This window comes from Arthrobacter alpinus, from assembly GCF_001294625.1.
In the GTDB taxonomy this organism is placed as follows: domain Bacteria; phylum Actinomycetota; class Actinomycetes; order Actinomycetales; family Micrococcaceae; genus Specibacter; species Specibacter alpinus_A.
In genome coordinates, this window is sequence record NZ_CP012677.1 from 2,765,631 (window position 1) to 3,222,782 (window position 457,152).

The 457,152-nt window shown below is 62.7% G+C and carries 436 protein-coding genes, 6 tRNA genes, 3 pseudogenes and 2 riboswitches (2 of these 447 running past the window's edge); of the genes and pseudogenes, 161 read left to right on the forward strand and 284 right to left on the reverse strand.

The features are described from left to right. The 7 genes from guaA to AOC05_RS12500 all read right to left on the reverse strand — a co-directional run. Positions 1-1,170, reverse strand: partial view of a glutamine-hydrolyzing GMP synthase gene (gene guaA, locus AOC05_RS12470; protein WP_062007498.1) — the 5' portion only. 420 nt of this gene lie to the left of the window's left edge; only the first 1,170 of its 1,590 coding nucleotides appear in the window; the start codon lies at positions 1,168-1,170; the stop codon falls past the left edge of the window. Positions 1,171-1,261: 91 nt separating this feature from the next. Beyond that, entirely contained in the window at positions 1,262-1,810 is a 549-nt protein-coding gene (locus AOC05_RS12475; protein ID WP_062007499.1) for a DUF3817 domain-containing protein, read from the reverse strand. A 6-nt stretch (positions 1,811-1,816) separates the two neighbouring features. Beyond that, on the reverse strand, positions 1,817-2,608 hold the full coding sequence (locus AOC05_RS12480; RefSeq protein ID WP_231687110.1) for an SURF1 family protein: 792 nt from the start codon (positions 2,606-2,608) through the stop codon (positions 1,817-1,819). 231 nt (positions 2,609-2,839) lie between these two features. Next, the gene (locus AOC05_RS12485) at positions 2,840-3,331 is read right to left on the reverse strand and encodes a PTS sugar transporter subunit IIA (protein ID WP_062007501.1); all 492 of its coding nucleotides are present in this window, start codon (positions 3,329-3,331) and stop codon (positions 2,840-2,842) included. A 42-nt stretch (positions 3,332-3,373) separates the two neighbouring features. Then, positions 3,374-5,113, reverse strand: coding sequence for a glycerol-3-phosphate dehydrogenase/oxidase (locus AOC05_RS12490; protein ID WP_062007502.1), 1,740 nt, complete (start codon positions 5,111-5,113; stop codon positions 3,374-3,376). A gap of 122 nt (positions 5,114-5,235) precedes the next feature. Then, complete coding sequence (locus tag AOC05_RS12495) at positions 5,236-6,360, reverse strand: GuaB3 family IMP dehydrogenase-related protein (RefSeq protein ID WP_062007503.1); 1,125 nt, start codon at positions 6,358-6,360, stop codon at positions 5,236-5,238. 50 nt (positions 6,361-6,410) lie between these two features. Next, complete coding sequence (locus AOC05_RS12500; RefSeq protein ID WP_062007504.1) at positions 6,411-7,469, reverse strand: DUF4872 domain-containing protein; 1,059 nt, start codon at positions 7,467-7,469, stop codon at positions 6,411-6,413. A gap of 163 nt (positions 7,470-7,632) precedes the next feature. Between AOC05_RS12500 and AOC05_RS12505 the strand changes: the two genes are divergently transcribed. Continuing rightward, positions 7,633-8,250: a hypothetical protein gene (locus AOC05_RS12505; protein WP_062007505.1), complete on the forward strand. Its 618-nt coding sequence runs from the start codon at positions 7,633-7,635 to the stop codon at positions 8,248-8,250. 110 nt (positions 8,251-8,360) lie between these two features. Here the strand turns inward: AOC05_RS12505 and guaB are convergent, their stop codons facing one another. Further along, positions 8,361-9,875 (reverse strand): IMP dehydrogenase, encoded by a 1,515-nt coding sequence (gene guaB / locus AOC05_RS12510; protein WP_062007506.1) that lies wholly within the window; start codon positions 9,873-9,875, stop codon positions 8,361-8,363. Positions 9,876-10,073: 198 nt separating this feature from the next. On the opposite strand from guaB, the gene AOC05_RS12515 reads away from it, so the two are divergent. After that, positions 10,074-11,996 carry a heavy metal translocating P-type ATPase gene (locus AOC05_RS12515; protein ID WP_082358186.1) on the forward strand — a complete coding sequence of 641 codons (1,923 nt, stop codon included), beginning with the start codon at positions 10,074-10,076 and terminating at the stop codon, positions 11,994-11,996. Between the two features lie 409 nt (positions 11,997-12,405). Here the strand turns inward: AOC05_RS12515 and groL are convergent, their stop codons facing one another. After that, a complete protein-coding gene (groL, locus tag AOC05_RS12520) occupies positions 12,406-14,013 on the reverse strand; it encodes a chaperonin GroEL (protein ID WP_062007507.1) in 1,608 nt (535 codons plus the stop codon). Between the two features lie 118 nt (positions 14,014-14,131). Next, positions 14,132-14,428 carry a co-chaperone GroES gene (groES, locus tag AOC05_RS12525; protein WP_038464523.1) on the reverse strand — a complete coding sequence of 99 codons (297 nt, stop codon included), beginning with the start codon at positions 14,426-14,428 and terminating at the stop codon, positions 14,132-14,134. Positions 14,429-14,719: 291 nt separating this feature from the next. On the opposite strand from groES, the gene AOC05_RS12530 reads away from it, so the two are divergent. Continuing rightward, entirely contained in the window at positions 14,720-15,610 is an 891-nt protein-coding gene (locus AOC05_RS12530) for an ABC transporter ATP-binding protein (RefSeq protein WP_062007508.1), read from the forward strand. After that, a complete protein-coding gene (locus AOC05_RS12535) occupies positions 15,607-16,419 on the forward strand; it encodes an ABC transporter permease (protein ID WP_062007509.1) in 813 nt (270 codons plus the stop codon). Before AOC05_RS12530 ends, AOC05_RS12535 begins: the two co-directional genes overlap by 4 nt. Positions 16,420-16,461: 42 nt before the next feature. Here AOC05_RS12535 and AOC05_RS12540 read toward each other — a convergent pair whose 3' ends face one another. The 4 genes from AOC05_RS12540 to AOC05_RS12555 all read right to left on the reverse strand — a co-directional run bounded on the left by AOC05_RS12540 (position 16,462) and on the right by AOC05_RS12555 (position 20,261). Continuing rightward, positions 16,462-17,220, reverse strand: coding sequence for an ABC transporter ATP-binding protein (locus AOC05_RS12540; RefSeq protein ID WP_062007510.1), 759 nt, complete (start codon positions 17,218-17,220; stop codon positions 16,462-16,464). Then, complete coding sequence (locus tag AOC05_RS12545; RefSeq protein ID WP_062007511.1) at positions 17,217-18,233, reverse strand: iron chelate uptake ABC transporter family permease subunit; 1,017 nt, start codon at positions 18,231-18,233, stop codon at positions 17,217-17,219. Before AOC05_RS12545 ends, AOC05_RS12540 begins: the two co-directional genes overlap by 4 nt. Then, on the reverse strand, positions 18,223-19,245 hold the full coding sequence (locus AOC05_RS12550) for an ABC transporter permease (RefSeq protein ID WP_231687111.1): 1,023 nt from the start codon (positions 19,243-19,245) through the stop codon (positions 18,223-18,225). Before AOC05_RS12550 ends, AOC05_RS12545 begins: the two co-directional genes overlap by 11 nt. Positions 19,246-19,313: 68 nt before the next feature. Beyond that, positions 19,314-20,261, reverse strand: coding sequence for a siderophore ABC transporter substrate-binding protein (locus tag AOC05_RS12555; RefSeq protein ID WP_157374983.1), 948 nt, complete (start codon positions 20,259-20,261; stop codon positions 19,314-19,316). 145 nt (positions 20,262-20,406) lie between these two features. Here AOC05_RS12555 and AOC05_RS12560 point away from each other — a divergent pair, with 145 nt between their 5' ends. Beyond that, positions 20,407-21,621, forward strand: coding sequence for a class I SAM-dependent methyltransferase (locus tag AOC05_RS12560; RefSeq protein WP_062007512.1), 1,215 nt, complete (start codon positions 20,407-20,409; stop codon positions 21,619-21,621). Positions 21,622-21,723: 102 nt separating this feature from the next. Here AOC05_RS12560 and AOC05_RS12565 read toward each other — a convergent pair whose 3' ends face one another. Further along, a complete protein-coding gene (locus tag AOC05_RS12565) occupies positions 21,724-22,536 on the reverse strand; it encodes a shikimate 5-dehydrogenase (protein ID WP_082357971.1) in 813 nt (270 codons plus the stop codon). 99 nt (positions 22,537-22,635) lie between these two features. Here AOC05_RS12565 and AOC05_RS12570 point away from each other — a divergent pair, with 99 nt between their 5' ends. The 5 genes from AOC05_RS12570 (at position 22,636) to AOC05_RS12590 (ending at position 27,039) form a co-directional block, all read left to right on the forward strand. After that, a complete protein-coding gene (locus tag AOC05_RS12570; protein ID WP_062007513.1) occupies positions 22,636-23,778 on the forward strand; it encodes a glutamate--cysteine ligase in 1,143 nt (380 codons plus the stop codon). A gap of 116 nt (positions 23,779-23,894) precedes the next feature. Continuing rightward, the gene (locus AOC05_RS12575) at positions 23,895-24,683 is read left to right on the forward strand and encodes a phosphatase PAP2 family protein (RefSeq protein ID WP_231687112.1); all 789 of its coding nucleotides are present in this window, start codon (positions 23,895-23,897) and stop codon (positions 24,681-24,683) included. Positions 24,684-24,693: 10 nt separating this feature from the next. Further along, complete coding sequence (locus tag AOC05_RS12580; RefSeq protein ID WP_157374984.1) at positions 24,694-25,413, forward strand: VTT domain-containing protein; 720 nt, start codon at positions 24,694-24,696, stop codon at positions 25,411-25,413. After that, positions 25,400-26,071: a response regulator transcription factor gene (locus AOC05_RS12585; protein WP_062007515.1), complete on the forward strand. Its 672-nt coding sequence runs from the start codon at positions 25,400-25,402 to the stop codon at positions 26,069-26,071. The genes AOC05_RS12580 and AOC05_RS12585 overlap by 14 nt, the downstream gene beginning before the upstream one ends. Beyond that, a complete protein-coding gene (locus AOC05_RS12590) occupies positions 26,068-27,039 on the forward strand; it encodes a sensor histidine kinase (RefSeq protein WP_062007516.1) in 972 nt (323 codons plus the stop codon). The genes AOC05_RS12585 and AOC05_RS12590 overlap by 4 nt, the downstream gene beginning before the upstream one ends. A 26-nt stretch (positions 27,040-27,065) precedes the next feature. On the opposite strand, the gene tsaD is transcribed toward AOC05_RS12590, so the two are convergent. Genes tsaD through alr form a run of 5 tightly spaced genes read right to left on the reverse strand, consistent with a single transcriptional unit; the run spans position 27,066 to position 31,292 of the window. Beyond that, entirely contained in the window at positions 27,066-28,172 is a 1,107-nt protein-coding gene (gene tsaD, locus AOC05_RS12595) for a tRNA (adenosine(37)-N6)-threonylcarbamoyltransferase complex transferase subunit TsaD (RefSeq protein ID WP_062007517.1), read from the reverse strand. Next, entirely contained in the window at positions 28,169-28,654 is a 486-nt protein-coding gene (rimI, locus tag AOC05_RS12600; protein ID WP_062009755.1) for a ribosomal protein S18-alanine N-acetyltransferase, read from the reverse strand. Before rimI ends, tsaD begins: the two co-directional genes overlap by 4 nt. 41 nt (positions 28,655-28,695) lie before the next feature. Continuing rightward, entirely contained in the window at positions 28,696-29,430 is a 735-nt protein-coding gene (gene tsaB, locus AOC05_RS12605; protein ID WP_062007518.1) for a tRNA (adenosine(37)-N6)-threonylcarbamoyltransferase complex dimerization subunit type 1 TsaB, read from the reverse strand. A 9-nt stretch (positions 29,431-29,439) separates the two neighbouring features. Then, a complete protein-coding gene (gene tsaE, locus AOC05_RS12610; RefSeq protein ID WP_062007519.1) occupies positions 29,440-30,051 on the reverse strand; it encodes a tRNA (adenosine(37)-N6)-threonylcarbamoyltransferase complex ATPase subunit type 1 TsaE in 612 nt (203 codons plus the stop codon). Next, positions 30,048-31,292: an alanine racemase gene (gene alr / locus AOC05_RS12615; protein ID WP_062007520.1), complete on the reverse strand. Its 1,245-nt coding sequence runs from the start codon at positions 31,290-31,292 to the stop codon at positions 30,048-30,050. Before alr ends, tsaE begins: the two co-directional genes overlap by 4 nt. A 154-nt stretch (positions 31,293-31,446) precedes the next feature. Here alr and mshA point away from each other — a divergent pair, with 154 nt between their 5' ends. Continuing rightward, positions 31,447-32,697 carry a D-inositol-3-phosphate glycosyltransferase gene (gene mshA, locus AOC05_RS12620; protein WP_062007521.1) on the forward strand — a complete coding sequence of 417 codons (1,251 nt, stop codon included), beginning with the start codon at positions 31,447-31,449 and terminating at the stop codon, positions 32,695-32,697. Positions 32,698-32,703: 6 nt separating this feature from the next. Here the strand turns inward: mshA and AOC05_RS19490 are convergent, their stop codons facing one another. Next, the gene (locus AOC05_RS19490) at positions 32,704-32,931 is read right to left on the reverse strand and encodes a hypothetical protein (protein WP_062007522.1); all 228 of its coding nucleotides are present in this window, start codon (positions 32,929-32,931) and stop codon (positions 32,704-32,706) included. A gap of 113 nt (positions 32,932-33,044) precedes the next feature. On the opposite strand from AOC05_RS19490, the gene AOC05_RS12630 reads away from it, so the two are divergent. After that, the gene (locus tag AOC05_RS12630) at positions 33,045-34,736 is read left to right on the forward strand and encodes a glycoside hydrolase family 13 protein (protein WP_062007523.1); all 1,692 of its coding nucleotides are present in this window, start codon (positions 33,045-33,047) and stop codon (positions 34,734-34,736) included. Positions 34,737-34,877: 141 nt separating this feature from the next. Next, entirely contained in the window at positions 34,878-35,828 is a 951-nt protein-coding gene (locus tag AOC05_RS12635) for a DUF559 domain-containing protein (protein ID WP_062009757.1), read from the forward strand. An 84-nt stretch (positions 35,829-35,912) separates the two neighbouring features. On the opposite strand, the gene AOC05_RS12640 is transcribed toward AOC05_RS12635, so the two are convergent. The 6 genes from AOC05_RS12640 to glmS all read right to left on the reverse strand — a co-directional run bounded on the left by AOC05_RS12640 (position 35,913) and on the right by glmS (position 44,582). Further along, positions 35,913-36,992 (reverse strand): inositol-3-phosphate synthase, encoded by a 1,080-nt coding sequence (locus AOC05_RS12640; protein ID WP_062007524.1) that lies wholly within the window; start codon positions 36,990-36,992, stop codon positions 35,913-35,915. Positions 36,993-37,226: 234 nt separating this feature from the next. Then, the gene (mgrA, locus tag AOC05_RS12645) at positions 37,227-38,264 is read right to left on the reverse strand and encodes an L-glyceraldehyde 3-phosphate reductase (protein ID WP_062007525.1); all 1,038 of its coding nucleotides are present in this window, start codon (positions 38,262-38,264) and stop codon (positions 37,227-37,229) included. A gap of 96 nt (positions 38,265-38,360) precedes the next feature. After that, on the reverse strand, positions 38,361-40,481 hold the full coding sequence (gene glgX / locus AOC05_RS12650) for a glycogen debranching protein GlgX (RefSeq protein WP_062007526.1): 2,121 nt from the start codon (positions 40,479-40,481) through the stop codon (positions 38,361-38,363). A 15-nt stretch (positions 40,482-40,496) separates the two neighbouring features. After that, positions 40,497-42,122, reverse strand: coding sequence for a bifunctional ADP-dependent NAD(P)H-hydrate dehydratase/NAD(P)H-hydrate epimerase (locus AOC05_RS12655; RefSeq protein WP_062007527.1), 1,626 nt, complete (start codon positions 42,120-42,122; stop codon positions 40,497-40,499). A gap of 1 nt (position 42,123) precedes the next feature. Next, a complete protein-coding gene (locus AOC05_RS12660; protein ID WP_062007528.1) occupies positions 42,124-42,471 on the reverse strand; it encodes a holo-ACP synthase in 348 nt (115 codons plus the stop codon). 188 nt (positions 42,472-42,659) lie between these two features. Further along, positions 42,660-44,582, reverse strand: coding sequence for a glutamine--fructose-6-phosphate transaminase (isomerizing) (gene glmS, locus AOC05_RS12665; RefSeq protein ID WP_062009759.1), 1,923 nt, complete (start codon positions 44,580-44,582; stop codon positions 42,660-42,662). A 141-nt stretch (positions 44,583-44,723) separates the two neighbouring features. Here glmS and coaA point away from each other — a divergent pair, with 141 nt between their 5' ends. The 3 genes from coaA (at position 44,724) to mscL (ending at position 47,140) form a co-directional block, all read left to right on the forward strand. Beyond that, positions 44,724-45,692, forward strand: a complete 969-nt coding sequence (gene coaA, locus AOC05_RS12670) for a type I pantothenate kinase (protein WP_062007529.1) — start codon at positions 44,724-44,726, stop codon at positions 45,690-45,692. Further along, positions 45,693-46,658, forward strand: coding sequence for a M15 family metallopeptidase (locus AOC05_RS20180; protein WP_230085355.1), 966 nt, complete (start codon positions 45,693-45,695; stop codon positions 46,656-46,658). It begins immediately after the preceding gene. Between the two features lie 74 nt (positions 46,659-46,732). Next, positions 46,733-47,140 carry a large conductance mechanosensitive channel protein MscL gene (gene mscL / locus AOC05_RS12680; protein WP_062009764.1) on the forward strand — a complete coding sequence of 136 codons (408 nt, stop codon included), beginning with the start codon at positions 46,733-46,735 and terminating at the stop codon, positions 47,138-47,140. An 83-nt stretch (positions 47,141-47,223) separates the two neighbouring features. Here the strand turns inward: mscL and glmM are convergent, their stop codons facing one another. From glmM to rpsJ, 38 genes are all read right to left on the reverse strand, one after another. Then, entirely contained in the window at positions 47,224-48,570 is a 1,347-nt protein-coding gene (glmM, locus tag AOC05_RS12685) for a phosphoglucosamine mutase (protein WP_062007530.1), read from the reverse strand. 150 nt (positions 48,571-48,720) lie between these two features. Further along, the gene (gene rpsI / locus AOC05_RS12690; RefSeq protein ID WP_062007531.1) at positions 48,721-49,236 is read right to left on the reverse strand and encodes a 30S ribosomal protein S9; all 516 of its coding nucleotides are present in this window, start codon (positions 49,234-49,236) and stop codon (positions 48,721-48,723) included. Between the two features lie 36 nt (positions 49,237-49,272). Then, positions 49,273-49,716 carry a 50S ribosomal protein L13 gene (gene rplM, locus AOC05_RS12695; protein WP_062007532.1) on the reverse strand — a complete coding sequence of 148 codons (444 nt, stop codon included), beginning with the start codon at positions 49,714-49,716 and terminating at the stop codon, positions 49,273-49,275. A 259-nt stretch (positions 49,717-49,975) separates the two neighbouring features. Next, the gene (locus tag AOC05_RS12700) at positions 49,976-50,875 is read right to left on the reverse strand and encodes a tRNA pseudouridine synthase A (protein ID WP_062007533.1); all 900 of its coding nucleotides are present in this window, start codon (positions 50,873-50,875) and stop codon (positions 49,976-49,978) included. Positions 50,876-50,982: 107 nt separating this feature from the next. After that, complete coding sequence (gene rplQ / locus AOC05_RS12705; protein ID WP_062007534.1) at positions 50,983-51,492, reverse strand: 50S ribosomal protein L17; 510 nt, start codon at positions 51,490-51,492, stop codon at positions 50,983-50,985. A gap of 87 nt (positions 51,493-51,579) precedes the next feature. After that, positions 51,580-52,590 (reverse strand): DNA-directed RNA polymerase subunit alpha, encoded by a 1,011-nt coding sequence (locus AOC05_RS12710; RefSeq protein WP_062007535.1) that lies wholly within the window; start codon positions 52,588-52,590, stop codon positions 51,580-51,582. Positions 52,591-52,747: 157 nt separating this feature from the next. Continuing rightward, the gene (rpsK, locus tag AOC05_RS12715; RefSeq protein WP_062007536.1) at positions 52,748-53,149 is read right to left on the reverse strand and encodes a 30S ribosomal protein S11; all 402 of its coding nucleotides are present in this window, start codon (positions 53,147-53,149) and stop codon (positions 52,748-52,750) included. A gap of 105 nt (positions 53,150-53,254) precedes the next feature. Further along, positions 53,255-53,632 (reverse strand): 30S ribosomal protein S13, encoded by a 378-nt coding sequence (gene rpsM, locus AOC05_RS12720; RefSeq protein ID WP_062007537.1) that lies wholly within the window; start codon positions 53,630-53,632, stop codon positions 53,255-53,257. Between the two features lie 190 nt (positions 53,633-53,822). Next, positions 53,823-53,936, reverse strand: a complete 114-nt coding sequence (rpmJ, locus tag AOC05_RS12725; protein WP_011775570.1) for a 50S ribosomal protein L36 — start codon at positions 53,934-53,936, stop codon at positions 53,823-53,825. A 29-nt stretch (positions 53,937-53,965) separates the two neighbouring features. Continuing rightward, on the reverse strand, positions 53,966-54,187 hold the full coding sequence (gene infA / locus AOC05_RS12730; protein ID WP_009358723.1) for a translation initiation factor IF-1: 222 nt from the start codon (positions 54,185-54,187) through the stop codon (positions 53,966-53,968). A gap of 238 nt (positions 54,188-54,425) precedes the next feature. Then, the gene (locus AOC05_RS12735; RefSeq protein WP_062009766.1) at positions 54,426-55,385 is read right to left on the reverse strand and encodes a P1 family peptidase; all 960 of its coding nucleotides are present in this window, start codon (positions 55,383-55,385) and stop codon (positions 54,426-54,428) included. A 95-nt stretch (positions 55,386-55,480) separates the two neighbouring features. Next, positions 55,481-56,839: an ABC transporter substrate-binding protein gene (locus tag AOC05_RS12740; protein ID WP_062007538.1), complete on the reverse strand. Its 1,359-nt coding sequence runs from the start codon at positions 56,837-56,839 to the stop codon at positions 55,481-55,483. Positions 56,840-56,892: 53 nt separating this feature from the next. Then, entirely contained in the window at positions 56,893-57,759 is an 867-nt protein-coding gene (locus AOC05_RS12745) for a carbohydrate ABC transporter permease (protein WP_062009768.1), read from the reverse strand. Between the two features lie 71 nt (positions 57,760-57,830). Continuing rightward, positions 57,831-58,811 carry a carbohydrate ABC transporter permease gene (locus tag AOC05_RS12750; protein ID WP_186760759.1) on the reverse strand — a complete coding sequence of 327 codons (981 nt, stop codon included), beginning with the start codon at positions 58,809-58,811 and terminating at the stop codon, positions 57,831-57,833. Next, positions 58,812-59,552: a glycerophosphodiester phosphodiesterase gene (locus tag AOC05_RS12755; RefSeq protein WP_062007539.1), complete on the reverse strand. Its 741-nt coding sequence runs from the start codon at positions 59,550-59,552 to the stop codon at positions 58,812-58,814. A gap of 409 nt (positions 59,553-59,961) precedes the next feature. After that, positions 59,962-60,798, reverse strand: a complete 837-nt coding sequence (gene map, locus AOC05_RS12760) for a type I methionyl aminopeptidase (protein ID WP_062007540.1) — start codon at positions 60,796-60,798, stop codon at positions 59,962-59,964. Between the two features lie 112 nt (positions 60,799-60,910). Next, a complete protein-coding gene (locus AOC05_RS12765; protein WP_186760406.1) occupies positions 60,911-61,471 on the reverse strand; it encodes an adenylate kinase in 561 nt (186 codons plus the stop codon). A 5-nt stretch (positions 61,472-61,476) separates the two neighbouring features. Next, complete coding sequence (gene secY / locus AOC05_RS12770) at positions 61,477-62,802, reverse strand: preprotein translocase subunit SecY (protein WP_062007542.1); 1,326 nt, start codon at positions 62,800-62,802, stop codon at positions 61,477-61,479. Positions 62,803-63,021: 219 nt separating this feature from the next. Next, positions 63,022-63,504 carry a 50S ribosomal protein L15 gene (rplO, locus tag AOC05_RS12775; protein WP_062007543.1) on the reverse strand — a complete coding sequence of 161 codons (483 nt, stop codon included), beginning with the start codon at positions 63,502-63,504 and terminating at the stop codon, positions 63,022-63,024. A 2-nt stretch (positions 63,505-63,506) separates the two neighbouring features. Further along, the gene (rpmD, locus tag AOC05_RS12780) at positions 63,507-63,719 is read right to left on the reverse strand and encodes a 50S ribosomal protein L30 (protein WP_062007544.1); all 213 of its coding nucleotides are present in this window, start codon (positions 63,717-63,719) and stop codon (positions 63,507-63,509) included. Continuing rightward, positions 63,719-64,426, reverse strand: coding sequence for a 30S ribosomal protein S5 (rpsE, locus tag AOC05_RS12785; protein ID WP_062007545.1), 708 nt, complete (start codon positions 64,424-64,426; stop codon positions 63,719-63,721). The genes rpmD and rpsE overlap by 1 nt, the downstream gene beginning before the upstream one ends. Further along, positions 64,423-64,794, reverse strand: coding sequence for a 50S ribosomal protein L18 (rplR, locus tag AOC05_RS12790; RefSeq protein WP_062007546.1), 372 nt, complete (start codon positions 64,792-64,794; stop codon positions 64,423-64,425). Before rplR ends, rpsE begins: the two co-directional genes overlap by 4 nt. Positions 64,795-64,796: 2 nt before the next feature. Further along, positions 64,797-65,333: a 50S ribosomal protein L6 gene (gene rplF / locus AOC05_RS12795; RefSeq protein ID WP_062007547.1), complete on the reverse strand. Its 537-nt coding sequence runs from the start codon at positions 65,331-65,333 to the stop codon at positions 64,797-64,799. A gap of 22 nt (positions 65,334-65,355) precedes the next feature. After that, complete coding sequence (rpsH, locus tag AOC05_RS12800; protein WP_062007548.1) at positions 65,356-65,754, reverse strand: 30S ribosomal protein S8; 399 nt, start codon at positions 65,752-65,754, stop codon at positions 65,356-65,358. 103 nt (positions 65,755-65,857) lie between these two features. Next, on the reverse strand, positions 65,858-66,442 hold the full coding sequence (rplE, locus tag AOC05_RS12805) for a 50S ribosomal protein L5 (protein ID WP_062007549.1): 585 nt from the start codon (positions 66,440-66,442) through the stop codon (positions 65,858-65,860). Next, positions 66,439-66,801 carry a 50S ribosomal protein L24 gene (rplX, locus tag AOC05_RS12810; protein ID WP_062007550.1) on the reverse strand — a complete coding sequence of 121 codons (363 nt, stop codon included), beginning with the start codon at positions 66,799-66,801 and terminating at the stop codon, positions 66,439-66,441. The genes rplE and rplX overlap by 4 nt, the downstream gene beginning before the upstream one ends. Before the next feature lie 3 nt (positions 66,802-66,804). Then, complete coding sequence (gene rplN, locus AOC05_RS12815; RefSeq protein ID WP_062009772.1) at positions 66,805-67,173, reverse strand: 50S ribosomal protein L14; 369 nt, start codon at positions 67,171-67,173, stop codon at positions 66,805-66,807. 582 nt (positions 67,174-67,755) lie between these two features. Beyond that, complete coding sequence (gene rpsQ, locus AOC05_RS12820; RefSeq protein ID WP_062007551.1) at positions 67,756-68,052, reverse strand: 30S ribosomal protein S17; 297 nt, start codon at positions 68,050-68,052, stop codon at positions 67,756-67,758. Beyond that, a complete protein-coding gene (gene rpmC, locus AOC05_RS12825; protein ID WP_062007552.1) occupies positions 68,049-68,372 on the reverse strand; it encodes a 50S ribosomal protein L29 in 324 nt (107 codons plus the stop codon). The genes rpsQ and rpmC overlap by 4 nt, the downstream gene beginning before the upstream one ends. 2 nt (positions 68,373-68,374) lie before the next feature. After that, positions 68,375-68,791: a 50S ribosomal protein L16 gene (gene rplP, locus AOC05_RS12830; protein WP_062007553.1), complete on the reverse strand. Its 417-nt coding sequence runs from the start codon at positions 68,789-68,791 to the stop codon at positions 68,375-68,377. Next, positions 68,792-69,631, reverse strand: a complete 840-nt coding sequence (gene rpsC, locus AOC05_RS12835) for a 30S ribosomal protein S3 (protein ID WP_062007554.1) — start codon at positions 69,629-69,631, stop codon at positions 68,792-68,794. Further along, entirely contained in the window at positions 69,632-69,997 is a 366-nt protein-coding gene (gene rplV, locus AOC05_RS12840; RefSeq protein ID WP_062007555.1) for a 50S ribosomal protein L22, read from the reverse strand. Positions 69,998-70,036: 39 nt separating this feature from the next. Beyond that, positions 70,037-70,318 (reverse strand): 30S ribosomal protein S19, encoded by a 282-nt coding sequence (gene rpsS / locus AOC05_RS12845; RefSeq protein WP_062007556.1) that lies wholly within the window; start codon positions 70,316-70,318, stop codon positions 70,037-70,039. Between the two features lie 12 nt (positions 70,319-70,330). Next, positions 70,331-71,170 (reverse strand): 50S ribosomal protein L2, encoded by an 840-nt coding sequence (rplB, locus tag AOC05_RS12850; RefSeq protein WP_062007557.1) that lies wholly within the window; start codon positions 71,168-71,170, stop codon positions 70,331-70,333. 30 nt (positions 71,171-71,200) lie between these two features. Further along, positions 71,201-71,506, reverse strand: a complete 306-nt coding sequence (gene rplW, locus AOC05_RS12855; RefSeq protein WP_062007558.1) for a 50S ribosomal protein L23 — start codon at positions 71,504-71,506, stop codon at positions 71,201-71,203. Beyond that, the gene (gene rplD / locus AOC05_RS12860) at positions 71,503-72,342 is read right to left on the reverse strand and encodes a 50S ribosomal protein L4 (RefSeq protein WP_062007559.1); all 840 of its coding nucleotides are present in this window, start codon (positions 72,340-72,342) and stop codon (positions 71,503-71,505) included. The genes rplW and rplD overlap by 4 nt, the downstream gene beginning before the upstream one ends. A 4-nt stretch (positions 72,343-72,346) precedes the next feature. Then, positions 72,347-72,997, reverse strand: coding sequence for a 50S ribosomal protein L3 (rplC, locus tag AOC05_RS12865; RefSeq protein ID WP_062007560.1), 651 nt, complete (start codon positions 72,995-72,997; stop codon positions 72,347-72,349). Positions 72,998-73,015: 18 nt separating this feature from the next. Next, positions 73,016-73,324: a 30S ribosomal protein S10 gene (gene rpsJ, locus AOC05_RS12870; protein ID WP_038464699.1), complete on the reverse strand. Its 309-nt coding sequence runs from the start codon at positions 73,322-73,324 to the stop codon at positions 73,016-73,018. A gap of 407 nt (positions 73,325-73,731) precedes the next feature. Here rpsJ and AOC05_RS12880 point away from each other — a divergent pair, with 407 nt between their 5' ends. Next, positions 73,732-75,021, forward strand: coding sequence for an MFS transporter (locus AOC05_RS12880; protein WP_082357972.1), 1,290 nt, complete (start codon positions 73,732-73,734; stop codon positions 75,019-75,021). Positions 75,022-75,079: 58 nt separating this feature from the next. On the opposite strand, the gene AOC05_RS12885 is transcribed toward AOC05_RS12880, so the two are convergent. The 6 genes from AOC05_RS12885 to rpsL all read right to left on the reverse strand — a co-directional run bounded on the left by AOC05_RS12885 (position 75,080) and on the right by rpsL (position 84,294). After that, a complete protein-coding gene (locus tag AOC05_RS12885) occupies positions 75,080-78,862 on the reverse strand; it encodes a hypothetical protein (RefSeq protein ID WP_062007562.1) in 3,783 nt (1,260 codons plus the stop codon). A 434-nt stretch (positions 78,863-79,296) separates the two neighbouring features. Beyond that, positions 79,297-79,773 (reverse strand): SRPBCC family protein, encoded by a 477-nt coding sequence (locus AOC05_RS12890; RefSeq protein ID WP_062007563.1) that lies wholly within the window; start codon positions 79,771-79,773, stop codon positions 79,297-79,299. Between the two features lie 138 nt (positions 79,774-79,911). Further along, positions 79,912-81,102: an elongation factor Tu gene (gene tuf / locus AOC05_RS12895; RefSeq protein ID WP_062007564.1), complete on the reverse strand. Its 1,191-nt coding sequence runs from the start codon at positions 81,100-81,102 to the stop codon at positions 79,912-79,914. Between the two features lie 159 nt (positions 81,103-81,261). Continuing rightward, positions 81,262-83,376, reverse strand: coding sequence for an elongation factor G (gene fusA / locus AOC05_RS12900; RefSeq protein WP_062007565.1), 2,115 nt, complete (start codon positions 83,374-83,376; stop codon positions 81,262-81,264). 71 nt (positions 83,377-83,447) lie between these two features. Further along, positions 83,448-83,918, reverse strand: a complete 471-nt coding sequence (rpsG, locus tag AOC05_RS12905; RefSeq protein ID WP_062007566.1) for a 30S ribosomal protein S7 — start codon at positions 83,916-83,918, stop codon at positions 83,448-83,450. A gap of 1 nt (position 83,919) precedes the next feature. Further along, a complete protein-coding gene (rpsL, locus tag AOC05_RS12910) occupies positions 83,920-84,294 on the reverse strand; it encodes a 30S ribosomal protein S12 (RefSeq protein WP_038464715.1) in 375 nt (124 codons plus the stop codon). A 433-nt stretch (positions 84,295-84,727) separates the two neighbouring features. Between rpsL and AOC05_RS12915 the strand changes: the two genes are divergently transcribed. Next, entirely contained in the window at positions 84,728-85,720 is a 993-nt protein-coding gene (locus AOC05_RS12915; RefSeq protein WP_062007567.1) for a patatin-like phospholipase family protein, read from the forward strand. A gap of 132 nt (positions 85,721-85,852) precedes the next feature. On the opposite strand, the gene AOC05_RS12920 is transcribed toward AOC05_RS12915, so the two are convergent. Both AOC05_RS12920 and rpoB read right to left on the reverse strand, forming a co-directional pair. Then, positions 85,853-89,755, reverse strand: coding sequence for a DNA-directed RNA polymerase subunit beta' (locus AOC05_RS12920; protein ID WP_062007568.1), 3,903 nt, complete (start codon positions 89,753-89,755; stop codon positions 85,853-85,855). A 104-nt stretch (positions 89,756-89,859) separates the two neighbouring features. Then, positions 89,860-93,378 carry a DNA-directed RNA polymerase subunit beta gene (gene rpoB, locus AOC05_RS12925; protein WP_062007569.1) on the reverse strand — a complete coding sequence of 1,173 codons (3,519 nt, stop codon included), beginning with the start codon at positions 93,376-93,378 and terminating at the stop codon, positions 89,860-89,862. 430 nt (positions 93,379-93,808) lie between these two features. Between rpoB and AOC05_RS12930 the strand changes: the two genes are divergently transcribed. After that, positions 93,809-95,008, forward strand: coding sequence for an acetyl-CoA C-acetyltransferase (locus AOC05_RS12930; protein ID WP_062007570.1), 1,200 nt, complete (start codon positions 93,809-93,811; stop codon positions 95,006-95,008). Positions 95,009-95,316: 308 nt separating this feature from the next. Here the strand turns inward: AOC05_RS12930 and rplL are convergent, their stop codons facing one another. From rplL to AOC05_RS12975, 9 genes are all read right to left on the reverse strand, one after another. Beyond that, positions 95,317-95,691, reverse strand: a complete 375-nt coding sequence (gene rplL / locus AOC05_RS12935; protein WP_062007571.1) for a 50S ribosomal protein L7/L12 — start codon at positions 95,689-95,691, stop codon at positions 95,317-95,319. Between the two features lie 100 nt (positions 95,692-95,791). After that, positions 95,792-96,355: a 50S ribosomal protein L10 gene (rplJ, locus tag AOC05_RS12940; RefSeq protein WP_062007572.1), complete on the reverse strand. Its 564-nt coding sequence runs from the start codon at positions 96,353-96,355 to the stop codon at positions 95,792-95,794. 310 nt (positions 96,356-96,665) lie between these two features. Continuing rightward, the gene (locus AOC05_RS12945) at positions 96,666-97,772 is read right to left on the reverse strand and encodes a GNAT family N-acetyltransferase (RefSeq protein WP_230085356.1); all 1,107 of its coding nucleotides are present in this window, start codon (positions 97,770-97,772) and stop codon (positions 96,666-96,668) included. A gap of 24 nt (positions 97,773-97,796) precedes the next feature. Next, complete coding sequence (locus tag AOC05_RS12950) at positions 97,797-98,339, reverse strand: GNAT family N-acetyltransferase (RefSeq protein ID WP_062007574.1); 543 nt, start codon at positions 98,337-98,339, stop codon at positions 97,797-97,799. A 108-nt stretch (positions 98,340-98,447) separates the two neighbouring features. Continuing rightward, positions 98,448-99,155, reverse strand: a complete 708-nt coding sequence (gene rplA / locus AOC05_RS12955) for a 50S ribosomal protein L1 (RefSeq protein WP_062007575.1) — start codon at positions 99,153-99,155, stop codon at positions 98,448-98,450. Positions 99,156-99,304: 149 nt separating this feature from the next. Beyond that, on the reverse strand, positions 99,305-99,736 hold the full coding sequence (gene rplK, locus AOC05_RS12960) for a 50S ribosomal protein L11 (protein WP_026555792.1): 432 nt from the start codon (positions 99,734-99,736) through the stop codon (positions 99,305-99,307). A gap of 132 nt (positions 99,737-99,868) precedes the next feature. Then, positions 99,869-100,684, reverse strand: coding sequence for a transcription termination/antitermination protein NusG (nusG, locus tag AOC05_RS12965; RefSeq protein ID WP_062007576.1), 816 nt, complete (start codon positions 100,682-100,684; stop codon positions 99,869-99,871). An 86-nt stretch (positions 100,685-100,770) separates the two neighbouring features. After that, positions 100,771-101,064, reverse strand: a complete 294-nt coding sequence (gene secE, locus AOC05_RS12970; RefSeq protein WP_062007577.1) for a preprotein translocase subunit SecE — start codon at positions 101,062-101,064, stop codon at positions 100,771-100,773. Between the two features lie 126 nt (positions 101,065-101,190). Beyond that, positions 101,191-101,263 (reverse strand) — tRNA-Trp (locus AOC05_RS12975). Between the two features lie 250 nt (positions 101,264-101,513). Between AOC05_RS12975 and AOC05_RS12980 the strand changes: the two genes are divergently transcribed. Then, on the forward strand, positions 101,514-102,746 hold the full coding sequence (locus AOC05_RS12980) for a pyridoxal phosphate-dependent aminotransferase (protein ID WP_062007578.1): 1,233 nt from the start codon (positions 101,514-101,516) through the stop codon (positions 102,744-102,746). 39 nt (positions 102,747-102,785) lie between these two features. On the opposite strand, the gene AOC05_RS12985 is transcribed toward AOC05_RS12980, so the two are convergent. Together AOC05_RS12985 and AOC05_RS12990 are read right to left on the reverse strand one after the other, a co-directional pair. Further along, positions 102,786-103,442, reverse strand: a complete 657-nt coding sequence (locus tag AOC05_RS12985; RefSeq protein WP_062007579.1) for a LuxR C-terminal-related transcriptional regulator — start codon at positions 103,440-103,442, stop codon at positions 102,786-102,788. Further along, on the reverse strand, positions 103,439-104,713 hold the full coding sequence (locus tag AOC05_RS12990) for an ATP-binding protein (RefSeq protein WP_062007580.1): 1,275 nt from the start codon (positions 104,711-104,713) through the stop codon (positions 103,439-103,441). The genes AOC05_RS12985 and AOC05_RS12990 overlap by 4 nt, the downstream gene beginning before the upstream one ends. 115 nt (positions 104,714-104,828) lie before the next feature. Here AOC05_RS12990 and AOC05_RS12995 point away from each other — a divergent pair, with 115 nt between their 5' ends. The 4 genes from AOC05_RS12995 (at position 104,829) to AOC05_RS13010 (ending at position 108,402) form a co-directional block, all read left to right on the forward strand. After that, positions 104,829-106,130: a PspC domain-containing protein gene (locus AOC05_RS12995; RefSeq protein ID WP_062007581.1), complete on the forward strand. Its 1,302-nt coding sequence runs from the start codon at positions 104,829-104,831 to the stop codon at positions 106,128-106,130. 45 nt (positions 106,131-106,175) lie between these two features. After that, positions 106,176-106,421, forward strand: a complete 246-nt coding sequence (locus AOC05_RS13000) for a hypothetical protein (protein ID WP_157374985.1) — start codon at positions 106,176-106,178, stop codon at positions 106,419-106,421. A 148-nt stretch (positions 106,422-106,569) separates the two neighbouring features. Beyond that, positions 106,570-107,595: a 6-phosphofructokinase gene (locus AOC05_RS13005; protein ID WP_062007582.1), complete on the forward strand. Its 1,026-nt coding sequence runs from the start codon at positions 106,570-106,572 to the stop codon at positions 107,593-107,595. Between the two features lie 81 nt (positions 107,596-107,676). Beyond that, positions 107,677-108,402: a GNAT family N-acetyltransferase gene (locus AOC05_RS13010; RefSeq protein ID WP_062007583.1), complete on the forward strand. Its 726-nt coding sequence runs from the start codon at positions 107,677-107,679 to the stop codon at positions 108,400-108,402. Here AOC05_RS13010 and AOC05_RS13015 read toward each other — a convergent pair. From AOC05_RS13015 to AOC05_RS13035, 5 genes are all read right to left on the reverse strand, one after another. Continuing rightward, complete coding sequence (locus AOC05_RS13015; protein WP_062007584.1) at positions 108,365-109,861, reverse strand: DHA2 family efflux MFS transporter permease subunit; 1,497 nt, start codon at positions 109,859-109,861, stop codon at positions 108,365-108,367. The two genes, AOC05_RS13010 and AOC05_RS13015, sit on opposite strands and share 38 nt — an antisense overlap. Before the next feature lie 43 nt (positions 109,862-109,904). After that, a complete protein-coding gene (locus AOC05_RS13020) occupies positions 109,905-110,468 on the reverse strand; it encodes a PadR family transcriptional regulator (RefSeq protein ID WP_062007585.1) in 564 nt (187 codons plus the stop codon). A gap of 91 nt (positions 110,469-110,559) precedes the next feature. Beyond that, the gene (locus AOC05_RS13025; RefSeq protein WP_062007586.1) at positions 110,560-111,657 is read right to left on the reverse strand and encodes a YgfZ/GcvT domain-containing protein; all 1,098 of its coding nucleotides are present in this window, start codon (positions 111,655-111,657) and stop codon (positions 110,560-110,562) included. Between the two features lie 78 nt (positions 111,658-111,735). Next, positions 111,736-112,335, reverse strand: a complete 600-nt coding sequence (locus AOC05_RS13030; RefSeq protein ID WP_062007587.1) for an FABP family protein — start codon at positions 112,333-112,335, stop codon at positions 111,736-111,738. 150 nt (positions 112,336-112,485) lie between these two features. Then, complete coding sequence (locus tag AOC05_RS13035) at positions 112,486-113,220, reverse strand: hypothetical protein (protein WP_062007588.1); 735 nt, start codon at positions 113,218-113,220, stop codon at positions 112,486-112,488. Positions 113,221-113,377: 157 nt separating this feature from the next. Between AOC05_RS13035 and AOC05_RS13040 the strand changes: the two genes are divergently transcribed. The 12 genes from AOC05_RS13040 (at position 113,378) to asd (ending at position 125,778) form a co-directional block, all read left to right on the forward strand. Further along, on the forward strand, positions 113,378-114,076 hold the full coding sequence (locus AOC05_RS13040) for a winged helix-turn-helix transcriptional regulator (RefSeq protein ID WP_062007589.1): 699 nt from the start codon (positions 113,378-113,380) through the stop codon (positions 114,074-114,076). A gap of 279 nt (positions 114,077-114,355) precedes the next feature. Next, positions 114,356-115,330, forward strand: coding sequence for a mycothiol synthase (gene mshD, locus AOC05_RS13045; RefSeq protein WP_062007590.1), 975 nt, complete (start codon positions 114,356-114,358; stop codon positions 115,328-115,330). 88 nt (positions 115,331-115,418) lie between these two features. Beyond that, positions 115,419-117,662, forward strand: a complete 2,244-nt coding sequence (locus AOC05_RS13050; protein ID WP_062007591.1) for an RNA degradosome polyphosphate kinase — start codon at positions 115,419-115,421, stop codon at positions 117,660-117,662. Beyond that, the gene (locus tag AOC05_RS13055) at positions 117,662-118,630 is read left to right on the forward strand and encodes an NUDIX hydrolase (protein WP_062007592.1); all 969 of its coding nucleotides are present in this window, start codon (positions 117,662-117,664) and stop codon (positions 118,628-118,630) included. The genes AOC05_RS13050 and AOC05_RS13055 overlap by 1 nt, the downstream gene beginning before the upstream one ends. Before the next feature lie 111 nt (positions 118,631-118,741). Further along, positions 118,742-120,403 carry a hypothetical protein gene (locus AOC05_RS13060; protein WP_062007593.1) on the forward strand — a complete coding sequence of 554 codons (1,662 nt, stop codon included), beginning with the start codon at positions 118,742-118,744 and terminating at the stop codon, positions 120,401-120,403. A gap of 4 nt (positions 120,404-120,407) precedes the next feature. Further along, positions 120,408-120,809: a GntR family transcriptional regulator gene (locus AOC05_RS13065; RefSeq protein WP_062007594.1), complete on the forward strand. Its 402-nt coding sequence runs from the start codon at positions 120,408-120,410 to the stop codon at positions 120,807-120,809. Between the two features lie 9 nt (positions 120,810-120,818). Beyond that, positions 120,819-121,637: a thymidylate synthase gene (locus AOC05_RS13070; protein WP_062007595.1), complete on the forward strand. Its 819-nt coding sequence runs from the start codon at positions 120,819-120,821 to the stop codon at positions 121,635-121,637. Beyond that, a complete protein-coding gene (locus AOC05_RS13075) occupies positions 121,634-122,221 on the forward strand; it encodes a dihydrofolate reductase (RefSeq protein ID WP_062007596.1) in 588 nt (195 codons plus the stop codon). The genes AOC05_RS13070 and AOC05_RS13075 overlap by 4 nt, the downstream gene beginning before the upstream one ends. A gap of 138 nt (positions 122,222-122,359) precedes the next feature. Continuing rightward, positions 122,360-123,364, forward strand: coding sequence for a WXG100 family type VII secretion target (locus AOC05_RS13080; protein WP_062007597.1), 1,005 nt, complete (start codon positions 122,360-122,362; stop codon positions 123,362-123,364). 81 nt (positions 123,365-123,445) lie between these two features. Further along, a complete protein-coding gene (locus AOC05_RS13085; RefSeq protein WP_062007598.1) occupies positions 123,446-124,096 on the forward strand; it encodes a hypothetical protein in 651 nt (216 codons plus the stop codon). Beyond that, positions 124,093-124,521: a hypothetical protein gene (locus AOC05_RS13090; protein WP_062007599.1), complete on the forward strand. Its 429-nt coding sequence runs from the start codon at positions 124,093-124,095 to the stop codon at positions 124,519-124,521. The genes AOC05_RS13085 and AOC05_RS13090 overlap by 4 nt, the downstream gene beginning before the upstream one ends. A 123-nt stretch (positions 124,522-124,644) precedes the next feature. Further along, positions 124,645-125,778, forward strand: coding sequence for an aspartate-semialdehyde dehydrogenase (asd, locus tag AOC05_RS13095; RefSeq protein WP_062007600.1), 1,134 nt, complete (start codon positions 124,645-124,647; stop codon positions 125,776-125,778). Positions 125,779-125,858: 80 nt separating this feature from the next. On the opposite strand, the gene AOC05_RS13100 is transcribed toward asd, so the two are convergent. The 7 genes from AOC05_RS13100 to AOC05_RS13130 form a co-directional block, all read right to left on the reverse strand. After that, positions 125,859-127,025, reverse strand: coding sequence for a winged helix DNA-binding domain-containing protein (locus AOC05_RS13100; RefSeq protein ID WP_062007601.1), 1,167 nt, complete (start codon positions 127,023-127,025; stop codon positions 125,859-125,861). Between the two features lie 99 nt (positions 127,026-127,124). After that, the gene (locus tag AOC05_RS13105) at positions 127,125-128,252 is read right to left on the reverse strand and encodes a fatty acid desaturase family protein (protein ID WP_062007602.1); all 1,128 of its coding nucleotides are present in this window, start codon (positions 128,250-128,252) and stop codon (positions 127,125-127,127) included. 178 nt (positions 128,253-128,430) lie between these two features. Then, a complete protein-coding gene (locus tag AOC05_RS13110; protein ID WP_062007603.1) occupies positions 128,431-129,510 on the reverse strand; it encodes a UDP-N-acetylmuramate dehydrogenase in 1,080 nt (359 codons plus the stop codon). Beyond that, the gene (locus AOC05_RS13115) at positions 129,507-130,772 is read right to left on the reverse strand and encodes an MFS transporter (protein WP_062007604.1); all 1,266 of its coding nucleotides are present in this window, start codon (positions 130,770-130,772) and stop codon (positions 129,507-129,509) included. The genes AOC05_RS13110 and AOC05_RS13115 overlap by 4 nt, the downstream gene beginning before the upstream one ends. Next, the gene (locus AOC05_RS13120; RefSeq protein WP_062007605.1) at positions 130,769-131,194 is read right to left on the reverse strand and encodes a MaoC family dehydratase; all 426 of its coding nucleotides are present in this window, start codon (positions 131,192-131,194) and stop codon (positions 130,769-130,771) included. Before AOC05_RS13120 ends, AOC05_RS13115 begins: the two co-directional genes overlap by 4 nt. Next, entirely contained in the window at positions 131,194-131,643 is a 450-nt protein-coding gene (locus AOC05_RS13125) for an FAS1-like dehydratase domain-containing protein (RefSeq protein WP_062007606.1), read from the reverse strand. The genes AOC05_RS13120 and AOC05_RS13125 overlap by 1 nt, the downstream gene beginning before the upstream one ends. A gap of 38 nt (positions 131,644-131,681) precedes the next feature. Further along, positions 131,682-132,248: a TetR/AcrR family transcriptional regulator gene (locus AOC05_RS13130; RefSeq protein ID WP_062007607.1), complete on the reverse strand. Its 567-nt coding sequence runs from the start codon at positions 132,246-132,248 to the stop codon at positions 131,682-131,684. A gap of 78 nt (positions 132,249-132,326) precedes the next feature. Between AOC05_RS13130 and AOC05_RS13135 the strand changes: the two genes are divergently transcribed. Further along, positions 132,327-133,883, forward strand: a complete 1,557-nt coding sequence (locus AOC05_RS13135) for an MFS transporter (RefSeq protein WP_062007608.1) — start codon at positions 132,327-132,329, stop codon at positions 133,881-133,883. A gap of 449 nt (positions 133,884-134,332) precedes the next feature. On the opposite strand, the gene AOC05_RS13140 is transcribed toward AOC05_RS13135, so the two are convergent. The 20 genes from AOC05_RS13140 to AOC05_RS13230 form a co-directional block, all read right to left on the reverse strand. After that, positions 134,333-134,584 carry a hypothetical protein gene (locus AOC05_RS13140; protein ID WP_062007609.1) on the reverse strand — a complete coding sequence of 84 codons (252 nt, stop codon included), beginning with the start codon at positions 134,582-134,584 and terminating at the stop codon, positions 134,333-134,335. A gap of 127 nt (positions 134,585-134,711) precedes the next feature. Beyond that, positions 134,712-135,641 (reverse strand): DUF2797 domain-containing protein, encoded by a 930-nt coding sequence (locus AOC05_RS13145; protein WP_062009776.1) that lies wholly within the window; start codon positions 135,639-135,641, stop codon positions 134,712-134,714. 4 nt (positions 135,642-135,645) lie between these two features. After that, positions 135,646-136,518 (reverse strand): HpcH/HpaI aldolase/citrate lyase family protein, encoded by an 873-nt coding sequence (locus AOC05_RS13150; protein ID WP_062007610.1) that lies wholly within the window; start codon positions 136,516-136,518, stop codon positions 135,646-135,648. Positions 136,519-136,638: 120 nt separating this feature from the next. Then, positions 136,639-137,529, reverse strand: a complete 891-nt coding sequence (locus AOC05_RS13155; RefSeq protein ID WP_062007611.1) for a hypothetical protein — start codon at positions 137,527-137,529, stop codon at positions 136,639-136,641. Positions 137,530-137,557: 28 nt separating this feature from the next. Then, complete coding sequence (locus AOC05_RS13160) at positions 137,558-138,100, reverse strand: GNAT family N-acetyltransferase (RefSeq protein WP_062007612.1); 543 nt, start codon at positions 138,098-138,100, stop codon at positions 137,558-137,560. An 11-nt stretch (positions 138,101-138,111) separates the two neighbouring features. Beyond that, a complete protein-coding gene (locus AOC05_RS13165; RefSeq protein ID WP_062007613.1) occupies positions 138,112-139,686 on the reverse strand; it encodes a Na+/H+ antiporter in 1,575 nt (524 codons plus the stop codon). A 10-nt stretch (positions 139,687-139,696) separates the two neighbouring features. After that, a complete protein-coding gene (locus AOC05_RS13170; protein ID WP_062007614.1) occupies positions 139,697-140,344 on the reverse strand; it encodes an NAD(P)H-binding protein in 648 nt (215 codons plus the stop codon). A gap of 127 nt (positions 140,345-140,471) precedes the next feature. Next, positions 140,472-140,545: transfer RNA gene (locus AOC05_RS13175), tRNA-Met, on the reverse strand. 64 nt (positions 140,546-140,609) lie between these two features. Beyond that, positions 140,610-140,681: transfer RNA gene (locus AOC05_RS13180), tRNA-Thr, on the reverse strand. 260 nt (positions 140,682-140,941) lie between these two features. Beyond that, positions 140,942-142,912: a DEAD/DEAH box helicase gene (locus AOC05_RS13185; protein WP_231687113.1), complete on the reverse strand. Its 1,971-nt coding sequence runs from the start codon at positions 142,910-142,912 to the stop codon at positions 140,942-140,944. A gap of 363 nt (positions 142,913-143,275) precedes the next feature. Beyond that, positions 143,276-143,935 carry an MOSC domain-containing protein gene (locus AOC05_RS13190; protein WP_062009778.1) on the reverse strand — a complete coding sequence of 220 codons (660 nt, stop codon included), beginning with the start codon at positions 143,933-143,935 and terminating at the stop codon, positions 143,276-143,278. Next, the gene (locus AOC05_RS13195) at positions 143,928-145,424 is read right to left on the reverse strand and encodes an MFS transporter (RefSeq protein WP_062007616.1); all 1,497 of its coding nucleotides are present in this window, start codon (positions 145,422-145,424) and stop codon (positions 143,928-143,930) included. The genes AOC05_RS13190 and AOC05_RS13195 overlap by 8 nt, the downstream gene beginning before the upstream one ends. 82 nt (positions 145,425-145,506) lie before the next feature. Continuing rightward, positions 145,507-146,109, reverse strand: coding sequence for a PadR family transcriptional regulator (locus AOC05_RS13200; protein ID WP_062007617.1), 603 nt, complete (start codon positions 146,107-146,109; stop codon positions 145,507-145,509). A gap of 57 nt (positions 146,110-146,166) precedes the next feature. Then, the gene (locus AOC05_RS13205; protein WP_062007618.1) at positions 146,167-146,841 is read right to left on the reverse strand and encodes a response regulator; all 675 of its coding nucleotides are present in this window, start codon (positions 146,839-146,841) and stop codon (positions 146,167-146,169) included. Further along, positions 146,838-149,411 (reverse strand): DUF4118 domain-containing protein, encoded by a 2,574-nt coding sequence (locus tag AOC05_RS13210; RefSeq protein WP_062007619.1) that lies wholly within the window; start codon positions 149,409-149,411, stop codon positions 146,838-146,840. Before AOC05_RS13210 ends, AOC05_RS13205 begins: the two co-directional genes overlap by 4 nt. Before the next feature lie 36 nt (positions 149,412-149,447). Further along, the gene (gene kdpC, locus AOC05_RS13215) at positions 149,448-150,029 is read right to left on the reverse strand and encodes a potassium-transporting ATPase subunit KdpC (protein WP_062007620.1); all 582 of its coding nucleotides are present in this window, start codon (positions 150,027-150,029) and stop codon (positions 149,448-149,450) included. Between the two features lie 4 nt (positions 150,030-150,033). Then, positions 150,034-152,157 (reverse strand): potassium-transporting ATPase subunit KdpB, encoded by a 2,124-nt coding sequence (kdpB, locus tag AOC05_RS13220; protein ID WP_082357976.1) that lies wholly within the window; start codon positions 152,155-152,157, stop codon positions 150,034-150,036. Continuing rightward, positions 152,154-153,809 (reverse strand): potassium-transporting ATPase subunit KdpA, encoded by a 1,656-nt coding sequence (kdpA, locus tag AOC05_RS13225; protein ID WP_062009780.1) that lies wholly within the window; start codon positions 153,807-153,809, stop codon positions 152,154-152,156. Before kdpA ends, kdpB begins: the two co-directional genes overlap by 4 nt. 8 nt (positions 153,810-153,817) lie before the next feature. Continuing rightward, a complete protein-coding gene (gene kdpF / locus AOC05_RS18995; RefSeq protein ID WP_082357977.1) occupies positions 153,818-154,111 on the reverse strand; it encodes a K(+)-transporting ATPase subunit F in 294 nt (97 codons plus the stop codon). 17 nt (positions 154,112-154,128) lie between these two features. Further along, positions 154,129-154,878 (reverse strand): SDR family oxidoreductase, encoded by a 750-nt coding sequence (locus AOC05_RS13230; RefSeq protein WP_062007621.1) that lies wholly within the window; start codon positions 154,876-154,878, stop codon positions 154,129-154,131. Between the two features lie 116 nt (positions 154,879-154,994). Between AOC05_RS13230 and AOC05_RS13235 the strand changes: the two genes are divergently transcribed. Beyond that, positions 154,995-156,380 carry an amidohydrolase gene (locus AOC05_RS13235; protein ID WP_231687114.1) on the forward strand — a complete coding sequence of 462 codons (1,386 nt, stop codon included), beginning with the start codon at positions 154,995-154,997 and terminating at the stop codon, positions 156,378-156,380. A gap of 102 nt (positions 156,381-156,482) precedes the next feature. Here AOC05_RS13235 and AOC05_RS19495 read toward each other — a convergent pair whose 3' ends face one another. The 5 genes from AOC05_RS19495 to AOC05_RS13260 all read right to left on the reverse strand — a co-directional run bounded on the left by AOC05_RS19495 (position 156,483) and on the right by AOC05_RS13260 (position 161,554). Next, positions 156,483-157,322 (reverse strand): IS3 family transposase, encoded by an 840-nt coding sequence (locus tag AOC05_RS19495; protein WP_222440396.1) that lies wholly within the window; start codon positions 157,320-157,322, stop codon positions 156,483-156,485. 11 nt (positions 157,323-157,333) lie between these two features. Further along, positions 157,334-157,825 (reverse strand): helix-turn-helix domain-containing protein, encoded by a 492-nt coding sequence (locus tag AOC05_RS20190; RefSeq protein WP_062005577.1) that lies wholly within the window; start codon positions 157,823-157,825, stop codon positions 157,334-157,336. Between the two features lie 149 nt (positions 157,826-157,974). Beyond that, entirely contained in the window at positions 157,975-158,637 is a 663-nt protein-coding gene (locus tag AOC05_RS13250; RefSeq protein ID WP_062009784.1) for a transglycosylase family protein, read from the reverse strand. 321 nt (positions 158,638-158,958) lie between these two features. Continuing rightward, positions 158,959-160,119, reverse strand: coding sequence for a cystathionine gamma-synthase (locus tag AOC05_RS13255; protein ID WP_062007623.1), 1,161 nt, complete (start codon positions 160,117-160,119; stop codon positions 158,959-158,961). Between the two features lie 58 nt (positions 160,120-160,177). Continuing rightward, positions 160,178-161,554, reverse strand: coding sequence for a cystathionine beta-synthase (locus AOC05_RS13260; RefSeq protein ID WP_062007624.1), 1,377 nt, complete (start codon positions 161,552-161,554; stop codon positions 160,178-160,180). Between the two features lie 105 nt (positions 161,555-161,659). Between AOC05_RS13260 and AOC05_RS13265 the strand changes: the two genes are divergently transcribed. Beyond that, positions 161,660-162,079 carry a helix-turn-helix transcriptional regulator gene (locus tag AOC05_RS13265; protein WP_062007625.1) on the forward strand — a complete coding sequence of 140 codons (420 nt, stop codon included), beginning with the start codon at positions 161,660-161,662 and terminating at the stop codon, positions 162,077-162,079. A gap of 69 nt (positions 162,080-162,148) precedes the next feature. Then, positions 162,149-162,550, forward strand: coding sequence for a VOC family protein (locus AOC05_RS13270; protein ID WP_062007626.1), 402 nt, complete (start codon positions 162,149-162,151; stop codon positions 162,548-162,550). Between the two features lie 108 nt (positions 162,551-162,658). On the opposite strand, the gene AOC05_RS13275 is transcribed toward AOC05_RS13270, so the two are convergent. Then, positions 162,659-164,557: an LPXTG cell wall anchor domain-containing protein gene (locus AOC05_RS13275; protein WP_197277830.1), complete on the reverse strand. Its 1,899-nt coding sequence runs from the start codon at positions 164,555-164,557 to the stop codon at positions 162,659-162,661. Next, entirely contained in the window at positions 164,526-164,939 is a 414-nt protein-coding gene (locus AOC05_RS19825) for a hypothetical protein (protein WP_197277831.1), read from the reverse strand. The genes AOC05_RS13275 and AOC05_RS19825 overlap by 32 nt, the downstream gene beginning before the upstream one ends. A 65-nt stretch (positions 164,940-165,004) precedes the next feature. On the opposite strand from AOC05_RS19825, the gene AOC05_RS19500 reads away from it, so the two are divergent. After that, positions 165,005-165,238, forward strand: a complete 234-nt coding sequence (locus AOC05_RS19500; RefSeq protein WP_154606072.1) for a hypothetical protein — start codon at positions 165,005-165,007, stop codon at positions 165,236-165,238. Between the two features lie 245 nt (positions 165,239-165,483). Here AOC05_RS19500 and AOC05_RS13285 read toward each other — a convergent pair whose 3' ends face one another. The 3 genes from AOC05_RS13285 to AOC05_RS13295 form a co-directional block, all read right to left on the reverse strand. Further along, positions 165,484-166,302, reverse strand: a complete 819-nt coding sequence (locus AOC05_RS13285) for a hypothetical protein (RefSeq protein WP_062007629.1) — start codon at positions 166,300-166,302, stop codon at positions 165,484-165,486. Between the two features lie 9 nt (positions 166,303-166,311). Next, the gene (locus tag AOC05_RS13290) at positions 166,312-166,533 is read right to left on the reverse strand and encodes a hypothetical protein (RefSeq protein WP_062007630.1); all 222 of its coding nucleotides are present in this window, start codon (positions 166,531-166,533) and stop codon (positions 166,312-166,314) included. Between the two features lie 508 nt (positions 166,534-167,041). Beyond that, positions 167,042-170,494 carry a bifunctional proline dehydrogenase/L-glutamate gamma-semialdehyde dehydrogenase gene (locus tag AOC05_RS13295; protein ID WP_062007631.1) on the reverse strand — a complete coding sequence of 1,151 codons (3,453 nt, stop codon included), beginning with the start codon at positions 170,492-170,494 and terminating at the stop codon, positions 167,042-167,044. Positions 170,495-170,639: 145 nt separating this feature from the next. Between AOC05_RS13295 and AOC05_RS13300 the strand changes: the two genes are divergently transcribed. From AOC05_RS13300 to AOC05_RS13315, 4 genes are all read left to right on the forward strand, one after another. Next, positions 170,640-171,578: a LysR substrate-binding domain-containing protein gene (locus AOC05_RS13300; RefSeq protein WP_062007632.1), complete on the forward strand. Its 939-nt coding sequence runs from the start codon at positions 170,640-170,642 to the stop codon at positions 171,576-171,578. Beyond that, positions 171,575-172,774 (forward strand): SLC13 family permease, encoded by a 1,200-nt coding sequence (locus AOC05_RS13305; RefSeq protein WP_062007633.1) that lies wholly within the window; start codon positions 171,575-171,577, stop codon positions 172,772-172,774. Before AOC05_RS13300 ends, AOC05_RS13305 begins: the two co-directional genes overlap by 4 nt. A gap of 101 nt (positions 172,775-172,875) precedes the next feature. Continuing rightward, positions 172,876-173,829 (forward strand): DNA-3-methyladenine glycosylase family protein, encoded by a 954-nt coding sequence (locus tag AOC05_RS13310; protein ID WP_062007634.1) that lies wholly within the window; start codon positions 172,876-172,878, stop codon positions 173,827-173,829. A gap of 36 nt (positions 173,830-173,865) precedes the next feature. Further along, positions 173,866-174,144 (forward strand): putative quinol monooxygenase, encoded by a 279-nt coding sequence (locus AOC05_RS13315; RefSeq protein ID WP_062007635.1) that lies wholly within the window; start codon positions 173,866-173,868, stop codon positions 174,142-174,144. Positions 174,145-174,226: 82 nt separating this feature from the next. On the opposite strand, the gene AOC05_RS13320 is transcribed toward AOC05_RS13315, so the two are convergent. From AOC05_RS13320 to AOC05_RS13330, 3 genes are all read right to left on the reverse strand, one after another. Beyond that, a complete protein-coding gene (locus AOC05_RS13320) occupies positions 174,227-174,604 on the reverse strand; it encodes a thioredoxin family protein (RefSeq protein WP_062007636.1) in 378 nt (125 codons plus the stop codon). 72 nt (positions 174,605-174,676) lie between these two features. Next, entirely contained in the window at positions 174,677-175,837 is a 1,161-nt protein-coding gene (locus AOC05_RS13325) for an MFS transporter (RefSeq protein WP_082358190.1), read from the reverse strand. A gap of 154 nt (positions 175,838-175,991) precedes the next feature. Next, positions 175,992-176,438 (reverse strand): MarR family winged helix-turn-helix transcriptional regulator, encoded by a 447-nt coding sequence (locus tag AOC05_RS13330; protein WP_062007638.1) that lies wholly within the window; start codon positions 176,436-176,438, stop codon positions 175,992-175,994. Between the two features lie 58 nt (positions 176,439-176,496). Here AOC05_RS13330 and AOC05_RS13335 point away from each other — a divergent pair, with 58 nt between their 5' ends. Continuing rightward, the gene (locus AOC05_RS13335; protein WP_062007639.1) at positions 176,497-177,030 is read left to right on the forward strand and encodes a GNAT family N-acetyltransferase; all 534 of its coding nucleotides are present in this window, start codon (positions 176,497-176,499) and stop codon (positions 177,028-177,030) included. A gap of 117 nt (positions 177,031-177,147) precedes the next feature. Further along, the gene (locus AOC05_RS19000; protein WP_082358191.1) at positions 177,148-177,390 is read left to right on the forward strand and encodes a hypothetical protein; all 243 of its coding nucleotides are present in this window, start codon (positions 177,148-177,150) and stop codon (positions 177,388-177,390) included. 6 nt (positions 177,391-177,396) lie between these two features. Here AOC05_RS19000 and AOC05_RS13345 read toward each other — a convergent pair whose 3' ends face one another. From AOC05_RS13345 to AOC05_RS13355, 3 genes are all read right to left on the reverse strand, one after another. Next, a complete protein-coding gene (locus tag AOC05_RS13345; protein WP_154606087.1) occupies positions 177,397-178,035 on the reverse strand; it encodes a hypothetical protein in 639 nt (212 codons plus the stop codon). Between the two features lie 296 nt (positions 178,036-178,331). Beyond that, positions 178,332-178,416 (reverse strand) — tRNA-Tyr (locus AOC05_RS13350). 152 nt (positions 178,417-178,568) lie between these two features. Then, positions 178,569-178,874, reverse strand: a complete 306-nt coding sequence (locus AOC05_RS13355; RefSeq protein WP_062007642.1) for a hypothetical protein — start codon at positions 178,872-178,874, stop codon at positions 178,569-178,571. Positions 178,875-179,075: 201 nt separating this feature from the next. Here AOC05_RS13355 and AOC05_RS13360 point away from each other — a divergent pair, with 201 nt between their 5' ends. Together AOC05_RS13360 and AOC05_RS13365 are read left to right on the forward strand one after the other, a co-directional pair. Then, a complete protein-coding gene (locus tag AOC05_RS13360; protein WP_062007643.1) occupies positions 179,076-179,564 on the forward strand; it encodes a YajQ family cyclic di-GMP-binding protein in 489 nt (162 codons plus the stop codon). Positions 179,565-179,784: 220 nt separating this feature from the next. Continuing rightward, the gene (locus AOC05_RS13365) at positions 179,785-180,096 is read left to right on the forward strand and encodes a VOC family protein (RefSeq protein ID WP_062007644.1); all 312 of its coding nucleotides are present in this window, start codon (positions 179,785-179,787) and stop codon (positions 180,094-180,096) included. Positions 180,097-180,116: 20 nt separating this feature from the next. Here AOC05_RS13365 and AOC05_RS13370 read toward each other — a convergent pair whose 3' ends face one another. From AOC05_RS13370 to htpX, 4 genes are all read right to left on the reverse strand, one after another. Beyond that, on the reverse strand, positions 180,117-180,791 hold the full coding sequence (locus AOC05_RS13370) for a response regulator (RefSeq protein ID WP_062007645.1): 675 nt from the start codon (positions 180,789-180,791) through the stop codon (positions 180,117-180,119). Next, positions 180,788-182,107, reverse strand: coding sequence for a sensor histidine kinase (locus AOC05_RS13375; protein ID WP_186760362.1), 1,320 nt, complete (start codon positions 182,105-182,107; stop codon positions 180,788-180,790). The genes AOC05_RS13370 and AOC05_RS13375 overlap by 4 nt, the downstream gene beginning before the upstream one ends. Beyond that, complete coding sequence (locus tag AOC05_RS13380) at positions 182,094-182,795, reverse strand: histidine phosphatase family protein (RefSeq protein WP_062007647.1); 702 nt, start codon at positions 182,793-182,795, stop codon at positions 182,094-182,096. Before AOC05_RS13380 ends, AOC05_RS13375 begins: the two co-directional genes overlap by 14 nt. A gap of 189 nt (positions 182,796-182,984) precedes the next feature. After that, entirely contained in the window at positions 182,985-183,857 is an 873-nt protein-coding gene (gene htpX, locus AOC05_RS13385) for a zinc metalloprotease HtpX (RefSeq protein ID WP_062007648.1), read from the reverse strand. Positions 183,858-183,984: 127 nt separating this feature from the next. On the opposite strand from htpX, the gene AOC05_RS13390 reads away from it, so the two are divergent. Together AOC05_RS13390 and AOC05_RS13395 are read left to right on the forward strand one after the other, a co-directional pair. Next, positions 183,985-184,872, forward strand: a complete 888-nt coding sequence (locus tag AOC05_RS13390; protein WP_062007649.1) for a hypothetical protein — start codon at positions 183,985-183,987, stop codon at positions 184,870-184,872. After that, positions 184,869-185,255, forward strand: coding sequence for an ankyrin repeat domain-containing protein (locus tag AOC05_RS13395; protein WP_062007650.1), 387 nt, complete (start codon positions 184,869-184,871; stop codon positions 185,253-185,255). The genes AOC05_RS13390 and AOC05_RS13395 overlap by 4 nt, the downstream gene beginning before the upstream one ends. A 170-nt stretch (positions 185,256-185,425) precedes the next feature. Here the strand turns inward: AOC05_RS13395 and AOC05_RS13400 are convergent, their stop codons facing one another. Both AOC05_RS13400 and AOC05_RS13405 read right to left on the reverse strand, forming a co-directional pair. Continuing rightward, complete coding sequence (locus AOC05_RS13400; RefSeq protein ID WP_062007651.1) at positions 185,426-186,889, reverse strand: catalase; 1,464 nt, start codon at positions 186,887-186,889, stop codon at positions 185,426-185,428. Between the two features lie 5 nt (positions 186,890-186,894). After that, the gene (locus AOC05_RS13405; protein ID WP_062007652.1) at positions 186,895-187,359 is read right to left on the reverse strand and encodes a Fur family transcriptional regulator; all 465 of its coding nucleotides are present in this window, start codon (positions 187,357-187,359) and stop codon (positions 186,895-186,897) included. Between the two features lie 149 nt (positions 187,360-187,508). Between AOC05_RS13405 and AOC05_RS13410 the strand changes: the two genes are divergently transcribed. Further along, complete coding sequence (locus AOC05_RS13410; protein WP_062007653.1) at positions 187,509-188,144, forward strand: DUF2461 domain-containing protein; 636 nt, start codon at positions 187,509-187,511, stop codon at positions 188,142-188,144. 45 nt (positions 188,145-188,189) lie between these two features. Here AOC05_RS13410 and AOC05_RS13415 read toward each other — a convergent pair whose 3' ends face one another. Continuing rightward, positions 188,190-188,972: an oxygenase MpaB family protein gene (locus AOC05_RS13415; protein WP_197277832.1), complete on the reverse strand. Its 783-nt coding sequence runs from the start codon at positions 188,970-188,972 to the stop codon at positions 188,190-188,192. 110 nt (positions 188,973-189,082) lie between these two features. Between AOC05_RS13415 and AOC05_RS13420 the strand changes: the two genes are divergently transcribed. After that, positions 189,083-190,351 carry an N-formylglutamate amidohydrolase gene (locus tag AOC05_RS13420; protein ID WP_231687116.1) on the forward strand — a complete coding sequence of 423 codons (1,269 nt, stop codon included), beginning with the start codon at positions 189,083-189,085 and terminating at the stop codon, positions 190,349-190,351. Positions 190,352-191,197: 846 nt separating this feature from the next. Further along, a complete protein-coding gene (locus AOC05_RS13425; protein WP_154606094.1) occupies positions 191,198-191,449 on the forward strand; it encodes a hypothetical protein in 252 nt (83 codons plus the stop codon). 179 nt (positions 191,450-191,628) lie between these two features. Here the strand turns inward: AOC05_RS13425 and AOC05_RS13430 are convergent, their stop codons facing one another. The 3 genes from AOC05_RS13430 to AOC05_RS13440 form a co-directional block, all read right to left on the reverse strand. Next, positions 191,629-192,969: an anaerobic C4-dicarboxylate transporter family protein gene (locus tag AOC05_RS13430; RefSeq protein WP_062007657.1), complete on the reverse strand. Its 1,341-nt coding sequence runs from the start codon at positions 192,967-192,969 to the stop codon at positions 191,629-191,631. A gap of 111 nt (positions 192,970-193,080) precedes the next feature. Continuing rightward, entirely contained in the window at positions 193,081-194,589 is a 1,509-nt protein-coding gene (locus tag AOC05_RS13435; protein WP_062007658.1) for an amino acid permease, read from the reverse strand. Between the two features lie 703 nt (positions 194,590-195,292). Next, positions 195,293-196,708 carry an FAD-dependent oxidoreductase gene (locus tag AOC05_RS13440; protein WP_062007659.1) on the reverse strand — a complete coding sequence of 472 codons (1,416 nt, stop codon included), beginning with the start codon at positions 196,706-196,708 and terminating at the stop codon, positions 195,293-195,295. Positions 196,709-196,727: 19 nt separating this feature from the next. On the opposite strand from AOC05_RS13440, the gene rarD reads away from it, so the two are divergent. Then, positions 196,728-197,924: an EamA family transporter RarD gene (rarD, locus tag AOC05_RS13445; protein ID WP_326832352.1), complete on the forward strand. Its 1,197-nt coding sequence runs from the start codon at positions 196,728-196,730 to the stop codon at positions 197,922-197,924. 8 nt (positions 197,925-197,932) lie between these two features. Here rarD and AOC05_RS13450 read toward each other — a convergent pair whose 3' ends face one another. The 6 genes from AOC05_RS13450 to AOC05_RS13475 all read right to left on the reverse strand — a co-directional run bounded on the left by AOC05_RS13450 (position 197,933) and on the right by AOC05_RS13475 (position 205,392). Beyond that, positions 197,933-198,769, reverse strand: a complete 837-nt coding sequence (locus tag AOC05_RS13450; RefSeq protein ID WP_062007660.1) for a universal stress protein — start codon at positions 198,767-198,769, stop codon at positions 197,933-197,935. 153 nt (positions 198,770-198,922) lie between these two features. Beyond that, a complete protein-coding gene (locus AOC05_RS13455; RefSeq protein ID WP_062007661.1) occupies positions 198,923-199,441 on the reverse strand; it encodes a hypothetical protein in 519 nt (172 codons plus the stop codon). 585 nt (positions 199,442-200,026) lie between these two features. After that, entirely contained in the window at positions 200,027-201,202 is a 1,176-nt protein-coding gene (locus tag AOC05_RS13460) for a Gfo/Idh/MocA family protein (protein WP_062009787.1), read from the reverse strand. Between the two features lie 91 nt (positions 201,203-201,293). Continuing rightward, positions 201,294-202,151 (reverse strand): hypothetical protein, encoded by an 858-nt coding sequence (locus AOC05_RS13465; protein ID WP_157374990.1) that lies wholly within the window; start codon positions 202,149-202,151, stop codon positions 201,294-201,296. A gap of 376 nt (positions 202,152-202,527) precedes the next feature. Continuing rightward, on the reverse strand, positions 202,528-203,889 hold the full coding sequence (gene gabT, locus AOC05_RS13470; protein WP_062007663.1) for a 4-aminobutyrate--2-oxoglutarate transaminase: 1,362 nt from the start codon (positions 203,887-203,889) through the stop codon (positions 202,528-202,530). A gap of 72 nt (positions 203,890-203,961) precedes the next feature. Next, entirely contained in the window at positions 203,962-205,392 is a 1,431-nt protein-coding gene (locus AOC05_RS13475; protein ID WP_062007664.1) for a gamma-aminobutyraldehyde dehydrogenase, read from the reverse strand. Positions 205,393-205,533: 141 nt separating this feature from the next. On the opposite strand from AOC05_RS13475, the gene AOC05_RS13480 reads away from it, so the two are divergent. Both AOC05_RS13480 and AOC05_RS20835 read left to right on the forward strand, forming a co-directional pair. Then, on the forward strand, positions 205,534-206,982 hold the full coding sequence (locus AOC05_RS13480) for a PucR family transcriptional regulator (protein WP_062007665.1): 1,449 nt from the start codon (positions 205,534-205,536) through the stop codon (positions 206,980-206,982). An 898-nt stretch (positions 206,983-207,880) separates the two neighbouring features. Beyond that, positions 207,881-208,084: pseudogene (locus AOC05_RS20835) on the forward strand (FCD domain-containing protein); the annotation flags it as partial. Positions 208,085-208,200: 116 nt separating this feature from the next. On the opposite strand, the gene AOC05_RS13490 reads toward AOC05_RS20835, so the two are convergent. The 4 genes from AOC05_RS13490 to AOC05_RS13505 all read right to left on the reverse strand — a co-directional run bounded on the left by AOC05_RS13490 (position 208,201) and on the right by AOC05_RS13505 (position 212,953). After that, the gene (locus tag AOC05_RS13490; RefSeq protein WP_062007667.1) at positions 208,201-209,679 is read right to left on the reverse strand and encodes an FAD-dependent oxidoreductase; all 1,479 of its coding nucleotides are present in this window, start codon (positions 209,677-209,679) and stop codon (positions 208,201-208,203) included. A 33-nt stretch (positions 209,680-209,712) separates the two neighbouring features. Then, positions 209,713-210,963: a uroporphyrinogen-III C-methyltransferase gene (gene cobA / locus AOC05_RS13495; RefSeq protein WP_062007668.1), complete on the reverse strand. Its 1,251-nt coding sequence runs from the start codon at positions 210,961-210,963 to the stop codon at positions 209,713-209,715. A gap of 255 nt (positions 210,964-211,218) precedes the next feature. Continuing rightward, positions 211,219-212,115 carry an ABC transporter permease gene (locus AOC05_RS13500; RefSeq protein WP_062007669.1) on the reverse strand — a complete coding sequence of 299 codons (897 nt, stop codon included), beginning with the start codon at positions 212,113-212,115 and terminating at the stop codon, positions 211,219-211,221. Continuing rightward, positions 212,108-212,953, reverse strand: coding sequence for an ABC transporter ATP-binding protein (locus AOC05_RS13505; protein ID WP_157374991.1), 846 nt, complete (start codon positions 212,951-212,953; stop codon positions 212,108-212,110). Before AOC05_RS13505 ends, AOC05_RS13500 begins: the two co-directional genes overlap by 8 nt. Here AOC05_RS13505 and AOC05_RS13510 point away from each other — a divergent pair. Continuing rightward, complete coding sequence (locus tag AOC05_RS13510) at positions 212,930-213,136, forward strand: hypothetical protein (protein WP_062007670.1); 207 nt, start codon at positions 212,930-212,932, stop codon at positions 213,134-213,136. The two genes, AOC05_RS13505 and AOC05_RS13510, sit on opposite strands and share 24 nt — an antisense overlap. Before the next feature lie 98 nt (positions 213,137-213,234). Here the strand turns inward: AOC05_RS13510 and AOC05_RS13515 are convergent, their stop codons facing one another. From AOC05_RS13515 to AOC05_RS13585, 17 genes and pseudogenes are all read right to left on the reverse strand, one after another. After that, positions 213,235-214,422: an ABC transporter substrate-binding protein gene (locus tag AOC05_RS13515; RefSeq protein WP_062007671.1), complete on the reverse strand. Its 1,188-nt coding sequence runs from the start codon at positions 214,420-214,422 to the stop codon at positions 213,235-213,237. Between the two features lie 124 nt (positions 214,423-214,546). Further along, positions 214,547-215,560: a GTP pyrophosphokinase gene (locus tag AOC05_RS13520; protein ID WP_062007672.1), complete on the reverse strand. Its 1,014-nt coding sequence runs from the start codon at positions 215,558-215,560 to the stop codon at positions 214,547-214,549. A gap of 175 nt (positions 215,561-215,735) precedes the next feature. Then, the gene (locus AOC05_RS13525; RefSeq protein WP_062007673.1) at positions 215,736-216,317 is read right to left on the reverse strand and encodes a hypothetical protein; all 582 of its coding nucleotides are present in this window, start codon (positions 216,315-216,317) and stop codon (positions 215,736-215,738) included. A gap of 471 nt (positions 216,318-216,788) precedes the next feature. Further along, on the reverse strand, positions 216,789-217,103 hold the full coding sequence (locus AOC05_RS19830) for a hypothetical protein (protein ID WP_062007674.1): 315 nt from the start codon (positions 217,101-217,103) through the stop codon (positions 216,789-216,791). A 174-nt stretch (positions 217,104-217,277) separates the two neighbouring features. Next, positions 217,278-219,407, reverse strand: a complete 2,130-nt coding sequence (locus AOC05_RS13535; RefSeq protein WP_062007675.1) for a HelD family protein — start codon at positions 219,405-219,407, stop codon at positions 217,278-217,280. A 70-nt stretch (positions 219,408-219,477) separates the two neighbouring features. Continuing rightward, positions 219,478-219,675, reverse strand: a complete 198-nt coding sequence (locus tag AOC05_RS20195) for a hypothetical protein (RefSeq protein WP_231687117.1) — start codon at positions 219,673-219,675, stop codon at positions 219,478-219,480. 70 nt (positions 219,676-219,745) lie between these two features. Continuing rightward, positions 219,746-219,907 (reverse strand): annotated as a pseudogene (locus AOC05_RS20840) (urea transporter); the annotation flags it as partial. Next, the gene (locus tag AOC05_RS20845) at positions 219,889-220,308 is read right to left on the reverse strand and encodes an urea transporter (RefSeq protein ID WP_420480367.1); all 420 of its coding nucleotides are present in this window, start codon (positions 220,306-220,308) and stop codon (positions 219,889-219,891) included. The pseudogene AOC05_RS20840 and the gene AOC05_RS20845, both read right to left, overlap by 19 nt. A gap of 193 nt (positions 220,309-220,501) precedes the next feature. Beyond that, positions 220,502-220,948, reverse strand: a complete 447-nt coding sequence (locus tag AOC05_RS13545; RefSeq protein ID WP_062007677.1) for a VOC family protein — start codon at positions 220,946-220,948, stop codon at positions 220,502-220,504. Between the two features lie 113 nt (positions 220,949-221,061). After that, positions 221,062-222,459 carry a sulfate adenylyltransferase subunit 1 gene (locus AOC05_RS13550; RefSeq protein WP_062007678.1) on the reverse strand — a complete coding sequence of 466 codons (1,398 nt, stop codon included), beginning with the start codon at positions 222,457-222,459 and terminating at the stop codon, positions 221,062-221,064. After that, positions 222,459-223,424, reverse strand: a complete 966-nt coding sequence (gene cysD / locus AOC05_RS13555) for a sulfate adenylyltransferase subunit CysD (RefSeq protein ID WP_154606127.1) — start codon at positions 223,422-223,424, stop codon at positions 222,459-222,461. Before cysD ends, AOC05_RS13550 begins: the two co-directional genes overlap by 1 nt. Then, entirely contained in the window at positions 223,421-224,164 is a 744-nt protein-coding gene (locus tag AOC05_RS13560; protein ID WP_062007679.1) for a phosphoadenylyl-sulfate reductase, read from the reverse strand. Before AOC05_RS13560 ends, cysD begins: the two co-directional genes overlap by 4 nt. Continuing rightward, entirely contained in the window at positions 224,161-225,924 is a 1,764-nt protein-coding gene (locus AOC05_RS13565) for a nitrite/sulfite reductase (protein WP_062007680.1), read from the reverse strand. The genes AOC05_RS13560 and AOC05_RS13565 overlap by 4 nt, the downstream gene beginning before the upstream one ends. A gap of 147 nt (positions 225,925-226,071) precedes the next feature. Beyond that, positions 226,072-226,803 (reverse strand): sirohydrochlorin chelatase, encoded by a 732-nt coding sequence (locus AOC05_RS13570; protein ID WP_231687118.1) that lies wholly within the window; start codon positions 226,801-226,803, stop codon positions 226,072-226,074. Between the two features lie 64 nt (positions 226,804-226,867). After that, on the reverse strand, positions 226,868-228,292 hold the full coding sequence (locus AOC05_RS13575) for an MFS transporter (protein WP_062007681.1): 1,425 nt from the start codon (positions 228,290-228,292) through the stop codon (positions 226,868-226,870). A 4-nt stretch (positions 228,293-228,296) separates the two neighbouring features. Next, a complete protein-coding gene (locus AOC05_RS13580; RefSeq protein WP_062007682.1) occupies positions 228,297-229,517 on the reverse strand; it encodes an ABC transporter permease in 1,221 nt (406 codons plus the stop codon). A 1-nt stretch (position 229,518) separates the two neighbouring features. Beyond that, complete coding sequence (locus tag AOC05_RS13585) at positions 229,519-230,463, reverse strand: ABC transporter ATP-binding protein (protein ID WP_062007683.1); 945 nt, start codon at positions 230,461-230,463, stop codon at positions 229,519-229,521. A 119-nt stretch (positions 230,464-230,582) separates the two neighbouring features. On the opposite strand from AOC05_RS13585, the gene AOC05_RS13590 reads away from it, so the two are divergent. The 5 genes from AOC05_RS13590 (at position 230,583) to AOC05_RS13610 (ending at position 232,931) form a co-directional block, all read left to right on the forward strand. Continuing rightward, positions 230,583-231,227 (forward strand): trimeric intracellular cation channel family protein, encoded by a 645-nt coding sequence (locus AOC05_RS13590; protein WP_062009795.1) that lies wholly within the window; start codon positions 230,583-230,585, stop codon positions 231,225-231,227. Between the two features lie 38 nt (positions 231,228-231,265). After that, complete coding sequence (locus tag AOC05_RS13595) at positions 231,266-231,688, forward strand: hypothetical protein (protein WP_062007684.1); 423 nt, start codon at positions 231,266-231,268, stop codon at positions 231,686-231,688. 50 nt (positions 231,689-231,738) lie between these two features. Beyond that, entirely contained in the window at positions 231,739-232,335 is a 597-nt protein-coding gene (locus AOC05_RS13600; RefSeq protein WP_154606134.1) for a hypothetical protein, read from the forward strand. A 136-nt stretch (positions 232,336-232,471) separates the two neighbouring features. Further along, a complete protein-coding gene (locus tag AOC05_RS13605) occupies positions 232,472-232,663 on the forward strand; it encodes a Clp protease N-terminal domain-containing protein (RefSeq protein WP_195849337.1) in 192 nt (63 codons plus the stop codon). Beyond that, positions 232,647-232,931, forward strand: coding sequence for a hypothetical protein (locus AOC05_RS13610; RefSeq protein WP_062007687.1), 285 nt, complete (start codon positions 232,647-232,649; stop codon positions 232,929-232,931). The genes AOC05_RS13605 and AOC05_RS13610 overlap by 17 nt, the downstream gene beginning before the upstream one ends. Before the next feature lie 100 nt (positions 232,932-233,031). Here AOC05_RS13610 and AOC05_RS13615 read toward each other — a convergent pair whose 3' ends face one another. Genes AOC05_RS13615 through AOC05_RS13625 form a run of 3 tightly spaced genes read right to left on the reverse strand, consistent with a single transcriptional unit; the run spans position 233,032 to position 236,172 of the window. After that, complete coding sequence (locus AOC05_RS13615; protein WP_062007688.1) at positions 233,032-234,135, reverse strand: polyprenyl synthetase family protein; 1,104 nt, start codon at positions 234,133-234,135, stop codon at positions 233,032-233,034. Next, on the reverse strand, positions 234,135-235,454 hold the full coding sequence (locus AOC05_RS13620) for a geranylgeranyl reductase family protein (RefSeq protein ID WP_062007689.1): 1,320 nt from the start codon (positions 235,452-235,454) through the stop codon (positions 234,135-234,137). Before AOC05_RS13620 ends, AOC05_RS13615 begins: the two co-directional genes overlap by 1 nt. Before the next feature lie 16 nt (positions 235,455-235,470). Continuing rightward, positions 235,471-236,172 (reverse strand): demethylmenaquinone methyltransferase, encoded by a 702-nt coding sequence (locus AOC05_RS13625; protein ID WP_062007690.1) that lies wholly within the window; start codon positions 236,170-236,172, stop codon positions 235,471-235,473. A 114-nt stretch (positions 236,173-236,286) separates the two neighbouring features. Between AOC05_RS13625 and AOC05_RS13630 the strand changes: the two genes are divergently transcribed. The 4 genes from AOC05_RS13630 to AOC05_RS13645 all read left to right on the forward strand — a co-directional run bounded on the left by AOC05_RS13630 (position 236,287) and on the right by AOC05_RS13645 (position 240,486). Next, positions 236,287-237,600, forward strand: a complete 1,314-nt coding sequence (locus AOC05_RS13630) for an isochorismate synthase (protein ID WP_062007691.1) — start codon at positions 236,287-236,289, stop codon at positions 237,598-237,600. Positions 237,601-237,782: 182 nt separating this feature from the next. Next, complete coding sequence (locus tag AOC05_RS13635) at positions 237,783-238,721, forward strand: ABC transporter substrate-binding protein (RefSeq protein ID WP_062007692.1); 939 nt, start codon at positions 237,783-237,785, stop codon at positions 238,719-238,721. After that, a complete protein-coding gene (locus AOC05_RS13640) occupies positions 238,718-239,686 on the forward strand; it encodes an amino acid ABC transporter permease (RefSeq protein ID WP_062007693.1) in 969 nt (322 codons plus the stop codon). The genes AOC05_RS13635 and AOC05_RS13640 overlap by 4 nt, the downstream gene beginning before the upstream one ends. Further along, positions 239,683-240,486 carry an amino acid ABC transporter ATP-binding protein gene (locus AOC05_RS13645; protein ID WP_062007694.1) on the forward strand — a complete coding sequence of 268 codons (804 nt, stop codon included), beginning with the start codon at positions 239,683-239,685 and terminating at the stop codon, positions 240,484-240,486. Before AOC05_RS13640 ends, AOC05_RS13645 begins: the two co-directional genes overlap by 4 nt. A 69-nt stretch (positions 240,487-240,555) precedes the next feature. Here the strand turns inward: AOC05_RS13645 and menD are convergent, their stop codons facing one another. Then, a complete protein-coding gene (menD, locus tag AOC05_RS13650; RefSeq protein ID WP_062007695.1) occupies positions 240,556-242,304 on the reverse strand; it encodes a 2-succinyl-5-enolpyruvyl-6-hydroxy-3-cyclohexene-1-carboxylic-acid synthase in 1,749 nt (582 codons plus the stop codon). A gap of 51 nt (positions 242,305-242,355) precedes the next feature. After that, positions 242,356-243,330 carry an o-succinylbenzoate synthase gene (locus AOC05_RS13655; protein WP_062009797.1) on the reverse strand — a complete coding sequence of 325 codons (975 nt, stop codon included), beginning with the start codon at positions 243,328-243,330 and terminating at the stop codon, positions 242,356-242,358. A gap of 59 nt (positions 243,331-243,389) precedes the next feature. Here AOC05_RS13655 and AOC05_RS13660 point away from each other — a divergent pair, with 59 nt between their 5' ends. After that, complete coding sequence (locus AOC05_RS13660) at positions 243,390-244,292, forward strand: phosphatase PAP2 family protein (protein WP_062007696.1); 903 nt, start codon at positions 243,390-243,392, stop codon at positions 244,290-244,292. 24 nt (positions 244,293-244,316) lie between these two features. Here the strand turns inward: AOC05_RS13660 and AOC05_RS13665 are convergent, their stop codons facing one another. Genes AOC05_RS13665 through AOC05_RS13680 form a run of 4 tightly spaced genes read right to left on the reverse strand, consistent with a single transcriptional unit; the run spans position 244,317 to position 249,206 of the window. Next, a complete protein-coding gene (locus tag AOC05_RS13665) occupies positions 244,317-245,513 on the reverse strand; it encodes an MFS transporter (RefSeq protein WP_157374992.1) in 1,197 nt (398 codons plus the stop codon). Between the two features lie 59 nt (positions 245,514-245,572). Beyond that, positions 245,573-246,967, reverse strand: a complete 1,395-nt coding sequence (locus tag AOC05_RS13670; protein WP_062007698.1) for a dihydrolipoamide acetyltransferase family protein — start codon at positions 246,965-246,967, stop codon at positions 245,573-245,575. Further along, a complete protein-coding gene (locus tag AOC05_RS13675; RefSeq protein WP_062007699.1) occupies positions 246,964-248,052 on the reverse strand; it encodes an alpha-ketoacid dehydrogenase subunit beta in 1,089 nt (362 codons plus the stop codon). Before AOC05_RS13675 ends, AOC05_RS13670 begins: the two co-directional genes overlap by 4 nt. Further along, entirely contained in the window at positions 248,049-249,206 is a 1,158-nt protein-coding gene (locus AOC05_RS13680; RefSeq protein ID WP_062007700.1) for a thiamine pyrophosphate-dependent dehydrogenase E1 component subunit alpha, read from the reverse strand. The genes AOC05_RS13675 and AOC05_RS13680 overlap by 4 nt, the downstream gene beginning before the upstream one ends. 209 nt (positions 249,207-249,415) lie before the next feature. On the opposite strand from AOC05_RS13680, the gene AOC05_RS13685 reads away from it, so the two are divergent. The 3 genes from AOC05_RS13685 to AOC05_RS13695 all read left to right on the forward strand — a co-directional run bounded on the left by AOC05_RS13685 (position 249,416) and on the right by AOC05_RS13695 (position 251,360). Further along, complete coding sequence (locus AOC05_RS13685; protein ID WP_062007701.1) at positions 249,416-249,868, forward strand: Lrp/AsnC family transcriptional regulator; 453 nt, start codon at positions 249,416-249,418, stop codon at positions 249,866-249,868. Between the two features lie 128 nt (positions 249,869-249,996). Beyond that, complete coding sequence (locus tag AOC05_RS13690; protein ID WP_062007702.1) at positions 249,997-250,770, forward strand: isocitrate lyase/PEP mutase family protein; 774 nt, start codon at positions 249,997-249,999, stop codon at positions 250,768-250,770. A 41-nt stretch (positions 250,771-250,811) separates the two neighbouring features. Continuing rightward, positions 250,812-251,360, forward strand: a complete 549-nt coding sequence (locus AOC05_RS13695) for a hypothetical protein (protein WP_062007703.1) — start codon at positions 250,812-250,814, stop codon at positions 251,358-251,360. Here AOC05_RS13695 and AOC05_RS13700 read toward each other — a convergent pair. The 6 genes from AOC05_RS13700 to paaA form a co-directional block, all read right to left on the reverse strand. Beyond that, on the reverse strand, positions 251,357-252,139 hold the full coding sequence (locus AOC05_RS13700) for an enoyl-CoA hydratase/isomerase family protein (protein WP_062007704.1): 783 nt from the start codon (positions 252,137-252,139) through the stop codon (positions 251,357-251,359). The genes AOC05_RS13695 and AOC05_RS13700 overlap by 4 nt on opposite strands. A gap of 201 nt (positions 252,140-252,340) precedes the next feature. Beyond that, positions 252,341-253,531 (reverse strand): 1,2-phenylacetyl-CoA epoxidase subunit PaaE, encoded by a 1,191-nt coding sequence (paaE, locus tag AOC05_RS13705; protein ID WP_062007705.1) that lies wholly within the window; start codon positions 253,529-253,531, stop codon positions 252,341-252,343. Further along, positions 253,531-254,079 carry a 1,2-phenylacetyl-CoA epoxidase subunit PaaD gene (paaD, locus tag AOC05_RS13710; RefSeq protein WP_062009799.1) on the reverse strand — a complete coding sequence of 183 codons (549 nt, stop codon included), beginning with the start codon at positions 254,077-254,079 and terminating at the stop codon, positions 253,531-253,533. The genes paaE and paaD overlap by 1 nt, the downstream gene beginning before the upstream one ends. Before the next feature lie 5 nt (positions 254,080-254,084). Beyond that, positions 254,085-254,915, reverse strand: coding sequence for a 1,2-phenylacetyl-CoA epoxidase subunit PaaC (gene paaC / locus AOC05_RS13715; RefSeq protein ID WP_062007706.1), 831 nt, complete (start codon positions 254,913-254,915; stop codon positions 254,085-254,087). Next, entirely contained in the window at positions 254,912-255,244 is a 333-nt protein-coding gene (paaB, locus tag AOC05_RS13720; protein ID WP_062007707.1) for a 1,2-phenylacetyl-CoA epoxidase subunit PaaB, read from the reverse strand. Before paaB ends, paaC begins: the two co-directional genes overlap by 4 nt. Before the next feature lie 2 nt (positions 255,245-255,246). After that, entirely contained in the window at positions 255,247-256,245 is a 999-nt protein-coding gene (paaA, locus tag AOC05_RS13725) for a 1,2-phenylacetyl-CoA epoxidase subunit PaaA (protein WP_062007708.1), read from the reverse strand. A gap of 178 nt (positions 256,246-256,423) precedes the next feature. Between paaA and paaI the strand changes: the two genes are divergently transcribed. The 4 genes from paaI (at position 256,424) to AOC05_RS13745 (ending at position 259,703) form a co-directional block, all read left to right on the forward strand. Continuing rightward, positions 256,424-256,861, forward strand: a complete 438-nt coding sequence (gene paaI, locus AOC05_RS13730; protein WP_062007709.1) for a hydroxyphenylacetyl-CoA thioesterase PaaI — start codon at positions 256,424-256,426, stop codon at positions 256,859-256,861. A gap of 14 nt (positions 256,862-256,875) precedes the next feature. Then, on the forward strand, positions 256,876-258,192 hold the full coding sequence (gene paaK / locus AOC05_RS13735) for a phenylacetate--CoA ligase PaaK (protein WP_062007710.1): 1,317 nt from the start codon (positions 256,876-256,878) through the stop codon (positions 258,190-258,192). Between the two features lie 51 nt (positions 258,193-258,243). Continuing rightward, positions 258,244-258,873, forward strand: coding sequence for a TetR/AcrR family transcriptional regulator (locus AOC05_RS13740; protein ID WP_062007711.1), 630 nt, complete (start codon positions 258,244-258,246; stop codon positions 258,871-258,873). Positions 258,874-258,935: 62 nt separating this feature from the next. After that, the gene (locus AOC05_RS13745) at positions 258,936-259,703 is read left to right on the forward strand and encodes a DUF427 domain-containing protein (RefSeq protein WP_062007712.1); all 768 of its coding nucleotides are present in this window, start codon (positions 258,936-258,938) and stop codon (positions 259,701-259,703) included. Positions 259,704-260,022: 319 nt separating this feature from the next. Here the strand turns inward: AOC05_RS13745 and AOC05_RS19510 are convergent, their stop codons facing one another. Beyond that, positions 260,023-260,187 (reverse strand): hypothetical protein, encoded by a 165-nt coding sequence (locus AOC05_RS19510; protein WP_157374993.1) that lies wholly within the window; start codon positions 260,185-260,187, stop codon positions 260,023-260,025. A 55-nt stretch (positions 260,188-260,242) separates the two neighbouring features. On the opposite strand from AOC05_RS19510, the gene AOC05_RS20850 reads away from it, so the two are divergent. Together AOC05_RS20850 and AOC05_RS13755 are read left to right on the forward strand one after the other, a co-directional pair. Continuing rightward, the gene (locus tag AOC05_RS20850; RefSeq protein ID WP_082357984.1) at positions 260,243-260,365 is read left to right on the forward strand and encodes a ribbon-helix-helix protein, CopG family; all 123 of its coding nucleotides are present in this window, start codon (positions 260,243-260,245) and stop codon (positions 260,363-260,365) included. A gap of 227 nt (positions 260,366-260,592) precedes the next feature. Beyond that, complete coding sequence (locus tag AOC05_RS13755; RefSeq protein ID WP_062007714.1) at positions 260,593-260,787, forward strand: hypothetical protein; 195 nt, start codon at positions 260,593-260,595, stop codon at positions 260,785-260,787. Between the two features lie 46 nt (positions 260,788-260,833). Here AOC05_RS13755 and paaZ read toward each other — a convergent pair whose 3' ends face one another. From paaZ to AOC05_RS13775, 4 genes are all read right to left on the reverse strand, one after another. After that, complete coding sequence (paaZ, locus tag AOC05_RS13760) at positions 260,834-262,963, reverse strand: phenylacetic acid degradation bifunctional protein PaaZ (RefSeq protein WP_062007715.1); 2,130 nt, start codon at positions 262,961-262,963, stop codon at positions 260,834-260,836. A 67-nt stretch (positions 262,964-263,030) separates the two neighbouring features. Further along, positions 263,031-263,858: a 3-hydroxyacyl-CoA dehydrogenase family protein gene (locus AOC05_RS13765; RefSeq protein ID WP_420480399.1), complete on the reverse strand. Its 828-nt coding sequence runs from the start codon at positions 263,856-263,858 to the stop codon at positions 263,031-263,033. 50 nt (positions 263,859-263,908) lie between these two features. Continuing rightward, positions 263,909-264,700: an enoyl-CoA hydratase/isomerase family protein gene (locus tag AOC05_RS13770; RefSeq protein ID WP_062007717.1), complete on the reverse strand. Its 792-nt coding sequence runs from the start codon at positions 264,698-264,700 to the stop codon at positions 263,909-263,911. Beyond that, entirely contained in the window at positions 264,701-265,927 is a 1,227-nt protein-coding gene (locus AOC05_RS13775) for a thiolase family protein (RefSeq protein ID WP_062007718.1), read from the reverse strand. Between the two features lie 322 nt (positions 265,928-266,249). Here AOC05_RS13775 and AOC05_RS13780 point away from each other — a divergent pair, with 322 nt between their 5' ends. Next, positions 266,250-268,457, forward strand: coding sequence for a S9 family peptidase (locus AOC05_RS13780; protein WP_062009801.1), 2,208 nt, complete (start codon positions 266,250-266,252; stop codon positions 268,455-268,457). Positions 268,458-268,536: 79 nt separating this feature from the next. Here AOC05_RS13780 and AOC05_RS13785 read toward each other — a convergent pair whose 3' ends face one another. Continuing rightward, positions 268,537-269,127, reverse strand: coding sequence for a GNAT family N-acetyltransferase (locus tag AOC05_RS13785; protein ID WP_062007719.1), 591 nt, complete (start codon positions 269,125-269,127; stop codon positions 268,537-268,539). 159 nt (positions 269,128-269,286) lie between these two features. Here AOC05_RS13785 and AOC05_RS13790 point away from each other — a divergent pair, with 159 nt between their 5' ends. Together AOC05_RS13790 and AOC05_RS13795 are read left to right on the forward strand one after the other, a co-directional pair. Continuing rightward, on the forward strand, positions 269,287-270,669 hold the full coding sequence (locus AOC05_RS13790; RefSeq protein ID WP_062007720.1) for an MFS transporter: 1,383 nt from the start codon (positions 269,287-269,289) through the stop codon (positions 270,667-270,669). Then, positions 270,666-272,147, forward strand: a complete 1,482-nt coding sequence (locus AOC05_RS13795; RefSeq protein WP_062007721.1) for a pyridoxal phosphate-dependent decarboxylase family protein — start codon at positions 270,666-270,668, stop codon at positions 272,145-272,147. Before AOC05_RS13790 ends, AOC05_RS13795 begins: the two co-directional genes overlap by 4 nt. 53 nt (positions 272,148-272,200) lie before the next feature. Here the strand turns inward: AOC05_RS13795 and AOC05_RS13800 are convergent, their stop codons facing one another. Then, complete coding sequence (locus AOC05_RS13800) at positions 272,201-273,334, reverse strand: acetate/propionate family kinase (RefSeq protein WP_062007722.1); 1,134 nt, start codon at positions 273,332-273,334, stop codon at positions 272,201-272,203. Beyond that, on the reverse strand, positions 273,334-275,424 hold the full coding sequence (pta, locus tag AOC05_RS13805) for a phosphate acetyltransferase (RefSeq protein ID WP_062007723.1): 2,091 nt from the start codon (positions 275,422-275,424) through the stop codon (positions 273,334-273,336). Before pta ends, AOC05_RS13800 begins: the two co-directional genes overlap by 1 nt. A 168-nt stretch (positions 275,425-275,592) precedes the next feature. On the opposite strand from pta, the gene AOC05_RS13810 reads away from it, so the two are divergent. Beyond that, entirely contained in the window at positions 275,593-276,306 is a 714-nt protein-coding gene (locus AOC05_RS13810) for a hypothetical protein (RefSeq protein ID WP_062007724.1), read from the forward strand. 139 nt (positions 276,307-276,445) lie between these two features. Beyond that, entirely contained in the window at positions 276,446-277,381 is a 936-nt protein-coding gene (locus AOC05_RS13815; RefSeq protein ID WP_082357985.1) for a serine protein kinase RIO, read from the forward strand. A gap of 27 nt (positions 277,382-277,408) precedes the next feature. Here AOC05_RS13815 and AOC05_RS13820 read toward each other — a convergent pair whose 3' ends face one another. Then, a complete protein-coding gene (locus AOC05_RS13820) occupies positions 277,409-277,729 on the reverse strand; it encodes a hypothetical protein (RefSeq protein WP_062007725.1) in 321 nt (106 codons plus the stop codon). 114 nt (positions 277,730-277,843) lie between these two features. Between AOC05_RS13820 and AOC05_RS13825 the strand changes: the two genes are divergently transcribed. Further along, entirely contained in the window at positions 277,844-278,593 is a 750-nt protein-coding gene (locus tag AOC05_RS13825) for a M50 family metallopeptidase (protein WP_062007726.1), read from the forward strand. Here AOC05_RS13825 and AOC05_RS13830 read toward each other — a convergent pair. Continuing rightward, positions 278,590-279,324 carry an NUDIX hydrolase gene (locus tag AOC05_RS13830; protein WP_062007727.1) on the reverse strand — a complete coding sequence of 245 codons (735 nt, stop codon included), beginning with the start codon at positions 279,322-279,324 and terminating at the stop codon, positions 278,590-278,592. The two genes, AOC05_RS13825 and AOC05_RS13830, sit on opposite strands and share 4 nt — an antisense overlap. 107 nt (positions 279,325-279,431) lie before the next feature. Here AOC05_RS13830 and AOC05_RS13835 point away from each other — a divergent pair, with 107 nt between their 5' ends. Both AOC05_RS13835 and AOC05_RS13840 read left to right on the forward strand, forming a co-directional pair. Next, complete coding sequence (locus AOC05_RS13835; RefSeq protein ID WP_062007728.1) at positions 279,432-280,445, forward strand: SPFH domain-containing protein; 1,014 nt, start codon at positions 279,432-279,434, stop codon at positions 280,443-280,445. Positions 280,446-280,454: 9 nt separating this feature from the next. Continuing rightward, positions 280,455-281,345 carry a hypothetical protein gene (locus AOC05_RS13840; protein ID WP_062007729.1) on the forward strand — a complete coding sequence of 297 codons (891 nt, stop codon included), beginning with the start codon at positions 280,455-280,457 and terminating at the stop codon, positions 281,343-281,345. 27 nt (positions 281,346-281,372) lie between these two features. Here the strand turns inward: AOC05_RS13840 and AOC05_RS13845 are convergent, their stop codons facing one another. The 6 genes from AOC05_RS13845 to AOC05_RS13870 all read right to left on the reverse strand — a co-directional run bounded on the left by AOC05_RS13845 (position 281,373) and on the right by AOC05_RS13870 (position 287,474). Further along, entirely contained in the window at positions 281,373-281,930 is a 558-nt protein-coding gene (locus AOC05_RS13845) for a dihydrofolate reductase family protein (protein ID WP_062007730.1), read from the reverse strand. A 67-nt stretch (positions 281,931-281,997) separates the two neighbouring features. After that, positions 281,998-284,370 (reverse strand): accessory Sec system translocase SecA2, encoded by a 2,373-nt coding sequence (secA2, locus tag AOC05_RS13850; protein WP_062007731.1) that lies wholly within the window; start codon positions 284,368-284,370, stop codon positions 281,998-282,000. Positions 284,371-284,911: 541 nt separating this feature from the next. Next, positions 284,912-285,301, reverse strand: coding sequence for a hypothetical protein (locus tag AOC05_RS13855; RefSeq protein ID WP_062007732.1), 390 nt, complete (start codon positions 285,299-285,301; stop codon positions 284,912-284,914). An 11-nt stretch (positions 285,302-285,312) separates the two neighbouring features. Next, on the reverse strand, positions 285,313-285,996 hold the full coding sequence (locus tag AOC05_RS13860; RefSeq protein ID WP_062007733.1) for a hypothetical protein: 684 nt from the start codon (positions 285,994-285,996) through the stop codon (positions 285,313-285,315). 183 nt (positions 285,997-286,179) lie between these two features. Continuing rightward, the gene (locus AOC05_RS13865; RefSeq protein ID WP_062007734.1) at positions 286,180-286,863 is read right to left on the reverse strand and encodes a tyrosine-protein phosphatase; all 684 of its coding nucleotides are present in this window, start codon (positions 286,861-286,863) and stop codon (positions 286,180-286,182) included. Between the two features lie 2 nt (positions 286,864-286,865). Continuing rightward, positions 286,866-287,474 (reverse strand): GNAT family N-acetyltransferase, encoded by a 609-nt coding sequence (locus AOC05_RS13870; RefSeq protein ID WP_062007735.1) that lies wholly within the window; start codon positions 287,472-287,474, stop codon positions 286,866-286,868. Between the two features lie 185 nt (positions 287,475-287,659). On the opposite strand from AOC05_RS13870, the pseudogene AOC05_RS20590 reads away from it, so the two are divergent. The 4 genes and pseudogenes from AOC05_RS20590 to AOC05_RS13885 all read left to right on the forward strand — a co-directional run. Then, a pseudogene (locus AOC05_RS20590) lies at positions 287,660-287,761 on the forward strand (VOC family protein); the annotation flags it as partial. 210 nt (positions 287,762-287,971) lie between these two features. Further along, the gene (locus AOC05_RS13875) at positions 287,972-288,865 is read left to right on the forward strand and encodes a 1,4-dihydroxy-2-naphthoyl-CoA synthase (protein ID WP_062007736.1); all 894 of its coding nucleotides are present in this window, start codon (positions 287,972-287,974) and stop codon (positions 288,863-288,865) included. A 12-nt stretch (positions 288,866-288,877) separates the two neighbouring features. Further along, positions 288,878-290,026, forward strand: a complete 1,149-nt coding sequence (locus tag AOC05_RS13880) for an AMP-binding protein (protein ID WP_062007737.1) — start codon at positions 288,878-288,880, stop codon at positions 290,024-290,026. 89 nt (positions 290,027-290,115) lie between these two features. After that, positions 290,116-290,994: a 1,4-dihydroxy-2-naphthoate polyprenyltransferase gene (locus AOC05_RS13885; RefSeq protein WP_062007738.1), complete on the forward strand. Its 879-nt coding sequence runs from the start codon at positions 290,116-290,118 to the stop codon at positions 290,992-290,994. 21 nt (positions 290,995-291,015) lie between these two features. On the opposite strand, the gene AOC05_RS13890 is transcribed toward AOC05_RS13885, so the two are convergent. Together AOC05_RS13890 and AOC05_RS13895 are read right to left on the reverse strand one after the other, a co-directional pair. Further along, positions 291,016-291,657: a TIGR03085 family metal-binding protein gene (locus tag AOC05_RS13890; protein WP_062007739.1), complete on the reverse strand. Its 642-nt coding sequence runs from the start codon at positions 291,655-291,657 to the stop codon at positions 291,016-291,018. 71 nt (positions 291,658-291,728) lie between these two features. Next, complete coding sequence (locus tag AOC05_RS13895) at positions 291,729-292,049, reverse strand: DUF4229 domain-containing protein (RefSeq protein WP_062007740.1); 321 nt, start codon at positions 292,047-292,049, stop codon at positions 291,729-291,731. A gap of 73 nt (positions 292,050-292,122) precedes the next feature. On the opposite strand from AOC05_RS13895, the gene AOC05_RS13900 reads away from it, so the two are divergent. After that, entirely contained in the window at positions 292,123-292,575 is a 453-nt protein-coding gene (locus AOC05_RS13900; RefSeq protein ID WP_082357988.1) for a PLD nuclease N-terminal domain-containing protein, read from the forward strand. Between the two features lie 614 nt (positions 292,576-293,189). Beyond that, positions 293,190-293,660: a hypothetical protein gene (locus AOC05_RS13905; RefSeq protein ID WP_062007741.1), complete on the forward strand. Its 471-nt coding sequence runs from the start codon at positions 293,190-293,192 to the stop codon at positions 293,658-293,660. A gap of 103 nt (positions 293,661-293,763) precedes the next feature. Here the strand turns inward: AOC05_RS13905 and ccsB are convergent, their stop codons facing one another. The 5 genes from ccsB to AOC05_RS13930 form a co-directional block, all read right to left on the reverse strand. Continuing rightward, a complete protein-coding gene (gene ccsB / locus AOC05_RS13910) occupies positions 293,764-294,846 on the reverse strand; it encodes a c-type cytochrome biogenesis protein CcsB (protein ID WP_062007742.1) in 1,083 nt (360 codons plus the stop codon). Next, positions 294,846-296,483 (reverse strand): cytochrome c biogenesis protein ResB, encoded by a 1,638-nt coding sequence (gene resB / locus AOC05_RS13915; RefSeq protein ID WP_082358200.1) that lies wholly within the window; start codon positions 296,481-296,483, stop codon positions 294,846-294,848. The genes ccsB and resB overlap by 1 nt, the downstream gene beginning before the upstream one ends. 90 nt (positions 296,484-296,573) lie before the next feature. Continuing rightward, positions 296,574-297,329, reverse strand: a complete 756-nt coding sequence (locus AOC05_RS13920; RefSeq protein ID WP_062007744.1) for a cytochrome c biogenesis CcdA family protein — start codon at positions 297,327-297,329, stop codon at positions 296,574-296,576. 15 nt (positions 297,330-297,344) lie between these two features. Next, positions 297,345-297,932, reverse strand: coding sequence for a TlpA family protein disulfide reductase (locus AOC05_RS13925; protein WP_082357989.1), 588 nt, complete (start codon positions 297,930-297,932; stop codon positions 297,345-297,347). A gap of 137 nt (positions 297,933-298,069) precedes the next feature. Continuing rightward, positions 298,070-298,732, reverse strand: a complete 663-nt coding sequence (locus tag AOC05_RS13930; protein ID WP_062009805.1) for a histidine phosphatase family protein — start codon at positions 298,730-298,732, stop codon at positions 298,070-298,072. A 184-nt stretch (positions 298,733-298,916) separates the two neighbouring features. Here AOC05_RS13930 and AOC05_RS13935 point away from each other — a divergent pair, with 184 nt between their 5' ends. Further along, positions 298,917-299,474, forward strand: a complete 558-nt coding sequence (locus tag AOC05_RS13935; protein WP_062007746.1) for a YceI family protein — start codon at positions 298,917-298,919, stop codon at positions 299,472-299,474. Positions 299,475-299,737: 263 nt separating this feature from the next. Beyond that, positions 299,738-300,439: a hypothetical protein gene (locus tag AOC05_RS13940; RefSeq protein WP_062007747.1), complete on the forward strand. Its 702-nt coding sequence runs from the start codon at positions 299,738-299,740 to the stop codon at positions 300,437-300,439. Here the strand turns inward: AOC05_RS13940 and AOC05_RS13945 are convergent. Then, the gene (locus tag AOC05_RS13945) at positions 300,436-301,134 is read right to left on the reverse strand and encodes a redox-sensing transcriptional repressor Rex (RefSeq protein WP_062007748.1); all 699 of its coding nucleotides are present in this window, start codon (positions 301,132-301,134) and stop codon (positions 300,436-300,438) included. The two genes, AOC05_RS13940 and AOC05_RS13945, sit on opposite strands and share 4 nt — an antisense overlap. 155 nt (positions 301,135-301,289) lie before the next feature. After that, positions 301,290-301,577, reverse strand: coding sequence for a glutaredoxin family protein (locus AOC05_RS13950; RefSeq protein ID WP_062009807.1), 288 nt, complete (start codon positions 301,575-301,577; stop codon positions 301,290-301,292). Positions 301,578-301,736: 159 nt separating this feature from the next. On the opposite strand from AOC05_RS13950, the gene AOC05_RS13955 reads away from it, so the two are divergent. Then, on the forward strand, positions 301,737-302,549 hold the full coding sequence (locus AOC05_RS13955; RefSeq protein ID WP_062007749.1) for an HAD family hydrolase: 813 nt from the start codon (positions 301,737-301,739) through the stop codon (positions 302,547-302,549). 167 nt (positions 302,550-302,716) lie between these two features. Here AOC05_RS13955 and AOC05_RS19030 read toward each other — a convergent pair whose 3' ends face one another. The 14 genes from AOC05_RS19030 to AOC05_RS14015 form a co-directional block, all read right to left on the reverse strand. Next, positions 302,717-302,815, reverse strand: a complete 99-nt coding sequence (locus AOC05_RS19030) for a 30S ribosomal protein bS22 (RefSeq protein ID WP_074712200.1) — start codon at positions 302,813-302,815, stop codon at positions 302,717-302,719. Between the two features lie 112 nt (positions 302,816-302,927). After that, positions 302,928-303,164 carry a helix-turn-helix domain-containing protein gene (locus AOC05_RS13960; protein ID WP_062007750.1) on the reverse strand — a complete coding sequence of 79 codons (237 nt, stop codon included), beginning with the start codon at positions 303,162-303,164 and terminating at the stop codon, positions 302,928-302,930. Between the two features lie 271 nt (positions 303,165-303,435). Beyond that, complete coding sequence (locus AOC05_RS19515; RefSeq protein WP_154606201.1) at positions 303,436-303,576, reverse strand: hypothetical protein; 141 nt, start codon at positions 303,574-303,576, stop codon at positions 303,436-303,438. A gap of 147 nt (positions 303,577-303,723) precedes the next feature. Then, entirely contained in the window at positions 303,724-304,833 is a 1,110-nt protein-coding gene (locus tag AOC05_RS13965) for a 3-deoxy-7-phosphoheptulonate synthase (RefSeq protein WP_062007751.1), read from the reverse strand. Positions 304,834-305,157: 324 nt separating this feature from the next. Then, on the reverse strand, positions 305,158-306,417 hold the full coding sequence (locus tag AOC05_RS13970; RefSeq protein WP_082357990.1) for an NAD(P)/FAD-dependent oxidoreductase: 1,260 nt from the start codon (positions 306,415-306,417) through the stop codon (positions 305,158-305,160). Between the two features lie 45 nt (positions 306,418-306,462). Then, positions 306,463-308,055 (reverse strand): rhamnulokinase, encoded by a 1,593-nt coding sequence (locus AOC05_RS13975; protein ID WP_082357991.1) that lies wholly within the window; start codon positions 308,053-308,055, stop codon positions 306,463-306,465. Next, entirely contained in the window at positions 308,052-310,088 is a 2,037-nt protein-coding gene (locus AOC05_RS13980; protein WP_062007752.1) for a bifunctional rhamnulose-1-phosphate aldolase/short-chain dehydrogenase, read from the reverse strand. Before AOC05_RS13980 ends, AOC05_RS13975 begins: the two co-directional genes overlap by 4 nt. 4 nt (positions 310,089-310,092) lie before the next feature. After that, positions 310,093-311,259, reverse strand: a complete 1,167-nt coding sequence (rhaI, locus tag AOC05_RS13985) for an L-rhamnose isomerase (protein ID WP_062007753.1) — start codon at positions 311,257-311,259, stop codon at positions 310,093-310,095. A gap of 1 nt (position 311,260) precedes the next feature. Next, the gene (locus tag AOC05_RS13990; RefSeq protein WP_062007754.1) at positions 311,261-311,638 is read right to left on the reverse strand and encodes an L-rhamnose mutarotase; all 378 of its coding nucleotides are present in this window, start codon (positions 311,636-311,638) and stop codon (positions 311,261-311,263) included. After that, positions 311,635-313,083, reverse strand: a complete 1,449-nt coding sequence (locus AOC05_RS13995; protein WP_062007755.1) for an L-fucose/L-arabinose isomerase family protein — start codon at positions 313,081-313,083, stop codon at positions 311,635-311,637. Before AOC05_RS13995 ends, AOC05_RS13990 begins: the two co-directional genes overlap by 4 nt. A 106-nt stretch (positions 313,084-313,189) precedes the next feature. Further along, on the reverse strand, positions 313,190-314,248 hold the full coding sequence (rhaS, locus tag AOC05_RS14000) for a rhamnose ABC transporter substrate-binding protein (RefSeq protein ID WP_082357993.1): 1,059 nt from the start codon (positions 314,246-314,248) through the stop codon (positions 313,190-313,192). 50 nt (positions 314,249-314,298) lie between these two features. Beyond that, the gene (locus tag AOC05_RS14005) at positions 314,299-315,372 is read right to left on the reverse strand and encodes an ABC transporter permease (protein WP_062007756.1); all 1,074 of its coding nucleotides are present in this window, start codon (positions 315,370-315,372) and stop codon (positions 314,299-314,301) included. Next, positions 315,365-316,411 (reverse strand): ABC transporter permease, encoded by a 1,047-nt coding sequence (locus AOC05_RS14010; RefSeq protein WP_062007757.1) that lies wholly within the window; start codon positions 316,409-316,411, stop codon positions 315,365-315,367. The genes AOC05_RS14005 and AOC05_RS14010 overlap by 8 nt, the downstream gene beginning before the upstream one ends. After that, on the reverse strand, positions 316,408-317,940 hold the full coding sequence (locus AOC05_RS14015) for a sugar ABC transporter ATP-binding protein (protein WP_062007758.1): 1,533 nt from the start codon (positions 317,938-317,940) through the stop codon (positions 316,408-316,410). Before AOC05_RS14015 ends, AOC05_RS14010 begins: the two co-directional genes overlap by 4 nt. Positions 317,941-318,176: 236 nt before the next feature. Between AOC05_RS14015 and AOC05_RS14020 the strand changes: the two genes are divergently transcribed. Then, positions 318,177-319,187 carry a LacI family DNA-binding transcriptional regulator gene (locus AOC05_RS14020; protein ID WP_062007759.1) on the forward strand — a complete coding sequence of 337 codons (1,011 nt, stop codon included), beginning with the start codon at positions 318,177-318,179 and terminating at the stop codon, positions 319,185-319,187. Positions 319,188-319,304: 117 nt separating this feature from the next. Here the strand turns inward: AOC05_RS14020 and gdhA are convergent, their stop codons facing one another. The 3 genes from gdhA to AOC05_RS14035 all read right to left on the reverse strand — a co-directional run bounded on the left by gdhA (position 319,305) and on the right by AOC05_RS14035 (position 322,658). Next, a complete protein-coding gene (gene gdhA, locus AOC05_RS14025) occupies positions 319,305-320,645 on the reverse strand; it encodes an NADP-specific glutamate dehydrogenase (protein WP_062007760.1) in 1,341 nt (446 codons plus the stop codon). Positions 320,646-320,805: 160 nt separating this feature from the next. Continuing rightward, complete coding sequence (locus tag AOC05_RS14030) at positions 320,806-321,363, reverse strand: ArsR/SmtB family transcription factor (RefSeq protein ID WP_062007761.1); 558 nt, start codon at positions 321,361-321,363, stop codon at positions 320,806-320,808. A 146-nt stretch (positions 321,364-321,509) separates the two neighbouring features. Then, positions 321,510-322,658: an acetoin utilization protein AcuC gene (locus AOC05_RS14035; protein ID WP_154606214.1), complete on the reverse strand. Its 1,149-nt coding sequence runs from the start codon at positions 322,656-322,658 to the stop codon at positions 321,510-321,512. Between the two features lie 163 nt (positions 322,659-322,821). On the opposite strand from AOC05_RS14035, the gene AOC05_RS14040 reads away from it, so the two are divergent. The 5 genes from AOC05_RS14040 to AOC05_RS14060 are packed head-to-tail and all read left to right on the forward strand — an operon-like array spanning position 322,822 to position 326,648. Continuing rightward, positions 322,822-324,231, forward strand: a complete 1,410-nt coding sequence (locus AOC05_RS14040; RefSeq protein ID WP_082357994.1) for a TrkH family potassium uptake protein — start codon at positions 322,822-322,824, stop codon at positions 324,229-324,231. Positions 324,232-324,271: 40 nt separating this feature from the next. Then, on the forward strand, positions 324,272-324,910 hold the full coding sequence (locus tag AOC05_RS14045; RefSeq protein ID WP_062007763.1) for a potassium channel family protein: 639 nt from the start codon (positions 324,272-324,274) through the stop codon (positions 324,908-324,910). 51 nt (positions 324,911-324,961) lie between these two features. Further along, positions 324,962-325,471: a methylated-DNA--[protein]-cysteine S-methyltransferase gene (locus tag AOC05_RS14050; protein ID WP_062007764.1), complete on the forward strand. Its 510-nt coding sequence runs from the start codon at positions 324,962-324,964 to the stop codon at positions 325,469-325,471. After that, positions 325,468-325,998, forward strand: a complete 531-nt coding sequence (locus tag AOC05_RS14055) for an RNA polymerase sigma factor (RefSeq protein ID WP_062007765.1) — start codon at positions 325,468-325,470, stop codon at positions 325,996-325,998. Before AOC05_RS14050 ends, AOC05_RS14055 begins: the two co-directional genes overlap by 4 nt. Further along, entirely contained in the window at positions 325,998-326,648 is a 651-nt protein-coding gene (locus AOC05_RS14060; RefSeq protein WP_261388215.1) for a methylated-DNA--[protein]-cysteine S-methyltransferase, read from the forward strand. Before AOC05_RS14055 ends, AOC05_RS14060 begins: the two co-directional genes overlap by 1 nt. A gap of 28 nt (positions 326,649-326,676) precedes the next feature. On the opposite strand, the gene proC is transcribed toward AOC05_RS14060, so the two are convergent. From proC to AOC05_RS14095, 8 genes are all read right to left on the reverse strand, one after another. Continuing rightward, entirely contained in the window at positions 326,677-327,513 is an 837-nt protein-coding gene (gene proC / locus AOC05_RS14065; RefSeq protein WP_062007766.1) for a pyrroline-5-carboxylate reductase, read from the reverse strand. Positions 327,514-328,111: 598 nt separating this feature from the next. After that, complete coding sequence (locus AOC05_RS14070; protein WP_062009820.1) at positions 328,112-328,969, reverse strand: sugar phosphate isomerase/epimerase family protein; 858 nt, start codon at positions 328,967-328,969, stop codon at positions 328,112-328,114. 6 nt (positions 328,970-328,975) lie between these two features. Continuing rightward, positions 328,976-329,962: an exopolyphosphatase gene (locus AOC05_RS14075; RefSeq protein ID WP_062007767.1), complete on the reverse strand. Its 987-nt coding sequence runs from the start codon at positions 329,960-329,962 to the stop codon at positions 328,976-328,978. A 91-nt stretch (positions 329,963-330,053) separates the two neighbouring features. Next, positions 330,054-332,816, reverse strand: coding sequence for a type I DNA topoisomerase (topA, locus tag AOC05_RS14080; protein WP_062007768.1), 2,763 nt, complete (start codon positions 332,814-332,816; stop codon positions 330,054-330,056). Between the two features lie 174 nt (positions 332,817-332,990). Continuing rightward, complete coding sequence (locus AOC05_RS20200) at positions 332,991-333,329, reverse strand: hypothetical protein (RefSeq protein ID WP_230085709.1); 339 nt, start codon at positions 333,327-333,329, stop codon at positions 332,991-332,993. 5 nt (positions 333,330-333,334) lie between these two features. Continuing rightward, positions 333,335-333,739 (reverse strand): MgtC/SapB family protein, encoded by a 405-nt coding sequence (locus tag AOC05_RS20205; RefSeq protein ID WP_335337594.1) that lies wholly within the window; start codon positions 333,737-333,739, stop codon positions 333,335-333,337. Between the two features lie 65 nt (positions 333,740-333,804). After that, on the reverse strand, positions 333,805-335,484 hold the full coding sequence (locus tag AOC05_RS14090) for a DUF7059 domain-containing protein (protein ID WP_062007769.1): 1,680 nt from the start codon (positions 335,482-335,484) through the stop codon (positions 333,805-333,807). 52 nt (positions 335,485-335,536) lie between these two features. Further along, on the reverse strand, positions 335,537-336,430 hold the full coding sequence (locus AOC05_RS14095; RefSeq protein ID WP_062007770.1) for a rhodanese-related sulfurtransferase: 894 nt from the start codon (positions 336,428-336,430) through the stop codon (positions 335,537-335,539). A 76-nt stretch (positions 336,431-336,506) separates the two neighbouring features. Here AOC05_RS14095 and AOC05_RS14100 point away from each other — a divergent pair, with 76 nt between their 5' ends. Both AOC05_RS14100 and AOC05_RS14105 read left to right on the forward strand, forming a co-directional pair. Then, positions 336,507-337,223, forward strand: a complete 717-nt coding sequence (locus AOC05_RS14100) for a GNAT family N-acetyltransferase (protein WP_062007771.1) — start codon at positions 336,507-336,509, stop codon at positions 337,221-337,223. A 49-nt stretch (positions 337,224-337,272) separates the two neighbouring features. Continuing rightward, on the forward strand, positions 337,273-339,600 hold the full coding sequence (locus AOC05_RS14105) for a DEAD/DEAH box helicase (protein ID WP_062007772.1): 2,328 nt from the start codon (positions 337,273-337,275) through the stop codon (positions 339,598-339,600). Here AOC05_RS14105 and AOC05_RS14110 read toward each other — a convergent pair. The 7 genes from AOC05_RS14110 to ssd form a co-directional block, all read right to left on the reverse strand. Then, entirely contained in the window at positions 339,597-339,998 is a 402-nt protein-coding gene (locus AOC05_RS14110) for an Rv3654c family TadE-like protein (RefSeq protein ID WP_062007773.1), read from the reverse strand. The genes AOC05_RS14105 and AOC05_RS14110 overlap by 4 nt on opposite strands. Next, positions 339,991-340,407, reverse strand: coding sequence for a TadE family type IV pilus minor pilin (locus tag AOC05_RS14115; RefSeq protein ID WP_062007774.1), 417 nt, complete (start codon positions 340,405-340,407; stop codon positions 339,991-339,993). The genes AOC05_RS14110 and AOC05_RS14115 overlap by 8 nt, the downstream gene beginning before the upstream one ends. 107 nt (positions 340,408-340,514) lie before the next feature. Then, entirely contained in the window at positions 340,515-340,778 is a 264-nt protein-coding gene (locus AOC05_RS14120) for a DUF4244 domain-containing protein (protein ID WP_062009821.1), read from the reverse strand. Between the two features lie 242 nt (positions 340,779-341,020). After that, entirely contained in the window at positions 341,021-341,644 is a 624-nt protein-coding gene (locus AOC05_RS14125) for a type II secretion system F family protein (RefSeq protein ID WP_062007775.1), read from the reverse strand. Further along, positions 341,617-342,528 (reverse strand): type II secretion system F family protein, encoded by a 912-nt coding sequence (locus AOC05_RS14130; protein ID WP_157374995.1) that lies wholly within the window; start codon positions 342,526-342,528, stop codon positions 341,617-341,619. The genes AOC05_RS14125 and AOC05_RS14130 overlap by 28 nt, the downstream gene beginning before the upstream one ends. Continuing rightward, positions 342,525-343,796, reverse strand: coding sequence for a TadA family conjugal transfer-associated ATPase (locus AOC05_RS14135; RefSeq protein ID WP_082357996.1), 1,272 nt, complete (start codon positions 343,794-343,796; stop codon positions 342,525-342,527). The genes AOC05_RS14130 and AOC05_RS14135 overlap by 4 nt, the downstream gene beginning before the upstream one ends. Next, on the reverse strand, positions 343,793-344,869 hold the full coding sequence (gene ssd, locus AOC05_RS14140; protein WP_062007777.1) for a septum site-determining protein Ssd: 1,077 nt from the start codon (positions 344,867-344,869) through the stop codon (positions 343,793-343,795). Before ssd ends, AOC05_RS14135 begins: the two co-directional genes overlap by 4 nt. Positions 344,870-345,376: 507 nt before the next feature. Here ssd and AOC05_RS14145 point away from each other — a divergent pair. Beyond that, a complete protein-coding gene (locus tag AOC05_RS14145; protein WP_062007778.1) occupies positions 345,377-345,727 on the forward strand; it encodes a VOC family protein in 351 nt (116 codons plus the stop codon). 70 nt (positions 345,728-345,797) lie between these two features. Here the strand turns inward: AOC05_RS14145 and AOC05_RS19035 are convergent, their stop codons facing one another. Continuing rightward, the gene (locus tag AOC05_RS19035) at positions 345,798-346,550 is read right to left on the reverse strand and encodes a formylglycine-generating enzyme family protein (protein ID WP_082357998.1); all 753 of its coding nucleotides are present in this window, start codon (positions 346,548-346,550) and stop codon (positions 345,798-345,800) included. Between the two features lie 266 nt (positions 346,551-346,816). Between AOC05_RS19035 and AOC05_RS14150 the strand changes: the two genes are divergently transcribed. Next, on the forward strand, positions 346,817-348,505 hold the full coding sequence (locus AOC05_RS14150; RefSeq protein WP_062007779.1) for a bifunctional 3'-5' exonuclease/DNA polymerase: 1,689 nt from the start codon (positions 346,817-346,819) through the stop codon (positions 348,503-348,505). Between the two features lie 41 nt (positions 348,506-348,546). Here AOC05_RS14150 and AOC05_RS14155 read toward each other — a convergent pair whose 3' ends face one another. The 3 genes from AOC05_RS14155 to AOC05_RS19520 are packed head-to-tail and all read right to left on the reverse strand — an operon-like array spanning position 348,547 to position 351,368. Then, positions 348,547-349,227 carry an NUDIX hydrolase gene (locus AOC05_RS14155; protein WP_062007780.1) on the reverse strand — a complete coding sequence of 227 codons (681 nt, stop codon included), beginning with the start codon at positions 349,225-349,227 and terminating at the stop codon, positions 348,547-348,549. Then, positions 349,224-350,069 carry an endonuclease III gene (gene nth, locus AOC05_RS14160; protein WP_082357999.1) on the reverse strand — a complete coding sequence of 282 codons (846 nt, stop codon included), beginning with the start codon at positions 350,067-350,069 and terminating at the stop codon, positions 349,224-349,226. Before nth ends, AOC05_RS14155 begins: the two co-directional genes overlap by 4 nt. A 3-nt stretch (positions 350,070-350,072) precedes the next feature. Beyond that, the gene (locus AOC05_RS19520; protein WP_062007781.1) at positions 350,073-351,368 is read right to left on the reverse strand and encodes a hypothetical protein; all 1,296 of its coding nucleotides are present in this window, start codon (positions 351,366-351,368) and stop codon (positions 350,073-350,075) included. Between the two features lie 325 nt (positions 351,369-351,693). Between AOC05_RS19520 and acs the strand changes: the two genes are divergently transcribed. Then, positions 351,694-353,670, forward strand: a complete 1,977-nt coding sequence (gene acs / locus AOC05_RS14170; protein WP_062007782.1) for an acetate--CoA ligase — start codon at positions 351,694-351,696, stop codon at positions 353,668-353,670. A 114-nt stretch (positions 353,671-353,784) separates the two neighbouring features. Beyond that, the gene (gene aroQ / locus AOC05_RS14175) at positions 353,785-354,246 is read left to right on the forward strand and encodes a type II 3-dehydroquinate dehydratase (RefSeq protein WP_062007783.1); all 462 of its coding nucleotides are present in this window, start codon (positions 353,785-353,787) and stop codon (positions 354,244-354,246) included. A 13-nt stretch (positions 354,247-354,259) separates the two neighbouring features. On the opposite strand, the gene AOC05_RS14180 is transcribed toward aroQ, so the two are convergent. Continuing rightward, on the reverse strand, positions 354,260-355,444 hold the full coding sequence (locus AOC05_RS14180) for a MarP family serine protease (RefSeq protein ID WP_062009825.1): 1,185 nt from the start codon (positions 355,442-355,444) through the stop codon (positions 354,260-354,262). 222 nt (positions 355,445-355,666) lie between these two features. Here AOC05_RS14180 and AOC05_RS14185 point away from each other — a divergent pair, with 222 nt between their 5' ends. Continuing rightward, positions 355,667-356,344, forward strand: coding sequence for a Crp/Fnr family transcriptional regulator (locus tag AOC05_RS14185; RefSeq protein WP_062007784.1), 678 nt, complete (start codon positions 355,667-355,669; stop codon positions 356,342-356,344). A gap of 305 nt (positions 356,345-356,649) precedes the next feature. Here the strand turns inward: AOC05_RS14185 and AOC05_RS14190 are convergent, their stop codons facing one another. Genes AOC05_RS14190 through AOC05_RS19525 form a run of 3 tightly spaced genes read right to left on the reverse strand, consistent with a single transcriptional unit; the run spans position 356,650 to position 358,221 of the window. Further along, the gene (locus AOC05_RS14190; RefSeq protein ID WP_062007785.1) at positions 356,650-357,594 is read right to left on the reverse strand and encodes an NUDIX hydrolase; all 945 of its coding nucleotides are present in this window, start codon (positions 357,592-357,594) and stop codon (positions 356,650-356,652) included. After that, entirely contained in the window at positions 357,578-358,015 is a 438-nt protein-coding gene (locus AOC05_RS14195; RefSeq protein ID WP_154606236.1) for a RidA family protein, read from the reverse strand. Before AOC05_RS14195 ends, AOC05_RS14190 begins: the two co-directional genes overlap by 17 nt. Positions 358,016-358,065: 50 nt before the next feature. Continuing rightward, positions 358,066-358,221: a DUF4177 domain-containing protein gene (locus AOC05_RS19525; RefSeq protein WP_154606237.1), complete on the reverse strand. Its 156-nt coding sequence runs from the start codon at positions 358,219-358,221 to the stop codon at positions 358,066-358,068. Between the two features lie 36 nt (positions 358,222-358,257). On the opposite strand from AOC05_RS19525, the gene AOC05_RS14200 reads away from it, so the two are divergent. From AOC05_RS14200 to AOC05_RS14235, 8 genes are all read left to right on the forward strand, one after another. Further along, positions 358,258-360,477 carry a transglycosylase domain-containing protein gene (locus tag AOC05_RS14200; protein ID WP_062007787.1) on the forward strand — a complete coding sequence of 740 codons (2,220 nt, stop codon included), beginning with the start codon at positions 358,258-358,260 and terminating at the stop codon, positions 360,475-360,477. Positions 360,478-360,487: 10 nt separating this feature from the next. Continuing rightward, a complete protein-coding gene (locus AOC05_RS14205) occupies positions 360,488-361,435 on the forward strand; it encodes a metallophosphoesterase (RefSeq protein ID WP_062007788.1) in 948 nt (315 codons plus the stop codon). 134 nt (positions 361,436-361,569) lie between these two features. Next, positions 361,570-363,396: an ABC transporter ATP-binding protein gene (locus tag AOC05_RS14210; protein WP_062007789.1), complete on the forward strand. Its 1,827-nt coding sequence runs from the start codon at positions 361,570-361,572 to the stop codon at positions 363,394-363,396. Further along, complete coding sequence (locus AOC05_RS14215) at positions 363,393-365,246, forward strand: ABC transporter ATP-binding protein (RefSeq protein ID WP_062007790.1); 1,854 nt, start codon at positions 363,393-363,395, stop codon at positions 365,244-365,246. Before AOC05_RS14210 ends, AOC05_RS14215 begins: the two co-directional genes overlap by 4 nt. 100 nt (positions 365,247-365,346) lie before the next feature. Continuing rightward, positions 365,347-365,423 (forward strand) — tRNA-Pro (locus AOC05_RS14220). 106 nt (positions 365,424-365,529) lie between these two features. Continuing rightward, on the forward strand, positions 365,530-365,886 hold the full coding sequence (locus AOC05_RS14225; protein ID WP_062007791.1) for a zinc ribbon domain-containing protein YjdM: 357 nt from the start codon (positions 365,530-365,532) through the stop codon (positions 365,884-365,886). Positions 365,887-365,931: 45 nt separating this feature from the next. Continuing rightward, positions 365,932-367,929 carry a DUF6541 family protein gene (locus AOC05_RS14230; protein WP_062007792.1) on the forward strand — a complete coding sequence of 666 codons (1,998 nt, stop codon included), beginning with the start codon at positions 365,932-365,934 and terminating at the stop codon, positions 367,927-367,929. A 142-nt stretch (positions 367,930-368,071) separates the two neighbouring features. Beyond that, on the forward strand, positions 368,072-369,337 hold the full coding sequence (locus AOC05_RS14235) for a helix-turn-helix domain-containing protein (protein WP_062007793.1): 1,266 nt from the start codon (positions 368,072-368,074) through the stop codon (positions 369,335-369,337). On the opposite strand, the gene AOC05_RS14240 is transcribed toward AOC05_RS14235, so the two are convergent. Beyond that, the gene (locus AOC05_RS14240; protein ID WP_062007794.1) at positions 369,334-370,290 is read right to left on the reverse strand and encodes a phosphoribosylaminoimidazolesuccinocarboxamide synthase; all 957 of its coding nucleotides are present in this window, start codon (positions 370,288-370,290) and stop codon (positions 369,334-369,336) included. The genes AOC05_RS14235 and AOC05_RS14240 overlap by 4 nt on opposite strands. Positions 370,291-370,299: 9 nt before the next feature. Continuing rightward, positions 370,300-371,592: a phosphoribosylamine--glycine ligase gene (purD, locus tag AOC05_RS14245; protein WP_062007795.1), complete on the reverse strand. Its 1,293-nt coding sequence runs from the start codon at positions 371,590-371,592 to the stop codon at positions 370,300-370,302. Positions 371,593-371,834: 242 nt separating this feature from the next. Here purD and AOC05_RS14250 point away from each other — a divergent pair, with 242 nt between their 5' ends. The 6 genes from AOC05_RS14250 to purM all read left to right on the forward strand — a co-directional run bounded on the left by AOC05_RS14250 (position 371,835) and on the right by purM (position 379,012). Then, the gene (locus tag AOC05_RS14250; protein ID WP_062007796.1) at positions 371,835-374,288 is read left to right on the forward strand and encodes a S1 family peptidase; all 2,454 of its coding nucleotides are present in this window, start codon (positions 371,835-371,837) and stop codon (positions 374,286-374,288) included. A 156-nt stretch (positions 374,289-374,444) separates the two neighbouring features. Then, on the forward strand, positions 374,445-375,449 hold the full coding sequence (locus tag AOC05_RS14255) for an asparaginase (protein WP_062007797.1): 1,005 nt from the start codon (positions 374,445-374,447) through the stop codon (positions 375,447-375,449). Between the two features lie 10 nt (positions 375,450-375,459). Beyond that, a complete protein-coding gene (locus tag AOC05_RS14260) occupies positions 375,460-375,816 on the forward strand; it encodes a sterol carrier family protein (protein ID WP_062009827.1) in 357 nt (118 codons plus the stop codon). A 47-nt stretch (positions 375,817-375,863) separates the two neighbouring features. After that, positions 375,864-376,214: a hypothetical protein gene (locus AOC05_RS14265; protein WP_062007798.1), complete on the forward strand. Its 351-nt coding sequence runs from the start codon at positions 375,864-375,866 to the stop codon at positions 376,212-376,214. A 66-nt stretch (positions 376,215-376,280) separates the two neighbouring features. Next, on the forward strand, positions 376,281-377,846 hold the full coding sequence (purF, locus tag AOC05_RS14270) for an amidophosphoribosyltransferase (RefSeq protein ID WP_062007799.1): 1,566 nt from the start codon (positions 376,281-376,283) through the stop codon (positions 377,844-377,846). A gap of 23 nt (positions 377,847-377,869) precedes the next feature. Continuing rightward, the gene (gene purM, locus AOC05_RS14275) at positions 377,870-379,012 is read left to right on the forward strand and encodes a phosphoribosylformylglycinamidine cyclo-ligase (protein WP_062007800.1); all 1,143 of its coding nucleotides are present in this window, start codon (positions 377,870-377,872) and stop codon (positions 379,010-379,012) included. Between the two features lie 254 nt (positions 379,013-379,266). Here the strand turns inward: purM and AOC05_RS14280 are convergent, their stop codons facing one another. Next, positions 379,267-379,497: a DUF3073 domain-containing protein gene (locus tag AOC05_RS14280; RefSeq protein WP_062007801.1), complete on the reverse strand. Its 231-nt coding sequence runs from the start codon at positions 379,495-379,497 to the stop codon at positions 379,267-379,269. Between the two features lie 327 nt (positions 379,498-379,824). Between AOC05_RS14280 and AOC05_RS14285 the strand changes: the two genes are divergently transcribed. After that, on the forward strand, positions 379,825-381,186 hold the full coding sequence (locus AOC05_RS14285) for a septum formation family protein (protein WP_062007802.1): 1,362 nt from the start codon (positions 379,825-379,827) through the stop codon (positions 381,184-381,186). Between the two features lie 63 nt (positions 381,187-381,249). Here the strand turns inward: AOC05_RS14285 and clpB are convergent, their stop codons facing one another. After that, the gene (clpB, locus tag AOC05_RS14290; RefSeq protein ID WP_062007803.1) at positions 381,250-383,865 is read right to left on the reverse strand and encodes an ATP-dependent chaperone ClpB; all 2,616 of its coding nucleotides are present in this window, start codon (positions 383,863-383,865) and stop codon (positions 381,250-381,252) included. A gap of 212 nt (positions 383,866-384,077) precedes the next feature. Continuing rightward, positions 384,078-385,139 (reverse strand): 2,3-butanediol dehydrogenase, encoded by a 1,062-nt coding sequence (locus AOC05_RS14295; RefSeq protein WP_062007804.1) that lies wholly within the window; start codon positions 385,137-385,139, stop codon positions 384,078-384,080. 242 nt (positions 385,140-385,381) lie between these two features. Here AOC05_RS14295 and AOC05_RS14300 point away from each other — a divergent pair, with 242 nt between their 5' ends. Further along, positions 385,382-385,975, forward strand: a complete 594-nt coding sequence (locus tag AOC05_RS14300; RefSeq protein WP_231687120.1) for a MerR family transcriptional regulator — start codon at positions 385,382-385,384, stop codon at positions 385,973-385,975. 131 nt (positions 385,976-386,106) lie between these two features. On the opposite strand, the gene AOC05_RS14305 is transcribed toward AOC05_RS14300, so the two are convergent. After that, entirely contained in the window at positions 386,107-386,796 is a 690-nt protein-coding gene (locus AOC05_RS14305; RefSeq protein ID WP_062007806.1) for a ubiquinone/menaquinone biosynthesis methyltransferase, read from the reverse strand. Between the two features lie 115 nt (positions 386,797-386,911). Between AOC05_RS14305 and AOC05_RS14310 the strand changes: the two genes are divergently transcribed. Genes AOC05_RS14310 through AOC05_RS14325 form a run of 4 tightly spaced genes read left to right on the forward strand, consistent with a single transcriptional unit; the run spans position 386,912 to position 390,627 of the window. Continuing rightward, on the forward strand, positions 386,912-387,805 hold the full coding sequence (locus tag AOC05_RS14310) for a DUF4031 domain-containing protein (protein WP_062007807.1): 894 nt from the start codon (positions 386,912-386,914) through the stop codon (positions 387,803-387,805). Positions 387,806-387,809: 4 nt separating this feature from the next. Next, a complete protein-coding gene (locus AOC05_RS14315) occupies positions 387,810-388,244 on the forward strand; it encodes an ASCH domain-containing protein (RefSeq protein WP_062007808.1) in 435 nt (144 codons plus the stop codon). A gap of 48 nt (positions 388,245-388,292) precedes the next feature. After that, on the forward strand, positions 388,293-388,952 hold the full coding sequence (locus AOC05_RS14320) for a pentapeptide repeat-containing protein (protein WP_062007809.1): 660 nt from the start codon (positions 388,293-388,295) through the stop codon (positions 388,950-388,952). A gap of 58 nt (positions 388,953-389,010) precedes the next feature. Beyond that, entirely contained in the window at positions 389,011-390,627 is a 1,617-nt protein-coding gene (locus AOC05_RS14325) for a sialidase family protein (RefSeq protein ID WP_062007810.1), read from the forward strand. Here AOC05_RS14325 and AOC05_RS14330 read toward each other — a convergent pair. Beyond that, entirely contained in the window at positions 390,624-391,130 is a 507-nt protein-coding gene (locus AOC05_RS14330; RefSeq protein WP_062007811.1) for a PspA/IM30 family protein, read from the reverse strand. The genes AOC05_RS14325 and AOC05_RS14330 overlap by 4 nt on opposite strands. A gap of 6 nt (positions 391,131-391,136) precedes the next feature. Further along, complete coding sequence (locus AOC05_RS14335; RefSeq protein WP_197277834.1) at positions 391,137-391,814, reverse strand: hypothetical protein; 678 nt, start codon at positions 391,812-391,814, stop codon at positions 391,137-391,139. Positions 391,815-391,854: 40 nt separating this feature from the next. On the opposite strand from AOC05_RS14335, the gene AOC05_RS14340 reads away from it, so the two are divergent. From AOC05_RS14340 to AOC05_RS14355, 4 genes are all read left to right on the forward strand, one after another. Beyond that, positions 391,855-392,256 (forward strand): YccF domain-containing protein, encoded by a 402-nt coding sequence (locus tag AOC05_RS14340; protein WP_062007813.1) that lies wholly within the window; start codon positions 391,855-391,857, stop codon positions 392,254-392,256. A 90-nt stretch (positions 392,257-392,346) separates the two neighbouring features. Further along, on the forward strand, positions 392,347-392,580 hold the full coding sequence (locus tag AOC05_RS14345) for a hypothetical protein (protein ID WP_062007814.1): 234 nt from the start codon (positions 392,347-392,349) through the stop codon (positions 392,578-392,580). Then, complete coding sequence (locus tag AOC05_RS14350) at positions 392,580-393,179, forward strand: HutD family protein (RefSeq protein WP_062007815.1); 600 nt, start codon at positions 392,580-392,582, stop codon at positions 393,177-393,179. Before AOC05_RS14345 ends, AOC05_RS14350 begins: the two co-directional genes overlap by 1 nt. A gap of 74 nt (positions 393,180-393,253) precedes the next feature. Next, a complete protein-coding gene (locus AOC05_RS14355) occupies positions 393,254-393,991 on the forward strand; it encodes a hypothetical protein (RefSeq protein ID WP_062007816.1) in 738 nt (245 codons plus the stop codon). 5 nt (positions 393,992-393,996) lie between these two features. On the opposite strand, the gene AOC05_RS14360 is transcribed toward AOC05_RS14355, so the two are convergent. After that, positions 393,997-394,194 (reverse strand): hypothetical protein, encoded by a 198-nt coding sequence (locus AOC05_RS14360; protein ID WP_062007817.1) that lies wholly within the window; start codon positions 394,192-394,194, stop codon positions 393,997-393,999. 437 nt (positions 394,195-394,631) lie between these two features. Here AOC05_RS14360 and AOC05_RS14365 point away from each other — a divergent pair, with 437 nt between their 5' ends. Then, positions 394,632-395,354 carry a DUF222 domain-containing protein gene (locus tag AOC05_RS14365; RefSeq protein ID WP_062007818.1) on the forward strand — a complete coding sequence of 241 codons (723 nt, stop codon included), beginning with the start codon at positions 394,632-394,634 and terminating at the stop codon, positions 395,352-395,354. A gap of 672 nt (positions 395,355-396,026) precedes the next feature. Here AOC05_RS14365 and AOC05_RS14370 read toward each other — a convergent pair. From AOC05_RS14370 to AOC05_RS20215, 3 genes are read right to left on the reverse strand one after another with little or no spacing between them, the layout of a single operon-like run. Next, complete coding sequence (locus AOC05_RS14370; protein ID WP_335337597.1) at positions 396,027-396,947, reverse strand: response regulator transcription factor; 921 nt, start codon at positions 396,945-396,947, stop codon at positions 396,027-396,029. Then, complete coding sequence (locus tag AOC05_RS20210) at positions 396,940-397,404, reverse strand: sensor histidine kinase (RefSeq protein ID WP_062007819.1); 465 nt, start codon at positions 397,402-397,404, stop codon at positions 396,940-396,942. Before AOC05_RS20210 ends, AOC05_RS14370 begins: the two co-directional genes overlap by 8 nt. Next, a complete protein-coding gene (locus tag AOC05_RS20215; RefSeq protein ID WP_231687121.1) occupies positions 397,386-398,180 on the reverse strand; it encodes a sensor histidine kinase in 795 nt (264 codons plus the stop codon). Before AOC05_RS20215 ends, AOC05_RS20210 begins: the two co-directional genes overlap by 19 nt. A 307-nt stretch (positions 398,181-398,487) precedes the next feature. Here AOC05_RS20215 and AOC05_RS14385 point away from each other — a divergent pair, with 307 nt between their 5' ends. Further along, positions 398,488-399,648 (forward strand): cation:proton antiporter, encoded by a 1,161-nt coding sequence (locus AOC05_RS14385; RefSeq protein WP_062009829.1) that lies wholly within the window; start codon positions 398,488-398,490, stop codon positions 399,646-399,648. 279 nt (positions 399,649-399,927) lie between these two features. On the opposite strand, the gene AOC05_RS14390 is transcribed toward AOC05_RS14385, so the two are convergent. After that, positions 399,928-401,655 carry a DEAD/DEAH box helicase gene (locus tag AOC05_RS14390; RefSeq protein WP_062007821.1) on the reverse strand — a complete coding sequence of 576 codons (1,728 nt, stop codon included), beginning with the start codon at positions 401,653-401,655 and terminating at the stop codon, positions 399,928-399,930. 369 nt (positions 401,656-402,024) lie between these two features. Here AOC05_RS14390 and trmB point away from each other — a divergent pair, with 369 nt between their 5' ends. The 7 genes from trmB (at position 402,025) to AOC05_RS14425 (ending at position 414,845) form a co-directional block, all read left to right on the forward strand. Further along, positions 402,025-402,954: a tRNA (guanosine(46)-N7)-methyltransferase TrmB gene (gene trmB, locus AOC05_RS14395; RefSeq protein ID WP_062007822.1), complete on the forward strand. Its 930-nt coding sequence runs from the start codon at positions 402,025-402,027 to the stop codon at positions 402,952-402,954. A 235-nt stretch (positions 402,955-403,189) separates the two neighbouring features. Further along, complete coding sequence (locus tag AOC05_RS14400) at positions 403,190-406,903, forward strand: nitrate reductase subunit alpha (protein WP_062007823.1); 3,714 nt, start codon at positions 403,190-403,192, stop codon at positions 406,901-406,903. After that, on the forward strand, positions 406,903-408,609 hold the full coding sequence (gene narH / locus AOC05_RS14405; protein ID WP_062007824.1) for a nitrate reductase subunit beta: 1,707 nt from the start codon (positions 406,903-406,905) through the stop codon (positions 408,607-408,609). The genes AOC05_RS14400 and narH overlap by 1 nt, the downstream gene beginning before the upstream one ends. Further along, positions 408,606-409,226: a nitrate reductase molybdenum cofactor assembly chaperone gene (narJ, locus tag AOC05_RS14410; RefSeq protein ID WP_062007825.1), complete on the forward strand. Its 621-nt coding sequence runs from the start codon at positions 408,606-408,608 to the stop codon at positions 409,224-409,226. The genes narH and narJ overlap by 4 nt, the downstream gene beginning before the upstream one ends. Positions 409,227-409,228: 2 nt before the next feature. After that, positions 409,229-409,975: a respiratory nitrate reductase subunit gamma gene (narI, locus tag AOC05_RS14415; protein ID WP_062007826.1), complete on the forward strand. Its 747-nt coding sequence runs from the start codon at positions 409,229-409,231 to the stop codon at positions 409,973-409,975. A gap of 52 nt (positions 409,976-410,027) precedes the next feature. Then, complete coding sequence (locus tag AOC05_RS14420) at positions 410,028-411,272, forward strand: nitrate/nitrite transporter (RefSeq protein WP_062007827.1); 1,245 nt, start codon at positions 410,028-410,030, stop codon at positions 411,270-411,272. A 126-nt stretch (positions 411,273-411,398) separates the two neighbouring features. Further along, positions 411,399-414,845, forward strand: coding sequence for a DEAD/DEAH box helicase (locus tag AOC05_RS14425; RefSeq protein WP_062007828.1), 3,447 nt, complete (start codon positions 411,399-411,401; stop codon positions 414,843-414,845). A gap of 144 nt (positions 414,846-414,989) precedes the next feature. Here the strand turns inward: AOC05_RS14425 and AOC05_RS14430 are convergent, their stop codons facing one another. The 4 genes from AOC05_RS14430 to dnaK all read right to left on the reverse strand — a co-directional run bounded on the left by AOC05_RS14430 (position 414,990) and on the right by dnaK (position 419,015). After that, positions 414,990-415,430 (reverse strand): heat shock protein transcriptional repressor HspR, encoded by a 441-nt coding sequence (locus tag AOC05_RS14430; protein ID WP_062007829.1) that lies wholly within the window; start codon positions 415,428-415,430, stop codon positions 414,990-414,992. Between the two features lie 54 nt (positions 415,431-415,484). Continuing rightward, a complete protein-coding gene (locus AOC05_RS14435; RefSeq protein ID WP_062007830.1) occupies positions 415,485-416,471 on the reverse strand; it encodes a DnaJ C-terminal domain-containing protein in 987 nt (328 codons plus the stop codon). Positions 416,472-416,577: 106 nt separating this feature from the next. After that, the gene (locus AOC05_RS14440; RefSeq protein WP_062007831.1) at positions 416,578-417,150 is read right to left on the reverse strand and encodes a nucleotide exchange factor GrpE; all 573 of its coding nucleotides are present in this window, start codon (positions 417,148-417,150) and stop codon (positions 416,578-416,580) included. A gap of 2 nt (positions 417,151-417,152) precedes the next feature. Next, on the reverse strand, positions 417,153-419,015 hold the full coding sequence (gene dnaK / locus AOC05_RS14445; RefSeq protein ID WP_062007832.1) for a molecular chaperone DnaK: 1,863 nt from the start codon (positions 419,013-419,015) through the stop codon (positions 417,153-417,155). Positions 419,016-419,296: 281 nt separating this feature from the next. On the opposite strand from dnaK, the gene AOC05_RS14450 reads away from it, so the two are divergent. The 5 genes from AOC05_RS14450 (at position 419,297) to pabB (ending at position 424,024) form a co-directional block, all read left to right on the forward strand. Next, positions 419,297-420,121 carry a methyltransferase domain-containing protein gene (locus tag AOC05_RS14450; protein WP_062007833.1) on the forward strand — a complete coding sequence of 275 codons (825 nt, stop codon included), beginning with the start codon at positions 419,297-419,299 and terminating at the stop codon, positions 420,119-420,121. 155 nt (positions 420,122-420,276) lie between these two features. Further along, positions 420,277-420,411 (forward strand): DUF1211 domain-containing protein, encoded by a 135-nt coding sequence (locus AOC05_RS20220; protein ID WP_231687232.1) that lies wholly within the window; start codon positions 420,277-420,279, stop codon positions 420,409-420,411. Positions 420,412-420,577: 166 nt separating this feature from the next. After that, positions 420,578-421,198 (forward strand): LysE family transporter, encoded by a 621-nt coding sequence (locus AOC05_RS14460; RefSeq protein ID WP_062007835.1) that lies wholly within the window; start codon positions 420,578-420,580, stop codon positions 421,196-421,198. Between the two features lie 233 nt (positions 421,199-421,431). Beyond that, positions 421,432-421,935 (forward strand): low molecular weight protein-tyrosine-phosphatase, encoded by a 504-nt coding sequence (locus AOC05_RS14465; protein WP_062007836.1) that lies wholly within the window; start codon positions 421,432-421,434, stop codon positions 421,933-421,935. Further along, positions 421,928-424,024 carry an aminodeoxychorismate synthase component I gene (pabB, locus tag AOC05_RS14470; protein ID WP_231687122.1) on the forward strand — a complete coding sequence of 699 codons (2,097 nt, stop codon included), beginning with the start codon at positions 421,928-421,930 and terminating at the stop codon, positions 424,022-424,024. Before AOC05_RS14465 ends, pabB begins: the two co-directional genes overlap by 8 nt. Before the next feature lie 61 nt (positions 424,025-424,085). Here the strand turns inward: pabB and cls are convergent, their stop codons facing one another. After that, entirely contained in the window at positions 424,086-425,504 is a 1,419-nt protein-coding gene (cls, locus tag AOC05_RS14475) for a cardiolipin synthase (protein ID WP_062009830.1), read from the reverse strand. Between the two features lie 220 nt (positions 425,505-425,724). Here cls and AOC05_RS14480 point away from each other — a divergent pair, with 220 nt between their 5' ends. Both AOC05_RS14480 and AOC05_RS14485 read left to right on the forward strand, forming a co-directional pair. Further along, the gene (locus AOC05_RS14480) at positions 425,725-426,348 is read left to right on the forward strand and encodes an HdeD family acid-resistance protein (protein ID WP_062007838.1); all 624 of its coding nucleotides are present in this window, start codon (positions 425,725-425,727) and stop codon (positions 426,346-426,348) included. A gap of 18 nt (positions 426,349-426,366) precedes the next feature. Further along, positions 426,367-427,284 carry an aminodeoxychorismate lyase gene (locus tag AOC05_RS14485; RefSeq protein WP_062007839.1) on the forward strand — a complete coding sequence of 306 codons (918 nt, stop codon included), beginning with the start codon at positions 426,367-426,369 and terminating at the stop codon, positions 427,282-427,284. 48 nt (positions 427,285-427,332) lie between these two features. Here AOC05_RS14485 and AOC05_RS14490 read toward each other — a convergent pair whose 3' ends face one another. From AOC05_RS14490 to AOC05_RS14500, 3 genes are read right to left on the reverse strand one after another with little or no spacing between them, the layout of a single operon-like run. Next, the gene (locus tag AOC05_RS14490; RefSeq protein ID WP_062007840.1) at positions 427,333-428,622 is read right to left on the reverse strand and encodes an alpha/beta hydrolase; all 1,290 of its coding nucleotides are present in this window, start codon (positions 428,620-428,622) and stop codon (positions 427,333-427,335) included. After that, a complete protein-coding gene (locus AOC05_RS14495) occupies positions 428,615-431,140 on the reverse strand; it encodes a bifunctional lysylphosphatidylglycerol flippase/synthetase MprF (protein ID WP_062007841.1) in 2,526 nt (841 codons plus the stop codon). Before AOC05_RS14495 ends, AOC05_RS14490 begins: the two co-directional genes overlap by 8 nt. A 56-nt stretch (positions 431,141-431,196) precedes the next feature. Continuing rightward, on the reverse strand, positions 431,197-431,838 hold the full coding sequence (locus AOC05_RS14500) for a Pr6Pr family membrane protein (RefSeq protein ID WP_062007842.1): 642 nt from the start codon (positions 431,836-431,838) through the stop codon (positions 431,197-431,199). 114 nt (positions 431,839-431,952) lie between these two features. Beyond that, a riboswitch (SAM riboswitch) is annotated at positions 431,953-432,074 on the forward strand. 88 nt (positions 432,075-432,162) lie between these two features. On the opposite strand from AOC05_RS14500, the gene AOC05_RS14505 reads away from it, so the two are divergent. The 3 genes from AOC05_RS14505 to AOC05_RS14515 are packed head-to-tail and all read left to right on the forward strand — an operon-like array spanning position 432,163 to position 434,062. Further along, entirely contained in the window at positions 432,163-432,423 is a 261-nt protein-coding gene (locus AOC05_RS14505; RefSeq protein ID WP_062007843.1) for a DUF1737 domain-containing protein, read from the forward strand. Continuing rightward, the gene (locus AOC05_RS14510) at positions 432,420-432,812 is read left to right on the forward strand and encodes a rhodanese-like domain-containing protein (protein WP_062007844.1); all 393 of its coding nucleotides are present in this window, start codon (positions 432,420-432,422) and stop codon (positions 432,810-432,812) included. Before AOC05_RS14505 ends, AOC05_RS14510 begins: the two co-directional genes overlap by 4 nt. A 38-nt stretch (positions 432,813-432,850) precedes the next feature. Next, positions 432,851-434,062 carry an O-succinylhomoserine sulfhydrylase gene (locus AOC05_RS14515; protein ID WP_062007845.1) on the forward strand — a complete coding sequence of 404 codons (1,212 nt, stop codon included), beginning with the start codon at positions 432,851-432,853 and terminating at the stop codon, positions 434,060-434,062. A 162-nt stretch (positions 434,063-434,224) separates the two neighbouring features. Here the strand turns inward: AOC05_RS14515 and AOC05_RS14520 are convergent, their stop codons facing one another. From AOC05_RS14520 to AOC05_RS14540, 5 genes are all read right to left on the reverse strand, one after another. Continuing rightward, positions 434,225-435,232 carry a hypothetical protein gene (locus AOC05_RS14520; protein ID WP_062007846.1) on the reverse strand — a complete coding sequence of 336 codons (1,008 nt, stop codon included), beginning with the start codon at positions 435,230-435,232 and terminating at the stop codon, positions 434,225-434,227. 266 nt (positions 435,233-435,498) lie between these two features. Further along, the gene (locus tag AOC05_RS14525) at positions 435,499-437,031 is read right to left on the reverse strand and encodes a UDP-N-acetylglucosamine 1-carboxyvinyltransferase (RefSeq protein ID WP_062007847.1); all 1,533 of its coding nucleotides are present in this window, start codon (positions 437,029-437,031) and stop codon (positions 435,499-435,501) included. 176 nt (positions 437,032-437,207) lie between these two features. Beyond that, positions 437,208-438,005 carry an energy-coupling factor transporter transmembrane component T family protein gene (locus tag AOC05_RS14530; protein WP_062007848.1) on the reverse strand — a complete coding sequence of 266 codons (798 nt, stop codon included), beginning with the start codon at positions 438,003-438,005 and terminating at the stop codon, positions 437,208-437,210. After that, positions 438,002-439,603: an ABC transporter ATP-binding protein gene (locus AOC05_RS14535; protein WP_062007849.1), complete on the reverse strand. Its 1,602-nt coding sequence runs from the start codon at positions 439,601-439,603 to the stop codon at positions 438,002-438,004. The genes AOC05_RS14530 and AOC05_RS14535 overlap by 4 nt, the downstream gene beginning before the upstream one ends. Positions 439,604-439,606: 3 nt before the next feature. Further along, on the reverse strand, positions 439,607-440,233 hold the full coding sequence (locus tag AOC05_RS14540) for an ECF transporter S component (protein ID WP_062007850.1): 627 nt from the start codon (positions 440,231-440,233) through the stop codon (positions 439,607-439,609). Positions 440,234-440,282: 49 nt separating this feature from the next. Next, a riboswitch (TPP riboswitch) is annotated at positions 440,283-440,401 on the reverse strand. A 145-nt stretch (positions 440,402-440,546) separates the two neighbouring features. Here AOC05_RS14540 and AOC05_RS14545 point away from each other — a divergent pair. Continuing rightward, complete coding sequence (locus tag AOC05_RS14545) at positions 440,547-440,807, forward strand: DUF4235 domain-containing protein (protein ID WP_062007851.1); 261 nt, start codon at positions 440,547-440,549, stop codon at positions 440,805-440,807. Positions 440,808-440,816: 9 nt separating this feature from the next. Here AOC05_RS14545 and mnhG read toward each other — a convergent pair whose 3' ends face one another. Genes mnhG through AOC05_RS14575 form a run of 6 tightly spaced genes read right to left on the reverse strand, consistent with a single transcriptional unit; the run spans position 440,817 to position 447,213 of the window. Then, positions 440,817-441,188 (reverse strand): monovalent cation/H(+) antiporter subunit G, encoded by a 372-nt coding sequence (gene mnhG / locus AOC05_RS14550; RefSeq protein ID WP_062007852.1) that lies wholly within the window; start codon positions 441,186-441,188, stop codon positions 440,817-440,819. After that, positions 441,185-441,460: a monovalent cation/H+ antiporter complex subunit F gene (locus tag AOC05_RS14555; protein ID WP_062007853.1), complete on the reverse strand. Its 276-nt coding sequence runs from the start codon at positions 441,458-441,460 to the stop codon at positions 441,185-441,187. Before AOC05_RS14555 ends, mnhG begins: the two co-directional genes overlap by 4 nt. Next, positions 441,457-442,035, reverse strand: a complete 579-nt coding sequence (locus AOC05_RS14560) for a Na+/H+ antiporter subunit E (RefSeq protein ID WP_062007854.1) — start codon at positions 442,033-442,035, stop codon at positions 441,457-441,459. Before AOC05_RS14560 ends, AOC05_RS14555 begins: the two co-directional genes overlap by 4 nt. Continuing rightward, complete coding sequence (locus AOC05_RS14565) at positions 442,032-443,660, reverse strand: Na+/H+ antiporter subunit D (RefSeq protein ID WP_062007855.1); 1,629 nt, start codon at positions 443,658-443,660, stop codon at positions 442,032-442,034. The genes AOC05_RS14560 and AOC05_RS14565 overlap by 4 nt, the downstream gene beginning before the upstream one ends. After that, positions 443,657-444,235, reverse strand: a complete 579-nt coding sequence (locus tag AOC05_RS14570; protein WP_082358006.1) for a Na(+)/H(+) antiporter subunit C — start codon at positions 444,233-444,235, stop codon at positions 443,657-443,659. Before AOC05_RS14570 ends, AOC05_RS14565 begins: the two co-directional genes overlap by 4 nt. After that, on the reverse strand, positions 444,232-447,213 hold the full coding sequence (locus AOC05_RS14575) for a Na+/H+ antiporter subunit A (protein ID WP_062007856.1): 2,982 nt from the start codon (positions 447,211-447,213) through the stop codon (positions 444,232-444,234). The genes AOC05_RS14570 and AOC05_RS14575 overlap by 4 nt, the downstream gene beginning before the upstream one ends. Before the next feature lie 211 nt (positions 447,214-447,424). Between AOC05_RS14575 and AOC05_RS14580 the strand changes: the two genes are divergently transcribed. Further along, complete coding sequence (locus AOC05_RS14580) at positions 447,425-448,753, forward strand: MFS transporter (RefSeq protein WP_062007857.1); 1,329 nt, start codon at positions 447,425-447,427, stop codon at positions 448,751-448,753. A 41-nt stretch (positions 448,754-448,794) separates the two neighbouring features. On the opposite strand, the gene dcd is transcribed toward AOC05_RS14580, so the two are convergent. Next, positions 448,795-449,370: a dCTP deaminase gene (gene dcd / locus AOC05_RS14585; RefSeq protein ID WP_062007858.1), complete on the reverse strand. Its 576-nt coding sequence runs from the start codon at positions 449,368-449,370 to the stop codon at positions 448,795-448,797. Between the two features lie 123 nt (positions 449,371-449,493). Here dcd and AOC05_RS14590 point away from each other — a divergent pair, with 123 nt between their 5' ends. The 5 genes from AOC05_RS14590 (at position 449,494) to AOC05_RS14610 (ending at position 453,151) form a co-directional block, all read left to right on the forward strand. Further along, on the forward strand, positions 449,494-449,979 hold the full coding sequence (locus AOC05_RS14590; RefSeq protein ID WP_062007859.1) for a cation:proton antiporter regulatory subunit: 486 nt from the start codon (positions 449,494-449,496) through the stop codon (positions 449,977-449,979). Between the two features lie 7 nt (positions 449,980-449,986). After that, positions 449,987-451,180, forward strand: a complete 1,194-nt coding sequence (locus AOC05_RS14595) for a cation:proton antiporter (protein ID WP_062007860.1) — start codon at positions 449,987-449,989, stop codon at positions 451,178-451,180. Positions 451,181-451,262: 82 nt separating this feature from the next. Then, entirely contained in the window at positions 451,263-451,625 is a 363-nt protein-coding gene (locus AOC05_RS14600) for an SHOCT domain-containing protein (RefSeq protein WP_231687123.1), read from the forward strand. Positions 451,626-451,740: 115 nt separating this feature from the next. Then, positions 451,741-451,811 (forward strand) — tRNA-Gly (locus AOC05_RS14605). A gap of 149 nt (positions 451,812-451,960) precedes the next feature. Further along, on the forward strand, positions 451,961-453,151 hold the full coding sequence (locus AOC05_RS14610; protein ID WP_062007862.1) for a N(5)-(carboxyethyl)ornithine synthase: 1,191 nt from the start codon (positions 451,961-451,963) through the stop codon (positions 453,149-453,151). Here the strand turns inward: AOC05_RS14610 and AOC05_RS14615 are convergent. Continuing rightward, complete coding sequence (locus tag AOC05_RS14615) at positions 453,121-453,441, reverse strand: hypothetical protein (protein WP_157374997.1); 321 nt, start codon at positions 453,439-453,441, stop codon at positions 453,121-453,123. The two genes, AOC05_RS14610 and AOC05_RS14615, sit on opposite strands and share 31 nt — an antisense overlap. A gap of 25 nt (positions 453,442-453,466) precedes the next feature. Between AOC05_RS14615 and AOC05_RS19530 the strand changes: the two genes are divergently transcribed. Next, on the forward strand, positions 453,467-453,628 hold the full coding sequence (locus tag AOC05_RS19530; RefSeq protein WP_157374998.1) for a hypothetical protein: 162 nt from the start codon (positions 453,467-453,469) through the stop codon (positions 453,626-453,628). A 217-nt stretch (positions 453,629-453,845) separates the two neighbouring features. On the opposite strand, the gene AOC05_RS14620 is transcribed toward AOC05_RS19530, so the two are convergent. Continuing rightward, positions 453,846-455,207 carry an MFS transporter gene (locus tag AOC05_RS14620; RefSeq protein ID WP_062007864.1) on the reverse strand — a complete coding sequence of 454 codons (1,362 nt, stop codon included), beginning with the start codon at positions 455,205-455,207 and terminating at the stop codon, positions 453,846-453,848. A gap of 128 nt (positions 455,208-455,335) precedes the next feature. On the opposite strand from AOC05_RS14620, the gene AOC05_RS14625 reads away from it, so the two are divergent. The 3 genes in view from AOC05_RS14625 to AOC05_RS14635 are tightly spaced (at most 58 nt apart) and all read left to right on the forward strand, a layout consistent with a single transcriptional unit that may run on beyond the window. Beyond that, the gene (locus tag AOC05_RS14625) at positions 455,336-456,211 is read left to right on the forward strand and encodes a LysR substrate-binding domain-containing protein (protein WP_062007865.1); all 876 of its coding nucleotides are present in this window, start codon (positions 455,336-455,338) and stop codon (positions 456,209-456,211) included. A gap of 44 nt (positions 456,212-456,255) precedes the next feature. Then, positions 456,256-456,672, forward strand: coding sequence for an aspartate 1-decarboxylase (gene panD / locus AOC05_RS14630; protein WP_062007866.1), 417 nt, complete (start codon positions 456,256-456,258; stop codon positions 456,670-456,672). A 58-nt stretch (positions 456,673-456,730) separates the two neighbouring features. Beyond that, a protein-coding gene (locus tag AOC05_RS14635; protein ID WP_062007867.1) for an AEC family transporter crosses the window boundary here: on the forward strand, positions 456,731-457,152 show its start. Its footprint extends 505 nt past the window's final position; the window shows 422 of its 927 coding nt (coding positions 1-422); the start codon lies at positions 456,731-456,733; the stop codon falls past the right edge of the window.

Consider the following 457,152-nt stretch of genomic DNA (forward strand, 5'->3'; position numbering starts at 1 on the left):
CACCGCTCGAACCTCGTCCTTGAACAATGCACGCAGGGGCTCAACAAGCTCAAAGCGCAGGTCCTCGGGCAGTCCGCCAACGTTGTGGTGACTCTTGATGTTGGCGGCGCCTTCACCACCGCCGGATTCCACTACGTCGGGGTAGAGGGTGCCTTGGACCAGGAACTTGATCTCCTCGCCCTCGGAAGCAGCCTCGGCCATGATGGCGCGTTCGGCTTCTTCGAAGGCGCGGATGAATTCGCGGCCGATGATCTTGCGCTTGGTCTCCGGGTCGGAGACACCCCCAAGGGCGTTCAGGAAGCGGTCCTGTTCGTTGGCAACGTACAGCTTCGCGCCGGTGGATGCCACGAAGTCGAGTTCCACCTGCTCGGCCTCGCCGGCACGGAGCAAACCGTGGTTGACGAACACGCAGGTGAGCTGGTCGCCCACTGCCCGCTGCACCAGGGCAGCGGCAACAGCGGAGTCAACGCCGCCGGAGAGGCCGCAAATAACCTTGGCGTCGCCGATCTGAGCCTTGATGCGGTCAACCTGCTCGTCCAGGATGGATGTGGCGGTCCAGTTCTTTTCCAGCTTGGCGCCGTTGAACAAGAAGTTCTCCAACACCTTCTGGCCGAACTCCGAGTGCTTGACCTCGGGGTGCCACTGCACACCGAAGAGGCACTTTTCCTCGTTCGCGAACGCGGCAACGGGTGCGCCGGCAGAGGACGCGAGGACGTCAAAGCCCTCGGGGGCGCTCTGCACGCTGTCGCCGTGGCTCATCCACGTGGTTTGTGCTGCGGGGGTGGACGCCAGAATGGAACGGCTTTCGCCGACCAAGGTGACATCGGTTGCGCCATACTCGCGCGATCCCGTCTCGGCAACGGTGCCACCGAGGGCTGCAGCCATGGCTTGGAAGCCATAGCAAATGCCCAGAACCGGGATGCCGGCTTCAAAAAGGTCTGCACCGACGTTGGGCGCACCCTCCGCGTAGACACTTGAGGGTCCACCGGAGAGGATGATGGCAGCTGGGTTTTTAGCCAGCAGCTGCTCAGTTGTATAGGTATGCGGCACGATTTCCGAGTACACATTGGCCTCACGCACACGGCGCGCAATCAACTGGGCGTACTGGGCACCGTAGTCCACAACCAGGACGGGCTTCTGGGAAGTCTGGGCCGTAGCGGGATTAGTCACGCTTCAATCTTAACCCACTACGCCAGCGCGTGGCCCCGGCAGGGTCCTTTGCGTGAGCAGAGCCTCAAATCCCAGCGTCTGAGGCCAACAGTTAGTACCTTTTGCCGGCCTTGGGATTTGCCGCAACCTCCGCCAGGACTTCTTTGTGGACCCGGCCTTCCACGATGAATGACAGGAACGGGACCACCCCGCCCAAAGCGATCAGGACCAGCTTGCCAAACGGCCAGCGCATGAGGGTCCAGAGCCGGAAGTCGGCAATCAGGTACACCACGTACATCCAGCCGTGCACAATGAGCACCATGGTGGACAAGTTGAAGCCGCCGGTGATGGCCATGACGCCGCCGTCAATATTGACCATGCCCAACCCGTGTGCGGCGCCTGTTGTGGAGTCGGTGCCACCGGCCACCAGGACGCTGTGGAAGCCGTAACGCAGCACCAGTTCAGCAACGAGCAGCAACAGCATGGTGCCCGTCGCGTAGGCCAACACCTTGTAGAACTTCAACGCCCCCAGAATCTGTGCAGGGGTTCCACCGAAACGTCGTTTTGGCTCGGTCTTGGCGCTGGTGCTTTCGCTTGTTGCGCCCGAGGGCGCTGCTGTCTCCGAGGGGTTCTGCGGCCCGGCGGTGTTGTTATCGGTCACTTTGCTTCACTTTCCTAAGTCTGGGTTTAACGCATCGTCTTCGTCGTCGTGGCCCACGTCGAAGAGCTCGTCTTGGGCCCGGCGGTAGTCGTCGGCCACCAGGCGCCACCACAGGAAGACGGCGAATCCGGCAAACACTACCCACTCGATGGAGTAGAAAATGTTCAGCCAGTTGATTTTGTTATTCTGGTCAGTGGCTGTGACGGTGATGGGAATCAGGCTGCCGTGGCTGGCACTTGCTCCAACATCGGCACCGTCAACCTGTTCCTGGAACGAGACCACAAACGCGGCGTACGTGGTGGTGTCCCAGAGGTTGGTCAGTTCTGCCGAGGACAGTGCACCGATCTGGCCGGCAGGGAGGTTCTTGGCAAGGACGGGCCCTTCCGAATTGAGCAACCGACCTTCAAGGGTCAGCGTGCCCGACGGCGGCGTTTGAGCCTGACCCGGATCAGCGATCCAGCCGCGAGCCACGGGGATCACCACCTCCTCGGTGGCGGTCACCCCTGTCAGCTTCGGTGCGCCGTCAACCACGAACGCCGTGACAACCCAATAGCCAACCTCGCCCTCCTGCACACGGGACTGCACAATGACCTGCTTGCTCGCGTCAAAATGGCCTGTTGCGCTAATCAGCTGGCCTTCCGCGGACCCCAGCAGCGGTTCGCCAGGCTGCAAAGTTTCCAGCAACGGTTGCACCTTCTCCGTGACGGAAGGAGGGGCCACATCCTTCTCCAGGGAACGCGAAAACTGCCACTGACTCAGCAAGACAAAGACGGCAGCAACAGCCAGCGCAAATACCAAGGCTGCGATCCATTTTGGTTTTACGGCAGTTTTCAACACCCTCTAACGGTACTTCGTAACCATGTAGAACAACGAATGCGCCCACAGCAGACGGAACTCTCTGAAGGACCCGACGCGAGCGTTGGGAGGGCGTGTTGGGCCCACGCGCGCCAGGTTCCCATATCGAATCGTTGGGGCCACGCGCCCGAGGGACCCGACGCGAGCGAAGCGAGCGTTGGGAGGGCGTGGGGACTAATGGTCGAAGAACACCAGTGAAGAGTTGATGAGTTCGGAGATAACCTCCGTGTCATGCGCCCGGCGCAGCGATTCCCGGAAGTTTTCCTTGAACAGTGAGCGCGCAATGGTGGCGAGAACTTCCAGATGTTCGGAAAACGAGGTGGCCGGTGTGGCGATGAGCAAGATCACTGTGGCGGGACCGTCGACGGCACCGAAATCCAAGCTGTGCCCGAACCGGGTGATGCCTACCGCGATTGAGGTTTGGTTGACGTAGTCGCTTCGTGCGTGCGGCAGGCCAATGCCGCCTGGCAGTCCAGTGGCTAGCTGATGTTCACGGGCGTTGACGTGACGTAGGAACCCGGTAAGGTCGCTGATGCGGCCCTGTTCAAAGAGTTTCGTGGCCAATTGGGCCGTGGCGTCCTCCTTGGAGCTGGCCTCCATCTCCAAAATCACCAAACCGGGGTTGGTCAGTTCGGTTTCATACCGCTGGAGCGAACCGGATGTCATTTATGTACCTTTCAGGTCCCTGTTTGAGATGAGGTGGGCGTTCTACATGAGCGGAACAATGCCCGGAGCCCCGAGCCGGGCAGCATCCGCCGATTCGTCGTCGGGCTGCTGCTGACTGAGCCGCTCGGCCTCGACCCGGGCCAAGTAGTTGGCCACTTCATTTTCCCGTTGGGTTTCACTCCACCCCAAAATATCCCCCATTAGTCTAGCCACTACGGGGGCCGCCGCGACCCCGCGGTCCCACGCCTCGATAGAAATACGGGTGCGGCGGGTCAGTACGTCAGCCAGATGCAGCGCGCCCTCATGGGTGGCGGCATACACCACCTCAGCCCCTAGGTAATCGTCGGCACCCGGAAGTGGCTGCGCCAGCTCGGGCGAGGCCACCATCAGGTCCAGAACGTCCTGTGCCATGGCCCCGTAGCGGTTGAGCAGGTGCTCCACCCGCTCAACATGGATGCCGGACTCATCGGCCATCTTGGTCCGCCGGTTCCAGCTGGCCTTGAACCCGGAGGCGCCGAGCAACGGAATGGTATCCGTGCAACTGTCTGGCACCTTTTCATCCAAGCTGCGGGTGGCCTCATCCACGGCGTCCTTCGCCATGACCCTGTACGTGGTGAGCTTTCCTCCGGCGACCACCACCAGACCGGGGACGGGATGGGCCACGACGTGTTCTCTGGAAAGCTTGGCGGTTGAGTCATTCTCGCCCGCCAGCAGGGGACGGAGGCCGGCATAGACTCCTTCGACGTCTTCGCGGGTGAGGGGGCGCTTGAGTACTTTGTTGACATGTCCAAGCAGATAGTCGATGTCCTTGCTGGAGGCTGCGGGGTGGGCCTTGTCCAGTTTCCAGTCTGTGTCCGTCGTACCAATGATCCAGTGCCTACCCCACGGGATGACGAACAAGACCGACTTTTCGGTCTTCAAAATCAGGCCCACCGTTGACTGGAACCTGTCCCGCGGCACCACCAGGTGGATGCCTTTTGAGGCCCTGACCTTGAGCTGGCCGCGGTCGGTGACCATCGCCTGGGTTTCGTCCGTCCAGACACCCGTGGCGTTGATGACCTGCTTGGCCCTGATCTCAAATTCGGTGCCGTCCTCCAAATTGCGGACCTTGGCTCCGACCACGCGCTGGCCCTCCCGAAGGAAGTCGATCACCTCCGTTTGGTTGGCCACGTGGGCGCCAAAGCTGGCAGCCGTGCGGATCACGTTGGTGACCAACCGCGCGTCGTCCACTTGCGCGTCATAGTAGCGGATGGAGCCGATCATGGCGTCGTCCTTCAGGCTGGGGGCAGCCCGCAGTGTGCCCCGGCGTGTGAGGTGCTTATGCATGGGGACGCCGCGACTGTTGCCACTGGTCACGCCCAGCGTGTCGTACAGCAGGATCCCAGCCCCCACGTAGGGGCGCTCCACGAATCGTCTGGTCAGGGGGTACAAAAACGGTACCGGACGCACCAAGTGCGGCGCGATGCGCTGGATCAGCAGCCCGCGTTCTTGCAGAGCCTCCTGCACCAGTGCGAAGTCAAGCATCTCCAGGTAGCGCAGCCCGCCGTGAATCAGTTTTGACGAGCGCGACGACGTCCCCGCAGCCCAGTCGTTGGCCTCCACAAGCCCCACGTTCAGGCCGCGGGTGACGGCGTCCAGTGCCGCGCCGGCACCGACCACCCCGCCGCCAACGATCAAAATATCCAGTTCCTTGCCGGGCGCCACTGTGGATTTCAAGGCCTTGAGCGAGGCTTCACGGGCCGCTGGGTCCAAGTTGCCGTTGGGGTGGGTTGAATGATTCATTTCGATTCCTCCTGGAGGCGCCATCAACTGATAACAAAACCCTACGCGGTTGGTCGGCAGAAAGGCAGGGGGCATAAAAATGCCCCGGTCCGCCATGGACCGGGGCATCCTTTCACCATCAACTACGGGGAAACAAGCACTTCCACGCGCTGGAATTCCTTCAGGTCCGAATATCCGGTGGTGGCCATGGAACGGCGTAGCGCACCGATCAGGTTGGAGGTGCCATCGGCCTGGTGGGCCGGGCCGTGCAGCACCTCGGCCAGGGTTCCCACGGTGCCCATGTTCACTCGGTGGCCGCGCGGCAGTTCCTGGTGGTGCGCCTCGGCACCCCAGTGCCAGCCCTGGCCGGGCGCCTCGGCCGCTCGGGACAGCGCAGCACCGAGCATGACGGCGTCGGCACCCATGGCGATCGCCTTGACGATGTCGCCACTGGAACCCATGCCGCCGTCGGCAATCACGTGCACGTACCGGCCACCAGATTCATCCATGTAGTCGCGGCGAGCGGCGGCAACATCGGAAATGGCGCTGGCCATGGGCGAGCGGATGCCCAAGGCACGTCGTGTGGTGGTCGAGGCACCCCCACCGAAACCCACCAGGACACCGGCGGCACCGGTGCGCATCAGATGCAGCGCTGGGGTATAGCCGGCCGCGCCGCCAACGATCACGGGCACATCGAGTTCGTAAATGAACTGTTTCAAATTCAGCGACTCGGTGTTCTTGGACACGTGCTCTGCCGAAACAGTGGTTCCACGGATCACAAAGATGTCGACCCCTGCGGCCACAACGGTCTTGTAGAACTCCTGGGTGCGTCCTGGGGTCAACGAGCCAGCGACGCTCACGCCTGCGGCACGGATCTCGGCCAGGCGTTGGGTGATCAGTTCGGGCTGGATGGGGGGGCTGTACAGCTGCTGCAGGCGCAAGGTGGTCTCCGGGTTGACCACGGAGCCCTCAAGTGCGGCGATCTCATCGAGCACAGACTGCGGATCCTCATACCGGGTCCACAAACCTTCAAGGTCCAGCACGCCCAGGCCGCCCAGCTTGCCCAAGGCAATGGCGGTTTCCGGAGACATGACCGAGTCCATGGGTGCGCCGATAACGGGCATCTCAAACTGATAGGCGTCGATCTGCCATTTTACTGACACATCTTTGGGGTCACGGGTCCGTCGGGAGGGAACGATCGCGATGTCATCCAAAGAATAAGCACGACGTCCACGCTTGCCACGGCCAATCTCAATCTCATAAGTCACCCCCCTACCCTATCCCAGCCACGGGCTGCGGCCTTAAAGCCCCTGCATGCTCAGAACTTGTGCAACGTCCGCGCCGCCTCGGTCTCAAGATCGGCAATAACTTCCACGGCGTTGGCCATACCCGTGAAATCGGGTTCCCCCGGCGCGCCCACCAACGCTGTCAGATCATCCCAATGGGCGCCAAGTTGGCGGTACTGCATGGCTGCGTCGGTCAGAATTGAGTCTTCGATGCCGGACCCGCTAAACGTGCCAGCCTCCCGCAGAAACTCGGCATAGATCGGACGCAGGGCGCCCGGCCCGGAGTACCGCCGGCCGGCGAGCAGCCCGCATAACATGCTTAGTCCGGCTGCGGCACGGTTCGGGTCACCAAAGATCTTTGCCCAGCCGCGTTTGGAGGAGGTATCAGAGAGCCAGTGAGCCCACGATTTCATCCCCGCAATGCCAAAGTTCTTGGCGTAGTCCGCCGGAATTCCTGCCGGAGCCCCCTGCGCCAGAAGCGCACCGGCGGTCTGGGCGATGGCCTGCGCAAACACCTCACGGGTGAGCATGTTCCCTGAGCCGGGCCCCACATGGGCCTGCCAATGTTTGTCCGCCTTCCGGCTCCCACGCGCCGCAGCCAGCGCAACGGCACCGATCCGCTCAAGGCGGCCCCCGCCGTCGTCCACCAGGTACCCCGCACCATCCCGGGCCACCACGGCAATATCCAATGAGTCCATGTCTGCCAGCGCGTCATCCGCCGCCCACGGCAACTTCCCGTGCACAACACGCACGACGGCGGGCACCCCCGTTTCCAGGGCAGCGTCCAGCCGTGCCTGAGCCAACTCCGCGCTGCCTGTTTGCGCAATGGAAACCGCTGCACCACTGCGGGCGAGCAGGTTCTCCACATACGGGCCCGGGTGAAAACGCGTGACTACAGAGGCGGTGGTGATGTCCTTGTACTCGAAGGTGAAGATCATGAAACCGATCCCGCCACCCAAACCAGCCAGCATCGCCTCCGTGAAAGGCTCCCGGGTGAAAGGGTTCAAAGTTCCGGACGCGGCCAGGACACGAGCCCACAGGCCAGCGTCCCAATGGGAGATGGTGGTGGTTGGGTCATAGGCGGCAGGCATGGCTTGATTGTATCCGGCAGGTCACCTTCGCCCATGGCCGCTACCGCTTGCGACCTCCCCCACCTCGCTTCCTCGGCCGGGGCCCTCTCGGCCGCTACCGCTTGCGGCCTCCCCCACCTCGCTTCGCTCGGCCGGGGCCCTCTCGGCCGCTACGCTTAGTCCCATGACTGACACGGAACTTCGCATGACCGACCACGAACTGCTCGCCTTACTGTCGATGACGCCGACCGAATCGGCGGCAACGACGCTGGGACTGTTCCGGCTCGATCAGCACGCTCAGAACCAGCTATTGCAAAATGCCGGCCTGACAACGCTCATGGTGCGGGGTTTGGCCCAGGCACAAGGGGAACTGATTGTTCCGATTGAAAATTGTGCAGTGGTTGGCACCGTACTCTCGCAAGCCCAGGAGTGGTTGGAGATCTCCCTCACCACACCCTCCACCGAGCATGTGCTGTTCACGGCCGGTTCAAATGTGGGTGCCGTGTTGTTGAGCCTGAGCCCCTTCGGCGTCCACGAGATCCAGCCCATTGAATCGGGGCCCGCCATGCTGGCCCTGGGCGTGCATCTGTGCCGCGAATACTTGGTGGGCGCTGCGGAAGGTTTGCCTGCCACAGCCGTCATCAAGCGCCTGCGCACTGGTGCCGAACCCGTGGTAGCCCAGCTGACCGCCGTCGAATCCGGGAACTGGACGCTGCGCACCGGCTCGGAAACAGATTTCACGGAGCATTCGGTGTCCCCCGCCGACGCGCTGGACCGCCTCGAGGCCGCCCTGGAGGCCTAAACCGCGTCATCGGGGACTGCGCCCAACGATCCGGGGGCCGTTGTGGTGATTCGATGACGGCCGGCCTCCATCGAATCACCACAACGGCCCCCGGCCTTGGATGGGAAGCTTTACTTGTTCAGGTAGTTGGGCGCCTCAACCGTCATGGTGATGTCATGCGGGTGGGATTCCTTCAAGCCGGCCGGGGTGATGCGCACGAACTTGCCGCGGGCCTTCAGCTCGGCGATGTTGGGCGAGCCCACGTAGAACATGGTCTGGCGCAGGCCACCCACCAGCTGGTAAGCCACCGAGGACAGAGGGCCGCGGTAGGCCACCCGCCCTTCGATGCCCTCGGGGATCAGCTTCTCATCCCCGGTGACGTCGGCCTGGAAGTAGCGGTCCTTGGAATACGAGGTGTTCTTGCCGCGGGACTGCATGGCCCCCAGCGAGCCCATGCCGCGGTAGGCCTTGAACTGCTTGCCGTTGACAAATACCGTCTCGCCCGGGGATTCCTCGGTGCCTGCAAGTAGGGATCCGAGCATGACCGTGTCGGCTCCGGCAACCAGGGCCTTACCGATGTCACCGGAGTACTGCAGTCCGCCGTCGGCGATCAGTGGCACACCTGCCGGGATGGCGGCCTTCGCGGACTCGTAGATGGCCGTTACCTGAGGGACACCGACGCCGGCTACGACGCGCGTAGTGCAGATGGAGCCCGGACCGACGCCTACCTTGATGCCGTCGGCACCGGCGTCAATGAGGGCCTGTGCGCCTTCGCGGGTGGCCGCCTGGCCTCCGATGACGTCAACATGCGCCGCAGCTTTTTCGCTCTTCAGGCGCGCAATCATTTCCAGCACGCCCTGACTGTGGCCGTTGGCCGTGTCAACGAACAACGCGTCCACGCCCGCCTCAACAAGGGTCATGGCCCGCTCATAACCGTCGCCGAAGAAGCCAATTGCGGCACCGACGCGCAGCCGGCCGGCGTCGTCCTTGGTAGCCAGCGGGTACTGTTCGGCCTTCGAGAAGTCCTTGACGGTGATGAGGCCGCGGAGCACACCGGCGTCGTCGACGAGCGGCAGTTTTTCAATCTTGTTCTTGCCCAACAGCCGGGAGGCCTCTTCGCGGCTAATGCCCACCTTGCCGGTGATCAGCGGCATGTGGGTCATGACGTCCCGGACAATGCGCTGGGAATATTCGCTTTCCGGAATGAACACGGTGTCGCGGTTGGTCACAATGCCCATGAGGCGCCCGTCGCTGTCAACAACGGGCAGTCCTGAGACGCGGAAGCGTGAACACAGCACGTCCAGGTCCGCGAGCGTTGCATCCGGGCCAACCGTGACCGGGTCGGTGATCATGCCGGACTCGCTGCGCTTGACCAGATCGATTTCCTCGGCCTGGCGTTCGATCGACAAGTTGCGGTGGACAACACCCAAACCGCCCTGGCGGGCCATGGCGATCGCCATACGCGATTCCGTCACGGTGTCCATGGCGGCTGAGAGCAACGGCGTCTGCACGGTGATGCGCTTGGACACTCGCGAGCTGGTGTCAGCCTCGGAGGGGATCACGTTGGTGTGGCCGGGAAGGAGCAGCACGTCGTCATACGTCAGCCCAACGAAGGCGAATGGATCATGGATTTCTGGCTGGGACACGAAGGCTCCTTGGCGGGGGTAGAACCATTTTGGGGTGTGCATCCGATGGCCTGTTCCGTGATTACGAAGCGGACCTGTGCGTTGCTTACAGTCTAAAACGAAAGACGCCGTTGCCCTATTCCCGAGTGCTCGGTCACATCCGGGCACGCACCGGGCGCTTAGTTGGCAGAAATGTCAGGACCGGTAACACTAGTGAGCATGAACAAATCTGCGGACCAGTCCTTGCCGGCATTGCACCCCCAAGGTCCCGGAAATGCGGGTGCTGTGCATCCCACACCCGCTGCGAAGGCACTTGGGTTTGTCCGCCGCTACCCCATCGTGGCGTTGACCCTCCTCGCCATGGTTGTCACCGGCATACTGGCCCTGACAGGACTGGGCATAGCAGCCCAGTCGCTGGCCAGCCTCTACGCCCTCGGAATCGCTATCCACCAAGGCGTTGGCATGGTCAAGGACATCTTGCGCGGACGTTGGGGGATCGACATCCTTGCCGTGACCGCCATTGTCAGCACAGTGGCCGTCGGGGAGTACATCGCATCCTTGATCATTGTCCTGATGCTCTCCGGAGGGGAGGCGCTGGAGGATTTTGCCGCAGGCCGGGCACAACGTGAACTGCGTTCCCTGCTGGAAAGGGCGCCCCGTTCGGCACACCGGGAGGGGCCGGACGGCGTCAGCCAGGAAATCCCGGTCGCCGAGGTGGTGGTCGGCGAAGTCCTGGTCATCAAGCCGGCCGAGGTGGTCCCGGTGGACGGGACGCTACTCTCGGAGTCCGGCTCCTTCGACGAGTCGGCTCTGACTGGGGAAAGCCTGCCCGTGGACCGCTTTGCCGGTGATCCCGTCATCAGTGGAACCGTCAACGGCTCCGCAGCCCTACGGATCCAGGTCACGGCGAAAGAATCGGATTCGCAGTACAGCCGCATCATTGCTCTGGTCCAGGAGGCTGCCGAGAGCAAGGCCCCTATGGTCAGGCTGGCGGACAAGTACGCCGTACCGTTCACCGTGGTGGCGCTGGCGCTGGCCGGCCTCGCATGGTTCCTCAGCGGCGACCCGGCCCGCTTCGCCGAGGTGCTGGTGGTGGCCACGCCGTGCCCGCTGCTGATCGCGGCACCTGTGGCCTTCCTGGGCGGCATGAGCCGGGCTGCAAAGGCTGGCATCATCATCAAGAACGGTGGCACGCTGGAGATGCTGGCCGGGGTCAAAACGGCTGCCTTTGACAAGACCGGGACCCTGACCGGCGGCCACCCAACGCTGGAGGAAGTTCGCCCGGCCGGAGGTTTCACGGCCAGCCAGGTCTTGGCCTTGGCCGCCTCGGCCGAGCAGTACTCCTCCCATGTTCTGGCAGCGGCCGTCATCGAGTCAGCCCGCGGCCGGGGGCTTGACATCCATGCCTGCGACAACGCCGTCGAGCATGCCACCAACGGCGTAACAGCCACCTGTGGCGGGCGCGTGGTTGTTGTCGGTAAGCCTGCTTTTGTGGCCCAACACGTAAAGGGCATGACGGGCGCGGAGCTGACGGCCGGGCAGTTGGCCGTCTATGTGGCGATCGACGGCAGCTTTGCCGGAACGCTCATCATGAGGGACCCGATCCGGGCAAATTCGGCGGCCACCATCAAGAAACTGCACTCCCTGGGTGTCCGCCATGCCATCATGGTCACCGGTGACGCGCAATCCACGGCCGATCATGTGGCCCGCGAGGCAGAGATTGACGAGGTCCGGGCGGCCCTGTTGCCCGAGGACAAGGTGCGGATCATCAACGGCCTCCCCCACCGACCGGTGCTGATGGTGGGCGACGGGATCAATGATGCACCGGTCCTTGCCGTGGCCGACGTCGGCATCGCCATGGGCGCGAAGGGCTCCACCGCGGCGAGTGAGTCCGCGGATGTGGTGATCCTCCTCGACGACCTGGCCAAGGTTGCGCAATCGGTGGAGATCGGCCAGCGCACCATGAAGATCGCCATCGAGAGCATCTGGATCGGTATTGCCCTGAGCGTGGGGTTGATGGTGTTGGCGGCCCTGGGATACATTCCCGCGGTGGCCGGTGCGCTGGCCCAGGAACTGGTGGATTTGGCCACGATCCTGAACGCGCTGCGGGCATTGCTGCCGGGGCGCCGGAAGCGCGGCTGACCCGGGGCCGGCCGGGCTGAGTGGGCCTGGGACTTTTATTGTGCGCCGTGCTCGCCTGTGTGGTCTACGCACGTTGTTCACAGGCGCAACGCCACGCCGGGAACCCTACGCATAAGTTTTCGATCCGTCGCGTATGCGCAACCGCCACCCTACGCACTGCGCATATGGGCAAGTGGGGGCGCGTTTCCGTCGGCAGGGTCCCCCTCCGGAGCGCTGACCGGGCGAACCGGCACCGGCACAACGCAAAAATGACACCGATCCCGCTTTCTGACACCGGGATATCGGTGTCCGAAAGCGGGATCGGTGTCATTTCCAAAACTGGGCCAACGAGCCATTCGGGTTGCTGGGCCCACACTCGCCAGGTTCCCGATAAATCGCGTTAGCGATTTATCGGACCGGCGAGTGGGGATTAGTGCTGGTGTGCTGCGTCGTCGTCCTCTGCAGGCTTGTCCGTCACGAGCACCTCGGTGGTCAACACCAGGGCCGCGATGGAGGCTGCGTTGCGCAGGGCCGAACGGGTGACCTTGACGGGGTCGATGACGCCGTCGGAGATCAGGTTGCCGTAGATGCCGGTGGCGGCGTTGAAGCCGAAGCCGTCTTCAAGTTCGCCAACCTTGTGCACCACAACGTAGCCGTCGTGGCCGGCGTTCTGGGCGATCCAGCGCAGGGGCTGAGCAACGGCCTTGCGGACCAGTTCGATCGCAGTTGCGGCGTCGCCGGTTAGGGCGGCGACCGTTGCATCCTCGTCGAGAGCCTTCGCAGCCTGGACCAGCGCGGAACCGCCACCGGCCACAATGCCTTCTTCCAGGGCCGCACGCGTTGCGGACACGGCGTCCTCAATGCGGTGCTTCTTTTCCTTCAGCTCGACCTCGGTGGCTGCGCCAACCTTGATCACGCCGATGCCGCCTGCCAGCTTGGCCAGACGTTCCTGCAGCTTTTCCTTGTCCCAATCGGAGTCGGTGCGCTTGAGCTCAGCATGCAGCTGGGCCACACGGTCGGCTACGTCTTCCGAGGTACCGGCACCGTCAACGATGGTGGTGGTGTCCTTGGTGACTGTGATGCGGCGAGCCGTACCCAGTACTTCAAGGCCAACCTGGTCCAGGGACAGGCCGATCTCCGGGGAGACAACCTGGGCACCGGTCAGGATCGCAATATCCTGCAGCATGGCCTTGCGGCGGTCGCCGAAGCCAGGAGCCTTGACGGCCACAACGTTCAAGGTGCCGCGCAGGCGGTTGACGATCAGCGTGGACAGGGCCTCGCCGTCGACGTCCTCGGCGATGATGAACAGCGGCTTCGCTGCCGCCAGGGCCTTCTCCAGCAGCGGCAGGAAGTCCTGCAGTGAGGAGATCTTGCCCTGGTGGATGAGGATGAGTGCATCCTCCATGACAGCTTCCTGGCGTTCTGCGTCGGTGACGAAGTACGGGGACAGGTAGCCCTTGTCGAACTGCATGCCCTCGGTGAGGACCAGTTCGGTGGTCGTCGTGGAGGATTCCTCGATGGTGATCACACCATCTTTGCCGACCTTCTCGAATGCCTCGGCGAGCAGGTCGCCGATTTCCTGGCTCTGCGCGGAGATGGCGGCAACCTCTGCCACCTGTCCACCCTCGACCGGGCGGGCGTTCTCCAGCAGGCGCTTGGCAATGGCTTCAACGGAAACCTGGATGCCGCGCTTGAGCTCGCCGGGAGCCGCACCTGCAGCAACGTTGCGCAGGCCTTCCTTGACCAGTGCTTGTGCCAAAACGGTGGCCGTGGTGGTGCCGTCGCCGGCAACATCGTTGGTCTTCGTGGCAACTTCCTTGGCCAGCTGTGCACCAAGGTTCTCGTACGGGTCTTCCAGTTCCACCTCGCGGGCGATCGTGACGCCGTCGTTGGTGATCGTGGGGGCGCCCCACTTCTTATCCAGCACTACGTTACGACCGCGCGGGCCGAGCGTCACCTTAACGGTGTCGGCGAGCTTGTCGATACCGGCCTCGAGGGCCTTCCGTGCGCTGTCATTAAATACAAGCTGCTTTGCCATGCGTTTTTATCCTTTCACGCAAAGACCCCGCACCCTTATCCATGATCTCGACGCGATCTCGACAGGCTCGATCACCGACGATCAGCGAATTGCCGGGCGCGGGGCTTTACAAAAGTGGTTACTTTACGACGATGGCCAGCACGTCGCGGGCCGAGAGGACCAGCAGCTCTTCGCCACCGGTCTTCACTTCGGTGCCACCGTACTTGGAGTAGATGACGACGTCGCCCACGGCAACATCGATCGGGACGCGGTTGCCGTTATCGTCAACGCGGCCGGGGCCTACTGCCACAACTTCGCCCTCCTGGGGCTTTTCCTTGGCAGTATCCGGGATAACCAACCCGGATGCGGTGGTCAGCTCTGCTTCGAGCTGGCGAACAACAATACGATCCTCAAGAGGCTTAATAGAGACCGACACTCGGACCTCTCCTTCACATGAGTAAATTCTATGGATGACAGGCAAACTTTGCGGCCATGCTTAGTGGATCCCAACCGTCGTCGCGGTGCCGGTGAGGATCCCATGGCCAAAAGTTCAGCAAGTTAGCACCCTCATGGCGAGAGTGCTAACTCAGACTCTATTGAATCCATTAGCACTCGGTCAAGGCGAGTGCTAAGTTTTTTGCCAAAAGTGCGACGGCGGCGGGCTTGGTTTCGCTTACGGCGCACCCGAGCATTGTTCGGAGCCTTGTCGGGGTGCAACGATGATGCCATGACAAGTTCAAACGCGTTGGTGCAGGTCCGGGATCTGGAAAAATCCTACGGGGATGGCAATGCCGTGGACGGTATCAGTTTCGACATTCATGAAGGTGAAACGTTTGCCCTGCTGGGTCCCAACGGCGCCGGCAAAAGCACCACCATTGAGATCTTGGAAGGCTACCGGGACAGGACGGGCGGGGATGTCCAGGTCCTGGGCGTGGATCCACAACGCGGCGGGCTGGACTGGAAGTCCCAGCTGGGCATCGTGCTGCAGTCAACCGGCGAAAGCGGCAATGTCACAGTCCTGGAGCAGCTGACCCACTTTGCCAATTACTACCCCCACCCGCGCAAGGTGGGCGAGGTGATTGAGGCAGTTGGCCTCTCGAGCAAGGCCAAAACCCGGATCAGCAAACTCTCGGGCGGGCAGCGGCGCCGGGTGGACGTTGCTCTGGGGATTATCGGCCGCCCCCGATTGCTGTTCCTGGATGAACCCACCACCGGCTTTGACCCAGAGGCCCGCCGCCAGTTTTGGGGGCTGATCAACCAGCTCAAGGATGAGGGCACCACCATCTTGCTGACAACCCACTACCTGGACGAGGCGGCGACGCTGGCCGACAGGGCAGGGGTGATCGTCGGAGGCAAGCTGGTGGACATTGGTGCCATTGACGACATTGGCGGCCACGGCGCAAAGGTGCCTCTCGTTCGCTGGCAGCAGGAGGGCTTCGTCAAGGAAGTGCGCACGGCCGAGCCGTCGGCACTGGCCGCACGGCTTTATGCGGAGGCCGGCCGTGAGGTGGACTCCCTTGAGATCACCCGGCCCAGCTTGGAGGACATCTACCTGGAACTTGTTGGGCGGCATTCCCGGCCCGGATCGGCGCAGGCAACGGCAGAGGACACGGCATGAGAACGTTGCAGTTGGGCACCTCACGCATCGGCTACGAGCTCAGACTGTACTTTCGTCAGGGCGACTCCGTATTTTTCACGTTCCTGTTCCCTATCCTGATGCTCTCGATCTTCGCCGTGGCCTTCAGCACCAGCGGCACCATCGGGGCGGCCCCCGACGGTACCGGTGGCATCACCTTTGCCGCGTTTTACGTACCCGGCATGGTGGCCGCAGGCATGCTGCTCAGTGGGGTGCAAAACCTGGGCGTGGACATCGCCGGAGAAAAGGGCGACGGCACGCTCAAACGCCTGGGTGGCACTCCCCTGCCGGTGTTTTCCTATTTCATGGGCAAGATCGGCATGGTCCTGGTCAGCTCGGTGTTTCAGGTGATCTTGCTGTTGCTCGTGGCCAAGTTCGCCTTTGACGTTTCGCTGCCCACCGAACCCGGCAAATGGCTGACGTTTGCCTGGGTCTTCTTGTTCGGCGTCATCACCAGCTGCGTCCTGGGCATTGCCCTCTCGGCGCTGCCCCGCACAGGCAAAAGCGCCACCGCCGTCGTGATCCCGATCGTGCTGCTGCTGCAGTTCATCTCCGGCGTCTACCTGAACTTCGCCCAGCTTCCGTCGTGGCTGCAAAACGTTGCCAGCATCTTCCCACTGAAGTGGATGGCCCAAGGCATGCGCAGCGTGTTCCTGCCGGAGCGGTTCGAGTCCATGGAACCTGGCGGGTCGTGGGACCTGGGTCTGGTGGCGCTCGTCCTGGGGCTGTGGCTGGTGATTGGACTCGCGCTGTGCAAGATGACGTTCCGCTGGATCCGCAGGGACAGTTAAGCGGCGACGACGTCGTTGCAGCGAGGGTTCAGGTGCCGGAAGTCAGGCGAAGTAGACGCCGATCCGGTTGCCGTCGATTTCCTCGACGCGGATGTCAATGCCGTACACCTGCGCCAGCACGGAGCTGTGCATAAGCTCGGCCGGGGCGCCTTGGGAGATCAGTTCGCCATCCTTCATAGCCAGGATGGTATCCGAGTAGCAGGAGGCAAAGTTGATGTCGTGGATGACCAGCACAATGGTCTTGCCCAGCTCGTCCGCCATTTTCCGCAGGGTGCGCATCATGTGCACCGAATGCTTCATGTCCAGGTTGTTCAGCGGCTCATCCAGCAGCAGGTACTCGGTGTCCTGGGCCAGCACCATGGCAATGAAAGCGCGTTGGCGCTGCCCGCCGGATAATTCATCGACAAAGCGGTCGGCCAGCGGCCCCAGCTCAAGATAGTCCAGGGAGGTGTCAATATGTTCCTTATCGGTAGCGGTGGGGCGTCCGCCGTTGTGCGGGAACCGGCCAAATCCGACCAGGTCCCGCACCGAAAGCCGCACGCTGAGCTGGTTTTCCTGGCGCAGGATCGCCATGGTCTTGGACAGTTCCCTACTGGCGGTGGCGTGCACGTCCAGCCCGCCCACCTGCACCCTGCCGGCGTCCATGGGCAGCAACCGGCTGATCATGGACAGCAGGGTGGACTTCCCGGCTCCATTGGGGCCGATGATCGAGGTGATGCCGCCGGCCGGGATCGTTGCGGTGACGTCCCGGACCACCGGCCGGCCGTCGTAGGATTTGCTGACCCCGGAGATTTCAATCACTTTAACGACCCTTTCAATAGCAGCCCGATGAAGACCAAGCCGCCAATAAATTCGATGACAATGCTCAGGGCACTGTTGAAGTCAAAGATGCGTTCAAGCACCAGTTGCCCGCCCACGAGCGAGATGACGCCCAGCAAGATGGCAACCGGCAGCACAACGGCGTGCGTGAACTTCGGCACCAGCTGATACGCCAGGGACGCCACCAACAGCCCGAAGAACGTGATGGGACCCACGAGCGCCGTGGAGACGGCCACCAGCACCGAGCAGATGACAAGTGTCACCGTGGCGGCCCTGCGGTGATCCACGCCCAAGTTGATCGATGTTTCCCGGCCTAACGCCAACACGTCGTATTCGCGGCGCATCCGCCACGCCGGGATCGAGACCAGCACGACGGCGGCAATCGCCACCAGCAGCAACGTCCCGTCCACCTGGTTGAAGGAGGCGAAGAACAGGTCCTGCAGGAGCAGGTATTCGCTGGGGTCCATGAGCCGTTGCATGAGGGCCGAGACCCCGCGGAACAAGGTGCCAAAGACGATGCCGACCAACAACATCAGGTGCAGGCTCTTGCCGTTGCCGGTGAACAGCCACCGGTACAACAGCAGCGAGAAAGCCACCATCAGCAGCACCTCGAGGCCAAATTTCAATGGCGCCACCATTGAAAGCACCACCTGCCCTCCGAGCACAAACGTGAGCACGGTTTGCAGCAGGATGTACAAGGCGTCAAAGCCCATGATGGAGGGGGTCAGGATGCGGTTGGCCGTGACGGTCTGGAACAACACGGTGGAGAGCCCCACGGCGACGGCGACCAGGACCATGGAGCCGACCTTGATGGCCCGGCGCGGCAGGATGTAGCCCAAGTTCCCGCGCAGCTCGATCGTCATGAAAACCAGGATCACGGCCACGGCCACCACGCCCAAAACAGCCAGCAGGAAACCGGCGGACAGCACTGGTTTCTGTCGCCCGGGTTTGCGCGCACTAACGGAAAGTGCGGCCGGAATCGGATTAGTGGCCATTGGTTTTCCTCCTCCCCAGGAGCATGTACAAGAAGATCAGGCTGCCCACGGCGGAGACAATGATGCCGACGGGTATTTCAAACGGGTAGCGGATGGTGCGGCCGATGATGTCGCACACCAGGACAAAGCCGGCACCAAACACGGCCACCCACGGGATGGCCCGGCGGACGTTGTCGCCGAAGTACATGGAGACCAGATTGGGCACAATCAGGCCCAGGAACGGGATGGCACCCACCGAGACCACCACGACGGCGCTGATCAGGGACACGATCACCAGCCCCAGCATCATGATGCGGTTGTAGTTCAGCCCTAGGTTCGTGGTGAACTCCTGGCCCAGGCCGATGACGGTGAAACGGTCGGCGCAGACGAACCCCACCACTGTCAGTGCGCCCACAATGTACAACAGTTCGTAGCGGCCCTGCAGGACGCCGGAAAAATCGCCCACCATCCACGAGTTCAGGGTCTGCAGCAAGTCAAAACGGTAGGCGAAGAACGTGGTTACGGCGGCAATGACCCCGCCCAGCATGATGCCAACCAAGGGCACGATGAGCGTGTTGCGCAACGGCATTCGGCGCAGGATCAGCAAAAACAACGCAGTTCCGGCCATGGCGAAGACGCTGGCGACGCCCATCTTCAAAAAGAGTGAGGCTGCCGGGAAGAGCACGGTGACCACCAGGATGCCCAGCGACGCCGATTCCACGGTGCCCACCATGGAGGGGTCCGCGAACTTGCTCTTGGCCATGAGCTGCATGATGAGCCCGGCCACGCTGACGGCGGCTCCGGCCAGGATGACCGAGATGGTCCGTGGGATACGGCTGATCCAGAGCACATGCCAGGCCGCAGGGTCCCCTGCCAGCAATGCTGGCGCAGAGAGATCGCTGACGCCGACAAACATGCTCACGATGGCCAGCAGCAACACGACCGCCCCGCCAAGCGCCAGCTTGAGGCCGGAGCCGGCAGTGCGTGCTGCGGGATCCACCGTTTGCACGGGGGCAACCGTTGCAAGTGACACAAGAAATCCTTGGGTTTTTGTCCCCGCTCCGGCGCCTGAGGGCCGCAGCGGGCGGAAGAGACTAGGGGCTAGGCCTTCGCGACCGAAGTAGCTACGGCGTCGACCATGGCGTCGACATTGTTCAGGCCGTAGCCGATGAGGTACCAGCTGGCCGGGTCAAGGTAGCTGATGCGGGAGTTCTTGGCGGCATCCGTCCCCTTGACCAGGGCGTTGTTCAAGACAGCCTCGGCGGCACCCTTGGATTCGCCCATGGCCACGTCGCGGTCAATCACGTACAGGCTGCCGGGGTTGGACTTGGCAATGTACTCAAAAGAGATGGCCTCGCCATGGGAGCCCTCGGCCTTGACCTCGGCGGCGGTGGGCACACCGAGGACGTCGTGGATCAGCCCGAAGCGGGAGCCTGCGCCGTACGCTGTCAGCTCGCCGCCACTGGTCATGACAATCAGGCCCGTACCGGCTGCGGGGGCTGTGGCCTTGGTAGCGGCGACCTTCGTGTCGATCGCGGCAATCTTCGCGGCAACTTCAGCTTCCTTGCCGAAGATCTGGCCCAGGCTAGCGGTTGCGGCCTTGAATGAGTCCATGGGCGCCTTGGCGCTGATGCTCAGATCGATCGTGGGGGCAATCTTGCTCAGTTCGGCGTACGAGCCAGCCGTCCGGCCCGAGATGATGATCAAATCCGGGGCGCCGGCACTGATGGCCTCAAAATCCGGTTCCTTCATGGTGCCGATGTTCTGGATGTCGGGCGAACCGTACGCCGTGAAGGACGCTGGCAAGCTGACCTGAGGTATACCCGAGACCGGCACGTCCAAGGCATCCAGGGTGTCCAGAACGCCCAGGTCAAAGGTGTAGACCTTTGCCGGGTTCAGCGGCACGTCCTGCGTTCCCTGGGCGTGTGTGATAGAGACGGTGCCGGCGGCTTTGTCCTGGGATCCTGCGCCGGCACCTTGGCCGCAGGAGGCCAGAGCCAGCATGGCGGCGGTGGCGGCGGCGAGCGTCAGCAGGCTTTTCTTCAACATCAGTGATCTCCAGGATCGATTTAGCTTAGGCAACCCTTACGGGCAGTCTTGTAAAGCTATTGCATAGCGGAATAAATACGCAAATTATTGCTGCCCTATTTCAAGTGACGCTCGTCACCGGCCGTGGAGCGGCTACGATTTACCCATGTCCACTGACGCAATTTCCCCTCTCCTGACCGTCGCAGGCTGGGAACTTTTGGCCTCCCTGGGCCCCTACAAGGAATCAGAGTCACTCAAACTCAACGAGACCCTGCGCAAGGCCGGCCACACCCCCGAGCTGGTCGCCGCAGCGTTGACGCAGGCCCGGCTGCGCGCCAAGGCGGAGGCGAAGTTTGGCGAGTTCGCCCACCAGATGCTCTTCACTCAGGCCGGGCTGGAACAGGCCACGCGCCTGAGCATCGCGGCCCTGCACGCCCAAAGATTTACGACGGCGTCCATCACCTCCGTGGCCGATCTTGGCTGCGGCATCGGCGCGGACTCCCTGGCCATGGCCAGCCTCGACATCAACGTCACCGCCGTGGAGATGGATGAGATCACGGCAGCGTGCACCACCGTGAACCTTATGCCGTTCCCTCACGCCAATGTCATTTGCGGCCGCGCCGAGGACACCAACCTGGACGGCATCGAGGGCGTCTGGCTTGACCCCGCCCGACGCACCACCAACACCTCAGGCACCACCAGGCTCTTTGATCCCGAGGCGTTCTCCCCGCCCCTGTCGTTTGTGGAAAAGCTTGCCGATTCCGGCAGGGCTGTCGGCGTCAAAATGGGTCCGAGCATTCCGCACGACGCCGTCCCGGCCACCGCCGAGGCCCAATGGATCTCGGTCAACGGGGACGTGGTCGAGGCCGGCCTGTACTTCAACGCCCTGGCCCGGCCCGGCATCCGCAGGGCCGCGCTGGTGGTGGGGGCACACGGGATGAACGAGCTCACCAGTGCCATCGTCTACGATCCGGCGCACCAGGATGTTCAGCTTGGCCCCATCGCCGGGTACCTCTACGAACCCGACGGCGCCGTCATCCGCGCAGGACTCGTGGCCGATTTGGCCCGGACGATGGGCGCACACCTCATTGACGAACACATCGCCTACCTCTGCTCCGAACAGCCTGCCCAGACGCCCTTTGCCCGCGGCTACAAGGTGCTGGAGGTCAAGCCCTTCAACATCAAGGCGCTGAAAGCCTGGGTCAAGGCGAACCGGATAGGGGTGCTGGACATCAAGAAGCGCGGCATCTCAACGACCCCCGAGGAAGTACGCCGCCAACTACTCACCGGTTCCGGGAAGGGCCCAAACAAGGCCACCTTGATCCTGACCCGGATCGGGGACGACAGGATCGCCGTCGTGGTTGAACCGCACGGCTTCTAACTGCCCACTTTTATCCTCACGCCCGCCCCGCCACCACTTCCCCAAACGCCCCCGCAACAAGTGCGACAGCGCCGGGAAAAGCAACCATTGCTGCGAGTGCTTCTAGGAGCGGGAGAACTCCGACGCCGCACGTATCAGTTCGGGGCTGGGGCGCACCCCCGTGTACAGCACAAACTGCTCTTCCGCCTGGAGTGCGATAACCTCTGCGCCGGTAATGACGGGCTTGCCGGCGGCGCGGGCGGCCGTGATCAGCGGCGTCTGGGAAGGCAGTGCGACGACGTCGAAGACCAGCTGAGCGACGGCAACGGTGGCGTCGGAGAAGGACTGCACGGTTTCATCGGCCCCGGCCATCCCGAGCGGGGTGACATTGATGAGAAGGTCGGCCGTGGCGGCCCCCACCTCGGGGAGCCAGGCGAAGTTGTAGAGGCTGGCCAGCTCCCGGCCTGCCACCTCATTGCGGGCCACGATCCTCACGTTTGCCATACCGGCGTCGCGAAGGGCCGCAGCAACTGCCTTGGCCATGCCGCCAGAGCCGCGCAGCAGAACAGTGGAATCGGCACGGACCTTGTGCACGGCCAGCAGCCGGGCGATGGCAAGGTAGTCGGTGTTGTAGGCGGTCAGGACGCCGTCGTTGTTGACAATGGTGTTGACCGAATCAATGGCCGCGGCGGATGCGTCCATGACGTCGACCATGGCGATGACGGCCTCCTTGTACGGCATCGACACGGCGGCCCCACGGATTCCCAGTCCCCGGATCCCCGTCACCGCCTGGCCCAGGTCCACCGGCGCGAAGGCCTTGTAGACGTAGTTCAGCTCCAGGGCATCGTAGAGATAGTTGTGGAAGCGCGTGCCGATATTGCTGGGGCGCGCTGCCAGGGAGATACATAGCTTCATGTCTTTGTTCAGAATGGGCACCCTTCCATTCTGCCCCCCTTTCCTGCATTAGAATCAAGGGGCATACGGCGCCACGCCGTGAGGCAATAATTGGCAACAATAATAGAGGGGGACCCCACGGTGAGAATTGATTTCGCCAAATCTGAGCAGTCCACCCTCGGCCTGGAGTGGGAAATCGCCTTGGTGGACAGTGCGTCCGGTGATCTTGCACCCCAAGCAAATAGCGTTTTGGCAAATGTCTCCCGGGCCCATCCAGAGGCCATGAACGCCGACGAGCACCCGCACATCAAGGGTGAAATGCTGTTGAACACGGTGGAATTGGTCACTGGTATCTGCCACACGGTGGCCGAGGGCACCGATGACCTGCGCCGTAACCTGAACATTGTCCGTGAGGCGGCCAAGCCGTTGGGCCTGGATTTGCTCAGTGCCGGTACCCACCCCTTCAGTAACCCGCGCACACAGGAAGTCACCGACAAGGAACGCTACGCGAAACTCGTCGAGCGGACCCAGTGGTGGGGCACTCAGATGCTCATCTACGGCGTCCACGTCCATGTTGGCCTGGACCACGTCTCCAAGGCCATGCCGGTCCTGGATGGGCTGGTGAACTATTTCCCGCACTTCCAGGCCCTTTCGGCGTCCTCCCCTTACTGGAACGGCGAAGACACCGGCTACGCCTCGCAGCGCGCCCTGATGTTTCAGCAGCTTCCCACTGCCGGACTGCCGTTCCAATTTTCCAGCTGGGAAGCCTACGAAGCCTACGTGCAGGACATGTTCACCACCGGGGTCATCGACGCCACGAATGAAATCCGCTGGGACATCCGACCGGTGGCCGGGCTGGGCACCATTGAGATGCGCATCTGTGACGGCATGTCCACTCTGGAGGAGATCGGGGCGATCGCGGCACTCACCCAGTGCTTGGTTGAGGACTTTTCAAACACCCTGGACGACGGCGGCACCATCCCCACCATGCCGCCGTGGCACATCCAGGAAAACAAGTGGCGGGCCGCCCGCTATGGCATGGAAGCCATCGTCATTCTTGACGCGGCAGGCAAGGAGCAGCTCGTCACCGAGCACACCCTAGAATTGCTGAACAGGCTCGAACCCGTTGCCGCCCGGCTCGGCTGCGCCGACGAGCTCGCCAGTGTGGAAAAGATCATCGCCAACGGCGCCGGTTACCAGCGTCAACGCGCCGTGGCTGCCGCCGCCGACGGTGACCTTCGCGCAGTCGTTCGGAACCTTGTGGCGGAGATGGCCACGAACTAGTCTTCATGCCGCCGCTCGGGTGGGGCAGATCTTAGTAAGTTCTTAGTTTGTGTGCGGAACACTGGGGGAAAGGCCTTCGGGTCGCTTCCACTATCCGCCACGATTCGGAGCAACAAGTGTCGTATCCCGTCCCAGCCCGTCCATTGTACGAGTCGACAAATCCAGCGCATACCAGGACCACGCAGCTGACCCGGCGCACCCGTTTGGCCGTGCTGCCCCTACCCCGGCTCTGGTTGTTGTGGGCTTTGTTGCTTTCAGCCAGTGTCCTTTCACTGGGTCTGATAGCCAAGAAACTGCCAGGATTCACCATCGGAGAGTTTTCCGTGGATCAGGAGCTCAGCCGCGACCACAACTCTGCCCTGACAGCCGTGGCAATGACGTTGAACTATGTGTTTTCCCCGGTGGGCGGCGTCGTGATCATTGCCGCAGTGGCCCTTTACTTGTTGGTGATGCACAAATCGCCAATAAATGCGGTGGCGTTCGGCGGTGTCGCCGCGGCGGGGTGGCTGTCGAGCCAGCTCTTCAAGGTTCTCGTTGAACGCCAACGGCCCAACCCCGCCCTGCTCTTTGACCCATTGGCCCCTGAAACCGGGTCGAACAGCTTCCCCAGCGGCCACGTGGCCCTGGCCGTTGGCCTGGCCTGGGCATTCTTTTTCTTGGCTCGGAACAGCCGGTGGGCCAGGCTGGCCGGCGTCGCTGGCATCGCCGTTCCAATCATCGTTGCATGGTCGCGTTTATACATTGGTGTGCACTACCCCAGCGATGTGCTGGCCTCGCTCCTGGCCGCGAGCGCAATGGTTATTCTCTTTGCCGGTGTGTGGAACCGCTACCAGGGCCGGATTTTGCCGCGTATCCCCCTGCTAGGGCGTTTTGGCCCCGTGGCCTCCCCTAACAACCAGCGATAGGAGCTTGTCGATGCTGATGCTTGCCAGCGCGCTGCCGTCCACCGTCTCGGGAGCCCTCCCCGCCGGGCTGTCCTCCGTCCTTGACCCTGCGGCTCTCTTGCAGGGGTTGGGCCCGGCAACTCTGGGCGTGATGGCCCTAATGATCTTCATTGAATCCGGTGTCCTGTTCCCGTTCCTTCCTGGTGACTCTTTGCTCTTTACGGCAGGTTTGCTGCACCAGCAGTTGAACCTGTCCCTGCCACTACTGATAGGCGTGGTTGTCCTGGCCGCCGTGGCTGGGGACCAGGTTGGCTACATGTTGGGCCGCAAATTTGGCCGGCGTTGGTTCAAAGACGACGCCAAGATTTTGAAAACCGCCTACCTGGTGCGGACCGAGGAATTCTTTGCCAAGCAGGGCGGCAAGGCGATTGTGCTTGCCCGATTTGTGCCCGTGGTACGTACATTTGCCCCGTTAGTGGCTGGCATTGCCCAGTACAATCACAAGAAATTCACGCTGTGGAACATTGCCGGGGCGCTGGGCTGGGCGGCGTCAGTGGTCCTTTTGGGTACTTGGCTGGGCCATTTTGACTTCATTGCCAAGAACATCGACGTCATCGCCATCCTGTTGGTGCTGGTCTCGGTGCTTCCGGGTGTGATCGGGCTTCTTCGCTCGCGGCGCCGGGCCCGGATTGCAGCTCAGGGTCCAACACCGGGTTCAGCGCGAGACAATAAGGAACATGCACACCAATGAGCGCCCACAACTCCTGCTTGTGGAAGACGATCCCGTACTGGGACCGCTGATCGCCGAGCTGTTGGCGCAGGACTACCGCGTGACGCTGGCACCGGACGGGCAGGCGGGCCTACATCTTGGCCTGACCGGCGAATGGGACGTGATGGTCATTGACCGCGGCCTTCCGGTCATGGACGGGGTGGAACTGCTGAAGGCCTTGCGACGCCAAGGAATTGCTGCTCCTGCCCTGATCTTGACGGCTCTAGGCACCACAGTAGAAAAGATTGAAGGGCTCGACGCCGGGGCCAGCGACTATATGACCAAACCGTTTGATGCCGGCGAGTTGCGCGCCCGCCTCCGCGCAATTTCGCGTACAAATATTCCCGCCCCCGCAGTGCTCATTATTGGCGATTGGGACCTGGATCCGGCCAACAGGACCCTACGGTCACCTTATGGGGATCACGTCCCACTTACGGCCAAGGAGGCGGAACTGTTGGGCCTGCTCGCCGGAGACTCCGGGCGGGTTTTTACCCGCCCGGAGATGATGGAGGCGTTGTTCCATGCAGAAGACTCGCCGACTGTCATTGACACGTACGTGCACTATTTGCGCAAGAAGGTATCAAAGACTGTGATCAGAACCGTGCATGGCTTGGGCTACCAGATCGGGGATGCCTCATGAGCGGGGAATTTACCGCGGCAGACGCGAGCCAACTGCGGCGAGCCGCGGTGACTGTTGGCTTGCGCATAGCCGTGGCGTGCGCCCTCATGGTGGTTGCCACGATCATCGCGGCGGCTCTGTACATGCTGTACCTTTCCGGGCATCCGGAACTTTCGGGGACAGACTCGTCGGCCCGCGTCTACGTTGAGTCCAATGACATGCTCAAGGCAATGCTCGTAGCCGGACTTGGCGGTATTCTTGCAGCTGGCGCCATCGGCTGGCTGAGCGCCCGCAGCGCCATCAGACCGTTGGGAAAGGCGTTGGCGTTGCAGCGACGCTTCATCCAGGACGCCAGCCATGAGCTGCGCACCCCGCTGACCATTCTTGACGCGCGCGTCCAGCTGGCCGAACGCAAGGTGCCGCCCGGTAGTGACGCCGCACGGTTGCTGGCACAGATCCGTACCGACACTGCCGCCTTGAGCACCACGGTCCAGGAACTGTTGCTCGCGGCCACCGGAGACCACGATTCACCGGTCGATCCAGTCAACGTCAGCACTGTAGTTGACGCCGTTATCGCGGATTTGCAGGATCTGGCTGGTTCTCGCGGTGTGCACCTTGAGGTAAAGCACGGCGGCGACGCTCGGGTTCGCATCCAAGCCAACAGTTTGCGCCGGGCCGTCCTAGGACTGGTGGACAACGCGTTAAACCACACCCCGTCCGGGGGTGACGTGACGGTGCGCACGTCGCTTGTCGGCCGCGATGCACGCATCACTGTGAGCGATACGGGCACCGGAATCTCGGGAATAGACCAGGCTCGCGTGTTTGAGCGGTTTGCCCGAACGAGTGATGCTCCGGTAGGGGGGCGGCGCAGCTATGGCCTGGGTTTGGCCTTGGTCCGGGAGATCGCAACCGCCGCTGGCGGACGCATTGACATCAGTGCCACGGGCCCCCGGGGCACAGTCATGGAACTAACGCTGCCGGCGGCCTAGCGACGGGCTAGTGGCGGGCGGCGCCACTACAGACTGATGGTGCCCACTGGCATCGAGGAATCCGGGGCGAAGGCCAGATCGCTGGGCGCCACCCCGTTCATAACCAGCTGGGCTCCGAGCGCGGCCACCATGGCGCCGTTGTCGGTGCACAGTGAAAGCTTGGGCACCAGCAAGGTGATGCCGGCCGTGGAGGCACGCTGCGACGCCAGTTCGCGCAGCCGTGAATTTGCCGCCACTCCCCCGCCCAGCAACAAGGTGGTCATGCCTTGTTCCTTGCAGGCCAGCACCGCCTTTGCGGTGATGACATCCAGCACCGCTTCCTGGAACGACGCCGCGACGTCGGCCACCGGGATTTCCTCGCCGCGTGCCTCGTAGCTTTCAACGCTCCGGGCCACGGCGGTCTTCAGACCCGAGAAGGAGAAGTCATAGCGGTGCGGCCCGGGCGCTTCTGTGGTGCCCATGTACTTGGGCGCAGTCAGCCCCCGCGGGAAGCGGATGGCCTTCGCGTTGCCCTCCCTGGCCAGCGCGTCAATGGCTGGTCCGCCCGGATATCCCAGGCCCAAGATCCTGGCCACCTTGTCGAAGGCCTCCCCCGCGGCGTCGTCAATGGTGGCACCGAGCAGTTCCACGTCGGAGGCGATGCTGCGCACCCGCAAAATCTCGGTGTGCCCACCCGACACCAGCAGGGCGCCAAGATTCGGCGGCAGCGCACCGGCGGTGGCGTCCAGGGCCACGGTCTGGGCGGCGATCGATTCATCCAACAGCCCCACCCCCACATGGGCCACGAGGTGGTTGATGGCGTACAGCGGCTTGCCCGTGGCAAGGGCCAACGCCTTGGCGGCACTGACACCTACCATCAGTGCCCCTGCCAGTCCGGGCCCGCTGGTGACGGCGATGGCGTCCACGTCCCCCAACGTCACCCCCGCATCAGCCAGCGCCTGTGCCAGTGTCGGCACAAAAGCATCCAGGTGTGCCCGGGAGGCAATTTCGGGGATGACTCCCCCAAAGCGCACGTGTTCATCCATGGAGGAGGACACCGTGTTGGTCAGCAGTTGTGTCCCGCGCACCAGGCCCACGCCCGTTTCGTCGCAGGAGGATTCGATCCCCAAAATCAGCGGATTGCTCTGGTTCATGCGGGGTCCGTTTCCTGTGTTTGTGTGTTCACTGCGTGTGGTTCAGAAAGCTGCAGGCGCATGATCAGCCCGTCCGATCCGTCGCGGTAATATTTGCGCCGCGTATGGATGTGCTCGAACCCAAAACGGCGGTACAGCTCCTGCGCCCTGGGGTTAGTGGAACTGACCTCCAGCATCACCTCCTGTGCCCCGCGCCGGCGGGCCTCATCAATGAGTTCAACCAGCATGGCCCGGGCGTAGCCGCGCCCCTCGTACTGTGGCAGCACCCCAATGGTCTGGATGTCGCCAATGGGCGGTATGCACATCAGCCCGGCATAGCCGGCCATCACCAGATGGCCTGCCTGGCCGGAAACCTCCGCGATGATGTAACGGCGGGTTTCGGGCCGGGCCAGTTCGTCAACGAACATGTGCCGGGGCCAACTGTCCACACCGAAAAGCGTGGCGTCCATGGCGGTGATCGCGTCAATGTCCGCCACCGTCATCTCCCGCAACGTCAAAAACGGGGTTTCGGGCTGCTGCCCGCTCACAGGGCCCGCTTCCGGGGCCCGGGCACCTTCGCATCGGATTCACGCAGGTACAGCGGCGTGGTATCCAGCAGGCCGGCGCCTTCCAGAGACCCGGCCGCAGCAATCCTGCGCACCGCCGCCCGGCCCAGTTGGAGGGCGCTGGGTTGGACGTCGGCAAACCCGGGATCCACCTCACATCCGTTCGCGCCCAGCTCGGCAGCGTACAGGCCGGCCCCGGCGCCGAAGACCTGGACCCCCGTCACCGCACTGGCCGGACCCACATGGGGCCCATCCAGCAGCTGCGCACCGGCACTGTACCGGGCCCAGTAAACTTCCTTGCGGCGGGCGTCGGTGGCGACCACAAATTCGCGCACGGCCAACGGCGCCACCGCCCGTCCGGCGTCGTACCTGGGTGTGTCAAACACTTGCTGGGCCAGCGCATCCAGGCTCATCAGGCCATAGAGCGGCACGCCCCAGGTGAAGGCCAGGGTTCGCGCCATCGCGATACCCGAGCGCAGGCCGGTGAACGGCCCCGGACCCGTTCCGACGATGATCGCATCCAGGGCCGGGCCTTCGGTGACGGGATCTCCCAACAGGGATTTCACCCCGGGCGCGAGCACTTCGGCATGGCTTCGGGTGTCCTCCGTGGCAAAGTTCGCCTCAACTTTTTGGGTGCGCACGGCGTCCGCGGGGTCAAAGCTCAGCACCGCGGCACTGGCCACGGCTGAGGTGTCAATGGTCAAAATTCGCACTGTGTCAGTCTATTCTGTTGGTTCGCCAGGCCGGTCTAGGCCGGAGAAGTCGATACCGGCCCAGCGTGGGCCAATCGCCCGGAGCCGCAAAATGCGTGGTTCGTCTTCGTCATCGTCGGCCAGATCAAAGGTGCCGGTCCCGTCCTCCGGATTGTTCCCTGGGAGAGGCGACGCCGGAACCCGCCACGGGCCCTGCGCCAGAGTTGCGCTTCCGGTGGCTCGCAGCAGATCGATTTCCAGCCGACTGTCGGCCAAGTGCTCCACCCTGTCCGCACCCCATTCCACTACTGTGACGGCTGAGTCCATGGTATTTTCCAGGTCGATATCATCGATCTCAGCGGCAGATCCGAGCCTGTAAGCATCCACATGGACCAGATCCGGCCCGCCCGGGCGGGGCCCATCAGGGAGATTAGGGTGGATGCGGACCAACACGAACGTCGGTGAGATGATGCCGGCCCGCACGCCCAGGCTGCTCCCCAGTCCCTGGGTGAACGTGGTTTTCCCTGCCCCCAGTTCGCCACTGAGCACGATCAGGTCCCCTGCTTGTAGCAGTGTGGCGAGGTTCCCGGCAAGGTGCTGGGTCGCCTCGGCCGTGGTGGTGGAAAATTCCCAGGCCGTCACAACTGTCCTCCTGGCTCATTGGCAGGCCGGCCGCCGGGGCCGTTAGTGCCCGCGGGGCCGCCCACATACGTTCTGGGGACGCGCGGGCTGATCCGAGTCACCACCTCATAGTTCAGCGTCCCGGCCGCCGCAGCCCACTGCTCAACCACAGGACCGCCGTCGGCCCCGTCCCCAAACAGCACGGCGGTGGCCCCCAAGGCGGAGCCCGGAACCTCGGCACTGGCAAAGTGTGAGCGCCCATCGGGCCCCAGATCAATCACCATCTGGTCCATGGCAATCCGGCCCACCACCGGGTAGCTGCGGCCGTTGACGTGCACCGGACCTCCCGTGGCAATGCGCGGAATGCCATCGGCGTAGCCCAGCGGAATCAGGCCCAATGTGGTGGCGCCAGCGGTGACATACCCCAGCCCGTACGACACGCCCTGACCCGCCGGGACGTCCTTGCACAACGCCACCCGGGTCTGCAGCGTCATGGCCGGGATGAGGCCCAACTGCGCAGATGTCTGGTCTGCAAAGGGGGACAGCCCGTAAATTCCCAGGCCCACCCTGACCATGTCAAAGTGCGAGTCCGGGCGCGACAGTGTTGCGGGGGTGTTGGCGATGTGACGCACCTCCAGGTCCGCCCCGGCGTCCTCGGCGATAGCCACCGCCTCCCGGAAGAGCTGGAGCTGCTCATCGGTTTCGGGGCGGTGCGGCTCATCGGCGACCGCAAAGTGACTAAACACTCCCACCACGCGCAGCAGGCCCTCGTCCTGGTAGGCGATGGCCTCAGCTACCAGCGCATCCCAGTCCGCCATGGTGCTGCCGTTGCGGCCCAGCCCGGTGTCGATCTTCAGATGGATACGGGCAGGGCGTTCCTGGGCCCGGGCAGCGGCCGCAATGTGCTCCAGTTCCCAGCCGGAACAGCCAAGGTCGATCCCTTGGGCGACGGCGGCGAAGAAGTCGGTTGAGGGCGTGTGCAGCCACGCCAGGACCGGCACGTGAAGCCCCGCTTCACGAAGCGTCAGCGCCTCGCTGACATGGGCAGTACCCAGCCACTGCGCGCCTGCGGCAACCGCTGTGCGGGCCACCGGAACCACCCCATGCCCGTACGCGTCCGCCTTCACCACAGCCATCAGCTTGGCTGGGGCGGCGATGTCCCGCAGCGCCGTTATGTTTTTGGAAATCGCGGAAAGGTCAATGATGGCTTGCCGTTCGGGGGAGACGGCGCGGGCCTGAACGGATGCGGCGATGGATTTCACACCTTCATTTTAGGCCTTCCCGGCACGGACCCGGGACCTGCTGGCGTGCGGACACCCCGGTGTGGCGCCGCTCACTGCCAAGAATTGTCACAGAATGCCGGCGGCAGTGGAAAGATAAGGACAGTTACATCCGTCGCAGCCGAAAGGACAGCCAATGCATCAGGTCCGACGCGTTGCCATGTTGTCCCTGCACACCTCCCCCCTCGACCAGCCCGGTGGCGGCGACGCCGGAGGCATGAACGTCTACGTCCGCCAGCTAGCGTTGGAGCTGGCCGCCGCCGGGGTGATGGTGGAGATCTACACGCGCCGTACCTCCTCCGGGCAGCCCGACACCGTGTCCATGGCACCGGCCGTCAACGTCCACCACATCGCCGCCGGCCCCTTCGCGAAAATCTCCAAGGAGGCCCTGCCGGAGCTCGTGAATAAGATGGCCGACGCCGTCTCCACCCACATTGCCCACCTCACCTCCGTGCCCGTGGGCGTGGTCCACTCCCACTATTGGGTCTCGGGCATGGTGGGGGTGCTGGTGGCTCAGACGCTGGACCTGCCGTTGGTGCACACCATGCACACCATGGCCCGGGTCAAAAACGGCCACCTGCAACCGGGGCAGGCGGCCGAACCCGGCATCAGAGAGGACGGTGAGCAGCACATCGTGGCAGCTGCCACCCGCCTGATAGCCAACACCACGGCGGAGGCCGCCGAGCTTGAAGGCCACTACGACGGCTGCGAGCAGCGCATCGACATCGTTTCGCCCGGCGTTGACCTGAAGGTTTTCAAGCCGGCTTTTCGGGACAGGTCCCGGCAGGTCCTGGGCGTTGCGGCAGAGGATTTTCACCTGGTGTTTGCCGGACGCCTACAACGCCTGAAGGGCCCTCACATCCTGGTCAAGGCAGCCGTTATCTTGCGCTCCGAGCGCCCGGACATTCCGTTGCGCATGACGTTTTTGGGCGCCCGCAGTGGCAACGAAAAATATGATCTGCCGCAACTGCTCGCGGACGCCGGGCTCAGCGCTAGCGCCAGGGTGCTCCCACCCGTTGGGCCGGACGAGTTGGCCAACTGGTACCGCAGCGCTGACATTGTGGCGGTGCCCTCCGCCAGTGAATCGTTTGGGCTGGTGGCGCTTGAGGCGCAGGCCTGCGGCACGGCCGTGGTCGCCACTAATGTGGGGGGGCTGCCCAAGGCGGTCAGTGACGGGCGTACGGGGCTATTGGTGGAGGGCAGGTCCCCCCGTCTGTGGGCCGCAGCCATTGCTTCCTTGTACGACTTTCCGCAAACCCGGATCGACATGGGTCGGGCCGCCTCTGTGTTCGCCGAATCATTTGGTTGGGAAAAGACGGCAGCCCAGACAATGGCCAGCTACGACCTCGCCTTGACCTACCAGTACGTCATCCCGCCGGGGTGCTGACAGGTGTTAGGCCAGGAACGCCGGCGCCCCCAAGCCCCACCTGAAAAACATTTCCAACACCTGGACACGCAGCAACTGCCCCAACACGATGCTGACCTCGGGCACCGTCACTTCCGTGGGCTGTTTTTGTTCTACACCGCATTCATCACGTCGACCCCGGCCGAGCGGGACGAGGCGGCCATCATGGACGTCGCCAGCCCTGGCCCAGACCGTCTTCCAGAGCCAATTCAGCACCAACTACACAATGGCCTTTGCGTCCTACCTCATGACCATGGCACCGTTGCTCTTGATCTACCAATTCGCCCACGCTGGGTCATCTCCGGCGTCATGAGAGGATCCATCACATAATGTCCACCTTTGATTCCCACGATGCCAGCTGGTGGCGCCAGGCCGCCGTCTACCAGATCTACCCTCGCAGCTTCGCCGACTCCAACGGCGACGGCATGGGCGACCTCCCCGGCGTCACGGCCCGGATGGACTATCTCTCCGCTTTGGGCATGGACGCGATCTGGCTCAGTCCCTTCTATCCCTCAGCGCTGGCCGACGGCGGGTACGACGTCGACGATTACCGCAACGTCGATCCCCGGCTGGGGTCCCTGGACGACTTCGACGCCATGGTGTCCGCCGCCCACGCCGCGGGCATCCGCGTCATTGTCGATGTGGTGCCCAACCACTCCTCCAACCTGCACGCGTGGTTCACTGCCGCCCTCGCCGCTGCGCCCGGCTCCCCCGAACGCGCCCGGTACCACTTCCTTGAGGGCCTCGGCGAGAACGGCGAGCTGCCGCCGTCGGACTGGCCCTCCCACTTTGGCGGGCCCGCCTGGACCCGCGTGGTGGAGCAGGCAGGGCCGCATGCCGGCTCCCCCGGCCAGTGGTACCTGCACCTGTTCGCCTCCGAGCAGCCGGACTTCAACTGGGACAACCCGGAGGTGCGCGAGGACTTCCACACCACGCTGCGGTTCTGGGCAGATCGGGGTGTGGACGGCTTCCGTGTGGACGTTGCGCACGGTCTGGCCAAGGACATGACCTTGCCGCTGCGGTCCAAACCGGAACTACAAATCCTCGTCGACGACGGCTCCGACCCGCTCTTTGACCGCGACGCCGTGCACGAGATCTTTGCCGGCTGGCGGTCAGTGCTCAACGAGTACCACCCGCCAAAGGCAGCCGTGGCCGAGGCCTGGGTGCCGTTTACCAGCCGCCGTTTGAAGTACGCTCGCCCCACTGAGCTGGGCCAGGCCTTCAACTTTGACCTGCTGCAGGCCCCATTTTCTGCCGTTGAGTTCCGCACCGTCGCCCAGAAGTGCCTTACCGAGGCGGAGGCGTCGGGGGCATCCTCCACCTGGGTGTTCTCCAACCACGACGTGATCCGGCACCCCTCCCGCTACGCACTGCCAGATGGCAGTACGCTGGCGGACTTGGAGGCGTGGCTACTGGCTGATGGCGCCGCTCCCGTGCCGGACCTGGCCCGCGGGTTGCGGCGGGCTCGGGCAGCCACGTTGTTCATGTTGGGCCTGCCCGGCTCTGCCTACCTGTACCAGGGCGAGGAGTTGGGGCTCTTTGAGGTGGCAGATCTGCCCGCCTCGGCGCTGGCGGACCCCACCTGGTTCCGGACCAACCACCAGGTCAAGGGCCGCGACGGGTGCCGGGTGCCGCTGCCCTGGAGTGCCGCGGCGGAGAACTTCGGCTTCGGCGGCAGTCCGTGGCTGCCGCAGCCGGCCTGGTTCGGCGAGCATGCCGCGGATGTGCAGGACGGCGTGGCCGGGTCCACACTGGAAATGTACCGTGCGGCGCTGAAGCTCCGACGTGCCCTGCAAACCGTCGAGACCCTGGAATGGCTCAGCGCCCCCGCTTCCGACATGGTTCACTACCGGCGCCCGAACGGCTGGGAGGTCCTGACCAACTTCGCGCCCGTTGCCGCGGCGCTGCCGACCGGCGTCGCCCCCGCCAAGGTGGTGCTGCGCTCGGGCGACCCCGCAGCAGGGAAAGGGACGGCGGAGGGGACAATCCCGGCCGAAACGACTCTCTGGCTCGCCCCCTAACCCAACGCTGCATCATCAATAACGACTATTCCGCCAACGCTGCATCACCTTAGCAGCGTCGCCCATCCCAGTCGTCCAAGGTGATGCAGCGCCTGTGGATAACTTCGGACGTTGCTTCTAAATATGGGCCAGAATGTCTTCATGGAACCAAGCGACGATTTCGGCCACCCCACAGTACCGTTCGCTTCAACTGAGGCACAGGGCTTAGGTCTGTCGCGCAATCAGCTCCGGCACAAAGCCGTGGAAGGCATCAGTTACGGTTTGTACCGTCCTGCAGGGTGGGACTTTGAGCTCCGAACCGCTGCACGTGCGCTCTGTGCTGCCACGCCGGGCGCTTGGATCTCGCATGTCACAGCGGCGCAGCTACATGAGCTCATCCTTCCGCCGTGGCTGTCGGATTCGCATGAACTCCATCTGAGCAAGCCCCGCGAGCTGCCCCAAACACGCCGGAAGGGCATTACCGGCCACAACGTCATGGTGTTCACCGACGAGATTGACACAAAAGGGGATCTGCGAATCAGCACCCGGGCCCGCACCTGGCTTGAGATGGCGTCCTTATTGCCCCTGTCCGAGCTGGTGTGCATGGGCGATCAGCTTATCCGCATTCCCCGGCTCGAGTTTGACAACCGCCTCACCCCCTACACCACGCTCAACGAACTGCGGGCAATGGTGGGGCGACACCGGAACCTGCAGGGAATCGTCCGCGCCAGAAAGGCCATTGAACTCATGCGCGTTGGCGCCGATTCCGGACCTGAAACCCTCCTGCGCCTAGCCATGCTCGACGCCGGTTTGCCTGAGCCCGACTTGCAGCTCACCCTCTGGGACCGTCCGGACTCGCCGTCGGCAGACGCTGGCTTCCGTTCGCGGCGCATCGCCATCCAGTACGACGGCGCCCATCACCTTGATGAGCTGCAGCGCCACAGCGACAGACGCCGAGACAAGGCCTTCGAAGTAGCAGGGTGGACTGTCTTGATTTTCACGCAAGCAGACTATGCAGACGGGTTCCAGAACGCCGTCCGCCTCATCAAGAGCACACTGCGCAAAGCGTGGGAAGATCCCACCATCACCTCAGGATTTACCTCGTCCCGCTAAGGCACTCGGCCTTAAAGTGGAACGCTCCCCCACGAATGAAGTGGGGGAGCGTTCCACTTTAAAGCGTCATTGGTGATGCAGCGTTTAGACGTCGCCGCGGATGAAGGCCTCAACTTTTTCGTGCGCGATGTCGTCGGCGTACTGCACCGGCGGGGACTTCATGAAGTAGCTGGAGGCGGACAGGATGGGTCCGCCGATGCCACGGTCCAAGGCGATCTTCGCTGCACGGATGGCGTCGATGATGACACCGGCCGAGTTGGGCGAATCCCACACTTCAAGCTTGTATTCCAGGGACACCGGGGCGTCACCGAAGTTACGACCCTCGAGGCGGACAAACGCCCACTTCCTGTCATCAAGCCAGGCGACGTAATCGGACGGGCCGATGTGAACGTCGTCGGCGCTGAGTACGGCCGAGGTGTTGGAGGTGACAGCCTGGGTCTTGGAGATCTTCTTGGACTCCAGGCGTTCGCGCTCGAGCATGTTCTTGAAGTCCATGTTGCCACCAACGTTGAGTTGGTAGGTGCGGTCCAGGATCACACCGCGGTCTTCGAAAAGCTTGGCCATGACACGGTGTGTGATGGTGGCACCGATCTGGCTCTTGATGTCATCACCCACAATGGGGACACCGGCTGCCGTGAACTTGTCGGCCCATTCCTTGGTGCCGGCAATGAAAACAGGGAGGGCATTGACGAATGCCACGCCGGCGTCGATGCAGCACTGTGCATAGAACTTGGCGGCGGCGTCGGAGCCAACCGGCAGGTAGCACACCAGGACGTCAACCTTGGCGGCTTTGAGAGTTGCCACAATGTCCACGGGGTCTGCGTCGGACTCCACGATGGTCTCACGGTAGTACTTGCCCAGGCCATCAAGGGTGTGTCCGCGCAAAACGGGAACGTCAAGCTTGGGCACATCGGCCAGTTTGATGGTGTTGTTCTCGCTGGCGCCAATGGCGTCGGAGAGGTCGAGCCCCACCTTTTTGCTGTCCACATCAAAAGCGGCCACAAATGTCACGTCATTGACGTGGTACTTGCCGAACTCAACGTGCATCAGGCCCGGTACTTTCACGGACGGATCAGCATTTTGGTAGTACTGGACGCCCTGGACCAGAGACGAGGCACAATTGCCCACGCCGACAATGGCAACCCGAATAGGATAATTGGACACGGAACTCCTTCATAAAACTCACACGGACCCGGCTCTCACACAAAGCGGTGATAGGTTGGCGCACGCCTTCATTTCTTATACGAAGACAACACGCACGGCATATTCAACCGGGCCTGACGCCCCAACGGCGCCCTTAACCATTCTAGTCAACTCCCCCTGCCCCGGTTTTGTTCCCTCACGCAAGGATTATCTCGCTGTTTCGTCACACAGCCGCCGTTGCATGAGGTACCCAGCCTACTTTTGCGCCCACCTGTTGATCTCAGATTCGACAGCGAACTCGTCGATCGCCGTCAGCTCGGCATCCGTGAAGCCCACGTTCTTGATGGCGGCCACGTTGTTTTCCAGCTGGGCAACACTGGAGGCGCCCACCAAGGCCGAGGTCACGGGGCTACCCTTGAGCTGGTCGCGCAGGATCCAGGCGATGGCCATCTGTGCCAGCGACTGCCCGCGGGACGCGGCAATATCGTTAAGCGCCCGCACACGGCCCATCTTGTCCTCGGTGAGGTCGTGCTCGTGCAGGAAGTGTTCCTTGGCCGCACGTGAATCAGCGGGGACGCCGTTGAGGTACCTGTCCGTGAGCATCCCCTGCGCCAACGGCGAGAATGCAATTGATCCCGCCCCGACCGTGTCGAGCACTTCATAGAGGTTGGGTTCGCCGTTTTCGCTCCAGCGGTTGAGCATGGAGTAGGACGGCTGGTGGATGAGCAGCGGGGTGCCCATTTCCTTCAGGATGCGGGCGGCTTCCAACGTTTGGGCTGGCGTGTAGGAGGAGATGCCCGCGTACAACGCGCGGCCCGAACGCACGGCCGTGTCCAGGGCTCCCATGGTTTCCTCCATGGGGGTTTCCGGGTCGGGGCGGTGGCTGTAGAAGATGTCCACATAGTCCAAGCCCATGCGATTCAGCGACTGGTCCAAGCTGGCCAGCAGGTACTTGCGCGAGCCCCACTCGCCGTACGGGCCCGGCCACATGTCGTAGCCGGCCTTCGTGGAGATGATGAGCTCGTCGCGGTACGGGGCGAAGTCGTCCTTCAGGTGGCGGCCAAAGTTTGTTTCGGCGCTGCCGGCGGGCGGGCCGTAGTTGTTGGCTAGGTCAAAGTGGGTGACGCCCAGATCGAAGGCGCGGCGCAGGATCTCCCGCTGCACGTCAAAGGACTTATCGTCCCCAAAGTTGTGCCACAGGCCCAAAGACACGGCAGGCAATTTCAGCCCGCTGCGGCCAATCCGGCGGTACGGCATGGTCTCATAACGGTTTTCCGCTGCATGAAAAGTCATACCCTTATTCTGCCACCACCGGGACGCTGCGAGCCGCCCTCTGGGTGGCCCTGCCAGAGACACCCTTGGCTGCTGTCACCAGCGCCCTGCTGTGAATCAGTTTCGTTCCGGGGCCCGCAGCACCAGCACCGACCGCCCCGTCACGGACACCATCTCCCCGGAGGCAAACTCCGAGGCACTGACTCCGTCCGTGTGCACCTCCACCACCCACCGCTGCGCGTACTCCCCGTCAGGCAGTGTGAAATCGACGGCGTTGTCCCCGGCGTTGAACAGCAACAAGAAACAGTCATCGACCACTGCCCGGCCCTGCGCGTCACATTCCGGCAGCCCGGCACCGTTGAGAAACACGCCAATGCTTCGCCCAAATCCGCTGTCCCAATCAGCCCCGGTCATGGCCGCCGAGTCGGGGCGCAGCCAGACGATGTCCGGTAGCGCGCCGTCGTCCCCCCGGTCCACGGGGTGGCCGTTGAAGAAGCGACGACGACGGAACACCGGGTGCGCTGCCCGCAACCGTACCAGCCGGGAGACGAAATCGATCAGCTGCGAATCTGCGGTGTCCCAATTGATCCAGGTGAGCGCGGAGTCCTGGTTGTAGGCGTTGTTGTTGCCGTTTTGGGTGCGGCCCAGCTCGTCCCCGTGCAGGATCATGGGAACCCCTTGGGAGAGTAGCAAGGTGGTGAGGAAGTTGCGTTGCTGGCGGGCGCGCACAGCCAGGATTCCGGCGTCGTCGCTGGGCCCTTCCACCCCACAATTCCAGGAGCGGTTGTGGGCCTCCCCGTCCCGGCTGTCCTCTCCGTTGGCCTCGTTGTGTTTGTCGTTATAGCTGACAAGGTCGGCCAGAGTGAAGCCGTCGTGGGCGGTGACAAAGTTGATGGAAGCCACCGGGCGCCGACCGGAATGCCCGTACAGGTCCGAGGATCCGGTCAGCCGGGAGGCGAACTCGCCCAAGGTTGCCGGCTCGCCACGCCAAAAGTCGCGCACCGTGTCCCGGAATTTGCCGTTCCACTCCGTCCACTGCGGGGGAAAGTTCCCCATCTGGTATCCGCCGGGCCCTAGGTCCCATGGCTCGGCAATGAGTTTGACCCGGGACACCACCGGATCCTGCTGCACCATTTCAAAGAAGGTGGACAGCTTGTCGACGTCGTAGAACTCGCGGGCAAGGGTCGCAGCCAGGTCAAAACGGAACCCGTCAACGTGCATCTCGCTCACCCAGTAACGCAGCGAATCCATGATCAGTTGCAGCGCATGCGGTTCCCTGACATTGAAAGAGTTCCCCGTGCCCGTGTAGTCCAGATAATGTTCCTTGTCACCGTCCATGAGCCGGTAGTAGGCGCCGTTGTCGATACCCCGGAAGGACACTGTGGGTCCTAGGTGGTTTCCTTCAGCCGTGTGGTTGTACACCACGTCAAGGATGACCTCCAGGCCGTTGCGGTGCAGTTCCTTGACCATCTCCTTGAATTCGCGCACCTGATCGCAGGGGTCGGTGGCGGAGGCGTATTCATTGTGCGGGGCAAAAAATCCGATGGTGTTATAGCCCCAATAGTTGCGCAAACCCTTTGCGGCGAGCGAGTCGTCTTGAACAAATTGGTGCACCGGCATCAGTTCGACGGCGGTCACACCCAAGTTTTTCAGGTGGGCCACGACCGCGGGGTGCGCCACCCCGGCATACGTGCCGCGCTGGTGCTCCGGGACATCCGGGTGCAGGGCTGTCAGCCCTTTCACGTGGGCCTCATAAATGACACTTTGGAAGTAGGGAGTGTCGGGGCGGACGTCGTCGTGCCCGTCGGCGTCGGTCCAGTCAAATTGCTCGTCTGTGACCACAGACCGGTAGGTGTGCGGTGCGGAATCCTTGTCGTTGCGGGTCAGTGGCTGCCCAAATTCGTAGGCGTAAAGCGGCTGCCCCCACCTGATGTCGCCACCAACGGCACGTGCATAGGGGTCAAGCAGGAGCTTGCTGGGATTGAAACGCAGCCCGTTGGCCGGGTCCCACGGCCCGTCCACCCGGTACCCGTAGTGCTGTCCGGCCTCCACCCCGGGAACGTACCCGTGCCACACATAAGCGTCCACTTCGGTCAAGGGGAGACGCGTTTCGGTGCCCTCTGCGTCGAAGAGACACAAGTCCACTGCCTGCGCACCGCCGCTGAACACGGCAAAGTTGGTGCCGTTGCCGTCGGCGTGGGACCCCAGTGGATGCTGCCGTCCGGGCCAAAGTTCCACAGGTTCCCCCTCGGGTTAGTGCATGATCCGTGCCCAGACGGCAGGGATCCGTGCCGCCAGCGCTCCGGCGTTCAACGGCGCACCGCTGTCCACATGGGCCAGTCTGCCATGCAACGCCGCGGCAAGTGCCGCCGTGACGGCCAGCGTGTCTTGCACCCCCTCAGAGGGATCTTCCTGGTGCTGGTGTTCGGCCCGCATGGCGAGCAGTGCCACCAAGACGCCTGCCAGGGTGTCTCCGCTCCCCGCCGTAGCCAACGACGGCGCGCCGTCAGCTTGGGTGTACACCGTTCCCTCGGGTGAGGCCACCACCGTGGTGGGGCCCTTCAACAGCACCGTGGCACCCGTGACCCGGGCCGCCAGGCGGGCCGCGGCCAGGGGTGCGGCCTCGATCTCGGCACGGGATTTGGCGATTCCGTGCCGGGTAAGGAGCAAGGACAGTTCCCCCGCATGCGGGGTCAGCACCAGATGCGCATTGTGACGGCTTCCGGTGGCCTCTGCAGCGTCTTCCTCAGGTATCCCAGCCCCGAGGAGGGTCAAGGCGGCCGCATCCACCACTGTGGGGACTCGGGACTCCATGGCTTGACTGGCCCGCAGCAACGCGGCATTGTCCCCGTCGATGCCGGAGCCCACCAGCCAGGCCTGCACCCGGACGTCCAAGGGGGACCCCTGAGAGCAAACCACCTCCGGGTTACGGATATGGATCGCGGCGCAGACCTCAGCCGCCCCCAGATACCGCACCATGCCGGGTCCGCAAGCCGACGCCGCGGCCACGGCCAGCAGGCCGGCCCCGGGATACTGCTCCGAACCCGCCACAATCCCGGCAACGCCCCTGGTGTACTTGTGATCGGCAGTGGCCGGGACGGGCAATAAGTTTGCCAGGTCGGCGGTTTCAAGCCGGAGGACGTCGGGAGCCCCCAGGAATTCGTCGATGCCAAGGTCCACGACACTCACGCTGCCGCACAGCTGCTCGGCCGGGGCGCACACCACACCGGTTTTGGCCGCTCCAAAAGTGACGGTGAGATCCGCCGGCAGCACGGGGTGCGTGACTTCACCCGTTGTCGCATTGACACCGCTGGGAAGGTCACAGGCCACAACTGCTGGCCCGTCACCCGCCGCAACCATGTGACACAGTTGCGCTACAACCTCTGCCAGTGGTCCCTGGAGCCCACCACGCCCGCCAGTGCCCAGCAAACCGTCAATAATGATGTCGCAGAAAGCCGACTCGGCAAGGAACGCCGCGAGCGCGCCTTTCTCCCCAGAAGCGGACGACGGCGGCTCCTGGCCGGGAGTCAGAGCCGGCACCGCGGGAAGAACCGGCATGCGCATGATGCGTCCACCGGCTTTGATGAACGCGAGCAAAGCCTCCGTGTGGGTACGGTCACTGGTGAGCAACGCCGTCGCGCAGGACCCGCGAGAGGCTAGGTAGGCACCCGCATAGAGTGCGTCGCCACCGTTGTTGCCAGAGCCAATCAGCAGCGCCACACGGGAGCCGTAGACTCCCCTGCCCCGGGCCCGCAGCACCGACACCACACCGAGCCCCAAGCCATGGGCGGCCCGCTGCATCAAGGCGGGGCCGTGGCCGGCGTCGAGAAGGGGTTGTTCCGCGGCGCGGACGGCGGCGGCGGTATAGGCGCGCAGCATGTCAGCTCTCGGCTATGACCATTGCGGTGGAGATGCCGCCGTCATGGCTCATCGAAAGGTGCCAGTGCTTGATGCCTTTGGCCTTCGCCACGGCAGCAACAGTGCCCTTGACGTTGATCGTGGGTCCTTGCTCGTCCAAGCCGATCCAGCAGTCCTGCCAGTTCATGCCAGCCGGGGCACCCAACGCCTTGGCCACCGATTCCTTGGCAGCGAACCGAGCCGCCAGAGACTGCGTGTTCAAGCCACGTTCAGCTGGCACAAACAACCTGTCGCGCAGGCCCGGTGTGCGTTCCAGCTGCCGGCCAAAGCGTTCAATGTCAACAACGTCCACACCAATGCCAATAATCATGACCCCAGCCTATTCCCCTGTCGCTCCCACGGCTCGCAAGCTCACCGCAGGACCCTCGCAACAGTGGGCCCACCCGTCGCGTCCAGCACCCGCAAGCTCACCGCAGGACCCTCGCAACAGTGGGCCCACCCGTCGCGTCCAGCACCCGCAAGCTCACCGCAGGACCCTCGCAACAGTGGGCCCATTCCTCACTCGACGGTGACCGACTTGGCCAAGTTGCGTGGCTGGTCAACGTCGAAACCCTTGGCGGTGGCTAACGCGCAGGCGAACAGCTGCAGCGGCACGGTAGTCAGCAACGGGGCCAGCAGCGGCGTGGTCTCCGGGATGTAAAACACGTGTTCGGCGTACTCACGCACCGACTCGTCACCTTCTTCGGCAATGACAATGGTCATTGCACCGCGGGCACGCACTTCCTGGATATTCGAGACCACCTTGGAGTGCAGGGAATCCCGGCCGCGAGGCGAGGGAACCACCACGATGACCGGCTGGCCCTCTTCAATCAAGGCGATGGGCCCGTGCTTGAGCTCGCCGGCCGCGAAGCCCTCCGCGTGGATATAGGCGAGCTCCTTAAGTTTAAGTGCGCCCTCCATGGCCACCGGGTAGCCCACGTGGCGGCCCAGGAACAGCACGGAGCGGGTGTCCGCCATGCTGCGGGCCAATTCCTTAATCTGCTCGGAGTTATCCAGGATCGTGGCGATCTTTGCCGGCATCTTGCCCAGATCCGCCAGGATGTCCTTGATCTGGCCCTGAAACAAGTTACCGCGCAGTTGTGCCAAATACAGGCCTAGTAGGTAGGCGGCGGTAATTTGGGCCAGGAACGCCTTCGTGGAGGCCACGGCGATCTCGGGGCCGGCATGCGTGTACAGGACAGCGTCGGACTCTCGCGGGATGGTGGAGCCATTGGTGTTGCAGATGGCGATCGTCTTTGCGCCCTGTTCGCGTGCATAGCGGACGGCCATGAGCGTGTCCATGGTCTCGCCGGACTGCGACAGGGAAACAATCAGCGTCTTGTCGTCAACAATGGGGTCGCGGTAGCGGAACTCATGGGAGAGCTCCACCTCTGTGGGGATGCGGCACCAGTGCTCAATGGCGTACTTGGCCACCTGACCAGCGTAGGCCGATGTCCCGCACGCCAGGACGATGATCTTATTGATGGTCTTCAGGACGTCGGCGTCGATGCGCATCTCGTCCAAGATCAGTTTGCCGTCAATGTCAGAACGGCCCAGCAAGGTCGCAGCCACGGCCTCGGGCTGCTCGTTGATTTCCTTTTCCATGAAGGAGGGATAGCCGTCCTTCTCGGCGGCGGCAGCATCCCAGTCAACCAGGTATTCCTTTCCCTGCGCCGGTGCACCATAAAAGTCGGTGATGTCCACCGTGTTTGCGGCAATGGTGACAACCTGGTCCTGGCCCAGCTCCACGGCGCGGCGGGTGTAGTCGATAAACCCTGAAACATCCGATCCCAGGAAATTCTCACCATCACCCAAGCCAACCACCAGTGGCGAGTTGCGGCGGGCGGCGACCACCACCCCCGGCTGCTCGGCATGCGTGGCCAGAAGGGTGAAGGCACCCTCCAGACGCTGGGCAGCAAGCTGCATGGCCTCGGTTAGCCGCCCCCCTTCACCGCTTCCATTTGCTGCAGGGGTTGCCACATCTGCCAGAGAACGGTAAATGTCACCGAGCAAAACTGCCGCCACTTCTGTGTCGGTTTCCGAGACAAAGGTGTAACCCTGCTTGAGGAGGTCGGCCTTGAGCGGGGCGTAGTTTTCAATGATGCCATTGTGGATTACAGCCAGCTTCCCGCCGTCCACTACATGCGGGTGCGCGTTCTTGTCGGTCGGTCCCCCATGGGTCGCCCAGCGGGTGTGGCCGATTCCCGTCATCGAGTCAGGCAGCGGGTTCGCGGCAAGCTCCGTGATGAGGTTGACAAGCTTCCCTGACTTCTTCGCCATGGCAATGCCACCGTTGGCCACCACGGCGACACCCGCGGAGTCATAGCCGCGGTATTCAAGCCGCCGCAAGCCCTCCATCAACACGTCCAATGCCTGATGGGGCCCGGCTGAAACTATTCCATTGGCCGGGGCAGTGCCGGCGTATCCCACAATTCCACACATGAAAAACAATCATAAACCCTCACCCATTTGCAGGACGTTCTACCTCCTTCGTGCAAATGACCCTGAAATTCTGTCACAAAAAATTCGCTTGCCCCGTACGAATATTTCGTACTGCGCAACAAACAAGGCAGAATCGGAGGTGTGACATCGCAAAGATCCGAGTCCAGCAATGGCGAAGGCGCCTCTCCTTTTGTGGAATTAGACCGCCAAACATGGTCGCGCCTTGCCAATAAGATTGAGCAACCTCTCAACGAGGAGGACGTCCAACGGCTCCGCGGGCTCGGTGACCAACTGAACATGCGTGAGATTCGCGACGTCTACCTTCCGCTTTCCCGGCTGCTGAACCTCTATGTGGGTGCGGCCGGCCACCTTCACAGCGCCACCACCACCTTCCTGGGAGAACGGGGCAGCCGCACCCCGTTTGTGATTGGCGTGGCTGGTTCGGTCGCCGTGGGCAAGTCCACCACTGCCCGTGTGCTGAAAGAGATGCTGTGCCGCTGGCCGGACACCCCCAACGTGCAACTGGTGACCACTGACGGCTTCTTGTACCCCAATGCTGAGCTAAAGCGCCGCGGGTTGATGGAGCGAAAGGGCTTCCCGGAATCCTACGATCGCAGGGCCCTGCTGCGGTTCGTCAGCTCCGTCAAAAGTGGCGCCGACGAAGTGCGGGCGCCAATGTACTCCCACCTGACCTACGACATCCTGCCCGGCAAGGAAGTGGTGGTCCACCGCCCCGACGTGCTGATTGTGGAGGGCCTTAACGTCTTGGCCGCCGCACGCCCACGAACCGACGGCCGGTCCGGACTCGCCGTGAGCGACTTTTTCGACTTTTCCATCTACGTTGATGCGAAGACCAAATACATCGAACAATGGTATATCGATCGGTTCCGATCACTGCGCAGCGGTGCGTTTTCCAACCCGGAATCGTATTTTCGCCGCTATGCCGACCTCTCTGACGTCGAGGCAGTTGCCACCGCCGCGCGGATTTGGAAGGGCATCAACGAACCGAATCTGCTACAAAACGTGTTGCCCACACGCGGGCGCGCCCAACTGGTGCTCACTAAGGACTCCGATCATTCCATCCGCCGGATGTTGCTGAGGAAAGTTTAGATGCCAGGTACCGGCTTCCACCAGGCCCGGAGGCTGCGCCGCACACCGGCCGACCGCCTCCGGGAATTGCTTTCCTGGCCAAACCCTGTGGGAATTCTGGTGTCGGTCGTAGGGGCGGCAATGGTGCTCACCGGTGCTGTTGCGCTAGGTGAAGGCTTCCCTCGTACGACGACGCCCTCCAGCCAGGTCCTTGCGCCCCCTTCGCCCTCCCCCGTCAGCACAGCACGGCCCACGCCGTCGAACGCGCCCCCCGCACTGGCTCCGGAACCAACAGCGACTCCCTTGATTCTGGGGGCCGACGCCAACGCTCCCATCCAAAAACTTTTCGCGTCCGGAACCGCCGCACCTGCCGACCGCGGGCTCTGGGATATTGCCAGCCCCGCCAGCCCACTGGTCCTGGTGAACAAACACCATCCCCTCGTGCCCACGACGTTTGAGCCTGCCGACCTCACCACGCCCAACGTTATGACCGGAGGAGGGGAAGCTGTTCTGCTGCGCACGGAAGCCGCCACGGCCGTGGAACGCATGTTTGAGGCGGCTTCCTCCGATGGCGTGCAGATCACCATCATGAGCGGGTACCGTTCTTACGACACGCAGGCCACGGTGTACAACGGATACATCGCACAAAATGGGCAGGATATTTCAGACACCACCTCCGCCCGACCGGGGTTCTCCGAACATCAAACGGGTTTTGCACTGGATATTGGTGACACCTCTGTCCGTTCGTCATGCGAGTTCACCATATGCATGGCTGAGACCCCGGCAGGGCGCTGGGTGGCGGCCCACGGTGCAGAGTACGGCTTTGTCATCCGCTACCGGCTGGGGCAGGAGTCCGTCACGGGCTATTCTGCCGAGCCGTGGCACCTGCGCTTCCTGGGAATCGCCGTCGCCCAGGACATGAACCGTCGTGGAATTTTCAGCTACGAGACATATCTGGGTCTTCCCTCAGCCCCTGGTTACGAGTAGCAAAGGCCACCGCCGGCACAAGGAAATTTCACAATTTCCTGCAGTTGCAGCATTTTTTGCGGTACTTTTGGTGCATGTTAAAGGGATTTAGAGATTTCATCATGAAAGGCAACGTCGTAGACCTTGCCGTCGCCGTAGTCATTGGTGCCGCATTTGGTGCGGTCGTCAACTCATTCGTCACCAATATACTCATGCCCCTCATTGCTGCGCTGGTAGGTTCGCCCAACTTCGACAGCTTCGGCAAGATCACCATCAATAACAACGACATCCTTTTCGGGGTGTTCCTTACCGTGTTGGTGAACTTTATCCTGGTCGCAGCAGCAATCTACTTTGTGGTTGTCATGCCCATGAACCACATGATCGCCCGTCGCAACGCCAAGCTTGGTATCAAGGAGGAAGCTCCCCCCGTCGACCCACAGCTGGAACTGCTCACCGAAATCCGCGACGCACTCACGGCCCGCCCCACTGGCGGCCTACACTAATAATCCGACTCAACATGAAGAGGGCGGCAACTCCATAAGAGTTGCCGCCCTCTTCATGTTGAAATCAAAGTGTTGAATTCAAACTACAGCGCCAATTCGGTCCGAACAACGCTCACGAGTTCTTCACAGATCCGCTGGGCAGTTTCTAGATCGCCGGCCTCCACCATGACCCGCACCAGCGCCTCGGTGCCGGAGGGGCGCAGCAAGACTCGCCCGGTGTCGCCGAGTTCGTTCTCTGCCTTGACGACGGCGGCCTTGATAGCGGGCACAATACCGGCGCGGTTCTTGTCAACGTTCTTGACGTTGATCATGACCTGCGGCAACTTGGTCATCGCAGCTGCCAATTCCTTCAGCGACTTGCCCGTTCGTGCCAGTTGCGCGGAAAGTTGCAAGCCTGTCAGCAGTCCGTCCCCGGTCGTAGCAAATTGGGAGAAGATGACGTGCCCGGATTGCTCACCGCCGAGCGTGTAATCTCCACGACGCATTTCTTCAAGCACATAGCGATCGCCGACGGCGGTTTCCCGAATGGTGATCCCGGCTTTCCGCAACGCAATTTTCAATCCGAGGTTACTCATGACGGTGGCCACAAGAACGTCGTCCTTGAGCTGACCGGACTCCTTCTGGGCCAAAGCCAGAACTGCCATGATCTGGTCGCCGTCGATGATGTTGCCCTCGTGGTCCACCGCAAGGCATCGGTCGGCGTCGCCGTCGTGCGCAATGCCAAGGTCTGCCCCGGTGGCCAACACTTTCTCCTGGAGTTTCTCCAGATGGGTGGACCCCACACCGTCATTGATGTTCAGACCGTCGGGCTCCGCGCCAATGACATGGATGGTGGCACCGGCATCGGTGAAGACTTGGGGGGAGCAGCCGCTCGCTGCACCGTTGGCACAGTCAAGGACAATCCTCAGACCGTCCAGCCGGTTCGGCAGGGTGCCCAGCAAATGCAAAATGTAGCGGTCCTCGGCGTCGGAGAAGCGCTGGATGCGGCCAACTTCAACGCCCGTGGGGCGGAAAGCGTCCCGTTGGAGCTGCTCTTCGATGGCATCTTCTAGCGCATCATCGAGCTTGGTGCCCCCACGAGCGAAGAACTTGATGCCGTTATCCGGTGCGGGATTGTGCGACGCGGAAATCATGACACCAAAGTCGGCGCCCAGATCGGCAATCAAAAACGCTGCAGCGGGGGTGGGAAGAACGCCGGCGTCGTAAACGTCAATGCCGGCACTGGCCAGGCCCGCCTCCACGGCAGCAGAAATGAACTCACCGCTCGCCCGGGGGTCACGGGCCACCACCGCCCGGGGGCGTTTGCCGTCCGCGACTTGGTTATGCCCGAGCACTATGGCAGCCGCCTGGGCAAGCGACAATGCAAGTTCTGCCGTCAGCAAGCCATTGGCCAAACCGCGGACACCGTCAGTTCCAAATAATCTAGACATCTCGATAAGTCTAGATCACCCGGCCCCAAATGCTGTCCGCAGCCTTGTCACCAACGCACGCGTCCGAATATTCGTCGCCTTAATCCAAAAGTCCCCGGCTCGCAAAGCGAGCCGGGGACTTTCAAGGGAGCATCTAATCTAACGCTGAGATTAGCGCTTGGAGTACTGCGAAGCCTTACGTGCCTTCTTAAGACCAGCCTTCTTACGCTCGATGACGCGTGCGTCACGAGTAAGGAAGCCTGCCTTCTTCAGGATCGCACGGTTGTTCTCAACGTCGATTTCGTTCAAGGAACGAGCAACGCCCAGACGCAGTGCGCCGGCCTGGCCGGAGGGTCCGCCACCGTGGATGCGAGCCCAAACGTCGTAGGCACCCTCGAGATCGAGAATACGGAACGGGTCGTTTACTTCTTGCTGGTGCAGCTTGTTCGGGAAGTAGTTGGAGAGCTCACGGCCGTTCACAATCCACTTTCCGGTGCCGGGTACGACGCGAACGCGGGCAATTGCCTGCTTGCGACGGCCAACAGCAGCGCCGGAAACCGTCAGGGCCGGGCGCTCCTTTTTGGGAGCTGCATCAGATGCAGCCGAGGTTTCGCTGGTGTAGCTGGTCAAAACTTCTTCCTCAGCCACAACGGCTTCGGTGTTCAGCTCTTCAGTATTCTGAGCCACGATTCTCCTTGATAGAATTTAGGTTGGTGGCCAGGACTACTGGGCGACCTGGGTGATTTCAAACGTCTTGGGCTGCTGTGCGGCATGCGGGTGCTCAGCACCACGGTAAACCTTCAGCTTGCCAATCTGGGCTGCGCCCAGCTTCGTCTTCGGGAGCATGCCACTGATGGCCTTTTCCACTGCACGAACCGGGTTTTTCTCCAACAGTTCTGCATAGTTCACGCTGGACAGACCGCCCGGGTAACCGGAGTGACGGTAGGCGCGCTTCTGCTCGAGCTTGGCGCCGGTCAGAGCAACCTTCTCGGCGTTGATGATGATGACGAAATCGCCCATGTCCATATGGGGAGCGAAGGTCGGCTTGTGCTTTCCACGCAGCAGTGTTGCGGTCTGGCTGGCAAGACGGCCCAAGACAACGTCATTGGCATCAATAATGTGCCACTGACGGTTGATATCGCCGGGCTTCGGGGTATACGTACGCACGGTTTTTGCCTTCGTTTCTTGTTCTAGGTGGTGTCACAGATGGTTGACACCTGCTATCTATGCGTTTACCGGAACAGAGGTGAGGGCTCTAACACCAGTTATCCATACACTTCCCGATCACGCCTGCCGAGGTGGTGATCCTGCAACCGGATCTTCAGCGGGCGCGTGGTATCGAGATAGGACACGCACAACGACTACCAACGATACCTTTAATACAGCCACCCGGTCAAAGCGAGATTGGCGGGTGGCTCCCAAGAGGTCAAAAGCAGGCTTCAGGAACAGCTCTCCGGGCCCGGGTCAAGGCGGCCCGCTCATGCATATCCGTCTCGTGCGGATAGTGCACTTCTTCTAAAATAAGCGGGTGTGGGGCGGCTAAGACGGACTTTGCGTCCCGCAGACCGGCCAATAATCGCTCATGCATCCACTCGGGCCTCTCCTGCCCCTCCCCGACCCGCAGGGAGCCGCCAATCAACGCCCGGACCATGTTGTGGCAGAAGGCATCCGCCTGAACGTTGACATTAATCACACCGTCATCGGCAAGCCCAAAGTCAAAGCGTTGCAGGGTCCGCACCGTAGTTGCACCTTCGCGTGGTTTCGCGAAGGCCGCAAAGTCCTGCAACCCCAGCAAAGCCCGCGCCGCCTGGTTCATCAAATCGACGTCCAGATCCCTCTCATGCCACAACGTGATGGCCCTCTGCAGGGGATCCCGGCGGGTGGAGCCGTCGGCAATTCGGTAGCTGTAGCGCCGCCACAGGGCTGAGAAACGTGCGTCGAAGCCCACCGGGGCCCGTGTCGCGTCGATGATCTCCACGGTGCCTCGAAGCTCCCGCAGAACCATGCCCAACGCCCCGTTCAGGCGCCGCTTGAGCGAATCTTCAGGGACGACGTCGTGCCCTCGCCTCAGCCCGTCCCATTCCTCTGGCGTGAGGTCAAAATGCGCGACCTGTCCCCTTGCGTGGACCCCCGCATCTGTGCGTCCTGCAACTGTGAGCCGCACTTGTCGGCGCACAATCACAGCCAGCGCCTGCTCGATGACACCTTGAATGGTGCGTTCAATGGTTTGGATGCCCCAGCCGCTGAAGGGTCCGCCGTCGTAGGCGATGTCCAGGCGGGCACGAATCAAGCCAAGGTATTCGGGGGCCAATTTGGGGTTGTGCATGGGCTCAATTCTACGTCGGCAGCGGTTGCCACGGGGCACGCAAAAGGACCCGCCTCCCCTTCCGGGTGGCGGGTCCTTCAACAAAGACTAAAGCTGGCGCTTAGGCCTTATTTGGTCTCTTCGGCAGAAGCCTTAACCTCGGCAGCAGCTTCTTCAGCTACAACCTCGGTCTCAACAACTTCCTCAACCGAAGCTTCAACCGGGGCAGCCTTGACGGCGGCAGCGGTAGCTTCCTTCACGACGGCCTGCTTAGCGCTGACCGGCTCCAGAACGAGCTCGATGACAGCCATGGGAGCGTTGTCGCCCTTGCGGTTGCCGATCTTGGTGATGCGGGTGTAACCGCCGTCGCGGTTCTCCACTGCCTTGGCGATGTCGGTGAACAGCTCATGGACGATGCCCTTGTTGCTGATCAGGCCGAGAACGCGGCGGCGCGAAGAGAGGTCTCCACGCTTTGCGAAAGTTACCAGTCGCTCTGCGTAGGGGCTCAGTCGCTTGGCCTTGGTCAGGGTGGTGGTGATCCGCTTGTGCTCAAACAGAGCGGCGGACAGGTTCGCGAGCATCAAACGCTCGTGGGCCGCTCCGCCTCCGAGGCGGGGACCCTTGGCGGGTGTTGGCATGGTGTTTCTCCTCAAGTGTCAGCCGCGCCGACAGCAAACACATCAATTGTGTTTGCCACGGGCGGCTAAGAAAAATGTTGTTCGTCTTTAGAGTTCGTCGTCGCCGTAAGCGTCGTCGTTCTCATCAATGGCTGCGGCACGGGCGGCAAGGTCAAATCCTGGAGGGGAATCCTTCAGAGACAGACCGAGCTCAACCAGCTTTGCCTTTACCTCGTCGATGGACTTCGCACCAAAGTTGCGAATGTCCATCAGGTCAGCCTCTGAGCGAGCAACGAGTTCACCCACAGAGTGGATGCCCTCACGCTTGAGGCAGTTGTAGGAACGAACCGTCAGGTCCAGATCCTCGATCGGCAGGGCCATGTCTGCGGCAAGAGCGGCATCCGTCGGGGACGGGCCAATCTCAATACCTTCAGCTGCGGTGTTCAGCTCACGGGCCAGGCCGAAGAGTTCAACGAGCGTCGTGCCGGCAGAGGCGATGGCATCCCGCGGGGAGATGGCCTGCTTCGTCTCTACATCGACAATCAACTTGTCAAAGTCAGTGCGCTGCTCGACACGGGTGGCCTCCACGCGGAAGGTCACCTTCAAAACGGGAGAGTAGATCGAGTCAACCGGGATGCGGCCAATCTCTGCATCTACATTCTTGTTCTGGGCTGCCGAAACATAGCCGCGGCCGCGCTCGATGGTCAGCTCGAGTTCGAACTTGCCCTTCGAGTTCAGTGTGGCGATGTGCATGTCCGGGTTGTGGAATTCCACACCGGCCGGCGGTGCAATGTCGGCCGCCGTGACGACGCCGGGACCCTGCTTGCGCAGGTAGGCGACGACAGGCTCGTCATGCTCCGAAGACACTGACAGGCCCTTGATGTTCAGGATGATCTCAGTGACATCTTCCTTCACGCCGGGAACCGTGGTGAACTCGTGCAGTACGCCATCCAAGCGGATGCTGGTGACAGCAGCGCCGGGGATGGAGGACAACAGGGTCCGACGGAGGGAGTTTCCCAAGGTGTAACCGAAGCCGGGCTCCAGGGGTTCAATAACGAACCTGGAACGGTTCTCGGAAACTACTTCTTCAGATAAGGTGGGGCGCTGTGCAATGAGCACTGGGTTTTCCTTTCAGCGAGCATCCGCTATATGACGCAACACAGGTAGTGGAAATGGCGGCTGAGGACTTAACGGCGGCGAAGTTGGCCCTCCGGTGAATGTTTCTGGCAGTGCCGGAAACGTTCACCCGAAGGCCAACCAACGCAACATGTCCTCGTTAGACGCGACGGCGCTTGGGCGGACGGCAACCGTTGTGGGCGCTGGGGGTGACATCCGAAATGGAGCCAACCTCAAGACCAGCAGCCTGCAGCGAACGGATAGCCGTTTCGCGGCCCGAGCCCGGACCCTTTACAAAAACGTCAACCTTGCGCATGCCGTGCTCCTGTGCGCGCTTGGCAGCTGCCTCAGCAGCCATCTGTGCAGCGTACGGGGTCGACTTGCGTGAACCCTTGAAGCCAACTTCACCAGCTGATGCCCATGAAATGACTGCACCGTTCGGATCCGTGATGGAAACGATGGTGTTGTTAAAGGTGCTTTTGATGTGCGCCTGGCCCAGCGCAATATTCTTTTTATCCTTGCGACGCGGCTTACGCACCGCTCCACGAGTCTTTGGGGGCATTTTATTCTCCTACGAAAGTTTTTTTGGGGGCTGCGGGCGCATGGGGCCACGCTTGCCAGGTTCCAAGAAAATCGCACAGCGATTTTCTTGGCCGGCAAGTGGGGACTAGCGGCCGGCCTTCTTCTTGCCTGCGACGGTACGCTTCGGGCCCTTGCGGGTACGAGCGTTGGTCTTCGTGCGCTGGCCATGCACGGGCATGCCACGACGGTGGCGGATACCCTGGTAGCTGCCGATTTCGACCTTGCGGCGAATATCGGCTGCAACCTCGCGACGAAGGTCACCCTCAACCTTGTAGTTACCCTCGATGTTGTCACGCAACTGAACGAGCTCAGCGTCGGTCAAGTCCTTGACGCGGACGTCCGGGGAGATCCCCGTGTCAGCCAAGACCTTTGTAGCACGGGTCTTGCCCACGCCGTAGATGTATGTAAGCGCTACTTCCAACCGCTTTTCGCGGGGAAGGTCTACGCCAGCGAGACGTGCCATATTGGCTGCTCCTTGTGTAAACCGGAGGTCGTAGACAGTACACCCGCATTATTGACTAATGTGGCCCCGGCCTCCGACCGGGGGTCCGTTGACCGGTTGCGAATTGCTTCGCCTTCGTCCAACTTGTGCTGCCTTATTTAATTTGACTTACGTGAGCAGCTGCTCAGGGATCTCCTCAAAAAAGAGGAAATTAGCCCTGGCGCTGCTTGTGGCGCGGGTTCTCGCAGATCACCATGACTCGGCCGTTACGGCGAATCACCTTGCACTTGTCGCAGATCTGCTTGACGCTCGGCTTAACCTTCATGGCATTCCTTTGCGTGATTACAGTTGTGGTTATTTGTAGCGGTAGACGATACGACCACGGGTGAGGTCGTAAGGGCTGAGCTCCACCACAACTCGGTCCTCAGGAAGGATACGAATATAGTGCTGGCGCATTTTTCCTGAGATATGGGCAAGAACGATGTGCTTGTTCGTCAGCTCAACACGAAACATCGCGTTGGGCAGCGCTTCCGTCACAACGCCCTCGATCTCAATGACCCCGTCTTTCTTGGCCATATCCTCCGCTAACTTTGTTGCGCTAACCCCGCCCTGCCCGGAATGGACACAACAAGATCAGCATTGGGTTTACTACTAGTTTATTGCTCGTCTATATTCGCAGAGCAGGTCTTGGCACGAAACCGATTCCCACAATGCGCCCGACAAACTATCGGACACAGACAACCAACAACCTACTCTACGGCAAAGCGTGAAATATGTTAAATTGGTCCATCGCTCCCAAGCTGTGAGTTTAAGCTCAGGCGCCAGGGAACGGATGCCATTCACCCGCCGGCGTTTTCACGCTCACAGCGCTGGCGACACCATCTATGATGGCCAGCCTGACGGCTTCCGCGGCAGCGCTTTGCAACTCGATCATCGCCGCGACGGGAATCTGTGGATGCGCAATCAGCTGGACGGCACCTGTGGCCAGCGTAAAGATGGTGTCGCCGTCCGCCAGAGTGTGCGCGGGGTTCAGTGCCCTCGCGAGCCCGGCGTGCGCGGCTGTCGCCGTACGCTTTGCCTCAGCGACACTCATGCGAACATTCGTGGCGATCACCACCAGTGTGGTGTTCAGGCCCACCCCGGCCGACGGCGGCGTACCGCCCGGTTGCCAGGGGATTCCTGCTGCGTTGACCACCGCCAAGGCGCCGACCACCACTGCGCTGTTCTCGCCGCTGAGCCTCACGGACGCTGACCCCACACCGCCCTTGAATGTTCCGGCGCCAATCGCCGCGCCGGTCCCCGCACCCACATTGCCGCGGACGACGTCGGCCCCTTCAGGACTGTCCGCAGCGTCCAGTGCCGCCTCATAACCCATCTGCGCGGTGGGCCTTGCGGCAAAGTCGCCTCCCCTGCCAAGGTCAAAGATGGCTGCGGCAGGCACGATCGGCACCACACCCCCGGGAACGGGGAACCCCCTGCCGTTTTCTTCGCACCACTGTTGCACTCCTCCAGCAGTGGCCAGCCCGTAGGCGCTCCCGCCGGTCAGCACGACGGCGTCGACCGTCGGTACAAGCGTGGTTGGGTCCAACGCGTCGGTTTCGTGGGTGCCGGGCCCGCCTCCTCTGACGTCGACCGAGCCGATGGTTCCAACAGGCGGCAGGACTACGCTGACCCCGCTCAGCCAGCCGTCGCCGCGCCGCTGCGCGTGCCCGACCCTGATGCCGGGCACGTCCGTGATGAATCCTGGCCGAGCCGTTTGATTTAGATGTGTCATGCCGTGCATCCCATGGTCATCTCGTATCCGTTGTCTCATACGAGTATGAGTGTACGCAGGTTCATTTCACATCAGCGGCCCGGCCATTCACTGGATCAGCTCGTCAACTTGGGTTTCACCGTCTTGGTGTAAATTCCATCCAGCTTGTCTTGAAGTGCACCCAGAGTTGTGGCGACGTCTGCCTTTTCGTTCATAATTTTCGCCGCGGCGTTCGCCATCTCCAGATCGGCACCGGGCAGGAATACCCGGCCATAGTCCTGGCTTCGGGTCACCTTCAATTGGTCCAGTGCCACCTGGATTTGCGGCGTGGTTGCCAGTACTGCCGACATGTCTGCATCCTTTCGCACCGGCATGTAGCCTGTTGCGGCCGAGAACTTTGCGGTGTTCGCCGCGTTGGTCACAAAGGAGACAAACTTTGCGGCCGCCAGCTGGCGTTCCGGGGAGGTCTTTGCGGCAATGACCAATCCGGCACCACCTGTGGGACATACTGGCGAGGCGGAAACTGCCCCGCCTGGCAGGAACCCGACACCTATGTTCACATTGGCCGTCTTGGCTGCCTTGAGCGTCCCCACCAGGTCGCCCGTGGAACTCACTGTGGCGCTGACGGCTCCGGCCGTCATATCCGACACGGCATCTTTGGAAGAAACACCGGCCCAGCCATCTTTAACAATGGTCTGCTGCACCCACGTCATGGCCTTGACCGATGCGGTCGAGTTCGCTGTCAGCTCCCACTTATTGGACCAGCCGCCGCCTTGGCCCCACAACACATTCTGCAACGTCCACCCGGCGTAGCCGGCCAGGGCCGGGTACTGGTAGGCATGCTGGTAGCCCGCATTGCCTGCGTTGGCGGCCTGGATCTTCGGAGCCCAGGTAGCAAACTCGTCCCAAGTGGTGGGGGCCCGGTCGGGCAGGCCGGCAGCCTTGAAGTGGTCCTTGTTGTAGTAGAACAACGGGGTGGAACGTGCATAGGGTACGGCCCAGTGCTTGTCTGCGTAGTTGTAGTCACCGAAGAGGGTTTCATTGAATTCTGAACTCTTGTCTCCCACCGCTGCCAGCAGGTCATCGACCGGCATCACGGTCTCGGCAATGGCGTACCGGAACCACCAAACATCGGAGGCGACAACGACGTCCGGCACATTGTTGCCGGCCTGTGCTGTCTGGAACTTCTGAGCGACTTCCTCATAGTTGGCCCCGCCGGTTACCAGGTCAACCTTGATGCCGGGGTTGGCGGCTTCAAAGTCCTTGATCAGCGCTGCCTCGATGTCACCCGATTTTCCGGGATGGCTGGACATGAACGTGATCTTGGCTGCGGGCGTCACCTTGGACCAGTCAGTGCTCGTGGTCTTGACCGCGGTGCCAGCAGTGCTGGGCCCGCCACAGGCCGCCAAGGCCGCTGTACCCAATCCCAAACCGGTGACGGCGAAGAAGTTTCTGCGATTAATTGTTTGCGACATGGTGAGTTTCTCTTTCTTTAGGGAACGGCTTATGGAAGGGAAAATTTGCTTTGTCATCCGGTGACGGAACCTTGAGTGAGCCCGTCGACGATGAAGCGCTGGAGTGCGGCGAAGATGATCAGGATGGGCACGATGACGATCACAGCTCCAGCCATGAGCACCCCCCATGCCTGCGCTGTGGAATCGCTGTTGGCGAGTAGGGTGAGGCCAACAGGAAGTGTCATCATCTCCGGCTTGTCTGTGACGATGAGCGGCCAAATGTAGTCGTTCCATTCCCCCACCACAGTCACCAACGCCACTGTTGCAATGCTGGGACCGGAGATTGGCACCACCACCTGCCACAGCCTGCGGAGGTGCCCGGCACCGTCAATTTCTGCAGCTTCCAGGATGGATGGTGGCAGTGTCAGGAAGTGTTGGCGAAGCAAGAAGGTGCCAAAGGCGGTGCCAAGTCCGGGCAGGATTATGCCCCAGTACGTGTTCAAGCCGTCCATGCCGGCGATGAAGATGTAGTTGGGCAGCACCGAAACCTGGGGTGGGACCATCAACGCCACCAGGATGGCCAAAAAGATGCTGCGCTTAAACGGGAACCGCACAAAGACCAGGGCATACGCCGTCAGAACAGCCAGGAGGCATTTGATGGTTGAGCCAACCACGGTAACCACCACGCTGTTGACAAAGAACCGGACAAACGGCACCGTGGTGGCGGCCTGCGCATAGTTCTCAAGTGTCGGATTGCGCGGCAGCACCGTGAGATCTGTGGTGATGATTTCGCCGGGCCCCTTCAGGGAGGAAAGCACCATCCAGGCCAGCGGGGCAACAACAACCAACGTGGCCAGCAGAAGCGGCAGGTAACCGGTGGCGATGGTGCGGGCCAGGTTTCTCCCCGAGAGCGCGTGGACCCGGCGACGGGGCCCTTGCAGATCCTTGCCATCCTGTGCCGGGTTTCGCGTTCCGGGGACTTGGACGTCGGTGGCAGCAGTGGTGTGGGTACTCACGCGTAGTGCACCTTTCGTTCGACGAAGCGCAACTGCAGTCCGGTCATGGTGAGCAACACCAAGAACAGCACTATCGAGATGGCAGCCGAATATCCGGCCCTGTTGTAGGCGCCAAACGCCTGCAAGTACGCCTCGAAGATGAGCGTGCCCGTGCCATTACCTGTGGGCGTCATGATCTTGATGATGTCGAAGGCTTGGAGCGAACTCAGCAGGCTGGTGATCAGCAGGAAGAAGGTAGTCGGTGACAGTAGTGGAAAGGAGACCAGGCAAAACCGCCTCAACGGCCCCGCACCATCTAGTGCCGCTGCTTCCAAGACATCTTGGGGCATAGACTGCAGGCCAGCCAGGTACACGATGGCGCAGTAGCCCAAGTTTTTCCACACGTAGACAATGATGACCATGAGCAGGGCAAGATCGGGGTCGTTGATCCATTGCGGACTGGCCAATCCAACCCCTCGCAGCACCCACGAAAGCACGCCGTAGACGGGGTCGAAGATAAACAGCCACACCATGCCCACGCCGACCCCTGATAGTACGTAGGGGGCAAACACAGCGGACCGGGCCAGTGTGCTCCCTGGAATCTTTTGATTCAGGGCCACGGCTACAAGCAAGCCCACAACCATGGATCCTCCCACGGTGGCCAGTGTAAAGATTGCGGTGGCGCCCAGCACCGATCCTGCATCCCCCGAGGTGAAGAACTCCATATAGTTGCCGAATCCAACCACCGTGGCGTCAGTAGATCCCAGGGTCCAATCCAGGGTGGAGTAGTACATGTTCGCCAGCAGGGGCCGGTAGGTGAAGAACCCGATCAGCGCCAAGTTAGGTAGTGCCATGGCCAAGAACACCCATGTGTCCCGACGGTTCCTCAGCGGCCGGTATCGCTTGCCCCGTGGCTTGTTGGGGCCAGCGAAATCCCTGCCGCGGCCGAGCGCCCGCCCCGTTACTTGCCGGGGTTGTGTTATTTGTGTGACGGCCATTTATCGGCCCAGCGGCGAGGAAGGGAGCAGGACGGGGAGCCCGTTCCGGACGAGCAGCGGGTCGTCGGTGCAGATCGCATCCACGCCGAGCTGCTGCAATTCCCTGGCCCTAGTGACGTCGTTGACGGTCCACGCCCACACCTCAAGGCCCGCGGCATGGACAGCGTCCACATCGGCCTGCTCCAGACCCTGTTCACAGACCGACACCCCATTCCCCTTGTGGGCCAGGGCAAATTCGACGGCCGCCCCAAGGGCTCCCAGCCCGGCCGGGGCAAGCGCCTGGACCGCTTCGACGAATGTCAGGGGGTAGATCCGGATGCCCGGATGTGCCCCGGCTGCGGCGGCCAGGGCCGGCCAATGGGACCCGGAAATAAAGAAGTCCAGTTCCGGCATGCCTGCCACGAGCGCCACAAGCGCCGCAACGGCGTCTGGGTCCTTGATCTCAAGGTTGACCCGAACTTTTCCGGAGGCAAGTTCCAGCACCTGGGCGAGGGTGGGCACATGCTGGCCCGCCCCGGCGTCGAGCAGGCCCAGTTGTGTGGCGGTGAAGTCCGTCAGCGGACCGGTCCCGTTGGTGGTCCGATCAACTGTGGAATCGTGAATGACCACCGGAACACCGTCGCGGGATAGGCGTACATCCAATTCGATGCCCTCGAGACCAAGGTCAACTGCCGCAGCGAAAGCGGCCAAAGTGTTTTCCGGCCAGTGCGCCGAAACCCCCCTATGGGCATAGATCCGCATGGTTGCGTTCTCCTCATTGGTCTTCCCGATGTGGAATTTTCCTGCCTCTTGGCAGGGTTCCCGACGGGTTCAACGACCAAGTTACGCAGGGGGTTCGCACTTTTGGTGTCAGCAAGGTGGACGGCGGGGAAACGAAATTAAAACAGTTGTTCCCCCGGCCCTGCGAACAAGTCGCAAGACCGGAGGAACCCGATGGGTGGCCCGAATTGTTGGGGCTAAAGTATTGGGGCTAAAGTGTTGGGCCCACGCGCCCGAGGGCCCCGATGCGAGCTTGCGAGCGTTGGGAGGGTGTGTTGGGCCCACGCGCCCGAGGGCCCCGATGCGAGCTTGCGAGCGTTGGGAGGGTGTGTTGGGCCCACGCGCCCGAGGGCCCCGATGCGAGCTTGCGAGCGTTGGGAGGGTGTGGGGATTAGCCCAGCGGTACGGGAACGACGTCCCACGGCGCAAGGCGCTCAGCCCCGCCGTCGGCCGCTGTCAGCACCCAGATGCCTTTGGCGTGCACGGCAACTGAGTGCTCCCAATGCGCTGCGCGAGCCTTGTCAACGGTCACTACCGTCCAGTCGTCGGCAAGCGTCTCGGTTGCAAGTCCACCGCGCACCAGCATGGGCTCCAAGGCAAGGCACATGCCGGGCTTGAGCTTGGGGCCGCGGTGTTTGGAGCTGTAGTTCAGGACATCCGGGGCCATATGCATGGCCGAGCCAATCCCATGACCCACATAGTCTTCCAGGATGCCGAATTCCTTACCAGGCGCCGAGGTGACGTATTCGTCGATGGAGTCGCCAATGTCTCCGACATACTTGGCGCCCGCCATCGCGGCGATACCGCGCCACATGCTTTCCTCCGTGACGTCGCTCAAGCGGCGGTCCTCGGGGTCCTCAGTGGCTGGCCCTCCCACAATGGTGGTCCGGGCGGAATCGGAGTGCCAGCCTTCGACGATGGCGCCACCATCGATGGAGATGAGATCGCCGGCCTTCAGCACGCGGGTGCCGGGAATGCCGTGAACGACCTCTTCATTAACCGAGGTGCAGATCGATGCCGGGAACCCGTGGTAGCCAAGGAAATTTGACGTGGCGCCGGCCTTCTTCAGGAGGGAGGCAAAGATCGCGTCAAGTTCCCCCGTGGTGACCCCCGGGGCGACGGCGGCTATTGTCTGATTCAGCGCGTCATCGAGAATGAGCCCGCTGCGATGCATGATGCGCATCTGGTCGATGGTTTTGTATTCAATCCGTTGCTGGCCAAACGCCATGGCAGGATCCCTTCAGTGGAAAACTCTGAGGGCTCCTCCCCACAATGCGGGAAGGAGCCCTCCTATCAAATCCGTACAACGCTCATACCAAGAACACTTTGTTGCAAGCGAACTAGACGTCCCTGATGGCGTCCATGATCCGCTTAGTGACCTCATCCATCTCGCCGAGACCGTCGACCTTGGCAAGGATGCCTCGCTCCGCATAGCGGGCAACTACAACTTCGGTCTGTTCACGGTACAGGTCAAGACGGTGTCGAATGACTTTTTCATTATCGTCGGTGCGTCCGGTTTCCACAGCCCGGCCATGCAGGCGCTTGACCAGTTCCTCGTCGTCGGCCGTCAGTTGCACGACGACGTCGAGCTTGAGCTGGGCGGCAGCAAGAATGTCATCGAGCTCATCCACCTGGCCGCTGGTGCGGGGGTACCCGTCGAGCAGGAAGCCGTTAGCGACGTCGTCCTGAGCGAGCCGGTCACGAACCATCCGGTTGGTCACGGTGTCAGGAACAAAGTCACCGTTGTCGATGTACTTCTTTGCTTCCAGACCCAAGGGAGTCTCGCCCTTGACGTTGGCACGGAAGATATCTCCTGTGGAAATGGCGACAATGCCCAATTCCGAGCAGATGCGTTCGGCCTGCGTACCTTTACCCGACCCGGGAGGTCCAATGATCAACATTCTTGTCATCGCAATAACCCTTCATAGTGGCGCTGCTGGAGCTGTGCATCAATCTGCTTGACCGTCTCCAACCCGACGCCAACGATAATCAGGATCGAGGTGCCGCCGAACGGGAAGTTCTGGTTTGCCCCGATCATGACCAAGGCAATCAGAGGAATCAGGGCGACAATACCCAGGTAGAGCGATCCCGGCAGGGTGATTCTTGAAATAACGTACTGCAAGTAATCCTGCGTGGGTTTGCCGGCACGAATGCCGGGAATGAATCCACCATACTTCTTCATGTTGTCGGAGACTTCTTCAGGGTTGAAGGTGATCGCGACATAAAAGTACGTAAAGCCGATTGTCAGCAGGAAGTACATCAGCATGTAGATCGGGTGATCGCCACGCGTGAGGTAGTTGTTGATCCATTCCACCCAACCCGGCAAGTCTGCAGAATTCGCCGGCGTGGCAAACTGTGCAAGCAAGGCAGGAAGGTACAGCATCGAGGACGCGAAGATGACCGGTATAACACCGGCCATGTTGACCTTGATCGGAATATACGTACTGGTCCCCCCCATGGTGCGTCGCCCGATCATACGCTTGGCGTACTGCACCGGGACTCGGCGCTGGGACTGTTCAACAAACACCACTAGTGCCACCACAACGAGGCCAACGGCCATGACGATCAAGAAGGTGCCCCAACCCTGGGTCTTCAAGATGGCGCCCAAGGAAGTCGGAAACTGCGCAGAAATGGCGGTGAAGATCAACAGGGACATGCCGTTGCCGACACCCTTTTCGGTGACAAGCTCGCCCATCCACATGATCAAACCGGAACCGGCGGTCAAGGTGATGATCAACAGCAAAATGGTAATCAGGCTGTCGTTGGGGATCAAGGCGCCAGGGGTGCCTGCGGCACCACATCCAGCAAAAAGTTGTCCGGAACGGGCAAGTGTCACCAAGGTGGTGGCGTTGAGCAGACCCAATGCGATGGTCAGGTAGCGGGTGTACTGAGTCAGCTTGCCCTGGCCCTGGGCTCCTTCAAGGTGAAGTTCCTGGAAACGGGGAATCACCACACGCAACAACTGGACGATGATGCTCGCGGTGATGTAGGGCATAATACCCAACGCGAAAATGGAGACTTGGAGCAAGGCGCCACCGCTGAACAAGTTCACGAGCTGATAGATGCCCTGAGAAGTGTCAGCAGCGTTCACGCACTGTTGGACGTTGCGGTAATCAATTCCTGGCGAGGGGATGAAAGCACCCAAGCGGAAGATGGCAAGGATTCCGAGCGTGAACAACAACTTGCGTCGCAGATCAGGCGTGCGAAAGGCGCGGCCAAATGCGGTAAGCAAGCGTCCTCCTGATGTGTAGTGGTTGCAATGGGTTCATAGTTGAGGCCCAAGGAAAGATTCTAGCCGGTGATCTAGCTCGCACTGAAACCGAAAGGACTCAAATACTCCGGAGTCGGTGGCAGAATACAATCCGCCAGTGACGCAAAAGACCCTTGGCGGGCGGAACGTAAGCTCCGCCCACCAAGAGTCTATTCGCTAGATGTGCGCATTTAGGACGTTTTACAGTCCGGTGGTGGTGCCACCTGCAGCAGTGATCTTCTCTACTGCGCTGGTGGAGAATGCGTGGGCCGTGATATCAACCTTGACGGTGATATCGCCGGTGCCCAGCACCTTGACGGGCTGGTTCTTGCGAACTGCACCCTTTTCAACCAGAGCCTCGACGGTGACAACGCCACCTTCGGGGAAGAGCTCGTTCAGCTTGTCCAGGTTAACAACCTGGAACTCAACGCGGAACGGGTTCTTGAAGCCACGCAGCTTCGGCAGGCGCATGTGCAGCGGCAACTGGCCGCCGGCAAAGCCAGCCTTGATCTGGTAGCGAGCCTTGGTACCCTTGGTACCGCGGCCTGCAGTCTTACCCTTGGAACCTTCACCGCGGCCAACACGGGTTTTAGCCGTCTTGGCACCAGGTGCCGGGCGCAGGTGGTGAACCTTCAGTGTATTCTGCTTCTGCGCAGTTTCTACAGTCTTCTTTTCAGCAGCCACTTCTACTTCGCCTCCTCAACCTTTACCAGGTGCGGAACCGTGTTGATCATGCCAACGGTCACTGCATCAGCCGTACGAACGACGGAGTCGCCGATGTGCTTCAGGCCCAGTGAGCGAAGGCAATCCTTCTGGTTCTGCTTGACGCCAATGACGCCCTTGGTCTGTGTGATTTCAAGCTTCTTCTCAGAAACCTGAACATTCTTCGGTGTAGTCATTACAGGCCCGCCTTTTGCATATTGCGCAACAGTACGGCCGGAGCAACCTCATCCAAAGGCAAACCGCGGCGAGCCGCAACAGCCTTGGGGTCTTCCAGTGCCTTCAGTGCAGCAACAGTTGCGTGAACAATGTTGATTGCATTGGAGGAACCCAGTGACTTGGACAGCACGTCGTGGATTCCAACGCATTCCAGGATGGCGCGGACCGGGCCACCGGCGATAACGCCGGTACCGGCGGCAGCCGGACGCAACATGACGACGCCGGCAGCGGCCTCACCCTGCACGCGGTGCGGAACCGTCTTGCCGATGAGCGGGACGCGGAAGAAGGACTTCTTGGCTTCTTCAACACCCTTGGCAATGGCTGCGGGAACTTCCTTAGCCTTGCCGTAACCGACGCCAACCATACCGTTGCCGTCGCCGACGATCACGAGAGCGGTGAAGCTGAAGCGACGACCACCCTTGACGACCTTGGCAACGCGGTTGATGTTGACAACGCGCTCGATGAACTGGTTCTTCTCGGCCTCACGGCCACCATCGCGCCCACGGCCACGGCCGCCGTCGCGACCGCCTTCGCGGCCTCCACGAGCACCGTCGCGGCCACCGCGGCCACGGCCGGCGTCAGCTGCTGCTGCGTCGGTCTTGACTGCCGCTCCGTCAGTTGCAGTTGCTTCTGACACAGTGTTCTCCTTGTTAATGTTTTCGGTCACAGTGCCAGACCACCTTCACGTGCGCCGTCAGCAATAGCTGCAACACGGCCGTGGTAGCGGTTTCCGCCGCGGTCGAAAACGACAGCTTCAATGCCGGCGGCCTTGGCGCGCTCAGCAACGAGCTCACCAATACGCTTGGCCTTGGCTGTCTTGTCGCCTTCGAAGACACGCATGTCTGCTTCCAGGGTCGATGCCGACACCAGGGTCAAACCCTGGGTGTCATCGATGACCTGCACGAATACGTGGCGGGCAGAGCGGTTGACTACCAGGCGCGGACGCGCGGTAGTTCCACTGACGCGCTTACGAACGCGCAGGTGACGACGGCCGCGTGCTGCGGCCTTGGACTTTCCTCTTACGGATAGTGCCATGGTTACTTACCAGCCTTTCCGACCTTGCGGCGGATGATTTCGCCGGCGTAGCGTACGCCCTTACCCTTGTACGGGTCGGGCCTGCGCAGCTTGCGGATGTTGGCAGCAACTTCGCCCACCTGCTGCTTGTCAATACCTGACACGGAAAGCTTAGTGGGGCTCTCAACAGTCAGTGTGATGCCCTCGGGTGCCTCAACGACAACCGGGTGGCTGTAGCCCAGAGCGAACTCCAGGTTATTGCCCTTGGCGAGTACACGGTAACCGGTGCCAACAATTTCCAGCTTCTTCTCGTAGCCTTTGGTGACACCGATGATCAGGTTGTCAATGAGGGTGCGAGTCAGACCGTGGAGTGCGCGCGAGTTGCGCTCATCGTTGGGGCGGCTAACCGTGATGGTGTTCTCTTCGAGAGCAACCGTGATGGGGCTGGCAATTGTGTGCTCCAGCGATCCCTTCGGGCCTTTGACGGAAACCAGGTTTTCTTCAACCTTGATTTCTACGCCGGCAGGCACAGAGATGGGGAGACGTCCAATACGTGACATTTTTCTTTCCCTTCTCTCTCTACTACCAGACGTAGGCGAGGACTTCCCCACCCACGCCCTTCTTGGCAGCCTGACGGTCGGTCAAAAGACCTGAAGACGTCGACAGGATAGCGACACCCAAACCACCCAAAACGTTGGGGAGGTTCGTGGACTTCGCGTAAACACGCAGTCCCGGCTTGGAGATGCGTCGCAGGCCAGCGATTGAACGCTCACGTGTGGGGCCGTACTTCAAGTCGATGGTCAGCTTCTTGCCAACTTCGGCGTCTTCAACCTTCCAGGCAGCAATGTAGCCCTGTGCCTTGAGGATGTCGGCGATGTGGCCTTTGAGCTTGCTAAACGGCATGGACACGGTGTCGTGGTGTGCCGAGTTTGCGTTGCGCAGACGCGTAAGCATGTCTGCGACAGGATCTGTCATTGTCATTTGGGCGCTTGCCCTTCCTCGTAACGGTTTCCTCCACGTGACCTGAAGACGACGGCATCATGTGCCAATGCTCCAAGCCCGCAGAACGGACCTTTTACGTAGATTATTTATCTTCGGATTTAAACGGGAAGCCAAGCGCCTTGAGCAGCGCGCGGCCTTCGTTATCGGTCTTGGCGGTGGTCACGACAGTGATGTCCATGCCGCGAACGCGGTCAATGGAATCCTGATCGATCTCGTGGAACATAACCTGTTCGGTCAGACCGAAGGTGTAGTTACCATTGCCGTCGAACTGCTTGCCGCTCAAGCCGCGGAAATCGCGGATACGGGGCAGTGCCAACGTGACCAAGCGGTCAAGGAATTCCCACATGCGGTCTCCACGCAGCGTGGCGTGGCAACCGATCGGCATGCCTTCGCGCAGTTTGAACTGGGCGATCGACTTGCGGGCCTTGGAAACCTGAGGCTTCTGGCCGGTGATGGCTGTGAGGTCGCGAACGGCGCCGTCGATGATCTTGGAGTCCTTAGCGGCTTCTCCAACACCCATGTTGACAACGACCTTCACCAGGCGCGGAACCTGGTTGACGTTCGCGTACTTGAATTCCTCTACCAGCGTCGCCTTGATTTCCGCTGCATAGCGGGTCTTCAGACGAGGCGTGATCTTAGGTGTGTTCTCTGCAACTACGGCGCTCATGCCAGATCCTTCCCCGAGGTCTTGGCAACGCGGATGCGTACTTGACGCTCGCGGCCGTCGCGCTCTACGGTTTCGATGCGGTAGCCGACGCGAGTCGGCTTCTTGGTGGACGGGTCCACCACAGCAACGTTTGAGGCGTGAATGGGTGCCTCGACGATTTCAATGCCACCAGTGTTGGTGCCACGTTCCGTCTGACCGGCCTTGGTGTGCTTGGTGACGCGGTTTACGCCTTCAACCAACACGCGGTTGGTATCGGTGTAAACCTTCAGGACCTTGCCCTGCTTGCCACGGTCGCCGCCACGTTCGGCCTTGCCACCTGTGATGACCTGAACCAGGTCACCCTTTTTGATCTTAGCCATAAGTTACAGCACCTCCGGAGCCAACGAGATGATCTTCATGAACTTCTTGTCCCGAAGTTCACGGCCAACCGGGCCGAAGATACGGGTTCCACGGGGGTCCCCGTCGCTCTTGAGAAGCACAGCGGCGTTCTCATCGAACTTGATGTAGGAACCGTCTGAACGACGACGTTCCTTCTTTGTGCGAACGATGACAGCCTTGACGACGTCACCCTTCTTTACGTTTCCGCCGGGAATTGCGTCCTTGACGGTAGCGACGATTGTGTCGCCAATGCCTGCGTAGCGGCGCCCAGATCCACCGAGAACGCGGATTGTCAAGATTTCCTTGGCACCCGTGTTGTCGGCGACCTTAAGCCGCGACTCCTGCTGAATCACTAGTGTCTCCTGTTCGTCGCGCCGGTTCTTGGCCATAAAACATCTATGGATAAGCCTTGCGGAACGTATTGATCGGGATGTCTCTCGACGTGCCTGGATTTTGCCAAAACACGCCTAAATACCTCATGCCAACTGCACTTTCCGTACCGGCAGTGCGGATAAATCCACAGTCCAGACGGCAGTTTGTAGTGGCACGAACATTTACGAGGTAATTGTGCACCTACTGCCGCTACCGAAAAACGGCGGCACAGAAAAGGCGCAGCAATAAACAATCCTAGCACGACGGCGGAACCACACGTTACGCCGCCGGCTCCCCACTGGCGTTACCTCGCGCACAATCGTCGCTCCGCATAGGCCGAAGGAGCTGCGTTCTCGTAGGCGACGTAAAGGAGACGCTAAGGCCGCCCGCGGCCGTGTGTCGGATAGTCGCCGAGAGAATGTTGCTCCTTCGGCCCACACTCGGGACCGCTCGCCTACCGCGAGCTGGCCGGCGTCGGTGGCTAAACGGCGTTGGGCCCGCCGCCACAAGTGGCAACGGGCCCAACGTTTTAGTAAACAACCACGCAAAAGTGCGTGAGTGGCTTACTTAGCCTTCTCTACGATCTCAACCAGGCGGAAACGCTTGGTAGCGGAGAGCGGGCGGGTCTCGGAGATGATGACCAGGTCGCCGATGCCGGCGCTGTTCTCTTCATCGTGAGCCTTGATCTTCTTGTTGCGTCGCAACACCTTGCCGTAGAGGGCGTGCTTTACACGGTCCTCAACTTCGACAACGATCGTCTTCTCCATTTTGTCGGAGACGACGTAGCCGCGCAGCTTCTTACGCTCGCCGCGGACAACAGTCTCCGCGCCGGCTTCATTGTTGTTTACAGAATCGCTCACTTGGCGTCCTCCTCAGATGTAACAGCCTTCTTGGAGGCCTTTTTGGCTTCCTTGTCAGCCTTCTTGGAGGCCTTCTCCACGGGTGCTGCGGCAACGACGTCCGGGCGAATGCCCAGCTCGCGCTCACGCATCACTGTGTAGATACGGGCGATGTCGCGCTTGACAACGCGCAGGCGACCGTGGCTTTCCAACTGACCGGTGGCCGACTGGAAGCGCAGGTTGAATAGCTCTTCCTTAGCCTTGCGGAGTTCTTCAACAAGACGCTCGTTGTCGAACCCGTCAAGCTGTGCGGGCGCAAGATCCTTAGATCCAACTGACATCTCTACTCACCACCTTCGCGACGCACGATGCGTGCTTTCAACGGCAGCTTGTGAATTGCCAGGCGCAATGCCTCGCGAGCTACCTCTTCTGATACGCCGGAGAGTTCAAAGAGAACGCGACCGGGCTTGACATTCGCAATCCACCACTCGGGCGAACCCTTACCGGAACCCATGCGGGTTTCGGCAGGCTTCTTCGTCAACGGACGGTCAGGGTAGATGTTGATCCACACCTTTCCGCCACGCTTGATGTGACGAGTCATGGCGATACGAGCGGACTCGATCTGGCGGTTGGTGACGTAAGCAGGCGTCAGGGCCTGAATGCCCCACTCGCCAAACGAAACCGTGGTGCCGCCAGTAGCCTGACCGGTTCGACCCGGGTGGTGCTGCTTGCGGAACTTTACTCGACGTGGGATAAGCATTTAAGCCTGCCCTCCTTCTACTACCGGAGCTGCAGTCTCTGCAACTACAGGAGCCTCAACCGCGGCAGGAGCCTCGGCGCGGTCGTTACGACGACGGTCGCCACCGGCGCGCGGGGCGCGGGCTCCGCGGTCATCGCCATCACGACGCGGGCCACGGCCACGGGCAGGGGCAGCGGCTGCCTGAGCAGCCAATTCCTTGCTCGTGACATCGCCCTTGTAGATCCAGACCTTGACACCAATGCGGCCGAACACGGTCTTGGCTTCGAAGAAGCCGTAATCGATGTTGGCACGCAGGGTGTGCAGGGGCACACGACCTTCGCGGTAGAACTCGGTGCGAGACATTTCAGCGCCACCCAAGCGACCGGCACAAGCGACACGGATGCCCTTGACACTGCCGGTGCGCTGTGCGGACTGCATGGCCTTCTTCATTGCGCGGCGGAAAGCCACACGTGAAGTAAGCTGCTCTGCGATGCCCTGGGCAACGAGCTGAGCATCAGCTTCCGGGTTCTTGACTTCCAAGATGTTCAGCTGAACCTGCTTGCCGGTGAGCTTTTCAAGCTCGCCGCGAATGCGGTCTGCTTCTGCTCCACGACGGCCGATGACAATTCCGGGGCGTGCGGTGTGGATATCCACACGTACACGGTCACGGGTGCGCTCGATCTCAACCTTGGAAATGCCGGCGCGGTCCATGCCCGTTGACATGAGTGCACGGATCTGGATGTCTTCTTTTACGAAGTCCTTGTACCGCTGACCGGGCTTGTTGCTGTCCGCGAACCAATGCGAACGGTGGTCCGTGGTGATCCCGAGACGGAACCCGTGCGGGTTTACTTTCTGTCCCACTTAGCGAGCCTCCTCTTTCTCGGGTGTAGCGACAACCACGGTGACGTGACTGGTGCGCTTCTTGATCTGGAACGCGCGACCCTGAGCACGCGGCTGGAACCGCTTCATGGTCGGGCCGTCGTCAACGAAGATCTCGCTGATGTACAGATCATTTTCGTTGAACGCGATGCTGTCGCGGTCAGCCAGAACGCGGGCGTTAGCCACTGCGGACTGGACTACCTTGAATACCGGCTCCGAAGCTGCCTGGGGGGCAAACTTCAAAATCGCCAATGCCTCATTCGCCTGCTTGCCACGAATCAGGTTGACGACGCGCCGGGCCTTCATAGGCGTAACGCGCAGATGACGCGCACTTGCCTTGGCTTCCATTGCTATCCTTCTCTCGTCTTAGCCGTAAGAGCCAAGCGCCTAGCGGCGCTTGCCCTTACGGTCGTCCTTGACATGGCCGCGGAATGTCCGCGTGGCGGCGAATTCGCCGAGCTTGTGCCCGACCATCGACTCAGTAACAAACACGGGGATGTGCTTGCGACCATCGTGTACGGCGATCGTGTGACCCAGCATGTCCGGGATGATCATCGATCGACGTGACCAGGTCTTAATAACGTTCTTGGTGCCCTTTTCGTTTTCCCTAGCTACCTTTACAAAGAGGTGCTGGTCAACGAAGGGACCCTTTTTCAGGCTACGTGGCATGTCTCCAGGCTCCTATCGCTTGTTCTTGCCAGTACGACGGCGACGAACAATTAGCTTGTCGCTCTCTTTGTTGGGACGGCGGGTACGGCCTTCGGCCTTACCGTTCGGGTTGACCGGGTGACGTCCACCGGAGGTCTTGCCTTCACCACCACCGTGAGGGTGATCAACCGGGTTCATGGCGACACCACGAACGGAGGGGCGAACGCCCTTCCAGCGCATGCGGCCGGCCTTACCCCAGTTGATGTTGGACTGCTCAGCGTTGCCGACCTCGCCGATCGTCGCGCGGCAGCGGACGTCAACGTTGCGGATTTCGCCGGAGGGCAGACGCAACTGAGCGAAGCGGCCTTCCTTGGCGACGAGCTGAACGGATGCTCCAGCGGAACGGGCCATCTTGGCACCGCCACCGGGACGCAACTCCACAGCGTGGATAACAGTACCCACGGGGATGTTGCGCAACGGCAGGTTGTTGCCAGGCTTGATGTCCGACTCGGGGCCGGCTTCAACAAAGTCGCCCTGCTTGAGCTTGTTCGGAGCGATGATGTAACGCTTGGTGCCATCAACGTAGTGCAGCAGCGCAATGCGTGCGGTGCGGTTGGGATCGTATTCGATCTCAGCAACGCGAGCGTTTACGCCATCTTTGTCGTGACGACGGAAGTCAATCAGGCGGTACTGGCGCTTGTGGCCACCACCCTTGTGACGTGTCGTGATACGACCGGTATTGTTACGGCCACCCTTTTTGGGCAGGGGACGAACCAGAGACTTCTCCGGAGTCGACCGCGTGATTTCAGTGAAGTCGGCAACGCTCGAGCCACGACGGCCCGGGGTTGTCGGCTTGTATTTACGGATTCCCATAGTATATTTCCTCGTTAAAGTGGTCTCCGCTTAGGAAAGCGGACCGCCGAAGATGTCGATTGTGCCTTCTTTGAGGGAGACAATTGCGCGCTTGGTGTTCTTGCGCTGTCCCCATCCGAATTTGGTACGCTTTCGCTTACCGGCACGGTTGATGGTGTTGACTGAGTCGACCTTGACAGAGAAAATTTTCTCCACTGCCAATTTGATCTCAGTCTTATTCGAGCGGGGGTCAACCAAGAAGGTGTACTTACCTTCGTCGATCAAGCCGTAGCTCTTTTCCGAGACGACGGGTGCAAGCACTACGTCGCGCGGATCCTTGATGGTGACGGCGCTCACTTGGCGTCCTCCTCAATCGTCTGGGCAGCTTCGCCGCCGGCGGGAACAAAGCCTGCGGCCTTGGCATCCTCAACGGTTGCGAACCAAACCTCGGCCACGGTGGCGTCATACCAGCGTGAACCAGGCACGTGGTACTTCATGGAGTCCTTGTTGCCCTTGATGGTGCCTTCGGCATCATCAGCGGCATCGCTCTCGAACACCATTTCTTCGACCAGCAGCATGCTGGAAGCGAAAGCTTCAGCAGCGGCACGGCCGGAGACGAAGACTTCGTAGGCAGCCTGGGTGAAGACGATGTCATCAGAAACAAGCACGTCGTAGGTGTTGAGCTGGTCAACGTACAGCACGTGGATGTTGGTGATGTTGCGGACGCTCAATGCTGCAACGTCGTTGGCGCGCTCGATAACAACCAAGAGGTTCTTACGATCGGAAACGCCGGCAAGAGCAGCCTTGGCAGCCTTGGTGGACGGCGTGTTGCCGGAAACCAATTGTGCAAGAACGTGGATACGGCCGTTGCGTGCCCGGTCGGAGAGGGCGCCGCGCAAAGCTGCTGCCTTCATCTTCTTGGGGGTGCGCTGGCTGTAGTCGCGAGGGGTGGGACCGTGGACAACGCCACCGCCGGTCATGTGAGGGGCGCGGATGGAACCCTGACGGGCACGGCCGGTACCCTTCTGTGCGAACGGCTTGCGGCCAGCACCGGAAACTTCGGCGCGGGTCTTGGTCTTGTGGGTACCCTGGCGTGCAGCAGCGAGCTGAGCAACGACAACCTGGTGCAACAACGGCACGTTGGTCTGAACGTCGAAGATCTCTGCAGGCAGATCAACCTTTACAGTAGCCATTTACTTATGCTCCCTTCACGGCTGTGCGTACCAGGACGACAGAGCCGCGGGCGCCGGGAACGGCACCCTTGATCAGCAGCAGCGACTTCTGCGCGTCAACACCGTGAACCGTCAGGTTCATGGTGGTTACGCGCTCGGCACCCATACGGCCAGCCATACGGACACCCTTGAAAACGCGGCCTGGGGTGGACGCGCCACCGATGGAACCGGGCTTACGGTGGTTCTTGTGAGCACCGTGAGATGCCGGAGCACCGTGGAAGCCGTGGCGCTTCATGACACCGGCGAAACCCTTACCCTTTGAAGTGCCGACGACGTCGACCTTCTGGCCGGCTTCGAAGATCTCAACGGAGAGCTCCTGGCCGAGGGTGTAGGTGTCGGCGTCTGCAGTGCGCAGCTCAACGACGTGGCGGCGAGGCGTAACGCCAGCCTTTTCAAAGTGACCAGCCAGCGGCTTGGTGACCTTGCGGGGATCGATCGCACCATAGGCGATCTGAATGGCGACGTAGCCATCAACCTCTGCATTACGCAGCTGTGTGACAACGTTTGAATCGGCCTGGACAACGGTTACAGGAACAAGCTGGTTGTTCTCGTCCCAGACTTGGGTCATGCCGAGCTTCGTGCCCAGGATGCCCTTAGAATTTCGGGTCGCGGTCATAGTTTTCTCAGCACCTCCCTACAGTTTGATTTCGATGTTCACGTCGGCCGGCAGGTCGAGACGCATAAGCGAATCCACTGCCTTGGGCGTGGGGTCAATGATGTCGATAAGACGCTTGTGCGTGCGCATTTCAAAGTGCTCGCGGCTGTCTTTGTACTTGTGAGGCGAACGAATTACGCAGTAAATGTTCTTCTCGGTGGGCAGCGGCACGGGGCCGACTACTGTTGCGCCTGCGCGCGTGACCGTCTCAACGATCTTCCGAGCCGAAACGTCAATGACCTCGTGGTCATATGACTTCAGCCGGATGCGGATTTTTTGTCCCGCCATGGCGTCGTGACTCTCTTTCCTGTAACGAAGCATCCTGAAGGGAAGCGATGCTGTTGACGTAAACGCTGTTTACTTTTCCTGTTCAAATGTGGCACTTTCAGCCACGCTCCCAATCAACTGAATCCGGATAATTCCGGGTTCCTCAATCAACCGAAGCTCCGACCCCCGCGGTCGGGCGTGTCGCGTTTGAAAACGCGCACGTACCCGCATGTTTACGAGGGAAAGGTTATGTTTGGGCTTCAACTTGGACCCTGCATCGAGCATTATCTCGACCGGGACACGGAAAAGCACTTGAACAACTCAATAAGTATGCCGGAATATCGGCGTAAACACCAATTGCCATGCGGGCAGGCCAGACGTCGGCGGCGTTCCCGAAGCCGTATTGACGGGCATGAGAAACTACAAGCGTGAGCAATGTCACTAATTACGATGGGGTATCTGATCCCACGCAAACTCAGTCGCTGTCCGCCGTTCCCACCCGGAGGGTCAGTGGACGCTGGATCACGCTCTTCGCTCTGAGCTGGTTTGGGGTGTGGATTGCGCAGCTGACGCCGGTGCAGTTGCTGTTGCCCCTGCAGATCGAGAGTTTCCTCCATGCCACCGACTGGGTCCAAAACGTGCTGGGGTTCGGCTACATTTCCGGGATCGCCGGGGTATTCGCTCTCATCACCTACCCTTTGACCGGCGCCCTCTCCGATCGCACCACCTCACGCTTTGGCCGGCGTCGTCCCTGGATTGCCCTTGGCACCGCGGGCTTCGCCGCTTCGCTGGTAGTTTTGGGCCTCCAAACATCCCTGCTCGGAATCGGGATTTGCTGGGTATGTTCCAGCATATTCTTCTGCGTCCTGACGGCGGCACTCACAGCGGCCATCTCCGACCAGGTACCGGTCAACCAGCGCGGTTACGTCTCGGGCTGGATTTCCGCACCCCAGGCCATCGGCATCATCGCCGGGCTGGTCCTGGTCACGGCACTGGCTTTGAGCACCTTTGGCGGTTACGCCCTCATGGCGGCCCTGGTGGTCCTGCTCGGGTTGCCGTTCCTTATGCTTATTCCCGATGCGGTGCTCCCCCGCGGCATCATGCCTGCCCTGACCCTCCGCTCCTTGATCGACGGGCTGTGGATCAGTCCCCGCCGCTACCCGGACTTTGGCTGGACCCTGCTCAGCCGAATCCTGGTCAACCTAGGTAACGCCTTTGGCACAAGCCTGCTCCTGTACTTCTTGATGTACGGGCTCCGCATGGACGACGCCGAGGGTTCACTTATCATTCTCACCCTTGTTTACATGGTGTTCGTGATCGTTGCCTCGCTGTGGCTGGGCAGGCTCTCGGACCGGCTGGGCCGCCGACGGTCCTTCGTCTTCATCGCGTCGGTGCTGCAGGCCGTGGCCGCCTTGATTTTGGCGTTCGTGCCCAGTTTTGAGGCTGCCACTGTCGCGGCCGGGCTCTTGGGCCTGGGCTACGGCTGCTTCCTCTCCGTGGATCAGGCCCTGGCCACGGAGGTTCTGCCGGACCAGCTTTCCCGGGGCAAGGATCTGGGCATCATGAACATAGCGCTGACAGTACCGCAGGCTTTTGCCCCCATGCTCGGGGCCTTACTGGTCAGCGCCACCGGCGGGTTCACCTGGCTGTTTCTGCTTTCGGGCATCACAGCGCTGGCGGGTGCAATCGCCGTCGCGCAGGTCAGAGGCGTCAAATAGGGTCCCCGCCTAGGGCCTTCCCGTCGGCCCTGCCCGGCAGGCGCGCCGGGTGCGCCAGCTACTTAGGTGGCCCCGGAGCGACCGGCGTCGCCGCAGTGGTGGCTGGCGCCGGCTTTACCGACGGGGAACCGCCGTCGTCGCCGTTGTGCGGCGGCTTGCGGTTCAAGCGCCAAATGGCCAGGCCAATAAGCAGCAACGCCAAAACCGCCAGCAAAACGAACGTAAAACCGCGCCAGTACCAGAGGACGGATGCACTGACGCCGATGGCGCCCCAGATGGTGAACAACCGTTCATCGATGCTGAGCCCGGCCACGAGCAGTGCAACGAACAAGAGCAGCGAGACCGCCTGCTGGAGTGTATCCCCACCAAACATTGTCAATAGGGCGCCAAAGGAGGCCACCGAGCCTGCCGCTACCAGCAGGGCCTTGCATTCCTGCGGTAGCCGGTAAATGTGGCGGCGCACAGCCAAGGCACCCAAGGCCAGTGCGCACCATTCCACAAGCCAAAACATGCCACCATCAACGTACGCTGAACTGGCGATGAACCAGATCAAGGCCGTGGCGACAACGGCCAGGTCTACGGCGTTTGGGCGCCTGTGCCCCGGTGTCTCCACGCAGGCTAGGGCGGCTACGGCGGTGAACGCTAGTGCCCCGCCGAGGATGGCCTTGTGATCGGCCATGGCCAGTAGCGAAAAACCCGCCCCCGACACGAGCGCAACCCCCACCAGACTCCAGCGCTGGACAGGCACCACCGAGGCCAGCTCCCACAGGAGCATTCGGACCAGGTACAGGCTACCGACCGCCACACCAAAGGCGGAGAGAGCGGCGATACCTTCCAGGTGTCCCAATTCGAGAATCTGCACCCGCACCAGGACAGCAGCCACCAGCACCATCAGCGCCCCGGGAAGCGTCAGCCAGGGCAGCCTTTGCAAATGCGCCGCGGCGATGAAGGCCAAGCCTGCCGCCAACCACATGATAGCGAGGGTGCCGGCCGGGGCAGCCCCATCCACCAACAGGGCAGCAAACAAGAATGCCGCGGCTGCTGCCGGCCCATACCAGCGCATTTCGGCTCTCTGCACCCGGAATAGGCAGCCCCATAGATTTACAGCCACGGAGATGAGAATCAGGACCAAGGTGGTGATCCCCGGTGGCAATACTGGTGCCATGATGGCCGCACCACCTGCCACCGTAAGGATGGCCAGGTAAGACGCTCCCCGTTGGCCGAGGGTGGACTGTGCCAAGATGGCCGACGCCGCCAGCAGGAGAAGTTCCAGGGCCACCACCCAGCGGAGGCCGGATCCTTGACGATCGAGCCCTCCAGCCGCGATGACATACGCGATCGGCGCCATCACCTGGGCGAGCAACAGCAGCCACAGGCTGGCCTTCCACACCAGGGACTCCCCCACGATCCGGCGGGCGGCAGGCGAACCCGCCAACCACTGCACACCAAGCTGGGCGATCAACACGCCGCTGAGAACCAGCGTTTGGATGGTGGGGCTGCCGGTAATATCGGTCACCAACACGGCAATCAGTGCGGTGGACGCTATCCGTGCCAGCAGGAAATATGCACTCCGGCTCCGGTGCCTAAGCCCGCGAACGGCACAGACACCAGCGGTAACCGCTACAAGTGCAGCAGCGATTTCAAAGCTCTGCCGGTGTTGCAGCGCCATGCCAGCTATCGCCGTCATGGCCAGCGGAGCTGCCCACTGGGCTACCCCTGGGGCCGGTGAACGCAGGGCGTAAGCGCAGCCCACCAAACCCAAGGCGGCAACTACGAGCGCCACGACCAACGTTTGTGTCCAATGTCCATCGGGGTTGGCGATCATTTGGAAGGTGGCGAGCAGAAGTGTCGCCGCAACTGTAGCGCAAACATCGAAGGAGAAGCCGGCAACCGTGTTGCCACGCCACATTGACCCCGCCAGGATCAGCAGCTGCCCTCCAAGGACAAACAAAACCACCAGCCACAACGAAACCTCGGCACTTACGTCCACGGGCATGTGCTCGCGCCACAGTGCGAACACGGCCATCGCCAGCAGCAACGACGCACCCCTTGCACACCACCAATAGATCCAGCGATGGGTCGGCTCTGGCTGCGCCCGCAGCCGCCAACCCGTGACTGCCAGGAACAGGGTCAAGGATGCCGCACCCACGACCGTCCCCGAGGCGCCAAAGACCACTCCCGCACAGATGCCGGCCACGGCAAGGAACGCAGGCGCCATGATCTCGGCTCCGGCGTACCGCTGGCCCCGCGGCAGGAACACCCACGAATGTGCACAGGCCGCGGCGCCCAGCGCGAGAACAGCAATCAGGAACGCGGTTGCGGCAACCGGCACGGTTGGCTCCCATGCTCCCTGATCTGTAGCCCTGAAAGCCACCGCCTGGGCGACTATCAGCACGGTTCCCAGCACTGCCCAAGAAGTCCCGGAGGCAGCCGTCACCTTGTTGGGCCGGCCGAACATCCCGAGCAAGGTGTCTGCGAAGAGCTGGCCGGCCGCCATGACTACAACCACGGCAATGATGACCTCGGCCTTCCCGGACTGCGCGGGAAGGTAGGCCGCCAGCAACGACGTCGCCAGACCTGTCAGCACGATGCGGGCGGCCACAAGCATCACACCTCTGATCCTGCGTTCCTTGGAACTCAGGAACCGCGCCACCGAATAGATCAAAGCCGCCGCCAGCACCATTGCCCAGTCCTGGGCCGCCAACCAGCCACTGGACAGGACCGCCGCCCCCAGTGCCGGCAACGGCAGCCACTCCCCTCGCGGCAACATGGCAGGCACAGCAGCCATCGCAGCAAGCAAAACCACCAGCAAAGGCAGTGCGGGGCTCCAGACCCAAGCGCCGCCGTCGTGCCCGGAAAAGGCAATCCCCGCGCTCCAGAGCAGGGACAACCCGGCTGCCAGTGGAAGACTAAGGAAAACATCGCCCACTGGCCAGACCGCCCGACCCAGCCACTTGCCAATGCGGCTGTGGAAGCAAGCGACGATCAGGGTTTGCACGGCCAGTGTGAGCGTGATGGCCCCGGCTGCGAATGCCAGCGATTCCCCCATTAGCCAGCCAACGAACGGGGCCGCAATGGTCAGGGAGAGCCGCAGGCCCAAGTAGTTCGCGCGCCGGAGCCGTGGTGGATCCACCCAGCCCATGACGCCGTAGAAGAGTGTGCCGGCGAGCAAGACCATCGCATGGTCAGCCGCGTTCAGCCCCAGGGGAAACGCCAGGGAACTGACAAGGCCCACGGGGGCAAACCACGGGCCAAGGTCCGAGAGCGGTTTGGCGAACAGTCCCAGCACCGGTGACTGGCTGGCGATCCGATTGCCCAAGACCCGCCCGGCCAGGGACAGTACGGCGGCAATGACAATCAATGCCGTGAAGTACCAGGACAGGGCGGCACCCAGAACTGCCCCGGATGACCAGGCCGTGGAGATCAGGAAAGCCAGGGAGAGGTACACCACGAGCCGGCTTCCCAGCCTGACGGCGGCAACAACATAGGCTGCTGTTCCGACAAGTGAGGTGAGTAGCCAGACGGCCGGTGCGTTGGGGAAGCCCAGGTTGTAGGTGGCCAGCCCCGCAAACGGGACTATGGCCAGGGCCGTGCCGACGAATGCCAGCGCCGCCGGCCGTAACCGGGGGGTGGCGGCGTGGAGTACCAGTCCTGCCCCGTAGAACACCGCCGTCCCAAGCCAGACGCCCACCAGTCTGGCAGAGACCGGCAGAGAACTGACCACAAACAACGCAGCAGCCGCCACCATGAACAGGCTGGCGATATACAGCGTGATGTTGATGTTCTGGGTTTCTCGCTTGGCTTTCCTGGCGGCATGGACCTGTGGATCCAACGGCGGCATTGGCGCGCCAAAGGGCCGGTCCTGTCGCCCGTAAGCAGGTATCGCCTGGGTAGTCATTTGTCCGGGCCAGGGACTTTGGGGGTGCATGGGAGGTGAGGGGGGCGCCGGAATCGGCCCCGGCACTTGCTTCACTTTCGGGGCCGGTGCCACCCCACGGATTACTTGGGGTGCCGGGTTAGGCGGAGTATCCCGGGCCACCGCATCACGCCAACCGGCCAGGTGCCCATCCAGATAGCCCCGGCGGTAGGCCTCATTAAGCTGGGCCGAAGCCGGATTTGCGGGTGGAACCGGGGGCCCTTGCTGTGGCTTGCCCATGATGTTTCCCCTTGAGGTCGTCGATGCATCAGCCTGGGTACTTCCACGCCGTCAAACAGAGTAAGACTACCAAATGGAATAATAACGCAGCTGTTTGTGTCGTGCCATTCCAGCCACTCTTAGCTCAGTGTCTTGAACTCGGCAACAAGCGCCGGATTCTGGCACGCCCTGGCGAAAGCCGACATGCGTCTTTCGATTTCCCTGCCGAGAATCCATGCCGCCACGGGCTCGGCAATCCAGCGCAACCAGCCCGGCTTACAGGAGTAGGTGTATTTCCAAACAGCCTTGGTGCCACCCTTGGTGGCAGCGAACCGCCACCCCCCACCGAACTGTTCAAAGAACCAGGGTCCCTGGACCATTTTCATGCCGACATTCCGTGGTGGCAGGTAGGAGACATACTCGCTGACCATGAGCAGACCCAGCCGCGTGCGTGTCCGGGTGCGCACACCCTTGGCCGCAACGCCTGCGCCGCCAAGGAATTGTTGCGAGTGGATGAACGGGTCCCACCGCAGCCGGAAGGAACCGCTGCTTTGGGAGAGACCGAAAGCAGTCTCCGGGTCTATGTCTATGAATCGTTCGGCCACTATTTGGGGCATGGCGGGGTCCTGTCCTGTGGGAGTGCACTGGTCTACGATCCGCCAACGGTGCAGCCTAGGCCACACCGTTGGCGTTGAGAAACAAGTAGGGCCCTCAGCCGAAGCTGAGGGCCCTACTTTAGCGATCTAAGTAATTAATTACTTGATGATCTTGGTAACACGACCTGAACCAACGGTGCGTCCGCCTTCGCGGATAGCGAAGCCGAGGCCCTCTTCCATGGCGATCGGCTGGATCAGCGCGACAGTCATTTCGGTGTTGTCGCCAGGCATAACCATTTCCGTGCCCTCAGGCAAGGTGATGACACCGGTAACATCCGTGGTGCGGAAGTAGAACTGCGGGCGGTAGTTGGAGTAGAACGGGTTGTGACGCCCGCCCTCGTCCTTGGCCAAGATGTAGACGTTGGCTTCGAAATCGGTGTGCGGGGTAATGGAACCCGGCTTCACGATAACCTGGCCACGCTCTACGTCTTCGCGCTTGATGCCGCGAAGCAGCAAGCCACAGTTTTCGCCGGCCCAAGCCTCGTCGAGCTGCTTGTGGAACATTTCGATACCGGTAACCGTGGTCTTCTGGACCGGACGGATGCCGACAATCTCGATTTCCGAGTTGATCTTCAGGGTTCCACGCTCGGCGCGGCCCGTAACAACGGTTCCACGACCAGTGATCGTGAAGACGTCTTCAACCGGCATGAGGAACGGCTTGTCCTTGTCGCGGATCGGGTCCGGAACATGGTTGTCCACAGCGTCCATCAGATCTTCAACGGACTTGACCCACTTGGGATCGCCTTCAAGAGCCTTCAAGCCGGAAACGCGGACAACAGGTGCCTCGTCGCCGTCGAAGCCCTGTGAGGAAAGAAGCTCGCGAACTTCCATCTCCACCAGGTCCAGGAGCTCTTCGTCGTCAACCATGTCGGACTTGTTCAGTGCAACCAGCAGGTAGGGAACGCCAACCTGGCGGGCCAACAGAACGTGCTCACGAGTCTGGGCCATAGGACCGTCAGTCGCAGCAACCACCAGGATAGCGCCGTCCATCTGCGCAGCACCGGTGATCATGTTCTTGATGTAGTCAGCGTGGCCGGGGGCGTCTACGTGTGCGTAGTGGCGCTTCTCGGTCTGGTACTCAACGTGGGAGATGTTGATCGTGATGCCGCGCTGCTTCTCCTCGGGAGCCGAGTCGATGGAGCTGAAATCACGCTGCTCGTTGAGTGTTGGGTACTTGTCGTACAGTACCTTGGAAATGGCAGCCGTCAACGTGGTCTTACCATGGTCAACGTGACCGATGGTGCCGATGTTAACGTGCGGCTTGGTCCGCTCGAACTTTGCCTTTGCCACGGGTTCCTCCTAGAACATTTTAGAAAACTTACTCTCAGTAGCGCTGTTCGCCACTGAAATCAAAATAAGTCTACTGGGGGCTTTTGATATTTAAGAAATTGCTGGGTGTTTAGGTTGCATCCAGCCCAGGGCCGGATGCAACCTAAACATAAGGGGCGACTACTCGCCGCGGGCCTTCTGGATGATCTCGTCGGCAACAGCCTTCGGAACCTCAGAGTAGCTGTCGAACTTCATCGAGTACACGGCGCGACCCTGGGTCTTGGACCGCAGGTCACCGATGTAGCCGAACATGCCGGACAAGGGAACAAGAGCCTTGATGACCTTGACACCGCTTGCGTCCTCCATGGACTGCATCTGGCCGCGACGGGAGTTGATGTCACCAATAACTTCACCCATGTATTCCTCAGGGGTGCGGACTTCAACTTCCATCAACGGTTCAAGCAGAACCGGGTTGGCCAACCGAGCAGCTTCCTTGAACGCCATTCGACCGGCGATCTTGAAGGCCATTTCGGACGAGTCGACATCGTGAGAGGCACCGTCGAGCAGTGTCGCCTTGATGCCGACCATCGGGTAACCGGCCAACACACCGTCAGGCAGTGCGGATTGGATGCCCTGGTCAACGCTGGGGATGTACTCGCGCGGAACACGGCCACCAGTGACCTTGTTGCTGAACTCGTACATTTCGCCTTCAGCAGTATCCAACGGCTCAATGGCAATCTGGATCTTGGCGAACTGACCTGAACCACCGGTCTGCTTCTTGTGCGTGTAGTCGTGCTTGACGACGGCGCGCTTGATGGTTTCGCGGTACGCAACCTGCGGCTTGCCAACATTGGCTTCAACGTTGAATTCGCGACGCATGCGGTCCACAAGGATATCCAAGTGGAGCTCGCCCATGCCGCCAATTTCGGTCTGGCCTGTGTCTTCGTTGAGGTTGACGGTGAACGTCGGGTCCTCAGCGGAGAGCTTCTGGATAGCCGTGGACAGCTTCTCCTGGTCGCCCTTGGTCTTCGGCTCAATGGCAACGAAGATCACCGGCGCCGGGAAGGTCATCGACTCAAGAACGATCGGGTTGGCCGGATCGCACAAGGTGTCACCGGTGGTGGTGTCCTTGAGGCCGATCACCGCGTAGATGTGACCTGCGTGGATCTCATCTACGGGCATTTCCTTGTTGGCATGCATCTGGAAGAGCTTGCCAATACGTTCTTTTTTGCCCTTGGTGGAGTTCATCAGCTGTGTGCCAGAAGTCGCCTTGCCGGAGTACACGCGGATGAAGTTCAACTGGCCGAAGAACGGGTGCGATGAGATCTTGAAGGCCAGAGCCGAGAACGGCTCCTCTTCGGAAGGCATGCGCGACAGTTCAATCGTCTCGTCCTTCGGGTTGTGGCCAATCATGGCACCAACGTCGAGAGGTGAAGGCAGGTAGTCGATGACAGCATCGAGCATGGGCTGCACGCCGCGGTTCTTGAAAGCAGAGCCGCAGAAGACCGGGTAGATCTCGGAGTTGACAGTCAGCTTACGAATGCCGGCCTTGAGTTCCGCGATGGAAGGCTCTACGCCCTCAAGGTACTTCTCCATAAGTTCCTCGGAGGCCTCCGCAGCGGCCTCAACGAGGGCTGCGCGGTACTCTTCGGCACGTTCCTGCAGATCCGCGGGGATCTCCTTGATTTCGTAGGCGGCACCCATGGTGACATCACCCTTGGAATCGCCGGCCCAGACGAAGGCCTTCATGGTCATCAAGTCGACGACGCCAACGAATTCGCTTTCGGAACCGATGGGCAGCTGCATAACCAAGGGCTTGGCGCCCAGACGGTTGATGATGGTGTCTACCGTGAAGTAGAAATCAGCACCGAGCTTGTCCATCTTGTTGACGAAGCAAATACGCGGAACGTTGTACTTGTCAGCCTGGCGCCAAACAGTCTCGGACTGCGGCTCCACGCCTTCCTTGCCATCGAAGACGGCAACGGCGCCATCGAGAACACGCAAGGAACGCTCAACTTCCACCGTGAAGTCAACGTGGCCGGGCGTGTCAATGATGTTGATCTGGTTCTTGTCCCAGAAGCAGGTCACGGCGGCACTCGTGATAGTGATGCCGCGTTCCTTTTCCTGTTCCATCCAGTCAGTCGTCGAAGCGCCGTCGTGGGTTTCGCCGAGCTTGTGGTTCACACCCGTGTAGAACAGGATGCGCTCAGTCGTAGTGGTCTTGCCGGCATCAATGTGGGCCATGATGCCAATATTGCGGACCTTGTTAAGGTCTGTAAGCACTTCCTGTGCCACGTTGTCTCCCTTTTCTAGAGATGAGCTTGCGTGGGCCTACGGGGTCACCGCAGGCACACATCCGGCTCTAGTTACCAGCGGTAATGGGCGAAGGCCTTGTTGGACTCGGCCATTTTGTGGGTGTCTTCGCGGCGCTTTACAGCGGCACCAAGACCGTTGGAGGCATCCAGAACTTCGTTGCGCAAACGCTCGGTCATGGTCTTCTCGCGGCGAGCCTTCGAGTAACCAACCAACCAGCGCAACGCCAGGGCAGTCTGACGGCCAGGCTTGACCTCAACCGGAACCTGGTAGGTGGCGCCACCAACACGGCGGGACTTCACCTCAAGGCTCGGCTTGATGTTTTCCATGGCCTTCTTCAGAGCGGCAACGGGATCGCTGCCAGTCTTCTCGCGAACACCTTCAAGTGCGCCGTATACGATGCGCTCTGCGGTGGACTTCTTGCCGTCAACGAGAACCTTGTTGATCAACTGTGTGACCAACGGGGAGCCGTATACGGGATCTACAACTAGCGGCCGCTTGGGGGCCGGACCCTTGCGAGGCATATTACTTCTTCTCCATCTTTGCACCGTAGCGGCTGCGAGCCTGCTTGCGGTTCTTAACGCCCTGGGTATCCAATGCGCCACGGACGATCTTGTAACGTACACCGGGAAGATCCTTGACACGGCCTCCGCGGACGAGCACGATGGAGTGCTCCTGGAGGTTGTGACCTACACCGGGGATGTAAGCGGTAACTTCCACGCCACCGTTGAGGCGCACGCGGGCAACCTTACGAAGGGCAGAGTTCGGCTTCTTCGGGGTGGTTGTGTAGACGCGCGTGCAAACGCCGCGACGCATGGGGCTGCCCTTCAATGCGGGAGCCTTGGTCTTTGTGACCTTGGGTGTCCGGCCCTTTCGGACCAGCTGGTTAATCGTAGGCACTTTCGTGTTCTCCGTTGTTTTCTCGAGTTGATTCTCGTGTCGCTTTGCCCTGGGTCCGCGAACCGTTGCGCACTGGGCGCATAGTCACCGAAACGTCAAGGAAGAGCCATTTACTGGTAGTCGCAGACTTGGCGACTTCACAGCGCCTAGGCATGCAAAAATGTGGCATCTGCTGTACAAGAACCGTACAACCCGGACCCGTATCCACTTCTAGACACCTAAGCGCTAAAAATAAGTACTCTTATCCACTGCCACACTAACAATTACTCACTACGTTACCACGTCGTCGGACCCTGACGCGAATCGGTCCCGATATGCCCTTGACATAGCGAGTCGCTGAATGCACTCTCTAATTACTCCATGCCACCGGCAGGTCTAGTTTGCCGGCTGCACCCATATATGGAGCGGTACAACAGTAAAGCTCAGGTGCGTCATGGCTGATGCAGATTTGGTCCTTGAAGGGGGCGGAGTAAAAGGCTCCGCTTTGGTCGGGGCCGTGACCTCCCTTGCCGAACACAGCGATCCCTACAGCTTTCACCGCGTGGCTGGCACGTCCGCGGGAGCAATAGTGGCAGGGCTGCTGGCATCCGGCATGGGTGTCCCCCAAATAAAGTCCGTGATGGACAAGCTGGACTTTTCCCAGTTCCAGGATGAGGTTGGTTTCCTGGCTCACGTGCCCACGGTTGGCCCCGTTGCCAGCCTGCTCCTCCATGAGGGCCTATACTCTGGCGGGTTCTTGCACAACTGGATTTCGGAAACCCTCGCGGGGCAGGGGGTGCGCACGTGGGCTGATCTGAAGGAAACCGACCCGGCCAGTTCCCTGCCGCCGTCGCAGCAGTACAAACTAGTGGTCATTGTCTCCGATGTCTCACGCGGGCTCATGTTGCGCCTTCCCTGGGACTACGAACCGCTCTTGGGTATGGACCCCGACACTGCTTTCGTGGCCGACGCCATCAGGGCCTCTGCCTCCATCCCGTTTTTCTTCCGGCCATGGAACATACCCACGGACGTCAAGACGACAGGACATGATCACATTGTGTGCGTCGATGGCGGCATGCTCTCCAACTTTCCCATGTCCATTTTCGACAGGGACGACGACGTGGCATCGCGCTGGCCCACCATTGGGGTGAAGCTATCGGGGAGGGCAACCATCCGCACCGAAGATTGGCAGTCGAATACCAATAACATCCAATTGGCAAAGTCACTGTTGGGAACCATGATGGGAGCCCACGACCGCAGCTACGTGAACGACCCCAAGGCGATTTCGCGGACCATCTTCGTGGACACCTCCGCTTACCGTTCCACTGACTTCCAGCTCACCACTGGCGACAAAGAAGCCATGTTCAACCAGGGCATGAGCAGCGGTAAAACGTTCCTCTCCGGCTGGGATTGGGAAAAGTGGAAGGCCGGCGACTACGGAACCTGACCCTCCCCTCGTTGAGGGGACACATCACCCACCGCACCAAGGCGCGGAGAAGTGCCCCCTCAACGGGGAGTTAACGTACGACGGCGGTGAGCTGCCCTTATAAGGCAACTCACCGCCGTCATTCGCTATGTGCTAGCCGCTGAAGTTGGTTCCCAGATCATAGTCATCCAAGGGGATGGCACGGAACTCGGCACCCAGATCGCCGGCGCCGCCCACGTAGTCAAAGTCGCTGAACGCGCTCGGACCGGTGAACAGGTTGGCTTTGGCTTCTTCGGTCGGCTCCACCGTGACATTGGTGTAGCGCGGCAGACCCGTACCAGCCGGGATCAGCTTACCGATGATGACGTTCTCCTTCAGACCCAGCAGCGGGTCAGACTTGCCTTCCATGGCCGCCTGCGTCAGAACGCGGGTGGTTTCCTGGAAGGAAGCAGCGGAGAGCCAAGATTCGGTAGCCAAGGAAGCCTTGGTGATACCCATGAGCTCGTTACGGCCGGAGGCCGGCTTCTTGCCCTCGGACACGACGCGACGGTTTTCCGTCTCGAAGCGGCCGCGCTCGGCAAGCTCACCGGGCAGCAACTTAGAGTCACCGGACTCGATGACCGTCACGCGACGGAGCATCTGACGCACGATGACTTCAACGTGCTTGTCGTGGATCCCTACACCCTGGCTGCGGTAAACGCGCTGAACTTCCTCAACGAGGTGCTTCTGTGCTGCACGCGGGCCCAGGATACGCAGAACCTGCTTGGGGTCAACAGCACCCACCACCAGCTTCTGGCCAACCTCAACGTGCTCGCCGTCAACAACTTGCAGGCGTGCACGGCGCAGAACCGGGTAAGCGATCTCTTCGGTGCCGTCGTCCGGGGTCAGGATCAATCGCATGGTGCGTTCGGACTCATCAATGTTGATGCGTCCGGCGGCCTCAGCGATCGGTGCGACACCCTTCGGGGTACGTGCTTCGAAGAGCTCCTGGATACGGGGCAGACCCTGGGTGATGTCCTCGCCACGGCTGGCCGAAACAGCGCCACCGGTGTGGAAAGTACGCATGGTCAGCTGCGTGCCGGGCTCACCAATGGACTGTGCTGCGATGATACCGACAGCCTCACCGATGTCCACGGTCTTCCCTGTTGCCAAGGAACGGCCATAGCACAGTGCACAGGTTCCGACAGTCGATTCACAAGTCAACACGGAGCGGACCTTGATCTCAGCGACACCGGCTGCGAACAGCTCGGCGATGAGTACGTCACCAACATCGGCGCCGGCGGAAGCCAGCACCTTGCCAGCGGCGTCCACAACCTCAGAAGCCAAGGTGCGAGCGTAAACGCTGTTCTCAACCTCCTCGTGCAACTGCAGTTCACCCATGGAGTCAACCACGGCGATCGGCAGGGTCAAGCCGCGCTCGGTGCCACAGTCGTCTTCACGAACAATGACATCCTGCGAAACGTCGACCAGACGACGCGTCAGGTAGCCGGAGTTGGCCGTACGCAGAGCCGTATCAGCCAGACCCTTACGGGCACCGTGAGTGGCGATGAAGTACTCCAAAACCGACAGGCCCTCACGGTAGGAGGACTTGATCGGGCGAGGAATAATTTCACCCTTAGGGTTAGCCACCAAGCCACGGATACCGGCAATCTGGCGAACCTGCATCCAGTTACCACGGGCACCGGAGGAAACCATGCGGTTGATCGTGTTGGACTCGGCGAAGGACTCACGCATCGCATCTGCGATCTCGTTCGTAGCCTGGTTCCAAATGTCGATCAGGTCCTGACGGCGTTCCTCATCAGCGATGAGGCCCTTGTCGAACTGCGCCTGAACTTTGGCCGCCTTGACCTCGTAACCTTCAAGGATGGCCGGCTTGGAAGCCGGAACCTTGATGTCGGAGATGGCAACGGTGATACCTGAACGGGTTGCCCAGTAGAAACCGGCATCCTTCAGGTTATCCAACGTTGCAGCCACAACGACCTTGGGGTAACGCTCGGCGAGATCGTTAACGATCTCGGAGAGCTGGCCCTTGTCGGCCACCTTCTCAACCCACGGGTAGTCCGCGGGCAGGGTTTCGTTGAACAGAACCTGTCCAAGCGACGTTGCTACGATGGCCGGTGTGCCAGGCACCCAACCCTCGGGAGCAACCCAGTCGGCGTTCGGCACAAAGTCGCTCAGACGGATCTTGACCTGCGAGTTCAAGTGCAACTCGCCGGCGTCGTGCGCCATGATGGCTTCAGCCGGGGTGGAGAAGGTGCGGCCTTCGCCGACCGACCCCTCACGCTTGGTGGTCAAGTGGTACAGGCCGATGATCATATCCTGTGACGGCAAGGTCACCGGGCGGCCATCTGAAGGCTTCAAGATGTTGTTGCTCGAGAGCATCAGGATGCGTGCTTCAGCCTGAGCTTCGGGGCTCAGCGGCAGGTGAACTGCCATCTGGTCGCCGTCGAAGTCAGCGTTGAAAGCACCACAAACCAGCGGGTGCAGCTGGATTGCCTTGCCTTCAACTAGCTGCGGCTCGAACGCCTGGATACCCAAACGGTGCAGGGTTGGTGCACGGTTCAGCAGCACAGGATGCTCGGTGATGATCTCTTCGAGAACATCCCAGACCTGGGGACGGAAACGCTCCACCATCCGCTTGGCGCTCTTGATGTTCTGTGCATGGTTAAGGTCAACCAAGCGCTTCATCACGAACGGCTTGAAGAGCTCCAGGGCCATCTGCTTGGGCAGACCACACTGGTGCAGCTTCAACTGCGGGCCAACAACAATGACCGAACGGCCAGAGTAGTCAACGCGCTTGCCAAGGAGGTTCTGGCGGAATCGACCCTGCTTGCCCTTGAGCATGTCAGAGAGCGACTTCAACGGACGGTTGCCCGGTCCGGTGACCGGACGTCCGCGACGACCGTTGTCAAAGAGGGAGTCAACAGCTTCCTGCAGCATGCGCTTCTCATTGTTGACGATGATCTCCGGAGCACCCAGGTCAAGCAGACGCTTGAGACGGTTGTTGCGGTTGATCACGCGACGGTAGAGATCGTTCAAGTCCGAGGTGGCGAAACGGCCACCGTCAAGCTGAACCATGGGGCGCAGTTCCGGCGGGATGACCGGGACGGCGTCCAGGACCATGCCCAGCGGGCTGTTGTTGGTGGTCAGGAACGCGTTGACAACCTTCAACCGCTTCAGGGCACGCGTCTTGCGCTGGCCCTTGCCGTTCTGGATGATGTCGCGCAGGATCTCGGCTTCGCCGGCCATGTCGAAGGTCTCAAGACGCTTCTTGATGGCTTCGGCACCCATGGAACCTTCGAAGAACATGCCGTAACGGTCACGCAATTCGCGGTATAGGGCCTCGTCGCCTTCAAGGTCGGCAACCTTCAGGCCCTTGAAACGGTCCCAAACCTGCTCGAGGCGGTCGATGTCGGCGTCGGCGCGCTTGCGCACATTGGCCATCTGACGGTCCGCAGAGTCGCGGGCCTTTTTTTTCTCGGCCGCCTTGGCGCCTTCACCTTCAAGGCGCTGCAATTCGCCTTCAAGATCGCGGGCGATCGTGGCGATGTCGGAGTCACGCATGTCAACCATGCGCTTCTTCTCCAGGTCGTGCTCGGTCTGGAGGTTCGGCAACTCGGCGTGACGTGCATCGTCATCAACGCTGGTGATCATGTAGGCAGCAAAGTAGATGACCTTTTCAAGGTCCTTCGGTGCCAGATCCAGCAGGTAGCCCAACCGCGAGGGGACGCCCTTGAAGTACCAGATGTGGGTTACGGGAGCGGCGAGCTCAATGTGGCCCATCCGCTCACGACGCACCTTGGCGCGGGTGACTTCAACGCCACAACGCTCGCAGATGATGCCCTTGAAGCGCACGCGCTTGTACTTGCCGCAGTAGCATTCCCAGTCGCGGGACGGGCCGAAGATCTTCTCGCAGAAGAGGCCGTCCTTTTCAGGCTTGAGCGTGCGGTAATTGATGGTTTCCGGCTTCTTGACTTCGCCGTGGCTCCAGTCGCGGATATCTTGCGCGGTGGCCAGGCCAATCTGCATGAGGCCGAAGGAGGATTCGCTGGACATATGGGTCCTGTTCTCTCTAATTCTCTAAAGTCTGAATGTCTAAGCGGGTACGGGAGGAAGTACAGGGCCGACGGCGGCAGGCTAGCTACCGCCGTCGGGCCTCACTAAACTTCTTCGACAGAGTTAGGCTCGGCCCGTGACAGGTCAATGCCCAGCTCTTCCGCGGCCCGGAAGACTTCTTCATCCGAGTCACGCATCTCAATCGTGGTGCCATCGGTGGAAAGGACTTCCACGTTCAGGCACAGCGACTGCATTTCCTTGATAAGAACCTTGAAGGATTCCGGGATACCGGGCTCCGGGATGTTCTCTCCCTTGACGATCGCCTCGTAAACCTTCACGCGGCCGTGAATATCATCGGACTTGATCGTCAGCAGTTCCTGCAGGGTGTAAGCGGCACCGTAAGCTTCCAGGGCCCAAACTTCCATCTCACCGAAACGCTGTCCACCGAACTGGGCCTTACCGCCCAAGGGCTGCTGGGTGATCATGGAGTAGGGGCCGGTGGAGCGGGCGTGAATCTTGTCATCCACCAAGTGGTGAAGCTTCAAGATGTACATGTAGCCCACGGAAACCGGGTCCGGGAACGGCTCACCGGAGCGGCCGTCGAACAGAAGCGTCTTACCCGAGGAATCGATCAGGCGTTCGCCGTCACGAGTCACGTTCGTGGAATCGAGCAGGCCAGTGATCTCTTCATCACGGGCACCGTCGAACACGGGAGTGGCAACGTTGGTCTGACCGCTTTCACGCGGCAGGTTCGGCAAGTTCTTAACCCAGTCCGGATCGCCCTCGATCTTCCAACCGGTCTTGGCAACCCAACCCAGGTGAATTTCCAGCACCTGGCCCACGTTCATTCGACCCGGAACACCCAAGGGGTTCAAGACGATGTCAACGGGGGTGCCGTCGGCAAGGAAGGGCATGTCCTCGATCGGGAGGATCTTGGAGATGACGCCCTTGTTGCCGTGACGGCCGGCCAGCTTGTCACCATCGGTGATCTTGCGCTTGTTGGCAACGTACACACGAACCAGCTGGTTCACGCCGGGAGGCAGATCGTCGTCGGAGTCACGGTCAAAGACGCGAACGCCAATGACAGTTCCGGACTCGCCGTGGGGAACCTTCAAGGAAGTGTCGCGAACTTCACGGCTCTTCTCTCCGAAGATGGCACGGAGCAAGCGCTCTTCCGGGGTCAGCTCGGTTTCACCCTTGGGGGTGACCTTGCCTACCAGGATGTCGCCGGCTTCAACTTCTGCACCGATGTGGATGATGCCGCGCTCGTCCAGGCCAGCCAGGATTTCCTCGGAAACGTTCGGGATATCCCGGGTGATTTCCTCGGCACCAAGCTTGGTGTCGCGAGCGTCGATCTCATGCTCTTCAATGTGGATGGAGGAAAGCACATCTTCGGCAACAATGCGCTGCGAAAGGATAATGGCATCCTCGTAGTTGTGACCTTCCCAGGACATGAAAGCGACCAGAAGGTTCTTACCCAAGGCAAGCTCGCCCATGTCCGTTGCCGGACCGTCAGCGATGATGCCGCCAACTTCCAGGCGCTGGCCCTCAGAAGCCAAGACACGCTGGTTGTAGGCTGTGCCCTGGTTAGAGCGTTGGTACTTGGCGATCGGGTAGTTCGTCTCGGTGCCATCGTCGTTCAACATCACCACGATGTCTGCCGAGACCTCGGAGACTACACCTGCCTTCTTGGCGATGACAACGTCACCGGCGTCAACAGCAGTGGCGCGCTCCATGCCGGTTCCCACGAACGGGGCCTCGGACCGGACCAGCGGCACAGCCTGACGCTGCATGTTCGCACCCATCAAGGCGCGGTTGGCATCGTCATGCTCAAGGAACGGGATAAGGGCCGTAGCCACCGACACCATCTGGCGCGGGGACACGTCCATGTACTCGACCTCGTTGGCAGGGATCAGTACGGGCTCGCCGCCACCACCGCGCTGGCGGACCAGAACGGATTCCTCGGAGAAGTGGTTATCATCGTTCAACGGAGCGTTTGCCTGGGCAATAACTACGTCAACCTCATCATCGGCTGTCAGGTAATCAACCTCGTCGGAAACGAAGCCGTCCTTGACACGACGGTAAGGGGTTTCGATGAAACCGAACGGGTTGATACGTCCGTAGGAAGCCAATGAACCGATCAGACCAATGTTCGGGCCTTCCGGGGTCTCAATGGGGCACATACGGCCGTAGTGCGACGGGTGAACATCTCGGACTTCCATGCCTGCGCGGTCACGGGACAAACCGCCCGGGCCCAGCGCGGACAAGCGACGCTTGTGTGTCAGGCCGGCCAGCGGGTTATTCTGATCCATGAACTGTGACAGCTGGGACGTTCCGAAGAACTCCTTGATGGCAGCCACAACGGGACGGATGTTGATCAGTGTCTGCGGCGTGATGGCCTCGACGTCCTGCGTGGTCATGCGTTCGCGGACGACGCGCTCCATGCGGGAAAGGCCCGTGCGGACCTGGTTCTCGATGAGCTCGCCCACGGCGCGGATACGACGGTTTCCGAAGTGGTCGATGTCGTCGACGTCGACACGGAGGTCAACCTCGGCGCCGTCGCGCCTGCCCTTGGTGGTCTTGCCGCCAGCGTGCAAGGTGACCAAGTACTTGATCATGGCGACGATGTCGTCCACGCTCAGCACTGATGCCTTTTCATCGCTCAACGGCAGATCGATGCCCAGCTTGCGGTTGATCTTGTAACGGCCAACCTTCGCCAAGTCGTAGCGCTTGGAGTTGAAGTACAAGTTGTGCAGCAGCGCGTCGGCGGCGTCAACTGTCGGCGGCTCGCCCGGACGCAACTTGCGGTAGATATCCAAAAGCGCGTCTTCGCGACCGGTGGTCGCATCCTTTTCCAAGGTTGCACGGATGGAGTCGAACTCGCCGAACTCCTCCAGAATCTGGCCTTCGGTCCAGCCGAGGGCCTTCAACAGCACGGTGACCGACTGCTTGCGCTTGCGGTCAAGGCGAACGCCAACCTGGTCCCGCTTGTCAATCTCCAGTTCGAACCATGCACCACGCGAGGGGATGATCTTAGCGGTGAAGATTTCCTTGTCACTGGTCTTGTCCGCGGTGCGCTCAAAGTAAGCACCCGGGGAACGGACCAGCTGGGACACAACAACACGCTCGGTGCCGTTGATGACGAACGTGCCCTTGTTGGTCATGAGCGGGAAATCGCCCATAAACACGGTCTGTTGCTTGATTTCGCCCGTGAGGTTGTTCATGAACTCAGCCTTGACGTACAGCGGCGCGGCGTATGTGGCGTCGCGGTCCTTGCACTCATCAACTGTGAACTTGGGGTCGGCGAACTCCGGTTCCGTAAAGGACAGGGACATGGTGCCCTGAAAGTCCTCAATCGGGGAGATCTCTTCGAAGATGTCAGACAGTCCGGAGGTGACGGCCACACTGTCATCGCCAGCGTTCACGGCGGTTTCCATGCGGTTCTGCCAGCGCTCGTTGCCAACGAGCCAGTCAAAGCTCTCGGTCTGGAGTGCAAGCAGATTCGGCACGTCAAGCGGCTCGTGAATCTTTGCGAATGAGATGCGACGCGTAGCACCATCAGTGCTGTTTGAATCGATAGCGGTTGCAGCGTTATTTACATTAGAGGTGCTCGAGGCGACCAAGAGGGATCCTTCCACAGACCTGCAGGCTTGTTCTTGTGAACCCTCACCCGATTCGCCAATTGGTCATCAAACCAAGACGATCGCTGGTCAAGTAGCTCGTCCATTACCCACCGAAAAGCGGCTGCGCCAACCCTTGCGATGCGTGCTGTCCAAACTCTTGTCCTAAGCAAAGCCCACCGCTATATGAAGGCTGAAGGTTAAGAGGGATACGCAAAGAACTACATTACAGGCAAAAGGGGTCACTTGTCTACCCCACGTTCTGAAAATACGCAAGTATCAATGTTCCGGAGCCCCTCCGGGGCTGTTGGAGCGCGTCGCCACAGACTATGTTGTGGAAATTTTCTTCCCCCTCTTACTGTTAGATTCTATAGAAACGTATGCACACGTCAACGGTGATGTGTGCAGGTGATGCTTTAAGGAGTGAGCCTCAATGGCTGTAGAAGCAAACGATGTGGTAATCCTCGCCGGCGCCCGCACCCCGCAGGGACGCCTCAATGGACAACTGGCGAGTTTCACCGCCACTGAGCTAGGAGCCAAGGCAATTGCCGCCGCACTCACACGTTCAGGCATCAGCGGATCCGATGTGGACCAGGTCATCATGGGCCATGTCCTGCAGGCTGGTGCTGGTCAAAACCCTGCTCGCCAAAGCGCTGTCGGCGCCGGTATCAGCTGGGACGTCCCCGCAGTGACCATCAACAAGGTGTGTCTGTCGGGCCTCACGGCAGTGATCGACGCCGCTCGCCTGATTCGCAGCGGCGACGCCACCGTAGTGGTGGCTGGCGGCCAGGAGTCCATGACGCGTGCCCCCCACCTGCTCCCCGGCTCGCGGCAGGGCTGGACCTACGGCTCAATACAGGCGCTTGACGTGGCAGCGCACGACGGCCTCACCGACGCCTTCGACGGCGAGTCCATGGGCCTGTCCACCGAACGCGGCAATATCCGCCTGAACATCTCCCGCACGTCCCAGGACGAGGTTGCCGCCGCATCCCACCAGCGGGCAGCGGCAGCGCAGGCGGCACACGTATTTGACGAAGAGATCGTCCCTGTCGCGGTGCCGCAGCGCAAGGGCAATCCTGTCATGCTGAGCCAGGACGAGGGCATCAGAGCCAACACCACGGTGGAAACCCTTGCTGGTCTGCGCCCGGCGTTCACAGCCGACGGCGCCATCACGGCAGGCAATTCCTCTCCCCTCTCGGACGGCGCAGCGGCCCTGGTGTTGACCACCCGCGGTTACGCGGATGCGCACGGCCTGCCGTGGCTTGCCGCAGTAGGGGCTCCAGGCCAAGTCGCCGGACCCGACAACTCACTGCATTCACAGCCTTCCAACGCCATCCTCAGCGCCCTGACCAAAGCCGGCTGGACCGCCTCGGATCTGGACTTCATCGAGATCAACGAGGCCTTCGGGTCGGTTGCAGTCCAATCACTCAGGGACCTCCAATATCCCTTGGCGAAGTGCAATATCCACGGCGGCGCCATCGCACTGGGACACCCCATCGGCACCTCAGGCGCCAGGCTGGCCCTGCACGCCGCCTTCGAACTGAGCCGCCGAGGCTCTGGAAAAGCAGCCGTGTCGCTTTGCGGCGGCGGAGGTCAGGGGGAAGCGCTCCTGCTGTTCCGCGACGCGCAGTGAGCCTGTCACCGGGGAGGCCATACCAGGGTAGCTGCTGACGCCCCAGGGCCGAGGCCTGGCCGTTGAGATCTTTGGCCGCCCTGCCGCGAATTCCCTCGCTGAGGCCGCCGCCCTGATGAGCATTGAACCCGGCGGCCGGTCAATCTCGTGGCCCAAACTACGTCAAATGGTGGGCGTGAACAAGCTCCAGCTGCCCACGCCCGAGGTTGCCTTGGCTCTGTGCCGACACCGTCGCCTTGACAACGGCTTGAGGGCGCAAAGAAGCCCCGCACCAATCGGTGCGGGGCTTCTTTTGAAAGGCGAGGTGATTACTTGAGGGTAACCGTGGCGCCGGCAGCTTCGAGAGCTTCCTTGGCCTTCTCAGCAGCTTCCTTGGTGGCGCCTTCGAGGACAGCCTTGGGAGCGGAGTCAACGACGTCCTTAGCTTCCTTGAGGCCGAGGGACGTGATGGCGCGCACCTCCTTGATGACTGCAATCTTCTTGTCGCCAGCAGCTTCGAGGATAACGTCGAATTCGGTCTGCTCTTCAGCTTCTTCAGCTGCGCCGCCAGCAGGACCGGCAACTGCAACAGCAGCAGCGGTAACTTCGAAGGTCTCTTCGAAGAGCTTGACGAACTCAGAGAGCTCGATGATGGTCAGTTCCTTGAAAGCTGCAATGAGCTCGTCGTTGGTGAGCTTAGCCATGTGTGGCGCTCCTTCTGTGTACTTGCCCCGGGGGGCGAATCAAAGTACCTAAGTCCTCATGGATTTAGGGAAGAACTTGAGGGACGAATCCCATGAGGTTTTAGGCCTCGGTGGTCTCAGCGGCCGGAGCCTCTTCTGCGACGGGTGCTTCCTCAGCGGCCGGAGCCTCTTCAACGGGAGCATCTTCGGCAAGCTTGAGACGCAGGGCGTCGATGGAGCGCACAGCGGCGGCCATCGGTGCCTTGAGGATGCCTGCAACCTTGGCCAGCTGCAGCTCGCGGGACTCCAGGGCCGCCAGGGCGGCAACCTCAGAGGCATTCAGAGATCTACCTTCGAAGAAACCGGTCTTGATGACCAGCGCCTTGTTGGTTTTTGCAAAATCCGTCAGGCTCTTTGCTGCCGCAACAGCGTCACCCTTGATGAATGCAATGGCGGTGGGGCCGCTGAGCTGACCTTCGAAAGCGTCAACACCAGCTTCCTTAGCCGCAATGGCAGTCAGAGTGTTCTTTACAACCGAGAACTTGGTGTCCTGGCCGAGAGAAACGCGCAGCTCTTTGAGCTGTGCAACGGTGAGCCCACGGTATTCGGTTAGGACTGCTGCAGTGGAATCGTTGAAATCTTGCTTGATTTCTGCAACCGCAGCCACCTTTGTTGGCGTTGCCATAACCCTCCTTCCGGGAATTAGTGCCGGTCTTTGCAGTCCTGCCCAGAGCTTCCCGAAAGAGAGGCAATCTGGACAAACAAAACGCCCCGCACAGATGTACGGGGCGTTAGTGGCAGTGGATCCATGGGTTCACCCCACGTTCAACACTGCCTAAGCTTTGTGCACCTGCGCTGGCCGTCCATACATGGACTTTCGGATGAAAAATCGCCCGTTTCCAAGGCAAAATGGCACATGCTGCGCCACTCACAATGGGGTTGATTTCCACCGACCGACGGTCTTTGGTTCTCTAAGAATACAGGATCGGGTGGGCCTACTCCAAATCGAAGTCCTTGCGCCACTGGCCGGTAACGCCGGCAGCAACAAAGCCAAGCCGGGCATTCACTTTCAACATGTAAGAGTCGTCCGCAGCGTTCCAGGTATAGACAACCCGGGACTGCGGGAACTCTCGCGCCAGCATTTCAAGGTTGGCAACCTTGATCATCAGCCCCAGTTCCTTGCCCCGATGCCCAACCTCCACCACAGTGTCGTCCTGGAAAACGACGTCGCCCCGGTTTCCCAACACCGAAATTGACGTGAACCCGACAAGCCTCCCCGTGGACACGCATTCGGCAGCAGTGACCAGGGAACGCCGACCCGATTCCACCGATAGGATCTCCGCTTCACGCAGCCTGTCCACACCCCACGCAGCACCCTCGCCAGCCGTGTCGTCAGTGCTCACGGGAGTATTGCCCAGCTGTTCCTGGCCGTTCTCCAAAAAGACGATATCGGCCGCCCAGCGTTCCGGACACCTGTCCACCCATTGGTGCACCGCATACGCATCCCCGTGGGCTCCACGGGCCAGCACTGAGAGCTCGAGCGCCACCGCAGGGTCAAGGGGCAGCAGACAGGAGCCGAATTGTTCAACTCGTTCCAGCGCATACCCGGCACTGAAAGCAAACCGGGTCTCCCGGCTGTTCATCGGCAACTCTCCAAAACCGTTCGCAGCCTTGAGAACCTCGGCGTCGCCCGTCCACAGACTCGCTGCGGCGTGATTGGTTTCAACCACAACCACCCTGCGGTTCTCGCCGCGAACAAAGGTCTCGGCGGCAGCCAGGAGCTGGCGTCCTATGCCGTGCCCCTGTGTCTGGGGCAGGACATCAAGGGTCACATGGGCCAGTTCTGTTGTGTCGTCTAGGGGCATCGCAATGCCTGCACGGCCCACGATCTCACCATCGAGACGAGCCACGAGCATCACGTACCACTCGTAAGGATCCTGGCAAACGGCAAGAAGTTCGGCGCCCGTGTACGCCAGATCGTCATTTCCCCAAGCGTTGATCCGCACCTGCCGGGACACATCAACGGCACGGAGAAAGTCCTGGCCGCCTTCGCCATCAAGCGTCTGGGGCACGCGCAATTGTTCGATCCGGATATCAGTCATCTTTGTTGCTCCTGAAAACATGCTTTAGAGAGGCCTGAGCATGAGGTAGTCGTGCTCGACCCGGCTCCCCAATTGAAAACTCTTGTGTCCAGCCACAGTGAAACCGTGCTTCTCATAGAAGGTCTTGGCGCGGAGGTTCTCAGTATTGACCCCCAACCAGACCTGCGGGCTTCCCTGGTCAGCGGCCCATTGTAGGCTCGCTGCCATAACGGCTGCGCTGATCCCCATCCCGTGGCAATCCGGATGGGCATAACATTTACTCATTTCCACGGATGGGCCGTTGAATGCCGCCAGCACATCCGCGTCCGATGACGGGCCGTCAACCATCATGGTGTAGGCAAGCAAGTGTTGCTCCCCCTTCCCGAGGCCGCCTTCGGCGACGAACAGTATCCGCTGCGGGTCGCTGAGATACCGGGCAAAGGACACTGCGCTTAATTCCGAGGCAATAAAGGCGGCGATGTTTTCGGGCTCGCTGCTGGTCGGGCAAGCCAGCGGAAACGTCAAGGCAGCAAGTTCAGCCAGAGAGGCAGCATCTGCCACGGTGGCCTGTCGAATTGTGAAGTCCATTGAACGGCTTTCCAAATTGTGGGGCTGCTTGTGAATCCAACCATACAAAAAAGGGAGGGCTGGTGCAGCTATTCGCTACACCAGCCCTCCCCACAATAAAACCAAGCCTTAGACCTCAGTCAAGACCTTCGTGGCCGCAGGATCCACGGAAATGCCGGGGCCGAACGTCGTGGCGACGGTGGCCTTCTGCAGGTAGCGGCCCTTGGAAGCGGACGGCTTCAAACGAAGCACCTCTTCCAGTGCTGCCGCGTAGTTCTCAGCCAGCTTGATCTCGTCGAAGGAGACCTTGCCGATGATGAAGTGAAGGTTGGAGTGCTTGTCGACGCGGAAGTCGATCTTTCCACCCTTGATGTCATTGACAGCCTTGGCGACGTCGTTCGTTACCGTACCGGTCTTCGGGTTCGGCATGAGGTTACGCGGGCCAAGAACCTTACCCAAACGGCCAACCTTACCCATGAGGTCGGGGGTGGCAACGGCTGCATCGAAGTCGGTCCAGCCGCCCTGGATCTTTTCGATCAGTTCGTCGGTGCCAACAAAGTCAGCGCCAGCTGCAATAGCAGCCTCGGCGCGCTCACCGGTTGCGAAAACCAGAACACGTGCCGTCTTACCGGTACCGTGAGGCAGGTTCACTGTGCCGCGGATCATCTGGTCAGCCTTGCGAGGGTCTACACCCAAGCGGAAGGCAACCTCGACGGTCGCGTCGAACTTGGAGGGGTTGGTTGCCTTGGCGAGCTTGATGGCCTCGAACGGTGCGTAAAGTTTCTCCGCATCGATCTTGGCTACGGCTGCCTCATATGCTTTGCTGCGCTTTGCCATGCTGCTGTTTCTCCTTGTGCAGTTGTGGTCGTTAGGACCGCGCGGGCCCTGCCACTACGTCCGCCGGCGCACACCCTAAGGTGAGGGGTCCGGCGTCGTTCTGAATGTTTATGTGTGCCCAAACGGGCGTAAAGCAAAGTCTAAAAGACTTAGGCCTCGACGGTGATACCCATGGAGCGGGCGGTGCCGGCGATGATCTTCTCGGCGCCTTCGATGCTGGTGGCGTTGAGGTCGACCAGCTTCTGGGTGGCGATCTCGGTTACCTGTGCCTTGGTCAGCTGAGCAACCTTGACGGTGTGCGGGGTAGCTGAACCCTTGGCGACGCCTGCAGCCTTTTTGATGAGCTCTGCAGCCGGCGGGGTCTTGGTGATGAACGTAAATGAACGGTCTTCGTAAACCGTGATTTCCACGGGGATAACGTTTCCGCGCTGGGATTCCGTTGCAGCGTTGTACGCCTTGCAGAATTCCATGATGTTGACGCCGTGCTGACCAAGTGCCGGACCGATGGGCGGTGCCGGGTTAGCGGCGCCTGCCTGGATCTGCAGCTTGATAAGGCCGGTGACCTTCTTCTTGGGAGCCAATGTAGGGTCCTTCTCTCAATATCTTTCCTAGGACGACGGAGCGCGTCCAAGGTGGGTGGCCGAATGGCGTCCGGCCGAACGCTGCCCGGCAACAAAGCTTATAGTTGCCGTTCAGCGAAATTAGTGGTTCAACTAGATCTTGGTGACCTGGTTGAAGGCGAGCGTAACCGGGGTTTCGCGCTCGAAGATGGAAACCAGCACAACCAGCTGCTGCGTCTCGGGCTTGATCTCTGAGATCGTGGCGGACAAGGTCTCGAAGGGACCGTCCTTGACGATGACGGCTTCGCCGACTTCAAAGTCGATGTCCGCATCCAGGGGATCGTGACGCAACGGAATACCGGACTCCTCCGCCTGCTGCTCCTCGAAGATCGGGGCCAGCATGGAGAACACTTCATCCAGACGCAACGGCACGGGATTGTGTGCGTTGCCCACGAAGCCGGTAACGCCGGGCGTGTGGCGAACAACACCCCAGGAGGCGTCCGTCAGGTCCATGCGGACCAGAACGTAGCCGGGGATGCGAACACGGTTCACAACCTTGCGCTGGGCGTTTTTGATCTCCACGACTTCTTCCATGGGGACCTGGACTTCGAAGATGAAATCTTCCATGTTCAGCGAGAGGCTGCGTGATTCAAGGTTGACCTTGACACGATTTTCATAGCCGGCGTAGGAGTGGATGACATACCAGTCACCCTCCTGGCGGCGCAGCTTGGCCTTGAACTCCTCGGCCGGATCCACCTCGGGCTCGGCGTCAGCCTCAGTGACGTCAACCTCAGCCTCGGTGACCTCTTCGAGAGCGTCTTGGGGTTCGACGTCGTCCGTGCCAGTGGCGACGGAATCGTCGCCATCTACTGCCTCGGCTGCATCAAGGTCGGCACTGATGGCAGTATCAGCGACCACAGTGTCCAGGTCCTGCTCACTGTAAGTTGCCTCGGGCTCCTGCTCAGACACGAATTTCCTGCTTTCCTTGTGCGTTTCTTAAATGGCTCAAACCGACCCATGCCGTGTTCACAGCGGGGCCGGCCAAAGTTCAGCGTCTACTGCTCGCCACTGACGTTGCCGCCGAAGACCCAAAGCACGGCCTTGCCGAAACCCAGATCCAACACGGTGACAATCGCCATAACGATGACCACGAATACCAGCACGACGGCGGTCATGTTGATCAACTCTTTGCGAGTGGGGGTGACAACCTTTTTCATCTCACCAATGACTTGGCGGAGGAAGATCGCAATGCGAGCGAAGAAACCAGGTCCTGAGGACTTGTTAGTCTTCTTTGCAGAGCGGCCCTTGGAGTTGCTTGCCGAAGTATCGGTCACCAGTGCCTCACTCAATCATTAGTTGGGATGACCCAGCGCTCGTCGTGTGGACAAGCGCGTGTCGCGTGCATTTTATTCGCTAGACGGAGATGGGTTTGGTCCACCTAGAAACCAGTGAACCAAACCCGCTAAGCCTATGCGCAGGGCAGACAGGACTCGAACCTGCAACCTGCGGTTTTGGAGACCGCTGCGCTACCAATTGCGCCACTACCCTATGAAACAAATACCTTGCAGAACCAAAAATTTCCGGTCCCACTGATGCTCTTTGCCATGAATAACTTACCGTCTTGAACAGCTGTTTTCCAAACCAGCGCCAAGGCGTGCACCATCGTGGAGGTTTTGCACCAGTTATTCATTCTACGCATTCTTAGCGCGGTACGTCGAACCGGGTGCGCAATGCGCCTAAAGTGGGGGGTGATGAAGTTTGCAATTTTTAAGCTCACCCTTGAAAAGAAAGTACCTCGATGTCTGCCGAACTGACAGCTAAGAACTCCACCGGGCGCCGCGTGTCCGCCCGAATCGCCGCCATTGCCGAGTCAGCCACGCTGGCTGTTGACGCCAAGGCCAAGGCCCTTAAGGCAGCTGGGCGCCCCGTCATCGGGTTTGGTGCCGGTGAGCCCGATTTCCCGACCCCCAGCTACATTGTCGACGCGGCCATTAACGCCGCCCGGCAGCCCAAGTTCCACCGCTACTCCCCAGCCGCCGGCCTCCCCGAGCTGAAGGCAGCCATCGCCGCCAAGACCCTGCGCGACTCCGGATACCCGGCGGACCCCTCCCAGGTGCTAGTGACCAATGGTGGCAAGCAGGCCGTGTATGAGTCCTTCGCCACCTTGCTGGATCCAGGTGACGAGGTACTGTTGCCTACCCCGTACTGGACCACGTACCCGGAAGCCATCCGCCTGGCCGGCGGCGTCCCTGTGGACGTGTTTGCCGGGCCCGAACAGGGCTATCTCGTCACGGTCGAGCAGTTGGAAGCGGCCCTGACACCGCGCACCAAGATCTTGCTGTTCGTCTCCCCGTCCAACCCGACAGGCGCTGTTTATTCCCCCGAGCAAACCCGTGAGATCGGTTTGTGGGCAGCGTCCAAGGGTTTGTGGGTCATCACCGATGAAATCTATGAACACCTCACCTACGACGCCGTGCCGTTCACCTCGATCGCGACAGCCGTCCCGGAACTTGGTGACAAGGTTGTCATTCTCAACGGAGTTGCCAAGACCTATGCCATGACCGGCTGGCGGGTGGGATGGATGATCGCGGCCCCCGACGTTATCAAGGCCGCCACGAACATGCAGTCTCATGCCACCTCCAACGTTGCCAACGTCTCCCAGATGGCCGCTCTGGCCGCCGTGGCCGGGCCGCTGACGGCAGTGGATGAGATGAAAGTGGCCTTTGACCGCCGTCGCAAGGCCATGGTTGCGGGCCTGAACGCGATTGACGGCGTCGAATGCCCCACCCCGCACGGCGCCTTCTACGCCTACGCCGATGTCCGCGGACTGCTCGGCAAGGAAATCGCAGGTGAGCGCCCCGCGACGTCGGCCGAACTGGCGGCGCTAATCCTGGAAAAGGTGGAGGTTGCCGTGGTGCCAGGCGAGGCGTTTGGCCCCAGCGGCTACATCCGGCTCTCCTACGCCCTTGGCGACGAAGACCTGGCCACCGGCATTTCCCGCCTGCAGGAATTCCTGGGCACCGCCAAATAACGACGACGGCCGGTGGTCGGGCATCTCGACCACCGCTCGTTAGAGCAGACGGCGGTCGGCGGCCCAGCGGGTGAGTTCGTGGCGGGAGGAGAGCTGGAGCTTGCGCAGCACCGCGGAGACGTGTGATTCAACGGTTTTGATGGAGATGAACAGGGCCTTGGCTACCTCCTTGTACGAGTAGCCCCGGGCAATGAGGCGCATGACTTCCAGTTCACGGGCCGAGAGCCGGTCCAGCTCATCCTCAACAGCAACCTCTGCGGTGCCGAAGGCGTCAAGCACAAAACCGGCCAGGCGCGGCGAGAACACCGCGTCCCCGCCCGCCACGCGCCGGACTGCGTCGGAGATTTCAGCCCCGGAAATCGACTTTGTCACGTAGCCGCGGGCGCCGGCGCGAATCACAGCCACCACGTCTTCGGCGGCGTCGGACACGCTCAGGGCAAGGAATTTGGTGCCGGGCATCACCGCCGCACAGCCGGCGATGACTTCCCGCCCGCCCTGCCCTCTGCCGCCGGGAAGGTGAACGTCCAGCAACACCACATCTGGCTGGTGGCGCACAACCTCGGCAACAGCCTCTTCAACGGTGGCCGCTTCTGCCAGGACCAGGAGGTCAGGGTCCAGGTCCGCTTTTAGGCCGGATCGGAAGATGGCATGGTCATCGACCACCACTACACGGATCGGTTGGGCTGCTTCGGTCATCGTGCGTCCTCATGGTTGCTCGTCTCGCTGGGCAGGTGCAGGCGCACCTCGGTCCCGCTGGCTGAACTAATGATCTCAGCTGTTCCGCCGTTGCGGGACATCCGGCCCAACAAGGACTCCCTGACCCCGAGACGGTCGGCCGGGATAGCAGCTATGTCAAAGCCGGCCCCCCTGTCCTTGACGAACACGTCCACACCCTTCACCCCGGCCTCAACATAGACCGAGACAGCCGTCCCGCCGTGCCGGACACCGTTGAGCACCGCCTCGCGGGTGGCCTGAACAAGTGCCTGACTGCGGTCGTTCAGCTCGGCGTCGCCCACCGTCACCACTTCCACGCCCTGCCCGTAAAGGTCCTCGATTTCGGCGCAAACCCCCTTGACCCTGGCCACCAACTGGCCGCCGTTCTGGCTGGCATCTTGATAGATCCATTCCCGCAGTTCGCGTTCCTGCGCCCTTGCCAAACGAGTCACATCCGCGGCGGAATTGGCACTTTTTTGGATCAGGGCCAAAGTTTGCAGCACCGAGTCATGCAGGTGCGCGGCAATCTCCGCCCGTTCCGTTTCACGGATGCGCCCTGCCCTTTCACTTTGAAATTCCCGCCAAAACTTTAGCGCCCACGGCGCAAGGACCAGCGCCACACCGGCAAGCACTGCCAAGGAAGCCACTACCGACGCCCACACCAGCGACCACGACCCAGTTCCCGTCACAATGACAAGGACCCCGGCAATGACAAGCACAATGCCACCGCCCAGGCGCAGCAAGGCGATGGGCGTGTCCATCTTGGCGGCGCTGAGAAGCCCCACACGGCGGGTGTTGTCCAATTGCATCCACGCCAAAACAGCGCCCACAGCAATGACCAGCAGCGGAATTAGGGTCCCCAGCTGCAGGTTCAAGCCCCATTGTTGCCCCGCCAAGATGACGGCCGCCATCACCAGCGCGCCACCGATCAACACCTCCTTGAAGCCGATCGAAAGTTTCTGGCGTTGGACGACGGGGCCGGCCTCCTCAGGGGCGCCGTCGGCTGGGCGGAAGAGGCGCAGGCGCGGGTTGCCGTCGGCGTCGAGAAGTGTTGTGCCGTCGCCGGCCTGCTCCCCTTCCATGGGAACCAGCAGCCACAGCCAGGCGTAAAAGAGCAGACCGGCACCAAAAAACAGGCTCGCGCCAACCATCAGGGCCCGCACCAGCCCCACCTTCAGGCCAAGGTGTCCGGCCAGTCCGCCACAAACCCCGGCAACAATACGTTGCTGGGAACGGTACATCTTTGCGCTCATGAGCCAATCCAAGCATGCCCCGCACCCTCTGCACCGATTCCTCGGGGGCCGTTCAGGGTTCTTTCAGGGTCACCCCCGATGTTCAGCGGCCTGCCCGGACGGACATGATTGAACCATGAACACCTCCAATGAGAACCCAGAGCAGGCCACAGTGCCGGATCCTGACCAACAAGTCCCCGTCCCCTCCCCTGAATCGGCAAGGTTTTACCAGTGGCTTCGTGGTTTGGGTGTGCAGCGTGGCAGCCACCGCTGGGTCGGTGGCGTGTGCGGCGGGCTGGCGGACAAATGGGGCATCGACCCCGTTGTAGTGCGTGGCCTGGCCGTGGTGCTGAGCCTGTTTTTCGGTGTCGGCCTGCTGGCCTATGGCGTGGCATGGGCTTTGCTGCCTGAACCCGACGGGCGCATTCATGTGCAGGAAGTGGGCCGCGGGCACTGGTCAGCGGGCATGACAGGGGCGGCGGCGCTGACCGTTGTGGGCCTGGCCGGGCCCGGCCAGGGGTTCCTCTTTGACAGGAACGACGGCGGGTTCCTCTGGCCGCTGTTCTGGATTGCCGGCGTGGGTGCCGTGATCTACTGGGCCATCAACCGTGACAAGGACAAGGATTCCAGCCCGTCACCGGCGCAAGGACGCCAGGACGCCCCCCAGGAGCAGGCCCGGTCCTGGTCTGGCCCCACTTGGCCGGGCAGCGGCCCCGGCGGTGCCCAGCCCCTGAACTACGCTGGTGAGCAGCCGTACCGGCCAGACCCGCGGCTGTATATCAAGCACAAGCGCGCCACATCACGACTCGGTGCCGCGGCAAGTTTTCTGGTGCTGGGCATGGCCGCCGTGGTTGGCGCAACGGTACTGCTTCTGGAAGCCACCGGCGTCATTGATCTGAACGGATACCAAACCGGGATTGCCGCGGCCGCAGCTGCCGTCACTGCGGGTGTGGGCATCATTGTGGCCGGAGTCATGGGCCGGACTGCCGGCGGGCTGGGCACGTTCGCCGTTGTCATGCTGGTGTTGGCCGGGCTCATGAGCCTGCCGGCGCAGAACAGCGCGTTCATCGCCTTCAACAGCAGCACCTGGACCCCACAAAGCATCAGCGCGGCCGAGGACGGACGGACGGTGGTCCTGGGCAACGCAACCCTTGACCTCACCCTGGTCAGCGACGGCACCCCGCTCAAGGCCGATGTCCAGATACCAGTGGACCTGGTCGTTTCCAGCGTCACCATCAAGGTTCCGGACAACATCCCGGTGAGCATCAAGAGTGAACTGGCGGCAGCCTCACTGACCATCAATGGCGATAACAATGGCGGCGTGCTGGCCGAGCAGACCACCACAGCCATCAACCCGGCGTCGACAGGCCCGGGTCTTGTCATCATCTTGCAGGGGGCCGCAAGCAATATCAGCGTGATCACGGTCCCGGCCCCCTGACACCGAACGACTGCCCTGCAACTAATGAACTTTATGGAGCACATCATGGAAAATCCCGCAGAACCCGTAAATCTCCCCTACGAAACACCTCCGGAAGCCCACCACCGTGCTCCGGCGCGTGTAGGCACTGTGGTCTGGGGCGCCGTCGTTGTCCTCATTGCCGCCTTGATCATTGTCAGCAGCCAGCTGGAGCTGTCCCTGGACGCGGCCCAAACCGCCATGTGGCTCCTGTTGGGAGCAGGTGTTGCCATGGTGACGGCCGGCGCCGTCAACCTCTTTCGCAAGAAGTAGCGCCAACGCGGAACTGCTGACCCACGCCGTTCACAAAGCGGGTCAGCAGTTGCCTCCATCACATGACCGCATAGAATGTCCTAGAGAGGAGCTCAATGGTGCGCTCGTGTACACATTGACCCCATCCCTTGAAGGGCCTGAATTTCATATGAAGATCGGTATTCTCACCAGCGGCGGCGACTGCCCCGGACTAAATGCGGTTATCCGAGGAATTGTTCTCAAGGGCATCAAGGTCTACGGCCACGAATTTGTGGGGTTCCGTGACGGCTGGCGCGGCGTGGTGGAGGGCGACATCATGGACCTGCCCCGCCAAAGCGTGCGCGGCATTTCCAAACAAGGCGGCACCATCTTGGGCACCTCCCGCACCAACCCGTTCGAGGGCAATGGCGGGCCAGAGGTCATCAAGGCGCACATGGAGCGCCTTGGCATCGACGCCATGATCGCCATTGGCGGCGAAGGCACCCTCGCAGCCGCCCGCCGCCTCACCGACGCCGGACTGAAGATCGTGGGCGTGCCCAAGACCGTCGACAACGACCTCGACGCCACCGACTACACCTTCGGCTTCGACACGGCCGTGCAAATCGCCACCGAGGCCATCGACCGACTCCGCACCACGGGCGAATCCCACCACCGCTGCATGATCGCCGAGGTCATGGGCCGCCATGTGGGCTGGATCGCGCTGCACGCGGGCATGGCGACCGGCGCCCACGCGGTGCTTATCCCGGAGCAAAGGACCAGCATTGAGCAGATCGTTGAATGGGTGCAAGAAGCCCGGGACCGCGGCCGCGCACCCCTGATTGTGGTGGCAGAGGGCTTTGTCCCGGACCACCAGGACTCCGCCCATTCCGAACGCGGGCTGGACACCTTTGGGCGTCCCCGCCTTGGCGGTATTTCCGAGCAGCTGGCTCCCGAAATCGAGGCCCGCACCGGCATCGAGACGCGTGCCACCATCCTGGGCCACATCCAGCGTGGCGGGGTCCCCTCCAGCTTTGACCGTGTTCTGGCCACCCGCCTGGGCATGGCCGCCGTCGACTCCGTGGTGGAGGGACGCTGGGGCACCATGGTATCCCTGAAGGGCACCGAGATTGAGCACGTCCCCTTCGAGGCGGCGCTTGGCAACCTCAAGACTGTTCCGCAGCACCGCTACGACGAGGCCGCCATCCTCTTCGGCTAAACCCCAATTGCCCCCATAATCGGGCCCTCGGTCGCCGCGCCAGCGTCTGCCGGGGAGTCCGTGGGGAGTAGCGTTTAACTTATGACTTTTGATCTGAGTTCTGCCCCGATTGTTCGCCTAGCCTGGGAGCGGGGTCTAGGTCTGCCCACGGATTCGCTGGTGATGGGCGCTGACCGCACCCGCATCACCCACCCAGTCGATGGCGGCGGGCTCACCTTCATCCGGCTCTGGGATCAGGCCATCCTCACCGGCCCCGCCGCCGTCCTGCACGCCGTGGCCGCGTACAGTGACGACCAGCTCAGCGATCATGCGGTGATGCTGCGCTTGACGCGGGACTTCGGCGGGCGCGGGCACGGCACCCAAACCTTGTACTACGCCGATGACCTGGCCGTGCACCAGCCCGCGGGCACAGTGACCCTCTCCCACGGGAATCCGGAGGCTGTTGCGCTTCAGGCGCTGTGCCCGCCCGACGATGTGAACGACGCCGGGATTGGCATGCTGGAGCACAAGTTCACGCTCATGGGCGCACCTGGCTCCGAGGAGCAGGACGCGTACGACGCCGGCCCGGTCGCCTCCAGCGCGTACGCCCAGTACCAAGGGCTGCTGGCAACGATGGGCACCTTGGTTGCCCCGACCCACAGGCGGCAGGGGCTTGGCCTGCTGGCCACCAACATTGCCGCGCATGAGGCTTTGGCTGAAGGGCTTATTGTGCAGTGGCAGGCTGACGTGAACAACGCAGCCGCCCACGCACTGGCAATCTCGGCGGGCTTTAGTGTCGCTGGTCTGAAGACATCGGTTTCACTTTAAAGTCAGCATAGATGGCGTCCACGGCACGCGGCTTGCTGAAGAAGATCACTGCCGCGGCACCAATCAGAACCACAGCAGCCGGCAGGACGATTGATTGCGACATGGCGGTTGCGAATCCTGCCCGGAGAGCCTCCGGCAACTGCCCGGACGCCCCGGAGACCCCCTGCGAGGCACCTGCAGGCATCTCAGCCGCGAGCCGGGAGGTGATGAGCACGGCGATGGCGGCACTGCCCAGAACCGAGCCGATCTGGCGGGTCGTATTGTAAATCCCGGCACCGGCGCCCGCTTCACGCGGCCCCAGGTTGCGGGTGGCCGACGTCGACAAGGGAGCCCAGATGCCTGAGCTGGCGATGCCCAACAGACCACTCGGGAGCAGGAACAGCCAGATGGCCGTGTCCGGGCTCATCAGGGCCGAGGTCCACAGCAGGGAAATTGACATCAGGATGAATCCAACAAAGGCCACATAGCGGGGATTAACAATGTCCACCAACTTGCCAACGAAGGGTGCCAGAACGCCGGAGAACAGGGCCATGGGGACCATCATCAGTGCCGACTGGGTGGGCGTCATGCCCCTAACCAGCTGGTAGTAAAAGAAGAGTGGCAAGCTCATGGCGGTGATGCTGAAGCCCATGCCCGTGATCGCGATGTTGGCCAGAGAGAAGTTGCGGACCTTGAACAGGTTCAAGGGGACCAGCGGTTCACCCTTGTTGATGGCCTGCCAGCCAACAAACAGGCCAAGGAACACGATCCCGGCAATGATCAGGCCCCACACGGAAATGGGTCCGGCGATGGTGCCCCAGTCGTACTTGGCGCCTTCCTGAATGCCAAAGACAAGCATGAACAAACCGATGGAGCTCAGCGCAACACCTAGCAGATCAAACTTATGGTCGTGTGTTTTCAAGGAGGGCACCAGCCGCCAGGCCATAACGAACGCCACGATACCGACGGGCACGTTGACAAAGAAAATCCATTCCCAACCCAACCCGTCCACCAGGACTCCGCCAAGGATGGGGCCCACCAGCATGGCGACACCGGCCGTGGCGCCCCAAAGGCCCATGGCCGGTCCACGCTTGTCAGGGGCGAAGATGCGAGTGATGACGGCCATGGTTTGCGGCGTCATCATGGCCGCTCCCAAGCCCTGCACCACACGGGCAATGATCAGCATGCTGATGTCACCGGAGAAACCGCACCACAAGGAGGCCAAGGTGAACACACTCAGGCCGATGAGGTACAGATTTTTGGGGCCATATTTGTCACCGAGGCGGCCGGCGACAAGCAACGGCACCGCATAGGCCAGAAGGTAGGCGCTGGTGACCCAGATGACGGAGTTGATGTCGGTGTTCAGGCCCTCCATGATTTTCGGGTTGGCCACCGAGACGATGGTTGAATCGACAAGAATCATGAAGAAGCCAAGCACGAGTGCCCATAACGCGGGCCACGGTTTTGCCACGGTTTCCATGGGGAGTCCTTAGTTTAGAAAAATATGTATGGTGGCGGTTTGCTCACCAGGCCAGGGTGCCGGCGGTAAGCTCCGCGCACAGCCCGTGGACCCACTGAGTCTCGGCCGTCAGCATCGCCTGTTGGTACTCGATATCGATTAAATAGCGGCGTTCAACGCCTTGGGACCGGGCTTCTGCGGCACCTTGACCCAGATCGGCCAGATCGACCTCCAAGGCGTGGATCCTCTGGTCCAAGAGGTCAACCACGACGCCGGCTGGCAGGTTGTGCGCCTCGTCCAGGGCCTGGGGGAAGCTGGGGAATTCATTCACGGGGGTGGACAGCAAATCCTTGATGCGGGCGTCCAAGGCGACCTTGCCCGGGGGCAATATTGCATAGGTGGTCCGTTCCGGCCGGTTCCCGTCCCGCTCGGTACCTACTGGCTCCACCAGCCCGGCAGAGGCGAGTCTGCCTACCGTGTGGTAGAGCGTTCCCGGCCTGACTTTCACCAGGCGGTCCTCATGCCGTTGCATCAGCACCTGGTACATCTCGTAGGGATGCATGGGGCGTTCCACAAGGAGCCCGAGGGCGCAGATGCCCAGCGGCGTCAATTGCGAATTTCTTGTCACATCCCCTGCCCTCCCGAAAGGTATTCCACGAGAATTATTCCACGTGGACTAATCGCAGACAAGGGCGCCCCAGTGTGATGCGTGTCATCTTTTAGCGCGGGGTGCGCAGGAACCCTGTGGCCCGTCCCACCACCTGGCCGGCGTCGGTGGCCACGATCAGCTCCTGGGCGGCAACATACTTTTCCCCGGCGTCGTCCACCATCAAGTCCTGGGCGGGATCCACCGTGCGCTTGATCAGGGCCAAGGCGATGGGGCCCATCTCATAGTGCTGGGCAACGCTGGTCACCACACCCACCTTGCGGTCACCGGCAAACACCTCACTACCAGGGGCCGGAATGGTGTGCTGGGATCCATCCAGCTGCAAGAACACAAGCCGCCGAGGCGGGTGTCCCAGATTGTGAACGCGCGCTACGGTTTCCTGGCCCTTGTAACAGCCCTTGGACATGTGCACTGCGGTGCGCAAAAGGTCCAACTCGTGAGGAATCGACTTGTCGTCGGTCTCAGCTCCCCGACGCGGGCGCCACGCGGCAATTCGCAGCGCCTCGGCCGCCCAGACACCCGCCAGCGGACGGGTTCCTACGGTGTCCACCAGGGCGGCTGCTGGAATCAAATATTCGTGCCAGGGCCGCTCCAGCCCCGGGTGCTCCGACTCGTCGATGGCCGCATAGCTATATCCACCAGCGCCGATATGAGGCCAAGGATCCGTCCACATGAGCAGCGAATCCCACTCCGGGATCTCCACCACAGAGCCCACCACGGCCCAATCGGATGACACATCGGCAACGTCCACGCGCAGCATGAACTTCATGGAGTTCAACCAGGCTGCTAGTGGCGCGGCCTCGTCCGTTTCCACGATCAGCCATAGCGTTTCCCCGTCGTCCACTACCCGTGCGTCGTATTCAATGCGGCCTTGGACGCTCAGCAGCAGCAACTCGGTGCTGGTGTGGGGGGCAAGACCGGTCAGGCTTTGCGAGGAGAGCGTATTCATCCAGCTCAGCCTGTCCGGACCGCCCACTGTAACAACCCCACGGTGGGACAAATCCACCACTGCGGTGCCCGGTTTGCCGTTGTAACCGGCCAACAGGCGCTGCTCCTTGTTGGGATCACCGTAGTGAGCGGCAACACCGGCATCCAGTCCGCCGGACTGAACAGCCCCATGACGGTTTAGCAAAGGACTCAAATAGCTCATATGGTGTGCAACGCCTTCTCTTGATGGGCTATTCCGGCCCGGTGGTCGAGCTTGTCCAGACCCGGTGCATGAATGCAGTCAGGAGATTTTACGCAGAGCGGCGGACGCGTGGGCCTGTAAGGACTTGCCGCTGGCGGCCGCATCCCAGCGCCAGTAAAGTTCGCCGTTGACCAGACCGAAGATGCGGGTGGCGGCTTTATAGTCTTTGGCCCCGGCACCGCGCATGACAGCGTCAGTGGAGAGATGTATCTGTGGTCCCTTGATACTGCCGTAGTACAGCTCGGCAATGCCGCCGGGGTGCACGATGGTAGCCATGATGTCGAACCCGCCATCAGCATTCCGCAGGGCTTCGACGTCGTCGGCTGTCCTTAGGGCGGGGACAATGTCGGCAGGGATCAAGCCCGGGCCTACGTCGGCGTCGTTCATGGGCCGGTCAAGTTGCCAGAAGCCGGTTTCCACGGAGAGCGGTCTCAAAACGGTGCCCAGCTCATCGGTGAGCCAGGACTCGGCCGTATATTGCAGGTATGGCAAGCCGTTGGAGCTGAAGGTAGCGGTCTGGGTGAAATATTCGTCATCAGCTTCACCGGCACCCAGCCGGCCGTTTCCGCTCCACGTGCCAAGCAGCCATGACAGCGGCACCAGCTCGGGAGTTAGATCAGTGGGGATTTCAATGGCCATGGCAGGTTACTGCTGGCCCTTGAACAACCGCCACACCACCAGACCGGCGAACCAAGCCATGGTGACTCCGGCGAGGGCAAGCAGGCAAATGAAGAAGATTTCTAAGGCAAATACGCTCATAATTCCATCCTACAGTGCTTGCGGCCGCACTTAGCTTAGGAGCAGTTTTTCCACGAAATAGACCAACGCGCCCAGCGACAAAATGGGTGCCAACGCCGACGCGCAGCTTCCCATGAAACTGTGCGAGGGTCCGGCTAGTGTTCGTAGGCGGCGGAAACTGGCAATCACCGCGGCCACGAGTGCCCCTAAGATGACGGCGGGAACAATTCGAAGATCTGAGAAAAGCAATGCTGCAAGGGGGCCAGAAAGTGCACCCAGGACGATGGCCAGGGGCGCCGCCACCCTGTCCGGCCAGGGGAGTGTCCCCGCCAACAAGGCAACAGCTGCACTGATGGCGACGATCAATGTCATGCCCGGTTCGCCCAGGAACCTCTGTGAGGCCACCCAGCCGCTGGCGAATCCGGCCACTAACACGCCCGCACCGGAGCCGAGGGTCGATTCAAGGCGGTGGGCTTGCCCGGTGCCGCGGATGAGCTGGACTACCATGACAGCCCCAAAGCCCACGGCAATGAAGATGGGTGTCCAGACCATGAAGTTTGCGTCCTTGGTCAACCCGACCGTCAGCGCAGCACCGGCACCTGTCAACGCCATGACCGTGCCGAGCGTTTTCTTGGCGGGAATGCCCAGGTAGCGAGGCCATCCCAGACCAAAGACAACTGACAAGGCGATGCCAACGCCCACACTGTATCCAAGGCCAAAGAAGTGTCCGGCGACAATAGCTGCGAGCGCGATGATTCCGACAAGGGCCGTAATAGATGACTTCACACACCAATCCTGCCTTACTCTGCGCGGTACACTGTGGAACAACCCTTGGAGCGGTGCGTTTTCTCTTCAGCATATGAGGCCTGGCTGGTCAGCCCCTGATGGGGTTGCCCGGTGGTTCGTCGCTCAAAGATGCGCATCCCGCACTTTGGAGGAAAACTTGTCACAGATACTGATGCTGACCAACAACCACGGTAGCTCCGTGGACGTTTTGCCTGCCCTGGAACTCCTGAGCCACTCGGTCCACATTCTGCCGGCCGTGCCCACCGCACTGCTGGACGCCAAACCTTGCGATATCATCCTCGTCGACGCCCGCAAGGACCTCTCCAGTTCACGGTCACTGACCCAATTGCTGCGCGCCACCGGCATCAGTGTTCCGCTGCTGCTGGTGCTGACCGAAGGCGGGATGGCGGCTGTGTCCGCGTCCTGGGCGGCAGACGACGTGATCCTGGACTCTGCGGGCCCCGCCGAGGTCGAGGCCCGGATCCGTTTAGCCTTGACCCGCACGTCCACCGCAGAGGACCATGCCAGTGCGGAAATCCATGCCGCCGGCGTCGTCATCGACGAGGACAGTTACACGGTGCGTGTCCACGGCAAGCCACTGAACCTGACGTACAAGGAGTTTGAGCTCCTGAAGTACCTTGCCCAGCATCCTGGCCGCGTCTTTACCCGTGCCCAACTGCTCAATGAGGTGTGGGGCTATGACTACTACGGAGGAACCCGCACCGTCGATGTCCATGTTCGGCGCCTACGAGCGAAGCTGGGCTCGGACCATGAGAACTTGATCAGCACAGTGCGTAACGTGGGCTACCGCCTAACCATTGCCAGGATGCCCGACGACGAAATGGTTGACGCCTAGTCCTGCCCGGGCATCTTGCTCACTTGGCACGGGAACACAAAGGCCCGCATCCTTGACGGATGCGGGCCTTTGTTATTTGGTGGAGGACATACGGGTCGAACGTATCGAGGACACCCCACTGGTGCATCCCCCCAGAAAATAACTGCTCTCAAACTCTAGGGCAGCACGTGCTCTGAACGCAAACCGAGGGGCCCTGGCGGGCGGCAATTGGGGCGCTGGCACAGTTTTTTCTCACCGCGCGTCTCGCGTTCGGGACCGCACCCCTACTAGGCTGTGGTCATGAGCCCCGCAAAGACTGGCAGCTGGCCCGTTACGGTAATCACGGGTACCCCCGACCCCGATGCACTCCGCGACATTTTCTCCGTGGTTGACGCCGCCGAGGACACCGACGGAAATCCCCCTCTCTCCGAGCAAACCCTTGTTGAATTGAGGTCTAAAAGCGCCGGCGCCCACAACCTCCTGGTCCTGACGGCGCATGCCCCTGAGGAGAACTCCGTCACCGAAGGTGAAGACCTGGCAGGGGTGGCCGTCGTCGTGCTCGACGGCAGTGAAGGCGTGCTGGAGATCGTGGTGCACCCCACCTACCGGAATGGGGGCGTCGGCGCCATGCTGGTGGATAAATTGCTGGAAGCAAGGGGGCTGCACGGCCTGAAAGCGTGGTCGCACGGCGGTCACGAGGCCGCAGCCGACCTCGCCGCAAGCTACGGTTTCCGGGCCATCCGTGAACTCTGGCGGATGCGTCTTGTCCGGGCCAGTCTCTCGGATGCGCCGTCCACCAACCTTTCAACGCCCAGCGGCGTAAGGTTGCGCACTTTTGTACCGCATCAAGACGAAGCGGCGTGGCTGGCGGCCAATGCCGCGGCTTTTGCTCACCACCCCGAACAGGGTGCCATGACCCTTTCCGATTTGCAGGCGCGCATGGCCGAGCCATGGTTTGACCCCAACGGTTTCTTTCTGGCCGTCGACGGCAACGGCGAGATCTTAGGCTTCCACTGGACCAAGGTGCACCCCTCCCGCGCAGGCCAGGAAGCCATGGGCGAGGTCTATGTTGTGGGCGTCACCCCGGCAGCGCAAGGAATGGGGTTGGGCAAAACGCTGACCTTGCAGGGCATCGAGTACCTGCAACGCTCAGGGTTGCAGGCGATCATGCTGTACGTGGATGCCGACAACGAGGCTGCCGTGGCGCTTTACCGCAAACTCGGGTTCACAAAATGGGACTCCGATGTCATGTATGGACCCATGGCCGCGTCCTAGCGCCCCACCAGCTGGCGGCCTGTGCCGCACCATGGTGCCCCGGCTTGTAAGGTTGATCCAAAGCAGCACCGACTATGAGGATTTATCGATGAAACGCGAATACAAGGGACCTGTACAGACCGCGGCGTCGTTTGGGCGGGAACGCTTCGGATCAGGCGAAGTCCCAGCGGCCCGTGCCACGCAGGACCGTATCGACATCCCCGAGTTTGAGCCGAATCTTATCCCTGAGGGTGACATCAGCCCCGACAGGTTCCTTGACCGTGAGCTGAGCTGGCTGGCATTCAACGCCAGGGTCCTGGAACTGGCTGAGGACCCGAGCCTATTCCTGCTGGAGCGTGTGAACTTCCTGTCCATCTTCGCGTCCAACCTGGACGAGTTCTTCATGGTCCGGGTTGCTGGCCTGAAGCGGCGCATCGCCACCGGTTTAGCGGTGCCCTCCCCCGCCGGTCTGAGTCCCATCGAGGTGTTGGAGCAGATCAGCGACGCCGCCCACGAGTTGCAGTCCAGGCACGCCCAAGTTTTTGCCGGTCAAATCCGCCCGGCGCTGGCCTACGAACACATCCATTTGGTGCATTGGCAAGAGTTGGATGACACCGCCAAGATTGCGCTCAGCACCATGTTTGCCGAGAAGATCTTCCCCATCCTCACCCCCCTGGCCGTTGACCCCGCCCATCCCTTCCCCTACATTTCAGGGCTCTCCTTGAACTTGGCCGTTGTGGTGCGCAACCCGGTCAGCGACAAAGAGCTCTTTGCCCGCTTGAAGGTGCCAGACCTACTGCCCCGCCTTGTTTCAGTTGACGGTCCGCGCGCGGGCACCGTACCTGGCCGGGTGGCCCGCTTCATCCCGCTCGAAGAGGTCATCGCGGAGCATTTGGGCCAGCTCTTTCCCGGTATGGAGGTGCTGGAGCACCATACTTTCCGGGTCACCCGCAATGAGGATCTTGAGGTTGAAGAGGACGACGCCGAGAACCTCCTGCAGGCGTTGGAAAAGGAACTGCTGCGCCGCAAGTTCGGCCCGCCGGTGCGCCTTGAGGTGACCACGGACATCAACCCGAATATCCTGGCCCTGCTGGTCCGGGAGCTGGACATTGAGGACACGGAAGTGTATTCGCTTCCGGCCCCGCTTGACCTGCGCGGCCTGTCGATCATTGGCGGCATTGACCGCAGCGATCTGCGCTACCCCAAGCATGTTGCCCACACCTCCCGCGACCTGAACGAGTCGGAGACTTCCAAGGCCGCCAACGTATTTGCTGCCATGCGCCGCAGGGATATCCTCCTGCACCACCCCTACGACTCCTTCTCCACCTCGGTGCAGGCATTCTTAGAGCAAGCCGCTGCCGATCCTAAGGTGCGCGCCATCAAGCAGACCCTGTACCGCACCTCCGGCGACTCCCCCATTGTGGACGCACTGGTGGATGCTGCCGAGGCTGGCAAACAGGTGCTGGCCCTAGTGGAGATCAAGGCCCGCTTTGACGAGCAGGCCAACATCTCCTGGGCCCGCAAACTTGAACAGGCCGGGGTGCACGTGGTGTACGGCATTGTGGGGCTTAAGACGCACTGCAAGCTATCACTGGTGGTACGGCAGGAGCAGGACGGCTTGCGCCGCTACTGTCACATTGGCACCGGAAATTACCATCCTCGAACTGCCCGCTACTATGAGGACCTGGGCCTGTTAACGGCGGACAATCAGGTGGGCGAGGACCTGTCCAAGCTGTTCAATCAGCTCTCCGGATACGCCCCTAAATCAACCTTCGACAGGCTGCTGGTGGCGCCACGTTCGGTGCGCTCAGGACTGATCGAACGCATTGATGCGGAAATCGCCAACAAGAAGGCCGGGCGCCCAGCCCAAGTGCGTTTCAAGGTCAATTCGATGGTCGATGAAGCCATCATCGACTCCCTGTACCGGGCCTCCCAGGCCGGCGTTGAGGTGGGCATCATCGTCCGCGGCATCTGCTCCCTGCGGCCGGGCGTTCCCGGGCTTAGCGAAAACATCACGGTGCGTTCGGTGCTGGGCCGGTTCCTGGAGCACTCCCGCGTGTTCACCTTTGCCAACGCCGGCGACCCGGTGGTCTACATCGGATCGGCCGACATGATGCACCGCAATCTTGACCGCCGCGTGGAAGCCCTGGTCCGACTCTCCAACACGGAGGACATTGCCGAGGTCAACACCTTACTTGATCGCTACCTTGACCCGGGCACCGCCAGCTGGCATTTAGACGTTGACGGGTTGTGGACGCGCCGCCACCTAGACGCCGATGGAAACCCGCTGGAGGACGTCCAGTCCTGGCTGCTGGCGGGCCGTTCACGACAGCGCTCGACCCTTCGCCGGTAATGCGCAGCACTGAACATTTACAGGACATGGCACCCGACGGTGAGTCGGGAGTGTCCGTATACGCCGCCGGTGCACTGTGCTGGCGGGTGAAGAAAAAGAAGCTGGAACTTCTACTCATTCACCGCCAGCGTTACGACGATTGGTCCTGGCCCAAGGGCAAGCTGGACAAGGGTGAGACATTATCCGAGTGTGCCGTGCGGGAAGTGTATGAGGAGGTTGGCCTGCCCATCACCTTGGGCATTCCGCTACCCACCATCCGCTACGCGGTCAAGCCTGGCGTGAAGGAAGTCCACTACTGGGCTGCCGCTGTTGATGACATGCCGCCAATGCCCGACGGGAAAGAAGTGGACACGGCGCTCTGGTGCAGTCCCAACAAGGCGCGCGGCCTGCTGTCCAACCCATCCGACATCGAACCGTTGGAGGCGTTGATCGCCGCCCATGAGGCCGATGCTTTGGGAACGTGGCCGTTGCTGATAGTCAGGCATGCCAAGGCTAAACCACGCTCGGCATGGACACGGGCCGAGGGTGAACGCCCGCTGGCGGCCACGGGCAAGCGTCAGGCCCTGTACCTCCAGCGCCTGCTGATGTCCTGGCATCCGGCCAAGATCCTCACGAGCGGCTGGATGAGGTGCATTGCCACGATTTCCCCGTATGCCCAGGCAACCAAGGCCAAGGTCAAGGTGGTGCCTTGTCTGACCGAGGCCGATCACAAGCGAAACCCGGCAAAGGCTGGTGCCGTGGTTGAACGTTTGCTGGCCAAGTCCAGCGCCGTGGCAGTGTGCACGCACCGCCCAGTTTTGCCCACCATCTTGGGTGCACTGGCCGCCCGCATGGACCCGGCCCTGGCCGCGAAGCTGCCCATTGCCGACCCGTATCTTGCCCCGGGCGAGGTCCTGGTGGCCCATGTTTCGATCGCGGAGCCCGGCCGGATCGTGGCGCTGGAGCGGCACAAACCCTACGAGGACTGACCGGCCGCCAGACTGGCCGTCCACCAAGGGGTGGCTCTTCACTTCATCGTCCTTCCCCAAGAAATCTTTGTACCGTACGCTTAGTACAAAGATTGTCGATTTGTCGGGGGAATGATGCTTGAACCAAATCCGTTGGTACCGAACCTTTTTGAAATCCTCGTGGCGTTTGCGCCGGTGGTGGCAATTGCTTGCGTAGTGCTGTACTTGATCTTGCGTTTTGTGGTGTGGGCGCCGCAGCGAGACAAGATGTTGGAGGCTGTCCGGAAGCACGCCTTCTGGACCGGCGTCATTGCCTGGGCGCTCAGCAGCCTCGCCGGCGCAAACCAGGCCGGGACGTTTCCGGCCAGCCAGATGCAGCTTTCCCCCAATCCATGGGCGGTGGTGCCGTTCTTCTGGATCATCGGCCCCGTCGCGGCCGTCCTGGTGGTCCACCTGGTCGGCCAGTTGTCCTGGCCTGCACCAAAATCCCCCACGCGGATGGCAGTCCTGGAGTTCAGGCGAATTCGCGATTTTGTCCAGCCGACGCTGGGCTGGACCGTCTTGGGTGTCTTCTTGCTGAGCGCCGGCGTACTGGTCTGGTTGGCCTTCGCCCCCGGATTCCCGGCCAGGGAAGCCTGGTCCCCTAAAGAAGGGACCTGGCATGGCCCGCTGAACGGCCGCGTTCCCGGATGGGTCCTGGCCACCGCGCTGGGGACTGCGCTGGTAGTCCTGGCACTGGGAACCTTGTTCGTCATGGCGCTCATTGCCTCGCGCCGATCAATAGAGGGTCTGGACAGCACCCAGAACAAGACGCTGCGGACCATCGGCATGAATCGGCTGCTGCGAGTTGCCGCCACGGTGGCCTCCGGCCTCGCCGCCATTGCAGGAAACTTCCTGGGCCAGTCGGGGCCGGACGTGGAAGCCAGCTCTTGGGTGAATTGGCTGGGTCTGCTCAACATTGTGGTCTCGATCGCCATGCTCCTGTGGAAGCCTGCGCTCCTTGATTCCCCCACGGACGACGCCGGATACAACGTTCTGTTTGCAACGTGGGCTTCCCCGGACCTCACCTCGGGAGACGGCCCTGCTGCCGCCCGGTTCACCAATTCGGCCAGGGCAGCGGTTTTTCCTGCCGCCATCGTTGGCGCTGCGGTGGGGTATGCGACGCATGGCTGGTTTGGCCTGATGGGAATTGTGGCTTTATCAGCCGTGTTTGCCTTGCTCGCCATTCTGGGCCTGGAATTCGTCCTTCGACGCAAGTATGCGACTCCGGGAACACCTCGCAGCAAGGTGCGTGTACTGCTGCCTCGGCCGATGTACTTTGCCTTTGCGATCGCAGCAGTTGGATTGGTGTTGGCGCTTATCAATGCCCACAGCGTTGCCAAGTCCGGCAGTCCCAATTCATGGGATGGGTTGGCTGCTCCGGAAGCCATGTATTGGGTTCCCGGCATTGCGGCTCTGGCCATTCTGGCATCTGCCCTGTCCGCCGCATGGTTTGTCCTTGCCCGGCCCGGGTTGAGCAACGCACCGGCAACCCTGGACAGAACCCTGCGCCGGCGCTCGCTGTTCCGAGTTGCCCGCACGGTGACCGGCAGCTGGTACGCCATTCTCGGGATTCTCTTGATCATGATCCCCGTGGCACCAGATCCCAACCCCCTCATGTCTGGATTTGAATCAGGCATATTCGGCGCCCTGTGCCTGGTCATTGCCGCACTTGTGTCCTTTTACCCCATGCGCGGCTTCACCCCCGCAGACTTCATGCCGGCAGCAAAACACAACACCAGCCTGAGCAACTAGCGCCATGGAAGCCCAGATTGTCATCGACTTGGCAACAGCCACCCCGCCGTATGAGCAGATCCAGGGCCAGATCTCCGCGCTCATTGCGGTGGGCGAACTCCAGGCCGGTGCCCGGTTACCCACCGTCCGCAGCCTCGCAGCAGACCTCGGCGTGGCCGCCGGAACTGTTGCCCGGGCCTACAAGGAGCTGGAGGCGGCAAGAATTGTCATCACGAACCGACGGCAGGGCACGGTGGTGGCTGGGTCCCGACAGGCTCGACCGCCTGGGGCGGCTCGAGCAGTGGGAGCGGATGGGGCGGTGATGGCCGCCGTCGAACATCTCATTGAGGAAGGGGAACGGGCCGGTCTGGATGGCACGATGCTCATCACATTGCTGCAAGGTCGCCTGAACCAGCGCGGCAAGTAGACTGTTGGCGTGACTATTTTGACCCCCTATGAGGATATGCTGCGGGACGTACTGGCGAATGGCACCGCGAAATCGGACCGCACCGGCACCGGCACGCGCAGCGTTTTTGGCCGCCAGCTGCGCTTTGACCTCTCCGAAAGCTTCCCGCTGATCACCACCAAGCGGGTGCATTTCAAGTCCGTGGCGATGGAGCTGCTGTGGTTCCTGCGCGGGGATTCGAATGTGCGTTGGCTGCAGGAAAACGGTGTGAAGATCTGGAACGAATGGGCAGATGACGACGGCGAGCTGGGCCCGGTCTATGGCGTCCAGTGGCGCTCGTGGCCCACACCGGACGGCGAGCACATTGACCAGATTGCCGCCGTCATCGAGTCCCTGCGCGAGAACCCGGATTCGCGCCGGCACATTGTTTCGGCCTGGAATGTGGGCGAGCTGAAGAACATGGCGCTGCCGCCGTGTCACGCCTTCTTCCAGTTCTATGTTGCCCCCACCCAGGACGGCCGCGGCAAGCTCAGCTGCCAGCTGTACCAGCGCTCGGCCGACACCTTCTTGGGTGTCCCCTTCAACATCGCCTCCTACGCGCTGCTGACCATGATGGTGGCGCACCAGCTGGATATGGACCCCGGAGAGTTCATCTGGACCGGCGGCGACGTCCACATCTACGACGACCACCTCGCCCAGGTCACCGAGCAGCTCTCCCGTGAACCGTACCCGTGCCCACAACTTCGTTTCACGCGCAAGCCGGATTCTATTTTTGAGTACACCTTTGCAGACATGGAGCTGGTCAACTACCAGCACCACCCCACGATTAAGGCACCGATAGCCGTATGAGCGAGTCTCACACCCTGCCCACGTACTACCGTTTCGAGCAGCCCATCGTGGGTATGATCTGGGCCCAAACCAATCAGGGCATCATTGGCGCCGACGGTGGCATGCCCTGGCACCTGCCCGAGGACATGGCCCACTTCAAGCGCGTCACCCTCAGCCACCCCGTGGTCATGGGCCGCAAGACGTGGGACTCGTTCCCGGAAAAGTTCCGCCCGTTGCCAGACCGCACCAACATCGTGGTGACCCACCAAGAAGGCTGGGCAGCCACGCCCGAGGCGCGTGGCGCCGTCGTGCTTGAATCCTTGGATCAGGCGCTTGTAGAGGCGCAACTCTCCCCCGGCGGCAATGAGGTGTGGGTCATCGGTGGCAGGCAGGTGTTTGACCAGGTGATCGAGGATTGCAACGTTGCCATCATCACCGTTATTAACACGGACGTACCAGGGGATACGGAGGCACCCGGGCTGGGTCTTGAATGGTCCTTCCGCGGCGCCTCGCCAAAAGAGGGCTGGCACACCGCGAAGAATGGCACCGAATACCGTTTCACCCTGTGGGCCAAGGGCGATTCCGAGTTTGAGTCACCCGAGTAGGGCCCCGGAAGCCGGGCCCACCCGGGGCCATGGGGTGTGCTCCCCATGGCCCCGGGCTGTGCCCGCCATCTAGACTCAACCTAGAAATGCGGCCGCTTGCCAGCCCCACCTCGCACCCTGGAGACTACTTTGACACAAATGCTTGGCGCCGATGTCGAGGAGCTTCGCGCACTGGCCCGGGACTTCTCGGGCAAGTCGCAGTCTCTCCTCCAAGTGAAGGCGGCGCTCGACGGCGCCGTGAACCAACTCCCGCGCTATTGGCAGGGGCCTGACGCGCAGCGTTTCGCCGCCCAGTGGCGCGGTTCGCAAAGCGGCGTTATTGCCCGCACGGCGGCCATGCTGGACACCACTGCCACCGAGCTGAACAAGAATGCCCTGGAACAGGAACAGGCGAGCGCCGTTTCAGGGGCCGGCGGACCGGGTGGCGCTGGCGGGGGCGGTGCATCCAATCCGTGGGGCCCGGACTGGCTCGCGAAAGATTCGCACTTCCGAGACAACTGGAAGCACTACGGCAATGTCAAGAACGTAGCTTCCCTGCCGAAGAACCTGTGGGGGCTCGGGTGGATGGGCGCCAGCAAGAACTGGGACTTCTTCACCGACTCGGCCCAATGGGCAAAGCTGACTGGTCGCAGCGCGCCCTTCAACATCATGGATTCCACGACCGACTTGTTGGGCATGAAGAATCTCAACAAGTACTTCCCCCAGCTGAACTCCATGAAGGGCTTCTTTGCTGAATCCTCGGTGCTCTTCAAGGATTCCAAACTTGATTGGCTGGGCAAGGGGGGATTGGGCCGGGGGTTGGGCTGGCTCGGCGTTGGTCTGAGTGGTTACGACACGGTCAAAAATATCGCCGAAGGTGACGTTGGAGGTGCCAGCTACTCGTTTGCCAAGACGGCGCTGGGTGTGGCTTGCTTCCTGCCGCCACCGGCTGGAACCGTAGCGCAGGTGGTCAGTGCAGGCTGGGCCATCTATGAAATTCCCGCGGTGAAAGAGTTCGTCGACGGCGGTGTCAAGGCTGTGGGCGACGCGGTCGCCAACGCTGCGCAATCCGCAGTTGCGGAGACCGCCAAGTTTGCCAACAGTGTCAATGAAGGCATCAATGATCTTGGAAACAGTGCCGCGAAATTCCTTGGATTTGGCTAGGTCGCCATAATTGCGGACACTGGCACCCTCCATCCTGCCCACACCTCACCCCACACCTCAGAGAACGGAATCCACAAAAACATGACCCAGACATCCATGCAACAGCAACCTTCAACAGCGGATGCCTACGGTTTTGGCTTCGCCGAGATGGCCTACCTTCTCAAAAGCACATCGACGCCACAGGCAGAAAAGAGTGCAGCAGTCCTCCGGCTGAGCGAGGAGCTGGCGTCCGAGCAATTGTGCATGGCAGGCGCTTCCTCTTTATTGGCCCGGGGCCTGGCCACGGCAAATGGCGAAGACCTTGAGCTCGAAGGCCCTGCCGTGGCCTTGGCTTATGCCCTGGGGCGGGCGAATCGATGGACGGAGATCAGCCTGATGTCCGGTGAATCCATAGACACCGTGGTCCATGTGGAATCCGATTTGGTCAAGGTCCTCTTGCAGCCTCGTACTTTGGCAACATGGTTTGCGTTTGCCCAAGATCCGGCCATCGAGGGGGCTGTGGCCGAGCTTGACATCGTTGCTGAGCACGTCCGCCAGACACAAACCGGGACCGCCTACATCCTGAGTCGAACCGTCGATGCCGAGGATCACCTAATGATCCGCCCTGATGCCGGCGCCTGGTCTGTGGGCAAAGTTGTGGATCCGGCGTCGGACGTCGTCGAAGAGAGCGGACTGGACGACATTGGCCTGTTGGCGGCACTGACCACCTTGCGAACGGCACTGCTTTCTTGAGCAAGCGGCCATCTCCCACTGGCGGCGCCCACGCGGCACCCTCCAGGGATCCCAAACACAAGCCTGGATACAAACGCACCAAGGGCTACTACAAGTCCGAGGTGGAACGTGAAGCATTCCGCCAGGGCATGAGCGTGGAAGAATACGGCGTGTACAAGGGCTCCGTGGGCAGCGCCGTCAAGCCCGTCAACAGTGCCGGTGGGCTCCTGGCGATCTCCCTGATACTCTCCTGCCTCGTTGCAGGTGCCCTCGTGACTTTCACTATCCACTGGATCCAGTCCGGTCCCGCAGAGGCCGTGAAGAACACCGTCCCCCTGCTCCTTGCAGGGATGTTCGTCCCCTGGAGTTGGGTGTACTACGCCCGGGAACGCAAGGCAGAGCGCCTGCGCAAGGAACGTGGCATCACCTTGATCCGACCCGAATAAGGGCCATCCCCCAGCCACACGACCTTCGGGTGCCCGGCAAGCCCCTTGCGAGCGTACTGCCCGTGCGTTCACCCAATGAAACGAACTTCTTGGAATGGCAAGCTCCCCTCTAAACTGGAGTGCATGACCAATAACAGTGTTCCTTCCGTCGGCCTGGTTGGCTGGCGTGGCATGGTCGGTTCCGTTCTGCTGCAGCGTATGCAGGACGAAGGCGACTTCGGCAATATCAACCCCGTCTTCTTCTCCACCTCGAATGCTGGCGGCAACTCCCCGGCAATTACCGGCGGCGACTCCGGCAGGCTCGAAGACGCCTTTGACATTGACACGTTGGCCAAGCTGCCCATTATTGTCACCGCCCAGGGTGGCGACTACACCTCCCGGGTGCACACTGAGCTGCGCAACCGCGGCTGGGATGGGCTCTGGATGGATGCGGCCTCCACACTGCGAATGAACGACGACTCGATCATTGTGCTGGACCCCATCAACCGTGACGTCATCGACGCCGGCCTCGCCAACGGCACGAAGGATTTCATCGGCGGCAACTGCACAGTCTCCTGCATGCTCATGGGTCTGGGTGGATTGTTCAAGAACGGCTTGGTCGAGTGGGGAACCTCCATGACCTACCAGGCTGCATCTGGTGGCGGCGCGCGCCACATGCGTGAGCTCCTGAACCAGTTCGGTACGCTCAACTCTGAGGTTGCCAGCGAACTTGACGACCCGGCGTCGGCCATCCTGGAAATTGACCGGAAGGTCCTGGCCCACCAGCGCGATGGCGTGGATTCTTCCCAGTTTGGCGCTCCGCTGGCCGGTTCCTTGATCCCCTGGATCGACGCGGACCTGGGCAACGGGCAGTCCAAGGAGGAGTGGAAGGCAGGGGTGGAGACCAACAAGATCCTGGGCAACACCGACGCCAACAAGGTCATCATGGACGGTCTGTGCGTGCGCATCGGCGCCATGCGCTCCCACTCCCAGGCCCTGACCCTGAAGCTCCGCGAGGACCTTTCCGTTGCTGAAATCGAATCGATTCTGGCCAACGACAACGAGTGGGCCAAGGTCATCCCCAACACCAAGGAAGCCTCCATGGCCGATCTGACGCCCGTCGCGGCGTCCGGCACCCTGGACATCCCCGTGGGCCGTATCCGCAAGATGGAGATGGGCCCGGAGTACATCAGCGCGTTCACGGTGGGCGACCAGCTCCTCTGGGGTGCCGCCGAGCCGCTGCGCCGCATGGTCAAGATCGCCGTCGGCACGCTCTAGCCTCTCTCAACTGTGGCGCACTCGTTGCACCGGAAAGCGCTTACTTTCGCGATTTTCGTACAACGAGTGCGTCTCAGTTTTTAAGTTAAGTAGCGTTTGTAGGCTTGTGCAGAATTCTCCAGCGCCTTGCTTTGGGCCGGGCTGAGCACGCCAAACAGTTCTGGAAGCACGACGCCGGAGAGTTGGCTTTGTTTCTCCGCCGCACCTTGCGCCTTGCGCCAGGTCCCGGCCACCCTGCCGCCGACCACCACCGTTGCCTTGAACATGCCGTTGTTACCCGGCACCGTCAGGTGTGCGTGTTCCGGGGCCAGTGCTGCACTGCGGTCCGTGTAGCCGAGCAGATACTCGTCGAAGCCCGGGAGCAGGAGCACCGAACGGGCGCCAGGTGGCACCGCCCTGCGCTGCACCGATTTACCGGATGCACCGCCGAGGAGTTCTGCGGTTTCCGGCGCCATAAAGTAGCTGGAGCCGTTGCATTCAATGGTTTCCAGCCCTGCCCTTGCCTGCGCCAGCCCGGCGTTAATGTCCTTGATCGTCAGCTTTGACCACCACTGAAAGTCCTTGATGGTTGCCGGCCCGTGGCTGCGGAAGTAGCGCAGGGCCAGCTCCGCAAGGGCTTCATCCCGTTCCAGGGTGCGCGGATTCTTGATCCAGTCTTGTGAGCTGACGTAGAACTGGGTGTTGCCGTTGCCGTCCGGGTTCACGGGCCCCTGCACCAGCGTCTGCTTCAGGCACAGCAGGAACAGGAAGTGATAGCCGCGCTGGGCTTTTGTTCCTTGGCCTGCCTGCTCGAATGCGGCCAACAGCGTCTCACGCGTCGACTTTCCGCCCGACTGTTCCAGCAGCGTAAGGGCCAGGCCTCGCACGTGCTCGAGGTCCGACGTCGTAATTCCTAGCTGGCGGTGGCGCGTGGCCTGGCCCTGCAACATGCGCCCGGCGGTGAGTGAGAGGATCCAGCCGAGGTCCTCGGCTACGGTGACGTGCAGGGTGCCGCGCAGGGGGCAGGAGCGGACGAGTTCGCCGCGGTTGAAGGCGGCTGTGACGTCGGTGCGGGTGCGCCCCGGGGAACGTAACCCGATGGCCCACAGTGCGCCCGGGAAGTCCTGCCCCTGCAGCGCGGTCAGGGAACGAACAACGTCCACCGGTCCCGGTGTGGGAATGGTGGACGCTTTGAGCAATGCGGGCCTGATCCATTGTGCTGCCAGCCGGAGCCGGGCGATCGTGGAGGGGGTGACGCCAGGTGTCATGACTTCAACTTAACAGAACAGACCCGCAGAAAACGGCGAAATACCACGATTTCTCGGTGTTTTCGCCGTTTTCTGCGAGTCAGTTGAAGGATTGGAGCGTTAGCGGGCGGAGCGCATATTTGCGGTGATGGGGCATTCGAAGGGGTCGCGCTGGCCCAGGCCAACCCTGTTCAGGTAACGCATCACGATCATGTACGACTGGCCCAGCGTGGTTTCGGTGTACGTGATGTTCCGCTCCGCACAGTAGGCACGGACCATGGGCTGGACGGCCTTCAGGTTCCTGGAGGACATGGTGGGGAAAAGGTGGTGTTCGATCTGGTAGTTCAGCCCGCCCATGCCGGCATCAACCCACCAACCGCCGGTGATGTTGCGGCTCATGAGCGTCTGGCGGCGCATGAAGTCGATCTTGACGTCCTTGGGGACCAACGGCATGCCCTTGTGGTTCGGGGCGAAGGAGCCGCCCATGTAGACGCCCAGGGTCATGACGTGCACGGCGATAAACGCCAGCCCGATGCCCCAACCGAGGAAGAAGATGGTGAAGGCGGGAAGGATGACCAGGCGAACCACCAGCAAGGCGATCTCCGCCTTGCGTTGCGGGACAACCTGAGTGCGGTCAAACACGCGCTTGACAGAGGCAATGTGCAGATCCAGTGCAACAAGTGAGAGCAGCGGGAACAGGAAGTAGCCTTGGCGGGCAGCAAACCACTTGGCAAACCCCTTGCGCTTGGCAGCGTTGTCGGGGTCGAACACGATGACGCCGGGGTCTATGTCACCATCGACACCGACCTTGTTGGGGTTCAGGTGGTGCTTGCCGTGCTTGTTCATCCACCAGCCATAGCTCATGCCCACAAAAAGGTTGCCGGCGATGCGGGCAAGCCAGGCGTTCTTCTTGGCCGAGGCGAAGACCTGGCGGTGGGCGGCGTCGTGTGAGATGAACGCGGTGTGCGTGCACATGAAGCCAAGCAGCACCGCGGTGACCATCTGCCACCAGCTCTGCCCGAGCGTCAGGAACAAGGCCAGGACCGCCGAGTATCCAATGCCCTGGCGGATAAAGCGCGCCACATACCATTTGATGTCACGGTTCATCAGACCGGTGGCGCGCACCTCTTCGGCCAGCTGGATAAAGTCGGTGACGTGGCGGTCGCGGGCGGGGCGCTTTTTGGCTGGCTTGGTTAGAACAGTGCTCTCGTCCAATACATCCGGGCTGTCAAGTGTTGCCGACGACATGGGGCTCCTTACGCCTGGCCCGTCAAAGTGCGCCAGGTTAATAGAAAGTGCAGATCTTTCCATTAACACTACGAATAACGACGGCGGCGCACATCACACCGGGGAGCCGTCCTACCCCCCTACCCGGGTATGGGGTGCTGGAGTGTTTGTCAACAAGCCCAGCCCGCCCCACGGGCGGCTAGAGGGAGCAGCCCACCAGGACTGGTTCCGGGACCAGTGCTATACCAAACTGACGCACGACGCCGTCGCGCACCTTGCGAGCGATCCCCAGGATGTCCTGTGCCGAGGCAGAACCCCGGTTGGTGACGGCAAGCGTGTGCTTGGTGGACAGGGCCGCACGGCCGTTGGTGCCGCCCGCGTCCACGCCGTCCGGCAAAAGCAAGCCGTACCCCTTGCCGAAGCCTGCGTGCTCAATGAGCCAGGCGGCGCTGAGCTTTGTGAGCTCCCCAGCCGGCCAGCGCGGGGCGTCATCGGGCAAGGCGGCAGCAACCTCGGCAGTGACGATGGGGTTGGTGAAGAACGATCCAGTGGAATAGGTGTCCCTGTCGGCCGGGTCCAGGACCATGCCCTTGGACGCACGCAGGGCTAGGACGGTGCGGCGCAGTTCGAGTGAATTGGCGCGTTTACCGACCTCCACACCGAGGCGGCGGGCCAGTTCGGTATACGCCACGGGGGCGCTCATCCGGCCCAGCAGCAGTTGAAATTCAACGGTCAGCACCACGTAGCGGGGGGAACCGTTGACGGTGGTGGCCTTCAACAGCGAGTCGCGGTAGCCGAACCTCAGCTCGTGGTTGGTGAAGGTGCGGACAGCATTTTTCTCCCGGTCCCAGGTGCGCACGGCGGCAATGCTCGAGGCGACCTCGCAGCCGTAGGCCCCAACATTCTGCACGGGGGTGGCGCCGGCGCTGCCGGGAATTCCGGAGAGCGCCTCGACGCCGCTCCAGGCGTGGAGGACGGTTTGGTGGACGAAGTCGTCCCAGTCGTGGCCGGCCTGGACCACCACGGAGGCTCCTCCACAGGAGTCCTCGGAGTTCGCCACAAAGCCGTGGCTGGCGATCTGCAGGACGGTGCCCGCGAAGCCGTCATCGGAGACCACCAGATTGGAACCCCCGCCAAGAATCAAAAGGGGCTCTCCGGCGTCGTCCGCAGCACGGATGGCCGCGATGATCTCCGCCTCGGTGGTGGCCACAACGAAATTTCGTGCGGGGCCGCCAACACCAACGGTGGTCAGGGAGCTGAGCAGTTTTTGACTAGTCACTTCTCAACAGTAGCTGTTGCCGGGTACTCCACGGCGTCCAGGTACTGTGGCCGGCGGACCACAGGTGTGAGGAAGAACGCCACAACCAGCAACACCAGAACGGCAAGCAGGGAATGCAGCACACCAACGTGCTCAGCCAACAGGCCAAGCAATGGGGGACCACCCAGGAAAGCCCCGTAGCCCACGGTGGAAACCACCGAGACTCTGGCCGCCGCTTGTTCGGGATCGTCAGAGGCGGCAGACATGGCCACGGGGAAGCCCAGCGCTGAGCCCAGACCCCACAAGACCAACGCGGACAAGGCAATTTCCTGGCTGGGAGCGAACACGAACAAGCCTAGGCCCAGCACCGCCGTGGCGGCACTGACCCGCAACACGATGACCCGCCCGTACTTGTCAAGCACCACTGTCCCGGCAAAACGGCCAATGGTCATGGCGGAGACAAAGATGCCGTAACCGATGGCCCCGACAGCGTTTGAGGAGCCGTGACCGTCGGCCATCGCCAACGCCACCCAGTCCCCCGCGGACCCTTCGGCAAGCCCGAGCCCCAGTACCAGCACACCCAGCAACAAAGTCCGCGGATCCTTCCAGGCAGCGGCAATTTTCGCCTTCCCCGCCTTTTTGCGTGTCTTCGCGCTCACGCCGGCGTCCGTTGTGTCACCGGGACGCACATCCACCATCGACGCCGCGTGGGAAAGTTGGTCCGCCTGGTAGTGGCCGGCACCTATCCAAACAGCAATACAAACAATCACGGCTATCACCGAAAGGTGGATGGCCACTGGCAGGTGGGTCGAGGCCGCGAGCGCCCCCATCCCCGCTCCCGCCACCGTGCCGATGCTGAAGGAACCGTGCAGTCGGGGCATGATGTGCCGCCCCAGGGCACGCTCAACCGCGGCGCCCTCAATGTTCGAGGCGGCGTTCCAGCTACCCGTGCCCAAACCAACAATGACCAGCCCGGCACCGACGACCATGACCTCGGAGAACACGGTGGCACCGAACCCCACGACCATTACGCCCAGGGTTTGGATAATGCTGCCCCACCGGGATGTTAGTTTAGAACCAAGCCGGAGCACCACCAGCCCGGATGCTGCCACGGAAACAAAAGATCCCAGGGACATGCACAGCAGCATCAGGCCCACCGCGCCCGGAGTCAGGCCCAGATCATCACGGATGGCCGGCAGACGGGAGACCCAACTGGCAAAGACCAGCCCGGACCCTGCGTACGCGGTAACTACCCCGTTGCGCCAGGCATTAACATCGCTCACGCCACGCGAACAGTTGCTTGCGCCTTGACCAAAACCTTTTGACCATCCAAGGTCACGGCCAAGTCGACCCTTGCCGTGAACGCCTCTGCGTTCAGGGCCCCGATGACGCCGAGAATCTGCACGACGGCGCCGGGCGCACCGGCCAGGTCCGCGACCGGCACGGGCTTGGTAAAGCGGGTGCCGTAGGCGGTGACGGCGGACGGGTCACCCACCCAATCCGTGACGAGCTGAACGGCAGCGCCCATGGTGAACATGCCGTGGGCGATGACACCGGGCAGTTCGACCTCACGGGCAAAACGATCGTTCCAGTGGATGGGATTGAAGTCCCCCGAAGCTCCCGCATATTTAATCAAGTCGGCGCGGCTTATTTCCAGCGTGCGAGAACCAATTTCCTGGCCCAGCGTCAGCTCTGAAAAGTTCATTATTGTCCCTCTCCGCGGACCAAGATGGCGGACACGGTGGTGGCCACGGGCTCGCCTGCCACGGTGGAAATTTCTGCGCGAGTGGTGATCATGGCACCGCCACCCATGGCACGCACGGTGTCAACGTGGAGTTCGGCCACGAGCTCATCGCCGGCCACAATGGGACGGTGGTGTGTGAACTTTTGTTCCGCGTGCACGACGCGGGAGAAATCGATTCCTGAATCCTGATCGTTGATCAACTGGGCGTCAGCGCGTTGTGCCACGATGATGGCGTACGTTGGCGGGGCCAGCAGGTCCGTATACCCCAATGCATGGGCTGCGACAACCTCAAAATGGGCTGCGTGGGTGGCCTTGACTGCTGTGGCGAATTCACGGATCGATTCGCGACCGACACTGTACACGTCACCTTGGGAATAGCTGCGTCCCTGCAGCGCGGGATTGATACTCATGGGGTAAAGACTATCCTCTGCAGCTGCGCCAGCGCACTCTATGAACGAGGCCCGGACCTCATCTGGGCCACCACCTCGAGCAGCGCCTCAACGTCAACGGCTTCGCCGTCGACCGTGGTGTGCTCGGAGCCTGAAGCCATACCGAAAAGGGCGGCGTTGTAGTAAAGCCCGTCTCCCAAAAGCATGACAGCCCGGGCCACGGTGGGATCCCCAATATCGGAGAGAATCAGCTTGTACCAGGTAGCGTGAATCTCCGCGAAGGCCTGCCTAACCGTACTGTCCTCGCCCTGCGCCAAACGCATGGCGGCGACAATGACACGGTCAAAAGTGCTCTCGCCAAATACGCTGGTTCGCACGTAGTAGCTCGCGCAACCCCGTGGATCCTTTGACATTGCGGTGAAGTCCGCTTCCGCCAACTCACGCAACTGATTCACCAGCCCCTCTGTGAGGGCTTCTTTGCTCTTGAAGTGGTAAAGCAGCCCGCCCTTGGACACGCCCGCCGCCGCCGCTACTGCGTCCAAGGTTGCCGCGAGTGGGCCGTCATTGATGAGCAATTCCCCATAGGCATCGAGGACCCGATCCCGGGCTGGGGGTTGATTCGTCATTGCTCCACCTTACAAGAAGTGATGAAGTGCACCACCCAGACGGTTTACTGTACCGACTGGACGGTATAGTATTGGTTGATGGCTATCTCATCAACCACCCCCTTGTCCGGCCCCTCCGCGGGCCATGCACGTGCCGGCGCCCGCAGCTGGCTTGCCCTGGCCGTGCTCATGTTGCCGGTGCTTTTGGTGTCGGTGGACAATACGGTGCTCAGTTTCGCCATCCCCTCGATCTCCTTGGCGCTGATTCCTTCCGCCTCGGAACTGTTGTGGATCATTGATGTGTACCCGCTGGTCTTGGCAGCGCTGCTGGTGCCCATGGGGAGCATGGCCGACAGGTTTGGGCGGCGGAGGCTGCTGATGATCGGCAGCACCGGCTTCGCCATTGTCTCGGTGTTTGCCGCTTTCGCCCCCAGCGCCGGCGCCCTCATTGGTTATCGGGCGCTGCTGGGCCTGTTTGGCGCCATGCTGATGCCCTCCACCTTGTCGCTGATCCGCAATTTGTTCCTCCACCCCGACCAGCGCCGCAAGGCCATTGCCATCTGGGCGGCAGGTTTCTCCGGCGGCGCGGCTCTGGGGCCCATCGTGGGCGGATTCCTCCTTGAGCACTTCTGGTGGGGCTCCGTGTTCTTGATGTCCGTGCCGGTGCTGGTTCCACTGTTGATCCTGGCACCGATCTTTGTGCCGGAGTCCAAGGACCCCGCCCCAGGCAAAATTGACCCGATGAGCATCTTGTTGTCCTTTGGCGCCATGGTGCCGACGATTTTCGGAATCAAGGAAATCGCCCAGTCGGGACTCTCCGTCATCAACGTTGCCCTCATCGTGGCGGGCCTTGCCCTGGGTACGGTATTTGTGCGCCGTCAGCTGCGCCGCAAGAACCCCATGATGGATGTGACCTTGTTCAAGAACCCGGTCTTCAGCGGCAGCGTAGGCGCCAATCTGCTGAGCATCTTTGCCCTAGTGGGCTTCTTGTACTTCATCACCCAGCACCTGCAGCTGGTGGTGGGCCTCTCCCCTACCCACGCAGCTTTTGTCCTGGTCCCCGGCCTGGCGCTCACCATCGTCTCCGGACTGCTGGCGGCGTCCCTTGCCAACCGTTTCAAGCCATCATGGCTGGTGGCCGGAGGGCTGTTCCTCAACGCATCGGCATTCCTGATTGTTTGGCTGAACACCGACGGGTCAGTAACCGGCATCATTGCAGCGTTTGTGGTCCTGGGCGTGGGAGTGGGCATGGCCGAGACTATTTCCAACGACCTCATCCTCTCCGCCGCGCCGCCAGCTAAGGCAGGCGCTGCGTCGGCCATCTCGGAAACGGCCTACGAGGTGGGCTCGGTACTGGGAACCGCCGTCCTGGGCAGCATCTTGGCCGCAGCGTACAGGATGAATGTTGTGGTTCCGGCAGGCGTGTCGCTGGAAGGAACGAACACAGCGTCCCAGACGCTGGGCGGCGCCATCGATGTTGCCGCCACCCTGCCAGCCGATCAAGGCGCTGCGCTGCTGGACTCGGCCAAGCACGCCTTCGACTCCGGTTCGGGCATCGTCGCCATGGTGAGCGTAATTGTCATGCTCGGTGCTGCACTCATGTGCCTGTGGACGTTGAGGACTGCTGTCAGTAACCCGGAGCCGGTGGATCACTAGCGCCGCAGGTGTGCTGCAAGATCCTGACTGACCGGTTAGCTAGGGTTACGCCTGAGGCCCTCAAGCAGGAGTCCCAGATGGGCCGCTTTCGCGCGGAATTGACATCACACCGCGGTGCGGGCAAACCTCCACTTTGAACGGGCGCACGGTTTGCCGCCAATGTGGCGCCACTTTCAAAGCTGCGCCTGATCCTCACATAATGGTGCGCTGGAGCGGAGTCATGGACGCCGCATCAGCAACTTTTACTGGTGAGAGTGGAAACTTGGGTCCCTTTTGGCCCGTGACTGTATCCAGGGGAAGGCACCGCGGCAAATTGTTCAGGGTGGAAGTGACCGGTGTGGCCTGACTCAGCTCTGGTCCATCATTGGTCTTCTCTACCAGAGTCAACCGGATACGCACTAAATCGGTTTTGAGCGCGTGATCTGCCCAGTCATGTACGGCTTGGTGTGCTACTTGGGTTCTGCGGAGCGCTTTTCGGCCGCCTTGAGCGCCTTACGGACTGCACGGCCGCGCAGCATCATCGAGCTCATGTGGGCGATCAGCCCCACACCGATGAACGGCAGCCCCACAAATGTCAGCGTTGGCGTTGCCGTCAGCGCCCCCACAATGATGATGATGATACCTATGGCGGTCAGGCCCATGCCACCAAAAACGGTGTATTTATAGGCGGCCGGCGCGGTTTCCCAGAATTCGTTAAGCACGTGCTAAGTCTACCGGGCGAGGGACCCGAATGGGCCCACGGCCGCGAGGGGCCCACCGCGAGCTTGCGAGCGGTGGGAGCGGCTGGGGAACGGAGAGAGTTTTGGGAGGCAGGCAGACGCTACCGGCCTAGAACAGCGATTCTTGTAGGGCCGGGATAGCGGTGGTGTAGGCGCCGAAGCTGATCTTGTGGCCCTTGAGTGCAGAGAGGTCGGCCAGGAAAGCGGCCTCGGCGTTGTCCACCGTCACCAGCGCGTAACCGCCGATCATGGAATGCAGCCGCATGCCGTGTCCGCCCGAATCCAGTGGTTGCGGGTAGGCGATCCGCTGCCCGGTACTTGCCACAGCGTTGGCGTAGGCACTGCGTTCCCAGGTTTCGGTGCACGTTGAGAAACCGTCGAGGGTCAGTGTGTGAAGAAAATCCCGTACGACGGCGGCGCCCGCCTGGTTGCCGGACTGAAGTTGTGCTTCGGGGCGGGGTGAAAGGAGGGAGGCGAACTTGGCGGTGCCGCGGACCAACTGGGTCAGCCCCAGTTCCTTGGATACCGCGTCCTCGAGAACACGCACCACGGAACCGTTGTTGGCCCTGGCCACATACTGGGCCGTCATGGCACCTTGCTCCGCTAGCCGGCTCCATTTGCTGCGTTGGGAGGCGGTGCCCACTTTGGTGGTGCCGTCGGCAAAGGTGGCAACATACAGCCAGTGCGGTTGGGCCATGTACGCCTTCAGCCCGGCCGGGGCAATCCCGCTGCGATGAAAGTCATGCATGAACCGGAAGCCGTCCCGGGCAAAGCAGGAACCGCACTGGTACCCGCGCTCCGCGGCCACCCCCGTGGGGCAGGGGAAGTGCTCGGAGTCGACGGGCCCCTGAACGGTGGAGTACCCCAGACAGTACCGCGCCACAACGTCCGCCCCGGACTCCACCCGAAACCGCAACCAGAGGCCGGCCGAGAGCGGCAGGCGGCTCGGGCCGTCGTCGGTTGTCAGCGACAGCAACGGCCCATCGGGGCCCCAGGACACCCCCCGCACTAACGCGAGGGCATGCCCGGTTTCAGCCATGAGGTTAAACAGCCGGCTGGACACCGTAGGCGACGGCCAGCTTCATGATCTTCTCGGCCCGGCCTAGGCGGGGAAGGTCGGAGCCGTCGCGGATGACGCCACCGCGGGCGTTGAAGTCGTCCATGAAGTCGGTCGCCCAGGCGACGTCGGTGGGTGTGGGGCTGATGACCTCGTTGATGATGTTGGTCTGATCGATAGCCAGGCACAGCTTCCCGGTCATGCCCATGGAGACGGTGATGGCCGACTGTTCGCGCAGAATCGGGTGGTTAGTTCCCACCGTGGGCCCGTCGATGGGGCCGGGCAGGTTACCTACGCGGCTGGCGACCACCAGCTTGGCACGCGGGTACGCCATGGCTTCACGGTCCGCCGCCATGCCGGTGTCGCGGCGAAAGTCACCGGAGCCGAAGGCCAGGCGGAACGCGCCCTCGGCGCGGGCGATGTTGTTAGCTTCCTCGATGCCGACGGCGGATTCCACCAGGGCCAGCACACGGGTCTTGCCGTCGAGGCGGTGGTAGGTTTCCTTGACTTGCTCCGCATTTTCGGTCTTGGCGAGCATGACGCCGAGCAGGCCGGGGGTGTTGCGCAGGCTGGCGACGTCGTCGGCCCAGAAGTCGGAGTGGACATCGTTGATACGCACCCAGGCCTGGCCGCCGTTGCGGAGCCAATCGATGACGTCACCGCGCGCGGCTGCCTTGTTCTTCGGGTCGACCGCGTCTTCGATGTCAAGCACGACGGCGTCGGCCCGGGATCCTGCTGCCTCGTCAAAGATTTCCGGACGCGTTGCGGGCACCAACAGCCACGACCTGGCGATCTCTGCAGGGATGTTGCGCGTACGAGCGGGCTTTGAGGTGGCGTCAGTGCCAACGGAGCTAGACATATATCTACCGTATACGTCGCGGTTGAAAGTTTCGATGTGTCCTTCCACAAGGCCAACCCCGTGTGGCTGGTGGAATGCACCAGTAACGGCGGTTCAGGTGGCCTGTGGGCCGTGCGGTGCTTACTGTGCCGGACGGTTGTGAACGTCTGCGTCCCATGTCAGATCGGCACCCTCCTGAATGGCCAGCGCCTCAATGGCGGGGTCTTGCGCGAGTGCTGAAATGAGGTCCCAACTGCCGCCCACAATGGTGGAGTCAAAATCTATTTCCGACACCAGCACCCAGCTCTTGTCGGCCGGCCACAGCAGATTCGGCGATTGCGGTGAATCTGGTGAATGGTGCCACGGCGCTTCATGGAGCCAGCCCGGCTCAAGGTAGATCCGCGGCGCCGTATCGAAGAGGAAGTAACTGCGCCCCGGCAACTGAAGTCTCTCCCCGTTGACTACCTCCGCCGGCAGCAGGCCAGTGCCAGGTTCTGCATTGGGCGCTTCGGAGCCACCGCCATAGTCTGGCTGCACGCCGTCGTCCACGAAGGTCAACTCTACGTAGCCGGAGGAGCTTGTCAGCCCGCCGTAACCCTCCCAGATGCCGGTGACGCCTTGGTTTGGCGTAGAGGTGTGCGCACATAGATGCACGGCGGCTGCCGCTAACTTCTCGGGGTTGAGGTTTCCCAGTTCCGGGCTTCCATAGCGCCATCCGGCCGCATCGACGGGACCGAGCCGGGGAATTTCCGGCCCCGTCAGCCGACCGAATTGGGTCAGGGCATGCATGTGCTTTCCGAAGGCAAGTGCGACGTCGGACCAGCCAACCTCTTGCCCCTGGACTGCTCCCCGGGCCGGCAGCTCATGCCCGTGCCATGTTTTGGTGGCTTCAGGGTGATCACGCCACGCAGGGTGAAAGATCCGGGCGTATGCGGGAAATCCGCGCGGCACCACGGCATGCATGTCGTGCCACTGAATATCTATGCGCGGCTTGAGCCAGTCGCCTGCCGCCGCACTGCGCAAGGGGTCCATGACGACACCCTATCCCGTCCCCGAGCGGCTATTCCAGGATGACGGCCAGCTGTTCTGGGCTCAACGGCCTGTCCGCATAAACGAGGCGGATTGCTTTGGGATCGGGATTGCCTTTGTCGGGGCCGCGATGGACCAAGTCCAGGCCAGCCTTGCCGGCCACCCGTGCGGACGCCGCATTGTGTTCCAGCAGGTACGCCACGACCGGAAGTTCGGGACGGCGCTGCGTCGCCTGCGCAATGGCCTCGCGTGAAAGTTCAGTGGCGAAGCCGCGCCCTTGGACGTCCGGGGACAGCCTGTACCCCAGGTTCCAGAAGACGCCTCCCTTGACGGAGCAGCCGCCGTGCCCGATGACGGCAGGATCACCTAGAAGCCGGACAACCCAGGGCCCCAGCCCGTCAGCGTCCCATTTGTCCACGAACTGCTCCAGCATGGTCCGGGTCTGCCCGCTGGTGGTGTGCCGGAGGCTGGGGAAATGGGTCCAGACCCGCGGATCACTGCAGATGTTGTGCAGGCCGGCCAGGTCGCCGCCCTGCGGACGGGCCAGGAGAAGGTGTTTCGTCGTTGTCTGCATTTTTGCAGATCCTAGCTCTCCGGCATGATCATGGTGCGCAGGTCCAACTGGCGCAACACCCTGTCCACCACTTCGGGATCGGACTCTGGTTCGTTGCGGGCACTGAGGACCTCGGCCCGGGCCGCGTCTAAGGCTATGGTTTGCACGGCAATCGCCAGTTCCCGGCCACGACGGCGGCGCTCGTCGGTGCCCTCCTCCTTCAGGTCGCCGTCCAGTAGTTCGGCGTGCAGGCGTTTCATCCTGTCCTTGACGAGCAACAACTTTTCCGGCGGCAGGTTCTTGATGACCTCGTTGTCGCGCAAGGCGGCAATCGCCGCCTCCTGGGCACGAAGGGCCAGGAGTTTTGCTGCTTCCCGTTCCTCAACCCCGTTGTCGGTGGCTTTGAGCACCCGCATGAGCCACGGTAGCGTCAGGCCAGGAAGGACCAGTGTGGTCAGCAGCACGGCACAGGCGATGACGATGATCTCGTGCCGTGCAGGGAACGCCTCGCCGGAAGGAAGCACGGTGGGAAGCGCCAATGCCAACGCCAAGGTGGCAAGCCCGCGCATGCCGCACCAGGTCAAGATGATGACGTCCTTGAGGCTGGTAGGCGGAAGGTCGTCGTCGTGTTTCTTCGAGAGAAGGGCCAGCAGACCAAACCAGAGGAACCTGACCACTATCACCAGGACACTGATGCTGATCGCCGCCGGAAGCATGCCCCAAATGGCCGGACCCTCGGTGTTGATAACTTCGCGTACTTCAAGTCCCACCAGGCCGAACGCGAGACCGGTGACCAGCAGCTCCACCACATCCCAGAACGCCGCCCGGGTGATCCGTTCGGCGGCGTCCTCGGCACGGGCGTGTCGTTTGATCTCCAGAGCCGTGACGACGACTGCGATTACGCCGGAGGCATGGACTTCCTCGGCCAGGATGTAGGCGGCGAATGGCACCACCAGTGTCACTGCGCTGCGGGCAACGGAGGAGGTGATCAGCTTGGTGATCAACCCCGTCACCCAGCCCATCAGCATGCCCACCACCACCGCGAGCACCGCACCGAGCACAAACTTGCCCACCACGCCCAGGCCAAACTGTTCACCGTCCATGGCACTTGCGACGGCGGCCTGGAAGATGACGATGGCGGCAGCGTCGTTGAACAAGCCCTCGCTTTGCAGGACGGTGATGAGCCGGCGTGGCATGTGGACCCTGCCGGCGACCGACTCCACGGCCACCGGATCCGGTGGGGCGGCCATGGCACCCAAGGCTAGTGCGGCGGGGATGCCGATGCCCGGGATCAACATCCAGGCGGCGCCCGCCACCATGGCCGTGGAGACCACCACCAAGGCAATGGCGAGCATGATGATGGTGCGCCACCGGACCCGGAAGACCGCCCAGGAGCTTTTCTGCGCCGTGGCGAAGAGCAGCGGCGGCAAGAAGATGGGCAGGATCAGCTCGGGGTCGATCCGCAGATCCGGGAAGCCCGGAATGAACGTCAGGGCGCCAGCCATGATGAGCATGAGCACCGGGTAGGGAAGCCGGAGCTTGTCGCCCAAACCGACGGCAACCACAGTGGCGAAGAGGAGTCCAACAATCAGTGCAAGTTGTTCCACCCTTGTTACTTTACGGGTTCAGCGCCTGATCAATGGGCACGTCACCGTCGGTGAACTCGATGGTGCGCCCGATGGTTTCGGGCCGGGCCAGGACGGCGGCTGCCACGAGGGCCACATTGCCGCGGGAGGTGTTACTTTGCGACTTCTCCGGCGTTGTGGTGATGTTTCCCGACGCCGGGTCCAGGGTGAGCGCGCCCGGGCCCAAGATGGTCCAGGCTAGGGCGCTGCCGCGCAGGTGGGCGTCGGCGGCCGCCTTCGCCTCCGCGTAGGCAAAGAAGCTGTCCTCCGGCGGTACACCGTGGTTGAGCCCGGCACCCATATAGGAGACCATCACGTAGCGGGGTACCCCGGCCGCCACGGCCGCGTCCATGGAGTGAATGGCCGCGTCTCTGTCCACCGCGTAGGTCCGCTCTGGGCTCCCGCCGCCTGCACCCGCCGAGAAGACGATGGCGTCGTGCCCGGCAAAGAGTTCGGCGAGCTCGGGCACCGAGGAGGATGCGACGTCGTGCACCACAGGGGTGCCCCCGGCCGCGACAACGTCGTCGATGTGCGCGGCATTGCGGATCAGACTGGTCACTTCCACCCCTGCTTCGCGCAGCAAAGGTGCCAGTAGAAGCGCGATCTTTCCGTGCCCGCCAATGATGAGAATACTTGACATGATGTGCCTCTTCCTTCGAAGGATTGTGCTGCCCACGCTATCTCAGGGGCTGGCTCCGGAACACCGTCGGGGGCCGCGAAAACAGACAAAGCCCCCAGAATCTTTTGGATTCGGGGGGCTTTTTCTGTAGCGGCACCGAGACTCGATCTCGGGACCTCACGATTATGAGTCGTGCGCTCTAACCAACTGAGCTATGCCGCCATGAATGGGAGAAGGCTCGTGACTAGCCGGTCAAAACCGTCTTGACGCGAGCCTTCCCATTCAGAGCCCCCCACCGGAATCGATCCGGTGACCTCGTTCTTACCAAGAACGCGCTCTACCACTGAGCTAGGGGGGCAACGAGAGAATACTTTACCAGCGGATTTGCTGGATGTGAAATCGAGGCACACCTCTACGAGTTTCACCCTGTTTTTGGCGACAAAACTGTCCTATTTTGGACTAAAAAGAGGCCTAGATGAACCTCGAATAACTGTTTTATGACACGCGATTAGCAGAAGGGGGTGAAATGCGTCACATGTCAGTTTTTTGCATGAAAAGGCAGGGTACCGATTCTTGGCACCCTGCCTTTTAACGCTTTATCGCTTTAGCGCGTGGGGGTTACCACTTGCCCTTGCTATTGAAGCTCTGTCCGCCTTCGTGGCGAGGACGGCGGTCGCCGGCACCGTGGCCGGTGTGGCCCTGGCCGCGGTCGCTGTTGAAGCCGCCGCGCTCTGCACCGCGGTCCGCACCGCGGTCCGCACCGCGGTCTGCACCGCGATATCCGCCGCTGCGGTCGCCGTCGAACTTCTTCTTGAAACCGCCCTGGCCGCGGTCGTTACGCTCTCCGCCACCCTGGTACGGGGCCGCGCCACCGGTGGTGGGGCGGCGGCCCTTGTCCAGCTCGAGGTTGATGAGCTCGCCGCTGATGCGGGTCTTGCTCAGGGCACGCCACTGGTCCTTGCTCAGCTCTGCCGGCAATTCCACCAAGGTGTGGTCGGCGCGGATGTCAATGCCGCCGATCTGGGAGGAGGACAGGCCGCCTTCGTTGGCAATGGCGCCCACGATGGAGCCAGGCATGACACGCTGGCGACGGCCTACAGCAATTCGGTAGGTGGCGTTGCCTTCGGTCAGGGTGCGGGTCGGGCCGCGTGAGCCGAAGCCGTCCTTGGCGCGTTCCTTCTTCTGGTATTCCGGGGCTGCAGGCAGGTCGTTGACCAGCAGCGGCTGCCCGCCCTGGGCCATGACTGCTAAGGCAGCGGCGATTTCCGACGCCGGAACGTCGTGCTCCTGCTCGTAGCTGGCAATCAGGTCGCGGAACTTGGCAACGTCCTGGCTGGCCAAGGTCTCGGTGATCTTCTCAGCGAACTTGCCAAGGCGCAGCGAGTTGATGGTCTCTGCAGACGGCAGGTGCATCTGGTCAACCGGCTGGCGGGTGGCCTTCTCGATGGCGCGCAGCAGGTACTTCTCGCGCGGTGTCATGAACAGGATTGCGTCACCGGAGCGGCCGGCACGGCCCGTGCGGCCGATGCGGTGCACATAGGACTCGGTGTCGTGCGGGATGTCATAGTTGATCACGTGGGTGATCCGCTCAACATCCAGACCGCGGGCGGCGACGTCGGTGGCCACCAGTATGTCGATGTGGCCGCTGCGAAGTGCCTCAATGGTGCGCTCGCGCTGCTGCTGCGGGATGTCGCCGTTGATGGCGGCAGCCTGGAATCCACGCGACTTCAGCTTGTCAGCCAGGTCTTCCGTGGCCATCTTGGTCCGCACGAACGCGATGACGCCTTCGAACTCTTCAACTTCAAGCACGCGGGTCAGGGCGTCGAGCTTGTGCGGGCCCATGACCTGCAGGTATCGCTGGCGGGTGTTGGCGCCGGTGGTGGTCTTGGACTTGACCGTCACTTCTGCCGGGTTGTTCAGGTACTGCTTGGAGATGCGGCGAATCGCGCCGGGCATCGTGGCCGAGAACAGGGCAACCTGCTTTTCCTTCGGCGTCTTGGACAGGATCTGCTCAACGTCTTCGGCAAAGCCCATGCGCAGCATCTCATCGGCTTCATCCAACACCAGGTACTGCAGGTTGGAGAGGTCCAGCGACCCCTTAGACAGGTGGTCGATGACGCGGCCGGGGGTGCCGACAACAACCTGTGCGCCGCGGCGCAGGCCGGCCAGCTGAGGGCCGTAAGCGGAGCCACCGTAGACAGGCAGGACGCTGAAGTTGTCCATGTGCTTGGCGTAGGAGGTGAAAGCTTCGGCAACCTGCAGCGCAAGCTCGCGGGTCGGTGCCAGGACAAGGATCTGGGTGTCCTTGGTGGGGCCGTTGAGGTCCATCAACTCAGCCATGCGGGACAGGGCAGGAACGGCGAATGCTGCCGTCTTGCCGGTACCGGTCTGGGCGAGGCCAACGACGTCGCGGCCTTCGAGCAGCAGCGGGATGGTGGCGGCCTGGATGGGTGAGGGCTTCTCGTAGCCAACATCACTCAGGGCGGACAGCACGCGGCCGTCAATGCCGAGGTCGGCAAAAGTAAGTTCCGGTACTTCTTCCGTGGACACGGAAGCGTTCTCAGTGGATTCGGTAGTATTTTCGGGCATGGTCAAGATGTCCTCATTCATAGGGCCAGGCGGCAATGAACACCGCATTGGAAGAAATCCAGCCTCTACTAGGCATCCCGGGCAGGATCTCGCGCCATGTGCGCACCGTGGGTACGGCCGCCAATGCTGACACAAGGTCACCACTGTATGACGTTTCTTTGCCGGCAATCCCCTATGAACGCTACTTGCCCGCCTAAAAAACTATGCGGGCCCCATACACTTCAGGCTCCTGCCTCAAAAATTGGGCAGAAAATAAAAGGAGATACCGGAGTGGGGGATATTTAAATTGTAGGGCATACGTTAGACAATCAACATGGCAAACGTCGATGAGTCATCGTGAGTTTCGGCACACACCCTTGCCGCCTACTGTTCGCGGGCCAGGATCCGGTCGAAGTAAGGCCAATAGTTCGCGGACAGTTGCAATTCCCCGGCGGCATGCAGCTCCTGCAGCGTGTGCACGTCCGCCGGCGTGGGGTTTGAGAAGAACTTACCCACCGTGATGCCGTGGTCAGGGGTGTACTCAATCTCGATGGCGTCCCCCGCCTGCAGTTTCCCTTTGCGCAGCACGCGCATATAGCTGCCAATCCGTCCGACCTCGGTGAACCTTTTCACCCAGCGCGGCTCGCCCATACGGCGGGCAAACGTGGCGCACGGGACACGCGGCGAGGTCACCTCCAACAGCACGTTTTCACCGATCCTCCAGCGCTGCCCGATCACGGCGCCGGAAGTGTCGATCCCACGGGTACGCAGGTTCTCACCAAAGAGGCCCGGCTGGATGTCCCGGCCCAGCTCCGCCGCCCAGTAATCGGCATCCTCCTGGGCGTAGGCGTAGATTGCCTGGTCCAGGCCGCCGTGGTTTTTCCGGTCCGCCTGGAGGTCACCGTACAGGCCCAGCGGGCGCACCGGGACCGGCCCCTCGATGGGACGCTTGTCAATGGCGGTCACGCCCACGGCACCCTCATCGGGGTGCAGTTCGTGGACGCGGCAGACAGCCAGGACGGAGCCGGCGGGTAAATCAGTCATGGCACCAATCTCCGGCAACACCCGCACGCCGTTCCGCTGGAGCATCCTCGCCAGGGTCAGATTCGGAGGCCCACCGCGGCAGGAACGACGCCGCAATCGCCGCGAGCACCATGCCGCCGGCCATCATCCACATGGTGGAGGTGAATCCGTCAATGAACACCGTCGACTTGCTGGTGGCCGTGCTGGATTCCAGGCCGTTGAAGAAGATGGTTCCGATGATCGCCACGCCAAGTGCTCCCGAGAGCTGGCTGGTGGTGTTGAACAGCCCGGAGGCGCTGCCGGCGAATTTGGTGGGGACCTCGGAGAGCACAAAGATGCCCACGGGTGCCACCACCATGCCAAAACCGGCCCCGCTGAGGGCAAGACCGGCCAGTAGGTGCCAGGGGGTCACTGTTCCACCCACTGCTTGAACGGTAAAGATCAGCACCACAAAGCCGGCAGCGATCACCAGCGGCCCCAGCTGCAACACCACGCGGCCAATCTTCTTGGCCAAGATGGCCGCGGAGATCCCTGCCAGGACCGGCACCATGACAGAGAACGGAATCATGGTCAGCCCCGCCTTCAAGATCGGGTACTCCAGACCCAGCTGCAGGAACAGGGTCTGGATCAAGAAGAAGCCGTTCATGGGGATGAAGAACAAGAACATCATGGCAATACCTGCGGCAAAGGGGCGGCTCTTGAACAAGGAAATTGCCACCAACGGCTCGCCCCCGTTCCTCTCCTCACGCCACTGCAACAGCACGAAGCCCACAAGCACCAGCACACCAAACCCCATCATCAGGAACGTCCACAGCGGCCAATTTTCCTCCCGGCCCATGGTCAGCGGGTACAGTATGGCCAACATTCCCACGGCCAGGACCACAACGCCGGACAAGTCCAGTTTGTGCCGCACCGGCGCTTTCGATTCCGGCACGAACTTGACGGCGCAGATCACGGCAAAGATGCCCACGGGGATGTTGACAAAGAAGATGGTGCGCCAGCCCCATCCGAAGATGTTCGCGTCGGTCAAGATGGCACCCAGAATGGGCCCGGAAACGGCAGCAACACCTGCCAGGGCGGAGAACCCGGCCATGGCACCTGCTCGCTCGGACGGTTTGTACATGACCTGCAAGCTGGAGAGCACTTGGGGGATCATGGCGGCGGAGGCAAAGCCCTGCAGCGCACGGGAGGCAATGAGCATTTCCGGGTTCATGGCCATGCCGCACAGCACGGATGCCACCGTGAATACCACTAGGCCGATGATGAAGACCTTTTTGCGCCCGTAGATGTCACCTAAACGGGATCCTGTGATCAGTCCTATGGCCAAGGCCAGCGTGTAGGAGGCCACCATCCACTGCAGCTCGGCGTTCTGGGCGCCCAGTGCACGTTCAATGTCGGGCAGCGCCACGTTGACGATCGTGGCGTCAAGCAGTTCCATGAACGAGGCCATGAACAGGGAGATCAGGGCGACGGTGCGTGCCTTGCCAATGGGTGGAGCAGTGGATTTCATGCGTGATTCCTCGTCGAGTGATGGTGTGCAAAGTTGTGGCGGTCGGCTGGATCTGGACAAGCTCGATCACCCGGCGGCCAGATCACAGGGGCAGCTCGTTGGCGCGGGTCAGTTCGGCCAGAGATTCCCGGGTCCAGGTCATGGTGCCGGTCTCCAGCGCCGCGAGGACGTCGTCGATGAAATCGAGCTCGGTGGCGCGGGTGCGGCACAGGAGTTCGGCATCCAGCAGGAGAATGCTTGGCAGGCACGTGGAGCCGTGGGTGATTTCATCCAGCAGCCCGGCCACTTCTGCAGCCACCAGCTCGCGGCGGCTTGCCAGCAACTCCTGCAATTTTTCCGGTGTCAGGATAGGGGCGTGGGCCAGGGCGGCATAGAAGTCGGGAAAGCCGCGCGTGGGAACGGACAGCATGTCGGTGAGCCAGCCGTAGGCGGTGGCGCGTCCGGTGTCGGTAATTTCATACACCGAGCGTTCGGGACGCACCCCGTCCCGCTCAACCTCACAAATGCGGATCATCCCGTCACGGCTCAGCCGTTCGATGGTGCTGTAGAGGCTGGCACGCTGGCTGACATTGATGACCTTGTCCTTGCCGCGCAAGGCGATCAGCTGTTGCATGCGGTAAGGGTGCATGGGCGCTTCTTCAAGCAGCGCAAGCACGGCCAAAGCCAGGGAAGACCGTTTAGTCATAGTCATAATATTACTAATAAGTTCATGACTACATAAGTTGGATGAGTATGTCCTCGCTCACGGGGCGAAACGGTACCCCATGCCGGCCTCGGTGAGCAGGTGCACGGGATTGGCGGGGTCCTGCTCCAGCTTTCGCCGCAATTGAGCCATGTACACGCGCAAGTAGTGGGTTTCCTTGGCATAAGCCGGACCCCACACCTCGGAGAGGATCTGCTGCTGGCTGACCAGCCGGCCGGGATTGCGCACCAGCAGCTCCAACACGCTCCACTCGGTGGGGGTCATCCGCACCGGTTCCCCGGCGCGGGTGACCCGCTTGTTGGCCAGGTCCACGGTGAATTCCGCCGTCTCCACGAGCGGTTCGGCCGCGGTAGTTCCAGCCCTCCGTGACGCCGCACGCAGCCGGGCCAGCAGCTCGTCCAGCCCAAACGGCTTGGTCACGTAGTCGTCAGCGCCGGCGTCCAGCGCCTGAACTTTGTCGTGTGAGCCGTGCCGGGCGGAAAGCACGATGATGGGAACGTCGGTCCAGCCACGCAACCCGGCAATCACCTCAAGCCCGTCCATATCCGGCAGCCCCAGATCCAGCACGACGACGTCGATCGGGTGAGTTTGGGCCGCCAGTAACGCCGCGGTCCCGTTGTGCGCCGGCACCACGATGTAGCCGTGGGCGTGCAAGTTGATTTGCAGGGCCCGCAGGATCTGTGGTTCGTCGTCGACGATTAAAACGGTGGTCACGGTGATTCCCTCTTCGTGCGGCCGGGATAGCCGGCGTCAGTATTTTTGGTGCCGGTGGACAGGGGGAGCCGAATGATCATGGTGAGCCCGCCGCCGGGAGTTTCCTCGGCGTTAAGAACTCCTCCCATAATTTCGGTAAACCCCTTGGCTACAGCCAGCCCCAGCCCCACACCGGTGCCGCCCTGTGCCCCATAGGAGACGTCGTCGAGCCTTTGGAAAGGACGAAACATGGCCACCACATTGGCCGCGGGGACGCCTTTACCGTGGTCAACTATGCGCAGCTCGCTGGCAGGGCGGCCGTTCACCGTGGCACTGCCGCTGCCACCCACGGAGCCCACAACAGTGATATCGGAGCCCGGCGCATATTTCACAGCATTCTCCACCACGTTGGCGATCACCCGTTCCAGGAGCCCTGGATCTGCCTCGATGGGAGGCATGTTGGCCGGCAACTCAATGCGCACCCGCCCCGCCGGGACGCCGTGAAGGGCTGCGGGCAGTACCTCGGGCCAGGTGACTGGGCCCATGATCGGGGAGACCATGTCTGCGCTCAGCCGTGACATGTCCAACAGGTTACCAACGAGGGCGTCCATCCGGTCCGCATAGTGCTCAATGGTGGCCAGCAGCTCTGCCTCATCCTCCGGGTCAAAGTGCACGGCCGTCTGCCGCAGGCTGCTCACGGCCAGCTTGATACCTGCCAGCGGGGTGCGTAAATCATGGGAGACGGCCCGCAGCACGGAGGTGCGGATCGTGTTGTCCTGGCTCAGTTGCTGGTTCTCGCGTTGGCTGAGCGTCAGCGCCTCACGCTGTCCCAGGGCAATCAGGTGCGCTCCAAAGGCACCGAGCAGGCGGCGGTCGCTGGCGGGCAGGACCTTCCCACTGAGCCCCAACACCAGGCGTTCGGAAATTTCCGCTACATTGTCCGCCTCTGCGGGGCTTTCTGGCGGTTCCTCGCCCACAAAGGCGTCGGTGGTCCAGGTGCTCAGATCCGTTCCCTCTCCGCTGAAGAGCACCACCGAGCGCATACCAAAGTGTTCACGTACCTGTTCCAGGAACACTTGCACCGTGTCCTGCGAGGCGAGGATGCCGCGGGCCAGTTCACTGAGTGTGGCCGCCTCGGCGCTTGCCTTGCTGGCCTCTCGGGAACGCCGCGCTGACCGGTCGACGGCGAGCGCCACAGCCACTGCCACCACCAAGAAAACGAGTAGCGCCACCAAATTTTCCGGATCGTGGATGGTCAGCGTGCCCACCGGCGGGGCGGCGAAAAAGTTCAGGAGCAGGCTGCTCCAGACGGCGGCCACAACCGCCGGCCACAACCCGCCCACCAGAGCCACCGTGATGGTGGCGGCGAACTGGATGATCATGGTCAGTTGCAGGCTGAGCCCGTCCGTGAGGTACTGCACCAGCACGGGCAGCACCACCGCCATGGCGAATCCGGCGATGACTCGTTTCTTGTTCAAGTCCCCGCGGCTGAGTTGGGGACGGCTTTTACCGCCTAGGGGATGGGGCACCATGTGCACGTCCATGTCGCCGGCGTCGCGCACCACCCTAGCACCGACTCCGGGACTTGCGAAGACGCCCAGGAGCGGTTTCCTGCGTGAAGAACCAATCACGATTTGGGTGGCGCCCACGCTGCGGGCAAAGTCCAGCAACGCCCGGGCGGGGTCTTCCCCACCCACAGAATGATAGGTGCCGCCAAGATCTGTGACCAGCTGGCGCTGACTTTCCAACGCCAGCGGCACCTCTCCTGCCACCCCGTCGGAGCGGGGAATATGGACGGCCATGAGTTCGCCGCCGCTGACCCGGCTCAGAATCCTGGCGGCCCGCCGCAGCAGGACCTCGCCCTCCAGCCCTCCGGTCAGACCCACCACAATCCGCTCGCGGGTGGGCCAGCTGGCCTCGATCCCCTGGCTTTGCCGGTATGCGGCAACACCCTCTTCCACCCTGTCGGCCAGCCACAGCAGCGCCAGTTCACGCAGGGCTGTCAGGTTGCCCAGCCGGAAGTAGTTGGCTAGCGCCGCATCCACCTTGTCGCGAGCGTAGACGTTGCCGGCGCTCAGGCGTTGCCGCAGCAGCTCCGGTGGGATGTCCACCAGCTCAATCTGGTCTGCCCGGCGGACCATTTCATCGGGGATGGTTTCCTGCTGTCGGACGCCGGTGATGGTTTCCACCACGTCGCCCAGTGAGGCCAGGTGCTGGACGTTGACAGTGGAATACACGTCGATGCCTGCGGCGAGCAATTCCTCCACATCCTGCCAGCGTTTGGCGTTGCCGGCGCCTGGAATGTTGGAGTGGGCGTACTCATCGACGAGGGCCAGGGCCGGCCTGCGGGCCAGCAGTGCTGGCACGTCCAGCTCTTCAAAGTCTGCGCCGCGGTAGCTGATTTTCCTGACGGGGAGCTGTTCCAGCCCCTCCAGCTGGAGCCGGGTTTGCACGCGTCCGTGGTCCAGGACAATGCCTGCCACCACGTCAACCCCGGCCACCACCTGGGCGTGAGCTTCCTCCAACATGGAGTAGGTTTTGCCCACGCCGGGGGCCGCCCCCAGAAAAACCCTCAATATGCCGCGCGTCATACCCTTATTCTCGCAGTACTTCTGTGATTTCCACCGCTAGGGCGTGCCCAGGACCTGAAAAAGCGCCGCGTTCAGCGTGGTGGTGTTCACCGATGGCTGTCCCAGGAACGCGTTGATCCCTGAGCTGGTGTTCGCCGCTACCAGCTCCTTCACTTTGGCCTCACCGAGTCCGGTGGCCTCAGCGACCCGGGAGACTTGCAAGGCGGCGTAGGCCGGGGAGATGTCCGGGTCCAGGCCGGAGCCGCTGGCTGTCACGGCGTCGATGGGCACCGCGTCCGGGGACACTTTTTCGCGAGCTGCCACCTCGGCCCGGTTCGTGGCGATGGCCTCGATCAGGGCCGGCTGGTTGGGCCCCAAGTTGCTGGCCGAGGACACCGCAGCATCCCACTCCACTGCGGAGGGCCGGGGGTAAAAGAAGTTCTGGCCGGTGACGGGCTGGGCTAGCCGCGAGGAACCGGCGGCTTTCCCATCCACCGTGATGATGGAACCGTTGGCTTGGGCCGGGGCCACCACTTGGCCAATCCCAAAGATCAGCACCGGGTAGGCCAGGCCCAGCAGCAAGGTGGCACACAGCAGGAAACGAAGCGCGGTCAGGAGTTGGCGTGCGTAGGCGTTCATAGTGCTAACCAATCGTCGGGATGAGGGAGATGAGAAGGTCGATAAGCTTGATGCCAATGAACGGGGCGATCACGCCGCCCAACCCGTAGACCAGCAGGTTCCGGAACAGTGCCTGGGCTGCCGAAACGGCCCGGTACTTGACCCCGCGCAGCGCCAGCGGCACCAGCAACACAATGATGAGGGCATTGAAAATCACGGCGGAGAGGATGGCGCTCTGCGGCGAGGACAGGCCCATGATGTTCAGCAGGCCTAGGCCGGGGAACGTGGCGGCAAACAATGCAGGCACAATGGCGAAGTACTTCGCAACATCGTTGGCCACCGAGAACGTTGTCAAGGAACCGCGCGTGATCAGCAACTGCTTGCCGATCCCCACAATGTCGATCAGCTTAGTGGGGTCCGAGTCCAGGTCCACCATGTTGGCCGCTTCCTTGGCCGCACTGGTGCCTGAATTCATGGCCACACCCACATCCGCGGCGGCCAGCGCCGGGGCGTCGTTGGTGCCGTCACCGGTCATGGCTACCAGTCGCCCGGAGTCCTGCTCGGCCTTGATGACGGCGAGCTTGTCCTCCGGGGTGGCCTCGGCAACGAAGTCATCCACACCGGCCTCGGCCGCAATGGCCGCGGCCGTGATCTTGTTATCACCGGTGATCATGATGGTCTTAATGCCCATGGCGCGCAGTTCAGCGAACCGTTCCTTCATGCCAGGCTTGACCACGTCGGCCAGGTGGATGACGCCAAGAATCTTGGCCCGCTCCCCGTCATAGGTTGCCACGAGCAACGGCGTTCCACCGGTTCCGGAGATCTTGACAACCGCCTCCTCCAATTCCAGAGGAAGGTGTCCGCCACGCTCCTTGGCATAGCTTTCGACGGCGGACGCGGCCCCCTTGCGGACCTCCAGCACCGCCGGGCCCGGGTTCGCCCGGTGCCCTACCGGAAAGTTCAGCCCGCTCATTCGTGTTGAGGCGCTGAACTCGATGACCTCCACGTCGCCGGTCAGGCTGGCTGCCGCGGCAGCGAAGGCTGCCTCCGGTGTGCCGTCCGCCCCGGTCCCGGCCAGGGCCAGTTCCACGATGGAGCGCCCCTCCGGGGTTTCATCTGCCAGGGAGGACAGACGGGCAGAATCGATGAGCACTGACTTGTCTACGCCGTCGGCCGCCACGAAGGCGACTGCACGCCGGTTGCCGTAGGTGATGGTGCCGGTCTTATCCAGCAGCAAGGTGGTGACATCCCCTGCTGTTTCCACGGCCCGGCCGGATGTGGCCAGAACGTTGCGTTGGATGAGCCTGTCCATACCGGCGATGCCGATGGCCGGCACCAGCGCGCCGATCGTGGTGGGAATCAGGCAGACCACCAGGGCAACCAAGATCACCGGGCTGGGCAGCGCGTCGGCGAAAGCCGCCATGGGGGCCAGTGTCATGATGCACACCACAAAGACGATGGTCAGGGACGCCAACAGCACGTTCAGGGCGATCTCGTTGGGTGTTTTCTGGCGGGTGGCGCCCTCCACGAGGGCGATCATCCGGTCCAGGAAGGTCTTGCCGCTGGCCGCGGTGATACGCACCACGATCCGGTCCGAGAGCACGCGGGTGCCTCCGGTGACCGAGCTCCGGTCACCGCCAGATTCCCGGATGACCGGCGCTGATTCGCCTGTGATGGCTGATTCGTCAACGCTGGCTAGGCCCTCAATGACGTCACCGTCGCCGGGGATCAACTCCCCTGCCGTGACAATCACAATGTCGCCCACCACCAGGTCGGTGCCCGGGACCATTTCCTCGGTGTAGCGCTCCGCTGCACCGCCCGACTGGCCGGCGGGCACCAGAGCCGCACTCCGGCGTCGTGCCATGACCGAGGTCCGGGCCGAACGCAGGCTGTCCGCCTGCGCCTTGCCGCGGCCCTCGGCGATCGCCTCGGCCAAGTTGCCGAACAACACCGTCAGCCACAACCACAGTGTGACGATGAGGGAAAATACGGCTGTAGAGGAGCCCATAAGGAGCTGCTGGATGCTCACCGCCGTACAGACGATTGAGCCGATCAGCACCGTGAACATGACCGGCGAGTGGATCATGAGGCGAGGGTTTAGTTTGGACACTGCCAAGGGCAGCGCCGCGCGGAGAGTGGTCAGATTCATTTCAGCAGTCCTTCAGCGGCCGGGCCCAAGGCGAGCGCGGGGAAGTAGGTAAGTGCGGTCAGGACCAAGCACACGCCGCCCAGTAGCACGGCGAACAGCGGCCCGTGGGTGGCGAGGGTGCCGGCGGTGTTTGGGATCTTGCGTTGTTTCGCGAAGGAACCGGCGAGCGCCAGCACCAGGGCGATGGGCAGGAACCGGCCAAAGAACATGGCCAGTGCCAGCATGGTGGCCAGACCAGGTCCGGAGCTGGTAATGCCACCAAACGCGGAGCCATTGTTGTTGGCGGCGGAGGTGAAGGCGTATAGCACTTCACTGAACCCGTGCGGACCTTCGGCCGGAGCTGCCGCGGATAGTGCCGGGATCGAGACCGTGATGGCCGTGCCGAGCAGCACCAGTGTCGGGGTGACGAGGATGTACACGGCCACCAGCTTCATTTGTGCCGCACCCACCTTCTTCCCCAGCATTTCCGGGGTGCGCCCCACCATGAGTCCGCCGATGAAGACGGCCACCACGGAGAGGACCATAAGCCCGTAGAGCCCTGAGCCCACACCGCCGGGAGCGATTTCGCCCAGCATCATGTTCACCATGCCCAAGCCTCCCGCCAGGGGTGGCAGGGAGTCGTGGGCGGCGTTGACGGCGCCGGTGGAGGTCAGGGTGGTGGCGGTGGCGAACAGTGCCGTGCCGTTGGCGCCGAGGCGCTGTTCGATCCCTTCGCCCAGGCTGGTCCCCGTCCCGCTGAAAGCGGCCAGTGCCCAACCCATCAGGGCGGTGGAGATGAGCCAGAACGCTGCCATGACGGTGAGCAGCGTGTACCCCTGACGCTTGTCACCCACCAGGCGCCCGTACATGGCGGGCAGGGAGAACGGGATGAGCAGGATCAAGAAGACTTCGAAGAGGTTGCTCAGGGCGTTGGGGTTTTCAAAGGGGTGTGCGGAGTTGGCGTTGAAGTAGCCGCCGCCGTTGGTGCCGAGCAACTTAATGACTTCCTGAGAGGCCACAGGACCGCCGGGAACCGTTTGCTGTGCGCCGGTCACCAGAGTGTGGATGTCCGTGCCGCCCCAGTTCTGCACGACCCCGGTGATCATCAAGACCACGGCCCCCACCACGCTGATCGGCAACAGGACACGGATGGCGCCGCGGCTCAGGTCCACCCAAAAGTTGCCCAAGGTGGCCGTTTCGGCGCGCACCAGGCCTCTGATCAGGGCTACGACCACTGCCAGGCCGACGGCGGCACTGAGGAAGTTCTGCACGGCCAAGCCCAGCATCTGCACGCCGAAGCCCAGTGTGGATTCAGGGGCGTACGTCTGCCAGTTGGTGTTGGTCACAAAGGACACCGCCGTGTTCATGGCGACCCACGGGTCCACAGCGCCCAGGCCCTGGTTGAACGGGAGCAGCCCTTGCAGCAGTTGGAAGATGAACAGCACCACGATCGAGACGATGCTGAAGGCCAACAATGAGCGCAGATACACCTTCCAGTGCTGGTCTGCGGCGGGGTCCACGCCGGAGAGTTTATACAGGCCTCGCTCTACCGCCAGATGTTTATGGCTGGTGAAGGTTTTGGCAAGATAGGCGCCTAAGGGTTGGTGCAGCGCTCCGAGGGCAACGATCAGAACGGCCACCTGGGTGGCCAGCGCGAAGGCATTGAGCTCCATGGCCGCGTTCACCATTTCTCAGGACGAATAAGAGCAGCGAGCAAATACACCAAAAGTGCCAGCCCCACCAACCCCAAAATTAACCATGTAACCAATTCCACGACTGCCTGCTTTCCTGTGCGAGTAGATCTCTGGATCAATCGCACACCCGGGTTGCCGCCGTGGAGGGCACTTTTACGGGTTCTTAACGCCTCGTCATAGGTTCTTGACGCCTTCCTGACCTGCGCAGCTTTGTATCCACGCACCGTTCGACATGAATGGCGCGCAGCTTTGAAAGTGGCGCACCATTGCGGCCAAACCATGCGCACCAATGAGGGGTCTACGCCGAGAAGCCGCCGTCGGCCTTGATCAGCTGCCCGCTCACCCAACGTCCGCCCGGTGAGAGCAGGAACGCCACTGTTGGCGCCACATCCTCGGAGGTGCCTAGACGACCCCCGGGTTGCAGGGCTGTGAGCTCGGTGCCGGTGACCTCATCCATCCATCCTGTGTCAACGGGGCCGGGGTTTAGGACATTGGCGCTGATGCCCTGACCGCCCAGCTCGCGTGCCGCGGCAATCACAATCCGGTCCAGAGCCCCCTTCGACGCGCCGTACGGCAGGTTGAACGCTGTGTGGTCACTGGTCAGCGCAACGATCGCGCCGCCGTCGTCCGGGGCCTGGCGGGCAAACGCGGCAACCAGCTGCCAGCTGGCCCTGGTGTTGACCGCAAAGTGCCGATCGAAGCTCTCCAGGGACGTGTCTAGGATGCCGGAGTCCACCGACTCGCTGTGCGAGAGCACCACCCCGGTCAGCGGCCCCGCCTCCTCGGCGATCCTCGCCATCAAACGCTCGACGGCGGAAGGGTCGGCCAGGTCCGCCGGGAACGCCCACACCCGGGCACCGGCGGCTTCAAGTTCCGTGGTGAGCTCACCGACGCCGTCGGGCTGGAGGCCCCAGGGCATGCGGGCGTCGTAGGCCTGCCAGTAGTTCAGGACTAGGTCCCAACCGTCGGCGGCGAGCGCACGGGCAATGCCTGCGCCGATGCCCACGGTGCGGCTTACACCGGTAATCAAGGCTGTTTTGCGTTGCATCCGGCCAGCCTATGCTCACAACGACGCTAGTGGGGCAGGTCTGCGCGGTAAGTTGGGACTGGGCCCACCGGGCCGCCAATTTTTCCGCACAGCAGTGCACGCATCGAAAGGCCGTCATGACTCCCACTCTGCCCACCCCCAAGCCAGCATTTGTTCCGGGCCGCGTGAGCAAGGCCGCCAACACGGCGGCATCCGGGGGCCCGGTCAAGCCCTCAGGGAAACCTTCGGGGAAACCTTCGGCGAAGGGCAAAAGTGCCGTGGCCAAGCCGGTGGCCAATACGGCGTCGATCAGCGCCGCCATCCGTGAGGCTGCCGACGCCGCCAGGAAGCGGGTGCTGGCCATCACCAACGCCCACGTGGTGCCGATCGACGGCGAACCGTTTGACGGCACCGTACTGGTGGAGGGCGGAATGATCCTGGCACTGGGCACCTCCGTCCAGGTGCCCGCCGGCGCCGACGTGATCGACGCAAAGGGCCAGTGGCTGCTGCCCGGTTTCATCGATGCGCACGTACATCTGGGCATGCACCCCGAAGGTGAGGTGGGCTCCACCAGCGACGTCAACGAGATGACCGACCCCGTCATGGCCGCGGTGCGTGCCATCGACGCCGTGGACCCCTTTGACCCCGGCTTTGACGACGCCCTGGCCGGCGGCATCACCGCGGTAAACGTCAACCCCGGCTCGGGAAACCCGATTGGCGGGCTGGCGGTGGCGCTGCACACGCATGGGCGCTACATCGAGGAAATGGTGCTACGCTCCCCCAGCGGCCTAAAATCAGCTCTGGGCGAGAATCCGAAGAATATTTACGGCGAAAAGAAGCAGACCCCCTCCACCCGGCTGGGCACGGCGCTGGTGATTCGCAAGGCATTCATGGCGGCCCAGAATTGGATGGCGCTGCCCGAGCCGCGGCCGCGCGACCCCCACCTGGAGGCGCTGGCCATGGTGTTGCGCAGGGAAATCCCGTGGCGCCAGCACTGCCACCGCGCAGACGACATTGCCACGGCCATCCGCCTGGCCGACGAGTTTGGCTATCAGCTGGTCATCGACCACGGCACCGAGGCGCATGTCCTGGGCGATGTCCTGGCCAAGCGCGGCACCCCGGTGTTGATCGGCCCGCTGTTCACCACTAAGTCCAAGCCGGAGCTGCGTGCCCGCTCCATCGCCAATCCGGGCAAACTGGCGGCGGCCGGTGTGGAGATTTCGATCATCACCGACCACCCGGTGGTGCCCATCAACTTCCTGGTCCACCAGGCCACCTTCGCCGTCAAAGAGGGCCTGGACCCGAAGGTGGCGTTGCGCGCCATCACGATCAACCCGGCCAAGGTGCTGGGACTTGCTGACCGCATCGGTTCACTTGCGGTGGGCAAGGACGCGGATCTGGTGCTGTGGAGCGGGGATCCTCTTGATGTCATGCAGCGGGCCCTGCAGGTGTTCATCGGCGGCAAGGCTGTTTACACCTACGACGTCGATTCCCGGGTGGGTGCCGCAGCCTCCCGGGTGTAGTCCCTTCATGCAAACGCTATCGCAGCAATGACAGGTTTTGCGGGAACGCTCTCGCACCTGGTGTGAACTGGGCCCCGAAAGTTGGACTCGGTAAATAAAAGTCTACGCGGCCAGTGCCTGAGCCCGATATTCCATCGGACTCAGGCACTGCAGCGTTAACGAGATGCGGTCATTGTTGTACCAGTGGATATAGTCGTCCAGCTCCGTGCGGAACCCGTCGATGCCGGTGAATTTTTGGCGATGGAACATCTCTTCCTTCAGGTGTCCGAAGAAGTTTTCCATCACCGAGTTATCTAAACAGTTGCCCTTGCGCGACATGGATTGGGCCATCTTGGCGTCGCTGAGGAGCTTCTGCCAGCTGGAGTGTTGATACTGAAATCCTTGGTCTGAATGCACCATCGGGGCCTCGCCCGGCGCCAGGGTGCCGATCGCTTCGATGAGTGATTCGGTGGTGAAGGCAACGGTCGGCGACTCGGAAACCGAGTAGGAAACGATCGAGCGGTCGAACAGATCTAGCACCGGTGAGAGGTAGACCTTGCGCTCGGCGATCTTGAACTCGGTCACGTCGGTCACCCATGTGGTGTTTGGCGCATCGGTATCGAATTCTCGTTTCAAAAGGTTGTCGGCGATCTTGCCGACCTTGCCCTTGTAAGAGGAATATTTGCTTCGGGTACGGACCTTACAGACCAGGTTCTCCTCACGCATCAGCTTCAGCACGGTCTTGCGTGCGACCTGCCAGCCTTGGCGCTTCAGGACCGCGTGGATGCGCCGGTGGCCGTAGCGGCCCTTAGCTTGGATGAAAGCCTCGTGGATCTGGGCTCGAAGCTCAGCGTGCCGGTCAGGGGTCTGCAGGGCCACTTGGCGGTGGAAGAACGTGGAACGAGGCAACCCCGCTGCTTGGAGCAAAAGGGGCAGGGAATGGGATGCCTTGAGGGCAATCACGGCGCTGACTTTCAGCGCCGTGGTTGGTTCCTCAAGGCCCGTACTTTTTTTAGGTAGGCGTTCTCAGCCGCCAGACGCTCGTTCTCGCGGCGTAGCTTCTCCAACTCACTGACTTCGACCGAGGGGGTCCTAGTCACAGACTTGGGCCGGCCCTTGGCCTTGGAGCGCAGGCCCTCCTCACCAAAGTCCCGATAGGCGCGGATCCATGCTCGCAAGAGGTCTAGAGAACTGAGTTGATGCATCCGGGCGAGGTCCTGCCGCGTCCCCTCACCGTCAAGATATTGGCGAACAATCGCCAGCTTGAACTCAAAGGAATACACCTGCCTAGTTGGTTTGATTTCCAATGCTGCTCTACCCCAGATCTTGAACCGACTCTCCAACTTGCAAATAGCCGACGCGCTGACTCCCAGCTTTGAGGATACCGCGCGATACCCAAACCCTTCCTCAAACAGATCGACGGCAGCTAGCCGCTGCTCGGCTGTCAATGAACTATGTGGACGCATGAAAAACTCCCCGAAAGTAAGGTACTGAATTATTCAGTCCAACTTTCAGGGAGCAGTTCACACTCGAGTGCGATAGCGTTCCGGCAATTGTGGCCACAGCTGCGTGAGCGTTTTTCCGTGAAGTCAGATCTACTTGATGCCCGGGACTATTAAGCCGGGAGCTGGAGGGTGGCCCCGGTAAAGATCAGGTCCGGATGGATGACGGTGGCCGTGTTGGCGCTGTATAGCGCCTCCCAGCCGCCCTGAATGCCGAGCTTCTCGGCAATGATGCTCAGGGTGTCGCCCGAGGCAATCGTGTAGCTTTCCCCGCTCAACGCAACGGGTGCCGGCGCCTGCACAGCGGGCGCTTGGGCCTGGGTAGGCACCTGGGTCACCGGCGCCACATGGCTGCTCTGCGCCGCCACTGGTGCTTGAGCCGCCACGGGTGCTTGAGCCGGAACTTCGGCGGGTGAGTATGCCGCGCCGCCGCCGCCGGAAAGCCCCAGCTGGGCAGCGCAGGACGGCCAAGCACCCCAGCCCTGCCCGGCCTGGATCTTCTCGGCCACGGCGATCTGTTGCTCGCGGCTGGCGCTTGCCGCTGATCCGGTCCCGCCGAAGGCAGCCCAGGTGCTTGCACTGAACTGCAGCCCTCCGGAATAGCCGTTGCCGGTGTTGATGGCCCAGTTTCCGCCGCTTTCACACTGCGCCAAGGCGTCCCAGGTGCTGCCGTCGGCCGCATTGGCCCCGGCTCCTGCCACGGCCATTCCGCCTCCGGCGATGGCTGCGACGGCCAGGCATCGGGTGATGTTGCGGGTAATTTTTGTGTTCTTCATGGATGCGTACTCCCCAAGGCCACCTTCGCTCCGCCCGTCCCCGGACATCCTCGCGCCACCGTCCAACCTGTGTATGTGGAGGTTGTTTCCGCAGCCTGCCGCATGACGGCGTTCGGTGTGTGCAGGCTACGGGCATTCGTGGCCCACCTAAGTGTGCCGCCAGCCCCGCAGGGCATCCCCCACGGTAGAACGAAACCAAATTGATACGCAAATCAGCACACTGTTACCAAATCGTCACCGTTTTAACAACATGGTGGTGTAGGCGAAGAGCCGCCAAAAATGTCCGCCCCGAGAGCTTCAAGTTTCGACGGCACCAACCAGTCATAACGAATTGAGTGCCTGCTCCAGGTCCGCGATCAGGTCAGCGACGTCCTCGATGCCCACGGAGAGGCGGATCAGGTTGACCGGGACGGCCAGTTCGGTGCCCTTGACGGAGGCGTGCGTCATCTCCGAAGGGTAGTTCATCAGCGACTCGATGCCGCCGAGCGATTCGGCCAGTGTGAACAGGTGAGTGGATTCGGCCACCTTGCGCGCCGCAGCCTCGCCGCCGGTGAACTGGACGGAGATCATGCCGCCAAAGCCGCGCATCTGCCGGGCAGCAAGCTCGTGACCGGGGTGGCTGGGCAGCCCGGGGTACAGCACCCGTTCCACCTCGGGACGGGTCAGCAGCCATTCGGCGATCTCCTGCGCGTTGGAGGAGTGCCGGTCCATCCGCACTCCCAGCGTCTTGAGCCCGCGCGTGGTCAGCCACGCCTCCATCGGCGCGGAGACGGCACCCACGGCAAACTGCACAAAACCGACCTTTTCGGCCGCCTCGGCATCGGAGAGGACGATGGCGCCACCGGAGGCGTCCGAGTGCCCGCCAATGTATTTGGTGGTGGAATGCACCACCACGTCGGCGCCCAAGGCGAGCGGGTTCTGCAGGTACGGCGAGGCGAAGGTGTTGTCCACCACCAGCAGCGCCCCGGCCGCATGTGCCACCTCGGCCATAGCAGCGATGTCGGTAATCTTCATCATGGGGTTCGACGGCGTCTCCACCCACACCATTTTCGTCTTGCCTTCCGGGCCTCCCGCGGCAACAGCGGCGGCCACGGAACCGGCGTCGAACATGTCAACGGCGGCGTTGCTGATGCCCCACACGGACAGCACCCGGTTGATGAGCCGGTACGTGCCGCCGTAGACGTCGTTGCCCATGACGATGTGGTCTCCAGGGACGAGCAGTGCCCGGATCAGGGCGTCCTCGGCGGCAAGGCCGGATGCGAAGCTAAAGGCGAATTCCCCGCCCTCTAGGGCCGCGAGCTGGGACTGGAGTGCGTCGCGGGTGGGATTGGTGCCGCGGCCGTATTCGTAGCCGTTGCGCAGCTTGCCGATCCCGTCCTGGGCGAACGTGGTGGTTTGGTACAGCGGCGGAATCACCGAGCCTGTGGTGGGGTCAGGGGCCTGCCCGGCGTGCACGGCGCGAGTGTTGAAGCCTTCAGTCATGGTGTCTCCTTTGGTTCCGGTGATCGAGCTTGTCGAGATCCCGCCAAGCCCAGCACCGCTAGTCGTTGAGGTAATTCAGCAGGTCGTGGCGGGTCAGCACACCCACGGGGGCACCCACAAATGTCACCATCAGGGCGTCCACGTCCTGCAGCTTGGCGCGCGCCGTGGAAATCGGTTCCAGCGAGCCGATGATGGGCAGTCGTGGCTGCATGTGTGCGGTAATTTTGTCGGTCAGCTTAGCCTCGTGGCGGAACAATTTGCCGGTCAGCGTGCGCTCGTCCACCGAACCGATGACCTCTCCCATCACCACGGGCGGCTCTGCCGAGAGCACGGGAATCTGCGAGACCCCGTATTCGGCCATCAGGTTGATGACATCACGCACCGTCTCGTTCGGGTGGATGTGCACCAGCGCCGGCAGCGTCCCGGTCTTGGCCTTGAGCACATCGCCAATGGCGGGCTCGTCGGAGACCTTCAAGAACCCGTAGGACTGCATCCATGTGTCGTCGAAGATCTTGGCGAGGTAGCCGCGCCCGCTGTCCGGCAGGAGGACGACGACGACGGCCTCGGGCCCCAGCCCCTGTGCGGCTTCCAGCGCGGCCACCACGGCCATGCCGGAGGAGCCGCCCACCAGCAGGCCTTCTTCGCGGGCGAGGCGGCGGGTCATGGCAAAGCTGTCATTGTCGCTCACGGCAATGACCTTGTGCGGGACTGCCGGGTCGTATGACGGCGGCCAGATGTCCTCACCCACGCCCTCGACCAGGTAGGGTCGCCCGGTGCCGCCGGAATACACGGAGCCTTCCGGGTCGGCACCGATGATTTGGACTTCACCATGAGCCCGGCCGGCGGAGACTTCCCGCAGGAAACGGCCCGTTCCGGAGATGGTTCCTCCGGTGCCCACGCCGGCGACGAAGTGGGTGACTTTCCCGTTGGTGTCGGCCCAGATCTCCGGCCCCGTGGTTTCGTAGTGGCTGAGCGGGCCGTTGAGATTGGAAAATTGGTCGGGCTTGTAGGCGCCGGGGATCTGAGCCGCCAGACGGTCGGAGACTCCGTAGTAGGACTGCGGGCTGTCGGCGGCTACCGCCGCCGGGGTGACCACCACCTGCGCACCGTACGCTGCAAGCACGGCGCGTTTGTCCTCGCCCACCTTGTCCGGGACCACAAAAATGCACTTGTAGCCGCGCTGCTGCGCCACCATGGACATGGCCACGCCGGTGTTCCCGCTGGTGGGTTCCACGATGGTGCCGCCGGGCTTGATTTTGCCTTCCTTGGCAGCCTCATCCAGCATCTTCACGGCAATGCGGTCCTTCGCCGAGCCGCCGGGGTTCAGGTACTCAAGTTTCACCAATACGGTGGCTGCAAGTCCCTCGGTCACCTTGTGCAGCTTCACCAGGGGCGTATTGCCGATCAAGTCCAGGACGGAGTTCGCATACTTCATAGCTTCCAAGGTAGTCCCCTCGCCGGGAGCATGACCAACGCTCATTACGTCCCGCCTCCCAGCAGCAACCGTAACCGCAGATTGACAAGCTGGTAGCCTCAAGCAATGACCCCGGAGGAATTATCCAATCTTGTGTACCTGCGCCGGGCCCGGGACATGATCGACGCGGACTTCGCCAGTCCCTTGGACGTCCCCACCATGGCTCAAAAGGCACTAATGTCTCCGGCGCACTTTTCCCGCAAATTCCTTGCCGCCTTCGGGGAAACCCCCTACGGCTACCTCATGACCCGGCGCATTGAGCGGGCCGCGGCGCTGCTCCGCGAGGGCACCTCGGTGACGGAGGCGTGCATGGCTGTGGGGGCCACCTCCCTTGGTTCCTTCAGTTCGCGGTTTACCGAACTTATGGGTGAAACACCCAGCGCGTACAGGGGGCGGGCACATGAGGCCATTGAGGCCATGCCGGCTTGTTTCGCCCGGTTCGCGACCCGGCCCCAACGCAATCCCGCCGCCCACGGCACACCCTAGCACCGGTAGGGGAAGAGCCGAGCAGGATTCGAGAAGCAGCCCCGGAATGAGGGGGCTAACGTTGCCACCATGACCATTTCATTGAAATACACACAGGTAACTGTCAACGACACCGACGAATCCCTTGCCTTCTACCGGGACGCCCTGGGACTGAACGTGGTCCAGGACGTCTCCTCCGGCGAATTCCGCTGGGTGACCATGGGCACCAACGCCTCAGACGGCCATTGCATCGTCCTTTCGGTCCCGCACGCCGGCCGTTCCCAATCCGACGGCGACGCCCTGGCGGAACTTCTCGCCAAGGGCGTGCTCCCCATGCTCGTGTTCACCACGGACAACCTCGACGCCGCCTACAAGAAAGCAGTGGCCGCAGGCGCGGAGGTGCTCCAGGAGCCGATCGCCCAGCCGTGGGGTCCGCGAGATTGCGCGTTTCGGGATCCCTCAGGCAACATGGTTCGATTGAATCAGGAATAAATCCCGGGGATCCTGGCCCGGCTGCGCTCCTTGCCGGGCACAGACGCGAAGGGAGGTGCCGGCCCATTGGCCACCACCTCCCTTCGGAGTTGTTTCAGTTCCTAGTCGCTAGTTCCTCGCGAGTTCGTCCTGTTCCTTCCGGCGCTTGTAGGCCGAGAAGATCAGTAGTCCTCCCAAGAGAGCCAAGATCCCACCCATTCCCATCAGCGCACCGGAGTTCATACCGGTGTTGGGGAGCTTCGGTGTCGGTGTCGTGACGGGCACCTTATCGGTAGAGCAGTCGTTCTCCGCACGATCGTCCGGCTTGTTATGGGTGACACAGGCCGTGTTTACAATATCCGGGTAGGTATTGCCCGCACCGGTCCGGGGCAGCTCTCCCACGGTGGTTGCCAGGGTGATGACTGATTCCATCCCGGCGGCAAACACGCCCTCGTTGCCAATGTACTTGGCGTGCAACACTGTGGCGGTGGTGCCTGTGAAGTCCCAGTCCTTGGTGGGCTGCAGGGAGTCAGCATTGATGCTCAGTCCCTCCGGCATGGGGTCCTTGACCAGCACTTCGCGGGTGTCGTACTTGCCATGGTTGGTGACCAGCAATCGGAAATTGATCAATTGCCCCTTTCCAGATTCGACGGCGTCGCCCGCGATGGGCTGGTGTGTCTTCACGATGCCCATGCCGTAGGCATCAACCAGTCCGCAGTCCTGTGCAGAGCTGGTGAATTCACCGGACGTCACCTCACCCTTGTTCAAGATCGATGTCCCATCGACCCCGTGGCACTTCTCCACAGGGGCCGTTGTACCCGGTGCCCACGACGCCGTTGTGGGCACCGGGGTTCCGGCACCTACGGCAACGGCAGTCCAATCACCTTTGGCCTGAACACCAGCTGAGAGCCCCGGCGTTGTGTCCGTCAAGACAAACTGTGCCGCGGTGGTTGCCGACGGGTTCTTGGCTTCGAGCAGGAACGTGACGTTCCAGGTGCCATCTGCGTTGCGGTTGGAGGACAGCAGTTTCTTTCCGACCACGGGTATGGCCGGTTCCGAACATGCCACAGCAGTGAGGTCCTTCCCTGCAACCGTGAGGACTGCAGCGTTCAGGAACCCGCCCGGTGTTGATTGGTCCGGGTTGCATGTCATGCTTCCCGAGTCAACGGCCTTCTGGGTCAGGTTCGCGTTCACGCTCACCGTGTACGTGTCGGTGACACCGGCAGCGATCACGGCCTTCGTTGCCATGACAGCCTTGGCATCCTTCATCGGATCAGCCCAGGAACCCTTAGCACCGGCAGGACCGGCCCATGAGGCCGAGTTGACCGTAATGCCAGCACCAAACTTCAAGGTGTCAGTCAGATCGTAATTGGCGCTTGCCCCGCCCGGGTTGAAATCTCCCTTGGCCGGCTGAACAACCTTGACCTCGTACACAACATCCCACGTACCGTCGGTCTTTTGTATGGTGGAGACGACTGTCTTGGTATGTGTCGGAAGAACGTCCTGCGGATCAAGGCAGGCCTCGGACGTCTTCGTGTCTTGGCCAACGGTCAGGACGGCCTGGTTGTTCAGGCCCCCGTCGGTTACGGCGCACTTTGCCAGCGTTGTTGCCTCGGCAGCAATCTTCACCGTGAACACCACGGTGTACTCGTGCGTGGTATCACCGGCAATCTCGGCGGGGGTTCCCACTACGGTGACCTTACCCGCCGTGAGTGTTGCCAGAGCGCCATCAACGCTGGCACTGAGAATGCTCGTGCCGGTGGTGAACTTCGGCTGGTCCACCAGGGTGTAGAAATTGGTGGTCGTGTTGGCGGTGTTATCCACCGTCAACTTGTAGGAAACCTTCCATTCGTTGGGAACCAACACGTTCGGAATGGCGCTGATGGCGGTCTTCACAATTTTGGGTGTGGTCGGAGGCTCACACGCTGGGACCTCCGTCTTCTCACCCTTGACGGTCAGACCCGCGGCGTTGTTGAACGCACCGAGGTTCTTCACATCAGCCGGGCACTTTCCGGCCGCAGTATCCATTGCACCCTTGGGCACACTGACACCACTGACCGTGACCGTGTAGGCCACGCTCGCACCGGCAGCCAATGGCCGCCCCGACGCCAACGCCGAACCCGGCACCGAAACGCAAGGTGTCATCCAGGTCGTACACACCACCCACGGTGCCCGTGTTCTTCACGGTCACCGTGTACGTGATCCCCCAGGTGCCATCGGCAGCCTGCTTCCCGGAACCGGCACACACCAACGCGGAATCCTTGGTGATCGCCGAAACATCGGCAATCACCGAAACCAGGGAAACATCCTGCACCGGCGCCGCGGGCGTACCGGCAGCAATGGCAGCACCCGTCGCCAACGGCTGGGCCAACGTCCACCCTGGGATCAGGGTGGACGTTCTTCGTGGCACTACTGGAGACCACCGTGATCCCGGAAGCATAATTCGTGGCATCGGCCAGGTTGTAGAACTGTGCCTTGGCACTACTGTTCGTCACCGTCACCGCATATGTCACAACCCAGCGGCCCGTCGCGGCATCCCACACAGGATCCCCGGACATCGACTTATCAAAGGTCAACGTCTCCGGCGGCGCACAATCTGCCACCGTCGTCGTATCGCCACCAACAGTCAAGGTGGCCGCGTTCAAGAACCCACCATTACTGGTCTTATCCGGGCTACAGACCGTGGTCTTGCCATCCCACGCCGACTGACCCACAGCCGCGTTCACACTCACCGTGTACGTATCCGTCACACCGGCACCGATCACGGCACCGGTAGCCAGCACCGTCTTCGGGGTCTTCATCGGCTCAGCCCAGGAACCCATAGCACCAGCAGGACCAGCCCAGGACGCCGAGTTGACCGTAATACCAGCACCAAACTTCAACGTATCCGACAGATCATAGGTACCTGAAACGACTGCGCTTTTGTTGATGACCTTGACGTCATAGGTAGTGGTCTAGGTGCCATCGGCGTTCTGAGCGTTGCCCGTGACTGTCTTGGTAACGCCTACGCCCTGATCGGTATGAGCATTGTTGATGGTACAGACCACGTTTTGGCCTGCTTTCAAGCCGGCCAGGGTGGCCGTGCCGGCCGCGCCCTTGGTGAGCGTGATGGTTCCTGAGTCAGTGACACATGACCAGTCACTGGCCTTGAATTCCGCTGCGTTGGCGAATCCGGCCTTGACCGCTTCGCTCAGCGAGTACTCCACGCCCGCGCTAACGGCCAACTTGGGGGCCATATCACCGCCGGCCGGGTTGGTGACAGTTGCTGATCCGGTTCCGGTACCACTCAAAACCCAATTGGTGTTCGCCGTCGCCGCACCACTGACAGTCTTCTTCAACTGCAAGGTGGGCGCACAGTTAACCGTGTTAGTAAGGGCATAAGAATTTAGACCTGCGGCGAGAACGTGGTTGCCGATATCCCCGGAGGGTACGTTGACACACCCTGCGGGTACCACAACCGATTCATTGACATTCACGGTGTTTCCCGCTGCATAGCCGTCATAGATGGTGCCAAAGACTGGCGCACTATGTTTGGAAAGTTCAAGCTTCGCTGTGTAGCCGCCGGGCTGGGATCCGTCGGCCACCGCTGGTCCACCGTTGATCGCCCATTTCTTGGTGACCACTACTTGGGCCGGGATGGGAAGTTGCTTGTTGGTGAACAAACAGCTCATGGGAACGTTCGAGCCAGCTGTGAAGAACGCCGCCCCGGTGATCGTGTCGAATACGGTGGGAACATCTTTCTTGTCAACCTTGCACTGCGCCGAAACCGGCACAAAGTTAGGCTAGAGCGTTTCCTTGATCGTCACGGTTGGCGTTGAGCCGAACGGGATCTCGATTGGCGTAGTAGTGAAACCATTCTTGCCATCCTTATCAACGGCGGTGGTGGCCGTGGCGCCGATAGTGGATCCCGCGGAGATCGTGTTCTGGAAGTTCCAGCCGTTGGACAGCGCCGAATCCTCTACCAATTTTCCGTTGATGTCCTGAATCTGCTTCTGGATGGCCATTTGGCTATTGCAAACGCCTGAGACCAGTCTGACCAAAATGTCGGCCAGTCCAGTCCCGTCGTCGTCGGTCAGGAAGTAGTCAGAGTCCTTGGTCTCCCCCTAATAGTTTTCTTGGCGTAAAGCCTTGCGCGGCGAGACGAACTGCGCACAATTATAGATAGCTTTTAAAACCATATTACCATCGCTTATCGGCCAAACGGGCTACCGATCCAAATAGATCTTGGCTTATAGGACAGGAAATCTCCCTTTGGGGCGCTACCCCCGGCCTAAAGGACAGAAAAAGAATGCCTGAGGCCCCAGTCTTCATCTAGCGCCACAGCGTAACAATGGGTTTCGGGTGCGCGAAGTCGGTTGGGAGCCGAACCGGTCCCGAAACGAAAAACGCGCCCACCCCCGTCCTCAGACCCCCTAGACCGGGGGCGGAAAGGTGGAGCGGACGCGGATCTCGATTAAGGCCCACACCCGCGAGGGGCCCGGCCGAGGAACGAGGTTGGGGAGCGGGTGGGGATTAGATCAGGGCATCCGAGAGGTGGTTCGGGGTGCCGAAGCGGTGCGCGGTGATGCTGACGGCCTGCTCATGCAGGAACGGCAGCATTTCCACACGGCCGGCCTCGGTGACTTCACCATGATAGATGGCCAAGTCGGGGCGTCCGCCGGTGGCCTCGTACACGGCGGCGGCGTCCGCGCCGATCAAACGGATGCGTCCGGCACCGAAGCGGCGGGCGGTGGCCAGCCAGTCGGCGTCGTTCTCCACCGTGACGGTGATGCCCAGGCCCACCAACAGTGCCTGCACTGCGTTGGGAAGCACAACGCCGCAAGAGACTACCGGGGTGGCGCCAGCTGTGATGCCTGCCGCGAGGACGCGGACCAGCTTGGCAACGGGTTCGCCGTCGGCCAGGCGCACCAGCGGGTTCAACGGCAGGTAGCGGAACACGTTACGCTCGGCCGTCAATGCCGAAACGTCCTTGGCCACGCCAAACTCGTCCGCCCAGGCGGCGGCGTCGCTGTGCAACGAACGGCTCAGGAACGCCTGATCCGATGAGGAGAGTTCAGCTGCCGCATTGAGTAGCTTGGCGGCCGTCTTGCCCAGGGGTGCAGTTTCTGCGGACTCGGCCGGAAGCCACGAGCCCAGCCCCATCAGGTAGTTGGGTCCACCGGCCTTGGTACCGGCTCCCACCGCCGATTTCTTCCAGCCGCCGAACGGCTGGCGCTGGACGATGGCGCCGGTGATGCCGCGGTTGACGTAAAGGTTTCCGGCCTGGACGGTATCCAGCCAGAGGCCGATCTCCGCGGAGTCCAGAGAATGCAGGCCCGATGTTAATCCGTAGTCGATCGCGTTGACCATGGCGATGGCCTCCTCGAGCGTCTCTGCCGTCATAATCCCCAGAATGGGGCCGAAGAACTCGGTCAGGTGGACGTTCGAGCCGGCGGCCACGCCGGTGCGCACGCCCGGGGACCAGAGGCAGCCGCTTGCGTCGAGCTGCCTGGGCTCGATGGCCCAACTTTCGCCAGGTTCCAGGGTGGTAAGGGCCGTCAGGAGCTTGCCGGCGGCCGGTTCTATGACCGGGCCCATCTGGGTGGTTGCCGTTTCCGGGTATCCGACGCTCAGACTGGAGACGGCGTCGATCAGCTGGTTGCGGAAGCGGGCGGACTTCGCCACGGATCCCACCATAATGACCAGGGACGCGGCGGAGCACTTCTGCCCGGCATGGCCAAAGGCGGACTGGACCACGTCGCGCGCGGCCAAGTCAAGGTCGGCGCTGGGGGTCACGATGATGGCGTTCTTGCCGGACGTCTCGGCCAACAATGGCAGGTCGTTGCGGAAGCTGCGGAACAGTTCGGCGGTTTCGTAGCCGCCGGTCAGGATGACGCGGTCCACGGCGGGGTGGGACACGAGTGCGCGGCCCAGCTCCCGCTCTTCGAGCTGTACCAGGGCCAGGACATCGCGCGGAACACCGGCGTCCCACAGTGCCTGCACCATGAGTGAGCCGCTGCGCCGGGCCTGGGTGGCCGGCTTGATGATGACGGCGGAGCCGGCGGCCAGCGCCGAAAGGGTGGAACCGGCGGGGATGGCCACCGGGAAGTTCCACGGCGGGGTCACGACGGTGAGGTGTGCCGGGACGAACGTTGCGCCGTCGACCGTTTCCAGGTCCTTGGCACGCTCGGCATAGTAGTGGGCAAAGTCGATGGCTTCGCTAATTTCGGGGTCGGACTGGTCCAAGGTCTTGCCGGTCTCGGACGCCATGACCTCCATGAACGCGGCCCGGCGGCTTTCCATAACATCACCGGCACGGTGCAAGATGGCCGCGCGCCCGGCACCGCCCAGGGCGCCCCACTCCTTGGCGGAGGCAACGGCGGTGTCAACAATGCGGTTCAGCTCGGTCAGCTCGCGGACTCGGGTGGAGTTGACGATATCGTTGGCCAGCACGGAGCCGGGGATGCGCGCCAGGATGTCGCGGCCCCAGGATTGATTGGCCACCAGTGACGGATCGGTGTCGGGGGTGTTGGCGAAGTAATCCACGGGTGCACCAACGGCGGGCTGGTGGCGGTCCTGGACCCGGTTGGTGGGCGGCACCGTGGAATCCACTCCCTCCAGAGATGCCAGAAAGCGGTTCTGCTCGCGCTGGAACAGGGCCTCGTTCTCGGAGAGTTCAAAGACGGCGGACATGAAGTTGTCCGGGCTGGCGCCCTCTTCCAGCCGGCGGATCAGGTAGGCGATGGCGACGTCGAACTCGCCCGGGTGAACCACGGGCGTGTACAGCAACAGCTTGCCGACGTCCTTGCGCACGGCCTCGGCCTGGCCGGTGGCCATGCCCAGCAGCATCTCAAATTCCAGCTGTCCGGAGGTGGTGTCGATGCCGCGCTGCTTGGCCAGCAGCCAGGCGTGAGCGACGTCGAAAAGGTTGTGTCCGGCCACGCCTATGTGGACGTTGTTGATGTGCTCGGGGGTCAGCGCGTAGTTCACGATGCGCTTGTAGTTGACGTCAGAGTCCAGCTTGGTGCCCCATGTGGCCAGCGGCCAGCCGTTGACGGAGGCCTGCACCTGTTCCATGGGCAGGTTGGCGCCCTTGACGATGCGGACCTTGACGGGCGCGCCGCCGTCGGCCCTTCTTGCCGCAGCCCACTCCTGGAGGTCGATCATGGCGGCGAGGGTGTCCGGCAGGTACGCCTGCAACACGATCCCGGCCTCGAGGTTCTTGAACTCGGGCTTGTCCAGGATGCGCTTGAACACGGCGATGGTCATGGTGAGGTCCTTGTACTCCTCCATGTCCAGGTTGATGAACTTTGCCTTGGGGAAAGAGCTGGCCAGCGTGTACAGCGGGGTGAGCTTGTCCACAACGTGCTCGACAGCGTCGTCGAAGGCCCACGGCGAATGGGGGGCCACGGTGGAGGACTCCTTGATGGAGACGTAGTCGACGTCGTCCCTGGCCAGCAACTTCAGGGTTCCCTCGAGGCGGCGGGCGGCTTCCTGGTCGCCCAGCACGGCTTCACCTAGGAGGTTGATGTTCAGATCGACCCCGTCCTGGCGGATCTTGGCGATGGCCGGGCCCAGCTTGGCGTCGGTGGCGTCCACGATCAGGTGGCCCACCATCTCACGCAGCACCCTGCGGGCGATCGGGATGACAATCTGTGGCATGGCCGGGGCCATGACGCCGCCGACGCGCACGGCGCCGCGCATGTACCACGGCAGGAACGCCGGCACCTTGGGCGCTAGGAGGGCCAGGTTGCGGGCGGCCACGGCCAGGTCTTCGGGACGGACCACGCCGTCAACAAAGCCCACGGTGAAGTCCAGCCCGTTGGGGTCCTTCAAAACCCCGGCCAGGCGCTGGGCGGAGACGTCCGCGGGGAACGTGGCGGCCTCGGTGAGCCAGCGCCGGACCAAGGCGATTGTCTCCTGCGCAAGGTCGTTGCCGGGAGCCGGAATGTTGGCTGCGGTAGCCGCTGGAATGGTGCTTGTCATGGTTGGTGTGCGTTCTTTTCTACTGGCGCCAAGGCGGCTGGTGCAAAGCTGTCCTAATCACCAGTATGAGACTATTATTCAATAAGGAAAAGCGATGTTTTATGATGAATATTGATCAGTTTTACTAAGCAATCAGGAGGCGCTCATGTTGGACGTCAAACGGCTGCGCTTGCTGCGGGAACTACACATTCGCGGCACCTTGGCGGACGTGGCCGCGGCACTGCAATACAGCCCCTCTGCCGTGTCTCAGCAACTGGCCCTGTTGGAGAAGGAAGCCGGCGTGAAGCTGTTGCGCAAGGTGGGCCGGCGTGTGCAGTTGACGCCGCAAGCAGAGATCCTGGTGGCCCACACCGCTGTGGTGCTGGAGACCCTTGAACGGGCCGAGGCCGATCTGTCCGCCTCGCTGACCACCGTGACCGGGACGGTGAAACTGGCCGTGTTCCAGTCGGCCGCCCTGGCACTACTCCCGGATATGCTCACGGCCATGGCACAGACATACCCGGACGTACGCCTGGAGATGGTCCAGCGCGAGCCCGAAACAGCTCTCTATGAAACGTGGGCCAGGGACTTTGACCTGGTGGTGGCCGAGCAGTACCCGGGCCACGCCGCACCCCTTCACCCGGAATTGGACCGGATCATTCTCACCACCGACGCCATCAGGCTGGCCGTGCCCGCGCTGGGCGTCAGCGGCGGCGTGGCCAGGCTGCGTCCGGCTCCCGTCGCCCACATTGAGGACACCGCGGAACTGCCCTGGGTCATGGAGCCGCGGGGTGCGGCGTCCCGGCACTGGGCGGAGCAGGCCTGCCGGCAGGCGGGATTTGAGCCTGATGTGCGTTTTGAAACGGCCGACCTCCAGGCCCAGGTCAGGCTCATTGAGTCCGGCAACGCCGTCGGACTGATGCCTGACCTGATGTGGACGGGCCGGCCCCCGGCACTGACACTGATCGATTTGCCCGGCCTCCCCCGGCGCACCGTGTTCACATCGGTGCGACGGGCAAGCCGCCGACGCCCGGCCATCCTGGCTTGCCGGGAAATCTTGGTGCAGACGGCTCAAAAGGTGGCCGGCACGGCCCTACAGGCATGAGGAGGCTGGTGGCCGCAGGCTTTCCAGCCACGCTGTTCCTGGCGGGGCTGGCGCTGCTCGCCACCGGCCTGCTAACTCCGGAGTCGGCGCTGGAACTGGCTGCCCGCACGGTGCCGATCCTGCTGTTTGTCCTGGCTATGACCGTGGTGACGGAACTGGCAGACAACGCTGGGCTGTTCCACTTCATCACGGCGCGGCTGGCACGGTTGGGCACACGCTCCACCATCAATGCGCCCCCGCGTGGCCGAATCGTTTTCCTGTGGCTGCTGGTGGTTGTCCTGGCCACGGTCAGCACGGTGTTCCTCTCACTTGACACCACCGCCGTGCTGGTCACCCCCGTGGTGGTGTCACTGGCTCGGCACGCCCGCATCCACCCCCTGCCGTTCGCCTTGACCACTGTGTGGCTGGCCAACACGGCGTCGCTGCTGTTGCCGGTCTCGAACCTGACCAACCTGCTGGCGCAGCGCCAATTGGGGCTCAGCCCGCTGGGGTTCGCCCAACTGCTGTGGGCGCCAGCCCTGGTAGGTGTCTTGGTGCCGGTCGCCTTTTTGTTCCTGATCTACCGCAAGGACCTGCGGGGGCGGTACCGGGAACCAGCGCTGCCGCCGGTGGCGGACAAGCGGCTGTTGCTGCTCAGTGCCGGCACGGTTGCGCTGCTGTTGCCAGCCTTGGTCTCCGGCGTTGCTGTGTGGATTCCGGCGAGCATTGCCGCGGTGTTTTTGCTGGTGGTGTTCGTGGTTCGCCAGCGCTCGGCCATCCGCTGGGCCATGTTGCCCATCCAGCCGTTGCTGCTGACCATGGGGCTGTTTTTACTGGTCGCCGCCTTGCACGACCACGGGTTGGGCACGGCTCTGACCCGCATCTCCGGCACGGGCGAGGACTTCCTGAGCCTGCTCCAGCTGGCGGGCCTGGGTGCCCTCAGTGCCAATGGCGTCAACAATTTGCCCGCCTATTTGGCGTTGGAACCTGTGGCCGACTCCCCTGTTCGGATGGCCGCCTTGTTGCTGGGGGTGAACCTTGGACCGCTGGTCACGCCGTGGGCGTCGCTCGCCACACTGTTGTGGCACAGCCGCATGAAGTCGATGGGCTTCAATATTTCCTGGCGAGGCTATGTCCTGGCTGGCCTGGCGCTTGCGGTGGTGTTGGTGCCACTGTCCGTGCTGGCACTCTGGCTTTCGGCTGGGCTGCCTGGGTAGTTCCCTGTACGACGCCGGCTGGCCGGGTTCCCAGCCCACCGGATCACCTCTGCCATAGGGGCAACCAGAAAGTTGTCAGCCCCACGTGCCACCATGGATGCATGAGCATCTGCGCAGTTCCCGGGCCCGCCGCTGCCTGGCATGCGGGTGGCCCCTACAATCTGAACCAAACCTTGGGCATCCTCGGGCGCGGGCCCGCGGACAGGACCGTCCGTCTGGCCCCGAACACTGCCTGGTTGGCCTTCCACACACCAGCCGGTCCCGCCACGCTGGGCATCACCCAGAACGGTCCGGAGGTGCGAATCCGCTCGTGGGGGCCGGGCGCCGAGCTGGCGCTTGAAGCCGCACCGTCCCTGCTGGGTGCCCACGATGACTGGTCACACTTCGACTCCCCCGAGTTCGCCGCCACCCTCCCCCGGCTGGCAACTAGTGCCCGACGCCGGAACCTGGCACTGCGCCTACCCTCCACCGGGCGCATGGTTGACGCGCTGGTGCCAGCCATTCTGGAACAAAAAATCACCTCGCTTGAAGCCCACCGCGGCTATGTGACACTGCTGCGCAAGTTCGGCAATCCGGCGCCGGGCGCCGGGCTTCACCCGGATATTCCAAACGACCTGCTCGTGGCCCCGACCCCGGGGCAGTGGGCCGCCATTCCGTCCTGGGACTGGCACAAGGCCGGGGTCGGGCCACAGCGCTCTGCCACCGTCCTGCGAATGCTGCGATCGGCGTCGGGCCTGGAACGGCTGGCACGGTTGCCAGCCGAGGAAGCCGCCACGAACATCCAGCTCATCCCGGGCATAGGGCCCTGGACGGCGGCAGAAGTCACCCAACGCACGCACGGTGACGCCGACCAGGTGGCGGTGGGTGACTACCACCTTGCGGCTTACGTTGGCTGGGCGTTGGCGGGAAAGGCCGTGGATGACGCAGGCATGTTGGAACTTCTGGAGCCGTGGCGCGGACACCGGCAAAGGGTGGTGCGGATGCTGTACCTCAGCGGCTTCCGCAAGCCGTCGTTCGGCCCGCGGATGAGCATTCAGGACCACCGCAGGCACTAGTTCTTGCGGCGAGCCCGGATCGCCTAGGCTGGTTCCATGAGCGAGATCATCAACCTACAGGTAACTTTCATCCCCAACGACGGCGAATTCTTCCGAGTCAAGCTCGCCCTTGACATTGCCATTGAGCAAGTTGTGGAGGAAACGGGTTGCATCCAGTACGAAATCACGGAGGAATCCGAGGAAAGGATCGTGCTGACCGAGCAGTGGGCCTCCCAGCAAGACCTCGACAAGCACGGCAAGGGGATCGCGGTCCAGGACCTCAATGAATCCCTCAGCGCGCTGCTGGCCGAACCGGTCAAGCTGGAGCGCCTTTAACGCATAACTGCCGCTTTCCCGTATACCTGCCGTTGGACAACAACGGGTATGCGGGAAAGCGGCAGTTTTGCGTGGTGGGCGCCTACTCTGCTGCCTGCTCCTCAGCCTTTTTGGCAACGGCGGCGTGCACTTCGGCCATGTCCAGTTCCTTGACGGCGGTGATGACCTTCTCCAGATCAGTCCCGCTTAACGCCCCCGGCTGGGCGAAAACCAAGACCTTCTCGCGAAACGCCATCAGCGTGGGGATGGAGGTGATGTTCGCCTCGGCGGCCAGCTGCTGCTGCGCCTCGGTATCCACCTTGGCGAACACGACGGCGTCATGCTTCTCGGAGGCAGCCTCATAGGTGGGCGCAAAGCGCACACAAGGCTGGCACCAAGACGCCCAGAAGTCAACGAACACGATGTCGTTATTCTCGATGGTGGTGCCAAACGTTTCAGTAGTGATATCAACTGTAGCCATGCGTTAACCGTACGCGATGAGGCTTCGGAGTAGGGAAAATTTCGCTGACCGCTTGAGGGCCGGGGGCTGGTTTTAGTCTGCGTCCGGTTCATGGGCGCTGAGGAAACGGCGGCCGCCAAAGATCACCGCGGCACTGATGAGCACGGCAGCCGCTGCAACATAGAAGGTGATAGAGGCGTTGAAGTACTCTGCGATCCGGGTGGCCATGAACGGCGCCAGCGCCCCGCCCATCCAGCGAACGAAGTTGTAGCCGGCACTGGCCACCGGCCGTGGTGAATCCGAGACCGACATGGCCATTTCGGTGAACAAGGTGTTGTTGATGCCCAGCAGAGCGCCGGAGGTGACGGTCAGAATCACGATCAGGGCAACGGAGTTGCCGGCGGCCAGGGCCAGGCCCACCAGGATCAGCATGAGGACCAGCAATGAACCCATCAAAGCCCGGGTGGGGCCGAAGCGGCGCTGCACCACAGGTGCCACAAATACTGAGAACACCGCCACAGCAACACCCCAGCCGAAGAAGACGGCACCAATACCGTAGGCATCGAAGCCCAGGATAAACGGCACGAAGGCCAGGATGGTGAAGAAGCCGTAGTTGTAGAACAGCGCGCTTCCGGCCGTGGTGCGCAGGCCCTTGTGGCCCAGGGCCAGCAGCGGGTCACGCAACCGTGTCTTGGCGGCAGGTACGGAAGCCTTCGGCAGCAGGATCATCACCAGGACAAAGGCGATGGCCATGGCCGTTGCCGTACCAAAGAACGGCGCTCGCCACTGCCAGCCGCCCAGCAGGGCGCCCATCAGCGGGCCCAGCGAGAGGCCCAGCCCCAGTGCCGCCTCATACAAGATAATGGCTGTGGCTGCGCCGCCGGAGGCGACACCCACCATGACTGCTAGGGAGGTAGCCACAAACAAGGCGTTGCCCAGGCCCCAGCCGGCCCGGAAACCCACCAGCGCATCCACCGTGTTGGACATTCCCGACAGTGCGGAGAACACCACAATGATGCCCAGACCGATGAGCAGCGTCTTCTTGCCACCAATCCGGGAGGAGACAAAGCCGGTGACCAGCATGGCGATGGCTGTCACCAGGAAATAGCTGGTGAACAGCAAAGAGACTTCGCTCGGGGTGGCTTCGAGGTTCTTGGCGATCGCCGGCAGGATCGGGTCCACCAGCCCAATGCCCATGAACGCGAAGACAGCGGCAAACGCCACCGCCCAGACGGCCTTGGGTTGTTTGAGCATCGATTGCTTCTCGGAGTGGAGGGTACCCTCACGGGTTTGGGTTGCCCCCGTTGTGGAATTGGCCTGCACGGTTTCTCCTCAGAACTGCTTGTGGTTTCACTTGCGTCGACCCTCGACGCTGGTGCGCGACTTTTGTCCCAGCGTGCCGTCGCGCTCAGTCGGTGGAGGACTGTTGTGTCAGGGCTGCATTGAGCTTTGCAATGGCCGGAATGGCGTTGGCAATGGATGATCGTTCGGCGGGGCTGAGCGTCTCAAGCGCCGTAGCCATAGCGGCGTTCCGGCGCCCGTTGGACTCTGTGAGCTTGACTCTTCCGACAGCGGTGAGCTTGACCAGCACCACGCGGGCGTCGGAGGAGTCGGAGATGCGCTGCACCAGGCCGGCGGCCTCGAGTTTGATGATCTGCTCCGTGGCACTGGGGACCCGAATGCCTGCGTTGCGGGCGATGTCGCTGACCCTCATGGGGTTACTGGAGATCATGTTCAAGGTGCTCAGCTGCCCAATGCTCAGTTCACCTTCGGCATCCATGGACCGCACCAAAAACACTGCTTGGCGCAAGATGTGGCGGTAGCGGCCGGCTAGGTCCTGAAGATCTTCTCTCATAGTTAGGTAGTCTAACAATTTAGGCTTCTGAGTGTCAATTTCGAACTGGCATAGGCACATGGAATTGACCACTGCGCGACTGGTTCTGCGCGAATATTCGGCTGCGGATTTTGATGCAGTCCACGCCTTCGCCACCGACCCCCGAACGGTGCTCTTCGTAGACTGGGGCCCCAATACGGAGCAGGACACGCTGGATTTTCTGAACTACTGCGACACGAGCGCCCAGGCGGTGCCGCGAACGGGGCACACCCTGGCCATCACCCTGGCCGGCGTCGTCATAGGGTCTGTGGGGCTCACAGTGCACCACGGAGCCAAGGCGGAGATCGGCTACACGGTCAATCCCACCCACTGGGAGCTGGGATACGCCACCGAAGCAGCCAAGGCCCTGCTCGACTTCGGCTTTTCAGAGCTGGCCCTTGACCAGATCACGGCCACCTGCCGGCCGGAGAATGTGGCCTCAGCAGGCGTCCTGCGCAAGCTTGGCATGGCTCAAACGGGGCATCTGAAAAATGACCGGCTCATTCGAGGAGCCTGGCTTGACTCACTGGTCTTCAGCACTACTGCGCCACAGCTGTCATCCAAAACCGGGTAAAGGTACACACCCAGTTCACGGCAATTTCACTTCTTTCACGCATACTGGCCGAGTTGACTAACCACACAGTTGGTTCAGATTGACGCTTTGGTCTACAACGGCATCCCAGGAGGAATCATGACCCGCCCCACCCATCATCATGCGTTTGTTCACCCCGTCGACGTGCAGTTGTGGCCACAGTTGGCCCCCGACCAGCCGGTGTCCCTGATCAACGAGCGCGGCTGGCGCCTCCGGGGAACCGTGGAGACACTCACGAATGACCGCCAATGCCTGTGGATTCAGCTCGACGCCGGCATGGGCCGTCAACTCATCCACCACCAGGATGGTTTTATGCTCGAAAACACCCTGCCCGGCCACTGATTGTTCCTAGCTATAGGGTTCGATCATGGAGACAAATTCCTTCGCTTCCTCTTCCCCAATGTCCGCATGATCGCGCAAAAGGCGTGCCGCGCCGTCGTAGTCTCCGCTTTGGGCTAGGGCGCGGACCTGCCCAAAAATCTCCTCATTTAGGCGTGTGCTGGCAACTTCCCGGACTTCCTCGCCCTGGGAAACTATGGCCCGGTATCTGTACGCATGGGGGGCTGGCGCCACCGCGGGCACCGGAGCTGCTGCAACAATGTCGGCAACAGTCAAAGGGCTTTCCGTTGCCGACGAGACGGCAGGCGCCGGCGACGGCTGGGGAAATTGAGCCAACGCAGCTACCGCCGCGGCCGACTCCCCCAGGCTGGTGCCGGTGGCACTGCGGTAGGCCTTGACTGCGTTCAGGACCTGCTGGCGGGCGATCAACGAATAGACGCTTTGATGGGTCTCCGGCGTCAGTTTGGCACTCGCCTCCTGCGCCATCTCTCTGGTGATTTCGCGCCCATGGCGTTTGGCGTTGCCCCCGGCAGGCTCCGAGCTGGCCGCATTCTGACTTCGGCGGGTCTTTCGGCCCATCAGCCAAGCGACGAAGGTCACGACAATGACAACGAGCACGACAATAAGCATCGGGACAAGGTATTCCATACCCTAACCTTAAGGCCCCCGCCGCATTCTGGCTGCCCGGAATTAATCGTTTGCCAATAAACCGTGCCCGTTGGGATGGACTTGCGGCCCAGGGCGATCCCCACAACAAGAAGCGGCCCGCCCTGGCCATAAGGGAAGCCCTTATGGTCCCCTGCGTCCGCGGAGTTGCCGAGGTAGCAGGTCAGCGCCGAAACTCTACCCAGCGCCGGGCTGGTCTCGGCGGGCACGGGCTACTTCAGCGAGGGAGTGGCGGTTAACCTGAAAAGCCCGGAACCTTGTGGTTCCGGGCTTTTCCCTGGTGGCAGATACTGGATTCGAACCAGTGAAGGCGTTGCCAGCTGATTTACAGTCAGCCCCCTTTGGCCGCTCGGGTAATCTGCCATGGCCACCAAGCTCCACAAGGGAGTTTGGTTTCGCCCCCATCAAGTGGGAGCAGTAAAACTGTACAAGGTATTTGCCCAAGAATCGAATCGAGAGTTTTTTTACCCCACGATGTGCTCACAACACGATCTTGCGGCGCAGACAACCCGGCCCTACGCCTGAGATTGGATCCGTTTGACCAACTGATCTTCCAGGAACACCGCCTGCTCCGGGGTGACCTGTTTCAAGGCTACGGCCCGGGCCATGTCCTCCTGAATGCCGGCGATCCTCGACGATGCCGAATTGGTCGGCGAAGCCAAGATCGACGCCGGGTCGGGGCTGACCACGGGCCCTGCGAGAACGGCTGCCGCCACCAGCGCCGCCGTCGCAACCGCCGTTGTTACGGTTGCCTTTACGCCCGGACGAGCCTTTGCTGCGACTCTCACCTGCGCACTTGCGATACCTTCATCAGTGTTCATCGGTCCTCCATTAAAGCGGTGGTCTCAACTGCCTCAACAGTCGCCGACCCACATGTGCACTTGCCCCATGAAGACTTGGAGCAAACTGTGAGCGGAACTAGCAACGAGGGACCCAAAACTCGCTTCTCTCGCTTTGGGTCCCTCGGGCACTAGGCTTAGATTCAAAGCAAACGTTCAAATTTCCAAGTAAGTGGAGGAATCATGGCTAGCGAGTCAACGTTCGACGTCGTCAGCAAGGTCGACAAGCAAGAGGTCGCCAATGCGCTGCACCAGGCCCAGAAGGAAGTAATCCAGCGCTACGACTTCAAGGGCGTGGGCGCTGAGATCGATTTCAGCGGAGAGAAGATCCTGATCAAGGCCAACTCCGAAGAGCGTGTTATGGCTGTCATGGACGTGTTCGAGTCCAAGCTGATCAAGCGTGGCATCTCCTTGAAGTCCCTGGACGCCGGCGAGCCGTACGCTTCCGGTAAGGAATACCGTCTCGAGGCGGAGATCGTCGAGGGCATCGCCCAGGACATCGCCAAGAAGATCAACAAACTGATTCGCGAGGAAGGCCCCAAGGGTGTTAAGTCCACCATCCAGGGAGACGAACTGCGCGTAAGCTCCAAGAGCCGCGACGACCTCCAGGAAGTCATGGCGCTGCTGCGCAAGTTCGAGGATGCCGACCTGCAGTTCGTCAACATGCGCTAACGACTGCTAAAAGAGGCGCTTGCCGTTGAGAGTTCTTCCCCGCTAACACTGGGTGAACTCCCAGCCGCTAAGCGCCTTTTTGTCCTCGTCGGGCCTATGTGCGGCGCATAAACTCTGCAGTGTTCCACACTTCCCCCAACCCAGGAGTGAGCACGAGCACAACGGAAATCCCAGCCGGGGCACCTTGCTGGATTGACCTGGTGACCCAAGCGGCGGCGCCGTGAAGTTCTACCAAGACGTGTTTGGCTGGAATACTTCGGTCATGAGCGACACGCCCGAATTCCGGTACACCACCCTCGGCGAAGGGCGTGAAGCCTTGGCTGGCATCATGGATGCATCCGTGTACCTGCCCGATCAGGTTCCCTCGAATTGGCTGGTGTACTTCCAGATGGACGACGCCGACGCCACCATCGCGACGGCACTGACCTTGGGTGCCACCACCGTGAACCCGGCCGAGGATTCCCTTTTCGACCGGATTGCTGGGCTAAGCGACCCTACAGAGGCATGTTCAAGCTGTGCCAGCCGCCAGTAGAATAGGCGACCAGGTGGAGCCTATCCACCGGGTTGAACCAGCCCGGTGTCGTAGGCCAGCACCACCATCTGCACCCTGTCCCGCAGCCCCAGCTTGGCTAGGATCTTGCTGACGTGGGTCTTGACAGTTTGTTCAGCTATGAACAGTTCTGCAGCGATCTCATGGTTGGACAAGCCCCTCCCCACTAGGGTCATCACCTCTCGCTCGCGCTCGGTCAACCCCTCGAGCTTTTCGCGGCAGCGGGCAGGCCGGGGCCCGGACTGGGCAAATTGTTCAATGAGCCGTTTGGTCACCGACGGGGCCAGCAAAGCCTCACCGGCGGCGACGATGCGAACGGCGGCCACCAACTCGTCGGCGAGCGCATCCTTGAGCAGAAACCCGCTGGCCCCAATCTTCAGGGCGTCGTAGACGTAGTCGTCTACGTCAAAGGTTGTCAGCATCAGCACATGGGGTGTGGATTCGCCGCCCTCGGGTGTGTCCGCCAGGATGATTCTGGCGGCCTCCAATCCGTCCATTACCGGCATGCGGACATCCATGAGCACAACGTCAGGGCGGTGCTGGGCAGCCATTTCCACTGCCCGGGCGCCGTCTTCGGCCTGCCCCACAATGTCAATGTCCGCTTGCGCCCCCAGCAACGCCGCAAACCCTTGACGGACCATGGCCTGATCGTCAACCACTAAGACTCGAATGCTCACATCTTTGACTTTCCAGGTTTAGTTTTGTTGGCGCTGACCAGCGGCAAGATAGCCACCACGGAGAACCCGCCATCCGGCGTCGGAGTGCAAAAGACTGAACCACCCACAATGGCTGCCCGCTCGCGCATCCCTATCAACCCTTGCCCCACGTGGGAGCCGCGGTCAAGCTGTGCCATGACGGCCCCAATGGCCGACGGCGTGTTCACAACAGAGAGCTCCAGTCGCTCCCTGTTGCCGTTGAAAGTAATGGCCACCTCAGCCCCTGGCGCATGCCGAATCACATTGCTGAGGGCCTCCTGGACAATTCTGTACGCGGTCAAGGCGATGATCTCCCCCACACTGTCCAGCTCGACGCCGGAAAGGTCTGGTTCCGGGACGTGGACACCGGCCGTGCGGGCGGAGGCGAGCAGCCCGGGCAGGTCACCAAACCCAGGTTGCGGTCCCATCTCCCGCCCGTCACCGGCGCTGCGGAGGGAACCGAGCATGCTGCGCATCTCTGTCATGGCCCGCCGCGAATTTGCTGCAATGTCATCAAATTCCTGTTTGAGCTCATCGCTGATCCCCGCATGTCTGTAGGCCGCGGTAGTTGCCTGAACCACCACCACTGACATGCCATGGGCCACCACATCGTGGAGCTCGCGGGCAATCCGGGTCCGTTCCTCGGCCAGCCGGCGCCGGGACTGCTCATCGGCGCTGAGAGTTCTCTCAGCAGCCAACTCGGTGCGCAGATGCTGCCACTGCTGGGCCACAACGGCGGCCACCATGAGCCCACCAGACACCGAGGCGAAGATGACAACGTTGATCTGGGCACCCGGGGACTGGCCCTCGGGCATGGTCAGATAGTTGGCAATGACCCCGACGCCCACGCTCATGAGCCACGCGGCGGCCGCCACCATCCAATGGCTGCGCAACCCTGCCACGCAAATCACCAAGACCTGGGTCACCATGGCTACAACGCTGAACGGCATGGGTGCAGCCCCAAAGGGGACCGACACCAGCGGCAAGACCATCAGAGGAATCAGGGAAATCAGGACGCCAGCTACCGGTCTGGCGGCGGTCAGTCCCAGCGATGCGGAATGCAAGATCGCCATGCCCAAGCCAAAGGGCAACGCCATTTGATACAGGCTCATGTTCAGTGGCGCACCGACCGCCAGCAAGGCAATACAGACCGCCGCGGTGACCAGCCACACCCAGCTGAGCTTCTTCATCCGCCAAAGGTTGACGGTGCTGAAGGGCGTCTGGGCCACGAGGGACTCCAAGGTGTGCCCACCGGTGCGCATCGGACCGGTGGGCACACCTGCCTTAGCCTTCGTCATGGTCGGCATGGAATGCACTCGCGGCGAGCTCCGCCGTCGGACCGTCAAAATCTGTTCCACCCAGTCCCCCGGCCGGCGTCCCGTGCCAGGACTCAATGTGCCAGCCGCCGCGCGCAGCACCAGCCCCCGGTTCACCCTCTAGGACCACAATGCCGGTGTTGGAGAGCTCGTGATAGGTGGGGTCGCTCCAGTCAATATTTCCGGAGCGGTGCCCTGCCCAGAACCTGATCATCGCCCCGTGGCTGACCATGACCACGGCGCCGTCGGGTTGGTGCGCTGCGGCTTCCTGGACCACCGCGTCGAAACGGTCCAAGACGTCAATCCCGGATTCGGCACCGGGCATGCGCGCAGCCAGATCGCCCCTCAGCCACGCCTTCATAGTTGTCATATATGCCATGACCGACTCCAGGTCACCCTTCATCTCCAGCGATCCGGCACTGATTTCCCGCAGGCCATCGCGCACGGTCGGTGTCAGGCCCAGCTCTCGGGCAAGTGGCTGCGCCGTTATGGCAGTCCGCGTCAACGTGGAAACGTAGAGCGCGCCGATCTGTTCATCGCGCAGAGCGGCAGGGACCGCGGCCGCTTGTTTCTCACCGAGTGAGGTCAGTCCGGGGCCGGGAACCGCCGTGTCCAGAAGGTTCAAGATATTGTTGGGTGTCTGCCCGTGCCGAATCAAGATCAATCGCATACCCCCCATTCTGTACCATTCCCCTGCCGGCGTGCTTACAAATCCGCCATGGAGGTCGCCGCAGGCTTGACCCGCCCCGGACGGGGACGATTGCGATGATGTTTCAGAGTGCACCCGACCACGGGCCACGAAAGGCTCCAAGAGCTGGGCCGGGGTGGAGGTACTCTCACCACTGGAGGCTGGGAAAAATCAATGCCCCAGCGGACGACCGGCCATCTTTTCCAGCCGGGCGATCCGCTCGCTCATGGGCGGGTGCGTCGCGAACAAGTTCTTCGCCCCGCCGTTGGCGAACGGGTTAGCGATCATCATGTGGCTGGCATTGACCAGGTTCTGCTCCTGCGGCAACGGTGCCCGCTGAACGCCAACTTCGAGCTTGCGCAGTGCCGAGGCTAACGCAAGCGGGTCGTCGGTGAGCTTGGCGCCGTCCTCATCGGCGTCGTACTCGCGCGTACGGCTGATGGCCAGCTGGATCATGGAGGCCGCCATCGGGGCAAGGATGGCCATGGCAATCATCGCTATCGGGTTTGCATTCCTGCGGTCGCCGCCACCAAAGAACAGCATCATCTGTGCCACGGAGGTGATGACACCAGCCACGGCAGCCGCAACAGAGGAAGTGAGGATGTCCCTGTTGTAAACGTGCATGAGCTCATGCCCCAGCACACCCCGCAGCTCGCGCTCATCCAGGATGTTCAAGATCCCCTCCGTGCAGCAAACCGCCGCATGCTTCGGATTGCGGCCAGTGGCAAAGGCGTTGGGTGCCTGGGTTGGGGAAATGTAGATGGCCGGCATGGGCTGGTTTGCCTTCACCGAGAGTTCACGCACAATCTGGAAAATTCCCGGCGCCTGCGCCTCGGTGACCGGATAGGCCTGCATGGACCTGATGGCGATCTTGTCGCTGTTCCAGTAGCCATAGGCCGTGGTGCCCACACCAATGAGCGAGAAAATCCATAACGGTGCCGCGCTGTTGGTCCCTGCGGAAATAATGGCACCAATGCCCAGCAAGACGGCCCACAACACGCCAAAAAGCGCCGCAGTCTTAAGCCCGTTGAAGTGGTGGTGCATGACTGCTCCGTTCGCTAGTACCCTGTACACCCCTAACGCACCAGTACCGGCCGTTGTTCCCGGCCTACGGCCACCGGTACCGCTCCATCAGCTATGCTGGCGGAGCGTGCCGGAAATGGAGGATCCTGTGTCAGCTGTGCGTGAGCAGTTGTTCGCCTCGACCTTTTGGAGTGCTCGGCGTGCCAAATTCCCTTTGACCGAGGGCCACTTTGTGCTCCGCCTCAACGACCCGGCCATCGAGTTTGGCCCCGCCTCCGCCGCCGACCTGCTGCGCTGCTACGGACATCTGCGCCTTGCCCTGGCCGAGCTCGCCGGAGCCACCGCGGCACACCTGTACATCGCCTTGAACTGGCAGCCCGTAGGCGACGCCGTCGGCGAACCGCTCGCCGAGACCTCGACCCCCACCCTGCACGCCTTCTTCTTTTTCCCGGGAAGCACGACGGCGTCGTCCGTGCTCCGCCTTCCCGCCCACCTGCGAGTGGCCGCAGGGTGCGCCGGCGGCCTCGACGCCCGGCTTCGAGCGTGGAACGGCGGTAAAGTTGCTGACACCGACCCCGCACCGGCACTACCGCCCGATCCTGCGCAGCCACGTCCCGGGGATCCCGCGCCAGGCCAGGACCGCTCGTGGGAACCAACCGGCTGGGAGGACCGCCCCTTTCACATTGAACCGGCATGGCCCACTGCGGGCGAACCTTTCCGCGGCGGGCATTGGACCGCGATTGTTCGCTCCCGCGTCGGCTCTCTGGACCGCATGGACCCGGCAGCCCTGGTTGACCTGGCCGCCACGATGCAAGCCCTGGCAAGCCACTCGCGTCCGGCTTTCCAGGGCGTCACTGTGTGGGTCCGCGACGTGTGGGAATCGCCCACCCCGGCAACCTTTCACATCTTCGCCCGCCGGCACGGCCAGGGTACCGCGCAGGTAGCCGATTTCGTTGCCCACGGTGGATTGGATTTTCCGCTGCCACGGGATGGGCAGAGGAAAATCGGTGACCCATCGCCTACTGTGGAAAGATGACTTCAAACCCATCACTCAACGACGACCAGAGCGCCCAGGTCATCGCCCTTGCCATGGATCTGGCTCGTGACGGCAAGACGAACGAGCTCGCGGAGTTCCTTGATCATGGGCTCGCCGTGGACATCCAGGATGCCGACAGCAATACGCTGCTAATGCTCGCCGCCTACCGGGGACAGGCGGCGACGGTGGCCCTGCTTTTGGACCGCGGCGCCAGCCCGGACCTCTGCAATGCCCGGGGCCAGTCACCCATCGCCGGAGCACTTTTCAAGGGTGAGGACACCGTCGTCGCCCTTCTCGTAGCCGCCGGCGCCGACCTTGACGCGGGAACGCCCACGGCCCGGGCCACCGCTGCCATGTTTGGCCGCGAGCACCTCCTGGACTAGATTCTCCGCACTGTTATGCGCCGCGCTCCCGGTGAGCATGGCGCAGAACAGTGTCATGCGCCGCACTCCCGGTGAGCATGGCGCAGGACAGGACACCGCCGTCGTCGGGACAAACAAAAACTGTCCGGAGCCAGCCGCAATGGCCGGTTCCGGACAGTTTTACGTTGCTGCTACTTCGACGCTTGCAGTGCTTCGATGGCCTTGCGGACACCTTCGCCGTAGGCCGGGTCGGCCTGGGTGCAGTTGTAGATGTGACGCTCGATGGTCGCCTGTGAGGCACCGTCTATGGCGCGGGCAGTGTTCTCGAAGAGCACCTGGCGCTGCGCGTCGTTCATCTTTTCGCGGAACAGGATGCCCGGCTGCTCAAAGTAGTTGGCATCGTCTTCGCGGTAGTTGAAGCGGTCCGCCACCGCACCAACAGCCAGTGCCGGGTCGGCGTAGGCCGGCTGCTCGGCCCACCGGCCGTAGGAGTTCGGCTCGATGCCGGGAGTGCGGCCCTGGTTGCCGTCAACACGGCCCTGACCGTCACGGTGGTACGTGTTGGTGGGGTTCTTCGCCGCGTTCACCGGGATCTGGTGGTGGTTCACACCGAGGCGGTAGCGCTGGGCGTCGCCGTAGGAGAAGAGGCGGGCCTGCAGCATGCGGTCCGGGGAGAAGCTGATGCCGGGGACCACGTTGGCCGGTGCGAAGGCAGCCTGCTCAACATCGGCGTGGTAGTTCTCGGCGTTGCGGTTGAGTTCCCACTCGCCAACCTCGATCAGCGGGTAGTCCGTCTTGGACCAGACCTTGGTGAGGTCAAACGGGTGGTACTTGTAGGTGTCGGCGTCGGCCTCGGGCATGATCTGGACCATGAGCTTCCACTTGGGGAAGTCGCCGTTTTCGATCGAGTCGAACAGATCGCGCTGGCTGGACTCGCGGTCGGCAGCAACCAGGGCGCCGGCCTCTTCGTCGGTCAGGTTCTCGATGCCCTGCTGGGTCACGTGGTGGAACTTGACCCAGAAACGCTCGCCTTCAGCGTTGATCAGGGAGAAGGTGTGCGAGCCGAAACCGTGCATGTGGCGGTAGCCATTCGGGATGCCGCGGTCGGACATGACGATCGTGACCTGGTGCAGTGACTCGGGCAGGTTCGTCCAGAAGTCCCAGTTGTTCTCGGCGCTGCGCATGTTGGTGCGCGGATCGCGCTTGACGGCGCGGTTCAGGTCGGGGAACTTCAGTCCGTCACGGAAGAAGAACACTGGGGTGTTGTTGCCCACCAGGTCCCAGTTGCCTTCATCGGTGTAGAACTTGACCGAGAAACCGCGGATGTCGCGCTCGGCGTCGGCAGCGCCGCGCTCACCGGCAACGGTGGAGAAGCGTGCAAACATTTCAGTCTGCTTGCCAACCTCGGAGAAGATATTCGCCTTGGTGTACTTGGTGATGTCGTTGGTGACGGTGAAAGTACCGAAAGCACCTGAGCCCTTGGCGTGCATGCGGCGCTCGGGGATGACCTCGCGGCTGAAGTGGGCCAGCTTCTCCAGGAACCAGACGTCCTGCAGGAGCATGGGTCCGCGGGGACCGGCGGTGAGGCTGTCCTGGTTGTTGGCAACGGGCGCGCCAGCGGCCGTGGTCAGGGGTGCGGTGTTTTCGATAGTCATCTGTACTATTCGCTCCTTGTGGGATTGTTTGGTTCTACTTCATCAGTGTTCTTGGCGGTGCAGTCCGGGCACGTGCCCCAGTAAATGACCTCAGCCTCGTCGATGGAGAATCCGTGGCTGTTAGAGGCGTGCAGGCACGGGGCCTCCCCCACGGAACAGTCGACGTCGGCGATGTCGCCACAGCTACGGCAGACCACGTGGTGGTGGTTGTCACCCACCCGGGCCTCAAAGCGCGCCGGCGAGCCCGAAGGCTCAATCCGGCGTACCAGGCGGGCCTCGCCCAGCGCCGCCAGGACGTCATAGACGGCCTGCTTGGAGACACTGCCGAGGTCCTTGCGGACTGCACCAATAATGGTGTCAGCATCAGCGTGCGGATGGGTCCGGACTGCGTCCAGAACAGCAACCCGCGGAGCCGTCACGCGCAGCGCGGCTGCTCGCAACATCTCTTCGGGGTTCTGCCATGTGTCCATGGCTCCACTCTTGCATGCTTTCTGGACTGAGTCCAGTAAGGCCTTCTTTTGGGGGACCCTCCTGCACAGGGGCAGCTGACTGCCGTTCACCCCACAATCGTGACAACGCGCCTAGTACCGGGCCGGAGGAATCCGTAGGCTCCTTGTCTATGAACACATTGGCCGGCATTCCAGGAGCAGCGTGCGAGTTTTATGCCGAACTCGAGCAAAACAACAATCGTGAATGGTGGCTGGCCCACAAAGACCAATACCACGATCTCGTGAAGGTCCCGCTGGAAGCCGTGCTTGCCCAACTAATGCCCGTCTTTGGCGACGCCAAGCTTTTTCGGCCCTACCGGGATATGCGATTTTCACTCGACAAGGCACCCTACAAGAGAGCGCAGGGCGCCTTTGTCTCAAACTATGAGGGCGTCGGATTTTACCTTCAGGTCAGCGCCGACGGTCTCTTGCTGGGGGGCGGTTACCGATCGTTCTCACCCGCGCAGCTGTCACGGTACAGATCTGCTGTGGACGCAACTGCCAGCGGAGAAGCCTTGGCGAGGATCGTTGAGAACCTCGCAATGGCCGGGTTCACCATTGACGGGCAGATACTCAAGACCGTACCGCGTGGCTTCGTGCGGGATCACCCCCGGGCCGAACTACTCAAACACAAGACGCTCGGCGCGTCGCTACTGCCGGGCCGGCCGGAGTGGATGGAGACGGCCAATCTCGCCACCGAGGTGGCCGCCCGATGGGAACAGCTGCGCCCGCTCGTGGACTGGGTCATCCGCTACGCACCGCCATGAGCGCGGCAGTTGAGCCCGTCGATACCCAGACCTGAACGTGCTCGATCAGTGCAGACGCTTGAGGTAGAAGTGCATCGGGGCGTGACGGATACGCCTCGGTGTGATCCTCACCAGGACTGCGGCCAGCTTGAACATTGCCGCAAGCGCCTTGTCCTTGCGCGTAGACCAGGCAAAGCCATACAACTCCCGCAACGACAAGGGAAGAAGACCGACCGTCAGGAACCGTGCCAGCGGCATGATGGCTTTCACCCACAGTGGCGCATGCCTTGCTGCCAGCAATTCGTGTGCCACCGACCTGATGGTCTCATCCACCCGCAATGAAGTCAGCTGACATTCCCAGTAAACGGCAAAATCTGCACGGGTCGCCGGCCAGAGGTCTGCAGGCATGCCCAGCGCAGCGCCAAGTACGCCATAGTCCCTGTACACAGTTTCAGCAACGTCTGGGCCCAAGGCCGGGAACAAGGCGCGGTAGCTTTGCATTCCGGAGTCATAGAGGGTGGCTGCCACCCATAGTTGGAGCACCGGGTCACCGGCGGAGTAGGCAGGGTGTGCCGCGGTCCTTGGCCCTTTGACCGGGTGGTGCGCACGCTGGACCCGTACCTGCACCAGTTTCTGTTGCTCCGGGGTCCCGTTGGTCAGCGCATAGATGTAGCTGAGCGTCCCGTGAAGACGCTTGAGCGGATCCGCCGCAAAGTTCGAGTGCTGTGCCACGCCGTATCCCACACCCGGATTGGCCAACTGCAATAGGATGGCCCGTCCGGCACCGGCCAGGATGACGGCCTCCGGGGCAATGTCCGCAATGCTCAAAACATGCGTGCGTCTGGACAAAAGGCCGCCTGCACGCGAAGGCGTTTGCGTGGGTTCTGAGCTTTGGCTCGCGTTACCCGTCACAGTCCGCCTCCACCTTGTTGTTCAAATGATGTTGCCACCCAGTCAGCTTGACACAGCCAACTGGGAGTGAATCGCTTGCTTCTCAGTGGCGCCTCGCACAGGTAGGCTCAAGAGACTTCGCTGCGCACCCTAGAGAGGTCCGGTCATTCGTGCCATTTCCACTTTTCTCAAAAGCTCTAGGATCACCTGTATTGATTCCAGCCGGAACACCATTCAGCCCCGATGACATCACCTTCTTCCAGGGAAAGCACTCCGGGCGAACACTGGCAGAAGCCATAGGGGAAGCAGATCTGGTGGTTTCCTGCCCACACGCAGGCGACGCTATTCCAGAGGAAATCGCTGAATTCTTGGCGCCGGGATTCACTCACCGGCTGCAGTCCGACTACAGCGACAGGACCACTGGACCAATCTGTCAGGCGTGGGCGGCCCTAGACAGCCGCATCCTCTTCGTGCAGAACCCTCATCCACGGCTCTTGCGGGACCCAAACCGAGCGAGACCCGATGATTTAGGCCCACAGTTACGCGAAGCCTTTGCGAGGGTCCGTGCGGCAGGCGCATGGAACAGAGTGGATTTAACGGGTGTTGACACCATCCGTCCTGTGACTTTTTCCTTTTACCCCCTGCTCAAGGTTCCCGAAACCGATACCGAGCTCGAGCATATGGTGGCAGTCTTTACCGATGTTGCCAGCCGCGGTCTGGAGGTCTATGAAAAGACTAGGGACAAACTCCGGAACGCCGTGCTCGAATCGACCACGGCACGAATTGCCGGAACGGGACAACCCGGGCATGTCTTTACCTTGTCATTCCACGACACCATGAACCACACCACCACCAGTGACGGTGCCGTAAATGTGGAACGTGCCGAGCCGGACAAACTACCTGCTGTGGCGGCGTTGTCCAACCGCGGAGACGAAAACGGTGAACGGCGTGGTGAGGAAGTGATCACCATGGACCCCGAAATGCTCCGAGTTCTCGCCGATTGCCACCGGGCAGGTTTCAAAACGACCGACCCAGCAGCGGTGACGCTCAACAAGCCCTATCTAGGTAGCCAGGAGATCGTCGCGGCCGGCACTCTATTCCGATCTCTGACGGATTCAACGTTCCGCAAAGCAATCGGCAGCAGCGAACTGGCTGTGGGGGCCGTACAGGCGGAATTCTTGCGTGAATTTTTGATCGGCGAGGCAGCCACCAAGGAACTCTTGCAACCTGGCACTGGATGGCCCAAAGAAGATCCGGCTTGGACGATGAAACTGGCGCATGCCTGCAAGACCAGCTGGGATGGGTTCCGTACTTCCTTAGCCGAGGCAACCAAGTAGAGCCAGAAACGCCAGGTTGCTGGCCCTACCATCACCACGATGACAGCCTAGGACAAATATTGAGGGGAGCCGGGTAGCTCGCCTCTGCGAGCTACCCGGCTCTCTACTCACCGTCGCTGTTTTGGAAGGGTGCCGCTTCGCCGGCGACTATTGTTGGCGAGTTCGTCCCCGGGCACCGCCGAGAGAAGCCGCACCCATCACCAGAAGGATTCCTGCTCCAAGGATCAAGGAGATACTACTGGAGCCTGTGTACGCCAGCTCACCGGAGACAGAAGATGTCGAAGGATTCATGCTCGTCACAGGCGAAGTGGCCAGTGAGGTCGCCGGAAACCACGCAGGCGCCGTAGCAGGAGTGGTCGCGGGAGCGGCGGTGCCGCTACCGGTTCCACCGGCACTGGCGAAGCCCTGCTGTGCTGCTACCGGAAACCCGGCGCCATCCATCGTCACCAGTCCGGAGTTGCTGTACAAGCCCTTAGCGGTGTCCGTAAGTGAGGCTTTAACAAACTACTGCACGTAGATGCCCTCGGGCAAGGACTGCGCACCCACCCAAATTACCGTAAGTCCAGAGGGATCGCAGATGAAACTTGTCGGCGGGCAGGCATCGCTGGGATCGACAATGGCCCTAGTGGCTCCAATCTTGGTTCCGACCACGACGTATTCGGTACTGCACTCCAAGGCCATGCCCCTGGAGTGTCCGTGATGGTGAGAGCATTAACGTCGTTGCTCGTCGTGGGGGCGATGATCCGGGACCGAAGTTTGGTTTGTGATCCATCGATCCACCACATGTATCTAACTGCCGAGGTTAAAGCTGCTAGCACCCACCATTCCAATTCGGCGGACAATTGCATGCTGAATGTGCCCCCCGCATCGGACTTATCAGGGTCCGCCCAGGTACACGTGAAATTCACCAGGCCCCATTGGCTGACGGTCCTCGCCGTGGTGTTGATCGAGGTGATTGCCGAGGGAATCACCTCCTCCGAAGCACTGTTGGCCCCCGCCAAGAAGCCGGCGAACAACAAGGGTAACCCCATCACCAAAACTAGGAATCCTGCCAACCGGCGCTGCCTGCTTTGGTTGATCATGTACATCGTTCTTTAATTAGTGAATCCGATTGCGGCTTCACTAAGAGCACACGCCAAATTGCGGCATGAAAAAGTGCCATCTACTAAGGAACAGTGGCTTTGCTGCGAACCATGACGCAAAAAATCGCTAGGCTTCTTCCACAGGATAGAAGCCCTCCACATTTCGGCACAAGTACGGCAATTGGTTCATGCGAGCTAGCTCAGAATGGCGCCCAAAATGGCGCCGGGAATAAGAGTGCAGACGGCCAAAACAATCGTCGGAACAAAGAAGGAATGATCGTAGAGTTTGGTGCCAAGTTTGGTTGATCCACTCGCGTCAAAGTTCGCCGCAGCGATCTGCGAACCGTTGGTAGGGAGCAGATAGATTCCGGCAAAGGCGCCGGCCCACATTCCTGTAAGTAGTGCCGGAGCCATTCCCGCGGCCAAGCCAATGGGCACCACCGTTCTAGTGGCCGTTGACTGGCTGGTAGTCAGGACGCAGACCAGGAAAACACCCAGGGCGAAGATCCAGGGGGCCTGCTGGACCAAGGCTCCAACACCTGTCGCAATTTGCTCGGTATGGGCGCTCAAGAAGGTATCGGTCAACCAGGCCAAACCAAACAGCGCAATGGCAGAGACCATGCCGGCTTTGAACACAGAGGTACTGGGTACTTCAGAGATTTTTGGCTTGCAGATAAGGAGGATCAAAGTTCCCACGAGCAGCATGATGACCTCAATCATGGGCGTCATGGCCATCGGGTTCCCTGATGCATCAAGGGGCCGGATACCCTTCCACAAGCCAAAGACCACGATTGCGGCCACGCCCAGGAAGAAGATGAGCGCAGCGTTGCGACCCTCTTTGGTCACCGTCACCTGAACTTCGGCGGCAGAACCAGCGGCGTCAGGTGCGGCAATGACTCCCGCGGCGATTTTGGCCTGAATCTCGGGATCTTCCTCGATTTCCTTGCCCAATTTGTTAACTACAAACGCGGCTGCGATGATGCCTATCAGTGCCGCCGGGAACGTGACTTTGATGATGTCGATGAGTTCAAAGTTGTAGGGCCCGACGGCGGTCAGGGTCACCATGGCCGCCATAGCGGCGGAGACCGGGCTACAGGCAAGCGCTACGCCCGTGGCCACCACGGAGAGTGAAAGTGGACGCGAAGGGCGGACGCCATTGCGGTAGGAAAGATCGGAGATGACTGGCAGCAACGGGTATAAGATGTTGCTGGTTCCGGCACCCACAGCAAATAAGAAGGAGACAAGCGGGGCAACAAAAGTAATGCGTTTGGGATTCGTGGCGATGAGCTTGGCGGCGATGGAAACCATCCAATCGATACCTCCGGCCACCTGCATAGTGGCACTGGCAACAATGACTGCCATGACTATCAACAAAGCATCAACTGGCGGGGACCCCACAGGTAGCCCCAGGACGAACACCAGGACAGCTACGCCGGCACCGCCCCACAGCCCCAATCCGACCCCGCTGGACCGTGTGCCCATGACAATGGCGCCCAGAACCACAAAAAGCTCAACTATGAAACGTACGGTATCCATCGATGCCCCCACCCGAAGAGATTGTTTCAGGCCAGATTACAGTAGGAAAAGTGGCAATCGGCCGGTATGTCTCGGTAATCGGGAGGAATCAATCCCGCAGGATTCACAGGTCTACCTGAGGTTCTGTGGAACGCTCGTGGCAAGGCCGGCGGCTTCTTCACGGTGCAACCGTGAATTCCAATGCCCGTAGGAGAAGTAGAACACCAGCCCCACAGCCAGCCATATGGCAAAGAAGACCCATGTCAGGGTGGCTAGGTTGAACATCAGGTAGATGCACAGCAGGGCGGAGAGGGTGGGGATGACCGGACCAAACGGGACCCTGAAGGCCGGCTTGAGATCGGGGCGCTTGTGCCGCAAGACCATGATGCCAATGCTGACCATGACAAACGCGCTGAGCGTGCCAATGTTGATCATTTCACTGAGCAGTTCCACAGGGGTGAACCCGGCCAGAATGGCCACTAGGGCGCCACACATGATCTGGGTCCGCGCCGGTGTGGCGTGCTTGTCCGAGGTCCGGCTCAGCCCGCGGGGCAGTAGCCCGTCACGGCTCATGGCCATCGTGACCCGGGCAAGGCCCATCAGCAGCACCATGATCACGGTGGTCAGGCCAATCAGGGATCCCAGGGAAATGATCACCACGGCCCAGTCGGCGCCCACCAGGGCAAACGCTGTCGATAGTGAGGGATCGGCTTGGGCGGCCAAATCCTTGTAGGAGACCATGCCGGTGACGGCCAAGGTAACCAGGATGTACAGCACGGTGACCACTGCTAGGCCAGCAAAAATGCCACGGGGCAGGGTCTGGGAGGGGTTCTTGACTTCTTCGGCGCTTGTGGCGACAACATCGAAGCCAATAAAGGCAAAGAACACCAGCGCGGCACCGGAAATGATGCCGGCAAAGCCGTACATGGCGGGCTCACCGCCGGTCAGCAAGGAAATGAATGGCTGGTGCTGCCAGGCCACATCGGTCAACGGCGACGGCTGCGACGACGGCACAAACGGCAGGTAATTCTCGGCCTTGACGTAAAAGAAGCCCACCACGATGACAAAAATGACGATGCCGATCTTGATCATCGTGAACACGTTGTTGATGCGGGCCGATAACTTGGTGCCGATGACGAGCACCACGGTGAACGCGGCAACAACGATCAGCGGACCCCAGTAGACGTGGACGCCGCCGATGGCAAAGTTCGATGGCACGTTGATATTGACTGCTTGAAGGAAGTTGCTCAGGTACACGCCCCAATACTTGGCGATCACCGAGGCCGCCATCAGCAGTTCCAGAATAAGGTTCCACCCTATGATCCAGGCCAGCAGCTCCCCCACCGTGGCGTAGGTGAAAACGTAGGCGCTTCCAGTGACGGGGATTGCCGTGGCAAATTCGGCATAGCACATGATCGCCAGGGCGCAGGTGATGGCCGCCAGAACGAAGGACACGGTGACGGCCGGGCCTGCGTAGTCGGCCGCGGCCTTGGCACCCACGGAAAAGATGCCGGCACCCACGGCCACGGCGATCCCCATGATCATCAAGTCCCACGTGCTCAAGGTGCGTTTGAGCGAGTGCCCTGGCTCCTGTGCATCAGCCAATGATCGTTCAATGGATTTGGTTCGGAACAAGTTCATGGAAACCGCTTAATCTTCAGGTGCGAACAACCTTTCAAGAGTAGCGAAGCACTACCAGAACAATCATATTCAATGAATTTTTTCTCATATTGTGAGATTTTGGTTCGTCATTTTGTGACTTGTCCATCCATAGGCGGAGTTTCAGAACGCCATTGCCACGTTGAAATCAGTGGCGCCAAGCGCCGAACTTCAGCGAATACCGGCGCATCACTGCCGTGGTGGTGCTTGCGTGTGGCGTGGCGTGGACGGAGCGTGAACGGCAGGAGAGATTGCGGTCCCGTCGCAGCCCCGGTGCCCGCATTCGTTGGCTGCCTTTGGTTGGGATCGAGCCCGCACCAACCCGCACTGCCAGTGCGAGATCAGGAAATCGTGACAAGAAGATTGATAACTTTTTGAAGAGACTTTTTTCGCCCCCCGTCCATCTTCTCGTTCACCTTCACGGGTAGCTCAAGTGGCTGGCTATCCAGTGACCAGCGTCCGCTGCCCGGCCGTCAATTGGTACCGCCGAGCATCCTATTGGCGTCTCTGGTGCGGACCAAGATGGCGATGAAATCGGTTGCGGCACCGGCAACTTTGATCCCCCGCAAAAGGTTTGTTCTTCGCATGTGCAGCTATCACGAGAAAACCCGTTAGAAGTGAGCTACTCACTTCTAACGGGTTTGTGTTGCAGAGCTTCAGCCCACCATTTCTTGGCGGTTCGGCGTTATTTGTTGGAAATGTTGACCATCTGCTCGCGGTCCACGACCTTGACGCGTTCGCGGACCACCTCCACCCCGGGCTCGGGCACATAGATGGCACCGAGCCCCTTCTCATGGGCGTCAAGCTTGTTCCAACCCTCCCACGTGGTGTAGTCGACGCCGCGGGCCTGCAGCAACGCCACGATTTCCCGCTCATCCGGGCGTTCCGCGGGAGGCAGGCCGGCACGGTCCTCCAAAAGACAGCCAACGGTTTCCAGTGCGTCACCCTTGGTGTGCCCGATCAGGCCAACCGGCCCGCGCTTGATCCAGCCCGTTGCGTACAAGCCGGGGACAGGATTCCCGGCCGGATCCACCACTCGGCCTGCAACGTTCGGGATCACGCCGCGCTTGGCATCGAAACCGACCTCGGGCAGTTCCGAGCCGAAGTAGCCAACGGCACGGTAGACGGCCTGGATCGGGTACTGGAGAAATTCTCCGGTGCCGCGCACATTGCCGGTGCCGTCGAGCTCATTGCGCTCAAATTTGATTCCGGCCACCTTGCCAGCCACCCCAAGAATTTCCACTGGTGTGTGCAAGAAGTGCAGGTGCAGGCGGTGGGAGGCCGGCGTCCGGTTTTCCTCGTGTTCCTCGGCCAGCCAGTTGCTGAACGTGTTGACCATGGTCTTGATCTGGTTGTTGGACTTGATGGCGGCATCGGAGGCCTCGTCAAAGTCAAAGTCCTCGTCGTACAAGACGATGTCCACGTCCCGGGAATGGCTGAGTTCGCGCAATTCCAGGGGTGTGAACTTCACTTGTGCCGGGCCGCGGCGGCCAAAGATGTGCACATCGGTGGCCGGAGACTGCTTCAACCCGGCGTATACGTTGTCCGGAATTTCGGTGACGAGCAGGTCATCGGCATGTTTTGAGAGTACCCGGGCAATGTCCAAGGCCACGTTGCCGTTGCCAATGACGGCAATTTCCTTCGCCCGCAGAGGCCACTCGCGCGGCACATCCGGGTGCCCGTCGTACCAGGAAACAAAGTCCGCCCCGCCGTAGGAGCCGTCCAACTCGACCCCGGGAATGTTCAGGTCCGCGTCCTTGAGGGCGCCGGTCGCGAAGATGACGGCGTCGTAGTGGGTGCGAAGATCTGCCAGTGAGAGGTCACGCCCATAGCGCACATTGCCAAAGAAGCGGATGTCGCCGCGGTCCAAGACCTTGTGGAGGGCGTTCATGATGCCCTTGATGCGCGGGTGGTCCGGGGCCACGCCGTAGCGGATCAGGCCGTAGGGCGCGGGGTGGTCCTCGAAAATGTCAATGCTGACCGTGACGTCGCCACCGGCAACCTCCTGGGACTTCGTCAGGATATCCGCGGCATAGACGCCCGCCGGACCGGAGCCAATGATGGCGACACGGAACGGCCGAACGGTGCTGGAGTGAGACAAGAAGGAGTCCTTCCGAACTGTGGATCGCGGAACCAAGGCAGTGCGCGACGAAGGGGGCATGCGTCGAACCGTCGCCACTTTCCTTAGTGTAATTCCCCTGCACGACGGCGGTAAGGGCCTGTCGTGGAAAGTGACCAAACGCTCAGCCCCCGAGGCGGACACGGCGTCCACCACCGCTCTCAATCCAATCGTTGACAGGTGGTCGTGGAATTTACTGGCCAAACCTGCTCTTATAGGCACTGTGCCACTTAGCGAATCATCTCCAGGGAATATCCGGAAGTCTCAAGGCAAGGCTTTCAAGCCCGCGCGTTCCGAGGCAGCGACCGGGGTGCTGTATGGCGTTGGCGCCTACGGGCTGTGGGGGCTGCTCCCTATCTATTTCATCTGGCTGATCCCTGCCAACAGCATTGAAATCGTGGCCAACCGCGTGGTGTGGTCGGTGCTCTTTTGCGCTTTGATCATCACGGCGACGCGTGGTTGGGGAAAATTCGGGGCCGCCGTGAAGAACCGGCGCATCCTGGGCACACTCGTCGTTGCCGGTTTCCTCATTGTGATCAACTGGCTCACCTATGTTTTTGCGGTAACCACCGGCAGCGCCATCGAGGCCTCCCTGGGCTACTTCATCAACCCGCTCGTGTCAGTACTGATCGGCGTAATTGTTCTGAAGGAAAAACTCCGCCCCCTACAGTGGATCGCGATCGGCGTAGGATTCGTGGCCGTCGTCGTACTGACCCTCAGTTACGGCAAGCTCCCCTGGATCGCCTTGGTGCTGGCCTTTAGCTTTGGCACGTACGGATTCGTGAAGAACAGAGTGGGTGGCAAGGTGGACGCCATCACCAGCCTAAGCGTGGAAACAGCGGTGCTGACGCCTTTCGCCATCGTGGCGATGCTGGTCCTGGCGTCGGCGGGGCAGGCCACGCTGACGGGTATGGGGCCGGGACATTTTTGGCTGCTCGCCGCCTCCGGCATCATCACCGCCGTTCCCCTGCTACTATTTGGTGCCTCCGCGAGCCGGCTGTCGATGACGGGAATCGGTCTGCTCCAGTTCATGACGCCGCTGATCCAGTTCGTCGTGGCCATCACGTTGCTGGATGAGCACATGGGGCTGGACCGGTGGATTGGCTTCTCGATCGTGTGGGTGGCACTGATCATTCTCACCTTCGACATGCTGCGCAACTACAGGCACACCACCCGGCTTCGAAAAGCCACGCTCTGAAGCAGCCGCTAGATGCCCTGCTCCTGGAAGTCCCGCGGGACCACCACCATGGGCACCGGCAGTGAACGCAGGATCTTGTTCGCCGTGGAGCCAAGGAATATCTTGGAGTTTTCGGCTAGCCTGCTGGAGCCGACAATGACGATTTCCCCGGATTTCCAGCCGATCCCGTCAATGGCCTGCTCAATGTTCTTCCCGTGCGCCAAGGTGACGGTCACCTTGTCCTTGGGTAGTTTTGCCGCGGCCTGCGCCAGAACAGTTCTCACATGCTGGCGGGCGGGGCTCAAGGCGTTGTCCAGGTCAAAGTCCCTCTGCTCCAGCTGGTCAATTTCCACCACTGAAACCAGCCGTAGCGGCACGTGACGGCGCACGGCGGCGGTTGTTCCGACGTCGAGCACCGCCTGCCAGCCCTCACGCATGCCCGTCATCACCGTCAGCCGGGACAGCGGATCCTTGCGATTGTAGCCGCGCGGGGCCAGCGCCACCGGAACGGGTGAGGCATGCAGCAGGCCGTTGGCCACCGACCCCACAGTGAAGCGTTTGAAGATCCCGTTGCTGGCGGCGCCCACCACGATCAGCGCGGCGTTATCCTCCTTGGCCACCTCAATCAACCCGTGCACATAGGATTCGTGGCTTCGGGTGGAGAACGTGGCGGTGACCTCGTCCGGGACAAGACTCAGGGCCGTGCCGGACAGGTCCGGGTCCGCGGCTTTGCTGCCGTCGCCCCTGCTGCCATGGACAACATTGACCAGGTGCAGCTCGGCGCCCTGTGTTTTTGCTATGACAACAGCCAAGGCAATGGCGTCAGCGCCACGCTCGTCCGGCCGGTATCCAACCACATATTTCATGTATGCAACCCTTCGATGGGCCTCGCTGCGCACGGGCAAATCGCCGCGCACGTCAAGACGTTCGTATCACTGACTGTACAGCCGCCGAACCCTTGCGGGAATAGACCAGGTATGCGCGCCTTGGTGCCTAATGGTCGACGGAGGTTGGTGGGCTTAGCGCCGCGCCGGAACCTGCGCCGTGGTGTACGAGATCCAAGGTGCTGTGGATGGCGGCCTAAGCCAAGACCCCCAGCCGGCCAGCAACAGTGGTGAGGCCACATATTGCATCAGTTCCGACCACGGCGGAACGTAGCCTTCCAATGACTCCAAGGCCCGGGTGCGCGCAGTTTCCACAGGAGGGAAAAGCGCCGCCGCGAAAAGTGCCAGTAACCCGGCGGCCACGGCACCGGCCCCAAACCAGGCCCCGCGCCGAACGGATGGCTTGCCCGTGGCCTGCGCCGGGCCAGGATGGTCCTCCTCTGCGGGGCCCTCCTGCCACAGGCGTGGCACCGCCACCAACACCGCCAACATGATCAGCGCCAACACCAGCAGCTGCGGCCCGCAGGCCATCACCACATGGGTCCAGGGTGTCCGCCGTGGTGAACCGTCATAGGCTGCACCTGCATAGTTAGCTTGTTCGGGGAACAACGCAACCGCGTACAGGGCAATCCAGCCTGCCAGGCCGACGAGCAAGGCGAAGACGCCAAATGCAGTCCTGCCTGCCGTCTCGGTGTGTGCCCGGAGCCGTGAAGCAAAAAAACGAGGCCGCCAGCAGGCCCAATCCAACTGACAGCAGCGCTGGCGTGGCCCGGTTCACCCTTTGGCCCCTCGGCTCTGGCACCACTCCGAGACTGTTTGCTGGGCGGGCAACCATGGACGGCTGAAGCCAGTATTGGGCCGTGAGCGCAAAAATCCCGGCCGCCAGCATAGCCAGAGCTGCGGCCAGTGGAACACACCAAATCCATAGCGGCCGCGGTGTGCCGGTTGCTTGTTCCGCCGGGACATCTGCTGGTTCCGGATCCTCAGTCCGCTGCGGGCCCGGGTGTCCGGGTTCAGGCGCCGGGTCCTCTCGACGGGCTGGTGCGCTGGCGCGGGGCAGCTCGTTGCCGCCCGGCTGAAATATTGCCGGGTAACGGTCGTCGAACTGTTCCCCCATACCATCCCCGTCTCTGGGCCGCAGCTACGTGAACCGTGCCTGCCCAGCATATCCGTGGTCTCGCCCGGGTCACAGGCCCCGGCGCTGGATTTTTGCGGACTGCCGGCCGTGGAACGGGCCGGCTATTTTGCGGCGTGGGCTGGTTGTCCGGCGTCGAAGTAGTCCACCAACGCGGCAGGGAGTTCGGGGATGTCCAGGGCCCCGCCGTTGCCGCGCAGCGAGGCTGCGGCCAGCACCCCGGCCGCCACAGAGGCACGGGCGGCGACCGGGGACGTCACGGTCGCCCCGCCGTCGCGGGCAAAACGCAGGAAGTCCGCGATCAGCAACGGGTCGGCACCACCATGGCCGCCGTCGCCGTCTCGGATCTCAATCTTCTGATCCGGTTCCGCGAACCCGCTCTGGGTGCGGGTGGTCCAGACATGGATGAAGTCCCCGGGGCCATCACCAAAGTTCTCAATCCGCCCCTTGGCCCCGATGACCTTGTAGTTGCGCCAGTAGTCCGGGGTGAAGTGGCACTGCTGATAGGAGGCCAGCGCCCCGTTGTCCAGGACCATCTGCATCATCGAGATGTCCTCAACATCAATGACCGGGTTCCGGCCAGTCTGCTCGGTGGGCGGCCAGTTATCCAGTGAGAACCAATCCCCCATGCGCCGGTCGCTGTTGTCCCGGCGGCTGGTGACATCCCCATACACGGCCAGGTCCCCGATCGCGGACACCCGCTTGGTGTACCCGCCGGCCAGCCAGTGGATTACGTCGATGTCGTGGGCACCCTTTTGCAGCAGCAGACTGGTGGTGTTGGCACGTTCGGCATGCCAGTCCTTAAAGTAGTAGCCACCGCCGTTGCCCACAAAGTGCCGGCACCACACAGCCTTGACCTCACCGATGGTGCCGGACTGGATCAGCTCGCGCACCTGCACCACCACCGGCATGTGGCGCATATTGTGGCCAACATACAAACGGGCACCGGTCTCGTAAGCGGTAGTCAAGATCGCATCGGCAGCCTCCAGCGTCACATCCAGTGGCTTCTCACAAAAGGTGGGGATGCCCGCCTTGAGCGTGCGCACAGCCACTTCGGCGTGCCGGTTGTCCGGTGTCAGCACCAACACCGCATCCAGTCCCGCAGCCAACAGCTCCTCAAGGTCATCCGTGACAACCGCCGTCGGAATCCTCTGTGCAGCATCCGCACGCCCCCGCTCGGACACATCACACACCACGACAACCTCAGAGCCTTGACCGGGCTTGTGCACGTGCTCCCACAGGGCGGCCCGCAGGCCGAAACCAATGAGACCAACACGCATGTCTGCTCCCTGATCCAAATCGCTCACAGCACTTCATTCTCTCTCGTCAATGTAACCGTGTGTGCGGTACCTGTGGACTGGTGGTGCACTCCTACACGGAAACTGGCCGGGGCGTGACCGCCAGACGGATGCAGGCCCAGCTCAGCACAATCATCCCGGCAAGCATGAGCGGTATCAGGAGTCCTTGGGCCAAGGCCGCCCAGGCCTGCTGGCTGTACGTTCCGCCGTCGGCCGTCTGGACAGTCTGCACGCCGGTGGACATCGGGAACATATAGGGGGCGAAGAGTACAAAGACCGACACGGCCATTACCACGACTCCAAACACCAGACCCCGGTCTGCCGATGGTCCCCTGTCCGTGCGAACGTTCTGGTGGGCGCCGTCTCCGGCCTCGGACCATTGGTGTCGCCAGCGACGGGGCACCACGAACAACACGGCCAGCATCAACAGTGCCAAGCACAGCAGCCAGACACCACATGACATGAGCACATAGGCCAGCGGGGCCGGCTGCGGCGCCCCAGTGTAGTCCGTGGTCCGCTGATAGCTGGCCTCAGGGAAGAACACCAAGGCAAAGTTCGTCACCCAACCAGCCACGCCGACAGCGAGCGCGAACAACCCGAAGGCGGTGCGCAGGATGGTTTCACGCGCTGCCCGACGCCGCGACGCCAAAAAGAGTATCCCGCCGATGATGCCCGCGCAGCCACCGAACAGGAATGGCGCAGCTTGGTAGACAAACAAGCCCCAAGGCTGCACGTTCAGGCCGTGGAATTTAGACGGATCAATCTTCAGCGAAGCAGGAACCCAATACTGTGCACCTAGACAGAACAGGCCAGCCGCGAGCAGAAATAGTGCGACTCCCACGGGGATGAGCCAGCGCCAGGCCGACCAGGGGGCGGGATTCGAGGTGACCGTGGACATCGCGGACACAGTAGGGGGTTCATCTGCGGACATGTCCGAATCCGGCGTTGTAGGCCGGTTGTCCGGCATGCCTTTCGGGAGGCGACTGACGGGTTCCAGCACGGGAGGCCGCCATGGCGGATCCTCCGCAGCAACCGCTCGCGGCTTCACCGAAGCAGGTGCTGGCGGCGCTGTGGACCTCTGGTGTTGCTCGCCGCCAGCTTGAAAAATGGCAGGATACCGCTCGTCAAACTCGCTGTTCTTCATCCCAGCCCCCAGTTTCCGTGGCACCCCGCGGCACACTATTCCCCCCAGCCTACCCAACGCCCCGCTGCTAGCGGCCAGGACGCAGAAACGGCCTTTCGAGGCTGAAATATCAACTTCAAAAGACCGTTTCCACCCCTGACTGCAGAAGGTGCAGTAGCGTCTGTCAGACGGTTGCCCGGATCGCGTCGCAGAGTACGTCCAAGCCGTCATTGAGCAGTTCGTCGCTGATGACCAGCGGCGGGAGCAGGCGGATGACGTTGCCATACGTGCCACACGTCAGGATGATGACCCCGGCCTGCAGACAGGCGGCCGCGATGGCCTTAGCGGCCTCCGCATTGACTTCCTTGGTGGTGTGGGCGGTACCGGTCTTAACCAGTTCAATGGCCATCATGGCGCCACGGCCGCGGATTTCGCCGATGATGCCGTTGGCGCCAAGTTCTTCAGCGAGCGCGGTGAAGCGGTCGGTGACGATCCTTTCAATGTTCGCTGCGCGGCCGTTGAGGTCGTGCTCTTTCATGGTCCTGATGGCTGCCAGGGCCGCGGCACAGGCCACCGGGTTGCCGCCGTAGGTGCCGCCGAGGCCGCCCGGGTGCACGGCGTCCATGAGGTCGGCGCGGCCGGTGATCGCCGAAAGCGGCAAGCCGCCGCCGATGCCCTTGGCCATGGTGATGATGTCCGGGACAAGGTTCTCGTGCTCCGAGGCGAACCAGGCGCCGGTGCGGCAGAAGCCTGACTGGACTTCGTCGGCGATGAAGACGACGCCGTTTTCCTTGGCCCAGGCTGCCAGGGTGGGCAGGAAGCCGTCGGCAGGTACGATGAAGCCGCCCTCGCCCTGGATGGGTTCGATCAGGATTGCGGCAACGGAGTCTGCACCGATCTGCTTCTCGATCATGGTGATGGCGCGGCGTGCAGCCTCCTCACCCTTGATGTCGGACTCTTCACGGTACGGGTAGCTCATGGGCACGCGGTAGATCTCCGGCGCAAACGGGCCGAAGTTCCTCTTGTACGGCATGGCCTTGGCGGTCAGGGCCATGGTCAGGTTGGTGCGGCCGTGGTAGGCGTGGTCGAAGGCGACAATGGCGTCGCGGCCGGTGGCCAGGCGGGCCACCTTCACAGCGTTTTCCACGGCCTCGGCACCGGAGTTGAACAGGACGGTGCGCTTCTCATGCATGCCGGGGGTCAGTGCGTTCAGTTCCTCGGCTACGGCAATGTAGCTTTCGTACGGGGTGACCATGAAACAGGTATGCGTGAAGTGACCAACCTGCTCGCGGACGGCGTCCACCACATTGGCGTCCGAGGCACCAACGCTGGTCACAGCGATGCCAGAGCCCAGGTCGACGAAGGAGTTGCCGTCAACGTCGGTGATGATGCCCCCGTCGGCGTCGGCAACGTAGACCGGAACGCTGGAGGCCACTCCGGCCGCAACCACTGCCTTGCGGCGGGCATCCAGGGCAGCGGACTTGGGGCCAGGGAACGCCCCGATGAGGTGCCGTTTTTGCTCAAGCCGGTAGTTAATTTCAGACATGGTTGTCCTTTCGAAATGGGATTGCAAGATAGGGTGGGCGGCGCACCCCACCGGGTGCCGCCGTCGTGCTTGTTACGCGTCCAGGTTGCTCATGACGTGCTTGATGCGGGTGTAGTCCTCGACGCCGTACATGGACAGATCCTTGCCATAGCCGGACTGCTTGAACCCGCCGTGCGGCATCTCGGCAGTGAGCATGATGTGGGTGTTGATCCAGACGGCGCCAAAATCCAGGTCGCGGGAGACGCGCATGGCCACGCCGTGGTTGGAGGTCCACACGCTGGAAGCCAGGGCAAAGTCGACGTCGTTGGCCATTTCCACGGCTTCTTCCTCGGTTTTGAACGTCTGGACCGTGATGACCGGACCAAAGGTTTCCTGCTGCACAATGTCATCGCTTTGCTTCACGCCGTCCACCACTGTCGCTTCGAAGAAGAAGCCCTTCTCGCCCGCGCGCTTGCCGCCTGTAACAACAGTTGCGTAGTCGGGGATGTTGGCGACAACCTCGCTGACCGCATTGAAGTGGTTGATGTTGTTCAACGGGCCAAAGTAGTTCAGGGAGTCGTCATCGTGGCCGGTCTCCAGGCCCTTCGTGGCGGTGGACAGGGCGGCGACGAACTCCTCGTGTGCTGATTCCTCGACCAGCACACGAGTGATGGCGGTGCAGTCCTGGCCGGCGTTGAAGAAGGAGAACTCGGCGATGGACTGTGCCGTCTTGCCCAGATCTGCGTCGGCGAAGACGACGGCGGGCGCCTTGCCTCCCAGTTCCAGGTGGGCGCGTTTGAGGCCCTTGGCAGCACCTGTGGCGACGGCGATGCCGGCCCTGACTGAACCGGTGATGGACACCATGGCGGGGGTTTTGTGGTCCACCATGGCGGCGCCAGTGCCACCGTTGCCCAACACGAAGTTCAGCACGCCGGCCGGGACGATGTCCTTGGCGATGTCGGCAAACACGAGGGTGCTTTCGGGCGTGGTGTCGCTGGGCTTCAGGACCACGGTGTTGCCGGCGGCCAGGGCCGGCCCAATCTTCCAGATCATCATCAGGAACGGATAGTTCCAGGGCGTGACCTGGGCAATGACACCGACGGGTTCGCGGCGCACGTAGGAGGTGAAGTTCTCCATGTACTCTCCGGCGGAACGGCCCTCAAGCAGGCGCGCCGCACCGGCAAAGAAGCGCAGCTGGTCGGCGCCGGCGGCCACTTCCTCGGAGGCGATCATGGCCTTGACCTGCCCGGTGTTGCGGTGCTGGGCTTGAACGATCTCATCGCTGCGGGCCTCAATCGCATCAGCTAGTTTCAACAGGACACTTTGACGCTGGCCGGGGGTGGCATGCTTCCAGGTCTTGAAGGCCGTGGCTGCGGCGCTCATGGCGGCATCCACATCGGCCTGGCTGGAGATCGGCGCCTTGGCCACGACGTCCCCGTTGGTGGGATTGACGATGTCTAAGGAATCAGTTCCGGTGGCCGGAACGAATTCACCGTTGATGAAATTCTGCAAGGTTTGGACCACAGTGTTCTTGCCTCTTTAGCTCGATGTGGATGGTGCGGCGTACTACCGCTTATGCAGATCCTAAGCCCCCAACTCACCCGCAGAGAATGGCCGTTTGCACCACTGGGCCCTTAACTTGTAGTGCGTTTGTATAGTTATGGCATGGCACTTTCCCTAGCTGACTTGATGGGCGTCCCCGCGTTGAACCTGAAGAACATGGGTTCCTCCCGGACTCCGCTAACCGTCCCCATCGATTGGGTGGCCGTAACGGAGCTGGAAAACCCACAAGCGTTCCTCAGCGGCGGCGAGCTGGTCCTAACCACAGGGGCCCGGCAGAGCACAGCCGACGCCCAGCGCTCCTTCGTCCGCCAGATCAGGCGGGCGGGCGCCGTCGGCATCGGCTTTGGCATTGGTTTTGAGCACGACGCCGTGCCGCCAGCACTGATTGCCGAGGCCAACCGCTGGGCCGTACCCATTGTCGAGGTGCCCTACAGCACGCCCTTCATCGCCATCGGAAAGCTCGTGGCGGACGCCCGGTCCGCGGACCACTATGCCAAGCTCGAACGGCTGCTGCGCGAACACCAGGTCCTGGCCCGCGCCCTCCTGGCCGGGGGCGGACTGCCCGCACTATTGCGCAAACTGGCCTCCATGGTGGGTTCCGAGCTGACCATCACCCAATACGGCGGGGAAGTGTTCTCCACTTCTTCCGGCGCCCACTCCCCCCCCGAGGACTGGCACGCCGTCGCACTCTCCACGGGAAAGCGCGACGCCAGCACTCTCTGGCTGCGCAAGCCATTCCACGACGACGGCATTGTCGACTATGCGCGCGGGCTGATCAGCATCGAGTTGAACAATCTCATCCAGCGCCGTCAGACGGCACGCCAGATGGCCGGAGCCGTCATCTCCGACATCGTGCGCGGGACCCTATCTGCTGTGGATGCCAGTGCCAGACTGGAGAGCCTGACCATCAACCCCGGCACCAAGAACATTGTTCTGCTGGTCAGCGCCGAGGAGGAGAAATTTGCCACGCTGGCGACCATGACGTTGCCCACCGAGCTGGAAACCGCCGTGGCCGCTGTCATGGCAACCGAGGGGCGCAATGAACTGCTGCTGGTGATCCCGGCTCAACTGGGCGATCCCGCCGTTCTTGGCCGTGCATTGAGCCGCCAGATGCACGACGTCGGCATCACGGCCGCTGTGGGCATTGGCGGGGCCTATTCGCAGGCGAACGGGTTGCGGTGGAGCTACTTCGAGGCACGGGAGGCGGCCACCCGCGGCCTGGATGTGAACGTTCCCGAGCGACTGAGCCTGACCTCCTTGCTGCTGGCCAGTGAGGATGTGCCCATGGCGGACATGGCGGCCGAGGCCCTGGGACCGCTACTGGCCTTCGACTCCGCCCACGGCGCCGAGCTGGTGGAAACGCTGGAGAGCTACCTGCGGCTGAACGGTTCGGTGGCGTCCGTGGCCGAAGCCCTCACGCTGCACAGGAACACCGTCCGCTACCGACTCACCCAAATAGCCGAGCTGACCGGCTATGACCCGGCGGTAACGTCCGATCGCGTCCAACTGTGGCTGGCCCTTGCCGTGCGCAGGCTGTCCCCGCCGGCCTGAACCTCCACCGCGCCGTGAGCTCTGGCGTCTTAGACGCGCGTAAGTCGCCAGAGCTCACGGTTCGCGGGTCGATTAGTCGCCTAACGTCTTAGGGCTTAAGTAGTGACATAAACTCTCGAAGACAGCCACGTACCCGGGCATACGGCCCCTCACCCCCGCCCGAAGACACCTCTTTTCGCAGCGTTCGGACTGCTCGCCGTCGTGCTCATCGGATTGAATCTGCGCGCGGGCATCTCCAGCGCCTCGGACCTGTACCACGACCTTCAGCAGGTGCTGGGCTACGGCGCCTTCACAGCGGCGCTGCTGACTGTGCCCAGCGTCGGCATGCTGCTGCTGGGCACCGTGGTGAGCATGCCCGGGCTGGCCAGCAGTCCTGCACCGGGCGTTCATGGTGGCCAGCGTCTCCTACCTGCTCGGTGCCGTGGCACTGCTGGTGCTCCCCGCCAGGGCTGCGGTGCTGCCGGCACTGCTGCTGGGCCTGGGTTTTGGCGTGTTCGCGCTGGTATTGGTGGTCATCAGCCGCAGCGGAAGCACGACGGCGGATGCCACCGCCATGTCCACGCTCACCCAACCGGTGGGTTACCTTCTGGGGACGCTGGGACCGTTCGGGATGGGACTGGCGCACAGCATCAGCGGCGGCTGGGCCCTGCCGTTACTGCTCCTTGTGGGCATGTCAGCCGTGCAGCTGGTGCTGGCCAGGCTGCTTACGGCAACATACCGGACCAAGGCCAACACCGTGACAGAAAGGAGCATGGCAGGACCCTCACGCCATCACCTAGGGAACCGCTGGCCCAGGAAGTCACTGGCACATGCGGGCATGCTGGAGGTCAGGCGCGGCGACGGCACCCAGGCGGCGCGCCTGGCCGCCCTACACGCACGAAGTGCGAACCTGGACCGGATGCGCGCCCGCGTTCAGGGTCGGCGTCGTGCAGCGGAGCAACAGGACGCACAGGCCTGGGTGGTCAACGACTGGGACTTCCATTTGACAGTGGTCCACGCCGCGGGGAACCCGTTGCTGGCTGAACTGTACGAGTCATTGTGCACCGTGTTCCGCAGCAACTTGCTACCCCAGGCCAGCGGCCAGGGACTGGGCCGCCATTCTAAAGGCTATGAGGGGCTGTTGGAGGCCAGCGACCCGGAGGCCGCTGCGGCCATAGTGGGCCAGAACCTGGACTATTGCCTGCGCTGCTTGCAAGGCTGGATCCGCCCGCAGAACGGTCAGTGGACCTCGGCGGTGCCGCGGGAAACGTTGACCATCTCTTTGCGGGAGACAACCTTCACCCGCTCGCGCACCACGGGTCCGGCCTCAGAAGCGCGCACGCCCAGGTCTTTCTCATGGCCGTCCAACTCGTTCCAGCCCTCCCATGAGGTGAATTCCACCCCGCGCCCGTCGAGGAGTTCCACGATGGCGTCAATGCTGGGAACGACGGCGGCGGGCAGTTCGGTGCGGTCGGCCAGAAGGTACGTGATGGTCTCCAAGGCGTCGCCCTTGGTACTGCCGATCAGGCCAACCGGTCCGCGCTTGATCCAGCCGGTCGCGTAGATGCCCGGCACGTGCTCGCCGTCGGCACCCAGCACGCGTCCGCCGTCGTTGGTAACAACGCCACGGCGGTGGTCAAACTCGACATCCGGCAGGGCCGATCCGAAGTAGCCCACGGAGCGGTAGACGGCCTGGACCGGGTACTCGATGAATTTGCCGGTGCCACGGGCGTTGCCAGTGCCATCCAGCTCATTGCGCTCGAACTTGATGCCGGAGACTTTGCCGCCCTCCCCCAGAATTTCCACCGGGTTGTGAAGGAAGTGCAAGTGGAGGCGGCGGGAGGCACCCGTGGCAGGGTCGGCGGCGTCGTCGTCCTGCTCCACGAGCCAGTTGCTCAGCGTGTTGACCATGGTCTTGACCTGGTTGTTGGACTTGACCGCGGCGTCGGAGGCCTCGTCAAAGTCGAAGTCCTCCTCGTACAGCACAATGTCCACGTCGCGGGAATGGCTAAGCTCGCGCAGTTCCAGGGGTGTGAACTTCACCTGGGCCGGGCCGCGGCGGCCAAAGATGTGCACGTCAGTGACCGGCGATTCCAACAGGCCGGCGTAGACGTTATCGGGGATTTCGGTGACGAGCAGGTCATCGGCATGCTTGGACAGCACGCGGGCCACGTCCAGGGCCACATTGCCGTTGCCGATCACGGCGATCTCCTTGGCGTTCAGCGGCCATTCGCGGGACACATCGGGGTGGCCGTCGTACCAGGAAACAAAGTCGGCGCCGCCGTAGGAGCCCTCCAACTCGACCCCGGGTATGTTCAGGTCCGCGTCCTTGATGGCGCCGGTGGCGAAGATGACGGCGTCGTAATGCTTCTGCAGGTCCGCCAGGGTTAGGTCCGTGCCGTAGTCGACATTGCCGAAGAAGCGGATGTCGCCGCGGTCCAGAACCTTGTGCAAGGCGTTGACGATGCCCTTGATGCGCGGGTGGTCGGGGGCCACGCCGTAGCGGATCAGGCCGTACGGGGCCGGGTACCGGTCGAAGAGGTCGATCGCCAGCACCAGTCCGTCGCGCACTTCCGGGCTCTTGGTGAGCATGTCCGCGGCGTAGACGCCTGCGGGGCCCGAACCGATGACGGCAACGCGCAGCGGGCGCTCCTGAGTTCCTCGGGCTGCGTCGCTTGCTGAAGTCACGGGGGTGTGTGAAGACACGGCTGTGCTCATTTCTATGTTTTCCAAAAGGACTTACGGACAAGTCTAAGAGAGAGTGCTGATAGTTTCCCGCGTGCCGTAATAGTCGGTGGCGATTTCAAGGGGCGCCAGCGGGCTTACACGCACCACATCCCCCACGACGACGACGGCCGGGTTGCGTACCTTGGCCGCCTGGGCCAGGGCAAGAATGGTGCCGAGGGTGCCGATGGTGACCCGCTGGTTTTTGGCAAAACCATTCTCGATGATGGCGACAGGGCAGTCCTGCCCGCGGCCGGCCGACGCCAGAATGGGCATGGACCGGTTGAGAGTGCCAACTCCCATGAGCAACACCACGGTATGGTCGCTGCCTTCCGGGACATTTTCAAGCTCCTCGTGGCCGCTGATCATGGTGAACGCCTTCGCCAGGCCGCGATGGGTGACGGGGATGCCCGCCGCCGCAGGGACGCTCACAGCGCTGGTGACGCCCGGGACAACCTCCACATCCACGCCGTTCTCGCGGCAGGCGATGGCTTCCTCCCCGCCACGGCCCAACACATAAGGGTCGCCGCCTTTCAAGCGCACCACCCGCTTTCCGGCCTTGGCCTCCCGGACCAGGATCGCGTTGATCTCGGATTGGGGAACGGGATGGTGGCCGGGGGTCTTGCCGACCTCGATGATCTCAACGCCCTGTCCTAATGTTTCCAGCAGGCCGCGCGGGCCCAGCCTGTCCGCCACGACGACGTCGGCCTCGGCCAGCAGCCGCCGTCCCCGTACCGTGATGAGGTCATCGGCGCCGGGCCCGCCGCCCACGAGCGCAACCGCGCCCACTGCGCTTTTGCGGTAGCGGCGCATCGGCAGCGCCCCGGTTTCCAACGCCACCACCACGGCGTTGCGGATGGCCGCGGCGCACAACGGGTCTCCCCCGGCGTTGACAGCGATCTTGACGTCTTCGACGGTACCTACAGCGGGCGTCCACGCAGCCGATTCGGCACTGGCTGAGTGGTTGACGCACCAGGTACGGTTGGCCTCCGCGTCGCCGGCCACACGGGCATCCACTGTGGGATTGTTGGTCGCTGTCGCCGCGAACCAGGCGTTGGCCATGTCCGTGCTTTCATAGTCCCGGGCAGCCCAGTAGATGAGGCCGGCATCCGCCAACTCCTGGGCGGGGACGCTGAGTCTGGGGGCCACCAGCGTGACCTGGGCTCCGGCGTCGAGCAGTGCCTTGGCCCGGCGGGCCGAAACCCTGCCGCCGCCGACCACGAGGACGGGGCGGCCGAGCAGCCGGAGCGAGGTTGGGTAAAGATCCACAATTGCCATGAAATGACCTTAGGTAGGGCCACTATTTGCGTCCAAGAAGTTCGTTACACCCGTTCACGCGGCGTCACGGGAGGAAATATTCAGGGACTTCGCAGAGTACTGAATTTGAAACAGCAGATAAAGGGGGTGCGCGCCCCCCTGCACCCCCTTTATCTGCTGTTTCAACTCGCCGGACAGCCGTTCGGCCACCGAGCAGGCAATTGAGTTCGCGGAGGGCGGCCAAGGGTCCAACCAGTCGCGGAGTGGAAGGACGAGTTAGCGCGTGCTGCCGGCCAGCAGGCCGCGCCCGCGTAGGAGCCGCTTTTCCACCGGAGCGAAGACCGCCAGTTCCACAAGGATGCCCACGAAGAGGATGATCAGGATCGCCGATATGACAATCCCCATGTCGGCTAGTTGGCGGCCCTGTTCCAGCAAAGAACCCAACCCGAAACCCAGAGAACCGCCCATGGCAATGATCTCCGCCGCCATCAGCGAACGCCACGAGAACGCCCAGCCCTGCTTCAGCCCACCCACGTAGCCGGGGAGCGCTGCCGGAAGCACCACGTGCACTGCCATCTCCCAGCGGGAGGCTCCCAATACGTGTCCCACACGGCGGTATTGCGGCGGGATCTGGTCCACCCCGGCGATCAACCCGTTGATGATGGAGGGGATGGCACCCATGAACATCACGAAGTACACCGTGGCGTCGGTGAGTCCAAACCAAATGATGGCTGCAGGCACCCAAGCCACCGACGGCAGCACCTGCAAGCCGGAGATCAGCGGCCCAAACGCCCGGCGCAAGAGCCGCACCTGGGACAGCAAAAGTCCGATGGGCGTGGCCACCACAATGCTGATGGCGAATCCGACCAGCCCGCGTTGCAGCGACGTCCACACGCCCTCCTGCGCTGTTCCGGCGGCCCACAGCGCGCCTAGGGAGCCAAGCACATCCAGCGGTCCGGGAACCAGGTCCCGGCGCCGCAGGCCCAGCGAGACGTAAAACTGCCAGGCAAGCAGAAGTACGGTGAACGCGGCCAGCGGCAGCAGAACCCGGGACCAGTCGAGCCCACGGCGCTCAACTGCCTCGGATTGCAACGAGTCCAGGCCCGCCTCCAGGGACCGCATTTCCTCGGCGCTGCCGCTCTTGATGAGCGGTGATGTTAATGTTTCAGGCATGTCGGCGGATCTCCTCGCGCAGTCGGGCCGTGATCTCCGCCGTCAGTTCCCCGGCAGCTCCGGCGTTGGTGCGGTGTTCCTCGGACACCTGCCACTGCGCCACAACGCGGCCAGGTTTTGAGGAGAGCAGCAGCACCCGCTGCCCCAGCCGCACGGCTTCGCGGACGTTGTGGGTGACAAAGATGATGGTCCGGTGCGTCTGCCGCCAGATCCGTTCCAACTCGTTGTGCAGCAGGTCCCGGGTGATGGCGTCGAGGGCGGCAAACGGTTCATCCATCAGCAGCAGTGGCCGGTCCTGGGCCAGCGATCTGGCCAGTGCCACCCGTTGGCGCATGCCCCCCGACAACTCGTGTGGGCGCTTGTCCGCGGAGTGTCCCAGATGCACCAGGTCCAACAGTTCGATGGCCTGCTCCCGGCGCTCGGCCTTGCCCACGCCGCGCAGTTTCAACGCCAATTCCACATTTCCCCGGGCAGTGCGCCACGGGAACAGCGCGGAGTCCTGGAACATGAACGCCGCACCCTCTTCGGGGACTTCAAGAGCGCCGGACGTAGGGTTGTCGAGCCCGGAAATTAAGTTGAGCAGGGTCGATTTCCCGCACCCAGACGCCCCCAGCAACGCCACAAGCTCGCCTTGGTACACGGTGGCATTGACGTCCTCCAGAACGGGTGGCCCGGAGCCGAAGCGCTTGCCCAAGCCCTCCAGCACGACGGCGGGGGCGCGGCCCGGGATGCCGGGTCCTGGTCCGGGTCCTGGGCCTGGGCCTGGGCCTGGGACTGGGCCTGGTGCGAGCGCATCGTCGGCGGAAGGACCCCCATGGTCGGCGAGTACTTCTGTCATGTCATCTCCAATCCTTGGTACGCGGGGCTGCCCACCACCGGCCAGACCAAAGGCGAGGCGGAGGCGTGCGCTGCGGTTGTTACGGCGTGGTTGTTGTTGGCTGAGGAAGAGACTACGGGCGCCCCTGAGGGCAGGGCTGTGCTGTGGTTGCAGAGGGCGCCTGCCGTCCCGGAGTGGTCATGACTAAAAGGTAGACATTGCCGGGTTGCCGGTTCAACGATCGGGACGCCCAGGGTCACGCAAGTTCACGCGGCGTCATAATGGGATTGGCGGTGTGGACGCTATTCGGTGCCCAGTCCTCCGGCGGAAACAGGCACCTTTCCGTTCTTCGCCAGGATTGTGTTCAGCTGGTGCAGATCGAAGATGCCCGAGAGCTTGGCCTGCGTGCCGACGCCCGCCTTGATCCCGTGCTCAAGAAGCGTCGGGAAGGTTGCTGCCAGCGGGTCCGCTGAAAAGGTGAGCTGTGAGAGGGAACGCTCAATCACCGCGGCCGGCAGCGCCTTGCCCGCCGATGCCGTCAGGGCCACATTGACCGCAGCGGCAGCACTATCCGCCCCGGAGCCGTTCTTGTGGCTGTTGAGCCACTCGATAGATTCGACGTGTCCGGCCAGCAGTGTGGCAACGGTTTGTGGGTGCTGCTCCAAATACGACTTGTTGACCACCAGGATGGTGGTGCTAAATTCGCCCTTGTCCCACAAATCCGCTTCATTGACGAGCACCTTGGCGCCGGCCTCGAGGACCAGACGGGAGGCCCACGGTTCGGGCAACCAGGCGCCGTCGAGCTTTCCGTCCTGGAAGAGCTTGAGGGTACCGGCGTTGTCGGTGGGGTTGATGGTGACGTCGCCGCCGCCGCTGGGCGTGGTGGTGAAGCCTTCACCGGCCAGCCAGGAGCGCAGTGCCACGTCCTGAGTGCCGCCCAGCTGCGGGGTGGCAAGGACCTTGCCCTTCAGCTGTGCCGGGGTGGTGACCTCCGGCTTGACCACCAGTTGCGCGCCGCCGCTAGTGGCCCCTGCGACGATGCGAATGGATTCCCCGCCGCTTTTGGCGAATGAGTTGATGGCGGGGTTCGGGCCCAGGTAGGCGGCGTCGATGGCCCCGGCGTTGAGCGCCTCGATGGCCGAGGGCCCGGCGTTGAACACCTGCGTTTTGAGGGTTGTGGCGCCCAGGTTCTTGGCCAGGATGCCCCTCTGAACCCCGATCAGGGCCGGGGCGTGAGTGACGTTGGCGAAGTACCCTAGCCGGAGTTCGGCGGCGGGACCAGCTGCGGCCTGCTCAGCTGTGGCGTTGTTGGTGCCAGCGCTTCCTGCGGCGATGGCGGCACCGGCACTGATCAAGGCAATCAAGGCGGCAAGGACCAGGATCTCCACTTTACGCAATTTGTGGCGGGTTTTTTGGCCGGCCACGATGCGGATGGTTTTCAACGTTTGACCGGCCGCGGTCTCTGGCGCAGTGGCGGGGATTCTCGTCATGGATCAAGGCTAGGGATGCTGCCGTTCACTCACAATGAAGCTGACGCGCGGCGTCACGGGCATTCATTCCACGTCACAAAGCGGCTCAGCAGCAGGGACAATTTCGCGAAATAATTCGAAACGCTCAGTCCCCGTTGCTGCGAAGCCGGCGCAACCGCGAGCGCAGCTTCCTTTCACGGTTGATGTCGCTGCCGACCTCCTTGGTGGCATCAACATAGGACTCCCCCAACGTTTCCAGCAGCAGGTCATCGGCCACCCGGACTTGGCCCGGCGAGAACCTGTATTCCATGATTCTGGCCACCCTGTCCGGATCCATTGTGTTGAACCATTTCTCCGCGGCGCTGATGGTGTCGATTCCGTTGACGGCAAGGATGCGGACCATCCAGTCGTACTGGTTTTCTTTGCTGGTGCGATATTGCGGGAAGACGCGGGCCAGCACGCTTTGGAGGGATCCGGCGTCGAGCGTCTGGGTTTCTTGGTCACCGTCATTGGCGCGTTTGACCTGCACCCGTTTCAAGATGTCGCTAATGTTCACAAATTGTTGGTCCGCCAGTTCAATGAGGGTGGAGGCCATGGTGAAGGCGCGGCTGATTTCGGCGTTGTCACCACTTGAGCCCTTGAAGCGGATGTCGTGTTCAAATTCCGCCCAGGCATGTTGGAGTACCGTGCGGATCTGCACCTCAAAACGCTGTCCGGTATAGTCTTTGCAACCGGTGGGCGGGTTGTGGGACGGAACTTCCAATGTCAGGTGGCGTCCTGCGTAGCCAATGCCGCCGTTCTTGCGCATCATGGCGGTTTTGTCTTCATCGTCGTGGCAGACGAACTGGCTGGAGAGCGCGATCGCGACGGCGTCAATGTCCGATTCCACGAAGAGGATGACCCGGACTCCGATCAAGTCATCGAGCTTTGTCAGGCCGCCAGGGTATTTTAGCGAGCCATCGTGGTCACGGCGGGCCATTTTCTCGGCCGCGGATTCAGCCGTCTTGACTCTGAACTGCACGTCGTGGTGGTTGAGCCCGTCGTCGTGAAGCCTGCCCACAATCGTGTTGCGAATGGCTTGAGCAGCGTCCTCTAACGCCTTTTTTTGTGCAGATCTTTCTGCAAATATCTGGTCCAAGTGATCGATTGCCTGCCCCATAATCGCAACTCATTTCTTCCACCACACCGTATCTGCAACTCTACGCACGCCCCGGGCCAAAGTCTCCCCAGCGACCATCACAATACGGCTAGCCGGTGCAGTTTATGTCCCCGCACCGCCCGGGGGCGACGTCGCGTCAGTATCCGTGAAAAGTCGCATCGATTCGAGACTGGGTTCAGGGGATCCAAAACCCGACTATGCAAAGTAGCCGCGTCTGGTCATCAGCACCAGCCGGCGGATCAATCGCCGGCGGGAACACCCCGAAGCTACGCCATTCTTCCGCGTTGGGCACGACGTGTTCATTCATGCCGGCAATAGTCTCGGCGGACAAATGAAACGGGATTGAAAGGTGCTTGGCAATAAGCCAAGCTTGAAAACCTCGATACATTGCCAGGTGCGCAAAACCCTCCCTTGCAGGGTAGTCACCGTATTGGAACCGGAAGATCGCCTCCAAATCGACGCCCCCTTGGACAGTGGCTGTCGCGGCATCGTTGAGTGTGTCATAAGCTGCGATCGGGTCGTCCCCCAGGAGATCGCGGTCGCGCAGCGCATCCCCGTCGGCAACCGAAGCCCCGCCAATCACTGCGGGAACCCAGGCCTCGTCGTAGGCGTGCGCTTTGAGGATGTCGAGGATGGTGGGGTTGGGAGTTTGCGACCACGCGGCAGGGACCGGCTTGTCGAAATCCTTCGGAGTGATGCGATCTATGACGCTTCGAAGTTCAGCGTCAGCGGCAAGGAATAGCTGATCGGTTTCCATGGGGGGAGCCTACTCTGCGGAAACGGCATTCGCCACGAAAATCTGGCTGCTCCTACGAGTGCCGACGGGAAGCCTGCTGCGCCGTTCAGAGCTGGCCCGGACAATCGAGCCCAAACTCATGGCTTGGCATGTTCGATCCTGCTGCTCGGGGTTGTTGTACTTGCTACTCCGCCGGCTAATTCCGAGCCGCATGGCTGATGGTGTGGTCTATGGCTCGCCCTTGCTCATGATTGCGGTTGCTTCCGGCGTTGCTGCCGTGGCCGGGACCTTGGGGTCATGCGATGAGCGGCACTACCCAAACAATGCCAAGAACTCCGCTGCCTTGAATGTATTTAGTTGCTTGCCGTTTGAGTTCGCAGAGCAGCCGACCAGTCGTCCCAGGCTGGGCGAAGCAATGTTGCTAGGGCCTCATAGCCACCAGCTCCGGGATGGGCGCCGTCGCGCTCGCGCACCTCCCGCCGCCAAACATCGTTACCCTGCAGTTGCTGAACGACACTGCAGCTCGGCACGCAGATGGGCGATCGAGGCACGTGCTGCAACCCGGGATTGGCCGGATTCATACTTGGTGTCATTGACACCGAAGGACAACACGACGCAGGCGTGGCTTTCGGGGGGGCAAACGGGGCGTGCATTCGGCATGGATGCGCCGAAGAAGGTCGGCGCTGGTGTCACGCGTCCGGCCCAGCTCAGGTGCGGCTCGTCGCCGACTCCGGCCACGAAGGAGTCGCCCACAAAACAGACACGCACGTCCGGGGCCGGCTGGTCCGCAATATCAACAGTATTCACCTGAGAGGCCCTATCCTCCCCGGGTCCTCCCCGGGCTTCTTTGTCGTCACGGATATTGACGGGGATGCCCGACACGTCCAGTGCCGAGCGTTTGCACAGGACTAAGATGCTTCTTGTTGTTGCAGTATTTTCGCATCTTATAGTTAGTCAGCACTCCGGTCAGCGCTTGAGCAACTACCTCACCAGCAGTTGCCCCAGCTCTTGGGTGCAACGGGTCAGCGCCACATAGAGTCCGTTCCAGCCTCTCGGCGCAGCGGCAATGCTGGGAGCGTCGATGAGCAACGTGGCATCCCATTCCAGCCCCTTGGCATCGCTCGCGGAGAGCACCGGGGTGCCGGGTAAGGCCTCGCGCAAAGCTGTCAAGCGTTCCATCGGAGCAATCACACCGACCATCCCGCCCTTCCACCGTGCTGATAGTTGTTCGACGGCGCGTGCGGCCTCAGCGGCCAGCTCACCTTCGGTGACGGAGAGTTCCCATGGCTCAATGCCGGCAGCGCGAACGGCGCGAGGAGGCTCGTTTTGACTGCCAGCGTTGCGAAGCACGGCTCCGGTGAGGGCCATGACTTCCATCGGCGTGCGGTAACAGATGCTCAGCTGCGCCTCGGTCCACCTGTCACCGAAGGCAGCGCTAACCGCTTCCTGCCAGGTGGTGTGCCGGTGCGGCGCCTCGGCCTGATCGATATCTCCAACCGCGGTGATCGATCGAGAAGGGCAGCGGCGCATGACCATTTGCCATTGCATCTCCGAAAGCTCTTGAGCTTCGTCAATGACGACGTGCCCGTAGACCCAGTCGCGTTGTGCGCTGGCACGATCGCTCATAAATTCGCCCTGCCCATTGTTGGGGATTGCATCGCCCAACAAATCAGCCAACGCGTCGTACAAGGGCAGATCGCTGCTCGCCCACGTCCGAGGTTCGCCAGCGATTAACCCTCGTTCGGCATCGGTAAGCTCCGGCACCCACTGCTCAAGCAGTGCCTCATCATCTAAGAGCCGGCGCAGTTCTCGTGTCGTATCGAGTGTGGGCCACCACCGCTGAAGCGTTGCGTTCACGCCGTCGTCGTCCGCGATCTTCTCACGGAGGAGTTCAATGTCTTCCTCGGTGAGCATCCCGTCGACGTCAGTGCCTGTTGCCCCGGAGCTCGCAGCGCGATTGTCGGTGTGGGTGAAGACGGCATCGAAGTCGCGCAGCAGGTCCTCAAGTCCGTCTTCAACCTGTGCCATCGTCGCCTCGCTGCGTGCCACTACGGCATCGGTGAGTTGGTCCTGGACCTGCTGGATGAACACTGCGCGCGCACCATGGTAGGAGCGCCCCGAGGTTGCCGAGGCGATGGTCCGGGCGGTCTGTGTTTCATCAATCGTGTACCGTTCCCCTTCCCACAGCAGTTCGACGCCGGCTGGTTGTGGGAGGCGCGATGCGCAATACCGGGCGAGCCCCTGTTGCCATAGCGCCCTGCCCTTGATCTCCGCGAGCTCACGCTGCTCCAGGCGCTCCACACCTACCCCAGGAACCAGGGTGTCGCAGGTCGCCGACACTATTGCGGTCTCCCCCAGTGCCGGCAGTACCTGGCCAATGTAGTCCAGAAAACGCGGTGACGGTCCAATCACCAAGACGCCCTGCGCAGCGAGCTTGGGGTAGGTGAAAAGTAGGTAGGCCACCCGGTGCAAGGCCACCACGGTTTTTCCAGTGCCCGGACCGCCCTGGACAACCAGCGGGCCGCGGGAGTCGGCACGAACCACATCGTCTTGCTCGCGTTGCAACGTTGCCGCTGCGGTGCTCATCTGACCGGTGCGCCGCTCACCAAGGGCGGCGAGGAGGGCCCCCTCGCCCACCAGTTCACTAGCCCTGGAACCATCCAGCGGCTCGTCCTCAAAGCTGATGACCGTCCGCCCTTGGGTTCGTATATGACGACGGCGGGCCTGCCCCTGGGGGTCCACCGGCGTCGCGGTGTAGAAGGCCCGTGCGGCCGGTGCACGCCAGTCGATGACGAGAGGATCGCCGTTGTCGCTGGGGCTGGGAATACCCACGCGCCCCAGATGGCGCACTGTCGCATCGAGTGCATCGATCCGGCCGAAGATCAAACCTTGCTCCGCGTGCTGGAGTTCCGCACGGCGGCGGACCAGCATGCGCATCCGCGCCTGCTCAACTGCGTCCTGCGCCGGCGTAGCAAGCTCGGCCTCAAGATGCTGGAGGATCCCGTCGCGGCGGGCGAAGGCCTCATCTAGGATGAGCTGTTCCTGCGCTGTGGCTCCTGTGTGCGCGGCGGAGTCTTCGGCAACAAGTGTGGTCACGTTATTTAGGGGCACTTACACTCTTTCACTACGTAGAACTGTCGTCGCTTACGAGGCAACACCACTCCCTATGAAAATATTCCAACTAGCGCAACGCTCCGGCGGGTACCTTCGGCGGTGCGTCATCTGAGCTGCCCGGACGGGACCGCTCCAGTCCCGGCACAAAGTGGACCACGCTCAGGAGCAGCCAAGTGACCGCCACAAAAGGCCAGGTGTAAAGGGCGGGCACACCCTGAAAGACCATCGACAGTCCGCCGGCCAGCAATGCCCCAATCGCGGCCAATGCCCACGGCTGCCAGGAACAACGCAGCCATCGCAATTGCCACCAACACGCTGGAGTACCCCAACATGCCGTGTCCCAACAGCAAGTGGTCCGCTCCGGTGGCCACAGCCAGCACACTTGAGAGGACACTGCCTGCTAAAGCGGCCAACCCCACTTTCCACTGTGCAAGAAATAGGACGGCCAGGATCAATCCACCGGCAATCAGGGAGTCAATCAGCACCACCTGGGACACATTGGCCAAAATGGAGCGCAAAAAAGGGCAACAGGCGATCCGTCCGGCGTGATGTAGGCCGGTGCCACGCGACGGTCAGCCGTGGCGAAGAACAAAATACCGGCCACAATGCAGAATGGGGCCGTGATGGAGGGTAATTTGAGGGGCCCGAGCAGGGCGGTTCGGAAGAGCCGTTGAACGCCCCACGTCACGGGCGCGCAGGCAGCGCCTGCCAGGATGGCGCACATCGCCGCGAACCATGTTCCGCCGATGGCAGCGAACGCCGCGGCTCCCACGAGTGCTCCACAAAAACCATGATCTCCGGCACGCACCATTGCTGCCGGTGCCCGCAGCAATAATCCGGTCACGGTAGAGGCGGCGCAGCCCAGCAGTGCCAGTAGAGCCATCTGCCAACTGGCCACGGCAAAAGCCGCCAGAATCAGCAGCCCGGGGAGGTTTTGAGCCTGAAAGAAGATCTGCGGAAACCACGCAGCAGCATACTGGCGGCTCCGCGCAGCAGCGGTTGCCGCGATGGCCGGGCGGCCGGTTGATTATGGTTCACATCGAGACTTTACTATCGGCGCGGGGCAGCCCCGGCCGCGGCGCGCAGGTGGGCTAGGCCCCGTTTTCTTGTTGCTGCGCCATGAACGCCTCAGGCCCCTGCTCGGCCGCCTTGGGATCCATCCACAGGATGCTGAACCAGTTGCCGTCCGGGTCCTCAAAGTCGCGCGAGTACATGAAGCCCATGTCTTGAGCTGGCCGCGGCTCCTTGCCGCCGGAGGCCAGCGCCTTCTCCAACATGGCGTCCACGTCCTCGCGGGTTTCGCAGCTCAGGGCTGTCTGTACCTGCTGCACCTGCGCGGGGTCGGCAATCGGTTTGTCCGTGAACGTGGCAAAGAAGTCGTGCGTGAGCACCATCAGGAAGATGCTCGCATCAATGACAATGCAGGCCGCCTTCTCGTCCGTAAAGTTGGGCTCGATCCGCCAGCCAAGGCCAGAGAAAAACGCTTTGGAGACATCAAGGTCTTTGGTGGGAAGGTTGATGAATAATTGGGTGGCCATGATATTTACCCCCTAAATCGGGTGTTGCCGTGTCAGTGGCTATACAGAACATTTAATGCTTGCCACCCATCGGGAGTGTGTCAATGGATCGGGATCAGAATTCGTCGCAGCGCTCAGATCACGTACCTCTCATCCTCGTGGTCGCCCGGATGGTCCTTGACCAGACCAGCGGCGAGGGTGTTGCCGTCCTGAGGGTCGATGACCAGGAACGCGCCCGTGCGGCGGTGCCGGGCATAGGACTCCACCGGCAGCGGCGAGGCCAGCCGGATCTGGGCGGAGCCGATGTCGTTCAATTCCAGGCCCGACGCCGGCGCCTCGGCGAAAGTCGCGAGGTCCAGTTTGCCCCTCACGGCACGGACCAGGCCCTGGACCGTCTTGCTGCCGTGCTTGATCAACACCTTGGCGCCCTCACGCAGCGGCTTCACCGACAGCCAGCACAGTTCGGCGTATACGTCCTGGCTGACCTCAAGGAAGGTGCCGGTGGCGGCGATGACGTCGCCGCGGGCAATGTCGATTTCCTCACTCAGCCGCAACGACACCGACTGCGGCGCCACGGCCCGGTCCAAAGACCGCCCGGCAAAGTCGATCCCCACCACCGTGGCGGTGCGTCCCGCTGGCAGGACAGTGACCGCCTCGCCTACTGACACCGAGCCGGAAGCCACTTGCCCCGCATAGGCGCGATAGTCGCGAAAGGAGGTTCCGGCGTCGTCCGCAATTGCCAGCTCGGGGGCCAGCGCACCCTGCGGGCGAATCACCAGCTGTACGGGGAAACGGAAAGGCTCCATCCCACGCTCCAATTCGTCCGTGGTGGGCAGGGTCTCCAGGATGTCCAGCAGGCTGGGGTCGGTGTACCAGGGCGTGTGGGCGGAGCGATCCACCACGTTGTCGCCCTCCAGCGCAGAGACCGGAACCACCACCACGTCGCGCAGGCCTATGCCCGCGGCCACGGCCTGAACATCCCTCTCAATGGTGCGGAAAACGTCCTCGCTGAAGCCGACCAGGTCGATCTTGTTCACGGCCACCAGCACGTTGGGCACGCGCAGCAAACGCAGCACCGAGAGATGTCTGCGGGTCTGCTCCAACACCCCTTTGCGGGCATCGATCAGTACGACGACGGCATCCGCCGTGGACGCGCCCGTCACCGTGTTCTTGGTGTATTGCACATGCCCGGGGCAGTCGGCCAGGATGAAGCTGCGCCGGTCCGTGGCGAAGTAGCGATAGGCGACGTCGATCGTGATCCCCTGCTCGCGTTCAGCTCGCAGGCCGTCGGTTAGCAGCGCCAGATCGATCTTTTGCGCGCTGCCGTCTTCACCGCCGAAGCCGCGGTCGGCGGAGGTGCGGGTCACCGCCTCCAGGGTGTCGGCCAGGATGGCCTTGGAATCGTGGAGCAGGCGACCCACCAGGGTGGACTTGCCGTCATCGACGGAACCGGCGGTGGCGAAGCGGAACAAGGAGGCGTGGGCCAGTGGGATCTCGACAGGCTCGATCACCGAATGGGTTGTTGTGCTCATTAGAAATATCCGTCTTTCTTGCGGTCTTCCATAGCTGCCTCGGAGATGCGGTCATCGGCCCGGGTGGCGCCACGTTCTGTCAGGGTGGAGGCGGCAACTTCGCGCACCACATCGTGGACGGTGATAGCGTTGGAGGCCACGGCGCCGGTGCAGGACATGTCCCCCACCGTGCGGTAACGGACCTGCTTGATGATGACGTCCTCGCCGGGGCGCGGCTCCGAGACAGGTCCCACGGCACGCCACATGCCATCTCGCTCATATACTGCGCGGTCATGAGCGTAGTAGAGGCCCGGCAGTTCAATGTTTTCCCGGGCTATGTAGCGCCACACATCCAGCTCGGTCCAGTTACTGATGGGGAAGGCACGTACGTGCTGCCCCACGGTGTGGCGGCCGTTATACAGGTTCCACAATTCGGGCCGCTGGTTGCGCGGATCCCACTGGCCAAACTCGTCGCGCAAGGACAGGATCCGTTCCTTGGCGCGGGCCTTGTCCTCATCGCGGCGCCCGCCGCCAAAGACAGCGTCGAACTTGTTCTTGGCAATGGCGTCCAGCAACGGCACTGTCTGCGACGGGTTGCGGGTGCCATCGGCGCGTTCGGCCAGCTCGCCGCTGTCAATGAACTCCTGCACGGAACCCACCTCCAGGCGCAGCCCCAACCGCTCCACGGTCCTGTCACGGAACTCGATGACCTCCGGGAAGTTGTGCCCGGTGTCCACATGCAGCACCGGGAACGGGACCTTGCCAGGCCAGAACGCCTTCGTGGCCAGGTGCAGCATGACCACGGAGTCCTTGCCGCCGGAGAACAACAGCGCCGGGCGCTCAAACTCGGCCACCACCTCACGGATGATGTGGATCGCCTCGGATTCAAGCAGGTCCAGCGATTTCAGCTCGGGGGCCTCGCCGGGTGCCCCGACAAGGATTTCGACAGGTTCAATCACCGGTGTGTCTGTAGTTTGGGTGCTCATACGTGTAACCCACATTCCGTCTTGGAGGTTCCGGCCCAGCGTCCGCTCCTGGGATCGGCGCCGGGGGCCACTTTCTTGGTGCAGGGTGCGCAGCCGATGGATGGGTAGCCTTGGTTGAGCAATGGATTTGTGGGCAGGAGGTTCTCATCCGAGTACCCAATGACGTCCTCGTAGCTCCAGGTTGCCAGGGGGTTGATCTTGACCAGCCCGTTTTTCTCATCCCAGCTGACCAGTGGCGTGTTGGTGCGGGTGGGGGCCTCGTCGCGGCGCACTCCCGTAAACCAGATTTCGTAGCCTTTCAGGGAACGACCCAGCGGCTCCACCTTGCGCAACGCACAGCATTGGGCCGGGTCGCGGGCGAAAAGATCCTTGCCCAGCAGTGAATCCTGTTCGGCCACGGTGTTCACGGGCAACACGTCCACCACGTTGACCCGGAGGTTCTCGGCCACCGCGTCCCGCGTCGCATAGGTCTCCGGGAAGTGGTAGCCGGTGTCCAGGAAGAGCACATCCACGCCGGGCAGTTGATCGGCAACCAGGGCCGGCAGCACGGCGTCGGCCATGGAACAGGCGACGGCGGCCGCACCGGTTGCAAAGTTTCGCGCCACCCAGGCGATAACCTCCTGTGCGGATGCGTCCCAGTCCAGTTCAGCTGCGCCGGCGGCGGCGATGGCCCGGAGTTCTTCATGCGCGCGGAGGTCGGCAGCCGAGTTCACGAGGTTGGGGAGCGGTTGGGGATTCATTTCAGCAGCTCCTCATCGGCCCGGTGGGCGAATTCGGCGAAGGTCTCCTCCGCCAGACGGTTGGCTGCGTAGCTGCGCAGGAGCCGCTCCACATAGTCGGCTAGGTCGTCAACAGCGACTTTGAGCCCGCGGACGGTGCGGCCCAGGCCTGCCTCCTCACGGTTATGGGAAGCCAGCCCGCCACCGAGGTGGACCTGGAATCCTCCTGTTGTGCCGCCGTCGTCCGTGGGTACAATGATGCCCTTCAGGCCGATGTCGGCCGTCTGGATGCGGGCGCAGGAGTTCGGGCAGCCGTTGATGTTCAAGGTGATGGGGTCGCCGAGGGCGCCGGCGTCGACGAGATCGGTCATGCGCTGTTCAAGTTCGCCGATGACGTATTCGGCAGTGTCTTTCGTATTGACGATGGCGAGCTTGCAGAACTCGATGCCGGTGCACGCCATGGTGTTGCGGCGGAACACGGAGGGACGGGCGTTCAGGCCGATGGCATCGAGCCCGGCGATGACGGAGTCCACATCCTCCTTGGCGATGTCCAGGGCGAGAATCTTCTGGTGCACAGTGGTGCGCAGTCGGTGCGAGCCGTGGGCCTCGAGGAGGTCCGCGAGCTCCACGAGCTTGTCACCGGAGAGCCGTCCTACGAAGGGGGCCGTACCGATGAAGAACTTGCCGTCCTTCTGCGCGTGGATGCCAACATGGTCGCCGAGGCCCTTCGCCTGCGGCGGCACAATTCCGTTGGGGAGCTTGCGTCCCAGGTATTCGTCCTCAAGGATCTGGCGGAACTTCTCCACCCCCCAGTCGGCGATCAGGAACTTCAAGCGGGCCTTGTTGCGCATGCGCCGGTAGCCGTAGTCGCGGAAGATGCTGGTGACGGCTTCCCACACGGCGGGGCCATCCTCCGGGGGAACAAACACACCGACGCGCTCGGCCAGGCGCGGCGCCGTGGACAGTCCGCCACCTACCCAGAGGTCATAGCCGGGGCCGAGCTCGGGGTGGAGCACACCAACAAAGGAGACATCGTTGATCTCATGCACCGTGTCCTGGTTGGGGTGGCCGGTGATGGAGGTCTTGTACTTGCGCGGCAGGTTCGAGAACTCCGGATTGCCGATGAAGCGGCGGCTTAGTTCCTGGATGAATTCGGTGGGGTCAACGATTTCCGCCTTGGCGATGCCGGCCACCGGGGAGCCGAGAATGACACGGGGAACGTCGCCGCAGGCCTCGGTGGTGGACAGCCCCACAGCTTCCAGGCGGCGCCAGATCTCCGGCACGCTTTCAACTTCCACCCAGTGCAGCTGGATGTTCTGCCGGTTGGTCAGGTCAGCGGTGCCACGGGCAAAGTCGCGGGAAATCTGGCCGATGGTGCGCAGTTGCTCGGTGGTCAGCTTGCCGCCGTCGATGCGCACGCGCAGCATGAGGTATTTATCCTCGAGCTCGTGCGGTTCCAGCGAGGCAGTCTTACCGCCGTCGACCCCTTGTTTACGCTGCGTGTACAGCCCCCACCAGCGGAAACGGCCGTGCAGGTCGTCGTCCGTGATCGAGTCAAAACCCTCGTGGGCGTAGATCGTCTCGATGCGGTGGCGCACGGAGAGCCCGTCGTCGTCCTGCTTCCACACCTCAACCGGGTTCAGCGGCGCGGTGCCGTCAACCTTCCACTGCCCGTGCGGCTTGGCTGCGGGGCGGGCGCGTGCCGGGCGAGGTGGCGAGGAATCAACGGTGGGTGCGGTGGAAGCGTCGGCGGTCGCTCCGGCTAGAGCTGTCTGTGTCATATGACGAGCGTAGGGTTCGGCCCCCGCCGGGCAAATCAAAGATGCAACGTGGGTTCACCTTGGGCAACATTTCTTCACACGCCCATTTCACCAAGGTTTTATGCTTCCCGTACGGCGAGCCGTTAGATACGGCGGCTTTGCCCCACCCTATCTCGCCAGACCTAACGGCTCGCGGTGGGCAAGTGCCGCGTCGAGGCGCTCCAACGCCAGCTGGGCCAGCAGCCGTGACGGCAGCAAAGGCTCCGCGACGAAATCGGCCCCGGCCGTGGAGAGCTGGTCGTGAAAGTAGCCCGGAGCCAAAAGATATGAGGCGATCGCCACGCCGGCCGCCCCTTCGGCTCGCAACCGCGCCACGGCCTCGGGAACGGACGGCTGCGCGCCGGCACCATAGGCGGCCAGGACGCGTTGGGGGCGGAGGGCGGCCAGCGCCGCTACCATCACCTGAACTCGATGGGCAGCCTCCGGCCTGGAGGACCCCGCAGCGGCGAGCACAATGCCCCAGTCCTGGGGCAGTTCCCCCAACTTCTCGTGCAGCAACCCGGCCAGCCGGGGGTCAGGGCCAAGGGGTGCCGCGGCCAGAAACCCCGGGCGGCTTGCCACAGCCTCCGCAATGTCCACCTGCACGTGGTACCCCACAGTGAGCAGCAGCGGTACGACGACGGCCCGCACGCCGTCCGACACGCCGGCCACCACATCAGGCAGGGCAGGTTCTTGGACGTCGACGTAGGCTTCCAGCACGCACAGGCCCGGACGCAGCGACCCCATGGCGGCACGGACTCCATTGATCAGGGCCTGCCCCTGCGCATTGTTGGTGCCGTGGGCGCAGGCGATCACGACGGTTGCTGCTCCGTCGATGGCTGGGGGCGGCGCAGCATTCACGTGCGGCTCGTTTCTGTCGGGGTGGCCTCTTTCTCATCTGCCAATGTACGCCACCGGCGTCGGCTCACAGCCCGGTGGGCAGCTGGCTTGGAGCCGGGGCCGGGGGCCGGGTGTTGACGATGCCAAACGCGGACACCAGGCCCCCCGTGATGAACATGGCGGCGGTGATGGCCATAATGCGGCGAAATGAGTCGAATTCCAACACCCCGCCCAACAGGACACCGGCCAGGGCCACGGCCACCAGCCCCGCCACCCGGGAGACGGCGTTGTTGATCGCCGAGCCGATCCCACTTTGCTCCGGCGGCACGGCACCGAGGATGGCAGCCGTCAGCGGGGCCACCGTGATGGACAAGCCCACCGAGAAGACCAGCTGGCCGGGCAGGATCTGGGTCCAAAAGTTGAACGGCTCCGCGGCGGCGGTCATCAGCAGGTATCCGGCCCCGGCAATCATGGGGCCGACCGTCATGAACAGCCGCGGCCCATACTTGCCAGCCAGCGCACCAAAGGGCCCGGACAGCGCCAGCATGATCACTGCGGTGGGCATTGATGCCAGCCCCGCCAACACCGCCGGGAACCCCACGATCTCCTGTAGGAACAACACCAGCATCAGCTGCCCCAGGGACACCCCGGCGTAGATGAACGTGGTGGCGATATTGCCCATGCCAAAGTTTCGCCGGCGAAACAGCCCCAGCGGCATCATGGGAGCCGGCGTCCGGTTTTCCCACCACAGGAAGGCCACCAAGGCTGCCACCCCAATACCGAACGGGACGGCCACGGCGGGGTCGCCCCACCCCAGCCGGTCCTGCTCGATGAACGCAAACACCGTCCCCGCCAGGCCGACGGAGGCCAGCACGGCACCGGGTAGGTCAACTCGTGGCGGTGGCGCACCCACTCTCGCCGCGCCCACGGCCAGGCCCGGTGCGGTGGGGGTTCCGCCGTCGTACTTGGGCAGCGCAAGCCCCCTCAACAGCAGCAGCGTGGCTGCGATGGGGACCACGTTGATCGCGAACACCAGGCGCCAGCTGGAGTAGTCGACCAGCAGCCCACCCATCAGCGGCCCCGCCAAAAATGCGGTACCAGTCCAAGCCGTCCAGCTCCCAATAGCCTTGCCTTGGGCTGGGCCACTGAAGGTTGAGGTGATCAGGGCCAGCGAACCCGGCACCAAAAGCGCGGCCCCGGCACCCTGCACGGCCCGGGCCAGTATGAGCAGGACCGCGCTCGGTGCCACGGCGCAAGCCAGCGAGGCGACCCCGAAAATGAGCAGTCCTGTCCGCAAAATCCGTACCCTGCCGAAACTGTCAGAGAGCGAGCCGGCAATCAAGATCAACGAACCCAACGCCAGCAGATACGCGTCGACCACCCATTGTTGCGTGGTGATGCCCCCGCCCAGCTCGCCGGTGATGGCGGGCAAGGCAACATTGACTATGGCACCATCCAAAAAGGCCACAAACGACGCCAGGATCGCCACCCACAACACCCGCCGCTGCATCGGTTCAACTCCGCTTGGCGAAGGCCGTTCGCAGGGAGAGTTTGCGGGAGTACTCGATGGAGCCGTACCGGAACAGGTGGATGGCAACACGCAGTGCCAGGAAGCCGAAGATGAACAGCTCCGCAATCACAATGACAGCAGAGACGCCGTTGAGCGAACCAAAGGCGTTGCGCAGCATGGCTGTAATGGGCGCGGTGAACGGGAAGAACGTGAAGATTTGTACAATGAGCGAACCTGGGTCACTGACCACCATGGTCACAATGTAGAACGGGATGAACATCATGATCATGACTGGGCCAAACACTGTGCTGGCGTCCTTGGCGGTAGGCATCACGGCGCCGATGCCCACCAGCACCCCGGTGAACAAGATGAAACCACCTATCAGCAACAGTGCGCCCACCAGCATCGGCCAGAACTGGAAGCTCAAGTTGGAGAGATCAAAATTGGGCATGTTCAGCTGGTCACGGAAGAACACGTACCCCAAGAGCATGGGTGCGGCAAAAACAATGGACTGCAACGCACCCACCATGAACAAGGAGATGACCTTGCCAACCACCAGTGTTGTCGGGTTCAAGGTGGTCAGGATCATCTCGGTGACCCGGTTCTCTTTCTCCTCAAGGGTCGAGGCCAGCATTTGGTTCGCCAGCAGAATGATCACCACATAAAACAGCACCAAAAACAGCAGCGGCGGCACCACAGTTTCCAGGCCACCGGACACCACCCCGTTCTTGAAGGTCTGCGTTTCGGTGCTGAAACTGCCCTGCACGGCGGCGACCAGCTCGGGCGATCCCACCTTCTCCTGGGCCGAGAGCACCACTATTTGCTTGGCGACGGCGTCGTACGTTCCGTTCTTGAAAATGCCCTGGTCAGTGCCATAGACCAGGACTGGATCCTTCTCCAGGCTCGCCGGGAAGCTGAAGTAGGCGTTGAGCTTGCCAGCCTGCACCCGTTCGACGGCGGTGCCCGGGTCAGGCTCCACGGTGCCTCCCAGCGCCTTGGCGATCGCCGGATCGATCACGGCGGAGGCATCCGTGTAGGTGAACGCCAGGGTCTGCCTCTTTTGCGCCTCGGACAGTGACTGCGTAGAGGAACTGCTGGCAAACACCAGCACAAACACCAAAGCCAACAGGATCGGGATGGCCAAGGTGGCGATCCAGAAGCGCCGTTTCTTCACGGTACGGGTGAACTCAAATTGCACCACGGTGCCCAGATTGTGACGTGCCATGTTACTTCCCTCCCAGGGCCACAGGCGCTGCCATGTTTTCACCGTAAACCTGGATGAAAATGTCATCCAGACTCCGCTTGGCGGCCACGAAGCCGCGCACCACCACACCGGCCATAACCAGTTCGCGGAGCACCTGCGCCTCATCGACGCTGCCAGTCAGGGCCAGCTCTGCATAGTTGTGCTCCCGAAGTGTCACCTCATAGCGCGGTGACTCGGGGATGCTCCCGCTGTACTTGAGCCTGACGGTCCGCCCACCAAACTGGTTTTGCACCTCGTCAATGGTGCCGTAGGCCTCGGATTTGCCGTCTTTGAGCAGGATGATCCGATCGCACAGCCGCTCCACTTCTTCCATCTGGTGGGTGACCATCATGACGGTGGCCCCCGCCTTTTTGTGGTCCTCAATAATGTCCATGAGCAGCCTGCGGTTGACCGGGTCAAAGCCTTTGGTGGGTTCGTCCAGGATCAGCAGCTCAGGTTCGTTCATGATGGTGACGCCGAGCTGGATCTTTTGCTGTTCACCGCCAGAGAGCTTGTCCACACGCACCTCCGCCTTGTCTGCCAGGTCCACCCTGTCCAAGTACTCGCGGCAGAACTTCTGCGCGTCATTCTTACTCAAGCCCTTGAGCCGGCCAAAGTACGTCATGACATCGCGCACGGACTCTTTCTTGTACAGGCCCCGTTCCTCGGGGAGGTATCCCAACCGTGCGCCAAAATCGTCGCTGAACACTTTCCCGTTGATCTGCAAAAGTCCCGCCGTGGGCCGGTAGATGCCAAGCAAGGCCCTGATCGTCGTCGTCTTTCCGCTACCGTTGCTGCCCAGGAATCCAAACGTTTCCCCGCGCCCCACGTCAAAAGAGAGCCCGTCGATGACTTTCTTCTCACCGAATTGCATGTGAAAGTCTTCAATGTGAATGAGTGGGAGTGTTGCAGGGAAACCAGTGGTCATGCAGTTAGCGTAGACGCATCCGGCGACAATGACACGCCATGATTCGCTCCCGTATGCCCGCCACCGTACCCTTGATGCTGACTGTCTTGCAGCCCCTGCCCCTACTGCCGAATGCGCCGATGACCTTCGACCCAGCACTCATGCTTGACCTTGTGGGCGTGTTCTTTTTCGCCGTCTCCGGGTCCCTACTTGCCGCCCGCAAGGGCTTCGACCTGGTGGGCTCGGTGTTGTTGGGCTCCATGGTGGGGCTCGGCGGCGGCGTGGTCCGGGACATCGTCTTGAACACCGGCCCGCCAGTTGCCTTCACCAACCCGGTCTATCTCGCCCCGCCGCTGCTCGCCGCCGTGATCGTGTACTTCATGCCGCGAAACATTGAGCGCAGCTCCCGCCTGCTCTTGACATTCGACGCCGGTGGGCTGGCTTTGTTTTGCATCACCGGCGCGCTGAAGGCCCTGAATGCTGGCATGAATCCTGTTGCCGCGCTGTTGCTGGGTGTCACCACGGCCGTTGGTGGCGGCATCCTCCGTGACGTCACGGCCAACGAGGTCCCGCGGTTGTTTGACCCGAAGGACCTCTACGCGATCCCGGCATTCGTGGGTGCGGGACTCGCCACAGCGCTGTGGAACCTGGGCTGGTTCAACCTTGTCACAGGGACCCTCAGTGCCGCCGTCGTCTTCTCCTTGCGCATGCTCAGCCTGCGTTTTGGCTGGCATGCTCCGCTGGCTGCCCGGAGTTGGGTACGCCCCCGATTCCGGCGCGGCTAGGATTGATACCCAGTACGTTGCCGATCTTGGAGATTCAGATGTCCGACATGTTCGTAGAGAAATTCCGTGCCCTGGTGCCCCAGTATTTGCAGGAGCCGTGGCAGGAAGCCGACGGGATTGCGCAGGCCGATCTTGACGATGTCTTTGCCGAGCTGAACATCACTGTTCCGCAGGCACTGCGTGAATTCTTGCATGCTGTGGGCAATTGCGAAGAGCTCATGGAGGCCTACTACTATTTCTGGGATCCGGAAGAACTGGAGATCCAAGACGGTTACCTCTTGTTCCTGGAGGATGAGGACGAGGCTTACACCTGGGGTATTTTGGCCGATCAGGCTGACGTTCCCGACCCGATTGTGTGGCGCCGCAACAACGCCACGGGTGCCTGGATCAACGAAGAAGGCACCTTCAGCGAGTTTGTCTTTGACATGCTGGATTGGGTCTTCACCGACGACGACGACTGAGCCGTTCCCCAGCTATGGGAATAATCAGGAAGGCGTTGTATCTTTGCGATATGGACGCTCAGGAGCAACTCTCTGCATTGATCCCGGAACCCACCGCCGTTGTGGAGCTGGTTGAAAGCATGGTCGGGGGCATGTGGCCCCGATCGGACACTTCGCGGAGGGCTCTTTTTCAAAGGCTGGGGTTTGTCAGCGGCGCCAGGTGGGACGATTCCGCCGATAAGTCCGTCACCGACCACTTCGCCCTCCTCACCCAGCTCCCCGGTGAGCTGTCCAGCTCCTGGACAAGCCACAATGGACGTTTCATGGGCATCAGCATGCAGCCTTACACGGACATGATGCCGAATAATCCAATAGCACGCCTGGGCTATGAGAGCGTCCGGGCCCAGCTGACCGAGCTTTATGGCCAACCCATAAATCCATGGCACGACCCCGTGGTCCAAACATGCATCTGGAACACTAACGGGCGCAGGATCATCATCAGGTTCTTCAACCTGCAACACAGCGGGATGATTCTGAGCGTGTTTGACGCAGGGCTTGCCGCCGCAGCGGACGGAGAATTACGACGCCGAATGGCCCCCGCCCATTGGAACGGCAGCGCAGAAGGTGCCAGCCCATTCGTGCTTCCCACTTTTCGCCCAAGCGCCTAAAACCACCCACTGTTTCGAGGAGATCCGCCGTCGGTCCTCCGAACCCCCTGGTGAGACGCGCATTCCATGGACCTCACGGGGACAGCCATCTAACGTGGGCATAGGGGCCGCCCTCGAATCCTAGGATGTGATGGCCGTGTTTGAACTTTTCACCGACTCTGCAGAAGCCGTGATGCGCCACGTCGTTGACGAAGCGCGGGGCGTGCAGGCAAAGGAAATTGAACCTGTCCACCTACTGCTCGGCATCATGGACCACACAGACGGCATCGCCCGCCACGGTGCTGGCGGGCGAAGGAATGACCCGGCCGTCCGTGGTCAACAAACTTGACCTGCCACAAAAACCGGCGAAGAAGGCTGGGCGCATCCACAACCGGCTCAAAGCTGGCACCATGCAATTCTCCAGCGCAGCCCAGCAGGCACTCCAGTCCGCCGAACAACAAGCACGGGATTTACAAAGCCCAACAATCAACGCCGAACACCTGCTGTTGGGCCTGCTCCAGGGAGCCGATATGCAAAGCCTTGCAGGCGCCCTGGGGACCAGCGCCGACACCATCAGCCACACTGTTGCGCAAAAGCTGCGAAGTGCCGGTGATTGAGCCCGTCGAAATCCGCCGGTCTCGCTCCCCACCCGCACCCTAACCTCGTTCCTCGGCTAGGGAACCCTGCGGGCGTGGGCCCAGGCTCGACCACCGGGCGCTAGACGTCGCGGGAGACCACGGCTTCCGCGAAACTGGCAAGGGCCGTCTTGACGACGCTCTCGGGCAGGGGTGCCAGCGCGGCGATGGCCTGAGCCGACCATTCGCGGGCAACCACCCAGGACTGCGCCGTGACCGGGTGCTCACGCAACGCAGCCACGGCCTGAGCCAATGCTTCATCGCTGCTCAGGTCGCCGTCGACCAGTGCCAACACCGCATCCGCAGACACATCGCCCGCGGCGGCAGCCTTGCGCAACAGCAGCACGGGCAGGGTGGGAACGCCTTCACGAAGATCGGTGCCAGGTGACTTCCCGGATACCTGCTTCAGACCAGTGACGTCGATGACGTCGTCGGCCAGCTGGAAGGCCACGCCCACCTTCTCGCCGTATTCAAGCATGACTGCCTGCGTCTGCCTCGAGCCACCGGCAAAGATGGCACCGAGCTGCCCCGACGCTGCAACGAGCGAGCCTGTCTTGTCCGCGACCACTGACAGGTAGTGCTCAATGGGGTCTTCGTCCTCGCGCGGTCCCACAGTCTCATGGAGCTGGCCCAGGCACAGCCGTTCGAAGGTGCGTGCCTGGATGCCCAGTGCTTCGGAACCAAGCTCGGACACCAGGATCGAGGCGCGGGCAAAGATGAGGTCACCGGTCAGGATGGCCACGGTGTTGCCCCACACCTCATGCGCGGTGGGCCCTCCCCGGCGGAAGGGTGCGGAGTCCATCACGTCGTCGTGATACAGGGTGGCCAGGTGCGTCAGTTCAACCACGACGGCGGCCTGCACCACTTCCGGCCGGCTCGCGTCGCCTAGGTGGGCGGCCAGCAACACCAGCAGCGGACGGATACGTTTGCCGCCTGCTTCCACCAGATGCCTGCTCGTGGCGTCGGCCAACGGATCGGAGTTGGAGATGGCCTCGCGCAGGACCTTTTCTACCTTGGCCATGCTCATGAAAATGGAGGGCCCAAGGTCAGGGTCATCGGCCACGGCGGAGAAACCAGCGGGTAGTTGCAACCCCGTGGCAATGTCCATGGTGCTGGGGTTGGGATCATGGGAGGCGGGGTGCCCGTGCCCGGCATGGGTCCAGCTGTGGTTCGCGGAAGTAGTCACTACTTAACACTCACTATTGGTAGGGATTGTTGCTTGGATGTTCGGGGAAAGCCTTGGTTGCTGGTGGCTGGGACCAGCTTCTCCAGTAGATGAATCACTCTATCCTCAAATCCACGTTCGTCAGCGTCGGTGAGATTGGCCATCAAGCGGACCACAAACCGCATGAGCACGGGAACCGGCATGCCTGTGCGCAATGCCAATTTCATGATGGCGGGTTTACCAATCAGGGAGGCAAAGACCCTGCCTAGGGTGAAGTGGCTGCCCCACTGCTCCTGCACAAAGCCGGCATAGCCGCGCAGCACGTGATCGGAGGCCAGCCGGGAGTTTGCGGCGCAGGCCCGCACAATGTGTTCAGCGGCAAACCGGCCCGATTCCATAGCATAGGAGATTCCTTCACCGTTGAAGGGGCTGACCATGCCCCCGGCGTCGCCCAGCAGCATCAGCCCGTCCGAATAGTGCGGGGTCCGGTTGAAGCCCATGGGCAGCGCCGCGCCCCGGATGGGGCCCACCTGGTTTTCAGGGGTGAAGCCCCAGTCAGCGGGCATTGCCGCGGTCCAGTCACGCAGCACGGCCCGGTAGTCAAGCTTGCCGAATTCCTTGGAGGAGTTCAGTATCCCCAAACCCACGTTGGAGGTGCCGTCACCGACACCGAACACCCATCCGTAACCAGGTAAAGGTTTCCCCGCCTTGCCGGGCAGCTCAAGCCAGCCTTCCATCCAGTCGTCGTCGTGGCGTGGGGAGGTGAAGTAGGTGCGGTACGCCACACCCATGGGCCGGTCGTCGCGCTTCTCGTGCCCGAGTGAGACGGCCGTGCGGGTTGAGTTGCCGTCGGCTGCCAGTACGACGTCGGCCATAAAGTCGGCGGTTTCACCCGTTTTGCGCCCGGCCCCGTCCAAAACGGACGCCGTGGCACCAATGACGGTTCCGGCGTCGTCCGTCAACGCCGAAGTCACCGAATGGCCCTCCAGGATGGTGGCCCCTGCCTCGCGGGCATGGGCGGCGAGGGACTCGTCAAAGCCCAGGCGGGTGCGAATCAGGCCGTAGTTGGGAAAGTTGGAGAGCTCGGGCCAGGGGACCTCGATGGTGCGCCCGCCGGCGATCAGTCGTAGGCCCTTGTTCCGGCGCCATCCCTCCGCGGGGTCGTGGGGCAGGCCCATGAGCTGGATTTCGCGCACGGCCCGGGGCGTCAAACCATCACCACAGACTTTTTCGCGCGGGAACCTGGTTTTTTCCAGCACAGTGACTTCCACCCCGGCGGAAGCCAAGTGGTAGGCAGCAGTGGAACCGGCAGGGCCAGCCCCTACGATCAGTACCTTCACAGTGTGTGGAGTTCCTTTAGTTAGTGTCGGCTTTCACGCCGCGGTGCACGGCAACAATGCCACCGCTCAAGTTCCTGTAGGCCACAGAAGACCAGCCGGACTCGGATATCCAGGCGGCAAGCTCGTCTTGGCTGGGCCACACGCGGATGGATTCGGCCAGGTAAACATAGGCGTCCGGGTTGGAAGCAACTTTTTTGGCGATGGGCGCCAGCGCCCGCATCAAATATTCGCTGTACACGGTTCGGAACACGGCATTGGTGGGGTGGGAGAACTCGGCCACCACCAGTTTCCCGCCCGGTTTGGTCACCCGCAGCATCTCCTGGAGCGCTTTTTTCGGGTCGATGACGTTGCGCAGCCCAAAGGAGATGGTGGTGGCGTCAAAGGAGTTGTCCGCGAACGGCAGGTTGGTGGCGTCACCGGCGATGAAGTCAATGTCGGGGCGGCGGCGCTTGCCGACCTTGAGCATGCCCACTGAGAAGTCGCAGGCCACCACATCCACGCCGGCGTCGGCGTAGGGTTCGCTCGAGGTGCCGGTGCCGGCAGCCAAGTCAAGGACCTTTTGGCCAGGGACGGCGCCCACCGCATCAACCACAATGCGGCGCCAACGGCGTGCCTGACCCATGGACAGGATGTCGTTGACGATGTCGTATTTGGGGGCCACGTCGTCAAACATGGCGGCCACTTCTTCCGGACGCTTCTCCAAGGATGCACGGTTCACCCCCCTAGTCTCTCAAACTTTACGCACCTTCGCTCACCGGTTTGGCGTAGTTGTGGGGGATCACACCGCGGCGCCGCCATTTAGCGCCCGGGCACGGAGTAATCTGGACTCATCATGACTGTTTCCCTGCGCACCCTGACCACGGCCCTGGACGCTGCCGCGCTGGGCGATCTGGCACCTGCAACCGCATCCGATCTGCTGTTGTCCGGCACGGATCCGCTGTGTTGGCTGCGCCATGGTGAGGGCCTTATTGGCTTTGGTGAGGCTGCATGTTTTGGTGGGACCGGCCCGAACCGCTTTGTCGACGCCGAACAGTGGTGGAAAGAGTTACTGGCGGGAGCCGTGGTTGTTGACCCGGTCAAAGTTCCCGGCACCGGGGCGATGGCCTTCGGCTCCTTTGCCTTCTCCAAGACCAGCGCACACAAGTCCGTACTGATCGTTCCGGAGCTGGTGCTGGGTTCCCGTGACGGACTGTTCTGGCTAACCCAGCTCACTACTGACGGCAAAGCGCCCACCGCTGAGTCTGCCCATGCACTGCTGCGGCGGTTCCTCTCCGGCCACGGTGACGGCACCGTGCCGGCCCCCTCCCCCGCCGGCACCGTGCGCACAGGAGCGCTCACGGAGGAGGAATGGAAACTCTCGGTCGCCGCCGGCGTTCATGCCATTGGCCACGGCGGCCTGGAGAAGGTGGTGCTGGCCCGCGATGTGCTCGTCACGTTCGAAGAACCCATTGAACGCATATCAATCTTGCAACGATTGGTGGCCCTTTACGGTGAATGTTGGACTTACGGCGTGCGTGGTCTGGTTGGTGCTACACCGGAGATGCTGATCAAGGTCGACGGCACCACGGCCCAGGCTCGCGTCCTGGCCGGCACTCTGGACCGGGAGGATGAGCCGGCCGGCGCTGTTGGCTTTGCCGCCTCAGTTCTGGGCGGTTCCGCCAAGCAACGTCAGGAACACGACTTCGCCGTCCGTTCCCTGACACGGCAGTTGGCCCCCTTCTCTAAGGACCTGTCCTTCCCCGCCGAACCATTCATCCTAGAACTCCCCAATGTCTGGCACCTGGCCTCGGATGTGAGTGCTGAACTGGCCGACACGGATGGCCACCTACCCACCTCGCTGGCCCTTGTGGAGGCGCTTCATCCAACCGCTGCGGTGTGTGGGACCCCCAGGGAAACCGCGGGGAAGCTCATCCTGGAGCTGGAAAGAATGGATCGCGGCCCCTACGCAGGGCCTGTCGGTTGGCTCGACGGCGCCGGTAACGGAGAATGGGGTATCGCCTTGCGCGGAGGCGTACTGGAAACCCCCCGCACGGCGCGCCTGTACGCCGGTGCCGGCATCGTGGAGGCATCCGACCCCGACGCCGAACTTGCCGAGACCTGGGCCAAATTCCGTCCCATGCTTCAGGCACTGGGCCTGCACCGCTGATTTCCGCGGTGGCTTCGACACAACCCTTGTCCGGGATTTCAGACAGGGATGCGTGGTCCAGCCTTGTGCACTTCGCCCAGAAGTTGTTCAATAGTGAAACCTCGTTTACCGTGATGCAAATCACTGGGCGCTACACTAGATTTCAAACCGCTGTGCTCCAGTCCAGAAACAAAGGGAACAATATGAACATTTCATCGAGGCTGACCTTACGTCTTGCCGCAGTTACAGCCGTCGCAGCATTGGCGCTGACAGGTTGCACCGACGCATCCCAGCAGCCGGCACCCGGTTCCACGGCAAGTGCCGGCGGAGCAGCCGCCTTCGATCCCACCACCGCACCCAAAGACGAGGCACTGATCGCTCTCCTCCCGGCGGCGTTGAAGGACAAAGCCACCCTGGAAATTGGCTCAGATACCTCTTACGAGCCCGCCGAATTCCTGGACAAGGATGGCCAGACGCCGGTTGGTTACGACATTGACATGGCAAAGGCCATCGCAGCCACTTTGGGCAAGAAAGCTGTTGCCCACACAGCAGACTTCCCGACCATTCTGCCCAAGCTGGGCACCGTGTATGACCTAGGTATGTCTTCTTTCACCATCACGCAAGAGCGCTCCAAGGCCGTTAACTTTGTTAGCTACTTCAACGCAGGTACCCTCTGGGCAGTGCAAAAGGGCAACCCCAATAAGATCACCATGGATGACCTCTGCGGCAAGAAGGTAGGCGTGCAGACCGGAACGGTTCAGGAAGAACCGGATGTCTCGGACCGGTCCAAGGCTTGCGTCGCAGCCGGGAAGCCCGCCATCGACATCATCTCGTTGAAGAACCAGACAGACATCACCACCCGACTAGTTGGCGGCACCATTGACGCCATGGCTGCCGATTCCCCCATCACCCGCAACGCACTGGCCAACACCGGCGGCAAGCTTGAGGTCCTCGGCGACATCTACGACTCCGCGGAGCAGGGTATTGCCATCGCCAAGAATGACCTGCCCTTGGCTGAAGTCATCGAAAAAGTCATGAACAAGCTCATCACGGATGGCACCTACATGAAGATTTTGGAGAAGTGGAACAACGCTGACGGCGCTATCAAGACAGCAGTGCTTAACCCGGCGGTCAGCAATTGAGAAGTCCCCTTGGCGGGAGCCAGCCGGCGGGCGGCGACATTGATTTAATCAAGGCCGTGCCCGTCCGGCACCCGGGCCGTTGGGTTGGTGCAGCGGTCATCATTATCGTGTTGGTGCTTGTGGCTCAGAGCCTGGTGACCAACGAACGCTTCCGGTGGGACATTGTAGGTACCTACATCCTTGACGTCCTTGTCATTCAAGGCGTTGGCTGGACTTTGATTCTGACTGTCGCGTCCATGGCTATCGCCATTGTTTTGGCCATCCTGTTGGCGTTCATGCGCCAGTCGGACAACCCTCTGTTCAGGTATGTTGCCTGGGTGTGGGTGTGGTTCTTTCGCGGCACCCCCATCTACACGCAGCTGGTGTTTTGGGGACTAGTCGCCACCCTGTACCCCACTATTGTTTTGGGCGTGCCCTTTGGGCCGGAACTGCTCACCGTCAACACCTCCATTCTCATCACGGCAAAAGTAGGCGCCATTGTGGGGCTTGGCTTAAATGAGTCGGCGTACCTGGCAGAGATTTTCCGGGCCGGGTTGAAATCCGTGGACAACGGCCAGATGGAAGCTGCCGAGGCCCTGGGCATGCGTCGCTCCAAGGTCATGTGGCGAATTGTCCTGCCGCAGGCCATGCGGGTCATCATTCCACCCACAGGCAATGAAACCATTGGCATGCTCAAGACCACCTCCCTCGTCTTGGCTGTGCCGTTCACCCTGGACCTGACCTTTGTGACCAACACCTTGGCCAACCGCACCTACGAACCGATTCCGTTGCTGATAGTCGCCGCCATCTGGTACTTGATCATTACCTCTGTATTGATGGTGGGCCAATACTTCATTGAAAAGCACTACGGCAAGGGCGTTGACAATGTGATGAAGGCTCCCGTTATGGCAACAGCCGCTGTTGCTGCCGCACACGCCAAGCCCACCACCGGAACTGATGGAAGCAAGGAAGGTGGCAAGGAATGACTGAGACCACTCCCCTGGCCAAAGGGAAAGCCCATGGTGTGAAACCCCTCGTGAAAGTTGAGGGTGTGCACAAGTTCTTCGGTGAACACCACGTCCTGAAGGGGATCGACATGACCGTCGCTCCGGGCGAAGTTTCGGTCATTATTGGCCCTTCGGGTTCGGGCAAGTCCACGCTTTTGCGGTGCATCAACGTGCTGGAAACCATCAGCGCTGGCAGGATCTACGTCCACGACTCACTCATTGGCTACCGCGAAGTCAACGGGAAGCTCCATGATCTGAGCACAAAACATATCGCTGCCCAACGCCGCGAAATTGGCATGGTGTTCCAGCGCTTTAACCTGTTCCCGCACAAAACTGCGCTGCAAAACGTGATCGAAGCACCCACGCAGGTCAAACGCCAGTCCAAGGCTGCTGCGAAGTTGAAGGCCTTGGAACTGCTAGAGATGGTGGGCCTGAGCGACCGTGCCGACTTCTACCCGGCCCAGCTCTCCGGCGGGCAGCAGCAGCGAGTCGCCATAGCCCGGGCCCTCGCCATGGAGCCGGAGTTGATGCTCTTTGACGAGCCCACCTCCGCCCTTGACCCCGAGCTGGTGGGCGATGTCCTTGAAGTCATGAAGGACCTGGCCAAGTCAGGCATGACCATGATCGTGGTGACCCACGAGATCGGCTTTGCCCGCGAGGTCGGGGACACCTTGACGTTCATGGACGCCGGCGTGGTGGTCGAAAGCGGCAACCCGCGCGAGATCATCGCCAACCCGCAACATGCACGCACCAAGGAGTTCCTCAGCCGGGTCCTGTAGCGGTGATTGAGCTTGTCGAAATCATGCCCGGGTCTCGACAAGCTCGACCACCGGTAATTAAGACCCGGGCTACCGGGCCAGGGCCTCGCGGATCTGGGCGTGCAGTTCCCGCAAGCCCTCGCGGGTGGCAGAAACTTCGATGATGCTTCGTCCCTCCACTGGCGGGGCGAGAGCGGTGGTGAGCTCCGCCGTCGAACGCACCAGCGTGTGCCGCCAACCGAACGCCGTGGCCAGCGCGCCGATGTCCACCGTGTGCGGCGTGCCAAAGAACCGTTCGACGGCGTCGGCGTAGCCGGGTACCGCGGCAAGGGCGCCGTGTTCCAGGACGGAGAAGATGCCGCCACCGGAATCGTTAAGCACAATGACTTGCAATTCCGCCACCTGCTCGCTGCTGCCTTGCAGAAGCGCCCCGGAATCGTGCAGAAAAGTGATGTCGCCCAGGAGAATACGGGTGGGAGCCCCCGTGGCCAGCGCAATGCCCGTGGCCGTGGAAATGGTGCCGTCAATGCCGGCCAAGCCACGGTTGGCGAACACGGTTGCTCCCGGCGCGTGGCCGGCGCCCGTCAGCTCGCCAACGACGGGCCGGCCCGCCAGATCCACGTCACGGACGGGATTGGAGGAGCCGAGCACCAGGTTGCTACCGGAGTCGGACTGGGCCGCCTCCCACACGGTGCGGGCAACGGCTGGCCCGCTCATCAAACCGGGGCTGGTATGGGCCTCCAGTGCGGCATCCAACGCGGATTCGGCCAGCTGGCCCGCTTCCTGCCACGCCTCAAGCCATCCGTGCGGACCAAACCCGGCAAATCCCACGAGCTGGTCCCACTGGGTCAGGACAAGTTCGGCACGCCGCCCGGAGTCAAACCAGGCCACAGGGCGCGGCACGTAAAGTGCACGCTCCACAGCCGTGGTGGCGAGCAGCTGCGCCACCGGGCGAGAGAGTGTGGGTCGGCCAAAGACGACCACCCGTTCAATGGGCAGTGCCGTTCCCGAACCAAAACGGTCCAGCAGGAGCCTATAAGGTCCAACCGCATTGGGCCCGAACCGTGCGTTCGACGACGGTTCGGCCAGCAGGGGCAAACCCAACATGCGCGCAAAATACTCGGCGGCGGGACCGGCGCCGTGCCCGGCAACGACCACCGTCCGGTGGCTGGCGGAGGGGCGGGGCATTGCCGGCTCTGCCTCCGTTGAGCCAGGGATTTCGACAGGTTCAACCACAGTTGTTCCGGGGATTCCGGCAGGTTCAACCACCGGCAAGAGGCGTTCCCATTCGGACCCGTCCAGGGCCGGGGTCAACGGGTCCCGAAACGCCAGGTTGACCTGGGCCGGGCCGGCAGGGATCCCGTCGAGGCGGCCCTGGGCTGCGCTGAGGGCGGTGGCAATGGCGCTGCTGGGATCGATTCCGGCGGGGACGTCGGTGGCAAACCGGACCTGCTCACCAAAAATGTCCAGCTGCACGGTGGTCTGGTTCGCGCCCGTGCCGCGGAGTTCCTCGGGCCTGTCGGCCGAGAGCACCACCAACGGTGTGCCGCTGTGGTTGGCTTCCATCACTGCCGGCATCAGATTCCCCACAGCCGTGCCGGAAGTTGTCAGCACGGCGACGGGGGTGCCCGATCCCAGGGCCAGCCCCAGCGCCGTAAACCCGGCCACGCGTTCGTCAATGCGGACATGGGCGGTGAGCCTGCCATCCGCAACAGCCTCGGCCAGCGCGTAGACAAGTGGCGCGCTGCGGGATCCGGGCGCCACCACCACGTGCCGAACGCCCGCGCGTTCCAGCGCATCCACTACGTACCGGGCAGCATCCATCGAACTAAGTAACATCACGGAACCATCTAATCACCCGGCCGCACCCGGGGCCGACTTCGTCAATTCCTACAGCAGTGCATGGGCACGGCGAAGCCGCTCAAACCACCAGTCACGGCGCCCCGGCGTGGCCGCAAATTTGGCCAGCAGGGCTGGTGTTGCTGCCACTTCCCGCACGGACAGCCCGCCAGAAACGGCCACCAGACTCTCGGCAGCGACGTCACCGGCCATCAGCGACACCGTGCCCAGACCGCAGGCGTATGGCAGCGCGGGAAGCGCTGCGGCTAGGGCCACGCCCGCCCGGATCCCCACGGAGCTATCCAACGCAGAGCTAACGACGGCGGGCAGCCCGGCCTCCGCGACGATCTCCAATGCGCGCCGCACACCACCAAGCGGTGCTGCCTTCACGACGAGCAGATCGGCAGCCCCTGCCCGCGCGACAGCTAGGGGGTCGGTGGCTTTCCGCACGCTTTCGTCGGCGGCGATCAGCACCAACCCCTTCAACGCACGGCGCACCGCCGCCATCTGCGCCACGGAGGCAACGGGCTGCTCGGCGTATTCCAGGCCAAATACGGAGAGCATCCGTAGCGCCCGCACGGCCTGGTCCGCATCCCAGGCACCGTTCGCATCCACCCGGATCTGGGCGGCGGGCAGTAGATGCCGCACAGCCCCCACCCGGGCTGCGTCCTCCGCCAACGACTGTCCGGGCTCGGCCACCTTGACCTTCACCGTGTGCACGGCGTCGAACGCACCCAGGATGGCCGCCACCTCGGATGGATCAACAGCCGGGACTGTTGCGTTGATGGGAATCCAATCCCGGACCGGCTCCGGGAACCCCTGCCAGCCAGCCTCCACAGCCGAGGCCAGCCACCTGGCCGCCTCGGCGTCGTCGTACTCGAGGAACGGGCCAAACTCCGCCCAACTGGCCGGCCCGTCAAAGAGCATCACCTCACGCTCGGTGATCCCTCGAAATTTCACGCGCATGGGCAGGGTGACCACATGGGCTGCGGCTTGGAGTTCCTCTAAGGACGGTACAGAGAGCATGTGATCACTGTAGCGTTTGTGCCAGCTGGTTCCCATGAAACTGTGGGAACCTAGGGGGGATGATCACGCACGCCGCACGCTCGCACTATGGCTCCCGCATACCCGGGCGTGCCCCTATTCCGACGGCCCCGTTCATCATTGCCATGGCCGTTGCCTTGGCCGGATTGGCCGCCACTTTCGTGTTTTTCATCAAGAGCACCGCGGGCCAATACGTTGATGAGTCGGCCTTGGTTGAGGCGGCTGTGGCCCGCCGCCGCATCGGTGCACAGGCCTCCCAGGTGCTGGATTCATTGCCCGCCACCTCGGTGGTGATCGCTGTGATCGTGGTGTTGTTCGTCACCCTTGCCCGCCGGCGCTGGAAGGCTGCGGGGATCGCGCTGGCCGCCATGGCCGGCGCAAATTTGACCACTCAGTTGATCAAGTTTGGTTTGCCCGACAGGCCCGACGTCGGTGTCACCACGCTGGTACTGAACTCCTTACCATCGGGTCACAGCACTATTGCAGCCAGCGCTGCGGCAGCAGTTTTCTTGGTCGTATCCCCGCGCTGGCGTCCGGCCACAGCGTTTGTGGGCGGCAGCTACGCCGTCGTGGCGGGCGTCGCCACTCTCATCAACCAGTGGCACCGGCCCTCGGATGTCATGGCCGCGTTCTTCATCGTGGCGCTGTGGACAAGCCTGGCTGGCCTAGTTATTTTGCGCACCGGCCCCGAATGGAATGTGTGGCCCGGGGCCCACGCGCATTGGGCGTCGCGCCGGTGGTGGAGCGTTGCGTGCTTTCTCATTGCACTTGCCGCCGGGATTCTCACCGCGCTGATCCTGCGCTCCGTGGCAGCCGATCCGAGCGCCAGCACCACCAGCTTCTTCCTTGCCGGTGTGGGACAGATTGTGGTGGTTGGCTACGGTTTGGCCTTGGCCGGGACAGTGTTGCTGACCTTCCCTGTACGACGCCGTTCCTCCCGTTAGCCTGGTTTGGAATCTTTCCCGCGGCTAGCGGGGAACAGGTTTGTTGCGCGGCACCCAGTAGCCCAGGACAGCGGCGGCCGCCAATCCCAACAGTCCCGTGGCCGCAATCCCGAAGGACAATGTCACCACTGCTGTCAGCCCAGCCAGGATGGCTGGGCCGCTGGAGCCGCCAATGTCGGAGAGAAAACGCCAGATCCCCAGGAACTGCGCCCTGCCGTGGCGTGGCGAGTAGTCTGCGCCCAGCGTCATGATCAGGCCCGAACCAATGCCGTTGCCAAAGCCGATCAGCAGCGCCACCAGCAACAGCGACAGTGCGCCCGTGGTTAGCGGCATGAGTAGCAAGGAGATTCCCATCAGCGCCATCGACGGCACCGCCACCCAGACGCGGCCTTTCCTGTCCATGACCTTGCCTGCCGGGTAAAAAACCAGCATGTCGATGGCGCCGGACAGGCCATAGATCACGGAGGTGACGGCCGGGTTCAGTCCCAGGCTGTCCGCCCACAGCGGCACCACCACCTGCCGGGAGGACCGCACAGCACTGACCAGAAGCACGCCTATTCCCACGGTCAGGAAGACTTTTCGATGGGCCAACATCAATGAGCGCACTGTTGGCATGGGGGCGGCGGAAGGTGCACCTTGGCTGCTGACAAGGTCCGGCAGCCACCAGGCGAGCGCCCCAGCGCCCGCCACTGCGACAACTGCCACCCAGTACGCCCCGGCCAACCCCACCAAATGGATGACCAACGCCCCGATGAATGGCCCGGCGAACAAGCCGATCCTGCCTACCCCGCCCAGCGTGGACATGCCCCGCGCACGCAAAAATGGTGGCACAGCCTCGGTCAAATAGCTTTGCCTGGCTAGGTTGAACACTGCGGAGGCGGCCCCGATCAAGAAGATGCCGACACCAAATTGCAGCAAACCGGTGGCAAAAACGCACAGCAGCAAGGCAATCAGGCTCAAGACGGCGGCACCCACCATGCCGAGCCGTTCACCAAACTTTGCCGTGATGAGTGAGGCGGGGATGTTGCTCACCAGCGAACCAATGCCGATCAGCGCCACCACTAGGGCGGCACCGGCCAGCGAGGAACCCATGTCACGTGCGCTTAGCGGGATGATGGGCAGTATTGCTCCCTCACCGATGCCGAACAGCAAGGACGGCCCAAACGCCGGGACGGCGATGGACCACAGGCTAAAGTCTCGGGGGGAGGCATTCTTATTCACTGCCCCCACTGTAGTCCCGTCCGCGGCGGTCTTCTCCCCGTCCGGGCCGTTGCATCCAGTTACAGCTCGGCGAGCACCCCCGCCGGGTTTTCCATGGCGTCGGCGATGAAGCGCAAGAACCCCGCAGCCACGGCGCCGTCACACACCCTGTGGTCAAAGGCGAGCGTCAGCTCCGTCACCTTCCGTACGCAGAGTTCCCCCTCCACCACCCACGGCTTGTCAACAATGCGCCCGATCCCCAACATGGCCGCCTCCGGGTGGTTGATAATGGCCGCCGAGCCGTCAACCCCAAACACTCCGTAGTTGTTGATGGTGAAGGTGCCCCCGGCCAGGTCCGCCGTGCTGGCCTTGCCCGCCCGGACACGAGCGGTCAATTCACTAATCTGCTCACCCAGTGCCCGGGCACTGCGGCCCTGGGCACCCCGCAACACCGGCACCACCAGTCCCCTGTCGGTTTGGGCGGCAAACCCCAAGTTGATGCCGTCGAAGGAAACCTGGGTGTCGACGCCGTTCTCGTTCACCAGCTGCGTGTTCAACTGTGGGAAGCGGGCCAGCCCGGCGGTGACGAACCGGGCCACGAACGCCAATATGCTCGGTGCCGTGCCAGTGCCTGCCTTCAGGCCGGCACGCAAATCCAGCAGGGCCGTGGCGTCAACATCCACCCACACCGTGGCCTCTGGAATTTCGCGGCGGCTCCTGGTGAAGGCCGCCGCGGCCGCCTTCTTTGCCCCTGTCAAGGCCGTGCGTGCCAGCACGGGCAGCCCGGTCCGGGGGTCGACGGCGGCTGGCGCACCCTCAGCGACCAATGAGCCCGACAGTGCCGGCGACAGTGCCGGAGACGGACCTGCGGGGGTTCTCACCATGGCGGCTTCGACGTCGCTGCGCAAGATCAGCCCGCCTTCCCCGGAACCGTGGATGTCAGCGAGCGCCAACTGCGCGTCACGGGCCATTTTCCGCACCAGCGGCGAGATCACCAGGGGTGCGGGCTTCCTGCCGACGGGAGGTTCCGTCACCTGCTGGGGGCGATGGAGCCGCGGAGGCCGTGTCCGCCCAGGCCCGCCGTGAGAGGACGTCCCGTAGCCGATGAGCACGTTGCCAGATTCCGCTGCGGTGCTCGGAGCAGAATCGGCGTCGTCAAGCCCAGGGTGTGGCGGGCGCCGCGGAGCGGGCCGGGCTGACGACGCCGATTCTGCGGGCATCGCAGCTCCCGACCCCGGCAGCGCCACGGAGATCAGCGGCTTGCCGACCTCCAAGGTGTCGCCCTCGGCCCCGTGGAGTGTGGCGACGGTGCCTTCGAACGGCGAGGGTACCTCCACGACTGATTTCGCGGTTTCCACCTCGGCGATGGGCTGGTCGATGTGCACGGAGTCGCCCACCCCCACCAGCCAGGTGACCAGTTCGGCTTCGACCAGGCCCTCGCCAAGGTCGGGCAACAAGAACACTTGCAAACTCATGACTGCTCCCACTGAAGTTGGTCGACGGCGTCCAAGATCCTGTCCACGCCTGGCAAATAGTACTTTTCAAGCCTTGGTGCGGGGTAAGGGATGTCAAAGCCGCTCACGCGCAGCACGGGTGCGGCGAGGGAGTGGAAGCAACGCTCCTGGATGCGGGCCACAATCTCTGCGGCCATGGAGGCGAAGCCCGGGGCTTCCGCTATGACAATGGCCCGCCCGGTGGAGCGGACGGCGGCACTGACGGTCTCGTCGTCGAACGGCACCAGGGAACGAACGTCAATCACTTGCAGGGAACGCCCCTCCTCCGCTGCGGTTTCGGCGGCGGCGAGCGCTGCGGCGACGGAGGGCCCGTAGGCGATCAAGGTTGCGTCGGTGCCTTCACGGGCCACCGCCGCCTTGCCGATGCTGGACGGGAGAACACTGTCGCCGTCGTACCTCGCACGCAGCGCATCCAGGTCCACGGTGGCCTTCGAGAAGTACAGCTTCTTGGGCTCCATGAACACCACGGGGTCCGGGCTGGCGATGGCGTCGCGCAGCATGATGTAGGCGTCGCTGACGGTCGACGGCGTCAGCACCGTCAGGCCGGGAGTGTGGACGTAGTAGGCCTCCGAGGAATCGCAGTGGTGTTCCACGCCGCCAATGCCGCCGGCGTAGGGGATGCGGATGACCAGGGGCAGGCGGACCTGGCCGCGGGTCCGGTTGCCCATCTTGGCCACATGGCTGGTGATCTGTTCAAAGGCCGGGTAGGCGAAGGCGTCGAACTGCATCTCCACCACGGGTTTCATACCGTTCATCGCCATACCGGTGGCCATGCCGACAATGCCGGATTCTGCCAGCGGCGTGTCAAAGCAGCGTTCCTCACCGAAGCGGCGCGTCAGCCCGTCCGTCACACGGAAAACCCCACCCAGGGTGCCCACGTCCTCACCAAAGACCAGCACCGTGGCGTCGGAGGCCATGGCGTCGGACATGGCCAAGGTCAGCGCCTTGGCGAAGGTGATGGTTTGGACCCCTCTCAGTTCAGGCTCGACGGCGGCCGTGCTGGCGTGGGCTGTGCCGGCCGAGGGCCGGTTGGCCATGGTGGTCATGACTGTGCTCCTTCAAGGGGCTGGCCAGCAGAGAGTTCTTCCGCCAACATAAAGGCTTGCTCGCGCAATTGCGGTGTGGGCTCGGAGTACACGTAGGCGAAAAGATCAGCCGGATCGGGGCTTGTCTCGGTGTTCAGGCCGTCACGGATGGTCTTGGCCACCACTTCGGCGGCCGCAGCGAAACGTTCGGTGTCGGCGGCACCCAGGAGTCCGGCGTCGGACAGGTATTTTTGCAAACGCAGCAACGGATCCTTGGGCACCCATTGGGCCACCTCCTCGGCGCTGCGGTACCGGGTGGCGTCGTCGGCGTTGGTGTGCGCCTCCATCCTGTACGTGTGCGCCTCCACCAAGGAGGGACCGCCGCCGTCCCGCGCCCGTTCCAGCGCATGTCCCAGAACCGCCAGCAGGGCGGCCAGGTCATTGCCGTCAACGCGCTCCCCCGGCATGCCGTAACCCACAGCCTTGTGGGCCAGCGACGGCGCCACGGACTGGTGGATGAGCGGCACCGAAATGGCGTACTGGTTATTTTGGATCAAAAAGACCACCGGGACGTGGAACACGGCCGCAAAATTCAGGGCCTCGTGGAAGTCTCCCTCGCTAGTAGCGCCGTCCCCACACAGGGCCAGGGCCACCGTGTCCTCGCCACGCAATTTCGCGGCGTGCGCCACTCCCACGGCGTGCAACAACTGGGTGGCCAGCGGCGTGGTGGGCAGCCCGGTGTTGTACTGGTGCGGGTCAAATCCGCTGTGCCAGTCCCCGCGCAGGGACTCAAAGGCCTCCATCGGGGTCACCCCGCGGCCCAGTATGGCCACCGTGTCCCGGTAGGTGGGGAACAGCCAGTCGCTGCTGCGCAGGCACATATCCGACGCCACCTGGCAGGCTTCTTGCCCGTACGACGACGGATACACCGCCATCCGTCCCTGCCGCACCAGGGCGCCAGCTTGTTCATTGACACGCCGCCCTATGACGAGGCGCTCATACCCGTCCAGCAGTGTGGCGTCGTCGGGGAGCGCATACGGCTCCTTGTAGTCTCCCGCCGTCATTGGCGCACCCTCGGGCGCGATCAGCTGGACGGGCGCATCGGAGGGCAACAAGTAGTCCTCGCCATGACCGGCGTACCCGCCGTGATCAACAATTTCCGGATGGTTCGTCATTGAAATCCGCTCCATTCCAGGGTCAAACAGCAAAGATTTTCCATTTGTCTAGTATGGATTTGGATTGCATTCTGTATCCAGTTGGGCTGAAAACTCTGGATAATATCCGATATAAGCCATACTCTTAGAGACATAACAACAAAGTGACCGGGCTTACACGCGCAGCTTGTCTCGCCGTCGCCCACTAGCCAACGCAGCAAAGGAACACCATGGCTGGCACCACCCCCGCGCCCCTGGATGACGTGGACCGCAAGATCATTGCCGAACTAACCCGCGACGGGCGGATGTCGGTGTCCGCGGTGGCAGAGAATGTGCACATATCGCGGGCGCACGCCTACGCGCGAATTTCCAAGCTCACCTCAACAGGTGTCCTGACAAAGTTCACCGCCCTGGTGGACCCTGTCAAGGCCGGGCTTAAGTCCTCTGCCTATGTGACGTTGAAGGTCAGCCAGCATTCGTGGCGACAACTGCGCGAGGATTTGCGCGCCATTCCCGAGGTCCAGCACATCGCCTTGGTGGGCGGCGATTTCGATGTGATCTTGCTGGTCCGTGCCGAGGACAACATGGGCCTGCGGAGGGTCATCTTCGACCAGCTGCAATCGATGCCCGGGGTACTGGACACCCAGACGTTCCTGATCTTTGAGGACCTGGACACGCGCTGAGTGAGCCTGAGGAAATCACCGGGGGTCTCGATGCTCGACCACCGGATTTTGGGCCGCCATGATGGGGACCGTCATTTTCACAGCGTGGTGGTGGACACAGAGCCAGGGAGTGGGACTAGGCTCAAGCCATGAGCACAGCGAGTAAAGCCACCGAACTCCTTCGCCTCCACCAAGCTCCACAAATCCTGCAATTGGCCAATGTGTGGGATGTCATCAGTGCCAAGGTCATTTCAGAGCTGCCCGGCACCAAGGCCCTTGCCACGGCAAGCCACTCCATCGCCGCCTCTTACGGCTATGAGGACGGCGAATGCATGCCGCTGGCCACCATGATCGAGGCTGTGGGCCGCATCGCGGCCGCCACCGATCTTCCCGTCACTGCGGACCTTGAGGCCGGCTACGGCAATCCCGGCGAGACCATTCGCCGCGCCATTGGTGTGGGCATTGTGGGCGCGAACATCGAAGACCAGATGCGTCCGCTCCCCCAGGCCATCGCCCAGATGAAACAAGCCGCCAATGCGGGTGCGGCAGAAGGTATCGACTTTGTCCTCAACGCCCGAACCGATGCCTTCTTGCGCGGCGCCGACCGGGACCCGAAGGAAGTCCTGGAGGCCGCCCTTGAACGGGGCAAGGCGTACCTTGAGCTCGGCGCAACGTGCATTTTCGTTCCGGGAAAATTGGACGAATACACGGTGAAGGCTCTGGTAGCCGGCATCGGGTGGGGCAAGGTCAGCGTCATCAACGTGCCCGGTTCGCTCACACCCTCCAAGCTTGAGGCGCTGGGCGTGGCCCGGATCTCCTACGGCCCCTGGATTCAGCGGGTCGCCCTGACCGCCATCGCCGACGCCGCCACTGCCCTGATGAACGACGGCGTCCTGCCGGAAGGAACGCGACCGCTGAACTGACGCTGGACCTCCTGCCCTTTCTAAGCTGGGATGATGGAGTCATGAAGAATCATCACACAGCTCGTGCCGAAGCTGCCGAGACCGCCATCGCCGTTCAGGAAGCCCCCGCGGTGACCAAGTTAATCTTTGTGTCGGCCGGGCTCGGCGCCCTGCTCTCAGCGTTGATGCTGTTCTTGGGCGCGGGCGATCCGGCCACCACCTCCATGGCCGTATTTGTTGCTTCACCACTGATCCCAGCCCTGTGCGCGGCAATCATCTGGGTGCCCCTGGCCCTCTCGCACAAGACCGAAGCCCGCCGCCAAACCAGCTCCGCAGCCGCCGTGATGTTCGTCCTGGCTATCATCTTTTTCTTCGTCGAATGGTCGGCACGCTTTGAGCTGAGCCTGTACTTCGCCGTCATGCTTTTTGGCTGGGGCGTCAGGCTCCAACAGCAGCAGCTCAAATGGGCGGCCCTGCCGTTTGTGGCCGCCGCGATTGCCCTGCGCGTGCTGAACTTCCCCGGAGAGGCGTTCGTCCTTCTCATATTGGGCGTCGCAATGGTCGCGTGGCCGTTCCTGCGCCAGCCCGCCCGCCCGCAACCAACCCGCTAGTTCCCTGAGAAGTTTGGCTTCCGCTTGGCGGTGAAGGCGGCGAACCCTTCTGCGTAGTCGGCCGTGGCTGACAGGGCCACTTGCGCCGCATTTTCCTGTACGACGGCGTCCCACAGTCCCAGCCGTTGGTCCCTGATCTGGGCCACAAGGGTTTTGCTGGCGTTGAACGCCTGGGTAGGCCCGGTGGCTGCCTTGCGTGCCGCAGCGCGGGTGAAATCCAGCAGTTCCTCGTCAGGTTTCGCCCTGCTGAACAGTCCCGCCGCAACGGCGTCGGCACCACTGATCAGCTCCGAGGTGTAGATCAAATCAAGGGCTCGGTGACTTCCGAGGCGTTCCGTGAAGAGCCAGTGCCCGCCGGAATCCAAGGCGGCGCCGAGGTTGCCAAACGGGGAACCGAACTTCGCGCTGCCGGCCACGTAAACAACGTCCGTGGCGATCAGTAGTCCGAGCCCCACCCCCAGGCAGGCGCCCTGTGCCGCGGCAAAGGTTGGCACCGGAAACGCGCTCATCTTGTGCAGCAGCGGCGTCAACAAACCCTCGAGATAGCCGCGGGCGTCGTCGTTGGCGCCATCCACTCCTGCAATGTCGCGCCCCGCACAAAACGCCCGCCCCTCCCCGCGCAGCAACAACGCCCGGACGGTTCCGGAGGCCACAGCTGCACCTGCTTCGTCATAGGCAGCGCCGAGCTCACCCAGATCCGCCTCGTTGAGCGAGTTCAGTTTCGCGGGGGCATTGAGCACAATCTCGGCGACGCCGTCGGCAATGGAAAGCTCGATCATGGACACTCCTCAAGTGGATGGATTGTGTTGGAAGGCGACGGAGCCGGCATTTTTTTGCTGTCCGGCGTAAAGGAGACGCCTAAGGCCGCCCGCGGCCGTGGTGTCGGATAGTCCCCAAGCGCTCCCACCGCTCGCAAGCTCGCAGCGGGTCCCTCGCGCTCGTGGGCCCCGGACGGAAAAATGTCGGCTCCGTCGCCGGCCCTAGCCGTCGTAGTCAACAGTGACTTCGGGCGTGGTGGGGCGGGACTGGCAGGTCAGGACGTAACCGTTGGCTACTTCATCCGGCTCCAACGCGTAGTTCTCGTCCATTTCCACTTTCCCCGAGACCAGTTTGGCCCTGCAAGTGCCGCAGACCCCACCGGCGCAGGCGAAGGGTACGTCGGGGCGCACGCGCAGGGCGGCGTTGAGGATGGATTCGCGGGCGTGGGTGGGGCTGAGAATGTCCGCCTTGAGCCCGTCGAGAGTGAAGGTGATCTTATAGTTCTCCGCTGACTCGTCCACGATCACACGGCGCCCGGCCTGCCCTTCGGGGCGGTTGGGGGTGCCGGTGGTGAACAGTTCAAAACGGATGTTCTCCTTGGGCACCCCGCGGGCGGCGAGCGTGTCCCGGCACAGCTGGACGAGTTCGAAGGGGCCGCACAAAAACCATTCGTCAACGTCGTCGCTGTGGATGGCTGTGCCCAGCAGGGCCTCGAGTTTGTCGGCGTCGAGCCGTCCGCTCAGGAGCGGGGCGATGCGCTGTTCGCGGGAGAGCACGTGGTGCAGGGCCAGCCGGGAAGGGTATTTGTCCTTCAGGTCTGCCAGTTCCTCCAAGAACATCACGTCCATGGAGGCCTTGTTCGCGTAGACGAGGTCAAAGCGGGTACCGGTGTTGGCGGCCAGCAGGGTCCGGGCGATGGCGATGACCGGGGTGATGCCGGAGCCAGCCGCGATGGCCACGAAAGTACCGGCACCTGCCACCAAGTCTTCGGGGTGATTCATGCCGGTGAGCACGTTGGAGGGGCCGCCACGCTTGGAAATGAAGGCGCCCATGGGGCTCATGACCTCCATGGAGTCACCCTCGGCCAATTCGGCGTTGGCCCAGGTGGAGAACCGCCCGCCAAGGTCCCGCTTGATGGCGACACGGATTTCGGAGCTGCCGTCGTCGAACTGGATGGGCGCGGCGCAGATGGAGTAGCTGCGGCGCACCTCCTTGAGGTCGCCGTCGTCGTCCGGCATCTGTGTGCGCAAGGCGACGTACTGGCCGGGCAGGTAGTCGTAGTAGCCGGCGAGTTCGGCCGGGACACCGAAGGTGACCTCGATGGCGTCCTCGGTGAGCCGGCGGACCCCGGACACTTTCAGCTTGTGAAAGGAGGCGCGGCGCCGGGCTGCGGCATCAGTGGGGACGGTCATTAGAGCACCTTGAAGTAGTCAAAGGGTTCCTTGCAGTCCTGGCAGACGTAGAGCGCCTTGCAGGAGGTGGAACCGAAGCGGGTGATTTCCTTGGTATTCAGCGATTGGCATTGCGGACACTTGACCGCCAGTGTCAGCCGGACGTGGCCGCTGTGCCCGCCGGCGCTGGAGTGGCCGCTGGGGGCCGCTATCCCGTATTCTTCCAGCTTGACCTTGCCCGCGTCGCTCATCCAGTCAGTGGTCCAAGCCGGGGCCAGCACCATGTGGACGTCCACGCCTTTGTAACCTTCGGCGGTGAACACGGTGAGGAGGTCGTCGCGGATTGCATCCATGGCCGGGCAACCGGAGTATGTGGGCGTGATGGTGATCTGCACGGAAGGCTTGCCGGGCGCCGCGCCGGTGCCGCCGTCGTTCACATCGGCGCCGTACACCTGAACACTGCGCAAGATGCCCAGATCCGCGATGGTCAGCACCGGGATTTCGGGGTCGCACACACGGGCCGCAATGTCCCAAGCCTCCTGCTGCGCAGTCTTTGCCCGGATGTCCATGGCGGTCACCAGCTTGCCCCGGGGAATTCGCGCGCCAGCACCTGCATTTCGGCCAACAGGAGGCCCAGGTGCTCGGAATGGTGCCCGCGCCGTCCGCCTCCGGTGGCCGTAGCTGACACAGGGATCTCCAGATCCGCTTCGTCAAAGACGACCGCCACGGCCCGGTCAAATTCCGCGCGCAGGCTGGGGGGAACGACGCCGGCCTCGCCGAGTCGCGTCGTCAGTGGATCGTCCTCGAACAGCTCGCCCACATAGGGCCACATCAGCTTGAATCCGGCAATCATGCGGCGGCGGGACTCCTCGGTGCCACCTGCCAGGCGGAGCACCCACTGCGTACTGTGGTCCAGGTGGTAGTCCACTTCCTTGACGGCCTTGGCCGCAATGGCGGCCAGCATCGCGTCGGTGGACTGTGTCAGTTCCCGGTAGAGCCGGTATTGGTAGTTGGCCACGATGAACTGCCGGGCAATGGTGGCCGCGAAGTCACCGTTGGGCTGTTCAAACAGGTGCGCCGAGCGGAATTCAGGTTCCCGGCGGAAGTAGGCGAGTTCGTCCTCGTTCTTACCCCAGGCACTGCCGGCGTAGGTCAAGAAGGAGCGGGCATGGCCCAGCTGGTCCAGGGCGATGTTGCCCAGCGCCACGTCTTCCTCAAGTTCCGGGGCGCGGGAGATCCAGTGGCCCAGGCGCTGGGCCAGGATCAGGGCGTCGTCTCCCAGACGCAGCGCGTATTCGGCCACGTCCTGGCTCGCCGTGGCGGTACCCTGCCGGGTGGCTTCGGCGATGTCTTCCGGACGCAGCGCGTTGCCCCGCGTGATGCGGGTGGCGGAGGAGTCGTTCACAGGTGCTTCACTCCCTCGCTCTTGGTGTAATACGTGGCGTGCCGGTAATCCTTGCCTTGCGGGGACTCAAAGAAGGCGCCCTTGGAGTCGGGGTCCGAGGCCGCAATGGCGTCAGCCGGGACCACCCAGATGGAAACGCCTTCGTTGCGGCGCGTGTACAGGTCACGGGCATTGCGCAACGCCATTGACGCGTCGGGGGCATGTAGGGAACCCGCGTGAACGTGGCTAAGTCCTCTGTTGGACCGCACGAACACCTCCCACAGTGGCCAGCGGTGGGCAACTGCCTGGGGTGCCGACGTCGTACTTGGGGCTTTGTCCTGCTCGCTCATGTTCAGGCTGCTACTTTCTGTGCGTTGGTGGCGGCCTGCTTGGCGGCGTAGGCCGAGGCGGCCTCACGGACCCAGGCACCGTCTTCGTGGGCGGAGCGGCGGCGCTCCAGGCGTTGGGCGTTGCACGGGCCGCGGCCGGCCAAAACTTCCTTGAACTCGTCCCAGTCGAGGGGACCGTGGTCCCACTTCTTGGTGTCCTCGTTGAAGTGGATTGCCTCATCCGGCAGGCTCAGGCCCAGCACCTTGACTTGTTCGGCCATCATTCCCACAAAGCGGGACCGCAGCTCGTCGTTGCTGAACCGCTTGATGTTCCAGGCCATGGACTGCTTTGAGTTGGGCGAGTCGTCGTCTGGAGGGCCAAACATCATCAGTGACGGGGCATACCAGCGGTTCACCGCGTCCTGGGCCATGACCCGCTGTTCGGGCGTCCCGTTGGCCAGTTCGAGCAGGATCTCAAACCCTTGGCGTTGGTGGAAGGACTCTTCCTTGCAGACGCGCACCATGGCCCGGCCGTAGGGGCCGTAGGAGGCGCGGCACAGCGGCACCTGGTTGCAGATGGCTGCGCCGTCCACCATCCAGCCGATGGCACCCATGTCAGCCCACGTCGGCGTGGGGTAGTTGAAAATGGAGGAATAGCGGGCCTTGCCGGCAACCAGGGCATCGGTCATCTCGTCACGGGTGGTGCCCAGGGTCTCGGCGGCCGAGTACAGGTACAGCCCGTGCCCTGCCTCGTCCTGGACCTTGGCCATCAGGATGGACTTACGCTTCAGGCTCGGCGCCCGGCTTATCCAGTTGGCCTCGGGTTGCATGCCGATGATCTCCGAATGCGCGTGCTGGGAGATTTGGCGCACCAGCGAGCGGCGGTAGGCATTCGGCATCCAGTCACGCGGTTCGATCCGGGAGTCCTTGGCGATGATCCGGTCAAAGTTTTCCTGCCCGGCTGCCTCCAGCGCTGCTTGGTTCTGCGCGGACTCCCCTCCGGGCTGCACGTCTTGTGCCATGACTTCTCCTTGATGTGTGCCGATTCTTGCCGGAATTAATTACCGACCGTTCGTTCAGGATATAGTGTGACGAGCGCCTCGTCAATCAAAGGGCCCGCGGCGCGGACCTAGATTGACAGAACCCCCCGTCAAGGTATTACCTAATGAACATTCGGTAAGAAGAAGTGAGGAACAGCACATGGGTCTGACTAGGCCTGCCATTGACCATCCCATGCTCTCCAACGACCACGCCTCGAAGTGGCTCGGCATTGAGGTGCTGGCGATCGACGACGGCCATGCCACCATTGCCATGACCCTCCGCCAAGAAATGATGAACGGCTTCGGCATCACCCACGGCGGCATGATCTTCGCGTTCGCAGACACTGCTTTTGCCCTGGCCTGCAATGCCGCCGACGGCGACGGCAGCACCGTCACCGTGGCCTCCGGCGTCGACGTCAACTTTCTGGCACCCAGTCGTGCCGGCCAACGCATCACCGCCGTCGCCAACCGGCGCCAGCAGCAAGGACGCAGCGGGCTCTACGACGTCCAGGTCCTCTCAGGGGACGACGGCGGCGCTACAGTGATCGCCGAATTCCGCGGCCGCAGCCGCACCATTGCCAACAGACACACCAAGTGAAAGGTCCGTCCACAATGACCGACACCACCCCCAAGGATCCTTCCAAGCTGGACGCGGCGGAGCTCATGAGCCGTGACGAGTTGGAGGCTCTGCAGCTTGGCCGCCTCAAACACGCTCTCGCCTACGCCTACGAACGAGTGCCCATGTACAAGCGCAAGTTCGACGACGCCGGGGTCCACCCCACGGATCTTCGGGATTTGGCGGATTTGGCGAAATTCCCTTACACCACCAAGGAAGACCTGCGCCTGGAGTATCCGTTCGGCATGTTCGCCGTGCCGCAGAATCAGGTGTCCCGTATTCACGCCAGCTCCGGCACCACCGGGCGCCCCACCGTTGTTGGCTACACGGAGAACGACCTCAAGGTCTGGGCGTCCCTAGTGGCCCGGTCCATGCGCGCCTCCGGCGTGCGCCCCGGCATGAAGGTCCACAACGCCTACGGATACGGCCTCTTCACGGGCGGGCTTGGCGCCCACTACGGGGCCGAGGCCCTGGGCGCCACCGTCATTCCCATGTCCGGCGGGCAGACGGAGAAGCAGATCCAGCTGATCCAGGACTTCGAGCCGGATGCGATCATGTGCACGCCGACGTACCTACTGACCATCATGGACGCTATGATCCAGCGCGGCATCGACCCACGCACCACCTCCTTGAAGTTCGCGGTCTGTGGGGCTGAACCCTGGACCGAGGAAATGCGCCACGAGTTGGAGCAGGGCCTGGACCTGCAGGCCTGCGACATCTACGGGCTCTCCGAAGTCATGGGCCCGGGCGTGGCCGGGGAATCCGTAGAAACCAAGGACGGCAACCACATCTGGGAGGACCACTTCCGCCCCGAGATCATCGACCCCTTTGACTACACCTCAGTCCTGCCGGACGGCCAGGAGGGTGAGCTGGTGTTCACAGCGTTGACCAAGGAGGCGCTGCCCATCATCAGGTACCGCACCAAGGATCTGTCCAAGCTACTGCCCGGTACGGCACGCCCGTCCATGCGCCGCATGGCCCGCATCACGGGCCGCAGCGACGACATGATCATCTTGCGTGGGGTGAACCTGTTCCCCTCACAGATTGAGGAGATTGCTCTGCGCATCCCGGCACTGAGTCCCCACTTCCAGCTGGAGCTGACCCGCACCGGCCGGATGGATGCGATGACCATTCGCATTGAACCGCGGGAAAACACCACGCCGCAGGAACGCGCCTCCGCCGGGCTGCTGCTGAAAACCCAGATCAAGATCCACGTCGGCTCCTCGTGCGCCATCGAGGTCGTGGAGCCGGGCACGCTGGAACGCTCCAACGGCAAACTCCGGCGCATCTATGACAACCGTCCCAAGCCTTGATGACCTCGCGCCTGGCCGGACCGGGTGAGACCGCATGAGAAACTAGGACCCATGCCTGCCAACCTTCCCACCGTCACCTCGTCGCCCTCCGCTGCCACTGGCGCCAAGCGGGGGCGGCCAGGGTACGACCAGCAGTCGGTGCTTCGCGTCGCCGTGGACGTCTTCAACAAGCACGGCTACGAGGCCACCTCGATGGGTATCCTGGCGGAGACCCTGGGCATTTCAAAGTCGGCCATCTACCACCATGTCCCCTCCAAGGAGGAGTTGCTGCGGCTTGCCCTCGAAGAGGCACTGGGCGGCCTGGAGACGGTTTTGACGCTCGACGGCGCCACCTCGGGTGCCGCCGACGCACGCCTGGAGTACGTGCTGCGCGGCACCATCGCCGTTCTGGTGGAGCGTCTGCCCTTCGTGACATTGCTGTTGCGCCTGCGCGGGAACACGGCGATGGAACGCGAGGCGCTGGCCCGGCGTCGCGCCTTCGACCGCACCATCACCGCCCTGGTCTCCGCCGCCCAACAGGACGGCACACTCCGAACGGACATTGCCCCGGGCACCGTCACCAGGCTGCTATTTGGCACCATTAATTCGATCGTGGAATGGTACAAGCCTGGCGGCCCGTTGACCTCACAAAAGCTGGCCGACGACGTCATCTCCATGGCTTTCGCGGGTCTTCGCAAATAGGCCCGGGCCAACCACACGCCTCCGGTCTCGACAAGAGCGCTTCCCGGGCGCAAGCTGGAGGCATGGCCACCAAGATATCCGCAGCACTACAGGCGCTCTCGCGCGACCTTCGTTACGAACCGACCACCAAGCGCATCCGCGCGTATCTGGGGGCTGAGCTGGTTCTGGATTCCCGCAGTGCCGTGGTCATGTGGGAACCCCGTCGGGTGGTGCCGTGCTACGCGGTGCCGGCCACCGACGTCGACGCCGTCCTGAGCGTGGCCGGCCCGCCCACCCGGGACGCCGGCGCCTCTCCCGCGCAACTTCCGGGCATTCCCTTCAGTCGGCACAGCACGCCCGGCACGCCCCTTGATGTTTCCGCGGGCGGGGCAACGGCCGCGGGCAGAGGCTTTGAGCTAAAAGACGCGGACCTGGCCGGCTACGTGGCCTTTGATCCCGAGGCGTTCACCTGGCGGGAGGAAGAGGACACCGTGCTCTCCCACCCGCGGGACCCCTTCCACCGGGTGGACATTCGCCAGAGTTCCCGGCGCGTGAAGGTCACCTCCGATGAACTGGTGCTGGCGGAATCCTCGGCCCCGCTGATGGTGTTTGAAACCAATATGGCCGAGCGGATCTATCTGCCGTCCGAGGACGTGAACTGGGATGCACTGACGCCCACTGACTCATCCACGCTGTGCCCCTATAAGGGCCAGGCGAGCTACTGGCGCCTGGCTGGCGGGCCCGACGGCGACGTGGCGTGGAGCTACCTGGAACCCCTCGCCGAGGCGGGCGAGCTGGCCGGCTACGTGTGCTTCTACGACAACCTCGTGGACGTGGCTGAACTCCCGTGATTGAGGCCTCCGGTGATCGAGACACCGGTGATCGAGCCGGGCCCCCGACCGCGAGGGACCCGCTGGGAGCTTGCGAGCAGTGGGAGCTTGCAAGCAGTGGGAGCTTGCAAGCAGTGGGAGCGGTTGGGGAGCGAAATCACAAGGGGTTTCGACAAACTCGACCACCGGCTTGTTTCGTCGGAGCAATATCGGGAACAGGGTAAGTAAGCGCTGAGCCAGCCCACACAGGGAGCCACTACCGTCCAGCTGAAACCATGTCGGGACGGATGTTCCTCGGTGCCGCAAAGTCGGAGTTGTTTACCACGAACGTGGCCCGTTCTCAGGGGTGTGCCGATTCGAAGTAGAGACGCTGTCCGCCGACGATCAGGGCATCCAGCGGTGCGCGCACCGATTCCAGCTGCGCCAGCTGGTCGACCCGTGCGTCGTAGGACGCCGTCAACTGCCGGCAACCGACGGCCGAGAGGGGACGTGCGCTGCGGGACACAATCTCGGGCCGAGTGTATAACTTTTCTTATAACGCGGAACAGGACGCTGGCACAATGACGATCTCAATTCGACTCACGCCCGATGAAGAAGCCCGACTTGACGTTCTCGCGCGCCGCACCGGCCGGTCGAAGAGCTTCTACGTGAGAACCGCGCTCCACGAATACCTGGCAGATTGAGACCACCGCGGGGTTCGGCGCTACCGCCGCGGCATTTATTGATTCCTCAGGCTCATCAGATCTCTCATTGCCGCTGCCTTCAATACTTTGTGCACCTCGAGTTGTTCAGCAAGCAGAATCCTCTACAGGACGGCTCGCCAGATACGCCATGTCGTGTTCCCCTGGCAGCTGGGTTGCCAGCTTGGTATCAATCGGCATTCGATACGGGTAGTCCCGATTAGGTTCCTATGGATGGCCTCGCAGAGTTCAATCTCGTCGCGTTGTTGTTGGAGACCGCATTGGCCCCGAAACTTGCAGGTTGCGAGGGCATCTGCGTGAACTTCAGCGTCAAGGACGCGTCTGCCGAGCAGCAGAAGTTCGCCAAGCTGGCCGGCTACGTGCCCCTCTACGACAACCCGGTGGACGTGGCGAGACTCCGGTGATTGAGCTTGTCGAAATCACAAGGGGTCTCGCCACGTCCACCGGCGCCTAGGCGTAGATCGTGTTCTCTTTCTCCACCAGGGTCAGCACATCGTAGGTCGCCACGATCTCACCGTTCTGGTTGTGCAGGATCGCATCCCAGCACACCTCACCGTATTCGTCGGTGACACGCGGGGTGATCTTCTTGGCCGTCAGCGTCACACGGATCGAGTCGCCGGCAGGCACGGGTGTGATGAACCGCAGCGCCTCCAGTCCGTAGTTTGCCAGCACCGGCCCCGGCGCCGCCTCCACGAACAGCCCGGCAGCCCAAGACACCAGCAGGTAGCCGTGCGCCACGATGCCCGGGAAGAACGGGTTCTTTTCCGCCGCCACAGCGTCGGTGTGGGCGTAAAAGGTGTCGCCGGTGGAGTTGGCGAACGCGGTAATGTCAGCGAGCGTCACCTCCCGCAGCCCGGATGCGAAACCATCGCCGATGCGCAGCTCAGCGAGCGACTTCCGGAACGGATGCACCGTCGCGGCGACTCCGCCGAATCCGGGATCGCCGGCCAGCGCCTGGGCGGCGCCGGTGTGCCACACACCGGTGACGGCAGTGAGCATGTTGGGTGAGCCCTGGATGGCTGTGCGCTGCATGTGGTGCTTGATAGAGCGGATGCCGCCCAGTTCCTCGCCGCCACCGGCGCGGCCCGGCCCACCGTGGACCAGGTGCGGCACGGGCGAACCGTGGCCGGTGGATGTCCGCGCATCCTCGCGGTTGAGTACCAGTACGCGGCCGTGGTGGGCCGCAATCCCCGTGACCAACGCCTGAGCCGTGGCGGGGTCGTTCGTGCACACGGTGGCCACGAGGGACCCGGCCCCCAGCGCAGCGAGCCGAACCGCCTCGCTGACATCGCCGTCGTGCGTCTCATAGCCAATCACGCTGGACACCGGACCAAACGCCTCCAACGAGTGCACCGCCGGCGCCTCGGCATCGGCCCAGCTCAGCAACACCGGCGACATGAAGGCACCGTCGACGACGGCGGCAACGGAGCCGTCCGCGCGCGTCACCTCAGGTGCGTCCAGGGTTCCCCAGGCCAGCTCACCGCCGGCGGCGATCATGGCCTCGACAGCCGAGCGCACGTCAGCAAGCTGTTCCAGCGAGGCAAGCGCACCCATCGTGACGCCTTCGGCGCGGGGATCTCCCACCACCACGCGTTCGCGCAGGCGCGCGCCGATGGCGTCGATGACGGCCTGCTTGAGCTCGTTCGGCACGATGGTGCGGCGGATGGACGTGCACTTCTGCCCGGCCTTGACGGTCATCTCGGTGACCACGGATTTGATAAACGCGTCGAACTCCGGTGTGCCGTGGACCGCGTCCGGGCCTAGGATGGCCGCATTGAGCGAGTCGGTTTCCGCCGTGAACCGGACGCCACCAAACGCGACGTTGGGGTGGCTCTTCAAGATATTGGCGGTGGAGGCGGAACCCGTGAAGGAGACCATGTCGCGGTAGTCCAGGACGTCCAGCAGGGTGCGGGCGGAGCCGGAGATCAGCTGCAGCGAACCTGCCGGCAGGATCCCGGACTCGACGATGGCACGCACGGCCGCCTCGGCCAGGTAACCGCTGGGGGTGGCCGGCTTGACGATAGTGGGGACGCCGGCAATGAAAGCGGGTGCGAACTTCTCCAGCATGCCCCACACGGGAAAGTTGAAGGCGTTGATCTGCGCGGCCACGCCGGGGATCCTGGTGTAGATGTGTTCGCCGATGAATGATCCGTCCTTGGAGAGCACCTCCACCGGGCCGTCCACAATGACGTTGGAGTTGGGCAGCTCGCGCCTGCCCTTGGAGGAGAAGGTGAACAGCACGCCGATGCCGCCGTCGATGTCCACCATGGAATCGATCTTCGTGGCGCCGGTCCGCGCCGACACGGCGTACAGCTCCGTGCGGCGGTCATTGAGGTACGCGGCAAGTTCGCGCAGCTTCAACGCCCGCTCGTGGATGGTCAGCTTGCCAAGTTCGGCCTGGCCCACGGTGCGGCCGTACTCGACGGCGGCACCCAAGTCCAGTCCCTCGGTGGACACTCGGGCCAGCAACTCGCCCGTACTGGCGTCACGGGCGTCAACCCCGGTGACATCGCCGGAGGGAGTCCACCAGGTGTCCTGGATGTAGCTCGGAACAGTCTCAATTGACGGTGCAGTGGTCATCGTATGACCCGTCCTTTCGGGGTTGGTCTTGGTTGTTGGTGCCGTGCGAGTGCCAGCGGAGGGCACGCTATTGCCAGTCAAAAAATCCCTTGCCGGACTTGCGGCCCAGCTCGCCGCGGGCCACCTTCTCGCGCAGGATCGCCGGCGGCGCGAACCGCTCACCCAGCGTTTCGGCCAGGTATTCGGCGATGCCCAGGCGCACATCCAGGCCCACAATGTCGGTGGTGCGCAGCGGGCCTGTGGGGTGTTTGTAGCCGAGCACCATGGCGGCATCGATGTCCTCGGCGCTCGCCACGCCCTCTTCCACCATGCGCATGGCCTCCAGCGCGATCGCCACACCGAGCCGGGAGGAGGCGAAGCCCGGGGCGTCGTTAACCACGACGGCGGTCTTGCCCAACGCTTCCACCCAGCCTTTCGCCGTGGCCACCAGTTCAGGGCGTGTCTGCTTGGCGATGACGACCTCGATCAAGGTGGAGGCCGGGACCGGGTTGAAGAAGTGCAGGCCGATGAAGTTCGACGGCCGCGCTAGCTCGGCGGCCAGCCCGGACATGGACAGCGAGGAGGTGTTCGAGGCCAGCACTGCCGCCTCCGAGAGGTGCTTCTCCACCCCTTGCAGGGAGGACACCTTCAGGTCCCAGATTTCCGGGACCGCCTCCACCACCAATTCACAGGGGACAAAGGCGGCGTAGTCGGTGGACACGCTCAGACGTTGCATGATGATGCCGCGGCTGACTGTGCGGCCCTCCGCCGTGCCGTCGGCCAGTCCCCGCTCCACTGACTTCGCCACCGAGGATCCCACACGCTCACGCGCACCTGCTGCTGCGTCGTCGTCGCGCTCCACCACCAGCACCTCGCAGCCAGCCATCAAGAAGGCGTGGGCAATGCCGGCGCCCATACGCCCACCGCCCAGCACGCCCACACGGGCTGGCAAATTCGTCACTTTGCTCATTTTTTCCTCTTGTCCAAGAAGGCCTGCATGCGGGCAAATTTTGCCGGCGATTCAAACAGTTCGGCCTGCGCCTGGTTATCCACCTCGGGGTGGGCCTCGCGCGGTTCGTGGAAGACGCGCTTGGTGGTTTGCACGGCCAGTGGATCCTGGCCGGCGACCTTGTCGGCGAGCGCGTGCGCGGCGGGCAGGAGCCCGGCGGAATCAACCAGCTCGGTGATGAGCCCGCGCCGCAGGCAGTCCTCGCCCGTGAGGATGCGCCCGGCCAGCAGGATTTCCTTGGCGACCGGTTCGCCCACCAACTCTTTGAGCCGCCAAGTGGCACCGGCCGCGGCCATGATGCCCAGCCCGGTTTCCGGCTGGCCCATGCGCAGCGCCGCGGTGCCGATCCTAAAGTCGGCGGCGTAAGCAAGCTCCGCCCCGCCACCAAGCGCATAGCCGTCCAGGGCGGCGATGACGGGCATAGGCAGTTTCGCGATCCGCTCAAACAGGCCCGAGTTGATGCCGGCTAGGGCGTCCTCGCGACGGCGTTCGCGCAGTTCGGCAATGTCGGCGCCGGAGGCAAAGATTCCCTTGGCCCCGTCGGCGCTCGGGCTGCCGGAGAGGATCAGTACCTTCGGCGTTTGTTCCAGATAGGCGCAGACTGCGTGCAGTTCCGCCACCATCGCAGCGTCGATCGCGTTGCGTACGGCTGGCCGGTTCAGCTGGACGGCCACCCGGTCCCCGCGCTCGGTGACCAGCAGCGTGGCGAAAGTGGCCGCATCGAGGCGGGCTGCGCCGTCGTGCGCCATTTACAGGCCTTCCACGAGCAGTGCGGCGCCCTGGCCCACGCCAATGCACATCGTCGCCAGACCGATGCCGCCGGGTGATTCGCGTTCCAGCCTGCCCAGCAAGGTGATGACGATGCGGGAGCCGGAGGAGCCCAGGGGGTGGCCCAGGGCGATGGCGCCGCCGTCGTGGTTGACTATGCCCGGGTCTAGGCCGAGCTCGCGCATGCTAGCCAGTGACTGGGAGGCGAAGGCTTCGTTGAGTTCCACGGCGCCCAATTGGCTTGCGCTGATCCCCTGCCGTTGCAGGATCTTGTGGCTGGCGGCGACCGGTCCCATGCCCATGATCTCCGGGGCCAGGCCGGCGGCGGCCCCGTCGATGATGCGGGCGCGGGGGGTGAGCCCGTACTTTTTGATGGCTCGTTCGGAGGCCACGATGATGGCCGAGGCGCCGTCGTTCAGGCTGGAGGCGTTGCCTGCGGTGACCACGGAGCCGCCCTTGACCACGGGTCGCAGACCGGCCAGAACCTCCAAGGTGGTGCCGGCGCGAGGGCCCTCGTCGGTGTCCACCACGGTGTCCTTGCGGCGGCCCTTGACGGTGACGGGAACGATTTCCTCGCGGAAGCGCCCGGCGGCGATGGCGGCGAGCGCGCGCTCATGGGAGTGGACGGCGAAGGTGTCACAGTCCTCCCGGGAGGTGCCGAAGACGCGGGCCACCTCCTCGGCTGTTTCCGGCATGGAGTACGTCATCTTGCCGTCGCGGGACAGCTCGCCGGAGAGGAAGCTGGGGTTGGTGAAGCGCCAGCCGATGGAGGTGTCGAAGGTGTCCCCTGGCTTCGCGAACGCCTTATCCGGCTTGGCCATGACCCAGGGGGCACGGGACATGGACTCCACGCCGCCGGCCACCACGATGTCCGCAGCCCCGGCCTTGATCATGTGGCTGGCCTGGGTGATAGCGCTCATACCGGAGGCGCAGAGCCGGTTGACCGTGATGCCGGGGACGGTGTCCGGGAAGCCGGCCAGCAGCCACGCCATGCGGGCCACGTTACGGTTTTCCTCACCGGCGCCGTTGGCGTTGCCGAAGATGACCTCGTCGACGTCCGCCGGGTCAATGCCGGTCCGCGTGATCAGCTCCTTGATGGTCAGCGCCGCGAGGTCGTCTGGCCGGACGCTGGACAGGGCCCCGCCGTAACGCCCCACGGGTGTGCGGACCCCGCCCACCAGAAATGCCTGCGGTGTGCCTGCAACCATGATTGAACCCTTCAAGCGTGCGGTATCGGCCCAGCTGGTGCCGGCGCCGGGAACGGCTTATCAAATTACCGACCGTTCGTTCTATAAATATTCCATGTGATGGGGCGCACGGTCAACCTTGCCGTCTTGGTGGCGCATTTTGGCCCCGTTTTCGGCGAGAACGGGGCCAGGCCACGAGAACGGTGTATCTTGTCCGCGCGTTGGCGAGTTAGCCCCGTTTTCGGCGACGGCGGGCCGGCGCGTGGCCGGGGCATCGCCTGGCCCGCTCCGCTCTGGGCATACACCACCGCCGTCGCTGGCATCCATGGCTACAGTGGATTCCATGACAACACCGGACACCGCAGCCACCCTTTCCGCTCCCGCAGCAGTCCCCGCGTCACCGCCGGTCGCCAAAAAGGTGCCGGTGGAACGCACCCACCACGGGGACACCCTGGCGGACAACTACGAGTGGTTGCGCGAGAAGGAAAACCCGGAGGTGGTGGCCCATCTTAACGCCGAGCAGGCCTACACGGACGCCGTCACCGCCGGGCAGGAGTCGCTGCGCACCGACATCTTCAACGAGATCAAGAACCGTACCCAGGAAACCGACCTGTCCGTGCCCAGCCGCAAGGACGGCTGGTGGTATTACTCCCGCATGGTGGAGGGTAGCGCCTACTCCATCCAGTGCCGTGTGAAGGCCGACGGCGACGGCAGTGCCGTTGCGGACTGGACCCCGCCAGTGGTTGAACCCGGCGTGGACGTGCCCGGCGAGCAGGTCATTCTGGACGGCAATGCCGAAGCGGAGGGCAAGCCGTTCTTCTCTCTCGGCGGCGCCGCGGTCACCCGCGACGGCAACCTCTACGCCTACGCGGTGGACAACGCCGGGGACGAGTTGTTCACTGTCAGGATCAAGGACCTGCGCACGGGTGAGCTCCTGGAGGACACCATCGAGAACGTGTTTTATGGGCTGACCTTCTCCCCCGACGGGAGCACCTTGTACTACATGCTCGCCGACGACTCGTGGCGTCCCTACCAGGTCAAGACCCACATCCTGGGCACCACCGTGGACCAGGACGAGGTGCTTTACCAGGAGGATGACGTGGCCATGTGGACGGGTTTCGGGCTCTCGTCCGACCGCCGCCACCTGGTCATCAGCATCGGCTGCTCCGAGTTCAGCGAGGCCCGGCTACTGGCCTTCGACGCCCCGGAAAAGGGTCTGCAGACCCTGATTCCGCGCAGCGAGCAGATCTTGTACGACGCCGAACCATTCCTTTGGGAGGGCGCCGAAAAGGTCCTGCTGACCCATGACCGTGACGCCGTGAACTCCATGATTTCCCTGGTCGACGCCGCGGAGTTCGCCAAGCCCCTCGGCGACCAGGTCTGGGCAACGGTCATTGCCCACGACGACGCCGTGCGTATCAACGGGGCCACCGTCACAGCCACCCACATGGTGGTTTCGCTCCGCAAGGACACCATCGAACGCATCCAGGTGACCGCGCTGGAAGGCTTGGGTGCCGCGGAGCAGGCGGCCGGCGTCGAACCCGCCTTTGACGAGGAACTGTATACAACCCAGATGGGCGGGACGGAGTTTGAGTCCCCCGAGATCCGACTGGTGTACACCTCCGATTTCACCCCGCCGCGCGTCTACGACTTCGCCCTTCCCACCGCCGCACTGCCCAGGGGTGAGCTGTTCTTACGCAAGGAAACCCCGGTGCTTGGCGGCTACCGGCCGTCGGACTATGTGGCGAGCCGCGAGTGGGCCACGGCCGACGATGGCACCAAGGTTCCGCTGTCGGTGCTGCGCCGCTCGGATCTGGTGCCGGACGGTTCCAACGCCGGTGTGGTCTACGGTTACGGCTCGTACGAGGTCAGCATGGATCCCGGCTTCGGTGTGCCGCGTCTGTCGCTGCTGGACCGCGGCGTGGTGTTTGTCATTGCGCATGTGCGCGGTGGCGGCGAGATGGGCCGGCACTGGTACGAGGACGGCAAGAAGCTGCACAAAAAGAACACCTTCAGCGACTTTGTGGCGGCCACGGACTGGCTGGCCCAGTCCGGCTGGGTGGACCCGGCCCGGATTGGTGCCATGGGCGGCTCGGCGGGTGGCCTGCTTATGGGCGCTGTGGCGAACCTGGCGCCGGAAAAGTACGCAGCCATCGTGGCGCAGGTGCCGTTCGTGGACGCCTTGACCACCATTTTGGACCCGGATTTGCCGCTCTCCGCGCTGGAGTGGGAGGAGTGGGGCAACCCCATCACCGATCCGGAAGTGTACAAGTACATGAAGGAGTACACGCCGTATGAGAACGTGCGTGCAGTGGCCTACCCGAAGATCGCGGCCGTCACCAGTTTCAACGACACCCGTGTGTTGTATGTGGAACCGGCCAAATGGGTGCAGGAGCTGCGCGAAGTCTCAACCGGCTCGGAGCCGATCGTGCTGAAAATCGAGATGGACGGCGGCCACGGCGGCGCGTCGGGCCGCTATGAGGGCTGGAAGACCCGCGCCTGGGACTACGCTTTCCTTGCCGACGCGATCGGCGCCACCACCCTGCGCTAAATCGACGCCGCATCAGAAAAAACCCGGATTTAGCGAACGCTCCGGCAGTCATTGCTGGAGCGTTCGCGTTAAGTGCCACTTATGTGATGCCGGGTCCGAGATGGGGTTGTTGGTCGCGGACCACCGCGTAGATGGCCTCGGACGTCCATTCGCCCTTGAGATACATGTTGTTGCGCAGCACTCCCTCAAACAGCATGCCGAGCCGTTCACAAATGGCTGCGGAGGCAGTATTTCGCGCATCCAAACGAGCTTCAACACGGTAAAAGTCCAGCTGATTCATGGCTAAATCCAGCACCGCCCGCGCCGCCTCAGTGGCGTAACCGTGTCCTTGGGCTTCCGGAGCCAGCGTCCAGCCTATTTCGCCAAAGCGCTCGGGCTTGGGCCCCTCGGGCTTGCCACCTTCGTTCCATTTCAACGCCATCTCACCCACCAGACCCGGTGCTGATTTGAGCTGTACCGCGAACGTCGCCCAGTGGCCCGGCTCATTGAAAGGTTCCTGAACATAGCGGGCAATCCTGTCCATGCATTGGGCATAGGACCGGGCCTCACCATACAAGTACCGGGCTGTCTCGGGCAGGCTCTGATAGCGGTAATAGTCGTCGAGGTCGTCGGTGGAAAAGTGCCGCAGGATCAGCCGCTCGGTGGTCAGGGGACGAGGAATCTCAACCATTTAGCCAGCCTACGCCTCCAGTACGACGGCGGAACGTGACCGTGCGCAGGAGGTGAGATTCCGCCGTCGTACGTCGCCTGAGAACAACCGCGCCTGCATCAAATGGCGCACTGACGCCATAAAGTGATGCAAGTCTCATGGCGTGCGTACACTTCACTCATGAGTACCCTTGATGCGCCGCTACCGGCCCGGACCGTAACGCGGTACGCCATCGGTTCCCTTGGCACGGGAGGATTCGCCACCCTTCCGGGGCTGGTCCTGATTTATTATATGACAGACACGCTGGGCATTGCGGCGATCACTGCCGGGCTGCTGGTCACTGCCGCCAAGGTGTGGGATGTGATTATTGATCCGGTGATTGGTGCGAGGTCTGACCATTCGCTGGCCGTGACGGGGTCCAGGCGCCGCTTCATGATTCTGGGCGGGTTACTGTTGCCGCTGTTCTTTGTGCTCACTTTCGCCGTGCCGTCGGGCATGGGACCGGGGTTCGCTGGACTCTGGGTTCTTGTGGCGTTCATGGCAACGGCCACGGCGTTCAGCCTCTTTCAGGTTCCATATATAGCCCTGCCAGCTGAGCTAACATCCAGTTATGACCAGCGCACGCGGCTGCTCTCGGTACGCGTGGCGGTCCTTTCCGTCGCGATCTTGCTGTTCGGCGCGGGCGGGCCAGCGCTGCGTTCGCTGGGCGGAGAGGACCAGGCTCTGGGATACCTTCTCATGGCGTTGGTTGCGGGCTTGCTCATCGGGGTGGCCATGTTGTTGACCTCGGGTGTTGCCGAGCGCTCAATCCCCGGCACCGCTGAACGCGGCAACATTGCCAGCAACTACAAGGACGGTCTGGCAGCGCTGAAACGCAGCCACGCCTTCCGCGTGCTGCTGCTCTGTTTTGCCCTGCAGGGTTTGGCTACCGGGGTCATGCTGGCCGGCGCACAGTACGTGGCCACGTGGGTGTTGCATGCGGAGTCGGCCGTGACGAACTTGTTCGTCGCATTGATCGGACCGGCACTGCTTTTCGCCCCGCTGTGGCGCATCGTTGCCGGCCGGATCGGCAAGGAACGGGCGTTTCGCTATGCCAGCATCATGTTTGGCGTCGCTGCGCTGGCACTCGTTGGCATGACGGCCGCCCCCGGCGCCTGGATTTACTTTCCTGTTGCGCTGGCCGGCGCCGGATACGCCGGCATGCAGTCGCTACCGATGTCGATGCTCCCTGATGTCATCTCGCACGACGCGAAAAACCATGGGGAGGGCTCCGCTGGTATTTTCGGCGGCGTCTGGACGGCAGGGGAAACCACGGGCATGGCATTGGGAGCCACAGTCTTGGCCCTGGTATTGGCGGCCAGTGGCTACATGCAATCCGTGGCCGGGGAAACCGTGACGCAGGGGCCCGCCGCAATCAACGGAATCATCCTCAGCTTCAGCGTCGTCCCGGCGGTCTTGATCGTGGTCAGCCTGCTGGTGTTCCGCCGTTACCCCCTGAGTCAAGAAGACATCGACGCAACCCCCAACACGTCAACAACACCACACACAGAAGGAGCCCAATGATCCCGTTTGCCGCCACCGCCGAAGACATCCTGCAGGAGCTTGCAACGCTCCGCGCGGCCGACGCCCCCACCCACGGCGGGAAGGTCCTCTCCTACGTTTATGACTCGGGCTTGGCGGCCGTTGACGATCTTGCAGCGGCGGCCATGCTGGCGGTCCAACCGCTGAACGGACTTGACCCCACCACTTTCACCTCGATTGCTGTCATGGAGCGGGAAGTCATCACCTTCATGCGTACCCTGCTCGGCGGGACAGAGGACATCGTCGGAACCGTGACCAGCGGCGGCACCGAAAGTTGCATGCTAGCGGTGAAGACGGCTCGGGAAAATTTCCGGGGCGTCGGGGTTCCGCGGCTGCTGGCCCCGGCTTCTGTCCATGCCGCTTTTCACAAGGCCGCGCACTATTTTGGTCTTGCCCTTGACTTGATCCCGGTCGACGCCGATGGCCGCGCGGACACTGCTGCCATGGTGGCGGCGATGGGTCCCGACGTCGCCCTTGTGGTTATCTCAGCCCCCTCCTACCCACATGCTGTTTTGGATCCGGTGTCCGAGATTGCCGCCGCCGCCCAGTCCCAGGGCATCGACTGCCACGTTGACTCCTGCATTGGCGGGCTTGTTCTGCCGTTTTGGCCGGATCTGCCCGATTGGGATCTGCGGGTCCCGGGCGTGACCAGCATTTCTGCTGACCTGCACAAATACGGCTACGCACCCAAGGGCGCATCGGTGCTGTTGACTCGTGGACGGGACCGGCAGCGGTCGCAATATTTTGCCACGACGTCCTGGCCCGGATACCCCGTGGTGAACTCGACCCTGCTCGGCTCCAAGTCCGCAGGGCCGCTGGCTGCCTCATGGGCCATCATCAAGTTGCTGGGAACGGCCGGCTTTGCGGAGTTGGCTGTCTCCTGCCACCGCGCCACCGTTGCCTTGTTGGGGACCGTGGCGGGTATCGAGGGACTGCGGGTTTTTGGAAGTCCCACCGGCCCGCTCTTTGCCGTGGCCGTTGATGCCAACGCACCCGCGGACCGCAGGATCGATCCGCACCACTGGGCGGACCGGCTGAAGGCCCATGGATTCACAGCCCAATTGCAGCCGTCGTTCACCCAGGCCGACGGCTCCGTCCTGCCACGAACCACCCACCTGACCATCACACCCGTCACTGAATCCCGTCTGCCCGAACTCCAGGAAGCCATGTTCCAGGCTGCTGAGGAGGTCCGTGGCACCCCGGGCATCGAGCCGGCCCAGGCGCTGGGTGCAGCGGAGGGCTCAATGTCCACCCTTTTGGGAGGGGGCTCGCAGATCACTATGGACTCGGCGACTGCCCGCCAAATTCTGGGCGCCTTCGGCTTGGACGGTGCCGGGTTGCCCGCTGACATGGCGCCGGTACTGGCACTCGTTGAGGCCCTGCCCCGGCCGGTCACGCAATGGCTGCTCACCGAATTGCTTGCCAGCCTGGTTGAGCCGGGGCAGGATGCCCACGGATAAACCCCATATTTGCAGAAGCGTTGGGGAAAAGTCGGCTTAAGGTGGTGCAGCGTTTAGCTGGCAAGCACGATGGCGGCGGTCGCCTCCGCGATGGCCTGCTCCTCGTCCGTGGGCACCACCAGGACGGGAATCGCGGAATCGGCGGTGCTGACCACCCGGGGCGAGGTGACGCGCACGAGGTTCGCGCCGGCGTCGAGCTTGACCCCGAGCGCACCCAACCTGTCCACAACCAGGGCGCGGAAGACGGCGGAATTCTCGCCAATGCCTGCCGTGAACACCAACGCCTGGGCCCCGCCCACCGCCACGTGGTAGCCGCCAATGTACTTCGCCAACCGGTACGACGCGACGTCCAGGGCGAGCCGGGCGTGCCTGTCACCCGCCTCGGCAGCATCCACAATGGCGCGCATGTCGTTGTTACCGGCGAGCGCCTTCAGGCCCGATTCCCGGTTCAGCATCGTGTCAATCTCATCGGCGGACAAGCCCTGGCGCTGCAGATAGATCAGGATGGACGGGTCCAGATCGCCGCTGCGGGTGCCCATGACCAGACCTTCCAGGGGGGTGAACCCCATGGACGTGTCGATGCTTGCCCCGCCTTGGACGGCCGTGAGCGAGGCTCCGTTGCCCAGGTGCGCCACCACGGCGTTGAACCCGTCCAATGGCACACCCAGCAGCGCGGCCGCACGCCCGGTCACGAACTCGTGTGAGGTGCCGTGGAAACCGTACCGGCGGATCCCGTATTGCCGGTACAACGAATCCGGGACCGCATAGCGCCATGCGTGTTCGGGCAGTGTGCGGTGGAACGCCGTGTCGAAAACAGCCACCTGGGGCAGGTCCGGCCACTTTGCGGTGATGGCCCGGATCCCCAGCACATTGGCCGGGTTGTGCAGCGGCGCCAGCGGGTTCAGCCGTTCAATGGCCCGGGTGATCTCGTTGTTGATCAGCACCGGCTCGCTGAAGCGTTCTCCGCCGTGCACCACCCGGTGCCCGACGGCGTCGAGCGGCTTTTGCGTCAGTACACCTTCCAGCACGGCCGCCACGTCCTCCATCGCCTCGCCGTGGTCGGCCGGCCCCCCGGAGCCTTCGCCAATGCGTTCGATCAGCCCGTTCGCCGCAATCTCGTTGCTGTCGGTGTCCCGCACCTGATATTTCAGTGAAGATGAACCCGAGTTGATGACCAGTACCCGCATCAGGATTCCTTTGCTTCGGTGGTGGCTTGGGCCTGGATGGCGGTGATGGCAACCGTGTTCACAATGTCCTCCACGGTGCAGCCGCGGGAGAGGTCGTTGATGGGTTTGTTCAAGCCCTGCAGGACCGGTCCCACGGCCACTGCGCCGGAGGATTGCTGCACCGCCTTGTACGTGTTGTTGCCGGTATTCAGGTCCGGGAAGATGAACACCGTGGCCTGCCCGGCAACTGTTGAGGACGGCATTTTGGAGGCGGCAATGGAGGCGTCCACGGCGGCGTCGTATTGGATGGGGCCCTCAATGGGGAGGTCTGGACGCGCTGCCTTAGCCAATTCGGTGGCCCGGCGGACCTGGTCCACTGCGGCACCGGAGCCGGAACCGCCCGTGGAGTAGGACAGCATGGCTATGCGCGGCTCCACGCCGAACTGGGCAGCAGTTTCCGCTGACGCAATGGCGATGTCCGCCAGTTGCTCGTCGTTGGGTTCCGGGTTTACGGCGCAGTCACCGTACACCAGCACCCGGTCCGCCAGGAGCATCAGGAACACGGAGGAGATGATCCTCACGCCAGGGCGGGTCTTGACGAACTCCAGTGCGGGGCGGATGGTGTTGGCGGTGGTGTGTGCGGCGCCGGAGACCATGCCGTCCACGTGACCCAGCTGGACCATCATGGTGCCAAAATAGGAGCCGTCAACCATGATCTCCCGGGCGCGGGCAAGGTCCATGCCCTTGTGTGCGCGCAGGCGCTGATATTCCACGGCAAAGTCCTCCCTTAGTGGGGATGTTTGCGGGTCCAGCACCGTTATACCGCTCACGTCAATGCCGTGGGCGGCCGCCAATTCCTGGACGTTGGCCGGCTGTCCAAGAACTGTGAGATCGCAGACGTCCCGGCGGTGCAGGATCTCGGCGGCCGCCAGGACCCTGATGTCGGTGCCTTCGGGCAACACAATGTGCTTGCGGTCGCTGCGGGCCCGTTCAATGAGGTCGTGCAGGAACCGAAGCGGCGTCATGGTGGCAGGCCGCGGCAGGGACAAACGCTCCAACAGCTCCCCCTCATCGACGTTGCGCGCCCAGGCACCCATGGCCGCGGCCACCTTCCGTCGCTGCCCTGAGTGGATCTCGCTGCGCACCTCACTGACGGCGCGTGCTGTGAGATAGGTGTCGGCGTCGTGCAAGAAAACGGGGAAGGGGGCGTGGGCTAGCAAGGGAAGCACATGCGGGTCCGGTGCTAGGCCGCCGGTGAGGATCATGCCGCTGGGGACCGGGAAGTCCGGTGAGAACGCGGAGGCGAGCGAGGCGACCATGACGTCGGCGCGGTCGCCGGGGACAATGACCAGGTCGTTGGCCTCGAGCTGGCTCAGGAAGTTGCCCACGGTCATGGCGGCGACCTTAATGGCGTGGACGTCGCGCTCCAGATCGGGGCTGCCGGCCAGTTGGCGCAGGCCCAGTGCGGTAGCCACCTCCCCCACGGTGGGACGTGAGATCTGGGCGATCTCAGGGATCACGTAGACGGGCCGGTGACTGGCGCCGGGGCGGACGGCGGCTTTGATGGCGGCCGTGGCGCCCGGGTCGGCCCGGTTCACCATCATGGCCAGCAGCGAACAGTTCTCCGCGATGAGCTCTTTACGCGCCACGTCGACGGCGTCGGCAATTTCATGCGAGGACAGGCCTCCGGCCCCGATCACGGCTAGAACGGGCAGCCCCAGGTTGTTGGCCAGCCGGGCGTTGAGGTCGAACTCCACAGCCGCGTCCTGACCGGTGAGGTCGGTGCCTTCCACGATCACCACATCGCATCTTTTGGCGATCTCGCTGAAAATCTCCACGCTGCGTGTATCAATTTCCTCCCGTCGGCCGGCTGCGAGCAGGGCCCGGGCCTCCGCCCCGCTCATGCCGGCACGGCACACTTCCGGGCTCAGCTGGTACATGCGCCGGAGCATGATTACGGTGGGGTCGTTTTCCGGATCGGGCCCCGAGGTGATGGGCCGAAAGAAGCCAATCCTGTCCGCGTGCCGGTGCAGTGCGTCGGCCAACCCCAATGACACCAACGTTTTCCCGGATCCGGGTGTGGTGGCGCTGACATAAATCCCACGAGTCATGGTCAGGTTCCGCCTTTCGAGCGTCTTACCTAATCCAAACATGGCTGCGACAGATCCGGTGCAAATTGCGGGCCGAATCACCCTTTCTCTTCTCACAGTGCGGCCACTATTGATGGCTTCGGGGCGGCCACGGCGCCTGGACGGTTCCCGCCCGCCTAAAGTTGAGGCATGGACGGACTTGTCGAGATCTTATTTGGGCCCTTGGGCAACAGTTTCACCATCGTCGCCCTGGCGTTGAAGATCCTGGGGGCACTGATCATGAGCTTCGCCTTGGCGCTTCTGGGCCGACGCAACGAGGTGGGCTGGTGGCTGGCCATTGCCTCCTTCGCCATGTTCTTACTCGCCGGCACCTTCGTCGTCCCGCTGGACTTCATCTCCTCCGCGGCCGTGGTCACCTTCTACATCGTGGGTTCTTGGATCCCACCCATCCTGGGTATCGCCGTGAGTCTTTATGGCCTGCTGTGGTTCAGAAAAGCTCCCACAGTACAGCCGTTGATCCGCGACATTTCCTTGCGCCGCTTCAGCCCCACCGACCTGGCGACTCCCTTGCTCATCGCCTTGATACTTGGCGCTGCAAACCTGATCCCGGTACTTGTGTTGAACTCCAGCGGAAGCGGCTCGACCCTTTCCATTCCACTGACGCCCATGTTCGTCAGCGGATTCTTGCATGGCTTGCTTGCCGCCGGGCTCCTCGGGCTGGCGCTTCGTTCCCGTTGGGCCTGGTTCTTGATCGCTGCCGCTGCTGTTGCGGCGGTGGGCGCGACCACACTGGCAGCCCAGGGTTCGGTGCTGATTTTCATCTACCTGACCCAGGTGGCACTGGCCGTTTACAGCTGGGGACGGTGGGGCGGGCTGCCCACCGCCGCAATCACCCGCCGTTGACACCGCCGCGGAACCCGTGATCCAATGAAAACGGCCATTGGCCCGCTCGAATTCGACCCTAAGGAGGACCCCATGATTTCTCGCTCAGCTTTCCGCGCCCACATCATTGCTGCGTCCTTCCACAGGAGTCGATTCACCCATGAAGTTCCCTGCTGACCAACAGCACTTCGAAACACCGTCCCGCAAATCCTCCCAGCGCCGTCGTGCCAACAACACCAACCTAAGATCTGGCAATGACTTTGCCGCTGAGACCTTCGAACGCGAGTCGCGCTCCGCAGACTGGAACGTCCTTGACGATTCCCTGGCGGACGACCAACGCTGGTCCACCTGGCCCGGGCTGGAAAAGCTCATGCGCGGCCCCGCACCCTATCCTGCCTTCGTCATTGAAGATGCCGGGGCCATCGACACCGACCTTGGTGTTCTGAAAACCGGAAAGGAAGCGGATGTGTTCCTGGTGGAACGCGCCACCGATTCCCGCAGGGCCATACTGGCAGCCAAGCGCTACCGGTCCGCCGAACAGCGCCTGTTCCACAGGTCCTCCGCCTACACGGAGGGCCGCACTGTCAGGCGTTCGCGTGACGCCCGGGCCTTGAAGAACGGCAGCAGCTACGGGCGGGAGGTGGAAGCCGCCCGCTGGGCCAACGCCGAATGGACGTATCTTCGCATGGCCCATGAATATGGCATACCCGTGCCATATCCAGTGCAGATTTCCGGCACAGAGATCATGATGGAATTCATCGAGGATCCGCAGAATCCCGGCGTTGCGGCGCCACGCCTGCAAACCGTCCACCCCAGTCCGGAACAGCTACAGGGCTACTGGGACCAGGTGCTCGCCGCCATGGTCGCGTTCGCACGGATGGGCTTCGCCCACGGCGATCTCTCCCCCTACAACGTGCTGGCTGCCGGGGACCGGCTGGTGATCATTGACCTGCCGCAGCTGGTGGATCTGGCCGGCAACCTGCAGGCCGTGGAACTGCTGGCCCGGGATTGCAAGAATATGTGCGCCTGGTTCACGTCTCGCGGTCTGGTGGTCGACGACGGCGAACTGTTGGGCGAGCTACTCGCCGCCAGGTAGCCGGTCCCGGCGGCGGGCGCCCCGCGCTCATGGGACCATCGTACGGATCTTGCCTGGGCCAAATGGCAGCCAGGGTGCCGAGTAGAGCAGTGCCTCGGTGGTGCCGGGCACTGCTTCGAATCTCACTTCACCAAACTTCCACATCCGGTTGAACAAGAAGATGGTCACCGTGGCGGCACCCTCCCCTGGGACCTTCCAATTCCGAGTCCCCCACTGGGCCGGCTGGGCCACCCCGTTAACGACCACGGTGGGCTTGGGGAACCATCCCAGCCAGGGCTTGCGCAGGGTCAGCTGAAAGTGGGGAGGTGTTGCTATGGGCGAGGTCACGTTTTCCAGCTTACCGGCCACGTGGTCGCACCATCCGAGGAGAGAACGCCCGGACCCCTGCGCAAGGGATTTTACGACGGGCGAAGCACTGTGGCGACGGGAACCCTCAGCCTTTTCGCATAGGCTTCCGTGGTGATGACTGATCAACCCCTTAACGCCGTGACCACGTGGTGGCAGGCCGTGCTTGCCGGCTTTGTCCACACCGATTCCCCCGATGTGCCGCCCTTGGTGTTGTTGGGCATCCTGGCCGCGGCCGTTGCCCTGAGCATTCCGCGGGCTACCTGGCGCTGGTTCGGCCTGTACGTGACATTCGTGCATGAGCTCGGCCACGCCTTCGCGGCACTGATGACGGGCCGTTTCATCCACGGCCTGAAGATCGGGCTGGATCATTCCGGCCAGCTGGTCAGCAGCGGCCGCCGCGGCTTCAGTGCCACCTGGTCCGGTTTTTGGGGCTACCCGGCGCCGGCCGTGGTGGGCCTGGCGTTGGTCTGGTCGGTCTCGGCGGGCTGGGCGGGGGCCGCCGCGTCCGTCGGTGCCCTCATCTTGCTGGTGGCCTTGATCTTTCTGCGCAACTTCACCGGGATCCTGGTGGCAGTGGCCAGCGCCGCCGTGGCCCAGGCCCTGGTGATGTTTGCCGACCCACGCACCGTCAGCTATGCGGTGCTGGCCCTGGGCATTGCCCTCGGCGTGGGCTCCGTACGCGATTTTTTCAAGGTGGCCACCGTTCACACCAGCCGCCGCGAGCATCTTGCCAGCTCCGACGCTTTCATCCTGGCACGCTCCACGGGGGTACCGTCGTGGGTGTGGCTGAGCGGTTTTGCCGTGGTCATCGGCACTTCCGCGGCCTTTTCGGCCTGGCTTTTGTGGGGCATGCTGGCACGTTAGACGCGCGGGCGCATCAGTGGCGGGTTCAGGACTGCCCGGCTTGGCCGGCCCGCCAACGGCCGTGCCGCGTCGGCGAGCCGGAACAACGCGGCGGGTCGGCCGGCGTCGCCCGCTGTCATCCGCCCGGTGTCCTCGAGAAAGCCCGGTGTGCCGGTGGCCTTTCGGTGGAAGTTCCGCGGATCCAGGCGCGTTCCCCAGACAGCCTCGTACACGGCCCGGAGTTGGGCGATGGTGAACTCCTCGCCGCAGAAGGCCGCTCCGAGCGGGGAGTATTCAAGCTTTGACTTGGCCCGCTCCAGGGCATCGCCGAGGATCCGTTCGTGGTCGAAGGCAAGCCGCACCTCGCCCGAGAGGATCCGGCTGACCGGATACCAGGCAGCCTGCTCGGCATCGCTGCCCGCGGACAGGACAGGGAAGTTCGGCGCGAGCAGGAGATGGGCCACCGTGAGCACGTCCCCGCGGGGATCCCTCCCCTGCGGCCCATAGCTCCCGAGCTGTTCGAGGTGCCCCGGGACATGTTCGACGCCGGTTTCCTCCACCAGCTCCCGGCCCGCCGCCGTCACCAGGTCCTCCCCCGCCAGCACGAAACCACCCGGCAGTGCCAGGCCCCCCCGGAAGGGTTCGATGAGGCGGGTGATGAGCAGGACGTGCAGGGCGCCGTCGATCACGGTGAGGCCGACGACGTCGACCGTCACGGGAAAGCGCGCTGGCACCGGGTGAGACTCTGACATGCTCCCATTCTAGGGACTTATCGTCACATTGACAATAAATGGAGATTCAGTTTATTGTTTAGTTATCGTCAACTTGACGTCAACAATGAGCGGCTAAGGAGAATCAAATGACCAGCATCAAGCGATATCCCTGGATGAACCACTTTCTGGGCAGCCCCACAGGATATGTGGTGCACCTGCAGCGCGGCACCGTCAAGCACCAGGGTGTCGGCCAGGCCTTTTGGTACCGGCCCGTGAACTCGGTGCTCAGCGAGGTTCCCGTGGATGACCAGGAACTGCCCACACTCTTCCACGCCAGCACCCTGGATTTCCAGGACGTGAGCGTCCAGGCCAACGTCACGTACCGCTTCATCGATCCCGTCTCCGTTTCCAGCCGGCTCGACTTCGGCCTGAAACCGGCCGGCTCCGCACCGGCGGCAGGAAAGGAACAGGTCGCCACTATCATCGGGCAGCTGTGCCAGAGCCACGCGATCGACCTGATCGCCACCACCACCCTGGCCGAGGCGCTCTCCCACGGAGTCAGCCGACTCCGCATCGTCCTCACCGAGTCGCTGCGGGCGGACACACGGCTGAAATCCACGGGCATCGAGATCCTCGGGGTTCAGGTACTGGCCGTGCAGCCGGAATCGGACGTTGAACGCGCCCTGCAAACACCGGTCCGCGAACAACTCCAGGCCGAAGCCGACCGGGCCGTCTACGAACGCCGGGCACTCGCCGTCGAACGTGAACGGACCATTTCGGAAAATGAAATGGCAAGCCAGATCGAACTGGCCACCCGGCGAGAACAACTTGTGGGCCAAGAAGGTGCCAATGCGCGGCGAACGGCTACGGAAAGGGCTGCCGCGGAACTCATCAACGCACAGGCAACGGCCGAGCGCCAGGGCATCAGCGCCATCGCAGAGGCGAGCCAGATCCGCTTGGTGGGTGAAGCCGCAGCGGCCCGCGAGAGCGCCACCATGGAGGTCTACCGCGGAATGGATCAAGCCACCTTGCTGACACTGGCCCTGAAGGAGGCCGCCGGCTCGCTGCCCAACATCGGCAACCTCACCATCACCCCCGATCTTCTCAGCGGGGCACTGGCGGGACTGTTCCGCGAAACTCCCGCCAACGCCGGGGAATAGGATTTCACCATGAGCACCCCCCGCCTTGTCATCGTCCACCGGCGCACCGAACTCCAGGAGTTGCTGGAGCGGCACGCCACCCGTGGTCAGGCAGAGTTCTTTCTCCGCACCCGGGGCCGGCGTATCGACGATTTGCAAGAGCACCACGATTGCCTCGGTGCCGCGTTGGCCACGGTGCGGGCCGCGGTTCCGGCGCATTGGCGGCGTGCCGAGGTGGAGCGGGCGGATCTAAGCCGCTTCCTACTCACGCCGGAGGACATCATCGCAGTGGTGGGCCAGGACGGGCTCGTGGCCAACGTCGCAAAATACCTCAACGGCCACCTGGTTGTGGGGATTGACCCGGAGCCCGGGGCGAATCCAGGTGTCCTGGTGCGGCACACGTCCGCGGCTGTGGCTAGGCTTCTCCAAGGCCTTGGCACGGCTGGACAGGAAGCGTGCCTGGAGCTCACCACTGTGACGGCACGGCTCGATGACGGGCAGGAAATTTCCGGCCTCAACGAGGTCTTCATCGGCCATGCGTCGCACCAATCCGCCAGGTACCAGCTCACAACGCCCCGCGGCGAGACCGAGCGGCACTCCTCCTCGGGGCTCATCGTCTCCACCGGCACGGGAGCCACCGGCTGGTGTGCCTCGATCGCGGCGGAGCGCGGAGGACGCGCCCTGCCGGCACCGACGGAGTCACGGCTCGCCTGGTTCGTCCGCGAAGCCTGGCCCTCCCCCATCACCGGCGCATCCCTGACCGAGGGCGTGCTGAAGATGGGCGAAACCTTGCGCATCACGGTTGCCTCCGACCAACTCGTGGTGTTCGGGGATGGCATGGAAACTGACCGCCTCACAGCATCCTGGGGCCAGGAAATCACAGTGCGCCTCGGGACGCGGCCGCTACGCCTAGCTGTTTAGGAGTCCGGCTGTGTAGCGGTTTAGCCGTCAGGTCACCTTGTAGTGCAGATGCACGACGCCGTTGCCGAACTTACGTTCATTGAGCAATTCCAGCGTGGTACGGACATCCGCGGGCAGCGCCGGCGCCCCTCCGCCGATGATGACGGGGGAAATGAACAGGTGAATTTCATCAACCAGGCCGGCCTGCAACGCCTGTCCGGCCAAATTTGCGCCCCCAACGGTAAGGTCGCTTGCGCTGGCCTCCTTCAAAGAACGGACCGCCCCGGGATTGAAACTGCGCTCTATCCGGGTCCTTTCAGTGGTGGGCCCGGCAAGCGTTGAGGAGTAGACGACCTTGTCCGTGGCAGCCCAGATTTCCGCGAAATCATGCACGTATCCCGGCGAGTCCCCCCATCCGGTGATGTCTTCCCACACCGCCATCACCTCATACATGCGCCGGCCGTACAGACCCGTCCCGACAGGACGCACCACGTCATTGATGTACCTGTGCACTTCCTCCGTCGGCTCGGTCCAGTCAAAACGTCCCCTCTCATCAGCCACATAGCCATCCAGTGAGGTGTTCGCAATGTAGATCAAGACTCCCATGAGTCCTCAGCTCCTTTGCTGTTGCTGTCCCTGCCCAGTATTCGCCCCTGGCCCCCGTCGCAGAAGGCTATCTGCCCATCTTTTTCAACAACCACTTCACCACTTGGTCGCTCTGGCTGCCGAAGGGATCCTCGGTGGCCACATAGGTCCACGTCGAAGAGGGGCGGATCAGCGCAGACGTTTGAAGGTCGACGCCTTCGGCCGTGACGGTCAAGCCTTCCAGGGTCGCCCGTGCACTTTCAGCAACGCGTTCCAGGAAACCTTCGAAGGCGTTGATGGTTTCGCGGCGGAACTCATCGAGCGGGTTTTGCCGTCCGAGCGCCCGCAGGTGGATGGCTGCGCGTTGCTCGGCGAGCAGTGCCAGGTGGTCGCTCCAGTGCGCGTCAAGTTCAAATAACATGACGTGGCGGCACACCCCCACGGTCCCGGCTTCGCCCACGGCGTTGCGCAGTTCCGCCATCTTGGCAGCGGAATTGGCCGCCGAACTGTCCAGATAGGGCGCCGTCGCGGCGGCATCCTCGCCCAGGACCTTGTCCCTTTCAGCCAAGACCACCTTGCGCTGGTAGGCGATGAGTTCGTTGTACTTCCAGGAGTTGGATTGCAGTGTGAAGCGTTCTTCCTCCGCCATGCGCTGGGCCCGGTCCAGCAACGGCGAGACACCCGCACGGGCGAGCAACCCGGCGTCGTCCGTGTCAGCGGCGACAGACTCCCCCAACTCCAGGCCCAGAGCTTGCTGCCCCTCGGCGGCGGGGTCCTCCATACTGGCGAAGATGACGGCGGCGCCGGGATCTCCCTGCCGCCCCGCCCGCCCCTTGAGTTGGGCGTCGAGCCGGGGCGAAGGGAAACGGCCGACGACGATGACCAGCAGCCCGCCGAGCGCGGCAACTTCGCTGTGCTGGGCACCCGTGGCCCCCGTTCCGCCGAGGAGAATGTCGGTGCCACGGCCTGCCATCTGGGTGGAGACAGTGACGGCATTCTTCCGCCCTGCTTGGGCAATGATGTCGGCTTCGAGTGCGTCATTGCGGGCGTTGAGCACCTGGGATTGCACGTTCCTTGCAGCCAGCCGGGCGGCAAATTTCTCGGACGTGGCAACGTCGTGGGTGCCCAACAAGACGGGCCGGCCGGTGGCATGCGCCTGCGTCACGGCGTCCAGGACGGCATCGTCGCGCTGTGCCCGGGTCGCGTAGATCTGCTCGGGCAAATCTTGGCGGATGGAGGGCTTGTTGGCGGGGACCCGGCCAGCGTCCAGGGCATAGTTGTCGCGCAGGTATTCGGCGACGGCGACGGCTGTGCCGCTCATGCCGGTGACGGTGGCGAAGGACTTGATGAGGTCCCGGATGAGAAGTTGGTCAAGGACTTCGCCTTGCTCGGTTTGCCGCAGACCTTCCTTGGTTTCGACGGCGGCTTGCAGGCCGTCCGGCCAGCGCTGCGTCAGGGCCACCCGGCCGCGCGAATCGGAGATGATCTGGGCGCGGCCATCCCGCACGATGTAGTCGATGTCGCGTTGCAGCAGGACATGGGCGTGCAGGGCCACGTTGATGGAGGAAAACAGCGGCGTCCCCTCCGCCGAATATAGTTCTACGCCGGGCCAGCGTTCCTGGGCCCGGTTGATCCCGCTGTCAGTGAGGGAGACGTTGCGGCGGTCCGCCTCAACCGTGTAGTCGATGTCTGGCCGGAGGGTGCGCACAAGGCCGTCAACGTCCACGCTTTGCAATTCCTCCCGTGCCGGGCCGGCCAGGACCAGCGGGACCACTGCCTCATCGACCAGGACGGAGTCGATTTCATCGACTATGCAAGCGTCAAAGGGCTGGAGCACTGCCTGCCCGGGGGCCGTGATGGTGCGGTCCCGGAGCACGTCGAAGCCGAGTTCGTTCACTGAAACGTAGACGACGTCGGCACGGTAGGCGTCCTGCCGGTTTTCGCTTTCGGCGACTCGTTCGCCGGAAGCTGTGACAGCGGCGACGCTGACACCCAGTTGCGCGAAGAACGGCCCCATCCATGCGGCGTCACGCTTGGCCAGGTAGTCGTTGACTGTCAGGACGTGCACGCGCCTGCCGGCGAGCACGTGCGCCGCGGCAACCATGGCACCCACGAGCGTTTTGCCTTCACCTGTGTCCATTTCCACGACGGTCCCGCGCAGCATGTTGGCGGTTGCCAGCAGCTGGGTGCCGAAGGGTGTCATGGCGAGTGTGTTGCTAGCCGCCAGGGATGCCGCGAATAGGTACTCCACCAGTTCCGGGTCCGTCCATTCCCGGCCTTCCGCGCCAGCCCGAAGCCGGCTGATGACAGCCACGGTTTCCGCCACTCCCACGGACTGCTCCGCGGTTTTCACCGCCGCGACCCGCTCCATTGCCTGGCTGACCACAGCATCCAGCGTTCCCGTGTCGGTGACCCCCGGGGTGTTGAACAGCCAGTTCTTGAATTTGGTGGGCAGGCGCAAGGTCCCTCGAGTCGTAGCAGTTGGTCAAGCGGGTAGTGCCTCCACGGTACGCATGGCTTGGCGGGGAACACAATGGATCCCTTTTACGGCGAAAAGTTTTCCCGGTGGGTGGGCAGCGGGATGGCAGGCAGCCCCATGGACAGCAGCTTCCAGTCAGCCCCAGTTGTGACCGGCCCAGTTTCTCGGCGATCACCGCCAATCCACGGCCTTCGGCATGCAGGGACCGCAATAAGATCTGCTCATCCTTGCTGTAGGGCAACCCGGAGCTTGGGGCCCTCGATTCATCATCGAGCGGGCCCTGTGCCGCGAAGAAGGCACGGAGCAGCCGGATCACGGCGTCCCGGGTTTCAAGGCCCAGGGACTGCGCAATCTCAGCCAGTCCCCCGTCCCCGCCGTAGAGCGCCAGCAGCTCCGCCGTTTCGGCGTGCGTCCATGTCCGTTCCGGGGCTGGCAGTTGCGCCGGGTCGGCGGGCTGCAGCAGCCAATCCCGGGGCGGTACGCAAATGGGCTGCTGCTCGTAGTCCTGTTCTGCGTCCATGGCTCACACCGTGGCAAGACCGGCGTCGAGGGGGCCAGCCGCTAACTTGACCTCCCCGTCGACTTCGGTGATCCGGCCAAAGGCCTTGGCCTGTTCAAATCCCTGGGCAAGGTGGGTCTTTGTCAACTTACTCATTCGACTCCTGCCAAAGCGGGCCAAGATCATCCGGCCCAAGGCGTCCGCGGTCATACCGCCCTTCCTGGTCACGATGTCCACGGCTGCATTGGCCAGTTCAACGGGGCTGATTTGATCGAGCTTGCGGTCGTTTTCCGAGCAGCTGCGGTAGAGCAGCCACCGTTCGCGGTCCACATTTTGGCGCCAGAGGAAGTTGTCGGAATCGACCACCACGAGGGATTTCTTGACCTGGTACGTGATCTTCTTGACCCGCTCCACCTGAACCCTGTTCAGGCCATAGGCGTAGCCGACCAGTTTGGCCAGGCGCTCAACCTGGATGGGCGCCTGGCATCCACAATGTCCTCAATGACTGCCCGAGCCCGCTCCTTGGCAGCCTTGGTTCGCATGGTGTCCAGCACCTCGGAATCGCCCATGAGGGTGACCTCCCATGGGTCCCAGATTGCCTCGTGACCCAAGGGGCGGATTCCGGCCAGGCCAAGTGCACGCGGCACGGATTCCGCGTTGGGCTCCTCGGAAAAGTCGTCGATGGCGACAGCCCCGGGCCCGGCCATCCCCTCGCATGTCGTCATATACTCAACCGCCAGCTCAGGCCTCGCTTCCGGCGAAACGTCAGTTTCGGCGTCGTCCGCTGTCAGTTCCTCGACCAAAGCAGAATGGAGTTGGTCCACCTCGGCTGCGCGGGCGGGGTTACCAATGTGGGCCATGACGATGCGGACGGTGTCGATGAAATGGGCGGCCTCAAAGTGGCTGAACTCGTCGTTGTGCGCCCACCGTTTGCGGTTGATGCGCAGGATGCCGCCGCAGGAGCTCATGGTGCGGTTGGGGTCGCCGGAATCGAAGGGGTAGCCGAGGTTACCGAGCCGCTCGGTGACCATCCGTAGCTGCAGGGCGACGTCGTTCCGGGAGTAGACGTTACCGATCTTGCCCTTAAGAGCGTCGAGTTCGCGCAACACCTCCGGCCAGTCAAGTTAACCGAGAACGGGCTGCATGACCGCCTCAATGTGTTTGTCCAGCCCGGCACCAAGGATGGTGATGGCACTGCCTGCGACGTCATTCGGTTTCATTTCAAACTCCCCCTGATCGAATTCTTACCTGGTGATCATCACTCTAGAAGGAGGGTCTGACATTGCAGGCTGTCAGCGCAGCCGCGCCACCACCGCAGCGATCTCCGCGGCGCTGACCCCGTTGGCGAGCAGGAACGTGCGTACGTCGAGCCCGCCGATGAAACCGGCAACCGCCCGCCCACGATCCGCCACGACCTCGGCCATCGCAGCCGCGTCAAGATACCTCTCATAGGGGTGTTTGACCGGGGCCACCAGGTGCCATTCGTTGATGCCGCGGGTGGCCAGCTCGTCTTCCTGGCGCACCCGATCCGTCTCGTCGAGCAGCGCCAGCAGCAGCGAGGCAATGAGCCCGGTCCTGTCCCGCCCCGCCGAACAGTGGATCACCGCCGCCCCACGCGCCACGGCCAGTTCCTTGATGACAGCCACGATCTTCTCCGGGAACAGCCGCAGGATGTCCGCATAGTGGTTGGGGTGGTTCAAATACGGCTGGCACAGGGCTTGGTATTCGGCGTTGTCGGGGTCCTCCGTGGGGAGATTGACGACGTCGAACCCCGCCATCGCGGCTTCACCCACCACCGGGTCGGTGGGCCTGCGCAACCGCTCGCCCGGGTTCCTTAAGTCAATGACTGTCCTGACGCCGTCGTCCCTGACCTGCTGCCAACCACGCTCGGTGAGCCACTCGCTGCGACCCATCCGGTAGATGTCCCCCGCCAGCAGGCGCGCGTTGACAGCGCCTTCCCAGTGAATCCCCGGCATGGTCAGCGGCGCTTGGCCAGGCGCAGGTCCAGGCCGTTGCGGACCATGGGCCATTCGCCGGCCAGGATGGAGAAGACCACTGTGTCCCGCAGCGAACCGTCGGGCATGCGTTTGTGGGAGCGCAGCACGCCGTCCTGCTTGGCGCCCAGCCGGGCGATGGCCTCACGGGATTGCTGGTTCATCCAATGCGTGTGGAAATCCACGGCGGCACAGCCAAGCGTTTCAAAGGCGTGGGCCAGCAGGAGCCGCTTGCTGTCGGGGTTGGTTCCGGTGCCCTGCACGCTGGTGGCGTTCCAGGTGGCACCAATGGCCAGCCGCGGGACGCTCAGGTCGATGGCGTAGTAGCTGGTCAACCCGATGATTCGGCCCGGCGCCCCCGTGGCGGGGTCGTTCAGGCGTGTCGTGAAGGACAGCTCAGTCCCGGCATCCTGGGCGGCCAGCCTGTCCCGGATCGCCATCCCCATCCCTTCCGGGCGCGGCACGGAGGTGTACCAAAGGTTCCACAGTTCACCGTCGGAGGCGGCTTCAACCAGCCCGTCATGGTGATCCATGCTCAAGGGCTCAAGTGTCACGTATTTGCCGTGCAGCGTCACGGGTGCAATTGCCGTCATGAGAAAACCCTAGCCGATGGCGACTTTCCTTCTGCGCACGGTCCGAGGACCGGTCATGCGCCAGTGACCCTGTGGCGCAAGGCGCCCGTGCCCGCGCTGCGCATAAGAAAAGTGCTGGACACCTGCGCTACGGTCCAGCAGACGGTGACCGAGCCGATAGGTGGGCTCAGACCATGGGCTGGCGGGTGGAAGCCCGCGGCGCCACCTCCTTGTGGGAAGCGAGCCAAGGACCCTACGCCTGGGTCACCAGGGCAGATCCCGAAGGCAATGAGTTTTGCATCAGCTAGTCCGTCGCATGACCCGGCCTGCCCAGGCAGCTATGACACCTTTTCATGATAGACAACCGTCGCTTTGAATTTCCTTATGCGCAACGCCAGCTGCCAGCAATGCGTAAAACAAAAACAGCCCGTACCCGGCCCGCTAAGATCGTAAGGGTGACTAGCGTACAGAATCTTCCCGATCAGGTATCCGACATCTTCGACCCCACCAGGTGGCGCATGGTGGAGGGATTCGACTTCGTCGATATGAGCTATCACCGCCAGGTGGAACGGGACTCAGACGGCGCCATCACACGAGACCTGCCCACAGTCCGCATCGCCTTCAACCGCCCCGAGGTGCGCAACGCCTTCCGCCCCGGCACAGTCGATGAGCTGTACCGGGCCATGGACCACGCCCGCATGACCCCGGATGTCGCCACCGTCCTGCTCACCGGCAACGGCCCCTCCTCCAAGGACGGCGGGCATTCCTTCTGCTCCGGCGGCGACCAGCGCATCCGCGGCCGCGACGGCTACAAGTATGCCGAGGGCGAGACCAAGGAAACCATCGACCCCGCCCGCGCCGGCAGGCTGCACATCCTGGAGGTCCAGCGGCTCATGCGGACCATGCCTAAGGTGGTCATCGCCGTCGTCAATGGGTGGGCAGCAGGCGGCGGGCATTCCCTGCACGTCGTGGCGGACCTGACCATCGCCTCCCGCCAGCACGGCAAGTTCAAGCAGACCGATGCCACCGTGGGCTCCTTCGACGCCGGCTACGGCTCGGCGCTGCTGGCCCGCCAGATCGGGCAAAAGAACGCCCGCGCGATCTTCTTTTTGGCTCGTGAATACTCCGCCGAAGACATGGTCCGCCTGGGCGCCGTCAACGAGGCCGTGGACCACGCGGAACTGGAAAACGTGGCCCTGGAATATGCGGCGGACATTGCCCGGCAGTCCCCGCAGGCCATCCGCATGCTCAAGTTTGCTTTCAACATGGCCGACGACGGCCTCGCCGGCCAGCAGGTCTTCGCCGGCGAAGCCACCCGCCTGGCCTACATGACAGACGAAGCCGTCGAGGGCAAGGAAGCGTTCCTGGAAAAGCGCGACCCCGACTGGTCCTCCTTCCCGTACTACTTCTAAGCCGAAGCCACCATGAACATTGAACCCCTGCTCAAGGCACTCTCCGAGGCACTGGCCGGCGAGGGGCCCGCGGTCCAGATCGCCCCCGACGGCAGCTTCACCCTCATCCCCCAGGCCGAGCTGGGACTGCCAGCCGGCAGCGAGGCCGAGATTGCCGCCGTCGTCCTGACCTCCGGGAGCACGGGCACACCCAAGCGGACCATGCTGAGCGTTGACGCCCTGGCCGCCTCCTCCGTCAGCACGGCCATGGCCCTGCGCGGTGAGGGGCAGTGGCTGCTCGCACTGCCCCTGAACTATGTGGCCGGACTGCAGGTTTTGGTGCGCTCACTCTTCGCCGGCACGCGCCCTTGGACCATGGATTTGAGCGGCGGATTCACGGCCGACGCCTTCACCGCCGCCGCGGAGGAGCTGACGGACAAGATGCGCTTCACCTCGCTGGTGCCCACGCAACTCACGCGCCTGCTGGCCAACCCGAGCGCGCAAACACTGACAGCGCTGCGCCGCTTCAACGCGGTTCTCCTTGGCGGCGCCCCGGCCAGCACGGTGCTGCTCGAGGCTGCGCGCGGTGCCGGCATCAACGTCGTCACCACCTACGGCATGAGCGAGACGTGCGGCGGATGCGTGTACGACGGCGTCCCCCTCGACGGCGTGCAGCTCGCCATCCGTGAGGGCCGGATCCTCTTGGGCGGGCCCGTGGTCGCCACCGGCTATGTGGGCGGTTCCCCGGCGGGATCCTTCTTCGAGGAGGAGTCCGACGGCGAGAGGGTGTGTTGGTATGAAACCGGCGACTTGGGTGAGATCGACGGTGCGGGACGGCTCCGCGTGCTGGGCCGTGCCGACGACGTCATCATCTCCGGCGGGCTGAAAGTTTCCGCCGCGTCTGTGGTGGCTGGCCTGCATCAGATCCAGGGTGTCCGCGAGGCTTTCGTGGGGCCCGTTGACTCGGCGGAATGGGGGCAACAGGTAGCGGCGCTGGTAGTGGGTACCGGCACGCCTGAGTCCGTGCGCACCGCCGCGGGCGCCTTCCTGGAGCCGCACATGCTACCCAAAATTGTGGTGTTCGTCTCCGAGCTTCCGGAACTGTCCACCGGAAAACCTGACAGACAAGCCATCCTGGCACTGCTGGCCGACGCAGCGGCGCCACGGAGACCAGCAAACTAGCGCCAACGCGACACAATAGAAGCAGGCACACCTCCCTGCCCGCTGGCAGGGAGCGCCGATTTAGTTCACCTCAGCAAAGGAGTAATGCCGTGGCCACAGTAGGTCAATGGATTGAAGGTGCGCGCCTGCGGACACTTCCGATGGCTATCGCCCCCGTGATCGTCGGCACTGCTGCGGCCTTCGATCTCGGTGCCTTGCACTGGGGCCGAGCCATCTTGGCCGCCTTGGTGTCCTTGTTACTGCAGATTGGGGTGAACTACGCCAACGACTATTCAGACGGTATCCGAGGCACCGACGAGGTTCGGGTAGGGCCCTTGCGCCTGGTGGGCTCCGGTGTGGCCAAACCGCAGCATGTGAAGATGGCCGCGTTTGCCGCCCTCGGATTGGCCATGCTGGCAGGCCTTGCCCTGGTGGTTCTCTCCCAAGCGTGGTGGCTGCTGTTGGTGGGTGCTGGGGCCGTGCTTGCCGCCTGGGGCTACACGGGAGGTAAAAGCCCCTACGGGTACATGGGCTTGGGAGACGTGTTTGTGTTCTTTTTCTTCGGTCCAGTGGCCACACTGGGCACCACTTTCACCCAGGCCGGACAGGTGAGCGCGGCGGCAGTCTTGGGGTCCATCTCAACCGGGCTGATCGCAGTCGCACTTTTGATGGCCAACAATGTCAGGGATATTCCCACCGACAGCGAGGTCGGCAAAAGGACGCTCGCTGTGCGGTTGGGTGATAGAAACGCCAGGCTCAGTTATGTGCTGATGCTGGTGCTCTCGCTGGCCGTCATGATGCTGCAGGTGCCCGCCAAGCCGTGGATTGCGCTGGTGCTGCTGTTGATTCCGTTCATGCTCATGCCCAGCTGGCTGATGCTCAAGGGCAAGAAACGCAAAAACCTGATCCCGGTCCTCAAGCAGACAGGGTTGATCAACCTCGGATTCAGTGTGCTTTTTGCCGCCGCCATGGTGCTGACGGGGCTGTAGCGTTTCCCGGTGCCTGAGGCGTCAGCCCTTGCGTGCGGCCCACTGCGTGTAGGCGGCGACCGGTTCGGCGTTTCCTGTGATCTGGACGTCGGCAGCCTCTCGCCGCCCACTCACGTAAAGTGCCAGCTCGACCGGCTCGCCGGTGATCACCACGGCGCTCTCGCCCTTGCGGACCACCACACCGGCACCGCCGGGCCGGGCAAGGCTGACGCCAACGGGGCTCGAACGGTGGCTCATCCTGGCCATGAGCGACAAGTGCTTGAAGATGGCGTCCAGCTCGGCGGCGGGAAGTACGCGGGCCTCGACGGATCCTGCTCCCCTGCGGGCGTCCTCGTGGTGGATGACGTATTCAAGCAGCTGACCGGCGTCCCCCATCCAGGTCATGGGATTAAGCGGACCGGTGCCGGCGGCGAACCTGGCCAGCAGGGCTTCATAGCCCTCGGGGCTTTGCGCCGTGGCAACCAAGGTGCCCAGATGTTTTTCGTGGCCCGGCTCGGCCTTGCCGGCCAGATCCATGATCTGCAGCCATGGCGTGTGCTCGCGAAGCACCAGGTGGGCCAGCAGCCTGCGCACCGTCCACCCCTCACACAGGGTTGGGGCATCGGGGTCGCTGGCGCGGAACGACTCCACAAGGGCCGCACGCTCCGTTTCCATCCACCGCATGAGCGTTCCTTCCATATTGCCTGACTGGTGGTCTGCGTGGTTCACGGCGGTGCCGCCCGCAGGAGCTGCTCTTATTCGGCGGTGCGGGTTTTCGACGGCCGGTCGGCATCCACCTGGACATCGGGGTGGGAATCGATGAGGGAGTCCTCGGCTTCGGCATCGGCAAGGGCGCCGGTGGACTGCGTGGTGGTGGCGTTGGGTGCCATGCGTTCGGCAATGACGGCCGTTGCGCCGTCGCGCTGCTTGCGCAGGAAGATGAAGCTGACCACGAATGCGCCAAAGGCCGCGATCAGGGCCGCCGCAAGCGGGCTCAGACCAAGCAGATAGTAGGCGCCAAGGAAGAGCGCCAGAAAGAGTACGCCACGGAACAAGGAATATTTAAAAAAGGCCACACTCGTCAGTTTAGTCGGTGAACCTGAACGTCCCCCGCAAACGACGATTAGGCCTTCGGCGGTAGAATGAGGCATGCGTTATATCCCAGTGATCTTCGGTGTTGTCCTTATTATCTATGGGCTCATCGACTGCCTTCGAAGCGAACCGTCGGACGTTCGAAGCATCCCCAAGCCCGCCTGGGTCCTTGTGATTGTGCTCCTGCCGATCATCGGCGTCCTCCTGTGGTTTTTCTTTGGCCGCCCGCAATACGCCACCGCCGGGTCAGCCCCGTCCACACCCGCTGGCCGTGCCGGCGCCGGACTCCGGGGCGCTTCCAACCCCGGCCGTCGCCACCAGGTTGTCGCCCCTGACGACGACCCAGATTTCCTGCGCAACCTCGAAGTAAACCGGGCACAAAAACTTGAGTCGGAGCGTCTGCGCAAACTCAAGGCCGAGATCGAAGCCCGTGAAGCCAAGCTTCGCGAGCAGGAACTCCGCAGCAAGAAGCTCCATGAGGACCATCCCAACGACGAGCCCAAGCACTAACCACCCCTGTCTTCCCGAGCCGGACCCATCGAGTCGAGTGCGCATATAACGCGGGTTCAGGCTCGGGGACGTCGCGTTAGCTGCGCAATGAAAGCTTGGGCCCAGGGGAATCCCGTGTGAACTCTCGTTAGCTGCGCAATGGGTGCTCTTGGCGAGGTTTCCAGCAGCTGAGGCAGGATGCTGCACCGTCTTAGGCCACCGATGGCGCGCGTTATCCACAGATTTTGCAGATGAGCCCCCAAGCGACCCCGCGGCCCCCGCCCATCCGCGCTAATGGATACATGACAAAGGCAGCCCCACTTCCTGAAGGACTGCACCGCCCAATCACTCTGCAACAGGGTATTGAGCAGGGAATTTCGATGAGCCGCGGCCGTGCGTCAGACCTGTGGACCCCCAGCCGGGAGATCAGAGTGCCCAAGGGGGCTGCGTTTGATCTCGTGGAAAGTTGCCGCCCTTACATCGCTTTGTCGCAAGGGGGCGTTGTCAGCCATTTCACTGCCGCCCGAATTCACGGTCTGTATTTGCCGGCTTGGTGTGGGAGTAGTGAACAGCTGCACCTGACCAGGCCAGCCGGGCTGTCGGAGCCGCGGCGAAAAAGGGTATAAGGCCACCGCATGAAACTCATCGGCTCTGACATTGTCCAGGTCCGAGGGGTGATTGACACCTCAATTCAGAGGACTTTGCTGGATCTTTCACCACTGCTGGATCTGGATGATCTGGTGGCAATCGGTGATCAGATCGTCTGTGAACACGACAGGGAATACGCTCCTCCAACACCTGCAATGCTCACCCTGGCGGCATTGGACGCCTACATTGGGTCACAACACCAGCGGCGGGGATTGAAGGTTCTTCGTGAAGCCATGGACCTGGTTCGGGTTGGCGCAGATCCACCGCGGGAAACCCGGCTAAGACTTATCATCGCCCGCTCAACCCTGCCAAATTTTGAGCACGACATCGAAATCCGCAACGCCGTGCGTGTCACCAAGATCGCCCGAATGCTGTCCCGGGGAGGGTGGGCCGATCCTGGCAATCTTGCCGGACGTTCTTTAGGCGGCCTCCTTGGCTGGCGGGGGGACTTTGAGTAAGAGCCCGATGCCAAGCATTCATTGCGCAGATATGGCGACGTCCCGGGTGGGGAAGCCGCCATATCTGCGCAATCAACGTGAGGCCGTGCCAACGGCGGGGGCGTTAGCCGCCCACACCGGCGTAGGAGTGCAGACCGGAGAAGTACACGTTCACGATAGTGAAGTTGAAGATGATGCACAGGTACCCCACGATCGACAGCCAGGCCGCACGCGTCCCGGTCCATCCGCGCGTGGCGCGCGCGTGCAGGTATCCAGCGTAGACAACCCAGATGACAAACGACCAGACTTCCTTGGTGTCCCAACCCCAGAACCGGCCCCAGGCCTTTTCCGCCCAAATCGAACCGAACATGACCGTCAGAGTCCAGCCCACAAAAGCGATTCCATTGATGCGATATGACATGTTTTCAAGGCTCAGGGCGTTCGGTACCAGACGCATCACCAGCGCCTTGTCCGGCTTCCCGGCAGCGATGGCAGCCTCGCGGCGTGTTTGGAACAACTGCAACACCGACATGGCAAATGTCAGTGTGAACAAGGCCGAGGACATCACGGCGATGGAGACGTGGATGACCAACCAGTAGCTCTGTAGCGCCGGCACCAAGTGGCCCACGGGGGTCCAGAACGACACGGACGCGGCCGTGATCATTACCAACACCAAACCAATGACGAAGGTGCCCAGGAAGCGCAGGTCCCGGCGGGTCAGCACCACCAAGAAAACCAGGGCCACGGCGAAGCTGCCGGTGGTGCAGAACTCGTACATGTTGCCCCAAGGCACCCGTCCTGCCGCCAGGCCGCGGAACAGCACCGCCATTCCCTGCACGACGACGGCAACAATGGTTAGTCCTACGGCCACCCTGGCAGCAACCCGCTTTTCCTTGCCGTAGCGCATGGAGTCTCCGGCCGTGACACCGTCGGATCCTTCATGGGTTTTGCTGCTGGGGCGAACACCGCGGTCAAGCGGGCCCGCACCCAGATCCTGCCCAATGGTTGCCGATGAGACGCCGGCCGAGACCAGCTGGCCGGCATTGGCCGCGGAGCCAGTATTTTCCGATACCAACCCGGCCTTCGCTGCCTTGCTGAAGGTAACCAGGTCCCAGGCATAGGCGCAGAAGGCAATAGTGTAGGCCAAGCCGGCCATGAGCATGAATTGCTCGCTGAGCAGGCCAAGGCCCTCATTGATTTGTGGCATTACTGGTCCTTACTTCCCACGGCGGCGCCGGTTCCGGCGTCGGAATTATCTTGCTCTTCGTTTTTGGTGGACGACTCCTGCACTCCATCATCCACCGCTGTGTCCGCCGGCACCAGCCATTTGGCGTGCAGCGCCTTGTTGATGGCAGCAGATTCGGCCGCGAGGCGGTGGTCTTCGCCGCGGGCCAACAGGCCAAACTCGACCATTGTCCGTCCGTCCGGGTGGTTGCCGGTGCGGATCCACACGCGGCGGCGGTTCAGGAACAACGAACCCATTAGGCCGAACAGGGCCAACAGGGCGAACACCAGAACGTAAACCTGGCCCGGGTCGTGACGGATGTCCAGGGCGGCGAACCGCTTGATGCCATCGAAGCTGATGGTGCCATTTCCTTCGGGCAGGGTGTAAGTCTGGTTCGGCACCAGCACAATGCCACCGGCATCGAGGTCGCGCCCGTTGATCTGGGTCAGCGAGGAGGTGTCCAGGGTGTAGACGTTGCGCGGCGTGCCGCTATCCAGCCCCAAATCCCCGGTGTAGGCGTTCAGGCTCAGCTGCGGGTTGAAAGGATCGGGGTCCGAACCATAGGAGACACCCTTGTCGTCGATAAGTGCCGTGGGCAAGAAGAAGCCGACAAATCCGAGCTGTTTGGGCTTAGCGTCCGGGACCTTGATGACCACGAGCGAGGTGTAGGCGCCATCGGTGGGAATGGTGACGACGGGGCCCTGAAAGGCAATGTTGCCCTTGCCATCTTTGACGGTGACAACAGGGGCATAGCCGTTGCCTACCAGGTAGACGTTGGTGCCGCCGATGGCAACGGGGTCGTTGACTTTGAGGGTTTGTTGTTTGGGCTGCGCCCCGGGATTGTCCTTGGTGGTCAGTGTGGCCGTGAAGTCAATCGGCTGGCCGTAGTGGGCCTCGGTTTCCCTGTCGTACTTGACCACCAGTTTGTCCAACTGAAGCGAGTAGGGGCTGAGTCGGTCGTCGCTGAAGTTTGTGCCAGGGGTGAAGGTGTCATAACCAACAGGGTTGTTGACAAACGTTTCCCCCTCCACCAGGACGCGCTGGCCGCTGTAGCCGAAAAGGCCGCTGAGGCCGACGGCGGCGAGCACACCTAGGACGGAGAGGTGAAAGACCAGGTTTCCGGTCTCCTTCAAGAATCCGATCTCGGCTCCGACGGAGGGCCGGTCCGTGTCCAGGTCCCGCACGTGGACACGGTAGCGGCGGGATTTTAGGACGGCAGCAGCATCCGCGACCGCCTGCTGGGCATCGATCCCGCTGCCGGCCGGGATTTCCACCGTGCCGTATTCAGCCAGTCGGGAAAGTCGTTTGGGTGTGCGCGGAGGTGCCGATCGCATGGCCTTCCAGTGGATCTTGGCGCGCGGCAACACACAGCCCACCAAGGAGGTGAACAGCAGCAAATAGATGGCGGCAAACCAGGGCGAGGAGTACACGTCAAAGAGCTTGAACCAGTCCATGATGGGTCCTGAGACGGGGTTGTCCTTCAGGTAGGCGCTCACATTGGAAGCGTTGGAGGAACGCTGCGGGAACAAGGAACCCGGCACCGCTCCGACAGCCAAAAGAAGTAGGAGCAACAATGCAGTGCGCATGCTTGTCAGCTGGCGCCAGGCCCACCTGAGCATGCCCACAAAACCCAGCTTGGGCAGCTGAACTTCATCGCCGGCAGGCTTCTGCTTGGCGGCCCGAGGCTCTTTCACGTCAGTTCTCTTTCATTAGATTGGCAATCTCACTTCATTGGCAAACCAAAACTGCAATTCATTGATCCAGGTGCCCCACACCCCTGTGACCATCAACAAGCCCAAAACAATCAGCATGCCCCCGCCAAACCATTGCAGTCCCCGGCGGTGCGTGCGGAAGAATACCAAGGCACCCAAGCCCCGGCGCACGCCCAGGGCAATGAGCAGGAATGGCAGTCCCAAACCCAAACAATAAACAAACGTCAACAAGGCACCTTTGGCCGCGCTTGACCCGTCGGAAAACGCGAGCGCCTGTACGGCGCCCAGTGTCGGTCCGGTGCACGGCGCCCACCCCAGTCCAAAGGTTACGCCCAGAACGGGTGCTCCCCACAGTCCGGCCGGCGGTTTCGCGTGGATCTTGGCCTCTTGTTGGAACCAATTCATGCCGCCAAGGAAAACCACACCCAAAATGATGACAACAACACCGAGCACCTGTGTCACCCAGGCCGCATCCGGGCCTTTAAGCCATGCGCCCAGCTGGCCAAACACGGCACCGATCAGCATGAAGACAACCGAGAAACCCAGCACAAACAGCCCAATGCCGGCAAACATCCGGCCGCGCCGCTGATTCTCCAAATCCGCACCTGTCAACCCGCTGACGTACCCCAAATAGCCGGGCACCAGTGGCAGGACACAGGGCGAGAGGAAGGAAACCAGACCCGCCAGCAAGGCGACGGGCATGGCCAGCAGCATGGAGCCGCTGAGCACTGTCTCTGCGAACGGATTATTCACGGCTGAGGTGCAGCCCTACTGCTCGGCCAGCGCGGAGGTGATCAAGGCTTTCAAGGTGCCCTTTTCCGCCGTACCAAGAATGCGGGCGCTGACGCGGCCCTGCTTGTCCAGCACCAAGGTGGTGGGCACAGCCTGGGGCGGCACAACCTTCGAAAGCGCCAAGAGCACGCCACCATCCTTGTCGATGATGCTGGGGTACGTCAGCTTAAAATTGCGTTCAAACGCCTCGGCCGTGGCCTTTTCGTCACGCACATTCACGCCGTAAAACTTCACGCCCTGGGCCGAAAATTCGGTGTAAAGGGCTTGCAGGTCGGGAGCTTCAAGCCGGCACGGGGCACAGGCCGCGTACCAAAAGTTCAAAATGGTCACCCCGCCGGGAAAATTCGCCGCATCCACGGTGGCGCCGTCAAAGAGCTTGCCGGTGAAATCCACGGGAGCGGTGCGCACTGCCGCGGCGTATTCGGTCACGGAGCCGTCCCCGGCAATATAGTTTTTGTTGTCCCCCGCATTTGCCTGTTGGGCAAGCGGGTCCTTGGAAGTGCAAGCGGCAAGCGCCAGGGTCAGTGCCGCACCGCTTGCGGCCAGCAATGACCTACGGCTCATGGGGGAAGTCACTCTAGTTGTCTTTCATCGTGCACGAATCCAGTGCTGTGGCACTGTTGATTTGTTCCAGTTTGAATTTCTACATTACGTCGAAAAGGGGCCTGAGGGGTAGCTCAAACTCGATTCCCAGGCTTTTCTCAGGCTCCGGGCGTGGTTGCCGCACCGGGCAAAAGCACTGCCGCGGGTTCGCTATAGGCAACATCGACCACGTCGTCGCCGTCGAACGTCAAGGTGGTCAGCGAGGCTAGGGTGCATTCGCGGTTGCGGGGATCGTGCCACAAGCGCTTGCCCTCGGCGCTGCGCCGGGTGGACCAGATGGGCAGTTGGTGGCTGACCATGATGGCGGCAGCGCCTTCCCCACCGATTTCGAAGGCACGACGGCGGGCATCCCGTGCCGCTTCCATCATGCGTTCGGCCTGGGCCGTGTACGGCTCACCCCAGGACGGGCGGAGGGGGTTCATAAAGTAGCGCCAGTGTTTGGGCTTGAGCAGTTCGGCCTTGCTGACCTGCATGCCCTCGAAGTGGTTCTCGGCCTCTATGATGCGCGGGTCGGTGACAATCTCCAACCCCAGCGCCGCAGCCGTGGGCCTGGCCGTTTCCTGCGCCCGAGTCAGCGGTGAGGCGACAAGGTAGACGGGGGCTCCGGCGTCGGACGCTTGCGCCCTGAAGTGCTCCGCCACCATGTCCGCCATGGCACGGCCACGGTCGGAGAGGTGAAATTCCGGAAGCCGGCCGTACAGGACACCATGGGGGTTAAATACCTCACCATGGCGCAGAAGATGAACAGTGACTCGGGGCATGAGTCCAAGTTTCTCAAAGTTACCTATGAAGACGTTAATCAGGGAACTCCCAGACTTGGCGGGCACGCTGGCAGAAAGTTTCAAAAGAACTTCCACCGCCGGGAATAATAGATGCAAACGCATGCTTATACTCGGTGAAGGACACCCGACCGGGCGGTCCACAGCCTTCCACAAGGAGCAACCCATGAGCACAACAACCATTGAATCCACCGGACTTGCCCAGGGCATCTGGAACTTCGACGCATCCCACTCCGAGGTCGGCTTCACCGTCCGCCACGCAGGAATTTCCAAGGTTCGCGGCAAGTTCACCGAGCTGGACGCCACCTTGACCCTGGGTGAGACGCTGGCCCAGTCCTCCGTTACGGCCACCATCCAGGCAGCGAGCTTCAACTCAGGCGACGCCAATCGCGATGCCCACGTCCGCGGCACCGACTTCTTCGACGTCGAGACGTTCCCGACGCTTTCCTTCGTCTCCTCCGCAGTCTCCGGTGATGCTGAGGACTTCGAGCTCACGGGCGAGCTGACTATCCGCGACATCACCAAGACCGTCACTTTCAAGGGCGAGTTCAATGGTGTTGCCGTTGACCCGTTCGGCGCCACGCGCGCCGGCTTTGAGGCCACCACGGTGATCAGCCGCAAGGAGTTCGGCCTGACCTGGAACGCCATGCTTGCCGCTGGCGGCGTGCTGGTCTCTGACAAGGTCACCATCACCTTGGACGTCGCCTTCGTCAAGGCCGACTAACAGCTGACCCGTTGCGAAAAGTGCCGGTACACCAGCCCCGGTGAGCCGGCACTTTTTTGCGTTCAAATATCTACGCGGCTACACCTCGGCAATCTATTGTGAGCGCCCTGAGCACCCCTCATGGGCCCTCAGGGAATTTAGCCGGCGCACCAGCGCTAGTTCCTTCCCCAGTGGTCGCGTAGGGTTTAGAGCAGACCCGATGCGCCCGCTTTCTGGTGCCGCGACGGTCCGCCACGTGCCCCGCCAAAGAAAGGCCCTTCGCCATGACCACTCCTGACGAGCAACCTCACGAGCGGCCCGCCACAGGCGAACGTCCCGGCAGTTACGGTGAGATCGCTCCTGGCGTCCCGCGGTACGGCCAGTACGCACCTGAAGGCTGGGTCCCGCCGTCGTCCGTAAACAACGGGCAGGACGACGCCGGAACCTCCTCCGGCTTGCCGCCGGTGTCCGCGTATCCCGGCTTCAAGGGCGGTCCCGTGCCTTCCGCGCCCGGAACACATTTTGCCGCCCCGAAGCTGGTGGTGATTGCTTGCAGGTTCATCAAGACGGCGGGGGCGTTGCAGGCACTGTCCGGATTGTTGCTGCTGATGGTGGTGTTTTTTCCCGCTGTCCGGGCCACCATGGTCGACGCCCTGAAGACTGCCTTGCCCAGTGATCCGGCCTACGACTCACTGCTGGCCGATCCCGCCATGATTTCATCACTTTTGGCTTTTTCCGCCGTGCTCAGTTTGGCGGGCGCCGCCTCCTACTTTTGGTTGGCCAGCAAGATCCGCAAGGGAGCGGGATGGGCACGCACCACGGCCCTGGTCCTGGCGTGCATCTCACTCTTGGCACTGATTCAACCCAATGTTTTCACCATCATCCAGGTTGGTCTCGGGGTAGTGGCCATGGTCATTTTGTACCGCTCACCCTCGAAGGAGTACTTCGCCAAAAAGGTTCCGGGCGGCGGACCGCACGGGTATTAGGCGCTGGGGCGTTCCGCATCCAAGCCAGGCACCTGCAGGCGCTGGGCGTGATACGCCAAAATCTGTAGTTCCGTGGCCATGTCCACTTTGCGCAAGTTGACGTAGTCCGGGACATTCAAGACCACGGGGGCGAAGCTGAGAATGCTGTGCACGCCGGCGTCCACCACGCGATCACACACCGACTGCGCCACGGAGGCAGGTAACGCCAGCACCACCATGTTGGCGCGGGTTTTGGCCAGTACCTCTTCCAGGTCGGCAGCGTCACTGACACGCAGCCAGCCAATTTCGGTGCCCACCAGCATCTGATCGGCATCTAGAAGCGCCACCACGTCAAAACCACGGGACTCAAAACCGGCATATCTGGCCAGGGCGCGGCCCAAGTTGCCAGCACCCACAATGGCTACCCGCCATTCGTGGGTCAGGCCCAACGCCTGGGCAATCTTCCTGCTCAGATTTGCCACCTCGTAACCCACCCCGCGGGTGCCGTAGGAGCCCAAATAGGACAGATCCTTGCGGACATTGGCCGAACCCACCCCGGCGGACTCGGCGAGGGAATCTGAGGAGACCCGTTCTACTCCTTCGGCCAACAAGCCGTTGAGCATGCGCAAATATAGGGTCAGGCGTGACACCGTGGCAGGCGGCAACTGCCGGGCCGCTTCGGGCTCCGGCTCTTCCGGGGTCTGGGCTGAGGTCAAAGTGCTGCTCCAAGTTCTCCTGCAAGGCCACGCGTCGGCCGCAGACAAGTCTCACATGCCGCCGCCGTCGGCCAATATCCACTGTAGGACCTGGCCATGGCATAGCCAAAGTCGTAGGTCCTTTGTGGCGGAACTAGAATCCGTCCACGGCGCAGCTAGGCTCCCGGGGCGGCCATCGAATTGCTCAAAATGGTGCGCAGCCGCACCGGGTCAATGTGCCAAAAATCGCGTTGCACACCATCCACCAAGATCACCGGGATCTCCTCGCCGTAGCGGTTGGCAAGCTCCGGGTCCCCCTCGATGCTCACCTCGGCCCAGACCAGACCCAGCCCGGCGGCGACTCCGTCCACCACCGTGCGGGCGTCATCGCACAGGTGGCACCCTGACTTGGTGATCAATTCCAGGCGGGGTACGTGCGGGGAAAGGTTGGGTTTGGCATCCATGCCTTCAACGGTACCAATGAGGCGCGCACCTGCCACCTCGCCGGGGCGAGGACCTGCCACCTCGCCGGGGCGAGGACCTGCATGAGAGTTTCACCGCTGTTTACGGCGCCACCGGTGGCAGCGCACGCGCTGCCGTGCAGGATTGACTAGACTCATTTCATGCCCGACGTGATTACCAATAGTGCCGAGGCCGCCGGGGCCGCTGCGCAGCACCAGGGCGAGGCCGCTTTCTTTGATGTGGACAACACCCTCATGAAGGGTGCCAGCCTGTTCCATGTGGCCCGAAAAATGTACCAAAAGAAGGCTTTCACCCTTCGCGATGTGAGCGGCTTCGCCTTGAAACAGGCCAAGTTTATTCTGCGCGGGGAAAACATGAACGACGTCCATTCCGTTCAAGACTCGGCACAGAAAATTGCCGCAGGCATCAGCGCTGACTTCATTCGCCAATTGGGTGAAGAAGTCTACGACGAGATGATCGTGTCCAAAATCTGGCCTGGCACGCGTGCCCTTACCCAGGAACACCTCAAATCGGGCCGTCAAGTGTGGCTTGTGACGGCCACGCCCGTGGAAGTGGCCAGCGTCATCGCCGAACGCCTGCACCTGACGGGGGCGCTGGGCACCGTGGCAGAGATCGAGGACGGCCTCTACACCGGTAAGCTGGTCGGGGAGATCCTGCACGGGCCCGCCAAGGGCCGCGCAGTGCGTGAGCTGGCGGTTGCTCAGGATCTGGATCTGAGCCGCTGCTGGGCCTACAGCGACTCCTACAATGACATTCCACTACTGACTGCCGTGGGCAACCCTGTGGCCATCAACCCGGACACCAAGTTGCGCCGCCACGCCCGCGAACACAATTGGCCCATCTACGACTTCCGTTCAGGGCGCCGCGCCGCCACCCTCGGCTTGCAGGCAGCAACCGGCGTTGGCGTGGTGTACGGGCTCTGGAAGGGTGTCGCATCCATGCGGCGCAAGTAAGAACCCCGCTGAGCCGTGTGGCGCCCTGTAGCGTCCTGTGGACCGACGTACGGGCCCAGGGTAGGTACGGGCCCACACGTCGTGCCTAGACCGCCCGTAAATTGCCGGCTTAAAACAAAGCACCCGCACACCAAACATGGTGAACGGGCGATTGCATGAAAGAAGAATTACTTCTTATTGCGACGCTGGTGACGCGTCTTGCGAAGCTGCTTACGGTGCTTCTTCTTGGACATCCGCTTGCGGCGCTTCTTAACTACTGAACCCATGAAAGTTCCTCACAAACTGCATAGAAGGCCTCAAGTGAGGCCCAAACGATTAGGTCGACCGATCGCAGGAATCGGTCAAAGCCGAAAATGGATCGTTCTTAGACTACCGTGCCTAACCGGTCTGCGCCGAACCGGGGGCCACATGGGACCCCGTACCATCCACCACAGCCGATTTAAGGAAGCTCTCGACGGCGTTCGCGGGGACACGATAAGACCTGCCAAAGCGGACGGCCGGAAGCTCCCCGGCGTGCACCATGCGGTAGACGGTCATCTTAGACACGCGCATGAGCTCAGCGACTTCCTGAACAGTCAAGAAGTTCACATTGGAGAAGTTTTGCTCCTGCGACATGGCCCTAAGGTATCCGTTTCCGCTAATGGTGGCGCTCGGGTATGTTTTTACCTTGCGCTTGCTCAGGCTAACTCTAGGGCCTGTTGGGGCCAATGTGAACGCCTGTTGCCCCGAATTTCAGGCTAGCTTGGCGCGGGCCGTCCGTTTGGTCCGCCACCAGCGAAAAGGCTCGCGATCCAAAGCGCAAGCAGCGACGAAACGATCCCGGGGCCGCCCAAGACGGCTGAGGCGTCTTGGCGGGCCATGTTGAGGACGAACGGCGACACGATGGCTAGGCCACGGTAAACACGGTGACGGCGGTAAGCAGCCCGCCGGCACTGAGATCGAACCCGTCAATGAGCCAGGCGGCCAAGAGCAGGGCATGCAGGGCATCCACCAGATTGATCGCTGTGCACCAGAGAAAACGAATCATCGTTCATTTTGTCCGGTCTGGCCGCCGCCTGATCTGGCGGGGACGCACGGTTCCCCGGAATTTTTTCGCGCTGGCCGCGCAACTTCAGCGTAGCAAATTCACCGGCCGGCGCGAGCGTTCGAACGCTGGCGGGCTGGCGTGCTGGCCTTAGACCGCCGGCGTACGGCGGGCACGGGAACTATGCGCGAGGTTTGCCAGTACCTCTGCCGTGACGGCCCATTCCATGCACGCATCGGTGACACTCTGCCCGTAGGTGAGCTCCGCTTCCCCGGCGGCAACCTCTGCGACGTCCAGTTTTTGTGCCCCACCCACCAGGAAACTCTCCAGCATGATCCCGGCAATGGCATGGGCGCTGGCGCCGCCCGCCTCCAGCTGCGCACCAATTTCCAGGGCCACCTCGGCCTGGCGGTGGTGGCTCTTTCCGGAGTTGGCGTGGCTGGCGTCCACGATCATGCGCGGGTTGATGCCGGCCTGCACAGCCTGCCCGGTTGCCTGCGCAATGTCGCCCGCCCCGTAGTTGGGGCCCTTGCGGCCGCCGCGCAGGATCAGGTGGGTGTCCTGGTTGCCGGCCGTGCTGACCAGGGAGGCCCGCCCGTCGCCGTCAATGCCGAGGAAGGACTGTGCCGCACTGGCGGCCTGGCAGGCGTCCAGCGCTACCTGCAGGTCCCCGTCGGTGCCGTTTTTGAACCCGATAGGCATGGACAGTCCGGAGCTGAGCTGGCGGTGGATCTGACTTTCGGTGGTACGGGCCCCGATGGCACCCCAAGTGATCAGGTCCGCTGTGTACTGGGGGCTGATCGGCTCCAGGAATTCTGTGCCGGTGGGCAGCCCCAGCGCGGCGACGTTCAGCAGGAATTCCCGGGCCATTTTCAGGCCCGTCCCGACGTCGTGGCTGCCATCGAGGCGTGGATCGTTGATCAGGCCCTTCCAGCCAACGGTGGTGCGCGGCTTCTCGAAGTAGGCGCGCATGACGATCAGCAGGTCTTCCTCGTGCTCGGCGGCGGTCGCGGCCAGCCGGCGGGCGTAGTCCAGGCCCGCGCCGGTGTCGTGGATGGAGCAGGGTCCCACCACCACCAGCAGCCTGTCATCGAGGCCGTCCATGATGGCCCGGACCTGGTCACGGCCGCGTTCGACGACGTTGGCGGCGTGGGCGTCCAGCGGCAGTTCCGCGGCAAGTTCGGCCGGGGATGGCAATGCCGTGAACTGGCTGACGCGAAGATTGGCGGTACTGGATTCTGTTGCAGCAATGGTGTCCACGGTGGTGGGTCCTTTATTGGGGTGGCAGCGAGCCCCTTTTCAGAAGCCCGCCGGAAATGGCGAAGGACAGAGAAAGATTCTCTGTCCTGTTGGCTCTGAAGGAAAATTGGATGCGTGTCAGTTAGACGCGGGCTCCTCCAGAGCCAACGAAAAATACGCATACCAACGGTTTGTCATGTTCACACCATAGGCCGCTGTTTGCCGGTGCACCAAATCGGCGCTTCCCCGCTCACGCGTGGTTTCCCCGCTTACCCGCTGTTGTTCAACAGCGGGTAAGCGGGGAAACCACGGGTGAGCGGGCAGCTCGCGGGTGTGCCGGCGCCGCTACCGCAGCGGGTTGAAGTGCCGCATGATGGCGGGAGGGGTTTTTCCGGTCATCTCTGCGGCCACCATCTTCCCGGTTAGCGGGCCCAGCGCAATGCCCCACATGCCGTGCCCTCCGGCGACGTGAACACGGGGGGACCTCGAGGCTCCGATCAGGGGGAAGCCGTCGGTGGTGCACGGTCGGGCACCCACCCATTCCTCGGCGCGGGCTTCCCAGTCGATCCCGGTGAACATGGGGGAAGCAGCATCCACGATCGCCTTGACTCGTCGCGGGTCCAGCGGGGCGTCAACGTTGCAGAACTCCATCATGCCGGCCACCCGGAACCTGTTCCCGAGCGGGGTGCAGGCCACCCGCTGGGCGGGGAAGTAGATGGGGTGGCTGGGCATGGTTTCGGGGACCACGGTGAAGCTGTAGCCGCGGCCGGCTTGGACCACACGCTTTACGCCAAACTTGCGGGCCAGCGCGCCCAGCCAGGCACCGGTGGCGAGCACAACGGCGTCGGCCTGCAGGGAACGGCCCTCGGAACCGATCACCACCACACCTGTGCCGGTGTCGCGCACATCCACCACGTTGAAAGCGCCCACAATAGTGGCGCCCCGGGCCGTCACGGATGCGGCCATGGAATCCATGAAGGCAGGAGGGTCGATGAAGCGCTGGTCACGGATTTCAATGCCGGCCACCACTCCGGCCCCCAGGGTCGGCTCCATTTCGCGCAGCTGGTCCCCTGTCATCAAGGTGAAGTCCACCCGTCCGCCGGTTTCCCGGATGACATTGAATTCCTTCACCAGCGAATCCCTGTCCTTCACGGAGGCAAAGCCGGTCAGGAACGGATCGGCCGGGTGCGTGCGTTCCACTACAGCATTGGAGCCCTGGGCCATCTCGTCAAAGGCGTCTAGGCCGGAGGTGCCCACCTCGGCAAAGATCCGCATGGCCGCCCGCCATTTTCCGGGCGTGCAGTTGCGTGCGAAACCGGCCAGGAACTTCAGCAACGACGGGTCGGTGGAGACCGGAATGTATAGCGGGGACGCCGGATCAACCATCGCCTTGAGCCCATAGCTCAACACGGACGGCTCACTCAGCGGCAACGTCAGTGCGGGGGTCAACCACCCCGCGTTGCCCCACGAGGATCCGGACGCCACACCGCCGCGATCCACCACCGTGACCTGGACGCCTTGCTCCTGCAAATACCAAGCGGTGGACAAACCAACCATGCCTGCACCGACAACCACTACATGTTCAGGCGCCTTTGCACTGACCACGATTCACACTCCTCATAAGTTAGCCGGCCTCATTGCCGGCAGCCCTCATTCCAGACTATCCGGGTTTTGGGCAGCGTCCGTAACCTGTCGCGGCGCAGGTTCATACCGGAGGCAGGGGTACGCCGCCGCCACAATTGAGCGCAAACCAGCCAGTGTTGCCGGCGCCGCACCGGCCGCGCGGGCCTGGATGAGGATGTTACCTAGGGCAGTCGCTTCCACCGGTCCGGCGAGCACCGGTAGCCCAGTGGCGTCCGCCGTGAGTTGGCACAGCAGGTCATTTTGGGAGCCGCCACCGACAATGTGGATGACCTCCACCGGCTGTCCCGACAGTTCCACGGCCTGCCTGATCGTGCGTGCGTAGGCTGCCGCAAGGCTCTCCACAATGCAGCGCACGACGGCGGCCGGCCGGGTTTCCAGCGCCCCTCCCGTTGCGCCCACCGCGGCACGGATGCGCTCCGGCATGTTGCCAGGAGCGATGTACTCCGTGGAATCCACATCGATGAGCGGGCCGCCCGTGGGTTCTTTCGCCGCTGCGGCCAACAGCGCAAGGAGGCCAAGGTGCTGAGTCGGGGACCCGGCGTCGGCCGCTTCCTGCTCCCAGCTTCGCATGGACTCACTGAGCAGCCATAGACCGCCCACGTTGCGCAAGTAGCGGACGGTGCTATCGACGCCGCGTTCATTCGTGAAGTTTGCCAGCCGGCTCGCCTCGGTCAGTACGGGAGCGTGAAGTTCCACCCCGACCAGCGACCAGGTACCGGAGGAAATGTAGGCGAAGTTCCTCTTGGCGGCGGGCACGGCAGCGACTGCCGAGGCAGTGTCGTGCGAGCCGACGGCCACCACGGGGGTAGCCGCAGCGAGACCGGTCTGCGCGGCGACGGCCGGCAGGAGCGTCCCAAGGGTTTCCCCGGGTCGGATCAGCGGCGGGAACAGGCCAGTCGGAAGCCCCAGCGCCTGAAAAGATTCTGTGGCCCACTCCCCCGCCACCGCGTCGAAAAGACCGGTGGTAGAGGCGTTGGTGACCTCGCTGCGGCGCACGCCAGTGAGCTTTAAGGCGATGAGGTCAGGTATCAGCATCGCCTGCCGGCCGGCCAGATTCTTTTCGGTGGCCAGCTGGTACAGGGTGTTGAAGGGCAGGTGCTGCAGCCCGTTCGTTGCGTAGAGCTGCCCCGGGCTGATGTGATCGTGGACGGCGTCTACCGCAGCGGGGCCGCGGCTGTCACGGTAGCTGAACGGCATGCTGTCCAGCCTGCCGCTCGCGTCTACTAAACCGTAGTCAACTGCCCAGGTGTCAATGCCGATGCTGGAGATTGTGGCGCTGGCTGCTACGGCGTGCTCCGCCGCGGCGGCCAGTCCCGCCAACACCTGGACCATGAGCGCGTCCAGATCCCAGTAGAGGCTGCCGCGGTGTTCAACCACACCATTGGGGAAACGGTGGACCACGTGCAGTTCCGCCACGCCCTCGCCGATTCTGCCCACAATCACCCGGCCCGAGGACGCACCAATATCGACGGCGACGTACAGCGCAGACCCGGAGCTGGTGTCTTTGGAGGCGACGCCAAGGAGACCGGAGGCCGCCCGTGGCCGAGGGTCTGGAAGTCGCCGAGAAGTTGACGGCTCCGTGGCCCAGACATCAGTCATCGAAGGAATGCTGCTGCCACGCCGGCGTCGACGGGGATGTGCAGACCGGTGGTGTGGGAGAGCTCAGCGGAGGTGAGTACGGCGGCTGCGTTGGCCACGTTCTCTGGCAGCACCTCGCGCTTGAGGAGGGTTCGTTGGGCGTAGAATTCGCCCAGCTTTTCCTCATCAACCCCGTACACGGCGGCGCGCTTGGCGCCCCAGCCACCGGCGAAAATCCCGGAGCCGCGGACCACACCGTCAGGGTTGATGCCGTTGACCCGGATCCCGTATTCGCCGAGCTCCGCCGCGAGCAGGCGCACCTGGTGGGCTTGATCGGCCTTCGTGGCCGAGTACGCGATGTTGTTCGGTCCGGCGAACACGGAGTTCTTCGAGGAGATGTAGAGGATATCCCCTCCCATGTCCTGCTCGATCAGGACCTTCGCTGCGGCCTTGGAGACCAGGAAAGAACCTTTGGCCATGACGTCGTGTTGCAAGTCCCAGTCCTTCTCGGTGGTTTCCAGCAACGGTTTGGAGATGGACAGTCCGGCGTTGTTCACCACCAAGTCCAGCCCGCCGAAGGCCAGCACGGTAGCCTTCACGGCTGCCTGTACGGCTGCTTCGTCGGTCACGTCGGCTTGGATGCCGATGGCCACGTCCGGTCCACCCAGTTCCAGTGCCACCGTCTGGGCGGAGTCAAGGTTCAGGTCAGCGACGACAATGCAGGCCCCTTCCGCGGCCAGGCGGGTGGCGATGGCTTTTCCAATGCCCGACGCCGCCCCGGTTACCAAGGCGACGCGGGTCGCGTGGGACTTCGGCTTGGGCAGGCGGGCCAGCTTGGCTTCCTCTAGGGACCAGTACTCGATCCGGAACTTCTCGGCCTCCCCGATCGGGGTATAGGTGGATATCGCTTCGGCGCCGCGCATGACGTTGATGGCGTTGAGGTAGAACTCCCCCGCCACCCGTGCGGTCTGCTTGTTGGGCCCGTAGGAGAACATGCCCACACCGGGCACCAGCACAATGGCCGGGTCGGCCCCGCGCATGGCCGGGGAATCGGGTCCGGCATGGCGGTTGTAGTAGGCGGCGTAGGCTTCGCGGTAGTCGGTATGGAGTTCCTTAAGCCTCGCGATGGACTCTTCCACCGAGGCGTCCGCCGGCAGATCCAGGATCAATGGCTTGATCTTGGTGCGCAAGAAGTGGTCCGGGCAGCTGGTGCCTAGTGCGCCCAGACGCGGATGTTCGGCCGAGGCCAGGAACTCCAGCACGGCATCATCGTCAACGAAGTGGCCAACGGCGGCCTTGTCGGTGGAGGCGACCCCTCGGATGGTCGGGGCCAGCGCCGCTGCCTTGGCGCGGCGTTCGGCCTCGGACAGTGCGCCGTAGCCTGGCAGTGCCGTGCCGAAGGGGTCCTTTCGACCGTTCATGTTAATGTATGCCTCAGCGGTTTCAATGATCCACAAAGAATTGGCTTCCGCCTCTTCGCTGGTGGCACCCCAAGCCGTGATGCCGTGACCGCCCAGGACGGTGCCAATGACGTCGGGGTTGTTTTCCTTGATCGCGGCAATGTCCAGGCCGAGCTGGAACCCGGGGCGCCGCCACGGCACCCAGGCCACCTTGGTGCCGAAGATCTTCGCCGTCAGCGCCTCGCCGTCGGCCGCCGTGGCAATGGCAATGCCGGAGTCGGGGTGGAGGTGGTCCACGTGGGCGGCATCGACGAGGCCGTGCATGGCCGTGTCAATCGACGGCGCTGCCCCGCCCTTGCCGAACAGGCAGTAGTCAAACGCGGCAACCATCTGGTCCTCGCGCTCAACACCGGGGTAAGAGTTGACCAAGGCGCGCATGCGATCCAGGCGCAGCACAGCCAGCCCGTCCTCGGTCAGCGTTCCCAGGTCTCCGCCTGAGCCCTTGACCCACAAAAGCTCCACCGGTTCCCCGGTCACGGGGTCCGTTGCGGTGCCCTTGGCGGAAGTGTTACCGCCAGCATAATTCGTGTTGCGCTTGTCTGCGCCCAAACGGTTGGAACGGGCTATCAGCTGCCCAGTCACTGGATGTGTCATGACGTTATGCTCCCCATCCGGCCTGCTGGCCGCCTTGGCGATCGGCGTTGATTTTCTCTTGGTAGCCGCTGGAGGCAAAGGCAGCCATCGGATCCGCGGGCAGGCTGCGGGATTCACGCCAAGCGGCCAGGTCTGAGCGGACATCGGTGTAAAACGCGTCCATCAGCACAGCGTTGGCGGCCAGCACGTCGCCGGCATTTTGTGCCGCTTCCAAAGCCGCACTGTCCACCAGGAGCGCCCTGGCTGTCATTTCCTGAACGTTGAGGACGGAACGGATCTGCCCAGGGATCTTTCCCTCAACGTTGTGGCACTGGTCCAGCATGAAAGCCACCTTGTTGGCCGGGTCCAGTCCGCCGCCGCGGACCACCTCGTGCATGATCCTGAACAATTGGAACGGATCCGCCGCGCCCACAATCAAGTCGTCGTCGGCATAGAAGCGGGAGTTGAAGTCAAAGGAGCCGAGCTTGCCCAGGCGCAGCAGCTGCGCCACGATGAACTCGATGTTGGTGCCAGGTGCGTGGTGCCCGGTATCCAAGCAGACCAGCGCCTTCTCCCCCAGAGCCGCGCAATGGACGTAGGAAGTGCCCCAATCCGGCACATCGGTGTGATAAAAAGCGGGCTCAAAGAACTTGTATTCGAGCACCATCCGCTGCTCGTCACCCAACCGGTCGTAGACTTTTGCCAGGGAATTAGCCAACCGATCCTGCCGCGCACGCAGGTTGCCCTGGCCCGGGTAGTTGGTGCCGTCAGCCAACCAGATTTTTAGGTCCTGGGAGCCAGTCTGGTTCATGACCTCAATGCACTCGTACATGTGGTCGATGGCCTTGGACCGGATGGCAGGGTCACTGTGGGTGAGGCTGCCGAGCTTGTAGTCATCGTCCTGGAAGGTGTTGGAGTTGACCGTGCCCAGCTTTACGCCCAAGCCTTCCGCATAGCCAGCCAGCGCGGCATAGTCCCCCACCTTGTCCCAAGGGATGTGGAGGGCCACGGCCGGCGCCAGTCCCGTGAGGGTGTTGACCCGGGCAGCGTCAGCAATTTTTTCCTCAATGGTGCGGGGGGTTCCCGGAGTCTCGAAGACCTTGAAACGGGTGCCCGAGTTGCCGAAGGCCCAGGATGGCAGCTCGATACTCTGATGCTCGAGCTGTGTCAAAACGTCTGTGGGAATAGACACGTCAGTCTCCTTTGGTGTTGGAATGGCGGGGGGCTGGCGCCAAGGCGGCCAGTTGGTCCTCAAGGTTGAAAACCTCAGCAAGTTGGGTGAATCCGTCATCGGGGGCGCCGTCGAGGCCCTCGAAGAAGCCGGCCATATCGGCCTGCCAGAGGGCGTTGACGTCAGTGGCCGCCATCCGCGCCCGGGCTCCGTGCAGGCTGGTTGTTTCGAAGTAGCCGATCAGCAGCCCGTCTGGGCGCAGGAACAGTGAGTAGTTGTGCCAGCCGGCTGCCTTGAGCGCCCGCAGCATCTGCGGCCATACGGCCGCGTGCCGGCGCGTGTATTCTTCGATGCGTCCGGCCTTGACCTGGAGCGTGAAGCAGACCCGGTCAGGACTCATGGGAGCGCCACGTGACGGTGTTCAACGCCGAGCAGGGACGCCGCAGCCTTGATGTCCGATGCCCTGTGTCCTAGGCACAGCGCCCAGTGGTGGCCGATCCCGGTTTGACTCCACTCGTCCACCCACAGCCCGGGGTCCGCGCCGAAGTCAACGCGGGATGTAGTGTTGCCGATGGCCAGCAGCGGGCCAGGGACCACCACGCCCTCGGAGGTGACGAAGACGTAGCTGCCGTCTGGGTCCTGGCCCAGGCCGAAGGTGGTGACGGGGCCGTGCTGGACGTCGAATTCCACCGACACGCCCCAACCCGGCTTGCCGTGGTAGACGCCCAGCCCGCGCAGGAGCGGGTCTTTCGCAGACACGGCCAGGTGTGCGGGCCCGTCGTGGCCCATCTCCACAACATTGTCGTGGAAATTCAGGGCCTGAATTTCAGTGAACGAGCCGCCGGCGCCAATGGCTTGGGCGGCGAGCATGGCGATGGAGGTGCGCAGCTCAAACTCGCCGGCCATGGGGACTCCTCTGGCGGTGAGGATGGAGGAGCCAAGGATCATCCCGGCACCCAGCCGTTCGTGCTGTTCGCCTGCGAGCCCGCGATGGTAGTAAGCCAAGGAGTCCAAGTTGAAGTCCTCCACGAGGCGGTCCAGGCCCACCGACACCTTGGCACCCCAGGCAAAGTCGTCGTCGTCCACGGAGTCATCCAGGACAAAAAGTTCACGGGCCAGCTCCAGCCTTTCGACCACCTGCGCCGGCGTCACCTGGTTGACTCTCTCCCGCAGATCATCAAATTCGAGCACCTCCACATGGGAACCAAACGTTGTTGAGACGGTGGTCAGATCGGTGGCGACATCCAGCATGCCGGGGTACAGGTGGCCCATTAACCCGTGCCGAGCATTGCGCAGCCTTGCCCGGACCCCGGCTGCGTGAACCCACTGGGTGATCCGCTCCCATGCGGACTCCTGCTTGAGGTGTCCGGAGACGGAACGGAAGTCAATCCCTGCCCGGCGGAAGACATTGGCGACCTCCGGCACCGGGCACTGGCCACAGTAGGCCAGCCATTTTCCAGTGTCGAACGAGGCGTGGTCCATGGCCTCGGTAGGCTGCAGGTCAATGACCAGGACCGGGGTCTTGGCCCGCTGGGCAATGGGGAGCACCATGGATGAGGTCAGGTACGTCGTCAAGAAGATGACTATCAAGTCACAATCAGCCACCCGCAAGGTCTCTCCGGCAACCGCAGCCCCTTCGACGTCGGAGATGAAGCCGGTGTCAACCACGTCGGCGTCGAGGGCCTCGAAGCGGGCGGTGACGTAGCGGACGGAGTCTTGCAATTGGGGCAGCAGCTGCGGAAACTGGGGCCAGTACGCGCCCAGACCACCGGAGACTAGGCCAATCCGGGTGGGTCTGCGCCGGTGCGGCTCCAAGAGCTGCGCGGCGGATTGCTTGTGGTTCATGGGGGGCCTTTCGGCATGAAATTCGGCATGAAATAAGGAACTCGGATCCAGGGACGCGGTGAAGCGATGCCGGGCGGGCTGTGAGCGGCCCGCCCGGCCACTAGGCCTAGAAGTCGTACTTGTCGATGTTGGCGGTGTTGAACACTGTGGGTGGGCCGACGATGACAAGGCCACCGTCCTGGACCTTGCGCTCACCCAGTTCACCGGCCGTGAAAGTGTCCCCGGCGGCGCCGGTGATCTTTCCAGCCTTGAGCGCCTCGCCGGCGAAAGCGGCAACGTAACCTAGCTGCGCCGGGTCCCAGAGCGCGAACTCCTTGACCGTCCCGTCCTTCACGAACGGACGCATTTCATTGGGCAGTCCCAGTCCAGTCAGTGCCACCTTGCCCTTGTAGGCGGAGGTGGAGAGGTAGCGGGCTGTGGCCGCAATGCCAACCGTGGTGGGCGAGATGATGCCCTTGAGATTCGGGTGGGCCTGCATGAGACCCTGCGCTTCCTGGAACGACTTTGTGTCATTGTCGTCACCGTAAACTTTCGCAACGAGCTTGATGTCCTTGTAGTCCGGGTTGCTCGCAAGCTCATCCTCCATGAACTTGATCCACTCGTTCTGGTTCGTGGCGTTTGCGGTGGCCGACAGGATGGCAATCTCGCCGCTGCCGCCAATCTGCTCTGAAATCAACTTTGTCTGGATCAGCGCAACATCCTTGGCTACCACCTGGCTGATGAACACGTCACGGCAGTCGGGGTTGGTGTCGGAGTCGAACGCGACAATCTTTGCCCCTGCTGTGCGGGCTTCGCCCAGTGCGGTGCAGACGGCGTCCGGGTCATTGGCAGCGATCACAATGACTTTGGTGCCCGCCTGCGTCTCGGCGTTGATGAAGGAGACCTGGCTGGAGGCGGAGGCTTCCAGCGGGCCGACGACGTTCGAGGAGGTGAAACCTGCCTCCGTGGCGCCCTTCTTGCCACCTCCTAGGACAACGTCCGTGTATGGATTGTTCAGCTGCTTGGGAATGAAGGTGATGGTCGCATCCCCTCCCGCTGCCGAGTCGCCGCCGGCGGGATTGCCCGAGCCGCCGCAGGCCGTCAGTGACATGGCGGCCACTGCGGTGACTGCGACTAGGGACGCCAGACGGGACTGTCGGGGCGATTTCTTGCGGTTCAACATCATTGTTTATCCTTTGGTTGAGGTGGTGAAGTGGTTTTGTGGGTCTGGCTGGTTTATTGGGCGGCGTTGTGGTGGGCGCGGCGAGTGTGCCGCCACCCCCGGATGGCGGATCCGATACTCGGCGCGACAACGGACAAGATCAGCAGCAGGCCCGTCACGGTGATGAGCACGACGTCGGAGACCCGCCCCAGCCGCAGCGCATAGTTGAGTGATCCGATCAGCAGGACGCCTGCGAGGACTCCTGGAATGGAACCCTTGCCACCGAAAATGGACACCCCGCCGAGCAGGACGGCCGCGATGACGGCGAGTTCCAGGCCGGAGGCATTGTCGCTGCGGGCGCTGGTATAACGCAGCGTCCAGAAAATGCCGGCTAGCGCCGAGACAGCCCCGGAGGCCACGTACAGCCAGAATTTGCTGCGGGCCACCTTGATGCCCACGAAGGCTGCGGCTTCCTTGCTGTAGCCCATGCCGAAGAGTCCGCGCCCGAACGGGGTGAAGTGAAGCAGCACTCCGAAGAAGATGATGACCACGACGACGCCGATCATGACCGTTGGAATTCCCGTGGCACCCAGTTTGGAGGTGAAGAACGCTGTCAGGGACTTAGGGAAGTTGGCCACGGCATTGTCCCCGATGGTTACGAGGGCCAGTCCCCGGAAGAGCGCCAGGGTGCCGATGGTGACGGCCAGCGACGGCAGCCCGAGCACGGCAATCAGGAAGCCGTTGAAAATGCCGCAGACAACCCCAACGAGCAAGCTGATTGCCAGCACCAGCCATATGTCCATGCCGCCGGCCCAGAGCACGCCCATGGTGGCGCTGGTCAGCCCCGCGATGCTGGCTACCGACAGGTCGATTTCGCCGGTGATGATGATCAGCGTCATCGGCATGGCGATCAGCAGGACCGGGATGACGTCCAGGAGCAAAAAGCCCGTGGTGACAGGCGATGCGAAGCGTGGGATGCTGATGCTCGCGTAGACCAGGAACACCGCTAGGGCGTAGATGGTGATGGCGTCACGGCTTGCCAGCAGTTTCGCCGCGCGGGTCTTGCGCCACGGTGTGGCGGACGGTCGCCGGGTGGGTGCCGCCGCGGGGGCGGGGGCGTTGTTGGTGGGCGTGGTGGTCTCAGACATTCCGGGCCTCGCTAATCCGCAGTTTCTTGGCTGTGCGCAGGCTGGCCACGCGGTCAATGATGATGGCGGCCAGGATCAGGATGCCAACGATGGCCTGCTGCCAGAACTTGTCCACACGGACGGCTGTCAGCGAACTGGTGATGGTGGTCAGGAGCAGGGCGCCGAGCGCGGCACCCGTAACCGAACCGCTGCCGCCAAAGATGGCCACGCCCCCCACAACAGCAGCTGCAATCACCGTCAGCTCCATACCGGTGCCGGTGGTAGCCCCCACAGAGTTGAAGCGGCTGGCGTAGAGGACGCCGGCCAGGCCAGCGAGTGCCCCATTGGCCAGGAAGGCCAGGAGCACGCGTTTGGAGACCTTGATGCCAAACGCTGTGGCGGCGTCGGGGTCGGAGCCAATGGCGTACAGGTCCCTGCCCGGGCGGGTGCCTGACATGTACAGCGCCACGGCGATGACCACGACGACTGCCACCAAGGTGATGATGGGGAACCCCAGGAAGGTGTCCACGGAGAGGGCGCCGAAGGCATCCGGCCTGTCGCCGGCGAAGTACTGCTTGCCGCCAGCCCATGCGTTGTTCAGGCCGCGGAACACATAGAGCGTGCCGAGGGTGATCACCAGGGCGGGCACCTTGGCGACTGTCACGAGGATGCCGTTGACCGCCCCGAGCACCACCCCGAAGGCCATGCCGATGACAAAGACGGCGATGATCGGGATGTCCGGCATGGCCGCGAAGATGGACCCTGTGCCGAAGGCCACCAGGCCCAGTATGGAGCCCACGGAGAGGTCGATGTTCCTGGTGATGATCAGCAGCGTCTGCCCCACGGCCAGGATCATGACGATCGTGGCGTTGAGCAGCAGGTCCTTGACGCCTTGGGCGCTCAGGAACAGCGGGTTGATCAGGTAGGTGACGATCACTAGGACACTCAGGGCGATGAACACGGGAAGTTCGCGGAGCCGCAGGACCGGGGCGGCGGCCGTCCAGCCGCGGGACGATGGCTGCTTGTTTGGTGATTTCCTGCTTTCCAGGGCTGAGTTCATGGTGTTCCTCCCGCGGATGACGTGGCGGCGTGCATGATGGATTCCGGATTGGCGTCTGCGCGGTTGAGTTCGGCTCTGATTTGGCCCTCGCGCATGACCAGGACCCTGTCGGCCATGCCCAGGACCTCGGGTAGTTCGGAGGAGATCATCAAGATGGCGATCCCGCGGCCGGCCAGCTCGGAAATAAGCCGGTGGACCTCACTCTTGGTTCCCACGTCAATCCCGCGGGTGGGTTCGTCGATGATCAGCAGCCGCGGTTCGATGGCCAACCACTTGGCGAGCACCACTTTTTGCTGGTTGCCGCCAGAGAGTGTGGAGACCGGGTGTTCTAGGGAGCCCGCCTTGACGTGGAGGCGCTCGCTCCAGTCCTTGGCGGCCCGGCGTTCGGCGGCTCCATTGATGAGTCCGGCCGTGGTGAGCTTGTTACGCAGGGTCAGAGTCACATTGCGGGCCACGGACAGTTCCAGGACGAGCCCCTGCTTGCGGCGGTCCTCCGGAACAAAACCCATGCCTGCTGTGATGGCGGCCTGCGGGTCGCGGGCCTTTAGCCTGCGCCCCTCAAAAGTGATGGCACCGGCGTCGTACGGGTCGATCCCGAACACGGCCCGCGCCACTTCGGTGCGCCCGGCCCCGACCAGACCGGCGAGGGCAACGATTTCCCCGGCGCGGACCTGGAAGCTGATGTTCTTGAAGACGCCGGCCCGGCTGAGTTGCTCAACGTCAAGGACCACGCCGCCAATCTCGGCGTCGGTCTTGGGGAAGAGCGCACCAATGTCACGCCCGACCATTTCACGGACAATCTTCTCGACGCTGACGTCCGCAGTTTGGTGAGTGGCGATGTAGCGCCCGTCTCGCATCACTGTAATCCGGTCGCACAGCTCAAAGACTTCCTCGAAGCGGTGGGAGATGAACAAGATACCGGTCCCCTTCTCGCGCAGGCTGCGGGCAACGGCGAACAACCGGTCCACCTCCACACCGCTGAGGGCGGCCGTAGGCTCGTCCATAACGAGCACCTTGGCATCTAGCGAGATGGCCTTGGCGATTTCGATGATTTGCTGGTCTGCAATGGACAGGCCCTCGGCAATGCGGGTTGGATCGATCGGGACACCGAGCCGTTCAAAGAGCCGCCCTGCCTCCTGAACCATGGCGGAGCGGCTAATCAGCCCGAACCGGCCCTTGGGTTGGCGGCCAATGAAGATGTTCTCCGCGACGGTGAGGTCGGGAAAGAGCGTGGGTTCTTGGTAGATGACAGAGATCCCGGCTTCCTTGCTATCGCCGACGCTGCGGAACTGTACGGTCTCGCCGGCGACCCGGAAGTCTCCCGAATCCGGGCGGTGGAGTCCGGCCAAGATTTTCACCAGCGTGGACTTGCCGGCGCCGTTTTCCCCTACAAGAGCGTGGATTTCCCCGGGGAGGATTTCAATGGTTCCGTCGGCCAGGGCAACCACGGGGCCGAAGGCCTTGGCTGCGTGGATGAGTGTGAGTGCCGGTTCCCCCCTTCGGGGGCCGGAGCTGTCTGTTTGCTGCATAGATTGAACCGCACCTTTGGGGCTGTGTGAACCCAATAATGAATCGTTTCATTACAGGCTGTGATTTGAATCATAGAACCATCGTGGGGTGAGCGTCAATAGCTCTGAGTAGTTTTCGTGATTCGTTTCAATGAAAGGGTTCAAAGCGGCACCGGGCAAGGTAGTCTGATGTCAGTATTTTCTCCAGGCACAACCGTCCCGCAAGCGGCGCAGATACTAACTCAGGAGCCCACAAAATGGTTTCAGCCAGCGTCAAGGACGTCGCTGCATTGGCTGGCGTGTCAGTAGGAACGGTCTCGAATGTGCTCAACCGGCCAGAAAAAGTTTCCCCGGCCGTCATAATCCGGGTCCAGTCGGCCATTGAAAAGCTTGGTTTCGTCCGCAATGACGCAGCACGCCAGCTGCGCGCCGGCATGAGCCACAGCATAGGCCTAGTGGTCCTGGATGCTGCGAACCCCTTCTTCACCGACCTGGCCAGGGGCGCCGAGGACAGCGCAGCGGCCGAGAACTTCTCCGTCCTGGTGGGCAACAGCAGCGACGACGAGGGCCGGGAGGCCGCCTACCTGGACCTCTTCGAGCAACAGCGCGTGCGCGGCATTCTCCTGTCCCCCGTGGGCGACGTCCTCCCGAGGCTGGAGCAATTGCGCCGCCGTGGAATTCCCACAGTTTTGGTGGACCGGGTGTCGGAGAACGCCAACTTTTCCTCAGTTGGCGTGGACAACCTTGCCGGCGGCGAAATGGCTGTGCGGCACCTATTGTCACTGGGCCGCTGCCGGGTTGCGTTTGTGGGCGGACCAACCTCTATCCGCCAAGTGGCCGAGAGGCTGGCGGGCGCACGCAAGGCCATTGCGGAGGTTCATGGAGCCACGCTTGAGATCCTGGAAACCGAATCCCTGACGGTGCTCTCCGGCAGGGCAGCGGGCCTGGCCATCCGGAGGCGTGCCGCAGGGGAACGCCCGGATGCGATCTTTGCGGCCAACGATTTGCTCGCCGTAGGCATCCTCCAGGGCCTGATGCTGATGGGCGATGTCCAGGTTCCCCGGGAGATCGCCTTGATCGGATACGACGACATTGAATTCGCTGCAGCTGCGGTGGTCCCGCTCTCCTCCATCCGCCAGCCCAGCGTCTTGATCGGCTCCACTGCACTGGAGTTGCTTTTGCAAGAAGCCGCTGCCGAGCCCGGCTTCCAAACGAGCCACGTGGTCTTTCCGCCGGAGCTCGTGGTCCGGGAATCGACGCTGGGCTGATCCGCCTCCCACTGCCCGTTCAGCCCGCAAACGAATCAAACCCGCAGAGTTCGGCGAAAACTCAGGAATTTCTTGAATTTTCGTCGAACTCTGCGGGTCTCTTGCGCTGAAAAATCCTTAGATCAGGCCCTGGGCCAGCATGGCGTCGGCAACCTTGACGAAGCCGGCGATGTTGGCACCCACCACGTAGTTGCCGGGGGAACCATAAGTGTCCGCCGTTTCGGCGCAACGGTCGTGGATACCCACCATGATCTGGGTCAGGCGTTCCTCGGTGTGCTCGAACGTCCAGGCGTCGCGGCTGGCGTTCTGCTGCATCTCCAGCGCGGATGTTGCCACGCCACCGGCGTTGGCTGCCTTACCCGGGCCGAACAAAATGCCGGCTTCCTGGAAGACGGCCACGGCACCGCGGGTGGAGGGCATGTTGGCACCCTCAGCGAGGGCAACAAGGCCGTTCTTGACCAGCTTGGTGGCCGCCTCAGTGTTGATCTCATTCTGGGTGGCGCAGGGCAGGGCCACCGCAGCATTGACGTCCCAGACGGAACCGCCCTCAACGTAACTAACTGATGCGCCGCGGCGAACAGCGTATTCCTTCAACCGTCCGCGTTCTTTTTCCTTGATCTGGCGCAGGAGGGCAACGTCAATGCCTTTCTCGTCCACGATGTAGCCGGAGGAATCCGAGCAAGCCACCACGTTGGCGCCGAGCTGTTGCGCCTTGGCAATGGCAAACGTGGCAACGTTTCCGGAACCAGAAACCACCACGCGCTGTCCATCAAAGGAGGTGCCGCGGGTCTTGAGCATCTCATTGGCGAACAGTACAGTGCCGAAACCGGTAGCCTCCGGGCGTACCAGCGAGCCGCCCCAACCAACACCCTTGCCGGTCAAAACACCTGACTCGTAGCGGTTGGTGATGCGCTTGTACTGGCCAAACAAGTAGCCGATTTCGCGGCCACCAACCCCAATGTCACCCGCGGGGACGTCGGTGTATTCGCCAATGTGGCGGTACAGCTCCAGCATGAAGCTCTGGCAGAAGCGCATGACTTCGGCCTCGGACTTGCCGCGCGGGTCAAAGTCAGAACCGCCCTTGCCGCCGCCGATGGGCATGCCGGTCAGGGCATTCTTGAAGATCTGTTCGAAGCCGAGGAACTTCACAATGCCCAAGTACACGGAGGGGTGGAAACGCAGTCCACCCTTGTACGGGCCAAGGGCCGAGTTGAACTCAACCCGGAAACCGCGGTTGATCTGCACGCGACCGGCGTCGTCCATCCACGGCACACGGAAAATGATCTGGCGCTCGGGCTCGCACAGGCGCTGAAGCACTGCGGCATCAACGAATTCTGGATGTTTATCCAAAACGGGGCCGAGGCTTTCAAACACTTCAAGTACTGCCTGGTGAAATTCTTTTTCCCCGGGGTTACGGGCTAAAACTTGCTCCCGGATGGCTTCGAGCCTGGTATCCATGAGTCTCCTGAAAAGGGTGAGGCGCTAGAAATTCGCGCATAAATATGCTCAGTGGCAATTTTCCAGTCAGGGGAGGGCATAAGCCAATTTTTCTTACTCTTTGAGACTGCACGCATGATCGTGCATATATATGCCAAGCGGCGACCATTGTGGGTCTCAGCTAGTCCTTTCGACGCCTAAACGAAGGCAATGCGGGCAGGTTGGCAAGCAGGTCCGCCGCCTTGTTGGCGGCGCGGCCGACACTTCGGGTGATCTGCTGCTGCACCGATCCGTCGACATCCGGGATCGGGAGCACGACGGCGGCAACCGCAGTTGACTGCGCAGCTTTACTTGGCACTAGCTCCTTGGCAAGGGCGCCGACTGCCGCTGGAGCTGCCGCGGCGCTCGTGGGCGTCTCCAAGGCCACCGGCGTGCGCGTGGCGGCCGGCGGCGCTACGGTTTTTGCCGCGTCACTCGCCCCGGCGCCCAGCCCGTGAAGCCAATCGGAGACCAGCGTCAGGGGCGCGGTATTGATGCTGTAAAAACGCTTCTGCCCCTGCGCCCGCATTGTCACCACGCCAGCCTCACGTAGCACTCGCAGGTGTTTGGAAACTGTGGGCTGGGAAACCCCCAATTCGTCCACCAGCTGCCCCACCGCTTTGTGCTCCCTGGCCAGCGATGCCAAGATGTCGCGGCGAGTTCCTTCAGCGATGACGGCAAATACTTCTTCAACAACCATTCCACTACCCTAACGACATATTCCCGCCACGGCATCTTTGACGTTTTGGGATCGGCGTGGCGCGCGTGGATCGGGAGGGTTGGGCCCACGCGCGCCAGGTTCCTTGGAAAATCGTGCCAGCGATTTACAAGGCCGATGTGTGGGGATCAGTCGAACCAGGGATCCAAGCCGTACAGCGGAAAGACTGCCTTGCGCGTGGCCATGACCGTCCTGTCCAACGCGTCGGAGGGGTTGTAACCCACCTCCCAAGACCGCCACCAGGTATCGGCGTCCTCGCCCATCAGCAGCGGGGCAACCTTGCCGTAGTGTTCTCGCACGTACTCGCGCCATGGCTCGGGCACTGCGGTGCGCAGCGGCACGGGCCGCCCCGCCACCACCGCCATGAGGTGGCCCCAGACCCGCGGCACCACGCTGACAATGTTGTAGCCGCCGCCGCCCGTCGCGATCCAGCGGCCGCTGCACACCCGGTCCGCCAACGCCGCGACGCTCAGGGCGGCCTCGCGCTGGGCGTCAACACTGGTGTTCAAGTGGGAAAGGTCGTCGTCGCGGTGCGAGTCGCAGCCGTGCTGGCTCACAATGACGTCGGCCTCGAATGCTTCCACTAGTTGGGGCACGACGGCGTGGAAGGCTCTCAGCCAGCCGGCATCGCCCGTCCCGGCGGGGAGGGAGACGTTCACGGCGGTGCCTTGGGCGTCCGGGCCGCCAATGTCGTTGGCGAAGCCCGTACCGGGGAACAGCGTCAATCCCGATTCATGCATGGATATGGTGAGTACCCGGGGGTCATTCCAAAAAATGTCTTGGGTTCCGTCGCCGTGGTGTGCGTCGATGTCGATGTAGGCCACCTTGGAAACGCCGGAGTCCAGCAACCGCACGATCGCCATGGCGGCGTCGTTGTAGATGCAAAAGCCGGAGGCCTTCTCCCTGGCGGCGTGGTGCATGCCGCCACCAAAGTTTACGGCCCGGAGCGCTGTTCCGGCGATGATCGCATCGGCGGCCGCCAGTGAAGCACCCCCGAGCCTTGCGCTCGCCTCGTGCATGCCGGCAAAGGCCGGATCGTCGTCGGTGCCCAGCCCGCGGTCCGGGTCACTGAGCGTGGGGTCCGCACCCACCCGCCGCACGGCCGCGATGTACTCGCGGCTATGCACCGTGGCCAGCTCGTCGTCAGAGGCCACAAAGGACTCCGCGAGGGTGACCTGGGGAAGCTCAAAAATTCCCAACTCCCTAGCCAGCCTGGCCGTCAGTTCAAGACGCTTTGGCGACATGGGGTGATTCGGGCCAAAATTGTACGCGGACATGGCCGCATCGCAGACTATGCTTGTCGGGACGGCCGTAGGCCCGGAGCTGGCTAATGATGACATCCATCACAGGCTATCGAACTCCGGACGCCTTTGCGGGAATGAGACCAATATCGGCGCGGCAATGACGCTTTTTTTGACACGGGTAGGAGGGACAACACAGATGTTGGCCACTAAACCCATCCAGTCCACAACTTCGCGCCGTTGGCCCCTGGCCGTTTTCGTCAGTATTCGCGACTTTGTCGACAGGGTTGCTAACAGCTCCCCCGCCCGCCTGGCCCTCATCGTCTTTGCCTTGGTCATCATGGCTTTCACCTTGGCACTGTCCCTGCCCGCCGCGTCCCGTGACGGCCAGTCCACCGCCTTTCACGACGCCTTGTTCACGGCCGTGTCAGCTGTCTGTGTGACGGGCTTGACAACGGTTTCCACGGCCTTGCACTGGTCGTTTTTCGGGCAGCTGGTCATCTTGATTGGCATCTTTGTTGGTGGTTTGGGCATTCTGACACTGGCGTCGCTGATGTCGTTGATGGTTAGCAAGCGCTTGGGTGTGCGTGGCAAGCTGATTGCCCAGGAGGCCATGAACGCCGGGCGCCTGGGCGAGGTCGGCACCTTGCTGCGAATCGTCATCAGCACATCGGTGGCCATTGAGATCGTCCTGGCCCTAGCCCTGGCACCACGCTTTTTGATCCTTGGTGAGTCCCTTCCCCAGGCCATCTGGCACGCCGCGTTTTACTCCATCTCCTCCTTCAACAATGCCGGCTTCACACCCCATTCCGACGGCGTGGTCCCGTACGAGGCCGACCTGTGGATCCTGACCCCGCTGATGATCGGCGGTTTCATCGGAAGCCTCGGCTTCCCCGTGCTGATGGTCCTGCTGGCCACCGGCTTCCGCTTTAAGAAGTGGACGCTGCACGCCAAGCTCACCATCCAGGTCTCGCTCATGTTGCTGTTTGCCGGTGCCGTCCTGTGGGGCGCCATGGAGTGGGGCAATCCGGCCACCATCGGGAACATGAGCGTCGAGGACAAGATCACCCATTCGGTGTTTGCCTCCGTCATGACCCGCTCCCTGGGCTTCAACCTGGTGGATATGAACTCCATGAACTCCTCCACCATGTTGCTCACCGACGCGCTCATGTTTGTCGGTGGCGGCTCCGCGTCAACTGCCGGTGGCATCAAGGTCACCACGCTCGCGGTCATGTTCCTGGCGATCGTGGCCGAGGCCCGGGGCGATAGCGACGTCAAAATTTACGGGCGCACCATCCCCCAGGGCACCATGCGCGTGGCCATCTCGGTCATCATGATGGGCGCCACCTTCGTCATGATCGCCTGCGGGCTGCTGCTGGCGATTTCCGGTGAAACCCTTGACAGGGTGCTGTTTGAAACCATTTCAGCGTTCGCCACCGTGGGACTGAGCACAGGGCTTAGCGGCGAGTTGCCGCCGTCGGGCAAGTATGTGCTCAGCGCCATGATGTTCTTTGGCCGTGTAGGATCCATCACCCTCGCCGCGGCCTTGGCACTACGCCAGCGCCGCCAACTGTTCCACTACCCGGAAGAGAGGCCGATCATTGGCTGACAAACTAGATTCTAATAACCGCCCGCCACACAACGCCCCCGTGCTGGTCATCGGGCTGGGCCGTTTCGGCTCCGCCACGGCGCACCAGCTGGTCAAGCAGGGTAGGGAGGTCCTGGCCATCGAGCGGGACCCTGTCCTGGTGCAGAAGTGGGCGGGCGTCCTCACCCACGTGGTGGAGGCCGACGCCACCAATATTGACGCGCTGCGCCAGCTCGGGGCACAGGACTTCGCCTCCGCCGTCGTCGGGGTGGGCACATCCATTGAATCCAGCGTGCTGATCACCGTGAACCTGGTGGATCTGGGCATTGCGCACCTGTGGGTCAAGGCGATCACGCAGTCGCACGGCAAGATTTTGACCCGCATTGGAGCCAACCACGTCATCTACCCAGAGGCCGACGCCGGTGTCCGGGCCGCGCACCTGGTGGGCGGGCGCATGCTGGACTTCATCGAGTTCGACGACGACTTCGCGATCGTGAAAATGTACCCGCCGAAGGAGACCCAGGGCTTCACGCTGGAGGAGTCCAAGGTCCGATCCAAGTACGGTGTGACAGTGGTGGGCGTAAAGTCCCCGGGCGAGGACTTCACCTACGCCCAGCCCAACACCCGGGTCTCCAGCCGTGACATGCTCATAGTTTCCGGCTATGTGGACCTGCTGGAACGCTTCGCCGCCCGCCCCTGAGACTCACGTTTTCGGCTCGGCGCGCGTCTACAGTGCATGGAGGTTTTAGAAATGGTCAAGCACACAATTTTTGACTCACCCTTGGGCCTTTTGACGGCCGTTCAGAACGACGCCGGGCTAGCTGCGGTGTACATGGCCGAGCACAGGCGCCGCCCGGCCCAGGAGACGTTGGGTGAGCGGGTTGCCGGCTCCGCTTCGCGTGTTCTGGCGGCGACTTTGGTGCAGTTGGGCGAGTACTTTGCCGGCTCAAGAAAGAAGTTCTCGATCCCGCTGGCCCCTGCCGGGAACCCGTTCCAGCACCGGGTCTGGGCCGCTCTGAGCCAGATTCCCTATGGCGAAGTGCTCACGTACGGCGATTTGGCGGCGATGCTGGGCGATCGTTCCATGGCCCAGGCCGTGGGCTCAGCCAACGGGCGCAACCCCATCAGCATCATCGTCCCCTGCCACCGGGTGGTGGGCGCCGACGGCTCGCTGGTGGGCTATGCCGGCGGCCTGGAGCGCAAACAGTTCTTGCTCGAGCTGGAAAAACCGGCGCGGACACACACCGAAGCGTTGTTTTGAGCCGTCCTGTTCCCCCGTTTGAGGTCCTGGTAGCCAGCCACGGCGCCACCGTCTTGCGCGTGTGCCGGGCCCTGGTGGGCGTCCAGGAGGCCGACGACGTCTGGCAGGAGAGCTTTCTGGCGGCCCTACGCGCGTACCCGGCCTCGGGAAATGTTAGGAATTGGGAGGCCTGGCTGGTCGCGATTGCCCGCAACAAGGCAATGGATCACCACCGGGCGGCCGGGCGACTTCCGGTCCCTGCCAGCGACGATGGCCCCGAGGCGGCCGGTTGCCTAGCCGCAGCGGGAGGGGACGACGTCGTCCGTTCCGTGGAAGCCGGGCAGGACGCGGACCGGGTGTGGGCGGCGCTAGCGAAACTGCCACCCAAGCAGCGCGAGGCAGTGGTGTACCACCATTTGGCCGGTCTGGCCTATGCCGAGGTGGCCGGGCTGCTGGGGAATTCCGAGGCGTCGGCGCGGCGGGCGGCCTCGGACGGGATGAGGTCGCTGAGGGCGCATCTGGCGCAGGATCGAGAGGACTGTTCGTGATGGAAACCGAAATCGACACGCAGGCAATCGACACGCAGGCAAAGGTGCCCATGCCGGCCGAGTTGGCGGCCCTTGTGGCAGGTGAGGCAACGGCCCTGGACCGGCTGACCGGCCAGTTCCGGACGGCAGCGGCGGCCGACGGCCTGATGGATGTGGCGTACCGGGTGGTGGACTCCCCTGTGGGCGCCTTGCTGCTGGCAGGCACGGAGCGAGGCCTGGTCCGTGTGGCGTTTGCCCGCGAGGGGCACGCTGCGGTACTGGATTCTCTGGCTGCCACCATCAGCCCGCGCATCTTGCTGGCACCGGCACGCTTGGACGCCGCGGCACGTGAGGTTGAGGAGTATTTTGCCCGGCGGCGCCAGGCGTTCGATCTGCCGCTTGACTTCCGGCTGGCCACCGGCTTCCGGCGCGAGGTGCTGGCCCATTTGCCCGACATCGGGTACGGGCACACGGCCAGCTACGCCGCCGTGGCCGCCCTGACCTCAAGCCCGCGGGCCGTGCGGGCGGTGGGCACGGCGTGCGCACGCAACCCGCTTCCCCTTGTGGTGCCCTGCCACCGCGTGATCCGCTCCGATGGTAGCCGGGGCGCCTATCTGGGCGGGGCAGACGCCAAGGCCCTGTTGCTGGCGCTAGAGGCGGGAACGGCCTAGCCCCGATGCTCCCGCAGCAATGGTGGGGTTACTTGCTTTCGAGCTCGGCAGTGATTTGGGCGGCCCGGGCGGCGGCAGCCTTTGCGCCAGCCAGCACTATGCCCGGTAGCCCTTGCTCGTCGAACGTTGCAATGGCCTGCTCTGTTGTCCCCTTGGGGCTGGTGACGGCACGGCGCAAGGTGGCGGCGTCCGCACCGGGCTCGGCCAGCATCAGACCCGCACCGGCAACGGTCTCCCGGGCCAGGACCCGCGCAATCTCAGCCGAGAGGCCAAAGTCCTGGGCGGCTGCCGCCATGGCCTCCGCCAAGTAAAACGCGTAAGCAGGGCCCGAACCGCTGATGGCCGCCACAGCGTCTTGCTGACTTTCAGGGATATCAAGTACGACGCCGGAGCCGTCGAAGATCTGGTGGGCGGCGGCCAGGTGGAACTCATCAACGCTTGTTCCACCGGAAAGTGCTACCACGCCCCGGCCCACCTTCAACGGGGTGTTGGGCATGGAGCGCACCACGGGCTGCCCTGGGCGCAGGGCAGCCTCCAACTGACCCAGGGAAACCGCTGCCGCAACACTGATGACGACGGCGTTTGCCTCCAGATGGGGTGCGATCTCGCGGCACATTTCTGCTGTCCCAATCGGCTTGACACCCAGAATCACGACGCTGGCGCCAGCCACCGCCTGGGTGTTGGCGTCAGCTTCCTCATGGGAGGCAATGGCGGTCACGCCGTGGCGATGGGCCAGTTCCTGTGCCCGCTCCGGCCTGCGAACAGTCACTGTGACCGACGCTGCTGCGGTCCCCGCCGCGAGCAATCCGGTCAGAATCGCTTCGCCCATTGAACCGCAACCTAGAAAAACAATCTTTTTGCTCATGCCCTCAGTCTTTCGCGTCCTGCTGCCCACATGCAACAGTGGCGCGCATGCGGCCACAGTTTTCCTCTCCGCCAACATTTACAGCCAACTCACAGCGTCGTGCCGGTGTTTGCCCAGAGTGGGGTCATAGTGTTCTAACTACCTCATAGAGGTGCGAGTGATGATGGTCCAGCCGGTGTTCACGCCTGTTGGACCGGGCGCCGGAAGCGGCTAGGGTCCCCCCAATTCCTAGCATTGTTTCCGGCGTCTCCCTCGTTAAGGCGCGGAAAAGGCGCGGTTCCTCGAGCACGGTGTAGTGCTCTGGCGGCTTAAGGGTGAACGCACAGCTGACACCCTGACTATTCCCAATCTGTGCCTCTATTGTTTTAAGTACCTCATAAGGGTGCGAGTGATGATCGGACTGGTCTTGTCCTGAAGGCCAGTCAAATCGCCGGAGAACTTGCCAGTGTTTCCCCCCATCCACTGGCCACACGTTCTCCGGCGATTTCACGTTAACGCCCTATCCGTTGAGGGGACACATCACCCCACCCAGACCCGAGGGGACACCAACGATTTTTCTGGGGTGATGTGTCCCCTCAACGGGGTGGTTGGCTGACTGCTACGGCAGCGTCTGCCCTAAGTGCACGCGGGCGAACTCGAGGGTTTCGGCCAGCCATTCCTCGCGCTGCCCGGCCCCCTTGGCCTTGCGGGTGGAAATTTCCGCCACCACGGCGCCGTCAAAACCGTTGTTGGCGATATGTTGGAGCACTTCCACGCACTGCTGTGTGCCGTGGCCGGGAATCAGGTGCTGGTCCTTGGTGGACGGCGAGATGCCGTCGGTCAGGTGGATGTGCCGCAGCCGAGCGCCCAACGCCTTGACGGCGTCAAGGCTGGAGGCGCTGGCGGTGGCGGCGTGGGAGAAATCCCAGGTGACGTCCTTGTAGTCTTGCCCTACCGGGTCCCAGTGCGGCAGGTACGCAAGCGCCTCACGCCCGCGCACACGCCACGGGTACATGTTCTCCACCGCAATGCGGACACCGAAAGCCTCTGCAATGTCCTTGACTCCTTGGGCGAAGGTTTCCGCGTAGTCGTTCTGCCAGCGAAAGGGCGGGTGCACCACCACCACGTCGGCCCCCACATCCACGGCCATCTGGGCCGAGCGCTGCACCTTGTTCCAGGCACTGCCCCACACTTGCTGGGTGAGCAGGAGGGTGGGCGCGTGGATGGCCAGGATCGGTTGCTCGTACCTTTCGGACAGGGCGTTCAGGGCCCGGGCGTCTTGGCTGTCGCCATTGTGCGTCACGAGCACTTCGACGCCGTCGTACCCGAGATCCGCCGCCACGGCGAAACCGTCATGCACCGACAACGGGTACACGGATGCTGTGGACAGGGCCACAGGAATGTGCCGTTTGGGAGCTGGCGCAAGGTCCGCCGTCGAGCCTTGAATACCGGTGGAATCCGCTGCTGAATTAATCATGACCACCTAATGTGTTGCTGAATTTGTCAGTTTACCAACGTGCGCCGGCGGATCCAGCGGGCCGTCAAAGACCAACTGGTCCAGGCGGCGCAGGATCAGGCCTTCACGTAGCGCCCAGGGGCTGATCTGCATGGTCTGGACCTTGAACATTTCCAGTGCCGTCTGGGCCACCAGGGCCCCAGCGAGCACCTGCTGGGCACGCGCCACCGACACCCCCGGCAGGTGCAGCCTGTCAGCGGAGGACATGGCGGAGAGCCGCTGGGACCAAAGTCCCAGATCGCTCAAGTGGAGTTCGCGTTTCACGTACGGACCCATGGACGACGGCGCGGCCCCGGTAATACGTGCTAACGCCCGGAACGTCTTGGACGAGCCCGTGACGATGTGTGGGGAGCCCAGCTTCTGTGTCTCCACCACCGCTTCCTTCATGGTGGCCTTGATGTGCTTGCGCAAATCCCGCACGCTCTTGGCGGTGGGCGGGTCCTGGATCAACCAGTCGCGGGTGAGCCGGCCGGCGCCCAGCGGGACCGAATGGGCCAGGTCCGGGAGTTCATTGGCGCCTTGGGCGATTTCAAAGGAACCGCCGCCAATGTCCAGGTTCAAGATGGTGCCAGCACCCCACCCGTGCCAGCGGCGAACGGCAAAGAACGTCATGGCTGACTCTTCGTCACCTGTCAGCTCTGTCAGGCTGATGGTTGTCTCGTACTGCACCCGCTCAAGCACGGCGGCACCGTTGGTGGACTCCCGGATGGCGGAGGTACAAAAAGCGAGCAGGTCCTTGGCCCGGTGCTTGGCTGCGAACTCCCACGCTTCAAGAATGAATTCGATGAGCTCGGTTTGGCCTTCATCGGTGATGTTGCCGTCCCCGTCGAGGTACTGCACCAGGCTCAGCGCCCGTTTGTGCGACGCGTATGGCACGGGCTTAGCGCCCGGGCGGGCATCCACCAGCAGCAGGTGGACCGTATTGGAGCCGATGTCGAGCACGCCTAATCTCATATGCCCATTATTGCGTGATTGTCCCTGCACAGCGTTAACAACACCGCCCAGGAACCGAAATTCGGGTCTTGGGCGGTGTTGTTAACGCTGGTTACTTTTTCGCAGCAACCTTCTTCTTGGCCGGGGCCTTCGCCGCAGGCTTCTTGGCAGGCGCCTTCGCGGTGCGCTTGACCGGGCCGCGTTCACGCTTGTCTGCCAGCAGCTCGATGGCAATTTCCCGGGTCAGTTCCTCAACCTCGGTGCCGCGCGGCACGGTGATGTTGGTGACGCCGTCAGTGATGTACGGGCCAAAGCGGCCCTCCTTCACCACGATCTTCCGCTCCGAGACGGGGTCGTCACCAAACTCGGCCAGCGGCGGCACCGCGGCGCGGGCGCCACGCTGCTTGGGCTGGGAGTAGATTTCCAGCGCCTGCTCCAGCGTGATGGTGAAGATTTCCTCCTCCGTCCCAATGGAACGCGAGTCGGAGCCCTTCTTCAGGTACGGCCCAAAACGGCCGTTCTGGACGGTGATCTCGTTGCCTTCGGCGTCGGCCCCCAGCACGCGCGGCAGGCTCATGATGGCCAGCGCCTCATCCAGGGTGACAGTGTCAACGGTCATCGTCTTGAACAAGGAGCCGGTGCGCGGCTTGGCCTTGACGGGCTTCTTCGGCGGCTTCGGTTTGCCGTTCTTGTAGTACTCGACCGGCTGGTTGGCGATCTGCTCCGCCGTCATCTCCGGGATTACTTCGGTGACATAAGCGCCGTAGCGGCCGTTCTTGGAGACCACGGTGTGGCCGCTGACCGGCTCCACGCCGAGCACGCGTTCCTCGGGGGCGGCGGTCTCCATGAGCTCCTGCGCCTTGGCGGGCGTGAGCTCGTCGGGGGCCAGGTCCTCGGGGACGTTGGCACGGGCGGCCTCGATGATTTCACCGGTTTTGGCGTCCACCGTCTGAACGGTGCTCTCCAGGTATGGGCCGAACTTGCCCACCCGCAGCACCAGGGTGTCGGTGATCGGCATCGAGTTGATCTCGCGGGCGTCAATGTCGCCGAGGTTGTTCACGATGCTCTGCAGGCCCGTCTCCTCGCCTGCACCGAAGTAGAAGTGCTTGAGCCAGTCTGAGCCCTGTTCCTGGCCGTTGGCGATCCTGTCAAGGCCCTTCTCCATGTCGGCCGTGAACTCGTAGTCAACATAGTCGGTGAAGTGCAATTCCAGCAGGCGAACCACAGAGAACGCGATCCAGCTCGGCACCAGGGCCGAGCCCTGCTTACGAACGTAGCCGCGGTCCATGATGGTGGACAGGGTGGAGGCGTAGGTCGACGGGCGGCCGATACCGCGCTCTTCCATTTCCTTGGTCAGCGACGCTTCCGTGAAGCGCGGCGGCGGGGACGTCTCATGGCCATTGGCCGTGACATCGGCTGCCTTCAACGCATCCTTTTCCTTGACGTTGGGCAGGCGGCGGTCCGATTCGTCGGAGTCGTTGCGGGACTCGTCACGGCCTTCCTCGTAGGCGGCCAGGAAGCCGCGGAAGGTGATGACGGTACCGGAAACCGAGAACTCGGCATCCTGCCCATCAGTTGCGCAGGCACCCAACTTGATGGTCGCCGTAGAGCCCTTGGCATCAGCCATCTGGGAGGCGACAGTGCGCTTCCAGATCAGCTCGTACAGCTTGAACTCGTCACCGCGCAGGGCGCTGGCCACCTGGGCAGGGGTGCGGAAGGAGTCTCCGGCGGGGCGGATGGCCTCATGGGCCTCCTGCGCGTTGGAGCTCTTGTTCGCGTAGACCCGCTTGGTGGCCGGGACAAACTCGGGGCCGTACAGCTCCGAAGCCTGGCGGCGGGCGGCGTTGACGGCCTCATCGCTGAGCGACGAGGAGTCGGTACGCATATAGGTGATGTAACCGTTTTCGTACAGGCGCTGCGCGGTGGACATGGTCGACTTTGAGGAGAAGCGCAGCTTGCGCCCAGCCTCCTGCTGCAGGGTCGAGGTTGTAAACGGCGCGGCCGGCCGGCGGGTGTACGGCTTGTGCTCAACAGAGCGCACGGCGAAGCTGGCATTCTGCAGACCTTGGGCCAGGGCCTTCGCGGCCACCTCGTCCAGATGGGCAACGTTCTTGCCGGTCAGCTCGCCCTGATCGTTGAAGTCGCGGCCGGAAGCCACGCGACGGCCGTCAAGGGCTGCCAGTTTGGCGTTGAAGGACTCACCGGTGTCCGTGGTGCTGAACGTGCCCAACAAGTCCCAGTATCCGGCGGAACGGAACGCCATGCGCTCACGCTCGCGCTCCACCACCATGCGGGTCACCACTGACTGGACACGGCCGGCGGAAAGCTTGGGGGCTACCTTGCGCCACAGCACCGGGGACAGCTCGTAGCCGAACAGCCGGTCAACCACGCGGCGGGTTTCCTGGGCGTCCACCAGGTCGGTGTCCAGTTCACGCAGGTTCCCCAGTGCGCGTTGCAAGGACTCCTTGGTGATTTCGGCAAACGTCATACGGTAGACAGGCACCTTGGGCTTGAGCACCTCAAGCAGGTGCCACGCGATGGCCTCGCCCTCGCGATCCCCATCAGTTGCGAGATAAAGTTCGTCGGCGTCCTTGAGCTGCGCTTTGAGCTCTGCCACCTTCTTTTTCTTGTCCGGTGAGATGACATAGTACGGCTTGAAATTGTTCTCAAGATCGACGGCGAACTTGCCGATCGAGGATTTCTTCAGCTCCGCGGGAAGCTCGGAAGGCTGCGGCAGGTCGCGGATGTGCCCAATGGATGCTTCGACGACGAAACCCTCGCCAAGGTACTTGGCGATGGTCTTGCTCTTGGCAGGGGACTCTACGATTACGAGCTTTTTGCCGGTCTTCAGCTTGCTGGCTGCCTTGCTTGGCACGGTACTCCTAGAAGGGAATGAAAGGTTGGGCGGGAGGCGCCCCCCATGAGCCTAGTTCACCATATTTCTACCGCGAACGCGTATTGCTTGGGAAACCGGGGCACCTTTTGAAAGCCCGGTGAAGGGCAGATAACGTGCCCAAACCCCGGAATCAAAGATGCTTTCACACCCTGCCTAGTCCACTTCGTCGTCAAAGGTCACGGCAGCGATGGTGGGCAGCTTGGCGAGCTCGGCCAGCCGCCCCGCCTTGGTACTGAGACCCTCAATTTCCAGTTCAACTTCCACCAGGTTGGCCGCGGCAGGGATTGATTCGGCGTTGAAAAGCCGCCGAATGGCGCCGGGATCAGCGTCGGGCAGCTGGCGGATACTGAAGCCCTGAATCTGAAAGCCGCGTTGGGTGCACGCCTCCAAGATCTCCCGAATCGAGCCGGTCCTGTCAACATATTGCACCTGCAACACATGAAAGCGGAGGCCAAAAAAGCGTCCACGTTCAAGAAATTTCGTGTAAGCCACGACAATCAAAAAATATGCCCCTGTGACGAACGCCGCATACAGCACCAGCCCGGCACCGGCGGCCGCCCCACCGCCGCCGTCAACCAGATCAAGGAGGCAGTGGTCAGTCCGCGCACCTTGTTCTGGCGGACAAAGACCAGCCCGGCACCGATGAAGCCAATGCCGGAAACAATCTGGGCGGCCACCCGGGAGGGATCCAACATGACTTCCCCGGCTACCAGCACATCGGAAAACCCGTACTTGCTGACCACCACAAACAAGGCGGCGCCCAGCCCCACCAGCGCATGGGTTCGCGTGCCGGCGGACTTGTTGTTGATCCGCCGTTCCAGACCAATCAGTGTGGGCAGGACGACGGCGGCACTCAGGCAGAGCAGTATGGCCCACCATGGTGCGTTGGCGGATAGGATCACGTGTAACCGCGCTTATTTGCCACCCACGCTAATCCGACCGCCGCCCTGTGAGACGGGCATGGCTGTCAGGCCGGGATGAGGAAGCCGTCCCTGACCAGGTTGCGCACATCGGCGCAGAGCCCGTCGGAGAACTCCGCATCGTCACGTTCGAGCAAGGCTGCGAGCGCGCCTATCAGCTGGCCCACGGTGAGTTCGCCGTCGCTGGCCGAGACGAAGCCGGCCAGTTCGGTGCTGAGCAGGTTGGTGCGGCGCAATCCGGCACCCTGGCGCAGCAAGATCACACCCGGGTGTTCGGCCCCCGGTTTCTGGTGGCGTTCCTCGGTCACGTCTTGGGCCACGGTGAGGTATTCGAAAAGGATGTTTTCGTGGCGCTTCAGCCACTGTTCGCGCTCCAGCGTGGTGACAAGGTGAGGACCCACCGGCTGTTCGATCGGGTACAAGATTTCCTCAAAGCGGGTGCTGGTGGAGAACGCACCGGGTTGTTGTGGCTGTGATTCGGGGCGGCGGAGCAGGATGTAGCCGAATCCGATCCCGGCCACATTGCGGGAGGCAAAGTCGAGCAGGTAGTCCTCGTAGGCGTTGGCGTAGGCGTCCTGGTCGCGGCCTTGCGAGGCGTCCTGCAACCACGTTTCGGCATACCCGCCGGGGCTGACTTGTTCACGCTGGATAAACCAGGCCTGCACGCCGTCCTGTACCCACTGCCGGGGGCGGGCGGCCCACTCAGGGGAGGGCCCGGCGTCGTCCGTCCCGCCTTCGGTTACCTCCCAATTGCCGAGCATCTGCGCCAGCCCACCCGGGGCCAGGACGGAGGGCAGCTCACGGACCAGGGTTTCGACGATGGCGTCGCCGGCCATCCCGCCGTCACGGTAGGTGAACTGCTCCCGGGCCTGCTCGCCCCGGCAGCGGGGGGTGATGACAAACGGCGGGTTGGAGACCACCAGGTCAAAGCGTTCGCCCACCACGGGTTCCAGCAGGCTGCCCAGGCGTAAGGAGACGCGGGCGTGCGGGTTCTCCGGCTCAAAGTCGGCGTCCGTCAGGCCCAGTGCGCTGGCGTTGAGCATGAGGTTGAACCGCGTGAAAGCCAGTGCGCGGACGGAAATGTCGGTGGCCACCACGGTGCTGGCGTGGTGCAGCAGATGGAAAAGCTGGATCCCGCAGCCGGTGCCCAGATCCAGCGCCCTGCCCACCACCTTCCGGATGGTGGCTTGGGCTAGGGTCAGTGACGCCTGGCCGATGCCCAGGACGTGGTCCTTGCGCAGCACGCCGGGGCGCTGGTGGGCACCCAGATCGCTGGCGACCCACAGATTGGTGTCCTGCTCGTCTTCGTTGGCCGCGGGCCATCCGTAAGGGCGCAGGTCCACGGCGGCCCGGACCATGACATCACGGTCCTGGGCACGGGTGTCACCGGGTTGATCTGCCGCATCACATTCGATTTCAGCCACGCCCATCGCAACCAACGCATCCACGCCCGTGCGTGGCGCGGCTTGCCCCAGCTCCTTCGCCGACACAGTTTCTGCCAGCAACCAAAACCTGACCACCGTGGACAAAGGATCGGTGTTGCCGCGCAGCACAAGTGCAGCGGGCACGGTTTGATCCCGGCCCAGCGCTTGGTTGGCGTCCGCACCAAGGAGCTCCGCCACGCCGTCGACCGTGTAGTTGATGGCGCTCAAGTCCGCGGCTAGAGCCTGCATCGTGGCAGGGTTGTCGCTGCGTGGGGCGTCCGGGATGGTGGCGAAATCAGTCATGGGACAAGCCTAACGAGTCCCGGCGGCGCGCTGGTCGGGAACTAGAACCCCGTCAGCCGGTGCAGCCCTGCGGGCATTGCAGCGTCTCCGGGGCGCTGGCACAGTCGGCACAGTACAGGTTCAGGTTGCGGCAGCTGAGGTTGGAGCAGTTTTCAAACTTGTTAGTGGCGTTGTTGCAACGGATGCAGTGGCCGATCTCTTTGGCCTCGTCACTGAATTCCATGTGCATGCGCTTGTCAAAGACGTAGAGGGAGCCCTCCCACAGGCCCTTGTCCTTGAAGGCTTCCCCGTAACGGACGATCCCGCCGTCCATCTGGTAGACCTCCGTGAAGCCGCGGTTGACCATGAGCGAGCTCAGGACTTCGCACCGGATGCCGCCGGTGCAGTACGTGACCACCGGCTTGTCCTTGAGGTTGTCGTACTTGCCGGAATCCAGTTCCTTGATGAAGTCGTGGGTGGTGGCCACATCGGGGACCACGGCGTTTTTGAACTTGCCGATCTGGGCTTCGAAGGCGTTGCGGCCGTCAAAGAACACCACTTCCTCGCCGGCGGATTCCTTGGCGGCGACGAGTTCGTGGAGTTCCTCGGGGTTGAGATGGACTCCACCGCCCACGACGCCGTTTTCATCCACCTTAAGTTCGCCGGGGGCACCGAAGCTGACGATTTCCTCGCGGACCTTCACACTCAGACGCGGGAAGTCATCCCCGGCGCCGTCGGACCACTTGATGTCCATGTTTTTGAACCCGGCATATTCGCGCGTGGTCTTTAGATACTGCTTGAGATCCTTGATGTCCCCGCCCACGGTGGCGTTGATGCCGTCCTTGGACAGCAGGATCCGGCCAGTGAGCCCAAGTTTCTCGCACAGGGCACGCTGCCAGAGCTTCACCGCCTCCGGGTCCAAGAGGGGAGTAAAGCCGTAAAAGAGCACAATCTTGTTCAAAGCCACGTATTTAAGCGTACTTCGTGCCGCCAAATGCCCCCTTTGTCAAGGAGTAGCCGACCGCCGGGCATAGGCTTGAGCCATGACATCCGGTTCCATTGATCTTGAGGAACTCTTGGACGCGTGGTTTGCCGGTTGGACCGCGCTGCGAAGCTACACCACCGCCCTTAACGGTGGTGGTCACGCGGCGTTGCGCATGGACCGCAGCGGCGACTGGGAGTATTTTATCGCCGCCCCAGAGCGGCAGGCTTTCGCCCTGCTGGCTGCTGTTGCCTGCCAATCGGCGGATAGGGCCGTGAGCGTGCTGGGCCCGGATGTTCACCGCTACGTCAAACTGGCGCATGCTGCGGGGATGGGGATGCTCTCCACCTCCGAACAGTTAATGATGGTGCGAATGGAAGACCAGGACAACCAGGACCCCTTCCTCAACGACCCGGACTTGACGCTGCGGGTCACCCGCATGGGCGGACGCCGGGCAGCGTCCACCTGCCAGGCGCGTTACAGTGCCTCGATCGTCCAGGACGGTACGGTGCTTGCAAGCGGCAAGGTCGCCGTCTACGGCGAATACGCCATTTATGACCAGATAGAAACCCATGCCGGGCACCGGCGTCGTGGGTACGGCAAAATCGTCATGCACTCATTGACCGCCCATGCCAAGGAATTCCCTGTCACCACAGGGCTGCTGCTGGCCAGCACCGACGGGCAACGCCTCTACTACAAGATGGGCTGGCGTAGTGTCAGCCCTGTCACGGTCCTGGTTCCCCGGGCACAGCTGGAACGCACACGATCCAGGCAATGAGGGCTCAGTCGGCGGCGCCCGCTTGCCAACACGGTGGCACAATGATGAGGTGTCCGCCAACAATTCGCTGATTTCCCAGCTGGGCCGGGGAGAGCACCCCGCCCAGCTGCAGCATGTCCACCACATCCCCGCCCGCAAGGCGGTGCCGGAGGCGTGGCCTGGCTGGGTTCACCCCGATCTTGTACAGTCCTACTCCCTTTTGGGGGTCCATACCCCGTGGCGGCATCAGATTACCGGGGCCAATCTTGCCCACGACGGCCATCACGTGGTGATTGCCACCGGAACCGCGTCGGGCAAGTCGCTTGCCTACCAGCTGCCGGCCGTTGACGCCGTACACCGTGCCGAGCTGCGATTAGCACAGAATCCGGGCAGGCTTGACGACGACGGCGCTGTGGCCCTGTACCTCTCCCCCACCAAGGCCCTGGCCGCCGACCAGCTCGCTGCCCTGGCGTCCCTTCATCTACCCACCCTGCGTGCGGCAACGTACGACGGCGACACGGCACCGGGCGACCGCCGGTGGATCCGCGACCATGCCAATTTCATCTTGTGCAATCCGGACATGCTCCACTTCGGTGTGCTGCCCAACCATACGTGGTGGGCCAAGTTCTTCCGCCGCCTCAAATACGTGATCATCGATGAGGCGCACAGTTATCGGGGCGTTTTTGGCTCCCATGTGGCCGTCTTGATGCGCCGGCTGCGACGCATCTGCGCCCACTACGGTTCGGAGCCCGTCTTCATCGGGGCCTCAGCCACCTCCAGCGACCCTGCGGTCTCCTTTTCACGGCTGATCGGCTCCGTTGCCGCCACAGTCACCGAGGACAGTTCCCCCCACGGTGCCACCACCGTGGCCTTTTGGGAGCCTGAACTCACTGACTTCAAGGGTGAGAACGGCGCACCGTCCAGGCGCACGGCCATCGCCGAAACCTCCGATCTGTTGGCAAACCTTGTTTCCGCACGGGTGCGGACCATCGCTTTCATCAAGTCCCGACGGGGTGCCGAGACCATAGCAAGCGTGACCCGCCGCCTGCTCGAAGATGTTGACCCCAGCCTGCCGGCACGCGTGGCTGCCTACCGCTCAGGCTATTTGCCGGAGGAGCGGAGAGCGCTGGAAAGGTCCTTGCGTTCCGGGGAGTTGCTGGGGGTATCCAGTACTTCGGCCCTGGAATTGGGGATAGATATTTCCGGTTTGGATGCAGTGTTGGTGGCCGGGTGGCCCGGCACCAGGGCGTCCTTTTTTCAGCAGATTGGCCGCGCCGGCCGCGCCGGGCAGGACGCGTTGGCCGCATTCATTGCCAGCGATGACCCTTTGGACACCTACCTGGTGCACCACCCCGAAGCCATTTTTGGCGTCCCCGTCGAAGCCACCGTGTTCGATCCCTCCAATCCCTATGTGTTGGGGCCGCACCTATGTGCAGCGGCGGCGGAATTGCCCCTCAACCATGAGGACTTGGCTCTCTTTCCCGAAAATACCTTGACATTGTTGACACAGTTGGTCTCCCAGGGATACTTGCGCCGCCGCCCGTCCGGATGGTTTTGGACGCACCCCCAGAGCGCCGCAGCCATGGTCAACCTCCGCTCCGACGGTGGGGGGCCGATCAACATCATCGACGCCGACACCGGGGCCCTGCTGGGCACCATGGACTCCCCACAGTCCCACTACCAGGCCCATCAGGGCGCCGTCTACGTCCACCAAGGCGAACCGTACGTGGTGGTCGAGCTCAACGAAACCGACCACTGTGCGATCGTTCGCCGGGGAAACCCCGACTACTACACCACCGCTCGCGACGTCACCCAGATCGCCGTGCTGGAATCGACGCGCCACGAGTTGTGGGGCCCCGTAGAGATGCACTTTGGCGAGGTTCAGGTCACCACCCAGGTGGTCTCGTTCCAGCGCAAGGCTTTCATCTCCAACGAAGTGCTTGGCGAAGAACCCTTGGAGCTCGGCGCCCGGGACCTTTTCACCAAAGCAGTGTGGTTCACCATGGACAACCAGACATTGCTCTCCGGGGGGCTGGTCGAACCACAATTTCCGGGCGCCCTGCACGCCGCCGAACACGCCGCCATCGGGCTGCTGCCCTTGGTTGCCTCCAGTGACCGGTGGGATGTGGGCGGGGTTTCCACCGCCATTCATGCCGACACCGGCCAGCCGACCATCTTCGTGTACGACGGCCACCCCGGCGGCGCTGGCTTTGCCGAGCGGGGTTTTGCCATGGCACGGGTGTGGCTCTCGGCCACACGGGATGCCATCAGCGCCTGCGAATGCGACACCGGCTGCCCGTCCTGCGTGCAGTCGCCCAAATGCGGCAACAAGAACAACCCGCTGGACAAGGCCGGCGCACTCACCCTGCTGACCATCCTGCTCAACCACGCCAGCTAGGGCACCACGAGCTCAGGCGGGGGCCCTGCCCTTGATTTGTTGTAGGCAGGCCACGGCAGACCTGTCTGCACGGAGACTTCGAGCTGAACCGTGTCGGCATACACGCCCACAACCATGCAGGAAACAAGCACCGCCCCCTGCCGGATCACCAGGTCTGCGGCGACCTGGCAGGGATCACCCACGGTGAGTCCGCGGGCGGCATCGGCGCCGGCGAGTGCGGCCAGATCCGCAGCCGTTGCCGCCTTCGCGGCCGCGTTGGCTGCTTCACCAAGCCACATCAGAGCAGTGAGCAGCAAGAGCAGGACGATGGCCAGACCCACTGCCACAATCGTTCCCGCGCCCTCCTCCCGCGCAACTGGGGAGAAGAGCGCCGCATCCTGGCCTGCACCCCTACCCATGGCCCGGCCGCTGGCTCTGCACGGTGGCATCATAATTCTCAATTCGGGCAACAGCACTGGCAGATTGTTGCCACGCCAGCATGCCTACCAGGGGCCCGTCCAACCGGCCAGACACCGTCACCGTGGCATAGCCGCCAGCGAGATCCACCACCACGGTGGTGTTTCGTCCGGCAAGGCGGGTGGCAATGTCTACCGACTGTGTGGTGTTTTCCCCTCGCGCCACCGCCCTTGCGCCAGCCCGGGCTCCTTCTTCCAAACGAAGCTGAAGTATCCCGGCGCCTGCTCCGAATAAAAGCACCGCCAGCAATGCCGTTACTGCTGGCAGGACCACAGCGAATTCAGCCGTGACACTCCCCCGGATGCGCCGTGTTTGGTCAAAGAGGTGCGAACCGGCATTGTCTGTCTTCACCCCGGGTTCCTGACCCCGCATCAACTTTTGAAGCATCGGAACGTCACCTCGCAATTCTCGAAAGCATCTACAGACTTGCCACATACTGGGTGGCACCGGACGTTGGCTCAAAAGCTCAAGGCGCTTCGAATAATGTTCATCAGGAATCCGCGGACTTCGTCACTCTTGAGGATGACAACGAGGAGCCCGGCAAATCCCACGGCAGCCAACGTGGCGATGGCATACTCAGCCGTGGCCATCCCCGCATCTGAACCAAGCTTGCGCATTGCCCGCAGCTTTTCAGGGTTCCGCACTGGGGTCCGGCCCATGGCACCGGGAGTGATTTCTCGAACGTTCTCCAGCTCCGTAAGCGCTGGGTTCGGGTTGGTCATGCCCCCGATAAATTCGTTGCTGTACATGTCAGCTCCTTCTTGTGATGATCCGTGCTTGGACTGATGCATTGGATCCAGTATCTGGATCTCCTGCCACCGTGACGGCGACCGTAAATCCCACTATTCTCGGTTCCGACCGGACAAAAAAGCCCCTTTTCGCGTTTGGTGCAGCGCTGCCGTCCCAGGTGCTGCTGTGGAGGAACCAACCACCATACTCGATGCTTATTTCCCGATTCGGAGGGCTAGAATGCGGGGATCATGGCCACGACCACGGGGACAATACCAAGACAGATGAAGGCAGGCAGGGAACATAACCCCAGTGGGATCACCAGTTTTACTCCCAGTGCCGCAGCACGTTTTTCGGCATCCCGGTTGGATTGTCGACGGCGTTGCCTCGCTTCGGCGTACAACAAGGGTGCTGCCGGGCTGCCTGTCAACGCTGCAAAGCCCAAGGCAGAATGTAGGGCTGCCAGCTGAGGCACACCGCCGACGCCGGCCCACGAATGTTCCCACGACGCGCCCATCTCCAAGCCCGCCACCACCTGGGACAAGCCCGTGTGAATCTGGGCACTTGCCACTCCAGACACAATGCGCAACGCCCAAGGAATGGAAAGGCCGGCATCCAATACGGCACCCAAAAGCTCCAACAACAAAGGCACATCCTCAACCCCAAGATCTCCTGCCGCCTCCGCGTGGTGCTCGAAGTTGGGCCCCTTGCTGGCATCTGCCGGCCCCCGACGCACCCGGGCTGCGCGCTCACGCCACCGCCGGCTCCCATCCCTGCGCCTGAGACAAAGAAAGGCGATGAACAGCAGCACGAATATGCCCACGGCCGCCATCACACTGCCCTGCTTGACGACGTGCATGCAGACCGGCGACGTCTTCCGGCTCTGGGCAAGCCCCCTTTGGAGTGTGGGGATGCGGCGGCCACGATTAATCTGTTGGCCCACCACCTCCCCGCCACCAATAGCGCGATGCCCGCGCCCAAGCAAACCCACCCCACCGGGCTGCCCAGCAATATCCGCACAGGGTCCACGCCCATCATCATGCCCAGTCCCAGGCCCACAACGGGCAGCCATGTGAGCAGGCGAACGGTTGCCCGCGGGCCGGCCAGCGCCGTCTCCCGCATGGCTGCGGCATCGTCCTGCGCTTCCAGCCTGTCCGCGAGTCGGGATAGGACGGCAGCCACCGGAGCGCCGCTAGCCTCGCTCACTTCAAAACAAGCCGCCAACTCCTGCCAGGTCTGCACCTGGGCGTCGGAAAGCTGGCCTGTCGCTGCATGACGAACCGGCGGGCGGATCCCAACACCTCCCACCCGGCAGGAGGCCCTCACCGCCGTCGCTGCGGGAAGCCCTAACAGGCTGGCCCGTTCAACGGCCAAGACCAGCCGGACCGTGGGGTGTGTTTCCTCAGGCTGCCTAAACCTGAATGCCAGCCCTTTCGGGTGATCGCTGGCTTCCTGCTGATCCATTTTGTGTCCGGCGGTCCCATACTCAGCGACCAAAACCTCTGCAAGGGCTCCCCACACGGCAGGGCCTCCGTGCCCAGAGGCCAGCAATGCGGCCAACTGGCGTACGAGCACGGGCATGGCAACATCGCCATGCCCGCACCGGCGGTGAAGCCGCACGCCGCCGAAAACATGAGGCACCCCGGACAGCGGCGTGGCACCACGGGTGGGCCAGTTCCGCCGTCGAACAGAAAAGATGAGGCAGGCCATAGCAGCAAGGAAGAACACTACGATCGCACTCATGCTGCAGCCTCGCTGCCCTTCGACAGGTCAAGGCCCAACCGCCCCGCCAGCTCGGACCAGGCCGGACCGGTGCGGAGCAGATGCCGCGGACCCCCGTCGGCAGTCACAACCCCGGACGGCGTGTCAATGTGAAGCGCGGGAACCACGCTAAGCTGGCCCTCGCACAGGGTTACCACGCCAATTTCAGTGACCATCCGTCCGTGCGCCGTCCGGTCCAGATGGATCACCGCATCCAACGCGCTGGCGCTCTGGAGTGCTACCGCCTCTGTTGTCATGCCCGCCAACACACCGAGGGCGGCAAGTCTGGCCGGCACATCCGCAGCACTGTTCGCGTGGATGGTTCCAGCCCCGCCAGTGTGCCCGGTATTCAGGGCCATCAACAATTCCCGCACCTCCAATCCCCGGCACTCACCAACGATCAAGCGTCCGGGATTCATGCGCAAAGCTTGGCGCACCAACTCCTGCAGGTCCACGGTTCCGGCACCCTCGGCGTTCGCATGCCGGGCCTCCAAGGTCACCACATGGGAGTGGTCGGGTGAGAGCTCTGCCGCATCCTCAATCAACACCAACCGTTCAGAGGCATGGCATAGGCCCAGGAGCGTTGACAGCAAGGTGGTCTTTCCAGCACCCGTTGCACCGCTGATGAGGAAACTGAGACGGCGCTCGATGATGCCTTGAAGAATGACGCCAACCAAGGGGTGCACGCACCCTGAATCTTCGAGTTCAGCCAACGTGAATAGCTGTTGGCGTTTGATGCGGATGGACAGCAAGGTGCCGGTGGATGAGATGGGTGGCAGTACGGCGTGGACACGATATCCCGGGGCAATCTTGACATCCACACAAGGGCACTGATCATCCAGGCGGCGGCCGCCAGCGGCGATGAGCCGGGTGGCCAGAGCGCGCAGGGAGCTTTCATTCTCAAAGCACACATCCACTGCTTCGGGACCGGCACCGCGATCCAGCCAAACGGAGCTGGGGGCATTGACAAAGATATCGGTCACCCGCGGATCCAGGGTGAGCTGTTGCAACGGACCCAACCCATGCAGTTCCGCGCCGATCCTGTCCATGGCGAGCAACGACCCGGCAGCTCCCAGAAGCCGCCCGCTTTCCCTGACCGCTGCCGCCACCCGGAGATCGGTCACCGGCCCCGACTCGGCCAGCACCGTCTGGCGCACCGACTCCAACAGTTCCTGATCAACCCAGGCGGCCTCGGTGCGGGTTCGCTGGCCGGGGGATTGCTGTCCGGCACCATGCCTTGATCGTGTCACTGATCTGCCCTCCGCTGGCCTGCCACGGCATGCGCGGGGGTGCCGTGCCCGGCCATCCAGTCCAGCAGGTCACCATTGAGTTGCCTCACCTTTCGGCGTTTGACCAGCTCCTGGGCGCGACCGTCGTCAAGTATGTCGGCAACTCTGCGCACTTTTGGCACCGTACCTATACAGGGAACCCCGACGGCGGCACCCACTTGGTGTATGTCGGCGCCGTCCCGCAACGGACCCCTGACAACTACTCCGAGCGGTGCCCCCGGCAAGTCCTTGACAAGGCGTGCAGCCGCAGCCGCAGCCTGCAACCGGGCGGGAACCACAACAATAAACCCATCGCAGTGGACACCCAGGACGGCAAGCGACTCTGAGGACCGCCCAACATCAACCACCACGAGTGAGAAAGCCGCGCGCGCTGCATTCATCACCTCATTGATGACAGCGGGGGCCGGCATCTCCGGGTAGCCCCCGACATCAGGGGTGTCCCCTCCCCACGACAACAGGGAAACTCCCGCTGGCCTCGGCAAGGAAGCGGCAAGCTGCTCCGGGTTGATGGGCCCTGAGGCATTGGCCAGGTCCGGCCACCGCAAACCGGGCAGCTCGCCTGCAGCCATGGCCGCGTCGAGCCCGCCACCCCACTGGTCCCCGTCAACGAGTAGCACCGGGAACTCCGAAGCTGCTGTTCCAACGGCAAAAAGGGTTGCCAAAGTTGAGGCACCCGCCCCGCCGCACCCGCCCACGATCCCCACAATTCCGGTGCCGACGGTGGGCTCCCGCAATCTGGTTAGATAGTTCGCCAACCATTGGGCCGAGTCGGGGAGCACCGCAACCATGTCCGCACTCAGTCTCGAGGCCTGCACCCACATCCGCGCAGCATCCTCCGCTGGCCCAACCACCACGGTGGCACCTCGCCAGCCTGGCAGTCCTGCTTCCACATCACTGCCAACAAGGATGGCGGACACCTCATCCCACCGCACGCTGGCCTGTTCCAACGTCTGCGCAACTAGCAGCCCGACGGCGGCTGCCGAACTTACCCGGGCAACCTCACCGTGAAGCGCCGACGAACCGGAAATCACCATGATGGTGGTTTCCAGTTCGGGCAGCCAGGGGCGTCCACTCCCTCGGGGCCGTCCCGATGGTGGCGCCAGGCTCCTTTCAGGAGATTGCCCTGAACCGTGCCGGGCACTGTTTCGAGTCGTCATGACACTACTGTGCGCCCCGGAGAATTGGGCGGCTACGGTTGAAGGGCGGATTGTGAACAAGCACGGACTCGGGTCCCTTTGTGGAGGAAGCTTGCGGTCCCGTCGGGGAAACCTCCACCAGGACATTGGAGCTGTCCGAAAAGCGGACCGGCCAGTAGGCGTTCAGCGATCCCGGACGTTGCCGCCGGCTGTGTAGATGATGCGGTAGTCACCGACGCGAACTCGGAGGCGTCTTCGGCGTCGTCCGGCGCTTTCATCATCTGTTCGTAGTGCTCGGGACTGGCACCGGAATGGGCCGCTTCTATGCGCGTCATAAATGTGGATGAGGCTGATGGTGGGAGCTCCCGCTGTCGGCAGTTGCAGGGTGACTGCTAGGTTGGTGCCATGAAGGTAGAAGCCATCACATTTGGTATACCCGTTCGTGATCTCGACAGTTCGATCACCTGGTATCAATCAGCCTTCGATTTGGGTGAGCCCGATCACTTTCCCATGGAGGGCCTCGCAGAATTCAATCTTGGTGCGTTTTGGCTGCAGCTCGCTTTGGCCCCTGAACTCGCTGGCCGTGCGGGTATCTCCGTGAACATCAGCGTAGAGAACGCCGCTGCCGAGCGGTACAGGTTCGAGGAGAAGGGTCTTGTTGTCAGTGAAATTCAACGATTCGAGGGGGTGGTGGAGGTCTTCGAGCTCACCGATCCTGACGGTAACAAGATCGGTTTTGTCACCGAGTTAGGCTGACGCGCTGACCTTCATTGGCGGAACGTTTTGCGGACACTAACGCCGGTGCCCGCCGGCTGGTCTGTATTGTTCAGAGTTGGTGTTGCCGAGGCGTCCAACCTGACGGCAGCATACCAGTGATCTGTCCACGTTCGGCATCAGCCTGCGCTGACCAGCCTTGAGCTGCTAGCGCATCAGCGAAGGCACCCCGCGCCAAACGCAGGCCGACATCTGGGTGACTCATCCCAGGCGCACCCCCGCGACGCGTCGAGGCCCGTACGCTCCACGACTTGTCCGCAAAACCTCCTCCACGGAAGACACGGTAGTCACCGTAGCGCGCAGGATCTAGCAGATCCCAGCACCATTCCCAGACGTTTCCAAGGGTGTCGTGGAGTCCGAAGGCATTGGGTTGTTTTAGGGCAACTTCTTCAGGGTTCTCCAGCTTGTCATTCGCTGTCCACGCAATGGCATCGAGGGGTCCATGGTGTGGCCCCTCAGTGCCAGCCCGGCACGCATATTCCCATTCAGCTTCGGTGGGCAATCGGTACCCGGAGGCACCTGTCCGCCAAATCACTTCGCCGGCATTAAAGGTGTACACAGGGGCAAGCCCTTCACGCGCTGACGCTGCATTACAAAACTTGATGGCATCCAGCCAGTTGATATCCGCTAACGGCGATTGAGTACCCGGTTCGCCGCTACCCATCAGTTGCGCATACTGAGCCGAAGTGACAGGGAGAATCGCAATCTCGAATGGCTCCAGTTGGACTACCCAACGGCGTTGCCGTCGCGCGTCGTGCAATTCCACCTGTCCGGCCGGTAGTGGAAGAAGATCAAATGAAGACATTCCACAATGCTCCCATGCGGCCCCGCAAGCCGGTCATTCACCGGAACATGCGCAGAAGACTTCAGAAATATGCGGGACTGCGTGTTTCCGCGGGCACGGGCTCCACGCTCACCACGACCCTCCCGTTCCCAGGCAAATTGGTCATCGAACGTGGAATATCTTGCAAGAAGGCTTCCACCGGTGTCGTCCCCGGGCAGGTATCGCCGCAGTCGCCCGCGAATGGCGCAAATATTCGAAAATAGTTTCCCATGACGGACAATGGGGGAATGTACGCGTTAGTAGCCTTGGCTCCGGAAAATGCAGCCGCCGTATTTCAGCTGGTGACAGCACAGGGAACTCCCATGGCGCCCCCACAAACAGTGGCACGCAAGGATCTACCAGGCGTCGTGGCGTCCCTGGAGCAAGCGCACAGTCCCCGCTGGGTGTGGGACAGGGCCCAAAACTGGTACCCGGAGCTGCTGACTGCCAAGGTCCGCGTTGAGCGCTGTCACGACCTGGCGCTCTGCCAGGCCATCTTGGTGAACTCGGCCTATGCCGCTGGCACCGGCTACACACAACAGGCTGCAGTGTTGCCACCCGAGAGCGACGCACCCCCACCGGGCGTCGAATCCGTCCAGGAGAGCCTCTTTGAGCAGCCTTCGGCACGTCGTGGATGGGATCTTGAAACTGTCGCGGCGGAACTGGGTGCCCAAAAAGCGGCCATAGCCTCCTCCACACACCCTTCCAGGCTCACGCTTCTCCTCAGTGCTGAATCCGCGTGTGCTTTAGTGGCCGCGGAGATGCAATATGAAGGTATCCCTTGGCGGGAAGACCTACACAGGAGGCTGCTCAATGAACTGCTCGGTCCCGAACCGGCAGGCTACAACAGGCCGGAGAAGTTGGATGTGCTCGCCTCCGAGCTGCGGTCCGCCCTGGATGCGCCAGCGCTGAACCCCGACTCTCCTCAGGAGCTGATGCGGGCCCTGCACCGGGCCGGGATCGACGCAAAGTCCACCCGGTCCTGGGAATTGATGGAATTCAAGCACCCGGCCATTGAGCCGCTGCTGGCGTACCGGAAACTGAGCCGGCTTTTCACCACCAACGGCTGGACATGGCTGGAACAGTGGGTTCATGACGGCCGCTTCCATTCCGAGTACGTGGTGGGCGGGGTGGTCTCGGGCAGGTGGGCTTCACGCGGCGGTGGCGCCATGCAGATCCCTAAGCAAATCCGGGGGGCGGCGCGCGCAGAGCCGGGCCACAAGTTCATCGTTGCCGACGCCGCGCAGCTGGAACCACGCGTGCTGGCTGCCTTGGCACAGGATTCCACCATGGCTGCCGCCGGGAGGGACAAGGATCTTTACGCCGGAATCGCCGCCCAAGGCTTCGGCGGCGAACGCGACATGGCCAAGGTGGCGCTGTTGGGTGCCATTTACGGTTCAACCTCAGGCGAGTCTGGCCGTCTCATGCCACAGCTGGCCCGCATGTACCCGCACGCCGTCGGCTTTGTCGAGGAAGCCGCCCGGGCCGGTGAACGCGGCGAAACTGTCACCACCCGCTTGGGGCGAAGCACCCCCCCGGCATCAACCCAGTGGCGAGCTGGCCAACAAAGCAGCACAGCCGAAGAGCAAAGGCAGGCGGAGTCCGCGGCCAGAACCCGCGGGCGTTTCACACGGAATTTTGTGGTTCAGGGGACAGCCGCGGAGTGGGCTTGTTGCTGGCTGGCCGAGCTACGACGCCGGTTGCGCGCCTTGCCGCCAGGCCCGGCCGCAACTCCTGGTTCCGAAAGTGACCGCCCGGCCATGGTCTTCTTCCTGCATGACGAAGTCATGGTTCACTGCCCCGACGCGTTGGTGGAGGTCGTCACCAAGATCGTCCATGACTCCTCACAGGCGGCAACGCGGCTACTCTTTGGGGAGATTCCACTTGAATTTCCCGTCAATGTCACAGTTGTCGAAAACTATGCCGACGCCAAATAGTCCCGAGAACCATTTTCAAGGCAGCAGGCGGTGCAAAGAAACTAGATCGGGGCAGGCATCTCCCGCTTTTCATCCCAGGGCACCGACCAGCCCAACTCATCAAAGACATGGTTCAGGATCCCTGCCGTAAAACCCCACACCACCACACCGTTGACTTCGAAGGCCGGGCCCCGAAAGGAACGTCCGGAGTGCTCTATGACGACGGTGACGCGGTTGTCCGGGTCCAGGAGATCACGGACAGGCACCCGAAATACTTGGGCGGACTCACCATAGTCGACAACATCCACAGGGGTTTGTCGGGCCCACCAGCCCAGAACGGGGGTGACAATGAAGTTGCTCACGGACAGCGGAACCGGTGGCAGAGCCCCCAAAATTTCCACACCGGAGGGGTCCAGCCCGGTTTCTTCCTCGGCTTCCCGCAGCGCCGCGGCCACTACGCCAGCGTCGTGGGAATCCACTCCGCCACCGGGAAAGGCCACCTGCCCGGGGTGGTCAGTCAAGGTTGTGGCCCGCTCAACGAGCAAGACATCCAGCTCTGACGAGGCCAACGGTTTGCCGGACACGGCCGGGATCCTGTCCAGCGCACCAAAGAGCAACAAAACAGCCGCCTGCCGGGCTGCGGCCTGGTTTATGGCTGCATCCCACAGCGCCGGGCGGGATTTTGGTAATTCGTCGTTCCCGAGTCGTGCCGCCAAAGCCACCAGGTCCGAGTAGGCGTTCATCCGAGGTATTCGGTGTCTGGGTCCAAAAGCTCGCCCACGCCGATACCCAGGCGGGCCGCACGTTGCGACTGCTGCCGAAACACTGCCGCCTGCCCAACGTCGGCAAGCATGCGCGCCAACAACGTCTCCTGGCCCGGCGCCATCTCGTACTTCAACAACTTTGCGGCCTTGACCGGATCTACCTCACCATCGCCATAGGCCGGGCAAAGATGGGCAATGGGGCAAACCCCGCACGCCGGTTTACGCGCGTGGCAGATGCGACGGCCGTGGAAAACTACCCGGTGGGAGAGCATCGTCCAATCCTTGGACTCAAACAAGGCGCCAACATCGGCCTCGATCCTGACCGGGTCCAGCGAATCGGTCCAACCAAACCGGCGTGCCAGGCGGATGAAGTGCGTGTCCACGGTGATGCCGGGTACCCCAAAGGCGTTGCCCAACACCACGTTGGCTGTTTTGCGCCCCACCCCGGGCAATGTGATCAACGCAGCAAGCGAGTCCGGCACCACGCCGTCGTACTCATCAACAATCCGTGTGGCTAGGGCCAGCAGATTGGCTGCCTTGGCGCGGAAGAACCCTGTGGAGCGGATGATTTCCTCCAACTCCACGCTGTTGGCCTGGGACATCGCCAGTGCGTCGGGGTAGCGCGCAAACAGCGCGGGGGTGACCGCGTTGATGCGCACATCCGTGGTTTGTGCGGAGAGGACGGTGGCCACCACCAGCTCAAACGGGTTACGGAAATCAAGCTCCGCATGGGCATACGGGTACAGTTCCGCCAGCTCCCGGTTGATCTTGCGAGCCCGCCGTTTGAGCGCCAGCGCCGATTCGTGCTCCACCGTTTTCAAGGGCTACTGGCCTTCCGGAGCGCGCTCAATCCCGATCAGGTCCAACAAAATACCCGTCTTTCCATGGCTGTCCTGGACCAAGTAGCTTGTGCCTCGATCTTCGAGGGCCAAAATCCAGGATCCGGGTGTCAGCTTGAATACGAACTGGCGGGTGCGCTCATCCACTACGTTTTGCGGGCGATCAACGGCAAACCAGAATGGATCCGCTGAGACCGGCGTGCGGCCCGCCTCCGGGTCCACGGTGGCCCCGATGCTCTCCATGGCCGGTGCTGCGGCTTCCGTTTCGAGAACCTTCGGGTTCAGCATGGTCGCGGGGGCATCAGGCGCTGAAGCGGGCTCTGAATCCTGTGAAGCTGCGACGCCGGTAGCGGATCCGTCCGGGTTTACGGCATCCGCCGCGGTTGCCTGAAGCAGGCTCTCGGAATTCTCGTGCGCGTGGCTGCCAGCAGGCATTGCCTGCGCCGCAGCGTCCGGATCGGCGGTTGGGACGGCACCGGCGGTTGGGGCGGCACCGGCGGTTGGGGCGGCACCGGCGGTTGTCGAGTCGGCCGCCGCTACCGCAGTTGCCGAATACGGGGCCTGGGCGCTTGCTGCGGGCGTGTAGATCTGCCCGCCGGGAACATGGGTGGCACTGGATGCGGCAGCACTCCACGGAGCTGTGGGAGCCTGCTGACCCTGCCCGGCTGCTGGCTGCGAGTATGCCGCGGACTTGGCCGTGGGCGTCACAGAGCTTCCGGCACCCAAGGCGAGAACAGGCTTGGGTGCAGCGGGACGCGGAACCGCAGTAACGGCGTCGCGCGCCACAGGATGGGCGGGGACCTCGGCGCGGCCGGCGAAATCAGCGGCGAAAAGCGGGATCCACGGGGCCAGGACGGTGGCTCCAAGGAGCACCAGTGCCCCGATCAAACCCACCAAGTAGGGGATCTCAAAGATGATGACGGTGCTCAGGAAGAAATAGGCCGTGGCGAAACCTGCCACGACGGAAGCGAACTGGTCAACAGAGAGGGACCCGATGCGCAGCTTCACATCCGGGCTAAGCCGGCGGATGGTGAACAGGACGGCAACCAGCAGTGGCAAGATCACGCCGATGCCAGTGAAGTACATGCCGCTCAAACTCCACAGATTGCCCTGCAGTCCGTAGACCAGCGTGAGGGGCAGCACTGAGGCCACCAAAACCACCAGCACGGCGCAGAGGACCGTTACGTCGCGGGCGGTGAGGGGGCCAAGAAGGGCTTTACTGATCCCCGGGCTCTTGCGTTCTGACGCCACCGCGGTGGTTGACGCATTTTGCTCTGTCATTAAGTCACTCCTTGTAAGTCACGAATCAGTTACAGCCTAGTGAACGTGGGAGGGCAACACTAGCGGGCAGCAGGCAAATCCGCAGAAAGTTGGCCTTGATGGGGAGAAGTCCCCATCCGGTAAAGTCGTGGATGTCATGCATTTGAGCGCAGATATGACCCCGCTGGCCCCATTGGCATGTGACGGCAAACACGTTCTGGCTCTCGAGGCGATACAGTGAAAGCTGAAACAAAACGCTGTGCCGCCATCTTTTCTTTCCTTCGCTGACTTCAGCGTGAATTCAAGGGCGCCGGCATCCGTAAAGCAGGAATGAAGGGGTTACAAGATGTCCAAGGACACCACCACAGCGGTACCAGGCACGGGCGACGCACTGGAGAATCTTTCCACGGAGAGCCGCAAGTTCGCACCGAGCGCCGAGTTTGCCGCGAACGCGATCGTCAAGGCGTCCGAGTATGCCGACGCAGAAGCGGACCGCCCCGCCTTTTGGGGCAGGCAGGCCCGCGAGATGCTCACCTGGAGCAAGGACTTCACCAAGACCTTGGATTGGACCAACCCGCCGTTTGCCACCTGGTTCGAGGACGGCGAGATCAACGCCGCCTACAACGCCCTGGACCGCCATGTGGAGGCTGGCAACGGTGACCGCGTGGCCATCTACTTTGAGGGCGAGCCCGGTGACACCCGCACATACACGTACGCGCAGCTCACCGAAGAGGTCAAGAAGGCCGCCAACGCCTTTGAGGCGCTAGGCCTTGTCAAGGGTGACCGTGTGGCCGTCTACCTGCCCATGATCCCCGAAGCCGTCATCACACTTCTGGCCTGTGCCCGCATCGGCGCCGTCCACTCCGTGGTCTTTGGCGGCTTCTCGGCGGAGGCCCTGCGCTCGCGCATCGACGACGCCCAGGCAAAGCTGGTGGTCACCGCCGACGGCACCTTCCGTCGGGGCAAGCCCAGCTCCCTCAAGCCCGCCGTTGACGAGGCGCTCAGTGCGGCGGGGCACACTGTCGAGAACGTCGTCGTGGTCAAGCGCAACGGCCAGGACGTCGACTGGGTCCAGGGCCGCGACCTCTGGTGGGCCGACACCGTTGGGGCCGCCTCCGCCGAGCACACCGCCGTCGGGCACGCCGCCGAGCACCCGCTGTTCATCCTGTACACCTCGGGCACCACGGGCAAGCCCAAGGGCATCCTGCACACCACCGGCGGTTACCTGACGCAGACCGCATACACGCACAAGGCAGTGTTTGACCTGCACCCGGAGACGGATGTGTACTGGTGCACGGCCGACGTCGGATGGGTCACCGGCCACTCCTATGTCACCTATGCGCCGCTGATCAACGGCGCCACCCAGGTCATTTACGAAGGCACCCCGGACTCCCCGCACCAGGGACGCTTTTGGGAGATCGTGCAGAAGTACAAGGTTTCCATCCTTTACACGGCGCCGACGGCGATCCGCACGTTCATGAAGTGGGGCGAGGACATCCCCGCCAAGTACGATCTCTCTTCCATCCGCCTACTGGGCTCAGTGGGTGAGCCCATCAACCCCGAAGCCTGGATGTGGTATCGCCGCGTCATCGGCGGAAACAACGCTCCCATCGTGGACACGTGGTGGCAGACAGAAACCGGTGCCATCATGATCGCCCCGCTACCGGGGGTGACAAGCACCAAGCCTGGGTCAGCCCAAGTCCCCATGCCGGGCATCGCTGTGGATGTGGTTGACGAGCTGGGTGCTTCGGTGGCCCACGGCCACGGTGGTTACCTTGTCATCCGCGAGCCATGGCCTGCCATGTTGCGCGGCATCTGGGGCGATAACGAGCGTTACAAGGACACCTACTGGGCACGTTTTGATGACATGTACTTTGCTGGCGACGGCGCCAAGTGGGACGAGGACGGGGACGTGTGGCTCTTAGGCCGCGTCGATGACGTGATGAACGTCTCCGGGCACCGCCTCTCCACCACTGAGATCGAGTCAGCACTGGTCAGTCACCCTTCAGTGGCTGAGGCAGCAGTTGTTGGTGCCGCTGATGAGACCACCGGCCAGGCCGTGGTGGCGTTTGTCATCCTCCGTGGCTCCGCCGTCGAAGACCCGGACATTGTCGCCACCTTGCGCAACCACGTGGGGCACGAGATTGGCCCGATCGCCAAGCCGAAGACCATTTTGGTGGTGCCGGAACTGCCCAAGACACGTTCGGGGAAGATCATGCGCCGCCTCCTGAAGGACGTTGCCGAGGGCCGCGATGCTGGCGACTCCTCAACCCTGGCGGACAACACAGTGATGAACCAGATCGCCGAGTCGTTGAGGGCATAGTCCGCCCCATAATCTGTGTCGTAGTTGTTGCATTGGAAACCGCTTTCCTGAGCCGTTTTGATGCAACACCTGCGACACAGACTTATTTAAGGGAAGGTGCGGCATTATTGAGCTATGACTTCTTCCACTCAAGCACCCCGCCGCGGTTCCATCCTGGTCTTGAACGGTCCCAACCTGAACCTTTTAGGCACGCGCGAGCCGGCCATTTACGGAAGCGCCACCCTGGACGACGTCGCGACGTTGACCGCTGCCGCCGCCAACGCCGCCGGGTTCGGGGCGGAATGCATCCAGTCCAACCACGAGGGCGATCTGGTGGACGCACTCCACGGCGCCCGGGGCACTGCGGTGGCGATCATCATCAACGCCGGCGCCTACACCCACACGTCGGTGGCCATCCGGGACGCGATCGCCGCCGTCGAACTTCCGGCCGTGGAAGTTCACATCTCCAACGTCCACCAGCGCGAGGAATTCCGCCGCCACTCCTACTTGTCGGCGGTGTGCCAGGCAGTCATCGTCGGCGCCGGCATCCACGGCTACGAGCTGGCCGTCAGCTACCTGGACAAGACCCTGCCGTAGGGCGCCGGGAATATTACTTGACGCTGCAGGACCCCGAGGCGACGGGGCTGCTGAGCATGGGTGCGGCGGCGATCACCGGGGCCGTCTCCACCATAGTGAAGGCGAACCCGACGGGCTCCGACGCGGTGGATTTGGCGAAGATCACGCCCACCACATTACCGGCGGCGTCAAGCAGTGGACCACCAGAGTTCCCGGATTGCACATTGCCCGCCAGCTGGTAGACATCCAGCAACGACTTTTGCGAACCGGTAATGTCCGGGATGAGCAGTGGGCCCGAGGAAAGCACCGTGGCTGGGCGAATCTGGAGGGGTCCTCCCAAGGGGTATCCGACAAAGGCGGCCGCGGAGTTCGCTGGCAGGTTGGCGGCCGTGGGCAGCGGGGCAGCATCGAGACCGTCGACGGCCAGGACAGCCAGGTCCTTGACCGGATCAAAGAAGACGACGCGGGCCCGCAGAGCCCCTTGTGTCTGTGTTTGCACCACGGGCATGGCCACCCCGGCAACTACGTGGGCGTTGGTCAGTACCCGGTCCTTGCCAATGACGAAGCCGGTTCCGGTCTGATTTTGTCCGCATTGGAACGCGGTACCGGAAATCATCATCACGGACTTGGCTGCCTTGTTCCACGCCGGTGTGTCGGTGCTGGCGGTGGGCGCTGCTACCTGGACGTTGGGGCCGGACGGGTTGAGGATCTGCGGAATTCCCTCCTCCAGCACCAAGGACCGCAGCTGTGCCGCGGCTGCCTTGACCGGGTCGGGGGTCCAGGCATCGATGCGGGAGATCACGGCGGAGTCGCTGAGCTGCTTGGAAACCACGGGGATACCCAAATTTGTGACGCCGAATGCCAGCATCGATATGACGAGGGCACCGACCACAACGTTGAGGGCACCGCCAAGAATACGGTTCACGGAGCGGATGGAACCGAATTTCATGTGAGTGCCGATGGCACGGCCAACCCTGATCCCGATCGCATGGCCGGCTCCGATCAAGATAACCGTTACGCCAATGACGAACGCAGCTCGCCATCCGGGTCCCGGCGCATACTGGCTGGCCAACGGCGCGGCGAAAAACGCCCCAAAAGCACCGGCAATAAATCCTGCCAGCCCGCCCAGGCTCACCAACAGACCCGCCCTGAGCCCATAGATCAACTGCCACAACAGCCATAAAATCAGCAAAACATCCAACCAAGAAAAACCAAACACCCTGTACTTAGCCTTCCCTAGCTGTGAACCCTCCGTGCCAGCCACAAGCGAGGGCCGCACAATCACATATTACCGGGACAAGCCATGCATTCCCTGCGTCGGAATCCGGTAAAATCCCATCCAAGATCGCGGCGGATGCCAAATTGGTCACAAAATGGGCAAATATCTGAAAGAATCACTGTTAGGTCACAACTGTTTAGTTACATACTTCAAGGAGATTTCATGGACATCGAGGTACTGCGCCGGGCGCCCCTTTTCACCACGCTCGACGACGAGGCATTCCGCCTTCTGACAGACGAATTGGCCGAAGTGGACCTTTCCCGCGGCGCATCCGTCTTCCGTGAAGGCGATCAAGGCGATCAGCTGTACTTCATCGTTTCCGGCAAGGTGAAGCTGGGTCGCACCTCCCCCGACGGCCGCGAATCACTCGTCGCCATCCTGGGCCCGGGAGAATTGTTCGGCGAAATGGCGCTGTTTGATCCGGCCCCCCGCAGCACCACCGCCACCGCCGTCTCGGAGACTCGTCTCGCCGGTTTGAAGAACGAATCCTTGAATGCGTTGCTGCGCAATCGCCCCGAGGTCTCCATGCAACTGCTGCAGGCCCTGGCCCGTCGCCTGCGCCGCACCAACGACAACCTCTCGGACCTGGTCTTCTCGGACGTCCCCGGCCGCGTGGCCAAGGCCATCTTGGACCTGGCGGACCGCTTTGGCCGTCCCGCCACCGACGGTATCCTCGTAGCCCACGAGCTCACGCAGGAGGAGCTGGCACAGCTCGTCGGCGCCTCCCGCGAGACCGTCAACAAGGCACTGGCCGAGTTCGTCCAGCGAGGCTGGCTCCGTCTGGAAGCACGCGCAGTGGTCATCTTGGACGTCAACCGCCTGCGCCAGCGCTCCCGCTAATCCCCAGCCCGTCCCAGAGCTCGCAGGCTCGCTCCGGGCCCCTTGGGGCTGTGGGCCCAAGTACATAGGATGCGCGCACGACGTCGGCCCGACCACCGTATGGTGGTCGGGCCGACGTCGTTGAGGGGACGGATCACCGACGGCGGCGGAGCCGGTGTTTCCGAAGGCGACGTCAGGGAGGCCGAGGCCGCCCCCGGCCGATTGGCCGGAAAGTCGCCGAGGCAATGCCGGTCCGCCGCCGATGATGTGTCCCCTCAACGAGGGTGGGGTGGGGTGGGGTGATGTGTCCCCTCAACGAAGGGTGGCTACCGCTCGCGGCAGGCCGCGCCCTCGGATGCCGGCGCCACCGACACTTCCAGCCCAAAGGAGCCGTCCGACAGGGTCACCAAGTCGGGCTTGTACTCCCTGCTGGGTCGTTTGTGGTTCAGATAGGCGATGCAGCCGCGCGCCGCAGCCATCTTCTCCAAACTGATCTCCACGGCCGGGACGCTCAGCTCACCGAGCGTCAGACCCACCGTGCCTGGAAGGCCTATCTCGTCGCCGAGCATGGACGTGGCACGGGCCGCCAGGATGTCGCTGGCACAGACCCAGCGCCCCCAAACGCCCTTGCTGGCAAGGAGTTCCGGCTGCTGGCTGACAGGCAGTGCAGCCGCAAAGTAGCGGGTGTCGAAACGGCGGTGGGCAAAGTCAGGGCCTACCCAGTGGCTCAGCGGTTTGAGCAGGTCTGTGCGCAGCGCCAGGCCTCGGCGTTCGAGCAACTTCGCAAAGGTGGCGTCCTGGGAGGCGATGTCCTCACGCGCCTTCATCCATTCAGGCCCGGAAACGCCCTCAACCATGGATGCCGCGTCCGGGCCGGCCAGTAGGATGCCGGTTTCCTCAAACGTTTCACGTATAGCCGCCACCACATGGCGCTTGGCGAGATCCACATTGGTGGTGCCAAGGCTCTTGGCCCACTGCGCAGGTGAGGGGCCCACCCAGTCGGTGACGTCGTCGTCCGCGGGTTCCACGGTGCCGCCGGGAAATGCCACGGTCCCCAAGGGTGAACCGCCGGGCCGGTAGGTCATGAACGCCTGCAACCCGGTGGGGCTGTCTTTCAACAGCACCACCGAGGAAGCAAAGCGGGGCTTGCTGGGTGCGCGTTCGCCAAAATCAAGCCAGGCCTGTGCGGCCACACGTTGATCGGCATTCAGCGGAAAGATCCGCTTGCCTGCGGGCCTGAGACCCGCGGGATTGTTACTGGAATTCGGCAATCAACTCAACCTCAACAGGCGAGTCCAGGGGCAGCACGGAAACCCCGACGGCGGAGCGTGCGTGGATTCCTACCTCTCCAAATACTTCACCGAGCAGTTCGGAGGCACCGTTGATGACGCCTGGCTGGCCTGTGAATGAGGGGTCGGAGGCAACAAAGCCCACGACTTTCACGATCCGGGTGACGCGGTCAAGATCGCCAATGACGCTCTTGAGCGCTGCCAGTGCGTTGACGGCGCAGACTGCGGCGAGCTTTTTTGCGTCCTCAGCGGAAACGCCGGCACCAACCTTGCCCGTGACTGTGAGTTTGCCGTCAATAAAAGGTAGCTGGCCTGAGGTGAAGACATTGTTGCCGGCAACCACTGCCGGCACGTACGCAGCCACCGGGGCGGCGACGGCGGGGAGCGTCATACCAAGCTCCATTAAACGTGCCTCTATGCGGGAAGTACCTTGAGCCTGTGCGGGTTCCACGGCTAGGCCTTCTCTCGCTTGAGGTACGCAACCAGACCGTTGCCGTCGGGGCCGGTGATGACTTGAACCAGCTCCCAGCCATCCTCACCCCACTGGTCAAGGATCTGCTTTGTAGCATGAATAATAAGCGGAATCGTAGCGTACTCCCATTTCGTCATGCTTCAAAGCGTAGCCCCTACAGGTAAACTGGGAAAATGGCTGCAAAAAAACACCCCATTTTCGATACCGCCACAACCTTGGGAAAACTGGTTCTCTTTCTGGGTGTGAGTGCGGTCTGTGGTGTCCTGGTGGCCGGCCTCATGGTCCCGGCCGTGGCGCTGACAGGGAACACGGCCACGGCGTCCATCTCCTTTTTTGACGATCTGCCGGATGAGATGACCGTCGGCACTCCGGCCCAGTCATCGAAGGTTCTGGCCTCTGACGGGTCCTTGCTGGCCACGTTTTACAACCAGAACCGCACCGAAGTCTCCCTCGATGCAATCTCGCCCTTCATGAAGGACGCCATCGTTGCCATTGAGGACGCACGCTACTACGAGCACGGGGGCATCGACGCCAAGGGCCTACTCCGGGCCGTGACCTCCATGGCGAGGGGAGGCGACCGACAAGGTGCCTCCACTATCACGCAGCAGTATGTCAACAACATCATCATCCAGACGCTTGAAGCCAACGGCGAAGGTGACAAGGCCAAGGTCGGCAGTGACAAGGGCGTGGGCGAGAAGGTTCGCGAAATCAAGCTCGCCATCGCATTGGACAAGAAGTACTCAAAAGATGAGATCCTGCAGGGCTACTTGAACTGGGTGCTCTTCGCCAATGGCAACTACGGGATTGAATCCGCCTCGTCGTTTTACTTTGGCGTCTCCGCCAAGGACCTGACGCTTCCCCAATCAGCCCTGCTGGCCGGTGTAGTGAACCTCCCGGTTTACTACGATCCCTTGGCCAATCCGGAGAACGCCCTCTCCCGCCGCAACATGGTCTTGGACCGCATGTTGGACCTCGGGAAGATTGATCAGGCGCAGTTTGATGCCGCGGTGGCCACGCCGATCGAATTGAACATCCAAACCCACAAGAACGGCTGCACCACCGCCGTTCGTGGCGAGTATTTCTGCCAGTACGCCACGAATCTGATCCTCAACGATGCCGCGTACGGAAAAACGCGGGCTGATCGGGAAAAACTGCTCTTCCAGGGCGGCCTGACCATCACCACCACCTTGAATCCAGCACTGCAGGACGCGGCCCAGGCCCAGTTCGCAAACTTCACCCCCGTGGACAACAACCCTGACCAGGTGGGCCAGTCGCTGGTCAGCGTGCAACCCAAGACCGGGCAGATCCTGTCCATGGCACAGAACACGAAGCTCAACGCGCCCGAGGGGCAGTGGTCCAACGACTACAACTTCAATGTGGACCGTCTGGATGCCCAGGGTCAGTCCTTGGGTGGCGCCGGTGGCTTTGACGTTGGTTCAACCATCAAGCCGTTCACCTTTGCCGAGTGGTTGAACTCCGGCCACAAGATCAACGAGATCGTGGACGCCTCGGTACGGCGTTACCCCGCCACCAAGCAGTGGACCAACAGCTGTGGGGTCACAACGGGCGAATATGACTCCTCGAAGCCACCTTCCGTCGACCTGCAAAACGCGGACGGCGACAAAGGTTCCTTCTACAAGCAAGTCACGGCCCGCGAGGGTCTGTACAACTCGCTGAACACCGCCACCTTCGCGACCGCGGCGAAGTTGGATATCTGCAACATCCAAAAAATGATGACGGCCACAGGAATCCACCAAGGCAACGACCCCAATCTGCCGTACAACCTTGACTACGCCAGTAGTCTGCTGGGCAGCGGCGAGGTGGCTCCGGTCATCATGGCCTCCGCGTTTGCCACCTTCGCCTCCGGCGGCGTGCACTGTGATCCCATCGCGCTGCTCTCCATTACCAATGCCAAGGGTGACAAGTTCCCGGTACCGGGAGCCAACTGCCAGCAAACCGTCAAGCCGGAGGTTGCCGCCGGCGTCGTTTCCGTCCTGCAAGAGGTTTTGGTGCGTGGCTCCGGCTACCAGATCCCGTTGAAGTTTCCCGCCGCCGCCAAGACCGGTACCACCAATGACTCCCAGCAGACCTGGACCACCGGTTTCACCAAGGGCTTAGTCACCACGTCCTGGTTGGGCAGCGCCACGAACAAGAACACCTCCAACAACGGCAAGTTGATAGCCAACCAGCGCGTCGACTACGTGGATGGCGCAACCTACGCGGGCAAGGCGTGGCAGGGATACATGAATCAGGTGGCTGGCAGCTTTGACGTCGCGGCCTTCGACGCCCCCCCGGCCAGCATGGTCAACCCCCCTGTCGTGGCGGCCCCCAAGCCCGATACCAAGGACGCCGCCAAGCCCAGTGACGCCCCGCCCGCAGAGAAAAAGGACTAGAGCGTAAACTATGGGCACCCAACACAACCCCGCCTCGCGCCTAGCCACCCTTGGCTGGGCTGCTGGCCTGACCACGGCTGCTGGTGTTGGGTGCGTGGCGTATGGGACGTTGATCGAACGGAATTGGTTCACCCTCCGTCAGGAATCCGTGCCGATCCTGCCCGCTGGCTCCAAACCGTTCACAGTGCTGCACCTTTCCGACATCCACCTCTCGCCTGGGCAGCACAAGAAGTCGGCGTGGCTGCGTGACTTGGCGCAGCTCAAACCCGATCTGGTGGTCAATACCGGTGACAACCTCAGCCACCCTGACTCCGTGCCCCTTCTCTTGGCTGCATTAGCACCGCTGATGGCGTTTCCCGGCGTTTTTGTGCCCGGGTCCAACGACTATTTTGCCCCTCGATTCAAGAACCCGTTGGGCTACCTGACGGGCCCGTCGAAGTTGCCCAGGGACGCCAAGGCGCCCATTCCCTTAGACACGCAGGCACTGCACGCCGGTTTTGGCCAAGGCGGCTGGGTGAACCTGACCAACCGGGCCCAGTCCATCCCCTTGAACGGCATACGCTTTGATTTCAGCGGGGTGGACGACCCTCACCTCAACCGTGAACGCTACGCCGGGTGGCCGCGCGGTTCCAGCAACCAGGACAGCGCACCCCACGTGCGGATCGCCGTCGCCCACGCCCCCTACCAGCGGGTGCTCGACCATTTCACCACCGAGGCGGCAGACCTCATCCTGGCCGGCCACACTCATGGCGGGCAGGTCTGCCTGCCGGGCTACGGCGCCCTGGTCAGCAACTGCGATCTTCCCACCTGGCGCGCCAAGGGCCTGCACGACTGGGATACCAACGGACACACGACGCCGGTCAATGTCTCGGGCGGCATCGGCACCTCCCGCATGGCCCCTTTCCGCTTCGCTTGCCGCCCGGAAGCCGTGGTGCTCACACTGACGGCCAAGCCGTAACGTAGCTTCAGTGCGGGTGTGCGCGGTCACAACTGACGTAGGCTGGGAAATGCGGGGAAGCGCTATCCAAGGCCCTGCATCCCTGAGGAATTCCGGTAACGAAGACAACCGTTTCGCACGGTCAAAGAAGTGGCATGGCGCAGACAATCAATAACACCCTGTTCGACTCACTGAGAAAACTGGCACCCCATATCAAGCCGGTGCTCCCCCGTCTCATCCTGGGCTTGTGCAGCGCCCTGGCCGCCAGTGTCGTGGCCCTGCTCATCCCGCAGGTGTACCGCGTGCTGATCAACACAGCCCTGCACCCGGGAGGTGCGAAAACCGGTGTCTGGCTCGCGGCCGCCGTCGTCCTCTTCCTTGGACTTTTGGAAGTCTCTTTCGTGTGGCTGCGCAGGCAATTTGTGATCGTGCCGGCCACCACTGTGGAAACCAAGATGCGCACCGGCTTTTACCGGCACCTGCAGTCGCTGGCCGTCGAGTTCCATGACAGGTGGGGTTCCGGGCAGTTGCTAAGCCGTGCCATGAGCGATCTGAACTTCATGCGGCGCTGGATGGCCTTTGGCGCCATCATGCTGGTGGTCACGACGCTGACCGTCACCATCGGAGTGAGCTTGATGTTCTCCATGAGCTGGCAGCTGGGCTTGATCTTCCTGGCCGCTGCCGCTCCCATTGTGGTCTTCGGCTTCAAGTTTCGGCGCAACTATGGCCGGGTGAGCCGCTTGAGCCAGGACCAGGCAGGTGATCTGGCCACCACCGTGGAGGAGTCGGTCCACGGCATCCGCGTGCTGAAGGCGTTCGGACGCAGCCGCGAGGCACTTGACGCGTTCTCCGTGCAGGCCCAGGAACTCCAAGCCACCGAAATTCATAAAGCCAAGTCCTTGGCGGTGTTCTCCCTCGTCGTGACCCTGCTGCCCGAACTTGCCCTGGGCTCGGGCTTGGTGGTGGGCATCCTCCTGGTTGCCAACGGCCAGATGGACGTCGGCACACTGGTGGCCTTCTTCGCCACGGCGGCAGTCGTCGCGGGCCCGGTGGAGGCCATGGGCCCGCTCATGGCCATGACCCTCGCCGCCAAGACCGCCATCGACCGGCACTTTGAGGTCATGGACGCGCAGGACACCATCAAGGACCCTGACGACCCCAAGGAACTGGCGAACGTCCGCGGCGAGCTGGTCTTCCACAAGGTACACTTCCGTTACCCCGACTCCCTTGCCGGCACCCCTGACATGCTCGACGGCGTCGACCTCACGCTGCGGGCCGGGGAGACCATGGCGTTGGTGGGTGTCACCGGGTGCGGCAAGAGCACGCTGCTGCAACTGGTTCCGCGGCTTTTTGACGTCACCGGCGGTTCCATCACCCTCGACGGCGTAGACCTGCGCGAGCTGGCCGTGCACGATCTTCGCACGCACGTCTCCGTCGCGTTTGAGGACACCACCTTGTTCTCAAACTCGGTGCGTGAGAACGTTCTGCTGGGTGCCGCTTCGCACCCCGGCAAGAGCGATGAGGAAGTCCTGACCCAGGCGTTGGACGTGGCCCAAGCCGAGTTCGTCTACGCGCTTCCCAACGGTGTTGACACGCTCATCGGAGAGGAAGGGCTGAGCCTGTCAGGTGGCCAGCGCCAGCGCCTGGCCCTGGCGCGGGCCATCGCCGCCGGGCCCACGGTGCTGGTGCTCGATGACCCGCTCTCCGCTTTGGACGTCAACACCGAGGAGCGGGTCGAGGCCCGCCTGCGCTCCGTACTCCAAAGCACCACCACCTTGATCGTCGCCCACAGGCCCTCAACGGTGGCGATGGCTGACCGTGTGGCGGTGCTCCAGGAGGGGCGCATCACCGCTGTCGGCACCCACACGCACCTGCTCGCCACCCATGAACATTACCGATACGTCCTGGCCAGTTTGAGCGAGGAACCCAAGGATTTGGACTCCGACGACGACCTCGACGACGCCCAGGAAGTGATCGCATGAGCCAGGCCATCCCTCACCACGCACGGCCGCAAGGGACCGCGAATGAGGACAGTGTGGACCTCAGCCGTGCCGACAGCAAGGCGGTGCGGCAACGCTCGGTGCGGTTGCTGGGCTCACTGCTGGGCCCCGTCAAGGCCCGGTTCATTTGGACCGTCACCCTAGTCCTGCTCTCCCAGGCCGCCCGTGTGTCGGGTCCGCTGTTGATCGCCTTCGGCATCGACAACGCGCTCCCGGCCCTGAGCGCCTCACCGGCCAGCCCGGCCCTGCTGGTGCTGACTGGCGGCGGCTACGTTGTGGCCGCATTGGCAGCGTCCACGCTGACCGCCGCATACCTGACGGCCACGGCCCGCCTCAGCCAGGCCATGTTGCTGGACCTGCGCCTGCGCGTCTTCCGTCACACCCAGCACCTCAGCCTGGAATTCCACGAAAAATACACCTCCGGGCGGATCATCTCCCGGCAGACCTCCGATCTTGAAGCTCTGCGGGAACTGCTCGATTCAGGCATCTCCTCACTGGCCTCCGGCATCATCTTCATGCTCTTCACCGCCATCACCATCTTCTCCCTCGACTGGGTTACCGGTTTGATCGTTCTGGCGGCCGGGGCGCCCATGTTCTTCCTGGCTCGCTGGTACCAAAAGCGCTCCCAAATGGCGTACCGGTCCTCCCGTGTGGTGTCGGCGTCGCTGATTGTGCACTTTATCGAGACCATGACCGGCATCCGTGCGGTCAAAGCCTTCCGCCGGGAGGCCGACAACGCCGCCAGGTATGACGAGCTGGCGGAGGACTACCGCAAAGTCACCGTCCGTTCCATCAACCTCAACGGCGTCTTCCAGCCCGGGCTGGTGCTGATCGGCAATGTGACCGTGGCCGTGGTGTTGCTGGCCGGCGGTTTCCGTGTAGTGGACGGCGGCCTGGCCGTGGGTGCCCTGCTGGCCCTGTTGCTGGCCACCAAGCGCTTCTTCCAACCCGTGGACCAGATGGCCATGTTTTACAACTCCTTCCAGTCGGCACAGGCGGCCCTGGAGAAGGTGTCCGGCCTGCTAGAGGAGGTGCCCACCGTCCGGCCGCCCAAGCACCCGGTGGCGTTGCCCCACCCGCAGGGGCACATTGTATTCAAGGACGTGGAATTTGGTTATGGTGACGGCCCGCTGATCCTGCCCCGGCTGGATCTGGACATTCCGGCGGGACAGCGGATCGCCGTCGTCGGACAAACAGGTGCGGGCAAGTCAACGCTGGCCAAGCTCATTGCCCGTTTCTACGATGTGAGCGCCGGGTCCCTGACGCTTGACGGCGTCGCATTACGTCAGCTCTCAACCGCGGACTTGCGCAGGGCGATCGTCATGGTCACCCAGGAGGCGTTCCTGTTCAGTGGCACCGTGGCGGAGAACATCGCCCTGGGGAACCCGCAGGCCAGCCGTGCGCAAATCGAGTCAGCAGCCAAAGAGGTGGGTGCTGACGAGTTCATCCGGGCCCTGCCCGACGGCTACGACACCGATGTGAACAAGCGTGGCGGCCGCGTCTCTGCCGGGCAACGGCAGCTGGTCTCCTTTGCCAGGGCCTTCCTTGCCAACCCCGCCGTGCTGATCCTGGACGAGGCCACCTCTTCTTTGGACATCCCCTCCGAGCGCATGGTGCAGGCAGGCTTGCACAAGCTCCTGGGCGCGGACGGCGACTCGCCCGGGCGCACGGCCCTGATCATTGCGCACAGGCTCTCCACCGTGGCCATCGCGGACCGGGTCCTGGTGGTTCACGACGGAAAAATTGTGGAGGACGGATCCCCTGCCGAGCTGATCGCCGCGGGCGGGCGCTTCGCAGCCCTGCACGGGGCGTGGCGTGACTCGTTGGTGTAACAGGCACCCTACCCTGCACGATTTCGCGTAACAGGCCTCCGTCCGCTATTCTTGAGAGGTTGCTTTTGCGGACCTTCACGGGTCGCTGCGGGCGACGGATCGGGGTGTGGCGCAGCTTGGTAGCGCGCGTCGTTCGGGACGACGAGGCCGCAGGTTCAAATCCTGTCACCCCGACCAGATCATGAAAGGCAGTGCCCACGGGCGCTGCCTTTCATTCGTTTCGGTGGTTGAGCCTGCCGAAACCGGGCGGATGCCGCACCCGCCCACCGGATAGAATGGGCAAATGAGCGACACACTTCCTCCCTGCCCTGTCTGCGCCAGCGAATACAGCTACGAGATGGGTGATCTTTTGGTCTGTCCCGAGTGCGCCCACGAATGGTCACCAAACGATTCCGATAACGGTGAAGACGTCGAGACTGAAACCGTGGTGAAGGACGCCGTGGGCAACATCCTAGCCACTGGCGACACTGTCAGCATCGTCAAGACCATGAAGGTCAAGGGCAGCCCCCAGGATTTGAAGATTGGTACCAAGGTCCGCAACATCCGCTTGATCACCCCCGTCAATGGGCACGACATCGACGCCAAGGTGGATGGTTTTGGGCCCATGAAACTCAAATCCAGTGTCGTGAAAAAGATCTAGTCTGCACACCCTCATCATTCCCGCCACCACACACAGGACCGATTCGTGACTTCATGGCTTGAGGCCTTGCCTGCGTTCCTGCTGGCGCTGCTGATACTGGGAGGACCAGGCGCCGCTGTCATGGTGGCGCTGCGAATCCGGGGCCTCACCGCCTTGTGCCTGGCCCCCGCCATCTCGGTGTCGATAGTTGTCGTCTGCGCCGTCGTGGCACCCCTGATTTACCTGCGATGGGACTGGCCGGTGGTGGTTTTGGGTACCGCCATCGTCACGGCCGGCGCCTACCTTGCCCGCCGTTTCATCCCGGCTTTGCGCGCCGCTTCCGCGCCGGCCGCCGGTGAAACCTTGCAGGGCCAAGGCGTTGTGGTCGCCGCCGTCGTGGGGGCGCTTCTCGCCCTGTCAATGACGGCGACTGTCCTGACGCTCTCCGCTGTCAACCCCGAACAATTCACGCAAGGCTACGATTCCGTTTTCCACCTGAACGCCACCGCCTATGCGGTCCAGACAGGGAACGCGTCCTCGTTCAACATTTCCGAGTTCATCCTTCCCACCACCAAAAACGTGTTTTACCCTGGCGCCTGGCACGGGCTGGCAAGTTTACTGGTGGTGCTGACTGGGATCAGCGTTCCGGCGGCCACCAACATCATGTGGTTGGCGGTGGCCGGGGTGGTGTGGCCACTGGGCATCGTGTTCTTGACCCGGGTGCTGGTGGGCGAAAACCGGACAGTCCTGGTGTCGGCCGGCGCCCTCGCGGCAGCGTTCCCGGCGTTCCCCTACCTGCTGCTGCAGTACGGTTCCGCCTACCCCAACACCCTGTCCAACGCTCTGGTTCCTGTGGGAATCGCACTGGTGCTGCTGATCATTCGCCCTGCCATGCACACCGCCATGGCGCCCGCCATGGCGCTGACCCTGGTGGTGCTGTACTTGCCCGGTGCCGTGACGGCTCAGCCCAATGGCATCTTCAGTATCATGCTGGTCCTCACCCCGTTGCTGGGATTTTTGATCTTCGCGTGGTTGCGCACAGGGTTTCGGGATGGGCGGCGTCGCGGTTGGAAACGCATAGGAATCCTGATCCTGGCCGTGGCTCTCTGCGTGGGTCTGATGTTCCCGCTGCCGCAAATCCGCAGCCTGTTCAATTACACGAGCCCGGCGTTCTTGTTCTTCCCGCTGGCCCTGCTCCGTAACTTCACGCAGGCCCCCAGCCCGGTGTGGTTTCCGGCCATTGCCCTGACATTGCTGGTGCTGGTGGGAGTGTGGGCCGCCGTAAAAGTCCACAAACTGCGTTGGCTGCTGGGCTCGCTGATCCTTGTCAGCTTCACCTACCCGATGAGCGCCGGCACCAACTTCAAACTGGCCAATTGGGCTATGGCGCCCTGGTGGGATAATCCAGAACGTATAGCAGCCTTGATGCCCTTGGTAGCAGTCCCGCTGGCCGCTGTTGGCATGAGCTGGTGCGTGGACAGACTCGTAGCCACATTCCCGCGCGGCCTTTCCTTCATCACCCACCCTGGGGGCAGGACGACGGCGGTGGCTGCTCTCGTCGTCGTCCTCGCCTTCTCCAACTCCGGTCTTTGGCAGATGAAAACCGCCTTGGCCGGTGTATACCGTGTGCCGGAGGAGCCCAATGGCGCGGCCCAGATCGATGCCCACGAGCTGGCCCTCATCCACCGCCTGGACGAATACACCACCGCCGATGACGTGATCGCGAACAACCCGTACAACGGATCGGCCCTGGCCATGGCGCTTGCGGGGCGGCACATGCTGTTCCCGTACAGCTCCCAAGGCGATCTCACCTCGGATCAATTCACCTTGCGGTTTTGGCTCAACCGGGTAGGCAGTGACGAGGAAGTGTGCGCGGCTGCCAAACGGCTGGGCGTCACCTACCTGCTCGATTTTGGCACCGACTACATTCAGGCGTTCAAGGACCCCATGTCCTTGTACCCGGGAGTGACCCTTGCCGGCGGCGCCCCCGGCTTCACATTGGTGGCCCAGGACGGTCACGCCGCCCTGTACGAGCTCACCTTGTGCGCGGGCGCCCACCGCTAATGCTCCTCGCGGCGACACCGAAAAAGTCTGTCCCGTCCAGACGGACCGACTTTGGCAAATCTTCGTGAAATCATCCGCCGCCCGGCGGCCCAACGCCTAGAGTGGAACCAACGGTCTAAAGGTCTGTGAGAGGAACTCCAACGTGGGCAGTGGTTTTGGCGATCGACTTAAGCAGGAACGCCTGCTGCGAACCCTGACGCAGGCAGAACTTGGCGGCGCCCTGTATTCAGCTAACTACATTTCACTGCTGGAATCCGGCCACCGGGAACCCACGGACGAGATCATCAAGGCACTCGCGGAACAACTTCAGCTCTCAACCCACACCCTGCAAACCTGGGTTCACAGCGCTTCACCGGAGGAAAGCGAGTACCTAGTCGCTTCCCTGAACGCCTGGCAGTGCTGGGACACTCGGGATTTCCCGGGCGCCGCACACAATGCGCAAACGGCAGCCGAAAAGGCATGCTCCAACAAGGACGCGGCCATGTGGTGGAACATGACGTACCTACGGGCCACGTCGCTTTTGCGCAACAGCGACTTCACCGAGTCCGTGGATGTTCTCAAGGGACTGCTCGATCACCCATTGACTACCGGAAGCCATTCCCTCTCATTGCGCACGCGCCAGATCCTGGCGGCGGCCTTGCTGGGCCTGGGACGTCTGAACGATGCGGCGGAGCAGGCGGAGCTTGCCGTCAAGACCGGCGCCGGCACCAGCGATGAGGAGTATTCGGCGTACCTGCTGGCGCTACAGACACTCATCGGGGTGCTGGCTGAATCCGGCCGCCTCGAGAAAGCCTGGTCGCACTGCCTGACCTTGAACGACGCCCTCACAGAGGCCACCCCCGCCCAGACGGCCGGGGAGATGCACTGGGTCATCGGAAACGTCGCCTTCCTACAAAACGACGTCGCTGAGGGGCTCAAACACCACTCGATGGCCAGCAAGCTACTCTCCCCCACCCAGGACCTGGCACGGTGGGCCCAGTTCAACAAAGCCACCGCATGGGTTCGATTGGCCGCCGGGGTGCTGGAAGCTGAAACGCTTGAAGCCATCGAACGCAGCGAGCTGGCACATTCAGTTGTGGGAGCCACCTCCACCGAAACCCTTGAGCTGTCGCTGCTGCGGGCCCGGTGGCTTTACCTGAACAACGACTTGACCAAAGCCCTTGCCCTGCTCACAACCATCAACTCCCAAAAAGCGCAGCTGGGCAGCCACATAGCCGGGGACACGGCGTTACTGCTGGGACAGGTGCTCAAAGACCTGGACCGCACCGACGACGCCTTCGAAGCGTTCGCAGACGCGAAAAATCTCTTCACAACGGCAGGCGCCGGTGACAGGAGATCCCAGGCAAGCGAGAACATCGAGAAGCTAAAATCCTCTCAGAATCCCGCGGGGACAACGCAGGTTAGCTAGCTGAAAGTGGCCCCGGTGAGCCGTTCGTAGGCCTGAACATAGCGGGCGCGGGTCCGGGCAATGACCTCCGCGGGCAGGGCCGGCGGCGCCATGTGCGAGTTCTTGTCCCAGCCGGATTCTTCCCCGGCCAGCCAGTCGCGCACGTACTGCTTGTCAAAGCTGGGCTGTGCAGCGCCCGGGGCCCAGAGTTCGGCGTCCCAAAACCGGGACGAGTCCGGTGTCAGAACCTCATCGCCCAAGGTGACAATGCCGGTGGCAGGGTCTGTACCGAACTCGACCTTGGTGTCAGCCAAGATGATGCCGCGCCCCCGCGCGATTTCCTCAGCCCGGGTGTAAATTTCCAAGGACAGCTCGCGCAGCTTCCCGGCGCTTTCAGCTCCCACGGTTTCAACCATGGCCTGATAGCTGATGTTTTCATCGTGCTCGCCCACCTCAGCCTTGGCGGAGGGGGTGAAGATGGCCGCCTCCAACCGTGACCCATCCACCAGCCCCGCAGGCAGTGGCAGACTGCACACGGTCTGGGACTGGCGGTATTCGATAAGTCCGGAACCGGTCAGGTAGCCACGGACGATGCACTCAATTGGAAACATCTGAAGCTTCTTGCACACCATCGCCCTGCCGGCGACGGCCTCCGGCACACCGTCGGCCACGGTGGTGGCCACCACATGGTTGGGCACGTTGAGTTGCTTGAACCACCACAGGCTCAACTGTGTCAGGATGCGGCCCTTATCGGGGATCTCGCTGGCCAGGATGTGGTCAAAGGCGCTGATCCGATCGCTCGCCACCACCAGCACCACGTCGCCCCGGCCCGCGAACGGGGTCCCGGCGGTTGAGCTTGCCGAAACCTCGGTCTCGGAAGGCTCGCCCACCGGGACGTAGAGGTCGCGGACTTTGCCGGAATAGATGTGCTCCCACCCGTGCAGGATGGGGGCTGTGTTTGCTGCGGAAGTCATGTAAGTTCCTTATGCCTGGGCTGCGAAGCCGGCCACGGTAATTTCGCCTCGGGCGGCCTTGGCCGCAATGTCTGTGCGGTACTGGCCACCTTCCAAGGAGATTTGCTCAATGCCCTCGTAAGCCTTCTCACGGGCGTCTTCCAAATCTGCGCCGAGGCCCACCACGGCTAGAACCCGGCCGCCGGCACTGACCGTATTGCCGTCGTCGTCGGTGGCGGTGCCTGCATGCAGGACATGCACACCATCGATGCGATTGGCCTTCTTCAGCCCGCGAATCTTGTCCCCTGTACGCGGCGTTTCGGGGTAGTTTTCGCTGGCAAGGACAACGGCGACGGCGGTCTCAGGCGCCCAGCGCAGCTCCTCGATCTCATCCAGGTGACCCTTGGCCGCCGCCATCAGGACACCGCCAAGGGGCGTCTTCAGACGGGCAAGGACGGCCTGGGTTTCCGGGTCACCGAAGCGGGCGTTGAACTCGATGACACGGGTGCCACGGCTGGTCAGGGCCAGTCCACAGTAGAGGACGCCGGTGAAGGGGGTGCCGCGGCGGGCCATCTCGTCAATGGTGGGCTGGGCTACCCGGTCTATGACGTCCTGGACCAGGTTGGGGGGCGTCCATTCCAGCGGCGAATAGGCGCCCATGCCGCCGGTGTTGGGGCCTTCGTCGCCGTCAAAGATGCGTTTGAAGTCCTGGGCGGGGGCGAGCGGGAGGACTGTGCGGCCGTCGGCCAGAACAAAGAGCGAAACTTCGGGGCCGTCGAGGAACTCTTCGATGACAACGGTGCCACCCACGTCGAAGCAGGACTGGGCGTGTGCCAGGGCTTCGTCGCGGTCATCGGTAACAACCACGCCCTTGCCTGCAGCCAGACCGTCGTCCTTGACAACGTAAGGGGCGCCAAAGGTGTCCAAGGCATCCGCTGCCTCGTCAGTGTTGGTGGCAACCCTGGCCATGGCGGTGGGAACCTGCGCCTCGGCCATGACGGTCTTGGCAAAGGCCTTGGATGCTTCTAGCTGGGCTGCTTCTTTGCTGGGTCCAAAGACAGGAATGTCGGCAGCCTGCAGGGCGTCAGCCACGCCTGCAGCCAGCGGAGCCTCGGGGCCCACCACTACCAAATCCGACTCGAGCTTCAGCGCCAGCGCCGTCACGGCGGCCGGATCGCTGGCGTCAATGCTGTGCGTTGGCACAATTTGAGCGATTCCTGCGTTGCCGGGTGCCGCATGGACCTCGGTAACGTTGGGGTCGCGTAGTAACGAGCGGACAATGGCGTGTTCGCGGCCGCCGGGGCCAATCACTAAAACCTTCACGGTTCAAGGGTACTTGGCTTCAGGGCCAGTGCTGTAAAGTGACGTTTCTCTGGCCGATTATTGCCCAGGCACCACCACCTGCCCCTGGAAGTAATGTGGCGTCACTCACCAAAAAACCTTGCACCGCCTGACCCTGCTTGGTAGCTTTTGATGAAGTTGCCTAACTCGTTACTTGCAGCAGGGCGGACCCTTGGCGCACGGCATTCGCGACCAGCACTTTTCATCTTTTCAGGGGGATACAGATGCAAGTTTTCACGCGAGCCTACTTCAGGCGCACAGGTGCAGCCTGCGCCGCAGCAGCGGTGCTGATCGGCGGAACTTTTACCGGCGGTTCGGCCTCCGCAGCGCCATTGCTGCAGCCAACGCCAACCTCGACGGCAGCGGAAGCCGCTACGAGCCCCGCCACCGAGGCGTCATCACTGCCCGGTGGCCTCGACGAGGCGCTGCGGCGTGATTTGGGCATGAGCGTTGCCGAATTCAACGCCCAGGGCGCTCTCGCCGCAAAGGCTGCGGCCATCCAGTCCGCTGTCACCGCGGCCGACCCCGGCGCCGTGGTTTCTCTTTCTGGGGACACCATCAAGGTCCAGACCTCGGCCCCCGAGGTTGCCAAGGCTGCGGCCGGAACCGCCAAGCTTGCTACTTCCGCACCGGCGACGCCGTCACCCGCCAAGGTTGAAGCGACCGGTGTTGATGCACTTTTCAACGACTACGTGGCGACATTCGGCGCGAAGAATCTGCTGTCAGTTTCGGTGAACATCAAGGGGGAATACGTTATCCGGACGGGCGAACCGACGCCTCAAGCGTTTGCCGGATCCTCCGAGCCTTCCGTGGCGGACTTCGCCGCCAAATACGGAAATGTGGTGCTAGAGGTTGCCAACGGCCCCGCCAAAGCTACCTACACACCTGGCGGTCCATTCGATGTGGTCAACGGCCAAGGCTACGCCGCCCTTAATCCGGCCACGGGCGGTGGCTTCATCTGCAGCACGGGGTGGAACGGCTTTAGTAAAAAGGGCGCACCCGCCGTCATCTCCGCGGGCCACTGCTCCATGGATGGGGCCGCGGCTCTAGCGCTACTTACCAATCCTCTGGCGGATGAGGCGGTGACCGGCGATCCAAATATCAAGGCTCAGCCGATGGCAATGCTAGGAACGATGGGCTTCTCCCAGTTTGGTGGCCCCAAGAACACCAGGACCACGGCCAATGCCGACAACATTCATGCCGAAGGCAATATCGGCACCGACGTCTCTGTCATAGACAATATTGCACCCAACTTGGGCCAGGTGCCGAAGCTGGCAAAGTGGACGGGAGCTGCGGGCTGGACCGCAGCGGAACAAATCTCCACCGACTCCAGCAATGTCGCCGTCACTGGCGTTGAATCTGCCACGCTGGGTGCCCCCGTTTGCAAGTCGGGCCGCAGCACGGGCTGGACGTGTGCAAAAGTCGATGAGATGGGGGCCTATGTCATTGCAGGCATCAACTACCCATCGACAGAGAATCCCGGCGGAGATCCGGCGGACCTGCGTGCCGTTCGCGGCTTTGTGTCCATCACCGACACCCCGATGAGCGCACACGGTGACTCTGGAGGTCCTGTCATTTTCGGCAACTCCGCCGTCGGCATCGTCAGCGGTGGCGGGACACTAAACGACGGCAAGAACTTTGCCATTACCGCAGACTTGGTGACGGCTCTGGCGGCAACTGACGGCTACACCGTCAAGATCTTCCTGAACAATCCCGCGATGACCACCACCGGCACCGTCTACCGCAACGGCGCTATCAGGGGCACAGTTGCTGGCGCACCGGCAGGCACGATTGTCACGGTCACCATTGACGGCGCGCCCAAGGATGTTCCCGTTGGGGCCGACGACACCTGGAGTATCCAGGCCCCCGGTGCGTTGGGCACGTTCCACATCACGGCACAGGCCAAGAACGGCTTCAGCACCTCGGGCACTGTGTCGTCCTCCATTGAGGTGGTGAATGAGACCCTTGCCGCTCCCGTATTCACCGCGCCGGCCCTCAACGGCTCGGCAGCCGCCCCTGTCACGGCCATCACGGGAACCGGCATGGCCGGAGCCACGGTCATCTTGACCGGCGACGTCTCCGGCACTGCAGTTGTTGGCAGCGATGGCACGTGGACGCTGGCCGTCAAGCCGGGCCTCACCGTCGGCAGCTACGCGGTCACCGCCTCGCAGAAGCACACCGACTGGAACGATTCCCCGTCCGCCACCAACAACTTCAAAGTTGTTCCGGCCGCCCCGGCGGTCACCTCCCCCACCAATGGCCAGCAGTTCGGGGCCAGCGAGGGTCCCACCGTCATCTCAGGAACCAACATCGCGGGCGCAGCGGTGACCGTGACCGTCGACGGCCAGCAGCACAAGGCCACGGTGACTGGCACCACCTGGAGCTTCACGTTTAGCCAGAAGTTCGGTGCCGGAAACCACAGTGTCTCAGCCGTGCAAAACGTTGACGGCGTGGATTCGCTCATTGCTGCCTCCAACTTCACTGTGCTGGCTGCCCCCGTGCCGGCTGGCACCACGGCACACACCCAAACTCCGGCGCCCATTGCGATCAACTCTCTGGCCGCAACGGGCGCATCCAACTCGACGCTTCTGCTCGGTGGCGCCGGGGGTCTGCTGCTCCTGGGTGGCGGGGCGACCTTGCTGATTCGTCGCCGCAAGGACGGAAAGGACCGTTCGTAAGCTCTAAGTCGAGGGGCTGCAGCCTGTTTCCGCGTGGCAGGCATCACTGCCCATAATGCAGGCCGCCGCTGCGGATGAGGAAACCGGCGAGACTCCCCTGGTCGTCAAGGAATCCCCTGGCCTCGCCACCCCCCTATAAGTCGCTAGGATGACACCATGATCCAAACCTTCCGGGCGCACGACGCCGTTGAACTCGCCGTCGTGGAACGCAGTGGATTTGTGGAGTCCCGCCACCTGGGATCCGCCGTCGTACTAGCAGGGGACGGCTCAGTGGTGACGAAACTGGGCGACATCAACGCACCCATCTTCCCCCGATCGTGCCTGAAGCCGTTTCAGGCCCTTGCCGCCATGCAGGCAGGCGTTCCACTCCGTGGCGCACAGGTGGCCATCGCCGCCGGCAGCCACACAGGTTCCCTGGAACATATGGACGTGGTTGCCGGGATGCTCAAGGCCGCCAACCTCACCGAGACCGCCTTGGGGTGCCCCGCCGCGTGGCCATCGGATCCTGCAGCCCGCGACTGGCTGGTCCGTACCGAACGCGGCAAGTCCAAGCTGGCCATGAACTGCTCCGGCAAGCACGCTGCCTTCCTGTGGGCCTGTTCCGAGAACGGTTGGGACACTGCGGGTTACCTGGAACCCAACCACCCCATGCAGCGGGCTGTTCGCACGGTTGTTGAGGAATACACGGGCGGACCGGTCCTGCACACGGGCATCGACGGTTGCGGGGCACCGGTGCTTGCGGTGACTCTCAAGGGCCTGGCACGCGCCTTCACCACCCTGGCGAAGGCGCCGTCGAACAAGCATGCCAACGCCCGCACCGCCACCGTTGCCACCTCTATGCTGGACTATCCGTGGGCCGTGGAAGGCCACGGCCGGCCCAACACCGTGGTCATGGACGATCTGGGTGTCCTGGCCAAAATGGGCGCCGAGGGTGTCTTGGCCATGGCCACCCCCACGGGCGCCAGCGTCGCCGTGAAAATGCTTGACGGCAATGGCCGCGCAGCCACCTTGGTGGGCCTGACGCTGCTGGCAGCCGCAGGCGCCCTGGACGTCCCCGAGGTTGCCGGGGTCCTGGGCAAGGTGGTGCCCCCCGTCTTGGGCGGTGAGCGGCCCGCCGGCAGTCTGCGGCTGGGGCAGGCCGTCAGCGCCCTGCTGGACTGAAAGGAGCATCATCATGGTCGCACGTCGTCGCATTGACCTCGCCGAGGGACAAGCCGCCCTGGCCGCATGGCAACAAGGCGATGCACCCCGCGCCGTGATGGCCACGGCCGTGCGCTATTCACTGGAAGAGATCACGGCCCGGGCGCCCGGGAATTCTGTAGAGGTCCGGGTCCCGCCCTTTGGTGTCACACAGTGCATCGCCGGGCCCCGTCACACCCGGGGTACCCCACCGAACGTTGTGGAGTGCGACGCCGAAACTTGGCTGGCACTGGTGACCGGCACCCTGGACTGGGCAGACGCCGTCGGACGCGGTCTTGTGGCGGCATCGGGGCTGCGGGCGGAGCTTTCGCAGGAACTTCCGCTCTAAGAAGCACCCGCCACGGGCTCCTAGGTTGGGCAGGTAGGCTTAAGGCCATGACGTCCCAGCCAGCACAGAACCCCTCCGAAACACCCGCACCCCTGGTGGAGCGACGTGAACTGACGGTACGCCGCGCGCCCAAGTTTGTGCCGTTCATGATTGCTGGCGCCCTGGCGGGCGTGGTGACGGCAGCAATTTTCACACTCCTGGCCCCCGGCGGTGAGGAATTTGAGGCCAGCAGCATCTTCGGTTTCTTCACGGTACTGCTGATGGTCCCCGGAGCCGGCCTGGGCGCCATTGTGGCGCTGGTCATCGACCGTCAAAGTGTGCGACGCGCTAAGACGGCCGTGGTTCAGTTTGTCCCCGACAGCGAGGGTGGCCCGGATGCTGGCGACGAACGCGCCTGAGGCCGCCGGCATAACGTGCGTCACAGTAGGTTAGAGAGCGCCAGCATTACATGAGATAATTTTCTCGTGGCACGCGGAGACGGAAAACTATCCCATGATCTTTTACCCGGCGAAAAGGGACCTCAGGACGCTTGTGGCGTTCTGGGCATCTGGGCACCCGGTGAAGAGGTTGCAAAACTAACCTATTACGGGCTGTATTCACTACAGCACCGTGGTCAGGAATCGGCTGGCATCGCAACAAGCGACGGCAAGCGGATCAGTGTGTACAAGGACATGGGGCTCGTTTCCCAGGTCTTTGACGAATCCACGCTGAACACCTTGACGGGGCACATGGCTGTGGGCCATTGCCGGTATTCCACCACGGGCTCCTCGAACTGGGCCAACGCCCAGCCGACCTTGGGCGCCACCAGCAGCGGCACTGTCGCCCTGGCGCACAACGGCAACCTGACGAACTCGGCCGAGCTCTATGACATGGTGCTGGCACAAGAAGGTGTCCCCACCTCCGGTGAGATGGCGCAAGGCAACACCTCCGACACCGCACTTGTCACCACCTTGCTCAAGGGCCAGGAAGGCCGCTCCCTCGAGGCCACGGCCATGGAGCTGCTGCCCAAGATCCACGGCGCCTTCTGCTTCGTTTTCATGGACGAACACACCCTTTACGCGGCTCGCGACCCCCACGGCGTGCGCCCGCTGGTTCTGGGCCGCCTAGAAAACGGCTGGGTAGTGGCCTCCGAGAACGCCGCGCTGGCCACCATGGGCGCCAGTTTCATCCGCGAAATTGACCCCGGCGAATTCATCGCTATCGACGAAGACGGCGTGCGCAGTCAGCGCTTTGCACCCGCCACCCCGGCTGGCTGCGTCTTTGAATACGTGTACCTGGCCCGCCCGGACGCCACCATTGCCGGACGCTCCGTCTACGAAGCCCGCGTTGAAATGGGCCGCCAACTGGCCCGCGAAAACCACGCCGAGGCCGATCTGGTCATCCCCGTACCCGAATCCGGCACCCCGGCGGCCATCGGCTATGCCGAACAGTCGGGCATCCCCTTTGCCCACGGCTTCGTCAAGAACGCCTACGTGGGGCGCACCTTCATCCAGCCCAGCGAGACCCTGCGCAAGCTCGGCATCCGTCTCAAGCTCAACGCCCTAGAGTCCGTGATCCGCGGCAAACGGATTGTGGTGGTGGATGATTCAATCGTCCGCGGTAACACCCAGCGCGCCGTGGTGCGGATGCTCCGCGAGGCCGGCGCCGCTGAAATCCACGTGAAGATTTCTTCCCCGCCCGTTCGCTGGCCATGCTTCTACGGCATCGACTTCGCTTCACGTGCGGAGCTGATCGCCAACGGTGCAGCCATTGCCGAGATCAGCAAGTCGATCGGTGCCGATTCCTTGGCCTATATTTCCGAAGATGGCATGATCGACGCCACCTTGCAGCCGCGCGAGCGCCTGTGCACCGCCTGCTTCACGGGCACCTACCCGATCGAACTTCCCTCCAGCGACCGCTTGGGCAAGAACCTGCTCGAGCGCACCAAGCCAGCCGACACCACCACCTCCACCGGTTGCGATCCGGGCCCTGATGCGGAACTGGAAACTATCCTGACCGATCAAGACCGCACCGCCGCTGACGGCTCCTAAGAAAATCGCAGGAAAGAGACGCCATGACCAACGCCTCCCAGGACTCCACATCCATCACCTACGCCAGCGCCGGGGTTGACACCGAAGCCGGGGACCGCGCCGTCGAACTCATGAAGGAAGCCGTCAAGGCGACCCATGGGCCCTCCGTCATTGGCGGATTCGGCGGATTCGCCGGACTCTACGACGTTTCCAGGCTGCTGACTTACAAGAAGCCGTACCTGGCCACCTCCACCGACGGCGTCGGCACGAAGGTTGCCATCGCTCAGGCCATGGACATCCACGACACCATCGGGTTCGACCTGGTGGGCATGGTGGTCGACGACATTGTGGTGGTGGGCGCCGAACCCCTGTTCATGACCGACTACATCGCCACGGGCAAGGTTGTCCCGGAGCGCGTGGCGGACATCGTCCGCGGCATCGCCGCCGCCTGCAAGGTGGCCGGAACCGCCTTGGTCGGTGGCGAAACCGCCGAACACCCCGGGCTGCTGGCCCCTGATGAGTACGACGTCGCAGGTGCCTGCACCGGTGTTGTTGAGGCCGACTTGTTGCTGGGTCCCGAACGCGTCCGCGCCGGTGATGTCATCATCGGCATGGCTTCCTCGGGCCTGCACTCCAACGGTTACTCCCTGGTCCGGCGCGTCATCAACCACGCCGGTTGGGCACTGGAACGTCAGGTTTCTGAGCTGGGCCGCACCCTCGGTGAGGAACTGCTGGAGCCGACCCGCGTCTACGCCGCCGACTGCCTGGATCTGACCCGCTACCTGCCTGTCACCCAGGAGCAGGCCGTGCACGGTTTCAGCCATGTGACCGGTGGTGGCTTGGCTGCGAACCTGGCCCGCGTGCTGCCCCAGGGACTCATCGCCACGGTAGACCGCTCCACCTGGAGCCTGCCGGCCATTTTCAACCTGGTCTCCCAGCTGGGCAATGTGCCGTTGGCCGACCTTGAACGCACACTGAACCTGGGTGTGGGCATGGTGGCGGTGGTTTCCGCCGACGCCGCCGACGCCGCGGTGGAGCGCCTGAACTCTCGCGGCGTGCCGTCCTGGGTCATGGGCACCGTGGCGGCCGAGGCATCCGATTCGATCAAGACCGGTTCCGACTACACCCAGGGCGCCAAGGGCGTCGACGGCGGCGCCGTCCGTCTGGTCGGCAACTACGCCTCCTAAGGGCCAATCCACGCACCCGCGCTGGAAGATGATCCCGTTCCCGCTTTCTGATCCCGGAATTCCGGCTTCAGAAAGCGGGAACGGGATCATTTTTGCCGGAGGACGTGACAGCATTGGGTGGGGCCACAACTGCGAGGGCCCCGACCCAGGAACGAGGTTGGGGAGCATTTGGGGAACAACAAAATCCCCGCCCGTCGCCCAGCAAAGTTGCTGTGCGTCGTGCAGGGTTTGTTGCGTTTGGTGTCTAAGCGGTCCTAGCCAATGCGGCGGGTTTCCACGTCGTCGTCTTCCTCAAACTGATCCGCATATTTGTCTTCATATGCTGAATAGTCGGGCTCTGCAGGAACCTCAATGTGACGGCTCGGGGCTCGCCGAGTAGTTCCACCGAGCTCTTTTTGCAGAGCTGAATAATCAGTGTTCGGGGAGTAGTACTTAATGTCCCGAGCCTGCTTGGTTGCCTTCGCCTTTTGACGGCCGCGCCCCATGGCGTGACCCCCTTTTTACACTTGGACCGGAGGTGGTCGCTCGGGCTGAGAGCGAGGCTCCGGAATATTCGGTCAATTTGTCGTACTCCTAGATTACATGAGTTCTGCACCAACTGCGCCCGCTAATGGGTTGTTCTGCCCACCTCCTTCTCTGGAACATTCCCAAACACCCCCGTATTGTTCGATAGAGTCACTTACATGGGGAATTATTTCCCGTGGGGAAGCATTATTTGCGCTGTGGGCGAAGGCTCCGACGCGAAGAAATTTTCCTTTTCCAAGCGATAGGTTTGCGCCGTGTCCCGGTGCGGCAGGGAAGGAACGTTCGTCATGAATGGTCAGGAAAACGGAAACGATCAGGAGCCGGGGGCGAACCCTCCTGCCTCTGATGGTGACGATGCCGCGACGAACCGTTCGCCGGAGATCTCCGGGACGGACTTCGACTTTGCCGAACCTGAGCTGGATTCCGCCGAGATCAGTGCCGATGTGGCCGAAAGTGTGAACCTAGACGAGGTTGCAGCCGAAGCCGCCGCGGTTGAACGTGAGGCTTCACGGTCAGCCGAGCTCCCAGCATCGGAAATCATCGCCTCCGTACCAAAGTCGGGCATTGCTTTTGACACACCCGCCACTCATGGGGACTGGGATGTGGATGAGTCCACGGTCCTGCGCACAGATTTCAGCAAGCCGCCCGTTGCCAATAATCCGTGGACACCCCCCGCGGGGCCGGCTCCGGTGCCGCCACGCCCAGCCACGCCGCCCGAGCATACTGCGCCGGTGGAGAGTGCGCCGGTCGAAAGCGGGGAGGAGGCCCCGACATCACACCTGGGCCACAGTGTTGACGACGGTTCGGGCTGGCGCCGCCCGGAAACCCAGTGGCAGCCCAGGGCCAATGCCTGGCAGTCGCCCGGGCAGGTAGCCCAAGGCGTCGTCGACGCAGCGGCGCTGGCCGCTGCCGAGGGTTCCATCGAGGGTTCTGCCGAGGGCACGACGGCAGCCGGTCAGCCCACCGCCCCAGTACCGCAGAGCCAAGCCCAGCTCAGCTACGGTGCACCAGTCCCCCCGGGAGTGCCGCCCTCCGCGACCCCTGCTCAGGCAGGTAGCCAGCCACCGTACGGCGCGCCCGGGCACCAGGGCCCAGATCAGGGAACCCCCGGCAACAAGAACAAGTTGTTCATCATTTTGGGCGTGGCAGTATTCGGCGTGGCGCTTATCGTCCTGCTGATCTGGATGCTTATCGGGCTCCTGACAGGAGGCAGCAAAACGGACAGTGCCGGCTCCGTCCCGGTCACCTCAACAGCATCTACCACTGCCTCCCAAGACACCGGTGACCCAGAGCTACGCGTCAGCCAAGCATCACCTTTGAAATGGCTGACAGGAGACTGCCTGCGCGGTTTCACCACGGTCGCCAAGCCCGCCGACATCGTCCAGTGCAACAGCCCGCACTCAGCACAGGTGGTGGAGACGTTCAAATACGACGCGGCTGAGACGTTTCCTGGCGCAGATGCCGTCAAGGCGAAGGGCGTAGATGTGTGCACCGCCGTGTCGTTGACGGATGCGGCAAAGGCTTACACCGACCTGAAGACCTTTAGAGGCCTTCCGACGGCGGGGTCCTGGGGCACTGGTGATCGCACCATTCAATGCATCGTCGTTGACCCGACAGGCGAGAACCTGAAGACCTCACTGGTTAGGTAACTCAGGCACCGGTGGTCGGGCTTGTCCAGCCCTTGGTCTGGACAAGCCCGACCACCGCAAACGCTATTTGCGCGTAACACTCAGCCCGTTACTCGCGGCCGAATCCATGTTCAGCGCGTCCAGGTCGTCGGCGGTGTCCACCAGCACGGTGTCGCCGTCGGTGATGGTCCCTGCCAGGATTTCCTTGGCCAGACGGTCGCCGATCTGCCGTTGTACCAGGCGGCGCAACGGCCGGGCCCCATAGGCGGGGTCGTAGCCGGTCAACGCCAGCCAGGCCTTGGCGGCGTCAGTGACCTCCAAGGTGAGACGGCGCTCGTACAGCCGTGCGGACAGAGCCTGAACCTGCAGGTCCACGATCTTGGAAAGCTGCTCCACACTCAGCGCGTCGAACATGACAATCTCGTCGAGCCGGTTCAGGAACTCCGGCTTGAACGAGGCATCCACGATCGCCATGACGGCCTTGTGCTTCTCGTCGTCACTCAGGGACGGGTCCACGAGGAACTGTGAGCCCAGGTTGCTGGTCAGCACAATGATCACGTTGCGGAAGTCCACGGTGCGACCCTGCCCGTCGGTGAGCCGGCCGTCGTCGAACACCTGCAAAAGGATGTCAAAGACTTCCGGGTGTGCCTTCTCCACCTCATCCAACAGAACCACTGAATACGGACGACGGCGGACGGCCTCCGTCAGCTGCCCGCCCTCGTCGTAGCCCACGTATCCCGGAGGGGCACCGACCAGGCGGGACACCGAGTGCTTCTCCGAATACTCGCTCATGTCGATGCGGATCATGGCGCGTTCGTCGTCGAAGAGGAAGTCGGCCAGGGCCTTGGCCAGCTCCGTCTTGCCCACGCCGGTGGGGCCCAGGAACAAAAACGATCCAGTGGGGCGGTCAGGGTCGCTGATGCCGGCGCGGGCGCGGCGGACGGCGTCGGAGACGGCCGTCACGGCCTTGGACTGGCCGATCAGGCGCGAGCCCAGGACGTGTTCCATCTGCAGCAGCTTTTGGCTTTCGCCCTGCAGCATGCGCCCGGCCGGGATGCCCGTCCATGCGGAGATGACCTCGGCGATGTCGTCGGCACTCACTTCCTCGGCCACCATCAGCTCCGGTTTGTCGATGGACTCCTCCTCCGCTGCGGCAGCCTCCAACTCGCGCTGCAGCGCAGGAATCTCGCCGTAGAGGATCCTGGAGGCCTGCTCGAGGTCGCCGTCGCGCTGTGCCTTGTCGGCGATGGAACGCAGCTCGTCCAGCTTGGCCTTCAAGTCACCAACCCGGTTCAGCCCGGCCTTCTCCGCCTCCCAGCGGGCGTTCAGGCCAGCCAGCTCTTCTTTCTTGTCGGCCATGTCGGCGCGCAGGGCACTCAAGCGCTCCACCGACGCCGCGTCCGTCTCCCCGGTCAGGGCCAGTTCCTCCATGGTCAAACGGTCGACGGCGCGGCGGAGCGCATCGATCTCCTCCGGCGCCGAGTCGATCTCCATGCGCAGCCGGGATGCGGCCTCGTCCATCAGGTCGATGGCCTTGTCCGGCAGCTGGCGGCCGCTGATGTAGCGGTTGGACAGGGTCGCGGCGGCAACCAGAGCGGAGTCGGCGATGGCCACCTTGTGGTGGGCCTCGTACCGTTCCTTGAGCCCGCGCAGGATGCCAATGGTGTCCTCAACACTGGGCTCGCCGACAAACACCTGCTGGAAACGGCGTTCCAGGGCCGGGTCCTTCTCCACGTTTTCGCGGTACTCATCCAGCGTGGTGGCACCGATCAGGCGCAGCTCGCCGCGGGCCAGCATGGGCTTGAGCATGTTGCCAGCGTCCATGGACCCTTCCGAGGCGCCGGCACCGACCACCGTGTGGATCTCGTCGATGAACGTGACGATCTGCCCGTCGGAGGCCTTGATCTCCTCCAGCACCGCCTTCAGGCGCTCCTCAAACTCACCGCGGTACTTCGCACCAGCCACCATGGCGGCCAGGTCCAGGCTGATCAGCGTCTTCCCACGGAGGGACTCGGGCACGTCGCCTGCCACCATGCGCTGGGCCAGGCCTTCAACGACGGCCGTCTTGCCGACGCCGGGCTCGCCAATAAGCACTGGGTTGTTCTTGGTGCGGCGGCTCAGCACCTGGATCACGCGGCGAATCTCGGAGTCGCGGCCGATCACCGGGTCAAGCTTGCCCGTGCGTGCAATCGCTGTCATGTCCACGCCGAACTTTTCCAGCGCCTCAAAGGTATTCTCGGGGTCGGGCGAGGTGACCTTGCCGCCGCCGCGGACCGTGGGCAGGGCTGCGTCGAGCGCGGCCTTGGAGGCACCCGCCTGCCGCAGGGCACTCCCTGTTGCTCCGGCGTCGTTCGCCAGACCCAGCAGCAGGTGCTCGGTGGAGACGTAACTGTCTCCCATCGATTCGGCGGCCTGCTGGGCGGCCTGGACGGCGAGCAGGGTGTTGCGGCTCAGCTGCGCCTGGGCCACGGAGGTGCCCGATGAGGAGGGCAGATTGTGGATGGCCGCACTGGCGCCGACACTGACAACATCGGGGTCGACGCCGGCGGCCTTCAGGAGTGCGACGGCGACGCCCTGGCGCTGATCCATCAGTGCCTTGAGCAGGTGGGCCGGCTCCACCGTCGGGTTGCCGGCGGTGGAGGCGTTCATGGCGGCAGCGGAAAGAGCCTCCTGGCTCTTTGTGGTGAATTTGGTGTCCAAGAGGGGTCCTTTCGTAGCGTGTCTTTAGTTGCTGTCGACTCTCATCCTACAAAGTTGAGTCTACTACGCTCAACTTATCTGTAGGTTATCTTATTCCAGATTCTTTTCGGCCGCGAACTGCGGCGCCATCCGGTGCCCGGAACACGAGAGGCGCCCGCAAACTGCTGATCAGTTTCCGGGCACCTCTCGCCATTTTGGGGATGACACGATGCCTAGGCGCGCGGATTCACGATGATTTTCACGTGGTGTTCATTGTTGTTGATTAACTGCTCAAACCCTTCGGAGACCAACCCATCCAGACCGATCCTCCCGGTGATGAATTTGGCCAGATCCAGTTTTCCACTTTGGACCAGAGCAATGGTGTCCGGGTGGTCGTTGGCGTACCCAATGGTTCCGCGAAGATCAATTTCCTTCAGCACCAGCTTCGGCATGTCCACAGCAGGCTTGTGGCCCCAGATGGACACGTTGACGACGACCGCGCCGGGGCGCACAGCGTCCAAAAGCATGTCCAGGACGGCAGGCACGGATGAGCATTCGAACCCGACGTCCGCACCCTGCCCCTTGGTCAGTTCGCGGATCTGGCTGGCAACGTCGCCCTCGCGGGGGTCAAAGACCGCGTCGGCAACGCCGGTTTCCAGGGCCTTCGCCTTGCGGGCCTGGGAAAGTTCGGAAATGTAAACGGTCAGGCCCTTGGCTTTCAGCACGGCCGCGGTCAGCAGGCCGATGGGCCCAGCCCCGCCCACAATGGCAACCTGGCCAGCCTTGGCCCCGGAACGAACGTAGGCGTGATGCCCCACGGACAGCGGCTCAATCAGCGCAGCCTGGTCCAACGGAATCTCACCAATGGGGTGAACCCATCGGCGTTCCACCACGATCTTCTCGGACAGTCCGCCACCGCGTCCACCCAATCCGATGAAGTTCATATCCTTGGACAGCTGATAGGGGGCACCTTCACTGGTGTCAACACCCTCGCCGATAATGTAGGGCTCCACCACCACATTCTCGCCAACGCTCAGGCCCGTCACACCCTCACCCAGCGCCGTGATGGTTCCAGAGAATTCATGGCCCATCGTCACGGGTGCGGATTCTCCCGAGATGGGGTGCGGGTGACCTGCGGGCGGAATAAAGATCGGCCCCTCCAAATACTCATGCAGGTCAGTGCCACAGATCCCGCACCAGGCAACGTCAATAGCCACGGTTCCTGGCTTCAGTTCCGGTTCGGGAATGTCCTCGATGCGGATGTCATTGCGATCGTAATAACGTGCTGCCCTCATGCTGGCTCCTCAAGCTTTTCAGTAATGAAGACTCGGCCAAACCACACGGCGACGTGCAGTGCAGTACTACCGGGTCCCGCGAAGTAGCTGACACTCTCTATGCTCTCGCATAAATCGCTGAACTAACCCAAAACGTGTGCGTGCTCTGGGTCACATTGAATGGACATGCCGACTCCAAGAGAGCCGGATCGGCTGGAATGGTCCTTGAAATTGACGCTGCGTCAACCTTTAGAGTTTCTTTCATGAACACCGAAAAAGCCCCTGTGGACTGGCCAGTTCAGCAAATCGCAGCCCAGGCGGGGACCACCTGCCGGACTCTGCGGCACCACCACACGATCGGATTGCTGACCCCGAGCCGCACTGCCAGCAACGGCTACCTGCACTACAACCAAGCCGCGCTGGTACGACTGCAGCGGATCCTGCTCCTACGCGAACTCGGACTCGGGCTGCCGGCCATCGCGGCCGTACTTTCGGCGGAAACGTCCGTGCCGGATGCCCTGCGGAGGCATGTTGCGTGGTGGGGCCTGGACACTACCCAAAAGCAGGCCTGGAAGGACAGTGTTGCGTCGCTGAACAACGACTGGATTACTGCCTCCACCAGCGGGGTGACACCGGATTCACCGCAGGCGCAGGAACTCGCCCGGAGGTACGTTCAGTGGCTGCGCTCCATACCCGGCACGCTTGCCACCGCACCCGGCGGCGATGTGCGAAGCTACGTGCTGGGCCTGGCGGAAATGTACGTGGCGGACGGGCGCTTTGGCGCAAATTACGGCCGCGCTGGCGGTGCCGGCCTTGTCCGGGGCGCGCTCGTCATTTTTGCCGAGCGGGGGCTGTAACGGCGCACCAGCCGCGGCCGGACGCCACCCGGAAAGCCCGGGGCCGCTGTGGTCATTCGATGGTGGCCGGCCATGGGCGAATGACCATACCGGCCCCTCGGCGGGCCGTAGGGCGACCAGCCCGGCACCTGTCAGCCAGGCTTGCTGGCGGTCCAAATCATGTTGGTGCCCATGAACTTCGGCTTCACCTGGACGTTCTGGAAGCCGGCCAGCTGGAAGCGGAGCCGCAGTGCTTCTGGGCTGAGGAATCCCAGAGTTGAGCGCACCAAGTACTTGTAGGCCTCCCCGTCCCTCCCTATGAGCGTCCCCAATGTCGGCACTACCACGCGCATTCCGAGGCGGATGAAGGGGCCCAGCCAACCGGAGGGAGGGGAGGTTTCAAGTGCGGCAAGCACTCCTCCCGGCTTCAGGACCCGGTACTGTTCTGCCAGAACACGGTCCAGATCGCTCACGTTTCGCAGCAGATATCCGTGCGTGACGCCGTCGAACTCACTATCTGCGAAAGGGAGCTCGTGTGCATCGGCAAACTGCCATTCGATGCTTGAATTGCCGTCAATTTGGCGGGCCATCTCCAGCATGGCTTCGGAAAAGTCGGCCCCGATGATGGTGGCGCAGGGGTTCAGTTCACGAACGGCTCTGGCGATGACGCCGGTTCCTGTCGCCAGATCCAGGTAGCTGCGCCCCGACCGTGAGCTTGCAAACTGTGCAAGGTCCCGGCACCAGCGTTTGTGTGAACCCAGCGTCATCAGCTTGTTCATCAGATCGTAGCGACGGGCGATGCCATTGAATGTTGCCTGGACGTTTGAGTCTTCGTTTCGCATGGCCGCTTGCCTTCACTTAGTTTTGCCGGACAGCTGTGAGTCTATGCGCGGCAACAGGGCCAGTCACCTCCACCCAGCTAAGGACCGCTGCTCCGAGCAGGCCTAAACTGAGGCCATGATCTTCATCGATCCTCCCTATTGGCCCGCGCACGGCACGGTGTTCTCACACCTCATTTCAGACACGTCGGTGCTTGAGCTTCACGCCTTCGCAGCAGCTGCCGGGGTGAGCGAGCGCGCGTTCGACCTGGACCACTACGACGTCCCGGAACGCCTCTACGTGGATCTCGTGACGGCAGGTGCGCTGCCGGTGTCCGGCAAAGATTTAGCCCGCACATTGCTAGCTTCTGGGCTTCGCATCAAGGCAAAGTACCGGGTCAAATCGGTCACGTCGGTGCTGGAACTACGCTGGAATGCGTTTCTGCCGGGGCATCGAGAGTTGGGCGCTGAGTTGTTGCGGCGCTGGAATGAGCCCCACCGGCACTACCATTCGGGCACTCATTTGCTGGCCATGTTGGAGGCTCTGGATCGCCTAACGGAGGGTGATCCGCCACGTACCGTGCTCATGGCAGCCTGGTTTCATGACGCCGTGTACAAGGGTGTAGCCGGGACCGATGAGCGGGAGTCCGCGGATCTGGCGCACTCACGCCTTGCCGGGTTACTGCCGGCCGCGGACGTGGCGGAGGCGGTGCGTTTGATCCTGCTGACGGCCACCCATTCCCCCAACCCGGGGGACGCCGACGGCGCCCTCCTGTGCGACGCGGACCTCGCCGTCCTGGGCGGGTCACCGGCGGAGTATGCCCGCTACGCGGCGGGCGTTCGCTGCGATTACGCCCACGTTCCCGCGGCCGACTTCACCAAGGGAAGGGCCGCCGTCGTGCACCAGTTACTGACCCTGGATCCGTTGTTCCACACGCACCGGGGGCGTGGTTTGTGGGCGGCACAGGCGCGCGCAAACCTGACGGCGGAATGGGTGGCGCTGAACCCGCCAAACGCCACGGCAGTACGCTGAAACCATGACCGACTACAGTTCCCTTCCCATTTGTGAGTTTGCGTTCCCCGGCCCTTTGCGGGACCAGCTTGTCGCCGCGATTCTTGACGGTTCCAAGACCTCCACCACCGGCACGCTCATTGAATACGAGGTCGAGCAGGAGGATCTGCCGACGGTTGGCTTGCAGGAGGTGGTCATCGATTCCGCGGCCACGCCCGTGGCCGTCATTGAGATGACGGAGGTGCGCCAGGCCCGCCTGGCCGATGTGGACCTTGCCCACGCGGTTGATGAGGGCGAGGGTTTCAGCACGGTGGCGCAGTGGCGGGCCGGGCACGAGGATTTCTGGCATTCGACGGACATGCGCCAGGCCATGGGCGATCCGGGATTCACCGTGGATGATGACACCATGCTGGTGCTCCAGCGCTTCAGGCTCGTGGCCCGAATCCCTGGCACTGTCTGAGAGGGTTAGCAGAATTCGCGTGCCGCCGCGGCTCTGTAGTCTTGTGCGATGGCTCCGAAAAAAGAACCTCGCGCACCCCGTCTCACCCCGCTCCGCCTGCACGACCTCGTCGAGAATGAGGATGCGTTCTTTGGCCCGGGCGACACCTACGACGGCCAAAGCTTTGAGCGCCCGGCCTTTGATGGCGCCGACCTCACCTCCACGGACTTCCTCGACTGCACCTTGCAAGGCCCCACGTTCAATGACGCTCAGCTGCGCGGCACCCGGTTCCGGGGCACCTCCATCATCGACAGCTTCGCCCCGGTACTGAAGGCCGCCCGGACCAGCTGGCGTGACGTTGAGATCACCACGCCGCGCTGGGGGTCTGCGGAACTCTACGACAGTACGTGGCAGTCGGTAAGGATCGACGGCGGCAAACTGGACTTCCTGAACCTGCGGGCCGCGAAAATCACCGACTTGCAGATCAGCGACTGCATCATCGGCGAAATGGACCTGGGTGGCGCCACGGTCACCCGCCTGGCACTGAAGAACTGCCGGATCGGGACCCTGGACATCCAGGCGGCCACCCTAAAGGACGTCGATCTGCGCGGCACAGACTTCCGCACGCTCAACGGCATCGGCTCCATGGCCGGCGTCGTGATTGACGACGACCAGCTCACCCTCCTGGCCCCCATCCTGGCCGCCCACCTGGGCATCACCGTGGCGTAGGGTGTCAAAGGTATGAGCGCGTTCTACGAGGACCGGGATACGCCGATAGACTCATTCGGTGAAGCCACGTCCTACCTCTGCTGAAATCGTCCTGGCCCGCCGCGGCGTGGCCGGTCACCGCCAATACCGCATCCCGGCACTGGCGGTGACCACGCAAGGAACCATCCTGGCAGCCTATGACGGCCGCCCCAACTTGGATGACCTGCCCAACCCGATCGACCTGCTGATCCGTCGCAGCACCGACAACGGTGTCACCTGGGGCCCACAGCAGACCGTGCGCACGGGCACCGGGCTGGACGGCTACGGTGATCCCAGCCTGCTCGTGGACAACACCACCGGCCGGATCTTCTGCTTCCACGCCGCCGGCACCCACGCCGGTTTCTTTGAGGCCGTCGAGGGGCTGGACCGCGAGGATGACATCCAACATGCCGACGTCAGCTTCTCCGACGACGACGGCGCCACCTGGCAACACCGCCGCCTCACCTCCATGCTCAAGCGGGAGGGTATGACGGGCCTGTTCGCCGCGGCGGGCGCCGGGATCCAAGTCCACACCGGTCCGTTCAAGGGCCGGCTGGTTCAACAGTTCGTGGTGCTGTTCCAGGGCAAGATCGTGGCAGCGAGCGCGTACAGCGACGACCACGGCGACAGCTGGACGTTGGGCGAATTCATCGCCGGCGGCAATGAAAACAAGGTGGTGTGCCGCAGCGACGGCTTCCTGCTGCTGCATTCACGTGCCACCCCGCACCGCCTCACGGCCATCTCCACCGACGGTGGCCGCTCCTACTCCCCCGCCGAACCGCACACCGAGCTGCCAGACCCCAGCGACAACGGCTCCCTGGCCCGCTTTGACGGCGTCCCTTCCGTCACCACACTGGCCATCCCGGAGACCGAGAACTGGCTCATCGCCACGCACAACCACGATTCGATGCTGCGCCGCAACACCGTCCTGAAGCTCTCGCAGGACGACGGCGCCACCTGGCCCTTCGGCGTCGTACTGTGCGCGGGAAGCTCGCAGTATTCCACCGCCGCCCGCCTGCCCGACGGCCGGATCGGCGTCTTGTACGAGCGCCAGGGCTACCAAGAGATCGTGTTTGCCGCCCTGGACCCGCAGGAGCTGCTGGACTCCCCCACCGCGTCCCTCACGCACGACGGCGGCACCGCCCGTGCCGGGGACCTCAGTCTTGACGTGGTGTTGCGTTCCATCACCCCCGGGCGCCCTGATATCTGGGAAAGCGTCGGAGAGAGCCATGTGCTGGCCCAGACCGACGGCGCCTGGGACCCCGCGGCCTGGAAGGAAGTGGGGCAGGGCTACACGGAGGACGCGCCGCAGGTACTCTCCAACCGGGAATCTCAGGATCTGAACTACGGACCGGTCATCCGGGGCTACAAGGCCGGGGATGTGCTGGCGTTCAGCGGGCGGGTGGCCAATGGCGGTGAATCTACGCCGTCGATTGCGGTGCACTTGTCCCCCGACTTGGGCGTTGTGGATCCCACGTCGCTGGCCCCGGACACCTCACTGGGCTTTACGGCCACCTACACTGTCACGGCACAGGACATCGCTGCCGGCAGCGCGATTGTGCGCTTTATCCTGGACAGTGCTGACGGGGCGGCCCAGAGCGGGGCCACCAAGGCGTTTGCCTTTGGCATGGTCTCGGGGAACGTCACCGAGACCTAGCGGACACGGTTCTGATCGGGACCGTCCAACTCGTCCAGGGACTTGGCAATGGTGTGCCGGGCCTCGGCGGCGATTTGGGCGGCCTTGAGTGTCTGAGCCGTGACGTTGAAGCCGGAAACCCTGGCCTGCAGCTGGGTCAGGGACGCGATCAGCATTGATTCCTGCTCGGCAAGGGCATCGCGCTGGGACAGAAGGTCGCCAAGCTGTTCGGCCATGATCAGGTGCCGGGCCAGCGCGGTCTGGGCCGCGACGGGGTTCCCGGCTTCCTGGCTGGTCGTTGCCTGGGCCTGGAGCGCGTCCATGGCCCGCTGAAGATCGGCGGCCTGGATGTCCAGGCGTTGCCGACTCACGGAAACATCGGCCACGCCCCGGCGCATGCTCTGCACCGCGGCGAGCTGCTTGAACTGGGCATCACCGAGGGTGAGCTGCCCTGGGGAGGCGGCTCCGGCGTCGTGCCCGGAACCCTTGGGAAAGAGCGCACGGAAGCGGGAGAAAACGCCCATGGGAGCCTAGGAACCGTCGCCGAGACCGGTGTAGGTGGCGGACCAGTTCTTGAGCATGGTTGCCTCGATCTCCAAGGTGCGGGTGAGGTCCTTGAGGTCCACGTCGACGGCGGGCGCGGCGGCGCTGGCCAGGGCGTTGCGAATACCTGTGGCCGTGTGGGTAATTTGCTCCGCCTGGACGCTGAGGGTCTTGGCATAGATGCCCCGCACGGCCGGGTCCGGGTCCTGTTGGGCCACCAGTAACTGGCTGTCCACCACCTGGGCGGACTGCTGCAAGGTACGGAAAATGGAGTCCAGGTTACCCGTGTATTGGCGCGTGGAACTGGCAACCTCCAGGCTGCGACGGGTAGCCTCCATGGCTTCCTGCAGGCGGATCCGCGCCTTCATGATCTCCCCGAGCGGCCCCGAGGTGGTCTCCGCACGCACCTTCATGGCGTTGCGCTTGGCGGACTCATACTTTGGCTTGGACAGCTTCACCAGGCCCAGGACGCCGCGGGAGACAAGCACGCCAACGGTGATGGCAACGCCCAGGACAATGGCGATGACCACCAATATGAGGATCAAAAAGACTGTGCCGAAATCCATGGAATCTTCGCTTCCTGCCCTCGTGTAACGGTGACGTTTGGTGGAAATTAGCCTAGCACCGCGGGCGTGGAAGCAGATAAGGGTAAACACTAGGGTCATCCCTGACGCCTCACCGCACCTTGTGGGGCACAATGAAAGCATGAAGACCATCCTGAACGTCATTTGGCTCGTGTTTGGCGGCTTCTGGCTGGCCCTGAGCTATTTTCTGGCCGGTATTGTGTGCTGCATCCTGATCATCACCATCCCGTGGGGCATCGCGTCCTTCCGTATTGCCGGCTATGCGCTCTGGCCCTTCGGCCGGACGGTGGTGGACAAGCCCGGTGGCACGGGCATCGCCAGCACCCTGGGCAACATCATTTGGATTCTGGTGGCCGGTATCTGGATCGTCATCAGCCACGTCACCACGGCGGTCGCCATGGCCCTGACCATCATTGGCATCCCCCTGGCCATCGCCAACATAAAGATGATCCCCATCTCCCTCATGCCGCTGGGCAAGGAGATCGTGCCCAGCAACCGGCCCTTCGTGAGCAGCTACCACTAGTCCAAGCACGACGACGGCACCTCCTCCGGGCTTTTGCGGCGCGCTGACCTCGCGAATGTGAGGGCGGACTTCGCCGCGTAAGCTGGTGATATGCGTAATAAGACCGCCTGGCTGGACGTTATCGTCAGTTTTGCCAGTTTTGCCTCCATGATCCTCGTGTTCACCCTGACCAGGTTCAACTTGCCGATCAAGATCCTGTTGGCGTTTGGCATCTCGGCGGCCATAACGGGAGGCTGGTCCTACTACAAGCGCAAGGCCCGGCGCCATCCGTCCGAGCCCAAGCGCCTGCACGTGTACAGCGTGAAGAATGTGGACGAAAAATAGTGGACATCATCAAGTACGCATCCTTGAAGGCCGCCCCGTGGGCCAATGGTGGTGGCATAACCCGCCAGCTTGCCTCAGGTTCCGCTGATCGGATGACGCTGGGCTCCGGCGACAAGGTCTCCAACGCCGAGCCGTGGGACTGGCGGATCAGCATCGCCGAAGTGGCCAAGGCCGGCCCGTTTTCCCCCATGCCGGGCATGGACCGGATCCTGACCATCATCGACGGCGAGCTGATAGCCCTGACCGTCGACGGCGCCGAGCATGCCCTGGAAAAGTACCGCACCTTCCGCTTTTCCGGTGATTTAGAGACCTCCGCAAGCCTGCCCACGGGCGCGCTCATGGACTTGAATGTGATGACCCGCCGCGGCTCGTTCAAGGGCTACGCCACCATTTTGGAACTGTCCAAGAAGCGTCCGCACCCGGTGTTCGCCGGACAGTTTGCCGTGCTGCTTCAGGGCTCCGCCACGGTTTCCGTGGACGACGGCGGCACCCCCGTTCCGCTGGGCAAGCTTGACACCGTGGTGGGTACCGAGGATGCGCCGGAGATCTCTGGCCGCGGTTTCCTGGCCGTGGTGAGTATCGACCGCGCTGAAGACTAGGCTCACCGATTCATCCCACTGGCTGAGGACTTCCCCGTACCTGCGGCCTAGGCTGGGGTTTATAGGGGGTACTTGTGAAACTTCGTTGGCGGGCCGCGTCCGCGGCCCTTGCGGCCGCGCTGTTATTGGGTGGACTGTCGGCCTGCACGTCATCACCGAGAACCAGCTATACGACCGCGTCCGGCGAGGAGGTCGCCGTCGACTGGAAGGACTTCCCGGCCCCGTCCGGCAATGAACCGGACCAGCTACTGAGGGCTCCTGTCGCGGAAGACATCGAGTCGGTGAGCGCCGGGATCCTGACGGACATCACGGCGGCCCTAACCCAGGAGTTCGGGCTGGCCTGGGCAACCTCGGGTGAGTCCAGCTGGCACGCCGGGGCCGGCAACGGCTACGGCGGAGTAGCCATGAGCACCACCTACAACTCGGTGTCGTGGGCCAGCGGCACGGTTCCGCCCAGCGCCGAGTGGGCCCGCGTGGTGGAGATCGTGAATGGCTTCGCCTCCGCCCGGGGCCTGGACAAAACCGGGCTGGAATCGCCGGAAACTTTTGTTTGGTTCGGCACCGCGTACGGCGACACCCAATGGGTGTCAGTGGAGATCCATGACGCCGCACTTGCCCCTGCTGGAAAGGCGGCATCCAACTATGCGCAGATCAAGCAACCTCCCGCAGCCATCTTCCTCAGCTACGGAGCCACAGCCCTCCCCCGGAATGATCGGCCGGCCTTTATTAAGGATCTGGAACCCTTTGCCGGACTGGAACGCCCGGAGTCGACCACCTCGGACAAGGTGCGGCCGCCGTTCCGAAGCGCCTAATACTCTTAGAGCCCCTTGTCCCACTCCACACGGACTTTCACGCCGCCAGCCTCTGTGTGTTCAATATGGGTCTTGATCTCGTTGGGCGCCGCCCCCATTTCCGCGATCTTGTGTTGGTACTCCCTGACCAGCTCGTCTAGGCTCTCCTGCGTCCATTCACCGGGACGGAGTCGGGTCGAAATTTCCACGTCGTCTGAACTCATTGCGGCAGCTCCCACTCCATAGTTGCTTCCTCAGTTGCTTCCTCGGTTGCTTCCTCGGCCGTGACGGCCTTGCCCCCACGGTAGGACGTTGGCGGCACCGGTGCAAGAGTACGCAACTGTTGAAAGTGACGATTCGTCCCACTCTGATGAGCATGTGGGCTGAGCCGACAGTCAGGAGGCGACCCGTGCAGTTGGCGATGTCAGGAGGTGGCGAAACTTCAAGGCGGATGTCGAACATTAAAGTTATAGAATTCTTTTTCTAGAAAATATTATTTCCTTAGGATATTGTTCGTAAAATTGTGGTATAAGTAGTCCGGTGCTGGTCCCCGGAGAACGGGGCGAGTCGCCAGCCGCACCCACTGCGGCGGAGCTAATCACAGCACTGACACTTTCCGGACATTTCCCGTTTCGACACCACCTCTGCCGGCTTACTGGGCTTGCCTGACTTTGCACCCTTCGCCGATCCGTTCGACCTGACGGGCGTGCCACGTCTAACGAAGGTTGAGGCGGCACGAACAGTCAGTGATGACTGTTTCGCTGCTCTGTCGGCGCTGAAGTCCTTGGAGGATGCCACAGCCGCGTTCAAGGCCGCCGTGATTGAACTCCGGTACTGCGCAACCCATGCCGAAGACACGGCCCTTGGTCTCGATTTATGGCAAAACACCTTGTCGGCCATGAGTTGCCGTGCAGAAATCGCCGCCGTCCTGACGGTGAGCGAGGGACAAGCCGGCGAGTTAATGGAACACTTGGCGACACTAATCCGGAACCTCCCGGCAACGTTCACGTCTCTTCGAGACGGTGCGATCTCTTGGGGACACGCCGTGGTCATCGCCGATAAGTCCCTGACTTTGCGTTCCTCTGGCATCCCGGAAGCCGCCATCACCGCTTATGAACAGACATTGCTTGGTAAAGCCGGCTGCACGTTGTGCTCCTTTAGGGACAAGGCTCGGCGGTTGCGGGAGAGAACCCAACCCGAATCGATCACTACCCGCACCAAGGTGGCCTACGAGCAACGGCGGATCGAGGTCCAACGCGTCCACGATGGCATGTCTTGGCTCAGCCTCTACCTGCCGGCACCCACGGTAGAGGGCATCTGGGATCAATGTACTTTCATTGCCAAAAATGCCCAACGTCCCAGCGAGGCCCGGAACCTCACCTAACTGCGAGCCGACGTCGCAGCAATCATCCGACTCGGCCAGGACTTCGCTGCCAATGGCATCAACTCTCACCAGTGCCCACACACCACCGAGAACAACCCACCGCAGGACGATCCACCCGGAATGGACGATGTGTTCAGCCGCCAAGGGTTCAGCACGGAACCTTGGACCATAGAAGACGGCAGCGAACCCGAGTTCCCCATTCCCGACCTCTGGGCCCCAGACCCGTGGCGCCCGGACTCCTGGATCACCGGCACCGCCGCGCCCAATGGTGGTCTCCCCGGAGTGGCGTGGTCGGGGTTGCCGCCAATGCCGGCAGTCATGCCCGTGGTGTTGATCCCTGCCCTGTCACTGATAGTCGTCAGCAATGCCCCCGCACTATTGGAAGGATACGGGCCCATCAGCATCGATATCGCCAAACGCCTCCTGGCCAACGCCTCATGTTTCTACCGGGCCTTTACCGATCCCCTGACGGGGGAAGCTCTAGCCCTCACCCCGGACACCCTCTGGGTAAGTAAAAAATGCGGACCATGCTGCAGGCCAGCAACGAATTCTGCACCTTCCCGGGCTGCACCGTTAAAGCCGTCCACGCCGGGCGCGATCACCTCACCCCATGGGATCAGGGCGGCAAAACGACCCCGGACGCCCCGGATGGACCTCCCCCACCGGCCGCTACTACCCCCCCCACCACCACCCGATATAACACCACCGAGCTACCCGAAATGGCTCATGAAGAAAATCAGCGCCAGAATCAATGCCGCCACCACGGCACCACTGAACAGTCGACGGCGACAGCTCCACGCCTGACCGGCCGACCTCAGCCCAGCAGAGGGCCTCCTCGCCGACTACCTCAGTGCTTGACCTTCGACTGAGGCACGCGGTACTCATGTGGTGGGCGCCTCCCATCATTGTTCGCTCACCCCAACAGACGTCGCTCGTAGACAAAGCGACGAGTTGGGGCCGGGCTCGCAAACCAAGTTTGTCCAAAACACTGCGCAGGTGGGTCTTGACCGTCGCCTCTGAGACGAACAAGCTCCCGGCAATTTCGCTGTTGCCCAGACCCTTGGCTGCCAGGAGAAAGACGTCACGTTCCCTTGCCGAGGGCCCTTCCAACACCGATAGATCGGGATCAGCAACGGGAAATGACCTGGCGGCGTGCGCGAAGAGCTCGTGGATTGAGCCGGGCGCAATAACCGAATAGCCCGAGTACACGGTGCGGATCGCCGCGAACAGAAACTCCGGCTCGGCGCTCTTGAGCAGATAGCCGCTGGCCCCCGCCTGCACGGCCTCAACCACTGCCTGGTCACGGTTGAAGGTGGTCAACGCAATGATCCGCGGCTTGTCGGTTCCCGCGGCCAGTGACTCTTCGGCGATGCGGCGAGTCGCGGTGACACCGTCCATGCCAGGCATTCTCAAGTCCATGAGCATGACGTCGGGGCAGAGTCGGGCGGCGAGCGCCACTGCTTCCTCGCCATCCCCGGCCTCGGCCACCAGCTCCATGTCCTGCTGGCTTTCTATCAGCATGCGGATGCCCGCCCGGAAAAGCTCCTGGTCGTCCACCAACGCCACCGTGATGGGGTTCGTTGAATCACCCACGACCAATTGCTTCCTGACGAACATCCCCGGCACCCAAGCCGATACGGTCTACCGCGTTTTCAAGCACCTGACCCATGCCGCTATGTTCACCCAGCCGGGTCCCGTAGGGGATGAAAAAGGTAACCCGGAATTGCGTCCCGTCGGGCCCCGCCGTCAGCCATCCTCCGGCCAGATGTGCCCTTTCCCGCATGCCGGCAATCCCCCGCCCCGTGCGGGTTTCCGGTGCCGCGCCCTGGCCACTGGTCGTGACCGCTGGCACGTCCGAGGAAATGTGAAGCGTCAGCCCTGGCCCTCTCCAGTCAAAGTGCACCCTCGCCGCGGTACCCAGCCCGCTATGCTTGAGCGCATGGGTCAGGCACTCCTGCACGATCCGAAACACGGCAACCTGGGCCCCGGTGGTCAGCTCCATCGGTGTTCCGGACTCGCTGTGGGCAATCCTCAGACTGCCTTGCTGCATCCTTTCCAGCAGGGCCGCACATTGCTGAGGCGAGGCTGGGGAGCCGCCACTTCGCCGTCGCCCACCCCTTCAATGACACGTTGGGCGTCCACCAGGGCACTGGGTGCAAAGCGGGAAATATTCTCTAGGGCCTTGCGCACAGGCGCGGGCTGATCCTCGCCCAAGTACATGGCACCGTCGGCCTGGGCGGCGATAACGGCCAGCGAATGGGCCAGCACGTCATGGAGGTCCCGGGAAATACTGGTCCGCTCCTGCTCGATGATCAGGTCCACTTCTGCCTCCAGCAAGGACGCCCGGGCCAGATTGCGGTCCTGGAACAATCCCCTTTGTTCCTCGAAGAGGGAAAGTAGCAGGCCCGCCGCGGCGCAGGCTGCCGCAATCATCAGCAGCAGCCCAAACACGGGCCAACCAAAGTTTTTGAATGTCGAAAAATCACCGTAGTGGCTGTTGTACCAGCCGACGCCTTGACCGTAGCGCCACGACAGCATGAGCACTGCCATGATGGCCGCAGACACCACATTGGCGGCTCCCGAAACGAACCGTTCCCTGCGGGTGCCGTTCCACTGGATGAACCCGAATGCAAGGAAGGAACCCACATAAATGGCCCAGTGGTTCGCCTCCATGGACGGGATGAGGTGGAGAAGCTGGCCCACCAACAAGGCAGTCGCCAGGCCCAGAGACACATAGGGTTTCCAGGCGGCAACCGCGAGAGTTGCCGTTGCGAACGCAAGTGGCAACGTTCCGTTCCAGGAGGGGAACCCTGGCCAGGGGCCCATTCGTCCGGCCTAGCCCACGCACCACAGAACGATGAAGACGATTGCCACCGCGGGGGCGCCCCAAAATCGCAAGACTCTCATCCGCTTTTCCATGTTTGCAACCGTATCCACGGCTTCAGCCGTGCCGGCGCCACCTCGGGTGTCTCACCTCGAGTTCAACCCAAAAGCTGGCGGATTCATCTTTTGGGCCAATATCCGGGCTTTGCACCGTCACCGACGGTCCTGCATGCCTTGGGGAACGGCATCCCAGCATGCAGAATGGGCACATGGAACAACACCGTTCACCAAGGACTGGCCGGAAACAACCGTGACGTTCCCCGTGCTTGCACTTATTTGCGTTGCAGCTCTGCTTGGCCCCTTGCTGGCGCTCCCGCAAAAGTGGCGCCTGCCCGTGGTGATCGGTGAATTACTGGCCGGCCTGCTCATTGGCCGCACCGCCTTGAACCTGGTGGATCCCGCCGAGCCCACCTTTACGTTCTTGGCCGACATGGGGTTTGCGCTCGTCATGTTCGTTGCGGGGACCCATGTACCGGTTCGAAACAAGGCGATCCGCTCCGCCCTGGGCCGCGGGGCACTGGGCCTGATTGCCGTTTCCGTCGTGGCGGCTGCCATCGGCATAGCCCTGGCCAGCGTGTTTGGCGGCGGCCATGCGCCCTTGTACATCGTGTTGCTGGCGTCGTCGTCCGCCGCCTTGGTACTGCCCATTGTGGGCTCGCTGGGACTGGCTGGCCCCAACGTCCTGGCCATGACCGCTCAGGTTGCCCTGGCCGACACCTTGGCTATTATTGCCCTGCCGCTTGCTCTGGATCCCGCCACCGCGGGGACTGCAGCGCTGGGTTCCTTAGCGGTGCTGGCCTGCTCCGGCGTCGTTTTTGTCCTGCTGCGGCAAGGCGAACGGACCGGCCTACGGGACCGCATCCACAAGGTGTCCGAGTCCAGGAAATTTGCCCTTGAGCTGCGCATCCAGCTCATCATCTTGTTTGCCCTGGCCGGACTGGCCGTCTGGAGCCATGTCTCCATCATGCTGGCAGGATTCGTGTTTGGGCTGGTGGTTTCCGCGGCAGGGGAGCCGCGCAGGCTGGCGCGGCAACTGTTCGCGATCACCGAGGGATTCCTCGGTCCGCTGTTTTTCCTGTGGCTAGGCGCCTCCTTGAACCTGCACGAACTTGCAGCCCACCCACCCATGATCTTGCTGGGGCTGGCGCTGGGAGTGGGGGCCATCGCCGCCCACTCCGTCACGCGCTTCTTCGGCCAGCCGCTGCCTCTCGGGGTCCTGTCCGCCTCGCAGCTGGGCGTTCCCGTCGCCGCGGCAACCATTGGTATCCAGGCGAACCTACTGGCTCCGGGGGAACCGTCGGCGCTGGTCCTAGGCGCCCTCGTCACCATTGCCGCCGCCACGGTTGCGGCAGGAAGGTTTGCCGGGACGGCTGCCAAGGCCGGTGCCCTTCCGGCCCCTGACCCCGAGTAGGAAGGATCCGTGCCGAAACAGACGAGCCGAAACGTCGGTTTCGGCACGTTCCGCCTGTCTCGGCGTCGGTACCAGCTTAGAGCACGACGCCGGCACCCAGAAGGGGTGCCGGCGTCGAAGTTCGAGCGGTGGATGGGCCCACGCTTGCCAGGTTCCGGGGAAATCGCGCCAGCGATTTATCCGGTCCCGAACATTGGGCCCACAAAGCGGTGGATGGGCCCACGCTTGCCAGGTTCCGGGGAAATCGCGCCAGCGATTTATCCGGCCGGCAAGTGGGGACTAGCGGCCGCGGCGCTGGTTGGAGGCAGGAGCCGAGGCACGGCGGGGCCCGCCACCGGCACGTGCCGGACGGCCTGCACCGCCACCGTTGGAGTTGAAGCTGCCACCTGAGGTGCCACCGGTGTTGGAGGACCAGACGGCCCCACCCTGGCCGGCCCCGCGTGAAGTGCTGCGCGGGGCGTCGTTGTTGTGCGAGGAACTGCGGGGCGCTGACCCCTGGCCTGCGCGGTTGCCGCGGGCCACGTCGCCGTCGCGAGCCGGGCGACCCTCGCCTGCTGCACGTGCCGGACGGCCCTCACCGGAACGTGCCGGACGGCCTGCACCGCCAAAGCGGGCACCCTGCGGCTGGCCTTCACGGCGCTCCGAGCGGTTCCCCTCGGCGGAGGCGTCACCGGCAACGCGACCGCGCCCACCGCGACCGCCACGTCCACCGACTGTGGGGGCTGCGCCGGACCGGACCGAGCGCTTGCGCTGGGCGTTGGCGCCGTTGGAGGTGCCACCACCCTGTGCCGGCTGCTTCGCTGCGAGCAACGCCGCACGGGTACGCGGGTCAATCTTGTCGGCAACATTGCCCACCATGTTGGCGATGGTCGGTGAGCTGGCGGTGACGCGCTCAAAGTTCACGTCGACACCGGCTGCCTTCATGAGCTTCTTGACGTCGCTCTGCTGCTCGGGAAGCGTCAAGGTGACAACAACGCCGTCGGACCCGGCACGAGCCGTACGCCCTGATCGGTGCAGGTATGCCTTGTGCTCTGTGGGCGGGTCAACGTGGATGACCAGTTCAATGTCGTCAACGTGCACGCCGCGGGCGGCAACGTCGGTGGCAACCAGGACGCGGACGTCGCCGGTGGAGAACTCGGCCAGGTTCCTATCACGTGCGTTCTGTGAAAGGTTTCCGTGGAGGTCGACGGCGGGGATGCCGGCGTCGGTCAGGGTCTTGGCCAGCTTGCGGGCGTGGTGCTTGGTCCGCATGAACAGGATGCGACGCCCGGCCCCGGACGCCAGCTCGACGATAACCTGCTTCTTGATGGTCTGATCGCCAACAACCAGGACGTGGTGCTCCATGGTGGATACCGACGCCGTGGGCTCGTCCACCGAGTGGGTGAGCTGGTTGGAGAGGTAGCGCTGAACAATCTTGTCCACGCCGTTATCCAAGGTGGCGGAGAACAGCATGCGCTGGCCCTGGGTGGGGGTGGTGTCCAGCAGGCGCTTGACCACGGGAAGGAAGCCGAGGTCCGCCATGTGGTCGGCCTCGTCCAGCACGGTGATCTCAACGTTTTCCAGCGACACGATGCGCTGCTTCATGAGGTCTTCGAGGCGGCCCGGGCAGGCGATGACAATGTCAACGCCTGCGCGCAGTGCCTTTTCCTGACGGGCCTGGGAGACGCCGCCGTAAATGACCGTGGTGTTTAAGCCCATGGCCTTGGCCAACGGCTCGATGGTGTTGTTCAGCTGGGTGGCCAGCTCACGGGTGGGTGCCAGCACCAGACCCATGGGGCGGCCGGGCTTGCGGAAGTACGGGGCTTCGCGCTCGGCAAGGCGGGCAACCAGCGGGATGGCGAAGGCAATAGTCTTGCCCGAGCCGGTGCGGCCGCGGCCCAACACATCCCGGCCTGCCAGGGTGTCCGGCAAGGTCTTGATCTGGATGGGGAATGCTTCTTCAATGCCCTGAGCGGCGAGTGAAGCAACGATTTCCTTGGGCGCACCAAGGGCAGCAAAAGTTGTCATGTAAAGAGAGAATCTTTCGTAAGGCGGTTCAACGTCCCACGGGCAGTTTTGACCACGGGTTCGCCGATTCAATGCCAGAGCGTGTCAACCGCGAGTGCTTTCAAAGCAAAACCGTGCGGGACAAGTTGCATGCGTTCATCGACGCAGAATGCGCAAGATGCACATTAAGTAATTCTATCCTAACAGCGGCACGACGCCGGAGCCTCACCTTAGTGCCCTAACTCACCTTCCAGGCGACTTTCTTTATGCGCAGGGCCAACCCCGGCGGGCTGCGCCACTGGCCGAGCTGAGCAACCCGAAGGGTGCCTTGCTGCGCATAATGAAGGGCCCGAGCAGGAATCTACCAAAGCCCCCGGTACGCTTAAAGGAATGAGTGAATTTCCAGCTTCCGAGTCCCCTGCCGCCGCACCAGCCTCTGCCGCCGCACCATCACCGGCGGAGCCGCGCGCCCCGCGCACCGAGGACGGCTCGGCCCGCCCCGTCACCCCAGGGAGCCAGGCCGCGGAGGGCACCTACCGCACCCAGCCGGTGTCCTTCGTGCGCCGCGGCACCCGGTTGCAGGGCCGCCGCCAGCAGGCCTGGAACGAGCACTCCGACACGCTGGCCGTGGATGTCCCCCGCCATATCGCGGACACCTCCGTCCACCCCGACTACGTCTTCGACGCCGAGGCCGAGTTTGGCCGCGTGGCCCCCCTAGTCGTTGAGATCGGCTCCGGGCTGGGCGACGCCGTGGTGCACGCTGCCAAGGAAAACCCGGACAAGGACTTCCTGGCCGTGGAAGTTTACACACCGGGCCTGGCCCAGACCATCCAAAAGATCGTGGCCGCGCAACTAAACAACGTCCGCGTTGTGCAAGCCAACGCCCCCGAGGTCCTCTCCACCATGCTCCCGGCCGGCTCGGTCAGCCAGGTGTGGGTGTTCTTCCCGGACCCGTGGCACAAGACCAAGCACAACAAACGCCGCATGGTCAAGGACACATTCGCCCCCCTCGTCGCCCGCGTCCTGGCACCCGGTGGCGTGTGGCGGCTGGCAACCGACTGGTCCACCTACGCCGAGCAGATTCGCGACGTCGGCGTGGCGTCTGAGGACTTTGTCAACGTGCACGACGGCGAACGCACCGGTGCACAGAGCCCCCTCACCAAGGCGCGGCTCAGCGGCGTGGACTGCGAACAAAGCGACGAGCCGGACATGGTGGGCGGCTGGGCACCCCGCTTTGACGGGCGCATCCTGACCAGCTTTGAGAACAAGGCGCACAAGGCGGGCCGTGTCATCTTCGACCTCACCTTCCGCCGCAACTAGTCCACGCCCAACACCCCAACGCCAGCAAGGTCTTTAGGTGATGCAGCGTTCACCAAAACACGGTAAAAGATGATGCAGCGTTCAGGTGTAGTGCGTCATATTTAACTGCGCCGATGACACATTCCCTGCCACAAACGCCGCAAAGTGGCATTTTTTGGGCAACAATTAGCGCACCTCTTTGTCAGCTAATACACGGACGGTAGAAAACGCCGAAACCACGCCTTAGGGTGGGGCTATGAGTGCTGAAACTATTGCCGCCGGGGTCGATGGACCGGCGTCGGACGCGATGTTGAAATTGGGACGCTTCTTCACCAAATGGGATGAGAGCGAGGATTCCCGTGCCGTCTTTCGGGAGGGCGGCCGCTCCGGGGACATCTTTTATCGAGACCGGTGGAGCCACGACAAGGTGGTGCGCTCCACCCATGGCGTGAACTGCACGGGCTCGTGTTCGTGGAAGATCTACGTCAAGGACGGGATCATCACGTGGGAGTCCCAGCAGACCGACTACCCCTCGGTGGGTCCGGACAGTCCCGAATATGAGCCGCGCGGCTGCCCCCGCGGCGCCGCCTTTTCCTGGTATACCTACTCCCCCACCCGGGTCCGTTTCCCCTACGCCCGCGGCGTGCTCGTGGAAATGTACCGCGAGGCCAAGTCCCGGCTCAACGACCCTGTGCTGGCCTTTGCCGAAGTCACCGGCGACCCGGAGAAGCGCAAGAGGTACCAAAACGCCCGCGGCAAGGGTGGGCTGGTGCGCACCTCATGGGCCGAGGCCATCGAGATTGCCGCCGCCGCCCATGTGAACACCATCAAGACCTACGGCCCGGACCGGGTGGCCGGATTCTCTCCCATCCCCGCCATGTCCATGGTCAGCCACGCGATCGGCACCCGCTTCGTGCAGCTCATCGGCGGGGTCATGACCTCCTTTTACGACTGGTATGCGGACCTCCCCGTCGCCAGCCCCCAGGTGTTTGGCGACCAGACCGACGTCCCCGAGTCCGGCGACTGGTGGGACGCCACCTACCTGATGATGTGGGGCTCCAACGTCCCAGTGACCCGCACCCCCGACGCCCACTGGATGACAGAGGTGCGCTACCGCGGCACGAAGGTCATCGCCATCAGCCCCGACTACGCGGACAACACCAAGTTCGCCGACGAATGGCTGCCCGCCGCTGCCGGCACTGACGCCGCCCTGGCCATGGGCATGGGCCATGTGACGCTCAAGGAGTTCTTTGTGGACCGGAAGGTCCCGTTCTTCCAGGACTATGTGCGCCAGTTCACCGACCTACCATTTTTGATCCGCCTGGAAAAGCGCGACGACGGGACGTACAGCCCCAGCAAGTTCCTCACCGCCTCGTTCGTCCCCGGCCAGGAGGGTGTCGAGGACGCTGCATTCAAGACCATGCTCTTTGACAAGGTCACAGGTCGGGCGATCGTACCCAACGGCACCATGGGACACAGGTATTCCAAGACAGGTGAGGGCAAGTGGAACCTTGACCTCGAGGGCATTGAACCGGTGTTGAGCATGGACGAGGTCTCCACGGAGACCACCGAGATCTTGTTGCCGTGCTTTGAGGACCCCCAGGGTACCGGTTCCATCCTGCGCCGGGGTGTGCCCAGCAAACTTGTGGATGGCCACCTGGTCACCACTGTGTACGACCTGATGCTGGCCCAGTACGGCGTGGGCCGGCCGGGCCTGCCAGGGGACTGGGCCGCGGACTACAACGACGCCTCCACCCCTTACACCCCGGCCTGGCAGGAAGAGGTCACCTCCGTCCCGGCGCAGGCGTGCATCCGGATCGCTCGCGAATTTGCCCGCAACGCCGAGCAGTCCAAGGGCCGCTCCATGATCATCATGGGCGCTGGCATCTGCCAGTGGTTCCACGGCGACACCACGTACCGGGCCATCCTGGCCCTGGTCATGCTGACCGGGTGCATGGGCCGCAACGGTGGCGGCTGGGCCCACTATGTGGGCCAGGAGAAATGCCGCCCCGTCACCGGCTGGGTGTCCCTGGCCAACGCCCTGGACTGGTCGCGCCCGCCCCGGACCATGATCGGAACCGGCTACTGGTACATGCACACCGACCAGTGGCGCCAGGACGGCTACTCCGCCGACGCGCTCAAGTCCCCGCTTTCCACCGGCCACCTGGACGGCATGCACACGGCCGACGCCCTGGCCCAGTCCGTGCGGCTGGGCTGGATGCCGTTCTATCCGCAATTCGACACCAACCCGCTTGATTTGGCCGACGCTGCCATCGCCGCGGTGGCTGCCGGCGAGGCGGTGGATGAGAAGACCTGGGTGGCGCAGTCACTTATGAACCGCACCGTGAACCCGGCCATCGAAGACATTGACGCCCCGGAAAACTGGCCGCGCACGTTGGTGCTGTGGCGTTCAAACCTGTTTGGCTCCTCCGCCAAGGGCAACGAGTACTTCCTGCGGAACCTGCTCGGCACGCACAACAACGTCATGGGGCAGGACAACCACGAATCCCTCAAACCCCAGGACGTGAAATGGCATGAACGGGGCCCGGAAGGGAAACTGGACTTCCTTGCCTCCGCGGACTTCCGCATGACCAGCACCACCTTGCTCTCAGACGTGGTCTTCCCCGCCGCAACCTGGTACGAGAAGCACGATCTGTCATCCACCGACATGCACCCGTTTGTGCACGCCTTCACGCCGGCTATTGACCCGCCCTGGGAGACCAAGACCGACTTTGAGATGTTCACGCTGCTGGCCGAGGAGTTCTCGCGCCAATCGGAAAAGCATCTGGGCACCCGCAAGGACCTGGTCAGCGTCCCGCTGATCCACGACACCGTAGGGCAGATCGCCCAGCCGGGCGGGGTGGTCCGCGACTGGCGTGAGGACGGCATTGACGGGGTGCCGGGGCAGAACATGCCCAACTTCATCGTGGTGGAGCGCGACTATACAGCCATCGCCCACAAGCTCGCCGCCGTCGGACCTCTGGCGGACAAGCTCGGGTTCACCGTCAAGGACGTGAACTACAAACTGGACAAGGCCCTCACCCACCTGGGCAAGGTCAACGGCGTCATGATGGGCGGCACGGCGCACGGGCGCCCGGCCATCGACACGGACGCCAAATTCGCTGAGGCGATCCTCGCCTTCTCCGGCACCACCAACGGCCAACTCGCCGTCAGCGGGTTCAAGGAATTGGAGAAGCGCACCGGTGTCAAGATGGTGGACCTGGCCGAGGGCAGCGAGGAAAAACACATTACCTTCGCCATGACCCAGGCCGGCCCGGTGCCGGTGATCACCTCCCCGGAATGGTCAGGTTCGGAGACCGGCGGGCGGCGCTACGCCCCGTTCACGCAAAATATTGAGCGGCTCAAGCCCTTCCACACACTGACCGGGCGCATGCATTTCTTCCTGGACCACGACTGGATCATCGACATTGGCGAGGCGCTTCCCATCTACCGCCCACCCCTGGACATGCACAAGCTCTTTGGGGAACCCAAGCTGGGCCCGAACGGGGACAAGGAAATTGTGGTGCGCTACCTGACCCCACACTCCAAGTGGTCCATCCACTCCGAGTACCAGGACAACCTGCTCATGCTCTCGCTCTCCCGTGGCGGGCCCACCGTCTGGATGAGCCCCCAGGACGCTGCCTCCATCGAGGTGAAGGACAACGAATGGGTTGAGTGTGTGAATACGAACGGCGTGTTTGTGGGCAGGGCCGTGGTCAGCCACCGCATGCCCGAAGGCGTCGCCTACATTTACCACGCCCAGGAACGCACCATCGACGTGCCCAAGTCCGAGGCCACCGGCCGGCGCGGGGGCATCCACAACTCCGTCACCCGTTTGCTCGTGAAACCCTCTCACCTCATTGGCGGGTACGCGCAGCTGACGTACGCGTTCAACTATCTTGGCCCCACAGGAAACCAGCGAGACAACGTTTCCACCATCCGCCGTCGTTCCCAGGAGGTGCAGTACTAATGCGTGTAATGGCTCAAATGGGCATGGTCATGAACTTGGACAAGTGTATTGGCTGCCACACGTGCTCGGTCACGTGCAAGCAGGCATGGACCAACCGGGCAGGGGTGGAATACGTCTGGTTTAACAACGTGGAGACCCGCCCCGGACAGGGTTACCCTCGCCGCTACGAGGACCAGGAGAAATGGAAGGGCGGCTGGGAGCTGAACAAGCGCGGCCGCCTGAAGCTCAAGGCCGGCGGGCGCGTGAAGAAGCTGTTCGGCCTCTTCGCCACCCCCCTCCAGCCCGAGCTCAAGGACTACTACGAGCCCTGGACCTACGACTACAAGACCCTGATCGACGCACCCCTGGGTGACGACTTTCCGGTGGCCCGCCCCAAGTCCCTGATCACGGGCAAGGACACGAAGATCACGTGGAGCGCCAACTGGGACGACGACTTGGGCGGCACCTCCGAACTGGGCCACCTGGACCCGATCGTGGAGAAGGTGCGCCGCGAGTCCGAGGACAAGATCAAGTTTGAGTTTGAGCAGACGTTCATGTTCTATCTGCCGCGCATTTGCGAGCACTGCCTGAACCCCTCCTGCATGGCCTCCTGCCCCTCCGGCGCCATTTACAAGCGCGTCGAGGACGGGATTGTGCTAGTGGACCAGGACCAGTGCCGAGGCTGGCGCCAGTGCATGACCGGCTGCCCGTACAAGAAGATCTACTTCAACCACAAGACCGGCAAGGCCGAGAAGTGCACCTTCTGCTACCCGCGGATCGAGGTGGGCCTGCCCACCGTGTGTTCGGAGACCTGTGTGGGCCGGCTGCGCTACCTTGGCCTGTTCTTGTACGACGCCGACGCCGTCACCGCCGCAGCGTCGGTCACCGATCCGCAGGACCTTTACCAGGCACAGATGGACGTCCTGCTGGACCCCAACGATCCCGAAGTCATGGCCGAGGCCCGCAAACAAGGAATTGCCGAGGACTGGATTGTGGCGGCCCAAAAGTCGCCCGTGTACGCGCTGACCAAGGTGTACAAGCTGGCCCTGCCGCTGCACCCGGAGTACCGGACCATGCCTATGGTCTGGTACATCCCCCCGCTGTCCCCCGTGGTCGACTTGTTGCGTGAGCAAGGGCACGACGCCGAAAACCAGGACGTGCTCTTTGGCGCCATTGACGCTTTACGCATCCCGGTTGAATACCTGGCCGAACTGTTCACCGCCGGGGACACGGAACTGGTCACCGGGGTGCTACACAAGCTTGCCGCCATGCGCGCCTACATGCGTGATATCTCCTTGGGCAAGGACCCTGACGAGTCCATCCCCGCCTCTGTGGGCATGGACGGCGCCACCATGTATGAGATGTACCGGCTCATGGCGATCGCCAAGTATGACGAACGCTATGTGATCCCCAAAGCCCACGCCGAGCAGGCGCACGACCTGGAGGAAATGGGCTGTTCCCTGGACTTCGACGGCGGACCCGGCATGGGCGCCATGGGCAACTCCCCCTTTGGGGAGGCCAGCGGACGGCCCGTCCCCGTGGCCGTGGAGACGTTCAACGCGCTCAAGGACCGCCAGACCTCCGATTCGGTGGCCGGCGCCGACACACTCCGCGGACGGGTGAACCTGCTGAACTGGGACGGCAACGGGGCACCGGCCGGACTGTTCCCGCAGCACCACGCCACGGCGGCCGGCGTTGACACCGCCGAAGGAGGGTCGGGGGCATGAGCCGCCGGACCCAGGTGATGTACCTGGCCGCCGGGTGGTGCTTGTCCTACCCCGACGCCGAACTGGTGGCCCGGGTACCGATGATCCGTGCCGCGCTCTCCGAGTTCCCCAAGACGCTCCCACCCTTCGCCGCAGTGCTCCACTACCTGGAAACCACGCCTTTATTGGAGGCCCAGGGCCAGTATGTGCGCGAATTTGACTTGGGAAAGCGTCACGCCCTGCACCTGTCCTACTGGACCGACGGGGACACGCGCCGCCGCGGGGAGGTGTTGGGCGCCTTTAAGAACGTGTACCGCGGCAGCGGCGCCTTGGTGGACACCCACGGTGAACTTCCGGACTACCTGCCCATGGTGCTGGAGTATGCTGCCACGGTTGATTTGGCCCGCGGACAGGAACTCCTGCAGCAATACCGGCCCAGCCTGGAACTGATCAAGTTTGGGCTGCAACGGGACAACCTGGTGCACAGCGACATTGTGGCGGCCCTGTGCACCACCTTGCCGGGCGCCTCTCCTGCCGATGAACAAGCTGTCATGCGGATGGCCGGCTACGGCCCGCCCACCGAATCCGTGGGGCTTGACCCGTACGATCCTCGGTTGTTGCCCTTGAAAGGAGCATGAGCATGGACATCTTATTGTGGGGCGTGCTGCCCTACGTCATGGTGGTGGTCCTGGTGGGCGGCTCCATCTGGCGCTACAAGTACGACCAGTTCGGGTGGACAACCAGGTCCTCTCAGCTGTATGAGTCCAGGCTGCTGCGGATCGGTTCGCCCCTGTTTCACTTTGGCCTGCTCGCGGTGATTGCCGGGCACTTCTTTGGTTTGGTGATTCCCAAGTCCTGGACCGAGGCGGTGGGTATGACCGAAAGCCTCTACCACTTCAACGCGCTTTTTGTGGGCACCATCGCCGGGGTGGGGACACTGGCCGGCATCGCCTTGCTGATCTACCGTCGCCGCAAGACCGGGCCGGTGTTCATGGCAACCACCAAGAACGACAAACTCATGTACGTGGTGTTGCTGGCCGCCATCCTCTTTGGCCTGTGGACCACGCTGGCCAGCGTGTTCTTCGACGAACACGGGGTGACGTACCGCGACACCGTCTCGCCCTGGTTCCGCTCACTGTTCATCTTCCAACCGGACGTTGCCGCCATGGCCGCTGCGCCGACGTCATTCCACATCCACACGCTGGTGGGGATGCTGCTGTTCACGATCTGGCCGTTCACCCGGCTGGTGCACGCTTTCACGGCCCCCCTGCACTACCTGTTCCGCCCATACATCGTGTACCGCTCACGGGACAAAGGGGCCAGCGTCGCACCACGCGACGGCTGGTCCGACGTGGGCACGCGCGACCGCGACACCACCAAACGCTAGACCCAACGTTCCAGGCCCCGCGCATTCCCGCGCCAGTCCTACAGGAGAGACCATGGCACAAAACAAATCCGCAGTTGCACCGGCGCCGCCGCCCCTGAAGGGCCAGGCGTTGAACCTAACCCTGGCCACCGTGGCGTCGGTCGTGGGGTTCTGGGCCTGGAACGTGGTTGCCACGCTCAGCACGCACTACGCAACCACCATGCACCTCAGTGCCGGGACCATGGGCATCCTGGTGGCCATGCCCATCTTCGTCGGCTCGCTGGGACGGATCGTGGTCGGTGCCATGACGGACAGGCACGGCGGCCGGGCACTGTTCACCTTCGTGCTGGTCGCCACCATTCCCCCCGTCTTGCTCGTGGCGTTGGGAGGGTCCCTGAACTCCTTTGCCCTGGTCCTGGCGGCCGGCTTCCTGCTGGGTGTGGCTGGCACGGTGTTTGCCGTTGGCATCCCGTTCGTCAGCGCCTGGTACCCGCCCTCGCGGCGCGGCTTTGCCACCGGCGTCTTTGGTGCCGGAATGGGCGGGACTGCGCTGGCCGCGTTCCTTAACCCGCGGATGGTCAAATCGATCGGCTACGTGCCAACCCACCTGATCATTGCCGGGGTGCTGGCCGTCATGGCGGTGCTGGTGTGGACCTTCATGAAGAACGCCCCGGACTGGAAGCCCAGCACCGAGCCGGTGGTGCCCAAACTACTGGAGGCTTCCAAGCTCGCAGTCACCTGGAAGATGTGTTTTTTGTACGCCGTGGTGTTTGGCGGCTTTGTCTCCTTCGCCACCTACCTGCCCACATACTTGCGGGACGTGTACGCGTTCGACCCGTCGTCGGCAGGTGCCCGAACCGCAGGCTTTGCTATTGCCGCGGTGATTGCCCGGCCCATCGGTGGGGTCCTGGCGGACAAGATCGGCTCCAAACCCGTTGTTCTGGTCTCCTTGGCCGGCGTCGCCGTTTTGGGCTGGCTCGTGGCCCTGGAACCGGCGGCAGACGTCCAGGCGGGCCCCATCTTTGTGGCCATGGCCGCAGCCCTGGGCCTGGGCACCGGCGGCGTGTTTGCGTGGGTGGGCGCCCTGGCCCCGGACGGGAAAGTGGGCATCGTCAGCGGCATTGTCAGCGCCGCGGGAGGCCTGGGCGGCTACTTCCCGCCCCTCATCATGGGCATGACCTACAACCCCAATGCTGAAAACTATAAGTACGCCATCGGGCTCTCGCTTCTGGTGGCCACGGCCCTTGCGGCCCTGCTGTTCACCTTGTTCTTCGTGAAAACCCCGGTGGCGGAGAGGAAAGTTGCGGTCACTCAATAAGCCATACCGCATCAAATTCAGTGTTGCTGACTGCCCGAGGTGAAACTGGCCACCAATCCCGCCTAAGATTGCTTAGATGTGGTTCACCGTCTTGGGTCCGCACAAATCCGTAAGGAAGCAAGCTCTGTGACGTATTCCTCTGCCGGTTCGCAACTGCTGACGCGGATCGCCGAGTTCACCGATAATTCCATTGCTGCCGGCTGTGCCTATGCCGATGAAGGCAGGGTGAGCGAGATTACACTGGAGCCTGCCACCGGCCTGCTCTCCGGAAAAGTTATGGGCACCACCCTTTACCGTTCAACGGCCAAGCTGGTTCGTGAGCACGACGGCGTGGTGGCATGCAGGGTGGGTATCTGCAACTGTCCTGTCCGCCAGAATTGCAAGCACGTGGTGGCGCTCATCGCTGGCGCCGAAGCCGATTCGAACTTCCAGGACTACTTTGTTCCAGAGGAAGCCCCCGTGGAACCCACCTTCCTGGAGACCTTACTTGCCAACGCCAAGGGCGCCAAGGCAAACAAGCCGGCCCCCGGTAAGGCTGAAAGCTCAACGGAACAGGAGCAGGCCCCCAGTTGGGAGGCCTCGCTGAGCGAATTACTGCCAGCCGCCGCGGCAATCCCCGACGCCGACGCCCCCGCCCTCGGCCTGCAATTTGAATTGCAGGTTCCACCGCCGCGCTTTTCCTACCGCGGCAAGGGCGGCAAGGTGCCCTCGGCACCGATCCTGAACGTGCGCCCCGTCGTGATGGGAACCCGCGGCAAATGGGTCAAAACAGGCATTAGCTGGAACACTCTGGGCTACCTCAGCTACGGTCGCCAGCACGATCCGGCCCAGTTGGAATGGCTCAGCGAATTCCTCACCTCCCACAGCCCGCGACAATACAGCCACAGCAGCGCCGCGTCCTGGTTGGCTGTCAATGACTTTGCCGGACGCAACCTCTGGCAGCTGCTCGCCGACGCCCACAAGTACGGTGTGGCTCTGGTGCAGTCAAGCAGCGGCGATCCCGTGCGGGTCTCCACCGACGACGCCAACGTGCAACTTGACGTTTCCCGGTCCGAATCCGGTGGCCTGGAAGTCGGCTCGCTTATCGAATCGGGGGGCGTTCCCGTCACGGAAGCTGTTGTGGGCATCATTGGAACGCCTGCCCATGGCCTGTTTTTCAGCGATCTGCCCGACACCACAGCAAACGTGGGAAGCGGCACGTCCGGGCGCAATGCCGTGGTTCGTGGAACCATCACCTTGGCTCCGTTGGCTGCGAACACGCCCACGCAGCTGCTGGACTTTGCCCTGCGCAAGGAAACCGTCCACGTGCCTGCGGAGGGCGAGGAGAAGTTCCTCACCCAGTTTTACCCGCAGCTGAAGCAGACTGCGCCGGTGGTTTCCGCCGACCATTCCGTGGAGCTGCCTGCGTATGTTGAGCCCACCCTGTCGCTGCTGGCCGCATACGGCGACGACCACACCATGCGCCTGCACTGGGAATGGCATTACCCGGTGGGCAACCGCATCAATTCGCGCCCGTTGTGGCCCGAACTGGGCGAATCCGCTGTCCGTGACGTCGCCGCCGAGGAGCGGATCGTGGCCAGTGTGGGCCAGCCATGGGAGGAAGTTGCCTCCATGGGTGTGGCAGCCAACAGTGCGTGGGGCGAGCCGCGCCTCGCCGGTTCCGCCGCCTTGACCGGGCTGGACACCATGACGTTTAGCGAGAGCGTGCTGCCACGCCTGCGCGAGCTGCCCGGCGTCTCCGTGGAGACCAGCGGCGACCCGGCGAACTATCGCGAGGTCACCGAGGCACCGATCGTGTCGATCTCCACGCACGCCACCGACGAGCGCGACTGGTTTGACCTGGGCATCGTCATCACCGTGGAGGGGCAGTTCGTCTCTTTCTCGGCCGTCTTCTCGGCGCTGGCCGCCGGAAATTCGCGGATGCTGCTGCCCAGCGGTGCCTATTTCTCCCTTGACCGCCCCGAACTGCACCAGCTGCGGGAGCTCATTGACGAGGCGCGCGGGCTCAATGACAATAAGGATGGCGCGCTGCGGATCAGCCGCTTCCAGGCTGGCTTGTGGGACGAACTGGCCCAGCTTGGCATTGTCGATGAACAGGCGGAGGCGTGGCGGAAGGCCGTGTCAGGGCTGCTCGACGGCGGCCCCACGGACCCGCTTCCCACCCCGGCAACGCTGAACGCCACCTTACGCCCCTACCAGTTGGATGGTTTCAACTGGTTGCATTTCCTGCACACCTACGGCATGGGCGGGGTTTTGGCCGATGACATGGGCCTAGGTAAAACCGTGCAGACACTGGCGCTGATCTGTCAGGTCAAGGCCGACGGCGAGAACGACAAACCCTTCCTGGTGGTGGCGCCGACCTCGGTGGTGGGCAACTGGGCCAGTGAAAGCGAGAAGTTTGCGCCGGGATTGAAGGTTGTTACAGTCTCCGAAACTTTTGCCAAGAGCGGGCTGGATTCGGCCGCATTCTTTGCAGGGGCGGACATTGTCATCACCTCTTACGCCCTGTTCCGGATCGACTTCGCCGAATACGGGATGCAACCGTTTACCGGGTTGATCCTGGATGAGGCGCAGTTCGTCAAGAACCACCAGTCCAAGGCGTACCAGTGTGCCCGCAAGTTGAACGCCCCGTTCAAGCTGGCCGTGACGGGAACGCCCATGGAAAACAACTTGATGGAGCTGTGGACGCTGCTGTCCATCGTGGCCCCCGGGCTGTTTCCCAGCCCGAAGCGGTTTGCCGAGATTTACCAGCGGCCCATTGAAAAGAACGGCAACAACGAGCTGCTGACCAGGCTGCGGGCCCGGGTGAAGCCGCTGATGTTGCGCCGCACCAAGGAACAAGTCATCAAGGATCTGCCCGCCAAGCAGGAACAGATTTTGGAGGTGGAGCTGAACCCGCGCCACCAAAAGATCTACCAGACGCATTTGCAGCGTGAGCGTGCCAAGATTCTGGGGCTTCTTGAGGATGTGAACAAGAACCGGTTCACCATATTCCAGTCGCTGACACTGCTGCGCCAGCTCAGCCTTGACGTGTCCCTCGTCGATGACACGCACGCAGGGGTGCGCTCCTCCAAGCTGGATGTGTTGTTTGAACAGCTCGAGGATGTGGTCAAGGAGGGCCACCGGGCTTTGATCTTCAGTCAGTTCACGGGCTTCCTGGGCAAGGTGCGTGACCGCCTCACCGCCGAGGGCATCGACTTCACCTACCTTGACGGGGCCACCCGGAACCGTGCCGCCGTCGTCGAGGAATTCAAGACGGGCACGGCACCGCTGTTCCTGATCAGCCTCAAGGCCGGTGGCTTTGGGCTGAACCTGACCGAGGCCGACTACGTGTTCATCCTGGACCCGTGGTGGAACCCGGCATCCGAGGCGCAGGCCGTGGACCGTACGCACCGCATCGGGCAGAAGAAGAACGTGATGGTCTACCGGCTCGTCGCCAAGGACACCATTGAGGAGAAAGTCATGGCGCTCAAGGCCAAGAAGTCCCAGCTGTTCTCCGACGTGATGAGCGGGGATTCACTGGCTGGAGGGGCGCTGACGGCCACCGATTTGGCTGGCCTGTTCCGCGACTAGCTTTCCGCATCCGCGGTGCAGCGCCATTTCTGTTTCTCCGCCGAAAACGGGGCCAACTCGCAAGAACGGGGTATCTTCACCCCGTTCTTGCGAGTTGGCCCCGTTTTCGCCCGTGGCAGTGCGAGTTGGCCCCGTTTTCGCCCGTCAGCGCTGCGGTCGCCAAATCACGACGGCCTGGCTGCGCGGGCGGGGGCGTTGGCCGCGGGCCAGGGCCACAATGTCATCGCCCGTCAGGCCCGCGGCAAACACGCGGCTGCTTGGACGGGGTGGGCGTGAGTGCATCTCTGCCGTGGCCGCCTGGAGCTGTTCGCTGAGCTCTGCAACTTTGGCTTGCAGCACGTCGACCTGGTTTTCCAACTGCATGATGCGCCGGATACCCTCGAGGGAAACACCCAATTGTGAGAGCCTTTGCACCTCACGGAGCATGTTAACGTCGTGCTGGGAATAGCGCCTGGCCCGGCCGGGAGCACGGTTGGGCATGACGATGCCCAGACGGTCATATTGTCGCAGCGTCTGCGGGTGCATGCCCGCCAACTGTGCCGCCACGGAAATCACAAAGATGGGTGCGTACGGGTCAACAATCATTGCGGTTTCCTTTCTTGCAGCAACCTTTCGAGCAGAGGGTGGGGCGGGTGGGGATTAGAGCTTGGCTTTCTCCGCCAACGCTGCACGGGGATCGGCGTCGGCGGTGGCTGCGGCGAAGGCGCGCACTGCATCCTGCGCTTCCTTGCTCAGCTTCTGCGGAACAACAACGTCAATGGTGACCAGCAGGTCGCCGGTGGCCTTAGACGTTTTCACGCCGGCTCCCTTGACCCGCAGGGTGCGCCCCGACGGCGTGCCGGCCGGGACGCGCACTTTGACGCTCTCCCCTGTCAGTGTGGGGACACTGATATCCGCGCCCAGGGCAGCCTCGGGGAACGTGACGGGCACGTGGATGCGGATGTTGTTGCCGTCGCGGACAAAGAAGTCGTGCGGTTTGACGTTGACGCTGACCACCAGGTCGCCGGGGCCTGCAGAACCGGCCTGGCCCTTGCCCTTGACCCGAACCTTTTGACCATCCTTGATGCCTGCCGGAATGCGCACGTCAATGACGTCGCCATTGGGTTCGCGCAGGCCAATCTTGGTGCCGTTGATAGATCCAGCAAAAGAGATGGAGGTCGACGCCGTCCTGTCCGCACCCTTGGTAGGCCGGGGCTGGTAGCCGCCAAAGCCGCCACCACCGCCACCACCAAAGAGGTCCGCAAATTCTGGCGGCAACCCTTGGCCATTGAAGCCCTGTGATCCGCCGCGGGACCCGCCTCGGCCACCGCCAAAGAGGTCGCCAAACACGTCCTCAAAGCCGGCGCTGCCGCCAGTGGCGCCCGAACCGCCAGCGCTGAATCGGGCACCGCCGCCCATGGCGCGGATGGCGTCGTATTGTTCGCGGTCTTCCTTGCTTGAGAGCACTGAATACGCTTCGGAGACGTCCTTGAAAGTCTTTTCCGAAGCAGCGGAACCGGCGTTGGTGTCCGGGTGGTGCTTGCGGGCCAGCTTCCGGTAGGCCTTCTTGATGTCGGCCTCCGACGCATCCTTGGATACACCGAGAATCTTGTAGAAGTCCTTTTCTGCCCAGTCTTGACTTGCCAAGACGCCTCCTTTCTAAAATTTGTGGGGGGAATGCTGTTGGGCCCACGCGCCCGAGGGTCCCGGGCTGAATCCGCGCCAGCGGATTCAGCCCGGGACTGCGTGGGGCTTACTCTGGAACTGCCACGATCACCTGTGCAGCGCGCAGGATTCGATCACCGGACTTGTAACCGTTGCGCAGCACCTGACTGACCGTGTCGAGATCCACATCCGCCGACGGCTGCTGAATGAGCGCCTCGTGCACGGTCGGGTCGAAGGGAACACCGGTGGCGTCGATCTTCTTCAGGCCGTACGTTCCCAGCGCTGTTTCCAGCTTGATGGCGATGGCCGCAAACGGTCCGTCAACAATATCGCCATGGGCGCGCCCGGCATCAATGTCGTCAAGGACCGGGAGCAGCGAGTTCAGCACGCCGATGACGGCCATCTGGCCGGCAACTGCCCGGTCGCGTTCAACACGCTTACGGTAGTTTACGTACTCGGCTTGCAAGCGAAGAAGGTCGTTCTTCAGCTCCGCTGCATCCTCAGCGCCGACGCCCTGGGCGACGGCATCCTCGGCCGGAACCTCAACACCGTTGAGAATGTCCTCGGCCTGGGAAAGTGCGTCGCCTTCGGGGGATTCGACGGGGGTCCCGTCAGGCTCGACCACCGGCTCGCCCTCTTCGGGGTTCACTGATTCAGACATGGCTACTTCTTTTCGTCTTCGTCGATGATCTCGGCGTCAACAATGTCCTCGTCGGCGGCACCTTCGGATGCGGCGTCTTCGGTGGCGCCGCCGTCGGCCGGGGCACCTTCAGCAGCGGACGCGGCGTAGATGGCCTCGCCCAGCGTGGACTGTGACGCCTGCAGCTTCTCAAACGCGGTCTTGACAGCAGCGTCGTCGTCGCCGGCCAGGGCCGTCTTGAGCGCGGTGACGTCTTCCTTGACCGGGTTCTTGACGTCCTCGGTCAGCTTGTCGTCGTTGTCGGCCAGGACCTTGTCCACCGAGTAGTGCAGCTGCTCTGCGGAGTTACGCAGATCGGCTGCCTCGCGGCGGGCCTTGTCCTCAGCGGCGTGCTCCTCGGCGTCCTGGACCATGCGCTCGATGTCTTCCTTGGAGAGCGAGGAGCCACCGGTGATGGTCATGGACTGCTCGACGCCGGTGCCCTTGTCCTTCGCGGAGACGTGCACGATGCCGTTGGCGTCAATGTCGAAAGTGACCTCAACCTGCGGGACGCCGCGCGGGGCCGGAGCGATACCGGTCAGCTCGAACGTGCCCAGCGGCTTGTTGTCGCGGGTGAACTGGCGCTCGCCCTGGAAGACCTGGATGGCCACGGAGGGCTGGTTGTCATCCGCGGTCGTGAAGGTCTCGGAACGCTTGGTCGGAATGGCCGTGTTGCGCTCGATCAAGTTGGTCATGACACCGCCCTTGGTTTCGATGCCCAGTGACAGCGGGGTGACGTCGATGAGCAGCACGTCCTTGCGCTCACCCTTCAGGACACCGGCCTGCAGTGCGGCACCAACGGCCACCACCTCATCCGGGTTGACGCCCTTGTTGGGCTCCTTGCCGCCAGCCAGTTCCTTGACCAGTTCGACGACGGCGGGCATGCGGGTGGAGCCACCCACGAGCACGATGTGGTCGATGTCCGAAACCTTGATGCCGGCTTCCTTGATGACGTCGTTGAACGGCTTCTTGGTGCGCTCGAGCAGGTCCTTGGTCAGTTCCTGGAGCTTCGCGCGGGTCAGCTGCTCGTCCAGGTGAACCGGGCCGTCGGGGGTGACAGAGAGGTACTGGAGGGAAACGCTGGTGCTGGAGGCCGAGGAGAGTTCCTTCTTAGCCTGCTCAGCGGCTTCCTTCAGGCGCTGCAGGGCGATCTTGTCCTTGGACAGGTCGATGCCCTTGATCTTGAGCTGGTTCAGCAAGTAGTCCACAATGCGCTGGTCCCAGTCGTCGCCGCCGAGGCGGTTGTCGCCGTAGGTGGCGCGGACCTGGATGGTGGAGAAGTCGTCTTCGTCCTTGCCAACTTCCAGCAAGGAGACGTCAAACGTTCCGCCGCCGAGGTCGAAGACCAGGATGAGCTCGTCTTCCTTGCCCTTCTCCAAGCCGTAGGCAAGGGCCGCAGCGGTGGGCTCGTTGACAATGCGCAGCACGTTAAGACCAGCGATTTCGCCGGCTTCCTTGGTGGCCTGGCGCTCGGCGTCGTTGAAGTAGGCCGGCACGGTGACAACCGCGTCCGTGACCTTCTCACCTAGGTAGGCTTCGGCGTCGTTCTTGAGCTTCATCAAGATGCGGGCGGAAATTTCCTGCGCCGTGTACTTCTTGCCGTCAATGTCCACGGCCCAGTCGGTGCCCATGTGGCGCTTGACGGAGGCGATGGTGCGGTCGATGTTGTTGACGGCCTGACGCTTGGCGATTTCGCCGACCAGAACTTCGCCACTCTTGGAAAACGCAACGACGGACGGCGTGGTGCGGCCGCCTTCAGCGTTGGCGATCACGGTGGGCTCGCCACCTTCGAGGACAGATACAACAGAGTTGGTGGTTCCGAGGTCAATACCTACGGCACGTGACATAAGTGGTTCCTTTCATCAGCCGCTGCGAACAAGGCCGCCGAGGTGGCGGGGTCGCTCAATCAGCGGTATTGAGCGTTCTGCACTCAACTCTACTCAGTCTCGCTTTCATGTCAAATGAAGTTGAGCGTATATGGCTCAACTTTCGCTTTGGGCATACAAGTACGACGCCGGATGGGCTGTTTTGTGTCGCGACTCTCCTCCGTGACAGCTTGGCTTGGCAGGTTTGTCCGCCTGGTGGCGAGTTCTGGCCCGTTGACAAGTTCCGGCGTACGCTCCCTTGTATGAGCGAGCAATCCAGCCAGGACCAGGGCGATGTCTACACGCACGGCCACCACGAAAGTGTGCTGAAGTCGCACACGTCCCGGACGGCGGAAAACTCGGCCGCCTATCTGATTCCGCACCTCACACATGGGCTGCGGGTGCTCGATGTGGGGTCCGGACCCGGCACCATCACAGCCGATTTCGCCCGCCTGGTGGCCCCCGGGGAAGTGCTGGGCCTGGACCGGTCCCCCGAGGTTGTCGCGACCGCCACGGCTTGGGCCGCCACCCAACACCTGGCCAATCTCAGCTTCGACACGGGAGACGTCTACAGCCTGGACTTCCCCGAGAACTCCTTCGACGTGGTCCACGCCCACCAGGTCCTGCAACACCTCACCGACCCGGTGCAGGCCCTGCGCGAGATGCGCCGGGTGGCGAAACCGGGCGGGATCGTGGCCGTGCGCGATGCCGATTTCCACGGCATGTTCTGGTACCCGCAACTGCCCGAGCTGGATGAATGGATGGCCCTATACCAAGAAGTTTCCCGCCACAACCAGGCCGAACCCGACGCCGGGCGGCGCTTGGTGCACTGGGCGCAAGCTGCCGGACTGGGCGAGGTGACGCCGTCGTCCGCCAACTGGTTGTACGCGACACCGCGGGAAAGGACTTGGCTCGCGGAGGTCTGGGCCGAGCGAGTCACCCATTCTGCATTGGCGGAACAGGCCGTGGCCTACGGGCTCGCCGACACGGCAACCCTGGAAAGGATCGCGGCGGGCTGGCGGGCCTGGGGCGCCGCGGCGGATGGCTGGTTCGTGATGCCCAACGGGGAGATCATCGCGCGGGTCTAGATCGGCCCGGACGCTAAGGAGTCCGCATGGAGAAGAACCGGTTCGAGGCCTTCAATGACGAGGTCATGGCGCTCGAGTTCAAGACCCCGGGGACCGCGGATTAGGCAGGGCTGAACAGTCTCGTCCCGTGACTGCTTTGCTATCTGCTGAGCTTCATTTACGTCGGCCTCTACTGGAACAACCACCGCCACATGATCAAGCTGGCCACTGATGTGAGCGGTGGAATCCTCTGGGCCGCAGTTCCAAGGAGCGCATCTCACCTTTCATCTACGCGGCGGGCTGCGCCCTGACCTTCCTCTCACCCTTGCTGGGGCTGGCCGCGTATGCGGCTGTGGCGGCCAGCTGGCTCGTCCCGGACCGGCGGCTGGAGCGGGCCCTGCCGGATGCCTCAGGATTGGACCCGTCCGACACGGGAACAGCTCACGTGTCGGGCCTCGCGAGCCGTAAGCTGGGCGAGTGGAATTTTCTCTGTGGCTCGCCCTCGTCGGCGCGGGCGCCATGATCAGCCTGACCCCTGGCGCTGGCGCCATCAATACGATGTCCAACGCACTCACTTCCGGTTTCAGGCGTTCCTTCTGGGGCATCCTGGGCCAGCAGCTGGCGCTGGTCATCCATGTCATCATCGTTGCGGCCGGGGTGGGCATCCTGGTCTCCAGCTCACCGTTCTTGTTCCACTTGATCCGCTACGCCGGCGCCGCCTACCTGGTGTATTTGGGCATCCGGAAGCTGCTGGCCAAGGCCGAGAAGGCCGACGACGGAGACGCACCACCGGTGGTGGAGTCCGGTTTCTCGATGTTTCGGCGCGGGCTGTGGGTGAACCTGCTCAACCCCAAGGCCATCGTGTTCTTCCTGGCCTTCATGCCACAGTTCATCCGACCCAACGAGCCGTTGCTGCCGCAGTATGTGATCCTCACGGCCACCGTGGTGGTCATCGACATCATCGTGATGTGGTTCATCTTCGCGGCCGGCGCCAAGCAGCTCAAACACCTAACCACCAGCGAACGCGGCCAGCTCACCTTGAATCGGATCTTTGGCAGCTTGTTCGTCGGCGTGGGCGTCCTCTTGGCGGTGGTCTAATCACCAGGGAAGCAGCACAGAAAATGCCCTGCGAACCCTTGCCTACATGATTCGACTCGGCCGTTTGCGGGGAAAGATTCGCAGTCCGCTTGGACGGATATTCGTCGCGGCGTTCCTCATAGCTGCAAGCGTTGCCGCGTTCTGCATTGCCGTTGCCGGGTCCACCGCCGCTTAAGCCCTTCGAACCGTAGTGGCGAGCCATTCCCTCGGCCCGGCCTCGATAGACTGTTTCAATGAGTAATCCTTACCGGATCATCACCGTCTGCACCGGCAACATCTGCCGCTCCCCCATGGCCGAATTCATGCTGTCCGCAGCGGCAAAGGCGGCCGGTTTGGACATCGAGGTTGATTCGGCCGGGACTACGGCGTGGGAGCTCGGCAACCCGATGGACCCGCGCGCCGTACATGTCCTGGACCGGCATGGCATCCGCACCACGGCGCACTCGGCCCGCCAGTTTAAGCCCGTCTTCTTTGCCGAGCGCGATCTGATCCTGGCCCTGGACACCGACCACTTTGACTTCCTCCGGACCTTGGCGCCATCCCCGGAGGCCGCCGCCAAGGTGCGCATGCTCCGATCCTTTGACCCTGCCGCGTCCACCGCCAGCCCGCAGGAACAAGGCATCTACGATCCTTGGTACGGCGACGAACAAGACTTCCAGGCCAGCTGGGAACTCATTTCAGCCGCAATTCCCGGTGTCCTGGCCCATGCCACAGCCCACGGCACCCCCCGTGGCTGATCCCGGCCCCACCACGCACCCGGTGATCATCGCCATCGACGGCCGCTCCGGGGCCGGCAAAACCACGCTCGCCCTGGAGCTGGCAACCCTGCTGCGCCGCCACCGCACCGTTTCACTGTTCCACCTAGAGGACATCTACCCGGGCTGGGACGGGCTTGACGCCGGCGTGCAACGCTACGTTTCCACCGTTTTGGACCCCCTGCACCGGGACCTGCCCGCCGCGTGGACCGCCTGGGACTGGGAGTCCAACAAGGACGGCGCCGCCTGCACCACCCCCACGGCCGAGGTCGTGCTGGTGGAAGGGGTCGGCGCCTCTCATGCCAGCGCCCTGCCCTTTGTGGATGTCGTAATTTGGGTTCAGGCGCCCGTGCAGCAACGCAAGCAGCGGGCGCTTGAACGCGATGGCGAAACCTACGTGCCCTTTTGGGACCGTTGGGCCGCCCAGGAGGAGCTGCTCTTCGCAGGCTGGGACGCCGCCGCTGCCGCCGACATTGTGGTGGACGGCTGCGAGAGTGTGGCTGCCGCACCGGAAAGGGTGCTCTCGGCACTGACCGAACTGCCCGCACTGGAATCGCTGCTGGCCCCAGAACGGGCTCGGCGCCGCGGGCTGGAATTCTCCGCCGAACGCGTCGGCGCCTACCCACAGGGCCCCGAACTGTTCGCGGCCCTGTATGGGCGGTCGCCGGACGCCGTGTGGCTGGACAGCTCCATCGCCGACACCCTCGACGGGGCATCGCGCTCCTTCCCGCCGGGCCGTTCCCGGTTTTCCATCATGGCCGACGGCGCCGGCTCCTTTGGCCGGACCGCCAGCCATAAAGGTGGGCTGACCACGGTCCGGGCAGGTGCGGTCCTCTCGCGGATCCGCACCCCGTTCTTTCGGTGGCTGGAAACCGCGTGGGGCCGCAAGGCGGTGCGTGCCCCCGCACACTACCCGGCCGAGTTCACGCTCGGTTGGCTCGGTTACCTCGGCTACGAGCTCGCGGCTGAAACCGGCGGCGCCAACGAGCTCGCGGACACCGCCGGCCCCCCCACGGCAGCGCTGCTGTTCGCGGGGCGGGCGGTGGTTTTTGACCACCAGGAAAAGTGCCTGTTCCTGCTGACACTGACCGAGGCAGCCAACCAGGACACCCATGAAGAAGCAGCGTACTGGATTCAAGAGGTGCTTGACGCCCTCACCTCGCTGCCGCGCCTGTTGGCCCCTTCATTGCCGGCGGCGCCTATCTTCACCCTGCACGACACCGAGGCCCGCTACAAGGACATGATTGCAGCGTCCCTGCACCAGATCCACGAAGGGAATTCCTACGAAGTCTGCCTGACCACCCAATTGAGCGCGAAATCGGCGGCAACGGTGGATGCGTGGGAGAGCTACCGGGCGTTGCGCCATAAAAGCCCTGCCCCCTTTGCTGCATTCTTGCGCTTTGGCCCGCTCAGCGTGTGCAGCACCTCGCCCGAACGGTTCCTGCGCATCGATTCGGCCGGCCGGATGCGTGCCGAACCCATCAAGGGCACCCGGCGCCGCGACGCCGACCCGGCCGTTGATGCAGCGCTCGAAGCGGACCTGGCATCCTCCCCCAAGGACCGGGCCGAGAACGTGATGATCGTTGACCTGCTCCGCAACGACCTTTCCCACTTTGCCCTGCCGGGGACCCTGACAGTCCCGCGGCTGTGCGCCGTCGAAAGTTACGCCACCGTCCACCAGCTGGTCAGCACCGTTGAGGCCCAGCTGGCGCCGGGCAGTTCACGGGCGCAGGCAGTGGCCGCCGCATTCCCGGCCGGATCCATGACCGGTGCCCCCAAAATCAGCACCATGGCCATCATCGACGCCCTGGAGGCCGGGCCCCGCGGGATCTACTCCGGCGCCATCGGCTACTTCTCATTGAATGCCGCCCTGGATTTGTCCGTCACCATCCGCACCCTGGTCCTGTACAACGCCGACGACGACGGCACCCGCCTTTCGCTGGGCGTTGGCGGCGCCATCACCGCCGACTCCGACGCCGAGGCCGAGTGGCAGGAGATCCAGGCCAAGGCCTACGGCGTGCTTTCAACCCTGGGGTCGGCGTTCCCAAACGATGGAGAGCAGGCGATGTAGATGTAGAGATGTAGACCAGGCTGATTTAGTCAGGCTCAATCACCGGTTCGCCGCCGGCGCGCTACTGCAACGTCGCCGTCAGCCTAGCCACGTTGTCCACGTAGCGGGCCAGCACAGGCCGTTTCAGCCATTCCTCAAGGTGCAGTTCACGCGAAACGGCCCGGTAGTCTTCCTCAACTTGATGCATATCCATCACCACATCCTTGTCGATCATCATCACTGAGACCTCAAGGTTCAAGGAGAAACTGCGCATGTCCATGTTGGAGGAGCCAATGATCGCGACGTCTTCATCAATGGTGAAATGCTTAGCGTGCAGCACCAATGGTTTCGGGTAGAGAAAGATCCGCACTCCGGCCCTCAAAAGTGCCTCGTAGTAGGAGCGCTGGGCGTGGTGGACCAGGAACTGGTCGCCCTTTTCCGAAACAAACAGTTCCACTTGGACCCCACGCTGGGCCGCCGTCGTAATGGCATAAAGCAATGAATCATCGGGCACAAAATACGGGCTGGAAATGGTGATCTGTTCCTCGGCCGAGTACAGCAACGTGTTGAACAGGCGCAGGTTGTTCTCCGTGACAAATCCGGGCCCGCTGGGTACCACCTGGCACAGGACGCCGCCAGCAAAGGTGGTCCAGTGATGGGTTTCCAGCTGCGCTTCCAGGTTCTCTTCGGTTTCGCTTGACCAGTCGGTGGCAAACATGACGTTCAGAGTGCCAACGATGGGCCCCTCAAGTCGGGCCATCAGTTCAACCCATTTGCGCCCTACCTTGTGGTTGGCCTTCTTCCGGTAGGAGGGCTCGATGATGTTCTGGGAACCTGTGTAGCCCACCCTGCCGTCGACCACCAGGATCTTGCGGTGATTGCGTAAATCCGGGCGACGCCACTGGCCTCGCACCGGCAGTAGCGGCAGCATCCGCCGCCACTGGATTTGGCTGTCGTCCAGGCGGCGAATCATGGTGCGGTAGCCAGGAACCCGCAGCGAACCGATGTGGTCAAAAAGCACGCGCACCCGTACACCGCGTGCCGCGGCGGCAATAAGTTCGTTGAAAAAGTTATCCGTGGACTCATCCGAGCTCATTATGTAAAACTCGGCGTTGACATAGTTGGTGGCTCCGCGAATCTCCGCCGCCATGGCGTCGAGGGATTCCTGGTAGCCCTTGATCAATTTCACGGAGTTGCCGCCTAGTGCCGGGAAGAAGCCGAGGTTCTGGTTCAGCACAATGGCTGAATCGACCCAGGCCGGCCCGTCGTAGGCAGTGACTTCGGCGGCCATTTCCTTGGTGCCCTCCACAATACGAAGATTGACGGCCTCCTGCGTCTGACGCCGGTGCCGTGAAAGCCGGAAATTGCCGAACATGAGAAAAAGGATTAAGCCAACATAGGGCAGGAAGAAGATGCACAAAAGCCAGGCCATGGCCGTGGTGGGCCGTCTGTTGCCGGGGATCACACCGAGAACTACTATCCGGATCACCAGATCGATCATGGCGATCACCACGGAGAACCAGACACTGGAGGTGGGCAAACTAAACGCTGTCCAGATCAACAGTGACTCCTTGACTCGTTGGCGGCTGGCTGCCAGCTGCTGGCTTCAGCCTATCGTTAGAGGTGAAAACCCCATGACCGCAATTCTCAGGGCATTTGCTGCTACTCAGGCTAGTGTTTAGTGCAACCACATTGACGCACCTTTTTTGGGGAGGCAAGCCATGAGTTCACAACAGCCCACCGGTATTATCTTCGACGAGTTCGCTCTCGACCCGGCCAAACTGGCCAAGTCAGCCATCAAAGGTTTACGGTTTGCCTTTGGCATCAGCGGTGCCGTTGCCTTGATTCTAGGTGTTCTCCTGCTCTTCTGGCCCACCAAGACACTTGCGGTGGTCGCCGTTTTCTTGGGCCTGAACTTCCTCATCACCGGTGCCGTGAAACTGGCCCTGGGTATTTTCACGCACGGGCTTTCCGCCGGAATGCGGATTCTGGACATTCTCTTTGGGTTGATCCTAGCCGTGGCGGGAATCGTCGCCATCAAGAACTCCGCGGCAACCGGGGAGTTCTTGCTGATCTTCACGGTCATCATCATTGGCATCGGCTGGATCATTGAAGGCATCTTGGCAGTCGTTGAGTCCGGTACAAGCACATCACGGACCTGGGCCGTCCTCTTTGGCGGTCTGAGCATCGTGGCAGGCATCGTGGTGCTGGTAGTCCCCACCTGGACGGCCGCATGGCTGCTGCTCATCACCGGTGTCTCCCTTGTCATCCTGGGCCTCGCCGGCATTGTCCGCGCCGTCACTTTTGGCCGCGGCATCCTTGCGGGCCTGAGCGCAGGCACCTGAGGTACTAGGCTTTCACGCATGACTGTATTGGTTTTTTTGGACCCCGCTTTCCCCGCCGGACGCATCGTAGACGCTGGCACGCCCGCCCTTCTGGCCACCGACCAGGGCGTGACCCGCGGCGACGGCATCTTTGAATCGCTACTGGCTGTCAACGGTCAGCCTCGAAAGGTTGACGCCCACTTTGCAAGGCTGGCAGGCTCTGCGCACGCCATGGACCTGGCCATCCCAGGCAAGGAAGCGTGGCTGGCGGCCATGACGACGGCGGTCACGGCCTTCACCTCCGCAGAGCCCGCCGTGCTGGACGGGCACACCACCACGAACGTGGTGCTGAAGCTGATTGTCACCCGCGGCCCGGACGGTGCCCCCACGCCCACCGCCTGGGTGCAGGCGTCGGCACTCTCCCCGGCCCTTGCCGAGCAGCGGGCCAAGGGCCTGGACGTGATCTTCCTGGACCGCGGCTATGACAGCACCATCTCCGAGCGTGCGCCATGGCTGCTGCTGGGCGCCAAGACCCTCTCCTACGCCGTGAACATGGCGGCCCTACGCCACGCCCACCAACAGGGCGCCGATGACGTGATCTTCACCAGTAGTGACGGGAAAGTGTTGGAGGGACCGACGTCGTCCGTCCTGTTGGCACATATCACGGACGACGGCGGGGTCCCCGTCAAGCGCCTCATCACACCCAACCTTGACAGCGGCATCTTGCCCGGCACCACCCAAGGTGCGTTATTTGCCGCAGCGCAAGAGGCCGGCTGGGAACTGGGCTACGGCCCGGTGGAGCCGGCGGATCTACTGGACGCCGACGCCGTCTGGCTGATTTCCAGCCTCCGCCTGCTGGCGCCGGTCAACACGATCGACGGGTTGGAGATCGGAACCGCCGAGGTACGTGCCCGGCTGAGCGCAGAGCTCAGCGCACTACTGTCGACAACGCACTAACGCCACCGGCGGCTTGGCCCTGACGCGTCACTGCGTTGGGCGGCCGGTTCAGGGGCTCAACCCAAGGCGTGGATAGAGGACTTCGAAGCCTTTCTCCAAACCCCCGTTCAATGCGGCAATCACATGCCCGCCGTTGGGCACCTCATAGTAAGTGCTTGACATTCCAGCGGCACCGGCTGCCGCCGCCACCTCCTTTGCCGCCGCCACGTAGACGGTGTCGTCGGAACCGGCCGTGAAAATGGCGGTGGTGTCCGGATACTTCCTCTTGTCCATAATGTTGATGGGTTTTTGTGCGTCATAGGCGGCCTGGTCCCCGCCGAAGAACTCGGCAAGGGTTGCGTCCGGATATTCCGCCCCCGGGTATTGTTCCCCCGAAATATCCAGCACGTTTTTGAAGATGTTCGGGAATTTCGCCGCAAGGGAGATCGCGCACTGGCCGCCATTGGAATATCCGCCAATAGTCCAATACCTAGGATCTTCGAGGATGTGTAAATTCGACTTCGCGAAATCCAGGACATCCTTGATGATGTAGCTTTCCACGTTGCCGTACTGTTTTGTGTCCAGGCACAGGGTGTCGTTTTGCTCGGGACCGATCTGATCGGCCACGACCACGATAGGGGCCAGCCCGTTGTGGGCAGCGGCGAATTTGTCCAATGTTGCCGCAATGAATTGTGTGTCCGGGTTTCCCGGTTGCCCCATCATCATGATCACCAGGGGCAGCCGTGGCGCGTTCGCCACCCCTGCCGCTGGCGGCAGGTAAATGCCCGCAGGGCGGGCAACGAACCCGGATGTGGTGTTGGGGATAATTTTATCTCCCTGCGACCCGGTGGCTGGCATGTCTGCCGGGGGCTTCCAGCTTTTCCACAACGGAACGTCGCCACCTGCGAGGCCACCGTCGTCGTGCTTGGGCAGGTCAATGGTGCTGTTGCTGGAAATACCAAATACCGAGGCCAGGGTCCGGTTGAGCCCGAATTCGCCGTTGATGCCCACGGTGGCCGTCAGGACAAAGACGGGAATGGAAATCGCCGCCACCAACTTGCGCCAGCGGGGGCTGCGTCGAAAACTCACGCTGGCCAGCCCCAACCCCACAAATGCCGCAACAAACCAGAACCTGATGGGATATTTCACGCCCACTTTCAAAACGTCCCACACATCGATGGTGACCCACAGAATGAGAACTCCGAGCAGCCCGCCGACACCGACGCCGGCAAGCGCCCGCAACATCCACCGTTTGCCGGGCCGCATAAACAGCAGTGCAAAGAAGAAGATCCCCACGGCGGCGGCAGAATAGATGACCGTGTTCGAGGTGAGATCGGCGGCTAGAATATGTCTAATCATGTGCGGGCTTATTTTCTCCCTTGGCCGTGATTTGCCGCAGGAATCCGGCACTGTCACGGGCTGAGAGTGCCGGCAGGTACGCGGCGGTGATGGCCAGGCCAATGGCTGGCAGTGCCAGTGAATCGTTGTAGAGCAGGTACAGGGTTTGATGTTCGGGCTGGAATCTGGATTTGAAGGCAGCCAAGGATTTGAAGCCATACATTGGCTCCAACGCATTGCCCAACATGGTTAGCACTTTCTCGATCACCGAACCGCTTTCATCGGTTTCGCTGCCTCCGGAGTTGGCCAAGGGGGAACCAGAGAGCGAGATCGTTCGAACTTCCTCCTTAAAGTGTGTGACCGCTGAGGCGATCAGGAACTCCATGACCCCCTTGAAGCCTTCCTGCCGGCGCCTCATGAAGTCCAAAGTCCAGCCGGAGATGTCCCGCTCGGCATACACCGGCAGCCAGCTCGTGACCCCATGCACCAAGCCGTCACCGTCGACGGCTACGCAGCACAGTACCTGGGCGTCCTTGAGTTCATCCAGCCCGCCCAGGGTAAAGCCCATTTCCGGCAACGATTTCTCCGACACCCATTCCTCGGATATTTCCGCAAGCTGGGCGCGGATGCCCGGCGGCATGGCCGAATAGCTGTACCAATGGTCTTGGATGCCAAGTTTGCCGGCCCGGTTCAGTGCCGTACGCACGTTTTGCCATTCCTTACCCTTGAACGTCATCGCCTCAATGTTCAAGAGGGTCTCTTCTGCTACTTCCAGGGCCCGAAAATGGAGGCCGTCCAAGGCCTCGCCCACCTCCGAACGCACCGAATAGAAGCAGGGGATCAGTCCCTGCTCAACACAGTGAGACACGAAGTTCCGGGTTGCCTGCGCTTGGCTGTCAACAGCCCCAAACGGGCCAGCGATAGTCACGGCGACCCCGTTGTGCACCTGGTATCCGATGGCGTTTCGGCCGTCCTCACTGAACCAGTAGACGTTGTTCGCCCATAGGGACATCCAGGATAATGACCCGCCGCCGTCCTGGAGCAATTCCCGGACTTTGGTTCGTGCTTCCTTGGCGTTGGCGGAATCGGCCGTGTACAAGCGCAGGTCCTTATACGCCAACACAGCAAACGCCAACCAGAGCACAGCGCCACCAAATCCGTAAATAATGGTCGTCACCAGCCCCTGCGGCAGTACAACCACAAAAGGCATGGGGAACGGAATGAGCACGTGGGTCAGTTGCGCCAGCAGGTTGCCGAGGTTGGAACGGCCAAGGTTCCCCTCAACAAACCACATGAGCGTGTAGATAAAGATCAAAGTGGCGCCGACCATCGCGGTCCGTCGGAACAGTTTTTTGGCCGCGCGGGCCCTGGAGATCACCGGAAACTTGCCCCGGTGCATAAACAGCAGGAGCGCGATGGCCGCGGGCACCAGCACCGATGGCAGGATGTAAACCGCCAGGAACCCCAGTTCCAGGTTCCCCCCGACCAGGTCCGGCGAGGCCAAGAACACCACAACGGCCCCCAACACGACAATGGCAATCAGTGCATTGATCACCAGGGCGGTCCAAAGCGCCAAACGCCGCCCCCTTCGCAACCCTTCCGAACACACCAGCAACAAAATCACCGGAACCAACGACAACAGCACGGCACCGACACTGCTGACCCCGACCACCGATTGGAGGTTTATGCACGCGGCATCGGCATCGCACATTTCATGAAGTTCATCCGCATCCGGGCGACCCGCAAGCATCAAGGACGAGACGGTGCTCAACGGTCCGACGGCGAAGGCGTCCGTGAACTGGGCGATCAGGGGGCCGACGGCGAACACCCCGACCACTGTTGCTAGCAGGAACCTGGCCTCGCGAAGCGACGGTCGAGCAAAGAGTTTGCCGGTGGCATGGCGCCGTCCGGTGCCGACCAGACGTCCGACCAGCAGACCAAACACGCCACCGAGTAGTAACTGCAGTGTTTGGGCCACCCCCACATAGAAGACAAACATCAAGGAAAACGCGAGAAGCCAGGTGCGCAGGCGGTGCCGCCACAAACTCTCAAGTGAGGCCGTCGCCGCCCCAAGTGCGGCGGCGGCGCCACCATAGGCGCCAACCACATATTCGCCGCCAAGGTAGCTGAGCCAGCTGTCATTTCCTGCCGTGCCCGCTGCGGTCAAGGCAACCAGAGCCAAAGAGCTGACGATCTGGCCCACCAGGAACATGGTGACGGCGCGTGTGGATCCGACGATACGTTCGGCGATCCCCACACCCACAGCAATGACCACCAACGCAAGCAGAGCATCAAGCCACGAGGTGGCAAAGAATGCGCTGACCAGCACCGTCCACCAGGCTGCGCTCACGTCGCCAAGGTCGATCCCCACCACTGCGAGCACGTCGTCGGAGACGCCATTGGCCAACCCTCCGATGGCGGCTGTTGCAATGAGCACCACGAGCATCAAGAAAACCGTTGCCGGAGACTTGCGCACCACGGAAAACGCTCCAGCGCACCACCGTTTGGTTTTAGATTCGCGCACTAACTCCGTGGTCATGATTTCCCTCATCTCGATGACTTTTTTTGGGGCACTCCCACGCCTCGGCACGCAGCTTAGACGATGGCTGCCACGGGTGCCGGCCGCACCAAAGGACGGAGCTTGTTGGCCAGCAGAATCAGCACGACGCTGACGGCGAGGAAGGCAACCGCAATCAGCACACAGGTCACAGCCACCTGGCCGTAGCCGCCGTTTGCCGGGTTGAGGAACGGATACGCGTACCAGTTGATCGCGGCACCACGGATCAGTGAATAGGCCAGGTACGCCAGCGGGATCAGCCCCAGAATCCAGAGTTTGCGCAGCGGGATCCTCCTGCGCGGCGGCTGGATCAGCCAATCTGCCACCACCGCAATGGGCATCACATAGTGCAGCCACGTGTTGATCCACGGCAACAAGGATCCAAGGTCCACATCGCGCAGCAGGGCGCTGAAGACAATGCCCACCAACGCCATGGCGACCACCGAAACACAGCGCAGCAACTGCCACAGCGGGCCCAATTCGCGCCCCCTCCAGGTCAGCACCGACTCAACCAGCAGAACGCCCGCAGCCAAAATGTTGGAGAGGTTGGTGAAGTAGCTGAAGAAATTCAACACGTCGTAACCGTTGGTGATGTGGATACCCAATTGTGTTCCGACGGCTGTCAGGGTCACTGCGCCAAGTGCGAAGCGCACGGCGGCGAGGATGCGTCGCGTAGTCATGGGTTCATCCTGCCACCTCTGCGCCTTTTCAGACACGAGCGGCGCCGTCATTTTCAGCAATATTTCCCGTCATGATTGGCACCGGACCCGGGTGGGTGTGTTAGTTTCAAAGGGAGTAATGAGCGCCAGTTTTAAGCCCTGACTTGCTGGCCGGCAACCCTCTCTTGCGGTGGGGTGCCTCAGGTGAATACTCGGCAAACCCAGCTACCCGAGGCTGTGGCTTGCAAGCGTGAACCACCTGCCGTGCTGCCAACTTTAGATGTGCAAGCCCCGTACGGAGATGTCCCGTTTGCTGGCGACGCCCACTGCATTCAAGGAGTCCACGTGTCCGCCGAAGATACCCCCCTTACCTACCGCCTGATCACCGGCCCCGATGACCGCTCCTTTTGTGAGCGGATCTCGGCTGCCCTGGCCGACGGCTATATTTTGCACGGCGGGCCGGCACTGACGTTTAACGGCACCTCAGTGGTTGCCGCCCAGGCAGTGATCCGCCCGCATCTGGTGGCGCACGCGGACTCGGCCATTGCTGATGCAGTCCTGGACCTGGAGGATGAGGAAGAGTTCGACGGCGAGGGAATCGCATGAGCTACGCCGGCGACTTGGCGCCTGCGCAGGCGTGGGAGACGCTAACCCAGGGCGCTGTGCTGCTGGACGTGCGCACCGCGGGCGAATGGGCCCATATTGGCGTGCCGGACCTTTCCTCCTTGGGCGCCGAGCCGGTCTTCATCCCCTGGAACCTTGCCGACGGCACCAACAACGCCGCCTTTGTCACAGAACTGGCGGCCGCCGTCCCGGCAGAGACACCCCTGGTGGTTTTGTGCCGCTCGGGTGCAAGATCCATTGCAGCGGCGCAGGCAGCCACGGCCGCCGGCTACACGGCGTTCAACGTTTTGGAAGGTTTTGAGGGTGGGACCGACCGCTTCGGCGAGCGGACGCTCAACGGCTGGAAGAACCGCCAGCTGCCCTGGAAGTAAACTTCTTATCTGCGAAAGCTAAAAGGAAACACACGCACTTGAGCAACTTTAATGAGCACGCTCCGACGTGGGCGCAAGACACCCAGGCCGTCCGGGGAGGGTTGGACCGCAGCAACTTTCAGGAGACCTCCGAGGCCATCTTCCTCAATTCCGGATTCGTGTACGAATCCGCAGAGGCCGCAGAAGCCGCGTTCACCGGCGAGGTGGACCGCTTTGTGTACTCACGTTACGGCAACCCGTCGGTGGCCACATTCCAGGAACGGCTGCGCTTGCTTGAGGGCAAGGAGGCCTGCTTTGCGACGGCGTCCGGAATGTCGGCGGTGTTCACCGCGTTGGGTGCCCTGCTGGCTGCCGGGGACCGTGTGGTGGCCTCGCGATCGCTCTTTGGCTCCTGCTTTGTGATCCTGAACGAACTGCTGCCGCGCTGGGGTGTGACAACGGTGTTTGTTGACGGGCATGACCTTGAACAGTGGCGTGAGGCCCTGTCCGTGCCCACCACAGCGGTGTTCTTTGAGTCGCCGTCGAACCCCATGCAGGAGATTGTGGACGTGGCGGCAGTTTGCGATCTAGCGCATGCCGCCGGCGCCCAGGTGGTGGCCGACAACGTCTTCGCCACACCCCTGTTGCAGCGCTGCGGCGACTTTGGTGCCGACATCATCGTCTACTCCGGCACCAAGCACATCGACGGCCAGGGGCGTGTGCTGGGTGGGGCCATCTTGGGCACCAAGGCGTTCATCGACGGACCCGTCAAGAACCTGATGCGGCACACCGGCCCGGCACTGTCGGCGTTCAACGCTTGGGTGCTGACCAAGGGCCTGGAAACCATGAACCTGCGCGTCACGCATTCGTGCCACAACGCCCTGGCCCTGGGCGCGTTCCTGGAGCAGCAGCCCCAGGTGGGCCGCGTGCTGTACCCGCACCTGCCGTCGCACCCGCAGTATGAGCTGGCCAAGAAGCAGATGATGGCCGGCGGCACCGTGCTGACCTTTGAGTTGGCCGAGCCCGCCGCCGGCACCACCAAGGACGCCGCGTTTGCCCTGCTCAATGCCCTCCAGATCATTGACATCTCCAACAACCTAGGCGACGCCAAATCCCTGATCACCCACCCGGCCACCACCACGCACCGGGCCATGGGGCCCGAGGGGCGTGCGGCCATTGGCCTCAGCGACGGCTTCCTGCGGCTCTCTGTCGGTTTGGAGGACGTGGAAGATTTGAAGAAGGACCTGGCGGCGGCGCTGTCGGCCATTTAGGGGTTCCCGCTGCTGCCCCAACGAAAGGGACGGCGTTTGCACCCCCGCCTTCTGCCTACGCCCCCACCACAACCTTCGCGGTCGGTGCGCATGTCTCCGCCTTCTGCGCATGTCCGGACATGCGCAGAAGGCGGAGACATGCGCGATGCCCGCCGGCGGATGCTATTTTTGCGGGATTCCGGCTTGGCGGAGCAGCCGTTCAAAGCCGCGAAGGTTCATCATCTCGTCCCAAGTCCACCGAAAGACCCCTACATTCTGTGCCCGGATCTGGTCCTCGCGGTCCTTTTCCTTCAGGATGCGATTCTCGAGGGACAGCCCATTACCCCAGTCGGCGCGGAGATACTTGGCGCGGCCGTCAAACTCACCCACACGGCGCTGCTCCTCAAACCAGAAGTCCGTGAAAGCTGGGCTGCCGTCACGGAGCACAAACTTGTGTTGCAGTTCAGGGGCAACGAAGCCCAGCCGGGCCATCCTGACCCGGCTCAGGGATTCACCCGCGGATCCGGACAGCCCGGAGGCGAATTCTATGACGGCCACGGCCCTGTTGCGGGCGGCCTTCGACGTAAGCTGCTCTGCGGCAGCCGTGAGCTCCGCTTTCAGCAGCGGCGGGCCCTGGGGATGGTCGTTCTTCCAGGAGGGTTCAAAGATGCCACTGGAAACACCCGGCGGCGTGAAGGTGTTCTCCACTTTGCGACGCAGCGGCTCGTGAAGGCTGGAATCGCAGGCGGCCACCGCACGTTCAAACGTCAGGCTGGCGATCAACTGCATGGTTGTGGTCAGCTTGTCCGTTAGCAGCAGTTCCCCGCATTGGACCACGCCCTCGGTCACGGACCCAATATGACAGGTGACATCGTCATGGCTGCGGCCGCCTGTCGCCGACTCAGTTATGCAGTGAAGACTCTCCTCGGGTCTCCCGACAAGCCACAACCCCCAAACGAGTGCTGCCGTGGCATGGCAAAAAACTGGAGGCAGCTTCGACCGTATGTGATATGCCGCGGCCCGCAGGCCGTATTGGGATGGCTGATCCATGGCCTTCCACTCGACGGCGTCAGCGTAGACTGCCCGACGGACTTTGACCAGCTTGCCCTTATTTTTCAGTTTGGCCAGGTCCCGGGCATCACGGCCCAGCAATTCCATGTCTTCGGGAAGAATCAGGCGTGGTGGTTTCATGGAATCAACCGTTCCAGCGTCTCCGACAGGATGTAAGGGTCCCATGGGAAATTGTGGATAACCTCGAACGGTTATCCACAGGCGAATCAGATCTCCGGCGCCTGTCGCCGCGTACGTCCCCGCCTTCTGCGTACGTCCGTACGTGCGCAGAAGGCGTGAACATACGCGGCGGGCGCAGGGAGCTGGGACGGGCGCACGAAAAAGTACGACGGCGGCCGGTGACCCTTTGAATCAAGGATCACCTGCCGCCGTCGTACTTTAAGCGGTCAGTCTTGGAAGTACTCTATCTCGGCGCCGATGGTGTTCAGGCGCTCGGCCAGGTCCTCGTAGCCGCGCTCAATGACGTAGATGTTGCGCAGCTCGCTGGTGCCCTTGGCAGCGAGCATGGCCAGGAGGATGCAGGCGGCCGGGCGCAGGGCCGGTGGGCAGCCGATCTCAGCCGCACGCCACGCCGTAGGGCCCTTGATGTCTATGCGGTGCGGATCCAGCAGGCGCACGCCGGCACCGAGCCGGTTCAGTTCCGTCAGGTAGATGGCTCGGCCCTCGTACACCCAGTCATGGATGAGCGTGGTGCCTTCGGCGCAGGACGCGATGACGGCGAAGAACGGCAGGTTGTCAATGTTCAGACCCGGGAACGGCATGGGGTGGATCTTATCCGGGGCCGCCTTCAACTCCGACGGCAAGGTGGTGATGTCCACCAGGCGGGTCTGGCCGTTGCGGGCCACATACTCGGTGGACTTCACATAACGGAAGCCCATCTGTTCTAGGATCTTAAGCTCGATCTCCATGAACTCGATGGGCACGCGGGTGACGGTCACCTCCGACTTGGTGACGATGCCGGCGGTGATCAGGGACATGGCCTCGATGGGGTCCTCCGACGGGAAGTACTCGATGTCCACATCAATGCGGGCTTTGCCGCGAATGGTGAGCGTGGTAGAGCCAACGCCCTCCACCTGCACCCCCAGTCCCTGCAGGTAGAAGCACAGGTCCTGGACCATGTAGTTGGGGCTGGCGTTGCGGATAATGGTGGTGCCCTCGCGGTGCGCGGCGGCCATGATGGCGTTTTCCGTGACGGTGTCCCCCCGCTCGGTGAGCACAAAGGTCCTGTCGGCGGTGTCACTGAGCGGCGCCTGCACCTGGTAGAAACCGTTGTGAGCGCTCACGTCAAGGCCGAACTCGCGCAGGGCCTGCATGTGCGGCTCCACGGTGCGGGTGCCCAGGTCGCAACCACCGGCGTAGGGGATCCGGTAGACCTCCTGCTCGTCAAGCAACGGGCCCAGGAGCATGATGACGCTGCGGGTGCGCTTGGCCGCCTCAACATCCATCCCGAACAGGTCCAGTACTGCGGGCCGGCGGATCTGGAGGTCGCTGGTATTGAGCCACTTGCATTCCACGCCGATGCTGGTCAGCAGCTCAACAATCCGGTTCACCTCTTCAATGCGGGCCAGCCGGCGCAGCGTGGTGGTGCCACGGTTGATCAGGCTCGCACAGAGCAGGGCCACGCCGGCATTTTTGCTGGAGTTGACCTCCACGCTTCCGGAGAGTTCGCGGCCGCCGTGGACCCGCAGGTGGGTGACGGTGTTCTTGGGTGAGTTGCCCACGTTGACAATGTTGGTGCCCAGCAGGGATTCCATACGCTGGATCATCTTCAGGCTCAGGTTTTGCTTGCCTTGTTCCATGCGGGCCACGGCACTTTGGCTGGTGCCCAACTGGGCTGCGAGTTCCAGTTGCGTCCACCCGCGATCGTTCCGAGCATCACGCACTAATACACCAACAGTTTCAGCAGCCACTTGAGTCATAACAACTTTTATATCATGAGAAGCATATTTTGATGGACTTTAGTGACTAATCTAGCCGGATGGACAGTTTGGCAACTAAATTAACCGCTGGGTGCGATAAATACATCTGCGCAGTCACCCTCTAGTACCTCAACGCTACCCCGCCCACCGCCACTGCCGGGACATTCCCTTTTTTCTTAGCCAAACACCGGATTCCAGCTCCCCAGCACGACGGCGGCCCCCACCGCCACTGCGACGATCGCCACTCCCCCGGCCAGCACCCCCAGATCCCGGCCCGAGTAGCGAGATTCCCTGGCCCAAGTTCGCCGGCCGGCACCGAAGCCCTTCGCCTCCATGGTGACCGCCAGCCGGGAGGCCCGGCGGATGGCCTGAACCAGCAGCGCCATGGCCTGCCCTGCCCCGGCCTTGACGCCGCTGAAGAAGCCGGGTTCGCCACCCACGCCGCGGGCGCGCCGTGCCATACCCAGGGTTTGCCACTCTGCCACAAGCAGGCCCACTAGGCGCATCGCAGCCAGCGCGCCCAGGACAAACCTGTGCGGAAGCCGCAGCTTTTGCGCCAAGGCATCGGCCAGGTCCGTGGGGTCCGTGCTGGCCAGAACAATGATGCCCGGCAGCGCTATGGCCAATCCACGCACGGCGATGGCGGCCCCTGCCTCCACCGAGCCGCTGGTGAAGCTCACAGGCCCCAGGGCCAGCAGGAGCTCACCCGTCTTCGGGGCCAGCAGCGCCGTCCCATACCCGCCCACACCGGCCGCCAGCAAGATGGGCCAGCCCCGGCGCAGCAACATGGCCGCGCTCAACCCCGCCAGCGGCAGCAGCAGCACTTCCAAGGCCAGTGCCACCGTGGCGGAGACCCAGTCGACACTCAACAGCAAGGCGACCGTGATCACCATGCCGGCGCCAAGTTTAGCCAGCGGATTGGCACCGGCCAGCCAGGCCATGGACCGCGGCGCGGCCAGCACATCCACGCTCATCGCCGCACCGCCTTCGCTGGTGTAGGCGCTGGTGCAGACTGTGGTGCAGATGTGGGTGCAGACGCAGCTTCTGGTGCGGGATCGCCAAGTACCAGCCGGTCTCCGCCCAGAAGCTGCGTGAAGAGGGCGTCGTGCGTCACCGACAGCACGGCGGTCCCGGCATCTAGCAGCTCGGTCAGCAATGACGCCAGTTCCGCCCACGTGTTGGCGTCCTGGCCAAAGGTCGGCTCGTCCAGTATCAGGATTTGCGGGCTCGCCGCAAGCACCGTGGCCACGGACAAGCGGCGCTTCTCCCCGCCGGAGAGCGTAAACGGGTTGGCGTCGGCCAGGTGTTCCAGCCGCAGCCGGGACAGTAACTCCTGAACCTTTTCACCTCCCCGGCCCAACAACCGGGGAGCAAAGAGCAGCTCTTCACGGACACTTCCGGTCACAAACTGGTGCTCCGGTTCCTGAAAAACGGTCCCGATCCGGCTGATGAGTTCCCGTCCACGCCACGTCAACGGCGAGCTTCCCGCCCCACGCGCCAGGGCTTCCGTCGCCACCAAACTGCCGCTTGCAGGGGGCAGCAACCCGGCCAGGGTCAGTGCCAGCGTGGATTTTCCCACCCCGTTGGGGCCCGTCACGCTCAGCGCCCGCCCCGCGTAGAGGCGCACGGAGGGAACGACGGCGGCTGGCACGGCCGGGTGCCGGCGCCGGTTTTTGCTTCGGGAGACGCCGAGATCCGCAGCTTCCAGCAACAGCTGCGAGCCGGCGTCGTGGTGGTGCCCTCCAGACCCGGACCCGGTGCGCTGGCGAACGGCCGGCACATGCCCCGGAACCCACACGCCTGCGTCGGCAAGCAGGCGGGCGCCCTGGGCCAGCACGGTGGCCGGCGGACCGTCGAACAGCACGCCTCCGGGCTCCCCCGCGGCACTGGGAGCCAGCACCACGATCCTGTCCACCACATCCAGCCACACCGGTACCCTGTGCTCCACCACCACCAGGGTGGCACCGGTTTCGGCAAGGCTGCGGCAGACGGCGTCGCGCACATCCACCACTCCTGCGGGGTCCAGGTTGGCGGTGGGCTCATCCAACAGCAGCAGGCCCGGGCGCATGGCCAGCATACCCGCCAGGCCCAAGCGTTGCTTTTGTCCGCCCGAAAGCGCCGATGTGGGGTGATCCAGCGGCAGCGCCAAGCCCACTGCCTCCAGCGCGGCAGGGACCCGGCGCCAGATTTCCTCCCGAGGCACGGACAGGTTCTCCGCACCGAAGGCCACGTCGTCGCCTACGCGGGACAGCACCACCTGCGCATCCGGATCCTGTTGCATGAGCCCGGTCCGACCGCGGGCCTGCGCCACCGGCGCCCCATCAATGAGCAGGGTGCCAAACTCGTCGGCGTCCTCATCGACGCCCAAGACGCCGGCAAGGGCGTGCAGAAGCGTGGACTTTCCGGCTCCGGAGGGACCCAGCAACAGCACTCGTTCCCCGGGTGCTATCTCCAGGTCAAGGTCATGGATTGCCTTGGCGGCGCGCCCCGAATGCTGCCACCCCCACCCCTTGGCGCTGATCCGCGCCGGGGCAACGCCGCGCCCTTGCGCACCGGATCCTTGCGCAGTCACGGCCTACACCACCGATTCGGCGGCGGCCCCGCGCGAGGGTAGATTGGCCAGCGCACCGGTGCGTGCCAGTCCGCGCACGGCCAGCCAGGACAAAAGGCCGGCGATGACGGCACCTGAGACGGCGGCCAGCACCACATACAAGGCCTTCCACTCGAACGCCCAGGCCACGTTGGAGATCAGGCTGTCGTTGAGCCCGAGCGCCACCCCTGATAGCGCGCCCGCAAGCAGGGCCACCGGCAGCGTGAATTTGCGGTACCGGAACAGGGCAAAGATGGCTTCCGCGCCCAGGCCCTGAACCAGTCCCGACAGCAGGACGGTGAAGCCAAAGTGGGTGCCCAGCAGGCCCTCCACGGTGGCCGCCACCAGCTCGCAGTACAGTGCGGCACCCGGTTTGCGGATCACTAAGGCACCCAGCACGCCGGCTATGAGCCAGCCGCCGCCGTAGAGTGCCACAAGGGGCGGAAACGCGACGGTCAAGGCGCTGATCAGGCCGTAGCCGGCGGACCACAGCCAAAAGATGACACCCACGGCCACGGCCAAAACCGATGCCACCACAATGTCCACCACGCGCCACGTACTCTTGGCAGCTGCCTTGGGGTTTGCGGGATTGCCCGCTGCTGACTTGCTCATAAAGATTCCTCCTTTTCAGGAGGGGCAGCTGCTACGGTATTTCCGCGCAACCGAAGAGAACTCGACTCCCTTCGCCGGTACTAACCGGAGCAGGTTCGAGGGTCTGCGGCGAACCGCACTCTCAGCGCCAGTACCCATTAGCGGGTAGACGCTCCCCTGTCGTGTTGAATTGCTCATATCAGCTTACGCGCATGGCGGCGCGGGCGCCCCTTTACGACGCCGTTATGACGGCGAGCCGCGGGCGCACACTAAACTAGCTTCAACAACGCAGTGCGGGGCGGATTAGTCCCACCCACGGTTCAAGGAGACATATATGAATATCGTATTCAAACTGCTGAGCACCGGCATCAGCCTGGGCGCAGGATTTGCGGCCAGCAAGATCGTAGATACCGTTTGGGAGAAAAGCACCGGGAACAAGCCGCCCAAGGACGGCGGTGACCTGGAGAACAGCCTCCGCTCGGCCCTGACGTTTGCACTGGTGTCCTCTGCTGTGGCGGCCATCATCCAGGTCATTGCCGGGCGCACCACACAAAAGGCCATCGCCCGCTTCAACAGCCACCCCGAAGAGGTCTAGTCCGGTTCCCTAATTGCCGGGTTGGGTGTCCTCGCGAACGGCCTCAACCACCTCGTTGAGCTCGTCGGCGCTGAGCAGTTCGGGGCGCCGGTGCTTGGTCCGGTACCCGGCACGGCCCACCATATGGGCCGACACAGGAACCGTGAGCAGCTGAAACAGCCACGCCACCAGCAAGATCGGAACCAGCGACCACGCCCGGATCTGCAGGCCCACGGCCGCCAGCATCAAGAACAAACCCAGCACCTGCGGCTTGGTGGCGGCGTGCATCCGGCTCATCAGGTCAGGGAACCGCATCAGGCCAATGGCCGCGGCCAGGCTCATCAGGGCCCCGCCCAGCAGGCAAATCGCCGTCAGCACATTGATCAGGCCATCAACGCTCATGCGTCCTCCTTCTTATGGGCCACAAACCTGGCCACGGTGACCGAGCCGATGAAGCCGATCACGCTAAGAACCACCAGCAGTGCAAGGTTGTCGGCGTGCCGGTTCAGTGCCATCTCCGTGGCCAGTGAGGCGCCAAAAATTGCCAGCAGCACATCTGCGGCAATCACACGGTCCAGCAGGGAAGGCCCCGCCGCAATCCGGTAAATGGTCCCGGCTGCCGCCAGTGAAAGTACGACGGCGACCATCACCACTACAATTTGCAGGCCTGTCATGGCGCCTCCCTAGGTGACGGCGGGGCCGTCTCTGCTTTGAGTGCCGCCAGTTCTTCACGGCTTCCCATGACACGAATGAGCCTGGCCTCGATCTCCTGGATTTCGGCACGAGCCTTCGTCACGCCCTCGGGCGTGGAGACGTTGAGTGCATGCACGTACAAGGTGGAGGTGCCGCGATCGACCTCCACCACCAAGGACCCTGGAATCAAGGACAGCACGTGGCCGGTGGCTGTCATCAAAAAATCCGATTTGCTGCGCAGGGGTACGGCGATAACAGCATTGCGGATGGCTGGCCCGCGCACCACGGCCAAGTAGAGCACCTGCACACTGGCCACCGTCACCTCACCAAGGAAGCGCAGCGTAAAGACGAGCGCCCGGAACACGTTGAAGCGGCCCGTCAGTTCAACGGGCGGCAGATAAAACGCTTTGGACACCCCAAAAGCGATCAAGGCACCAAAGACCAGGTTACCCAGGCTGAAATCCTGCCAGAGCGCACCCCACACAAAGACCATCCAGATGAGCAGGGGCACCTTTTGCCACACGCCCCGCTTTCCCTCTTTCACCTTGGTACTCATGGTGCGCCCACCCCACTGCCCAAAACAGCCTCAATATACGGGGTGCGGGCCAACATGCCCTCGGCGGCTTGTTGACTGAACTCGAACAAGGGGCCGGCAAAAACGCTCATGGCAAGCCCCAGCGCCACCAACCCCATGGTGGAATACACCATCATCTTGGGCAGGATGGGTATCTCGTTCTCGCCGGCAAACCGTCCCTCCGTGGCGTTAACGTGCTTGCTGGTCCGCAACGCGCTCATGCTGCGCCCCCCGGCAGCAACCGGCGCGGAGGCAAGCAGCACGGGGTCTGGATTCTCGGCGTCGGCGGTGCTGCGCCAAAACACCCGGTTCCAGACGCGTGCCATAACCAGCAGGGTCAGCAAGCTGGCCACCACCCCGCCCACCACCAGCGCATAGGCTAGCGGTGAGCCGTTGGCGACACCGGCCTGCAGCAACCCCAGCTTGCCCAGGAACCCGGAGAATGGCGGGATGCCGGCCAGGTTCATGGCGGGGATGAAATACAGCACGGCCAGGATAGGTGAGAGTTTGGCCAGGCCGCCCAGCCGCGTGATGGCCGAGGTCCCGCCGCGGCGTTCAATGAGGCCGGTCACCATGAACAAGCTGGTTTGGATGGTGATGTGGTGGATGACGTAGAAAATGGTGGCGGCCAGCCCCAGCACGGAGGACAGGGCGACGCCGAAGATCATGTACCCGATGTGGCTCACCAGGGTGAAGGAGAGCATTCGTTTAATGTCCGTCTGGGCCAAGGCGCCCAGGATGCCCACAAGCATGGTCAGCAACGCCACCCAGAGCAGTACGTCGTTAAAATCATCGGTGGGGAACAACAGGGTTTCGGTGCGGATGATCGCATACACGCCCACCTTGGTGAGCAGGCCGGCAAACACCGCGGTCACCGGGGCCGGGGCTGTCGGGTAGGAGTCGGGCAGCCAGAAGGACAGCGGGAACACGGCCGCCTTGATCCCAAACGCCACCAGCAACAACACGTGCAGCAGCTGCTGGGTGCCCGGATCCAGCGCGCCAAGCTTGATGGCCAGGTCTGCCAGGTTCACGGTGCCGGTGGCCCCGTAGATCATGGCGATCGCTATCAGGAACAACAGCGAGGACACCACACTGACCACCACGTAGGTGATGCCCGCACGGATGCGTGAGCCGGTGCCGCCCAGCGTCATCAACACGTAGCTGGCCGTCAGTAGAATCTCAAAACCCACATAAAGGTTAAAGAGATCCCCTGCCAGGAAGGCGTTGGAAACCCCTGCCACCAGGATCAGGTAGGTGGGGTGGAAGACGGAGACGGGCCCGCTTTCTTCTCCGTCCGCGGCACCCTGGCCGGAGGCGTAGGCCAGCACTGCCAGACTGACGGCGGAGGAGACCACCAACAGCAGCGAGGAGAACTGGTCCGCCACCATGACAATGCCAAAGGGTGGAGCCCAGCCGCCCAATTGCACGGCAACGGGCCCGGAATTCCACACCACCGCCAGAACCCACACCTCCAGGGTCAGGGTGAGGGAAAGCGTTCCCAGGCTGACCCTGCGCTGGGCGCGGGGATGGCGAATAAGTACAAAGGCGATGGCCGCCCCGAGGAAGGGAAGCGCCACGGCAAGCGGAGCGAAGGAGGCGACATTCATGAGCGGTCCTCCGGCGCCTGCGGCTCGGCATTCGGCTGGGCATTCGGCTGGGCATTCGGCTTCGCATTATGCCTGGCCCGCGAATGGGCGTTGTGCGCGGTGGCGGATTTCTTCAAGGTGACTCCTGGGATCATCTCTCGGCTCTCAAGGGGGTGATCGTTCTCATGGAAGTCGGAAATTTCGATGGCGATCTCGGAGTCCTCCTCAACGTCAAAGAGGTCTTGACTAGCCACCCGCAGATCCTCCCGGTCATCCTGGATGACATCTGCGTGGCTGAGCAGCCACGAGCGGTAGATCAGGCTGAGCATGAATGCCGTAACAGCAAAGGAAATGACAATGGAGGTGAGGATGAACGCCTGTGGCAGCGGGTCGTTATATTCCGTTGCCGGAATATCTTTGTTGAAGATCGGTGCCAGCCCGGCGTAGCCGCCGGTTGTCAGCAACAAGATGTTGGTGGCGTTGGCCAGCAACATCAATCCCAGCAGCACTCGGGTCAGGCTGCGTTCAAGCAACAGGTAGATGCCAATGGCGTAGAGGACACCCATCACCAGGAGCAGGGTCATGTTGATGCTCATCGTCCCGCCTCCAAAGGCTCGTCGTCTTCGATCAAGGTGATGCCACCGAGACCGTCTTCTTCATGCTGGTCAATTTCGGAGCCCAGGCTGCGCAGCACATCAACCACCAAGCCCACCACCACCAGGTACACGCCAATATCGAACATGGTGGAGGTGACAAACTTGATGTGCCCAAAAACCGGAAGGTCGAAGGAGAGGATGGCACTTTGGAAGATCTCCGCGCCAAAGAACAATGGCGTGATGCCCGTCAGCGCGGCCGCCGCCAAACCCACACCCAGCAAGGTTCCAGCTGAAATCCTGGTGGCCTCCGCCAGTTCAAAACGGCCGCCAGCCAGGTACCTGATGGTCAGCGCCAGGCCGGCCACCAGGCCGCCGGCAAAGCCTCCACCGGTGCCGTTGTGCCCAGCGAGCAAGAGGTAGATGGAGAGCACGATGATGCTGTGGAACACGAGGCGGGTGACCACCTCAATGATGATGGAGCGCCGTTCCGGGGCCAAGGTGCGCCCGGCCACCAGCCAGGGGTTGCCGGCGGTGGCCGTGAAGCGCTTGGCGAGTTCCGCCGTCGTACTCGGGGACTTCCCCCCGTCCGCCACGCGTCCAATGCTTCCCGTGGCCACTGTTGCGGCGCGGGCAAGCCGCTGGCCGCGCCCACGAACAAAGATCAAACTGGCCACACCCGTCGCGGCAATGGCCAGGACCGAGATCTCACCAAAGGTATCCCAGGCGCGGATGTCCACAAGCGTGACGTTGACAACGTTCAGGCCGCCGCCACCTTCATAGGCCATCTTGGGCAGTTCCAGGCTGATGGGCGTGGCAATCCGCGAGCCCATGGCCACCACGCCCACCACCACCATGACGGCCCCAAACGTGACACCCAAGACGATGCGCAAGAGCTTGTGATTCCCGGCAGTGCGTTCCTGCAGTCCCGGGGGCAGCGAACGCATGGCCAGCACAAACGCCACCAGAATGATGGTTTCCACCAACATCTGCGTCAACGCCAGATCAGGCGCGCCTTGCAAGGCAAAGATCAGCGCCACGCCATAACCGGTGACCGAGACCATCAACACGGCCATGAAACGCTTGTTGGCCCTGGTCGCGGCCACCGCACCCACCGCGATGGCAATTCCTGCAACAACCTGGAACGGGGAACCAGAGTCAAAGAAGTAAACCTTCTTGCTCCAGCTCTGCTCGGTGATGACCAGCACAGCCCCAATGCTGGCCAGTGCGGTGCCCATGATGACCACCAGATAGAAGAACAGCGAGCCGCGCTGTGTGCGGCCGGTAACCCAGATGGCCACCCGGTCCAGCACCACGATTGACTGCCGGTAGCCGCGTTCAAAGTCGATCACGGGCGGCAGCTTGGCTTGCAACCGTTCGACCCGCTGCCGCACCGCGAACAAACCCAGTCCGCCGGCCACCACCACCACACTCAACGCCAATGGCAGTGTGAAACCGTGCCAAAGCGAGAGATGCAAGCTCGCTGGATCATCGGCGCGGAACTGGGCGCTGTAGGGGGCAATCCAGCCTTCCACCAGGTGGGGGTAGAGCCCGTAGGTAACTGTGAGCAGGCTCAGTAGGGCCGGTGCGCCCAGGAACAAGGCACCCACCGGCTTGAACGCGGTGGCCATGCCCTTTGGCTTTTTCGCAAAGCCACCCCACATGAACCGCGCACTGTAGGCGAAGGTCAGGATGGAACCCACCACCATGCTGGCCAGCACCAGGACACCGATGGTGGTTCCGGCAGGGCCGTAGCGGGCATTGGCTGCAAAGGCCGCAAACACCGCTTCCTTGGCGACGAATCCGGCCAACGGCGGCAGCCCGGCCATGGAGGCCGCGCAAATCAAGGCGACCACGCCCAGCTTTGGTGCCGACCGGAACACCCCGGACAGTTCGCGGATGTCGCGTGTTCCTGACTGGTGGTCGATGATGCCCACCACCAGGAACAACGCCGCCTTGAACAGCCCGTGAGCCAGGACCATGGCCATGCCGGCCATGGCGGCTTCTTTGCTACCCAACCCCACGACGACGGTCAGGAAACCAAGCTGGCTGACAGTGCCGTAGGCGAGGATCAGTTTCAGGTCGTGCTGGCGCAGGGCCCGCCAGCCGCCCACCAGCATGGTGGCAAGCCCCAGGACGGTGATGATCAGCTGCCAGTATTCGGTTCCGGAAAAGCCGGGGGCCAGGCGGGCGATCAGATAGATGCCTGCCTTCACCATGGCGGCGGCATGCAGGTAAGCACTGACAGGTGTGGGAGCCGCCATGGCGCCGGGCAGCCAGAAATGGAAGGGCACCAGGGCCGACTTAGTCACGGCCCCCACCAAGATCAGCGCAATCCCAATGTCCAGGGCGGTGCCGGGGGCTCCCGTGGCTGCCACCAATTCCGGGGCCTTGGCCAGCAGGCCCGAGATGCTGTACGTGCCGGCAGCCTCACCCACCATGATCAAGCCCACCAGCATGGCCAGCCCGCCAAAGGTGGTGACCATCAACGCCTGCAAGGCGGCGCGCCGGGCAGCGATACGGGTGCGGGCGTACCCAATCAAAAGATAGGAAAGAACAGTTGTCAGTTCCCAGAAGACAAACAACAAGATCAAGTTGTCGGCCGTGACCAGGCCAAACATGACGCCGGCGAAAGCCACCAACTGGGCACCAAAGCCGCCCAGCCCGGCGTCGTCCGTCTTAAAATAACGGGCACAGTAGGCCAGCACCAGGGCGCCAACACCGAGCACCAGCAGCGACATCATCCACGAGAGCTGGTCCATGCGGAACGTCAGATTCACCTCGAGGACCGAAATCCAGGGGATGTTCACGGAGGGACTTATAGCCGTCGGCGAATAGACGGCCTCATATTGGCTCAACAGCCAGATGAAGCTCGCTGCGGGGACGGCGGCCAGCACGTAGAACGCGGCACGGCCCACCCGGGCAAACAAAATGGGCGCAAGAATGGCCACGAGGAAATGCGCACACAGGACAATCAACACAGTGGGCTCCGCATGTTTGGGGCTGGCGTCACAAGCGCGGACAGAGAAATCGGCAGAATCCGACCGTTCCAGCCTACCAACTCCCGTGCCTGATGTGACGCGGCACAAGCCGCCCGCACCCAAGGGTGAGCGTCATCACAACGTTATGACGCGGCTTGATGTTTGCGCGCGCGCCACCGCCCGGTAACTTTGGGCGGCTACTATGTGGCGTATGACTGAGTACCCGCCGGCTGCCGCCTACCCGCCAGCCCCCACGGCCAAACAACCCGGCACCACCTGGCAGATTGTGGCTTGGTCCCTGTGGGACTGGGGCGGTGCCGCTTTTAACGCGGTCATGACCACCTTCATCTTCACCGCGCTCTACCTCACCGGGGACGCCTTTGGCGGGGCGGATCACGCCACGGCTGTTTTGGCTTTCACCATGTCGGTATCCGGGCTGTTCATTGCGCTCCTGGCACCCGTCGCCGGGCAGCGCAGCGACCACAGCGGTCGGCGCAAGCTGTGGCTGGGCATCAACACGGTCATTGTTGCGGTCCTGACCGGCGCCTGCTTCTTTGTCCAGCCCCAGGAGTCCTACCTGCTCTTTGGCTGTTTCCTGATCGCCGCCGGGCACGTGTTCTTTGAGCTGGCCGGCGTGAACTACAACGCCATGCTGTTGCAAATTTCAACGAAGTCCACCATTGGCAAGATCAGCGGTTTCGGCTGGGCTGCAGGCTACCTTGGCGGCATCGTGGCACTGCTGATCGTTTTCTTTGCCCTGATCAAGCCCGAGGTCGCAATCTTTGGGATCACGGCCGCGGATGGCATGAGCTACCGGGCCGTTGCCGTTTTCTCAGCCCTGTGGATCCTGGTGTTTTCCATCCCCGTGCTGCTGGCCATTCCGGAATCCAAGCCGGATCCCACGATGCCCAAGGTGGGCTTCTTCCAGTCCTACCGTGAGCTGTTCCGCACCATTGTGCGGCTGGCAAAAACCCAACCACACACGCTGTACTTCCTGATTTCATCGGCCATTTTTCGTGACGGCCTGGCGGCGATCTTCACCTTCGGGGCCGTCCTGGCTGTGGGCTCCTTCGGTTTCAAAACCGGTGATGTGCTGATCTTTGCCATCGCCGGCAACGTGGTGGCCGCCATCGGCGCCCTGTCCGCAGGGTATTTCGATGACAAGTTTGGGCCCAAGGCCGTCATTGTCACCTCACTTCTGGGCCTGCTGGCCTCCGGAGGGATCCTGCTGTTCCTCGACGGGAAAACAGCGTTCTGGGTCTTTGGACTGATCCTGTGCCTGTTCGTGGGACCGGCCCAGTCCTCGGCCCGCACGTTCATGGGACGCCTGGCGCCCCCAGGTCATGAGGGCGAATTGTTTGGCCTCTACGCGACCACCGGCCGCGCGGTGTCCTTCCTGGCCCCGCTGCTGTTCGCCCAGTCCATCCTGCTCTTCGGAGCCCAAAAATGGGGCATCATCGGCATCTTGGTGGTCCTCCTGGCGGGGCTGGTGCTGCTCGTGCCGGTCAAAGCCCCGCCCCGTGGGGGCGCGGCAGCTTAGCGGGGCAGATCCCCCGTGAGCTCTGAGATATGGCCCGTGCGCTAAATGGCGGTGCGGTGAAAGTTCTGGAAAGACCGCGACGCCGTGGGGCCACGCTGACCCTGGTAACGGTTGAGGTAAGGCCCGGTACCGTACGGGTTCTCCGCCGGTGAGGAGAGCTGGAAGAAGCACAGCTGGCCAATCTTCATCCCCGGCCAGAGCTTGATGGGCAGGGTGGCCACATTGGAAAGTTCCAAGGTGATGTGGCCCGAGAAGCCGGGGTCGATGAAGCCGGCCGTGGAGTGTGTCACCAGGCCCAGACGCCCCAGGGAGGACTTGCCTTCCAGACGCGCCGCCAGATTGTCCGGCAAGGTGACAGTCTCGTAGGTGGAGCTCAAGACAAACTCGCCCGGGTGCAAGATGAACGGCTCATCGGCAGCAACTTCCACCAGACGGGTCAGGTCCGGCTGCTCTTCCGACGGATCGATGTGGGCGTAGCGGTGGTTGTCAAAAAGTCGAAAGAACCTGTCCATGCGCACATCAACACTAGATGGTTGCACCATGGAGGGGTCATAGGGGTCCAAGACAATGCGCTTGGCGTCAATTTCGGCTCGAATGTCGCGGTCTGAGATCAGCACCTTCTAAAAATAGCGCATTGGAGCTACACTGGCGCAGTTCAGCGGCACCGAAGAATTATTTGGCACCGGGATGGCGTTGAGATCAAACGGTAGCTCACACAGTTTCAGCGCTAAGGTAGGACCATGAATATTGAAGAGACTCCTCTTCCGGGCATTGGTGTCCGCCGGGAATTGCGGCTCGCCACCGGGCGCCGGGTGGGCGTGGTGACCCACCGCGACGGCCAGACAGAGCTGATCCTTTCCCGCATTGATGATCCCGACGCCTGCGCCGCGTCCATCCCGCTCAGTGCCGAGGAAGCCGCGGCGCTGGGTTCGCTTTTGGGTTCCGCCCAGCTCATTGCCCAGCTCGCTGCCGAGCAAGAGAACGTTTCCGGAGTGACCACGCACCAAATCTTGATCCGCAAGGGTTCCCGCTACGCTGGCCGGCCTTTGGGAGACACGCAGATGCGCACCCGCACCGGAACCTCCATCGTGGCTTTGCTTCGCGATGACGATGTCATTGGCTCCCCACGCCCGGACGAAGTCCTGCACGCCGGCGATTTGGCTGTGATCGTCGGCACCGACGAGGGTCTGGCGCAGGCAGCCTTGATTTTGCAGTCCAGGTTGTAATTCACCAATGGACCCGACGACGCTCTCCCTCATCCAACTCGGCATAGTCTTTTTCGGGCTCGGGTTTCTGGGACGCCTCGCCGGGCGTATTGGCATGTCCCCGGTTCCGCTATACCTGCTGGGCGGGCTCGCTTTTGGCGAGGGCGGGTTCGTCAACCTGGCCGGGATTGACGGCTTCGCCCACATCGCCAGCGAGATTGGTGTCATCCTCCTGCTGCTTATGCTTGGTTTGGAATATACGGCCAAGGAACTGGTGACGGGCCTGCGCCAGTCGTGGATGGCCGGGCTGATGGACCTGGTCCTGAACATGCTCCCGGGGGTGGCTGTGGCATTGATCCTGGGGTGGGGGCCGGTGGGTGCGCTGGTCATGGCCGGCATCACCTACATCTCCTCCTCGGGCATCATCGCCAAAGTTTTGGGTGACTTGGGCCGGCTGGGTAACCGAGAGACCCCCGTGATCTTATCCATTTTGGTCATCGAAGATTTGGCCATGGCGGCGTACCTGCCCATTCTGACCGCCGTCCTGTCCGGGGTCTCATTCGCGGGCGGGCTGAGCGCAGTTGGCATCTCCCTCGCCGTCATCACGGCGGTCTTGGTGGTGGCCCTGCGTTTTGGACACGTTGTTTCCAAGGCTTTGGACAGCCCCGACAGGGAGTCGTTCCTACTCAAACTACTTGGGGCGGCGCTTTTGGTTGCGGGTCTCGCCTCAGCCCTGCAGGTCTCTGCCGCCGTGGGGGCGTTCTTGTTGGGGATCGCTATTTCCGGTGGTACGGCACAGAGCGCCACCCGCGTCTTGGAGCCGCTGCGGGACCTGTTCGCTGCCATGTTCTTCGTCTTGTTCGGCCTGAACACCGACCCGCGCACCATTCCCCCGGTGCTCGGTTTTGCCTTGGCTCTGGCCGTAGTTTCCGCCACCACCAAGGTCTTCACTGGTTGGTGGGCGGCCAAGCGGCAAGGCATTGCCGTGCTGGGACGTGCACGGGCCGGTGCTGCGCTGATTGCCCGCGGCGAGTTTTCCATTGTCATTGCCGGACTGGCGGTGGCCTCCGGTGCCGTTCCGGCCCAACTGGCCGCCCTGGCCACCACCTATGTGCTGATCATGGCCGTCTTTGGCCCCATCGCGACCCGTTATGTGGAGCCCGTGGTGCGATTTTTTCAGGGCAAAAAGCCGCAGGCCCAGGAACCCGAACTCTCCTTTTAGAGCCGCGTTGCATGTGGCCGCGCTGGCAGCACGACGGCGTCACGCGCCGTTTTTTCGCGAACCAGTTCGCCTCGACTCCCGTATGACGATTGGATCAGCGGGGCGTTTGTCCCGAACAGTTTCCTCGAGGGAGTACATCATGGTCTTTGGACGACGCAACCGACCTTCCGTTTTACGGACAGTGGCCCGAACCTCGGTCATTGCCGGCACCGCCACGGCCGCCAGCAATGCTGTGAACAACAAGGCGGCAAATCAGCAGGCTGCCGCGCAGCAACTGTTGGCCCAGCAAGCCCAGACACCTGCGTTCCCCGTTCCGGCGGCCGCACCTGTTGGGGCGCCGGTTGCGGTCTTGTTGGGAAAACTGGAACGTCTGGCCGCGCTGCACGCTTCCGGCGCCCTCTCGGATGCCGAATTTGCAGCAGTTAAAGCCTCAATCACCGGCTAGCTCGTGGCGGGACTGCGGTGGTGGTCCCGTAATGTTCAACCGGGCCCTGAACATCCGCTAGACTTTTCTTGCAATGCGCGGCACAAAGGGGTTTCTCCCGATGGCATGCAACTTTGCGGGCGTAGCTCAATGGTAGAGCGCTAGCTTCCCAAGCTCGATACGCGGGTTCGATTCCCGTCGCCCGCTCCGTACGAGTAAGTGAGATATTGATGCCCCCGCTGTCCGCAGCGGGGGCATCAGTTCTTTCCCATGCCGGTGCGATCAGCGTTCGGGGGTGCACCGGTGCGTGTAGGGTCTGTTCAGGGGCCACGTTGGTTCCCTCGAGGGGAGCAACCATGGGCCAGGACCAGCAGTTACAAGCACAAAGCCAGCCGGCAGCCGGGCTGCGCCTGGGCGTTTTGGGTGCGTCGAGGAAGCCGGATGAGCGCCGCGCGGCCATCCACCCGGAGCATTTTCTTCGCATCGATGAGGCCTTGCGCCAGCGCATGACCCTGGAAACTGGCTACGGCGAACGCTTTGGGTACACCGATTCCGAGCTGGCACCACTGGTGGGCGCCATCGCCTCACGGGCCCAGGTCATTGCCAACTCGGACGTGATCCTGCTCCCCAAGCCACAGGCCAGTGACCTTGGAGAATTCAGGGATGGTCAGGTCATGTGGGGTTGGCCGCACTGCGTCCAGGACCGCTCCATCACCCAGCTCTCCATCGACAAGAAGCTGACAGTTATTGCTTTTGAGGCCATGAACCACTGGAACAGCGACGGCAGTTTTAGCCTGCACGTTTTCCACCTGAACAATGAGCTGGCCGGGTACAGTTCGGTGCTCCACGCCCTGGCGCTGACGGGGTCCACCGGCGACTACGGCCGCCGGCTCAAGGCCGTGGTGATTGGCTTTGGCGCCACGGCCCGCGGCGCCGTCACGGCCCTGAACGCCCTGGGCATCTCCGACGTTCAGGTATTGACAAGCCGCAACGTGGCAGCCGTCGCCTCACCCATCCACTCCACAGCAATGGTGCAATTCGATTTCTCCCAGGAGTACCCCCACAACGGAAATGTGATGTTGGACGACGGTGACGTCCCGTTGGCAGAGTTCCTGGCCGGGGCCGACATCGTCGTCAACTGCACCCTGCAGGATCCCAACGACCCCATGATGTACCTGCGCGAAGCCGATCTGGGTGCGTTCCGCCGCGGCAGCCTGATCATCGACGTTTCCTGCGATGAGGGTATGGGCTTTAGTTGGGCCAGGAGCACCACGTTCACCGACCCAATCTTTCAGGTGGGCGATCACATCAACTACTACGCCGTTGATCACAGCCCCAGCTACCTCTGGAATTCCGCCACCTGGGAGATCAGCGAAAGCCTGCTGCCGTTCATTGAAACGGTCATGGCCGGCCCAGCCGCCTGGGCGGAGAATGAGACCATCTCCCGCGCCATTGAAATTCACGACGGCGTCATCGTCAACCCTGCCATCCTTGAGTTCCAGGACCGTGCCGAAAGCTATCCGCACCTCCCGCTGGCTGGCGCGTAGGCGCCCAGGACCTTAGCGGTACTGGCGCACCTGCGGGCAGGCAAAGGGGTCAGCCGTGGAAAGCCCACCCGGTTGAGGTAGCTGACTACTATCCCGGACGACTGCAACAGCGAGGTCTCCGTGAAGCGAATGTTGTTGCTCGCACAGGCGTCATGGACCAAAGCGTTGGCCCGGCTCCCGGCCTCCAAGACCGGCATGCCATTGCGATTCGGGGCAAAGGACGTTCCGATGTAGAAGCCGAAGACCGCCATTTGCACCCCAAACCTGAACACCAACAAGGCGATCTCCACGGAGCGGAAACAAAAGAGTGCCCTGATGGCCGGTGATGACGGCTGCGAACCCGTGTTTGCCCGCAGCCCCCTCCTCGTGGAAGGCGACAACCCCCGTGTGGATGTCCGGGGCCTTGTCTTTCACCTTGGGATTCTGGTGGTGGGCGGTGTGCTTTTTCACCCACAGCTCGTGGCTCATGCCCACTAGCAGCGGCCCCCAACATCAGCAACAGTGCGGCGAATAGCGACAACTATAATGTTCGACGCCGTCCCATGAGCCCTGCGGCACGTACCGTTTTCAGCAACCCGGCAGAGGACTTGACCACCGAGGTGCGCGGAGGTTGCGCACCGGGGTGCGCCCAGAAGTGATGGGTGAGCTGATCGAGTTTTGTATGGTGTCACCGGCGGGTCAGCCACACACCTGCCTACACCGGTTCCTGCCCGGTAGCCCGCGGCACGATGAACACTAGGCGACGGGCGCTGCGCAGGTTCACCTTGAGCGTCAGCTGGCCGCGCTTGGCCAGGACCAGACCAATCACGACGGCTGCCAGCGCCGGCATGCCACCAGCAACCAGCATGGCCCACTGCACCCCCCAATGTTCGGCCAACCAGCCCATGAGCGGTCCGCCCAAGGCCTGGCCGCCGATGAGCACCATGATGTACAGGCTCATGACCCGGCCGCGGATCGACACGTTCGTGGACATTTGCACCAGTTGGTTTGCGCTGGTCAGAAACAGCAATGAACAAAAACCGGCCACCACCATGACCGCCCCAAAGGACGCCATGCTCGGAGCCGTGGAGGCAATCATCAACACCACCCCATAGGCGCCGGCGGCCATCATGACTGAGCGCAACCGCAGCGTGGCGAACCTGGTGGAAGCCAGCGCCCCGCCCAGCGCCCCGAGCGCAACGAGAGTGTTCAACAGACCGTAGCCTCCGGCACCGACGTCGAACACGTTGTTGGCGTAGGCGGCCATCAGCACGGCAAGGCTCAACCCAAATACCGCAAAGACGGCGGCCATGATGGCGGGAAAGACGATGGTTGGCTTGTGCAAGGCATACCGGACACCTTCCATCAGCTGGCCCTTGGCACGCTTCACCGGCGGCATTTGCACCAGTTCATTGGCGCGGATCCGCGACAAAGAGATAACCGTGATGGTGCAGGCCAGCGCATTCGCGGCGAAGGCCCAGCCCCCGCCCACAGCCATGATCAGCACGCCGCTGACGGCCGGGCCCACCATGCCGCCCATTTGGAAGATGGAGGAGTTCAAGCTGATGGCGTTGCGTAGTTGCCGCGGTCCCACGAGTTCGTTGACGAAGACCTGGCGGGCAGGCTGGTCCGCCACCACCACCAGACCCAGGACAAAGGCGATGACGTAGATATGCCAGACCTCAAGGTGCCCGGTGAGCGCCAGGACCGCCATGATGGCGGCCAGAATCCCCGCGGCGCTTTGGCTGATCATCAGGATCAGGCGCTTGGAGTACCTGTCGGCCAGGATGCCTCCCAGCGGCATGAGTACAAGGGAGGGGATGAATTGCATGAAGACGGTAATGCCGACGGCGGTCACCGAACCGGAAAGTTCCAGCACCATCCAGTCCTGGGCCACCCGTTGCATCCACACTGCAATGACCGCCAGCAGGTTTGCGGAGGCAAAGATGCGGTAGTTGCGGATCTTCAGCGAGGAAAATGTCTGGTTCCACGGCGGGCGCGTTGTGACCGTGTTCAAGGGGGCGGTGTGGGTGGCGGATGGCTGGGCAGCATGCTGGGTTGCTGGTGGGGGCGTCAACGCGATGGTCCTGTGGCTTGTGGGGTGGGTTTGAGCTATTTCAACCCTAGGCCGGGCAAGTCCATACAGAAAGAGTATGGTGACTATAAGTAGTATTACGTTCTGTAATAGTGAGGCGGAAAACCGGCGTGCATGACTCCCCTACCTTTGACCCCGCGCAGCTCAAGAGCTTTTTGGCCGTGGCCGAAACCAGGAACTTCACCCGCGCCGCCGAACGCCTGCGCGTCAGCCAACCCACGGTCAGCCAGCACGTCCGCAAGCTGGAGCAGGCGGCCGGGCGGATCCTGGTGGCCCGGGACACCCGCGAGGTCAGACTGACGGACAACGGTGACGCGATGGCCGGCTTTGCCCGCACCATCCTGGCGGCCAACGACGCCGCCACCCGCTACTTTTCCGGCGCCGCCATGCGCGGGCGCCTGCGCTTTGGCACCGCCGACGATCTGGCCATCACCGGGCTCCCGCGCATCTTGCGCGAGTTCCGCCAGCTGTACCCGCAAATTAATCTGGAACTCACCGTCAGCCAAAGCGACCAGCTGCACCGCCGGCTCAAGTCGGGGGCCCTGGACCTGGTGTTCGTGAAATGGGTATCCGGGGCGCAGGAAGGCGAAGTGGTCAAGCAAGACACGTTCGCCTGGGTGGGGCTGGAGGAAACGGTGCTGGAACCGGGCGCACCCGTGCCGGTCATCGTGTACCCGGCACCGAGCCTGAGCCGAAAATTGGCCCTCGACGCCCTTGAGCGGGCCGGAAAGACCTGGCGGGTCACGTGCACCACCAAGCAGATCAGCGGGGTCCTCGCAGCGGTACGTGCGGGGATCGGCATCGCCGCCATGCCGACGTCGTTGGTTCCCGATGACCTGAAGATCATCACGAAACGCTTTGCCCTGCCCCCTGTGGGAGACGTCGACTTCACGCTGATCCGCAACCCACTGGCCAACACTGAGGTTGTCGACGCCCTGACGCGGGCCATCATGGGACGCAAGCTCACACCGCTGGGCAGGAGGTAACGCACAGCCCGTGGGCGTGCGGGCAGCGGTAGACTTGTCTGGTTATGATGCGAACCATGTTTAAGTCCAAGATCCACCGTGCCACCGTAACCCACGCCGACCTGCACTACGTCGGCTCCGTCACCGTTGACGCGGACCTTCTGGACGCCGCCGACATCCTTCCGGGCGAGCTCGTTTCCATTGTGGACGTCACCAACGGTGCACGCCTGGAAACGTACACGATTGCCGGCGAGCGCGGCTCCGGCGTCATCGGCATCAACGGTGCCGCCGCGCATCTGGTCGATGTTGGCGATCTGGTCATTCTTATGACCTATGCCCAAATGAACGACGCCGAGGCCCGCGCCTTTGTGCCCACGGTGGTCCACGTGAATACCGCCAACACGATCGTCAAGCTGGGTAGCGACCCCGCCGAGGCCGTCACAGACGGGCTCTTGCGCCCCGTCCTGGCACAACACCGCTAAACCCCACCTATAGGGTGGGAAGCGTGTCACCAACCAACGTTCCTGCCACGGAGGCGCCGTGCTAGCCGTCATCGAGGGCTTCTCCGTCGTCTGGCTCGTCATTTTGGTGGGCTTGTTCGTGGGCCGAACGAAGGTGCTGGGCGAGAACGCACAAGTTGTCCTGAGTAGACTCTCTTTCTTCGTGGCCAGCCCTGCCTTGCTGGTGGGGACCTTGGGCCGGGCCAACCTAACGACGATTTTCGCTGAACCCCTTTTGGTGGCCGCTATCAGTGCGGTCTTCACGGCCGGCGTGTTCTTGCTGATCACCAAACTTTGGCTCAAACGCCCGCTTGCCGAGGCGCTGCTTGGAGCTATGTCCTCTTCGACGGCCAACGCCGCCAACCTTGGCATCCCCATCGCCGCTTATGTCCTAGGTGATGCCGCACTCATTGCTCCCGTGCTTGTTTTCCAGCTGGCTTTCTACACGCCCTGCTATTTGCT

What these genes read in the sequence shown, in the direction of transcription:
- AOC05_RS12485 (WP_062007501.1), bottom strand. Translation starts at nt 3,331, where the DNA reads ATGACATCCGGTTCGCTCCAGCGGTATGAAACCGAACTGACCAACCCC.
- AOC05_RS12490 (WP_062007502.1), bottom strand. Translation starts at nt 5,113, where the DNA reads ATGAATCATTCAACCCACCCCAACGGCAACTTGGACCCAGCGGCCCGT.
- AOC05_RS12500 (WP_062007504.1), bottom strand. Translation starts at nt 7,469, where the DNA reads ATGCCTGCCGCCTATGACCCAACCACCACCATCTCCCATTGGGACGCT.
- AOC05_RS12505 (WP_062007505.1), top strand. Translation starts at nt 7,633, where the DNA reads ATGACTGACACGGAACTTCGCATGACCGACCACGAACTGCTCGCCTTA.
- AOC05_RS12515 (WP_082358186.1), top strand. Translation starts at nt 10,074, where the DNA reads ATGAACAAATCTGCGGACCAGTCCTTGCCGGCATTGCACCCCCAAGGT.
- groL (WP_062007507.1), bottom strand. Translation starts at nt 14,013, where the DNA reads ATGGCAAAGCAGCTTGTATTTAATGACAGCGCACGGAAGGCCCTCGAG.
- AOC05_RS12530 (WP_062007508.1), top strand. Translation starts at nt 14,720, where the DNA reads ATGACAAGTTCAAACGCGTTGGTGCAGGTCCGGGATCTGGAAAAATCC.
- AOC05_RS12535 (WP_062007509.1), top strand. Translation starts at nt 15,607, where the DNA reads ATGAGAACGTTGCAGTTGGGCACCTCACGCATCGGCTACGAGCTCAGA.
- AOC05_RS12545 (WP_062007511.1), bottom strand. Translation starts at nt 18,233, where the DNA reads ATGGCCACTAATCCGATTCCGGCCGCACTTTCCGTTAGTGCGCGCAAA.
- AOC05_RS12555 (WP_157374983.1), bottom strand. Translation starts at nt 20,261, where the DNA reads ATGTTGAAGAAAAGCCTGCTGACGCTCGCCGCCGCCACCGCCGCCATG.
- AOC05_RS12560 (WP_062007512.1), top strand. Translation starts at nt 20,407, where the DNA reads ATGTCCACTGACGCAATTTCCCCTCTCCTGACCGTCGCAGGCTGGGAA.
- AOC05_RS12580 (WP_157374984.1), top strand. Translation starts at nt 24,694, where the DNA reads ATGCTGATGCTTGCCAGCGCGCTGCCGTCCACCGTCTCGGGAGCCCTC.
- AOC05_RS12585 (WP_062007515.1), top strand. Translation starts at nt 25,400, where the DNA reads ATGCACACCAATGAGCGCCCACAACTCCTGCTTGTGGAAGACGATCCC.
- AOC05_RS12590 (WP_062007516.1), top strand. Translation starts at nt 26,068, where the DNA reads ATGAGCGGGGAATTTACCGCGGCAGACGCGAGCCAACTGCGGCGAGCC.
- tsaD (WP_062007517.1), bottom strand. Translation starts at nt 28,172, where the DNA reads ATGAACCAGAGCAATCCGCTGATTTTGGGGATCGAATCCTCCTGCGAC.
- rimI (WP_062009755.1), bottom strand. Translation starts at nt 28,654, where the DNA reads ATGACGGTGGCGGACATTGACGCGATCACCGCCATGGACGCCACGCTT.
- mshA (WP_062007521.1), top strand. Translation starts at nt 31,447, where the DNA reads ATGCATCAGGTCCGACGCGTTGCCATGTTGTCCCTGCACACCTCCCCC.
- AOC05_RS12630 (WP_062007523.1), top strand. Translation starts at nt 33,045, where the DNA reads ATGTCCACCTTTGATTCCCACGATGCCAGCTGGTGGCGCCAGGCCGCC.
- AOC05_RS12635 (WP_062009757.1), top strand. Translation starts at nt 34,878, where the DNA reads ATGGAACCAAGCGACGATTTCGGCCACCCCACAGTACCGTTCGCTTCA.
- mgrA (WP_062007525.1), bottom strand. Translation starts at nt 38,264, where the DNA reads ATGACTTTTCATGCAGCGGAAAACCGTTATGAGACCATGCCGTACCGC.
- AOC05_RS12655 (WP_062007527.1), bottom strand. Translation starts at nt 42,122, where the DNA reads ATGCTGCGCGCCTATACCGCCGCCGCCGTCCGCGCCGCGGAACAACCC.
- AOC05_RS12660 (WP_062007528.1), bottom strand. Translation starts at nt 42,471, where the DNA reads ATGATTATTGGCATTGGTGTGGACGTTGTTGACATTGAACGCTTTGGC.
- glmS (WP_062009759.1), bottom strand. Translation starts at nt 44,582, where the DNA reads ATGTGTGGAATTGTGGGATACGCCGGCACTGCCCCGGCCAATGGAATA.
- AOC05_RS20180 (WP_230085355.1), top strand. Translation starts at nt 45,693, where the DNA reads ATGCCAGGTACCGGCTTCCACCAGGCCCGGAGGCTGCGCCGCACACCG.
- mscL (WP_062009764.1), top strand. Translation starts at nt 46,733, where the DNA reads ATGTTAAAGGGATTTAGAGATTTCATCATGAAAGGCAACGTCGTAGAC.
- glmM (WP_062007530.1), bottom strand. Translation starts at nt 48,570, where the DNA reads ATGTCTAGATTATTTGGAACTGACGGTGTCCGCGGTTTGGCCAATGGC.
- AOC05_RS12700 (WP_062007533.1), bottom strand. Translation starts at nt 50,875, where the DNA reads ATGCACAACCCCAAATTGGCCCCCGAATACCTTGGCTTGATTCGTGCC.
- rplQ (WP_062007534.1), bottom strand. Translation starts at nt 51,492, where the DNA reads ATGCCAACACCCGCCAAGGGTCCCCGCCTCGGAGGCGGAGCGGCCCAC.
- rpsK (WP_062007536.1), bottom strand. Translation starts at nt 53,149, where the DNA reads ATGCCCCCAAAGACTCGTGGAGCGGTGCGTAAGCCGCGTCGCAAGGAT.
- rpsM (WP_062007537.1), bottom strand. Translation starts at nt 53,632, where the DNA reads ATGGCACGTCTCGCTGGCGTAGACCTTCCCCGCGAAAAGCGGTTGGAA.
- rpmJ (WP_011775570.1), bottom strand. Translation starts at nt 53,936, where the DNA reads ATGAAGGTTAAGCCGAGCGTCAAGCAGATCTGCGACAAGTGCAAGGTG.
- infA (WP_009358723.1), bottom strand. Translation starts at nt 54,187, where the DNA reads ATGGCCAAGAAAGACGGGGTCATTGAGATCGAGGGCGTTGTGACGGAA.
- AOC05_RS12735 (WP_062009766.1), bottom strand. Translation starts at nt 55,385, where the DNA reads ATGACACATCTAAATCAAACGGCTCGGCCAGGATTCATCACGGACGTG.
- AOC05_RS12740 (WP_062007538.1), bottom strand. Translation starts at nt 56,839, where the DNA reads ATGTCGCAAACAATTAATCGCAGAAACTTCTTCGCCGTCACCGGTTTG.
- AOC05_RS12750 (WP_186760759.1), bottom strand. Translation starts at nt 58,811, where the DNA reads ATGGCCGTCACACAAATAACACAACCCCGGCAAGTAACGGGGCGGGCG.
- AOC05_RS12755 (WP_062007539.1), bottom strand. Translation starts at nt 59,552, where the DNA reads ATGCGGATCTATGCCCATAGGGGGGTTTCGGCGCACTGGCCGGAAAAC.
- map (WP_062007540.1), bottom strand. Translation starts at nt 60,798, where the DNA reads ATGGCGTTTGGCCAGCAACGGATTGAATACAAAACCATCGACCAGATG.
- AOC05_RS12765 (WP_186760406.1), bottom strand. Translation starts at nt 61,471, where the DNA reads ATGTTGATCATTGGACCTCCCGGGTCGGGTAAAGGTACGCAGGCCGAA.
- rpmD (WP_062007544.1), bottom strand. Translation starts at nt 63,719, where the DNA reads ATGACTACACCGAAGAATGTTCAGGTTTCTGAGAAGAAGCTTGAAATC.
- rplR (WP_062007546.1), bottom strand. Translation starts at nt 64,794, where the DNA reads ATGGCACTATCCGTAAGAGGAAAGTCCAAGGCCGCAGCACGCGGCCGT.
- rplF (WP_062007547.1), bottom strand. Translation starts at nt 65,333, where the DNA reads ATGTCACGTATTGGACGTCTCCCCATCTCTGTGCCTGCCGGCGTAGAA.
- rpsH (WP_062007548.1), bottom strand. Translation starts at nt 65,754, where the DNA reads ATGACAATGACAGATCCTGTCGCAGACATGCTTACGCGTCTGCGCAAC.
- rplE (WP_062007549.1), bottom strand. Translation starts at nt 66,442, where the DNA reads ATGAGCGCCGTAGTTGCAGAGAACACACCTAAGATCACGCCTCGTCTG.
- rplX (WP_062007550.1), bottom strand. Translation starts at nt 66,801, where the DNA reads ATGGCTAAGATCAAAAAGGGTGACCTGGTTCAGGTCATCACAGGTGGC.
- rpmC (WP_062007552.1), bottom strand. Translation starts at nt 68,372, where the DNA reads ATGTCAGTTGGATCTAAGGATCTTGCGCCCGCACAGCTTGACGGGTTC.
- rplP (WP_062007553.1), bottom strand. Translation starts at nt 68,791, where the DNA reads ATGCTTATCCCACGTCGAGTAAAGTTCCGCAAGCAGCACCACCCGGGT.
- rplV (WP_062007555.1), bottom strand. Translation starts at nt 69,997, where the DNA reads ATGGAAGCCAAGGCAAGTGCGCGTCATCTGCGCGTTACGCCTATGAAG.
- rpsS (WP_062007556.1), bottom strand. Translation starts at nt 70,318, where the DNA reads ATGCCACGTAGCCTGAAAAAGGGTCCCTTCGTTGACCAGCACCTCTTT.
- rplB (WP_062007557.1), bottom strand. Translation starts at nt 71,170, where the DNA reads ATGGGAATCCGTAAATACAAGCCGACAACCCCGGGCCGTCGTGGCTCG.
- rplD (WP_062007559.1), bottom strand. Translation starts at nt 72,342, where the DNA reads ATGGCTACTGTAAAGGTTGATCTGCCTGCAGAGATCTTCGACGTTCAG.
- rplC (WP_062007560.1), bottom strand. Translation starts at nt 72,997, where the DNA reads ATGACCGCGACCCGAAATTCTAAGGGCATCCTGGGCACGAAGCTCGGC.
- rpsJ (WP_038464699.1), bottom strand. Translation starts at nt 73,324, where the DNA reads ATGGCGGGACAAAAAATCCGCATCCGGCTGAAGTCATATGACCACGAG.
- AOC05_RS12885 (WP_062007562.1), bottom strand. Translation starts at nt 78,862, where the DNA reads ATGCCGCCGTTGGATCCACAGGTCCATGCCGCCAGGAAAGCCAAGCGA.
- AOC05_RS12890 (WP_062007563.1), bottom strand. Translation starts at nt 79,773, where the DNA reads ATGCCCCAAATAGTGGCCGAACGATTCATAGACATAGACCCGGAGACT.
- rpsG (WP_062007566.1), bottom strand. Translation starts at nt 83,918, where the DNA reads ATGCCTCGCAAGGGTCCGGCCCCCAAGCGGCCGCTAGTTGTAGATCCC.
- AOC05_RS12915 (WP_062007567.1), top strand. Translation starts at nt 84,728, where the DNA reads ATGGCTGATGCAGATTTGGTCCTTGAAGGGGGCGGAGTAAAAGGCTCC.
- AOC05_RS12920 (WP_062007568.1), bottom strand. Translation starts at nt 89,755, where the DNA reads ATGTCCAGCGAATCCTCCTTCGGCCTCATGCAGATTGGCCTGGCCACC.
- AOC05_RS12930 (WP_062007570.1), top strand. Translation starts at nt 93,809, where the DNA reads ATGGCTGTAGAAGCAAACGATGTGGTAATCCTCGCCGGCGCCCGCACC.
- rplL (WP_062007571.1), bottom strand. Translation starts at nt 95,691, where the DNA reads ATGGCTAAGCTCACCAACGACGAGCTCATTGCAGCTTTCAAGGAACTG.
- rplJ (WP_062007572.1), bottom strand. Translation starts at nt 96,355, where the DNA reads ATGGCAACGCCAACAAAGGTGGCTGCGGTTGCAGAAATCAAGCAAGAT.
- AOC05_RS12945 (WP_230085356.1), bottom strand. Translation starts at nt 97,772, where the DNA reads ATGACTGATATCCGGATCGAACAATTGCGCGTGCCCCAGACGCTTGAT.
- AOC05_RS12950 (WP_062007574.1), bottom strand. Translation starts at nt 98,339, where the DNA reads ATGGACTTCACAATTCGACAGGCCACCGTGGCAGATGCTGCCTCTCTG.
- rplA (WP_062007575.1), bottom strand. Translation starts at nt 99,155, where the DNA reads ATGGCAAAGCGCAGCAAAGCATATGAGGCAGCCGTAGCCAAGATCGAT.
- AOC05_RS12980 (WP_062007578.1), top strand. Translation starts at nt 101,514, where the DNA reads ATGTCTGCCGAACTGACAGCTAAGAACTCCACCGGGCGCCGCGTGTCC.
- AOC05_RS12985 (WP_062007579.1), bottom strand. Translation starts at nt 103,442, where the DNA reads ATGACCGAAGCAGCCCAACCGATCCGTGTAGTGGTGGTCGATGACCAT.
- AOC05_RS12990 (WP_062007580.1), bottom strand. Translation starts at nt 104,713, where the DNA reads ATGAGCGCAAAGATGTACCGTTCCCAGCAACGTATTGTTGCCGGGGTT.
- AOC05_RS12995 (WP_062007581.1), top strand. Translation starts at nt 104,829, where the DNA reads ATGAACACCTCCAATGAGAACCCAGAGCAGGCCACAGTGCCGGATCCT.
- AOC05_RS13000 (WP_157374985.1), top strand. Translation starts at nt 106,176, where the DNA reads ATGGAAAATCCCGCAGAACCCGTAAATCTCCCCTACGAAACACCTCCG.
- AOC05_RS13005 (WP_062007582.1), top strand. Translation starts at nt 106,570, where the DNA reads ATGAAGATCGGTATTCTCACCAGCGGCGGCGACTGCCCCGGACTAAAT.
- AOC05_RS13010 (WP_062007583.1), top strand. Translation starts at nt 107,677, where the DNA reads ATGACTTTTGATCTGAGTTCTGCCCCGATTGTTCGCCTAGCCTGGGAG.
- AOC05_RS13015 (WP_062007584.1), bottom strand. Translation starts at nt 109,861, where the DNA reads ATGGAAACCGTGGCAAAACCGTGGCCCGCGTTATGGGCACTCGTGCTT.
- AOC05_RS13025 (WP_062007586.1), bottom strand. Translation starts at nt 111,657, where the DNA reads ATGAGCTATTTGAGTCCTTTGCTAAACCGTCATGGGGCTGTTCAGTCC.
- AOC05_RS13030 (WP_062007587.1), bottom strand. Translation starts at nt 112,335, where the DNA reads ATGGCCATTGAAATCCCCACTGATCTAACTCCCGAGCTGGTGCCGCTG.
- mshD (WP_062007590.1), top strand. Translation starts at nt 114,356, where the DNA reads ATGAGCCCCGCAAAGACTGGCAGCTGGCCCGTTACGGTAATCACGGGT.
- AOC05_RS13050 (WP_062007591.1), top strand. Translation starts at nt 115,419, where the DNA reads ATGAAACGCGAATACAAGGGACCTGTACAGACCGCGGCGTCGTTTGGG.
- AOC05_RS13055 (WP_062007592.1), top strand. Translation starts at nt 117,662, where the DNA reads ATGCGCAGCACTGAACATTTACAGGACATGGCACCCGACGGTGAGTCG.
- AOC05_RS13060 (WP_062007593.1), top strand. Translation starts at nt 118,742, where the DNA reads ATGATGCTTGAACCAAATCCGTTGGTACCGAACCTTTTTGAAATCCTC.
- AOC05_RS13065 (WP_062007594.1), top strand. Translation starts at nt 120,408, where the DNA reads ATGGAAGCCCAGATTGTCATCGACTTGGCAACAGCCACCCCGCCGTAT.
- AOC05_RS13075 (WP_062007596.1), top strand. Translation starts at nt 121,634, where the DNA reads ATGAGCGAGTCTCACACCCTGCCCACGTACTACCGTTTCGAGCAGCCC.
- AOC05_RS13080 (WP_062007597.1), top strand. Translation starts at nt 122,360, where the DNA reads ATGCTTGGCGCCGATGTCGAGGAGCTTCGCGCACTGGCCCGGGACTTC.
- AOC05_RS13085 (WP_062007598.1), top strand. Translation starts at nt 123,446, where the DNA reads ATGACCCAGACATCCATGCAACAGCAACCTTCAACAGCGGATGCCTAC.
- asd (WP_062007600.1), top strand. Translation starts at nt 124,645, where the DNA reads ATGACCAATAACAGTGTTCCTTCCGTCGGCCTGGTTGGCTGGCGTGGC.
- AOC05_RS13100 (WP_062007601.1), bottom strand. Translation starts at nt 127,025, where the DNA reads ATGACACCTGGCGTCACCCCCTCCACGATCGCCCGGCTCCGGCTGGCA.
- AOC05_RS13105 (WP_062007602.1), bottom strand. Translation starts at nt 128,252, where the DNA reads ATGTCGTCGGCAACACTTGACAGCCCGGATGTATTGGACGAGAGCACT.
- AOC05_RS13120 (WP_062007605.1), bottom strand. Translation starts at nt 131,194, where the DNA reads ATGAACTTTTCAGAGCTGACGCTGGGCCAGGAAATTGGTTCTCGCACG.
- AOC05_RS13125 (WP_062007606.1), bottom strand. Translation starts at nt 131,643, where the DNA reads ATGAGTATCAATCCCGCGCTGCAGGGACGCAGCTATTCCCAAGGTGAC.
- AOC05_RS13130 (WP_062007607.1), bottom strand. Translation starts at nt 132,248, where the DNA reads ATGACGAATCAACCCCCAGCCCGGGATCGGGTCCTCGATGCCTATGGG.
- AOC05_RS13135 (WP_062007608.1), top strand. Translation starts at nt 132,327, where the DNA reads ATGGCTATCTCATCAACCACCCCCTTGTCCGGCCCCTCCGCGGGCCAT.
- AOC05_RS13145 (WP_062009776.1), bottom strand. Translation starts at nt 135,641, where the DNA reads ATGGCTGAAACCGGGCATGCCCTCGCGTTAGTGCGGGGGGTGTCCTGG.
- AOC05_RS13150 (WP_062007610.1), bottom strand. Translation starts at nt 136,518, where the DNA reads ATGTCTAGCTCCGTTGGCACTGACGCCACCTCAAAGCCCGCTCGTACG.
- AOC05_RS13155 (WP_062007611.1), bottom strand. Translation starts at nt 137,529, where the DNA reads ATGGACCCCTTGCGCAGTGCGGCGGCAGGCGACTGGCTCAAGCCGCGC.
- AOC05_RS13160 (WP_062007612.1), bottom strand. Translation starts at nt 138,100, where the DNA reads ATGCAGACAACGACGAAACACCTTCTCCTGGCCCGTCCGCAGGGCGGC.
- AOC05_RS13170 (WP_062007614.1), bottom strand. Translation starts at nt 140,344, where the DNA reads ATGTCAAGTATTCTCATCATTGGCGGGCACGGAAAGATCGCGCTTCTA.
- AOC05_RS13185 (WP_231687113.1), bottom strand. Translation starts at nt 142,912, where the DNA reads ATGCCCGAAAATACTACCGAATCCACTGAGAACGCTTCCGTGTCCACG.
- AOC05_RS13190 (WP_062009778.1), bottom strand. Translation starts at nt 143,935, where the DNA reads ATGACTGATTTACCCGCCGGCTCCGTCCTGGCTGTCTGCCGCGTCCAC.
- AOC05_RS13195 (WP_062007616.1), bottom strand. Translation starts at nt 145,424, where the DNA reads ATGAAATCCACTGCTCCACCCATTGGCAAGGCACGCACCGTCGCCCTG.
- AOC05_RS13200 (WP_062007617.1), bottom strand. Translation starts at nt 146,109, where the DNA reads ATGACTAAACGGTCTTCCCTGGCTTTGGCCGTGCTTGCGCTGCTTGAA.
- AOC05_RS13210 (WP_062007619.1), bottom strand. Translation starts at nt 149,411, where the DNA reads ATGACGCGCGGCATATTGAGGGTTTTTCTGGGGGCGGCCCCCGGCGTG.
- kdpC (WP_062007620.1), bottom strand. Translation starts at nt 150,029, where the DNA reads ATGAACGCCTACGCACGCCAACTCCTGACCGCGCTTCGTTTCCTGCTG.
- kdpB (WP_082357976.1), bottom strand. Translation starts at nt 152,157, where the DNA reads ATGAATCTGACCACTCTCCGCGCGGCGCTGCCCTTGGCAGTGTCCAAA.
- kdpA (WP_062009780.1), bottom strand. Translation starts at nt 153,809, where the DNA reads ATGGAGCTCAATGCCTTCGCGCTGGCCACCCAGGTGGCCGTTCTGATC.
- kdpF (WP_082357977.1), bottom strand. Translation starts at nt 154,111, where the DNA reads ATGGTTTGGCCGCAATGGTGCGCCACTTTCAAAGCTGCGCGCCATTCA.
- AOC05_RS13230 (WP_062007621.1), bottom strand. Translation starts at nt 154,878, where the DNA reads ATGCAACGCAAAACAGCCTTGATTACCGGTGTAAGCCGCACCGTGGGC.
- AOC05_RS13235 (WP_231687114.1), top strand. Translation starts at nt 154,995, where the DNA reads ATGACTCCCACTCTGCCCACCCCCAAGCCAGCATTTGTTCCGGGCCGC.
- AOC05_RS20190 (WP_062005577.1), bottom strand. Translation starts at nt 157,825, where the DNA reads ATGCGTCCACATAGTTCATTGACAGCCGAGCAGCGGCTAGCTGCCGTC.
- AOC05_RS13250 (WP_062009784.1), bottom strand. Translation starts at nt 158,637, where the DNA reads ATGAAGAACACAAAAATTACCCGCAACATCACCCGATGCCTGGCCGTC.
- AOC05_RS13255 (WP_062007623.1), bottom strand. Translation starts at nt 160,119, where the DNA reads ATGACTGAAGGCTTCAACACTCGCGCCGTGCACGCCGGGCAGGCCCCT.
- AOC05_RS13260 (WP_062007624.1), bottom strand. Translation starts at nt 161,554, where the DNA reads ATGAAGTATGCGAACTCCGTCCTGGACTTGATCGGCAATACGCCCCTG.
- AOC05_RS13265 (WP_062007625.1), top strand. Translation starts at nt 161,660, where the DNA reads ATGACCCCGGAGGAATTATCCAATCTTGTGTACCTGCGCCGGGCCCGG.
- AOC05_RS13270 (WP_062007626.1), top strand. Translation starts at nt 162,149, where the DNA reads ATGACCATTTCATTGAAATACACACAGGTAACTGTCAACGACACCGAC.
- AOC05_RS13275 (WP_197277830.1), bottom strand. Translation starts at nt 164,557, where the DNA reads ATGGATACTGCGGCCGGAAAGTGCCCGGCTGATGTGAAGAACCTCGGT.
- AOC05_RS13290 (WP_062007630.1), bottom strand. Translation starts at nt 166,533, where the DNA reads ATGGCCATCCAGAAGCAGATTCAGGACATCAACGGAAAATTGGTAGAG.
- AOC05_RS13295 (WP_062007631.1), bottom strand. Translation starts at nt 170,494, where the DNA reads ATGACAAGCACCATTCCAGCGGCTACCGCAGCCAACATTCCGGCTCCC.
- AOC05_RS13300 (WP_062007632.1), top strand. Translation starts at nt 170,640, where the DNA reads ATGTTGGACGTCAAACGGCTGCGCTTGCTGCGGGAACTACACATTCGC.
- AOC05_RS13305 (WP_062007633.1), top strand. Translation starts at nt 171,575, where the DNA reads ATGAGGAGGCTGGTGGCCGCAGGCTTTCCAGCCACGCTGTTCCTGGCG.
- AOC05_RS13310 (WP_062007634.1), top strand. Translation starts at nt 172,876, where the DNA reads ATGAGCATCTGCGCAGTTCCCGGGCCCGCCGCTGCCTGGCATGCGGGT.
- AOC05_RS13315 (WP_062007635.1), top strand. Translation starts at nt 173,866, where the DNA reads ATGAGCGAGATCATCAACCTACAGGTAACTTTCATCCCCAACGACGGC.
- AOC05_RS13320 (WP_062007636.1), bottom strand. Translation starts at nt 174,604, where the DNA reads ATGGCTACAGTTGATATCACTACTGAAACGTTTGGCACCACCATCGAG.
- AOC05_RS13325 (WP_082358190.1), bottom strand. Translation starts at nt 175,837, where the DNA reads ATGCTCAAACAACCCAAGGCCGTCTGGGCGGTGGCGTTTGCCGCTGTC.
- AOC05_RS13330 (WP_062007638.1), bottom strand. Translation starts at nt 176,438, where the DNA reads ATGAGAGAAGATCTTCAGGACCTAGCCGGCCGCTACCGCCACATCTTG.
- AOC05_RS13335 (WP_062007639.1), top strand. Translation starts at nt 176,497, where the DNA reads ATGGAATTGACCACTGCGCGACTGGTTCTGCGCGAATATTCGGCTGCG.
- AOC05_RS19000 (WP_082358191.1), top strand. Translation starts at nt 177,148, where the DNA reads ATGACCCGCCCCACCCATCATCATGCGTTTGTTCACCCCGTCGACGTG.
- AOC05_RS13345 (WP_154606087.1), bottom strand. Translation starts at nt 178,035, where the DNA reads ATGGAATACCTTGTCCCGATGCTTATTGTCGTGCTCGTTGTCATTGTC.
- AOC05_RS13355 (WP_062007642.1), bottom strand. Translation starts at nt 178,874, where the DNA reads ATGAACACTGATGAAGGTATCGCAAGTGCGCAGGTGAGAGTCGCAGCA.
- AOC05_RS13360 (WP_062007643.1), top strand. Translation starts at nt 179,076, where the DNA reads ATGGCTAGCGAGTCAACGTTCGACGTCGTCAGCAAGGTCGACAAGCAA.
- AOC05_RS13375 (WP_186760362.1), bottom strand. Translation starts at nt 182,107, where the DNA reads ATGACGAAGGCTAAGGCAGGTGTGCCCACCGGTCCGATGCGCACCGGT.
- AOC05_RS13380 (WP_062007647.1), bottom strand. Translation starts at nt 182,795, where the DNA reads ATGCGATTGATCTTGATTCGGCACGGGCAGACACCCAACAATATCTTG.
- htpX (WP_062007648.1), bottom strand. Translation starts at nt 183,857, where the DNA reads ATGCACCACCACTTCAACGGGCTTAAGACTGCGGCGCTTTTTGGCGTG.
- AOC05_RS13395 (WP_062007650.1), top strand. Translation starts at nt 184,869, where the DNA reads ATGACTTCAAACCCATCACTCAACGACGACCAGAGCGCCCAGGTCATC.
- AOC05_RS13400 (WP_062007651.1), bottom strand. Translation starts at nt 186,889, where the DNA reads ATGACTATCGAAAACACCGCACCCCTGACCACGGCCGCTGGCGCGCCC.
- AOC05_RS13405 (WP_062007652.1), bottom strand. Translation starts at nt 187,359, where the DNA reads ATGGACACATGGCAGAACCCCGAAGAGATGTTGCGAGCAGCCGCGCTG.
- AOC05_RS13410 (WP_062007653.1), top strand. Translation starts at nt 187,509, where the DNA reads ATGAACACATTGGCCGGCATTCCAGGAGCAGCGTGCGAGTTTTATGCC.
- AOC05_RS13425 (WP_154606094.1), top strand. Translation starts at nt 191,198, where the DNA reads ATGCTGAATGTGCCCCCCGCATCGGACTTATCAGGGTCCGCCCAGGTA.
- AOC05_RS13430 (WP_062007657.1), bottom strand. Translation starts at nt 192,969, where the DNA reads ATGGATACCGTACGTTTCATAGTTGAGCTTTTTGTGGTTCTGGGCGCC.
- AOC05_RS13435 (WP_062007658.1), bottom strand. Translation starts at nt 194,589, where the DNA reads ATGAACTTGTTCCGAACCAAATCCATTGAACGATCATTGGCTGATGCA.
- AOC05_RS13450 (WP_062007660.1), bottom strand. Translation starts at nt 198,769, where the DNA reads ATGAAATATGTGGTTGGATACCGGCCGGACGAGCGTGGCGCTGACGCC.
- AOC05_RS13460 (WP_062009787.1), bottom strand. Translation starts at nt 201,202, where the DNA reads ATGCGTGTTGGTCTCATTGGTTTCGGCCTGCGGGCCGCCCTGTGGGAG.
- AOC05_RS13465 (WP_157374990.1), bottom strand. Translation starts at nt 202,151, where the DNA reads ATGTCCGCAGATGAACCCCCTACTGTGTCCGCGATGTCCACGGTCACC.
- gabT (WP_062007663.1), bottom strand. Translation starts at nt 203,889, where the DNA reads ATGTCTGAAATTAACTACCGGCTTGAGCAAAAACGGCACCTCATCGGG.
- AOC05_RS13480 (WP_062007665.1), top strand. Translation starts at nt 205,534, where the DNA reads ATGGCACTTTCCCTAGCTGACTTGATGGGCGTCCCCGCGTTGAACCTG.
- AOC05_RS13490 (WP_062007667.1), bottom strand. Translation starts at nt 209,679, where the DNA reads ATGAGCACAGCCGTGTCTTCACACACCCCCGTGACTTCAGCAAGCGAC.
- cobA (WP_062007668.1), bottom strand. Translation starts at nt 210,963, where the DNA reads ATGGCAATTGTGGATCTTTACCCAACCTCGCTCCGGCTGCTCGGCCGC.
- AOC05_RS13500 (WP_062007669.1), bottom strand. Translation starts at nt 212,115, where the DNA reads ATGCCTGAAACATTAACATCACCGCTCATCAAGAGCGGCAGCGCCGAG.
- AOC05_RS13510 (WP_062007670.1), top strand. Translation starts at nt 212,930, where the DNA reads ATGGTCGGCGAGTACTTCTGTCATGTCATCTCCAATCCTTGGTACGCG.
- AOC05_RS13505 (WP_157374991.1), bottom strand. Translation starts at nt 212,953, where the DNA reads ATGACAGAAGTACTCGCCGACCATGGGGGTCCTTCCGCCGACGATGCG.
- AOC05_RS13515 (WP_062007671.1), bottom strand. Translation starts at nt 214,422, where the DNA reads ATGACGAGAATCCCCGCCACTGCGCCAGAGACCGCGGCCGGTCAAACG.
- AOC05_RS13520 (WP_062007672.1), bottom strand. Translation starts at nt 215,560, where the DNA reads ATGGGGCAGGCAATCGATCACTTGGACCAGATATTTGCAGAAAGATCT.
- AOC05_RS13525 (WP_062007673.1), bottom strand. Translation starts at nt 216,317, where the DNA reads ATGGAAACCGATCAGCTATTCCTTGCCGCTGACGCTGAACTTCGAAGC.
- AOC05_RS13545 (WP_062007677.1), bottom strand. Translation starts at nt 220,948, where the DNA reads ATGGCCACCCAATTATTCATCAACCTTCCCACCAAAGACCTTGATGTC.
- AOC05_RS13550 (WP_062007678.1), bottom strand. Translation starts at nt 222,459, where the DNA reads ATGAGCACAACAACCCATTCGGTGATCGAGCCTGTCGAGATCCCACTG.
- cysD (WP_154606127.1), bottom strand. Translation starts at nt 223,424, where the DNA reads ATGAGCACCCAAACTACAGACACACCGGTGATTGAACCTGTCGAAATC.
- AOC05_RS13560 (WP_062007679.1), bottom strand. Translation starts at nt 224,164, where the DNA reads ATGAATCCCCAACCGCTCCCCAACCTCGTGAACTCGGCTGCCGACCTC.
- AOC05_RS13565 (WP_062007680.1), bottom strand. Translation starts at nt 225,924, where the DNA reads ATGACACAGACAGCTCTAGCCGGAGCGACCGCCGACGCTTCCACCGCA.
- AOC05_RS13575 (WP_062007681.1), bottom strand. Translation starts at nt 228,292, where the DNA reads ATGCAGCGGCGGGTGTTGTGGGTGGCGATCCTGGCGTCGTTTGTGGCC.
- AOC05_RS13580 (WP_062007682.1), bottom strand. Translation starts at nt 229,517, where the DNA reads ATGGCACGTCACAATCTGGGCACCGTGGTGCAATTTGAGTTCACCCGT.
- AOC05_RS13585 (WP_062007683.1), bottom strand. Translation starts at nt 230,463, where the DNA reads ATGACCACTGGTTTCCCTGCAACACTCCCACTCATTCACATTGAAGAC.
- AOC05_RS13590 (WP_062009795.1), top strand. Translation starts at nt 230,583, where the DNA reads ATGACCTTCGACCCAGCACTCATGCTTGACCTTGTGGGCGTGTTCTTT.
- AOC05_RS13595 (WP_062007684.1), top strand. Translation starts at nt 231,266, where the DNA reads ATGTCCGACATGTTCGTAGAGAAATTCCGTGCCCTGGTGCCCCAGTAT.
- AOC05_RS13600 (WP_154606134.1), top strand. Translation starts at nt 231,739, where the DNA reads ATGGACGCTCAGGAGCAACTCTCTGCATTGATCCCGGAACCCACCGCC.
- AOC05_RS13630 (WP_062007691.1), top strand. Translation starts at nt 236,287, where the DNA reads ATGACTGTTTCCCTGCGCACCCTGACCACGGCCCTGGACGCTGCCGCG.
- AOC05_RS13635 (WP_062007692.1), top strand. Translation starts at nt 237,783, where the DNA reads ATGAACATTTCATCGAGGCTGACCTTACGTCTTGCCGCAGTTACAGCC.
- AOC05_RS13645 (WP_062007694.1), top strand. Translation starts at nt 239,683, where the DNA reads ATGACTGAGACCACTCCCCTGGCCAAAGGGAAAGCCCATGGTGTGAAA.
- menD (WP_062007695.1), bottom strand. Translation starts at nt 242,304, where the DNA reads ATGTTACTTAGTTCGATGGATGCTGCCCGGTACGTAGTGGATGCGCTG.
- AOC05_RS13655 (WP_062009797.1), bottom strand. Translation starts at nt 243,330, where the DNA reads ATGCTCTCTGTACCGTCCTTAGAGGAACTCCAAGCCGCAGCCCATGTG.
- AOC05_RS13660 (WP_062007696.1), top strand. Translation starts at nt 243,390, where the DNA reads ATGATCACGCACGCCGCACGCTCGCACTATGGCTCCCGCATACCCGGG.
- AOC05_RS13670 (WP_062007698.1), bottom strand. Translation starts at nt 246,967, where the DNA reads ATGAGTTTGCAAGTGTTCTTGTTGCCCGACCTTGGCGAGGGCCTGGTC.
- AOC05_RS13675 (WP_062007699.1), bottom strand. Translation starts at nt 248,052, where the DNA reads ATGACCACCATGGCCAACCGGCCCTCGGCCGGCACAGCCCACGCCAGC.
- AOC05_RS13680 (WP_062007700.1), bottom strand. Translation starts at nt 249,206, where the DNA reads ATGACGAACCATCCGGAAATTGTTGATCACGGCGGGTACGCCGGTCAT.
- AOC05_RS13685 (WP_062007701.1), top strand. Translation starts at nt 249,416, where the DNA reads ATGGCTGGCACCACCCCCGCGCCCCTGGATGACGTGGACCGCAAGATC.
- AOC05_RS13690 (WP_062007702.1), top strand. Translation starts at nt 249,997, where the DNA reads ATGAGCACAGCGAGTAAAGCCACCGAACTCCTTCGCCTCCACCAAGCT.
- AOC05_RS13695 (WP_062007703.1), top strand. Translation starts at nt 250,812, where the DNA reads ATGAAGAATCATCACACAGCTCGTGCCGAAGCTGCCGAGACCGCCATC.
- AOC05_RS13700 (WP_062007704.1), bottom strand. Translation starts at nt 252,139, where the DNA reads ATGATCGAGCTTTCCATTGCCGACGGCGTCGCCGAGATTGTGCTCAAT.
- paaE (WP_062007705.1), bottom strand. Translation starts at nt 253,531, where the DNA reads ATGACCGTCCCCACTGATGCCGCAGCCCGGCGCCGCGCCTCCTTTCAC.
- paaD (WP_062009799.1), bottom strand. Translation starts at nt 254,079, where the DNA reads ATGGACATCCGGGCAAAGACTGCGCAGCAGGAGGCTTGGGACATTGCG.
- paaB (WP_062007707.1), bottom strand. Translation starts at nt 255,244, where the DNA reads ATGAGCGAGCAGGACAAAGCCCCAAGTACGACGTCGGCACCCCAGGCA.
- paaA (WP_062007708.1), bottom strand. Translation starts at nt 256,245, where the DNA reads ATGGCACAAGACGTGCAGCCCGGAGGGGAGTCCGCGCAGAACCAAGCA.
- paaI (WP_062007709.1), top strand. Translation starts at nt 256,424, where the DNA reads ATGGGTCTGACTAGGCCTGCCATTGACCATCCCATGCTCTCCAACGAC.
- paaK (WP_062007710.1), top strand. Translation starts at nt 256,876, where the DNA reads ATGACCGACACCACCCCCAAGGATCCTTCCAAGCTGGACGCGGCGGAG.
- AOC05_RS13740 (WP_062007711.1), top strand. Translation starts at nt 258,244, where the DNA reads ATGCCTGCCAACCTTCCCACCGTCACCTCGTCGCCCTCCGCTGCCACT.
- AOC05_RS13745 (WP_062007712.1), top strand. Translation starts at nt 258,936, where the DNA reads ATGGCCACCAAGATATCCGCAGCACTACAGGCGCTCTCGCGCGACCTT.
- AOC05_RS20850 (WP_082357984.1), top strand. Translation starts at nt 260,243, where the DNA reads ATGACGATCTCAATTCGACTCACGCCCGATGAAGAAGCCCGACTTGAC.
- AOC05_RS13755 (WP_062007714.1), top strand. Translation starts at nt 260,593, where the DNA reads ATGGATGGCCTCGCAGAGTTCAATCTCGTCGCGTTGTTGTTGGAGACC.
- paaZ (WP_062007715.1), bottom strand. Translation starts at nt 262,963, where the DNA reads ATGACCACTGCACCGTCAATTGAGACTGTTCCGAGCTACATCCAGGAC.
- AOC05_RS13765 (WP_420480399.1), bottom strand. Translation starts at nt 263,858, where the DNA reads ATGGGCGCCGGCATTGCCCACGCCTTCTTGATGGCTGGCTGCGAGGTG.
- AOC05_RS13770 (WP_062007717.1), bottom strand. Translation starts at nt 264,700, where the DNA reads ATGGCGCACGACGGCGCAGCCCGCCTCGATGCGGCCACTTTCGCCACG.
- AOC05_RS13775 (WP_062007718.1), bottom strand. Translation starts at nt 265,927, where the DNA reads ATGGTTGCAGGCACACCGCAGGCATTTCTGGTGGGCGGGGTCCGCACA.
- AOC05_RS13780 (WP_062009801.1), top strand. Translation starts at nt 266,250, where the DNA reads ATGACAACACCGGACACCGCAGCCACCCTTTCCGCTCCCGCAGCAGTC.
- AOC05_RS13785 (WP_062007719.1), bottom strand. Translation starts at nt 269,127, where the DNA reads ATGGTTGAGATTCCTCGTCCCCTGACCACCGAGCGGCTGATCCTGCGG.
- AOC05_RS13790 (WP_062007720.1), top strand. Translation starts at nt 269,287, where the DNA reads ATGAGTACCCTTGATGCGCCGCTACCGGCCCGGACCGTAACGCGGTAC.
- AOC05_RS13795 (WP_062007721.1), top strand. Translation starts at nt 270,666, where the DNA reads ATGATCCCGTTTGCCGCCACCGCCGAAGACATCCTGCAGGAGCTTGCA.
- AOC05_RS13800 (WP_062007722.1), bottom strand. Translation starts at nt 273,334, where the DNA reads ATGCGGGTACTGGTCATCAACTCGGGTTCATCTTCACTGAAATATCAG.
- pta (WP_062007723.1), bottom strand. Translation starts at nt 275,424, where the DNA reads ATGACTCGTGGGATTTATGTCAGCGCCACCACACCCGGATCCGGGAAA.
- AOC05_RS13810 (WP_062007724.1), top strand. Translation starts at nt 275,593, where the DNA reads ATGGACGGACTTGTCGAGATCTTATTTGGGCCCTTGGGCAACAGTTTC.
- AOC05_RS13815 (WP_082357985.1), top strand. Translation starts at nt 276,446, where the DNA reads ATGAAGTTCCCTGCTGACCAACAGCACTTCGAAACACCGTCCCGCAAA.
- AOC05_RS13825 (WP_062007726.1), top strand. Translation starts at nt 277,844, where the DNA reads ATGACTGATCAACCCCTTAACGCCGTGACCACGTGGTGGCAGGCCGTG.
- AOC05_RS13830 (WP_062007727.1), bottom strand. Translation starts at nt 279,324, where the DNA reads ATGTCAGAGTCTCACCCGGTGCCAGCGCGCTTTCCCGTGACGGTCGAC.
- AOC05_RS13835 (WP_062007728.1), top strand. Translation starts at nt 279,432, where the DNA reads ATGACCAGCATCAAGCGATATCCCTGGATGAACCACTTTCTGGGCAGC.
- AOC05_RS13840 (WP_062007729.1), top strand. Translation starts at nt 280,455, where the DNA reads ATGAGCACCCCCCGCCTTGTCATCGTCCACCGGCGCACCGAACTCCAG.
- AOC05_RS13845 (WP_062007730.1), bottom strand. Translation starts at nt 281,930, where the DNA reads ATGGGAGTCTTGATCTACATTGCGAACACCTCACTGGATGGCTATGTG.
- AOC05_RS13865 (WP_062007734.1), bottom strand. Translation starts at nt 286,863, where the DNA reads ATGCCGGGGATTCACTGGGAAGGCGCTGTCAACGCGCGCCTGCTGGCG.
- AOC05_RS13870 (WP_062007735.1), bottom strand. Translation starts at nt 287,474, where the DNA reads ATGACGGCAATTGCACCCGTGACGCTGCACGGCAAATACGTGACACTT.
- AOC05_RS13875 (WP_062007736.1), top strand. Translation starts at nt 287,972, where the DNA reads ATGGTGGAGGGATTCGACTTCGTCGATATGAGCTATCACCGCCAGGTG.
- AOC05_RS13880 (WP_062007737.1), top strand. Translation starts at nt 288,878, where the DNA reads ATGAACATTGAACCCCTGCTCAAGGCACTCTCCGAGGCACTGGCCGGC.
- AOC05_RS13890 (WP_062007739.1), bottom strand. Translation starts at nt 291,657, where the DNA reads ATGCGGTGGATGGAAACGGAGCGTGCGGCCCTTGTGGAGTCGTTCCGC.
- AOC05_RS13900 (WP_082357988.1), top strand. Translation starts at nt 292,123, where the DNA reads ATGCGTTATATCCCAGTGATCTTCGGTGTTGTCCTTATTATCTATGGG.
- AOC05_RS13905 (WP_062007741.1), top strand. Translation starts at nt 293,190, where the DNA reads ATGAAACTCATCGGCTCTGACATTGTCCAGGTCCGAGGGGTGATTGAC.
- ccsB (WP_062007742.1), bottom strand. Translation starts at nt 294,846, where the DNA reads ATGCCACAAATCAATGAGGGCCTTGGCCTGCTCAGCGAGCAATTCATG.
- resB (WP_082358200.1), bottom strand. Translation starts at nt 296,483, where the DNA reads ATGCTCAGGTGGGCCTGGCGCCAGCTGACAAGCATGCGCACTGCATTG.
- AOC05_RS13925 (WP_082357989.1), bottom strand. Translation starts at nt 297,932, where the DNA reads ATGAGCCGTAGGTCATTGCTGGCCGCAAGCGGTGCGGCACTGACCCTG.
- AOC05_RS13930 (WP_062009805.1), bottom strand. Translation starts at nt 298,732, where the DNA reads ATGCCCCGAGTCACTGTTCATCTTCTGCGCCATGGTGAGGTATTTAAC.
- AOC05_RS13935 (WP_062007746.1), top strand. Translation starts at nt 298,917, where the DNA reads ATGAGCACAACAACCATTGAATCCACCGGACTTGCCCAGGGCATCTGG.
- AOC05_RS13940 (WP_062007747.1), top strand. Translation starts at nt 299,738, where the DNA reads ATGACCACTCCTGACGAGCAACCTCACGAGCGGCCCGCCACAGGCGAA.
- AOC05_RS13950 (WP_062009807.1), bottom strand. Translation starts at nt 301,577, where the DNA reads ATGGATGCCAAACCCAACCTTTCCCCGCACGTACCCCGCCTGGAATTG.
- AOC05_RS13955 (WP_062007749.1), top strand. Translation starts at nt 301,737, where the DNA reads ATGCCCGACGTGATTACCAATAGTGCCGAGGCCGCCGGGGCCGCTGCG.
- AOC05_RS19030 (WP_074712200.1), bottom strand. Translation starts at nt 302,815, where the DNA reads ATGGGTTCAGTAGTTAAGAAGCGCCGCAAGCGGATGTCCAAGAAGAAG.
- AOC05_RS13960 (WP_062007750.1), bottom strand. Translation starts at nt 303,164, where the DNA reads ATGTCGCAGGAGCAAAACTTCTCCAATGTGAACTTCTTGACTGTTCAG.
- AOC05_RS19515 (WP_154606201.1), bottom strand. Translation starts at nt 303,576, where the DNA reads ATGATTCGTTTTCTCTGGTGCACAGCGATCAATCTGGTGGATGCCCTG.
- AOC05_RS13975 (WP_082357991.1), bottom strand. Translation starts at nt 308,055, where the DNA reads ATGACTGATGTCTGGGCCACGGAGCCGTCAACTTCTCGGCGACTTCCA.
- AOC05_RS13980 (WP_062007752.1), bottom strand. Translation starts at nt 310,088, where the DNA reads ATGACACATCCAGTGACTGGGCAGCTGATAGCCCGTTCCAACCGTTTG.
- AOC05_RS13990 (WP_062007754.1), bottom strand. Translation starts at nt 311,638, where the DNA reads ATGAGTCCTGACCGGGTCTGCTTCACGCTCCAGGTCAAGGCCGGACGC.
- AOC05_RS13995 (WP_062007755.1), bottom strand. Translation starts at nt 313,083, where the DNA reads ATGAACCACAAGCAATCCGCCGCGCAGCTCTTGGAGCCGCACCGGCGC.
- rhaS (WP_082357993.1), bottom strand. Translation starts at nt 314,248, where the DNA reads ATGATGTTGAACCGCAAGAAATCGCCCCGACAGTCCCGTCTGGCGTCC.
- AOC05_RS14005 (WP_062007756.1), bottom strand. Translation starts at nt 315,372, where the DNA reads ATGTCTGAGACCACCACGCCCACCAACAACGCCCCCGCCCCCGCGGCG.
- AOC05_RS14010 (WP_062007757.1), bottom strand. Translation starts at nt 316,411, where the DNA reads ATGAACTCAGCCCTGGAAAGCAGGAAATCACCAAACAAGCAGCCATCG.
- AOC05_RS14015 (WP_062007758.1), bottom strand. Translation starts at nt 317,940, where the DNA reads ATGCAGCAAACAGACAGCTCCGGCCCCCGAAGGGGGGAACCGGCACTC.
- AOC05_RS14020 (WP_062007759.1), top strand. Translation starts at nt 318,177, where the DNA reads ATGGTTTCAGCCAGCGTCAAGGACGTCGCTGCATTGGCTGGCGTGTCA.
- gdhA (WP_062007760.1), bottom strand. Translation starts at nt 320,645, where the DNA reads ATGGATACCAGGCTCGAAGCCATCCGGGAGCAAGTTTTAGCCCGTAAC.
- AOC05_RS14030 (WP_062007761.1), bottom strand. Translation starts at nt 321,363, where the DNA reads ATGGTTGTTGAAGAAGTATTTGCCGTCATCGCTGAAGGAACTCGCCGC.
- AOC05_RS14035 (WP_154606214.1), bottom strand. Translation starts at nt 322,658, where the DNA reads ATGTCCGCGTACAATTTTGGCCCGAATCACCCCATGTCGCCAAAGCGT.
- AOC05_RS14040 (WP_082357994.1), top strand. Translation starts at nt 322,822, where the DNA reads ATGTTGGCCACTAAACCCATCCAGTCCACAACTTCGCGCCGTTGGCCC.
- AOC05_RS14050 (WP_062007764.1), top strand. Translation starts at nt 324,962, where the DNA reads ATGGTCAAGCACACAATTTTTGACTCACCCTTGGGCCTTTTGACGGCC.
- AOC05_RS14060 (WP_261388215.1), top strand. Translation starts at nt 325,998, where the DNA reads ATGGAAACCGAAATCGACACGCAGGCAATCGACACGCAGGCAAAGGTG.
- proC (WP_062007766.1), bottom strand. Translation starts at nt 327,513, where the DNA reads ATGAGCAAAAAGATTGTTTTTCTAGGTTGCGGTTCAATGGGCGAAGCG.
- AOC05_RS14070 (WP_062009820.1), bottom strand. Translation starts at nt 328,969, where the DNA reads ATGATTAATTCAGCAGCGGATTCCACCGGTATTCAAGGCTCGACGGCG.
- AOC05_RS14075 (WP_062007767.1), bottom strand. Translation starts at nt 329,962, where the DNA reads ATGAGATTAGGCGTGCTCGACATCGGCTCCAATACGGTCCACCTGCTG.
- AOC05_RS14090 (WP_062007769.1), bottom strand. Translation starts at nt 335,484, where the DNA reads ATGACTGATTTCGCCACCATCCCGGACGCCCCACGCAGCGACAACCCT.
- AOC05_RS14100 (WP_062007771.1), top strand. Translation starts at nt 336,507, where the DNA reads ATGACATCCGGTTCCATTGATCTTGAGGAACTCTTGGACGCGTGGTTT.
- AOC05_RS14110 (WP_062007773.1), bottom strand. Translation starts at nt 339,998, where the DNA reads ATGGGTAGGGGTGCAGGCCAGGATGCGGCGCTCTTCTCCCCAGTTGCG.
- AOC05_RS14120 (WP_062009821.1), bottom strand. Translation starts at nt 340,778, where the DNA reads ATGACCAACCCGAACCCAGCGCTTACGGAGCTGGAGAACGTTCGAGAA.
- AOC05_RS14125 (WP_062007775.1), bottom strand. Translation starts at nt 341,644, where the DNA reads ATGCACGTCGTCAAGCAGGGCAGTGTGATGGCGGCCGTGGGCATATTC.
- AOC05_RS14130 (WP_157374995.1), bottom strand. Translation starts at nt 342,528, where the DNA reads ATGAGTGCGATCGTAGTGTTCTTCCTTGCTGCTATGGCCTGCCTCATC.
- ssd (WP_062007777.1), bottom strand. Translation starts at nt 344,869, where the DNA reads ATGGTGATTTCCGGTTCGTCGGCGCTTCACGGTGAGGTTGCCCGGGTA.
- AOC05_RS14145 (WP_062007778.1), top strand. Translation starts at nt 345,377, where the DNA reads ATGAAGGTAGAAGCCATCACATTTGGTATACCCGTTCGTGATCTCGAC.
- AOC05_RS19035 (WP_082357998.1), bottom strand. Translation starts at nt 346,550, where the DNA reads ATGTCTTCATTTGATCTTCTTCCACTACCGGCCGGACAGGTGGAATTG.
- AOC05_RS14150 (WP_062007779.1), top strand. Translation starts at nt 346,817, where the DNA reads ATGTACGCGTTAGTAGCCTTGGCTCCGGAAAATGCAGCCGCCGTATTT.
- AOC05_RS14155 (WP_062007780.1), bottom strand. Translation starts at nt 349,227, where the DNA reads ATGAACGCCTACTCGGACCTGGTGGCTTTGGCGGCACGACTCGGGAAC.
- AOC05_RS19520 (WP_062007781.1), bottom strand. Translation starts at nt 351,368, where the DNA reads ATGACAGAGCAAAATGCGTCAACCACCGCGGTGGCGTCAGAACGCAAG.
- acs (WP_062007782.1), top strand. Translation starts at nt 351,694, where the DNA reads ATGTCCAAGGACACCACCACAGCGGTACCAGGCACGGGCGACGCACTG.
- aroQ (WP_062007783.1), top strand. Translation starts at nt 353,785, where the DNA reads ATGACTTCTTCCACTCAAGCACCCCGCCGCGGTTCCATCCTGGTCTTG.
- AOC05_RS14185 (WP_062007784.1), top strand. Translation starts at nt 355,667, where the DNA reads ATGGACATCGAGGTACTGCGCCGGGCGCCCCTTTTCACCACGCTCGAC.
- AOC05_RS14195 (WP_154606236.1), bottom strand. Translation starts at nt 358,015, where the DNA reads ATGGAGCTTGGTATGACGCTCCCCGCCGTCGCCGCCCCGGTGGCTGCG.
- AOC05_RS19525 (WP_154606237.1), bottom strand. Translation starts at nt 358,221, where the DNA reads ATGACGAAATGGGAGTACGCTACGATTCCGCTTATTATTCATGCTACA.
- AOC05_RS14200 (WP_062007787.1), top strand. Translation starts at nt 358,258, where the DNA reads ATGGCTGCAAAAAAACACCCCATTTTCGATACCGCCACAACCTTGGGA.
- AOC05_RS14205 (WP_062007788.1), top strand. Translation starts at nt 360,488, where the DNA reads ATGGGCACCCAACACAACCCCGCCTCGCGCCTAGCCACCCTTGGCTGG.
- AOC05_RS14210 (WP_062007789.1), top strand. Translation starts at nt 361,570, where the DNA reads ATGGCGCAGACAATCAATAACACCCTGTTCGACTCACTGAGAAAACTG.
- AOC05_RS14215 (WP_062007790.1), top strand. Translation starts at nt 363,393, where the DNA reads ATGAGCCAGGCCATCCCTCACCACGCACGGCCGCAAGGGACCGCGAAT.
- AOC05_RS14225 (WP_062007791.1), top strand. Translation starts at nt 365,530, where the DNA reads ATGAGCGACACACTTCCTCCCTGCCCTGTCTGCGCCAGCGAATACAGC.
- AOC05_RS14240 (WP_062007794.1), bottom strand. Translation starts at nt 370,290, where the DNA reads ATGACTTCCGCAGCAAACACAGCCCCCATCCTGCACGGGTGGGAGCAC.
- AOC05_RS14250 (WP_062007796.1), top strand. Translation starts at nt 371,835, where the DNA reads ATGCAAGTTTTCACGCGAGCCTACTTCAGGCGCACAGGTGCAGCCTGC.
- AOC05_RS14255 (WP_062007797.1), top strand. Translation starts at nt 374,445, where the DNA reads ATGATCCAAACCTTCCGGGCGCACGACGCCGTTGAACTCGCCGTCGTG.
- AOC05_RS14265 (WP_062007798.1), top strand. Translation starts at nt 375,864, where the DNA reads ATGACGTCCCAGCCAGCACAGAACCCCTCCGAAACACCCGCACCCCTG.
- purM (WP_062007800.1), top strand. Translation starts at nt 377,870, where the DNA reads ATGACCAACGCCTCCCAGGACTCCACATCCATCACCTACGCCAGCGCC.
- AOC05_RS14280 (WP_062007801.1), bottom strand. Translation starts at nt 379,497, where the DNA reads ATGGGGCGCGGCCGTCAAAAGGCGAAGGCAACCAAGCAGGCTCGGGAC.
- AOC05_RS14285 (WP_062007802.1), top strand. Translation starts at nt 379,825, where the DNA reads ATGAATGGTCAGGAAAACGGAAACGATCAGGAGCCGGGGGCGAACCCT.
- AOC05_RS14295 (WP_062007804.1), bottom strand. Translation starts at nt 385,139, where the DNA reads ATGAGGGCAGCACGTTATTACGATCGCAATGACATCCGCATCGAGGAC.
- AOC05_RS14300 (WP_231687120.1), top strand. Translation starts at nt 385,382, where the DNA reads ATGAACACCGAAAAAGCCCCTGTGGACTGGCCAGTTCAGCAAATCGCA.
- AOC05_RS14305 (WP_062007806.1), bottom strand. Translation starts at nt 386,796, where the DNA reads ATGCGAAACGAAGACTCAAACGTCCAGGCAACATTCAATGGCATCGCC.
- AOC05_RS14310 (WP_062007807.1), top strand. Translation starts at nt 386,912, where the DNA reads ATGATCTTCATCGATCCTCCCTATTGGCCCGCGCACGGCACGGTGTTC.
- AOC05_RS14315 (WP_062007808.1), top strand. Translation starts at nt 387,810, where the DNA reads ATGACCGACTACAGTTCCCTTCCCATTTGTGAGTTTGCGTTCCCCGGC.
- AOC05_RS14320 (WP_062007809.1), top strand. Translation starts at nt 388,293, where the DNA reads ATGGCTCCGAAAAAAGAACCTCGCGCACCCCGTCTCACCCCGCTCCGC.
- AOC05_RS14330 (WP_062007811.1), bottom strand. Translation starts at nt 391,130, where the DNA reads ATGGGCGTTTTCTCCCGCTTCCGTGCGCTCTTTCCCAAGGGTTCCGGG.
- AOC05_RS14335 (WP_197277834.1), bottom strand. Translation starts at nt 391,814, where the DNA reads ATGACCCTAGTGTTTACCCTTATCTGCTTCCACGCCCGCGGTGCTAGG.
- AOC05_RS14340 (WP_062007813.1), top strand. Translation starts at nt 391,855, where the DNA reads ATGAAGACCATCCTGAACGTCATTTGGCTCGTGTTTGGCGGCTTCTGG.
- AOC05_RS14345 (WP_062007814.1), top strand. Translation starts at nt 392,347, where the DNA reads ATGCGTAATAAGACCGCCTGGCTGGACGTTATCGTCAGTTTTGCCAGT.
- AOC05_RS14360 (WP_062007817.1), bottom strand. Translation starts at nt 394,194, where the DNA reads ATGAGTTCAGACGACGTGGAAATTTCGACCCGACTCCGTCCCGGTGAA.
- AOC05_RS20210 (WP_062007819.1), bottom strand. Translation starts at nt 397,404, where the DNA reads ATGCAGCAAGGCAGTCTGAGGATTGCCCACAGCGAGTCCGGAACACCG.
- AOC05_RS20215 (WP_231687121.1), bottom strand. Translation starts at nt 398,180, where the DNA reads ATGGGCCCCTGGCCAGGGTTCCCCTCCTGGAACGGAACGTTGCCACTT.
- AOC05_RS14390 (WP_062007821.1), bottom strand. Translation starts at nt 401,655, where the DNA reads ATGACAACTTTTGCTGCCCTTGGTGCGCCCAAGGAAATCGTTGCTTCA.
- trmB (WP_062007822.1), top strand. Translation starts at nt 402,025, where the DNA reads ATGAGTGAATTTCCAGCTTCCGAGTCCCCTGCCGCCGCACCAGCCTCT.
- AOC05_RS14400 (WP_062007823.1), top strand. Translation starts at nt 403,190, where the DNA reads ATGAGTGCTGAAACTATTGCCGCCGGGGTCGATGGACCGGCGTCGGAC.
- narH (WP_062007824.1), top strand. Translation starts at nt 406,903, where the DNA reads ATGCGTGTAATGGCTCAAATGGGCATGGTCATGAACTTGGACAAGTGT.
- narJ (WP_062007825.1), top strand. Translation starts at nt 408,606, where the DNA reads ATGAGCCGCCGGACCCAGGTGATGTACCTGGCCGCCGGGTGGTGCTTG.
- narI (WP_062007826.1), top strand. Translation starts at nt 409,229, where the DNA reads ATGGACATCTTATTGTGGGGCGTGCTGCCCTACGTCATGGTGGTGGTC.
- AOC05_RS14420 (WP_062007827.1), top strand. Translation starts at nt 410,028, where the DNA reads ATGGCACAAAACAAATCCGCAGTTGCACCGGCGCCGCCGCCCCTGAAG.
- AOC05_RS14430 (WP_062007829.1), bottom strand. Translation starts at nt 415,430, where the DNA reads ATGATTGTTGACCCGTACGCACCCATCTTTGTGATTTCCGTGGCGGCA.
- AOC05_RS14440 (WP_062007831.1), bottom strand. Translation starts at nt 417,150, where the DNA reads ATGTCTGAATCAGTGAACCCCGAAGAGGGCGAGCCGGTGGTCGAGCCT.
- dnaK (WP_062007832.1), bottom strand. Translation starts at nt 419,015, where the DNA reads ATGTCACGTGCCGTAGGTATTGACCTCGGAACCACCAACTCTGTTGTA.
- AOC05_RS14450 (WP_062007833.1), top strand. Translation starts at nt 419,297, where the DNA reads ATGAGCGAGCAATCCAGCCAGGACCAGGGCGATGTCTACACGCACGGC.
- AOC05_RS14465 (WP_062007836.1), top strand. Translation starts at nt 421,432, where the DNA reads ATGAGTAATCCTTACCGGATCATCACCGTCTGCACCGGCAACATCTGC.
- cls (WP_062009830.1), bottom strand. Translation starts at nt 425,504, where the DNA reads ATGATCGATCTGGTGATCCGGATAGTAGTTCTCGGTGTGATCCCCGGC.
- AOC05_RS14480 (WP_062007838.1), top strand. Translation starts at nt 425,725, where the DNA reads ATGAGTTCACAACAGCCCACCGGTATTATCTTCGACGAGTTCGCTCTC.
- AOC05_RS14485 (WP_062007839.1), top strand. Translation starts at nt 426,367, where the DNA reads ATGACTGTATTGGTTTTTTTGGACCCCGCTTTCCCCGCCGGACGCATC.
- AOC05_RS14490 (WP_062007840.1), bottom strand. Translation starts at nt 428,622, where the DNA reads ATGATTAGACATATTCTAGCCGCCGATCTCACCTCGAACACGGTCATC.
- AOC05_RS14495 (WP_062007841.1), bottom strand. Translation starts at nt 431,140, where the DNA reads ATGACCACGGAGTTAGTGCGCGAATCTAAAACCAAACGGTGGTGCGCT.
- AOC05_RS14500 (WP_062007842.1), bottom strand. Translation starts at nt 431,838, where the DNA reads ATGACTACGCGACGCATCCTCGCCGCCGTGCGCTTCGCACTTGGCGCA.
- AOC05_RS14510 (WP_062007844.1), top strand. Translation starts at nt 432,420, where the DNA reads ATGAGCTACGCCGGCGACTTGGCGCCTGCGCAGGCGTGGGAGACGCTA.
- AOC05_RS14520 (WP_062007846.1), bottom strand. Translation starts at nt 435,232, where the DNA reads ATGAAACCACCACGCCTGATTCTTCCCGAAGACATGGAATTGCTGGGC.
- AOC05_RS14525 (WP_062007847.1), bottom strand. Translation starts at nt 437,031, where the DNA reads ATGACTCAAGTGGCTGCTGAAACTGTTGGTGTATTAGTGCGTGATGCT.
- AOC05_RS14530 (WP_062007848.1), bottom strand. Translation starts at nt 438,005, where the DNA reads ATGAGCGTGGATGTGCTGGCCGCGCCGCGGTCCATGGCCTGGCTGGCC.
- AOC05_RS14540 (WP_062007850.1), bottom strand. Translation starts at nt 440,233, where the DNA reads ATGAGCAAGTCAGCAGCGGGCAATCCCGCAAACCCCAAGGCAGCTGCC.
- AOC05_RS14545 (WP_062007851.1), top strand. Translation starts at nt 440,547, where the DNA reads ATGAATATCGTATTCAAACTGCTGAGCACCGGCATCAGCCTGGGCGCA.
- mnhG (WP_062007852.1), bottom strand. Translation starts at nt 441,188, where the DNA reads ATGAGCGTTGATGGCCTGATCAATGTGCTGACGGCGATTTGCCTGCTG.
- AOC05_RS14555 (WP_062007853.1), bottom strand. Translation starts at nt 441,460, where the DNA reads ATGACAGGCCTGCAAATTGTAGTGGTGATGGTCGCCGTCGTACTTTCA.
- AOC05_RS14560 (WP_062007854.1), bottom strand. Translation starts at nt 442,035, where the DNA reads ATGAGTACCAAGGTGAAAGAGGGAAAGCGGGGCGTGTGGCAAAAGGTG.
- AOC05_RS14565 (WP_062007855.1), bottom strand. Translation starts at nt 443,660, where the DNA reads ATGAATGTCGCCTCCTTCGCTCCGCTTGCCGTGGCGCTTCCCTTCCTC.
- AOC05_RS14570 (WP_082358006.1), bottom strand. Translation starts at nt 444,235, where the DNA reads ATGAGCATCAACATGACCCTGCTCCTGGTGATGGGTGTCCTCTACGCC.
- AOC05_RS14580 (WP_062007857.1), top strand. Translation starts at nt 447,425, where the DNA reads ATGACTGAGTACCCGCCGGCTGCCGCCTACCCGCCAGCCCCCACGGCC.
- AOC05_RS14590 (WP_062007859.1), top strand. Translation starts at nt 449,494, where the DNA reads ATGAATATTGAAGAGACTCCTCTTCCGGGCATTGGTGTCCGCCGGGAA.
- AOC05_RS14595 (WP_062007860.1), top strand. Translation starts at nt 449,987, where the DNA reads ATGGACCCGACGACGCTCTCCCTCATCCAACTCGGCATAGTCTTTTTC.
- AOC05_RS14600 (WP_231687123.1), top strand. Translation starts at nt 451,263, where the DNA reads ATGACGATTGGATCAGCGGGGCGTTTGTCCCGAACAGTTTCCTCGAGG.
- AOC05_RS14610 (WP_062007862.1), top strand. Translation starts at nt 451,961, where the DNA reads ATGGGCCAGGACCAGCAGTTACAAGCACAAAGCCAGCCGGCAGCCGGG.
- AOC05_RS19530 (WP_157374998.1), top strand. Translation starts at nt 453,467, where the DNA reads ATGGCCGGTGATGACGGCTGCGAACCCGTGTTTGCCCGCAGCCCCCTC.
- panD (WP_062007866.1), top strand. Translation starts at nt 456,256, where the DNA reads ATGATGCGAACCATGTTTAAGTCCAAGATCCACCGTGCCACCGTAACC.